Origin of the sequence: Dasania marina DSM 21967 (assembly GCF_000373485.1) — a bacterium.
GTDB classification, from domain to species: domain Bacteria; phylum Pseudomonadota; class Gammaproteobacteria; order Pseudomonadales; family Dasaniaceae; genus Dasania; species Dasania marina.
Window position 1 is genome coordinate 115344 of the sequence record NZ_KB891585.1, and the last position, 461373, is coordinate 576716.

Annotated in this window: 421 protein-coding genes, 11 tRNA genes, 1 other RNA gene and 1 pseudogene (2 of these 434 running past the window's edge); 194 read left to right on the forward strand and 240 right to left on the reverse strand. The window is 47.2% G+C overall.

Going from position 1 to position 461373, the window contains the following annotated elements:
• The 10 genes from lepB to B067_RS21265 all read left to right on the forward strand — a co-directional run.
• On the forward strand, positions 1 to 128 hold the final stretch of the coding sequence (gene lepB, locus B067_RS0110050) for a signal peptidase I (RefSeq protein ID WP_019529954.1). The gene continues 928 nt to the left of window position 1, outside the view; the window shows 128 of its 1056 coding nt (coding positions 929–1056); its start codon lies beyond the left edge, outside the window; it ends in the stop codon at positions 126 to 128.
• A gap of 67 nt (positions 129 to 195) precedes the next feature.
• The gene (locus B067_RS0110055; protein WP_035802067.1) at positions 196 to 573 is read left to right on the forward strand and encodes a DUF4845 domain-containing protein; all 378 of its coding nucleotides are present in this window, start codon (positions 196 to 198) and stop codon (positions 571 to 573) included.
• 6 nt (positions 574 to 579) lie between these two features.
• Positions 580 to 1257, forward strand: coding sequence for a ribonuclease III (gene rnc, locus B067_RS0110060; RefSeq protein ID WP_019529956.1), 678 nt, complete (start codon positions 580 to 582; stop codon positions 1255 to 1257).
• Positions 1258 to 1273: 16 nt separating this feature from the next.
• The gene (gene era / locus B067_RS0110065) at positions 1274 to 2176 is read left to right on the forward strand and encodes a GTPase Era (protein ID WP_019529957.1); all 903 of its coding nucleotides are present in this window, start codon (positions 1274 to 1276) and stop codon (positions 2174 to 2176) included.
• Positions 2177 to 2188: 12 nt separating this feature from the next.
• The gene (gene recO, locus B067_RS0110070; RefSeq protein ID WP_019529958.1) at positions 2189 to 2890 is read left to right on the forward strand and encodes a DNA repair protein RecO; all 702 of its coding nucleotides are present in this window, start codon (positions 2189 to 2191) and stop codon (positions 2888 to 2890) included.
• Positions 2891 to 2927: 37 nt separating this feature from the next.
• On the forward strand, positions 2928 to 3308 hold the full coding sequence (gene acpS / locus B067_RS0110075; protein WP_019529959.1) for a holo-ACP synthase: 381 nt from the start codon (positions 2928 to 2930) through the stop codon (positions 3306 to 3308).
• Positions 3309 to 3365: 57 nt separating this feature from the next.
• Positions 3366 to 5600 carry a GTP diphosphokinase gene (gene relA / locus B067_RS0110080; RefSeq protein ID WP_019529960.1) on the forward strand — a complete coding sequence of 745 codons (2235 nt, stop codon included), beginning with the start codon at positions 3366 to 3368 and terminating at the stop codon, positions 5598 to 5600.
• The gene (gene mazG / locus B067_RS0110085; RefSeq protein ID WP_019529961.1) at positions 5600 to 6415 is read left to right on the forward strand and encodes a nucleoside triphosphate pyrophosphohydrolase; all 816 of its coding nucleotides are present in this window, start codon (positions 5600 to 5602) and stop codon (positions 6413 to 6415) included. The genes relA and mazG overlap by 1 nt, the downstream gene beginning before the upstream one ends.
• Before the next feature lie 223 nt (positions 6416 to 6638).
• Positions 6639 to 7286, forward strand: a complete 648-nt coding sequence (gene adk / locus B067_RS0110090) for an adenylate kinase (RefSeq protein ID WP_019529962.1) — start codon at positions 6639 to 6641, stop codon at positions 7284 to 7286.
• A gap of 482 nt (positions 7287 to 7768) precedes the next feature.
• Positions 7769 to 8692: a hypothetical protein gene (locus tag B067_RS21265; RefSeq protein ID WP_019529964.1), complete on the forward strand. Its 924-nt coding sequence runs from the start codon at positions 7769 to 7771 to the stop codon at positions 8690 to 8692.
• A 73-nt stretch (positions 8693 to 8765) separates the two neighbouring features.
• On the opposite strand, the gene mobA is transcribed toward B067_RS21265, so the two are convergent.
• Positions 8766 to 9350: a molybdenum cofactor guanylyltransferase MobA gene (gene mobA, locus B067_RS0110105; RefSeq protein ID WP_019529965.1), complete on the reverse strand. Its 585-nt coding sequence runs from the start codon at positions 9348 to 9350 to the stop codon at positions 8766 to 8768.
• A 110-nt stretch (positions 9351 to 9460) separates the two neighbouring features.
• On the opposite strand from mobA, the gene B067_RS0110110 reads away from it, so the two are divergent.
• The 8 genes from B067_RS0110110 (at position 9461) to B067_RS20185 (ending at position 17996) form a co-directional block, all read left to right on the forward strand.
• On the forward strand, positions 9461 to 11422 hold the full coding sequence (locus B067_RS0110110; protein ID WP_019529966.1) for an ATP-dependent DNA helicase: 1962 nt from the start codon (positions 9461 to 9463) through the stop codon (positions 11420 to 11422).
• A 3-nt stretch (positions 11423 to 11425) separates the two neighbouring features.
• Positions 11426 to 12139: a tRNA (adenosine(37)-N6)-threonylcarbamoyltransferase complex dimerization subunit type 1 TsaB gene (gene tsaB / locus B067_RS0110115; protein ID WP_019529967.1), complete on the forward strand. Its 714-nt coding sequence runs from the start codon at positions 11426 to 11428 to the stop codon at positions 12137 to 12139.
• Between the two features lie 66 nt (positions 12140 to 12205).
• Positions 12206 to 13006 (forward strand): undecaprenyl-diphosphate phosphatase, encoded by an 801-nt coding sequence (locus B067_RS0110120; RefSeq protein ID WP_019529968.1) that lies wholly within the window; start codon positions 12206 to 12208, stop codon positions 13004 to 13006.
• A gap of 94 nt (positions 13007 to 13100) precedes the next feature.
• Positions 13101 to 13421: a hypothetical protein gene (locus B067_RS0110125; protein ID WP_019529969.1), complete on the forward strand. Its 321-nt coding sequence runs from the start codon at positions 13101 to 13103 to the stop codon at positions 13419 to 13421.
• 92 nt (positions 13422 to 13513) lie between these two features.
• Positions 13514 to 14818, forward strand: a complete 1305-nt coding sequence (locus tag B067_RS0110130; RefSeq protein ID WP_156820811.1) for a M18 family aminopeptidase — start codon at positions 13514 to 13516, stop codon at positions 14816 to 14818.
• Positions 14818 to 15915 (forward strand): tRNA-queuosine alpha-mannosyltransferase domain-containing protein, encoded by a 1098-nt coding sequence (locus tag B067_RS0110135; RefSeq protein ID WP_019529971.1) that lies wholly within the window; start codon positions 14818 to 14820, stop codon positions 15913 to 15915. The genes B067_RS0110130 and B067_RS0110135 overlap by 1 nt, the downstream gene beginning before the upstream one ends.
• A gap of 80 nt (positions 15916 to 15995) precedes the next feature.
• On the forward strand, positions 15996 to 17006 hold the full coding sequence (locus tag B067_RS0110140) for a tryptophan--tRNA ligase (RefSeq protein WP_019529972.1): 1011 nt from the start codon (positions 15996 to 15998) through the stop codon (positions 17004 to 17006).
• A gap of 90 nt (positions 17007 to 17096) precedes the next feature.
• On the forward strand, positions 17097 to 17996 hold the full coding sequence (locus tag B067_RS20185) for a GGDEF domain-containing protein (RefSeq protein ID WP_019529973.1): 900 nt from the start codon (positions 17097 to 17099) through the stop codon (positions 17994 to 17996).
• On the opposite strand, the gene B067_RS21835 is transcribed toward B067_RS20185, so the two are convergent.
• On the reverse strand, positions 17991 to 18161 hold the full coding sequence (locus tag B067_RS21835) for a hypothetical protein (protein ID WP_019529974.1): 171 nt from the start codon (positions 18159 to 18161) through the stop codon (positions 17991 to 17993). The two genes, B067_RS20185 and B067_RS21835, sit on opposite strands and share 6 nt — an antisense overlap.
• Before the next feature lie 10 nt (positions 18162 to 18171).
• Positions 18172 to 18684 carry a hypothetical protein gene (locus B067_RS0110155; protein ID WP_019529975.1) on the reverse strand — a complete coding sequence of 171 codons (513 nt, stop codon included), beginning with the start codon at positions 18682 to 18684 and terminating at the stop codon, positions 18172 to 18174.
• Between the two features lie 422 nt (positions 18685 to 19106).
• Here B067_RS0110155 and B067_RS0110165 point away from each other — a divergent pair, with 422 nt between their 5' ends.
• From B067_RS0110165 to B067_RS0110190, 6 genes are read left to right on the forward strand one after another with little or no spacing between them, the layout of a single operon-like run.
• Entirely contained in the window at positions 19107 to 20318 is a 1212-nt protein-coding gene (locus B067_RS0110165) for an acetate/propionate family kinase (protein ID WP_019529977.1), read from the forward strand.
• Positions 20308 to 22689: a phosphoketolase family protein gene (locus B067_RS0110170; protein WP_019529978.1), complete on the forward strand. Its 2382-nt coding sequence runs from the start codon at positions 20308 to 20310 to the stop codon at positions 22687 to 22689. The genes B067_RS0110165 and B067_RS0110170 overlap by 11 nt, the downstream gene beginning before the upstream one ends.
• 46 nt (positions 22690 to 22735) lie before the next feature.
• Positions 22736 to 24439 carry a Na/Pi cotransporter family protein gene (locus B067_RS0110175; RefSeq protein WP_019529979.1) on the forward strand — a complete coding sequence of 568 codons (1704 nt, stop codon included), beginning with the start codon at positions 22736 to 22738 and terminating at the stop codon, positions 24437 to 24439.
• Between the two features lie 15 nt (positions 24440 to 24454).
• A complete protein-coding gene (locus B067_RS0110180; RefSeq protein ID WP_019529980.1) occupies positions 24455 to 25513 on the forward strand; it encodes a DUF21 domain-containing protein in 1059 nt (352 codons plus the stop codon).
• A gap of 15 nt (positions 25514 to 25528) precedes the next feature.
• Positions 25529 to 26929: an MBL fold metallo-hydrolase RNA specificity domain-containing protein gene (locus B067_RS0110185; protein ID WP_019529981.1), complete on the forward strand. Its 1401-nt coding sequence runs from the start codon at positions 25529 to 25531 to the stop codon at positions 26927 to 26929.
• A gap of 24 nt (positions 26930 to 26953) precedes the next feature.
• On the forward strand, positions 26954 to 27850 hold the full coding sequence (locus B067_RS0110190) for an LOG family protein (protein ID WP_019529982.1): 897 nt from the start codon (positions 26954 to 26956) through the stop codon (positions 27848 to 27850).
• Between the two features lie 103 nt (positions 27851 to 27953).
• Here the strand turns inward: B067_RS0110190 and leuA are convergent, their stop codons facing one another.
• Complete coding sequence (leuA, locus tag B067_RS0110195) at positions 27954 to 29690, reverse strand: 2-isopropylmalate synthase (RefSeq protein WP_019529983.1); 1737 nt, start codon at positions 29688 to 29690, stop codon at positions 27954 to 27956.
• Between the two features lie 158 nt (positions 29691 to 29848).
• On the opposite strand from leuA, the gene B067_RS0110200 reads away from it, so the two are divergent.
• The 4 genes from B067_RS0110200 to B067_RS0110215 all read left to right on the forward strand — a co-directional run bounded on the left by B067_RS0110200 (position 29849) and on the right by B067_RS0110215 (position 31436).
• A complete protein-coding gene (locus B067_RS0110200) occupies positions 29849 to 30346 on the forward strand; it encodes an Lrp/AsnC family transcriptional regulator (RefSeq protein WP_019529984.1) in 498 nt (165 codons plus the stop codon).
• Between the two features lie 127 nt (positions 30347 to 30473).
• A complete protein-coding gene (locus B067_RS0110205; RefSeq protein WP_019529985.1) occupies positions 30474 to 30662 on the forward strand; it encodes a DUF6316 family protein in 189 nt (62 codons plus the stop codon).
• Positions 30663 to 30816: 154 nt separating this feature from the next.
• On the forward strand, positions 30817 to 31155 hold the full coding sequence (locus B067_RS0110210; RefSeq protein ID WP_019529986.1) for a DUF2288 domain-containing protein: 339 nt from the start codon (positions 30817 to 30819) through the stop codon (positions 31153 to 31155).
• Positions 31155 to 31436, forward strand: a complete 282-nt coding sequence (locus B067_RS0110215; protein ID WP_019529987.1) for a hypothetical protein — start codon at positions 31155 to 31157, stop codon at positions 31434 to 31436. Before B067_RS0110210 ends, B067_RS0110215 begins: the two co-directional genes overlap by 1 nt.
• Positions 31437 to 31465: 29 nt before the next feature.
• On the opposite strand, the gene B067_RS0110220 is transcribed toward B067_RS0110215, so the two are convergent.
• The 4 genes from B067_RS0110220 to B067_RS0110235 form a co-directional block, all read right to left on the reverse strand.
• Positions 31466 to 32230 carry a pyridoxine 5'-phosphate synthase gene (locus B067_RS0110220; RefSeq protein WP_019529988.1) on the reverse strand — a complete coding sequence of 255 codons (765 nt, stop codon included), beginning with the start codon at positions 32228 to 32230 and terminating at the stop codon, positions 31466 to 31468.
• A gap of 3 nt (positions 32231 to 32233) precedes the next feature.
• Positions 32234 to 32815, reverse strand: a complete 582-nt coding sequence (locus B067_RS0110225; protein ID WP_019529989.1) for a peptidylprolyl isomerase — start codon at positions 32813 to 32815, stop codon at positions 32234 to 32236.
• 27 nt (positions 32816 to 32842) lie between these two features.
• Entirely contained in the window at positions 32843 to 33547 is a 705-nt protein-coding gene (locus tag B067_RS0110230; protein WP_019529990.1) for a TIGR04211 family SH3 domain-containing protein, read from the reverse strand.
• 81 nt (positions 33548 to 33628) lie between these two features.
• Positions 33629 to 34294, reverse strand: coding sequence for a VC0807 family protein (locus B067_RS0110235; protein WP_051083850.1), 666 nt, complete (start codon positions 34292 to 34294; stop codon positions 33629 to 33631).
• Positions 34295 to 34542: 248 nt separating this feature from the next.
• On the opposite strand from B067_RS0110235, the gene B067_RS0110240 reads away from it, so the two are divergent.
• From B067_RS0110240 to rluB, 5 genes are all read left to right on the forward strand, one after another.
• Complete coding sequence (locus B067_RS0110240) at positions 34543 to 35370, forward strand: PHP domain-containing protein (RefSeq protein ID WP_019529992.1); 828 nt, start codon at positions 34543 to 34545, stop codon at positions 35368 to 35370.
• A 37-nt stretch (positions 35371 to 35407) separates the two neighbouring features.
• Positions 35408 to 36034 carry an L-threonylcarbamoyladenylate synthase gene (locus B067_RS0110245; protein WP_019529993.1) on the forward strand — a complete coding sequence of 209 codons (627 nt, stop codon included), beginning with the start codon at positions 35408 to 35410 and terminating at the stop codon, positions 36032 to 36034.
• A gap of 229 nt (positions 36035 to 36263) precedes the next feature.
• Positions 36264 to 37100 (forward strand): segregation and condensation protein A, encoded by an 837-nt coding sequence (locus B067_RS0110250; protein WP_051083851.1) that lies wholly within the window; start codon positions 36264 to 36266, stop codon positions 37098 to 37100.
• Positions 37097 to 38104, forward strand: a complete 1008-nt coding sequence (gene scpB / locus B067_RS0110255) for an SMC-Scp complex subunit ScpB (protein WP_019529995.1) — start codon at positions 37097 to 37099, stop codon at positions 38102 to 38104. The genes B067_RS0110250 and scpB overlap by 4 nt, the downstream gene beginning before the upstream one ends.
• A 120-nt stretch (positions 38105 to 38224) precedes the next feature.
• The gene (gene rluB / locus B067_RS0110260; protein ID WP_019529996.1) at positions 38225 to 39079 is read left to right on the forward strand and encodes a 23S rRNA pseudouridine(2605) synthase RluB; all 855 of its coding nucleotides are present in this window, start codon (positions 38225 to 38227) and stop codon (positions 39077 to 39079) included.
• 374 nt (positions 39080 to 39453) lie between these two features.
• Here the strand turns inward: rluB and B067_RS0110265 are convergent, their stop codons facing one another.
• The 3 genes from B067_RS0110265 to B067_RS0110275 form a co-directional block, all read right to left on the reverse strand.
• Positions 39454 to 39747, reverse strand: a complete 294-nt coding sequence (locus B067_RS0110265) for an antibiotic biosynthesis monooxygenase family protein (RefSeq protein WP_019529997.1) — start codon at positions 39745 to 39747, stop codon at positions 39454 to 39456.
• A gap of 254 nt (positions 39748 to 40001) precedes the next feature.
• Complete coding sequence (locus B067_RS0110270) at positions 40002 to 41105, reverse strand: phosphoribosylaminoimidazolesuccinocarboxamide synthase (protein WP_019529998.1); 1104 nt, start codon at positions 41103 to 41105, stop codon at positions 40002 to 40004.
• 82 nt (positions 41106 to 41187) lie between these two features.
• Complete coding sequence (locus B067_RS0110275) at positions 41188 to 42768, reverse strand: cation:proton antiporter family protein (protein ID WP_019529999.1); 1581 nt, start codon at positions 42766 to 42768, stop codon at positions 41188 to 41190.
• 128 nt (positions 42769 to 42896) lie between these two features.
• On the opposite strand from B067_RS0110275, the gene B067_RS0110280 reads away from it, so the two are divergent.
• From B067_RS0110280 to B067_RS0110305, 6 genes are all read left to right on the forward strand, one after another.
• The gene (locus tag B067_RS0110280; RefSeq protein ID WP_026244570.1) at positions 42897 to 43670 is read left to right on the forward strand and encodes an exodeoxyribonuclease III; all 774 of its coding nucleotides are present in this window, start codon (positions 42897 to 42899) and stop codon (positions 43668 to 43670) included.
• 101 nt (positions 43671 to 43771) lie between these two features.
• Positions 43772 to 44101, forward strand: a complete 330-nt coding sequence (gene yajC, locus B067_RS0110285) for a preprotein translocase subunit YajC (protein WP_019530001.1) — start codon at positions 43772 to 43774, stop codon at positions 44099 to 44101.
• Positions 44102 to 44294: 193 nt separating this feature from the next.
• Positions 44295 to 45197 carry a 5'-nucleotidase gene (locus tag B067_RS0110290; protein ID WP_019530002.1) on the forward strand — a complete coding sequence of 301 codons (903 nt, stop codon included), beginning with the start codon at positions 44295 to 44297 and terminating at the stop codon, positions 45195 to 45197.
• 231 nt (positions 45198 to 45428) lie between these two features.
• Entirely contained in the window at positions 45429 to 46403 is a 975-nt protein-coding gene (gene cysB, locus B067_RS0110295; RefSeq protein ID WP_019530003.1) for an HTH-type transcriptional regulator CysB, read from the forward strand.
• Positions 46404 to 46558: 155 nt separating this feature from the next.
• Complete coding sequence (gene thrH, locus B067_RS0110300; protein ID WP_019530004.1) at positions 46559 to 47176, forward strand: bifunctional phosphoserine phosphatase/homoserine phosphotransferase ThrH; 618 nt, start codon at positions 46559 to 46561, stop codon at positions 47174 to 47176.
• 495 nt (positions 47177 to 47671) lie between these two features.
• Entirely contained in the window at positions 47672 to 48931 is a 1260-nt protein-coding gene (locus B067_RS0110305) for an MFS transporter (protein WP_019530005.1), read from the forward strand.
• Positions 48932 to 49043: 112 nt separating this feature from the next.
• Here B067_RS0110305 and B067_RS20190 read toward each other — a convergent pair whose 3' ends face one another.
• Entirely contained in the window at positions 49044 to 49832 is a 789-nt protein-coding gene (locus B067_RS20190) for a helix-turn-helix transcriptional regulator (RefSeq protein WP_019530006.1), read from the reverse strand.
• Positions 49833 to 50000: 168 nt separating this feature from the next.
• On the opposite strand from B067_RS20190, the gene aguB reads away from it, so the two are divergent.
• Positions 50001 to 50900, forward strand: a complete 900-nt coding sequence (gene aguB / locus B067_RS0110315) for an N-carbamoylputrescine amidase (protein ID WP_026244571.1) — start codon at positions 50001 to 50003, stop codon at positions 50898 to 50900.
• A 97-nt stretch (positions 50901 to 50997) separates the two neighbouring features.
• Here the strand turns inward: aguB and B067_RS0110320 are convergent, their stop codons facing one another.
• The 3 genes from B067_RS0110320 to pabB form a co-directional block, all read right to left on the reverse strand.
• Positions 50998 to 51414 carry an acyl-CoA thioesterase gene (locus B067_RS0110320; protein ID WP_019530008.1) on the reverse strand — a complete coding sequence of 139 codons (417 nt, stop codon included), beginning with the start codon at positions 51412 to 51414 and terminating at the stop codon, positions 50998 to 51000.
• Positions 51415 to 51537: 123 nt separating this feature from the next.
• Complete coding sequence (locus B067_RS0110325) at positions 51538 to 52032, reverse strand: hypothetical protein (protein ID WP_019530009.1); 495 nt, start codon at positions 52030 to 52032, stop codon at positions 51538 to 51540.
• Between the two features lie 151 nt (positions 52033 to 52183).
• Complete coding sequence (pabB, locus tag B067_RS0110330; RefSeq protein WP_019530010.1) at positions 52184 to 53635, reverse strand: aminodeoxychorismate synthase component I; 1452 nt, start codon at positions 53633 to 53635, stop codon at positions 52184 to 52186.
• Between the two features lie 395 nt (positions 53636 to 54030).
• Here pabB and B067_RS0110335 point away from each other — a divergent pair, with 395 nt between their 5' ends.
• The 12 genes from B067_RS0110335 to B067_RS0110400 all read left to right on the forward strand — a co-directional run bounded on the left by B067_RS0110335 (position 54031) and on the right by B067_RS0110400 (position 67548).
• Entirely contained in the window at positions 54031 to 55779 is a 1749-nt protein-coding gene (locus B067_RS0110335; RefSeq protein ID WP_019530011.1) for an acyl-CoA carboxylase subunit beta, read from the forward strand.
• A gap of 84 nt (positions 55780 to 55863) precedes the next feature.
• A complete protein-coding gene (locus B067_RS0110340) occupies positions 55864 to 58704 on the forward strand; it encodes an ATP-binding protein (protein WP_019530012.1) in 2841 nt (946 codons plus the stop codon).
• 134 nt (positions 58705 to 58838) lie between these two features.
• Positions 58839 to 59249 carry a methylmalonyl-CoA epimerase gene (gene mce / locus B067_RS0110345; RefSeq protein WP_019530013.1) on the forward strand — a complete coding sequence of 137 codons (411 nt, stop codon included), beginning with the start codon at positions 58839 to 58841 and terminating at the stop codon, positions 59247 to 59249.
• Positions 59250 to 59341: 92 nt separating this feature from the next.
• Positions 59342 to 61504 carry a methylmalonyl-CoA mutase gene (gene scpA, locus B067_RS0110350; RefSeq protein ID WP_019530014.1) on the forward strand — a complete coding sequence of 721 codons (2163 nt, stop codon included), beginning with the start codon at positions 59342 to 59344 and terminating at the stop codon, positions 61502 to 61504.
• Positions 61504 to 62463 (forward strand): methylmalonyl Co-A mutase-associated GTPase MeaB, encoded by a 960-nt coding sequence (gene meaB, locus B067_RS0110355; RefSeq protein WP_019530015.1) that lies wholly within the window; start codon positions 61504 to 61506, stop codon positions 62461 to 62463. The genes scpA and meaB overlap by 1 nt, the downstream gene beginning before the upstream one ends.
• Position 62464: 1 nt before the next feature.
• The gene (locus B067_RS0110360) at positions 62465 to 62923 is read left to right on the forward strand and encodes a YiiD C-terminal domain-containing protein (RefSeq protein ID WP_019530016.1); all 459 of its coding nucleotides are present in this window, start codon (positions 62465 to 62467) and stop codon (positions 62921 to 62923) included.
• A gap of 622 nt (positions 62924 to 63545) precedes the next feature.
• Complete coding sequence (locus B067_RS0110375; protein ID WP_019530019.1) at positions 63546 to 64169, forward strand: dUTP diphosphatase; 624 nt, start codon at positions 63546 to 63548, stop codon at positions 64167 to 64169.
• A gap of 51 nt (positions 64170 to 64220) precedes the next feature.
• The gene (locus B067_RS0110380; protein WP_019530020.1) at positions 64221 to 65096 is read left to right on the forward strand and encodes a hypothetical protein; all 876 of its coding nucleotides are present in this window, start codon (positions 64221 to 64223) and stop codon (positions 65094 to 65096) included.
• Positions 65097 to 65098: 2 nt separating this feature from the next.
• The gene (locus B067_RS0110385) at positions 65099 to 65482 is read left to right on the forward strand and encodes a hypothetical protein (RefSeq protein WP_019530021.1); all 384 of its coding nucleotides are present in this window, start codon (positions 65099 to 65101) and stop codon (positions 65480 to 65482) included.
• A gap of 121 nt (positions 65483 to 65603) precedes the next feature.
• Positions 65604 to 65981 carry a hypothetical protein gene (locus B067_RS0110390; RefSeq protein WP_019530022.1) on the forward strand — a complete coding sequence of 126 codons (378 nt, stop codon included), beginning with the start codon at positions 65604 to 65606 and terminating at the stop codon, positions 65979 to 65981.
• Positions 65982 to 66090: 109 nt separating this feature from the next.
• Positions 66091 to 66465, forward strand: coding sequence for a hypothetical protein (locus tag B067_RS0110395; protein WP_019530023.1), 375 nt, complete (start codon positions 66091 to 66093; stop codon positions 66463 to 66465).
• A 96-nt stretch (positions 66466 to 66561) separates the two neighbouring features.
• Complete coding sequence (locus tag B067_RS0110400) at positions 66562 to 67548, forward strand: NAD(P)H-dependent flavin oxidoreductase (protein WP_019530024.1); 987 nt, start codon at positions 66562 to 66564, stop codon at positions 67546 to 67548.
• A 354-nt stretch (positions 67549 to 67902) separates the two neighbouring features.
• Here B067_RS0110400 and B067_RS0110405 read toward each other — a convergent pair whose 3' ends face one another.
• Positions 67903 to 68307 (reverse strand): hypothetical protein, encoded by a 405-nt coding sequence (locus B067_RS0110405; RefSeq protein WP_019530025.1) that lies wholly within the window; start codon positions 68305 to 68307, stop codon positions 67903 to 67905.
• A gap of 828 nt (positions 68308 to 69135) precedes the next feature.
• Between B067_RS0110405 and B067_RS0110410 the strand changes: the two genes are divergently transcribed.
• The 8 genes from B067_RS0110410 to iaaH all read left to right on the forward strand — a co-directional run bounded on the left by B067_RS0110410 (position 69136) and on the right by iaaH (position 82267).
• Positions 69136 to 69636: an RNA polymerase sigma factor gene (locus tag B067_RS0110410; RefSeq protein WP_019530026.1), complete on the forward strand. Its 501-nt coding sequence runs from the start codon at positions 69136 to 69138 to the stop codon at positions 69634 to 69636.
• Between the two features lie 94 nt (positions 69637 to 69730).
• Positions 69731 to 70741: a FecR family protein gene (locus B067_RS0110415; RefSeq protein WP_019530027.1), complete on the forward strand. Its 1011-nt coding sequence runs from the start codon at positions 69731 to 69733 to the stop codon at positions 70739 to 70741.
• Between the two features lie 68 nt (positions 70742 to 70809).
• A complete protein-coding gene (locus B067_RS0110420; protein ID WP_019530028.1) occupies positions 70810 to 73314 on the forward strand; it encodes a TonB-dependent receptor in 2505 nt (834 codons plus the stop codon).
• Positions 73315 to 73493: 179 nt separating this feature from the next.
• The gene (locus tag B067_RS0110425) at positions 73494 to 75779 is read left to right on the forward strand and encodes a TonB-dependent receptor (RefSeq protein ID WP_019530029.1); all 2286 of its coding nucleotides are present in this window, start codon (positions 73494 to 73496) and stop codon (positions 75777 to 75779) included.
• Between the two features lie 99 nt (positions 75780 to 75878).
• On the forward strand, positions 75879 to 78419 hold the full coding sequence (locus B067_RS20195; RefSeq protein WP_169335567.1) for a penicillin acylase family protein: 2541 nt from the start codon (positions 75879 to 75881) through the stop codon (positions 78417 to 78419).
• 122 nt (positions 78420 to 78541) lie between these two features.
• Positions 78542 to 78865: a DUF485 domain-containing protein gene (locus B067_RS21270; RefSeq protein ID WP_083921404.1), complete on the forward strand. Its 324-nt coding sequence runs from the start codon at positions 78542 to 78544 to the stop codon at positions 78863 to 78865.
• Positions 78858 to 80513 carry a cation/acetate symporter ActP gene (gene actP / locus B067_RS0110440; RefSeq protein WP_019530032.1) on the forward strand — a complete coding sequence of 552 codons (1656 nt, stop codon included), beginning with the start codon at positions 78858 to 78860 and terminating at the stop codon, positions 80511 to 80513. Before B067_RS21270 ends, actP begins: the two co-directional genes overlap by 8 nt.
• Positions 80514 to 80776: 263 nt before the next feature.
• Positions 80777 to 82267 carry an indoleacetamide hydrolase gene (iaaH, locus tag B067_RS0110445; protein WP_019530033.1) on the forward strand — a complete coding sequence of 497 codons (1491 nt, stop codon included), beginning with the start codon at positions 80777 to 80779 and terminating at the stop codon, positions 82265 to 82267.
• 525 nt (positions 82268 to 82792) lie between these two features.
• Here the strand turns inward: iaaH and B067_RS22145 are convergent.
• Together B067_RS22145 and B067_RS0110455 are read right to left on the reverse strand one after the other, a co-directional pair.
• The gene (locus B067_RS22145; protein WP_240472849.1) at positions 82793 to 83011 is read right to left on the reverse strand and encodes a hypothetical protein; all 219 of its coding nucleotides are present in this window, start codon (positions 83009 to 83011) and stop codon (positions 82793 to 82795) included.
• Between the two features lie 785 nt (positions 83012 to 83796).
• Entirely contained in the window at positions 83797 to 86058 is a 2262-nt protein-coding gene (locus B067_RS0110455) for a nitric-oxide reductase large subunit (protein ID WP_019530035.1), read from the reverse strand.
• Between the two features lie 505 nt (positions 86059 to 86563).
• On the opposite strand from B067_RS0110455, the gene B067_RS20210 reads away from it, so the two are divergent.
• The 21 genes and pseudogenes from B067_RS20210 (at position 86564) to B067_RS0110560 (ending at position 104652) form a co-directional block, all read left to right on the forward strand.
• Positions 86564 to 87499 carry an HD-GYP domain-containing protein gene (locus B067_RS20210; RefSeq protein WP_156820812.1) on the forward strand — a complete coding sequence of 312 codons (936 nt, stop codon included), beginning with the start codon at positions 86564 to 86566 and terminating at the stop codon, positions 87497 to 87499.
• Positions 87496 to 87723: a nitrate/nitrite transporter NrtS gene (gene nrtS, locus B067_RS0110465; protein ID WP_019530037.1), complete on the forward strand. Its 228-nt coding sequence runs from the start codon at positions 87496 to 87498 to the stop codon at positions 87721 to 87723. Before B067_RS20210 ends, nrtS begins: the two co-directional genes overlap by 4 nt.
• Positions 87713 to 88339, forward strand: coding sequence for an RNA polymerase factor sigma-70 (locus B067_RS0110470; RefSeq protein WP_019530038.1), 627 nt, complete (start codon positions 87713 to 87715; stop codon positions 88337 to 88339). The genes nrtS and B067_RS0110470 overlap by 11 nt, the downstream gene beginning before the upstream one ends.
• Positions 88339 to 88569 carry a zf-HC2 domain-containing protein gene (locus B067_RS20215; protein ID WP_019530039.1) on the forward strand — a complete coding sequence of 77 codons (231 nt, stop codon included), beginning with the start codon at positions 88339 to 88341 and terminating at the stop codon, positions 88567 to 88569. Before B067_RS0110470 ends, B067_RS20215 begins: the two co-directional genes overlap by 1 nt.
• A gap of 14 nt (positions 88570 to 88583) precedes the next feature.
• Entirely contained in the window at positions 88584 to 88814 is a 231-nt protein-coding gene (locus B067_RS22345; RefSeq protein WP_420806531.1) for an FAD-dependent oxidoreductase, read from the forward strand.
• 9 nt (positions 88815 to 88823) lie between these two features.
• Positions 88824 to 89414, forward strand: coding sequence for an NAD(P)/FAD-dependent oxidoreductase (locus tag B067_RS21840; RefSeq protein WP_019530040.1), 591 nt, complete (start codon positions 88824 to 88826; stop codon positions 89412 to 89414).
• Between the two features lie 34 nt (positions 89415 to 89448).
• Complete coding sequence (locus B067_RS22245; RefSeq protein ID WP_205619963.1) at positions 89449 to 89772, forward strand: glutamate synthase-related protein; 324 nt, start codon at positions 89449 to 89451, stop codon at positions 89770 to 89772.
• Positions 89773 to 89789: 17 nt separating this feature from the next.
• Positions 89790 to 90326 (forward strand): annotated as a pseudogene (locus B067_RS22250) (glutamate synthase-related protein); the annotation flags it as partial.
• Between the two features lie 535 nt (positions 90327 to 90861).
• On the forward strand, positions 90862 to 91815 hold the full coding sequence (arsS, locus tag B067_RS0110500) for an arsenosugar biosynthesis radical SAM (seleno)protein ArsS (protein WP_019530042.1): 954 nt from the start codon (positions 90862 to 90864) through the stop codon (positions 91813 to 91815).
• A 60-nt stretch (positions 91816 to 91875) separates the two neighbouring features.
• Positions 91876 to 94071 (forward strand): FAD-dependent oxidoreductase, encoded by a 2196-nt coding sequence (locus B067_RS0110505; protein WP_019530043.1) that lies wholly within the window; start codon positions 91876 to 91878, stop codon positions 94069 to 94071.
• 136 nt (positions 94072 to 94207) lie between these two features.
• Positions 94208 to 95032, forward strand: a complete 825-nt coding sequence (locus B067_RS0110510; RefSeq protein ID WP_019530044.1) for a DUF547 domain-containing protein — start codon at positions 94208 to 94210, stop codon at positions 95030 to 95032.
• Complete coding sequence (locus B067_RS0110515; protein ID WP_205619964.1) at positions 95022 to 95726, forward strand: TIGR04283 family arsenosugar biosynthesis glycosyltransferase; 705 nt, start codon at positions 95022 to 95024, stop codon at positions 95724 to 95726. The genes B067_RS0110510 and B067_RS0110515 overlap by 11 nt, the downstream gene beginning before the upstream one ends.
• Complete coding sequence (locus tag B067_RS0110520) at positions 95726 to 96367, forward strand: TIGR04282 family arsenosugar biosynthesis glycosyltransferase (RefSeq protein WP_019530046.1); 642 nt, start codon at positions 95726 to 95728, stop codon at positions 96365 to 96367. Before B067_RS0110515 ends, B067_RS0110520 begins: the two co-directional genes overlap by 1 nt.
• A 25-nt stretch (positions 96368 to 96392) precedes the next feature.
• Positions 96393 to 96827 carry a MauE/DoxX family redox-associated membrane protein gene (locus B067_RS0110525; RefSeq protein ID WP_035801970.1) on the forward strand — a complete coding sequence of 145 codons (435 nt, stop codon included), beginning with the start codon at positions 96393 to 96395 and terminating at the stop codon, positions 96825 to 96827.
• 261 nt (positions 96828 to 97088) lie between these two features.
• Positions 97089 to 98141 (forward strand): methyltransferase domain-containing protein, encoded by a 1053-nt coding sequence (locus B067_RS0110530; protein ID WP_019530048.1) that lies wholly within the window; start codon positions 97089 to 97091, stop codon positions 98139 to 98141.
• A complete protein-coding gene (locus B067_RS0110535; protein WP_019530049.1) occupies positions 98132 to 98683 on the forward strand; it encodes an arsenate reductase ArsC in 552 nt (183 codons plus the stop codon). Before B067_RS0110530 ends, B067_RS0110535 begins: the two co-directional genes overlap by 10 nt.
• A 38-nt stretch (positions 98684 to 98721) precedes the next feature.
• On the forward strand, positions 98722 to 99525 hold the full coding sequence (locus tag B067_RS20225; RefSeq protein ID WP_205619965.1) for a phosphate ABC transporter substrate-binding protein: 804 nt from the start codon (positions 98722 to 98724) through the stop codon (positions 99523 to 99525).
• Positions 99526 to 99545: 20 nt separating this feature from the next.
• Entirely contained in the window at positions 99546 to 100427 is an 882-nt protein-coding gene (pstC, locus tag B067_RS0110545) for a phosphate ABC transporter permease subunit PstC (protein WP_019530051.1), read from the forward strand.
• Entirely contained in the window at positions 100420 to 101253 is an 834-nt protein-coding gene (pstA, locus tag B067_RS0110550) for a phosphate ABC transporter permease PstA (RefSeq protein ID WP_019530052.1), read from the forward strand. The genes pstC and pstA overlap by 8 nt, the downstream gene beginning before the upstream one ends.
• A gap of 140 nt (positions 101254 to 101393) precedes the next feature.
• Positions 101394 to 102128, forward strand: a complete 735-nt coding sequence (locus tag B067_RS0110555; protein WP_205619966.1) for a phosphate ABC transporter ATP-binding protein — start codon at positions 101394 to 101396, stop codon at positions 102126 to 102128.
• Positions 102129 to 102918: 790 nt separating this feature from the next.
• Positions 102919 to 104652, forward strand: coding sequence for a potassium/proton antiporter (locus tag B067_RS0110560; RefSeq protein ID WP_019530054.1), 1734 nt, complete (start codon positions 102919 to 102921; stop codon positions 104650 to 104652).
• Between the two features lie 268 nt (positions 104653 to 104920).
• Here the strand turns inward: B067_RS0110560 and B067_RS22350 are convergent, their stop codons facing one another.
• Positions 104921 to 105058, reverse strand: a complete 138-nt coding sequence (locus tag B067_RS22350) for a MerR family DNA-binding protein (protein WP_083921406.1) — start codon at positions 105056 to 105058, stop codon at positions 104921 to 104923.
• 1313 nt (positions 105059 to 106371) lie between these two features.
• Here B067_RS22350 and B067_RS0110570 point away from each other — a divergent pair.
• The 10 genes from B067_RS0110570 (at position 106372) to B067_RS0110615 (ending at position 114989) form a co-directional block, all read left to right on the forward strand.
• The gene (locus tag B067_RS0110570; protein ID WP_019530056.1) at positions 106372 to 107220 is read left to right on the forward strand and encodes a universal stress protein; all 849 of its coding nucleotides are present in this window, start codon (positions 106372 to 106374) and stop codon (positions 107218 to 107220) included.
• A 169-nt stretch (positions 107221 to 107389) separates the two neighbouring features.
• Positions 107390 to 107938, forward strand: a complete 549-nt coding sequence (locus B067_RS0110575; protein WP_019530057.1) for a Na+/H+ antiporter subunit E — start codon at positions 107390 to 107392, stop codon at positions 107936 to 107938.
• The gene (locus tag B067_RS0110580; protein ID WP_019530058.1) at positions 107938 to 108210 is read left to right on the forward strand and encodes an MrpF/PhaF family protein; all 273 of its coding nucleotides are present in this window, start codon (positions 107938 to 107940) and stop codon (positions 108208 to 108210) included. Before B067_RS0110575 ends, B067_RS0110580 begins: the two co-directional genes overlap by 1 nt.
• Positions 108207 to 108575 carry a monovalent cation/H(+) antiporter subunit G gene (mnhG, locus tag B067_RS20230; protein WP_019530059.1) on the forward strand — a complete coding sequence of 123 codons (369 nt, stop codon included), beginning with the start codon at positions 108207 to 108209 and terminating at the stop codon, positions 108573 to 108575. Before B067_RS0110580 ends, mnhG begins: the two co-directional genes overlap by 4 nt.
• 8 nt (positions 108576 to 108583) lie before the next feature.
• The gene (locus B067_RS0110590; RefSeq protein ID WP_083921407.1) at positions 108584 to 109552 is read left to right on the forward strand and encodes a Na(+)/H(+) antiporter subunit B; all 969 of its coding nucleotides are present in this window, start codon (positions 108584 to 108586) and stop codon (positions 109550 to 109552) included.
• Positions 109549 to 109977: a cation:proton antiporter subunit C gene (locus B067_RS0110595; protein ID WP_019530061.1), complete on the forward strand. Its 429-nt coding sequence runs from the start codon at positions 109549 to 109551 to the stop codon at positions 109975 to 109977. Before B067_RS0110590 ends, B067_RS0110595 begins: the two co-directional genes overlap by 4 nt.
• A gap of 164 nt (positions 109978 to 110141) precedes the next feature.
• Entirely contained in the window at positions 110142 to 111482 is a 1341-nt protein-coding gene (locus B067_RS0110600; RefSeq protein ID WP_019530062.1) for a monovalent cation/H+ antiporter subunit D family protein, read from the forward strand.
• Between the two features lie 26 nt (positions 111483 to 111508).
• Positions 111509 to 113005, forward strand: coding sequence for a proton-conducting transporter transmembrane domain-containing protein (locus tag B067_RS0110605; RefSeq protein WP_019530063.1), 1497 nt, complete (start codon positions 111509 to 111511; stop codon positions 113003 to 113005).
• Complete coding sequence (locus tag B067_RS0110610; protein WP_019530064.1) at positions 113002 to 113259, forward strand: hypothetical protein; 258 nt, start codon at positions 113002 to 113004, stop codon at positions 113257 to 113259. The genes B067_RS0110605 and B067_RS0110610 overlap by 4 nt, the downstream gene beginning before the upstream one ends.
• Entirely contained in the window at positions 113256 to 114989 is a 1734-nt protein-coding gene (locus tag B067_RS0110615) for a Na(+)/H(+) antiporter subunit D (protein WP_019530065.1), read from the forward strand. Before B067_RS0110610 ends, B067_RS0110615 begins: the two co-directional genes overlap by 4 nt.
• Before the next feature lie 591 nt (positions 114990 to 115580).
• On the opposite strand, the gene B067_RS0110630 is transcribed toward B067_RS0110615, so the two are convergent.
• The 6 genes from B067_RS0110630 to doeB2 all read right to left on the reverse strand — a co-directional run bounded on the left by B067_RS0110630 (position 115581) and on the right by doeB2 (position 123750).
• Positions 115581 to 115868 (reverse strand): sll1863 family stress response protein, encoded by a 288-nt coding sequence (locus B067_RS0110630; protein WP_019530068.1) that lies wholly within the window; start codon positions 115866 to 115868, stop codon positions 115581 to 115583.
• 43 nt (positions 115869 to 115911) lie between these two features.
• Positions 115912 to 118068: a catalase/peroxidase HPI gene (katG, locus tag B067_RS0110635; RefSeq protein WP_019530069.1), complete on the reverse strand. Its 2157-nt coding sequence runs from the start codon at positions 118066 to 118068 to the stop codon at positions 115912 to 115914.
• 255 nt (positions 118069 to 118323) lie between these two features.
• Positions 118324 to 119694: an NAD-dependent succinate-semialdehyde dehydrogenase gene (locus tag B067_RS0110640; RefSeq protein ID WP_019530070.1), complete on the reverse strand. Its 1371-nt coding sequence runs from the start codon at positions 119692 to 119694 to the stop codon at positions 118324 to 118326.
• A gap of 6 nt (positions 119695 to 119700) precedes the next feature.
• A complete protein-coding gene (gene doeA / locus B067_RS0110645) occupies positions 119701 to 120966 on the reverse strand; it encodes an ectoine hydrolase (RefSeq protein ID WP_019530071.1) in 1266 nt (421 codons plus the stop codon).
• Positions 120967 to 120968: 2 nt separating this feature from the next.
• Positions 120969 to 122222, reverse strand: coding sequence for an aspartate aminotransferase family protein (locus tag B067_RS0110650; RefSeq protein ID WP_019530072.1), 1254 nt, complete (start codon positions 122220 to 122222; stop codon positions 120969 to 120971).
• A gap of 355 nt (positions 122223 to 122577) precedes the next feature.
• The gene (gene doeB2 / locus B067_RS0110655; RefSeq protein ID WP_019530073.1) at positions 122578 to 123750 is read right to left on the reverse strand and encodes a N(2)-acetyl-L-2,4-diaminobutanoate deacetylase DoeB2; all 1173 of its coding nucleotides are present in this window, start codon (positions 123748 to 123750) and stop codon (positions 122578 to 122580) included.
• 1075 nt (positions 123751 to 124825) lie between these two features.
• Here doeB2 and B067_RS0110660 point away from each other — a divergent pair.
• The 4 genes from B067_RS0110660 (at position 124826) to B067_RS0110675 (ending at position 130053) form a co-directional block, all read left to right on the forward strand.
• Entirely contained in the window at positions 124826 to 126313 is a 1488-nt protein-coding gene (locus B067_RS0110660; RefSeq protein WP_019530074.1) for a SulP family inorganic anion transporter, read from the forward strand.
• 16 nt (positions 126314 to 126329) lie between these two features.
• The gene (locus B067_RS0110665) at positions 126330 to 127187 is read left to right on the forward strand and encodes a universal stress protein (RefSeq protein ID WP_019530075.1); all 858 of its coding nucleotides are present in this window, start codon (positions 126330 to 126332) and stop codon (positions 127185 to 127187) included.
• Positions 127188 to 128278: 1091 nt separating this feature from the next.
• Positions 128279 to 129214, forward strand: coding sequence for a right-handed parallel beta-helix repeat-containing protein (locus tag B067_RS0110670; protein WP_019530076.1), 936 nt, complete (start codon positions 128279 to 128281; stop codon positions 129212 to 129214).
• A gap of 107 nt (positions 129215 to 129321) precedes the next feature.
• On the forward strand, positions 129322 to 130053 hold the full coding sequence (locus tag B067_RS0110675; RefSeq protein ID WP_083921408.1) for an FMN-binding negative transcriptional regulator: 732 nt from the start codon (positions 129322 to 129324) through the stop codon (positions 130051 to 130053).
• A gap of 196 nt (positions 130054 to 130249) precedes the next feature.
• On the opposite strand, the gene aptA is transcribed toward B067_RS0110675, so the two are convergent.
• The gene (gene aptA / locus B067_RS0110680) at positions 130250 to 131545 is read right to left on the reverse strand and encodes an omega-aminotransferase AptA (protein WP_019530078.1); all 1296 of its coding nucleotides are present in this window, start codon (positions 131543 to 131545) and stop codon (positions 130250 to 130252) included.
• Between the two features lie 273 nt (positions 131546 to 131818).
• Here aptA and B067_RS0110690 point away from each other — a divergent pair, with 273 nt between their 5' ends.
• The gene (locus B067_RS0110690; protein WP_019530079.1) at positions 131819 to 133018 is read left to right on the forward strand and encodes a serine hydrolase domain-containing protein; all 1200 of its coding nucleotides are present in this window, start codon (positions 131819 to 131821) and stop codon (positions 133016 to 133018) included.
• A 54-nt stretch (positions 133019 to 133072) separates the two neighbouring features.
• Positions 133073 to 134449 carry a peptide MFS transporter gene (locus tag B067_RS0110695; RefSeq protein WP_019530080.1) on the forward strand — a complete coding sequence of 459 codons (1377 nt, stop codon included), beginning with the start codon at positions 133073 to 133075 and terminating at the stop codon, positions 134447 to 134449.
• A 67-nt stretch (positions 134450 to 134516) separates the two neighbouring features.
• On the opposite strand, the gene B067_RS0110700 is transcribed toward B067_RS0110695, so the two are convergent.
• Together B067_RS0110700 and B067_RS0110705 are read right to left on the reverse strand one after the other, a co-directional pair.
• Positions 134517 to 135566, reverse strand: a complete 1050-nt coding sequence (locus tag B067_RS0110700) for a LysR substrate-binding domain-containing protein (protein WP_019530081.1) — start codon at positions 135564 to 135566, stop codon at positions 134517 to 134519.
• 130 nt (positions 135567 to 135696) lie between these two features.
• Positions 135697 to 137121 carry an aldehyde dehydrogenase family protein gene (locus tag B067_RS0110705; RefSeq protein ID WP_019530082.1) on the reverse strand — a complete coding sequence of 475 codons (1425 nt, stop codon included), beginning with the start codon at positions 137119 to 137121 and terminating at the stop codon, positions 135697 to 135699.
• A 285-nt stretch (positions 137122 to 137406) separates the two neighbouring features.
• On the opposite strand from B067_RS0110705, the gene surE reads away from it, so the two are divergent.
• Positions 137407 to 138237, forward strand: a complete 831-nt coding sequence (gene surE / locus B067_RS20235) for a 5'/3'-nucleotidase SurE (protein ID WP_019530083.1) — start codon at positions 137407 to 137409, stop codon at positions 138235 to 138237.
• 522 nt (positions 138238 to 138759) lie between these two features.
• Here surE and B067_RS0110715 read toward each other — a convergent pair.
• From B067_RS0110715 to B067_RS0110730, 4 genes are read right to left on the reverse strand one after another with little or no spacing between them, the layout of a single operon-like run.
• Positions 138760 to 139902, reverse strand: a complete 1143-nt coding sequence (locus B067_RS0110715) for a PepSY-associated TM helix domain-containing protein (protein WP_019530084.1) — start codon at positions 139900 to 139902, stop codon at positions 138760 to 138762.
• A gap of 22 nt (positions 139903 to 139924) precedes the next feature.
• Entirely contained in the window at positions 139925 to 140644 is a 720-nt protein-coding gene (locus B067_RS20240) for a hypothetical protein (RefSeq protein ID WP_019530085.1), read from the reverse strand.
• A gap of 5 nt (positions 140645 to 140649) precedes the next feature.
• Positions 140650 to 141993, reverse strand: a complete 1344-nt coding sequence (locus B067_RS0110725) for an OprO/OprP family phosphate-selective porin (RefSeq protein ID WP_169335569.1) — start codon at positions 141991 to 141993, stop codon at positions 140650 to 140652.
• Positions 141994 to 142045: 52 nt separating this feature from the next.
• The gene (locus B067_RS0110730; protein WP_019530087.1) at positions 142046 to 142480 is read right to left on the reverse strand and encodes a hypothetical protein; all 435 of its coding nucleotides are present in this window, start codon (positions 142478 to 142480) and stop codon (positions 142046 to 142048) included.
• Positions 142481 to 142867: 387 nt separating this feature from the next.
• Between B067_RS0110730 and B067_RS20245 the strand changes: the two genes are divergently transcribed.
• Positions 142868 to 143977 carry a PepSY-associated TM helix domain-containing protein gene (locus tag B067_RS20245; RefSeq protein WP_083921409.1) on the forward strand — a complete coding sequence of 370 codons (1110 nt, stop codon included), beginning with the start codon at positions 142868 to 142870 and terminating at the stop codon, positions 143975 to 143977.
• A gap of 21 nt (positions 143978 to 143998) precedes the next feature.
• Positions 143999 to 145378, forward strand: a complete 1380-nt coding sequence (locus tag B067_RS0110745) for a P1 family peptidase (RefSeq protein WP_019530090.1) — start codon at positions 143999 to 144001, stop codon at positions 145376 to 145378.
• A 465-nt stretch (positions 145379 to 145843) separates the two neighbouring features.
• Here the strand turns inward: B067_RS0110745 and B067_RS0110750 are convergent, their stop codons facing one another.
• From B067_RS0110750 to B067_RS20255, 4 genes are all read right to left on the reverse strand, one after another.
• Entirely contained in the window at positions 145844 to 148282 is a 2439-nt protein-coding gene (locus B067_RS0110750) for a TonB-dependent receptor (protein WP_019530091.1), read from the reverse strand.
• 452 nt (positions 148283 to 148734) lie between these two features.
• Positions 148735 to 150855, reverse strand: a complete 2121-nt coding sequence (locus B067_RS0110755) for a TonB-dependent receptor (protein WP_035801979.1) — start codon at positions 150853 to 150855, stop codon at positions 148735 to 148737.
• 116 nt (positions 150856 to 150971) lie between these two features.
• Complete coding sequence (locus B067_RS20250) at positions 150972 to 154238, reverse strand: amidohydrolase family protein (protein WP_019530093.1); 3267 nt, start codon at positions 154236 to 154238, stop codon at positions 150972 to 150974.
• Between the two features lie 50 nt (positions 154239 to 154288).
• Entirely contained in the window at positions 154289 to 157552 is a 3264-nt protein-coding gene (locus B067_RS20255; RefSeq protein ID WP_019530094.1) for an amidohydrolase family protein, read from the reverse strand.
• A 578-nt stretch (positions 157553 to 158130) separates the two neighbouring features.
• Between B067_RS20255 and B067_RS22355 the strand changes: the two genes are divergently transcribed.
• Positions 158131 to 158307, forward strand: a complete 177-nt coding sequence (locus B067_RS22355) for a helix-turn-helix domain-containing protein (protein ID WP_083921410.1) — start codon at positions 158131 to 158133, stop codon at positions 158305 to 158307.
• 174 nt (positions 158308 to 158481) lie between these two features.
• On the opposite strand, the gene B067_RS22255 is transcribed toward B067_RS22355, so the two are convergent.
• Positions 158482 to 158607, reverse strand: a complete 126-nt coding sequence (locus tag B067_RS22255; RefSeq protein ID WP_276201902.1) for a hypothetical protein — start codon at positions 158605 to 158607, stop codon at positions 158482 to 158484.
• Between the two features lie 119 nt (positions 158608 to 158726).
• On the opposite strand from B067_RS22255, the gene B067_RS0110775 reads away from it, so the two are divergent.
• Complete coding sequence (locus tag B067_RS0110775) at positions 158727 to 160667, forward strand: cytochrome c/FTR1 family iron permease (RefSeq protein ID WP_019530096.1); 1941 nt, start codon at positions 158727 to 158729, stop codon at positions 160665 to 160667.
• Between the two features lie 47 nt (positions 160668 to 160714).
• On the opposite strand, the gene B067_RS20260 is transcribed toward B067_RS0110775, so the two are convergent.
• Together B067_RS20260 and B067_RS20265 are read right to left on the reverse strand one after the other, a co-directional pair.
• Positions 160715 to 161506: a substrate-binding periplasmic protein gene (locus B067_RS20260; protein ID WP_019530097.1), complete on the reverse strand. Its 792-nt coding sequence runs from the start codon at positions 161504 to 161506 to the stop codon at positions 160715 to 160717.
• Between the two features lie 120 nt (positions 161507 to 161626).
• Positions 161627 to 163117 (reverse strand): methyl-accepting chemotaxis protein, encoded by a 1491-nt coding sequence (locus B067_RS20265; protein ID WP_019530098.1) that lies wholly within the window; start codon positions 163115 to 163117, stop codon positions 161627 to 161629.
• 454 nt (positions 163118 to 163571) lie between these two features.
• Between B067_RS20265 and B067_RS0110790 the strand changes: the two genes are divergently transcribed.
• Complete coding sequence (locus B067_RS0110790; protein WP_019530099.1) at positions 163572 to 165713, forward strand: carboxy terminal-processing peptidase; 2142 nt, start codon at positions 163572 to 163574, stop codon at positions 165711 to 165713.
• Positions 165714 to 165716: 3 nt separating this feature from the next.
• On the opposite strand, the gene B067_RS0110795 is transcribed toward B067_RS0110790, so the two are convergent.
• From B067_RS0110795 to B067_RS0110820, 6 genes are all read right to left on the reverse strand, one after another.
• A complete protein-coding gene (locus tag B067_RS0110795) occupies positions 165717 to 165944 on the reverse strand; it encodes a hypothetical protein (RefSeq protein ID WP_019530100.1) in 228 nt (75 codons plus the stop codon).
• Between the two features lie 131 nt (positions 165945 to 166075).
• A complete protein-coding gene (gene serS, locus B067_RS0110800; RefSeq protein WP_019530101.1) occupies positions 166076 to 167368 on the reverse strand; it encodes a serine--tRNA ligase in 1293 nt (430 codons plus the stop codon).
• A 93-nt stretch (positions 167369 to 167461) separates the two neighbouring features.
• The gene (gene crcB, locus B067_RS0110805; protein WP_019530102.1) at positions 167462 to 167839 is read right to left on the reverse strand and encodes a fluoride efflux transporter CrcB; all 378 of its coding nucleotides are present in this window, start codon (positions 167837 to 167839) and stop codon (positions 167462 to 167464) included.
• Positions 167840 to 167888: 49 nt separating this feature from the next.
• On the reverse strand, positions 167889 to 169202 hold the full coding sequence (locus tag B067_RS0110810) for a replication-associated recombination protein A (RefSeq protein ID WP_019530103.1): 1314 nt from the start codon (positions 169200 to 169202) through the stop codon (positions 167889 to 167891).
• Complete coding sequence (gene lolA / locus B067_RS0110815) at positions 169192 to 169869, reverse strand: outer membrane lipoprotein periplasmic chaperone LolA (protein ID WP_240472851.1); 678 nt, start codon at positions 169867 to 169869, stop codon at positions 169192 to 169194. Before lolA ends, B067_RS0110810 begins: the two co-directional genes overlap by 11 nt.
• 13 nt (positions 169870 to 169882) lie before the next feature.
• On the reverse strand, positions 169883 to 172186 hold the full coding sequence (locus B067_RS0110820; RefSeq protein WP_026244580.1) for a DNA translocase FtsK: 2304 nt from the start codon (positions 172184 to 172186) through the stop codon (positions 169883 to 169885).
• Between the two features lie 264 nt (positions 172187 to 172450).
• On the opposite strand from B067_RS0110820, the gene trxB reads away from it, so the two are divergent.
• From trxB to infA, 4 genes are all read left to right on the forward strand, one after another.
• Positions 172451 to 173404: a thioredoxin-disulfide reductase gene (gene trxB / locus B067_RS0110825; protein WP_019530106.1), complete on the forward strand. Its 954-nt coding sequence runs from the start codon at positions 172451 to 172453 to the stop codon at positions 173402 to 173404.
• A 6-nt stretch (positions 173405 to 173410) separates the two neighbouring features.
• The gene (aat, locus tag B067_RS0110830; protein WP_019530107.1) at positions 173411 to 174124 is read left to right on the forward strand and encodes a leucyl/phenylalanyl-tRNA--protein transferase; all 714 of its coding nucleotides are present in this window, start codon (positions 173411 to 173413) and stop codon (positions 174122 to 174124) included.
• Complete coding sequence (locus B067_RS0110835) at positions 174117 to 174839, forward strand: arginyltransferase (protein WP_019530108.1); 723 nt, start codon at positions 174117 to 174119, stop codon at positions 174837 to 174839. The genes aat and B067_RS0110835 overlap by 8 nt, the downstream gene beginning before the upstream one ends.
• A 93-nt stretch (positions 174840 to 174932) precedes the next feature.
• Positions 174933 to 175151 carry a translation initiation factor IF-1 gene (gene infA / locus B067_RS0110840; protein ID WP_019530109.1) on the forward strand — a complete coding sequence of 73 codons (219 nt, stop codon included), beginning with the start codon at positions 174933 to 174935 and terminating at the stop codon, positions 175149 to 175151.
• A 16-nt stretch (positions 175152 to 175167) separates the two neighbouring features.
• Here the strand turns inward: infA and clpA are convergent, their stop codons facing one another.
• Positions 175168 to 177444, reverse strand: coding sequence for an ATP-dependent Clp protease ATP-binding subunit ClpA (clpA, locus tag B067_RS0110845; protein ID WP_019530110.1), 2277 nt, complete (start codon positions 177442 to 177444; stop codon positions 175168 to 175170).
• A gap of 32 nt (positions 177445 to 177476) precedes the next feature.
• Positions 177477 to 177845: an ATP-dependent Clp protease adapter ClpS gene (clpS, locus tag B067_RS0110850; RefSeq protein ID WP_083921422.1), complete on the reverse strand. Its 369-nt coding sequence runs from the start codon at positions 177843 to 177845 to the stop codon at positions 177477 to 177479.
• 216 nt (positions 177846 to 178061) lie between these two features.
• Between clpS and cspD the strand changes: the two genes are divergently transcribed.
• Positions 178062 to 178325, forward strand: a complete 264-nt coding sequence (gene cspD, locus B067_RS0110855; RefSeq protein ID WP_019530112.1) for a cold shock domain-containing protein CspD — start codon at positions 178062 to 178064, stop codon at positions 178323 to 178325.
• Between the two features lie 35 nt (positions 178326 to 178360).
• Here the strand turns inward: cspD and icd are convergent, their stop codons facing one another.
• Positions 178361 to 179614, reverse strand: a complete 1254-nt coding sequence (gene icd, locus B067_RS0110860) for an NADP-dependent isocitrate dehydrogenase (RefSeq protein ID WP_019530113.1) — start codon at positions 179612 to 179614, stop codon at positions 178361 to 178363.
• Between the two features lie 59 nt (positions 179615 to 179673).
• Positions 179674 to 181905 (reverse strand): NADP-dependent isocitrate dehydrogenase, encoded by a 2232-nt coding sequence (locus tag B067_RS0110865; RefSeq protein WP_019530114.1) that lies wholly within the window; start codon positions 181903 to 181905, stop codon positions 179674 to 179676.
• A gap of 165 nt (positions 181906 to 182070) precedes the next feature.
• On the opposite strand from B067_RS0110865, the gene B067_RS0110870 reads away from it, so the two are divergent.
• The 9 genes from B067_RS0110870 (at position 182071) to B067_RS0110910 (ending at position 189306) form a co-directional block, all read left to right on the forward strand.
• Positions 182071 to 182706 (forward strand): pseudouridine synthase, encoded by a 636-nt coding sequence (locus tag B067_RS0110870; RefSeq protein ID WP_019530115.1) that lies wholly within the window; start codon positions 182071 to 182073, stop codon positions 182704 to 182706.
• Positions 182707 to 182754: 48 nt separating this feature from the next.
• Positions 182755 to 183195: an NUDIX hydrolase gene (locus B067_RS0110875; protein WP_026244582.1), complete on the forward strand. Its 441-nt coding sequence runs from the start codon at positions 182755 to 182757 to the stop codon at positions 183193 to 183195.
• Positions 183196 to 183215: 20 nt separating this feature from the next.
• On the forward strand, positions 183216 to 184319 hold the full coding sequence (gene mnmA / locus B067_RS0110880; protein ID WP_019530117.1) for a tRNA 2-thiouridine(34) synthase MnmA: 1104 nt from the start codon (positions 183216 to 183218) through the stop codon (positions 184317 to 184319).
• A gap of 29 nt (positions 184320 to 184348) precedes the next feature.
• The gene (gene hflD, locus B067_RS0110885) at positions 184349 to 184975 is read left to right on the forward strand and encodes a high frequency lysogenization protein HflD (protein ID WP_019530118.1); all 627 of its coding nucleotides are present in this window, start codon (positions 184349 to 184351) and stop codon (positions 184973 to 184975) included.
• Between the two features lie 159 nt (positions 184976 to 185134).
• Positions 185135 to 186499, forward strand: a complete 1365-nt coding sequence (purB, locus tag B067_RS0110890) for an adenylosuccinate lyase (protein ID WP_019530119.1) — start codon at positions 185135 to 185137, stop codon at positions 186497 to 186499.
• A gap of 80 nt (positions 186500 to 186579) precedes the next feature.
• Positions 186580 to 187740 (forward strand): cupin domain-containing protein, encoded by a 1161-nt coding sequence (locus B067_RS20270; protein WP_019530120.1) that lies wholly within the window; start codon positions 186580 to 186582, stop codon positions 187738 to 187740.
• Positions 187721 to 188437 (forward strand): GNAT family N-acetyltransferase, encoded by a 717-nt coding sequence (locus tag B067_RS21290; protein ID WP_051083846.1) that lies wholly within the window; start codon positions 187721 to 187723, stop codon positions 188435 to 188437. The genes B067_RS20270 and B067_RS21290 overlap by 20 nt, the downstream gene beginning before the upstream one ends.
• Positions 188415 to 188639, forward strand: a complete 225-nt coding sequence (locus tag B067_RS0110905) for a hypothetical protein (RefSeq protein WP_019530121.1) — start codon at positions 188415 to 188417, stop codon at positions 188637 to 188639. The genes B067_RS21290 and B067_RS0110905 overlap by 23 nt, the downstream gene beginning before the upstream one ends.
• Positions 188605 to 189306, forward strand: coding sequence for a hypothetical protein (locus B067_RS0110910; protein ID WP_156820816.1), 702 nt, complete (start codon positions 188605 to 188607; stop codon positions 189304 to 189306). Before B067_RS0110905 ends, B067_RS0110910 begins: the two co-directional genes overlap by 35 nt.
• Before the next feature lie 4 nt (positions 189307 to 189310).
• Here the strand turns inward: B067_RS0110910 and B067_RS0110915 are convergent, their stop codons facing one another.
• Positions 189311 to 189622, reverse strand: coding sequence for a Rieske (2Fe-2S) protein (locus B067_RS0110915; RefSeq protein ID WP_019530123.1), 312 nt, complete (start codon positions 189620 to 189622; stop codon positions 189311 to 189313).
• A gap of 82 nt (positions 189623 to 189704) precedes the next feature.
• Here B067_RS0110915 and B067_RS0110920 point away from each other — a divergent pair, with 82 nt between their 5' ends.
• A complete protein-coding gene (locus B067_RS0110920) occupies positions 189705 to 190859 on the forward strand; it encodes a patatin-like phospholipase family protein (protein WP_240472852.1) in 1155 nt (384 codons plus the stop codon).
• A 15-nt stretch (positions 190860 to 190874) separates the two neighbouring features.
• Here B067_RS0110920 and B067_RS0110925 read toward each other — a convergent pair whose 3' ends face one another.
• A complete protein-coding gene (locus tag B067_RS0110925; RefSeq protein WP_019530125.1) occupies positions 190875 to 191951 on the reverse strand; it encodes a DUF2806 domain-containing protein in 1077 nt (358 codons plus the stop codon).
• Between the two features lie 377 nt (positions 191952 to 192328).
• On the opposite strand from B067_RS0110925, the gene B067_RS0110930 reads away from it, so the two are divergent.
• The 4 genes from B067_RS0110930 to B067_RS0110945 all read left to right on the forward strand — a co-directional run bounded on the left by B067_RS0110930 (position 192329) and on the right by B067_RS0110945 (position 196787).
• Complete coding sequence (locus B067_RS0110930; protein WP_019530126.1) at positions 192329 to 194764, forward strand: EAL domain-containing protein; 2436 nt, start codon at positions 192329 to 192331, stop codon at positions 194762 to 194764.
• A gap of 27 nt (positions 194765 to 194791) precedes the next feature.
• Positions 194792 to 195718: a ribosome biogenesis GTPase YlqF gene (ylqF, locus tag B067_RS0110935; protein WP_019530127.1), complete on the forward strand. Its 927-nt coding sequence runs from the start codon at positions 194792 to 194794 to the stop codon at positions 195716 to 195718.
• Positions 195719 to 195846: 128 nt separating this feature from the next.
• Complete coding sequence (locus B067_RS20280; RefSeq protein ID WP_019530128.1) at positions 195847 to 196395, forward strand: recombinase family protein; 549 nt, start codon at positions 195847 to 195849, stop codon at positions 196393 to 196395.
• Positions 196396 to 196589: 194 nt separating this feature from the next.
• A complete protein-coding gene (locus B067_RS0110945) occupies positions 196590 to 196787 on the forward strand; it encodes a hypothetical protein (RefSeq protein WP_019530129.1) in 198 nt (65 codons plus the stop codon).
• Positions 196788 to 197164: 377 nt separating this feature from the next.
• Here B067_RS0110945 and B067_RS0110950 read toward each other — a convergent pair whose 3' ends face one another.
• On the reverse strand, positions 197165 to 198364 hold the full coding sequence (locus tag B067_RS0110950; protein ID WP_019530130.1) for a BaiN/RdsA family NAD(P)/FAD-dependent oxidoreductase: 1200 nt from the start codon (positions 198362 to 198364) through the stop codon (positions 197165 to 197167).
• Between the two features lie 12 nt (positions 198365 to 198376).
• Complete coding sequence (locus B067_RS0110955; RefSeq protein ID WP_026244584.1) at positions 198377 to 199678, reverse strand: DEAD/DEAH box helicase; 1302 nt, start codon at positions 199676 to 199678, stop codon at positions 198377 to 198379.
• A gap of 107 nt (positions 199679 to 199785) precedes the next feature.
• On the opposite strand from B067_RS0110955, the gene mtnA reads away from it, so the two are divergent.
• Both mtnA and B067_RS0110965 read left to right on the forward strand, forming a co-directional pair.
• Positions 199786 to 200877, forward strand: a complete 1092-nt coding sequence (gene mtnA / locus B067_RS0110960) for an S-methyl-5-thioribose-1-phosphate isomerase (protein WP_019530132.1) — start codon at positions 199786 to 199788, stop codon at positions 200875 to 200877.
• Entirely contained in the window at positions 200874 to 201539 is a 666-nt protein-coding gene (locus tag B067_RS0110965) for a class II aldolase/adducin family protein (RefSeq protein ID WP_019530133.1), read from the forward strand. The genes mtnA and B067_RS0110965 overlap by 4 nt, the downstream gene beginning before the upstream one ends.
• A gap of 17 nt (positions 201540 to 201556) precedes the next feature.
• On the opposite strand, the gene B067_RS20285 is transcribed toward B067_RS0110965, so the two are convergent.
• Complete coding sequence (locus tag B067_RS20285) at positions 201557 to 201904, reverse strand: hypothetical protein (RefSeq protein ID WP_019530134.1); 348 nt, start codon at positions 201902 to 201904, stop codon at positions 201557 to 201559.
• A gap of 110 nt (positions 201905 to 202014) precedes the next feature.
• Between B067_RS20285 and gspD (B067_RS0110975) the strand changes: the two genes are divergently transcribed.
• The gene (gspD, locus tag B067_RS0110975; RefSeq protein ID WP_169335570.1) at positions 202015 to 203838 is read left to right on the forward strand and encodes a type II secretion system secretin GspD; all 1824 of its coding nucleotides are present in this window, start codon (positions 202015 to 202017) and stop codon (positions 203836 to 203838) included.
• A gap of 51 nt (positions 203839 to 203889) precedes the next feature.
• On the opposite strand, the gene B067_RS0110980 is transcribed toward gspD (B067_RS0110975), so the two are convergent.
• The 13 genes from B067_RS0110980 to gspE form a co-directional block, all read right to left on the reverse strand.
• Entirely contained in the window at positions 203890 to 204708 is an 819-nt protein-coding gene (locus B067_RS0110980; RefSeq protein ID WP_019530136.1) for a universal stress protein, read from the reverse strand.
• A gap of 100 nt (positions 204709 to 204808) precedes the next feature.
• The gene (locus B067_RS0110985; protein ID WP_019530137.1) at positions 204809 to 205762 is read right to left on the reverse strand and encodes a D-2-hydroxyacid dehydrogenase; all 954 of its coding nucleotides are present in this window, start codon (positions 205760 to 205762) and stop codon (positions 204809 to 204811) included.
• A gap of 78 nt (positions 205763 to 205840) precedes the next feature.
• Positions 205841 to 206428, reverse strand: coding sequence for a general secretion pathway protein GspB (locus B067_RS0110990; RefSeq protein ID WP_019530138.1), 588 nt, complete (start codon positions 206426 to 206428; stop codon positions 205841 to 205843).
• Entirely contained in the window at positions 206428 to 207408 is a 981-nt protein-coding gene (locus B067_RS0110995; protein ID WP_019530139.1) for an ExeA family protein, read from the reverse strand. Before B067_RS0110995 ends, B067_RS0110990 begins: the two co-directional genes overlap by 1 nt.
• 2 nt (positions 207409 to 207410) lie before the next feature.
• A complete protein-coding gene (gene gspM, locus B067_RS0111000) occupies positions 207411 to 207911 on the reverse strand; it encodes a type II secretion system protein GspM (RefSeq protein WP_019530140.1) in 501 nt (166 codons plus the stop codon).
• Positions 207908 to 209182 (reverse strand): type II secretion system protein GspL, encoded by a 1275-nt coding sequence (gene gspL / locus B067_RS0111005; protein ID WP_019530141.1) that lies wholly within the window; start codon positions 209180 to 209182, stop codon positions 207908 to 207910. The genes gspM and gspL overlap by 4 nt, the downstream gene beginning before the upstream one ends.
• Positions 209175 to 210101: a type II secretion system minor pseudopilin GspK gene (gene gspK / locus B067_RS0111010; protein WP_019530142.1), complete on the reverse strand. Its 927-nt coding sequence runs from the start codon at positions 210099 to 210101 to the stop codon at positions 209175 to 209177. Before gspK ends, gspL begins: the two co-directional genes overlap by 8 nt.
• Positions 210102 to 210767, reverse strand: coding sequence for a type II secretion system minor pseudopilin GspJ (gene gspJ, locus B067_RS21295; RefSeq protein ID WP_019530143.1), 666 nt, complete (start codon positions 210765 to 210767; stop codon positions 210102 to 210104).
• Positions 210767 to 211132 carry a type II secretion system minor pseudopilin GspI gene (gene gspI, locus B067_RS20295; protein WP_019530144.1) on the reverse strand — a complete coding sequence of 122 codons (366 nt, stop codon included), beginning with the start codon at positions 211130 to 211132 and terminating at the stop codon, positions 210767 to 210769. The genes gspJ and gspI overlap by 1 nt, the downstream gene beginning before the upstream one ends.
• The gene (gspH, locus tag B067_RS0111025; RefSeq protein WP_019530145.1) at positions 211129 to 211653 is read right to left on the reverse strand and encodes a type II secretion system minor pseudopilin GspH; all 525 of its coding nucleotides are present in this window, start codon (positions 211651 to 211653) and stop codon (positions 211129 to 211131) included. The genes gspI and gspH overlap by 4 nt, the downstream gene beginning before the upstream one ends.
• The gene (gene gspG, locus B067_RS0111030; RefSeq protein ID WP_019530146.1) at positions 211650 to 212081 is read right to left on the reverse strand and encodes a type II secretion system major pseudopilin GspG; all 432 of its coding nucleotides are present in this window, start codon (positions 212079 to 212081) and stop codon (positions 211650 to 211652) included. The genes gspH and gspG overlap by 4 nt, the downstream gene beginning before the upstream one ends.
• Positions 212082 to 212126: 45 nt before the next feature.
• On the reverse strand, positions 212127 to 213341 hold the full coding sequence (gspF, locus tag B067_RS0111035; protein WP_019530147.1) for a type II secretion system inner membrane protein GspF: 1215 nt from the start codon (positions 213339 to 213341) through the stop codon (positions 212127 to 212129).
• A gap of 2 nt (positions 213342 to 213343) precedes the next feature.
• Positions 213344 to 214831 carry a type II secretion system ATPase GspE gene (gspE, locus tag B067_RS0111040; RefSeq protein WP_019530148.1) on the reverse strand — a complete coding sequence of 496 codons (1488 nt, stop codon included), beginning with the start codon at positions 214829 to 214831 and terminating at the stop codon, positions 213344 to 213346.
• Between the two features lie 276 nt (positions 214832 to 215107).
• Between gspE and B067_RS0111045 the strand changes: the two genes are divergently transcribed.
• The 3 genes from B067_RS0111045 to B067_RS0111055 all read left to right on the forward strand — a co-directional run bounded on the left by B067_RS0111045 (position 215108) and on the right by B067_RS0111055 (position 218509).
• Positions 215108 to 215710, forward strand: coding sequence for a type II secretion system protein N (locus tag B067_RS0111045; protein WP_169335571.1), 603 nt, complete (start codon positions 215108 to 215110; stop codon positions 215708 to 215710).
• Positions 215711 to 215725: 15 nt separating this feature from the next.
• Positions 215726 to 217588, forward strand: a complete 1863-nt coding sequence (gene gspD / locus B067_RS0111050; protein ID WP_240472853.1) for a type II secretion system secretin GspD — start codon at positions 215726 to 215728, stop codon at positions 217586 to 217588.
• 129 nt (positions 217589 to 217717) lie between these two features.
• Positions 217718 to 218509 (forward strand): substrate-binding periplasmic protein, encoded by a 792-nt coding sequence (locus B067_RS0111055; protein WP_019530151.1) that lies wholly within the window; start codon positions 217718 to 217720, stop codon positions 218507 to 218509.
• 3 nt (positions 218510 to 218512) lie between these two features.
• On the opposite strand, the gene sohB is transcribed toward B067_RS0111055, so the two are convergent.
• The 3 genes from sohB to B067_RS0111070 all read right to left on the reverse strand — a co-directional run bounded on the left by sohB (position 218513) and on the right by B067_RS0111070 (position 222095).
• A complete protein-coding gene (gene sohB / locus B067_RS0111060) occupies positions 218513 to 219553 on the reverse strand; it encodes a protease SohB (RefSeq protein ID WP_019530152.1) in 1041 nt (346 codons plus the stop codon).
• 113 nt (positions 219554 to 219666) lie between these two features.
• A complete protein-coding gene (locus B067_RS0111065) occupies positions 219667 to 220320 on the reverse strand; it encodes a hypothetical protein (RefSeq protein ID WP_019530153.1) in 654 nt (217 codons plus the stop codon).
• A 62-nt stretch (positions 220321 to 220382) separates the two neighbouring features.
• Positions 220383 to 222095 carry a FimL-related protein gene (locus B067_RS0111070; RefSeq protein WP_156820817.1) on the reverse strand — a complete coding sequence of 571 codons (1713 nt, stop codon included), beginning with the start codon at positions 222093 to 222095 and terminating at the stop codon, positions 220383 to 220385.
• Positions 222096 to 222484: 389 nt separating this feature from the next.
• On the opposite strand from B067_RS0111070, the gene nhaB reads away from it, so the two are divergent.
• Positions 222485 to 223987: a sodium/proton antiporter NhaB gene (gene nhaB / locus B067_RS0111075; protein WP_019530155.1), complete on the forward strand. Its 1503-nt coding sequence runs from the start codon at positions 222485 to 222487 to the stop codon at positions 223985 to 223987.
• A gap of 81 nt (positions 223988 to 224068) precedes the next feature.
• Complete coding sequence (locus B067_RS0111080) at positions 224069 to 226276, forward strand: hypothetical protein (protein ID WP_019530156.1); 2208 nt, start codon at positions 224069 to 224071, stop codon at positions 226274 to 226276.
• 29 nt (positions 226277 to 226305) lie between these two features.
• Here B067_RS0111080 and dnaQ read toward each other — a convergent pair whose 3' ends face one another.
• From dnaQ to B067_RS21300, 3 genes are read right to left on the reverse strand one after another with little or no spacing between them, the layout of a single operon-like run.
• Entirely contained in the window at positions 226306 to 227013 is a 708-nt protein-coding gene (dnaQ, locus tag B067_RS0111085; RefSeq protein WP_019530157.1) for a DNA polymerase III subunit epsilon, read from the reverse strand.
• Between the two features lie 60 nt (positions 227014 to 227073).
• Entirely contained in the window at positions 227074 to 227505 is a 432-nt protein-coding gene (gene rnhA / locus B067_RS0111090) for a ribonuclease HI (RefSeq protein WP_019530158.1), read from the reverse strand.
• 19 nt (positions 227506 to 227524) lie between these two features.
• Entirely contained in the window at positions 227525 to 228367 is an 843-nt protein-coding gene (locus B067_RS21300; protein WP_019530159.1) for a class I SAM-dependent methyltransferase, read from the reverse strand.
• Between the two features lie 161 nt (positions 228368 to 228528).
• Between B067_RS21300 and gloB the strand changes: the two genes are divergently transcribed.
• Entirely contained in the window at positions 228529 to 229353 is an 825-nt protein-coding gene (gloB, locus tag B067_RS0111100; RefSeq protein WP_019530160.1) for a hydroxyacylglutathione hydrolase, read from the forward strand.
• A gap of 119 nt (positions 229354 to 229472) precedes the next feature.
• Entirely contained in the window at positions 229473 to 231086 is a 1614-nt protein-coding gene (locus tag B067_RS0111105) for a lytic transglycosylase (RefSeq protein ID WP_240472854.1), read from the forward strand.
• Here B067_RS0111105 and B067_RS0111110 read toward each other — a convergent pair.
• Positions 231083 to 232558 (reverse strand): HDOD domain-containing protein, encoded by a 1476-nt coding sequence (locus B067_RS0111110; protein ID WP_019530162.1) that lies wholly within the window; start codon positions 232556 to 232558, stop codon positions 231083 to 231085. The genes B067_RS0111105 and B067_RS0111110 overlap by 4 nt on opposite strands.
• Positions 232559 to 232774: 216 nt before the next feature.
• Between B067_RS0111110 and B067_RS0111115 the strand changes: the two genes are divergently transcribed.
• The 7 genes from B067_RS0111115 to B067_RS0111145 all read left to right on the forward strand — a co-directional run bounded on the left by B067_RS0111115 (position 232775) and on the right by B067_RS0111145 (position 240467).
• Positions 232775 to 234661, forward strand: a complete 1887-nt coding sequence (locus tag B067_RS0111115; protein WP_019530163.1) for an extracellular solute-binding protein — start codon at positions 232775 to 232777, stop codon at positions 234659 to 234661.
• A complete protein-coding gene (locus B067_RS0111120; RefSeq protein WP_019530164.1) occupies positions 234661 to 235722 on the forward strand; it encodes a microcin C ABC transporter permease YejB in 1062 nt (353 codons plus the stop codon). The genes B067_RS0111115 and B067_RS0111120 overlap by 1 nt, the downstream gene beginning before the upstream one ends.
• A 12-nt stretch (positions 235723 to 235734) precedes the next feature.
• Positions 235735 to 236769: an ABC transporter permease gene (locus B067_RS0111125; RefSeq protein ID WP_019530165.1), complete on the forward strand. Its 1035-nt coding sequence runs from the start codon at positions 235735 to 235737 to the stop codon at positions 236767 to 236769.
• Positions 236769 to 238373, forward strand: a complete 1605-nt coding sequence (locus B067_RS0111130) for an ABC transporter ATP-binding protein (protein WP_019530166.1) — start codon at positions 236769 to 236771, stop codon at positions 238371 to 238373. Before B067_RS0111125 ends, B067_RS0111130 begins: the two co-directional genes overlap by 1 nt.
• The gene (locus B067_RS0111135; protein WP_019530167.1) at positions 238370 to 239521 is read left to right on the forward strand and encodes a methyltransferase; all 1152 of its coding nucleotides are present in this window, start codon (positions 238370 to 238372) and stop codon (positions 239519 to 239521) included. The genes B067_RS0111130 and B067_RS0111135 overlap by 4 nt, the downstream gene beginning before the upstream one ends.
• 139 nt (positions 239522 to 239660) lie before the next feature.
• Entirely contained in the window at positions 239661 to 240179 is a 519-nt protein-coding gene (locus B067_RS0111140; protein ID WP_019530168.1) for a hypothetical protein, read from the forward strand.
• A gap of 102 nt (positions 240180 to 240281) precedes the next feature.
• Entirely contained in the window at positions 240282 to 240467 is a 186-nt protein-coding gene (locus tag B067_RS0111145) for a hypothetical protein (RefSeq protein WP_019530169.1), read from the forward strand.
• Between the two features lie 67 nt (positions 240468 to 240534).
• On the opposite strand, the gene rlmD is transcribed toward B067_RS0111145, so the two are convergent.
• The 4 genes from rlmD to B067_RS0111165 are packed head-to-tail and all read right to left on the reverse strand — an operon-like array spanning position 240535 to position 248392.
• A complete protein-coding gene (rlmD, locus tag B067_RS20305) occupies positions 240535 to 241884 on the reverse strand; it encodes a 23S rRNA (uracil(1939)-C(5))-methyltransferase RlmD (protein ID WP_019530170.1) in 1350 nt (449 codons plus the stop codon).
• A 6-nt stretch (positions 241885 to 241890) separates the two neighbouring features.
• Positions 241891 to 242163 (reverse strand): hypothetical protein, encoded by a 273-nt coding sequence (locus B067_RS0111155; RefSeq protein WP_019530171.1) that lies wholly within the window; start codon positions 242161 to 242163, stop codon positions 241891 to 241893.
• Positions 242164 to 242165: 2 nt separating this feature from the next.
• Positions 242166 to 245594 carry a UvrD-helicase domain-containing protein gene (locus B067_RS0111160; protein ID WP_019530172.1) on the reverse strand — a complete coding sequence of 1143 codons (3429 nt, stop codon included), beginning with the start codon at positions 245592 to 245594 and terminating at the stop codon, positions 242166 to 242168.
• The gene (locus B067_RS0111165) at positions 245591 to 248392 is read right to left on the reverse strand and encodes a PD-(D/E)XK nuclease family protein (protein WP_019530173.1); all 2802 of its coding nucleotides are present in this window, start codon (positions 248390 to 248392) and stop codon (positions 245591 to 245593) included. The genes B067_RS0111160 and B067_RS0111165 overlap by 4 nt, the downstream gene beginning before the upstream one ends.
• A gap of 264 nt (positions 248393 to 248656) precedes the next feature.
• Between B067_RS0111165 and B067_RS0111170 the strand changes: the two genes are divergently transcribed.
• Entirely contained in the window at positions 248657 to 249730 is a 1074-nt protein-coding gene (locus B067_RS0111170) for a 3-deoxy-7-phosphoheptulonate synthase (protein WP_019530174.1), read from the forward strand.
• 96 nt (positions 249731 to 249826) lie between these two features.
• Here B067_RS0111170 and nfuA read toward each other — a convergent pair whose 3' ends face one another.
• Positions 249827 to 250441 carry a Fe-S biogenesis protein NfuA gene (gene nfuA, locus B067_RS0111175; RefSeq protein WP_019530175.1) on the reverse strand — a complete coding sequence of 205 codons (615 nt, stop codon included), beginning with the start codon at positions 250439 to 250441 and terminating at the stop codon, positions 249827 to 249829.
• 188 nt (positions 250442 to 250629) lie between these two features.
• Here nfuA and metH point away from each other — a divergent pair, with 188 nt between their 5' ends.
• From metH to B067_RS0111195, 3 genes are all read left to right on the forward strand, one after another.
• On the forward strand, positions 250630 to 254325 hold the full coding sequence (gene metH, locus B067_RS0111180; protein WP_019530176.1) for a methionine synthase: 3696 nt from the start codon (positions 250630 to 250632) through the stop codon (positions 254323 to 254325).
• Between the two features lie 18 nt (positions 254326 to 254343).
• On the forward strand, positions 254344 to 254577 hold the full coding sequence (locus B067_RS0111185) for a DUF2970 domain-containing protein (RefSeq protein ID WP_019530177.1): 234 nt from the start codon (positions 254344 to 254346) through the stop codon (positions 254575 to 254577).
• Positions 254578 to 254949: 372 nt separating this feature from the next.
• Positions 254950 to 256119: a cation:proton antiporter domain-containing protein gene (locus B067_RS0111195; RefSeq protein ID WP_019530179.1), complete on the forward strand. Its 1170-nt coding sequence runs from the start codon at positions 254950 to 254952 to the stop codon at positions 256117 to 256119.
• 837 nt (positions 256120 to 256956) lie between these two features.
• Here the strand turns inward: B067_RS0111195 and B067_RS0111205 are convergent.
• Entirely contained in the window at positions 256957 to 257886 is a 930-nt protein-coding gene (locus tag B067_RS0111205) for an electron transfer flavoprotein subunit alpha/FixB family protein (RefSeq protein ID WP_019530181.1), read from the reverse strand.
• Positions 257886 to 258635, reverse strand: coding sequence for an electron transfer flavoprotein subunit beta/FixA family protein (locus B067_RS0111210; protein WP_019530182.1), 750 nt, complete (start codon positions 258633 to 258635; stop codon positions 257886 to 257888). Before B067_RS0111210 ends, B067_RS0111205 begins: the two co-directional genes overlap by 1 nt.
• A gap of 302 nt (positions 258636 to 258937) precedes the next feature.
• Here B067_RS0111210 and B067_RS0111220 point away from each other — a divergent pair, with 302 nt between their 5' ends.
• Entirely contained in the window at positions 258938 to 260593 is a 1656-nt protein-coding gene (locus B067_RS0111220; protein ID WP_026244587.1) for an electron transfer flavoprotein-ubiquinone oxidoreductase, read from the forward strand.
• Between the two features lie 73 nt (positions 260594 to 260666).
• Here B067_RS0111220 and B067_RS0111225 read toward each other — a convergent pair whose 3' ends face one another.
• From B067_RS0111225 to B067_RS0111245, 5 genes are all read right to left on the reverse strand, one after another.
• The gene (locus B067_RS0111225) at positions 260667 to 260918 is read right to left on the reverse strand and encodes a hypothetical protein (RefSeq protein WP_019530185.1); all 252 of its coding nucleotides are present in this window, start codon (positions 260916 to 260918) and stop codon (positions 260667 to 260669) included.
• A gap of 56 nt (positions 260919 to 260974) precedes the next feature.
• On the reverse strand, positions 260975 to 261472 hold the full coding sequence (locus B067_RS0111230; protein WP_019530186.1) for a DUF6586 family protein: 498 nt from the start codon (positions 261470 to 261472) through the stop codon (positions 260975 to 260977).
• A 5-nt stretch (positions 261473 to 261477) separates the two neighbouring features.
• Entirely contained in the window at positions 261478 to 264132 is a 2655-nt protein-coding gene (topA, locus tag B067_RS20310; protein ID WP_019530187.1) for a type I DNA topoisomerase, read from the reverse strand.
• A 162-nt stretch (positions 264133 to 264294) separates the two neighbouring features.
• Positions 264295 to 264534, reverse strand: coding sequence for a DUF1653 domain-containing protein (locus tag B067_RS0111240; RefSeq protein WP_019530188.1), 240 nt, complete (start codon positions 264532 to 264534; stop codon positions 264295 to 264297).
• Positions 264531 to 265073, reverse strand: coding sequence for a hypothetical protein (locus B067_RS0111245; protein ID WP_019530189.1), 543 nt, complete (start codon positions 265071 to 265073; stop codon positions 264531 to 264533). The genes B067_RS0111240 and B067_RS0111245 overlap by 4 nt, the downstream gene beginning before the upstream one ends.
• A 108-nt stretch (positions 265074 to 265181) precedes the next feature.
• On the opposite strand from B067_RS0111245, the gene B067_RS0111250 reads away from it, so the two are divergent.
• Positions 265182 to 265622 (forward strand): universal stress protein, encoded by a 441-nt coding sequence (locus B067_RS0111250; RefSeq protein ID WP_019530190.1) that lies wholly within the window; start codon positions 265182 to 265184, stop codon positions 265620 to 265622.
• Here the strand turns inward: B067_RS0111250 and B067_RS0111255 are convergent.
• Both B067_RS0111255 and B067_RS0111260 read right to left on the reverse strand, forming a co-directional pair.
• Entirely contained in the window at positions 265619 to 267511 is a 1893-nt protein-coding gene (locus tag B067_RS0111255) for an ATP-binding cassette domain-containing protein (protein WP_019530191.1), read from the reverse strand. The two genes, B067_RS0111250 and B067_RS0111255, sit on opposite strands and share 4 nt — an antisense overlap.
• A gap of 203 nt (positions 267512 to 267714) precedes the next feature.
• Positions 267715 to 268656: a chemotaxis protein gene (locus tag B067_RS0111260; protein ID WP_019530192.1), complete on the reverse strand. Its 942-nt coding sequence runs from the start codon at positions 268654 to 268656 to the stop codon at positions 267715 to 267717.
• Positions 268657 to 268846: 190 nt separating this feature from the next.
• Here B067_RS0111260 and B067_RS0111265 point away from each other — a divergent pair, with 190 nt between their 5' ends.
• Positions 268847 to 269668, forward strand: coding sequence for a TatD family hydrolase (locus tag B067_RS0111265; RefSeq protein WP_019530193.1), 822 nt, complete (start codon positions 268847 to 268849; stop codon positions 269666 to 269668).
• Here B067_RS0111265 and B067_RS0111270 read toward each other — a convergent pair.
• Both B067_RS0111270 and B067_RS0111275 read right to left on the reverse strand, forming a co-directional pair.
• Entirely contained in the window at positions 269665 to 269916 is a 252-nt protein-coding gene (locus B067_RS0111270) for a glutaredoxin family protein (protein WP_019530194.1), read from the reverse strand. The two genes, B067_RS0111265 and B067_RS0111270, sit on opposite strands and share 4 nt — an antisense overlap.
• An 8-nt stretch (positions 269917 to 269924) precedes the next feature.
• Entirely contained in the window at positions 269925 to 270482 is a 558-nt protein-coding gene (locus B067_RS0111275; RefSeq protein WP_019530195.1) for a DUF416 family protein, read from the reverse strand.
• 138 nt (positions 270483 to 270620) lie between these two features.
• Here B067_RS0111275 and B067_RS0111280 point away from each other — a divergent pair, with 138 nt between their 5' ends.
• Genes B067_RS0111280 through B067_RS0111290 form a run of 3 tightly spaced genes read left to right on the forward strand, consistent with a single transcriptional unit; the run spans position 270621 to position 273758 of the window.
• A complete protein-coding gene (locus B067_RS0111280; RefSeq protein ID WP_035801985.1) occupies positions 270621 to 272261 on the forward strand; it encodes a tetratricopeptide repeat-containing response regulator in 1641 nt (546 codons plus the stop codon).
• Between the two features lie 15 nt (positions 272262 to 272276).
• A complete protein-coding gene (locus B067_RS0111285) occupies positions 272277 to 272954 on the forward strand; it encodes a sensor histidine kinase (RefSeq protein WP_026244588.1) in 678 nt (225 codons plus the stop codon).
• A 21-nt stretch (positions 272955 to 272975) separates the two neighbouring features.
• A complete protein-coding gene (locus tag B067_RS0111290) occupies positions 272976 to 273758 on the forward strand; it encodes a TrmH family RNA methyltransferase (protein WP_019530198.1) in 783 nt (260 codons plus the stop codon).
• Between the two features lie 2 nt (positions 273759 to 273760).
• Here the strand turns inward: B067_RS0111290 and B067_RS0111295 are convergent, their stop codons facing one another.
• From B067_RS0111295 to B067_RS0111350, 13 genes are all read right to left on the reverse strand, one after another.
• A complete protein-coding gene (locus tag B067_RS0111295) occupies positions 273761 to 274936 on the reverse strand; it encodes a vWA domain-containing protein (RefSeq protein WP_019530199.1) in 1176 nt (391 codons plus the stop codon).
• Positions 274936 to 275781, reverse strand: a complete 846-nt coding sequence (locus tag B067_RS0111300) for an AAA family ATPase (protein WP_019530200.1) — start codon at positions 275779 to 275781, stop codon at positions 274936 to 274938. Before B067_RS0111300 ends, B067_RS0111295 begins: the two co-directional genes overlap by 1 nt.
• A gap of 162 nt (positions 275782 to 275943) precedes the next feature.
• Entirely contained in the window at positions 275944 to 278067 is a 2124-nt protein-coding gene (locus B067_RS20315) for a VWA domain-containing protein (RefSeq protein ID WP_019530201.1), read from the reverse strand.
• Positions 278068 to 278218: 151 nt separating this feature from the next.
• Positions 278219 to 278563 carry a hypothetical protein gene (locus tag B067_RS21305; protein ID WP_019530202.1) on the reverse strand — a complete coding sequence of 115 codons (345 nt, stop codon included), beginning with the start codon at positions 278561 to 278563 and terminating at the stop codon, positions 278219 to 278221.
• Between the two features lie 42 nt (positions 278564 to 278605).
• Entirely contained in the window at positions 278606 to 279049 is a 444-nt protein-coding gene (locus tag B067_RS0111315; protein ID WP_026244589.1) for a YcgN family cysteine cluster protein, read from the reverse strand.
• Positions 279050 to 279065: 16 nt separating this feature from the next.
• Positions 279066 to 279359 (reverse strand): YcgL domain-containing protein, encoded by a 294-nt coding sequence (locus tag B067_RS0111320; protein ID WP_019530204.1) that lies wholly within the window; start codon positions 279357 to 279359, stop codon positions 279066 to 279068.
• Positions 279360 to 279373: 14 nt separating this feature from the next.
• A complete protein-coding gene (rnd, locus tag B067_RS0111325; protein ID WP_019530205.1) occupies positions 279374 to 280492 on the reverse strand; it encodes a ribonuclease D in 1119 nt (372 codons plus the stop codon).
• A gap of 2 nt (positions 280493 to 280494) precedes the next feature.
• On the reverse strand, positions 280495 to 281094 hold the full coding sequence (recR, locus tag B067_RS0111330) for a recombination mediator RecR (RefSeq protein ID WP_019530206.1): 600 nt from the start codon (positions 281092 to 281094) through the stop codon (positions 280495 to 280497).
• A gap of 5 nt (positions 281095 to 281099) precedes the next feature.
• Complete coding sequence (locus B067_RS0111335; protein ID WP_019530207.1) at positions 281100 to 281420, reverse strand: YbaB/EbfC family nucleoid-associated protein; 321 nt, start codon at positions 281418 to 281420, stop codon at positions 281100 to 281102.
• A gap of 93 nt (positions 281421 to 281513) precedes the next feature.
• On the reverse strand, positions 281514 to 283466 hold the full coding sequence (gene dnaX / locus B067_RS0111340; RefSeq protein WP_019530208.1) for a DNA polymerase III subunit gamma/tau: 1953 nt from the start codon (positions 283464 to 283466) through the stop codon (positions 281514 to 281516).
• Positions 283467 to 283629: 163 nt separating this feature from the next.
• Positions 283630 to 283726, reverse strand: an RNA gene (gene ffs / locus B067_RS21665) — signal recognition particle sRNA small type.
• Positions 283727 to 283800: 74 nt separating this feature from the next.
• Positions 283801 to 284355, reverse strand: coding sequence for a DUF4136 domain-containing protein (locus B067_RS0111345; protein ID WP_019530209.1), 555 nt, complete (start codon positions 284353 to 284355; stop codon positions 283801 to 283803).
• A gap of 32 nt (positions 284356 to 284387) precedes the next feature.
• Complete coding sequence (locus B067_RS0111350) at positions 284388 to 285479, reverse strand: NHL repeat-containing protein (RefSeq protein ID WP_019530210.1); 1092 nt, start codon at positions 285477 to 285479, stop codon at positions 284388 to 284390.
• A gap of 408 nt (positions 285480 to 285887) precedes the next feature.
• On the opposite strand from B067_RS0111350, the gene B067_RS0111355 reads away from it, so the two are divergent.
• Positions 285888 to 285973, forward strand: a tRNA-Ser gene (locus tag B067_RS0111355).
• Positions 285974 to 286260: 287 nt separating this feature from the next.
• On the opposite strand, the gene B067_RS0111360 is transcribed toward B067_RS0111355, so the two are convergent.
• From B067_RS0111360 to pckA, 4 genes are all read right to left on the reverse strand, one after another.
• A complete protein-coding gene (locus B067_RS0111360; RefSeq protein WP_019530211.1) occupies positions 286261 to 286695 on the reverse strand; it encodes a PACE efflux transporter in 435 nt (144 codons plus the stop codon).
• Positions 286696 to 287166: 471 nt separating this feature from the next.
• Positions 287167 to 288234, reverse strand: a complete 1068-nt coding sequence (locus B067_RS0111365) for an Lnb N-terminal periplasmic domain-containing protein (RefSeq protein WP_019530212.1) — start codon at positions 288232 to 288234, stop codon at positions 287167 to 287169.
• A 122-nt stretch (positions 288235 to 288356) separates the two neighbouring features.
• Positions 288357 to 288548, reverse strand: a complete 192-nt coding sequence (locus B067_RS0111370) for a hypothetical protein (RefSeq protein ID WP_026244591.1) — start codon at positions 288546 to 288548, stop codon at positions 288357 to 288359.
• 107 nt (positions 288549 to 288655) lie between these two features.
• Complete coding sequence (gene pckA / locus B067_RS0111375; RefSeq protein ID WP_019530214.1) at positions 288656 to 290272, reverse strand: phosphoenolpyruvate carboxykinase (ATP); 1617 nt, start codon at positions 290270 to 290272, stop codon at positions 288656 to 288658.
• Positions 290273 to 290472: 200 nt separating this feature from the next.
• On the opposite strand from pckA, the gene dauA reads away from it, so the two are divergent.
• The 4 genes from dauA (at position 290473) to B067_RS20325 (ending at position 293693) form a co-directional block, all read left to right on the forward strand.
• Positions 290473 to 292215, forward strand: coding sequence for a C4-dicarboxylic acid transporter DauA (gene dauA, locus B067_RS0111380; protein ID WP_019530215.1), 1743 nt, complete (start codon positions 290473 to 290475; stop codon positions 292213 to 292215).
• Positions 292202 to 292426: a hypothetical protein gene (locus B067_RS0111385; RefSeq protein ID WP_019530216.1), complete on the forward strand. Its 225-nt coding sequence runs from the start codon at positions 292202 to 292204 to the stop codon at positions 292424 to 292426. Before dauA ends, B067_RS0111385 begins: the two co-directional genes overlap by 14 nt.
• A 24-nt stretch (positions 292427 to 292450) precedes the next feature.
• Positions 292451 to 292795 (forward strand): zinc ribbon domain-containing protein YjdM, encoded by a 345-nt coding sequence (locus B067_RS0111390; protein ID WP_019530217.1) that lies wholly within the window; start codon positions 292451 to 292453, stop codon positions 292793 to 292795.
• 118 nt (positions 292796 to 292913) lie between these two features.
• Entirely contained in the window at positions 292914 to 293693 is a 780-nt protein-coding gene (locus B067_RS20325; protein ID WP_019530218.1) for a spermidine synthase, read from the forward strand.
• 24 nt (positions 293694 to 293717) lie between these two features.
• Here B067_RS20325 and zapE read toward each other — a convergent pair whose 3' ends face one another.
• The 3 genes from zapE to B067_RS20330 all read right to left on the reverse strand — a co-directional run bounded on the left by zapE (position 293718) and on the right by B067_RS20330 (position 296076).
• Complete coding sequence (gene zapE, locus B067_RS0111400; protein ID WP_205619968.1) at positions 293718 to 294827, reverse strand: cell division protein ZapE; 1110 nt, start codon at positions 294825 to 294827, stop codon at positions 293718 to 293720.
• 24 nt (positions 294828 to 294851) lie between these two features.
• On the reverse strand, positions 294852 to 295205 hold the full coding sequence (locus tag B067_RS0111405) for a DUF2970 domain-containing protein (RefSeq protein ID WP_019530220.1): 354 nt from the start codon (positions 295203 to 295205) through the stop codon (positions 294852 to 294854).
• 400 nt (positions 295206 to 295605) lie between these two features.
• Positions 295606 to 296076, reverse strand: coding sequence for a MarR family winged helix-turn-helix transcriptional regulator (locus B067_RS20330; protein ID WP_019530221.1), 471 nt, complete (start codon positions 296074 to 296076; stop codon positions 295606 to 295608).
• Positions 296077 to 296179: 103 nt separating this feature from the next.
• On the opposite strand from B067_RS20330, the gene B067_RS0111415 reads away from it, so the two are divergent.
• The 3 genes from B067_RS0111415 (at position 296180) to B067_RS0111425 (ending at position 300225) form a co-directional block, all read left to right on the forward strand.
• Entirely contained in the window at positions 296180 to 297631 is a 1452-nt protein-coding gene (locus tag B067_RS0111415; RefSeq protein WP_240472855.1) for an aldehyde dehydrogenase, read from the forward strand.
• A 198-nt stretch (positions 297632 to 297829) separates the two neighbouring features.
• Complete coding sequence (locus tag B067_RS0111420) at positions 297830 to 298648, forward strand: p-hydroxycinnamoyl CoA hydratase/lyase (protein ID WP_026244593.1); 819 nt, start codon at positions 297830 to 297832, stop codon at positions 298646 to 298648.
• Between the two features lie 20 nt (positions 298649 to 298668).
• Complete coding sequence (locus tag B067_RS0111425) at positions 298669 to 300225, forward strand: AMP-binding protein (protein WP_019530224.1); 1557 nt, start codon at positions 298669 to 298671, stop codon at positions 300223 to 300225.
• 200 nt (positions 300226 to 300425) lie between these two features.
• On the opposite strand, the gene B067_RS20335 is transcribed toward B067_RS0111425, so the two are convergent.
• The 11 genes from B067_RS20335 to B067_RS0111480 all read right to left on the reverse strand — a co-directional run bounded on the left by B067_RS20335 (position 300426) and on the right by B067_RS0111480 (position 311274).
• A complete protein-coding gene (locus B067_RS20335; protein WP_019530225.1) occupies positions 300426 to 301031 on the reverse strand; it encodes a DUF3237 family protein in 606 nt (201 codons plus the stop codon).
• Between the two features lie 32 nt (positions 301032 to 301063).
• Positions 301064 to 302416 carry an MFS transporter gene (locus tag B067_RS0111435; protein ID WP_019530226.1) on the reverse strand — a complete coding sequence of 451 codons (1353 nt, stop codon included), beginning with the start codon at positions 302414 to 302416 and terminating at the stop codon, positions 301064 to 301066.
• 47 nt (positions 302417 to 302463) lie between these two features.
• Positions 302464 to 303453: an aldo/keto reductase gene (locus B067_RS0111440; RefSeq protein WP_240472856.1), complete on the reverse strand. Its 990-nt coding sequence runs from the start codon at positions 303451 to 303453 to the stop codon at positions 302464 to 302466.
• Between the two features lie 76 nt (positions 303454 to 303529).
• Complete coding sequence (locus tag B067_RS0111445) at positions 303530 to 304375, reverse strand: class III extradiol dioxygenase family protein (protein WP_019530228.1); 846 nt, start codon at positions 304373 to 304375, stop codon at positions 303530 to 303532.
• Positions 304368 to 304769, reverse strand: a complete 402-nt coding sequence (locus tag B067_RS0111450) for a hypothetical protein (protein ID WP_019530229.1) — start codon at positions 304767 to 304769, stop codon at positions 304368 to 304370. Before B067_RS0111450 ends, B067_RS0111445 begins: the two co-directional genes overlap by 8 nt.
• A gap of 24 nt (positions 304770 to 304793) precedes the next feature.
• The gene (locus tag B067_RS0111455; protein ID WP_019530230.1) at positions 304794 to 305735 is read right to left on the reverse strand and encodes a Gfo/Idh/MocA family oxidoreductase; all 942 of its coding nucleotides are present in this window, start codon (positions 305733 to 305735) and stop codon (positions 304794 to 304796) included.
• Positions 305736 to 305809: 74 nt separating this feature from the next.
• Complete coding sequence (gene pobA / locus B067_RS0111460) at positions 305810 to 306991, reverse strand: 4-hydroxybenzoate 3-monooxygenase (protein ID WP_019530231.1); 1182 nt, start codon at positions 306989 to 306991, stop codon at positions 305810 to 305812.
• 161 nt (positions 306992 to 307152) lie between these two features.
• Complete coding sequence (locus B067_RS0111465) at positions 307153 to 308163, reverse strand: amidohydrolase family protein (protein WP_019530232.1); 1011 nt, start codon at positions 308161 to 308163, stop codon at positions 307153 to 307155.
• A 405-nt stretch (positions 308164 to 308568) separates the two neighbouring features.
• Complete coding sequence (locus B067_RS0111470; protein ID WP_019530233.1) at positions 308569 to 309267, reverse strand: 4-carboxy-4-hydroxy-2-oxoadipate aldolase/oxaloacetate decarboxylase; 699 nt, start codon at positions 309265 to 309267, stop codon at positions 308569 to 308571.
• A gap of 21 nt (positions 309268 to 309288) precedes the next feature.
• Entirely contained in the window at positions 309289 to 310158 is an 870-nt protein-coding gene (locus tag B067_RS0111475) for an amidohydrolase family protein (protein ID WP_035801990.1), read from the reverse strand.
• A 39-nt stretch (positions 310159 to 310197) separates the two neighbouring features.
• Positions 310198 to 311274 carry a 4-oxalomesaconate tautomerase gene (locus B067_RS0111480; protein WP_019530235.1) on the reverse strand — a complete coding sequence of 359 codons (1077 nt, stop codon included), beginning with the start codon at positions 311272 to 311274 and terminating at the stop codon, positions 310198 to 310200.
• 299 nt (positions 311275 to 311573) lie between these two features.
• On the opposite strand from B067_RS0111480, the gene B067_RS0111485 reads away from it, so the two are divergent.
• Both B067_RS0111485 and B067_RS0111490 read left to right on the forward strand, forming a co-directional pair.
• The gene (locus B067_RS0111485; protein WP_019530236.1) at positions 311574 to 312830 is read left to right on the forward strand and encodes a LysR family transcriptional regulator; all 1257 of its coding nucleotides are present in this window, start codon (positions 311574 to 311576) and stop codon (positions 312828 to 312830) included.
• 43 nt (positions 312831 to 312873) lie between these two features.
• Positions 312874 to 313767 (forward strand): helix-turn-helix domain-containing protein, encoded by an 894-nt coding sequence (locus B067_RS0111490; RefSeq protein WP_019530237.1) that lies wholly within the window; start codon positions 312874 to 312876, stop codon positions 313765 to 313767.
• 5 nt (positions 313768 to 313772) lie between these two features.
• On the opposite strand, the gene B067_RS0111495 is transcribed toward B067_RS0111490, so the two are convergent.
• The gene (locus B067_RS0111495; RefSeq protein ID WP_240472857.1) at positions 313773 to 314579 is read right to left on the reverse strand and encodes an NAD(P)-dependent oxidoreductase; all 807 of its coding nucleotides are present in this window, start codon (positions 314577 to 314579) and stop codon (positions 313773 to 313775) included.
• A gap of 432 nt (positions 314580 to 315011) precedes the next feature.
• Here B067_RS0111495 and B067_RS0111500 point away from each other — a divergent pair, with 432 nt between their 5' ends.
• A complete protein-coding gene (locus B067_RS0111500) occupies positions 315012 to 317333 on the forward strand; it encodes a TonB-dependent receptor (RefSeq protein WP_019530239.1) in 2322 nt (773 codons plus the stop codon).
• 686 nt (positions 317334 to 318019) lie between these two features.
• Here the strand turns inward: B067_RS0111500 and B067_RS0111505 are convergent.
• From B067_RS0111505 to B067_RS0111610, 21 genes are all read right to left on the reverse strand, one after another.
• Positions 318020 to 320047 carry an amidohydrolase gene (locus B067_RS0111505; RefSeq protein WP_019530240.1) on the reverse strand — a complete coding sequence of 676 codons (2028 nt, stop codon included), beginning with the start codon at positions 320045 to 320047 and terminating at the stop codon, positions 318020 to 318022.
• Positions 320048 to 320342: 295 nt separating this feature from the next.
• A complete protein-coding gene (locus tag B067_RS0111515) occupies positions 320343 to 320660 on the reverse strand; it encodes a hypothetical protein (RefSeq protein ID WP_019530242.1) in 318 nt (105 codons plus the stop codon).
• A 60-nt stretch (positions 320661 to 320720) separates the two neighbouring features.
• Positions 320721 to 321395 carry a peroxiredoxin-like family protein gene (locus B067_RS0111520; RefSeq protein WP_019530243.1) on the reverse strand — a complete coding sequence of 225 codons (675 nt, stop codon included), beginning with the start codon at positions 321393 to 321395 and terminating at the stop codon, positions 320721 to 320723.
• A 268-nt stretch (positions 321396 to 321663) separates the two neighbouring features.
• Entirely contained in the window at positions 321664 to 321879 is a 216-nt protein-coding gene (locus tag B067_RS22040; RefSeq protein WP_019530244.1) for a pirin-like C-terminal cupin domain-containing protein, read from the reverse strand.
• 30 nt (positions 321880 to 321909) lie between these two features.
• The gene (locus B067_RS22045; RefSeq protein WP_019530245.1) at positions 321910 to 322170 is read right to left on the reverse strand and encodes a pirin family protein; all 261 of its coding nucleotides are present in this window, start codon (positions 322168 to 322170) and stop codon (positions 321910 to 321912) included.
• Positions 322171 to 322786: 616 nt separating this feature from the next.
• Positions 322787 to 323062 carry a hypothetical protein gene (locus B067_RS21320; protein ID WP_019530246.1) on the reverse strand — a complete coding sequence of 92 codons (276 nt, stop codon included), beginning with the start codon at positions 323060 to 323062 and terminating at the stop codon, positions 322787 to 322789.
• Positions 323063 to 323649: 587 nt separating this feature from the next.
• The gene (locus B067_RS0111540; protein ID WP_019530247.1) at positions 323650 to 324063 is read right to left on the reverse strand and encodes a CBS domain-containing protein; all 414 of its coding nucleotides are present in this window, start codon (positions 324061 to 324063) and stop codon (positions 323650 to 323652) included.
• 417 nt (positions 324064 to 324480) lie between these two features.
• Positions 324481 to 324566 (reverse strand) — tRNA-Leu (locus B067_RS0111545).
• Between the two features lie 224 nt (positions 324567 to 324790).
• Positions 324791 to 324864 (reverse strand) — tRNA-Cys (locus B067_RS0111550).
• A 66-nt stretch (positions 324865 to 324930) separates the two neighbouring features.
• Positions 324931 to 325006 (reverse strand) — tRNA-Gly (locus tag B067_RS0111555).
• A gap of 156 nt (positions 325007 to 325162) precedes the next feature.
• On the reverse strand, positions 325163 to 325720 hold the full coding sequence (gene pgsA, locus B067_RS0111560; RefSeq protein ID WP_019530248.1) for a CDP-diacylglycerol--glycerol-3-phosphate 3-phosphatidyltransferase: 558 nt from the start codon (positions 325718 to 325720) through the stop codon (positions 325163 to 325165).
• 43 nt (positions 325721 to 325763) lie between these two features.
• On the reverse strand, positions 325764 to 327593 hold the full coding sequence (gene uvrC / locus B067_RS0111565; protein ID WP_019530249.1) for an excinuclease ABC subunit UvrC: 1830 nt from the start codon (positions 327591 to 327593) through the stop codon (positions 325764 to 325766).
• Positions 327590 to 328216 carry an alpha-ketoglutarate-dependent dioxygenase AlkB family protein gene (locus B067_RS0111570; protein WP_019530250.1) on the reverse strand — a complete coding sequence of 209 codons (627 nt, stop codon included), beginning with the start codon at positions 328214 to 328216 and terminating at the stop codon, positions 327590 to 327592. The genes uvrC and B067_RS0111570 overlap by 4 nt, the downstream gene beginning before the upstream one ends.
• Positions 328217 to 328246: 30 nt before the next feature.
• On the reverse strand, positions 328247 to 329260 hold the full coding sequence (murB, locus tag B067_RS0111575; protein WP_019530251.1) for a UDP-N-acetylmuramate dehydrogenase: 1014 nt from the start codon (positions 329258 to 329260) through the stop codon (positions 328247 to 328249).
• 18 nt (positions 329261 to 329278) lie between these two features.
• Positions 329279 to 329755, reverse strand: a complete 477-nt coding sequence (locus tag B067_RS0111580) for a low molecular weight protein-tyrosine-phosphatase (protein WP_019530252.1) — start codon at positions 329753 to 329755, stop codon at positions 329279 to 329281.
• The gene (gene kdsB / locus B067_RS0111585) at positions 329752 to 330534 is read right to left on the reverse strand and encodes a 3-deoxy-manno-octulosonate cytidylyltransferase (RefSeq protein ID WP_019530253.1); all 783 of its coding nucleotides are present in this window, start codon (positions 330532 to 330534) and stop codon (positions 329752 to 329754) included. The genes B067_RS0111580 and kdsB overlap by 4 nt, the downstream gene beginning before the upstream one ends.
• Positions 330531 to 331598 (reverse strand): tetraacyldisaccharide 4'-kinase, encoded by a 1068-nt coding sequence (lpxK, locus tag B067_RS0111590; RefSeq protein ID WP_205619969.1) that lies wholly within the window; start codon positions 331596 to 331598, stop codon positions 330531 to 330533. Before lpxK ends, kdsB begins: the two co-directional genes overlap by 4 nt.
• Positions 331561 to 333366: a lipid A export permease/ATP-binding protein MsbA gene (gene msbA, locus B067_RS0111595; protein WP_019530255.1), complete on the reverse strand. Its 1806-nt coding sequence runs from the start codon at positions 333364 to 333366 to the stop codon at positions 331561 to 331563. The genes lpxK and msbA overlap by 38 nt, the downstream gene beginning before the upstream one ends.
• Before the next feature lie 21 nt (positions 333367 to 333387).
• Positions 333388 to 333807 carry an ExbD/TolR family protein gene (locus B067_RS0111600; protein WP_019530256.1) on the reverse strand — a complete coding sequence of 140 codons (420 nt, stop codon included), beginning with the start codon at positions 333805 to 333807 and terminating at the stop codon, positions 333388 to 333390.
• A gap of 28 nt (positions 333808 to 333835) precedes the next feature.
• Positions 333836 to 334498 carry a MotA/TolQ/ExbB proton channel family protein gene (locus B067_RS0111605; protein WP_019530257.1) on the reverse strand — a complete coding sequence of 221 codons (663 nt, stop codon included), beginning with the start codon at positions 334496 to 334498 and terminating at the stop codon, positions 333836 to 333838.
• Between the two features lie 32 nt (positions 334499 to 334530).
• A complete protein-coding gene (locus B067_RS0111610; protein WP_169335572.1) occupies positions 334531 to 336870 on the reverse strand; it encodes a DNA internalization-related competence protein ComEC/Rec2 in 2340 nt (779 codons plus the stop codon).
• A gap of 92 nt (positions 336871 to 336962) precedes the next feature.
• Between B067_RS0111610 and B067_RS0111615 the strand changes: the two genes are divergently transcribed.
• Complete coding sequence (locus B067_RS0111615; RefSeq protein WP_019530259.1) at positions 336963 to 337493, forward strand: DUF2062 domain-containing protein; 531 nt, start codon at positions 336963 to 336965, stop codon at positions 337491 to 337493.
• 28 nt (positions 337494 to 337521) lie between these two features.
• Here the strand turns inward: B067_RS0111615 and B067_RS0111620 are convergent, their stop codons facing one another.
• From B067_RS0111620 to B067_RS0111630, 3 genes are read right to left on the reverse strand one after another with little or no spacing between them, the layout of a single operon-like run.
• Positions 337522 to 338760, reverse strand: coding sequence for a lipoprotein-releasing ABC transporter permease subunit (locus B067_RS0111620; RefSeq protein WP_019530260.1), 1239 nt, complete (start codon positions 338758 to 338760; stop codon positions 337522 to 337524).
• 4 nt (positions 338761 to 338764) lie between these two features.
• Positions 338765 to 339496 carry a lipoprotein-releasing ABC transporter ATP-binding protein LolD gene (lolD, locus tag B067_RS0111625; protein ID WP_051083847.1) on the reverse strand — a complete coding sequence of 244 codons (732 nt, stop codon included), beginning with the start codon at positions 339494 to 339496 and terminating at the stop codon, positions 338765 to 338767.
• A 21-nt stretch (positions 339497 to 339517) separates the two neighbouring features.
• Positions 339518 to 340759 carry a lipoprotein-releasing ABC transporter permease subunit gene (locus tag B067_RS0111630; protein ID WP_019530262.1) on the reverse strand — a complete coding sequence of 414 codons (1242 nt, stop codon included), beginning with the start codon at positions 340757 to 340759 and terminating at the stop codon, positions 339518 to 339520.
• A 130-nt stretch (positions 340760 to 340889) separates the two neighbouring features.
• Between B067_RS0111630 and B067_RS0111635 the strand changes: the two genes are divergently transcribed.
• Complete coding sequence (locus tag B067_RS0111635; protein ID WP_019530263.1) at positions 340890 to 341501, forward strand: PilZ domain-containing protein; 612 nt, start codon at positions 340890 to 340892, stop codon at positions 341499 to 341501.
• A 73-nt stretch (positions 341502 to 341574) separates the two neighbouring features.
• On the opposite strand, the gene nqrM is transcribed toward B067_RS0111635, so the two are convergent.
• The 10 genes from nqrM to B067_RS0111685 form a co-directional block, all read right to left on the reverse strand.
• Positions 341575 to 341808: a (Na+)-NQR maturation NqrM gene (nqrM, locus tag B067_RS0111640; protein WP_019530264.1), complete on the reverse strand. Its 234-nt coding sequence runs from the start codon at positions 341806 to 341808 to the stop codon at positions 341575 to 341577.
• 165 nt (positions 341809 to 341973) lie between these two features.
• Complete coding sequence (locus B067_RS0111645) at positions 341974 to 342978, reverse strand: FAD:protein FMN transferase (protein ID WP_019530265.1); 1005 nt, start codon at positions 342976 to 342978, stop codon at positions 341974 to 341976.
• Positions 342979 to 343019: 41 nt separating this feature from the next.
• Positions 343020 to 344237 carry an NADH:ubiquinone reductase (Na(+)-transporting) subunit F gene (gene nqrF, locus B067_RS0111650; protein WP_019530266.1) on the reverse strand — a complete coding sequence of 406 codons (1218 nt, stop codon included), beginning with the start codon at positions 344235 to 344237 and terminating at the stop codon, positions 343020 to 343022.
• Between the two features lie 21 nt (positions 344238 to 344258).
• Positions 344259 to 344873, reverse strand: a complete 615-nt coding sequence (gene nqrE / locus B067_RS0111655; RefSeq protein WP_019530267.1) for an NADH:ubiquinone reductase (Na(+)-transporting) subunit E — start codon at positions 344871 to 344873, stop codon at positions 344259 to 344261.
• Entirely contained in the window at positions 344873 to 345535 is a 663-nt protein-coding gene (locus B067_RS0111660) for an NADH:ubiquinone reductase (Na(+)-transporting) subunit D (protein ID WP_019530268.1), read from the reverse strand. The genes nqrE and B067_RS0111660 overlap by 1 nt, the downstream gene beginning before the upstream one ends.
• Positions 345535 to 346305 (reverse strand): Na(+)-translocating NADH-quinone reductase subunit C, encoded by a 771-nt coding sequence (locus B067_RS0111665; protein WP_019530269.1) that lies wholly within the window; start codon positions 346303 to 346305, stop codon positions 345535 to 345537. Before B067_RS0111665 ends, B067_RS0111660 begins: the two co-directional genes overlap by 1 nt.
• The gene (locus B067_RS0111670) at positions 346298 to 347500 is read right to left on the reverse strand and encodes an NADH:ubiquinone reductase (Na(+)-transporting) subunit B (RefSeq protein ID WP_019530270.1); all 1203 of its coding nucleotides are present in this window, start codon (positions 347498 to 347500) and stop codon (positions 346298 to 346300) included. The genes B067_RS0111665 and B067_RS0111670 overlap by 8 nt, the downstream gene beginning before the upstream one ends.
• Before the next feature lie 3 nt (positions 347501 to 347503).
• A complete protein-coding gene (locus B067_RS0111675; RefSeq protein ID WP_019530271.1) occupies positions 347504 to 348829 on the reverse strand; it encodes a Na(+)-translocating NADH-quinone reductase subunit A in 1326 nt (441 codons plus the stop codon).
• A 410-nt stretch (positions 348830 to 349239) separates the two neighbouring features.
• Entirely contained in the window at positions 349240 to 349989 is a 750-nt protein-coding gene (locus B067_RS0111680; protein WP_019530272.1) for a slipin family protein, read from the reverse strand.
• An 11-nt stretch (positions 349990 to 350000) separates the two neighbouring features.
• Positions 350001 to 351305, reverse strand: a complete 1305-nt coding sequence (locus B067_RS0111685; RefSeq protein ID WP_205619970.1) for an NfeD family protein — start codon at positions 351303 to 351305, stop codon at positions 350001 to 350003.
• A gap of 215 nt (positions 351306 to 351520) precedes the next feature.
• Here B067_RS0111685 and B067_RS0111690 point away from each other — a divergent pair, with 215 nt between their 5' ends.
• From B067_RS0111690 to B067_RS0111700, 3 genes are all read left to right on the forward strand, one after another.
• On the forward strand, positions 351521 to 353263 hold the full coding sequence (locus tag B067_RS0111690) for a dipeptidase (protein WP_019530274.1): 1743 nt from the start codon (positions 351521 to 351523) through the stop codon (positions 353261 to 353263).
• Positions 353264 to 353465: 202 nt separating this feature from the next.
• Complete coding sequence (locus B067_RS0111695; protein ID WP_019530275.1) at positions 353466 to 353714, forward strand: type II toxin-antitoxin system Phd/YefM family antitoxin; 249 nt, start codon at positions 353466 to 353468, stop codon at positions 353712 to 353714.
• The gene (locus B067_RS0111700; protein WP_019530276.1) at positions 353704 to 353988 is read left to right on the forward strand and encodes a type II toxin-antitoxin system RelE family toxin; all 285 of its coding nucleotides are present in this window, start codon (positions 353704 to 353706) and stop codon (positions 353986 to 353988) included. The genes B067_RS0111695 and B067_RS0111700 overlap by 11 nt, the downstream gene beginning before the upstream one ends.
• A gap of 104 nt (positions 353989 to 354092) precedes the next feature.
• On the opposite strand, the gene B067_RS0111705 is transcribed toward B067_RS0111700, so the two are convergent.
• On the reverse strand, positions 354093 to 355559 hold the full coding sequence (locus B067_RS0111705) for a glyceraldehyde-3-phosphate dehydrogenase (protein WP_019530277.1): 1467 nt from the start codon (positions 355557 to 355559) through the stop codon (positions 354093 to 354095).
• Positions 355560 to 355762: 203 nt separating this feature from the next.
• Between B067_RS0111705 and mfd the strand changes: the two genes are divergently transcribed.
• A complete protein-coding gene (gene mfd, locus B067_RS0111710) occupies positions 355763 to 359227 on the forward strand; it encodes a transcription-repair coupling factor (RefSeq protein ID WP_019530278.1) in 3465 nt (1154 codons plus the stop codon).
• Positions 359228 to 359312: 85 nt separating this feature from the next.
• A complete protein-coding gene (locus tag B067_RS0111715) occupies positions 359313 to 360245 on the forward strand; it encodes a CsiV family protein (protein ID WP_019530279.1) in 933 nt (310 codons plus the stop codon).
• Between the two features lie 7 nt (positions 360246 to 360252).
• Here the strand turns inward: B067_RS0111715 and B067_RS0111720 are convergent, their stop codons facing one another.
• The gene (locus tag B067_RS0111720; RefSeq protein ID WP_019530280.1) at positions 360253 to 361026 is read right to left on the reverse strand and encodes an S-methyl-5'-thioinosine phosphorylase; all 774 of its coding nucleotides are present in this window, start codon (positions 361024 to 361026) and stop codon (positions 360253 to 360255) included.
• Between the two features lie 8 nt (positions 361027 to 361034).
• Positions 361035 to 362156: a mechanosensitive ion channel family protein gene (locus B067_RS0111725; RefSeq protein ID WP_019530281.1), complete on the reverse strand. Its 1122-nt coding sequence runs from the start codon at positions 362154 to 362156 to the stop codon at positions 361035 to 361037.
• A gap of 290 nt (positions 362157 to 362446) precedes the next feature.
• Between B067_RS0111725 and B067_RS0111730 the strand changes: the two genes are divergently transcribed.
• Together B067_RS0111730 and lexA are read left to right on the forward strand one after the other, a co-directional pair.
• Positions 362447 to 362767, forward strand: a complete 321-nt coding sequence (locus tag B067_RS0111730) for a DUF6763 family protein (protein ID WP_019530282.1) — start codon at positions 362447 to 362449, stop codon at positions 362765 to 362767.
• Positions 362768 to 362890: 123 nt separating this feature from the next.
• Positions 362891 to 363493, forward strand: coding sequence for a transcriptional repressor LexA (gene lexA, locus B067_RS0111735; RefSeq protein WP_026244600.1), 603 nt, complete (start codon positions 362891 to 362893; stop codon positions 363491 to 363493).
• 67 nt (positions 363494 to 363560) lie between these two features.
• Here the strand turns inward: lexA and B067_RS0111740 are convergent, their stop codons facing one another.
• The 26 genes from B067_RS0111740 to B067_RS0111865 form a co-directional block, all read right to left on the reverse strand.
• Positions 363561 to 364103, reverse strand: coding sequence for a DUF1285 domain-containing protein (locus tag B067_RS0111740; RefSeq protein ID WP_035802182.1), 543 nt, complete (start codon positions 364101 to 364103; stop codon positions 363561 to 363563).
• A complete protein-coding gene (locus B067_RS0111745) occupies positions 364093 to 364659 on the reverse strand; it encodes a DUF4823 domain-containing protein (RefSeq protein WP_019530284.1) in 567 nt (188 codons plus the stop codon). The genes B067_RS0111740 and B067_RS0111745 overlap by 11 nt, the downstream gene beginning before the upstream one ends.
• Before the next feature lie 88 nt (positions 364660 to 364747).
• Positions 364748 to 365920, reverse strand: coding sequence for a phosphoglycerate dehydrogenase (locus B067_RS0111750; protein WP_019530285.1), 1173 nt, complete (start codon positions 365918 to 365920; stop codon positions 364748 to 364750).
• 33 nt (positions 365921 to 365953) lie between these two features.
• Entirely contained in the window at positions 365954 to 367840 is a 1887-nt protein-coding gene (locus B067_RS20350; RefSeq protein ID WP_019530286.1) for a SurA N-terminal domain-containing protein, read from the reverse strand.
• A gap of 128 nt (positions 367841 to 367968) precedes the next feature.
• The gene (locus tag B067_RS0111760; RefSeq protein WP_019530287.1) at positions 367969 to 368241 is read right to left on the reverse strand and encodes an HU family DNA-binding protein; all 273 of its coding nucleotides are present in this window, start codon (positions 368239 to 368241) and stop codon (positions 367969 to 367971) included.
• 126 nt (positions 368242 to 368367) lie between these two features.
• The gene (gene lon / locus B067_RS0111765; RefSeq protein WP_019530288.1) at positions 368368 to 370794 is read right to left on the reverse strand and encodes an endopeptidase La; all 2427 of its coding nucleotides are present in this window, start codon (positions 370792 to 370794) and stop codon (positions 368368 to 368370) included.
• Between the two features lie 209 nt (positions 370795 to 371003).
• The gene (gene clpX / locus B067_RS0111770; RefSeq protein ID WP_019530289.1) at positions 371004 to 372287 is read right to left on the reverse strand and encodes an ATP-dependent Clp protease ATP-binding subunit ClpX; all 1284 of its coding nucleotides are present in this window, start codon (positions 372285 to 372287) and stop codon (positions 371004 to 371006) included.
• Positions 372288 to 372436: 149 nt separating this feature from the next.
• On the reverse strand, positions 372437 to 373060 hold the full coding sequence (clpP, locus tag B067_RS0111775) for an ATP-dependent Clp endopeptidase proteolytic subunit ClpP (RefSeq protein ID WP_019530290.1): 624 nt from the start codon (positions 373058 to 373060) through the stop codon (positions 372437 to 372439).
• Positions 373061 to 373231: 171 nt separating this feature from the next.
• Positions 373232 to 374572, reverse strand: a complete 1341-nt coding sequence (gene tig / locus B067_RS0111780) for a trigger factor (protein WP_019530291.1) — start codon at positions 374570 to 374572, stop codon at positions 373232 to 373234.
• Between the two features lie 105 nt (positions 374573 to 374677).
• Positions 374678 to 374762: transfer RNA gene (locus B067_RS0111785), tRNA-Leu, on the reverse strand.
• A gap of 224 nt (positions 374763 to 374986) precedes the next feature.
• The gene (locus tag B067_RS0111790; RefSeq protein ID WP_019530292.1) at positions 374987 to 376309 is read right to left on the reverse strand and encodes a hypothetical protein; all 1323 of its coding nucleotides are present in this window, start codon (positions 376307 to 376309) and stop codon (positions 374987 to 374989) included.
• Positions 376310 to 376373: 64 nt separating this feature from the next.
• Positions 376374 to 377432 (reverse strand): beta-N-acetylglucosaminidase domain-containing protein, encoded by a 1059-nt coding sequence (locus B067_RS0111795; RefSeq protein ID WP_083921414.1) that lies wholly within the window; start codon positions 377430 to 377432, stop codon positions 376374 to 376376.
• A gap of 135 nt (positions 377433 to 377567) precedes the next feature.
• Positions 377568 to 380102: an ATP-dependent helicase HrpB gene (hrpB, locus tag B067_RS0111800; RefSeq protein ID WP_019530294.1), complete on the reverse strand. Its 2535-nt coding sequence runs from the start codon at positions 380100 to 380102 to the stop codon at positions 377568 to 377570.
• A gap of 272 nt (positions 380103 to 380374) precedes the next feature.
• The gene (locus tag B067_RS0111805; RefSeq protein WP_019530295.1) at positions 380375 to 381157 is read right to left on the reverse strand and encodes a TatD family hydrolase; all 783 of its coding nucleotides are present in this window, start codon (positions 381155 to 381157) and stop codon (positions 380375 to 380377) included.
• Between the two features lie 85 nt (positions 381158 to 381242).
• Positions 381243 to 381599, reverse strand: a complete 357-nt coding sequence (locus B067_RS0111810; protein WP_019530296.1) for a PilZ domain-containing protein — start codon at positions 381597 to 381599, stop codon at positions 381243 to 381245.
• A gap of 137 nt (positions 381600 to 381736) precedes the next feature.
• Positions 381737 to 382720 (reverse strand): DNA polymerase III subunit delta', encoded by a 984-nt coding sequence (locus B067_RS0111820; RefSeq protein WP_019530298.1) that lies wholly within the window; start codon positions 382718 to 382720, stop codon positions 381737 to 381739.
• Positions 382717 to 383349, reverse strand: coding sequence for a dTMP kinase (tmk, locus tag B067_RS0111825; protein ID WP_019530299.1), 633 nt, complete (start codon positions 383347 to 383349; stop codon positions 382717 to 382719). The genes B067_RS0111820 and tmk overlap by 4 nt, the downstream gene beginning before the upstream one ends.
• A gap of 55 nt (positions 383350 to 383404) precedes the next feature.
• The gene (gene mltG / locus B067_RS0111830) at positions 383405 to 384433 is read right to left on the reverse strand and encodes an endolytic transglycosylase MltG (RefSeq protein ID WP_240472858.1); all 1029 of its coding nucleotides are present in this window, start codon (positions 384431 to 384433) and stop codon (positions 383405 to 383407) included.
• Positions 384426 to 385256 (reverse strand): aminodeoxychorismate lyase, encoded by an 831-nt coding sequence (pabC, locus tag B067_RS0111835; RefSeq protein ID WP_019530301.1) that lies wholly within the window; start codon positions 385254 to 385256, stop codon positions 384426 to 384428. The genes mltG and pabC overlap by 8 nt, the downstream gene beginning before the upstream one ends.
• A 9-nt stretch (positions 385257 to 385265) precedes the next feature.
• Complete coding sequence (gene fabF, locus B067_RS0111840) at positions 385266 to 386507, reverse strand: beta-ketoacyl-ACP synthase II (RefSeq protein ID WP_035801998.1); 1242 nt, start codon at positions 386505 to 386507, stop codon at positions 385266 to 385268.
• A 121-nt stretch (positions 386508 to 386628) separates the two neighbouring features.
• On the reverse strand, positions 386629 to 386865 hold the full coding sequence (gene acpP, locus B067_RS0111845) for an acyl carrier protein (protein ID WP_019530303.1): 237 nt from the start codon (positions 386863 to 386865) through the stop codon (positions 386629 to 386631).
• Between the two features lie 220 nt (positions 386866 to 387085).
• Entirely contained in the window at positions 387086 to 387823 is a 738-nt protein-coding gene (gene fabG, locus B067_RS0111850; RefSeq protein WP_019530304.1) for a 3-oxoacyl-ACP reductase FabG, read from the reverse strand.
• A 22-nt stretch (positions 387824 to 387845) separates the two neighbouring features.
• Positions 387846 to 388784, reverse strand: a complete 939-nt coding sequence (gene fabD, locus B067_RS0111855) for an ACP S-malonyltransferase (RefSeq protein WP_026244606.1) — start codon at positions 388782 to 388784, stop codon at positions 387846 to 387848.
• A gap of 24 nt (positions 388785 to 388808) precedes the next feature.
• A complete protein-coding gene (gene plsX, locus B067_RS0111860; protein WP_035802000.1) occupies positions 388809 to 389816 on the reverse strand; it encodes a phosphate acyltransferase PlsX in 1008 nt (335 codons plus the stop codon).
• An 18-nt stretch (positions 389817 to 389834) separates the two neighbouring features.
• Positions 389835 to 390017, reverse strand: coding sequence for a 50S ribosomal protein L32 (gene rpmF / locus B067_RS21675; RefSeq protein WP_083921415.1), 183 nt, complete (start codon positions 390015 to 390017; stop codon positions 389835 to 389837).
• A gap of 39 nt (positions 390018 to 390056) precedes the next feature.
• The gene (locus B067_RS0111865) at positions 390057 to 390482 is read right to left on the reverse strand and encodes a YceD family protein (RefSeq protein ID WP_019530307.1); all 426 of its coding nucleotides are present in this window, start codon (positions 390480 to 390482) and stop codon (positions 390057 to 390059) included.
• A 225-nt stretch (positions 390483 to 390707) separates the two neighbouring features.
• On the opposite strand from B067_RS0111865, the gene B067_RS0111870 reads away from it, so the two are divergent.
• Positions 390708 to 391286: a Maf family protein gene (locus B067_RS0111870; RefSeq protein ID WP_026244607.1), complete on the forward strand. Its 579-nt coding sequence runs from the start codon at positions 390708 to 390710 to the stop codon at positions 391284 to 391286.
• Positions 391287 to 391304: 18 nt separating this feature from the next.
• Here B067_RS0111870 and B067_RS0111875 read toward each other — a convergent pair whose 3' ends face one another.
• Both B067_RS0111875 and rluC read right to left on the reverse strand, forming a co-directional pair.
• Positions 391305 to 391937, reverse strand: a complete 633-nt coding sequence (locus B067_RS0111875) for an HAD-IA family hydrolase (protein ID WP_019530309.1) — start codon at positions 391935 to 391937, stop codon at positions 391305 to 391307.
• The gene (rluC, locus tag B067_RS0111880) at positions 391937 to 392926 is read right to left on the reverse strand and encodes a 23S rRNA pseudouridine(955/2504/2580) synthase RluC (protein WP_051083848.1); all 990 of its coding nucleotides are present in this window, start codon (positions 392924 to 392926) and stop codon (positions 391937 to 391939) included. The genes B067_RS0111875 and rluC overlap by 1 nt, the downstream gene beginning before the upstream one ends.
• A gap of 699 nt (positions 392927 to 393625) precedes the next feature.
• Here rluC and rne point away from each other — a divergent pair.
• A complete protein-coding gene (gene rne / locus B067_RS0111885; RefSeq protein ID WP_026244608.1) occupies positions 393626 to 396454 on the forward strand; it encodes a ribonuclease E in 2829 nt (942 codons plus the stop codon).
• Between the two features lie 299 nt (positions 396455 to 396753).
• Here rne and B067_RS0111890 read toward each other — a convergent pair.
• A tRNA-Ser gene (locus B067_RS0111890) sits at positions 396754 to 396839 on the reverse strand.
• Between the two features lie 866 nt (positions 396840 to 397705).
• Here B067_RS0111890 and B067_RS0111895 point away from each other — a divergent pair.
• From B067_RS0111895 to B067_RS0111935, 9 genes are all read left to right on the forward strand, one after another.
• Positions 397706 to 398440, forward strand: coding sequence for a response regulator (locus B067_RS0111895; protein WP_019530312.1), 735 nt, complete (start codon positions 397706 to 397708; stop codon positions 398438 to 398440).
• Positions 398437 to 399255, forward strand: coding sequence for a substrate-binding periplasmic protein (locus B067_RS0111900; protein ID WP_019530313.1), 819 nt, complete (start codon positions 398437 to 398439; stop codon positions 399253 to 399255). The genes B067_RS0111895 and B067_RS0111900 overlap by 4 nt, the downstream gene beginning before the upstream one ends.
• A gap of 53 nt (positions 399256 to 399308) precedes the next feature.
• Complete coding sequence (locus tag B067_RS0111905) at positions 399309 to 401600, forward strand: hybrid sensor histidine kinase/response regulator (RefSeq protein ID WP_019530314.1); 2292 nt, start codon at positions 399309 to 399311, stop codon at positions 401598 to 401600.
• A 169-nt stretch (positions 401601 to 401769) separates the two neighbouring features.
• Entirely contained in the window at positions 401770 to 403272 is a 1503-nt protein-coding gene (nhaC, locus tag B067_RS0111910) for a Na+/H+ antiporter NhaC (protein ID WP_019530315.1), read from the forward strand.
• 316 nt (positions 403273 to 403588) lie between these two features.
• Entirely contained in the window at positions 403589 to 404263 is a 675-nt protein-coding gene (locus B067_RS0111915) for a Bax inhibitor-1/YccA family protein (RefSeq protein ID WP_019530316.1), read from the forward strand.
• A gap of 114 nt (positions 404264 to 404377) precedes the next feature.
• On the forward strand, positions 404378 to 404770 hold the full coding sequence (tusD, locus tag B067_RS0111920; protein WP_019530317.1) for a sulfurtransferase complex subunit TusD: 393 nt from the start codon (positions 404378 to 404380) through the stop codon (positions 404768 to 404770).
• Positions 404767 to 405126 carry a sulfurtransferase complex subunit TusC gene (gene tusC, locus B067_RS0111925; RefSeq protein ID WP_019530318.1) on the forward strand — a complete coding sequence of 120 codons (360 nt, stop codon included), beginning with the start codon at positions 404767 to 404769 and terminating at the stop codon, positions 405124 to 405126. The genes tusD and tusC overlap by 4 nt, the downstream gene beginning before the upstream one ends.
• Before the next feature lie 11 nt (positions 405127 to 405137).
• Positions 405138 to 405440, forward strand: a complete 303-nt coding sequence (tusB, locus tag B067_RS0111930; protein ID WP_019530319.1) for a sulfurtransferase complex subunit TusB — start codon at positions 405138 to 405140, stop codon at positions 405438 to 405440.
• On the forward strand, positions 405404 to 405748 hold the full coding sequence (locus tag B067_RS0111935; protein ID WP_240472859.1) for a TusE/DsrC/DsvC family sulfur relay protein: 345 nt from the start codon (positions 405404 to 405406) through the stop codon (positions 405746 to 405748). The genes tusB and B067_RS0111935 overlap by 37 nt, the downstream gene beginning before the upstream one ends.
• Positions 405749 to 405781: 33 nt before the next feature.
• Here B067_RS0111935 and galE read toward each other — a convergent pair whose 3' ends face one another.
• Positions 405782 to 406795, reverse strand: a complete 1014-nt coding sequence (gene galE / locus B067_RS0111940; protein WP_019530321.1) for a UDP-glucose 4-epimerase GalE — start codon at positions 406793 to 406795, stop codon at positions 405782 to 405784.
• Positions 406796 to 406957: 162 nt separating this feature from the next.
• Here galE and trmA point away from each other — a divergent pair, with 162 nt between their 5' ends.
• Together trmA and B067_RS0111950 are read left to right on the forward strand one after the other, a co-directional pair.
• Positions 406958 to 408046 (forward strand): tRNA (uridine(54)-C5)-methyltransferase TrmA, encoded by a 1089-nt coding sequence (gene trmA, locus B067_RS0111945; protein WP_019530322.1) that lies wholly within the window; start codon positions 406958 to 406960, stop codon positions 408044 to 408046.
• Between the two features lie 22 nt (positions 408047 to 408068).
• Positions 408069 to 408356: a 4a-hydroxytetrahydrobiopterin dehydratase gene (locus tag B067_RS0111950; RefSeq protein WP_019530323.1), complete on the forward strand. Its 288-nt coding sequence runs from the start codon at positions 408069 to 408071 to the stop codon at positions 408354 to 408356.
• A 236-nt stretch (positions 408357 to 408592) separates the two neighbouring features.
• Here the strand turns inward: B067_RS0111950 and B067_RS0111955 are convergent, their stop codons facing one another.
• The 4 genes from B067_RS0111955 to B067_RS0111970 all read right to left on the reverse strand — a co-directional run bounded on the left by B067_RS0111955 (position 408593) and on the right by B067_RS0111970 (position 412709).
• Positions 408593 to 409930: a hypothetical protein gene (locus tag B067_RS0111955; RefSeq protein WP_156820819.1), complete on the reverse strand. Its 1338-nt coding sequence runs from the start codon at positions 409928 to 409930 to the stop codon at positions 408593 to 408595.
• A 173-nt stretch (positions 409931 to 410103) separates the two neighbouring features.
• A complete protein-coding gene (queF, locus tag B067_RS0111960) occupies positions 410104 to 410943 on the reverse strand; it encodes an NADPH-dependent 7-cyano-7-deazaguanine reductase QueF (protein WP_019530325.1) in 840 nt (279 codons plus the stop codon).
• A gap of 27 nt (positions 410944 to 410970) precedes the next feature.
• Positions 410971 to 411744, reverse strand: coding sequence for an ABC transporter permease (locus tag B067_RS0111965; protein WP_019530326.1), 774 nt, complete (start codon positions 411742 to 411744; stop codon positions 410971 to 410973).
• A 44-nt stretch (positions 411745 to 411788) separates the two neighbouring features.
• On the reverse strand, positions 411789 to 412709 hold the full coding sequence (locus B067_RS0111970) for an ABC transporter ATP-binding protein (protein ID WP_019530327.1): 921 nt from the start codon (positions 412707 to 412709) through the stop codon (positions 411789 to 411791).
• A gap of 55 nt (positions 412710 to 412764) precedes the next feature.
• Between B067_RS0111970 and B067_RS21325 the strand changes: the two genes are divergently transcribed.
• A complete protein-coding gene (locus B067_RS21325; RefSeq protein ID WP_019530328.1) occupies positions 412765 to 413157 on the forward strand; it encodes a PA2817 family protein in 393 nt (130 codons plus the stop codon).
• Positions 413158 to 413219: 62 nt separating this feature from the next.
• On the opposite strand, the gene B067_RS0111980 is transcribed toward B067_RS21325, so the two are convergent.
• Positions 413220 to 413294, reverse strand: a tRNA-Gly gene (locus B067_RS0111980).
• Between the two features lie 168 nt (positions 413295 to 413462).
• Positions 413463 to 413538: transfer RNA gene (locus tag B067_RS0111985), tRNA-Glu, on the reverse strand.
• A 184-nt stretch (positions 413539 to 413722) separates the two neighbouring features.
• Between B067_RS0111985 and B067_RS0111990 the strand changes: the two genes are divergently transcribed.
• Positions 413723 to 414484, forward strand: coding sequence for a hypothetical protein (locus B067_RS0111990; protein ID WP_019530329.1), 762 nt, complete (start codon positions 413723 to 413725; stop codon positions 414482 to 414484).
• 116 nt (positions 414485 to 414600) lie between these two features.
• On the opposite strand, the gene B067_RS0111995 is transcribed toward B067_RS0111990, so the two are convergent.
• Both B067_RS0111995 and msrB read right to left on the reverse strand, forming a co-directional pair.
• Positions 414601 to 415272 (reverse strand): DNA-3-methyladenine glycosylase I, encoded by a 672-nt coding sequence (locus B067_RS0111995; protein ID WP_019530330.1) that lies wholly within the window; start codon positions 415270 to 415272, stop codon positions 414601 to 414603.
• Entirely contained in the window at positions 415273 to 415671 is a 399-nt protein-coding gene (gene msrB / locus B067_RS0112000; RefSeq protein ID WP_019530331.1) for a peptide-methionine (R)-S-oxide reductase MsrB, read from the reverse strand.
• 129 nt (positions 415672 to 415800) lie between these two features.
• Between msrB and B067_RS0112005 the strand changes: the two genes are divergently transcribed.
• Positions 415801 to 416238 (forward strand): hypothetical protein, encoded by a 438-nt coding sequence (locus tag B067_RS0112005; RefSeq protein ID WP_019530332.1) that lies wholly within the window; start codon positions 415801 to 415803, stop codon positions 416236 to 416238.
• Positions 416239 to 416247: 9 nt separating this feature from the next.
• Here the strand turns inward: B067_RS0112005 and B067_RS0112010 are convergent, their stop codons facing one another.
• From B067_RS0112010 to B067_RS0112020, 3 genes are read right to left on the reverse strand one after another with little or no spacing between them, the layout of a single operon-like run.
• Positions 416248 to 417165 (reverse strand): class I SAM-dependent methyltransferase, encoded by a 918-nt coding sequence (locus tag B067_RS0112010; protein ID WP_019530333.1) that lies wholly within the window; start codon positions 417163 to 417165, stop codon positions 416248 to 416250.
• 4 nt (positions 417166 to 417169) lie between these two features.
• On the reverse strand, positions 417170 to 418318 hold the full coding sequence (locus B067_RS0112015; protein ID WP_019530334.1) for a 4-phosphoerythronate dehydrogenase: 1149 nt from the start codon (positions 418316 to 418318) through the stop codon (positions 417170 to 417172).
• Between the two features lie 9 nt (positions 418319 to 418327).
• Positions 418328 to 418855, reverse strand: a complete 528-nt coding sequence (locus B067_RS0112020) for an elongation factor P hydroxylase (protein ID WP_019530335.1) — start codon at positions 418853 to 418855, stop codon at positions 418328 to 418330.
• A gap of 200 nt (positions 418856 to 419055) precedes the next feature.
• Here B067_RS0112020 and B067_RS0112025 point away from each other — a divergent pair, with 200 nt between their 5' ends.
• Positions 419056 to 419745 (forward strand): hypothetical protein, encoded by a 690-nt coding sequence (locus B067_RS0112025; RefSeq protein WP_026244612.1) that lies wholly within the window; start codon positions 419056 to 419058, stop codon positions 419743 to 419745.
• 46 nt (positions 419746 to 419791) lie between these two features.
• On the opposite strand, the gene tusA is transcribed toward B067_RS0112025, so the two are convergent.
• The 10 genes from tusA to B067_RS0112080 all read right to left on the reverse strand — a co-directional run bounded on the left by tusA (position 419792) and on the right by B067_RS0112080 (position 425959).
• The gene (gene tusA, locus B067_RS0112030; protein WP_019530337.1) at positions 419792 to 420028 is read right to left on the reverse strand and encodes a sulfurtransferase TusA; all 237 of its coding nucleotides are present in this window, start codon (positions 420026 to 420028) and stop codon (positions 419792 to 419794) included.
• Between the two features lie 78 nt (positions 420029 to 420106).
• Positions 420107 to 420325, reverse strand: a complete 219-nt coding sequence (locus tag B067_RS0112035; protein WP_019530338.1) for a YheU family protein — start codon at positions 420323 to 420325, stop codon at positions 420107 to 420109.
• A gap of 1 nt (position 420326) precedes the next feature.
• On the reverse strand, positions 420327 to 421145 hold the full coding sequence (locus B067_RS0112040; protein WP_019530339.1) for a class I SAM-dependent methyltransferase: 819 nt from the start codon (positions 421143 to 421145) through the stop codon (positions 420327 to 420329).
• A 39-nt stretch (positions 421146 to 421184) separates the two neighbouring features.
• The gene (locus B067_RS20365) at positions 421185 to 421397 is read right to left on the reverse strand and encodes a hypothetical protein (RefSeq protein WP_035802005.1); all 213 of its coding nucleotides are present in this window, start codon (positions 421395 to 421397) and stop codon (positions 421185 to 421187) included.
• A 20-nt stretch (positions 421398 to 421417) separates the two neighbouring features.
• Entirely contained in the window at positions 421418 to 421849 is a 432-nt protein-coding gene (locus B067_RS0112050; protein ID WP_026244613.1) for a hypothetical protein, read from the reverse strand.
• A 280-nt stretch (positions 421850 to 422129) separates the two neighbouring features.
• Positions 422130 to 422206: transfer RNA gene (locus B067_RS0112055), tRNA-Arg, on the reverse strand.
• 207 nt (positions 422207 to 422413) lie between these two features.
• Positions 422414 to 422489 (reverse strand) — tRNA-His (locus B067_RS0112060).
• A gap of 43 nt (positions 422490 to 422532) precedes the next feature.
• Positions 422533 to 422609: transfer RNA gene (locus B067_RS0112065), tRNA-Pro, on the reverse strand.
• Between the two features lie 177 nt (positions 422610 to 422786).
• Positions 422787 to 424199, reverse strand: a complete 1413-nt coding sequence (gene cysS, locus B067_RS0112075) for a cysteine--tRNA ligase (RefSeq protein ID WP_019530342.1) — start codon at positions 424197 to 424199, stop codon at positions 422787 to 422789.
• An 89-nt stretch (positions 424200 to 424288) separates the two neighbouring features.
• A complete protein-coding gene (locus B067_RS0112080; protein ID WP_019530343.1) occupies positions 424289 to 425959 on the reverse strand; it encodes a glutamine--tRNA ligase/YqeY domain fusion protein in 1671 nt (556 codons plus the stop codon).
• 169 nt (positions 425960 to 426128) lie between these two features.
• Here B067_RS0112080 and B067_RS0112085 point away from each other — a divergent pair, with 169 nt between their 5' ends.
• Together B067_RS0112085 and B067_RS0112090 are read left to right on the forward strand one after the other, a co-directional pair.
• Complete coding sequence (locus B067_RS0112085; RefSeq protein ID WP_019530344.1) at positions 426129 to 426626, forward strand: peptidylprolyl isomerase; 498 nt, start codon at positions 426129 to 426131, stop codon at positions 426624 to 426626.
• A gap of 7 nt (positions 426627 to 426633) precedes the next feature.
• Positions 426634 to 427356, forward strand: coding sequence for a UDP-2,3-diacylglucosamine diphosphatase (locus tag B067_RS0112090; protein WP_019530345.1), 723 nt, complete (start codon positions 426634 to 426636; stop codon positions 427354 to 427356).
• Between the two features lie 64 nt (positions 427357 to 427420).
• On the opposite strand, the gene B067_RS0112095 is transcribed toward B067_RS0112090, so the two are convergent.
• The 6 genes from B067_RS0112095 to B067_RS0112120 all read right to left on the reverse strand — a co-directional run bounded on the left by B067_RS0112095 (position 427421) and on the right by B067_RS0112120 (position 433537).
• Positions 427421 to 428692, reverse strand: a complete 1272-nt coding sequence (locus tag B067_RS0112095; RefSeq protein WP_019530346.1) for an EAL and HDOD domain-containing protein — start codon at positions 428690 to 428692, stop codon at positions 427421 to 427423.
• A gap of 87 nt (positions 428693 to 428779) precedes the next feature.
• On the reverse strand, positions 428780 to 429967 hold the full coding sequence (locus B067_RS0112100; protein ID WP_019530347.1) for a PilT/PilU family type 4a pilus ATPase: 1188 nt from the start codon (positions 429965 to 429967) through the stop codon (positions 428780 to 428782).
• 83 nt (positions 429968 to 430050) lie between these two features.
• Positions 430051 to 430728, reverse strand: coding sequence for a MiaE family protein (locus B067_RS0112105; protein WP_476695840.1), 678 nt, complete (start codon positions 430726 to 430728; stop codon positions 430051 to 430053).
• A complete protein-coding gene (locus B067_RS0112110) occupies positions 430676 to 431182 on the reverse strand; it encodes a hypothetical protein (protein WP_156820822.1) in 507 nt (168 codons plus the stop codon). Before B067_RS0112110 ends, B067_RS0112105 begins: the two co-directional genes overlap by 53 nt.
• Before the next feature lie 37 nt (positions 431183 to 431219).
• Positions 431220 to 433061 carry a hypothetical protein gene (locus tag B067_RS0112115; RefSeq protein ID WP_019530350.1) on the reverse strand — a complete coding sequence of 614 codons (1842 nt, stop codon included), beginning with the start codon at positions 433059 to 433061 and terminating at the stop codon, positions 431220 to 431222.
• Positions 433061 to 433537 carry a DUF1289 domain-containing protein gene (locus tag B067_RS0112120; RefSeq protein ID WP_035802007.1) on the reverse strand — a complete coding sequence of 159 codons (477 nt, stop codon included), beginning with the start codon at positions 433535 to 433537 and terminating at the stop codon, positions 433061 to 433063. The genes B067_RS0112115 and B067_RS0112120 overlap by 1 nt, the downstream gene beginning before the upstream one ends.
• A 331-nt stretch (positions 433538 to 433868) precedes the next feature.
• Here B067_RS0112120 and B067_RS0112125 point away from each other — a divergent pair, with 331 nt between their 5' ends.
• The gene (locus tag B067_RS0112125; RefSeq protein ID WP_019530352.1) at positions 433869 to 436667 is read left to right on the forward strand and encodes a bifunctional aconitate hydratase 2/2-methylisocitrate dehydratase; all 2799 of its coding nucleotides are present in this window, start codon (positions 433869 to 433871) and stop codon (positions 436665 to 436667) included.
• A gap of 306 nt (positions 436668 to 436973) precedes the next feature.
• Here B067_RS0112125 and B067_RS0112135 read toward each other — a convergent pair whose 3' ends face one another.
• The 13 genes from B067_RS0112135 to B067_RS0112200 form a co-directional block, all read right to left on the reverse strand.
• Positions 436974 to 437591 carry a carbonic anhydrase gene (locus B067_RS0112135; protein WP_019530354.1) on the reverse strand — a complete coding sequence of 206 codons (618 nt, stop codon included), beginning with the start codon at positions 437589 to 437591 and terminating at the stop codon, positions 436974 to 436976.
• 152 nt (positions 437592 to 437743) lie between these two features.
• Positions 437744 to 438166, reverse strand: a complete 423-nt coding sequence (locus tag B067_RS0112140; protein ID WP_026244616.1) for a potassium channel family protein — start codon at positions 438164 to 438166, stop codon at positions 437744 to 437746.
• 40 nt (positions 438167 to 438206) lie between these two features.
• Complete coding sequence (nhaA, locus tag B067_RS0112145) at positions 438207 to 439415, reverse strand: Na+/H+ antiporter NhaA (RefSeq protein WP_019530356.1); 1209 nt, start codon at positions 439413 to 439415, stop codon at positions 438207 to 438209.
• 160 nt (positions 439416 to 439575) lie between these two features.
• Complete coding sequence (locus B067_RS0112155; protein WP_019530358.1) at positions 439576 to 440622, reverse strand: DUF2235 domain-containing protein; 1047 nt, start codon at positions 440620 to 440622, stop codon at positions 439576 to 439578.
• 501 nt (positions 440623 to 441123) lie between these two features.
• Positions 441124 to 441477 carry a YkgJ family cysteine cluster protein gene (locus B067_RS0112160; RefSeq protein WP_026244618.1) on the reverse strand — a complete coding sequence of 118 codons (354 nt, stop codon included), beginning with the start codon at positions 441475 to 441477 and terminating at the stop codon, positions 441124 to 441126.
• A gap of 175 nt (positions 441478 to 441652) precedes the next feature.
• Entirely contained in the window at positions 441653 to 442177 is a 525-nt protein-coding gene (locus tag B067_RS0112165) for a hypothetical protein (protein WP_019530360.1), read from the reverse strand.
• A gap of 146 nt (positions 442178 to 442323) precedes the next feature.
• Complete coding sequence (gene ccmI, locus B067_RS0112170; protein ID WP_019530361.1) at positions 442324 to 443568, reverse strand: c-type cytochrome biogenesis protein CcmI; 1245 nt, start codon at positions 443566 to 443568, stop codon at positions 442324 to 442326.
• Complete coding sequence (locus tag B067_RS0112175; RefSeq protein ID WP_019530362.1) at positions 443561 to 444031, reverse strand: cytochrome c-type biogenesis protein; 471 nt, start codon at positions 444029 to 444031, stop codon at positions 443561 to 443563. Before B067_RS0112175 ends, ccmI begins: the two co-directional genes overlap by 8 nt.
• A complete protein-coding gene (locus tag B067_RS0112180) occupies positions 444028 to 444615 on the reverse strand; it encodes a DsbE family thiol:disulfide interchange protein (protein ID WP_019530363.1) in 588 nt (195 codons plus the stop codon). The genes B067_RS0112175 and B067_RS0112180 overlap by 4 nt, the downstream gene beginning before the upstream one ends.
• A gap of 2 nt (positions 444616 to 444617) precedes the next feature.
• Positions 444618 to 446606, reverse strand: a complete 1989-nt coding sequence (locus B067_RS0112185) for a heme lyase CcmF/NrfE family subunit (protein WP_019530364.1) — start codon at positions 446604 to 446606, stop codon at positions 444618 to 444620.
• Positions 446607 to 446617: 11 nt separating this feature from the next.
• Positions 446618 to 447178 (reverse strand): cytochrome c maturation protein CcmE, encoded by a 561-nt coding sequence (ccmE, locus tag B067_RS20370; protein WP_019530365.1) that lies wholly within the window; start codon positions 447176 to 447178, stop codon positions 446618 to 446620.
• A gap of 6 nt (positions 447179 to 447184) precedes the next feature.
• Complete coding sequence (gene ccmD / locus B067_RS0112195) at positions 447185 to 447415, reverse strand: heme exporter protein CcmD (protein WP_019530366.1); 231 nt, start codon at positions 447413 to 447415, stop codon at positions 447185 to 447187.
• Between the two features lie 56 nt (positions 447416 to 447471).
• Positions 447472 to 448206 (reverse strand): heme ABC transporter permease, encoded by a 735-nt coding sequence (locus B067_RS0112200; protein WP_019530367.1) that lies wholly within the window; start codon positions 448204 to 448206, stop codon positions 447472 to 447474.
• A gap of 424 nt (positions 448207 to 448630) precedes the next feature.
• Here B067_RS0112200 and B067_RS22260 point away from each other — a divergent pair, with 424 nt between their 5' ends.
• Positions 448631 to 448759 (forward strand): hypothetical protein, encoded by a 129-nt coding sequence (locus B067_RS22260; RefSeq protein ID WP_019530368.1) that lies wholly within the window; start codon positions 448631 to 448633, stop codon positions 448757 to 448759.
• 12 nt (positions 448760 to 448771) lie between these two features.
• Here the strand turns inward: B067_RS22260 and ccmB are convergent, their stop codons facing one another.
• Positions 448772 to 449464, reverse strand: a complete 693-nt coding sequence (gene ccmB, locus B067_RS0112210) for a heme exporter protein CcmB (protein WP_019530369.1) — start codon at positions 449462 to 449464, stop codon at positions 448772 to 448774.
• Positions 449457 to 450077: a cytochrome c biogenesis heme-transporting ATPase CcmA gene (ccmA, locus tag B067_RS0112215; protein ID WP_019530370.1), complete on the reverse strand. Its 621-nt coding sequence runs from the start codon at positions 450075 to 450077 to the stop codon at positions 449457 to 449459. The genes ccmB and ccmA overlap by 8 nt, the downstream gene beginning before the upstream one ends.
• Before the next feature lie 211 nt (positions 450078 to 450288).
• On the opposite strand from ccmA, the gene fliK reads away from it, so the two are divergent.
• The 4 genes from fliK (at position 450289) to tmpT (ending at position 453250) form a co-directional block, all read left to right on the forward strand.
• On the forward strand, positions 450289 to 451755 hold the full coding sequence (fliK, locus tag B067_RS0112220) for a flagellar hook-length control protein FliK (protein ID WP_019530371.1): 1467 nt from the start codon (positions 450289 to 450291) through the stop codon (positions 451753 to 451755).
• Positions 451752 to 452021: an EscU/YscU/HrcU family type III secretion system export apparatus switch protein gene (locus tag B067_RS0112225; RefSeq protein WP_019530372.1), complete on the forward strand. Its 270-nt coding sequence runs from the start codon at positions 451752 to 451754 to the stop codon at positions 452019 to 452021. Before fliK ends, B067_RS0112225 begins: the two co-directional genes overlap by 4 nt.
• 202 nt (positions 452022 to 452223) lie before the next feature.
• The gene (locus B067_RS0112230) at positions 452224 to 452583 is read left to right on the forward strand and encodes a thiol-disulfide oxidoreductase DCC family protein (RefSeq protein ID WP_019530373.1); all 360 of its coding nucleotides are present in this window, start codon (positions 452224 to 452226) and stop codon (positions 452581 to 452583) included.
• Positions 452584 to 452611: 28 nt separating this feature from the next.
• A complete protein-coding gene (gene tmpT, locus B067_RS0112235; protein ID WP_019530374.1) occupies positions 452612 to 453250 on the forward strand; it encodes a thiopurine S-methyltransferase in 639 nt (212 codons plus the stop codon).
• Between the two features lie 196 nt (positions 453251 to 453446).
• Here tmpT and B067_RS0112240 read toward each other — a convergent pair whose 3' ends face one another.
• The 9 genes from B067_RS0112240 to B067_RS0112280 form a co-directional block, all read right to left on the reverse strand.
• The gene (locus B067_RS0112240; RefSeq protein ID WP_019530375.1) at positions 453447 to 453833 is read right to left on the reverse strand and encodes a DUF2802 domain-containing protein; all 387 of its coding nucleotides are present in this window, start codon (positions 453831 to 453833) and stop codon (positions 453447 to 453449) included.
• A gap of 12 nt (positions 453834 to 453845) precedes the next feature.
• Complete coding sequence (locus B067_RS0112245; RefSeq protein WP_019530376.1) at positions 453846 to 454325, reverse strand: chemotaxis protein CheW; 480 nt, start codon at positions 454323 to 454325, stop codon at positions 453846 to 453848.
• Between the two features lie 106 nt (positions 454326 to 454431).
• Positions 454432 to 455403, reverse strand: coding sequence for a chemotaxis protein CheW (locus B067_RS20375; protein WP_019530377.1), 972 nt, complete (start codon positions 455401 to 455403; stop codon positions 454432 to 454434).
• 23 nt (positions 455404 to 455426) lie between these two features.
• Positions 455427 to 456209, reverse strand: coding sequence for a ParA family protein (locus B067_RS0112255; RefSeq protein WP_019530378.1), 783 nt, complete (start codon positions 456207 to 456209; stop codon positions 455427 to 455429).
• A 112-nt stretch (positions 456210 to 456321) separates the two neighbouring features.
• Complete coding sequence (gene motD, locus B067_RS20380) at positions 456322 to 457269, reverse strand: flagellar motor protein MotD (protein WP_019530379.1); 948 nt, start codon at positions 457267 to 457269, stop codon at positions 456322 to 456324.
• A gap of 9 nt (positions 457270 to 457278) precedes the next feature.
• Positions 457279 to 458025: a flagellar motor protein gene (locus B067_RS0112265; protein WP_019530380.1), complete on the reverse strand. Its 747-nt coding sequence runs from the start codon at positions 458023 to 458025 to the stop codon at positions 457279 to 457281.
• 3 nt (positions 458026 to 458028) lie between these two features.
• Positions 458029 to 459066, reverse strand: coding sequence for a protein-glutamate methylesterase/protein-glutamine glutaminase (locus B067_RS0112270; RefSeq protein ID WP_026244620.1), 1038 nt, complete (start codon positions 459064 to 459066; stop codon positions 458029 to 458031).
• An 82-nt stretch (positions 459067 to 459148) separates the two neighbouring features.
• A complete protein-coding gene (locus B067_RS0112275; protein ID WP_019530382.1) occupies positions 459149 to 461362 on the reverse strand; it encodes a chemotaxis protein CheA in 2214 nt (737 codons plus the stop codon).
• A gap of 9 nt (positions 461363 to 461371) precedes the next feature.
• Positions 461372 to 461373, reverse strand: partial view of a protein phosphatase CheZ gene (locus B067_RS0112280; protein WP_019530383.1) — a 2-nt sliver only. The gene runs 814 nt beyond the window's last position; a 2-nt sliver of its 816-nt coding sequence is all that appears in the window; the start codon falls outside the window, past its right edge; its stop codon straddles the right edge of the window (only 2 of its three bases are visible, at positions 461372 to 461373).

Sequence of the window (461373 nt, forward strand, 5' to 3'; positions counted from 1 at the left end):
GCAGCGATAGTCGTTTCTGGGGGCCAGTGCCAGAGCAAAACATCGTAGGCAAGGCATTTGCTAAATGGATGTATTGGCCGTCTATAACCCAGTTGCCCAGTTTTAGCCGCGCCGGTGTGATTGAATAAAACGCTAGCGGGTATTATGGCAAAAACACACTACAATACTGTCAAAAACAATAAGTGGAGAAACATTATGGTAAGCCCTATACGCCAGCGTGGTCTGTCAGGTTTAAGCCTATTAATGGTGTTGTTATTAATTGGTTTTTTTGCAACGGTATTCGTGAAATTATTGCCCATCTATATGAGTTCGTGGACGGTTAAAAGTGTTTTGACCTCTATAGTCGAAGAGGGTGGTACTGGAATGACGCCTGCGGAGATACGCAAGAAAATTGACCGTTCATTCAATATGAACCAAGTTACGGTTATTACCACTAAAGATATAGACATTAAACGTGAAAAAAGCGGCAAAGTTAAAATCAATGCCAACTACGAACAGCGCGTTCCTTTTATGCAAAATGTGGATGTGGTGGTGAAATTCGAGAAGCTTCAATTTGAAGTGCAAGGTAAGTAATTTATAGTGACAGTATCTACGCAACGTTTATTGGCCAAGCTGGGCTATGAGTTTAAGGATAGCCAATTACTAGAGCTGGCACTGAGTCATCGCAGCGTGGGGGCAAAAAACAATGAGCGCCTAGAGTTTTTAGGCGATTCTATTGTTAATTTTGTTATTGCAGAAAGCCTGTTCGAGCGTTTTCCCAAATTAAAAGAAGGCGAGCTTAGCCAAATGCGCGCGCAGATGGTTAAGGGTAAGACCCTGGCTGAAATAGCCCGTGAGTTTGAGTTGGGTGATTATTTAAAGCTGGGGCAGGGTGAAATGAAAAGCGGAGGCTTTCGCCGTGAATCCATTTTGGCCGATACCGTAGAAGCCTTGATAGGTGCCATCTATTTAGACTCAGATATGTTGCAGTGTCGCGAACGCGTGCTGAGCTGGTATCACTCGCGCTTAGAGGCTATAGCCTCTAAGAAAAGTCACAAAGACGCCAAAACCACTTTACAAGAAATACTACAGGCTAAAAAGAAAGCCCTGCCTGTATATACGTTGATAGAAACCAGTGGTGAGGATCATGATCAACACTTTCAGATTGCCTGTGAGATACCCGGGCTGCCCAACTGTATAGGTGAGGGCGGTAATCGGCGCAGTGCCGAACAAGCAGCCGCAGCGGCGGCGATAGAATTAATCGAAAACAGCCTCTAGGCTGGCAGGAAATATTATGAGCGAAACACGCTGTGGTTATGTAGCGATAGTAGGCCGTCCTAATGTCGGCAAGTCTACCTTGCTTAACCATATATTAGGTCAAAAAATTAGTATCACTTCGCGCAAGCCGCAAACCACGCGGCATAGAGTGCTGGGTATTAAAACTGAAAATCAGGTGCAGTCTATCTTTGTAGACACACCGGGTTTACATCAAAATGATGATTCAGAAAAAGCGATTAACCGCTATATGAACCGCGCCGCCAGCTCGGCGATTACCGACGTAGACGTGGTGGTTTTTGTGGTCGACCGAGGCAAGTGGACCACCGCCGATGATTGGGTGCTAGAGCAAGTTAAACGCGCCTCTTGCCCGGTAATTTTAGCGGTTAATAAAGTTGATCAAATAGAAGACAAGTCCAGCCTGCTACCGTTTATACAAGCCGCAGAGCAAAAAATGGATTTTGCTGAAATCGTGCCGGTGTCGGCGTTACGCGATACTAACCTAGATAGTTTAGAGGCCTGTATTAACGAGCGCCTACCCAAGGGTGATTGGTTCTTCGATGAAGATCAAATTACCGACAGAAGTTCGCGCTTTATGGCGGCAGAGTTGGTGCGTGAGAAAATCATGCGTCAGTTAGGCGCGGAAGTGCCCTATGAAATTACCGTAGAAATTGAAGAATTTAGCGATAGCGGTAAAAGTCTGCATATAGGCGCTTTGATACTGGTTGAGCGTGAAGGGCAAAAGCGTATTGTTATCGGCGACAAGGGCGCCCGTTTAAAATTAATAGGGCAGGAGGCTAGGCTGGACATGGAGAAAATGTTCGAACGCAAGGTCATGCTCAAGCTCTGGGTTAAAGTGAAGTCAGGCTGGTCAGATGATGAAAGAGCCTTGCGTAGCCTAGGCTATAACGACTTCGATTAGTGTAGCGTCATTATGCGTGTTGAACTGCAGCCAGCTTATGTTTTACACACCCGGCACTACCGTGACACCAGTATGTTGGTAGATTTTTTCACCCCGCAATATGGCCGTGTTAGTGCGGTAGCCAAAGGGGTGAGGGCAGTTAGTAAAACAGCCAAACAAAAACGCAGCCTGCTGCAGTCTTTTAAGCCTCTGTTGATTAGCTGGGGCGGTAAAAGCGATTTAAAAAGTCTGTTTCATATAGAAGCGCAAGCCGCTAGTTATGCGCTGCAGGGCGAGCGACTATTTAGCGCGATGTATGTTAATGAGCTGCTAACACGTTTATTACAGGCTGAAGAAGAAAATGACGATATCTTTTATTTGTACCAACAGGTGTTAATACAATTAAACTTGCACGAACCTGTTGATATTATTTTGCGTCGTTTTGAGCTGACACTACTCAATTATTTAGGTTATGGCTTACAGCTAGAAAATGTTGCCGATACCGGTGAGGCGATAGCGCCGGATGGGCGCTATCAATACTTTCCCGAACGGGGGTTTAGTGCCTACCATGGCGATCAACCCTTACGAAATAGTTTTAATGGCGCGGATTTATTAGCCATAGCGGCGGCAGATTTTCAGCCCACCGCACGGGCAGCGGCAAAACGGCTATGTAGGCAGGCACTGGGGTTTTATTTAGGCGCTAAACCTTTAAAAAGCCGCGAGTTGTTTTTATGAGTAAGCTTAGCTAACAGGCAAGTTGATAGGTTGCAGAATGATAGTAGGTATAGGTACCGATTTAGTAAAAATTGATCGTATAGAGGCCAGTTATCAACGTTTGGGCAATAAGTTTGCGCAGCGTATATTAACGCCACAGGAATTTGCTCAATTTGAAACAGCGACTAAACCTATAGCCCTATTAGCCAAACGTTTTGCAGTGAAAGAAGCGGCAGGTAAAGCACTAGGTACCGGCATAGGCCAAGGTGTTAGCTGGCAAGATATTTCTATAACCCATAATGAGCTTGGCGCGCCTATGCTGTGTTTTTCCGGTAAAGCGGCAGAATATGCCGCTGCTCGCCAGGTTTGCGGCCAGCACGTTAGTATTAGCGATGAAGACGATATAGCGACTGCTTTCGTGGTGTTAGAAAGCCTGTAACGTTTATATCCCTTAAGGGTATAGATCTCAGCGACTCACAAGGAATACCAGTTAATTATGGTAAAAGTACGTGAAGAATATCCAGTTAATAGCGATGGCTCTATTGATGTCAGTCAGTGGCTAGAGCGCCTGCCGGTAGACCCCGCGGTTGATAAAGTCGAGTTACTGCGGGCCTGTAACTTTAGTCAATTTATAGAGCAGCAACCCAACACCGACTCCCCCAATTCCTGGGGCAAAGAGCACAGCCGTTTCCGTATAGGCATGGAAATGGTTGAGATACTCGCCGACCTACATTTAGATACCGAAACCTTAGTCGCTGCGGTGATTTATAGATTGGTTCGTGAGCATCAACTAGAGCTGGATGTCGTTAGAGAAAATTTTGGTGAGCGTGTCGCCACGCTGATTGAAGGTGTCATACGTATGGCGGCCATGAGTAAGGTGATAGCAGGCGATACCCCGGTGTTAGGCCAAGCCAGTGCGCAAAAAGAAAATATACGCAAAATGCTGGTGGCCTTAGTCGATGATGTGCGAGTGGCATTGTTAAAATTAGCTGAACGCACCTGCGCTATCCGAGCCGTTAAAAATAATCCCACACGCCGCTATTTAGTCGCCCGCGAAGTATTTGATATTTACGCACCGCTGGCTCACCGTTTAGGCATAGGCCATATTAAATGGGAGTTGGAAGACTTATCGTTCCGCTACCTACATGCTGCCTCCTATAAAAAAATTGCCAAATTACTTGATGAAAAAAGATTGGCCAGGCAGCGCTATATAGAAGAAGTTAAGCAGTTGCTCAGCGATGTTTTGGCAAAAAATGCTATAGAGGCTGAGCTCAGTGGTCGAGTTAAACACATCTATAGTATCTGGCGTAAAATGCAGCGCAAAGGCATAGGTTTTTCACAGGTTTACGATATTCGGGCGGTGCGTATATTAGTGCCCGAACTAAAGGACTGTTATGCCGTGCTAGGTTTAGTGCACGGCCTGTGGCGTAATATCGCCAATGAGTTTGACGACTATATCGCCAACCCCAAAGATAATGGTTATCGCTCACTGCATACGGCGGTGATAGGGCCTGAGGGAAAGGTCTTAGAAATACAAATACGTACCTTTGCCATGCATGAGGAATCCGAGTACGGGGTTTGCGCCCACTGGCGTTATAAAGGTGCTGACAGGCATGGTGGCAGCAGCTACGAAGATAAAATTGCCTGGCTGCGGCAGGTGTTAGATTGGCACGAAGAGATAGATGGCGGCACTGAAGAAATTACCAAGCGCTTTGCCAATGCTCAGGATAGAGTCTATGTGTTTACCCCCGACGGCCATGTCGTCAACTTAGCACAGGGCTCTACGCCCTTGGATTTTGCCTACCACATCCATACTGAGGTGGGGCACCGCTGCCGGGGTGCGAAAGTGAATGGTCGTATAGTGTCGCTAACCTATGCGTTGGCCACCGGTGAACAAGTAGAGATATTAACTGGCAAAGAGAACAACCCCAAGCGCGACTGGCTACAACCTAGCTTGCACTACCTGCAATCATCCCGGGCGCGTAGCAAAGTGCAGGCCTGGTTTAGGTTGCAAGCGAGAGAGGATAATGTCGCTGCGGGCCGGGCGCTGGTAGAAAAAGTCTTCAAACGCATGGCCTTAACCAGCCTAGATTACAAAACGGTAGCTACCTATTTTGGCTATCAAGTGGTCGAAGATATGTATGCCGCAGTAGGCGCGGGTGATATTAATACCGCACAAATACTCGCTGTCAGTGAACGCTTTGATAAAGGTGTAGAGGCGCCTGTTACCGAGCTAGTCACTAAGCCGCCCCGCGTTGATGAAGGCAGCAACAATATTATTGTACAAGGGGTAGGTAATCTACTGACGCATTTTGCCAGGTGCTGTAAGCCGGTGCCAGGCGATATGATTATGGGCTATGTTACCCAAGGTCGTGGCGTTAGCATACACCTACAGGATTGCGCCAAACTGCTGCAGTTGCAACACAACGAGCCTGAGCGAATTATAGAAGTGAATTGGGGCGATGCTCAGAAACCACAAAGTTACCCGGTAGATTTAGAAGTCACCGCCTTTGACCGCCAGGGTTTATTACGAGATGTAACGACCTTGCTAGCCAATGCTAAAGTAGATGTTATTGCCATGCAAACCACCACCAATAAAAAAGACCACACGGCCTTAATGGCCTTAACGGTAGAAATGAGTGGCCTAGCAGAATTATCGAACCTGTTAAGCCGTATCAATAGCCTGCCCAATGTTTCTAATGCTTACCGGGTAAGAGAAGATAAAAAATAATGCCTGAGCCTATGTATAGCTTACAAGACTTGCAGTATCTGATGCAGCGCTTACGTGATCCTCAGGACGGCTGCCATTGGGATAAGGAGCAAACCTTTGCCAGCATAGTGCCTCACACCTTGGAAGAGAGCTACGAGCTAGCCGATGCGATAGCCCGTAACGATATGGCGCATATTAAAGAAGAGCTGGGCGACGTATTATTTCAGGTTATTTTTTACAGCCAGTTAGGTGCTGAGCAGCAGGCTTTTAGCTTAGAGGATGTGATCCATCAGCTCACCGCCAAGCTGATACGTAGGCATCCCCATGTTTTCCCCAGTGGTGAATTGCACAGCCGTGCCGGCCAGCAACAGCAGCAAACCGAGCAAGTCAAAGCAAGCTGGGAGGCGATTAAGCAGCAAGAACGTCAGCAAAAACAGCAGCACAGCCTGTTAGCAGATGTACCCCTAGCCTTACCCGCCTTAAATCGCGCAGCTAAACTACAAAAACGTGCCGCCAAAGTGGGCTTTGATTGGAACGATATAAGCAAAGTCATAGATAAGCTGCATGAAGAACTTGCTGAATTGGAGCAGGCCCAACAGGGAGGTGACAAAGCCGAAATAGAATCGGAGTTAGGTGACATCTTATTTTGCTGCGTTAATTTAGCTAGGCATTTACAGGTTAATCCCGAATCAGCCCTACGCTCCACCAATCGTAAGTTTGAGCGGCGTTTTGCGTATATAGAGCAGCAACTGCATAGTCGACAGCAAGCTATAGCCGATAGTAGTTTGGAGCTTTTAGAGTCGCTATGGCTAGAAGCCAAACAACAGCTAGGTTAGCCCTGATGGATTAATCGGCATAAATGGCCGCTGTTTTTACTTTAGCGATGCAATAAAAGGGGTTATTTGGCTAAAATTTGACCGCCTTTTTACTGCCTAGCCTGAATCCGCTTGAGCTTGCTTGGCTAGATGTGTAAGGTTGTGCGCCTTATTTGCCAATCAAAAGATTATTCTGGCCGTATGTAGGCTTTACAGGTTTATTTATTTTTTAGGAGCAATCCCTATGCGAGCTATTTTGTTAGGACCACCCGGTGCCGGTAAAGGTACCCAGGCGCAGTTTATTTGCGAGAAATTTGCAATACCGCAAATCTCCACTGGTGACATGCTGCGCGCAGCGGTGAAAGCAGAAACCGAAATGGGTTTGCAGGTAAAAGCTGTTATGGCCAGCGGCGGTTTAGTGTCAGACGACATTATCATCGGTATCATCAAAGAGCGTATTGCTCAGCCAGATTGTAAAAACGGCTTCTTATTTGATGGTTTCCCTAGAACCATACCGCAAGCTGAAGCACTGCAAGAGGCGGGTGTTGCGATAGATCATGTATTAGAGATATCGGTTGCTGATCAAGAAATTATTTCACGCATGAGCGGCCGTCGAGTTCACGAGGCATCAGGGCGTGTTTATCACCTGGTATTTAACCCGCCAGCACAAGAAGGTGTGGACGACGAAACCGGTGAGGTCTTAATTCAGCGTGAAGATGACCATGAAGATACTGTGCGCAAGCGTTTAGAAATCTACCATGATCAAACAGCACCTTTAGTGGCTTTTTATCAAGCTAAGTCAGATGAGATAGGCTCAAAATACCATTGCGTAGCCGGCGTGGGCAGTGTTGACGATATACGTAATAAAGTACTGGCGGCACTATCCAGCTAAACCGCGACATAAAGTGTTGTCTTTTTCGACACACACAATAAAAAAAGGCTCCTTAGGGAGCCTTTTTTTATTGTCGCTAAATCGATTATATAAGCTTGCGTATAGCTGATGTTTTTAATTTTTTGGGGTTAATTATTCGTTTTCAAAAGCTGCTTGCTTGTAATTGACGATGCTATAAAAAGGAAATGTCATAGCTATTATTTTTAAAATCAGCGCTGGTTTGTAAAATACATTTTTATAAGATGCGGGAGCAAAAATCCTTATTTCCCAACTTCAACCCTGATTTTTTAAAAAAAAGTCACTTTTCTTTAAAAAAAAGTGAAAAAAACGTTAAAAAAACAAAAAAAACTTTAGAAATATGGGTTTTTAGACTAAGTATTAAGTGGATTTTAAAAATATGTGCTTGTTTCTTATTTAATAAAATTAATCAATCCATAAGAAACTGTTGTAACGCACAAGGCCATTGTTGAGGAGAAAGCAAAATGCCCAAAGCAAAAGCAAAGAGAAAGCCTGCTGCGAAGAAACGGGTTGCAGCAAAAAAAGCACCAGCTAAGTCTGCTGTATTAGCCCCTGCGGTTGCGAAAGCGCAAGAGGCCATGGCTAAGCTGACTAAATCCATAGACGGCGAGCAGAAAAGCCAATCTTCTTTACAGAAGAAAGCGGTAGCTGCTAAGAAGAAGGCAGCAAAATCAGGCAAAGCAGCAGATAAAAATGCCGCTAAGCGTGCTAGAGCGGCTACTGCTAAGGCAGCAGCTAAAATCAAAGCATTACGGGCTAAATCTGCTGATGCAAAACTCAGGCTTACTAAAGCCAAGTCAGATGCTAAGGCTAAAGCAGCAGTAGCCGCGGTAGAGGCTACGTTAGCAAGCCGCGCAGCAGCACAAGCCGCAGCTGACAGTGCGGCACTGGCCAAAGCGGTTAAAGCCTATGAAGCCAATTGGGTGAAAAAACGCGTCGCAGCTAATAAGAAGCGATTAGCCGCATTAGCTAAGAAGTTAAAGGCCAAGGCCGCAGCAGCAGCTAAGAAGGAGGCCGCTAAAATTGCTACGGCTGAGCGCAAGGCCGCTGCTAAAGCGAAGGTACTAGCTAGGAAAGTGGCCGCTAAGGCCAAAATAGCGGAGCGTAAAGCCGCTGCCAAAGCCAAGGCTGCCGAGCGCAAGGCCGCGGCTAAAGCCAAAGCTGCCGCGAAAAAAGCTGTTGCTAAGGCGAAGAAGAAAGTCGCACCTAAGAAAAAGGCCGCTGCCAAGAAAAAAGCAGCCCCTAAGAAAAAGGCCGCGGCGAAGAAAAAAGCAGCTCCTAAGAAAAAAGTAGCCGCGAAGAAAAAAGCGGCCCCCAAGAAAAAGGCCGCAGCCAAGAAGCCAGCCAAGAAAAAGGCAGCTAAGCGCAAAGCCGCTAAGAAAAAGTAATACTTAGCCTATACAAAAACCCCAGCTAGCCTTGCTACTGGGGTTTTTTATTGCCGGTATGAAAATAATGAGTCTAGCGCAGCTGATCCAGCAGTTCAGGGCTATTAATATTGAAAAACTGCCCTTTTAAATCCGATAAGTCAGCAGCATGGGCTACATGTTGTTGCTGCCACGCTCTCACTCGCCTTTCGCCTTGCCTTAAATAAGCCTGCAAGCTAGCGGCTAGCGATGTTTTCATTAGGCAAAGCAAGTATTGGCCTTGTTCGCCGTCATCAACATAGCTAATGTCGCCATCGCTGCTAAGCAGGGTATCGGCCAGTCTAGTGACTAAATCCTTGGGCAAAATGGGGCTATCGCAGGGGCAAACCAAGCAATACTCGGTTTTAATATGAGGTAGGCAACTGGCGATGCCGGCCAGCGGCCCTTGATAATCAGCTAATTGATCGCTGATGCAGGGGTAGCCATATTGTTGATATTGCTCGATGTTGCGGTTGCAGCTAATCACAATATCGCTGACTTGTTCACGTATTTGATTAATAACATGGCTCACCAAGGGTTGTTCTTGCCACAGTATCAAGCCTTTATCTCTATGCTGAAAGCGGCTGCCTTGGCCGCCAGCCAAAATGATAGCGCTAATATTTTTGCGATCAATTTTCATCAATTTACCGTAAACTTGTGGTCATAAATATGTCGGGCCTTAGTCTACACCGAAATAGCCCCAGCTCGACAAATCATCATCAACAGTTATAACGGTAGTTCATTATCCCTGTGAAAAACGCTACAGACTATTCCTCACTGCTAGGCGAACAGGGGCTATTTGCACAGCATATTAGTGACTTCGTTGCCAGACCAGGCCAGCAGCAAATGGTTGAGCGGGTTGCGGCGGCCATTAACCAGCAGCAAAACTATGTTATTGAGGCCCCTTCCGGTTTAGGAAAAACCTGGGGCTATGTTATACCGGCCTTGCTAAGTGGCAAAAAAACGCTGATATCCACCGCCGGCCACTACCTACAACAGCAATTGTATTTGCGTGATATTCCACAAGTGCAACAGTGCTTAGGCTTAAACCGCAGCATTGCACTCTTAAAAGGGCGCAGTAATTATTTGTGTCCCTACTATATAAAAAAGCATATACAGGCTGAGACCAAAAGCGCTGCTGCGCAGCAGCGGCAAAGACAGCTTAGTCATATTTACCAACAGCTGCGGGAAAGCGGGCAGGGCGATATTAGTGTGTTAGCTATACCTGCTAACCTGCGTTCTTATGTCAGCTGTGCTGCCGAGGAGTGTTTAGCTGAGCGCTGCCCAGATTTTAAAGCCTGTCCTTTGTTTAAAGCGCGTCGCCGCGCTGAACATGCCGATGTGGTGATTGTGAATCACAGCCTATTACTCAGTGATGAAAGTGCTGCTAGCCGCACGCTTATTAAGCAAGCACAGACGGTGATAGTGGATGAGGCGCATCGTTTACTCGCATTAGCGCAACAATTTTCCGAGCATAGAGTGAGTAGCCGTCAGCTGCGGCAATTTATACGGCAACTGTTAAGTACCTGCCAGCGTTGTACTGCTGAAGATGCCAGCATACAACGCTATCTCGGCCAATTAACACAATGGCTAAGTGACTTGCCTGCGCAGTTACCAACCAGCATACCGTACCAGCGTGCCGCGCATGTTCGCGTGGTGCAGCAAGTGCTACAAATTTTTAGCCACTTATTGCCATGGTTTACCATCGCCAAAGAGCGTGATTATCAATTGAGTTTATTGGCGACCCAAGCTCAACAGCTGCATAACGCTTTACTGGCCATACTCTCTGCTGAAGGTTTATGTTGGGTACAAAAACAAGGTCGTGGCTTTGTGATACAAAATACGCCAGTGCATGTATTGGATAACTTACAAAAAACCATAGCGGCCTATCCGCAGCATAGCTGGATACTTACCTCAGCAACGCTGTCTAGCTGCGCAGCAACAGAGCAGCCACTACTGGCTGATGAAATGGTGTTACGGCGCACCGGCTTAAACTCGCAGCAGTCCTATCGCTTAGCCAGCCCTTTTGATTTTCAGCAGCAGGCGCGTTTATATTTACCAGCTATGCAGCACAGCCCTGAGCAGTGTGGTTTTTATACGGAGTTTTGCCAACGGCTAGCTGAGTTTGTCGCCCTGTGCCCAGGCCGGGTGTTAGTGTTGTTCAGCAGTTATCGCGCCTTAAACACAGTTGCTGAGCAATTAGCTTTACCGCCGCATAGGCAGCTTTTACAGCAGGCCAAAACTGAGCAGGGTGGCGCGGATAATTATGCGCTACTAAAACAATTTATTGCCTTACCCCAGGGTATCTTATTAGCTACCGGCGCTTTTTGGGAGGGGGTAGATTTATCAGGTGCGCCCCTATCAGCAGTGGTGATGGATAAACTTCCCTTTAGCTCGCCCACTGATCCTTTAACGAAATTACGCAGCCATTATTTACAACAGCATGGGGTGGATAGCTTTAACGAATTTATGTTGCCTGAGGCAATTATCAAATTCCGTCAAGGTTGTGGCAGATTATTGCGACGAGTAGGGGATAAGGGCGTTATAATGCTGGCCGATAATAGACTGCACACTAAGTCCTACGGTCAGCGTTTTATTGATAGCATACCGGGGCTGCCACAGTGTTCTAGCCTAGAACAGCTAGACGTGTTTTTTAATCATCCACTTGTTAATGACCTACATGTTAATAACGACCCAGCCAGCACGAATTAATTTATGAAAATACTTGCCGTTGATAGCAGCACAGAAGCCTGCTCGGTTGCCTTACTGGATAGCGATAAGCTCAGCGAGGGCGACCAGCCTATGCCGCCATTGGCGCTGTATGAATTGGCCCCCAGAGAGCATAGCCAGCGATTGCTACCCATGGTCGATCAACTATTAGCAGAGGCTGGCATCAGCATAAAGCAGCTAGATGCCATAGCCTTTGGCAAAGGGCCGGGTTCGTTTACTGGCCTGCGCATATGCTTAGGCCTAGTGCAGGGCTTAGCCTATGGTGCTGATGTACCGGTGATACCGGTTTCCTCATTACAGGCATTGGCGCAAACCGCCTTGGATTTGGGGGAAGTAACCGCCGCGCAGCCTGTTATTGCCAGCATCGATGCTCGAATGAGTGAGATATACTGGTGCGCCTATCGCTGTGAGCAGGGCCTCATGCAGCCTATCATCGATGAGCAATTAAACGCGCCGCAAGATTTCATCCAGCCATCAGCGCTGAATAACTTTGCTGCGGTAGGCAGTGGTTGGCAGTATAGGCAAGCGATGGACTATCAGGGTCTAGGGTACTGCAACGATCAATTACTACCCCGCGCCTCAGCCGTCGCCAGCTTAGCCCTAGCGCAGTATCAGGCTGGCCATTACTGCGCCGCCGATCAGGCCCAGCCCACCTATATACGTGACCAAGTGGCCTGGAAAAAAATCGCTGATCAATAGCACAAACCCTAAAGCTTAAATCCTAAACAAATAAGCCACAACAATAATGCAGGGAGTGACCTAGCAGTGGATGAAGTACAGATTATTTTACTGGCCATAGTGCAAGGCTTTACCGAGTTTTTACCTATATCCAGTTCTGGCCATTTGCTCTTACCGAAAGAATTATTGGGCTGGCCCGATCAGGGCCTAGCCTTTGATGTGGCGGTGCATGTGGGTTCATTAATGGCGGTGCTGCTGTATTTTCGCAAAGATGTTGTTAATTTAATGCAGGCCTGGTGTGGCAATGTAGTGGGGCGGCCCGCTACAGACGACAGTCGTTTAGCTTGGTGTGTGTTGTTGGCGACCTTACCCGCGGGGCTAATCGGATTAGCGGCCGACAGTTTTATAGAGCAACATTTGCGTGGTATGGCGGTAGTGGCCACCACCACCATCGTGTTTGGTTTGTTATTGGGTTGGGCCGACAAAATCGGCGCACAAAGCAAAACGCTACTCAGTATTAGCTGGCGCGTGGCTTTAATCATAGGTTTCGCCCAGGCGCTGGCCTTAATACCGGGTACCTCTCGCTCAGGTATTACTATTACCGCTGCTTTACTGCTGGGATTTAACCGCGAGTCATCAGCGCGATTTTCATTTTTATTATCCATACCCATAATCGTGGCAGCCGGTGGCTTAAAAACGCTACAGCTAATCAGTGCCGAAACGGCAGTGCCCTGGGGTGAGATTATCAGTGGTGCCTTGTTATCGGCGGTAACGGCCTACCTCTGCATCTATTATTTTCTCAAGTTAATCGATCGTATAGGCATGATGCCTTTTGTGATTTATCGCCTAATCTTAGGGGCAGGCCTACTACTGATGTTATGGCTATAAGTGCTGGCTAAGCCTATAATGGCGCTTTGATTATTTGTTAGATTCGTTGTTTAGACTAATTGCCCAGACCGTTTGTTAAGCGAGTGTTAACCCCGTGCAAATTGCTAACTCTACTATTAGCCCGCAAATACCCCGCGTTAGTGATAACGCCCAGCGGGTATTGCGTGATGCACCACAACGGCAGCAGCCTAATCAGGCGGACGTGCCGCCGACTATTAGTGAGTCGGATAGCGAGTTACAGTTACAGCGCCGGCAAGAGCTAGCTCGTGCCATAGCCGCCAGCCGTAGTGCTAACGATATAGACCAAAGCCTACCCCGTAGTAGTCAGCAAGCTATTAGAGCCTTTGAAAGCAATAAGCCCACCGTAGAGCAGCAACTGGGTATAGAACTCATCGGTATCGATACCTACGCCTAAGTCTGAGCCTAAATGTAAGCCACTATGCTTAGCTCTTTTATCCCTTAATCTTTTTATTTTATGAATGCCTTATCAGCTCAATGGATTTAACCATGCAAGAACTCAACACCTTTAATAAAGACTTAATGGCTTTTATCGCCGCATCGCCCACACCATTTCATGCGGTGCAGGAAATGGCCAGCCGTTTACAGGCGGCAGGTTTTGAGGCCTTAAACGAGGCTGAGGCTTGGCAGTTGCAGCCTGAGGGGCGTTACTATGTGGTACGCAATGGCTCGGCCATTATTGCCTTTAGCAATTTAGCGGGCAGCCACGTAGAAAAGGGATTTCGCATGGTGGGCGCGCATACCGATAGCCCCTGTTTGCGAGTAAAACCCAATCCTGAGTTAAACCATAATGGCTATTTTCAACTGGGGGTAGAGGTGTATGGTGGCGCTTTATTAAACCCTTGGTTTGATAGGGACTTATCCCTAGCGGGCCGGCTAAGCTATAAAACCAAAGCCGGTGATATTAAAAGCGCGCTAATTAATTACGCCAAACCGATTGCTATCATCCCCAGCCTAGCGATTCATTTGGATAGAGAAGCTAACAACATCCGCAGTGTTAATCCGCAAAAAGACATACCGCCCATAGTGATGCAGGCTGAAAAAGGCCAGCAGGATTTTCGCGCTATGTTATTAGCTAGGCTCAAAAAAGAACAGCCTAACAGCGATGCGGCAAAAGTTTTAGATTTCGAATTAAGTTTTTACGATACCCAGTTGCCAGCCATAGTCGGCTTAGAGCAGGACTTTTTAGCCAGCGCGCGCTTGGATAATTTATTGTCCTGTTATGTAGGCATGCAAGCGCTGTTAAGCAATAAAGATCAAAATGCACTGCTAGTGTGTAACGACCACGAAGAAGTGGGCAGCGCCTCTAGTTCAGGTGCCGATGGCCCTATGCTTAAATCGGTATTAGAGCGGCTAGTACCTAATACCGAGCAACTCACTCGCGCCTTAGATAGGTCGATGATGGTGTCGGCGGATAATGCCCACGGTATACACCCCAATTTTGCCGATAGGCACGATGCTAACCATGGCCCACAACTGAACCAGGGGCCGGTGATTAAAATCAATCACAACCAGCGCTACGCCACCAACTCTGAAACTGCCGCGTTAATGAGGCACTTGGCCGAACAAATTGAGGTGCCGTTGCAAAGCTTTGTGGTGCGTACCGATATGGCCTGTGGTAGTACCATAGGTCCCATCACCGCCAGCAACTTGGGGGTTAAAACCTTGGATATAGGTGTGCCCACCTTTGCCATGCACTCCATACGCGAGCTGGCAGGGGCTAAGGATGCCCATTATTTGTATCAGCTATTGGCAAAGTTTTATCAGCAAAAAAGCGTAGCTATTAGCGCTTAATGAAGCGGATTTTACTGTTATCGGCCTATCACACTACTAGCCACAAGGCTTGGTGTGACGGCCTGATGAGTCAGCTAGCGGATTTTGATTGGACCCTGTTAAGCTTACCCGATAGATATTTTCGCTGGCGTATACGGGGCAACCCTTTGTCGTGGCATGAGTCGCCGCAGCTGGCGCAAAGCTATGACTTAATCGTCGCCACCTCCATGGTGGATTTAGCGACGTTAAAAGGTCTGCACCCACACTTAGCTGTCACTCCCAGCCTGTTATATTTTCATGAAAACCAATTTGAATTTCCTACGTCAAAGGAGCAACACAATAGCGTAGACCCGCAAATGGTGAATCTCTACAGCGCCATGGCGGCCGATAAGCTGGCCTTTAATAGCCAGTGGAATCAAGATAGTTTTTTTAGCGGGGTAGAGCGGCTACTAAAAAAGCTGCCCGATCAATTGCCGCAACAACTACTGCCGACACTGCTGGCTAAAAGCACGGTGCTGCCCGTCGCTATAGCCGATGACTTACAGCCGCTGCCACATAAACAATTGCAGACTTTAACCCTGTTGTGGGCGGCTAGGTGGGAGTATGACAAAGGCCCTGAGCGCTTATTAGCCCTGTTGGAATTGCTAGAGGTTAGTGGTATAGATTACCGGCTTAATCTGATAGGGCCACAATTTAGACAGCTTCCAGCCGCGTTTGCTCAGATTCAACAGCGCTTCCAGCATCGCTTACTAGCCGTGGGTTATCAAGCCAATCGGGCTGACTATATAACGGTGTTGCAAAGCAGTGATGTTTTTATCAGCACTGCCTTGCATGAGTTTCAAGGCTTATCGGCTTTAGAGGCGGTAGCTTGCGGTTGCATCCCCTTAGTGCCTAATCGGCTTTCCTACCCCGAGTTGTTTACGGCGGATTACTGCTATGCCTCCCATCTAGGGTCACAGCTAGAATCAGTGGTACAAGAGGCGCAGGCGCTGCTGGCAAAAATTATAGCCTTTAATAAAGAGCTTCCACCTAAGCCTGCGGTGCAAGCCTGGCAATGGCAGCAGCTACAACCGCGCTATCAAACCCTGCTGGCCGAGCTTAGCCACAAAGCGCGCTAGGGTATGGCGGCTACCAGCCTGACTCTGTATCATTGCGGCCATCATTTATAGTCTTTCATTCTGTTAGGTAAGCAAGTTCTATGGCTAAGCAACGCGTATTAACGGGTATAACCACCACCGGCACTCCCCACTTGGGCAACTATGTAGGCGCAATACGGCCAGCGATAGAGTCCAGCCGCAGTGCTGATATCGATGCTTACTTTTTCTTGGCGGATTATCATGCCTTAATCAAATGTGGCGACCCCGCCAAGGTGCAGCAATCCACCAAAGAGATAGCCGCTACTTGGCTGGCCTTGGGTTTAGATACTGATAACACCACCTTTTATCGCCAGTCTGATGTGCCGGAAGTGACCGAGCTGAGTTGGATATTAACCTGCTTAACCGCCAAGGGCTTGATGAACCGCGCTCATGCCTACAAAGCGTCGGTGCAAGTGAATGAAGAAGAAGGGGTAGACCCAGACAAGGGCATTATGATGGGTTTGTTTAACTACCCCATTTTAATGGCTGCCGACATCCTGATGTTTAACGGCGAAAAAATTCCCGTGGGCAAAGATCAAGTTCAACATATAGAAATGGCCAGAGATATCGCCCAGAAATTCAATCACCACTACAAGCAAGAGGTCTTCACCTTACCCGAAGCGGTGGTGGGTGAGGACGGTGCCATACTTAGCGGCTTAGATGGCCGCAAAATGAGTAAGAGCTACAACAACACCATACCCTTGTTTTTGCCCGAGAAAAAACTGCAAAAACATATCAACAAAATCAAAACCAATTTGCTGGAGCCCGGTGAAGCTAAAGACCCTAACGATTCTGCTGTGTTTGCTATTTGGCAGGCTTTTGCCAATACTGAACAGCAGCAATATATGCGCGAGCAATTTGCCCAGGGTATAGCGTGGGGGCAGGCTAAAAAAGAATTATTTGCTTTAATCAATGAGCAGGTAAGTGCCGCTAGAGAACGTTATGAGGCGCTGATGGCCGATGGCGCTTTTATAGAGCAAGAATTGCAAAAAGGCGCGGCCAAAGCTAGAGCTAGCGCAAAACCATTAATGGAAAAAGTTCGTCGGGCTGCTGGCATAGCACCTATAAGCTAGTGTAAGCATTGCTAGTATTTTTGCTTAACTACTCTAAGCTATTGTTAATAGTGACAATGATGAAATTTCTTATCAAAGGCTAGTTGCTCCATGATAAACAGACCGCTAATAGTGATTTTAGCGCCAGCGGCTCAAGCCGAAGCGCTAATGACGGACAAGCTAGAAGACGAGTTTAATTTGCTGAATGCTGAAAACTTGGATGAGTTACAACGTTTGGCCGCTGACAGAAAGCGTATAGAGATGCTGGTGGTATATACCGACACTCTAGCCGAAGACTGTGCTCAGCTGCGCGCGATGGACGCGTTGCGTGAGCTACCCATTTTAGCTGTGGGCCGTTATGGTTCAGAGCAAATGCAAGACCAGTCCATAGCCGCAGGCGCTATCGATTACATAGACTTAGGTCATGCCACGGCAACTGTTTTCGAGGCACGGGTGCACTCTCTCTACGCGTTAAAAGCACGTACCGACCAGTTAACTGAAATAGCGCGTTTGGATGCGCTTACCGCCGTACCCAATCGTTATTATTTTGAAGAAGCTATCGATATAGAGTGGCGTCGCTGTTGCCGTGAATTTAATGCTTTAGCTTTAATCATGATAGATGTCGATGCCTTCACCGCCTTCAACCACCACTATGGTGCAGGCGTAGGTGACAATTGTTTAAAGCGTATTGCTAAGGTCATAGAAAACAACTGCCTGCGGGCCGCCGATGTGGTGGCGCGCTTTGATAGCGATGAGTTTGTGGTGCTGTTACCCGGCACAGAGTTTGAAAATGCCCTGCGAGTAGCCGAAAATATCTGTAAAGCGGTGGCGGCGCTGGATTTAATACACGAATATTCCGATTGCTCCGATATAGTGACGGTGAGTGTGGGCGTAGCCTCTATAGACCCCACCCAAGATCAAGACTATAAACTGTTGGTTACTGAAGTTGAAGAAGTGCTACATCGTGCTCAACAGCAGGGCGGTAATCAGGCTCAGGGCGTAGCCTTATAAGCAGGCCTCTAAACACAGGCGTCGCAGCGATTGCTGGGCCTGCATATCTAAACCTTTCATCTCACTGACGGTAATACTGCCCGTCGCTAAAACCTTCACTAAGCTGTCGGCATCAATCGCAATATTAATACGCTGGGGTAGTTGGTTAGCTTGCTGATTATTCACCTTTTTCTCCTCAGTGGCTGTCGGCCCAAAATAGGCTATTAGTCGGTTGCAGGGCAGTGGTTTTGTCGCTGATCTGTTGGCATTGCTGAGGGCTGGGTCGCGATTTTTCACGACTGCCAAACTGCTGTATGACATTGCAGGAAATGGTCAAATAATTATCCAATAACCAGTGTTGTTGTATCAGCCTTGCACAGCGGCCGCTGAGCTGGTTGTGTACTCGAATTAGCATATCTAACTGCAAACTATAATGCTGCAATTGCTTATAGCATTGTGCTAGCGAGTGGCCTGCAAGCATCATGCGTTCGGCATAATTGAGTAGGGTGTTTTTATGATCATTGCTATCGACTTGCTGTAGTAGCCACTCACCGATCTCAAAGCTGCAACCATAATAGCTATGCGCTTGTTGCCAGTGGCCGCGCTGGTATAAGCGTTGGCCATCGGCCATCCACGTTTCCCAGTAGCTAATGGCTTGGCGTGGGCTGTTTAAGGTTTGGGCTTGATGCTGGCGACATAAAAAGCGCATGGTGTAATTCCTTATCCTTAGTGATGGGTGCTTATGGGGTTAGATTAGCGTGCCAAACATCTTAATGCAAATGATAATCATTACTATTAAGGACTATTCCATCTCTGTTTTGCACGAGGTGCTGGGGTAGTGTCTGTAGGCATATGACGTGTTATGGCAAAGGCAACGGTCCTTGGTCTATGACTGAGCAGCGGACAATAGTTCGCGGAGGTGAGAAGTACTAGTGTGTTAGGGTCTATTTATTAGTCATCACTGATTAACACTTATTTGATGTACTTCAAGAGAGTGCTTAGCCAATAGCATTATCATGCTGTTAGTTTTTATGACTATTATTGATAAGCAGGCCCCTAGCATAGCTATTTTTGCGTATGGGCTTACAGGCGTTGCATGGTGGTAACGGTTTGAGGTAACTAAGGTGCATTATGGACAAGCATATATTGGTACTGAATGTGGGCTCATCCAGTACCAAATTTTCACTGTACCGGGTTGTCCATGCAACCTTAAGCCCTGTGTTAACAGGGCAGGTAACCCGCGTAGAGCAGCACAACCAGTTCACCGTGCACTATTCGGCTGAGAGCAGTCCACAGTTATGGCAAGAGCATGAGTCTGCTGATCATCATTCATCGGTCATAAGCCGCATTCTGCATTTTCTTGATAGCAGGGGGCTAGGTTTAGCGGTGACTACGGTAGGCCATAGAGTGGTACACGGTGGTATGGCATTTTCTGCACCGGTGCTCATCAATGATGAGGTGTTTGCCAGCTTGCAGCAGTTACAGGCTTTAGCGCCCTTACATCAAATTCATAACTTACAAGCCATAGCTACGGTTAAGCGCTATATGCCTAAGGTTAGGCAAGTGGCCTGTTTTGATACCGCTTTTCACCGCAGCATGCCCGCTGTGGCACAAACCTTTGCTATCCCTAAATCATTAACGGAGCAGGGTATTAGGCCCTATGGTTTTCACGGCCTGTCCTATCAATATATTGCCAGTGTATTACCCAGTATTGCCGCGCCACAAGATTTGGCACGGGTAGTGGTAGCGCACTTAGGCAGTGGTGCTAGTTTATGTGCTATGCGTGATTTACATAGTGTCGCGACCACCATGTCATTCACTCCCTTGGATGGTTTGGCCATGGCCACACGTAGCGGCGCTATAGACCCAGGTGCCTTATTGTATTTATTAAAAAATAAAACCATGACAGTTGAGCAATTAGAGCAGCTGCTAAATCACCAGTCGGGCTTATTGGGTTTATCGGGTATTAGCGCTGATTTGGCCGTGTTATTAGCCAGCGATCAGCCCGATGCAGTAGCGGCGGTGGCGCATTATATTTATCGCATAGTGCTAGCTTTGGCTTCGATGGTGGCAGCTATAGGCGGCATTAACACGCTGGTATTTACCGCCGGTATAGGCCAACACTCGGCACCGTTGCGCGAACGGGTGTGTCAGCAACTGGCATGGTTGGGTATTAGCTTGGATGCGCAAGCGAATCTAAACAACGCCCGCTGTATAAGCAGTAGGGATAGCAAGGTAGCGGTGTATGTTATTGCTACTGATGAAGAATTAATGATAGCCCAGCACTGTCTAGAGCTGGATGCTAACGGTGAATCTAAAAAGGATAATAAAGATGACTATTAAGACTGTCCTGCCTAAAAATGTATTAAGTGAATCCGAGTTACAAGGCATACATGCCTATTGGAGCGCCTGTAATTATTTAGCGGCGGGTATGATTTATTTGCAAGAGAACCCCTTATTGCGTGAGCCTTTAAGCACGGCGCATATTAAAAAACGCCTATTAGGGCACTGGGGTTCTAGCCCCGGTTTAGCGTTTATGTATATCCATATGAATCGCTTGATTAATAAATACGATCTCAATGCCATTTTTTTAGCGGGGCCAGGCCATGGTGCGCCGGGTGTTTTGGCGCCGGTATATCTAGAGGGTACCTACAGCGAGGTGTACCCCAGTATGTGCGAAGACGAGGCCGGCATGGGTCGATTCTTTAAACAATTTTCATTTCCCGGTGGCATAGGCAGCCATTGCACGCCAGAAACTCCCGGTTCCATACACGAAGGTGGTGAGTTGGGTTACAGCTTATCCCATGCCTTTGGTGCGGCCTTTGATAACCCCGATTTGATTGTAACTGTGGCTATAGGCGATGGTGAAGCTGAAACCGGGCCACTGGCGACAGCATGGCATTCCAATAAGTTTTTACATCCCATACGCGATGGTGCGGTGCTGCCTATATTGCATTTAAATGGTTATAAAATTAATAATCCCACGTTGTTATCGAGAATTTCGCCGCAAGAATTGCAGGATTTATTTTGTGGCTATGGTTGGCAGCCCTATTTTGTTGAAGGCGATGAGCCTATGGCCATGCACCAGCAAATGGCTGCGACTATGGAGCGTTGTATTAACGAGATTAAAGAGATACAGCAGCAAGCCAGAGTTAGTGGCAAAGCCACTAGGGCGCGTTGGCCCATGATAGTGCTGCGCTCCCCCAAAGGTTGGACCGGGCCCAAGCAAGCCAATGGCCATAAAGTAGAAGGTTATTGGCGCGCCCATCAAGTGCCCTTAGCCAACGTGCGCAGCGATGAACAACAACTACAGCAATTAGAAAGTTGGTTGAAGGGTTATAAACCCGAGCAATTATTTGATCAACAAGGTCAGCTTATTCCCGCCTTAAAAGCGTTAGCCCCTAAAGGCCAGCGACGTATGAGTGCCAACCCGCATGCCAATGGCGGCGTGTTGCGTAGGGATTTAGTCATGCCCGACTTTCGCGACTATATGATAGCGGTTACCAAGCCCGCTAAAACCAGTGCCATGAATACCAAACCTTTGGGCTGTATGCTTAGGGATATTATGGCTTTAAATAGCAATAATTTTCGCGTATTTGGCCCCGATGAAAACAGCTCTAATAAACTGGATGCAATTTATGAAGTCAGTAAAAAATTATGGCTGGCAGATTATTTGCCCGAAGATGACGAAGGCGGTGAGCTAAGCCCCGATGGCCGGGTGCTGGAAATGTTGTCTGAACACACCTTAGAAGGCTGGCTGGAAGGCTATGTGTTAACCGGTAGGCATGGTTTTTTTGCCACCTACGAGGCTTTTGTACATGTTATAGACTCTATGTATAACCAGCATGCTAAATGGTTGGCTATTTGTGAAGAACTGCCCTGGCGTGCGCCTATAGCGTCGATTAATTTATTAATTACCTCTACCGTGTGGCGACAGGATCACAATGGCTTTACCCATCAAGACCCAGGGTTTTTAGATTTAGTAGTCAATAAAAGCCCGCAAGTAACCCGTATTTATTTACCCCCGGATGTTAACTGTTTGTTATCTACCGCCGATCACTGCTTGCGCAGCCATAACGATATCAATGTGATTGTGTGTGACAAGCAAATGCATGTGCAGTATTTAGATAAAGACGCTGCCATTAAACACTGCACCAAAGGCTTAGGTATTTGGCAGTGGGCCAGTAATGACAATGGCGTGGAGCCCGATGTGGTGATAGCAGGTTGTGGTGACATACCGACCAAAGAGGCCTTGGCGGCAACAGCCTTATTGCGCGAGTATTTCCCGGATTTAAAAATTCGTTTTATCAATGTCGTCGATTTATTTCGTATGACCCCAGCAGAAGAACATCCCCATGGTTTAAGTGACAGTGACTTTGATAGTTTATTTACCATAGATAAACCGGTTATTTTTAACTTTCACGGTTACCCCTGGTTGATACATAGGTTAGCTTACCGGCGTCATAATCAAAACCTACATGTGCGAGGTTACATAGAGCGTGGCAATATCAATACACCTTTAGAATTGGCTATAGATAATCACATTGATAGATTTAGTTTAGCGATGGATGTGATTGATAGAGTGCCGCGTTTGCAAGTGATAGGTGCACACGCCAAACAAAAGCTACGCGATAAGCAAATTGACTGCTGCCACTATGCCCACGAGCATGGCGTAGATAAGCCTGAGGAAAATGATTGGGTGTGGCCTTATTAATGATTATTACTATTTTACAAAACATAGCTATTAAAGAAAGAACGACATGCAACATTATTTACTAATTATAGGGATGCTAGCAGGCGGCTTAGGTTTGTTTATGTTAGCCGTAGGGATGATGACCGATGGCTTGCAAGCAGCGGCGGGGCAATCGCTGCGAGATATTTTGGCGCGCTGGACGCGTACCCCTGTGCACGGCATTTTTACCGGCTTAGCGATTACCGCCATAGTGCAATCTTCCAGTGCGGTTACTGTGGCGACTATAGGTTTTGTTAATGCCGGTATCATTTCTATGCGCCGCGCTTTGGGCGTGGTTTACGGCTCTAACTTAGGCACCACTATGACCGGTTGGCTGGTGGCGGTAGTGGGTTTTAAACTCAATATTGACGCTTTTGCCTTGCCCATTATTGGTGTAGGCATGTTGTTGCGATTGACAGGAGGTGAAAGCAAGCGCGCCCCTTTGGGGTTGGCGCTAGTAGGCTTTGGTTTGTTTTTTCTAGGTATAGATGTATTAAAAGATGCCTTTGATGGCTTAGTGTCGACGATAGATTTTAATCAACTTACCGTGCAGGGTATTAGCGGCGTGTTGCTGTATGTGGCCATAGGTTTTTTGATTACGGTGCTCACGCAATCATCCAGTGCGGCTATAGCGATTACGCTAACGGCGGCAACTGGCGGCGTATTGGGATTATATGCGGCTGCGGCTATGGTAATAGGGGCCAATGTAGGCACTACCTCTACCGCAGCTATTGCGGTGATAGGGGCAACTGCGAACGCTAAACGGGTAGCCAGTGCACATATTATTTTTAATGTGGGTGCTGGTGTGGTGGCCTTAATGATATTGCCGCTGCTATTTTGGTTGGTGCAGTCCAGCAGTGATTTATTAGGTTTGGAGTCTATACCCGCGGTTACCCTGGCGTTGTTTCATACTGTGTTTAATATCGTGGGTGTGCTGTTAATGCTGCCTGTCAATAATCGCTTGGCAGATTTTTTAGAAAAACGCTTTGTCACTCAAGAAGAAGTGGAGTCAAGGCCGCAACACTTAGATAAAACCATATTGGTAACGCCGGTACTAGCTATCAATGCCTTAGTGCTGGAGTTAAGTAGAGTTATCACTGTGATTAAACGTATGGGCCTAAAGGTAATGGCCGAACAGCCCATTAATCTGCATACCGTTAGTCACGATGAGCGGGTGGTTAATCAATTGTCGGCGGCGGCCTCGTCATTTATAAGCCAAATAGAGCGCGCCGAGTTGAGCAAAGAAATAGCGCAGCAATTGGCAAAAATATTACGAGCCGATCAACATTTATTAGCAGCTAGTGATCAAGCCTTAGCGTTGGCGACTCATCATCAGTTGGTTACGGCTATAACCGATACTAGTGTTAAAGAAGGGCTGCGGCAGTTTAATCTGTTGGCCTATCGTTTTATAGAGTGTGCTGATTTTTCATCGCCACAATTTTCACTGTCCATATGCCAACAGCAACTACTTCACATAGAGCAAAGCTATGATGATGTAAAAGCTTTGTTGTTATTGGCGGGCGTAGAAAATAGGTTAAAAATTAATGTTGTTATTGAACTCATAGATGTTAATAGCGATAAACGTCATATGTGTATTCAATTAATTAAAGCCTTAACTTTACTAAACAATCTTTTGCTTGATGTTGATAGCATAGAAAATGGCGACGCTGTTGATGTATCGGCTGTCATAGCTTCAGAGCAAGCACAGGCAAGCAATAATGAGGCGGTATAGTTATCGCGAGAACTTATGGATATGTTTTTAACAGATAGTTTGGTGTGGCTAGGGATTGCATTTTGTATTAGTCAGTCGGCTATGTTTAGTGGCTTGAATTTGGCTTTGCTGGGTGTGAGTCGTCTACGTTTAGAGGTAGAGGCGCAATCGGGATCGCCAGCGGCGGTAACTATTTTAGCCTTACGTAAAAATGTTAATTTATTATTGGCAACTATACTATGGGGTAATGTGACTATAAATGTGCTACTAACCCTGTTATCAAATTCAGTTATGGCAGGGTTAACGGCTTTTCTATTTTCCAGTGTGCTAATTACCTTCTTAGGCGAAATTATGCCGCAGGCATATTTTTCACGTAACGCTATGCGTATGGGGGCCTTGCTGGCGCCAGTGCTAAAATTTTATCAGTACCTTTTATATCCAGTGGCTAAACCCTGTGCTTTGGTGTTGGATAAATGGTTGGGGAAAGAGGGTATAAGTTATTTCCGTGAACAAGATTTACGCGCGGTTATCGCCAAACATATAGAGTCAGGTACATCGGATGTTAGTTTGTTAGAAGGTACTGGTGCTATAAATTTTTTAAAAATTGATGATGTGGCAGTCAGTGAAATGGGGGAGTTAATCGATGCCAGCAGTATTATCTATTTACCACAACATAATGGCCTGCCGGTGTTTCCCGATTTTACGCCGCAATTAAATGATGTTTTTTTACAGGCTGTACATCGTTCAGGTAAAAAATGGATAGTCATTATTGATGAGCATAAACGCCCTTATTCTATACTCAATGCCCATGTTTTTCTTAGATGTATGCTAGCTAAGTTACCCGTATCGGCACAGGACTACTGCCATAAGCCTATAGTTGTTACCGATGCACATGCGCAATTGGGTAGTGTGTTGTCAGAGCTGAAAGTATACCCGGAGCATCAAACTGATGATGTGATAGATAACGATATTATTTTGTACTGGGGTGATGAGCGACGAATTATTAGTGGTTCAGATATTCTAGGCAGATTGTTAAAAGGCATAGTTAGGCGCGATGAGCTAGGCGCTATGCGCGTACCTCCCATTTCTGTATAAAAAGGTGAGATTAACATGGCTACAATAACATTTTATGGTGCAATTGAAGGTGTGACAGGCTCAGCGTATTTATTGGCCACGGATAAGGTCAAAATATTATTAGACTGTGGCTTGTTTCAAGGTCGGCGCGAAGAGGAGGAGGGAAATTTAGAGGCCTTTCCTTTTTCAGTGGCTGAGCTTGATGCGGTCGTGCTATCGCACGCTCACTTAGATCATTCCGGGCGTTTACCTAAATTGGTCGCGGATGGCTATAAATCATCCATCTATATGACGCGTCCAACCACAGAACTGTTAGATATTTTATTAAAGGATGCGGTGTCTTTACAGTTACGTGATGTGGAGTGGGAGAATAAGCGCCTGCGGCGGGGGGGTAAAAAACTCATCGAACCTATGTATGACTTGGAGGATGTGGAAAAGACTTTGTCTTTATGTGCAGGTATCGATTACGGGCAAAGAAAGACCATCGCAGCAGGTGTAGATATTTGTTTTCGGGACGCTGGCCACATATTAGGTTCATCAATAGTCGAAGTGTTTGTCAATGAACAAGGCGTTGAGAAAAAACTGGTTTTTTCCGGCGACTTGGGCAATAGCTGTTCGGCGCTATTGCGCGACCCTGAAGTTGTAGAGCATGCTGACGTATTACTACTAGAATCTACCTATGGCGATCGCAATCATAGGCCTATGCAAGAAACCCTAGAGGAATTTGAAGATATAGTTGAGCAGGCCTCAATCAATGGCGGTAATATTTTAATCCCTTCTTTTGCTGTTGGTCGCACCCAAGAAATTATTTTTAGATTAGGCGAATTGTATCAAAAAGGTAAGCTTAGGCAGCAGGCGGTCTATTTAGATAGCCCTATGGCTATAGCGGTCACAGAAATTTATCATCGCTATCAAGATGTATACAACCGCGAAGATAAGGCGGCGTTAAAGCAAGGTTCAGCGAATAGTCTGCATAGTTTTTTACCCGTACTGCGTTATTCTTCTTCCACGGCAGAATCCATGGCTCTTAATAATATAGAAGCAGGCGCCATTATCATTGCCGGCAGTGGCATGTGTAATGGTGGTCGTATACGCCATCATTTTAAACACAATATATGGCGTAGAAATGCCCATGTCATATTTGTTGGCTTTCAGGCTATGGGTACTCCTGGTCGAGCATTGGTTGATGGCGCTAAGTTTTTTAATCATGCGGGTGAAAAAATAGCCGTTAAAGCGGCTATGCACACCATAGGCGGTTTTTCTGCCCATGCGAGTCAATCGCAATTATTAGATTGGATTAATCATTTTTCACAACCGCGTCCCCGATTGTTTTTAGTGCATGGTGAAGAGAAAACCAAGTTAATCTTTCAAGAGTTTCTTAAGCAGCAATCTTGGGATGCTAGCATTCCCGCTAAAGGCGAAACCATTTCTTTTTAAAATGACTGACTAATAAGCATATATATGACAGACATCAAAAAGCCTTATAAACCGGCCAACATTTTCCCAACGGCGGAAGATGATGCCGGCTCGGCAAAATTAAGCCCCAGTACACCGCAAACGAGTTCGCCAGCGTATAAATTAGCTTATACCGACACCGATTTCTTGTTGCGAGATGAGCTTAGGCCTTTGCGTTTGCAGCTGGAATTATTAAAGCCAGATTTATTACTAGATGAACAAGACATACATTCTACGGTGGTAGTGTTTGGTAGCGCCCGTATCCCTGATGCCGAAACTGCTGGCCAGCGTTTAGTGGAAGCTAAGCGCAATGCTGAATTGCAGCCCAATGATATCGAGTTACGCAAAAAAGTTGCTGGCGCTGAAAAAATGCTGCGCAATAGCTTTTATTATGAGGAGGCCAGAAAGTTTGCCCGTCTTATTACCGAAGATAGCGCCAGCGATGATGATTGCGATTTGATGATTATTACCGGCGGAGGCCCCGGTATTATGGAGGCAGCCAACCGCGGGGCCATGGAGGCCGGGGGTAAAAGCATAGGCTTAAATATCGTGCTGCCCTTTGAGCAGCGCCCCAATCCCTACGTAACGCCAGAGCTATGTTTCCATTTTCATTATTTTGCGATACGGAAAATGCATTTTTTAAAACGTGCAAGAGCCTTGCTGGCTTGCCCTGGGGGGTTTGGTACTTTAGACGAATTATTTGAAACGCTTACCTTAATTCAAACCCGTAAGATTAAACCACTGCCCGTATTGCTAATGGGTAGTGATTATTGGCGGCGTATGATTAATTTTGAGATGCTGGTTGAGGAGGGCATGATAGAGGCGCAGGATTTAGCCTTGTTTCAATTCGTTGATAGCGCCGAGGAAGCTAGGGATATAGTTAGAGCCCATTGGGGCCTGTGATTAGTCTTTAGCATGGTGCGGGTTAGCCGTGCTGTGGCATATACGAAAACTTCAAATCTTAGATATTTCAGCCCTAGTGACTAGGGCTGGAATAGGGCATAGCCTATGCCGCTAAGGTTTGTTGCAAGGCGATGTAACGATTAACCGCATTAAGCATAGCCCGCATTGAGGCTTCTAATACATCCTGGCTTTTAGCGACACCGCAAACGCGCTGGCCGTCGATGTTGGCTTGTATATAACACACCGCCTCGGCACTGCTGCCGCTGTGCTGTGTACTGGCAATAGCGTGCTCGGCATAATCTACCACCACCACGCTTTTGCCTAACTCGCCAGCCAAAGCCTTGGCAAAACTTTCTATAGCGCCACTGCCTTGTTGTTGAAGATTCAGTACTTGGCCCCTATGAGTCAGAACGGCTTGTAACTGTTCTGTATCATGCTCGCGGCAGAGCTGGTAACTCTGTAACTGATAAGCAGCATCCTGTTGTAGGTAGTGCTGATCAAACAGTGCCGCTATAGTACTGGGGCTGAGTTCACGCTTTTGGCGTTCGGCTTCAGCTTGTACCAAGCTACTGAATTCTATTTGCAACCAGCGCGGCAATTGCAGGCCTTGCTGTTGCTCCATCACATAGGCGATGCCAGCCTTGCCGGATTGGCTGTTGATGCGTATTACCTCTTGATAGTTACGGCCCAAATCGGCCGGGTCTATGGGCAAGTAGGCCACCTGCCAAGGTTGGCTGCCATCGTAATGTTTTAGGCATTTATTAATCGCGTCTTGGTGGCTACCCGAAAAGGCGGTGAACACTAATTCGCCGGCATAGGGATGGCGCGGGTGTACCGGTAATTGGGTACAGGCCTTAACCGTTTGGATGATTTCATCCATATTGGCCAAATCCAGTTCGGGGTCTATGCCTTGGCTGTAAAGGTTCATTGCCATGGTGATGACATCCATATTACCGGTGCGTTCGCCGTTGCCCATTAAGGTGCCTTCTACTCGGTCGGCACCGGCCATTACGCCTAACTCGGCAGCAGCGACGGCACAGCCTCTATCGTTGTGAGTGTGTAGGCTTATGGACAAAGCTTCGCGCTGGTTTATGTGCTGGCAAAACCACTCAATTTGGTCAGCATAGATATTGGGTGTGCTCACCTCTACTGTGGCTGGCAAATTAATAATCACCTTATTTTCAGGGCTAGGCTGCCATGCGTCTATCACTGCATTACAAATCTCTACTGCAAAATCTAATTCGGTATTGGTAAAGCTTTCGGGCGAATACTCAAACTGCCAGTCGGTGGCTGGGTAGTGTTTAGCCTGCTCTTTAATTAACTGCGCGCCACTTACCGCTATAGCAATGATGCCTGGCTTATCTAGCTGAAAAACCTGCTCACGCTGCACCTTAGAGGTAGAGTTATACAAATGCACTATGGCTTTGTTACAACCTTGTAGGGCTGCAAAAGAGCGTTTAATTAAGGCCTCGCGGGCGGGTGTTAATATTTGAATGCGCACATCGTCGGGGATTTTATTTTGCTCTATTAATTCGCGCACAAAATCAAAATCGGTTTGTGAGGCGGCGGGAAAGCCTACTTCTATTTCTTTAAACCCTATGGCTACCAGCAAATCGAATAGCTGGTGTTTTTGCGCTGGGGTCATGGGGTCTATAAGAGCCTGGTTGCCATCGCGCAAATCGACACTGCACCACAGCGGCGCTTGCGTGATTTGCTTATCGGGCCACTGCCGCTGCGTCATAGCTACCGGTGCATAGGGGCGATACTTTTTATGGTTAAAGGCGGGAATAACCTGAGTGTTAGTATGGCTGTCTGGTTTAGTTGCTTGTTTAGTTGTCATGGTGCTGGCTCAACGGGTTGCTGTATTCGATGGCTGAAAGTATAGGGGGGATGGCTTAGGGAATGATTGTTATTATGTGGTTAATTTCATTAATAATTAGACATATTCACTATTAATAAGTATTTTGTAGGTTAAGTTAACTCATTGGTGGTGTTTTTATGGTTAAGTTAGATGCTGTTGATAAGCATATTCTGAGTTTGATGCAGCGCGATGGCCGCATCAGCAACTTGGAATTGGCCGATAAGGTGGGCCTTTCGCCCACGCCTTGCTCGCGACGGGTCAAGCGTTTGGAAGAGTCGGGGATTATTGATGGCCACGTCACCTTGCTTAATCAAAAGGCGCTAGGTTTAAAGCTCACCGCCATATTGAGCATCAGCATGGATAAGCATACCCCTGAGCGTTTTGAGCATTTTGAAGCCAGTATTGCCGGCTTCCCTGAGGTGGTGGAGTGCAATATTGTCACCGGCCAGTCTGCCGACTATATGCTCAAGGTGGTGGTACCCGATATGGAATATTACGAAGAATTTCTATTGGGGCGGTTAACCCGTATAGAAGGTGTAACCGGTGTGCACAGTAGTTTTGTATTGCGCTCAGTAATACGCAAAACCACATTGCCCTTAGAGCCTTACCCGCTAACATCAGCCAGCAGACGTTAATAGCAGGCCTAGCTACTCAACAAAAAATATCACTTTGTGAGTTTGTTAGATCAAACAAATATAGGCATTTATCATTAACTGTTTCTACACTTAGAATCATATGCGGTAGTCATTGGGGGATGTGTTGATGAACCAGCGTAAAGGCGAAAGTAACAACAGCAGTGAACGAGCCAAACGTTTTTACCAGATTGGTAATGAGTGGTTTTTTTCTAGTCGCGAGCAGTTGCAGGTGGGGCCGTATAGCAGCTTAGATGAGGCTGAGATGCAGCTAAATTTTTATCTGCGCCATGTGAAAGAAGATAGCATGGCCGTTTAGTGCCTTAGCGCTAAACCCTCGCCGCTAGGCTACGCTCATAGCGTGCTAAACATAAGGCTATAGCATCTGTGGCTGCGGATGCTAAAATGCGCGGCTTATTATCTACGCCTGATCTGCGCTGCAGCTAAGGTGAGCCGCAGCAAAGAGATGACTTATGACCGAGCAAAGCCCCAGCCTTGAAACCCCTGCCCCCGAAGAAAGCCTGATAATAAAACTCAATCGTGAAACCTCTAAAATTAACTGGCACGAGCTACAAAAGTTTTATGCCAGTGGTGCGGTGATTGCGGTTGCTCCAGGTATGGATCTTATTGATGTGGCGGTGCAAATCTCTGCGGATAACAAAACGGCGGTAAGCCAGTGGCTAGCCGATGCCAGTATTTCACAAGTTAGCGAAGAGCAGGCGCAAAGCTGGTATGAGCAAGAGCAAATGCACTGGGCGTTAGTGATAGCACCTTGGGTATTGGTGCAGCCCATTGTTGAGGCCAGCGAGTAGTGTCTACTGGCGCTGATTGCAAAGTATTGATAGCCGAGCAGCTCAGGGCTATTTTTACCGCCTTAAAAGCAGGGCAGGATGTCTCGCCGGCACAGCATTATAGAGCCGAGGGCTTTATGCAAGCGGCTATGCAACTGGCGGCGATTAGTGAGGTTGAGCTGCTGCAGTTGCAACAACGAGTACAGCAAGAGGTGTATGGCGACGATACGACCCATTGCGATAGCGAAAACATGCAAGCGGGGCGCTTACAGCTCAATATGGTGAAGGCGCCGGTTAAATAGCTGGACGCAAGCGCCCAGCGGTTTAAGGCTTACTTTCCTAAACAGCTTTGGTAGGCCTTAATGGCTTTTTCTAAGCCCATATCGATAGCGTCTACGGTTAAGAAGTGGCCTATAGAGACCTCCAATAAGTGCGGCACCGTGGCAAACTTTTTCAGGTTGTGCAGGTTGAGGTCGTGGCCGGCATTTAAGCCTAGGCCTAAGTCGGCTGCCAGTTCGGCGGCTTGATAAAACTGTTGAAAAACCGCCTCTACATTGTGATTGGTTTCTACCGCAGCGGCATAGGGGCCGGTATAGAGCTCTATGCGGTCGCTGCCTACTTGTTTAGCTAGTTTAATTTGCTCGGGGTCTGGGTCCATAAACAAGCTAACCCGTATACCCAAAGCTTTTAGCTCGGCAATAATGGGGGCGATTTGATCACCGCTTTGGGTTAAATCAAAACCGTGGTCAGAGGTGAGTTGCTGATCGCTGTCGGGCACCAAAGTGCACTGGGCCGGTTTAATTTCGCGCACCAGCTCCATAAAGCCGGGGTAGTCAGACACACCTTTGCGATCGCTTTTCATGGGCGGTGCTAAGGGGTTGCCTTCTATATTAAATTCCACTTGTAAGATTTTAGCCAAATCAAAACAATCATCGGCGCGTATATGACGCTGGTCAGGCCTTGGGTGTACGGTAATACCATCGGCACCATAGGCTATGCAACGCAATGCGTGTTCGCACACATTGGGGTGTTCGGTATCGCGTGAGTTACGGATGAGGGCGATTTTATTGAGATTAATACTTAGGTCGGTGCTCATGCGTTATAAAATCTCTACAGATTCGAGAATAATGGCTTTGACGGGTAAGTTGTCAAAGCCGGGGATTTTTTCGGTGGGCTGCTTGCCTATGCTTTGTGCTACATGCTGGCCGGCTATTACCTCACCAAATACCGCATAGCCCAGTTTACTGCCGCGTTTGTCCAAGCTGCTGTTCATGCGCAGGTTAATATAAAACTGCGAAGTGGCGCTGTCTGGGTCTTCAGTGCGGGCCATGGCTACGGTCCAGCGGTCATTGTATAGGCCGTTGCCCGATTCGTTGATGATAGGCTCTTTAACCGCCTTGCGCTCAAACTCTTCGGTATCAGCGTCGTAAGCAAAACCGCCACCTTGCACCACAAAGCGCTTTTTAACCCGGTGAAAAATGGTGTTGCTGTAAAAACCGGATTTAGCATAGGCCAAAAAGTTGGCCACAGAGACTGGGGCTTTTTGCGGGTAGAGCTGAATAGTGATATCGCCCATGCTGGTATGCAATATCACTTTTGGATCGGCGCTGGCAGGCGCTTGGGCCAAGCTCAGGTTACTGCACAATAAAACTGCGCAGAGTATTAGTCGTAGTTGCGTCATAGTGTTAATAATTTCTAGCGAGTGGGTTTAGGCCCACTCAGATGATTTTGAAGGCCATAGCCGCGGTACTAATAAGGTGATAAATACGCCTATTAATACGGCGAATGCGCCATTTAAAAAGGCATCGTTATCCAGTTTATCGTTGAGGTGCTGGTTGTCTGTGGTCAGCATGTCTACTTTGTTTTGCAATACTTGGTTTAGTTGCAATAAGTCTTTGTTCTCACTGTTAAGGCTAATCGCATTGGCCGATATGGATTTAATTTCTGCCAGTTCTTGTTCGCTGCTTTGCTGGCCTTTACTCAGTTGTGCCATGGTGGATTTGGCATCCTGATATTGTTTGCTGATGGTGTTGAGTTCTTTTTTGAGTGTGGCGCTTTGCGCTTTTAATTTATCATTCTCTAATTTAAAGCTCTCTAGTTGCGCGCGCGCTGAAGGCTCGTCTGATAGGTACTGAGTTTGTAGCCAGCCCTCTATACCGGAATTGGTTTTAACACGGCTATAGGCTTCGTCTTCAGATTCTTCTAATAAGATTAAGGGTGTGCCGCTTTCTAAGCCTTTATGCACAATGCGGTGCTTGTAGCTTTGGCCACTGCGCAAGGGCACGAATAAGGTGTCTCTGATATAGCGCATTTCTTGGCTGTAAACTTGGCTGCTGGCAAATAGAGCGCTAAAGGCCACTAAGCCGACTAAAGTAAAAGGCAGTAAATGAGGGGTTAACAATTTCACGATCATTTCCTAGGGTTGGTTTTTATTATTGTGGGGTTAACGTTCATTAATAGCATAAATTACAGGCTGCTTATCTTTTGTTAAAGCTTACATTTCATTAAAGATTTCATCACTTTTTAAGTGGGTCAATTTTTGTATGTGATGCAGTAGGTAAAACAGTGCTGCAACCAATACTAAGGTGCTGGGCAGTGCAATAACGGGAAAGCTAAGGGCTGTCATTTTACCCAGCTCTTCAGTGAATTCAACCGTACCTGGCTGGCTCACTAGTATCACTTTGGCCAGCACATAATTTAACACTGACGATAAGAAGAAAGAGCCCGCTACCATGTACGAGGCGTGGGCTAATTTTTGTTCAAAAATATGGTTGTTGTTATAGCTCTCTAGCGCTTGCTTTACTTTATTAATTTGTAAAATCTGGTCGTTAAACAAAAAGGTTTTCACCAGTGGGTAACGGGTGCGCATAGAGTACAGTGTGGCCAAGCCAAATAGCGCCGGTATCGCCGCCTCTTTGATGGCGATGTATTCAGGGTCTAGCTGTAGCAGGCTCATGCCGCCGGTCATAATAACGCTGAATATACCTAAAATTGAGAAAAAATTGGCCTTATGGGTGCTCATAAACTCGCGCACCCCAAAACCTATGGGAAAGGCTAGGGCAACCACGATGGAATAAGCAGGCCCCAAGTATTCTTCACTGCTGAGCTTGGTAAGTATCAATGTGGGAATAATAATATTAAAGCCTATATTGGCGAGCATATTGCCAGGCTTTTGTTGTTTGTTGGTATTGTTATTAGACACTGATTCCACCTTGTTACTTCTCCCTGTGCAAACACTGCGCTGATGCGCTAAGTGCTTAGCTATATTACAATAAAAGTTTTGCCGTACTGCTTGAATTAATCAGTTACTATACGGGCTTTATGGGTGGTGCTCCAGTGAGAATTTGCGGCCTGCCCTGCAAAAACTAGGGTTGTCATACCCAGTTTGTCGTTTTGGAGTAAGCCTTTTTGTTAGCCGACCTACATTGCCATACTACTGCATCCGATGGTGGCCTGCCCGCCAGTGAACTGGTGTTACGGGCGCTAGACCGTGGCGTAGAGCTATTGGCTATTACTGATCACGACACTTTAGATGGCTATTTAGCGGTACAAGCACAAGGCTTGCCGCCTCACATAGACCTCATCCCCGGCATAGAGTTCTCCAGTGCTTGGGGTAATACCGGCGTGCACATAGTCGGCCTCAATCTCGATGTGCAGCATCCCCAATTATTAGCGGGGGTAGCGCAACAAAAGGCCGCCCGTCTATTACGTGCAGAAATGATAGGCCAGCGCCTAGCAAAAAAAGGTTATAGCGGTTGTTTTGAAGGGGCCAGCGCCATAGCGGGCGATAGCCAGCTGGGCAGGCCGCATTTTGCCCAGTTTTTAGTGGCCCAAGGCCATGTTAATTCTGTGCAACAAGCCTTTAAACGCTATTTGGGGGCAGGCAAGATAGGCGATGTTAAAGCCACCTGGGCCGATACGGGCACGGTAGTCGAGTGGATTACTGCCAGTGGCGGGGTGGCAGTATTAGCCCACCCCTTGCACTATAAAATGACCGCCACTAAGCTGCGCGCGCTAATCGGCGATTTTCAAGAAGCGGGCGGCCAGGCCATAGAAGTTAGCAGCGGCGTGCTACCCAATGACAAGGTGCAACACATCGCGCAATTAGCACAGCAGTTTGGCCTTTACGCCTCCTGTGGCAGTGATTTTCATCACCCTGATGCACAGTGGGGCGATATAGGTAAAATGTCGCCCTTGCCCAGCCATTGCCAGCCGGTATGGCAGTTGTGGCAATAACGTTGTGGCAATAAGTAAGTACGATTAAGGATTAGGCATGAGCCAGTTTTTTCAAATACACCCCGAAAACCCCCAGAAGCGCCTTATTACTCAGGCTGCCGACATTATCCGCAGTGGCGGAGTGGTGGTGTATCCCACCGATTCTGGCTATGCCTTAGGTTGCCAGCTAGAGCAAAAAAATGCCCTAGAACGCATACGCCGTATCAGGCGTTTAGATGAAAAGCATAACTTCACCCTGATGTGCCGGGATTTATCCGAGCTCAGCCTTTATGCTCGAGTTGATAACGTGGCCTTTAGGGCGGTTAAAAATCATACCCCGGGGCCCTACACCTTTATTTTAAAGGCTACCTCCGAAGTGCCGAGGCGGCTAATGCAAAGTAAGCGTAAAACGATAGGCCTGCGGGTGCCTGCCAACCCCATAGCGCTGGCTTTGTTGAACGAGCTTAACCAGCCCATGATGAGCGTTACCATGATACTACCCGGTGAAACGCTGCCGCTTACCGACCCCTATGATATACGCCAAACCCTAGAGCACGAGCTGGATCTGGTGATAGACGGCGGTTACTGTGGCATGGCAGCGACCAGCGTGATTGATATGTCCGAGGAAGAGTGGCAAATACTCAGGCGTGGTCAGGGTGATGTTGAACAGTTCGAGGTGGAATAAGCCTACACCCCACACTAATAGGCTGAAAATTAGCACTGTGATGAGTGGCTAGATGTCGGTATAATCGCCAACTATTTAAGGGGCCAGCACAGCTCCGCCTTATCCTATTAATTAAGCCGCAGTGAGACAACAATAAACCGTGGAAGACGAGCTAGTTATAGAGCAGCAAGCGCCCGCCAGCAACGAGGCCGATACGCACAGCGACCAGCCTGCGGCAGACGCTGTAGAGTTGCCCCTAGCAGCTCCTAAGGTGACTTTGCAGGGCCTGCGTAGCATGGGCAGCCAGCAGGGCGAAATGCCCTTTGCGGTAGTGGCAGGCCAAGCGCTTACCGAAATCCCCCGTGATTTGTACATACCCCCCGATGCCTTAGAGGTGTTTTTAGAGGCCTTTGAAGGCCCATTGGATTTATTGCTATACCTGATTAAGCGCCAAAACATCGATATCCTAGAGATCAATGTCGCCAATATCACCAAGCAATATATGCGCTATGTAGAGTTAATGGACTCTATGCAGTTTGAGCTGGCGGCAGAATATCTGCTAATGGCTGCCATGCTCGCTGAAATAAAATCGCGCATGTTGTTGCCCCGTTCGGAAGAGGCACTAGACGAGGAAGACGATCCAAGAGCAGAGCTTATTCGTCGCCTGCAAGAATACGAGCGCTTTAAAAAAGCCGCTGAAGATATAGACGACATGCCGCGCATGGGTAGAGAGATACACCAAGCCTCGGCCCAGCCGCCCGATTTTAAACAAGTGCGCGCCGAGCCCGAAGTCGACATGAAAGAATTACTCTTGGCCCTGGGTGATGTGTTGCGCCGTGCTGATATGTTTGAGAGCCACCACGTGGCTAAAGAAAGGCTTTCTACCCGCGAGCGCATGGCGCAAGTTTTATCGCAGGTATCCAGCGTACAATTTATGCCGTTTTCCTCTTTATTTACCATAGAGGAAGGTCGCTTAGGGGTAGTTGTTACCTTTCTAGCGATTCTAGAATTAATAAAAGAGTCATTGCTTGAGTTAGTACAAACTGAAGACTTTGGCCCCATACATGTAAAAGCAAGAGCCTCATGAGCAAAGAAACCGAACAACTACAGCGCATCGTAGAAGGCGCATTAATGGCCGCGGGTAAACCGTTAAACGTGCAAAACCTCATCGATTTATTTGATGTGGAACTGGAAGAGCTGCCCAGCAAAGAGCAAATTAAAACGGCATTGGAAGATATACAGAATGACCACAAAGGCCGTGGCTTTGAGCTAAAAGAAATTGCCAGTGGTTATCGCTTTCAGGTTATTCAAGAGGTGGCACCTTGGGTGTCGCGCATGTGGGATGAGAAACCGCAAAAATACTCCCGCGCTTTGTTAGAAACCTTATCGCTAATCGCCTATCGTCAGCCCATTACTCGCGGCGACATAGAAGACATACGCGGCGTGGCGGTGAGCTCTCATATTATCAAAACCTTATTAGAGCGTGAATGGGTAAGAATAGTCGGCCATAAAGATGTACCTGGTCGGCCGGCACTATTTGCCACCACGCGTTCATTTTTAGATTATTTCAATTTAAAAAATCTAGATGATCTACCTTCGCTAGCTGAAATTCGCGATTTGGATGATATGAATGGCGAGCTTTCTCTGGAAGGCGTCGATACGCCGAATATGGATACGCAGCAAAGCGAAGACGATGCGGCGGCCGTAGACCCCATAGACCAACAAGCACAACAAGATGCCACTGAAGGCGATGACGGTGACAGCACAGAAATTGAAGCTGCCGAGCTTGATGCTGATACAGAGCAAGCATCACAAAGCGCAGATGTAAGCGAAGTTGAACAAAGTGACCCTGCCGATGAATCTGATATAGCCGAGGCAGAGTTACCTAGTGATGAGGTAGAGCCGCAAGAGGAAATTGCAGCGCTAGAGCAAAGTGTTGAGCCTGAAGCCGAAGTTGAACTTGAAACTCAGCAACAAACTGCAACAGCACCCCAGCCCAGCAATACCCTAAACGATGAAGACGACGAGCAAGCCGATTTAGAAGCCGCCGCCGAAGCCGCGTTATTAGCTGAAGAAGAATTCAGTCGCTAGATGATAGTCTCTAGTCGCTAGAACAAAAGTCGCTAGTTGTTAGTCAGTAGTCTCTAGATAAATACTAGCGACTACCATCTAGCGACTAGAGACTCAATCCTATTTAAATAAGTGTAAAACATGTCAACAGAACCAACAGGTGAAAAACTACAAAAACTTTTAGCCCAAGCAGGTTTGGGTTCGCGCCGTGAACTGGAAAAAGTCATAGCCGCAGGGCGCGTAAAAGTGAATGACCAAACTGCCAAACTGGGTGACCGTGCTGGTGGTAAAGATAAAATTAGCGTCGATGGCAAAGTTATTAATGCCATTCCCGCGGAAAAATATGCCGGTAGAGTGCTTATTTATAACAAGCCCGAAGGTGAGATTTGTTCACGCAGCGACCCCGAAGGCCGCCGCACCGTATTTGATCGTCTCCCTAAAATTCCTAACGGCCGTTGGATATCAGTAGGTCGTTTAGACTATAACACCAGCGGCTTATTAATATTTACCACTGACGGTGAGTTAGCTAATGCGTTAACCCACCCCTCAACCGTGATAGAGCGCGAATACATGGTGCGCGTATTGGGTGAAGTCGATGAGCCCATGCTAAAACGCTTGAGCGACGGCGTCTTGCTAGATGACGGCGTGGCCCGCTTTACCGACATCGTCGACAATGGTGGTGACGGCGCTAACCGCTGGTTTTATGTGGTCATTATGGAAGGCCGTAACCGCGAAGTGCGTCGCCTATGGGAGTCGCAAGAGGTACAGGTTAACCGCCTTAAACGCGTGCGTTATGGCGATGTGTTCTTGCCTTCCAAGCTCAAGCAGGGGCAGTGGACAGAGATGGCCGGTAAAGAAGTGGATGCGCTGTATAAAATGGCTGGCAAGGAAGTACGCAAGCCCGCGCCTATCAATCCTAAAGACGTACAAGCCTTTGAACGTCAAGAGCGCAAAAATAAACCTGTGCATAAAGGGCGCAGGACGCCTACTAAATAAGTTGTTTTAAAGCCGGCAAATGCCGGCTTTTTTGTGTTTGTAATAGTGGTGATGGTTCTACTGTAATTGGGTACTTATATATTAAAGCTTTCTAAGCTTATCGTTACCGCTATCTAGTTTTTACCTGTCATGCTGAATTCGATTTCACTATCCTCAGGTTATAATACAACCCTGGTCATGCCGGGCTACGACCCGGCATCCACGAAAACTGAAATACCCGAATAAACCACAGCACGTAATTTGACGCACTATTAAAGTAGATATTTTTTAGAAGCTAATATTTAAATGGCGTTCGTGCCAGAGTAGCAGGCAGTCGCGCAGATATCCTCTTGCTGTAACTATTACTGTAACTATTGTTGTAACTATTGCTATTACTATGGCTGTGAATGATAAGCGCGCACAATTTCGGTGATTTCTACAGAGTAAGATTTATACCACTTAGCCTTGCCTAATTGCTGGGCAGCGATATGATCAAGGTCTTGCTTCCATGCCTTAATCTGAGCCTCGCTATCCCAGTAAGAGATAGCAATTTCCATATTACCCTCGGTGCAGGCAATAAAGTCCCTACAGCCATACTGGCTTATAGCGCTGTCGCGCATTTTTGCAGCGGTGGCGAAATACTCCGCATCAAACGCGGCGACTTCAGCTTTAAAAATAACGGCATACATGGATGAAGGTCTCTTGGTTAATGTGGTAAATATAAGCTTGTGTAACTCTTGGTATCTAGCTGTTTTTCTGTGAATTATTCACATCTAAGCACGGCAGCTAATTGTTGTGGCTAAGTTGTTACAAAAAAGTGGATGCTGAATCAAGTTCAGCATGACTAGCCTAAAGAAAAATCTGCATGGGGTGCATAAACAAAAGGCCCCGCATGAGCGGGGACTAGAAGTGGTTACTGTGTATGACTAGCGTTATATAAAAGCTAGTCTACTAAACCATACTGCTCACGTAACACTGCAATGATTTCAGCCTTAGGATTAGCAGCTAACAGTAACTTCTGGCCGGTAATTTTTTCGGCTATGCCTATATAGGTTTTAGAAATAGCCATTAACGCCGCTTCCGGTAATACATTATCTCTGGCCAGCGCTGTGCGCTCATCCATACGCTCTTTGTTTAATAATATATCGGGATCGGGGAAGTGATTTAATAAAAACTGTCTAAAACCTTCTTTAGAGTTTTCTATAATTTCGCCCTTGCTGTAGGCGGCGCCATCCCAAATGCGTGACGAGTCGGGTGTGCCTACTTCATCCATGTAGATTAATTTGTCATTGCCGTTGTTATCGCGTACGTAGCCAAACTCAAATTTGGTGTCTACAAAAATCTGCTCCAGTGTGGCTAGCGCGTCGCTGATAACGTTAAAGCCTTCTTTTAATAAACGCTCGTAGTGGCTGATGTCGTCGCTGCGTTTAAAATTAAAGGCAGCGAAGTTATCTTCAATATTTTGGCGGCTGATATTAACGTCATCAGCTTCGGGCACGCCGGGTAGGCCTTTTAATATGCCCTTGGTGGATGGCGTAATTAAGATGTCATCGAGTTTTTGCTCTTTTTGCAAACCTTCGGGCAGGGTGATGCCGCAAAAGTCGCGCTCGCCTTTGCTATAGGCGCGCCACATGGAGCCGGTGATGTATTGGCGACAGATGGCCTCTATCATCACAGGCTGGGCTTTTTGTACTATCCACACAAAGGGGTGGGGGATGTCCAGTATATGGCTGTCGGCTAGGCCTTGCTCTTTAAAGAGTTTAAACCAGTGGTTTGAAATAGCGTTGAGGGCAGCGCCTTTACCGGGCACGCCGTTTAGCTCGCCTTCGCCGCGCCAAATACAATCAAAGGCTGAGATGCGGTCGCTAATCACCATGATCGCCAAGGGGGTATCGGCGGGCACCTGGTAGCCTTTTTCGGCTATCAGTCTTTTGCTGTCAGCGTCAGTTAACCAATACACAGCGCGCACTTTGCCGCTGTGTACGGGTTTATCAGTGCGTATAGGTAGGTCGTCATTAACGGCTAATACAGTATCGGCTAGGCTCATGGTACTCTCTGGTGTTACATCTTTTAATAGGGGGATTAGGGCGCAAATAATAGCAGATTACGCCCTCGGCGGCAGTGGCAATTTAGGGCATATTAGGCTTGGGGTTAATTAACTCCAAGCTCTCATCGGCAAAGCCGCTACCGGCTTCGGTGAAAAAGTTAAAGACTTTATCTATGCCCTGCGCCAATAGTTTTTTCTGTTCGTCTTCGTAGCGGGCGATAGCGGCAATTTTGCCTTGGTAATTTACAGCGTTTAATTGTTCAGTCACATTGGCGCTGTCTTCTATGGTGGGCAGCGACAGTAAAATGAGCTGTATTTTACTAATATCTAGTTTTTCCCAAAGGTCAGCATCTTCACCATCGCCAGCAAATACATGCAGGCCTTGTTTTTTAAGGCTGCGTATACGACTTTGATCCGCGTCCATGCCCCAGACTTTATTACCTAGTCGATTATGCAAAGCTTGGTATGCACCTTTACCGACACGTCCTAGACCTATAACCAGTACCTCGGCATCTTTTGGTTGTATGTGGCGGTCGCGGGGTAGTGGGGTTTTTGATTCAAAGCGTTTAATAAGGCCTTTGTGTTTGCCGTAAAAACGGTGGGCTCCACGATAGAATATGCTGGTAAGTACAAATGAGAAAGACGTGGCCAAAGCTAAAATAACTAACCACTCCTTGCTTACCCACTGGGCATTGACCCCTAGTGCCACTACGATAAGGCCAAACTCACTAAAGTTACTTAATGCCAACGCGGTGAGATAAGCGGTGCGCGCCCTAAGTTTTAGCTTAATAAATACGGCAAAAAACAGTAAAAATTTAACCACTAGCAATAGGCAAATAAAGGCGGCAATGCTAATCATTTCTAGGTTGGGTAGGGCGATAAAGCCTATGGAGAGGAAAAAACCAATTAAAAATAAATCCCTAAAGTTCATCAGCGACTTATTCAATTCAGAGGCAGCCGGGTGGTGGCTAATAATCATGCCAAATAACAGCGCGCCCAAGTCGCCTTTTAGCTGTAGGGCTTCAAATAATTCATAGCCACCTATGGCCAAACAAAAACCGGTTAACGGCAATAGCTCGCTGTGGCCTATGTTATTAAGTAAACGGTTAATTAATGGCCGCATAAAAACTAGGGCTATTAAGCCTACGGCATATTCAGAAGGAACTTTGCCTGAGCTTACCGCTAAAAAAATAACCGCGATAACGTCTTGCATAATCAACACGCCCATGGCGAGCTTGCCATGGCGGGNTTTTAATTCGCCGCTTTCCTCTAGTAATTTTATCGCGCATACAGTGCTGCTAAAGCTAAACGCAAATGCGAGCAAGGCGGCAGCGCCGTGGCTTAGTTCGCTGAAATATGGTGCTGAGAGAGCGCCAACAAATAAAATAATCGCGCTGCTTATAAGTACCCACAAGCCCATATGGCTGGTTGAGCCCATCCAAGTTTCGCGCCTAAATAAATCCTGCAGGTTAATTTTTAAGCCTATGGTAAACAGCATTAAAGTAATGCCTAAGTTGGCTAGGCTAGTTAGGCTGTCGGTGGCGACTATGCCCATGGCATTTAGGATAAAACCGGCGATTAAGTAACCGATTAACGGCGGTAAGCTAATTAATTTTGTGCTTAACCCACACACAAAGGCAATTAGTATCCAAATGAATTCCATGACAGTGGCAACCTGTAGCTAATTATTAGGGGCTAAGTTTAGCTTGTAGTAGGGTTTAGAGCTATGCCGATGTTTAACCCAGCCGCGCTTATCTGTATCATGGCCGCTCAATTATTGTGGACGTGATTATGAAAGTTATTACCGCTAACACCAATGGCATTAGGGCGGCGGCCCGCAAAGGTTTTTTTGAGTGGTTGGCCAAAGAACAGCCCGATGTGGTGTGCATACAAGAGACTAAGGCGCAGGTCGATCAACTTAGCGACCCTATCTTTCATCCCGAAGGCTATCATTGCTATTACTTCGATGCGGAAAAGAAGGGTTATAGTGGCGTAGCGCTGTATTGTAAGAAGAAGCCTAAGAAAGTGATTAAGGGCCTAGGCTGGGATCCCGCCGATTCAGAAGGCCGTTATATACAGGCCGATTTTGATGGCGTCAGCGTCATCTCTATGTATTTACCCTCTGGTTCTAGCAGCGAGGCGGTGCAAATTAAAAAAGACGGCTTCTTAGACAATATCATGGCGCACTTTAAAACCCTGCGTCGCAAGCGTCGTGAGTATATTATTTGTGCTGACTGGAATATTTGCCACAAAGAGATAGACCTTAAAAACTGGAAGCCCAATCAAAAAAATTCCGGATTTTTACCTCATGAGCGGGCGTGGCTAGATACGCTGTATAACGAAGTGGGCTATGTGGATGCTTTTAGGGAAATCAACCAAGAGGCGGAGCAATATACCTGGTGGTCTAACCGCGGTCAGGCGTGGGCTAAAAACGTGGGGTGGCGTATCGATTACCATGTCGTTACCCCGGGGCTGGTGGATAAAATACAGTCAGCATCTATCTATAAAGACGAGCGTTTTTCTGACCATGCGCCTTTTATTATGGAATACGATATTAACTACTAAGCTATTTGCCAGCAGCCTAGCAAAAGCGTTACAGTATGCGGCGATTTAGCTAGGCTACAGAGCATTTGGTTAAACATTAAACAGTTTATAAGGTTAACAGTATGAATTTTATATCTCAGGCCCACGCGCAAGCAGCAGGCGAAGCTTCAGCTGACGGCGGCATTATTCAACTCGTTATGCTAGTAGGTTTATTTGTGATGTTTTACTTCATCGCCATACGCCCCCAGCGCAAGCGCCAAAAAGAGCATGGCGAAATGGTTAAGTCTTTGGGCAAAGGCGACGAAGTGGTAACTACCAGCGGCATTTTAGGCAAAATTGTTAAAATCGATGGCGATTACCTTCTATTAAACGTGAGTGAAAATGTTGATCTTAAATTTCAACGCCACTCTATACACGCCATATTACCTAAGGGTACTTTGAAAAGTATCTAAGTTAGGTTTGATTGAGTGTATTAGCGGCGACTTTTTTAGTCGCCGTTTTTGGTTATAAATACAGTCGCTAGTAGGTAGTCGCTAGTCTCTAGATGGCGAGTTCCTAGTTAATAGCCACTAGTGTTTGTGTTTTCGCGAGTGCGGCCCAATACTCTAGAGACTAGCAACTAGAGACTGAAACATAAGGATACCCATGCCACAGGATGCTACTGATAAATTGGTTGTTTCTATCTCCTCCAGAGCTTTGTTTAATCTTGATGATAGCCATCTTGTATATGAACAGCAGGGCTTGGCGGCCTATCAGCAATACCAAATTGAGCATGAAGACGACGCCCTAGAGCCGGGTGAGGCTTTCCCGCTGGTGCGTAAGTTACTGGCTATCAATAGTAAGTTAGAGGGCGAGCCGCGGGTAGAGGTGATATTGCTGTCGCGTAACAGTGCTGATACCGGCCTGCGGGTATTTAACTCTATAGAGCATCATGGCCTAGATATTACCCGTGCTGCCTTTAGCGGTGGCCAAAGTCCTTATCGCTATATGTCAGCATTTGGCTGCCATCTGTTTTTATCCACTGATGCTCGCGATGTGCGCTCAGCCTTAGAAAACGGGGTTGCTGCGGCCACGTTAATGCCTTCGCCATTACGTGAATATGATGCCGATGCCCCGCTAAAATTTGCCTTTGATGGCGATGCGGTGCTGTTTTCCGATGAAGCTGAAAGAATCTACAAACATCAGGGTTTGGATGCTTTTGCCGCCAGCGAGCGCGCTGCTGCCAAAAGCCCTTTAACCGGTGGGCCATTCAAGGCCTTTTTAGCAGCCTTGCATGGCCTACAGTCACAGTTTCCCCCTGAACATTCCCCCATACGCACTGCCTTAGTCACCGCTAGGTCGGCCCCGGCCCACGAGCGGGTAATACGCACGCTGCGCAGCTGGAATATACGCATAGATGAGTCCCTGTTTTTGGGCGGTTTAGCCAAGGGCGACTTCTTAAAAGCCTATGGTGCCGATGTGTTTTTTGATGACCAACAGGCCCATTGCGACTCCGCTAGCCAGCATGTGGCTACTGGCCATGTGCCCCACGGGGTGGCGAATACTTAGCAGCGGCCATTTATCGGCTTATGGTGTCTGGGCAAATGTCCGGGGAATCCCCTAGAACAAATAGAAACTTTTAAGCAATTATTAGGCGAAATTGGTTATATGGGCTATGTTTTAAGAGTCGTAACCGTATCCGTTTACTAAAAAAATAAGTAATAACAAGATAAGCAATAAAACAAGGCGAGTTAGTAAAGCACTGAGTCTGTGTTTATTAGCATCTAGCCGGAGGGTAGTATGAAATTACAACAGTTACGTTACATCTGGGAAGTGGCACACCACGATTTAAACGTGTCGGCTACTGCTCAAAGTTTATATACCTCGCAGCCGGGCATTAGCAAGCAAATACGCCTGCTAGAGGACGAGCTGGGGGTAGAGGTGTTTTCCCGCAGCGGTAAACATTTAACCCGTGTCACTCCCGCTGGGGAAGCCATATTAAAAACCGCCGGTGAGATACTGCGCAAAGTAGAAAGCATTAAGCAGGTGGCGCAGGAGTTTAGCGATGAGCAAAAGGGCAGCTTATCTATTGCTACCACCCATACCCAGGCCCGCTATGCCCTACCTAAACCCATAGAGAATTTTATCAACCGCTACCCCGATGTGTCGTTGCATATGCACCAGGGTACGCCTATGCAAATATCCGAGCTGGCCGCCGATGGCACCGTCGATTTTGCCATTGCCACCGAGGCGCTGGAGCTATTTAGCGACCTAATTATGATGCCCTGTTACAAATGGAACAGAGCGATTATCGTGCCCAAGGATCATCCCTTGGCGCAAGTCAGCAATATCACCCTAGAAGATGTCGCCGCTCATCCCATAGTTACCTATGTGTTTGGTTTTTCCGGGCGCTCTAAACTCGATGAAGCGTTTATCGCTAAGGGCCTGGCCCCGAAAGTGGTGTTTACTGCGGCCGATGCCGACGTGATCAAAACCTATGTACGTCTAGGCTTGGGCATAGGCATAGTGGCTAAAATGGCCTACAACGAAGAGCTTGATAGCGACTTGGTTGCTATTGATGCTAGCCACTTGTTTGCCCCCAGTATTACGCGCATAGGCTTTAGGCGCGGTACTTTTTTGCGGGGCTTTATGTACGAGTTTATCGAACTATTTGCCCCCCATCTTACCAAATCGGTGGTGGAGGAGGCTTACCAACGCCACACCAAGCAAGAGCTGGAAGAATTGTTTGCGCATATAGAACTGCCCGAGCACTAAGCTTGGTCAGCGCAGTCATTAATCAGCTATTAAAAAGCCGCACTGAGTTGCGGCTTTTTAATAGCGCCTATTTGTAAGCTGTGGGCATAGCTGCCGAGCTGCGACGGTGGTAGAATCAGCGCCTTTTACCGCCATGCAAGCGATTAGGAGTCCACGTGGAACTAGCCTGTTTAGATTTGGAAGGGGTATTAATCCCTGAAATTTGGATTAACTTTGCCGAAAAAACCGGCATAGACGAACTCAAAGCCACCACCCGAGATGTACCCGATTACGATGTGTTAATGAAGCAACGTTTACGCATCTTAAATGAACATGGCTTCGGCTTACCTGATATACAGGCGGTGATTAGCGAGCTGTCACCGATGGAAGGTGCGCTGGAGTTTTTAAATTGGTTGCGTGAGCGTTTTCAGGTAGTGATTTTATCCGACACCTTTTATGAATTTGGCATGCCCTTTATGAAGCAGTTGGGTTATCCCACCTTGCTATGTCATAAGCTAGAAGTGGATGAAAATGGCAAGGTTACTGATTATAAACTGCGCCAAGCCAACCCTAAGCGTCAAGCCGTGATTGGTTTTCACTCTATGTACTACCGCACTATCGCCACCGGTGATTCATACAATGATACCGCCATGCTGGCCGAAGCTGATGCTGGTATTTTATTTAAATCACCCGCTAATGTGATTGCTGAATTCCCTCAATATCCCGCAGTACACACTTACGAAGATTTGAAGAAAGAATTTCTTAAAGCCAGTAATCGCGATTTAAGCCTGTAATTAACCGGCTTGAGTAAAGTCCAAAAAAACGGCGTGATCATCATAGATTGCGCCGTTTTTTTATGCGCTGCGTTCACCCACAGTAGAGCCGTGCGTGGGCGTGATAGCAGGCAGCAAGCTATGATTGGATTCCGGCTAAAAACGTACCGGAATGACGACGTTTAAATCGTCACATCGGTGCAGGTCTATGGCGTAATATCACCCGTCACTCGGATGCAGGCCGATACCAATAATAAAACCCGTCACTCCGGCGTAGGCCGGTATCCACAGTGGAGCTTAGACAATACAATAAACAAAGTACTATTGGATTCCGGCTAACAGCTTGCCGGAATGACGAAGAGTATTTACCTCCACTCGGGCATTAATAAGAAACCCCGTCACTCCGGCGTACGCCGGAGTCCAGTATCGCAGCAATAAGCTGTGATACTATTAGCCGCAGCACGGTTAACAACTTACCCTGTTTAAGCCTAGCCGCTAAACTGAGCACGAATAATAATGTATAAACTCATCAAAACTCCCGGCGCTATTTTCTATCTAGGCGCCTTATTTTTAAATGCCTTTATCGACCTAGGCCATAAAATCATTATTCAAAATACCTTGTTTAAAGCCTACGACGGCCAAGAACAGGTGATCTACACCGCCATAGTCAATGCGTTGATCTTATTGCCTTTTATACTACTGGTATCGCCGGTAGGTTTTGTTGCCGATAAATATCCCAAGCATCAAGTGATGCGGTTTTCAGCTTGGCTGGCCGTGCTGGTAACATTGTTAATTACCGCTTGTTATTACTTGGGCTGGTTTTGGCAGGCTTTTGTTTTAACGTTTGTGTTGGCGATACAATCAGCTTTTTACTCGCCAGCAAAATACGGTTATATAAAATTTTTGTTTGGCGTTGATCGCTTAGTACAGGGTAATGGTTTGGTGCAGGCTGTGACTATAGTTGCCATATTAGCTGGCACGGTGGTGTACTCCTTGTTTTTTGAGATGCTCTATCCCAACGGTGTCATCGACCCGGCAGTAATTTTGCAACACATAGTGGTAATAGGCTGGCTGTTAGTGGTTAATGCACTATTTGGATTAGCGATGATGTATAAATTACCTGCTTTAGAGCAGGGTGACCCCGAAAAAACCTTTCCTGTTAAAGCTTACCTGCAAGGCCAGATGATCAAACAGCTGGGCTGTTTAGTGTGTAAAAAGTCCGTAATTATTTGGTCCATAATAGGCTTGGCATTGTTTTGGTCGGTGGGGCAGGTGATGTTGGCAGCATTCCCCGCTTATGCCAAAGCACAATACGGCGTTAGCAATACGCTGGTGATACAGGCGGTATTGGGTTGTGCTGGTTTGGGTATAGTATTGGGCTCGTGGCTAGCAGCCAAGTTATCGGTGGATAATATACGCACCGTATTAATCCCCATAGGCGCTATGGGCGTGGCGCTTTGTGTCAGCGCATTAACCTTCGTCGGCTCTATGAGCTTATCGGCGTTGCTGTTTGTAGGGGTAGGGGCCATGGGCGGCTTAATGATTGCGCCCCTCAATGCGCTAATCCAGTTCCACAGCCAAGAGCATGAGCTGGGCCATGTGTTAGCGATGAACAACTGGCTGCAAAATATGGCCATGGCCAGCTTTTTAGGGCTTACCGTTTGGTTTGCAGTAAAGGGGTTTAGCAGTGAGTTGTTATTACAGTTAATCGCAGCAATCGCTTTGCTAGCGAGTGCTTTGTTATTGGCTTATCTATGGACCAATAAAGGAAAATAATAGCGCTAAGGCGTAAATATTGTATCTTATAATAATTTGCAGTTTCGCTAGATATTAATGGCGTGACGGATAGTGTTTTACGCACGGTTTATCTTATTGCTTTATTATTTTATTATTTTATTATTCCGTCTAAGTGTAATAAGAAAAGATTAAAAAGTTCAGCCTGGGTATTAATATTCAAACGTTCATAAATATTTTTGCGGTGTACCTTTATGGTAGAAGGGCTAATATCTAAAGCCTTGGCCAGTGATTTAGACGAATGCCCCTGTAATATCAATTGTGCAACTTGCTGTTCTCTGGCGGTAATCTTGCCATCGCCAAAGTTTTCAAAGGCACTGCTCACCGGTGAGAGTGTGTGGTTGTGCTGGTGTGGCTGTAAAGTATAAAACTGCTGCACCACCGCTTTAAGCAAAGGTAGGGTTGTCTCTAAAGTATTGAGGTCGTCACGGCTAAAAACACCATGGTGGTTGCGCCTAGCCAGTGAGATGATCACTGTGTTACAGCTATCTAACGGTATAAAGATGCCTAGTTCATCGGCTAGGTCTAAGCCGCGATAATAAGTTTGATAGTATTCTGAATCTTCAAAATTATCGGGCGCAAAGTCGTTGAGGTGATAGATGCTATCAAGTGCTTGTTTTTTTAACGCGCTATAAAAAGGATCTAATAGATAAACCCCGTGGGTGTAATCAATAACCGCCTGTTGTCGTTTGGGCCTGGGGTAGTCGTCGTAGAGTAAAACGGGTGCTTGTTGGCTGGGGTAAAGCAACACGATAGCAGTGTCGAAGTTAAGCCACAGCTTAATAGCTGCAATTAGCTTACCGGCCAGCTCGGGGGCTAGTTGGCTGGTAAGACCGTCGGCAATTAATTGGTGCCATCTTTTTAATGCGTCAATATCGGGCATGGAATAACTCTAAAGCTAGCTGCCTTAGATGTCAGCAGCAGTAAATATAGTTGGATAATGAAAACTGTGGGCTAGTAAGAATAGTATGGCTACCCCTATGGGACTATTCCCGCAGCTTAAAACACTTTGTATAGTGATTTCAAATTGGTTTGATTTAAAGGTAGTGCCATGAGAGCAGTAACAGTAGCAGCAACCCAAATGACTGTCACTTGGGATTTGGACGATAATGTGAATAAAGCCGAGGCTTTGGTGCGTGAAGCTGCCAGCCAGGGCGCCAACATTATCTTAATCCAAGAGTTGTTTGAGGCCCCCTATTTTTGTATAGAGCAAGATGCTAAACATTTTAAGCTGGCCACCACGCTTGAAGAAAACGTTAACATCAAACGCTTCCAAGCCTTGGCGAAAGAGTTAAACGTGGTGTTGCCTTTTAGCTGGTTTGAAAAAGCAGGCAAGGCCTTTTTCAACTCCATGGCGATGATAGACGCTGATGGCCGTGTGTTGGGGGTATACCGCAAGTCACACATACCCAATGGCCCCGGCTATCAAGAGAAGCAATACTTCAACCCAGGCGATACCGGCTTTAAAGTATGGGATACCCAGTTTGCCAAAATAGGAGTGGGTATATGCTGGGATCAGTGGTTCCCCGAGTCGGCTCGTTGTATGGCCTTAATGGGCGCAGAAATTCTGATGTATCCCACCGCCATAGGTTCAGAGCCACCACCAGCGCCGCCCTTAGATTCCCGCTACCACTGGCAGCGCGTGATGCAAGGCCATGCCGGTGCTAATATAATGCCGCTAATCGCCTCTAATCGCATAGGTACAGAACGTGCGACTCATGATGATAATTACGCGATTACTTTTTATGGCTCATCCTTTATTGCCGATTACACCGGTGAAAAAGTCCAAGAAGCTAATGACAGCGATGAAACGGTTTTAATACATACCTTTGATTTGGATGCCGTTGCCGATTACCGCGAAAGTTGGGGAGTATTTAGAGATAGGCGCCCAGAATTGTACCAGCCTATAGCAACTTTAGATGGCGAGTTGCCACACCACGCCAGAAAATAACTTTACAGGTAGTCTAAAAAATGGCCACATTGAGTGGCCATTTTTTTTAGTGCTTTTATTAGTAGCTGTTGTTAAAAACAGTTACTACCAGTTGTTGTTAGAGGCTGTCGGGGTTTAACGCTGCGCGCCACTCATCGGGTAGGGTGCTGACTTTTTGTTGTTGATAATCATAATACACCATGCCGGTTTTAGCATGGGCGATATCAGCACCGGTTTTTTTATTGCGCACACGGTAAAAAATATCGCAGCCGTATTTATTAAAGTCACCGGCCGCCATATCAAAACATAATATATCGCCATAAAAGCCTTCGGCCTTATAGACTATGGCCGAGTCGGTCAAAATAATATGCTCTTCGTTATAACCGTACTGCGCTAAAAAATGCAGCCTGGCTTCATGTATTAAGGCCAGTACCGCATAGTTGCTAAGGTGGCCGCCATTGGTGTCGCTAATACGTATAGGTAATTCAGTGCTATAACTGTAATGTTCAGGCATGTCTATACTGACGCGCGCCATGGTTTACTCCTCGTATATGGTTTTGCTTACTATAATTCTCTGCATAACCCTTTGTATGAAAAATCCCCGCATGGCAGGGATGTTGTGATGGAGTGTAAACAAGGGTTGCTTAAAAGACTATGCCTATGACAAACATTTACATGAGCAAGAAATAGGATGGGCTAAATCGGGGCGCACTATTTCACAGCTGTATTTTTTTCGGTTGGCACATACCGAGGCAGACACATCTCTGGCCGTACAGCTTAAATTACTAGTGCTGCTGGGGTAGCTTTGACATTTTTTGCTAGGGTCTACACAGCCGTTGGGGCATTGCGGATCGGCGCTGCCTGAGCAATTTAGGCTTACCCATTCGCTGGTGGCTTTACGTTTGGCGGCATTTTCATCGCAGTCTTCGCCGCTGCCGGTGAGTTGCGAGGTGGGTGTGTTGGGGTTGTCAGGTGAGCAAAAGCCAGCCGTTTGGGTCGGTGGATTTATTTCTTGTTGTACTGGCGGGGAGGTTTTCGGGCTTACTTCGGAAGTATTACTGAGCTTGTTACTACTGCCGGGGTCGCAGGCGCTAAGGCCTATAAGGCTTGCTGTTAGTACTAGATACTTTAGTAACTTAATTAAAAAAGTCATATCACCGCTCCTGTTATATTGTTCATATTTTTAGGGTAGGCGAGTAAAGGTAGATACTGCTGTCGTTCCTCTGAGTTTACTCTTGTCGCTAGTTTTTTTGTTCTTGGTATTACAACCACCGTCAAATACTGCGCCTAAATGGCAGCTATGGCTAGTCTATTTGCGTAGTTTGTTCTAAGCAGCTAAGCATTTTTCCCACCTTAGAAAAGCATTCTTGATATTCATCTTCGCATTGCGAGTCGGCCACTATGCCGCCACCGGCCCAGCAATAGATTTGCTGTTGTTGGCAGATAAGCGTGCGTATGGCGATATTGGTATCCATGTGACCGTCACAGCTGATATAGCCTATGCTGCCGCAATAGACGGAACGACGATAATTTTCTAACTCTTCAATAATCTCCATAGCGCGTTTTTTAGGCGCACCCGTGATAGAGCCGCCGGGGAAGGCGCCGGCTAATAAATCTAAGGCGCTGGTGTTGGCGTTAAGCGTGCCGTTGATGGTGCTAACCAAGTGATGCACAGTCTCGAAGCTTTGTAGCTCAAATAATTTTTCTACCTTGATAGAGCCGGGTCGGCAGTTTTTACCTAGGTCGTTGCGTAGCAAATCGACAATCATCAAATTTTCGGCGCGGTCTTTACCGCTGTTAATTAACTCTTGCGCTAGAGCTTGATCCTGTTCGGGATCACTGCTGCGTTTGCGGGTGCCTTTAATAGGCGCGGTGCTAACTTTATCGCCTATGCATTGTAAAAAGCGCTCCGGCGACAGGCTGAGTATGGGCTGTTCAGCTAACTCCAAATAAGCCGAAAAGGGCGCAGCAGTAATAGGACGCAATAATTGGTAAGCCTGCCAGGGATCACCTTGGTAGGGGGCGCTAAAGCGCTGGGTTAAATTAATTTGGTAGCAATCACCAGCCTGTATATAGCGCTGCACTTGGGTAAAGGCCTGTTGGTATTCGGCCTTGCTGGTGTTGGGGCTAAAAAGCTGGTTGAGGCTAAACCCTGTTTTGGTAAGGTTTGCTGTGGGTGTCTTGTTAGCACTTTTGGTGGGTGTCTTGTTAGCACTTTTGTTAGCAGCTTGTTGTGGGTGTCTTGTTAGCGGTGATGTGGGTGTCTCAATAGCGTGAGCCAGTAAACCCTGCACTTCAGCGATTAAGTCTGGGTCGGCTTGTGGGTGTGCGACTAGTAGGGTTTGTTGTAGCTGGTGATCGTTGATAATGGCCCAGCTGTAGATGCCGGCGATGGCGATAGGTAATTGGCTGTCGTTTATGGTGTGGCTGGGTAGGGCTTGTAATTGTCGGCCTAAGTCATAACTAAAATAAGCTATGGCACCGCCTATAAATGGCAGTTGTTGAGGGTTATCGACGTCACTATCCAGCTGGGCTAGGGCCTGTGCCAAGCGCTTAAAATAGTGATCGGGCGTGGGGCTGTCGCGGTGATCTGTGATTATCGTAATGGGGGCGGCGCTGATAATGTCGTATCGGCCTTGTTGGGCATAGGGCTTGCCACTATCTAAAAATACTGGCTGGGGCAATGTGCGTATAACGCTAAACAAGGGGCTGCTATCGGGATGGTAAGCTAGCGGCACGATAGTCAGGGATGTCATTAACACGGGTACTCAGGGTAAAAGCGGATTGTTGGCTATAGTCATAGCAGGGCTAGTGCTGCGAGGCGCGAAATTGTAGCCCTTTAGCCGCCGTAAAAGAAGGTGGTGGCTTATGAAAACAGTGTTTTCAGCGCTAGCGTTGCAGTGCTGGGTGTTACGACCATATTAATGTTTTAGTGAGTTTACGATAAATTATGATACCTATTTTGAGCTTTTATAACCTAGCAACTGTACATACATTCAACGATAATCGCTGCCTGTTGCGCTAAGTAACTGTTATTGCTGCAATTACTCCCTACCAAGGGGTAAGCCCTGTTAGCAATCAAAGTATGAACAATAGTACAAACAACAGTAACAAGCCGCGCCAGAGCCACTACTATAGAGACTGTTATTTCATGACTGACCACAGTAAATCACAGCAATCCTCACTGCCTCCCAGTGTCGATAACCCTTTTGAACAAACCAAAACGCAAGCCTTTGATGTACCGGGGCAAATTGCCAGCGAACCCGGCCTTTATGAGCAGTCGCTACAGGCTGGTCAGGCGTTAATCAATAAGCCTAAGCAGGCTGCCGGTGTGGTGGCTATAGAGAAGCAGCACCAAAAAAACCGTATGACGGTGTGGGAGCGCTTGCAAGTGCTGGCCGACGACGGCACCGAGCCCACCATCTTTTTTCAAAACTGGGGGCCTAATTTAGATGGCGCATCCTTAGTCACCGCCTTGGTCAAAATTAACGGCCGCGATGTGGCGGTATACGGCCATGACTTTACCGTGCGCGCAGGCTCTATGGACGCCACTAATGGTAAAAAGCTAGCGCGCTTATTTGAGCTGGCTGCCAAACGCAAAATCCCCTTGGTCGGTATGAACGATAGCGCCGGTGCCTATGTGCCTGCCGGTGTCGGCGGCCTAGATGGTTATGCCGAGGCCTTTACTGGTTTGCGCAAACTCAGCGGTGTAGTGCCTTCTATTATGTGTATGTTTGGCTTTAATGCTGGCGGCGGTTCTTACTTGCCGCGCCAAGGTAGTTTTGTTATTCAACCTAACAACACCTTTTTTGGTTTAACCGGCCCCGGTGTGGTGAAGTCGGTATTGGGTGAAGATGTAACCCCTGACGAATTGGGAGGCCCTAATGTGCATAGCTCATCGGGCGTTACTGATTTTGTAGTGCCCGATGAAGTAGCGGCGCTGCAAAAAGTGAAGCAATTATTACATTATTTACCCGCTAACAACGCTGAACTAGCACCGTATCAGCCCAGCTCTGATCCTTCGGACAGGCTAACTTGGGACATCGATATTTTATTGAAAAAGGCCTTTAACTCGCCCACCGGTTTTAATACACCTTTTGATATTAATATTTTAATTCAACAGCTATGCGACCACGGCGATTACTTTGAGATGCAGCCCGACCGTGCCCGCAACAGCATTTGTGCCTTGGGCCGCATGGGCGGTAACGTAGTCGGTTTTGTTGCCAACAACTCGGCGGTAGGCTCAGGCCAAATCGATATCGCTGCCGCTTACAAAAATGCGCGCTTTATCCGCTTTTGTAATCTCTACAATATCCCTATTATTTTTATGGAAGACACCACCGGTTTCCTACCGGGCAAAGAGCAAGAAGCTGGCGGCATAGTGCAAGCCGGTAGGGCGATGCTGGATGCGATTATTGATTTACGCACACCACGGTTTTTATTAATTGTGCGCAATGCCTTTGGCGGTGCCTACGCTTCCTACAACAACTATCCCACAGGGGCCGACTTTGTTTGTGCCTTACCCACATCGCGCTTAGCAGTGATGGGGCCAGCAGGGGTAGAATTTGTTTATAAAAATGAATTGCGCCAAATACGCGGCTCTATCGCAAAACGCATTGCCGCGGTGAGTGAGCAACTAATGAATGATGGCATGACTGAAGCCGATGCTAAAGCGGCTGCACAAGAGTCGGTAGGTAACTGGGTTAAGCAGCAAGAAGCTGAATTAACTACACGCTATGAGCGTGAGTTAATGAACCCCAATGAAGCACTCAGCCTAGGTTCCATATCACAAATTGTGATGCCTTCTGAATTGCGTAAAGTGTTAGCGGAACAATTACGCTTTCATGTAGAGCACTATACACCCGAACCTTTTAATGGCGTTCAGCGTGAATTTCATTAACACCCGTCGCGCTAACTTTATTGCACCATTTATTGCAGCAGCATTTATTGCAGAAAGACAGCAAATTATTACGAGGCCAACACCGTGCATCACAGCAATGATTATTATTTAAATAACCCACTGATTCATAGCAATCGTGAATTAAAAAACCATGCGTCTAACTGGGTGCAGAGCTTTAATTGTGAGGGTTTTAACCCCTTAATTATTTGTCGTGGCCCTATCCGTAAAGAAGTGATGGATGTGCTGGATGAAATGGGTATTCAACACTACGGTATTTTACTGTCTGAAAAAGATTCCATTACCTATACCAACGCCTTAGCGCCTGAGCTGCGTAAGTTAACCGACCCATCGCGGGTGCATCGTGTGCCCGACTACAGCGGTGCTACCAAAGAAGAGCGCGCGGCGCGTATACAGCAAATAATCGCCATCGCTAATAGCAACGGTTACAACGCTATTTTTGCCGGTTACGGCTTTATGTCGGAAGATGCCGAAATGGTAGAGGGCATGGAGCGTGCAGGGCTAACATTTATCGGCCCAGGCTCTTTTACCCAGCGCTCAGCAGGTATGAAAGACCAAGCTAAACGCACCGCCTTGGCAACCGGCGTGTCGGTAACGCCAGGTGTAAACAACGCCACATCCTTAGCATTAATTGCAAAATATGGTACCGACGGTTTAGAGGCTTGCGCCAAAGAGCATAAGTTAGCTGTAGACTTTGCCGCCTGTAATGACGAGGAAGAAAAAGCATTAGCCTTACTAGCAGCTTCATACAACGCTGGTATCGATATTATTTCTGCAGCCGATATAGGCAAGGCCTTGCAAGTTGAAGCCAAACGCATGCTTACCGAAAAACCCAATAACCGTTTTCGCTTAAAAGCGATTGCCGGTGGTGGCGGTAAAGGCCAGCGTATACTCAAGTCTGCTAACTCTTATGAAGGTGCAAGCCTAGCCGAGAAGGTAGAGAAAGCCGCAGAAAAAGTACCGGCCTTGGTATTAGAGTGTTTAATCGAATTAAAAACCAATGGCGTAGGTGATAACAAAAACGTCTTAATAGAAATGAATATAGACACCACCCGCCACCAAGAAATTCAGGTAGTGGGTAACGGCGATTGGTGCATCACCATGGGCGGCCGTGACTGTTCATTGCAAATGCACGAGCAGAAATTGCTAGAGGTTTCTGTTACCGAAGAAGAATTACAAACAGCCATAGCTGCTGCACAGGCCGCCAACAACGCAGCAGAAACCACGCAGCTGAAAAAAGATTTAGACATACTGCGCAAAATGGAACACGAAGCGGCAGTGTTTGGTAAAGCAGTTAAGCTCAACTCCGTAGGCACATTTGAGTGCATAGTGGATGGCGACGCCCATTACTTTATGGAGATGAATACCCGCATACAGGTAGAGCACCGGGTTACCGAACTGTGTTACAAATTAAAATTCGCCAATCCCGACAACCCTAATGAATTTTTTATTGCCGAATCACTGGTAGAAGTGATGGTGCTTATTGCTAAACACGGCAAGCGCTTGCCTGAACCGCAACGCTTACCCCGCGAGCCTGCATCGGTAGAGGCTAGGCTTAATGCTACCAATCAAGCCCTGCAACCTCATGCTGGCGGCATGATAGAAAAATGGTCAGACGCTATAGAAGGCGAAGTGCGCGATGACCAAGGCATAAGCATGCACAACCCCGATACCGATGTGTTTATGAAGTATCACTTGGCAGGTGCCTACGATTCAAACATCGCCTTATTGCTCACCACCGGCCAAACCCGTCTAGATAGCTACCAGCGCTTGGCAGAAGTTTTACGCCGCACCACTTTGCGCGGTAAAGACCTAGCCACCAACTTAGAGTTTCACTACGGTTTGGTGAATTGGTTTATCGGTAACAATATCAATGCCCGCCCCAGCACCGGCTTTATCGTGCCGTATTTAACCGCTGTGGGCCAGTTGAAAGCAGTGGCTAATCAGATAGACCTCAACTATGCCTATGGTCAAATTCGGGTTAACTATTTAGGCGATTGCGACGAGGCCCATAAATCCGGTTTTATCCAGTCACTGGATAGAAAGCAAAGTTTGTTACTGCGTCCCATACAGCACTTATTTGAGCAGCCGCATAATTTAGCTGGCTGGTTAAGCCTTAATCAACAGCACTTCAGTATTTCTGAACAAGGCTTACAGTGGCATAAAAACCCTATAGAGCTATTGGCTGAGGCTTATCACTACTTGCACATGGACTATGTGGAAGGAAAGCCCGCCGCCAATATGATTTGGAGCCACGACCATGAGCTGCTGCAAAAAGCCTTAAGCTTTTATAACACGCTGCAACAACGTCTAACGGTGAGCAGCTTTGCCGAATTGGAAGCAGCTTTGGCAGGGGATAGGCCAGCACTTATAGATGAGGCGCAGTGGCAGGCAGCAATAGCCGCTCATGCCGGGTTCCAAGCGGGCACCGAGATTTTGGGGCTTTTGCCTTACATCGCCCAGCAAACAGACTTTTTCCAGCTAGTGGTAAACGACGATTTGAGTATCACTATTCCCGCGGCACTCTCCGATGGCGAACTACAAGCCGCCATGGCGAAAGTCTTAGTGCCGCCGCCTGCGGCCAGCTCTGATGAGATATTGGCACTGAGTGGCGGCATGTATTACGCCTGCGAAGCGCCGGGTATGCCGCCTTTTATTGAAAAAGGCCATCATTTTAAGCAAGGCGATCCGCTCTATATTGTAGAAGTTATGAAAATGTTCAATAAGGTATATGCGCCTTTTTCTGGTACTATTGATGCGATTTTCGTCGAAACCGATGGTTCAATCATTAAAAAAGGCCAAAAGCTGTTTAAGATTACCCCTGATGAAGTCGTGGTAGTAGAAACCCCAGAGCAGGTACAACAACGCATGCGCGAACACACCAACGCGTTTTTGCACAGCCTGTAAAAGAGGGTTGCAGGGCGCTACAGGCGCTCTGCTATTAATTACCCATATACTTGCATTGCCACGTTGGTGATGTTCAGAAAATTAGATATTCAGTTAACAGCGTTGCGCAGCTGCGTGACTATAGGACGTATTTAATGATTACAGCACTGGATCACATAGCCATAGCCGTGCCCGATTTAGAAAAAAGCATTAAGCGCTTTATGGACGACTTTGGTTTACCTTTTGAAGGCCGTGAAGATATAGCCGCGGCCAAAACCTCTACGGCATTTTTCCCCTTGCCCGCCACCAGCATAGAGTTGGTACACCCCTTAAATGGCGAAGGCCCTATAGCCAGCTTTTTAGAAAAAAAGGGCGCGGGCCTACATCACCTGTGTTTTCGCTCTGATGATATAGAGGCTGACGTAGCCAGGCTAAAAGCCAAGGGCTACCAGTTTCTTGCAGAGGCACCCAGCTTGGGAGCCCACAACTGCAAAGTGATTTTTATACACCCCAAATCCTGTGATGGTGTATTGATAGAGTTGAATCAACCCGGTGATGAGCACTAGGGCTACTAATCTAGGGCTACTAAGTAGACCCTCAATATTTAGCGCTGCAATATTTGCTCATAACGACGTCAAGATTTTAAGAAGGTTTCCCCATGTCAAACGATAGCTATAAACCCCAGCCTGCCACGCTAGACGAATGGAAAGCGTTGGCCACCAAACAAATGAAAGGCCTAACCCCAGAAGAAATGACCTGGCACACGCCTGAAGGCATAGACCTAAAATGCCTGTACACCGCTGAAGACGTTAAAGACTTAGAGTACACCAACACCATGCCCGGCATGGCGCCGTATATACGTGGCCCACAAGCCACCATGTATGCTGGCCGCCCCTGGACCATACGCCAATACGCGGGCTTTTCTACTGCCGAAGAATCCAACGCCTTTTACCGCAAAGCGCTGGCCGCCGGTGGCCAAGGTGTGTCAGTGGCTTTCGATTTAGCCACCCACCGCGGGTACGACTCCGATCACCCCCGGGTAACCGGTGACGTGGGTAAGGCTGGCGTGGCGATAGATTCCGTTGAAGACATGAAAATATTATTCGACGAAATTCCGTTGGATAAAGTATCCGTTTCTATGACTATGAACGGCGCAGTGCTGCCCGTATTAGCCGGCTATATCGTCGCCGCCGAAGAGCAGGGCGTTAGCCACGCGCAATTATCGGGCACCATACAAAACGACATACTGAAAGAGTTTATGGTGCGTAATACCTATATTTACCCGCCTAAACCCTCGATGAAAATCATCGGCGATATTATTTCCTACGCCTCTGAACATATGCCGCGTTTTAACACCATTTCAATTTCCGGCTACCACATTCAAGAAGCCGGTGGCGACGCCGCTCTAGAGCTGGCCTACACCTTGGCCGATGGTAAAGAGTATGTGCGCACCGCGATTGCCGCCGGTTTAGATATAGACCAGTTTGCACCACGCCTCTCTTTTTTCTGGGGCGTGAGCATGAACTTTTATATGGAAATCGCCAAAATGCGTGCCGCTAGATTATTGTGGGCGCGCATAGTCGAAGAGTTCAAACCGAAAAACCCCAAGTCGTCTATGTTGCGTACCCACAGCCAAACCTCGGGCTGGTCGCTCACCGAGCAAGACCCTTACAACAACGTAGTGCGCACCACTATAGAAGCCATGGCCGCAGTATTTGGTGGCACCCAATCACTGCACACCAACGCACTGGATGAAGCGATAGCCTTGCCCACCGAGTTTTCATCGCGTATCGCCCGCAACACCCAGCTTATTATTCAAGAAGAAACTGGCATTACCCAAGTGGTCGATCCCTGGGGCGGCTCTTATATGATGGAAAGCCTCACCAAAGAAATTGGTGACAAAGCCTGGGAGCTAATCTTAGAAGTTGAAGCCAAAGGCGGCATGGCCAAAGCTATAGAAACCGGCATGCCTAAGTTGCGTATAGAAGAATCCGCCGCTAAAAAACAAGCGCGTATAGACCGCGGTGAAGACGTGATAGTCGGCGTCAACAAATACTTGCTAGCCGAACAAGAAGATAACGTCGAAGTATTAGACATAGACAATAACGCCGTGCGTGAATCACAAATCAAACGCCTAGCCGCCATACGCGCCAAGCGTGATGACGTGGCGGTAGAAAAAGCGCTGGAAGATATTTACCAATGCGCCAAAGGTGGTGAGGGCAACTTGCTGGATCTGGCTGTTAAAGCCACCCGTTTACGTGCTACTGTTGGCGAAATTTCTTCTGCTATGGAGCGTGAGTTTGATCGCTTCAATGCACAATCACAAACGGTGTCGGGTGTGTACGGTAGCGCTTATTCAGATGATGAAAACTGGCAGGGTATTACTGCCGACATAGACAGCTTTGTGGCGAAACACGGCCGCCGTCCACGCATGCTAGTCTGCAAAATGGGTCAAGACGGCCATGACCGTGGCGCCAAAGTTATCGCCACCGCCTTTGCCGACGTAGGCTTTGATATCGATTTATCCCCCATGTTCTCCACCCCAGAAGAAGTGGCCAAGCAGGCGATAGAAAACGACGTGCATGTAGTGGGCGTTTCTTCGCAGGCGGCAGGCCACAAAACCTTGGTGCCTGAATTAATTAACGAGCTTAAAAAGCAGGGCGCTGACGATATTATCGTGGTAGCCGGTGGCGTAATCCCCAGGCAGGATTACGAGTTTTTAGAACAGGCGGGGGTTAAAGGTATCTTCGGCCCCGGCACTAAAATTCCATTAGCAGCTCGCGGTGTGTTGGACTCTATTAACGAGGCTTACAACATCTAATGGCAGCCATAGATTTAGAGCGCTTAGTTGAGGGCAACCGACGCGCCCTCGCCAAAGCCATTACCCTAGTTGAAAGCAAGCTGGACGCCCACCGCGATCAATCGCAAGCCATGCTAGAAAAACTGTTGCCCAAAACCGGCAACAGCATACGCATAGGCATTACCGGCATACCCGGCGTGGGTAAATCCACGTTTATAGAAACCTTTGGTTTGCATTTGCTTAGCCTAGGCAAAAAAGTGGCAGTGCTCGCAGTAGACCCCAGCTCGCCGTTAGAAGGCGGCTCCATACTGGGTGATAAAACCCGCATGGAATTACTCAGCCGCGAGCACGATGCCTTTATACGGCCATCGCCTTCCGAAGGCTCGCTAGGTGGCGTGGCGCAAAAAACCCGTGAAACCATGTTGCTATGCGAAGCCGCCGGCTACGATGTGATTTTGGTAGAAACCGTAGGGGTGGGCCAAAGCGAATACGAAGTGGCAGGCATGGTCGACTTTTTTATGGTGCTAATGCTGCCTAACGCTGGCGATGAGCTGCAGGGTATTAAAAAAGGCATTATGGAATTAGCCGATGCCTTGGTAATTAATAAAGCCGATGGCGACTCGCTAAACCTCGCCCAGCAAACCCGCAGGCATTACACCTCGGCGCTAGGCTTATTGCGCCATACCTCCTTTTGGACGCCACAGGTGCTCAGTTGCTCGGCACAGTTAAAGCAGGGCATAGATGCGGTGTGGGGTATGATCTCTAACTACCATATAGAAGCGCAAAAGAACGGCAGCTTTGCCAGCAAGCGCACCCAGCAAAATAAAGAGTGGATGCACAAACTGATTATGGAAATGCTAGAGCGCAAGCTTAATCAAAACCCTGCGGTAAAAACCCTCAAGCCCGAGCTAGAGCAAAAAGTACTAAACGGTGAAACCACACCGTTTTTAGCCGCCACCCAATTAATTAGCCTACTGTAATATGGCCAATGCCAGCGCCGCCTACCTCACCGACTTTTTAGCCCAGCATATGGAAGTGGCTGAGTACTTGGGCATGCAAGTGCAGCGCTACGATGGCGATACCCTGGATCTGTCTATAGATTTACAACCCTCACTCAACGATAAGCTCACCGCCTGGGGCGGTAGCCTGTATGGCCTATGTGTAATGGCCGGTTGGGGCATGTTTTACCTCAAGTGTCGGGAGCAGGGCCTTAACCCTAATATAGTGGTTAGCCATGGTGAGATAGATTATGTCGCCCCCGTGGCCGACGAGCTCATCGTGGCCCATTGCTCATCGTTAGCGGTAGATTGGCCAGCGGTTTTTGCCCGTGTACACAGCAAAGGCAAAGCGACGGTGTCGCTCAGTGCTAACATTGCTTGCGGCGGCCAAACTGCAGTGACGTTTATCGGCCGCTATACCTTGATAGGCGTTAAAGAATAACTGCGCTATTTACTGTAAAACTCACATCAAAAATCACCGCAATAATAAAGCCAATAGCTGCGTACTGGTAAAATGCTCAAATTGAGCTAGTGGTGCTACCCAATTGCACCTTTGGTAACGCCTTGCAAATATAAGCGTGTGCTTGGGTTACGGCTAAAAATAGCAGCCCGTCAGTCGCCACTAACCCTGAGGCCACGATTTTATGCACATTGTGAGCGTTTTGTGAAATATTCACACAAGCGCCAACTGCAATCACTGTACATGCATACAAACCATCGTAACTTATTGTTTTTAAAGGGTTTAATTTACTGGTTAAAAAATAGACAATCTGTCTTGGTGTTTACGCCATGGGGCTTAGATGAATTTTTAATGACGTTATCCACCAAGTTATCCACAGATTTTGTGGATAAATACGTATAAGCCCTATATAGCGGTGTCTTATTAAAGCCGGGTCAAAAACGAGATTAAATGTATAAATAAGGTGATCATAAATTGGCGCTTTTAAGCGGCTCTCTAGCCGGTATAATGCGTAGCCATAGTTATGCTAGAGACATAGCCAGCGCTAAACTGGTTTATCATCAGGCATGCCAAAGAAAGCACAGCCCTACACAGAGGAATACACATGAAGCAAGCGTTTATCACCATGCTCAACATGCAAAATAAAATGAACCAAAAAGTGCATGCTGATTGGCCCGCGCAAAATTTTGAATGGTATAGGGCCACCTGGATAGAGTGCGGTGAGCTAGTGGACCACTACGGCTACAAATGGTGGAAAAAACAAACGCCAGAGATGGACCAGGTGAAACTAGAGGTTATCGATATTTGGCACTTTGGCATGAGTGCCTTGTTTAAGGGCCAGAGCATAGACGCCATAGCCGAAGCGATGGCTGCCGAGTTAGAAGGCTACCAATACCAACAGCAAGGCGTAATAGAGGCCACCGAGGCACTGGCGCAAAACAGCTTGGCCACTAAAAGTTTCTCCGTAGCCTTGTTTTGGGACTTGCTTAACGCCTGCGAAATGAACTTTGACGAACTCTACCGCCAGTATGTAGGTAAAAACGTACTTAACTTTTTTAGGCAAGATAACGGCTATAAAGACGGCAGCTATGTGAAACAGTGGCAAGGCCGTGAAGACAACGAGCACCTAGTAGAAATACTTAACGAGCTAGATGCCAGCGCTAGTGCTTTTGCCGAGCAGGTATACCAAGGCCTAAGCCAGCGCTACCAAAGCTTAGCGTTGGCCTAGCCTTAGCGCGCAAAACCTCAGCAAACAACTCATCCTACAGCGGCCACTTTTATGACAGATACGGATCATCCACTTTCTACCAGCGCCTTAGCCAAGGCGCTGGCCATGTCATCGCAGCAACTATTCGGCAGCTTAAATGACTACGGTTGGATAAAGCGGGTAGAAGATAGCTGGGAGCTCACCAGCAAAGGGGAGTTTGAAGGTGGCGAATATGTGCATAGCAAAAAATATGGCCGCTATATTGTTTGGCCACACAAAATTACTCAGCACCCCTTGTTGCAGGCCATGGAAGATAACCGCACCATCTCGGCCAAGGCCTTAGGCGAAAAACATCAACTCAGCGCCCGCGAAGTGAATAGGGCGCTAGCCGAGTTGGGTTGGATTAAACACAGCCCCCAAGGCTGGGAGCTAACCCGCATAGGTGAGCAAAAGGGCGGCCTGCAATTTGAAAACGAACAAAGCGGCACCTTTTATGTGCTGTGGCCCGAGGCCATACAAACCGATAAGCAACTCAGCCAGCAGCTACAGTATTTTGGTGAGGTCAACAATGATAAGGCGCAGCCCGTGGGGGAAGATTTATTTGCCGCCGCCAGCGATTACCCCGCCTTGGATGGCCACAACCACAGCAGCAAGCCGCTGCTAAAAATTTGCCATTGGCTGTACACCGCCGGTTTTGCTCACGCCTGTAATCGACGCCTGCCTTGCGAGCAAGAATTTACCGCCGACTTTTATCTGCCCAAGCATCATATTTATATAGAGTTTTGGGGCGCTGCCGACAGCGGCCACGCCTTAGCAGAAAAAATGCAACGCAAAGGCCAATATGCCGCACTAGGCTTAAGTGTGGTTGAATTAGAACCCAAAGACATCCCCCATCTCGATGCCGTGCTCACCAAAGCCCTGCGCAAATTGGGTGTAAGAGTGTATTAATAATGTTGAGCCTAAAAACCAAACTCATAGCCGCCGCTGTTTTTGTTACTGTGGTGGCCGTCGCTACTGGCTATGTACTGTGGCATATGAGCACACCGCAAAAATTCCAATTAGATATTAGTAACGAAACCGATATCCCTATTCAGCAAGTGACCGTATTTGGTATGGGTGTGTACCGCGCCCAGTCCGTTGCCGATATAGCGCCAGACCAGTTCGCGACTATCATCGTCAATTTAAAAACGGAAGGTGATTTACGCTTTTCTATAGAGCAGGGCTTTACCAGTATTGATTATTCCCTAGCGCAAGATGTAACTCGGCTAGAGCAGTTTAAACAATGGTTAACCGTAGAGCCGGGCAATCGCTTTATTGTGAAGGATGTGGAATAAAAAACATAAGGAAGCGTGGGTAGAGATAAAAATAAATGTACAGATATTGACTTTTTTGCTCTGATTTATACTTTATGGTTAGATGTGCCCGCACTCAAGAAGAAACTGTTAGGCGCACAATATGAAGCTTTGGATTGGCGGAGAGCTTGATCATTCAGTGGCAGAAGAATTTCGTATAGCTTCTATTCATACAGAAGATTATATAAATGAAAAAATATCTGGTATTGATACAGGGCAAGCGAATGAGTGGGATGTCATCGCTATCATCCGCGATGACAACAATTTTGATGAGAGGGTAAGGTTTAACAAAAAGGATGGAATGGATATTCGTCTTAATATTTCGTATAGCAAGTTTCGGAGTAGCAGCCGAGGAGAACAAATAATTTTTCTTCTTGAAATGCTGATTAGAAGTTTAGATATCATTATAAACAAATACCCGGAAATCGCCGATTTAGCCAAGGTGAGAAGTATATTGAGAGAGGCCAAGTCAAATGCCTAACAACTTAGTGGGGTCAGATAAAAATTAATTAAGGGGGGGGCGATAAAGTTTAAAAGTTTCATCTGATAATTATTAGCCAAACCCCACTTATTCATCTAAAGGAAGTTCAATGAACTGGGAAAGTGCTGGATTACTAATTTTGATTTTTGTCGGGTACTTCCACCTTCTGAGGGTGTCCCAGAAGCGGAGCATTATTGGCATAGTAAAGCTACATATCGAAGCCAGAGAACAAGATAAAAATCTTCGCTTAGCTAATAAAAACGAAATATTTACCAAAAGCTGCCCATTTATAGTCACACCAGTACCAGGCATGGAATATATGCCTGCAGATATCGAAGGTGGAGAAATAAAACGAGTTCTAATTGATGATCAAGGGCTATTAGAAGTAACCTGCCATCTAGTTATTCCATCGAAGGACAATCAATATCAACAAGCATGTGAACACCTTGTAGCGCAAGGCTGGTATAAACAAAATCATGTGTGAAAAATGGTTAACAAAGCTATCAAAAACCGTTCCGGCCAAAAAAAAGGCCTCCACTAGACATGTTAGCGTGCGGCTTTTATCGCGGCATTAAGGGATATGAACATTACTTTCGATACATGGGTAACCCGAACTCTCGGCATTCGCTATCCGATTCTAGTAGGCGGTATGATGTGGCTTGGCCGTTCGGAACTTGTCGCCGCAGCCGTACGAGCAGGGGCTACAGGCTTTATATCAGCACTCACATTTCCTGAGCCAGGCAAGTTAAGGGACGAAATCGCTCGTTGCAGAGATCTGGCTGGCAGTGATCGTTTTGGTGTCAATTTATACATCTCCAATCATAAAGAAGGTGGGGAAGAACTTTTACCTCTCATTGATGTGATACTTGAAATGGATGTACCTTTCGTAGAAACGTCCGGAGGCCCTCCCAACTTACTTGTCGAACACCTCAAGCAATCAGACATCAAAATAATCCATAAGGTGCCGACAATTCGGTACGCGCAGTCAGCCATTAAAGCTGGCGTCGACGCCATTATATTGGTTGGGGGAGAATGCGGGGGGCATCCGGGGTCAACAATGATGGGCAGTTTTGTGCAGGGCGCTTTCGGGCCTGAGTCACTAGATGTACCGGTTATTCTCGCGGGTGGCGTTGGGCGCGGCAGCCAATTAATGGCCGCCCTCGCAATGGGCTGCGAAGGTGTGCTGATGGGCACTCGTATGATGGTTGCAACGGAAGCGATTCCTCATATAGAGATCAAAAACAGGATTGTGAAAAGTGATGGTTCCGATTCAGTCATTGTCCAATCCATTTTCAACCACCACCATCGGGTAATGTCTAACGAAGCGACTAACGAAGTTCTAGAAATGGAACGGCAGGGCATAGATCAATTCGAGAGCTATCGCCCGCTTGTTGCAGGGGATGTGACATGGAATGCGCTTCAAACGGGCGACCATCGTTACGGAATGATCGATATGGGGCAAGCAGCCTGCTTCGCCAACATTGTTGAATCCGCTGAAAAAGTGATTGCCGCTATGATTGAAGAGGCTACCGCCTCGCAAAAAGCCCTACTCGAGAAATGTAAGTAACCTATGCTCAGCGTTGAGCAGGATATGCCTTTTACCACCATAACCAGCAAGTAGGTTCGATGAACAAGCAGCCCAATCGACCCTTCTTAGCAAGCTCCTCGGCGCAGCTGATTGAAGTGTTAGAGCACACAAGGGATTTACATCGTGCAAGATTTAAAATTTATACTTCAACATAACTATGAAACTAACAGAGCCTTAGTTGTTGGCGTTATTGAATATGAAATTCATCTTCTGATTTGGCCTGACAATTCGATATACGCTATGAATAAAAAAGCCTCGAGATAAATCGAGGCTTTGATAATGTTGCATGCCATTAATAAATGACAATGGCTTTTTATTCGAGCCACAATACAACTAGTCGTTGATGTTAGCAAAAGATAGGCCGGCAATGCTCTGGCTTAGTAGCTCATTTTCTACTAGCTGTGCCCGCGCTTTTTTATCAAAAATTTCAAGTACGCACGTAGTAGCTCCTTCAACTACATTTACAGAGATTGCCGTATGATTGGCATCATTAATAGCAACGATATGTTCGCCTGCGGGTAATTTTAAACCAAATGCTTTGTCGAGTTTGAGTTTGCCTACATGCTTACCGTCAACAATGACTCTGTAGTTGAGAGCAAAACCATCTGCCTGGCGATAAATGATAAGGTTGGCTTGCTGGTCACTATCTTGCGAGATAGCTTGTGGGGGAGGGGGCTCAGCGGCAAGGGTATTAATGCTAGCGAATAATAATGCTGATATAACAGCGATTTTTTTCATAATAAAATCCCTCTTATTGATAGTTAATGTTAGTTGCAATTGTTGTGCTACCCCTACAACTAAACAGGTAATCCAGCACCAAGGCTCGATACTCCTCTCTTAGAAGATGGTTTGCAAGAGGTATAATAGTTAGTCGCTGCAAATTACTAGCGGGAGCATTATTAGAGTATTAACTTCCCTAGCTGCAGCAATGTTGCTGCATGCCTCTACTATGGGTACGACTATAGATATGACTGCGGCGGGAGACGAAAAAACCATATTTGCCACACTACTGGCAGCGGACGTATTATCCTGTTGAACATTCCAGAATGTTAAAGCCAATGGGCAGTTCTCAGAACACTTCGATCTATTACCTCACTCCATATATGCCTGCCCGGACGACAACGCAGAAGGTGAATTTGGCGACCCGGTAAGCTTCACCTAATAGGGATATCGGTATCGTGTGAGTACTCCTTATATGCATACTTGTCGGCCGCTGATGCTGTGCGGTCGCGCGAGGTTGTTAGTTCGCTTGTATTCAATATCGTATTATTTTAACGGCTAATAACAGCTTTGCTCAGGAGAACTGAAAGGGCTTATTCTAGCCGTGAAGTCTACAGAGCGCCCCTCTATTCGGGGGGGGATAGTGACTTTCCAAAGAGGATGTCTCATCTGGGTAATACTCTTCGTTTAATACTGCTGCCAAATAAGTTGATATAAAACAGTTGGTTGGAGTGTTTTCTTGTGACAAGGGGAGTCGTATACTAATTGATAGGTTTAGTATATATTATGATACGGATAGTTAAGTTTTTCTGTATATGGTGTATCTTGTTGGTCAGAGGATAATAAATGAACACCAAAAAACTCTTTTTTATACAAACGCTTTTCACTGAGCAACAGTCTGGCCTGCGTCGTTTTATTGCGTCTAAAGCAGTGGTTGCTCATGAGGCCGAAGATATAGCTCAAGATGCGTTTCATAATATGCTGAAAATGGAGCGGCCGGAGCAGTTGGAAAACCCGAAGGCCTATTTATATCAAATAGCGGCGAATTTGGCGCTTAATAGAATACGCAAGCAGGGTCGACAAATGCGTTATGAGGATAGTTTAAAGGCAGATTTGGATACTATTATAACAGCCAACGACCCAGACCAAATTGTTAATGGTCATGAGCAGCTATCGCAGCTAATGATGGCGCTGCAAGTGTTACCAGATAAAGTTAAAACTGCGTTTTTATTAAGTCGAGCAGAGGATAAAAGTTACAGTGAAATTGCTGATGAAATGGGAGTGTCAGTCAGTTCGGTTGAAAAGTATTTGATGACGGCATTGAAGCACCTACGTAAGTCTGCTTGAGGAATGGTATAATTATTTGAGGGTTTTACCCTTAGCGGTGTTTAATTAATGAAACCACGAATTAAATTAGAATTATCTAGTAAAAGTAACAGCCATGACTAATAAAGACCCCAAAAATGATCACGAAGAGGCGGCTATGAAGTGGTTATTGCGTTTGCAATCACCTGAGCTTCCTGAACTTGAGGAAAAGCAGTTTTTCACATGGCTTAAAAGTTGTGCTGAGCATCAGCAAGCCTATGTTAATGCTGAAGCTTATTGGGATGGTCTAGCAGGTTTACAATCTAGTGAAGTAGCTAATGGCATTATTGCCGACGTTGCTGCAAATGATGCTGATAAACGGCAGAGCTGGGGTATGTGGGCTATTGCTGCATCCGTTGTATTGTTCGCTGGTTTATTTTTATTGCAACTTGGAATCGACTCGAGCCAGCATACGTATCGGAGTGCGGTGGGGGAACAGCGACAAATTAGCCTTGCAGATGGCTCCACTGTTATTCTCAATACGGAGTCGCAACTGCGTGTCGAAAAAATGGAATCGTCGGCTACCCGGGTAGTGCATCTTGATTTTGGTGAGGCCCTATTTGATATTAAACCAGATAGTCATCGCCCTTTCATTGTTACCACAGAGCGTGGTTCGGTACGTGTGCTTGGGACTCGGTTTACAGTTCTTTCGGAAGAAGATACTACCTTGATAACGGTGCTGGAGGGTAAGGTCGCGCTGGCAGATAGAACGGTTGATGAATTATCCCAGCAAGATTATAAGCCCCAGGCTACATTAGTTACCGATCAACAGTTATCGATAGCTCAGGCAATAAAGGGTGAGCGGCCTCGACAGGTTGACGCTAAATCTTTGGCTACCTGGGAGGGCGGGCGACAGGTTTATAATGGCGTTCCACTGGGTGTGGTCGTTAAAGATTTAAGTCGCTATTTTGATGGCGATATCAAACTTCGTGAAGAAGCTTTAAAAAGCAAGCGGGTTGTTGCCGTTATTGATCTGCAGGATAAAGCTTCAGCCATAGCCACCCTTGAGGCAGTATTTAACATAGTAGCCGTTAACCACTCAGATCAATTAACGGTATTACAGAGTAAAAATAATAATAAGTTGTAATTCGTTCTTACTGTTTGGTTTGGATACTAGATAGCAATAGCTTGGCGCTATCGAGAGATAAAAATAGGATGAGTGTTAGTAGAGCTTCCAAAACCTTCGCTGCTATTTTTCTTCTGCTAATCTTGCAGGGATTAGCACATGCGCAAGATAAAACGCCACGTCTTTACAGTATACCTGCCACAACATTAGCTGATTCTTTAATAATTTTTGCTAAACAGTCAAAACTTTTCGTGCTTGTTGATGCTGAAGTGGTGAGTGGGGTTCAAGTATCCGCGATAGAGCGAGTGATGACTGTTGATGAGGGCTTACAGCACTTGTTGCAAGGTACCGGCTTGGGGTATGCCTATATTAATGACAAGACCATTGCTATCTCCTCTGAATATAACGTGCAACAACCCGACCTTAAATCTGGCGATTCAGCTGCTGTAAAAAAAGACGATAAAAATAAATTAACGCCCATAGATAATATTATTGTGACTTCTCTGCGGCAGAGAAAAAACCTGCAAAAAACCTCTGCCGCTATATCGGTCATCGATCAACAAGCCATAGAGTACGATGCTATTGATAACCTTGAGGCGGTGGGTAGTCGTGTTCCTGGTTTGACAGTATCGTCGTTTAGCCTTGGTCAGCCCACTATTCGTATCCGAGGTAAAGGTTCAAATGATGATGGGCCTGCTATGAATAGCTCTGTAGGGGTGTTCATTGATGATGTATACATGGGGCGTATCACGGGTGTAAACCTCGATATGGTTGATGTGGCCCAGATTGAGGTATTACGTGGGCCGCAGGGCGTGCTGTACGGTAAAAATGTGATTGGCGGGGCGATTAAACTAAAAACCAATGGCCCCACTGAAGAGCCTGAAGTGTCAATGAAATTATCACTGGGCAACTTGGGTTTTAAAAAAGCTGAGGTGATCACCAATGGCCAGCTATCAGCAGCGCCGGTGTTGGCTCGGTTGGTTGTTCATAGCAGCCAACGTGATGGCTGGCAGGATAATATTGTCGGGGGGGGGGAGAAGCAGCATGGCGCTAAGCAATGGGGCGTGCGTTCACAACTGCTATATGTTCTTAGTGAGAGCTCTGAGTTACTTTGGGGGGTTGATTACACGGAAGATAATCTTAGCTCCACCGGCAGAGTCCCCGTCGGGGGCAAGGTGCCGTTAGTGATATTGGATGATGAGGGGGCTCCTATTCCTGTCGAGGGTTCTGAGGGTGAATTTGAAACTCGTCTTCCGACGGATATTTTTTCCGAGCTAGGTGGTGATCCGCAGCATGCTACGAATTCTACAAAAGGCTTTACTCGTCGCAGTATGTTTGGTTTGAGTCAACGATTAAGTTATCAATTTGATGAGGTTGATTTTGTAGCGATTAGTGCTTGGCGCGATGTGGATTTTAAGTGGTTAGAGGATTCTGTAGGGTTACCTGAATTTGCCATTAGGGATACCATATCTTTGCTTGATGATGAGGCGCATCGTCAATTTTCTCAAGAGTTTCGCTGGTCCAGTGATGCTGATCAAAAACTATCCTATGTCACAGGGTTGTATTTTTTGTATGAACATACAGAGCGTAAAGAGTCTTTTATTTTTAGGGCCGCCACGGCTAGTAGTGATCAAGAAAATCGTACGGAAAGTTACGCGGCTTTTGGTCAGTTCAATTATCGCTTGTCACCTGAGCTGGCTATTGGGCTGGGTGCGCGCTACACCTATGATAGTAAAACGCTACGACAAACATCTATTACTGGTGGTGCATCATCTATTATTTTTGAAGACTTCAACGTTTCTAGTCGTGCTAATTGGGATGATTTTTCTCCGCAGTTGACGCTCTCTTATGATGCCGATAGCAATTTGATGGTTTATTGTGGCGCCTCGAGAGGTTGGAAAAGTGGCGGCTTCCAAGGTGTGCCGGGCATAGCGGCGCTGGCTGTAAAAGAGGTGCAGCCAGAGTATTCCTGGGATTATGAATTGGGTTTAAAATCTGAGTGGTTGGATAATCGACTGCGGTTTAATGTGGCTAGCTTTTATACAGACTATCACGATTCACAGGTGGTTCAATTTCAAACCACTGATAATTTTGGTTTATTTCAGACTAGCAATGCCGCGTCAGCGACAGTAAAAGGTGTGGAGCTGGAGGTATGGGGGCAGTTATCCAATTATTTGGGTGTTTCTGGTACTTATGCCTACTTGGATGCAACTTTCGATCGCTTTATTGATTTAAATGGGCGAGATTTTTCGGGTAGCAGCCTTGAGCAATCACCTAGGCATACCATCAGTGCCGCATTGCAATATCGACGTCCGTTATTGGGCGGTGATATGCGTTTGCGAGTCGATTATCGTTATCAGTCTTTAAGTTATCGAGAACCGGATAACGGTGCTGCTCCATGGCCCCCTTTTAGTTTAGTCAACGCCAGTATCAACTATCAGCCAAATGATAAACGGTGGGAGTTGAGTTTGTGGAGCAAAAACCTGTTAGGTGAAGAGTACATATCCCATCTTTACCTGCTTGGGGGTAATAATTATGCTCTCTATGGTACCCCTCGCCAGCTGGGCATCAGCCTAAATTGGCATTTCTTGTAAGTCGAGTCCTTCAGCGTTTTTTGAGTAACAAAATTATTTTTTGAGGTAAAACTGCTTTGCGGTGTTTCATCTACAAGCCATATATTTATGGCTCAGGCGTTACGCCGATTGTGTGATGGGCAATGTCGATAATTTTGTCGTCGTGAGATTATATTAAAATGAAGCTTAGGGGAATAATAATGAAAAAAAATCAGCTTACACCGATAGCTTACGCTGTTAGGCGGTCGGTTACTTTTGGCGTGGCAGCAATGCTATCTATGGGGGCTTCTGCACAATTAGAAGAGCTTATAGTAACTGCACAACACCAATCCGAAAATATTCAAGATGTGCCCATTGCTATTACAGCGCTAAGTGCCGATGAATTAAAAAGCGCGGACATATTCGATGCCAACGGTATTGCCATGCATACACCGGGCTTAAGTTTTAGTGAGTTTGCACCTGGGCAGGCAATTCCTTCCCTGCGTGGTATTTCCTCAGCGGATGATGGTGCGGGCCTAGATAACTCTGTAGCCTTGTTTTTAGACGGTGTTTACATTGGCCGTGGCGCGAGTATTAATTTTGACATGTTTGATTTAGAGCGGGTAGAAGTGCTTCGTGGCCCTCAAGGCACTTTATTTGGTCGCAATGCTATTGGTGGTGCAATTAACGTCATCTCAAGTAACCCTACCGATAAGCTTAGTGCTCAAGTAGGGGCAACCGTTGGTAATGAAGGCATTGTCCGCTACCAGGGTTTGTTGAGTGGCCCGCTGTCAGAAAATTTGGCGGGTAAGCTGTCGGTTAGCCATCGTGAACACGATGGTTTTGTTGATAACGTCGTCTTAGGGACTGAGCTTCAAGACGAAGATCAAACCTCAATTCGTGGCCAGTTACGCTTACGGTTAGATCAATCTGCTTGGTTATTAAGCGTTGATACGATGGACGATGAGCGAGCCGATATGGGTCGCACGCCAGTCAATGATAACGCGCCTTTACAGGAAATTCTGAGGCAAAACGGTGTGACCCGTGCTCGCCAAAATGCGGGTTCTAAAGATGGTTTTTCCGAGCGGGAAGCCAGTGGTATTAGCTTGCAGGGTGATGTTGAGTTTGATACGGGCGTGTTAACCACTATTACCGCTTTTCGACACGCAGAGACTGATTGGGAAATGGCCTCGATCGGTGCGCCGATTGGAGGGTTGGGTTTGCCTTTTGATGAGGTTACCGATGATATCGTAGAAGATATTGATACCTTATCGCAGGAGATCCGTTGGACTTCAGACCTAGAAGGTGATTTTAATTATACGGTGGGCACGTTTTTCTTCACTGAAGAAACCGACCGGACTGAAATATTTAGAATTACGGCGGCGGGCAGTTACGATGACCCATTGAATCCTTTCAGAATTACTGATGTGGGTACGCAGGAGACCATTGGTAATGAATATTCCCGAACCAAAAACGAAACAACCAGTTTTGCTGTTTACGCCCAAGGCACTTGGGAGGTGACTGATAAATTACATCTAACCGCAGGGGCGCGTTATACCAAGGATGAAAAAGACTATACCGCTGAGTCGGTTAACTGTGATTTGGTCGCAGATGGCACAATGGATGGCACACCATTTGAGGATTTTGCAGCTTGTGGTGGAGTCGGTGGCAGCTTAAATATTATTAATGAGACCTTTGAGGTTAACCCCTCTGATGAGTGGGAAGATTTCTCACCCAAGCTGGTGCTGCAGTATTTTGCTACTGAAGACATGATGATGTTTGCCTCTGCCACCAAAGGTTTTAAGAGCGGTGGTTTCGCTGGCTCGCAAGGTGTTGAGTCGGCTGCTTCGAACTCAGTTGACCCCGAAACGGCGCTTAATTATGAGTTAGGTTTTAAGGGTAACCTAACCGAGACCTTCCGTTTAAACTTAACGGCCTACTATACCGATTATGAAGACCTCCAAATTGTGCGCTTTGGGCCTGTTCCAAACTCAACATTTGGTACTTTTGTTACCTCCAATTTGGGTGAGGCGGTTATTCAAGGGGCAGAGTTAGAGGTTACATGGCAGCCTAATGAATTTCTTAAAGTGTCGGGTTTTTATGCCTATTTAGATACCGAAGCGGATGATTTAGTGCTTGAGACAACAGGTGGGATAGTTGATGCTTCGGGTAAACATCTAACTCGCTCGCCCAGAGAGTCATCCAATATCAACGTCAACTACTTCGTGCCTACCGATATTGGTAATATTGATTTTCGTTTGGAATATAGTTTCTCGGCGATTCAGCAAATGGATTATGCCGATGATCGTATTACTGCTGATCAATTTGAGTTGTGGGATGGCCGTGTAGGTTGGACTTCAACAGATGAGCAATGGGAGGTGGCCTTATGGGGCAAGAACCTATTAGATGAAGAATATATTGCGCACCAATATGTAATTGGGCCGGGCGGTATTGGTACTTGGGGTGCTCCAAGAACTTACGGAGTGAGTGTTAGCTGGAGTATGTGATTTAGAAAAGATAATGGGCGTCTTCGGATGCCCTTTATCTTTTCTATACAGAAAAAATTCAGAATAATATTGGTTAGCTAGTAATAGGAAGATATGAATATGCCTAGTTTAGCAAAAATTGTAGTGCTGTTCTTTGTTGCCGGTTTATTTTCGGCTTGCAATAGTTCATCTGATCAGGGCTCTGTGCTAAGCACGGCGAGTAATAATTCGGCGACTATTTATCGTGATGACTACGGAACGCCACATGTTTTCGCGGACGATAACTACGGAGTCTATTATGGCTATGGTTATGCGGTAGCGACTGATCGTTTATTTCAAATGGAAATGCTAAGACGGACGGCCGAAGGCAAGGTATCTGAAGTTATTGGTGAAAAGTATTTGAAACTGGATACACATATCCGTACGTCCTATGATCATCGGGCGATTAACCAGCAATTAAATACCTTAGCAGAAAAAGATTTAGAGGTACTGCAAGCCTATGCTGATGGTTTTAATTATCGAGTTACCGAAGTCTTGCGTCAGACGCAAGAGTTGCTACCCGCAGAATTTGTTCATTATGATTTTAAGCCCGTGTACTGGACGGCTTACGATGTTGCTATGGTGTTTGTAGGATCAATTGCTCATCGCTATTCGGACTTTAATTCCGAATTAGACAATCTTTCTTTGTACCATAACTTGGCGAAACGACACGGTGAAAAAAAAGCGTGGCAAATATTTAATGCCAGCAAATGGTTATTGGATGGCGCTTCGCCGACTACTGTTAACAGTGATTATGAATCGGCCAAGCCAGATAAAGTCATGCCTTTTCCTACGTACCTTAATGATATAGGTGTACCACGTCCAACTCGACGAGTCGCTATTAATAATGAGGGGCAGTTTTTAGGGACTACCGATTCACTGACCGTAGCTGCGTATTTTAACCAGCGTATTAGTGAGGAGGGTCACAGCTTTAGCCCAGAATTTACCCCGGCCAGTAACTTTTGGAGTGTGGGGAAAGGGCGAGTTAGTGATGCTGCCAGTGTATTCGTTAATGGGCCACAGTTTGGATTTAGTCTGCCATCGTATGTTTATGGTATTGGCTTACATGGTGGCGATTTTAACGTAGTGGGCAATACCTTGCTGGCATTACCAACGCTATTATTTGCTCATAACGGGCACATTGGTTGGGGAAGTACGGCAGGGCTGAGCGATCAAGTTGACGTGTTTGTTGAAGTTATGCATCAAGAAAAAGATAATTTCTATTTACATAAAGGACAAATGCAAGAGTTCGAATCGTGGAATGAAATCATCAATGTTAAAAACGCTGACCCGGTTACGGTTATCGCTAGGCGCTCAGTACACGGCATGGTGCAGCAGCTTGATAAAAAACAGCGGGTTGCCTATGTTCGGGCACGAGCTTGGGAAGGGGCTGAGCTTGCATCGCTTATGGGGTGGATTAACTTATCGAAGGATAAAACACTGGATGCAGCACGAGAAAGTATTGCATCGGTAGCAACCAATATTAATTTTTATACCATGGATCTACAGGGGCAGCTTGGCTATACCCATGGCGGGCGATACCCCATCCGCAAGTCAGGCCAAGACCCGCGTTTGCCAACGTTAGGCACCGGTGAGTGGGATTGGCAGGGCTGGCGCTCTTACAGCGAAAATCCCACAGTCGAAAATGGTAGCCAAACGAGTATTGCCAACTGGAATAATCGCCCGAGTAGTGATTGGATAAGTTCGGACCTTTGGACGTATACGTGGTCGCGTGCTGATCGCTCCCATTTTATATTTGATAAAATCGCTTCAAAAGATACCTTCACCGTCAGTGAAATTTGGGATATAAATAAACATATTAGCTATATCGACGTGTCGGCACCTTTCTTGTTTCCCTATCTATTTAAAGCCTTCACCGATGAGGTAAGCATTGATCAACTGACCGCGCAGGGCTTGGCGTTGCTCAAGGTTTGGGATCAGCGTTGGGAGGTTGATAAACAGGGATACTTTCCCGCAGCGCCTGCGATTATCGATGCTTGGTTAAACGAGTTACTGGTAGCGGTTTTCAAGGATGATATCGGCGATGAGTACTTTTATTTATACGCAGCCGTTAACAACCCCAGTGGCGCTTTAGGCGCTTCAATGGGGACGGGACCTGGCGTTAAAATAATTATACGTAACCTTGATCGGCTTGCTGAAAACAAAACTATTGATTTTAATTTTTTTAATGATAGTGATCCAAGTGATGTGTTGCAAAAAAGTCTCGTTTCAGCGCTGATCAAACTACGCCTGGAGCAAGGTGATGACCTTACGACATGGCGGCTACCCGCTCAGCCAATGCAGTGGAAGCCCTATAACTTTAGAGGTGTGCCGCAGGCACTCACGGCAGAACAGTCTGGTAATAATAAGGTTAAAGTCCCTTCATATATGAACCGAGGTAGTGAAAATAACGTTTTAATTGTAAAGGAAGGCTCTTTTACTGCTTATGATGTTATTCCTCCTGGCCAAAGTGGTTTTGTCAAGCCTGGAGGCGAAAGGTCAGAAAATTATTCTAATCAGTTAGAACTATTTTCTCAATACCGATATAAAACAGTGTATTTCTCAAAAGAGGAAATAAAAAAAAGGGCCTCGTCGGTAAAATTATTAACATATAATCGATAAAATAATAAAACGCTACTGTTTTAACGTTACCTGTTAGGATTCCTTTGCAGCGATAGTGCTGCTGTTGTGTTTTGTTTAATAATTAGTGTTAATGCATATTTTTGATCAATAGAGTGCTAGTAATGACCCATATAAATAAGAATGCTCAGAGGATATTGTCTTCGCCTGATTTTAAAAAATTAGTTAAATACAGAAACGCAGTAAGGTTTGGTTTGTCATTGATGGTATTTGCCCTGCATGCTTTTTTTGTTGGTGGTATCGCTTTTTATAATCAATGGTTTGGGTCTTCTTTGAGTGATAATTCAAGTATTCCCCGCGGTATTTTTTATGCCATTATTATTATAGTGGCAATGTTGTTGCTCGAGTTTATATATATAAAAATTGGTGAAAAAGTGTTTGATCCATTGCAGAAAAAAGTGGCTTCTGAGAAATTTAACAATGAATAATGTGCGTTTTATAATTCTGTTGATATTGGTTTTTGTACCGATTATTGGTTTTTCTAGCGGCATGGATATTGATGTCGAACGTCGGCCATTAGATATTGTGGCAATTAGTATATTTATCGCTTTTGTTGCCATTACATTGGGAATTAGTTTCTGGGCGTCAAAACATACGACGTCAAGCAGCCAATTTTATACGGCGGGTGGTAATATTAGTGCAGCGCAAAATGGTACGGCTATTGCTGGTGATTTCATGTCGGCGGCTTCTTTTTTGGGTATTAGCGGTTTAATTTATACAGCCGGTTTTGATGGCCTAATTTTAGCTATAGGTGCGTTATCGGGTTGGCCAATAATGTTGTTTTTGATGTCGGAGCGGGTAAGAAACCTTGGTAAGTTTACGTTTACCGATGTGGTTTCCTATCGCTTACAAAAAAAACCTATTCGTCTCGTGGCAACACTAGGGTCTATATCCGTTATCATCTTTTATTTGATTGCTCAAATGGTGGGCGCAGGGAAGTTGATTGAATTGCTGTTTGGCTTGCCTTATGAACTGGCGGTTTCAATTGTTGGATTGTTGGTTGTTGTTTATGTCACGGTAGGAGGGATGCTGGCAACGACATGGGTTCAAATCGTGAAGGCATTATTGCTGCTGTTTGGTGTTACCGTGATGAGTGTTTTAATACTAATTAACTTGGACTTTGATATAAATGCGCTATTTTATAAAGCGGCAGCTGTTCATACTCGTGGTGATCTTATATTACAACCGGGAAGTTTATTTTCCGACCCTATCCAGGCTATTACTATTGCCGTTTCGATGATGTTTGGCGTCCTTGGGTTGCCACACATATTAATGCGATTATTTACCGTTTCTGATATGGAGGCAGCCAAAAAGTCTGTTTTTTATTCGTCAGGTTTCATGGGTTACTTTTATCTAATAACGATATTAATTGGTTTTTCATCGATTATTTTTGTATCGACTAACATGGACTACTTTGAGAATGGAAAACTGATAGGTGGAAGTAATATGGCCGCTATACATTTATCTCATGCGGTAGGCGGTAACCTACTGATGGGGTTTATGTCTGCTGTAGCCTTTGCTACTATTTTAGCCGTTGTTGCGGGCTTGACTGTTGCAGGCTCTGCGGCGGTTGCGCATGATTTATATGCAGAAATACTGTGTAAGGGTGAACCAAGCCCGCGGAATGAATTATTAATATCAAGAATTACAGCCTGTGTACTTTGTGCCATTGCTGTGCTTCTGGGTATTTTATTTCAGAATCAAAACGTAGCGTTTATTGCTGTTATGCCCATGGTGATATCAGCTAGTGTTAACTTCCCTATTTTAATATTGGCTATGTATTGGCGCCGGTTATCAACGCGAGGGGCGGTAATAGGTGGTTTAGTCGGTTTTGTAAGCTCTATAGGGTTAATTATTGCTGGGCCTAAAGTCTGGGTTGATATTATTGGTGCTGATAGGGCGCTATTCCCCTATGACTACCCCGCGTTATTTACTATGTCCGCAGCGTTTATAACTATCTGGTTGGTGTCTCTGATGGATCGAAGTGACGGTGCCAAGCTCGATAGATCGGCATTTGATAAGCAGCTAATAGCGGCAGAACTAGCTACAGACGTGTCAGCTGCGGTTAACCACTAGGTGTAGACAATTGATATAAAGCTACTTACCAGTATTTTAGCTTTGATGCGATAGCGCTATGTGAATGGAGGTATTTGGTCATAACGTTGAATGATTAGGATTTGAATCGCTCGCATGGTTTGACCTGAACAAATTCTGCTTATTCAAAAAGGCTGATCACAACAAGATCAAATATTATAGATCGGATATAAAGAATAGGATCTTTTAAAAAAAGGACAATCATAACTCCAAACAACACTATTTTTCATTACAGGAGCCTCAAAATGCCCGCCAAAACTATTTCACACCACCTACAATTGGCGCTACTTGCTATCTCATGTTCCGCAAATAGCCAAACATCAATACCAAGTACTGATGCATTGACAATTTCCCAGGCCCTAAATTTAATAAAAAGCAAAAACCTAAGTAGCCAAATCCTCGTTGAGCAAGCGCTACATGAAGCTGATAAAAATACTAACCTCAATGCCTTTATTACCCTTAACAGAGAAAATGCGATTGAGCAATCCATTTATTATGACAGTAACCCATCAGTCGGTAACAATATGACGTTAAGAGGTATGCCTATTGCTGTTAAAGACAACATTCACGTAAAGGGCATGCCAAATACCGCAGGCACTCTTGGGCTAAAAGAATTCTACCCGGAAGAGGACGCCGAGGTGATTCGCCGCCTTAAAGTAGCAGGGGCCATTATTATTGGTAAAACGAATATGCATGAATTGGCTTACGGAATTACTAGTAATAACTATGTATTTGGCGCAGTCGCAAACGCGTATAACGCTCAATATTTTGCTGGCGGTAGTAGTGGCGGTACCGCCACTGCAGTGGCGGTAGGAATGGCTATCGCAGGGCTTGGAACAGACACTGGGGGTAGCAGCCGGATACCTGCAGCCCTTAATGGAATAGTTGGCTTTAGACCTACAACCGGTCGATACCCAAGCGAAGGACTCACGAGTATTTCAAATACACGAGACACTGTTGGGCCAATGGCTCATTCAGTCTCTGATATTATATTATTAGATCGTGTTTTGAGCCAAACAACAGCCAAAGGTAAAGTTATAAATCTATCCGACGTAAAGATTGGTATTCCCAGGGAGTACTTTTATCAAGATTTAGAGCCCGATGTAGCCAAAGCGACTAACAAGCTTCTCTCAAAGCTAGCGCAGGCTGGGGTTACTCTTGTGGAAGCGAACATCGGCAATATGGCCGAGCTCAATGAAAACATAGGCTTCCCGATAGTTATTTATGAAACATATCAGTTGCTAACCGCCTACCTAAAACAGCATACACCCGATAAAACCATTCACGATCTATACAACGAAGTTGTAAGCCCTGATGTGAAATCTATCCTGTCTTTAGCTATTGATGGCGCAGTCACTAAGGAGATGTACTTAGAGGCCCTGCACACCCACAGAGAAGCATTAAGGACAAGCTATAAAAATTATTTTCAGCAACACGAAGTAGACGTCATATTATTTCCAACGACCCCCCTTTCAGCACGCCCGATCAAAGACAGCCTCGAAACGGTTAGTTTAAATGGAAAGCTTGTAAACACCTTCCAAACCTATATTCGCAACACTGAGCCATCTAGCAATGCAGACCTACCCAGCCTCAGTATCCCTTTAACACTCGCCTCAAATGGGCTACCTATTGCAATAGCTATCGATGGCCCAGAAGGCGATGATACGCATCTGTTAGATATTGGGAAAAGTATAGAGGAATTTATTTCCAAGCTTCGCCAGACAGGCGAGATTTAATCACCCTATGAACTAGTTCACGGCAATAAGCTGGCCTCACTATTTTATTTCTATTATCTGGCGTTTTGAGACTGTCAGCAGTAAATCTTGATTGGACTATCAGAGGTTTCTTAGGGTCAATTTAAATCTAAACGACAACTTTTAGTTTATGACTCTAGCCATCGATAGTAGATAATTATGCGCTAGATAGAAAAATAACTTCTTGAGGATCAATTCTTGGACAACAAGGCTCTATGATAGGTTTTAAGAGCGTCCTCCAAAGCCTCTTCAGGTGGCTCTTAATAAATTATCATTGTAGAAGGGTTAACATGACCAGCTATTTTTTGTGCTACCTTCACTGATTTATTTTGTTTATGGATTTCATTAGTTATCAATGAGCGACGACCGCTGTGGAAACTGGCTTTTTCAATACAGGCCCAATCTCTTAACATCAAAGTCATATATTCCTGATGCGTATTAGGTGAATAGGTTCCGCCTTTTTGGATTATGAAAAGAGGGGGGGAGGGCGTTAACTTCCCTCCTTTCTCAGCCCTTATCTTGAGCCAATGATTCACGCAAAGCAATTTCTACCAAAGGTAAATCACGCGACTTGCCACTATGTTTTTTAACCAGTGGATAAAAATTTTTAGGATTAACTTCAGCACTTGATTTGGCTAATAATTCGATTTGATTAACGACCTTCTTAAAACTCACAGTATCAAAACTAATGGTTTTTATCTTATAGTGGCTTTTAGAGCGTTTCATGGCATCAGCGCCTTTGGTGTAGTCTGCTGGTAGGCTCATGACTTCCAGTATTTTAAAATCATGTAGTAATGAGAACTCTTACGCGCGAAGTCCCAGCTTGAAACTGATCTGCATGATTGCCGTGTTTTTTAGGGTGACGATTCTCCTAGATAACATCAAAAAGGTGTTTTTTGCTGTGCTGTCGTAGGAACGCGTGCTTGGCCTTATTTACCCATAGATAGCTTCAAATTGCTCTATCTATTAGGATCGGTGGGGATAACTTATGTATATTTTCTCAAGGATTTAGTTCAAACTATTTTTTAGCTCACTTTTCTATTTCGGAACTCATTCTACCGGTTTCCGATGTTTTGGCTTCAGTTCAACACGCAGATCAAGTGATGGAATATCAGCCGGAAGCATCTATGGCGACGGGCTGGAACCCGCTCACCAATCGTCCTAGTAACGCGCGTGGGAATTGTCTTGGTCCCTCCAGTTATGACGTTAGCGAACCGCCAGCTGCCAGCTGAAGGGTAGTCATGTAAGAGGATTCACCCGAAGATCGTCAATCATCCTTTATTAGAAAATTGAACACTTTGTGCGTGCGTCCAGCGGCCCTACTGCTTCACCTTAAACTTCGCATAATGTATATTATGTTAAATATGGTTTTTGTACGAATACCCTGTTGCCTTTTGTCTGCGGGCTCTCCCCTAAAATTCGACAGCATGTAGTGATAATTCTAATACTAAGAGCAAGAAGCGAATATTGGCGGCAGCCATTGCCGCCATCTTCGCACTCGTAGTCAGGCTCTATTTGCGCTGTAAAAACGCCTTTAACACAAACCAGACAAAAGCAAACACGCCAACACTAAAGACTACATCACCTGGAACCCTTGCCCAAACCAAGGCCTGTACGGTTGGGCTCTGCATAAATTCTGCTGACCTAGCGAATGAATAACCATACTCAATGCTGATATATGTCTGCAAAATACCTATGGGTAGCAACGATAAGAACGTCATCATGGCAAGGCCAATATTCAGCGACCAGAAAGATATTTTGAGCAGTTTCTCATTCCAAAATTCAACGTTGGTAAGGCCGCGCATACAGTACAAGGTTAAGCCTAAGCCCAACATTCCGTACACGCCGAACAGCGCTGCATGGCCATGGCTGGCGGTGGTATTCAAGCCCTGCATATAATATAGGGCAATGGGTGGATTGATCATAAATCCGAATAGACCAGCACCCACTAAGTTCCAGAATAAGACAGCGGCAAAGAACATAAATGGCCAGTGGTAATTACGCTCCCACTCGGCTTCATGTTCGATTTTGTGCCGGGTGTAAGCTTCAAAGCCAACCACCAGTAGAGGAACCACTTCCAGCGCGGAAATCATCGCGCCCACGGCAATCACCGAGGTTGGCGTGCCACTGAAATAGAGGTGATGAAATGTTCCCAGCACGCCTCCGAACAAGAAGATGATCGTCGCAAATAACACCATCACGGTGGCGGTTGATGTTCTTAATATACCCATGCGTACAAACAGCAGAGAGATGATGGCCGTGGCGAAAACTTCGAAGATGCCCTCTACCCACAGATGCACCACCCACCAGCGCCAATATTCCATGATCGATATATGCGTGTGCTGCCCCCACATTAAGCCAGCAGCATAAAGTAGACCAATGGCAATGGCCGACACCAAGACGAGATAGATCAGCGACTTGCCGCCCTTTTGCTGCAATACCGGCCATAATCCCCGTACAACAAGTCCGACCCAGAGAAACAATCCAACCGTTAGATAAATCTGCCAGAAACGGCCCAGGTCAACATATTCATAACCCTGATGGCCAAACCAAAAGTTCATTGTCAGGTCTTCAAAGAAACGGTGAACCGCTGCCCATTGTCCGGCGAACGAACCGATAACGATAATCAGCAAGCTGATAAAGAGGAAGTTAACACCGAAGCGCTGAAATTTGGGATCTTTACCGCCAAGCATCGGTGCGACGTAAAGGCCTGTTGCCAGCCATGCTGTTGCAATCCAAAGCACTGCAAGTTGGGTATGCCAGGTTCGCGTTACCGTATAGGGAAGATATTCCGCGAACGGCAAGCCATAGAGCCCTTGGCCCTCAACCGCATAATGGGCAGTTACAATCCCGAGTAAAACCTGGCCCAGAAACATAGCGCAGACAACCCAGAAATATTTTGCCGTCGATCGCATCGATGGTGTGATAACAGCGCTGTCCAGTATGTCCGCTTTAGCAAAACCGTCTTCTGGCTCAATTTCTTTTCGCCAGACATCAAACTGTTTAGCGTAATAGGCAATCAGTGCGCCAGCCGCAGCTAGCAACAAAATAACCGATGCAATGCTCCACATTAACACTTCAGTTGTAGGTTTATTGCCAACCAGTGGCTCATGTGGCCAATTGCTAGTGTAAGTAATGTCCTGACCGGGTCGGTTGGTGGTAGCGCCCCACGCCGTCCAAAAATAAAAGGCTGCGAGTTGTTGCGCTTCGGTATGATTCAATAACCCATGTACTGGAAACGCGTAATCACGGCGCAGCGCCAGTGATTGTGGGTCACTACCTTGGTAAAGCGCAATAAAATGTGTCGCGACTTGCTTAATGGCCTGAGCGCGTAAATCACTCACGGTAATCGTACCGGTTGATGCGTCGTACTTGTTGCTACGCATCTCATCTTGCAAGGCCGATTTTTGTAGTGCTAATTCTTGCGTCGTGGACAAGCCTGCTAAGGGTTTTTCTATTAACAAGGCGAGAAGTGTTTCCGCTTCACGATGTAGCCAATCAGCAGTCCAATCAGGCGCAAGATAGCTGCCGTGCCCCCAAATTGACCCCTGCTCCATCCCGCCTATGGATTGCCAAACATTTTGTCCGGTTTCAATATCGTCACGGGTATATAGCACGTCGCCTGAGGCTGATTTTACCGATTCTGGAATTGGCGGGGCTTGCTGGTATATCTGCGCGCCCAGTAACAATAATATGCTAAACATAAACACCATACCGACTATCAAAATAATCCAAAGTCGTTTGATACTAAATGTCTGTCTGTAACTTTCCATGATGCCATTCCCGCCAAGTAAAAAAGTCCGTAGTGCCTGCCAACGACTCAGTAAATTTTCACATCACATGTATATGAGAAAAGTTAGAAAGACCTGTTACAACGATATCGGCTTTCTTTTAACGTATCTGCCGTTTAATCGAGTTGAAGTTAAAGTAGCAGATAAACGGATATATACCTACTATAAGTGTGGATATACACGCGACGCCTACTTTCTCACTTCTTTCAAAATCTAATTATCTCTATATAACACCCATATGTTGATGATCCGACATGGCAGCTCACTGCCACATACCCGAGACGCTAATGCAGTCTAATGACCATTGATCCTTTTTATTACTAACCACTGTAAGGAAAAGCAAGGTAAGTACGACTAAGGTATTAAGAACCTATTTGCCAAGCGCTGAGCATGGTGAATAATACAGTTACTGATGAGTCATGCCGGGTTTTCACTCGGCATTTTGTTAGCAGATGATAATTACAGACAATAATTGAGGATAAACGCCATGCGTTTCTGGCAGCGTTGGTTTAACAATGAGGATACGTCTTTGTATCCGCAGGGGCTTATGGAAAGCCTATTGGCGATGGCTTGGTTCGTCGAGGCAAGAGATCCCTATACCGGTGGCCATCTATGGCGCGTATCTCGCTATGCCTATCTCTTGGCTAGCGCGGTGAAATGCTCTGAAGCTGACGTTGCCAGAATAAGCCTAGGAGGCTTTTTGCATGATTTAGGAAAAATTGGTGTGCCCGATGCCATACTGCGCAAGCCTGATCGGCTGACAGATGAAGAGTATGCCATGATTAAAACTCACCCGGATATTGGATTGCGAATGTTGGCCGGGCACCCGCTGGCAACACTGGTGGCCGAGGCGGTAGGAAAACATCACGAACAGCCCGACGGCACAGGCTACCCTAATGGTTTGAAGCGGGAGCAAATACCTATAGACGCGCGCATTGTCGGCATCTGCGATGCCTTCGATGCCATGACTAGCCACCGCCCTTACCGCGCGGGTATGTCGCAACAAAAGGCCTTGTCTACCCTAGAGTCAGGGGCGGGTAGCCAATTCGACTCTGAATTGGTTGCCGCCTTTGTGCAGCTGGGGCAGCGGGGAGATTTACAAGCCATCATCGCCCACAGCGACGACGGCATTCCGTTGCGCAGCTGCCCCATGTGTGGCCCAACCCTCGCTATTCGGCGCGAACAAGTCGCTGGCGAACATATATATTGCCGCAACTGCAGTGGCGAGTTTGAATTGGCCGCCAGTGCAGAGCATCAATTACAGGCTATACCAACAGGAAAAACAGGCAGTGCTGCGGATCTGGAACCGCAAGCCGACACGGCATTGATTACCCACACGGTTCGCGAACTTGTGGCCGCCCTGCCCTTATCGGCGTTGCTTAAACAAAGTAGCCGCCATGCTGCAGATGGCGCTGTATCATGAAAGGTTTTGCCAGTACGCTGGTGCAGCGTCGTATCGTAATTAATGCTTTGCGGGTGTCGCTGGTAGTGGGCACATTATTGAACGCCATCAACCAGGGTGGTCAGTTTCTCAGCGGCCTAGAGATTGCTTGGGGGCAGGTATTATTAAATTTCATGGTGCCTTATTGTGTTGCGTCCTATAGCGCAGCAAAAAACGAAACCGAAAGGAATATTAATGAAATCTGAGCAACCCCCGGTCACCGAAACCGAGGATTCCAATAATATAAAGTTGACGGATCCCGTTTACCTCAAAGAGCTACGCGTTCTGATGCTGAAATTTGCCACCCTGCAACTAAGCGATGAGGCATTGGCCGAGGATGCTGTGCAAGAAGCGTTGATTGGTGCATTGAAAAATGCGGGTTCTTTTAACCGGCGCTCAGCAATGAAAACGTGGGTGTTCGCTATTCTCAAAAATAAAATAGCCGATGTGCTACGCAAGCGGCAACGGACCGTCGAAGCCAGTCGCTTGTTGCGCGACAATGAAGATGGGGAAAACCTTGATGAGCTATTTAATAGCAAAGGTTTTTGGCAAGTGGATGAACGCCCCGCTGCTTGGTCCCAGCCTATGGAATCGGTTAAGAGCGAACATTTTTGGCGCGTATTCGAAACCTGCCTGAGTGGCTTACCAGAAAATCAGTCACGCTTATTTATGATGCGCGAGTTTATTGAACTAGACAGCACTGAAATTTGCGAAAATCTTAGTATTACCACCAGTAATCTGCATGTCATGCTATACCGCGCGCGGTTGCGCTTGCGTGAATGTTTGGAGAACCACTGGTTTAGTGAAGGTGAAAGATCATGATGAATTGCCAACAAGTCACACGTCTCCTTTCTGATGCCCAGGAGCGTCAGTTGTCGTTAAAAGAGCGTGCCGCACTCAAGGTCCACACCATGATGTGTTATGGCTGCCGCAATTTTGGCCAACAAATGGGCTCGTTACGCGAACTTACCCGTGAATATGTTAAGGGAGCCCAAGGAACCAGCAGCAATGAGGATGTAGCTGACACGGATAAAGACGGCGAAAACAACTAAGCAAATTTATTGTTATTGGCGGAGGGTTTAGCGGCATCGAAGCCGCCGGCGAGCTTCGTGACCTACTCAATGAAGCCTGTAAGTACTATAAAAATGTAGAGCCAGAAAACTGCAGGGTTTTAATTTTGCATGGGACTGATAGGTTGCTACCAGAAATTTCTGATCAACTAGGTAAGAAGACAGAGAAGATATTCAAAAAAAGTAATATAGAAGTCCACTTTAATACTAGAGCCGAAAGAATATAGCAAGAACGAATGATATTACAAAACGGTGAGATTATAGACGGAGCCACTATTATTTGCACAATCGGTACGATCACACATCATCTTCATCAAACACAAGAGTTACCTTTAGCGCGCGGAAAAATAACCACCCAAGGTGACATGTCTATCGCTGGCCACAACAGCGCTTGGGCGCTGGGCGATTGTTCATTGATTTTAAATTACTACGACAACATACTGTGCCCTCCCACTGCCCAGTTTTCAGATCGTCAAGAAAAAATGCTAGCGAAAAATATTGTTGCAACAATATTGGGTAAAAGCCCCCAAAACTTCCAGTACCACCCGGCAGGAATGTTAGCATCTATCGGGCACAACAAAGCTGTTGCTGAAATATACGGCATTCGCTTCTCTGGTTTTATCGAATTTCTAATATGGAGAGGCATTTACCTATCAAAAATACCCACTTCATCGCGAAAAGTTCGGGTTTTTCTTGAGTGGAGATGGGCTATGGTTTTCCCACCGGACATTTCCCATCTTGGATTTAATAGGTACAGCCTATTTTTGTTGCCGCGATGCTCAGGCGAATTTGATGGTGATAAATTCAGGGCCATGGCAAATCGTTAAAAAATAAAAATGATAGAGATAAAGCTTTCTCAAGGTGCAAAGCCGGGCATGGAGGAATGCATGTATACGTGGTGTTGAGCCCTACACTACCGTCGTTTCGCCACCGTCGCATAGCACGTTTAGTACGCCGCTAGAGATGGTTGAATTTATCCAAACATTACGTGATTTGTCCGGTGGTAAACCCATAGGGTTTAAATTATGTATTGGACGTAAAAGCGAATTCATAAGTATATGTAAAGCCATGCACGCTACAAGAATTTACGCGGACTTCATTACTGTTGATGGTAGTGAAGGTGGCACAGGTGCGGCGCCATTGGAATATTCAAACTCTGTGGGTATGCCATTACGTGAAGTCTAAGCTTTGTCTGTGATGCACTTATAGGCTTTGATCTTAAAAAAGATATAAATGTTATCGCCAGTGCGAAGGTGTTTACCGGTTTTCATATCGTTAAATTATTATCGTTAGGAGCAGATCTTTGTAATAGCGCTCGCGGAATGATGATAGCGGCAGGTTGCGTACAATCCCTTACATGCAATAACAATAAATGCCCTGTCGGCATTGCCACGCAAGACCCCGAGCTAGCAAAAGGCTTGGTTGTTAGTGATAAAAGTTTACGGGTTACACGCTTTCATAATGAAACTGTTAAGGCGACGATGGAAATCGTTGCATCTGCTGGGTTAAATAACCCCTCCGAGCTTAACCGGTCGTATATATATCGCCGCATTATCGAAACCAAAATACAGCGATACGACCACATTTATGACTACCCCCAAGCGGGGAGTCTACTAACCAACAAGTATCCCGAAAACTTTATTCAATCCATGGCCGGGTCATCAAAAAATTCATTTATCCCTGTAGATCAATTTGCCGAGTTCAATACCGGCCCAGGAGAACTCCATTCAGATTTATAGATAGCGATGGGATGAATAGTAAAAAAAGTGCATCTATGGGCGCTCTGAGCTTTTAACGTAACCATTATTGGGTTAAACGATTTTTCAAGCCCGCTAACGACCTAAATCCTATATAGCCAATCGATATAACTTTGTTTGTTAACTGGGTTTTCAATTACGCTAAGGCGTGGCTTGCTCGCTTGTTTTTAGCATCTGCAAGTGAGGCTGGTCATTATTGTCGCTTCGTTAGCCATCTTAGAAAATACAGCTACCATTTCATAACCCATAGCGGTTGTTCCCACTTATTGGTGAGGGACGCTTATTTTAGCTGCTAGTGGAACTACCCGCCACGTTACAACTCTATCAACAACTAATACCAGCATGGTAGTTTGCTACTGTTTATCACCTTTTTCGCCCCGAGAGATGTATGTTTATTACACGCTTTGTGCGAAATACCAGCTAACAGAAATATATTTTTAATATAACGTAAGAAATGCTTGGTAAATTACGACCAATCTGCAAACACTGACTTTTTTCCTAAACATTGGAGTGCCCGATGCACGCAACCTTACCCCTTTTGGAAGTGACTGATTTCCCCGCTATCCAACGTCAAAGCCTAGAGACTTTACAAGTCAATTTGGGTTACAAATGCAATCAGCGCTGCCTGCACTGTCATGTCAATGCCGGGCCTCATCGCACAGAGATGATGGATAGGGAAACCATAGATTTGCTACTCCCCGTCATTAAGGCGCGCGGCATAAAAACACTGGATTTGACTGGCGGCGCACCAGAATTAAACGAGGAATTTCGCTATTTGGTAGCCGCAGCCCGTGCTGCTGGGGTGCATGTCATCGACCGTTGCAATCTCACTATTTTGTTTGAACCTGGGCAAGACGGTCTAGCTGAATTCCTAGCGGAAAACCAAGTGGAAGTTGTTGCATCACTACCCTGCTATTCACTGGCTAATGTGGACGCGCAGCGCGGCGAAGGCGTTTTTGATAAAAGCATTGCCGCACTGCAGAAGCTTAATGCCCTAGGGTATGGCGGCGCAGACAGTAAATTGCGTCTTAACCTTGTTTATAACCCTCAGGGGGCAACACTGCCCCCCAACCAACAGAATCTGGAGAGCGAGTTCAAGCGAGAGCTGCATAAGCATTTTGGTATTGAATTCAATAATCTGTATGCATTGGCCAATATGCCTATTAAACGTTTTGGATCCACTTTGATTTCTAAGGGAAAATTTCACGACTATATAAAATTATTAAAAGACAATTTTGTCGAAGAAAATCTTGATCAAGTCATGTGTCGATCGCTGTTAAGCGTAGATTGGCAAGGTTATTTATATGACTGCGATTTCAATCAACAGTTGGAACTGTCTTTGGGTGGCGGCAAGCGTCAACATTTACGTGATGTGCTTGATTATGATTTAGAAGGCGCATCTATTTGTGTGGCGGAGCATTGTTTCGGCTGTACTGCCGGCCAAGGCAGCAGCTGCGGCGGCAACCTGTAGCAAGCAAATAGAAAAGTGTGATTCCTATCCACCAACAAACTTAATGACTTGGGAACTTTAATGAAGAAGATAATATTACTAGCGGTGATAGCTGCGATGGTTGCTGCCTTTTTTTACTTTGGCCTTGACAGCTTACTCACATTAGACGGTTTAAAAAGCGGGCTAACACAATTTGAATCTTGGCGTGTTGCACGTCCCTTACTGGTCGGCGGCGCCTTTCTATTGCTATACGTTGTGGTCACTGCCCTATCGCTTCCGGGTGCCGCCATTATGACACTGGCTGCTGGCGCCTTGTTTGGCCTGATGTGGGGTACAGTTATTGTGTCCTTCGCCAGCTCAATTGGCGCCACGCTAGCCTTCTTAGTCTCGCGGTACTTATTAAGCGACACAGTGCAAAAACGTTTTGGTGATCGCCTGAAACCCATTAACGAAGGCGTTGCAAAAGACGGCGCATTCTATCTATTTACATTGCGACTGGTGCCTATATTCCCCTTTTTCTTAATCAACTTGTTGCTGGGGCTGACCCCCATCCGCGCGGCTACGTTTTATTGGGTTAGCCAGCTTGGCATGTTAGCTGGAACACTTGTTTTCGTAAACGCAGGTACACAATTAGCACAACTGGATAGTTTGTCGGGTATTTTATCGCCATCATTGCTACTGTCATTTGCCTTGTTAGGCTTGTTTCCGCTAATTGCCAAAAAAATATTAGGGGTAATTAAGGCGCGTAGGGTTTATGCGAAGTATCAAAAACCTAAACATTTTGACCGCAACTTAATTGTGATTGGTGCCGGCGCGGGTGGCTTGGTTACGGCCTATATTGCCGCTGTGGTTAAAGCAAAAGTGACGCTTATAGAAGCCCATAAAATGGGCGGAGACTGTCTTAACTATGGTTGTGTGCCCAGCAAGGCGCTAATTAAAAGCGCAAAGCTAGCGCAGCAAATGCGCAATGCAAGCCATTACGGTTTAGAGGATGCCAATCCCAAATTTACCTTTCGCAAAATAATGCAACGCGTTCACGAAGTGATCGCCAAGGTAGAGCCGCACGATAGTGTCGAGCGTTACCAAGAGCTAGGCGTGGAAGTCATTCAAGCTTATGCCAAATTAATCGATCCTTGGACCGTGGAAATCAAACATCGCGATGGCAGTGTTCAGCACCTCACCGCTCGTTCCATTGTGTTAGCTACCGGCGCACAGCCATTTGTGCCACCGCTACCCGGTATTGAAGAAGTAGGTTATGTCACCAGTGATACGCTGTGGGATGAATTTGCTAAACTGGAGCAAGCGCCAAAACGACTAGTGGTGCTGGGTGGCGGCCCTATTGGTTGCGAGCTAGCACAAAGTTTTGCCCGCTTAGGCTCCGAAGTTGTTCAGGTAGAGATGGCGCCACGCATCATGATGCGCGAAGACGAAGATGTTACCGTTCTAGCGCAAGCCTCATTGGAAGCTGATGGCGTCAGCGTGCTGACTAATCACAAGGCCTTACGTTGCGAACAGAACAACGAAGGCAAGTTTCTGGTGGTGGAACACGAAGGTGTGGAAAAAGTTATCCCATTCGATGCCCTGCTCTGCGCAGTGGGCCGGGTAGCAAGGCTAGAAGGTTACGGCCTAGAGGAGTTGGGCATAGAAACCAATCGCACCATCGTGACTAATGATTATCAAGAGACGCTGTATCCGAATATTCTAGCCGCTGGTGATGTCACTGGGCCGTATCAATTTACTCATACTGCGGCACATCAGGCTTGGTATGCCGCTGTGAATGCTCTATTCGGCCAATTCAAAAAATTCAAGGTAGATTACCGTGTTATTCCATGGACCACCTTTATCGATCCAGAAGTGGCGCGGGTGGGCATTAACGAACAGGAAGCCAAGGAAAAAGGCATTGCCGTTGAGGTAACGCGCTACGGACTAGACGACCTCGATCGCGCGATTACCGATGGTGCCGCTTACGGGTTCGTGAAAGTACTCACCGTACCGGGTAAGGATAAAATCCTCGGGGTGACTATTGTCGGTGAGCATGGTGGCGATTTGATGGCTGAATTTATCTTAGCGATGAAACACGGCTTGGGTCTCAACAAAATTCTCGGCACGATTCACGCCTACCCCACTTGGGCGGAAGCCAATAAATATGCTGCAGGGGAATGGAAGCGCGCCCATACGCCGCAAAAAGTTTTACTGTGGCTAGGCAAGTATCATGACTGGCGTAGAGGGAAACCAGCGGAAACTACCAAAGCGCCAGCAAGTTCCGGCAATAGCTAATGCTTTTTGCCACGCTTACTCGTTAGGCATCAATCCAGTGAATTAAAAACCGGTTTAGCAGATCGTGATTTTACCTATGGAGAATTTGTCGCCAGTTATAAGTTTTGAACAATTATTGAATTCATCGGAGATATAAATGAAAGTGTTAACAATACCGTGGTTGCTTTTATTTTCAACATTAATCATTAGTTTAAGCCAAACCGCTTTTGCTACCAATGATATGTCTCAAAACATCAATCATGATGTGTGGGATAGCTTACTCAAACAACATGTTCAATCCCAGGATGGCGGAAAATCAACCACTGTCGACTATCAAGCTATGATGCGGGATAGGCAAAACCTTAATGGGTATTTACAGTCGCTTGCTACTATCTCAGAGCAGCAGTTCGAGCAGTGGTCGAAACAACAGCAATTAGCGTTTTTGATCAACGCTTACAATGCAGCAACCGTTGCGTTAATTCTGACTGCGTGGCCGGATATACAATCGATCAAAGAGTTAGGCAGCTGGTTTAACTCGCCGTGGAGCAAAGAATTCGTTTCTTTGTTGGGTAAGACGCGCTCACTTGATGATATAGAGCATAACTTGATTCGTGGCGATGGCCGTTATAACGACCCTCGTATCCACTTTGCAGTGAACTGTGCCAGCATAGGATGCCCGGCTTTGCGAGCAGAAGCCTATGACGGCGATAAACTTGATCAGCAATTAGACCAGCAAACCGCGCTGTTTCTTAGTGATAGAAAGCGCAATTATGTTGACGATAAAACCATAAAGCTATCCTCTATTTTCAAATGGTATCGCGCAGATTTTGAGAAAGGCTGGCGAGGGTTTTTCCGGTTAGAAGATTTTTTACAGCTTCATGCTGATAAAATCGGTATCTCAACATCGATAGCGGAAAAACTAAAAACAGCGGATGCCAATATAGACTTTATAGATTATGACTGGCGCCTTAATGGAAAATGATAAAAAACAAGTGCAGCTGCGGTTTCAGGCGCTATCCATCATCGTGCCTATTCTCAACGAAATCGAACTGCTACCTGAGCTGATGACCCATTTACAGCATTGGCAGCGATGTGGTTGTGAAGTTTTACTGGTTGATGGTGGTAGCGATGATGGTTCTGCGGATGTGGCTGAGGCTATTGGCTTTAAGGTGATACGCTCAGCACGGGGTCGTGCATCACAAATGAATGCAGGTGCAGCACAGGCCAAAGGCGACGTTTTGTTATTTCTACACGCCGACACACGACTACCTGACAATGGCATCGAACAGATTTTTAACACCCTAAAGACTTATCGTTGGGGCCGTTTTGATGTTCGTATCAGAGGCGATGCACTGATGTTTACGGTGATTGCCTTTTTTATGAATATACGCTCACGGTTCACAGGTATTGCTACCGGAGATCAAGCTATTTTTGTGACAAGAGACCTGTTTGTAGAGGTGGGTGGCTTTAATGAACAGCCCTTAATGGAAGATATTGAATTATCCAAGCAGCTACAAAAACATAACCACCCGGCATGCTTATACACCAAGGTCACTACCTCGGGACGCCGCTGGCTAACCTATGGTGTGTGGCACACCGTGCTGTTGATGTGGCGATTACGCTGGGCATATTGGCGTGGTGTTTCGGCCGAACAGCTGGCGAAGGAATACGTGTAATGACAGTGCGTATTGTTATATTTGCCAAGGCACCTTTAGCTGGTATGGCAAAAACGCGATTAATACCAGCGCTGGGTTTAGAGGGCTCAGCACAACTAGCCAGAAAATTGCTTAGCCATACCGTTGCGCAAGCCATAGAGGCTAATATCGGGCCGACGGAACTTTGTGTCTCCCCGACGACTCTACATCCGGTCTGGAAGGAATTAGCGCTACCCGCTGCACTGGCTTGGTCCGAACAGGGCGAAGGGGATTTAGGTGAACGTTTAGCGAAAGCGTCTCAACGAGTGACCGCTAATGGCGAATCCATTTTACTAATCGGTAGCGATTGCCCCAGCCTAAGCGCTGAACAACTGTGTGCGGCGGCGACAGCACTTAATCACTACGATGCCTGCATGGTGCCGGTCAGCGATGGTGGCTATGGGTTACTAGGATTGAATCGTCACCTAGCTTCGGTATTTGCTGACATGCCTTGGAGTACCGCTACGGTAGCCCGGCTTACCCGGCAGCGAATACTGGCGGAGAACTGGACGCTCAAATCATTTACGCCTTTGCATGACATTGATGAACCCCAAGACTTACGGCACTTACCTAAAAGTTGGCTGCCCCGTTTCAGCACCATCGGTAGTGACGCTGACACATAAATTACTTTACCTAGGAGAACACCCAATGAATTCAAACACCACGACTACAGATTCCCTGAAAATACCTTTGTCCCGCTCATTACTAATGCTACGGCTAGGCGTCTTTGTGGTGATGTTAATGTGGACGCTAGACAAATTTTTTAATCCGGCCCACAGCAGTAAAGTTTTTTCTGGTTTCTATGGCATCGACTGGTTGAGTCAAAATACTTCTTATCTAATCGGCGCTATCGAACTGCTGCTGGTGCTGGCGTTTGTTGCCGGCCTTTGGCGCCGCTGGACTTACGGTGCCGTGCTGTTAATTCACGCTGTATCAACCTTTTCAGCCTACAAAATGTATCTGGTTCCCTTTGATAATCTACTGTTTTTTGCGGCCTGGCCTATGTTGGCCGCCTGCTTAACCCTGTATTGGTTAAGAGATTGGGATACCTTGTGCGTTATCCCAGCCAAGGTAAAACGTTAATACGCTGAGCTATAAAAACCTCAAACCAGTAACTTATTATCAAGATAGGCCCCTAATCGGGGCCGCACTACCCTATCCCGATTTTTAAATTATTGTTACTAAAAAATAATTTTCAATAACCCTATTAGCTGTTTTACCTAGCTCGCAATATTTATTGTAAGAAACGATGGTTACGCCGCGACTAATAGCTATACGTAATTATCATAGCGATTCAATAGGCTAGCCCTATACATAAAAGTATCTCATTTGGAGTCAGTCATCATGTACGACGTCGTTCAAGACTATTATGGTAAGCAGCTGCAAAGCTCTGCCGACCTGAAAACCACCGCCTGCTGCGACGTTAGCAATATGCCGGAGTGGCTTAAGCCCTTACTAGCACGAATTCACCCCGAGGTATTGTCGCGTTATTATGGTTGTGGTTTGGTTTGCCCGCCACTGCTATCAGGCTGTCGAGTGTTGGATTTGGGCTGCGGTTCGGGCCGCGATGTGTATGCTTTGGCGCAACTGGTAGGCCCCGAAGGTGAAGTGGTAGGCGTCGACATGACCGACGAACAACTGGCTGTGGCTTGCGCGCATCAAGATTGGCATGCCCAGTCCTTGGGTTATGACAACGTACGTTTTATCAAAGGCTATATCGAAAAACTAGACGAGCTGGATCTGCAGCCCGGTTCTTTTGATGTCATCGTGTCCAACTGTGTGGTCAACCTCTCGCCGGACAAAGCCGCCGTTCTCAAAGGTATACATCGCTTGCTGAAACCCGGTGGTGAATTTTATTTTTCCGATGTCTATTGCGATCGCCGGGTGCCGGATGCCGTACGCGAGGATTCGGTATTGTACGGAGAATGCTTAGGCGGGGCTTTGTACTGGAATGATTTTCTGCGCCTATCCGATGCTGCAGGCTTCAGCGATGCTCGCCTAGTGGAGGACCAGCCTCTGCTTGTGACCGATAGTCAATTGGCTCAGCAAACCGGTAACCTGCGTTTTTTCTCAGCCAGCTATCGCCTATTCAAAATTGATGGGCTAGAGAGCGCTTGCGAGGATTATGGCCAAGCGGTTATTTACCAAGGCACGATACCCAACAGCCCACACAGTTTCGTGTTGGATAAACACCACAACATTGCAACAGGCAAGGTATTTCCAGTTTGTGGCAATACCTGGCGTATGTTGAAGGATACACGCTTTGCCGAGCACTTCAGTTTTATCGGCGACTTCAGCCAGCATTTCGGTTTGTTCGAAGGCTGCGGTTCGACTATGCCTTTTGATGCCGCAACCACAACCACAACCACAACCACAGAGAGTAATCCATGCTGCTAGCTGAAGGCCAACGTTCGCAACCAAAAATTTCGCAACTAAAAAGCGCGGCAGAACTACCGTTGCGGATCTTGGTGCTATGCACGGGCAACTCTGCGCGCTCCATTATGGCCGAATCAATATTTAACAGTTTGGCTGCCGACTTGTTTCAGGCCTATAGCGCAGGCAGTAACCCGACCGGAAAAGTTCACCCCATGGCACTGGCACAGATAGGGCAATTAGCGCTGCCTGAAAATATGATTGTTCGCAGCAAGAGTTGGCAAGAATTTACCGACCGCAATGCGCCGGAGTTTGATCTGCTGCTAACCGTTTGCGACCACGCTGCCGCAGAACCCTGCCCCACCTTTGCTGGCCAGTATGAGTACGTGCACTGGAGTTTTCCAGACCCAGCAGGCTCATCGAATAATGTGGAAGCAGAGCGTGCAGCCTTTACGCGCTGTTTTAATAACATCAAAACACGGGTAGAAACCTTAGTCGCTAAGCTATCGACTAACATCTGTAATAACCGTGCAACCGTCGCCAACGTAATGAGAGAGTTGTCATGATAAAAACAGTGATAAGCACACTTTTGCTATTGAGCGTAATGCTAAATCTCGGTGTGGCACTAGCCGATAATAAACATCTGACACTAACCGGGTCTAGCACGGTTGCGCCACTGGCAATGGAGATCGCCAAACGCTACGAATCACAACATCCCGGTGTGCGTATCGATGTGCAAATGGGCGGATCTTCGCGAGGTATTAATGACACCCGTATGGGCTTGGCCGGCATAGGCATGGTATCGCGGGCATTAAAACCCACTGAACAAGATCTCACATCCTTTCTGATTGCCATGGATGGTATCGGTATCATCCTGCATAAGAGCAATGTCGTGAGTGCGCTCAGCGACGCGCAGATAATTGATATATACACAGGGAAAATAAATAATTGGCAGCAATTGGGTGCTGCCGACCTGGCTATCACTGTGGTCAACAAGGCGGAGGGTCGCTCAACATTGGAGCTGTTCCTGCAATATTTCACTCTGAAAAACAGCCAAATTAAGGCGCAGGTAGTGATAGGTGAAAATCAACAGGGTATTAAAACCGTCGCCGGTAACCCCGGTGCCATTGGCTATGTATCCATAGGTACAGCCGAGTATGAGCAAGCCTTAGGTACGCCTATAAAATTACTGCCTATGGCTGGTCATGCCGCCACGGTTGAGTCGGTGGCCAAGGGTGATTATCCCTTGTCGCGTCAGCTCAATCTGGTGGTCAGTACTGAACCCGTTGGATTGCTTAAGAATTTTATAACTTTTGCGCAATCAACTGCAGTGAAGGATCTTATAGCAGCACAATTTTTTGTTGCGCCTGTTAACGATGGCATTAAAAGTAATGCCATAGGTGAATAGCCAACGAGGCCGACCAATCCATGTTTAACAACAGCACCCATAACCAGATCGATAGACGACTCAATGTCTTGCTATTGATTTTGGCCAGCGCAACAGCGCTGCTGTTGGCGCTCATTATTCTGTTTTTGCTCAACGAGTCTTGGCCATTTTTTGCCAACCGCTGGCGGGATGGGTCATGGCTTCAACTGTTTTACGGCCAGAGTTGGTATCCCTTGGAAGGCCAGTTCGGCATGGCACCGATGATACTGTCGTCGCTGGCGGTAACGGTGGGGGCAGTTGTTTTAGCCTTGCCGCTGGGTTTGGGCAGCGCTATTTTTCTGCAATTTTATGCACCGCCGCGCTGGGCTCAAAGCTTTCGCCTGCTATTAAATGTGTTAGCGGGTATACCCTCAGTAGTGTTCGGTTTGTGGGGCTTGACGCGCTTGGTACCGCTAATTACCAGTTGGCAACCACCAGGGGCTTCGCTGCTGGCGGCGATACTGGTGTTGACGTTAATGATACTTCCAACCATTGCCCTCACCAGTGCGTCCGCCTTGACCAGTGTACCTAGAGAGTTGTTGGCTGGCAGTATGGCGCTGGGGCTGCGCCGCAACACCCAGATTCTGCATATTATCCTGCCCGCTGCTAGTGCCGGGATTAGCAGCGGCGTACTGCTTGCCACGGCGCGCGCACTGGGTGAAACCTTAGCGGTGCTGATGGTGGCCGGCAATGTAGTACAAAACCCGTCCGGCTTGTTTGAACCGGTGCGTGTGCTAACGGCCAATATAGCGCTGGAGATGGCCTATGCTATGGGCGATCATCGCGCTAGCCTATTTGCGTCTGGTCTGTTGCTAACGGTACTGGTTTGGCTGCTGTCTTGGTTCGCTCATCGTGTTAGCAAAGGGGCGAAACAATATGGCTGAGCGACTATTTAGCTGGCTGTTATTGGTCTGCGCCCTGCTGGTGGTGTCCGCACTGCTGTGGGTGCTGAGCGATGTGGTACTGCAAGGCGCTACCCATTTTAGTTGGCAGTTTCTGTTTGATGCGCCTACCGATGCTGGCCGTGGCGGTGGCATAGCGCCAATTTTGGTGTCTACCTTATGGCTATTATTGATTGCACTCACTGTCGCCCTACCCTTGGGTTTGGGTGTTGCCATTTGGCTATCAGAATTTGCCAGCAGTAATAGCCGCTTTGCCAACAGCACCGGTATCACCCTAGATATTTTGGCTGGCGTGCCCTCTATTGTTTACGGCTTATTTGGCAACGCTTTTTTCAGCATTTACTTAGGGTTGGGCTTTTCACTATTGTCCGGTGGCTTGACCCAAGCTTGCATGATATTGCCGGTATTTGTACGCACCTGCGAAGTTGGCTTGCGCACAGTCAGCAACGATTGGCGACGCGGTGCTTTGGCCTTGGGGATGACGCGCAGCACTGCCATTTGGCACATACTGTTGCCAGCTGCACGCCCAGCTATTGTCGCCGGCTTGATTTTGAGTATCGGCCGAGCCACAGCCGAAACGGCGGCGCTTTTATTCACCAGTGGTTATGTTGACCGCATGCCGGGATCGTTACTGGATTCGGGCCGGGCACTGGCGGTGCATATCTATGATTTGTCGATGAATGTCACCGGCGGCGACGGCGCAGCCTACGCTTCGGCGTTAGTACTAGTAACACTCATTATTGTGCTCAACACCTTGGCACAAAGTTTAGTAGACAGCTGGTTTAAGCGCAGGCTGGTAATAGCATGACGGGTATTAATATGACTGGTACTAATATGACTGGTACAAATATAAGTAGACTAAAAGAAAGCATCTATACCTTGGGCGAAATAGAACAAGGCACACCCTGTTGTGTGCCCGAGCCTCATTTGCAGATACAGGATCTTAGCGTGAGTTACGCTGCCAAAACTGTACTCTCACAAGTATCCCTAGATATTTACAAGGGCTGCATCACCGCATTAATTGGCCCCTCCGGTTGTGGCAAGACCAGCTTTCTCTCCACCCTGAACCGACTCACCGACCATCATGTGGATGCGCATGTCAGCGGCAAGATTTTGTTCGACGGCCAGGACCTGCTGCACGACCCCGTGGATACACTCAAACTCAGACGCCGCATCGGCATGATTTTTCAAAAACCCAATCCGTTTCCATTATCCATTTGGCGCAACCTAGAGATACCGCTAAAAGAGCACGGTGTGCGCGACCGTAAGCTGCGGCAACATAAGATAGAACACGCGCTGAAAGACGTGGGCCTTTGGGATGAAGTCTTCGATCGTTTGCACTCCTCCGCCATGGCTTTGTCTGGTGGCCAGCAACAGCGGTTGTGCATTGCTCGCGCATTGGTGCTGGAGCCGGAAATTCTGCTGATGGACGAGCCCTGCAGTGCACTCGACCCTATTGCTTCTGCGGTGGTGGAAGAATTAATTTTGCGCTTGCGCGGGCGTTATACCGTGGTCATCGTCACCCACAACTTGGCGCAAGCACGGCGCGTGGCTAATTATGCCGGCTTTTTTTGGATGACTGAGCGGGTCGGCCAGCTGATTGAATTTGGCCAATGCCAGCATTTGTTCGAAACGCCGATACATGCCTTGACGGCCGCTTACATCACAGGCGCGCGAGGATAACTAAAGCTAGCCACTGCTTTGCTGTGTAGCGCGCTAACTTGCTGCCGAAATAAGTAGTGATCTTGAACTTACGGCACGTCGAGTTTAACGTTTAAATGACAGAGTGCCGTTCTGTTATTTTTACTCGCTGTGATATACCAACGTGGAGTATCTATGAATATACCAATAGGGATGGGCTGCTCTAACCAAGAGCTCTGTGATCAGATTGGAGCTGTGCTAGGTTATGCTTTTCTTGGGTTATTTATTTGGTTTGTGGTTTACCTCATCGTTAAATCGACTACAAATAAAAAATAAATACCTTTTTAATCAGATCCTCTAACAGCAACAAGAATATATACAGAGTAATTACTCTGCAGTAACTTTCCCTCACTCCCTTCTTTCTTTTACCTCGTATCAACCCTCCCCCCTAGATTTTCAGACATTACCTAACATGGGTGCCTTACACGGTATTACATTAAGGGGGCTTGTTTGGCTGATGATAATGCAAGCTGATCCGTGTTCCTTACTAAGGTTACTGAGTGGATAATGCTTATATTTAACCGCATCAATTGATATTTATCTGTAAATCGGTAAATTGGCGTAGAGATATTAGTCATATTTAGGCGTTTAGATGTTATGATAAAAACCTTATTTATCAATGGCTTGAATTTAATTGCTGAGACTGCTGCTAGTTATGGTCGGTCTATCCAGTTTTATAGGCCAGAGAATAAGGTCAACAGTTAACACCATCAGCGCCTAGATCAAATCACGGTAGCCTGATCATACAGCGTGTAGCGGCTTAGGAAGAATCATGACTATAGAATTAATGTACCAATACATTTTTGGCGCAGCTAGCCTCGCGTTGCTTTGTGTCGTTGCCAGTGTGTTAACACGCCGTGTTGGTGCCCCTATTCTATTGGTGTTTTTAGTCATCGGGATGCTGGTAGGCGAAGAAGGCCCTGGGGGATTCAAGTTTGACGATTTTAGCTTGGCCTTTCTGTTGGGCAATATAGCGCTGGCTATAATCATCTTTGATGGTGGCTTGGGCACGCAAAAAGCCACTTTTCGGGTCAGCCTAAAGCCCGCCCTATCCCTCGCTACAGTTGGGGTGCTGATTACTGCAGGCATTACCGGCTACGCTGCCTATCGGGTGCTTGGGCTACCCTGGCAAGAGGCGCTTTTGATAGGCGCTATCGTCGGCTCTACGGATGCTGCTGCCGTGTTTGGGCTACTTAGGAATGCCGGTTTTGAGTTAAAAGAACGTACTGGCGCAACCCTTGAGATTGAATCGGGCTCGAATGATCCCATGGCTATCTTCCTTACCATTACGCTGGTGCAGCTCTTGCAGGTTCAGGGTGCTGGCAATGAAGGCTGGACTGTTGTTAATGAGCTTTTTCTACAGATGGGTTTGGGCTTGGCTGTTGGTTTTACCGGCGGTTATCTACTTGTTCAATTATTAAAAAAATTAGCGCTGCCTTCATCGTCGTACCCGCTGTTAGCTTTAGCCGGTGCCATTACGCTCTTTGGTGTAACAACCATGTGGGGCGGCAGTGGATTTTTGGCGATATTTATTGTCGGCGTTATGATTGGCAATACGCCCTTACCTTACAGCAATGATATTCACCGGTTTCACGATGGTGTCTCCTCGCTAAGCCAGATTGGCATGTTTTTGATGCTGGGTTTGCTAGTCACTCCCAGTAATCTTTTACCGATGGTTATCCCCGCCGTTGCTATCGCCTTTGTACTAATTTTTATAGCAAGGCCATTGGCTGTGTTGGTGTCCTTGCTACCCTTTCATTTCCCGTGGCGTGAACAAGTCTTTATTGGTTGGTGTGGGTTACGTGGAGCGGTACCGATTATTTTAGCGGTGTTCCCTTCGTTAGCCGGGCTAGAGCACAGCCGTATGTATTTTGACCTGGTGTTCTTTGTGGTGCTTATTTCACTGGTACTACAAGGCTGGACCATCGCACCTATGGCTAGATGGCTGGGTATAGATTTACCGCCAACAGCCAAGGCTGCTGAGTGTTTGCATCTCACCATCAAGCACGAACAAGACAAAGAGCTATTGGTTTATCCCGTGTTAGCAGGTAGTCGTGCGGACGGTATCAGAGTGAAGCGTTTGCCAGTAACAGAAGGCAGCCAGATGGTAGGCGTCATTCATCGGGGGGTACTACTGCACGATATAGACCAGCGCAGGCTTATGTGCGACGACCAAGTCATCATTCTGGCGACCAGTAGCGCCAGAGCCGCATTAGGTAGCGTATTCGCACCACCCGCACATGTTTCTTTTAATGAAGGCGGCCGCTTTTTTGGTGAGTTTGTGTTGCACCCAGACGCCAAGTTATCGGAAATTGCTCAGGCTTATGGTTTCGAAGTGGATGCAGCTAATGCGGAGTTAACCGTTAAAGATTATCTACTCAAAAAGTTTCATGGCAAACCTGTGCTTGGCGACAATGCCAAGCTGGGGCCGGTTAAACTTATTGTGAGGGAAATTAAAGGCAATAATATTGAGTCTGTTGGCTTGAAGTTAAGAACATCAAAATAGGACATGTATGGGCAATAGCTCAGGCTTGAACTGCCACCGCCTCATAATCGATTGCTAGCAAACATGTAATGAATAGTAGAATTTAACATCAGTATTTTTATAGGGAATTAATGCCCTCGTGGCCGCGATAACACTAGGTAAAAAACGCTGTTATAAAAGGCAAGATGGCGCTGCATTACTATCACATTGTGTAATCATGGTTTTGAGCGTTCGCTCCATTTTTTTAAATCCTGAATCTTTTCTTGCACGTCGTTTAAGTGCGTTACTGTTAGCTCTTGAATTTGCTCACAGCTCTTCCCCCTGCAGTTACTAGGCTTAATAAGCCACTAATTTCGCTTAAGGAAAAACCAAGCTCACGACAGCGACGAATAAACCTTATATTACCTACCTGATCTTCCAAATACATACCAGGCCGCCAATACTTCTTAACGGCTCTGTCAATACCCCGCTCTTTTCATAATACCTAATGGTCTCACCTTGGGGTACTAGGGATTTTCCCTCGTAAACGTCCATAAATCTCTACACCGTGGGCGTAAGTTTGATGAGCCCACCTGGAGAGCAAGCAATGAATAGACTGCGTATCCTACTAAATTCACGGTATTTCTTTTGGATGGCTCTGACTTAACCATCGATCAGTATGATTAGCGCGACTCTGTCTCGCGGCAACTTGGAGCCACATCGGAATGTTCTACATGCAGCACATCAGGCAGGAGTTACGAAGGTCGTCTATCCAAACGTGCAGGAGCAGAAAAGACGTGCGGATGGTCCCGTAGTTGTCCCATGCGCGCGGTGTTTCCCTTGAATTCATCAGTTCAAAATGGCGCCAGCCGTGTCGCACTCCCGCCTACAAAGCTTGCGAACACATTCTCTCGCCGTGGTCTGGATTCTCGAATCACTGGAACTCTGGTTGGCTAATTCTAATGCCAGATCATATAGCTCGAGTGCCTTTGCGCTAGCGAACCATTTGCCCTGTTCACCCGGTCTGGTCTAGATCATATCAGATCAGCAAGAATTTCTGCCCCTGCCCCTGCCCCTGCCATTGCGGCATAGCGCTTCGCCAAGGGCACGGTACCGCGCGAGATACATATTGCCCTGGGCCGCCCTCAGCCCATAGCGTCGAGGGGCCTCGTCAAACAGGCCGGACTAAATCTTAATTGTCACTTAATATCCGAAACCGCCATCAAAATTATTAACCATTATGTGTAAAATTAGGCGCTACAACAGGCCCTTAAAGTGATTATTGTTTAGCACGTTTATGCAAACGTCCATTCAGATAAGGCAATTGGATGTACTGCCCAACAGTTCCTTATGGCGTTACTGCCTAGTAGTCTGCCTACACAGGCAATACCAGCCCCACCAATACCTGTTTGCCATTTATTTGCCGTTAAAGGTACTTTAAAAATTTATTACGCTCTCAGCATCAATAGCCGCCCGCTTGGCCTTGGTATTGGCGAGCTCCATCAGTTTAAAACCAGCAAGGTCTATGGCGATGGTAAAAGCGTGCTCCAGCACAGGGGGAACTTGCTCTACAAGAGTAACTGAGAGGCCCTGTGTTAGTTGCTCCCTACCCTGTCCCTAATTAAGAAATCACTATTTAGAACTTTTAGATATTACACGCTCTCAATTTGGCGAGGTTCAAACTCTATGTCCATACTGTGTATAGGCAGCAGTGTATTTGTGCGCCATGTGTTTTATTGAATTAGTAGTAAGGTGGCCCGAATGAGTACAAACATGATGGTAGTGGCTGACCAGCCTCAAAATGCAACCTTCTCGCTGGAGCGGGCTAAACATATCGCAGGATTGCTTAGCGTCAATATTGAGGCAATTAAGTTCATCGAAGGACGAACCGACCACTCAACCCTACAAACAGAAACTAATAACTTTGATAATCTCCTGCGCCGCGTGTTTACGGATAAGGCACCGGTCTCCAGCCAAGTTGTGCCCACGGACAATATGGCCCAATGGATTATCCAGCATTGCAATGACGGCGAGACCGATATTGTTCTTAAAACAGGGCATCGCTCTGAAAACCTGTTTCACAGCCCTACTGATTGGGAGTTAATACGCAGCGTTCATTGCCCGGTCTTTATCGCTTCAGATAACAAATGGAAAAGCCTGCCCAATGTGCTTGTCACCATTGGTTTACCCAGCGATGACCCAGAGCAGTTAGACAGAAACCAAGCTGAATTAAAGTGGGGAAAAATTTGGGCCGATGCCAGTAACAGTCAAGTGCATGTTGTTTACTGTATTCCCATACCCGAGCCTTTACTTGAACTTGAAGTTATTGAACAGGCTAAATGGGAAAAGAAAAGAAAACCAGAGGCTGAAAAACAATTGCATGCACTGTTAGCAAAGCTTCACATGACTGACGTAATAACCCATGTTATCGCAGGCCCACCAAGAAAAACTATTCCACATTTGGCAAATGAACTGAAAGCCGACCTAGTAATTATGGGCTGTGCCGAAAGAGCTGGCCTAAGAAGTTTGTTACATGGGAATTTAGCAGAAAAAGTGCTGCATAATCTGCGCACCGATATTCTTGTCGTCAAACCCAGCGTGGAGAATTAATTAACTCTCTATATCGTTATAGAGGCAGCCTTGCGCCGGCCTCTATGGTTCCCTAGGGGATAGCAATACAGCTTTAGTAAAAGTTAGCCGCTTTAACTGAAGATGGGGTTGGATTAGCCGTGTTAATCCATAACTGTTCGTCAAGGTCTCTAGCATATAGGTTGGCGTTATGAAAAGAAAACTGCCAGATACACCTCGATTTTATCGCCTGACACTAGGCTCAGGGCTATTCATATTCTGGCTATTATTATCTGGTCAGTATAACACCCTGCACCTAACCCTTGGCCTAGCCAGCAGTCTGCTTGTTGTATGGGCTGCCATTCGGTTAAACGTTTTGGACTGGGAGGGCCACCCTGCTCATTTAGGCCTGCGCGTATTCCCATTTTGGTTTTGGTTGTTAATAAAAATTGTGCAGGCAAGCTTTCATGTTGGCTGGTTAATCCTCAGGGATCTTTTTTATCGTAACGGTGCATCAACTGATAACGATTGCAATACTGATTCAATAATTACGCCTGCCGCAGGAAAATTAAAGACCACGCAAAAAAGCCCCTTAGGGTTGGCCACCTACGCCAACTCCATCACGTTGACACCTGGCACCCTTAGCATTTCGGTAGGGAAAAATTATATCCATGTTCATACTTTAACTCGCGAAGCGCTTAATGAGCTACAGCAAGGTGAAATGGATAAACGGGTCACACGACTTGAAGGCTTAAGCTAATGCTTATCGCAGTTGTTTTAGTATTAATTTTGGCGATGCTATTGGTTCTTATTAGAGCAACACTCGGCCCTAGTCTCTATGACAGAATTTTGGCTGTTAATGTTTTTGGGAGCAACGCTGTTCTGCTAATTGCTGCCTATACTTTTATATCGGGACGGCATGAATTATTGGATATAGCCTTAATCTATGCCCTAATAAATTTTGTTGGCAATATCGCATTACTTCGTTTTTTTAGTTTTGGTTCAGGTAGCCATAAAGAGGTAGACCTATGACATCTATAGCCCTTTACCTAAGCGGTGGCTTTCTTATTCTGGGCAGTGTTTTGGTGCTGATTTCAGCCATTGGTATGCTGCGTTTCCCTGATTTATTTACTCGCATACACGCCAGCAGTGTTGCCACCACTTTCGGTGCTATTTGTATTATTGTCGGTCTTATTTTTTACAACGGTAGCGATGCTGTTTTTTTTAAACTAGCATTGATACTGCTATTTCTATTGTTCACAGGGCCTACATCGATCTATGCACTAGCCCGCGCAGCTATAGAGGCTGGTATAAAGCCAAAAATATCTACGCATAACAATACTGAGCCCCTGCATCACTCCCAAAATAATAAAACCAAAAGGGAGGACGCCCCATAGAATATTTAATAACGCTATGCATTCTCGTCTTTTTGCTATTGACAGTGATTTTTATCGCGCAGCAGAATGATCTGCTGGCGGTGTCCATGCTGTTTGGGATTTATAGTTTGTTGTTGGCAACGCTATTTGTATTGATGGACGCCGCCGATGTGGCAATGACAGAAACCGTTATCGGTGCGGGGGTTTCCTCTGTGCTGTTAATTGCTGCTGTAGCAGCAACGACACGGAAAGAGCTCTGCTCTAAAGGCCGCCCGGTGCTGGCGTTGTTAGTGGTCTTTTTTGTAGGCGCAGCTATGCTCTATGGCACTATGGAGTTACCACTCTATGGCGATGTCACAGCAATGCCCCATCAGCACGTTGCCCCCCGCTACATAGCGGACTCACCTAGCGAAATTGGTATCAGTAATATGGTGAGTTCTATTTTAGCGAGTTATCGCGGATACGACACCTTGGGAGAAATTACCGTGATATTTTGTGCGGCGGTAGGTGTACTACTGCTATTGGGCTACCATGGTGATGATGGTAAAAACTTAGAAGAACCCGGTGATGTAGCGCCGTTAAAATTTCATATGATCTTGCGTGTTATTGTTAAACTGATGACTCCCATCATTCTTATGTTTGGTTTTTATATTCAATTTCATGGCGAAATAAGCCCAGGTGGCGGGTTTCAGGCAGGCGCATTAATCGCATCGGCTTTTTTCCTTCACGCGCTGGTATTCGGCTTAAAAAAAGCACGTGCCGTTACCCCCCCCATCTTCTTACAAATAACAGCAGCCACTGGTGTATTGGTTTTTGCCGGCACAGGCATTGTCTGCCAATTAATGGGGGGCGATTATTTGGATTATAACGCCCTGCATAGCAATGCTATAACGGGGCAGCACATAGGTATATGGCTGATTGAACTTGGTGTATGCCTAACCGTTGTTTCTGTAATGCTTATACTATTTTTAAACTTTGCAAGACGGGTGGGCCCATGAGTGCACAGTTTTATTTATTTCACTATTGGGCCGTCATCCTACTGATGATGACGGGTCTCTATGTGGTAATCGCCTCGGGCAATATCATCAAGAAAGTGGCAGGGCTTTCTATTTTTCAAACCTCGGTATTTCTACTGTTTATCGCCATGGGGAAAGTAGAGGGTGGAACAATCCCTATTTTTCAAGAGGGCCTCACCCTCTATTCAAACCCGCTGCCGCAAGTTATCGTTTTAACCGCGATTGTGGTAGCCGTTGCTACAATGGCTTTAGGGCTAGCAATTGCGGTACGCATCTTCGATGCCTATGGCAGCCTCGAAGAGGATTCTATTAATAAGGCTGAGCAAAGAGAGGAGCACACGCCCCAGGGTAATGACGCTGATGTTTGTGACCTGCCCCCTACCTCAGGCGAGCGCGAACCTAAATGAGAGAGCAATTGATTCCTCTCTTGGTGATTGTTCCACTCTTCACCGCCCCGCTTTGCTTAATTGTAAGACAACCCGTTTGGGTGTGGCGAATCAGCGTCTTAGCCTGTCTCGTCACTGTAATTTGCAGCGGCTTATTATGGTCTTCATGTCAGCAGCTCGGGCCTATGTCCTACGCCTTCGGTGGATGGGAGCCACCCTGGGGCATTGAGTACCGTATTGATGCACTCAGCTCCTTACTACTAATCATTGTTTCCTTCGTCAGTTTAGCCACGGCCTGTTTTTCCCGAAACAATGTCGAAAGTGAAATTGCCCGCCATAAAATCCCCCAGTTTTATACCGCATTACTGCTGATGCTCACTGGCTTTTTGGGCATAGTTAGCACAGCTGATGTTTTCAATTTATTTGTGTTCTACGAAATTTCTGCTTTGTCATCCTATGCGCTTATAGCTAGCGGGCAACATCGTGCAGCGCTGCTAGCGGCTTTCCGATACTTTATTATGGGCTCGTTGGGTGCCACCTTTTTATTAATTGGCATAGGCTTGTTGTATCTACAAACGGGAACACTAAACATGTTGGATCTTGCCAGCCGTTTGGCAGCGCTAGAAGAGAGTGCAGCCACCCAGATGGCGTTTGCTTTTATCATAGCGGGTATAGCTTTGAAAATGGCGCTATTCCCATTGCATGTATGGCTACCCAATGCCTATCGTTTTGCGCCAACTACTATTACCGTCTTCCTCGCAGCCGTTTCCAGCAAGGTATCATTTTATGTGTTAATTCGTTTTTGCTTTGACATTTTCCCCTTCGAATTTTCATTTGAGTCAATGTCGGTTTCACATCTGCTAGTGCCACTAAGTTTGCTAGCCATACTGCTGGGCTCGATCGTGGCTATTTATCAAATCGAAGTTAAGTCGATAATGGTCTATGCCAGTGTTGCCAGTATTGGCTATATGGTTCTTGGCATATGCTTACTATCACCACTGGGGCTGCAAGCGAGCTTGATTTATGCATTTAATCATGCCCTCACCGCAGCCACGCTGTTTATGGCTATTGGCTGCCTATCTCAGCAGCTGCGCGCTATTAAAAAAACACCGCAAGCCAGCAGCGAAAACCTAAAGCTATCTGATCTTGGTGGTATTGGGCAGCGCATGCCCTATACCATGGCCGTTTTTATAATCTCTGGTTTGAGCTTAGTGGGCGCCCCTTTAACGGTTGGATTTATTTCAAAGTGGTATTTAATTTGGGCTGTTGTAGACGCGGGCTGGTGGTTTGTTTTACCGATAGTGATTATTGCCACCCTGCTGGCATTAGCCTACGTATGGAAAGTGGTAGAAGCAGTTTATTTCCATGCTGCCAATAAAAACATGGCCCAAGTGCAGGAAGTGCCTTTGCCTCAATTACTACCTCTTTGCTTTCTGGCAGCCGCATGTATTTATTTCGGTATACATAGCGCAGTTATCACTGACACCAGTGCCCAAGCTGCGAAATTATTACTTGGAGGGGGTTAATGAATTCGTACATAAGCCTCCACGCAATGCTTATCTCAATCGTAGCGCCGCAATATTTATTATTGTTACCCGTGATTGTGCCTGTGGCAGCGGCTTTGTTAATAGCAGCCAGTAATAAACAGGCCAATCTGCGAGAGGCCTGTACCGTAGTCTCTGCTATCGTATTAATATTCTGTGTCGCCTCTTTATACCCGCTGCTAGAGAACCACCGTGCCAATTCACTTAACTTGATTTTGGCAGAACCTATACCAGGCATTGCGCTGGCATTGAATGTAGAGCCATTGGGGCTGCTATTTGCAGGCTTGGCGTCTTTTTTGTGGCTGGTAACGGCTTGCTACTCTATTGGTTATATGCGTGGCCTTAATGAACAGCATCAAACCCGGTTTTATTTTTTTATCGCACTCGCTATTGCCAGCACTATGGGCATTGCCCTATCGGCAAATATGTTTTCCCTGTTTATTTTTTACGAACTACTAACCCTAAGCACCTTCCCCCTAATTACCCATAAGGGCAATGCCAAGGCAAAACGGGCGGGACGACTTTATTTAGGCTTTTTAATGGGGGGATCTATTGCCTTGTTATTGCCGGCGATAATATGGACCTGGTCACTTGCGGGGACCCTGGATTTTAAGGCGGGGGGAATACTTACCGGCAAAGCATCATCGACAAGTTTGTGTGTGCTATTTGTGCTTTATATGTTTGGCGTCACTAAGGCCGCGCTCTTACCCTTACACCAATGGTTACCTGCTGCCATGGTAGCACCTACACCCGTAAGTGCATTGTTACATGCAGTAGCGGTGGTCAAAGCCGGTGTTTTTACTATTTTGAAAATATCCGTCTATATATTTGGTCCGGATTTATTAAACCAATTAAGCATCACCCAGTGGTTAATTTATATCGCAGCAGGCACGGTCTTCTGGGGCGCGCTAATGGCCTGTCGTCAAGACAATCTTAAATTGCGCTTAGCCTATTCAACGATAAGCCAACTCAGCTACATCATAGTGGGCGCACTGCTGGCCAATGCCTGGGGGATTGTCGGGGCAGGCCTACACTTAGTAACCCACGCCTTTGGAAAAATCACCTTATTTTTTTGTGCGGGCGCAATTCTAGTAGCCAGTGGCAAACAAAAAGTTAGCGAAATGCATGGGCTAGGTCGGCAGATGCCATTCACTATGATGGCATTTTTCTTGGCCAGCCTGAGCATTATCGGCTTCCCCCCCTTTGGTGGGCTTTGGAGTAAGTGGCTATTACTGCAAGGCAGTTTAGCCTTCGAACAATGGCTTTTTGTTATTGTTTTAGCTATTGCTTCGCTACTGAGTGTCGCGTATTTATTGCCTATCTCTATTCACGCCTTCATTACGCCAGCAGCAAAAGAAATGCCTGCTCAAAAACCCGCGGTGAAAGAAGCACCTGTAAGCTGTTTAATTGCCATTGCCATAAGCGTAAGTGCGTGTTTTTATCTGTTTTTTTACCCTGACAGCATTACCAACTTACTGACAGTACTAATAGGAAAGCCCCTATGAAAAATACAGATACGCCAAGCTTAGAAAAGTGGTTAAAGTTTTTTTATATGATCTGTGCGCTGCTTATTTTGGCGGACTTTATCCCACTGCTCTTGCCATCAGAGGAAGCCGCAGACGATGGCAGTACATGGCAAAGCTCGTGGGGGTTTTATGGCATCTATGGTTTTACGGCCTGTGTGATTTTAGTAATAGCCGCCAAGGGCTTACGCAAGCTAGTGATGCGACCAGAAGATTACTACGATAAAAAGCTATGACAGACATTAACTGGCCACCTTTTATTCTATTCTATCTGGCAGCGCTGATCATCCCCTTCGCTGGAAAACACTTGCGCAGTGCGGTTTTGCTCGCCACCCCGTTATTAGGTTTGCTGTTACTTTATTTTCAATCAGGTGAATTATTGCAAGATAATGCAGGCTTACAGCTAATCCTCTTGGGTCAGCCGCTATCGCTCTATCGCGTCGATAAACTAAGCCTGCTATTTTCTTATATATTTCATATAGCCGCTTTTATTTTTGCCTTTTTCTCACTGCATCTTAATGATAAATCTCAACACTGTACGGCCATGATTTACGTAGGTAGTGCAATAGGGGCTATTTTTTCCGGTGACTTAATCAGCCTGTTTATCTTTTGGGAGATAATAGCCATTAGTTCCACCTACTTGGTAATGGCCAGCAGAACAGAAGCGGCTATAAGCTCAGGCATACGCTACCTTATTATTCAGCTATTATCCGGCGTATTGTTATTAATTGGAACGCTGCTTTTTATTAACGAAACCGGCTCTAGTGTATTCTCCGCCATGGCGCTGTTTGCCGTGGAGCATCCACATTCACCGCAAATAAGCGCTTGGTTAATTCTTGTTGCCTTCGGTATTAAATGTGGGTTCCCTCCCTTTCACAACGCCTTAACCGATGCCTACCCACAATCGACGGCTACAGGCACCGTATACATCAGTGCTTTTACCACTATCGTTGCCGTTTACACCTTGGCAAGAGCCTTTGCCGGTGCAGATCTGCTTATTTACGTAGGCGCTGCAATGGCTATATTCCCAATTTTTTATGCTGTGATTGAAAATGATTTGCGGCGCGTACTGTCCTACAGCACTATCAATCAGCTGGGGTTTATGGTGTGCGGCATAGGCATAGGCACTGAATTAGCCGTTAATGGTGCTGTGGCCCATGCCGTCAATAATGTGGTTTTTAAAAGCCTGTTAATGATGGCAATGGGCGCTGTGCTGTATCGCGTAGGTACAGTAAAAGGCTCCGAACTGGGCGGCCTTTATAAAACCATGCCTTACACCACTGTCTTTTGTATTATTGGTGCCGCCGCTATTTCTGCCTTCCCTTTGTTCAGCGGCTTTGTCAGTAAGGCGATGATATTAAGCGCGGTGCTTGCCGAGCAACAAACCATTATTTGGCTAATACTCTTGTTCGCCTCCGCCGGTGTATTCCATCATGCCGGCATAAAAATTCCGTTCTTCGCCTTTTTTGGCCACGACAGCGGCATACGCACACAGGACCCGCCAAAAAGCATGCTAGTCGCCATGGCGCTAGCCGCCGCCATGTGCATAGGCATAGGCATTTTCCCACAAACCTTTTATGAGCTATTGCCTTTCAGCATGGAGTACAAGCCTTACACCAGCCACCATGTTTTAACCCAATTACAATTATTGTTTTTCTCTGCGCTGGCTTTTGTTTGGTTAAAACGCTTAGGTATATACCCACCAGAATTAGTCTCAAGCAATATCGATGTGGAGTGGCTGTATCGGCGCTTAGCCCCTAAGCTGTGGTTACAAATACAGCAAGGTTTACACAGGGCTGAAACCTCAGTACAAAGCATGGCCATGAAAGCAAGCGCGGAACTTATTGACGCTACCCGCAGTGCCGCCACAGAAAACGGTTGGCTAACCGGAAAATGGAAAACCAGCTCCATGGTTATGTTAATGGTCGTACTATTTGGCGGCCTGCTAATTTATAACTACCTTTAAAGTGACGTCCACTTTTAGTAAAGCGCATAGACAAGCGTTAGTCATGCTGATAAGCAGGCTGTGATGAAGTTTCAAACCTTGTAAAAAGACCAATTACATTGCTATTGTACGGTTTCTAAGCGAGTTAGGTCCCGGCATGTGGCCTCTTCTACGGTTTTATCTGGCGATTTACCTTCTAGCGCAAACCTTTCTTTTAAGTAATTAATAGTAATATTAATTTCTTGGGTAGATTGCTGAGTGCGGCTAGAACTTCGTCGACTTGTCCTCTGCATAAGCAATAGCACTTTTTTTAATTGCCTATTAAGCATTGTTGGGCCCAGCTATCAGCCTGTTAAACCATTATTTAGCGAGCTCCTACGCCAAATGGGCTTGCGCTTGGCTGTTGGTTTTTCTGGTGGCTATCTGCTTGGCAGTTATTAAAAAAATTGTCGCTGCCTTGATTATCATATCCACTGCTGGTATTAGCTGGCGCTATCAGCCTCTTTGGCTTAACAACCATGTGGGATAATAGTATTAAACCAATAAGGTCATCGGGCTACCGCCTCTCGCTACTTACTGTAACAATCTTTTGGGCCGCGATGACCATGCTGTTTATTTGAATCTGGCGGTGGCCGACTTCAGCGCATTGCCTAGCGTGTTCCACGCACCATCCAAGCCTGCCTTGAGGTCCTCCCATGCGTCATCGCCGGCGTCCTTAAGTTCGGCTAATTTATTGCTGGCTGCTTCTTGCATGGATCGCAGTTCCTTGATTTCTTTGTGGTACTCAAGTTGTGCATCGGCTTCGGCGTTATCCGCTTTGGCCTTGAGCGTGTCGATCTCTGCGCTCAACTGGTCAAATTGTGCCTGTAGTTTCTGTTGGTAAATTTCTTTCTTACTCATTGTTAATTTCCTTTCTCGTTGTGGGCCTATCAGGGGCCAGAAATCAGGCCAAATCGAAGCGGTCAGCGTTCATTACCTTGGCCCATGCCGCGACGAAGTCCTGTACAAACTTTTTCTTATTGTCATCCTGAGCATAGACCTCGGCATAGGCTCGAAGAATCGAGTTAGATCCAAAAACCAGATCAACTCGTGTTGCCGTCCACTTAAGTTTATCCGTGGCGCGGTCGCGTATTTCGTATAGATTATTGCCGGCCGGCGTCCACTTGTAGTTCATGTCGGTTAGATTGACGAAAAAATCATTGGTCAATTTTCCTTCGTGTGCCGTGAATACGCCGTGCTTGCTGCCGCCGTGATTGGTGCCAAGCATACGCATGCCGCCAACCAACACCGTCATCTCAGGGGCGGTCAGCCCCATTAACTGTGTACGGTCGAGCATCAGCTCTTCCGCGCTGACGACATAGTCCTGCTTGAGCCAGTTGCGATAACCGTCGTGGATTGGCTCCAGTACGTCGAAGGCCTCTGCATCGGTTATCTCGTTAGTGGCATCGCCACGGCCAGGCGCGAAGGGAACGATAATATCAAGGCCAGCCGCCTTGGCGGCCTGCTCAATAGCGACGTTACCAGCAAGCACGATCACATCCGCGACACTAGCGCCGCTCTCGGCAGCAATCGGTTCAAGCACCCTCAGTACCTTGCTCAGACGCTCAGGCTCGTTGCCTTGCCAATCCTTCTGGGGGGCTAAACGAATACGTGCGCCGTTGGCACCGCCCCGCTTATCCGACCCACGGAAGGTTCTTGCGCTGTCCCATGCGGCAGTAACCCTCTCGCTGATACTTAAACCGCAGCTAGAAATTGTATCTTTCACGGCCTGGACATCGTAGTCGTTATTCCCGGCAGGAACTGGATCTTGCCAGATCAGATCTGCTTTCGGCACATCGGGACCGATATAACGTACCTTAGGGCCCATATCCCGATGCGTGAGTTTGAACCATGCCCTTGCGAAGGTTTCAGAGAAGTGCTGCAGATTCTGGTAGTAATGATCGGAAATTTTGCGATACGCAGGATCCATCTTCATGGCCATGTCAGCATCGGTCATGATCGGGTTGTGGCGGATTGATGGATCTTCGGCATCCATCGGCTTATCTTCTTCCTTAATGTTGATGGGTTCCCACTGCCATGCGCCAGCAGGGCTTTTTTTCAGCTCCCATTCGTAGCCGAGTAGTAAGTGGAAATAGCCGTTGTCCCATTGGGTGGGATGCGTCGTCCATGCGCCTTCGATACCACTGGACACCGTGTCGCGTCCAATACCGCGCTCAGTCTTATTGATCCAGCCAAAACCCTGATCTTCGATGTCGGCAGCTTCGGGTTTTGGGCCTAGCAAGTCGGCATCGCCGTTACCGTGGCACTTGCCCACCGTATGGCCACCGGCGGTAAGCGCAACGGTTTCCTCGTCGTTCATGGCCATACGCTCAAAGGTGACACGAATATCTTTAGCCGTTTTGAGTGGGTCGGGTTTGCCATCGACGCCTTCAGGATTAACGTAGATCAGACCCATCATCACCGCTGCCAGCGGGTTATCCAGATCCCGCTCACCGGAATAGCGGCTATTGGCGGCATCGCTGGGTGCTAGCCATTCCTTCTCCGCACCCCAGTAGGTGTCTTTTTCAGGATGCCAGATATCTTCACGTCCGAAGGCGAAGCCAAAAGTTTTTAACCCCATGGATTCATAGGCGATAGTTCCCGCGTAGGCAATCAAGTCGGCCCAACTGAGTCTATTGCCGTACTTTTTCTTAATAGGCCAAAGTAGACGTCTAGCCTTGTCCAGATTGACATTGTCCGGCCAGGAGTTAAGCGGCGCAAAGCGCTGGTTGCCGGTACCCGCACCACCCCGACCGTCAGCAATACGATAAGTGCCAGCTGCATGCCACGATAGACGGATCATGAGGCCACCATAGTGACCCCAGTCCGACGGCCACCATGCCTGGCTGTGCGTCATCAGCGCATGCAGGTCTTTCTTGAGGGCGGTTACGTCAAGTTTTCTGACCTCTTCCCGATAGTTAAAGTCCGCCCCCATCGGATTGGTCTTAGTATCATGTTGGTGCAGAATATCTAGGTTCAGGGCCTTGGGCCACCATTGCGTGTTTGACATACTGCTCTCTGTGGCACCGCCGTGCATCACCGGACATTTGTTTTCAGACATCGGTAATCTCCTGATGTTGTATGTAAAAGGACTGCTTGTCAGTACAACTTGAGATAGTAGTGTAGAGCATTGAATGTATTTGCCTTCATCCGTGTTTGTGGCCTTTTAGCACTATAGGCTTATATAGCGATAACCCGCATTACAGTGCCAGTGACAGCTACCACCTACCACCAATGGACCGCTGTTTATCTTTATTGAGACAAAACCAGACATAACTATCAGATCGAGGATGCTGATTTAGCGCTGGGGAAAATATTAAGTTTTAACCGGACCTAGCCAAACCTGTTGGGTATTAACAAATTCCATTATGCCGTGCGGCCCTAACTCTTTGCCTAGGCCTGAGCGTTTGGTTCCGCCGCTGGGCAACCGCGGGTCTGTTTTAACTATGCCATTGACTGCGACTTGCCCTGCCTCTAAACGCTTCGCAATTTGCTCGCCGCGTTCGGTTGACGTCCATACGGATGCAGCCAAGCCATATTCGCTATCATTCGCGATTGTAATTGCCTGTTCAGCATCTGTCGCTTTCAGTACTACGGCTACCGGGCCAAAAGTTTCCTCCCGGCATGCCACCATGTCGTTGGTCACATCCACCAGTAAGGTGGGTGGATAAAAATGCCCAGGTGTTGCTGGCGCTGCACCGCCTAGCAAGCATCGCGCACCGGCGGCAACGGTTTGCTCGACTTGCCTAGCTAGATTGTCGCGTAGATCAGCTCTAGCCAAGGGACCGATTTTAGTGGTTTCGTTTTTTGGATCACCCATGGTTAATGCTGCAAAGCGGGTTTTCAATAGTCCAACAAAATCATCGTGCACACTATCCTCAACAATAAACCGCTTCGCAGCAATACAGGATTGCCCTGCATTAATGGTGCGCGATAAAGTTAATACATCAGCCGCTTTCTCTAAATCGGCATCCGCTAATACAATCGCAGGATCGGAACCACCTAGTTCAAGCACTACAGGTTTAATTTCAGCGGCAGCCAACGCCGCCACTTTGGCACCGGCGGCACTGGAGCCGGTAAACGACACTGCACGGACGAAAGGATGTTGAATTGCTGCGGCAACATCGTTATTTATCAAGGGTAAATTCTGCATGACACCTGCAGCAGCACCTGCACTGGTAAATATATCGGCAATGGCCGCAGCAACCGCAGGTACATGCGGATCATGCTTCATCAGGCAGGTGTTACCCGCCATTAAGGCCGGTGCACAAAAACGAAATGCCAACCACAACGGCGCATTCCAGGGCAAAATTCCCAGCACTGGGCCTAGCGGTAGATGCTGCACATAACTACGGCTAGCATCCGATAATAGTTCGCGCTCTGCCAGATAGGCCTCTGCATGTTCAGCGTAATGCACTGCGCAGGACGCGGCTTTTTTAACTTCGCCACGGCCTTCGGTAATAGGTTTACCCATTTCGTCGCACATCATAATCGCCAGTCGCTCTTCCTCTTCATGCATGATGCGCGCAACGGCAAGCAATACTTCTGCACGCGCGGCAAAGCTACGCTGCTTCCATTGCTGAAAAGCTGATTGGGCGCTCTCTATTGTTGCACGCATTTCGCCTTCGGTTAAGGCTGGATATTCGTGCAAGAACTTACCTGATGTTGGATTAATAATGTTAAACATAGAATGCTATACCTCGTGTTTTGATTTCTTTTCGTCCTTGCCTTTACTTTTATGGACTGTGGTTGTGGCCGCGGCTGCTGATAGTTGTGTGATGCTAGAGGGTGAATCTTTTTTAATGGTGAAGTCCTGCTCGACATCGGTAAAAAATGAATCGCAGCCGGTATCAGTAATGTAAAAAGTATCGGAAATGCCGCAGGTCTTGTCGCCTTCAACACCCCAAATCCACGGAATAATATGAAAGGTCATGCCTTTTTCTAATACTCGCGAATCACCTTGTTTTAAACTGATGATATAGCCTTCATCCCAACTAGGGGGAAAGGCGATTCCTATCGAATAACCCGAGCGCGTAATCAATTTTCCATCTACGTCACTGTCCATAATGATGGTGCGCACCATATTATCTGCATCGCTGACCGTCATTCCCGGGCGCAAATTTTCGCGTACGCATTTTAATGCGTGTTTCATTACCTGCTGCGCTTTATGCATCGCGTCGTTCATTTCACCGCAGATAACCGTACGCATTAATGCGGTGTGATAGCGCCGGTAACAGCCGCCCACTTCTAAAAAGACGTGTTCGCCTGGCTGCACAACCCTGCCCTCCCACGTGGCGTGGCCTATCATGGTGCGTGGCCCAGAAGTAACATAAGGCATTACCGCAGGCGGCTCACCACCTGCCCGGAACATTGCCTGGCTAATAGCCGCGCCGATTTCATTTTCGGTGACGCCCGGTAGCGTTGCTTCTATACCTGCTAACATGCCTGCTTTAGCTGCAATAGCAGATTTACGCATAATATTTAATTCCACCTCGGACTTACACGCACGCCCCTCTTCAACTATGCCGAAACAATCCATTAACCTACCATCGGTAAAATTTGTGTGTATTTGATCTTGATGATAAGCCGGAAAAAAATAGCTATTGCGTTCATAACCCAGCACTTTTTTGGAAAAACCAAATTCGCGTAAGGATTCAATTAACATTTGCACCGCATCGCCTGTGTCGGGGTATGGCCTAGTCTCCTCCACCCACGTGCGGGCAATGACATTGGACTCCTCCAGCTTTCGGGTGATCATAAAGGGTTCATTTTCTAGCGGCACAACCAATGCCTGAAAAAATGAATAACCCGTAGTTTGGTAATCCGTTAAATACATTAGATTTTCGGGATCGGTAATAATTACCCCATCCAGTAGCCGTTGCTGCATACGTTGACGCAACTCTTCCAGCCGGCGCTGATATTCCGAAAATGGAAATGTCATGTCATCGCGCTCACGCATAATTAAGCTCCGGTTTTTTTGGCTACAGCGTGACTAAAAATATCGAAGCCTTGCGCTATATCTTCATCGGTTGAGGTGAGGGGTGGAATAAATTTAATGACTCGGCTGGTGACACCACAGGGGCCGATAAGCAGACCATCATCAAAACATTGCCTAGCAATGCCTTTTGCTAAATCATTATCAGCAACATCAAGCCCGTGAATCATACCTTTGCCACGAACAACAAATTTACCATCGCCAAATTCATCAGCAATTTTCTCTAGGCGCTGGGTGATTCCGCCACAGCGCTCCTGGGTACGCTGCATTAATTCGTCGTTTTCAAAGTAGCGCAGCGCCTCTCTACCGGCGACAAACGAAATCCCTTGGCCACGAAAAGTCCCGGTATGCTCACCAGGCTTCCAATGAGAATCGTGTTCGGGTTTTATTAAATTCATTGCCAGGGGTGTTCCTAAACCACCTATACCTTTAGCCAAGCAAATAATATCTGGATCAACGCCTAAATCTTCAAAGCTAAAATACTGCCCTGTACGACCACAACCGACTTGAATATCGTCAATGATAAATAGCGCGCCGAGATCGTGAGCTAGCGCTTGTACTCCTTGCAACCACTCTTTGCTGGCAATATTTACGCCACCTTCTGCTTGAATCGTTTCAACCAAAAATGCCGCAGGAAGATCAGTACCACTAGAGCCACTTTGATAGGCGACTCGCAAATCATGTAAGTTTTGCATACCACCACCAGGCCCAGATTCAAAGGGTATATGTGTGACATTATTTAATGGCACGCCTGCCGCGTTGCGAAAATAGGCATTGGCTGTACAGGCGAGAGCACCCAGTGTCATACCATGAAAGCCTTGGCCGCAAGCGACAACATCCGTTCGCCCCGTTACTCGCCGCGCGAGCTTTAACGCTGCCTCCACGGCATTGCTGCCTGTAGGCCCCACAAACTGAAGCTTATAATCCATCTTACGCGGTAATAGAATGATCTCGACAAAGGCTTTTATAAAATCTCGTTTTACGCTAGTGGCCATATCAAGGCTATGGGTAACGCCATTGTTTTGTAAAAAGCTAATCACAGCCTCTTTCATGTGTGGATTATTGTGGCCGAAATTTAACACCCCGGCACCAGCAAAAAAATCGATGTATTCTTTGCCCTGCTCGTCGAACTGCCGGGCATTAATTGCACGAGCAAATATCGTGGGATACGATCGGCAATATCCTCGAATTTCAGATTCCCATTGGTCAAATATTTGCATGCTATCCTCCAGCTAATTTTATATGGCCAGCAAATCATACGATTTTTGATAACGTCACAGTGTTGACGGTTTACTTTAGAACGATTTGCTATTGAACAGTTACTACTACTGTATGAGCGATTACTACGATGAAGAACGTCGATATAAACGACGAATATTGAAACGGCCCTGTCATATTGTGTTCTACGCAGCCTTTAAGGCGTTCACGTAAAGAATAACAAAACAAATAGAACCGGCATTGATGGTGACGACTTGAGTATTAACACTACGCTACATTGACCTTAATAGCCACTTAGCTAAATTTCAAGTTTAGTAGAGGGATTTATTGAAAATAATGACAGCTTTTCATCCCTGCTTAATTATCTATACACGCTGCATTTGGGGCTCCCGCGAGCGCCGCAAGCGTACGGACAACGGGTGAAATAAGTGCATCATTAAATTCATAATGCGGGCTGTGACAGGGATGACTATAAGCCTCTTGGCTAGACATGCCAATTAGCGCAAAGGCACCGGGTATGTGTTGCAAATAATAACTGAAGTCCTCTGACGCCATTATGGGTACTACAGTTGATGCACTTTGCCACTCTGGGCCATAAATATCCGCTAACACATTACGGAAACGTTGCGCGGGTTTAGAGTGATTTATGGTGGCTTGGTAGCGATCCTCTACTTGCACCTCAGCAGTAACGCCATAAGCCAAAGCTGTGGACGTTGTAATTTCTGTAATCAGCGCATTTAATTTTTCTCGTAACTCGGGCTTTGCCAAACGAATGCTTCCACCTAATCGCGCCATATTAGGGATGACGGTAGGCCCACTTGGCGCCTCAATGGAGGTAACACTGACAACGGCTGCATCTTGCGGCGCCATGCGTCGACTTATGATTTGCTGTAAATTTAAAACGACTGCCGACGCCGCCAATACCGGATCACGACACAACTCCGGCTGGCTCGCATGACCACCAGCACCGTGTAATACGATTAAAAATGTGCCATTGCCAGACATAACTGCCCCGTCCGGGCATACGGCGTGACCAAAAGGAATCGCCGGCCAATTATGCCAGCCAAATATTTCTTCGATGCCCTTTAATGCACCTGCGTTGATCATCTCTCTAGCGCCATGACCTCCCTCCTCGGCGGGCTGAAAGATAAAACTAACAGGGCCAGGAAGCTCACTTTCATGCGCTTTCAGCCAAGCAGCCGTCGCCCACAGCACCGCCGTGTGACCATCATGACCGCAAGCATGCATTATGCCGCTAACGTTTGAGCAGTAATTATTTGTGGCTTGCTCTTGGATAGGAAGCGCATCCATGTCGCCGCGTAACGCAATATGTTTACCCGAGGCATGTGCGGCAATAGTTGCAACAGTGCCGTGTTCGGCACAGGCTCGCCAAGTGATTTTTAATTGGTCTAATCGTTGACGAATATTGGCTGCAGTATTGATTTCATTCCAAGCTAACTCTGGATTACGATGCAATACGTGACGAAAGGCCACCGCTTGTTGAATGATGGAGTCCCAGCTAGACGACATACTTAACTCCTATATATTTTCTATTGAATGAAAGTGTAGCACTTCCACGAAGAATTTTAAAAACAGCGTTTTATGTTAAAGCCACATTGCTGATTTGAAATAATTTCACAGGCTAAACCATAAATAATTACCATAAAGAATTGTCTTGCCAAACATTCACCTAACGGAGAAATAGCGATGTTAGGTAGCATGAGGAACTTGCATAATGATGCCATCCACGCAACTGACGGTAATATGGGTCACGTGGTAAATTTCTACTTCGAAAGATACCTGGGCTATCCGTTACTTTGTTGTCGACACGGCCGCTTGGCTTACGACTCGCAACAGGGTGTTGTTCTCCCCGATTGCTATTGAGCGTCCGGACAGGGATGAAAAAGTATTGCCGGTTTCGATAACGAAACAGCAAGTGCAATATAGCCCTTCGGTAGACACGGAAAAACCGGCATCACGCCCGCAACAAATAATGCACCTTCGCTATTTCGCTTATCCATTGTATTGGGGTGGTTTGGGCTTGTGGGGAGAAGGCGCATCTGCGGGTTATTTGATGCCGGGGAATGGCGTCTGTTCATAATACTGTGAACGATTATGGTTTATCACTGTTAACCGCGTGCTCAACTCGAGAGTCTATATGATGATAATCAACGCTTTTTCACCGTGAGCTGTTGATGTTTGGCCTTGATGTTCTTCTTTCTAGACTACGTTACTCGGTTCTGCGATTTTTAAACGGATAGAATGAAGCGTGTATACCTTCAACGCCCTGCCCTCAGCCACAGGCACCCAATTTAGTATTGCAAGCCCGAAACAGTGTCGGTTGATAATAGTGGCGACCAGCAAAGCTAGGCAGCGGATAAAACCATTGAAAAAAAGGCCTGTCTGTGTATAATTTCGCCTCTTTTAAAATGGTTGGAAGCTATTTTACTGAGCAGTCCACCCTAGCGCAGTTTTAGCAGCCGCTGTGATTGCACCCTCAATTTGTCGTTAGTGCGCAAGTCTCTGCGCGTTAGATATAACATTTATTTTATTCGCCGCAATGTAACTGCATTGTGGGGACTCATTGTTAGTTCGTAGGTTATTAATGATTAATACTATTAAGCAGGATTGGTTTTCCAATATTCGTGGGGATTTACTGGCGGGTATCGTTGTTGCGCTGGCGTTAATTCCAGAGGCTATTGCCTTCTCCATTATTGCTGGGGTAGACCCCAAAGTGGGCTTATATGCCTCTTTCTGTATAGCGGTGGTGATTGCCTTTGTCGGTGGCCGCCCGGGTATGATTAGTGCCGCTACCGGTGCCATGGCCCTGTTGATGGTGACCTTGGTAAAAGAACACGGCTTGGAGTATTTGCTGGCCGCCACCCTGTTAACCGGTGTGTTTCAGATTGGTGCTGGGTTTCTTAAACTGGGCAGCTTGATGCGGTTTGTTTCTCGCTCGGTGGTGACTGGCTTTGTTAATGCCTTAGCGATACTTATTTTTATGGCGCAACTGCCTGAGCTTACCGGCGTGACTTGGCATGTTTATGCCATGACCGCAGCGGGCTTAGGGATTATTTATCTGTTCCCGTTACTGCCCGTGATTGGTAAAGCTATCCCTTCTCCGCTTATTTGTATTGTTGCTATGACCATAGTCGCCATGCTGTTCAATATTGATATACGCACCGTTGGTGACATGGGGCAACTCCCTGACACCCTGCCCATCTTCCTTTGGCCTGATGTACCACTTAATCTTGAAACACTGCAAATCATCTTCCCCTACGCTATTGGCTTAGCGGTTGTTGGCTTACTTGAGTCTATGATGACGGCCACTATCGTTGATGATTTAACCGATACCCAAAGTGACAAAAACCGTGAATGTAAGGGCCAAGGCATCGCTAATATTGGTGCCGGCCTTATGGGCGGCATGGCGGGATGCGCCATGATCGGTCAGTCAATTATTAATGTGAAATCTGGCGGCCGTGGCCGCTTATCCACGTTTACAGCGGGCGCTTTTTTATTGGTTATGGTTGTGTTTCTTGATGAATGGTTGAAGCAAATTCCTATGGCGGCGTTGGTTGCCGTTATGATTATGGTTTCAATTGGTACTTTTTCTTGGGACTCACTCATTAATCTCAAGAAACACCCTATCTCCACCAATGTCGTGATGATTACTACTGTTATTGTGGTTGTTGCAACACACAACCTCGCAATCGGTGTTTTTGTGGGTGTGTTGCTGGCATCGCTATTCTTTGCTAATAAAATTGGCCGCTTTATGGTGGTGAAGAATGAAAAAACCGCAGAGGACCATCGCCAATATACGGTAAAGGGTCAGATTTTCTTTGCGTCGGCCGATCACTTTATAGCGTCCTTTGACTTTAAAGAGGTTATTGATCGCGTCACCATCGATTTAAACCAGGCACACTTTTGGGATATTACCGCGGTAGGAGCATTAGACAAGGTCGTGATTAAGTTTCGTCGAGAAGGCTCTGAGGTGAATGTCATTGGCATGAATGAGGCAACCAGTACCGTGGTTGATAAATTCGGTGTTTACGATAAACCAGAAGAAGTTGAAAAACTGATGGCTGGCCATTAATCCACGGAGAATAATTATGACAAAGCAGCAAATTACTGCCTGTATAGATGGTTCTGCTATTTCAAACGCTGTTTGTGATACGGCAGCTTGGGCCAGCCGTACCCTAGACGCCCCGCTGACCTTTTTACGGGTGTTAGAAAAATCCTATTCGCCAGCGAAAGAAGATCTATCTGGTGCCATAGGCTTGGGTAGCCGCGAGCATTTGCTGGACGAATTGACCGTACTGGACGAACAGCGCAATAAACTAGCGGTAAAGCACGGTAAGCATTTGTTAGACGATGCCCAGCAAAGAGCTGAAGCCGCTGGTGCCGTTATGGTGACTGGTGAACAGCGCCATGGCGAGTTGCTGGACTCTCTATTGGCTTGGGAAGACAAAACGCGCTTGTATGTGGTTGGCCGCCTCGGTGATGACCACGAGCAGCAACAACAGACGGTAGGCTCACAGGTTGAAAATATGGTGCGGGCTATTCATACACCGATATTGATGGCAACAGGTAAGTTCTCGGCCCCCAGCAACTATATGCTGGCTTATGATGGCAGTGAAACCGCGGACAAGGCGATCGACGACATTGCCAATAGCCCCTTGCTAGCGAATTTGCCCGGGCATGTGGTGATGGTAGCTAATGATAGCAGCGAGAATCAGGGTCGTCTCGAACACGCCTGTGAACTCTTAACCAATAAAGGCCATCAGGTGCAGCCTCATTTGCTGCAAGGCGATGTTATCGACCGCCTAATGGACTTTCAAAGCAGTTTCAATATCGAGCTAAAAGTTATGGGCGCCTATGGCCACTCACGGATTAGAGAGTTCATAGTCGGCAGCCATACCACTAAAATATTAGCCACCAGTACTATTCCGGTTTTGATTTTGCGCTAGCTAAATCAAGTCGAAACGAATACGCAGGCATAAAAATGTTTGGCTCCCCTCGTGATTGCAATAATAAATTGCGATGACGGGGCTGGTCTGCGCTAAGGTATTCGGAGTTTTGTTGAGGGGCTATCGCCTCCCGCTCCACGATGAGTATCCGCGCCAGATAGCCCTAACCAGGCAGCCATCTCTCTACCATGGCGAATTTTGGCCATTGCCGACATACTCACCGGGTTCGCGGTTAAGTCACCCACACCGGGATACACTTTAATAACTCGCACCGCTCATACTGTTTCGACGATTTCGCGGTCTTGGCCGACAATCCGGTCATTTGGTATAACGTTTTCATTCGGCTATGGCCAACCCGGTAGCCACAGGCCGAACTCCAGTAAGATAGCCCTTGTACCTGGCATGCAAGCCCTACGCTCAGCCAAAACCCCTTCTCGCAATCGATGCATAACCGCTTGCACTTGTGCGCTTTCAGATTTAACCGGCACAACTCCATGTGCGGCCTGCCCGATACGCTGGCAATCGCTTCGGCATCAATAAAATCATGTTTGTTACCTTTGACATAAAGCTTTACGGACTGCGGCGGACCGTGCGGTCGGTACTACCTCGACCAATGACATGCAAATTAGACCTGCCTATATCGATATCAAAGACTTTTATTAATATGATGGCTCTCCCGTTTTTCGGGCTCTCAGCTTCCAGCATAGTCGCTGGAAGCTGAGGGGGGACCATCTCATTAAGCCGGCTGGTTACTGGCAAAAGCTTTCATGAGGATATTAAATATCACCGAGTCTCTTTAATCTAAAAATCTGAATCAGCGGGCATTGCTCCTACATGTCATGAGTTACGGGGTTTCCTATTTGTAAGAGGGATTCTAATCCTCTCGTTCGTCTTGTTAAAATGGCATTTAAAAGGTCTGGTGTTATGGGCGCACCAGAGCTGCTGCTATTAGCATCTCCCAAATATCCGGCTTATTTTCTATCATCAAACTTTAAATCTATTAAGGAGCCTCCGACTTATTGGAGGGTTCATAGTTCATTGCTCGACGTCTGTCGGCGTTCACTAACAATAAAGAAAAGTAGGTTGTAGTTATGCAGGTAGTCGTTCTCACTGTAATCACCAGTATCATGTTGGTTGGATGTGGTTTTAATCAGAAAACTGACATCCAGCCCAAGACTTCGGACGCGGAGGCTATCATTGTTTGTCCTGAAAAACGAAGCACTATAGCCTGTGATTTTTTTGGAGAAGATGCTATTCAACGTGCAGTAGATGCCGCTCAAATAGGCAGTGTCTTATTGCTTAAATCGGGTGTGTATAAACCACGTTCGTATCGAGAAACCCCTCTTCATGAGCTAATGATTCGCGGCTTTACAGTAATTGAAAACAAATCATTGACGATACTTGGTGAGAGTGATGTTGTGATCAATGGTAGTCTTGGTGCCGCAAGTGCTTTTGTGACAAAAAATAGCAAGGTTATATTTAAAAATATTCATCTTGATGATTTTCGCTGGGGTATTCAAGAGGATGATACCTACGATGGCCATGGTATCTTTATTATTGGTGGCGAGGTCACTATAGCCAATATTTCTATGGAGAAAATACAGAAAATGGCGCTGACTACATATGGCAACGCTAGAGTTGTTGCAACTGATCTTAAGGTTAGCAATAGCCACCTGGGTGTTTGGGCTAATGAAACCTCTTCTATAAAACTTGAAGCTTCGTATTTCCATGGCAGTGAGTCAGCCGGTGTTAGTGCTTATGATAAATCACGGGTAACCATTAGTAACTCCATCTTCGAGGCGAATCAGGATGATGGCATTTATGCTAGCGATGAGGCATCGATAATAATTACCGGATCGGTGATTATTGATAACAAGCCATTTGGCATTAACGCTGATAAAAATGGTCGCGTTGAAATAGACGAAAGTTATGTGTCAGATAACGAGAAAGATATCAACACTACCGCTGATGGGCTGATTGTTGGAGACAATATGTTAAGTGCCAACCCTCGGTTATCAGTGAACTAACCCTTAAGAAGTGATTCTGGCCGTCAATGTGGCAGCGCATCTATTAGCAGTAGGCTTGCCACGTCAAGTAATATTCTATAATTCACACTACAGTAAAGGATAGCTTTATGTCTGCATCAAAGATTGCTTCGGGTAAAATCCTAGCAAGATCACTCGATGACGTGGGTAAAAACATGTTTGTTCCACAACATTTCGATTTCTCTAAAGAGCATGAGTTAATTGACTACATAAAGGAAAACCCTTTCGCTCAGTTTTTCTCAAGCTTTGAAGATAAGTTACAGATAACCGCCACACCGCTTATTTGTGCAAATGTATCTAGTGCACTCCCCTCATCTAACGCTGAGCTGCAAGCTCAAGAGTTTGAGTTTTATGGCCATATTGCTAAACGTAATCCTCACTGTGCCGCCGTGCTAGCGGGAGTTCCGGCTATTGCGCTGCTGCAAGGGCCTGATGCCTATATCTCGCCTCGCTGGTATGTCGAAGAGCCTAAAATACCAACATGGAGCTATATCGCTGTGCAAATACAGGGTGAGTTTGTTCCTATAGAAAATCACGAAGAAACACTCAAGGTGTTAGCGTTAACCATTAGCCATATGGAACGTAATGAAGATAAGCCTTGGCGCATTGAAGATACTGACCCCAAACTGCTTGAGCAATTTAGCAAAGGGGTGTTGGCGTTTCGTTTTCGTGTTACAGAAATGCAGGGGATTAAACGCTTAGGGCAGAGTAGAGACCTAGAAGATATGAAAAAAGTGATGCAAGGCTTGAACAGTACAGAGAGCGCCAATGCCTTAAAAATTGCAGCAATGATGCAAGCTAATATCGATAACGTAATATAAATCAGCTTCCTAGTCTCAAATTTGCCATGGACGGCTTTTATTTTACCCCGCACCCTACCCATCTGTTTATTACTGAAAAGTAACCCACATATTTGTTAACGCGCATAAAAAAGCCCCTGCAGTATTGGCGGCAGGGGCTAAAGCTCAGGGTAACTAGTCGCTATTTACCCTTTGACCGGCTCAGTATCGCTTTATTCTAGAGCACCTCATCGGCAGCGGCACGTAATTTTTCAACAAACTCATCAATATGCAGTTCTTCAATAATCAGCGGTGGTGAAAGGATAATGCTATCCCCCGCCCCGCGAACCATTAAGCCTTTCTCCATTGCTTTTTTGAACAGTCTAGACCCTACTGGCAAGCCCTCAGATTGTGGCGCAAATTCTATAGCGCCTAGCAAGCCGTAGTTACGTATATCAACTACTTGAGGAAGGTCACTTAAGCTATGTATCGCATTCTCAAAATAAGCCCCTATGCCTGAGTTAACACGAGTAAATAGTGACTCTTCTTCGTAAATATCTAAACAGGCATTCGCTGCAGCACATGCAATGGGATGAGCCGAATAGGTATAGCCGTGCCAGAGTTCAATGCCTTCAGCAGAGCCGACAACGGCGTCATAGATAAAGTCTTTGCAGAAGGTCGCCCCCATAGGCACAGCGCCACTGGTTAAGCCTTTTGCTGATGTATACATATCAGGAATTACATCAAACTCTATAGAGGCGGTAAACGAACCCGTACGGCCAAAGCCTGTGACCACTTCATCAAAAATCAACAGAATATCGTGTTCATCACAAATTTTTCGCAACTCTTTTAAATAGCCTTTGGGGGGCGGTAACACCCCGCCTGCGCCAGCAATAGGTTCAACCAGCACGGCAGCGATATTTTCAGCGCCGTGTAACGCGACTAGGTCTTTGAGAGCGCTTGCTTTTTCCACGCCGGATTCAGGCAGTCCTCGAGAAAAAGCGTTATTGGCAAGATCGTGCGTATGCGGTAAATGGTCTATAGATCCCCAGCGATCAAAGTGGCGAGAATTATGAACGATACCACCTACCGAAGTGCCGCCCATATTAACGCCATGATAAGCCCGTTCACGAGCAATAAAAATTTTACGGCCAGACTGCCCTTTGGCGCCATGATAGGCCATGGCTATCTTTAGTGCCGTATCAATTGCCTCGGAGCCAGAGTTGGTAAAAAATACATGGTTTATATCGCCTGGGGAGTGCTCTACGAGTCGCTCAGCAAGCTCAAACGAGGCTCTATGCCCAAGGTTGAATGAGGGTACATAGCTCAGCTTTTTAGCGGATTCATACATAGCCTCGGCTACTTTATGCCGACTATGCCCCAAATTCGTACACCAAAGCCCCGCGGTCATATCGAGAAAGGATTGCCCCTGTTCGGTTTGCCAGCGCATACCACTGGACGATTCCATAAGTATAGGATTTTCTTTAAATGCTTTATTCGCCGTAAATGGCATCCAATGAGCATCGAGTTTCATAATGACGTCCTCTTGATAGTGTTTATTGAAATAACAATAGCACCACTATATTTCAGCTTATCCGCCGCAAGAAGATGCCAAACGCGATCTTGTTGGTGACTACCAAGCAACGCTGTGCCATTTACAAAAAAAACGCCCCGCAGGCTATGGTGTGATTAGTGCACCGACACTGACATTGTTAGCAACTTCCATCGCCAAGATGGAGTAAATATACTTAATTATGTCTTTTGCATCTGTTGAGTAGTTATTTTGAAAGAAGAAGAGTGTACAAATATGCCACGCCAGAATATAAAGCCATCGAGCAAGACGTCAATACTCGAATACCAGAAGCGCTATGGGCTGGATAATAACGAGCTTATTCGCCGTGCCTACGCTGGTAAGCTACCCCCAGGCGTGCAAGTCGATGCCTTTAGTCATGCTGAGCATCTATTTCCCACGCGGCGTATTAGCAAAGGTCAATATACTCGCCCCCTACCCTTTAGTGATCAGCAACTGAGTAACTTTGTTTTTCAGGCTAAAGGCAATCAATACGATTTATACGACTATATATCCCGCAACCGAGTGGCGGGTTTAATGGTATTAAAACACAACGAAATAGTCTTAGAGCACCATGAATTAGGCAACACTGAAGAAACACGCTGGATGTCTATGTCGATGGCAAAATCCATTAGCACAACAATGGTAGGTATTGCTATTAAGCAAGGTTATATAAGCAGCATAGATGACGCCCTGACTGTCTATCTTCCAGAATTAGAGCAAAGCACGTACGGCGATGTTAGCATACGGCAACTTTTGCAAATGACCTCTGGCGCACAGTGGAATGAAGACCACACCAATCCGCACTCGGAACGTCGTGATGTCCTTGAGTTGCAAATTAGCCAGCAACCTGGAGCTATTTTGCGTTATATGGCGCAATTACCAAAAGTTGCTGAACCAGGTGCACGCTGGAACTACAGCACGGGTGAAACACAGGTTGTTGGTGCATTATTGTATGCAGCAACAGGTAAATATCTGGCTGACTACCTCAGTGAAACCGTTTGGTCAAAACTCGGTATGGAGTCAGATGCCTACTGGTGGCTAGAATCCCCGGAAGGACTGGAAGTAGCAGGTAGTGGTATCAGTGCAACACTACGGGATTACGCTAGATTCGGTCTTTTTATAATGAACAATGGCATTGTCAACGGTGAGCAATTACTCCCTGATAACTGGGTTAAAGAGGCCACAACCCCTTGTAGCGTTAATGGTGACTCAATACCCTACGGCTATATGTGGTGGGCAGTTCCGGATGCAAATAATAATTATAATAGCGGTGCCTTTAGTGCTAGAGGTATTTTTGGTCAGCGAATTTATATTAATCAGGCCAAGGGTATTGTCATCGTTGTCTGGAGTGCACGCTCCAAACCCATGGGTTCAGAAATCATTATCGACAACGACTTTTTTAACGCCGTTATAGACACACTAACTAGCGGGTAATACGCCTCAAAGCATCCCCTTACAATCAATTATGGCAATACCTCTGGAGTTAGAATGAATGCTGAAAGCACTGCAACTATAACCAGCTTAGAAACGCCTACTCGAGACGACGAAGCATTTTTAGGCCACCCCAAAGGCCTAGGCTATATTATTTTCACAGAAGCCTGGGAGCGTTTTTCTTTTTACGGTATGCAAGCCTTACTGGTGCTTTACCTATCCAACTACCTACTACTTCCAGGGGCTATTGAGCAAGTCATCGGTTTTAGTGGCTTTAGATCGTTAATGGAAGCTGTCTTTGGCCCCCTTTCAATAAAGGCATTGGCAACCCAATTTTTTGGTTTGTATATCGGGCTTGTATATTTTATGCCGGTATTCGGTGGCCTTATTGGCGATCGTTATCTCGGTCGAACTCGGGCGGTCGTTATTGGCGCTATACTCATGGCCATCGGTCATTTTCTTATGGCCATAGAAGCTGCATTTTTATTTGCGATAGCTTTTCTGATATTAGGCTCAGGCTTTCTAAAAGGTAACCTAGCTGCGCAAGTAGGCGGGCTATATAAAAAAGAAGATCAGCGGCTGGATGCCGGTTATGCACTCTATACTATTGCAATAGTCGTAGGGGCCTTTGCAGCACCGTTAGTCTGTGGAACCTTAGGCGAACTCTACGGATGGCATTATGGTTTTGGCGCAGCCGGCATAGGCATGATAGTCGGTATGATAATTTACCTGTGTGGTCGGCAACATTTACCCATAGACAAACCAGCAGTAAATAACAAAGATAAGGTCAAGCTTAAAAAAGCCGACATAAACCTAGTGTTATCAATTCTTCTTTTGCTGGCCATTACTGCGCTATTCTGGACGGCACAAAGCCAAGTATGGAATGCCTATCCCCTATGGGTACAAGCTCGTGTGGATCGTGAGCTTTTTGACATGATCATACCGGTTACTTGGTTTCAGGCCATGGATACATTCGCGGTACTTTTATTTGCGCCAATTATTCTATGGCTTTGGAAGCGGCAGGCTGCTAAAAAAACAGAAACCGGAGACTTAAACAAAATTGCCATCGGTTGTGCTGCTTTTGGCATTGCTTGCCTGTGGCTGGGCAGCTCAGAATTGAACAGAGGTGATACCCAAATCAACTTAATATACCCGGTTATTTTTCACTTGATCTGTTCGGTGGGTTTTTTGTATACCGGGCCAACAACTCTAGCGCTAGTATCACGCGCGTCACCACCGTCTGTCAACGCTGCCTTGGTGGGCTGTTATTATCTTGCCATCTTTATTGGCGGTATTTTTAGCGGTTGGTTGGGGCGTTTTTTTGAAATACTATCACCAGCTAACTTTTGGTTTATGCACGGCGCTATAGTGGCCTCAGGTGCAGTACTTATATTGATGTTGAAGGGGTCGTTGCTAAAAGTTCTGGTCAAGTAATAGCTATATGCTAATGGCTATCGCCACCGGAAATGTCTTCAGTCGGTGGCGTAGCTAGTGAACGTTTTTAAGGAGCTGAGTTATATCGATTTTTATGGTGACTAGGATGAACCATGAATTCATCGTCAGAGATATTTATGGCTTCAGGAAACTCTTCTTCTATCATTTTTAATAGCCAGTTTCGGAAACGGTCTATGGGTATGGCATCCCACCGATCTACACGTGCAATAAATAAATAGGCACCTAATGCTAAATTCTTAAAGTTTTCATTGTTAGCACCTACGTCAAGCAAACGACCACTTTTCAAATCATCTGCAGCAACTAAATAATTAGTCAATGCCACGCCGCTGTGATGACGAGCGGCCTCCAGTGTCAAATGGCTTTGCCAAAGACGCGGACCAGAAAGCTCAATGTCTTCATCAATACCATTGGCGGCTAACCATGAGCGCCAGCGCTCAAATCCATCCTCATGTAATAAATGATGCTTAAGTAAATCTCGAGGGGTATTAATAGCCTCTTCTCGCTGCAGGTATTCAGGGCTAGCCACAGCAATAATCGGTGGCCTAGCAATCTCTAAGGCACGTACATAAGCGGGTAGCTCTAACGCGGGACGGTAATAGGGAGAAAAACGTATATCTACATCGGCTTCGCGCCTTTCGAAATCAGGCCCTTGGTTGGTAGGCCGTAGTTCAATATCCAGATTGGGATAAGATTTTTCAAATCTACCTAAACGAGCCATTAACCACTGCAAGGTAAAACCGGGCATGCTCCAGACTTGAACTTGATCCACATTATTGTGCTTCATTAATTCCACCGTGGCATTGGCGATCGTATCAATGGCCAATGCAATTTCCTGGTGGTAACGGACGCCGTCTTCGGTTAGCACAGCACCCGCAGGTGTACGCTCTATCAGCTTGGCGCTGGTCCAATCCTCTATGCTTTTAAGGTGGCGGCTAACAACCGCATGATCACGGCACAAATGCTGCGCAGCCTTTCTCACACCGCCTAAGCGCGCAACGGCATCAAAAGCTCTCAGCGCTTCAAAGGGAGGTAAAGACTTACGAGCAGGCAGTTTTGATATTGAAGGCGTTAGATGATTAATTTTATCGTCGGGCATTTAAATACTCCTAGCACGAAGGTAACAATAAACGCCCCCTTCACAATTGTCCACAGCTATGTTTAAGGTTTTCCTTGGTATTTCGCATGGTAACAAGTTAACCCGGCTTTCTGTCTGTTACGTCGCTTGCTTAGAAAAAAACCGCCTTTACTTCTAGATATTCCTCAATTCCCCAGGCGCCTCTTTCGCGACCGTTACCGGATTTTTTAAATCCACCAAAGGGTAAGTCTAGTGCGGCGGCAGCGCCATTTATATGTACCATACCCGCTTGTATTTTCGGGGCTACGTCACGTGCCTGCATACTGGATTTTGCAAAAATATACGCCGATAATCCAAATTCCGTATCGTTAGCCATTGTTACTGCATCGGATATATCATCGTAGCGTAAAACACACAAAACGGGGCCAAAAATTTCTTCTTTAGCAATACTCATACTACTGGTTACGTTGCCAAAAATTGTGGGCGCAACATAGTAGCCTTTAGAAAACCCCTCGACCCTGCCTGCCTGACCGCCCACGATAATGTCGGCGCCCTCCTCTTTTCCTAGGGCAATGTAATGACAGACACGTTCAAATTGCTGCTCATTCACCAAAGGCCCCAGTATGGTGCCTTCCTCAGCTGGGTCCCCTACTTTCATCTTGCCGGCAACCGATTTTGCAACGGCAATGGCTTCATCATAATCGTCGTTATGCACCAACAGGCGAGTCGGTGCATTACAGGACTGCCCACTATTATAAAAACAGCGTTCCACACAATGGCTAACCGCGGAGACAATATCTGACCCAGGTAAAATCACAAAGGGCGACTTCCCTCCCAGCTCTTGTGATACACGCTTAACCGTTGGTGCAGCGGCGGTGGCAACTTCTACACCTGCTCGGGTGGAACCTGTAATGGAAACAATATCTACATCTGGATGACGTGATAAGGCAGCGCCGACTATATAATTACCCTGAACCAAATTAAATACACCGGCAGGTACACCCGCTTCATCAAGAATTTCGGCAAATAAGGCTGCACTATATGGCGCATACTCACTTGGCTTCAGCACCATGCAGCAGCCTGCTGCCAAAGCAGCGCCCACTTTTGCAACGATTTGATTCATGGGCCAGTTCCAAGGTGTAATGAGCCCTGCAACACCGATAGGTTCTTTACGAATCTCTGCTGAATCTCGTTGTGAGGAAAACTCAAATGACTCCAGTGTCGCCCTAATACTCTTCAATAGGCCGCTACCAACCGCAACCTGGGCGTTTCTGGACATGCTGATCGGCGCCCCCATTTCACTTGAAATCGCCTGCGCCATTTCTTCATAGCGGCGCGTATATACAGCTATAATCGCATCAAGCAAGTCAAGTCGGTAGGCCTTATCTGTTTGGCTAAAAGACGGAAATGCCCTCTTGGCAGCAGCAACCGCTTGATTAACAACCTGTGCATTGCTGAGAGGTAAGCGGCCTATAGGCTGTTCATTCGCTGGCGAGACAATGGTAAACCACTGTTCGATATTATCCGCATTCCAGCTGCCATCAATATAGTTGCTTTCTGTTAGACCTATTTCCATTATTCACCACGCTATAATTACTGTCTTAAAAAGATGCTTTGCTACAAGAATCAAAGAATTCCCACAACCATATCAATAATTATAGATCATCAGGCTGTAGTTGAGCGGTGCCAATAACGACCTTGATGGTGCTAGTACTGTTCAGAATATATATCATGAGTTGCAAAGTGACTGGTGTGTAATGGACACCATCAATAAGTATTTAAGCAACTCCTTAATAAAACTATTACCTTTATAGTAATGGTGATCAAATTCGATTTTATTTCACATTAGCATGGAGTTTATATGTTTATTTTTAGACCAAAAAACTATCAAATTATGTTATCTCTTCTATTATTTATAGCCTCACCAGCTATGGCCGATAAGAAAGATTACCGCATACTGCTTACCAATGACGATGGAATTCATGCGGCTGGATTAACAGCTCTTGTCAATGCACTTAGCCAAGACTATAAGGTGATAGTTTCTGCTCCAGCAAAAAAGTGGGGAGGTAAAAGCCACGCCACCTTACTATGGGAAAAACCTATAACTGTTGAAGAAATAACGCTGTCAAATAAAGCAAAAGGCTATTCCGTTCACGCCTTACCCGCTGATGCCGCTAGATTTGGCATTATACATCAACGTGAACTTAACCAGCCTGTGGATTTATTAATATCAGGTGTAAACCATGGTGAAAACCTGGGAACTCTCTCGCATTTATCAGGTACTGTTGGTGCCGCTATGGAAGGCACCTACTATGGCATTCCAGCGATTGCTGTCTCTATAGAGAAGCGCGCGGCGACAGAAAATGATTTTGCAGCAACCACTGAAGCGATTAAAATACTGATTGAAAAGATTAGAGAAAACGGCTTGCCTGTAGGGACTATACTTAATGTTAATGTACCGGAAAATGCCAAAGGAATGCGTATAGCCCCTATGGACGGAGTAAATGTTAGTGTGGATAGATTCATTAAAACGAACAATGATTATAAACCGGTATTTTCCTATCCTAAGGCACAAATGGGCTATAGCGACATGACTGTTTATAGCAAAGGCTATATTGCTGTTACACCGATAAAAATTGACTGGACAGATCACCAATCTCTTCAAAAGATGCATGCATGGGATCTTAACTAACTATAGAATACAAAAAGGCTATTGGAAATTATTTTTAATAGCCTAATTTCTATTTAGCGGTAACCCCTATGAATTACTATATGATGGGTAATGTCTAAAAACATGCTGTTTTAAATGTTTTAAGAGCACTGAATTAGTATGCGATTTCTCACTAAAATTGATAAATAAATTCACAAAAAAGAAGATTCAGGGATGGTTGGTATTTTTATTCTGCGATAACTAAGCTTGTCATCACACTGTGGCTATTTTTCCAGATATCATTATCTGGTTAGTATATGCTCTATACCTGAACACACAGGGTGTCTGCCTACTGAAACATTAGAGATTTATACGTATTAACTCACTGGAAAAGTGCAGCAGCCAATTTTGGCTATTGCACTTTGCTAAACAGGAGTTAGATTTGAATATGCAGTCTCCCTAAGGGAGAAGTATTTAACAGATTTCTCTTAGACCTTTCGCCGCAGCGCTTAAGGTAATTATGCAGATTCTTGATAATTTATACCGTTAGAGTATCGCGTGAGACTAAGGCGTAATACGCTTTCTTACCCACATACTAACGCCGAATATTGCTAGCAGTGCTGTCATTAGCCCAATTAATGAAACAACAAATGAACCCACCGGCCCAGCTAAGTGTCCACTGTGTAGTGGTAACCTTAACGCTGATAAAAAATCACCGGCGCTACCCGCTCTAGGATTCTCTACACCTAGAACATCTCCACTAGCACCGCCAATATAGATAGTATTTGGACCCAACCCCGTATTGCAATCACAGTCAAGGCTAACACTGTAGCTATTTTTCCCCATCGAATAAGATATTTTTTTCGGTATAGTCGGCAGACTATTACTGTCAGCATAAATTATTGCGGCTGTTAGGGCCGAAGTGAAATCTATCTTTTGAGAGGCTAATGCAGACTCATCGATAACAAGCTTCTCGGTGTATGGGGAAATAGTGTCGACTATGGGGTCAAACAACTCGCTAGACAAGTTCATGGATACACCACTAATAGCGGTAGTCAGCATAAAAACCCAACACCATAAGCCAATGCTTTTATGCAGTTGCAAAAACTTTATTCGCCAGGGGTGTCGCCACTGAACAAGCCAAGACTTCTTCCACGCCTTAAAAAATGTGCCTCCACGAGGGAGGGTTAGGTAAATCCCCATCAGAGACAATACTATCCAAAAAAGCCCTACTATGCCCAGAATTCGACTTCCCCAGGGCTTTTGCAGTAATAAACGATTATGCAGCTTGTAGATGAACGGGATAATATTTTGAGACTCAAAACAACATTCGCCCCACATACGCCTACCTTTTACCTCACCACTGACTGGATTGACAAAGACCTCATCATAGTCGATCTCATAAGGCTGGCTAGTAGTAGGGTTAACTCTTGGCTCAACATAGGCTATTAGGGCGTGTTCTGCTTCCTGGCTGATGGGTAGATAATTAACGAGAATACGCGGATCACTAGCTTCTATCTTTGCTACTAATTCAGATGCTGGTAAACTTCTTTCACCAGCCTCCGCAATGGTAAACAACTGAGGATTTAGCCATATTTCTAGTTGATCCTTAAAGGCAATAACACTACCTGTTAGGCCTGAGCATATAAGAAAGGCTGCTAGCATTAACCCAATATATCTGTGAAAAGTAACAACCTTCGCACGCATAAAACCACCTTTAAAATTGAAATTATATTGCTATCGAAAAACCAAGGCTAAGCCAAAATTGATCACCTAAGCCTTCGCGCTGAACATCTTTCTGCGCCCAGCTTTGGTTAATATTGGCAAATATTGCCGTGCTACCGGAAAGTTGATAAGTGATATCAACGCCCAGCTGTAAGTTATTAGGGCCATCATGCTTTTGGGTGGCAAAACCTAAATCAAAACCTTCGGTGACATAGGGCTCTATGCTTATACCCTGCTCTTTAAATTCAAAAATTGAGCGCAAACTTAACTCTACAAAAGCACCCGAGGCTTCGGTTGCATAGACATAATCCACTGATGGCACTATAGAAAATATGTCTTCAAAAACGACTCCCACTGAAAACTCATTATCATTTTCATTACTGCCTAAAAATGTCAGCCTCGTGTAGCCCACGGTAAATTCCGTGCCCGCCCAGTCAAAGCCGTATTCAAGCCCCACTTTCAGCTCTTGGTAGGGGTCATGGCTACCCTGGCCATACCACAAGGTAGCCGTGAGCGATTGCCAATGTGCAAATGCTTCTAAGGAGTACAGATCCTTGCCATCGACATTATCGCGGCCTTCGGCGATATAACGGCTGTGCTTAGCTAAACGCCCTTCAAATGTCACTTGACTATCATCGATAGCTGAGGCTTCAGCAATGGCTGGCATGGTACATAGAAACAACAAAGCCGAACTTTTTAATACTTTAAATTGATTTTTTAACATTGCTATTACCAGCTTAACTGACTACGCAATACCAAAGAATTACCGCTATGGTCGGTAGATCCTTGGGGCTGTACCGCTATGCTTTCGCTGACATCAAAATGTATTAAATTCGCAGAAACTCGCAGCTGAGCCCGGGGGTACCAATTAAGGCCTAGTGTATAGACATGACCTTTCCCCCCATAAATATCACCGTCCACCAAATCCATATAACTACCGCGCAAGGCCATTTCTAAAGCGCCTAAGCCGCCGGCCTCTACACCGTTGGTCGGTACTATGCCACCAAACTTACCACGCCCACGTTGATAGCTGCGCTGCTCGCCGGTAATAATCCAGGCGGCCTGCAGGTAGCCGCTAACAAAACTAGCATCTGGCAAATTCATATAATCTACCGTTTGTTGACCTAACTCTGCCTGCAATAACACATTATTATACTGATAAGCCGTTTCTAGGCCGGTATAGCTGATATCATTAGCGCTGTGAGTACCGGTATCAAACAACGCGGCTAGCTGGTGATTCTCTGGCTGGCTGCTTAATCGGTAATCGCCATCATCATCCAGCTCAACATAATAAGCAGCAACCCCCATATGCAGTGTTTGTTGATCATTTTGCCAAGGAGTCACTAATAACCGTGAGGCAAAACGCCAACCTTCGTTTTGACCTGCTGTAGTATCAGATTCTGGCTTACCAAACAAACCCGTGTTCAAAGACCACCAAGTGCCCTGAGTTTCAAGCCCTATGCCTACAGAACGACCTAAACTCAAAGCATTGTGCAGCGAACGCTCAAGAAAACTATGGTTGGAATCACTGGTTTCGTCATCCAGTGACACTGAGGCTTCGTGATGACCTACCCTAATGGATGTCACTTCACTTAATTTATAGCGAATGAATATGTCTTCGAAGCCTACTTTTTTATTACTAAAATCTATTTCTGCTACGTAATCTGTAGAACCACTAATATCACCTTGCACGCCAAGGCGTACGCGCCTGATTTCAGTGCCACTACCATAATCGTCATCAGCATACATAGCATCAGCTTGCAGCTTACCCCGTGATTTAAAGGTAAAACCCTCGGGCTTTGCACTAAATTTCGGGGCTGGGTTGCCCCAACTTATCGCCGTGTTGTTTGATGGCAAGATTAGCGTTTCCTCTATACGCCCATCAGCACGGCTGTTAGCAGTTTCAAGCCGCTCTAATCTAAGTTTTAATGAATCAAGCTGACGTTCCTGTACAGTGATGGCCTCACGAATCGTTTTAAGCTCATCTGCCTGCACTGCCGCCACCGAGGTCATGGCAACAGAAAATACCAGCAAGCCACTGTTAATTGAGCTAATTTTTTTATAAATTTCCATAAGTTTTTTAGTTCTCATTGCATTAATTTAATTATCAATAAAGGCCATATTGCTAAGGCGAGTTAGCGATAGGCTTCAATAGCAACTCACCACTTATCGTTTTGTCTGCGAAGCGGGCCTGCCAATGCTCAGTAATATTGCCATCACCCAATTGCCACTGGCTGTTTAAAAGAAAGCGACGGCCCGTTTTATATTGCACGCCATGCCCTTGACATTGCGCACGGCTAGCATTTTCTGAAAGCAAACAAGTAGCGCGATAAATTGAATAGTTATCTTTTCCATCTACCTCTAAAAACTGGCCATTTTTTTGCATGACTACCACGCCACCATCACCATCAGACCAAGACCCGCCAGCAGCAAAAACACGATTGCTCTCTGCAGCATTTAGCGATAGAGGCAATAAACACAATATCCATTTTGAAAATGGGCTAAATATAATTTTTTTGAGCCTATCTATAGGCTTGTTGATCATTGCAAACTCGTTCATCAGCTCTCCCATGCCTAGTTAGCGCTACGTTTTCGAGCCAGTATAAGAAAATCAAGACTATGAGGAAGTTGCCAATTGCTGTAGCCATGGTGATAAATTGGCAACAGCCCTGTAGAAAGGCGCTACAGCTACATATCAGGGGGGAAAGCGGCATGAAAATAGAGTTATACCTAGAGTCTAGCGCCTTAATCGGGGTTGACTCTGTACGGAAAATATTCGGGTACAGCAGCACAACTACCAGCACACCGGCAGTTGCTAAATCAGAATAGCTTGGTGACAAATTGGCAACTGAAATAGCTTATAGCTAGCCGTATACTACTGGCTTAATAATGATGTATTAAGTCACTTTTATCAGTTATCCCCTATTTAAAAACTTGGAACTGAGGCATGAAAACTTTTATCCAAAGATCTTTTTTATTATGCACAGCGATAATGGCATTGTTACTGGCTATTGCAGCTTTCACCGGCGCCATCCACGCATTTTATTATGAGATTGATGAATGGCTAAACCCACAGTTTTACCAAACCAACAGTTCCGGCCCTGCACTACCTGCCTCAGAGTTAATTACTCGCCTGGAAAATAAAGTGCCTGGGGCGGAAGTGTGGTACCAACAAATACCTGCAGCCCCTGGTAGAAGCAGCATGCTAGCAGTTTCACCCAGCTGGGATGAAAGCAGCGGGCAATATGCACAACTTGAAAACAACTACTTTTATATGGATCCAGTAAACGGTGAAATTATTGGCGCTCGTATGTGGGGAAAATGTTGTTTTGAAGCTGAAAACTTACTTAATTACCTCTATGAGTTGCACCACTCATTAACTCTGCCTGGCTCTATAGGCTCTTCAATTATGGGCGTGGTGGCCTGTGTTTGGGGCTTGGCCTGCTTGTGGCTACTGTATACCGCTGTTGTTAGAAAAAAAGGCCTATCCATTCTTGGCTTATCACTACCCACTACGGTTTTACTGGCAATATTAATGCTGCCGGTTGCGCTTAGTAGTATCGCCATGAATTTTTCACAGCAACTATTTAAGCCCATTGTGTCGCTGTTTTCTCCCGTCACTGCCAGTATTTATGAACAATACGCTGAGCGTAAGCAAACTAATTTTGGGGAACGACTGCTCAGCTATCAAGACGCTTATCAACAGGCTATTAAATTGGGCAAGCAGCGAGGCTGGACACAGCCTATAGGTGAGCTTTTTTATAGCCATAGCTATAATTTTTATGGCATGGCTTTTGGCTTTCGTGACCCCGCAGGTATGGGCAACAATTGGCTATATCTTAGCGCAGAAAATGGTGAGCTAGTTGGCAAAAAAACACCACGAATTGGTTCCGCAGGTGACTTATTCTACTTTGGGCAATTGCCATTACACAGCGGTAGAAGTCATGGCTTCATCAGCCAATTATTCATTTTTATCATTGGGCTAACCACAGCTGGATTGTCGGTTTTGATAATGATAAAGACCATAAAAAAAGTAATTTGGATAAAACCCCTTTAAATCAACAAACAAGGCAAGAGCATGGATTCTAGTAAAAAAATTAACCTTCCCATCATTTTTCTTATTAGCACACTTACCGCCCCTCTATCTTGGGCAGCTGCAAATCAACAGGACAGCCTGAAGCCACGTATTAACAGCAAAAGTGAAAGAAGCCTAAATTATGACTGGCCTATAATAAAAGTCGGTACAGGCAGCTATGAAGAGGGGCCGACGGGAGTTACCGTTTTTCATTTCGATCGCAAGGTTAATGTTGCTGTTGATGTACGCGGTGGCGGTCCAGGCACTGTTAATGCGCCCTATATGGACCTAGGTTACGATATGGCAGAACTCGATACAGTCGTTTTTGCCGGCGGCTCGTGGTATGGGCTGGAAGCGACTACGGCGGTGGCCACGGCACTAAAAGATGACGGCCTTCGCGATGGCGACGCCTTTTCCCTGACGCCTAATATAGCGATGTCGGTAGGCTCGATTATATTTGATTTTGGGGCGCGTAGGCTAAATGAAATATACCCCGACAAACGTCTTGCCCAAGCAAGCTATCGTGCGGCAAAAACAGGAAGCTTTCCGCTAGGCCCCCATGGTGCAGGGCGTTCAGCTGTTTCCGGTGGCCTGTTTGGCTGCAACGCGTTTTCTGGACAAGGTGGTGCCTATAGAGAAATTGGCGACATAAAAATTGCCGCCTTTACCGTGGTCAATTCCCTAGGTGCTATTGTAGACCGCAAAGGAAAAATAGCCGCTTGCTATCAAGGTGAAGGCTGGCCAGAAAAGATAGACATCGCAGAGCTATTAGCCAAATTCCCTGATAACTTAACAGACTGGGGTGATGATCAACAACAGGCTAGCAGTAAAAACACAACCATTAGCTTAATAGTAACCAATCAGAAAATGTCGCAAGCCGAGCTAAAACGTTTGGCCACCCAAGTCCATACATCTATGGGCAGAGGCATTCAGCCTTTTACCACTATCTTCGACGGCGATGTACTCTATGCCGTTTCTACAGCTGAACTTGAGGAGAATACTATGTCCTCCGCAGTGCTAGGCACTGTCGCATCAGAAGTCATGTGGGATGCCATACTGTCCTCGGTGCCTGAGCAGCCAAAACACGCAGTAGCTAATAACCGATTAAGCTTAAATAAAAAGCACCTAAATAAGCTAACCGGTGAGTATACCTTTAGTGAGTTTGCTCAAATCACGATAAGCAGAGACAGTAGTAAATTATACGCACAGGCTACAGGGCTACGTGACGTATTTGCTATAGGGCGTACTACAGCAACCGAATTAATCCCCGTTTCTAAGAATGTATTTATGGTGCCTGGTCGCTACCCGCTTACACTTAGCTTCGAAACGACAGATGAGCTAATTATCAACCCCGGTAAATGGCAGCAAACAGCTCGTCGTTGATACAGCCTTTTATTAAAGTTATGACCATTGGCTATTACAGCCAATGGTCATATTCTATAGTCCTTTTAATGCATCCCCTCTAAACCCCCTACCATTCATGATCGCTGCTCTGGCGTCTATATTGTAATTTCCATAGCCACTCCTGTACTAATCATTTGCCAAGCTATAGTTGGCAGCACAGGATCACAGCAGTAGTTCACCACATACTATATAAGATACAAAATTATGGTTTTTCAGAACGAGGAATGATGCTTTAATAAATTTATTCTAGCTTCATCTACTTGATATATAACTGATGCAATGCTTCACAAGAACATAGATTTATGTAAGCAAAAAACCATAACATATTTACAAGGCGTTGTTTACGCAGCTAGTGCTTATATAAAGTTTCAATAAGATAATAGCATGAAGGGTTTAGTTAAACCCTTCATGCTAACAAAGCCCATAATACTACTAGTATTGTGACTAATATCGATAAGCCAAAGTAAACCCTACAGTCCTTGGACTGGCAATGCTATCGCGAGCGCCATTGCCTAACCAATTTTCAAACACCCCTGTATCTAAGCCATGATAAGCTTCAGGAAAAGACCCTGTCACAGCTTTCTCATCGCCAATATTTTTCACATACAAAGAGGCTGCCCAGTTAATAGACTCTAGCGTTATCGATGTATTCCATAATGAAAAAGACTCTAGTTTTTTAGACAATGTACTATTTTCAGTAATATAATTTTTCATATTTGACTGATAGTAACCATTCAATCTTAGTACTAGATCCCAGCTTTCATTGACAGGCATTGTATAATCTAGTGCAACGTTAAGCAGCTGATCTGGGATTCCTGGCAGCTCTTCACCGTCTTCAGCAATGATATTATTAAACTGGCGACCAATAAAATCATCTGTTAACTCAGCGTTGGTATAAGTATATCCAGCAGAGTAATGCAATCTATCAGTCAAATACCCTTCAACTTCCATTTCCAGGCCTTGAGTTCTTGCCGACTGGCCATTAGCAGCCATAAAGAAACCGAAAGCACCTGTTGTGGTATTAATTTGAGGGGTATCCCAATCCACATAAAACAAAGAGACAGTATATGAGGTGCTTTCTGTTTTCCCCTTTATGCCCACTTCGTAGTTTATTGCCGAGTCGCTTTCATAGGTCAAAATTGTTTCATGGTTAGGCTCACCAAAGGGCAATCCAAAAGGCACTATCGCATTGGATCCACCACGGCGATAACCTTCAGAAATGGTACTGTACAACATATTCTCATCATCTAAATCCCAGGATACATTCACCTTGAATAAAACATCATCATCCTCAAAACTGGGCTGAGTCACGGTTGGCACAGTTGGATCACAAACACATATAGGAAAGCCTAACTGTACAGTGTTCTCAAATGTCGTTTTAAACCAGCGCATGCCGCCTGTAATACGTAAATCATCGGTGATGTTATAAGAGGCCTCACCGTAAAGTGAAATATCGCTAATTTCTTCATCCCTTTGATAGATAGTATCAATCTCAGTTGTTTCAAAGCCCAAGGCCAAAGGTGCATATTCGGCAAGGCCTTTTTGTAGGCTAAACTGCCCCACCTCTCTTTCCTGGTCCATATAAAATAATCCAGCTACCCAGTCAATAGAGCTATAACTCTCATTGGAGACAAATCTTAGCTCTTGTGTGATAGCTGAATCAGAAAATGAACGATCTGCAACCACCGCTGGACGCGGCATTCCTGGATAGTAGTTATTAAAAAACTGCCTTCCACCGCTCACCCAGATGGCTGTATTATCGCTCTCAGCATTGCCTTCATGTGTATAATAAGAGCTATTTGATGTCATGGTGGCAAAGCCCATATCCCACTCAAGGTCAAGGCTGGTTAACTCTACATCTCGGGAAGAAGGTTCTGCGAGTGTGGAGCCATTGTCAAACTCCCCATATTTGTTGCCAACATAATCCGAGCCTGGGGTAATAGCTCTACGCCCACCCGTCTCGTCGGACTGTTTCTGATAACTGGCCTGAACGCTTAAATCATTATTAATATTCCAAAGTATAGAAGCGCGGGCATAGGATATTTCAACCCAATCCATATCGTCTTTATTTTGGTAGCACGAGCCATTATTTACTTTTTGGTCGTTTGTAGCTGTTTCAGGTGCTATGCAATCACCAGCACCAGTATCAATCAGTGGGTCACCTCCAGGGCTTAACTGATAAAGGTTTTTGTAATCAATCACGCCATCATTATCGACATTGCCGGCACCAACACGAACAGCAACATTGTCCGTAATAGGTATGTTGACCATAACATCATTGCTTAAATTACTGCCGTCAGACCCTCGGGTTTGGCTATAATCAGTTTTTATACTGGCTTCAAATTGGCTAGGATCAGGCTTATTGATAATATACCGCACCGTGCCACCGAGCGAGCCCGACCCATACAAGGTACCCTGGGGCCCGCGCAGCACCTCAACACGCTGAAGGTCCTTGAGAAGAAAATTAGAAAAAATTGGTGTGGCATCGACATAAGTGGATACCGTAGGCACAGCAGACAAAGCCACATCACCTTGACTACCCCCATCAACATTCAAACCACGCACAATAATGCTATTAACGGTACCGGCATTTCTCTGGCCGCGATCAGCTACAACGATACCTGTCATTGATCTTAATAATTCGCTTTGATCTGTGATATGTTGTGCGTTTATAAGGTCACCCTGAACTGCTGATATATTATAAGGAATGTCCTGTATTGAGCTAGCCCGTGACGTAGCAGTTACTATAACCTCTTCTAGTTTTACACTGTTTTTTTCTTGTGCACTGGATACACTGGGTGACACAGTTAAGACAACGCTTGAAGCTAACGCTTTGGCCATTAAATTTTTTCTAAAAATTGAACGATTTAGATTAATCTGCATATTTTATTATCCTAATTCCTTTTGATTTACAATTAGCTAGAATAATCTACATTCGATCTTGTTAACCATTGTCAATTCCTATTGGCCTGGTGACATACGATCACCAGCAATAAAAAGATGTGGATTAAATAGCCATAATTAGTATGTGTCAATTCTGACTGATACGACTGTGAGGTGTAGCGTATATTCGGAATGAAATTAACTTTCTCTGCAGCGCGTTAATCTTTCAGTTATTTTTTAGTGGGGTGGTAAATATTACCGTTACCTGGTCTACAGATATAATATTTATTGAGCGCTTTATAGAAGCTTTGACATTAAAAAAATATGTTACAAAACCTATTTAGCATCAATTTTCACTGGTGTTAACTGAGGGGAAAAACAGTAGAAAATCCATCGCTACAGTCTACAAAAACTCTATGCAAACTGCAGCGCTGGACATTTAAGGTAGGAGCTTAAAAGTTGTAGCCAACTTTAATACCTATGGTACGAGGGCGTGTACGATTTGCGTTATTCCATGCGCTGTAGGGATCTATGTATTTATTCTCATCAGTCAGGTTCTGACCATAGAGTTCAAAATTCATATCACCCATGGTTAGGCCTAAGCGTGCATCCAACAAACCAATCTTGTCTGAAAACTGATCGACATATTCTTCAGGAAAGCTGGTTCTATCAACATAGGGCATTTCATCTCTGTAGCTATAACCTACGCGCAAAAACCCAGGATTAGCCTCCGTCCACATAAAGTCATATGTGGCGCCTAAGGTAAAGCTGTAATCAGGAACATAATCTATAGGATCCCCAGGGATATTCGCCGTATCAGTAGCGCCTATAGCCTTAACCTCAGCATCGATAATAGCTAGCGATGCATCAAGAGTTAGTGCGTCGGTGGCTTTCCAGTTTATAGAGCCATCAAAGCCGGTGACCTCCACTTTACCGATATTACTGATTAGTGACTGGAAGCCACGGCCTTGAATAAAGATCAAACCTCGACGCAGCATATCGTCATACTTAGTGTGATAAAGCGCCATATCTACATAGAGTTTACCGTCCAGCAAGCTGGCTTTATAACCTATCTCATAACTCCAAAGCGACTCTGGGTCAAAGTCAGGTAATTCAGCACCGCCAAAATCGTAGCCATTAAAACCACCACTACGGAAACCTTTTGCCGCGCTGGCGTATATACTTTTATTGTCATCTACCGCATACGTTAAGTAGAAACGAGGATCAACCGAATCAAAAGTGCCGCTTTGCTCACCAGCAGAACCGGATACAAGATCAGTTTGCTCGTCTTCAAAATAGCGAACACCTAAGCCTACATTTAATTGCTCTGTTAATTGATATGAAACATCGGCAAATACAGAGTAAGATTCGGAGGTTTGCTCGGTGAAGTAATCCGATAGATAAACTATACCGAAATATTCTGTTGCGACTTCGGGTATGCTTAAATCCATCGTCATATCACTGTAAAAAACACCAGTCGTCCATTGCAATTGATTATCGCCAGTAGAGGCAAGTCGCAGCTCTTGTGTAAATTGATCACCCGAATTGTGTCGGTTGCTGTAACCTGAGAGATCACCTGCGTAAACAGTTTCAGGGCCACCGAAGTACGAGAATGGGTATTTAACGTCCATTTCGACATAAGAGGATGAACTCAGTAACTCAGCAAAGCCTAAATCATAAGTTACCTCAAAATTATAAACGTCGTAATCCCACTCTTTAGGCTTTAATTTAGTTGATGGATCAACTGCGACGTACACAGTACGGTCAGGCTGTTCATAGCCCTGACCCAGTTCATATTCTGCGCTATAGGTCATTACTGTAGCAAGCACTTCTAGCTTATCTGTAGCTTTCCATAACGCTTTAAGACGTGCAGTTTTTAATTCTTCGCCATTGCCATCTTTAATGCCAGCTTCAGGCTGGTCTTGCCAACCACCACCATCTTTGAAATCTGCAGCTAATCTAACAGCAAATTTATCCTCTACTACAGGCGCATTAATAATTGCGGTGGCACCAAAACCAAGCTCACCTTCAGAAACTGAAAAAGCTTCACCTTCTAAACGTCCAGAAAATCCATCCATATTCGGGCGAGCGGTAATATACCTAATAGCGCCACCCACAGCACCTTGGCCGTAAAGGGTTCCCTGCGGCCCTTTCAGAACCTCTACCCGCTCTAAATCAAGTGTCCGAACAGGCAATATTTCGGTCCCGGTTAATACCATAGGTATTTCATCTTGATATATGCTGGTTAATGCCCCGCCGCCATGAGCATTGGCAATACCCCGTAAAAATACTTGATAGCTACCAGGTCCATCCTCTCGCATAGTTAAACCGGGTACGGCAAAAGAAAGGTCCTGAATATTATCAATCCCTCTAACTTTTAATTCATCGCCTGTTAATGTCGATACCGCCATCGGCACATCAATTAGCCGTTGTTCGCGCTTTGATGCCGTTACAAGAACTTCCTCAAGGCGGGCTGTTTCATTAGCAACAGCTGTATTGGCTAAGGGCATTGCTATAGCCAGCATCATTCCACTTCCTAGAAATCTTTTTTTATTCGTATATATTTGCTTCATAAGAACCTCCACCTTTAATAATTTCTGAATTTTAACAGTACCTTGATAGCATCGACTGCGGAAGGTGCCAAAGAACACCGCAGCGGTGCATCATTGTCACCATAATGTTTATAGGCTTATTGCCCCTCTGCAGCCCTATTCCAACCGGTGTTCTTATCATCGCCAAGCTCCCAGTAAAAGCTGGTTCTAGGGCGGTTATAATTACCTATTTCATTCATGCTATAGCTATCGTAAAGCCGACCACCAATCATGGTTTTAATAACCGTTTTACTGTTAAGAATATTTTCTAAGGGATTTTTATCTAGAACGATCAAATCAGCAAGCTTACCCACTGCAAGGCTGCCTATATCCTTGTCCATTCCCAGGGTCTTTGCACCATTGAGCGTTGCCGCCCGGAGTACCCGTTCATTACTCATGCCACCTTCGGCCATTAGCTGCATTTCCCAATGCATTGCCAAGCCCTGCACCTGCGAATGTGACCCAACATTAACCAGCGCGCCGGCGTCATCTAATTTCTTTGTCGATCTCGCTACGGCTTTAAACCCGATATCCCACAACTCATCGGCAGCATGTAAGCTGGTCATTGCTCTGGCATAGAGCGGTGCCGCGTATTGAATTCCCAGTGGGCTATAACCACTGGTAACCTCGGGTACAAAACTGTCTATACGCGGGTCTTCCCAAGGACGACTGTTTTGGTAAATGAAATTTTCACCCATGATTTCACCAAAGGTAGCCACCAGTGTTGGCGTATTCGCTGTTTGACTATGGGCAAGAATCTGAATCACATCGTCGTAATAGTTCGCAACTGGCAAGTTATGCTCTATGGTGTTATGGCCATCTAACACAGCACTGATATTATTATAGAAATGGCTCTCTCCCTCTATGGATACCATGACCTCCGCTTCCCTAGCAGCTTTAACCAACTGTTGCCGTTGTTGGCGCAGGGGTTGGCGGTAACTTTTTATGGTGCCGCCACCTAGTGCTCGCTTACGCAGCATTATATTTTGCGCGTCAGATAAGTTATCAACCGGTGTATAGACGGGGTCTGATTTACCTGGGCGTCCGTACACAACACTGCCTACCGTTACCGCACGGGGGCCAACCCTGTCGCCAGAACGTTGCATTTCACTGGCCGCATAGCTGGCCAACTCTGATGAATAAGGATCGAAATTGGTGGTAATACCAAACGCAAGTGATGCGTACAGGCTGGCTTGCTTTTGAGGGGTGCCGCCGGTCGATTCATAGTAACAACTGTCAACATGACCGTGCATATTAACCAGCCCTGGCATAATAGTTTTGCCACGGCTATCGATTATTTTTGCGCCCCTAGGTACGTTTATATCTTTACGTGGCCCAACCGCCACAATACGATTGCCGTTAACAATCAAAGTGCCGTCTTCAATTACACCATTACTTATTGTGATTAGTCGCGCACCAATAAATGCTACGCTACCTTCGGGAACATCGGCTTTTACTTTAAGATCCACCGACACAGGCGAGCTGTATTTCATTCCTTGAACCGTTAGGCCGTGCAGTGTTTCGCCCAACATCCAGTATAATTTTTCTGAATCAGTTGACCATGTCAGATTGTAACCGCCGACATCTGAAAGCTGAACTACTGGAGTCACTCCATTAGCTGCAGCTATCATCATTGCTCCGCCAGCATCAGCAAGGGGCATCACATAGTAATTTTGTTTTTCTTTGAAGCCCAGCCATTTAGCGTTAGGGCTGAGGGTTAGATCTGAATGATCAGCAGACTGCATAAGCGCATGCACACGTGGCTCGTAGCCCTGCAAGTTCACACTGATAAGTTGCGTTGCGGCAGTATTGTCCACAGTTGTATTTAAGTGGTAGTAAAGCCGTTTGCTGTTCGGAGAGAACTGTGGCGTTGTACCTTCTTTTGAAAGTATAAAGGGTTGTCGTTTGCCTGTAAGTGACAGTGTGTATATGCCACTGGCATTACCAAATCCCCCCATGCATTTGCTGTCTTCTTGGATTTGATACGCCAGCATTTTCCCATTCGGCGCAAAGACGGGGCGGCGAATAACGCCGCTGTTTTTTAATAAGGTTTCTGACTTACCCCCCTTAAGGGTTAACCGCCGTAATGCACTGCCTTTTTCATCGTCCCACTCTACATACACCAGCGACTTGCCATCGGGAGAAAATGCGGGCTCAAACTCAAAGGCTAGTGTATCGGTTAGGCGTTTCGGCTCGCCATTGGATAACGATTTATACCACAGGCGACCTAGAGCATTGAAAACGATAGCTTGCTTATCTGGTGATACCACTAGGTGCCTTATAGCTTTAACCGTTAAAGTTTCTGGCGCCACTACCTGTGGAAATCGGGTTGCCTCGGTAATACGGTGCTGTGTTCTAGCACGAAAAGGAATCTCTTCAGCGGTGGCAGTTTTCGTATCAACTTTATAAAGCTTGCCCTTACCCCAAATAGCAATATGACGGCCATCAGGAAACCAATCGTATTGTGGGTAATAGCTGCCTTGGGCAATCCACTCCCCTTGCATGTCACGATCTAAGTCGTCGTAAACAGGACGTTGTTCCCCGCTATCAAGATTGTAAACAAAGAGTACGGTTTTATCTTTTACTCGGCGCACAAAGGCGATTTTCCGACTGTCAGGTGAAACTTGCGCCGTTGTTGCACCACCAAAGCCTTTAAGTAATTCCCGAGTTTCAGCGGTCTCTAGATCACGCTGCATAATGGCGTGCACGGTATGGTTAGCATCAATAAAGACGCCAGTACCCTCTGGGCCACCGACTTTTTGGGTGTAATAGAAGTAGCGGCCATCGGGCGAAAACTGTGGCTGGCTTATATTTTGAAAAGTACTAGGAGACTCTAAAAGGGGCTGACCACTCCCGCCTTGAGTATTGTACAAGCGTATTTCAGAGGTGAATAAGTCACTGTATAAGGATGACAACTTTGTGGCTGCTATATATTGACCGCTAGCGTCCCAAACTGGATTGCTTACTACATCAGTGGATTCGTGAGTTACTTGCCTGGCCTGGGAGCCATCCACATTCGACATCCAGACATTATCTCCACCGCTTTCGTCGCTAATAAAGAGTAGTTTTTTTCCATCGGGGCTAAAGCGCGGCATACGCACCATGACGGGGCCGCCGTGTATTAATGCGGCTTCCCCCCCAGAGGTAGACATACGATAAATATCACCTAATAAATCAAATACTAAAGACTGGCCATCTGGGTGTATATCAACACTCATCCAAGTACCCTCTTCTAGGGTAAAGGCAACCTCCTTATAGGGTTGGCCGGTATTACTTACATCCCAGCTATCTGCAACTACCGACTCTACAAACCCCAGCGCGGAAAATAAACACACAAAAATAATCGCACATCGATACTGCTGCATCGTACACCCCAATATTTAAAACAAGTGACTAAAACTATTAAACGAGTAGCCTATTGGCCAGACCACGCCTCGTTCCAATCGATGCCATGATAATCGGGTAACTCCCAGTAAAACTTGCTACGAGGACGATGATAATTACCCACTTCATTCATGCTAACGCTATCGTATAGACGTCCATTTATCATGGTGTAAAGGGCGCTATTGGTGTTGCGTATATCTTCTAGTGGGTTTTTATCCAAGACAATGATGTCAGCGAGTTTGCCGACTTCCAGAGAACCTATCTGCTCTTCTACGCCCAGAGTTTTGGCTCCGTTGATAGTGGCTGTACGTAGAATTCGATGATTCGCCATACCACCCTGCGCCATAGATTGCATCTCCCAATGCAAGGCAAGACCATAAACCTGACCATGAGATCCGGCATTGATAATCACACCGGCGTCATCCAGTTTTTTAACAGAACGGCTGGCCGCACGAAAACCGATATCCCATATCTCTTCAGCGGCGTGTAAGCTAGTCATACTACGCACATGTAATGGCGCAGCATACGGTGTACCTACGGGGCTATAACTTGAGGTGGTATCTTGCACATAAGCTTTAATTTTGGGGTCAGTCCAAGCGCGGGTGGTCTGATAGAAGTAATTTTCCCCCATGATTTCTCCAAAAGTAACATTGAGCGTTGGTGTGTTGGCGATATCACTATGGGCCATTAATTGCACGATATCATCGTAATAATTAGCGACAGGAATAACATGCTCCAGCGCCATGTGACCATCAATAATCATACTAATATCAAAGTAAAAATGACTCTCGCCTTCAGCATCAACCATAATACCCGCCTCGCGCCCAGCTTTAACTAATTGCTGACGGGCACGGCGTGAAGGTTGCTTGTAACTCTTGATGACTCTGCCGCCTAAAGCACGCTTTCGCACCATGACATTTTCAGCATCGGCGTAGCTGTGTAATGGTTGGTAAGTGGTATCGCCCTTACCTGGGCGACCATAAATAACTCTACCCGAAGAAATAAATCGTGGCCCAACTAAAACCCCTGCCTGTTGCATCTCTGTTGCTGCGTAAGCAGGTATTTCGGAAGTATAAGGGTCGTAGTTAGTTGTTATGCCATAGGCTGCAGCGGCATAATGGCTAGCATGTTTTTGCGGCATTAATCCGCCGTAATAACAGCAGTCTATATGGCCATGCATATCTACCAAGCCCGGCATGACTGTTTTACCTGTGGTGTCGATCACATGGGCATTTTTGGGTATCTGTACATCATCGGTATTACCTACCGCAATAATACGGTTACCCTCAACAACCACAGTCCCCTGCGCTATAACTTCATCACCTTGCATGGTAACAACTCGACCGCCAGTAAAAGCTACAACGCCTTTAGGCTTGTCACCTTCCACCGTCAAACCGATTGCGGTGAAGGGGCTAGGTATTTTGGCCAGACTTGCAAATTCATTGCTAGATACCCGGTATACATCTTTACCTAGAGTCCAATACAATGTGCTTGAATCCGCTGACCACGTGATGTTATGACCGCTGGATACTGTTAATGTCGTAACAGGCACAGCGCCGTCTAGGGCTGAGATCTCGGTTAATGCGCCTGTTTCTTTATATGGCAGCACATAGTATTGCTGATCTTCTTTGAAAGCGATCCACTTGCCATCGGGGCTACGTTGTACATCATGGCGATCAGCGCCTTTGGCTATCGCATGGTCTCGGTGATTAAAACCATCGGTAGTCACACTGGATAACAAGGTGTTTTTAATTTCTTTGCGAGTGTAATACACACGCTTGCCATCTTTAGAAAACCTAGGCGATTCGGCCACATCACCGATTAATTTTGGCTCACCCCCTTTCACTGCAATAGTGTACAAACCAGGCCTTGCCCGGTAACCGCCTAGGGTTTTACTATTTTCATCAATGCTAAACACAATGGTTTTGCCATCAGGTGAAAATGCAGGTTGACGGATAACGCCACGGCTTGTCATTAATGTTTTTTTACGTTTTCCGCTTGGCGACATCAGGGTTAACGCACTACCTTTCTCGTCATCCCATGTTACGTAAGCAAGTTGGCGATTATTTGGCGAAAAGGTGGGGTCGAATTCAAAGGCTTTTGAAGTGGTGATGCGCTCGGGAATGCCGTCGGGCAATGTTTTTTTCCATAGATAGCCCAGCGCATGAAAAACAAGCTCTGACTGCTTATTAGCAATAGCTAATTGTTGAGCGGTTTTTACCGACAGCTTATCTGGCGCTAAGTCATCCGCAAAGCGAGGGGTTTTAATAATTTTGTGCTTGCTGTGCGCAACAAATGGAATTTCCTGCGTTTCACCGCTGTCCATATTCACTTTAAAAAGTTTACCTTTTCCCCAAATCGCAACGTGTTTGTTATCTGGAAACCAATCGAACTGAGGGTAATAAACTCCTTGTAGATAAAAATCGGCCTGTTGATCACGATCTAAATCAGCATAAACAGGATGCTGCTCGCCGGTATTAAGGTCATAAACAAATAAAACCGTTTTATCTTTTACACGACGTACAAATGCAAGCCGTTGATTATTTGGCGAGACTTGGGGAGACAGCGCTCCGCCAAAGCCTTTGATCAAGGCTGTTGTTTCTCCAGTTTGCAGATCGCGCCGCATAATACCGTAGTTAACATGATTGGCATCCACATAGATATGATGATCGACTAGACGTTGGGTGTAGTAAATATACCGGCCATCACTTGATAAATTAGGCTCTTGTACATCGCGTTGATTTTCCGGTGTTTCGACTAGTGTCCGGCCACTGCCGCCATTGATATGAAACAGTTCTAAGGTAGACATCTTCTGATTTGCAAAGGTATTACCGACACGCGACGCCACTACATATTGGCCATCCGCACTCCAAGCCGGGTTAGTCAGCATATTAATTGTTTCTTGGGTTATCATACGGGCACCCGTTCCGTCCGTATTTGCCATCCAGAGATTATCCTCACCGCTGAGGTCACTTACATAGAGTATTTTAGAGCCATCGGGACTAAAGCTGGGGATACGTTCAAGGGCTGCACCACCACTAATCAGCTTAGCTTCACCACCACTTGCCGGTATCCTGTAGAGGTCACCAAGCAGGTCAAACACTATGGTTTTTCCATCGGGGCTAACATCTACGCTCATCCAGGTGCCTTCGCTAACTGAAAACTCGGCATCATCGTAAGGTTGCCCCGTGTTGGTGATATCCCAGCTCTCCGCTTGAACGCTGACAGCGGCAGCGCTTAGCAGTGTAACTCCGACACATATTGATGATTTTAGACCTCTGACAATGTGTAACATATCGACTCTCTAAGGGTTATTTTTGTTGATTATGCAGTTACCAAGTGTTGACACCTATACTAATACTACACACTGCCCCCTTCATTGAGGAGATGCTAAACACATCTAATTTGGTGCTTTACGAACACCAGAGGTAAGTGCAGTGCTAATCCACTGCCAATAGCAGTGAATTCGCCATACACCGTCCATTCCAGCAGTATAGAGTCAGGATATACGTAAGGCATATTGTTGATGAGCTGCAGCTTTGGCAGTCGCAGACGCTTGCCTAACTGAAGGCGTAGATGCAGTAAAAATCCTACGACGTTAGGCTGGGATCAAAATATTATTGATTTGCCTCAGATAAAAATTAAAATTTAGTCAGAAAGATTTATCAAAACACTAGAATCATTTATTGAGCGCCGCCCTGTATATTTATTTTTCAGCCAAAAACAGACTTTAGTACCTCCTATGATTTAAAAGACATCTTATGCGATCACCTAAAACAAGGATTTCCAAACTTAGATACAGCAGCTGAGTTATTACATATGACCAAGTGGACGATGATAAGGAAATTAAAAGAGCAAGGTAGCTACTAACCACTGAAAGATTTAGTTCGCAGAGATAGAGCCATAGCGTTATTCACAAAATACTCATTGCCACTGAGTAAAATTGCCGAGGCCGTAGGCTACTCAGCCCCTGCAGTATTCGCCAGAGCTTTTAAAGCATGGACAGAGCTTTCACCCAAAAACTATCGTGCAGAGACTGTTAAGTTATAACCCATACTATCGCCCCTCCTAATATATCCCCTCTATACGTGGTTGCGGGCTTAGCAGATCAAAGATGCGCAAACCTGCGTTCTGATGTCAGCTACTCCATTTAGCAGCCTGCGTTAGAACTCGGTATGCAGTACATTATAGGTAGAAGTGCGGGTGACATAAAAGCCGGGGAAGTTATTGCCGATGCTCGGCGTCTAGACCTAGGGCGGCTACAGCAACAAACGCACGAAGGCTTGCTTGCAGGTAAGGATCGGCTTCATGTATGGCCTGTTCAGCCAGAACCGCTGTAAACAAGTACATGGCTTGCAACCAAATAACCCCAATCTTTAGCCAGTAAGCACACAACTCGCTTGACTCACTATAGGCTACACGGACTATAATAGGAATCATTCTCACTTGTATTAAGGTTTAGCCTACACATGTCCATCTACAGCTATTCTTCCCGCCTCACTATGTCTTTTAGCGCGCTATTCCTTTTTATTGCCATTAGTGTATCGGGCTACGCAACGGCGGCACCCGCTGATCAGCTACGCCAATTGCTGCAGCTGGCCGAATATGTAGGGGTAGATTACAGCGCTGCGGTTAGTGAGGGGGAGATAGCTGACCCTGCGGAATATCAGGAGATGGTAGAGTTCTCTGCCCTTATTCTTGAAAAAAGCCAGCGCCTGCTAGAGGATAAGCCCGAGATAATAGGCCTAGCGAAATCATTACAGACGGCGGTTACTGATAAGCGGGATATTGCGGTTATTCAAAGCTTATCCAGCCAGCTGCGTAGCAAAATGCTGGCGTTATCGCCACAACTATCCCTACCCAGAGCCTTGGCAGCTAAAGCAACCACGCAACAATTTTTTGAAAACAATTGTGCCAGCTGTCACGGCTTAACAGGCAAAGGTGATGGCATACTCGCCCAGCAGCTTGAACCCACACCCACGGACTTTACCGATAAAGAACGAGCGTTAAACCGATCACTGTTAGGGCTTTACGATGCTATCTCCGAAGGTATAGAGGGCACAGCTATGCCCTCCTTTAAGCAGTTGTCAGAGCAACAACGCTGGTCGCTGGCCTTTTATGCTGGCAGCCTAGCATTTACGGCTAGTGATAACGCTGCCAACAATAAGCCTGCGTTAGCGCTACAGGATCTGGTTTTGTATAGCCCCGCTGATCTCAACCGCCAAGACGACGCTGGCCTGTGGTTAGAGCTTGAGCAGGCGCGCGGCAACCCTGCCGTACTGTTTCAGCAAAAACAATCTCCCTTAGCCATTGCCAGGCAACGCCTTAATGAAGCCGTCCTTGCCCACCACCAAGGTGAATACGATAAGGCTACCCATTTAGCAGTTAGTGCCTATTTAGATGGATTTGAGTTGTTGGAAAACAATTTGGATGCGCGCGATAAAGTTTTGCGCCGGTCTATAGAGCTGAAGCTTTTAGCTTTACGCCAACAACTCAATAGCCAGCATACTATTCAGCAAGTTGATCAGGCCATTGAGACGGTTTTGCTTGAATTGCAACAGGCCGAAGCCTTATTAACAGAACATGCTATGTCTAATAGCGCCCTATTCAGCGCCAGTTTTCTTATTTTATTACGTGAAGGCTTAGAGGCTCTGCTGGTTATTATTGCGCTATCGACCTTACTGCTACGCGCACAGAAGAAAGAAGCGCTTAGATACCTGCATATTGGCTGGGTAACTGCCTTGGTGGCCGGCGGCGTAACCTGGTGGGTAGCGCAGTATTTAATTACTATCAGTGGTGCCAGCCGTGAGATTATGGAAGGTGTTGCGGCGTTAATCGCTGCCATAGTCTTGTTTTATGTGGGCTTTTGGATGCATAGCAAAACTAATGCTGAGCAATGGCAAAGCTATATACAAAAAAATATTGATCGCAATTTAAAGGCGGGGACACTCTGGGGTATTTCGGGGCTGGCCTTTATTACTGTTTACCGTGAAGTTTTTGAAACCGTGTTATTTTACCAGTCGCTATTAACGCAAGCGGCAGCGTCACAGCAAGTGCACCTCATTAGCGGCTTTGGCTTAGCGGTTTTAGTGTTATTTGTGATTGCCTGGGCCATGGTGAAATACTCAGTCAAACTGCCTATCGCGAAGTTTTTTTCAACCACGACTTATCTGCTGCTGGCGCTGTCTTTTGTATTGGCTGGAAAAGCGATTACCGCCCTGCAAGAGGCCGCTATTATTACTATTAGCCCACTGCCCTTTACCCTACATATAGAGTGGCTAGGTATTAATTCGACCTGGCAAGGGATGCTAGTACAGCTTTCTATTTTGCTGCTATCCATTCTGCTTTTGACTAAGCGATGGCTAAAAGCAAAATGGCAGGCGTCACATATAACCGTGAGAAAGCCCTAGCTAGTAGCAGCTTATAACGAATGCATATGGTTTAGCTGTTACGGTTTTTAAGCTTGAGGGAAATATTTATCTACTATTTTTTTCAGCTGGCCTGTAGCCTGTAAACGCTCATAGCCCTGCTGTAATAACATAGCATAGTGTTGGGACTCAGGGTTGGTAGGCGAAAACGCAATATACAAATCCTCTTCGTCAGCAACCCCGGCCAACCGTAACTGCACACCCATGTTTTTGTGAAAGTGGTAATAGTCCATCACAAACTGATCTTCTACCAACACATCAATTCTACCCGAGGCGAGTTTTTTTAGGTTTCTAGCTAGGCCGTTGTAGCCGCGTATAACTTGTACCCGATCAGGCTGTTGCATATTAGGCACTATGTAGCGATAGTAAAAAGTACCGTAGGAATAGTCCTGTATAGCACCCAAGCGAACGCCGTGTAAAGACTCCTCGCCGGTATACTGCCAAGTGCTATTGGCTAAAGTGTAAAAACTATGCCTAGCATGGCCCATTGTTGAGCTTGGAAAAACAAAGCCTAGCGCTTCGGCTCGCCCCACACTCACTACGGCATCAAATTCCCCATAGCGTGCGCCATGCAAGGCTCTAGACCAAGGCATAATATTATAGCTAACGGTATACCCTGCTTGCTTAAAAATTAGTTGTGCGATTTCAATAAGATAGCCAGGTTTAGTTGAATCAGGCTGGCAATTATGCGGGCAATATTCTTCGCCAACCAAAGAGATTTCTTTGCCATGGCTTAGCACCGGGCTCAAATAAGTAACAAAGCTATACATCAAAAAACAAGCCCACGGCAGCTTAAGGCTATTTTTTATACGTTTGATCACTTTTGTCCTTGCTTATTAAAAGGCTATTAACGCCCAATTAATTCTGGCGTTGAGGGAGTGCCGGTTATTATGCTTTATAGCAAGCCCATAAAGCCACTGCTGCCCTTAATCTTTTATCAGTTACTCAACCTTAAAGCGGTGTATTAGTAAATCTAACTCTTTCGATAGAGCGGCCAACTGCGTTGCCTGGTCGGCAATGTGCTTGACGATATGGCTGCTTTCTTCACCGGTAGTCACTATGCGAGTTATATTTCTATCAATGTCATTGGAAACCAAGCTCTGCTCTTCTACCGCTGTGGCGATTTGATTGGACATATTCATGATTTGATTAGTGGATTCCACAATCGCAATAATAGATTCTCCACTCTTTTTCGCACTCTCTACGGTTTCTTCACCAATGGAGCGACTTTCTTTCAGTACTTGCACCGCCAAGGATGATCCTTCTTTCAGCCTATTGATATTGGTGTTAATTTCTGTGGTTGATTGTTGGGTGCGGCTAGCCAAGGCTCGTACTTCGTCAGCCACCACCGCAAAGCCCCTGCCTTGCTCACCTGCTCGGGCCGACTCTATTGCGGCGTTCAGCGCTAATAAATTGGTTTGTTCAGCTATGCCACTAATCACCTCAAGAATGGTAACTATACCTTGCACTTCGTTTTCGAGGTCATCTATTACTTGACTGGTTTTTTCTAACTGACCCGACAGTGACTGCACAGACTCTATAGAATGGGTAACTATGGCGTGTACATTCTCAGCGTCCGCTTTAACATGGTTAGCGGCTTCGGCGGTATTTTGAGCGTTCTCGGCCACCTCTTTAGCGCTGGCACTCATTTCGGTAATAGCTGTAGCGACTAAAGTTGTTTCATTTTGTTGTTGCGACAACAAGCCGGTAACTTGTTCAGAAGAGGATTGCACATTACCGGCAAACTGATTGAGTTTTACGATAGATTGCATCGTCGATGACACTAAGGTTTGTATTTGGGTAACAAATAAGTTGAACTGTTCTGATAGCACGGCCATTTCATCATGGCCTCGCACTGGCATGCGCTGGGTTAAATCGCCATCACCATGGGCGATATCAGTAATCCCTTCACACACTAAATTGATAGGCCTAGTGACCATGCTACGCACTAATATAATCAGTAAGGCTGACAGTACGACAACGATAATAATAATTTGGGTAATGGCATTTTGCAGTGCGCCGTTGAGCTCTTTGTCGATTTTTTTGTGATCCAGCGTCAAGATGATGTTACCCACCACGCTGACATCATCACCGTCGTTATGGCTTAGCTGTTGACTAAATTTCTTGCCGGTTTTTTCACCACCGGAAAACAGCTCGTCACCGCTATCCGATACAATAGTAATGGAATTAACAAAGTGGCTTTTAAGCTCAGAGCGGGCTACACGTTGTAGCTGTTCTTCTTCGAAGTTCCAGATTAAGGCAGGAAGGTTTAGCTGTAAGCGTTCCAATGCAAGTTGTATGCTTTCTTCAGCATCGGCAATAACGTTTTTTTCTGTCGTTTTATAGGTATAGGCCCCCGACAAAGCCATCACTATAGTAACTGTTAAAATAGTAATGCAAAGCAATCGAATTGCTAGGTGTTTTTTTAACATTGTTAAGACCTATATCCAGTTTGTTATGCGACATCTATTTATGATTTTTACAAGCTCTATGCGTAATACTTCTTAATAAGACTTCTTACCACTAAGATATCTAGCACCACGAAGATCTGCCTACACACAAATATAGTGTTTATATCGCTTAAAGCGCATAAAACTTTAATATAAAAGATCGTTAATCTTGCTTAGGCAACCATTTAACTAGCCGCTAGGCCCTTAGGCTTACGCTATAGACTATATAGCTGGGGCCTATAGATAGACTAAACCTAGTTCAAGATTTGATTTAATACCGATATATACGACTAAATAATGTTAAATCACCACTCTATCTTATTGTTTTATAAAGAGTATGGGGAAATGAATGACAGTATTAAAACATAGATGATGCACACCAGCAATGTCTATGGAATAATGCCTGTCGTCTATAAATTACTACTGGAATATTGTTTTGAGCTTAGTTAGCCGTATACATACTCGTTTTACCAGCCTGAATACATTAGCCTTTTTGCTATGCCTCAGCGGGTCCTCAGTACTGGCCGAAGAAGCCAATATTCCTACCCTAGCCCCCACTGCTGAGCAGGCTAAAACGACCAAAGAGATCACCTTGAAACTGGCCTATATGCACTATGCCAGTAAGCCCTTGGATGACCATATCTCTTCACAATTCTTTGATAACTATCTTCAGCGCTTAGATGGCGCCAAAACCTTTTTCCTAACTAGCGATATAGCCGAGTTTGAACCCAAGCGTTTACAGCTAGACGACGAGCTTAAGCGAGGTGAATTAACCACCGGTTACTCCATCTACAACCGTTTCCAACAACGGGTGCTGGAACGTATTAATACCATACAACAGCAACTCCCCTCGCTTATTGATAGCTTAGATCTCAACCGCGAAGAAACTCTACTGATAGATCGCTCAGAGCAGCCTTGGCCCGACAGCACCGCCGCCGCCGACGACCTGTGGCGCAAGCTGCTTAAAAGTCGCATTGTAAGCATGCAGCTAGACGATAAAACCAACCCCGAAATCATCAAGCTGCTCAGCAAGCGCTACCAAAACCAATACAACCGTATACAGCAGTCCAATGCCGAAGATGTATTTCAAATTTATATTAATTCGCTTACCGAACTTTACGATCCGCACACTAACTACCTGTCACCGCGCAGCTCGGAAAACTTTAATATTAATATGAGCCTGTCACTACAGGGCATAGGTGCGGTGCTACAGCAAGAAGATGAGTACACCAAAGTGATGCGCCTAGTACCTGCCGGCCCGGCATTTAAGCAAGGGGCGCTGCAGCCCTCTGACCGCATAGTCGGCGTAGCACAAGGTGATGAAGAGCTAGTAGATGTAATAGGCATGCGTTTAGATGAGGTGGTAGACCTAATTCGCGGCCCCAAAGACAGCATAGTGCATTTAGAAGTCATCCCGGTGACGGCCAAAACCGATGATGAGCGCAAGCTGATTAAGATACGTCGCGATACCGTTAAGCTTGAAGAGCAAAGCGCCCAGCGTAAAATGCTTAACCTAATGCATGAGGGCAAAATGCATAAACTGGGGGTAGTAGACTTGCCCACGTTTTACCGCAATTTTGCTGTAAGAGATGTTAACCACCCTGATTTTCGCAGCACCAGCTACGATGTAATGAAGCATGTTACCGCACTGCAAGCTGAAGGAGCCGAAGGCATCATCATAGACTTAAGAGATAATGGTGGCGGCTCTTTAGATGAGGCCAACGCGCTAACTAGCTTGTTTATAGAAGCGGGTGCCACGGTGCAAATTCGCCACTCCAATGGCAAGGTAGACCGCGCCGGTAAAAATTATCGCTCCAAGTATTTTGATATGCCCGTGGTGGTACTGATTAATCGCCTCAGCGCTTCGGCTTCAGAAATCTTTGCCGGCGCCATGCAGGACTATAAACGCGCCCTGATCATAGGCTCCCCCTCCTTTGGTAAAGGCACGGTACAGTCGATTAATGACCTCACCCAGGGCCAGCTAAAAATAACTGAGTCTAAGTTTTACCGCGTTTCTGGTGAAAGCACTCAGCACCGCGGTGTAGTCCCCGATATTTTGTTCCCGGAGCTGTACGACAGCGAAAAAGTGGGTGAAAGTTCGTTGGAGCATGCCCTGCCCTGGGACTCTATCGCCGCTATGAAGCTGCGCCACTATTATAATTTTGAGCAGGCCATGCCCGTGCTTAAAACACAGCACCAGCAGCGCATAGCCAATGACCCTGATTTTGTTTTTATGAACGATCGGCGCAAACTGGCTGAGGACGCTAAACAACTCACCCATTTGCCGCTGAACAAAGCCGCCAGAAAAGCCTTGGAAGATGATGAAAGCGACAAACTGCTAGCTATAGAAAACAAACGTAGAAAGTTTAAAGGCTTAACGCTGATAACTGATCTTGATGAATTAAAAGAAGAAGACAGTAAAGAGCAAGCTGAGAAAACAGCCGCTAATGAGCCGGCTAATGCTATCGATGAAAACGATCCGCTACTCAATGAAGCAGGCAAGATTTTACTAGATGCCATGCCCTATCAAAAAAGCCAACAAGTGGCGAAACGCCCAGGCTATGCACCCAGTATTTAATGCTTAAATCATCAGATTGACCCGGCCTTTACGCCTGTCGGAGCTCATCCGGCGGTTAACAACGCGTTGGCCGCCCACAGTATTACGGCGGTTGCGCTGGCCGCGTCGTTCATGGGTAATGGGCTTTTGCTCTTCACGCTCAGCCTCCACGGCATAGGCGCGGCGCTGGTTTTTTTTAGTCGACCCTGTGCCTTTATAAGGTTGGGTGTTGATAGGCGGGATATTGATCATTAATTAAGCTCCTAGGCTTAATATCGACCAAATTGCTTATTTCTTTAACAACTTATACGTGGCGTGGCAGGTGCTCTGAGTAGCGCCAAGGGACGCTCCCAGCCTGCGGGGCGCCCTTGGGCAAGGTAAGCTTAAGAAAGCTCGCTAATACCCCCCATATAAGGGCGCAGCACTTCTGGCACAATAACTGTGCCCTGCTCAGTTTGGTAGTTTTCTAAGATAGCCACCAAGGTACGGCCTACCGCCAAGCCGGAACCATTAAGCGTATGTAATAACTCAGGCTTATTGGTTTCGGGATTGCGCCATCTGGCCATCATGCGCCTAGCTTGGTAATCACCAAAGTTACTGCAGGATGAAATCTCGCGGTATTTTTGCTGACCCGGTAACCACACTTCCAAGTCATAGGTTTTTAGTGCTGAGAAACCTAAGTCGCCGCCACATAAAATCACTTTGCGGTAAGCCAAGCCCAGTTTTTGCAAAACAGCTTCGGCATGGCCGGTTAAGGATTCTAAAGCCTGGGTTGATTCTGAGGGCTTAACCAGCTGCACCATCTCAACTTTTTCAAACTGGTGCTGGCGTATCATGCCGCGGGTATCGCGGCCATAACTGCCCGCTTCGCTGCGAAAACAGGGAGTGTGGCAGGTGAAGCGCAGTCCATATTCCATTTGCTTGGCATCGACTATCTTATCGCGCAACATATTGGTTACGGGCACTTCCGCGGTGGGGATTAAATAATAACCCTGCTCGCCACTGACTTTAAATAAGTCTTCTTCAAACTTGGGTAGCTGGCCGGTGCCTTTTAACGATTCAGCATTCACCATATAAGGCACGTAAACCTCTTGGTAATCGTGCTCGTTAATATGAGTATCCAGCATAAATTGAATTAACGCTCGGTGCAGGCGTGCCATAGAGCCTTGCATTACTACAAAACGTGAGCCGGTGATTTTGCTGGCAGTATCAAAGTCTAAGCCACCTAGCGCCTCACCTATATCAACATGGTCTTTAGGCTCAAAATTAAATTCTGGCTTAGTACCCCAGATGCACACTTCTATATTGGCATCTTCATCGTTGCCTACCGGTACTTCGTCATCTGGGATATTGGGGATGGATAGCAGCAGCTCATCCATCGCTTCCTGCGCTAGACGCGCGCGTTCTTTTAAGGACTCTAACTGCTCACCAATTTTTGCTAGGGTTTCATTAACCGTTTGCTTTGCTTCATCAACACTGATGCCAGACTGCACCAGCTCGCCAATTTTTTTAGACGCAGATTTGCGCTCTGCCAATAAAGCCTGGCTTTCGCTGTCAGCGACTTTGCGCTCATTATCCAGCGCCTCGAAGGCAGCAATATCGAGTATGTATTTTTTCTTGCTTAACTTTTCTGCCACTGCCGTAGGGTCTTGGCGAATAATTTTAATATCTAGCATGGAGCTTAAAACCTATATAAAGCTGATGAATATGTGGGAGTGATTCAGTGTTTATCTATTTAATCGTTAGTTAATATCTGTCGCTATGCGTCATTAAAAAACGGCGCGTGTTAACAGCATGGCCAGCCAGACCATTAACAGGCAAACCAGTAAGCTACTGACTATGTATAAAGCTGCATTGGCAGCGTGGCCGTTTTCTAGCAGGGTGATAGCTTCCAGTGAGAAGGTTGAAAAAGTGGTAAATGCACCTAAAAACCCCACAATTATAATGCTACGCCAATCGGGCGATAAGCTTAAGCGCTCAGCAATCAACACATACATGACACCTATCACAAAGGAGCCAATCACGTTGACGCTGAATGTTCCCAAGGGAAACTTGCTGTGGTGCAACTGGTTGACTAGGTTCACCAAGCCGTAGCGGCATACGGCCCCTCCTGCCCCACCTAACGCGATAAATAGCAGTTGTTTCATAGTGACATCTTTAGTAACGGCTTATTCATAACAGTGTACTTATATCCGATTACAGTTCCGAATAGCGGCGTATTCTACTGGTTTTATCCAGCTCGCGCAGGTTATTTAGTTTTTCGCCTATTTTCAATTCCAGCCCTCGCGGTACTGGCTGATAATAACGCTGGTCTTTAAGTGCTTCGGGTAAATAGTTTTCACCCGCGGCATAGCCATTGGGCTCATCGTGGGCATAGCGATACTCGGCACCATAATCCATATCTTTCATCAAGCTGGTGGGGGCATTACGTAAATGTACCGGCACCTCATGGCTGGGCTGGCTTTTTATATCGGCCATTACCTGATTATAGGCGCTGTAAACGGCATTACTTTTGGCGGCGCTGGCCAAATATATTACCGCTTGAGCTATGGCCAGCTCACCTTCGGGGCTGCCTAAGCGCTGCTGCACATCCCAGGCGCTAAGAGCTATGTCTAAGGCTCTGGGGTCGGCATTACCAATATCTTCGCTGGCCATGCGCACTACTCGGCGAGCAATGTAAAAGGGGTCACAGCCACCATCTAACATGCGGCATAACCAATACAGGGCACCATCAGGCGAGCTGCCGCGCACCGATTTATGCAGCGCAGAAATTTGTTCATAAAATAAATCGCCGCCCTTATCAAAGCGGCGCACATAGCCTTCTAACACTTCATCTAAGATGGCGTCGCTAATCACGTCGTCGGCAGAGAGTTCGGTGGCCAGTTCTAATAGATTGAGCGCTCTTCTGGCATCGCCATCGGCCGCTTGCGCTAATCGGGCTAGCTGTGGCGGCGCTACGCTTATACCCGCTAGCGAGTCTATACCTCTGGTTAAAATATCACTGATGGCAAGTTCACTGAGCTCGCGTAATTTATACACTCTAGTACGAGACAGCAGCGCGTTGTTTAATTCGAAAGAGGGATTTTCTGTGGTAGCGCCAATAAACAAAAAGGTGCCGTCTTCCACATAAGGTAAAAAAGCATCTTGCTGGGATTTATTAAAACGGTGCACTTCGTCGATAAATAAAATGGTTTGCCGTTGCTGGGCTTGATATTGCTTGGCCTCATCGACGGCGGCACGAATTTCTTTAACCCCAGAAAGCACCGCAGAGATGGTAATGAAGTGTGCCTTGCACAGAGTGGCTATAAGTTTGGCCAGTGAGGTTTTACCCACACCTGGTGGCCCCCATAAAATCATGGAGTGCATTTGGCCGCTATCCAGCGCTTCGCGTAAAGGCTTACCCTTGCTGGTCAGATGCTCCTGCCCTATGTAATGGTCCAGCTGGGTAGGTCGCAGCTTAGCCGCTAAGGGTTGATACAGCGGTTGCTGGCTAAATAAATCAGCGCTCATTCTCTATCACTTCAACACCAACGGGAGGGGTAAATGCAAATTGCTGATCGGAAACCGGCTGGTTTAGTTCAACGTCACTAAAATCAATAGTAGTGGTTTGATCGAAGTTATCCTTTAACACCATGCGAGTAATTTTTTGCTGCTTAAAGCTAATAGTTAGCTGCGAAAAAGCGCTATCACCGGCATTAGGCTTTAGCGTAAAACTAATTTCATCATCGCCCTGCTCTAGCACGGCAACCTGATAATTTTGTTGTATCGCAGCGACATCACCACTCAACAACAGGGCTGGGGCTTTATCAATATTATTGTTGTAGTTTTCTTTATTGACCTGCTCCAGGTCTATGTCATACAGCCATAAACTAGTGCCATCGGTAACCACTAAGTGCTCGTAAGGTTGCTCGGTTAACCAATACAGCTGCTGTGGTTTTTTAACAATGAGCTTGCCACTAGCCTGCTGCAGTAGTTGGCCCTTGTCATTGCTAATAGTTTGCTGAAATTGCGCTTGCAGGGTTTGCACGCCCTGTAATTGTTCGGCTAATAAGGCGGTACTCTTAATATTAACTGCATTGGTATTATCAACTGCACTGACATTAGCATCAGCGTTGGTAAAACCAGCTGTGCTTAACAGCAGCGCAATGGATATTGTTTTGACGATACGTGGTATCACATAAACCTCTATTTTATTCTGCAGGAGGTGGCGCGAGAACTTCGCGGGCACCGTTGTGGCCCATTTCGCTGACCACACCGGCCGACTCCATGGTTTCTATAAGTCGCGCCGCGCGGTTATAACCTATACGTAATTTACGTTGCACCGCAGAAATTGATGCCCGTCGGCTAGAGGTCACAAAATGTAAAGCCTCATCGTATAACACGTCGGATTCATCAGCACCGCTGTCACCGCTATCATTGGCTATGCCGGGTATATTATTGCTGGCACCATCGTCGATTAAACCCTCTATATAGGCAGGCTCGCCGCGGCGCTTCCATTCAGCAACCACTCTATGGACTTCGTCATCATCGACAAAAGCACCATGCACCCGTATCGGTAAGCTGGTGCCCGGAGGTAAAAACAACATATCGCCCTTACCTAATAATTGTTCGGCGCCACCCTGATCGAGTATGGTGCGTGAGTCTACCCGTGACGAGACTTGGCAGGCCATACGTGTGGGCACGTTGGCTTTGATTAAACCGGTGATAACATCTACTGACGGACGCTGGGTGCCCAAAATTAAATGTATCCCTGCCGCCCTAGCTTTTTGGGCGATACGGGCGATAAGCTCTTCAACTTTTTTACCCACGGTCATAATCATGTCGGCGAATTCATCGATAACCACAACAATGGCCGGCAGCTTTTCTAACTCTTTCTGGCTAGGCGGCTCTACACCATCGATATGCACATAGTTTTCGGCGGGCACATAAAAAGGATCCATAATGGGCTCGCCTGCAGCCTTGGCATCTGCCACTTTACGGTTAAAGCCCGCTAAATTTCTCACTCCTAAGGCGGCGAGTAATTTATAGCGCCGCTCCATTTCTGCCACACACCAGCGCAGGCCGTTGGCGGCCTCGTTCATATCCGTTATCACGGGTGTCAATAAATGGGGAATGCCGTTGTATACGGTTAGCTCTATTACCTTTGGGTCGACTAAAATAAAACGTACATCCTCGGGGCCAGATTTATACATCATGCTTAATAACATAACGTTAATCAAAACCGACTTACCGGCACCGGTGGTACCGGCCACCAACAAATGTGGCATCTTGGCTAAGTCTGCTACTACCGGCTCACCGGCGATATCGTGGCCCAGCGCTAAGGTTAGTGGTGATTTCGACTCGTCGTATTCTTTTGATGACAACACATCATGAAAGTTAACAATGGCCCTGTCTTCATTGGGAATTTCTATGCCTACGACGGGCTTGCCCGGTATTACCTCTACTACGCGCACGCTAATTACCGCTAGTGAGCGCGCTATATCTTTGGCTATGCCGACGATTTTGCTAACTTTTACACCGGTGCCTGGCTGTATTTCGAAACGGGTAATAACCGGGCCGGGGAAAACTTCAACCACTTCTGCTATAACGCCAAAGTCTTTGAGCTTATGCTCCAATAATTTTGACATAGCCTCCAGCGCTTCCGTGGAGTAGCCTTTTTTGGAGGCATTACCGGCGGGATTTAATAAGCTCAATGAAGGTAAGCTGCCGGTCACCGGAGCATCAAATAAAGGCTGCTGGCGCTCACGCTCTTTGCGCTCACTAACTACCGGCTGCTGCTTAGGCATGGGTTTAATAACCGGTGGTTTTTTGTTTTTGGTTTCTTCCACATGTTTGGCGATAACCACTTTGCGCTCTTGCTGCACTTTTTGCTGGGTTTTCTTTTCTTGTCGCTTGCGCCAATACTTCACCGTGCGATTACGTATGGCAGAGATTAACGCCAGCGTTGCAGCACCTAGCTTGTCCATTAAACGCAACCAGGACAGGTCGGTAAAAATAGTCATGCCAAATAGCAGTAGCGCCAGTAATATTAGCCGGGCGCCAAATACGCTGAAGGCGGCAATCGCGTTACTACCTACGGCCTGGCCTAAGATACCGCCATTGCCAAAAGGTAATGCCGAATTAGTCGCGTCGGCAATAGTGGTTAAGCTGGTACTGGCTACCATTACCATTAACAGACCGGCAATGCGTATAAAAAACATCCACCAATTAAAAACCCCCTGCCTATAACGCTCCCTAAATAATATGGAAGCGCGATAACCCAGCATCAATGGGAATAAATACGCCATATAGCCAAATAGCGAGTAAAAAACATCGGCCAACCAGGCGCCGGTAGGCCCACCTCTATTGGTAATGGTTTGGCCGCTACCGGTATCGGACCAGCCGGGGTCAGCGGCGTTGTAAGTCAGCAGAGCGACCAGCAAATAGACGAACACCGCAAACACACCAATCAAGGCGCCTTCGCGCAAGCGCGGGGCAAATTTTTCGGCGGCGATATTGTGGGTAGATTTCTCAGCAGTAACTGGTTTATTCAAAGCCAATTATTCCTTTGCCTTATCAGGCTTTTATTCTTGAAAATTGGCCCAATATTATCACCTACGCCGTCAGATTGCTGCCCCTGCAGACAATTAAGCTAGGCACTCAATCACAGATAAAGGCTTTAGCCCCATCTTGATTTGAATTATGATAGTCGGCTGCATAGGCGCCCACTGTATACAATTCAACCGCCTGCCCATACTCACACAATACACAGGTTTTTTATGAGCGATATCCAGCATCACCCACTGATCATTTTAGGCTCCGGCCCTGCCGGTTATACGGCTGCCGTTTATGCTGCCCGAGCGAATTTAAAGCCAGTGCTGATTACCGGCATGCAGCAAGGCGGCCAGCTCACTACCACCACCGAGGTTGATAACTGGCCCGGTGATGTGGAAGGCTTACAAGGCCCCGACCTGATGGTGCGTATGCAGCAGCATGCCGAACGCTTTGATACCCAAATTTTATTTGACCACATAGAAGAAACCCAGCTGCAACAGCGGCCGTTTATTTTAAAAGGCAACAGCGCCACCTATAGCTGCGACGCCTTGATTATTTGCACCGGTGCATCGGCGCAGTATCTAGGCCTAGAATCAGAACAAGCCTTTATGGGTAAAGGCGTTAGCGCCTGTGCCACCTGCGACGGTTTTTTTTACCGCGATAAAAAGGTTGCTGTTATTGGTGGCGGTAACACAGCGGTAGAAGAAGCGCTGTATTTATCCAACATCGCCTCTGAGGTTACCTTAGTGCATAGGCGCGAAGGTTTACGCGCAGAGAAAATATTGCAAGACAAGCTATTTGAAAAAGCGAAAAACGGCAATGTCACCCTTATGTGGAACCACACGCTAGACGAAGTAACCGGTGATACTATGGGCGTATCCGGTTTAAACTTACGCAACACCCAAGATGACAGCGTCACCGCTATAGACGTGGAAGGCGTGTTTATTGCTATCGGCCATAAGCCCAACACCGATATATTTGCCGGCCAACTAGACATGAAAGACGGCTACATCAAAATCAAGAGTGGCCTAGAAGGCAATGCCACTGGCACCTCTATAGAGGGCGTGTTTGCGGCCGGCGATGTAGCTGACCACATTTACCGTCAAGCAGTTACCTCGGCTGGTGCGGGCTGTATGGCCGCCTTAGATGCCGAGCGCTACCTTGACGACCTAGCTTAAACCTTAATGACGACACTGCCCTGGCTGGACCCCGATGAGCTGTATTTCCCTCCTACCGATACAGCACTGCTAGAACCCAACGGCCTACTGGCCGCCGGGGCAGACTTAAGCCCACAACGATTGTTGCATGCCTACCAGCTAGGCATATTCCCTTGGTATGAGCCGGGCGAGCCTATTTTATGGTGGTCACCCAGCCCCCGAGCGGTGTTATTTCCCGAACATATCCATATCTCTAAAAGCCTGAATAAACGTCTTAAGCGCCAAGAATTTCACGTCACCTGCGACACTCATTTCATAGAGGTGATACAGGCCTGCGCCGACACGCCGCGTAAAGATCAGCCCGGCACTTGGATTAGCGATGATATTATTGCGGCCTACACGACTCTGCACCAACAAGGCCACGCCCATTCTGTGGAAGTATGGTTGGGCGAGCGCCTGGTGGGCGGGCTTTATGGCATTAATATAGGGCAGATATTCTTTGGTGAGTCTATGTTTAGCCATAGCAGTGATGCTTCAAAAGTAGCCTTTGTCGCGCTAGCGCAAAACCTAGCCCGTTGGGGCTACCCACTGATAGACTGCCAAGTAGCCAACCCACACCTAACCACTTTAGGAACCGAGGAAATAGTGCGCAGCCGCTTTACTGATTATCTACAGCAATACAGCGTGCAAGCTGGCATTGGTGACTGGCAGGCACACTGGCAAGGGCCGCATCATGTCTAACCGAGAGCTTATCAATCTCGATCAACTCAAGTTTTACCGCACCAGTGAGCACCCCTGCAGTTACTTAGATAATGAAATGGCCACTACGCTGTTTCTAGATCCCCAGCAGCCCGTGGATAAAACACTGCACAGCGCCCTGTCGGAGTATGGCTTTAGACGCAGCGGCGACAATATCTACCGGCCCCATTGTGCGGCCTGCCAACAGTGTATTTCGGCGCGTATACCCTGCCTATTGTTTAAACCCAGTCGACAACAGCGCCGTATTAGCAAGCGCAATGCGGATTTGCAGTGCCAAGAAGTGGCCTCTATAGATAACGATGAGTGTTATGCCCTGTTTGAAAAATACATTAACCTGCGCCATGCCGATGGTGATATGTACCCCACCAGCCGTCCCGACTATATAAACTTTCTCTGTAGTAAAAATAGCTATAGCCGTTATTTTAGCCTTCGCTTACAAGGTAAGTTGATCGCTGTCGCCTTGGCTGACCAGTTAGAGCAAGGTCTATCGGCTGTTTACAGCTTTTTTGACCCCGACCACGACAAGCGCAGCTTAGGAACTTATATGATTTTGTGGCAGTTACAGGAAAGCCAGCGGCTAAAACTGCATGCGTTGTATTTGGGCTATTGGATTAAAAATTGCCAAAAAATGCGTTATAAATCGTCTTTTAGGCCCTTAGAGCTATATATAAACCAGCAATGGCTGCAGCTGAAGTAATTCCCTTTTGATTCTCAGACGATTTTAGGTACAATGCGCGCAGTTTTTCGTCGGCTAGGCGATTGTATTTAAAACCATCGAGGTAAGTGCCGAATGGCAAAAGAAGATCAAATTGAAATGGAAGGTGAGGTGATAGACACCCTACCTAACACGACGTTCCGTGTAGAGTTAGAGAACGGCCACGTAGTAACAGCCCACATCTCGGGTAAAATGCGCAAGAACTACATACGCATTTTAACCGGCGATAAAGTTCGTGTTGAGCTAACGCCTTACGATTTAAGCAAAGGACGCATCACCTACCGCGCCCGCTAAAATCCTAGAGAGGCGCTTATGCCAGCGCCTCTTCTGACTCCTCCACTTCTAGCACTAAGCCATCACCGCCTGCACTAATGTGCACTATGCCACCCTTCTCTGAAAGCGCGCCAAACAAGACCATTTCAGCCAAGGGCTTTTTAATATGCTCTTGTATCACTCTGGCCATAGGTCTTGCGCCCATATCTTTGTCGTAGCCTTTAGTAACCAGCCAGCGCCTAGCACTGTCATCCACGTGCAACGTGACCAACTTGCCATCCAACTGCCCTTGCAGTTCTACCAAAAATTTATCCACTACGGTTAATATCACCTCTTCCGGTAACGATTTAAACTGCACTATGCTGTCTAAGCGATTGCGGAATTCGGGAGTAAACAAGCGGTTAATCGCCTCCATGGCGTCGGTGCTATGATCTTGCTCAGAAAAGCCCATGGAGCGGCGGCTAATATTCTCAGCACCAGCATTGGTGGTCATGATAAAGATAACGTTTCTAAAGTCAGCTTTTCTGCCGTTGTTGTCAGTCAGCGTGCCGTGATCCATGACCTGTAATAACAAGTTAAAGACTTCGGGGTGCGCTTTTTCTATTTCATCTAACAACACCACACTATGGGGATGCATAGTGACAGCTTCGGTTAATAGGCCGCCCTGATCGAAACCGACATAGCCGGGAGGTGCGCCGATTAAGCGTGACACGGTATGGCGTTCCATATACTCAGACATATCGAAGCGGATTAACTCCAGACCAAGGATTTTAGCCAGCTGTGCGGTAACTTCGGTTTTGCCCACACCGGTAGGCCCAGCCAATAAGAATGAACCTATGGGCTTTTCTACAGGCTTTAAGCCCGCCCTAGCCATCTTGATGGAAGTCGCCAAGGAGCTTATGGCCTCGTCTTGACCAAACACCACCATTTTTAAGTTGTCCTCTAACTTAAGCAACTGCTCTTTATCGTTGGACGAAACTGATTTAGGCGGTATCCGCGCAATCGTTGCCACGATGTTTTCTATCTCGGCAACATTAATAACTTTTTTGCGATTTTCAGGTTTTTGTAAGCGTTGGTAGGCACCCGCCTCGTCTATCACGTCAATGGCTTTGTCGGGCATAAAACGATCGTTGATATAGCGCCCCGATAACTCAGCAGCAGCTTGCAAGGCTTTATCGGTGTACTTAATGTCGTGATGCTCTTCAAAACGGCTTTTTAAACCCTTAAGGATTTTGAAGGTGTCTTCCACTGAAGGCTCACCCACGTCCACTTTTTGAAAGCGGCGGCTAAGCGCCCTGTCCTTTTCAAAAATACCGCGGTACTCCTGAAAGGTGGTGGAGCCTATGCAGCGTAAACGCCCCGAGCTCAACAGCGGTTTTAATAAATTGGAGGCATCCATGACCCCGCCTGAGGCAGCACCCGCTCCGATAATAGTATGAATTTCATCGATAAAAAGAATGGCATGCTCACGTTTTCTCAAGTCAGCGAGCAAACCTTTAAATCGTTTTTCAAAGTCACCGCGATATTTGGTGCCCGCCAATAAGGCCCCCATATCTAATGAATAAACGGTGCTGTCTTTTAATATGTCAGGTACTTCGCCGTCGACGATGAGTTTAGCTAAGCCTTCGGCGATAGCAGTTTTACCCACCCCGGACTCACCCACTAGCAGCGGGTTGTTTTTGCGACGGCGCGATAGTATTTGCGCTACCCGCTCTATTTCCTTATCACGACCGATCAAGGGGTCTATGCGGCCCAACTTAGCTTCTTCATTTAAATTGGTGGCGTAGTTATCCAGCGGCCGTTGCTCTTGCTCTGTGGCGATACCGTCTTCGTCCACATGGCTGCGGTCATGCTCCAGGCTGTGGTCGCTGTGACCCGCCACCTTGGATATACCGTGGGTGATGTAATTAACGATGTCCAAGCGGGCAACACTTTGCTGTTTTAGAAAATAGACCGCCTGGCTTTCTTGTTCAGAAAAAATAGCCACCAATACATTGGCACCGGTAACTTCTTTTTTGCCCGAGGATTGCACGTGAAATACCGCCCTTTGCAGGACACGTTGAAAACCCAAGGTGGGCTGTGTTTCACGCTCAAGATCCCGCTCTGGGATCAGCGGCGTGGTTGAGTCCACAAAATCGGCCAAATCGGTCCGCAAGCGGCCTAGGTCAGCGCCACAGGCCATCAATACGTCAGCGGCGATGTCATTGTCTATCAAGGCCAGTAGTAAGTGCTCTACTGTCATGAACTCATGCCGCTTGGTACGAGCCCCTTTAAATGCCTGATTTAATGTCAGTTCAAGATCTTTGCTTAGCATATACGCATACTCCGAAATATAATTACGTTTGCTTAGTCTTCTGAAGGTTCAACTTCCGACAATAGCGGATGCTGAGACTCCCTAGCATATTGATTCACTTGCTCGGCTTTAGTTTCCGCTATATCACGGGTATAAAGTCCGCAGATCCCTTTTCCTTTGGTATGCACCGTCAACATCACCTGCGTTGCTTGCTCTCTATCCATATTGAAGAAAGCTTCTAAAACCTCTACCACAAATTCCATGGGGGTATAATCATCGTTTAGTATTACCACCCTATACATCCTAGGCCGTTTTAATTCCGGCTTGGCGGACTCCAGTGCTAGATCACCATCATCGTAAGCTGGTAAATCTTCCTCATCACTCATAGATAATGTTAGTAGAAGATTTTCATGTTTACCCATAACTATGCTCATATCTTTAAATATTTCAAAAATGCGGGTTAATTTCACCCAATTTGCCTATATTTCAGCCAACCCTCTTGACTATTGATCAAAAAATGTTAAATAGGGAGGCGTTTCTTTTGCTTAGAAACAAGAGAATACCACCTCAGAATAATAAATCAGGTGGTGTTATTGAAACAAATACGCCTTTTAAGGCAATAATAAAAGGGCCTCTTCATGTATACGGGAATGGTCAAGTGGTTTAACAACGCTAAAGGGTATGGCTTTATCTTATCGGAAGAAGGTGGCGGTGATATTTTTGCCCACTACTCTGCAATCGATATGGATGGCTATAAAACACTTAAGGCGGGTCAGTCTGTTACCTTTGAAACAGAGCAAGGCCCCAAGGGTTTGCATGCCACCCAAATTCAGGCGGTTGCTAACCAAATGGAACAAGATACTAGCCCCAAAGAACAACAGCCAGAGCTAGAATCAAATTAACCCCCAGTGACGAAACGCCACCGGCGGGTTAACGGTTACATACCTTTAATTATTGCGTCACCGAACTCTGAGCAAGACAGTAGAGTTGCGTCTTCCATCAAGCGATCGAAGTCATAGGTTACGGTTTTTGCCTGTATGGCATTATTCATACCTTCAATAATCAAGTCCGCCGCTTCATTCCAACCTAAATGACGCAACATCATCTCTGCCGATAAGATCAATGAGCCAGGGTTTACCTTGTTCTGGCCTGCGTACTTAGGTGCCGTACCGTGAGTGGCTTCAAATATGGCTATGGTGTCGCTTAGGTTCGCGCCAGGCGCTATGCCTATGCCGCCCACCTGTGCCGCCAGCGCATCAGAGATATAGTCACCATTAAGATTCAAGGTAGCAAGCACACTGTACTCATCGGGGCGCAGTAAAATCTGCTGTAACATGGCATCAGCGATAACGTCTTTAACGACAATTTGCTTACCGTTATTGGGATTGGTAAACGCCATCCACGGGCCGCCATCTAACAACTCAGCACCAAACTCTGCCTGCGCCAACTCATAGCCCCAATCCTTAAAGGCACCCTCGGTAAACTTCATAATATTACCCTTATGCACTAGGGTTAATGAAGGCAGGTCTTGATCTATGGTGTATTGCAGAGCCTTGCGTACCAGGCGCTGAGTACCCTCTTTAGATACGGGCTTAATGCCTATACCACAGTCGGTATCAAAGCGAATCTTGGTAACACCCATTTCTTCTTGTAAGAATTTTATGACCTTAGTAGCCTCGTCCGTACCTGCACGCCACTCAATGCCGCAATAAATATCTTCACTGTTCTCTCTAAAAATAACCATGTTGGTTTTTTCCGGAGCCTTAACGGGAGAAGGCACGCCCTCAAACCAACGCACAGGGCGCAGGCAAGTGTAGAGGTCCAACTCCTGACGCAAAGCCACGTTCAATGAACGAAAGCCGCCGCCTACGGGTGTGGTTAAAGGGCCTTTGATGCCTACCGAATATTCTTTCAACACATCTAGAGTTTCGGCGGGAAACCAATCGCCATCATAGAGCTCCGCGGCCTTTTCGCCGGTATACACTTCCATCCAGCTGATTTTCTTGTCGCCGCTGTAGGCCTTGCTTACCGCAGCATCAACCACTTTTATCATTACCGGGCTGATATCCACACCGATGCCATCTCCTTCTATAAAGGGAATAATAGGCTGGTTGGGCACGTTCAATGAATAATCGGCATTGACGGTGATTTTCTCACCTACGCTAGGGACTTTTATGTGTTGATAAGGCATATGCTAATGCTCCTTACAAATTTTAATTATTAAATGGCTAAAGGTAATAGCCAGTTAGTTTAGGCGAAAGATGCCAATGCTGCATTAAGGGTTTTACTGGGACGCATTGCTGCCTCTGTTTTATCACTATCGGGGTGGTAATAGCCACCGATATCAATAGCTAGCCCTTGGCTGGCATTCAGCTCCTCTAGTATTACTGCTGCATTGCTGCTTAGCGCAGCCAGTAAAGGCTTGAAGCGCTGCTGTAATTCTGTGTCGTCACCTTGTTCTACCAAGGCCTGAGCCCAGTATAAGGCCAAATAAAAATGGCTGCCGCGATTATCTAGTAACCCTACACGCCGCTGTGGCGACTTATTTTCTTCTAGGAATTTTGTCGTTGCCTTATCCAGACAGGAAGCCAACACCTTGGCTTTACTGTTGTTGTTTTTGTGTGCAATATCTTCTAGCGAGACTGTTAAAGCCAAAAACTCGCCCAGTGAATCCCAGCGTAAATGCCCCTCTTCTAAAAACTGCTGTACATGCTTAGGCGCTGAACCGCCAGCCCCTGTTTCAAACATGCCACCGCCATTCATTAAAGGCACAATAGAAAGCATTTTGGCACTAGTGCCCAGCTCCATAATAGGGAACAAATCGGTTAAGTAATCTCTAAGTACGTTACCCGTTACCGATATAGTATCTTTACCCTTAATCAAGCGCTCTAGGGTAAAGCGCATGGCCATAACCGGAGCCATAACGCGTATACGCAGGCCTTCAGTATCGTGATCGTTTAAGTATTGTTTAACTTTTTTGATCATCTGCACATCGTGAGCACGGTTTTCATCTAGCCAAAAAATAGCTGGTAGGCCGGTTGCTCTGGCGCGGTTAACCGCCAATTTTACCCAATCTTGTATAGGCAAATCTTTGGCTTGGCACATACGCCAGATATCGCCTTCTTCGACACTGTGTTCAAAAATGACAGTATCGTTTTGATCAACGACTCGAATAATGCCTTCGCCTTCAGCTTCAAAGGTTTTATCGTGTGAACCATACTCTTCCGCTTTTTGCGCCATTAAGCCTACGTTGGGCACAGTGCCCATAGTGGTTGGGTCAAAAGCACCATGTGTTTTACAAAAGTTAATCATCTCCTGATAAATGGTGGCATAGGTACTTTCAGGCATAATGGCCTTGGTATCTCTTAACTTGCCATCGGGCGCCCACATCTTGCCGCCTTCGCGTATCATTGCCGGCATAGAAGCATCAACAATAACATCGCTGGGGACATGTAAGTTTGAAATGCCTTTATCGGAATTAACCATGGCTAAAGCCGGACGATTAACGTAAATGTCGCGTATATCACGCTCAATTTCTTCCTGTAAACTGCGCGGTAATTGTTTGATTTTTTCATAAACATTACCCAAGCCATTATTGGGGTTCACGCCTATTTTTTCAAAAGTCTCTGCGTATTTTTCAAAAACTTCTTTATAAAAAACTTTCACCGCATGCCCAAACACTATGGGGTGCGATACCTTCATCATTGTTGCTTTTACATGCAGCGATAATAAAACATCTGTTTCTTTAGCGTCTTGAATCTGTTCTTCAAAAAATGCGCATAAGGCTTTTTTACTCATGCGCATGGCATCGATAACTTCGCCCGCTAATAAATCGGTACTGTCTTTTAATATTTTGATGTCGCCGGCAGCATTAACATACTCTATGCGTACTGTGCAGGCTTGTTTAAGCGTAGTGGACAGCTCGCTGGAATAAAAATCACCATCACGCATATAAGAAGCATGAGTGCGTGATGCTGGGCTCCACTTGCCCATTTTATGAGGGTTGTTGCGGGCGTATTGTTTTACCGCCGGCGGTGCACGCCTATCAGAATTACCTTCGCGCAACACCGGGTTTACCGCGCTGCCAAGCACCTTGACGTAACGTGTTTGGATGTCTTGTTCTGCTTGGTTACTAGGCTCATCGGGATAATTAGGGATATCATAGCCCTGCCCCTGTAGTTCAGAAATAGCCGCTTTTAGCTGTGGAATAGACGCGCTGACATTAGGTAGCTTAATAATATTGGCTTCAGGCTTAAGAGTAAGCTCGCCCAGTTCAGAGAGAGTATCGCTGACTTTTTGTTGATCACTTAGTCGTTCTGGAAAACAGGATAAAATTCTAGCCGCAACAGAAACATCTTTGGCGACTACATTAATACTAGCTGTTTGGGTAAATTTTTGAATAATGGGTAGTAAAGAATACGTGGCTAAGGCCGGGGCTTCGTCTGTTTGGGTATAGACAATGGTTGAACATTGATCGGTCATAATGAGTCCTATGCTGTAATGGCTGTGTCGCCCGGAACCTCGTTGTGAGTAATTTTTGATTACTACGTTGCAAGGCCTACCGCTATGAAAGCGCGCGGATTATAGCAGCAAGCTATCTATTCTGATAGCTGATAACATTATTGCAAATTCACTGAATATAATTCCATGTCCAAAATTATTTTATTTAATAAGCCCTTTAACGTGCTTAGCCAATTTACCGATGAGGCGGGCCGCGACACGCTAAAGCAGTATATGCCGGGCATTGGCGACTGTTATCCCGCGGGCAGATTGGACTACGACTCGGAAGGCTTACTACTGCTGACTAACAACGGTAGCTTACAACATCGCATCAGCCACCCCGATCATAAATTAGCCAAAACCTACTGGGCGCAAGTTGAGGGTCAACCCTCTAACGAAGATCTTAAGCCCCTGCAACTAGGCATAACGCTAAGTGACGGCCCCTGCCGACCAGCAAAAGTTAACGGTATAGCGCAGCCTGATATATGGCCTCGCCAGCCGCCCGTGAGGCAGCGCCAGCATATACCCACAGCATGGTTGGAAATTACTATTAGCGAAGGGCGCAATCGCCAAGTCAGACGCATGACCGCCGCTATAGGCTTCCCCACCTTGCGGCTAATACGCGTTCGCATAGGCGACTGGAGCATAGAGGGCATAGCGCCAGGCCACTACCGCGAACTGCAGGTACACGCACCACAGGCAACCAAAAAAACCACAAAACCTAGGTCTAATCGCAAAAACTCTGCTAAACGGCATACCACTAAGCGCGATCGCCGCTTATAATCCCCAACCTATTTAGCCTTATTACCTAACTACCAGATGAGCAGTGATATGGAATGGCAGCCTCACGTTACCGTAGCAACTATTATTGAACGTGATAAACAGTTTTTATTAGTAGAGGAAATGTCTCATGGCAAGCAGGTTTATAATCAACCCGCTGGCCACTTGGACCCCAACGAAACATTGCAGCAAGCGGCGGTACGCGAAACGCTAGAGGAAACTGGCTGGGCCATAGAGCTACAAGGCTTGGTGGGCGTAGCGCTCTATGAGTCCCCTCACAATGGCGTCACCTATCACCGCACGACGTTTTACGGTAAAGCGCTTAACCACCACCCCGAATTGCCCTTGGATGACGGTATAGTGCGAGCGGTATGGATGAGTTATGAGGAAATACTGGCCAGCTCTGATAAACTGCGTTCGCGCTTGGTACTCAGCGCCATAGAGCAGTACCAAAACGGCCATTTATACCCGCTCAATTTTATCTATTCATAAACACGGTTTAATCAGCATTAATGACAAACGTCCCCAGCCCTAATCGCAAAGTTATCGTCGGCATGTCCGGCGGTGTTGACTCCTCCGTGGCCGCCCTACTGCTACAGCAGCAAGGCTATGTGGTGGAAGGCTTGTTTATGAAAAACTGGGATGAGGATGACGGCACCGAATACTGTACCGCTAAAGATGACTTAGCTGACGCCGAACAAGTCTGTAAAAAACTGGGCATACCCTTGCACACCGCCAACTTTGCCGCTGAGTATTGGGATAATGTGTTTGAGCATTTCTTAGAAGAATACAAGGCCGGCCGCACACCCAACCCCGATATACTGTGCAATCGCGAAATTAAGTTTAAGGCCTTCCTAGAATACGCCCTCACTCTAGGTGCCGACTATACCGCCACCGGCCACTATGTACGCCGCTCCGCTGACGATAGTAACGCCCAGCTACTCAAGGGCTTGGACGACAACAAAGACCAAAGCTATTTCTTACACGCAGTAGGCGGCGAAGAAATAGGCAAAACCCTATTCCCTGTAGGTGAAATGGAAAAGCCGGCAGTGCGTGCGCTGGCCGAGCAACACGACTTAGTTACCCACAACAAAAAAGACAGCACCGGTATTTGCTTTATAGGCGAACGTCGCTTTAAAGATTTTTTAGAGCAATACCTGCCCGCCCAGCCCGGCGCCATAGAAGATGTAGCTGGTAAGCCTATGGGCGAACATAGCGGGTTGATGTTTCACACCATAGGTCAGCGTCAAGGTTTAGGCATAGGTGGTGTTAGAGGTGCCGGCGATGAACCTTGGTATGTGGTGGATAAAGACTTAGCGCGCAACGTCTTGATTATCGCCCAAGGTAAGCACCACCCTAGGTTGTATAAAACCGGCCTAGTACTTAGCGAGATACATTGGATCAACCATCTGGCGCCAGAATTGCCTTTTAGCTGCATGGCCAAAACCCGCTACCGCCAGCAAGACCAGGCCTGCCAAATACGGGTTGACGGCGATGGCTACAAAGTTGTTTTTGAGCAGCCGCAGCGCGCCATTACCCCCGGACAATCCTTAGTACTTTACCAAGGCGATATTTGTTTGGGTGGCGGCATTATTGAACAAGCTATTAACACATAGCCCTAATACTTTGATATTTAAGGAAAATCTTGCAAGAGTTAAGCCCTAGTCAAACTCAGACCCTTGCCTTGGCCGCCCTACTGCAAAGCGCACAATTGGTGGACCAAATAGCCCTCACCGGTAAAGCATTACCTGAAACCTATAACCCGCTACTACAAAGCCTATTTGCCTTTGATAGCGAACACCCAGCAGCCATTTACGGCGGCATACATGGCGTAGACAGCGGCTTAAAGCTATTAATCGCTGCCTTATCCGGCGAGGCCAGCAGCACATACCGTGCGGTGATGCGCTATGCATTGGGAATGATTCACCTGCAGGGTAAGCTCAGCAAGGATACAGAGCAGCTCAATATCATTGCCAACAGGCTGCAGCACATACACTTTAACACCGAGCACTTTAACAATGATATCAATAACTTATCATCCAGTGTTGCAGCAGTTTATAAAGATACTATTAGTACTTACAAAACCCGTATACACGTTAACGGCAACGCCATACATCTGCAAAACGCTAGTAATGCCGATAAAATTCGCGCGTTACTATTAGCGGGCATTAGAGCGGCCGTATTGTGGCGCCAAATGGGCGGTAAACGCTGGCACTTTTTCACTGCCCGCAAGCGCCTACTACAGGCCGCGCAAAGCCTGATTAATCACTGATCGGCGTGGATCGGCGTTGATCGGCGTTGAATAGCCACTGAAAAAAACGTTCAGTTCGTGTATCATGCGCAGCTTTCTTAGCCACACCCTTTTCAGTCCCTACTCAGGCGTAATGCTGGGACGTTGGGCTTTTATTGACTCACCGTGAGATTTAACACCATGGATTTATCTGCGCTTTCCGCAATTTCCCCCATAGATGGCCGCTATGGCAGCAAAACCGCATCGTTACGCACCGTGTTCAGCGAATTCGGTTTAATCAAAAACCGTGTAATCGTAGAGATACGTTGGTTGCAAAAGCTCGCTCAGCATCCGCAGATTACGGAAGTACCTGCCTTTGACGCTGAAGCCAACGCCCTGCTAAACAGCATCGTCGATAACTTCTCTGAGCAAGATGCCCAGGCTGTAAAAAATATAGAAGCCACCACCAATCACGATGTGAAAGCGGTTGAGTACTTTATCAAGCAAAAGATAGACAGCAACGCCCAGCTCAAGGCCGTTACCGAGTTTGTCCATTTTGCCTGTACCTCAGAAGACATTAACAACCTCTCCCACGGCCTCATGCTTAGCGAAGGCCGTACCGTAGTACTGGCTGAGATAGACGCCATTATCGACACCCTAGCCAGCATGGCCAAGCAATTTGCTGATGTGCCACTGCTATCGCGCACCCACGGCCAAACCGCCAGCCCGTCAACGGTAGGTAAAGAGTTTGCCAACGTGGTTGCCCGCATGCGCAGGCAGCGTGAGCAAATCGCCAAGGTAGAACTGCTAGGTAAAATTAACGGCGCAGTAGGTAACTACAACGCCCACATCTCTGCCTACCCCGATATAGACTGGGAAGAAAACGCAAAAACCTTCATTGAAAGCCTAGGTTTAAGCTTTAACCCCTACACCACGCAAATAGAGCCACACGATTATATCGCCGAGCTGTTCGATGCTCAGGCCCGCTTTAACACTATTTTGATCGACTTAGATCGTGACATCTGGGGCTATGTGTCTTTAGGTTACTTCAAGCAAAAAGTCGTTGCTGGCGAAGTAGGCTCATCCACCATGCCACACAAAGTTAACCCTATAGACTTCGAAAACTCTGAAGGTAACTTAGGATTGGCCAATGCCTTGTTGTCACACATGGCCAGCAAGCTACCTATCTCACGCTGGCAGCGCGACCTTACCGACTCTACCGTATTGCGCAATATGGGCGTGGGCATGGCCTATAGCCTTATCGCCTACGCGTCGACACTAAAAGGCTTGGGTAAATTAGAGCTCAACGCAGCGCGGCTAGCAGAAGATTTAAACAATAGCTGGGAGATACTGGCTGAACCCATACAAACCGTGATGCGTCGCTACAACATAGACGAACCCTATGAAAAGCTAAAAGCGCTAACCCGCGGCAAAGTGATGAACCAGCAAACCATAGCCGCCTTTATAGAAACTCTGGATATGCCAGAGCAGGCTAAAGCAGGCTTGCGGGCATTAACCCCGGCCAACTATATAGGCAACGCTATAGCCCAAGCCAACCGCATCTAATCCTAAAGCCTCGCATTGCGGGGCTTTTTTTAACCGCTTTTTTAAAAGAAATAAAACCACTACCATACCCCTAGATAATTATGACCCTAGAAAATTTCGATAAAGACGATTTTTTAACCAACTATTGGCAAAAAAAACCACTAGTCATCCGTAACGCTATCCCCGATTTTCACAGCCCGCTCTCTCCCGATGAGTTGGCAGGGTTAGCTTGCGAGGAAGATATAGAATCGCGCCTCATTGTGGGTGCCGGCGAAAAATGGCAGCTCACCCACGGCCCCCTAGCCGATCAACATTTCGAAGCGCTGCCCGAGCGTGAGTGGACCTTGCTAGTGCAAGCCGTAGACCACTGGATGCCGGAAGTGGCCAGCCTGACCGACTATTTCAACTTCATTCCCTATTGGCGCATTGATGATGTAATGGTGAGCTATGCAGCCGATGGCGGCTCGGTAGGCCCCCATTACGACAACTATGATGTATTTTTAGTGCAGGGTTTGGGGCAAAGGCGTTGGCAAATAGGCCAGTACTGCCAGCCAGATGAGGCGCATATTGATAATCAGCAATTAAAGATACTACAAAATTTTAAACAGCAAGATGAATGGCTATTAAACCCCGGCGATATTTTATATGTGCCGCCCCGCTACGCCCACTGGGGTATCGGTGAAGGTGAAGACTGCATGACCTACTCAGTAGGATTCCGCGCGCCCAGCCACGGCGAGATTCTGTCGCACTTTTGTGACCATCAATTAGCTCAAATGGATGAACTACAGCGCTACCAAGACCCAGCTATAGACACCAACAGGCCAGCAGGTGAAATTGGTAGCGACAGCTTGCAACTGATCCAAAGCATCTTACTGCAGCAAATCAACAAGCCCGAAGCCATTGCACAATGGTTTGGCCAATACATGACTGAGCCTAAATACCCGCAGCTACACGACGATGACACGCAAAATATAAGCCTTGACGAATTATCCGCCGATTTAAGCCAGCATGAGCACGCCTACAAAAACCCCGCCTCTAGATTGGCTTACCTGCGCAATGACCATGGCCTGCAGTTTTTTGTAGACGGCAAGGCCGTCAATAGCAGCCCTGCAAGCGCAGAGTTAGTAAAGCTGCTGTGTAACCAACAACACTACCTTGGCTGTGCGTTAAAAAATAAGCTAGATATAACAGAGAACCAAACCTTATTACTGTCGCTATTTAATAGCGGTGTACTGTACTTTTATGACGACGATAACGATTAAACAAGTTAGCTGGCAGCAACATGGTGACGAGCTACAACAGCTGCGCCATGAGGTTTTTGTGCTAGAACAAAACGTTCCACCCCATTTGGAGTGGGATGACCAAGACGACGAGGCCTACCATTGGCTGGCCTATAACTCCCAGCAACAAGCCATAGGCTGCGCACGCTTACTACGCAATGGCGCCATAGGCCGCATGGCTATAGCAAAACAGGCGCGTGGCAAAAATTACGGCCTACAGTTACTACAAGCGGCGGTAGAGTTTGCTCAGCGTCAATTAAGGGTTGATGACGTGCATTTGTCAGCGCAAACCCACGCTATTCGCTTTTACCAAAAAGCCGGTTTTGTGGCCGAGGGCGATATTTACGATGATGCCGGTATCCCCCATATCACTATGCGTAAGCAGCTCAATAGCCAGCCTATCCTGGGGCAAAGCGCGGGCAAGTTTTTTGTGCAACAACATCAAGCTAGCGCGCTAACTATGGCGCAACAATGTCGGCGGCAACTGCGCATTGTAAATTACGACTTAAACCCTAAGCTATTCGATAACACCGCCTTTTGCGATGCCGTTTCGGCCCTAGCCCGCAGGCATCGTAACAACCAGGTTAAATTATTGCTGGTTGATAGTCGGCCTGTAGTAAAGCGCGGCCATAAGTTACTACAACTACTAGCGCAGATTGCCCTCTGCCATTGCTATTAAACAACTTAGTGATGACACTGGGGTAAGTGAAAATTTGATACTGGCGGATGATTGTGGCGTGATAGCACAATCTATATTAAACCCCGAAACCCTTTGGGCTGACTTTAATAATAAGCCGGTAACGAAAACTAAAATCGATCACTTTGAAATTTTATGGGGGCAGGCTAATGCCAATAGCGACTTTAGAATACTGGATATCTAAACCCCTGTGGCTGACGCTTATTATAGCGCTACTGTGTTCGGCGTTGGCTCAAGCTGATACTGATAGCAGTATTATTTATGAAGCACAGCATAGTAGTAGCCAGCAATTGCAACAGCGTATAGAAAAACTCTACCCGCAAGCGCGGGTGAGCAGCCAGCAACAACAAATCATTGTGCGCGCCCCGCAACATCAGGTTAGTGAGATAGCGGAGCTGCTGGCCATTATGGATAAACCGGTACAGCAGTTTGTAATTACCCTAAGCAGCGCCCCGCAGCACGGCAAGCATAAAACCTACTCCACCCGCAGCAATAAGCTGCAACAGCGTTACCGCCTCGCCAACAATGAAACCCTAAGCTTGGAGTATGCGCGCCAGCAGCAACAACTGTTGGCCGTGCGCCGCTACTACCACCCACTGCATAGCGATAGTGCCAGTATGAGCTTACAAGATAGCGATAATCACAGTGTCAGCCTAAAGCTACAGGCGCTGGGGCCGCAACAGGTACGTATAGATTACAGCCTTTATCAATTGCAAGGCGATAAGCGCAGCCGTATTAGCAACAGCCTTGTTGCCACGCTAGGCGAGTGGGTAGTGCTGGAGGGCGAACCCAGTCTAGCGCATAGCACCCGCAACACAAATAGCCTGCAGATACGGGTACAGCAGGAGTAAAGTGCTACAACCACACCCCTAGTTCATTGCCTTGATCGCTAAGCTCATAAATTTTTAATGCGCGGCAAGGCTCTTCACTGTAGTGCAGCAGCTTGCCGGTCGCTATGGCAAACTCATAGCCGTGCAAGGGGCAGCGTAACTTATTGCTGCTGATATCTGCGACCGATAAGGGGTGGCCGCGGTGGGGGCAGAGGCTCTCCAGCAAAGAAACTGTATCGCCGTTTTGTATTAGCAACAAATTATGATGATCAATCTTTATTTGCTTTCTATAACCATCATGCAAGTTTATGAGTTTTTCTAGTGAGTAAAATTGCATAGAGTAGAACTCAAATTCATGGCAAACTGTTTAATTATAAGTACACTATTAAGCATAACGAGAATTAAGCCGAGTATAGTCTTTGCCCAACCCAATTAACACCAAACAAACTGCACTCTTAATGCCCGGCGGCGGTGCCCGTGCCGCCTATCAGGTTGGCGTTATTAAGGCATTGGCTACTATCATACCGACCAGCCAAAGCCGTGACCCCTTTCCTATCTTATGCGGCACCAGTGCCGGTGCACTCAATGCTATAGGCCTAGCCAGTAGAACCGACGGTTTTGTCAACGCCAGTGTCTGGCTAGAAAATCTGTGGATGGAACTTAGCCATCAACATGTCTATCGCAGTGATTTTCTAGGCCTAAGCTTCAATGCTTGGCGCCTGATGTTATCCTTATTTAATGCCGGTATTGCCGTGGGCAGGCCGGTAGCCTTGCTGGATAACGCCCCCCTGCGCAAACTGTTAAAAAGGAAAATCAACTTTGCCGGCATTAGCGAAAACATACAGCAAGGTAATATTACCGCCGCCTGCGTAACCGCGATGAACTACACCGAGGGTAGCTCAGATAGTTTTTTCCAGGGCGGCCCCGCCAACAGTGAATGGCGGCGCTGGCGGCGCAAGGGTATACCCACCCCATTACAGTTACCGCATTTAATGGCTTCTTCCGCGATACCGACGATTTTTCCGCCGCAGCGCATACGCCGCAACTATTATGGAGACGGCGCCCTGCGGCAAATGAACCCTATCAGCCCGGCCCTACACCTCGGTGCTGATAAAATATTGATCATCTCCACCACTGGCCATAAAAAAATATACGATGCCCCGCCTCGCCGGGTGCAATCACCCGCCTTTGGCCAGATTTTAGGCCACCTGTTAAATAGTGCCTTTGTCGACAGCCTAGAAAATGATATAGAAAACCTAGAAACCATTAATCGTTTGGTCGACAGCTGCGCCGATGCCAGAGGTTACGATTCAGAGCAGCGCCTAAGAAGGGTGGAGCCTTTCATTATCTCGCCCTCACAAGATATAGACGCCATCGCCACAGAGCATATCAATGAGCTGCCCGCGACGGTGCGTTTCTTTCTCAAAATGACAGGCAGTGGTAGAAATGACGGCGGCGTCAATATTGCCAGTTATTTACTATTCACCGAAAGTTTTTCTCGCGAACTGATTAAAATGGGCGTTAAAGACACGTTAGATCAAGCGGATAAAATTTTAAAATTCCTCAAAGACTAACTGAGAAAATAACCATCACAGAGGCATTTTCTCCTCAAACTGACTACCTTTTTTATGGCACTGCCACTCACCTAGGGCAACACTAAAGCCCTGCTGTTTAATATAAGCGGCCACCTCAAATAAATACGCTAAATCGACAGTAGTCGTGTGTAAGGACATAAGCTGCCGGCCGGCTCGACTCACCTTGTAAATAGGGAGTAACAGTATCTTACTGGCCTGCTTGGCCTGCACCCGCATCGCCTTATTACCGCAAGGTAAAAAGGCGAGATAGCCATCGGATGTCTCTGATGATATCTGCTTGATCAGCGGCTCCATGTTATAGCCTGTGATCAAGCCTAGGTCATCCATACTCTCTAATAAATTATGGTATAGCTCGGTGTTAAAATACCCTTGCGAGGCATTAAAAAGAAACGAACCAAAACTAAACTTGCTTAGTATTGCCAGCATTTCCAAGTCATCAGCATTAAGCTGGCGCAACATATACAGGCTGCTCATGGCATAGCTATTGGTTTGAGCGACTTCCTGTATCAGCATTCTGGCAAGTAAGATTTGAATTTCAGGATTGAATACATCTTGCGCAACGTTCTTCCAGCAGATCATCCACTCGGCAGACACACTGTGCTGGCTTATCGGGCGGTCGGCGGCAGCGTAAACCTCGGCCTCGGCCAATAGAATAATTTTGCGCAGGTTCAAAGCTCGCTCTAAATCCCTAACGCCCACTTCTTTCGCGGCTGTTTCCAGCATAGAGACTGAGGACTGCTTACCTACATCGCTAAACTCATCAATACCTGAGCTTTCGATAATAGCGTGGGTTTGTACGGTATCTATGCGCGGGGTATCAACCAATTTACCGCGGCTATCAATGCATTTAAGCCCTTGGTGTATAAGATTAACATCCTGCTCGGCTTCAAATAGGGCTGCCATCTCCAGTTGCCTAACAGCCTGCCTATCTCGCCGCTGACGGCGAATTTGGCCAGGGCTTAACAGCCCTGAGGTCTCGCCATCAAACAAATGTTGCCACAGCTTATCCAGCCATTGCTGTTTGATACGGTCGCTAATAGTCTCTGTGCGCAAGCTAGTTTCAGTCAACATGTTTAGATATCAATATGGGTTGGATAAAGTGTAGCCATTATTTACCCCCACCGCCCACCAAGCTTGACTGGAGGGCATAGCCTAGAGGGCTGATTATTTTTTATTAGCCTAGTGTTCAGCAAGTCGCTAAGTTTATTCGCTGGACAAAAATCAATTGCAAAGCTTACTGGGTATTTTCACTATAAACAAATACTTAAGTGATAGTTTAAACCTGAATAATTAGCATTTTTCGTCTATACTTGCCACTAGCTTACAGGGCCGAAAGCAACACGTCAGGTGCATAACTCGCCCTTAGACCCTGTATATCCCTATTAGGCCTGATAGCAATAAGGCAGAGCGGTGCCATATTGTGCACTGCAAGCATGAACAGTATTTAAATGAAGCGTCTGAACTTTATTAATAATCAGCCCTTGGCAGTAAAGCTGACTACCGCTTGCTTGGCAACCAGTATATTCAGCCTAATTATCGCCATGGTCGCTCTCAATATTTATGATAAAAACACCTACAAATCATTAATACGCGATGAAATTAGCCTACTGGCATCGGTCATTAGTAACCGTAGCGTGGAATCCGTGTTATTTAATGATAAACAGTCGGCCCTCAATAACCTCATCCCCCTATCCTACCGCAGTAGTATTATCGGCGCCTGTATTTACCGTGTTAGCAGCGACCCCAAACACAGCACTAGCACCTTAGCGAGCTATCCCAACGATAAAATATTTTGCCCCAGTGCCCAGCCTGGTGAGATTAAAATTATTGAGCCTTCGCATGGCCGATTTATAGACTTTATCCACCCCATTAGCCATGAAGAAGAGATTATTGGTTACTTATATTTAAAAACGTCTCTGTCGGAGCTCAGCACCCGAACACAGCAAAGTTTTAATGTTTTTTTAGCCATTATCATCGTTGCCAGTATCATTGCTTTATGGCTGTCGAAAATCATTTCTTTCAAACTTATCAGCCCCTTGCGAGCCTTGGGTGAAACCGCTAGGAATGTCGCTAAAGTTGATGATTACTCGCTGCGCGCCGAAAAAATTAACCACGATGAAATAGGCAGCGTAGTAGACTCCTTTAACCATATGCTCAATGTTATAGAGCATGAACATGAGCGCCTGCGCGAAAGTGAAGAAAAGTTCCGGCTAATTAGTGCCTCGTCTAAGGTAGGTATTTTTCAACTTAATCCACAAGGTGAATGCATATTTGCCAATGATGAAATGTCCTATATCACTGGTTTGCCCATTACCCAAATTTTAAATGAATCATGGCTATCCGTAGTAGAGCCAGAAGACCGTGCATCGCTGCAAGCCCAACTAAACACCATGATGAATACGCACATCCCCATTAATATCAACTGCTCTATTAGTGACACCAATAATAAATGGATTAATGGCCACGTCGGTGTTTTGCGCGGCAACAGTGATGAGATTATTGGCTATCTAGGCTCCATCAATGACGTTACTGAAATTAGGCAAGCGCAATCGCAACTAGAGCACATGGCTTTTTACGATACCCTTACCGGCTTAGCGAATAGACGCTTATTTAGAAATCGTTTAGAGCATCTGCTCAATAACCTCTCACGCAACCAATATAGCTTGGGGCTAATCCTGCTGGACTTGGATCATTTTAAAGAGATAAATGACTCCATGGGTCATGATGCCGGTGACGGTTTGCTCACTATTATCTCGGAGCGCTTACAACAATGCGTTAGATCCAGCGACACCGTTGCGCGTTTAGGTGGCGATGAATTTGCCATAATACTACCCATAGATAATGACGGCATAGCACTACCCAATATTGCCGAAAAAATCATTACAGCCATTACTGCACCTATTATACTGCAAGAAAATGAACTCACGATTTCCGCCAGCCTAGGCATAGCGGTAGCGCCCATTGATAGTAGCCAAGCCGAGGAACTGATCAAACAGGCCGACATGGCGCTATACAAAGCTAAAGATATGGGTAGAAATAACTACCAGTTTTTTACCGATGAAATTAATCAAAAGCTAGTTAGCCACTTAGATTTAGTCAGAGACTTGCGCTTAGCCATAGAGAATCAAGAGTTTCATCTAGTATTTCAACCACAGCTTTCTCTAGAAGATTATAAAATCACCGGCTTTGAAGCCTTAATACGCTGGACCTGCCCCAACCGTGGTTTTGTGCCCCCCGATCAATTTATTAATACCGCCGAAGACACCGGGCTCATTATCCCCATAGGCCGCCTAGTGATCAGTAAAGCCTGTGAGCAACTCAAGGCGCTAATAGACAAAAACTTGGTTGACCATGAAGTGGTTATGACGGTGAATATTTCTGCCAAGCAATTTCAAGATGACAGTTTAGTTGATCACATTACCAATGAGCTTAGCCGCAATAATATATCGCCACATCAGTTTGAAATAGAGCTCACCGAATCATTATTAATGGAAAATATTGATGAAGCCTTAGTTAAGCTCAATGAGATAAAAGCGCTAGGCATACTCATTTCTATAGATGACTTTGGCACTGGCTACTCCTCACTCGGCTATCTCAAACAATTACCGGTTAACATTCTTAAAGTAGACCGCTCCTTCGTTTCTGACATACCTGAAAATAACGACGATATGGAAATCACCGCCGCAGTTATCGCCATGGCCCACAAACTAAATTACCAAGTTGTTGCCGAAGGCGTAGAAACACAAGAGCAACTGGCATTTTTACGCAACTGCAAATGTGATTTCGGGCAAGGCTATTTATTCAGCAAACCTTTAATTGCCGATGACTTGTTTGATTTCTGTAAAAACTATAAGGCCAGTGATAGCCGCCAACAATACAGCTAACTCCCCTATTAATGATTTGAGTAAACTATGTCTATACATTGGTACCCCGGCCACATGTACAAAGCCAATAAAGAAATGGTTGAAGTGCTACCGCAGGTGGATATTATTATTGAACTACTTGATGCCCGCATCCCCTATAGCAGTTCCAACCCTGCCATAGAAAGCCTGCGTCAAAACAAGCCCTCTATTAAGCTATTGAGTAAAAGTGACTTGGCCGACCCTGAGATCACCCTGTTATGGCAGCAATACTACGAGTCACAAGAACAAACCAAAACTCTGGCTATTAGCACTGACCAACAAGGTAGAGATCAACAGATCATTAACCTATGCCGCAAGCTTGCGCCCCATAAAGAGCACAAGGCTAAAGATATTTTGGTCATGATTACCGGCATACCCAATGTCGGAAAATCGACGTTAATCAACAGTCTGGCGGGTCGTGCTGTAGCTAAAACCGGCAACGAACCCGCCATCACCAAAGGCCAGCAGCGCATTAATTTACGCAACGGTATAATGTTGTTGGATACGCCCGGCATACTGTGGCCGAAAGTAGAAAATGAAAATAGCAGTTATAGACTAGCAACCACTGGCGCCATTAAAGACACGGCCATGAGCTATGACGACGTCGCATTTTTTGCCGCTGATTATATGCTAAAACACTATCCCCAGCGTTTAGTTGAGCGCTACAAGCTCAAACAAGTACCCAAATCAGAGCTGGATTTTTTAGAGCAGCTAGGGGCACAGCGCGGCTGCTTGCGCGCCGGCGGCCAAGTCGATCTGGAACGTGTCTCCACCATTTTTTTACATGAATTACGTGCAGGTATACTGGGTGGGCTTAGCCTAGAAACTCCCGAACGGGTAGAGATAGAAAAGCAGCAGGTAAAAATCATGTTAGAAGAAAAAGCTGCCAAGAAAAAATTACGCCTAGAAAACAACAAAAAGACCAGAAAGCGTTAACCTGCTCTTTTAGCATAACGGTACTTCCTATTAGGCTTTTCTTTAGCTAGCTACCAATAAACATTTACAAAATTGGGGCTAGGCCCTACCATGCGCGCCCACAGCATCGCTAAGAAAAGGCATACAGTATGGCACTTATAGGGTTCGCAAGAGTCACATCAAGGCAGCAGGACCTAGAGGCGCAGCTAGAAGCTCTCAACGGTGCAGACTGTAGCGACATCATCACCAGCCAAAAGACAGGTAAAACCGATAACAATGCCGAGCAAATTGAAGCGTTAATCACGCAAGCTCAAAAAGGCGATACCGTTATCCTCACCAAGCTATACCGCTTGGGCCACTCCGCTCACAAAGTACTGGTCACCTTAAAGGCATTACACGACAAAGGTGTGGCCGTTAAAACCCTAGATGGCCAAATAGATACCTTTTCTGACGACCCTACCCAAAAAGCCATGGCGCAATTATTAGTGATATTTGCGGATCTTGAACGCTCCAGTGCTGCCGACAAATCAGCCAGTAACCAAGAGAAAAAGCCCAAAAAAGGCCGTAAAAACAAACCCCTAGATCAAGCGCATTATGCTGCCGTTAAAAAACTTTCGGCTGAAGGCACAAGTATAAGCCAGCTATCCAAACAGTTTTATGTTTCCAGATCTGAGATTGAAAAAGTATTAGACACCTAAGGTAATTTACCAATAAAACCTCGCACTAAAGCCTAAGCAAGTGACCGTCAGTATTTGCTCTAGGCTGTTGGGCAGTCAGCGCGAGGGCCAACCATCCCTTACGCGTAGTTAGCTGATGCGTTAGGCTGTTTTTAGGGGCAATTCCTTGATATTTCAGGTACAATGGGCCATCACTTATACATGAAAGAATCGAAATGGCAGCTAAACCGTTAAAAACCACAGGCAAAAAGAAGCAACCCGCAGTTGTTGAAACGTCTCAGTCTATTGAAGATAAAACCAAAGCTTTTCTAGAAGCTGGCGGCAGCATAGAGCAAGTAAACTCCGGCGTTAGCGGCCAGCAAAGCCTGCTGGTACCAAAACCTAAACCCTCAGTACCTAATAATTCGAACTAAAACACCCCTCTCGAATTAATATAGCTAAGCGAATATTTCAAGACCTTTTGTTGGCCACACTACGCCAGCGATGGGTTGGCCCGTACCCATATTAGAGTAACGCCACTCTTAATTATTGCATACGATAGGCGGCACAATATTGCCTAAACACTCGTGTGCTGGCACAGAATCCAGATCGTCCTAGAATATCTTTTTCAGTAAATTACTCGTAATTGATGGGCGCCGTTAGCCTATATAGCCTCTAGCGCCATGTTTAACTAACAGTAATTCTCCGCATATTAAACATTATCAGTAACTTACGCCCTCTAGTCGGTGAAGAAATATGAAGGTATAAACCTCGCTATAAACTGTCATGATGACAATGAATCTAAGCCGTTTTATAAATACTGGGCGGCGGCATAGGCCGAAGCCCAGGCCCATTGAAAGTTAAACCCTCCCAAGTGCCCTGTCACATCCACCACCTCGCCGATAAAAAACAAACCTGGTTGAGTTTTACTGGCCATGGTTTTAGAAGAGAGTTCATCGGTATTAACACCACCCAGGGTAACTTCTGCGGTGCGGTAGCCCTCAGTGCCGGAAGGTTTAAGCTGCCAGCCTGACAAGTTTTCGGCCACGGTTTTTAAAATTGCATCGGGAATTTCGGCCATGGCCGTTTCTGTATACTGCGGCCAAAACAGCGCCTGTAATTCAGTTACTAAGCCTTTAGCTAAATGCTGCGCTAGTAAGTTGCGTAATAAGCTTTTCGGATGCTGCGCCTTATACTCTAACAACAATTGCTGCACATTATTGTCCGGCAATAAATTCATGCTAATGCTATTGCCGGGCTGCCAGTAGTTAGACAACTGTAAAACCACGGGGCCACTTAAGCCGCGATGAGTAAACAAAACATTTTCGCGAAAACAAGTGCCCGCTGTCGACAACTCTACATCCACCGCCAAACCCGACAGACGCTCAGAAATACTTTTAATATGGTCGCTAAAGGTAAACGGCACTAGTCCTGCCGTTCTGGACAATAGCTTGTGACCAAATTGCTGAGCCAGTTCATAACCAAAACCGCTGGCGCCCATGGTAGGTATAGATAAACCACCACTAGCCACCACCAAAGACGGTGTAGTAAAACTGCCAATATTGGTTTTTAGGCTATAACCCTGCTCGGGCTGATAATTCACTGCCGTTATTTCACAGCGGGTTTTTATAGTGACCTGCCCCAGCTCACACTCCGCCAGCAGCATATTTAAAATATCTTTGGCGCTATCATCGCAAAATAATTCGCCGTGCTTGCGTTCGTGGTAGGGGATTTGATAGCGCTCCACCAGCTCTATAAATTGCCACTGGTTATAGCTAGATAATGCCGACTTGTGAAAGTGGGGGTTTTGGCATAAATAATTATCGGATGTGACATAAAGGTTAGTGAAATTACAGCGGCCACCACCCGACATCAGAATTTTTTTGCCCACTTTATTACTGCTATCGACTACCAGCACACGCAAACCGCGCTGGCCCGCCAGCCCCGCACAAAATAAACCCGAGGCACCGCCGCCAATAATAATGGCATCGTAATGATGATGATCAGTCACTGGGGTAGGCGCTTATTTTTTCTTTTTAATAGGGGCAAAGCCGTCTAAGGCTTTTACTGGCCTAGAGGGCCTAGCGCCGGTTTTTTTCTTTTTCTTCTTGGGCTCTGCCGCTTTAACTTTGCTACGCTTGGTAGTACTGGCTGCCTTACCGGAGCTTTTTAATTTTTTCGGGCCTTTGTATTTACCCAGCAATGGCTTAATGGTGCGCTTTTCAAAGCTCACAGTTACATAACGCTCTATCGCCGCCATTAAATTCCATTCTTTGGCTGTGATAAAACTAATCGCCAAACCCTTTTGTTCAACGCGGCCGGTTCTACCTATACGGTGGATATAGTCATCACCATTGCGCGCCATATCAAAATTAATCACTAAATCGATATCATTAATATCAATGCCGCGAGAGGCGACATCGGTGGCCACTAAAATTTGGGTGGCGCCACTGCGAAAACTGGTCATAGTGGTGCTACGATCTTCTTGTGACATATCACTGTTAATCGATGCGGCGCGATATTTCTTGCCCCGTAAAAAACCTCTTACCCGGTTGGAGTCGGTTTTAGTATTGGTAAACACCAAGGCTTTACCGAAGGTTTCGTTGCTTAACAGCCAATCTAATAAATTCTTTTTGTGCTCGTAATCATCCGCCAAAATAACTTGCTGACGTATATTTTTATGCTGCTGCCTATGGGTATCTACCTGTATGGTTTCGGGTTCGTTTAAAATACCTGCGGATAGCTCAGCAATGCCGCGACGCTCTAAGGTGGCAGAGAACATTAAGGTTTGGCGCTGCGTATTGCTATGACCTGCGATAGCGGTGACGTCATCTAAAAAACCCAGCTCCAGCATTTTATCCGCCTCATCCAATACTAAAAATTCTAGCTGTGATAATAGCGCCGAGCCTTTTTGTAAGTGTTCTAATAAGCGGCCGGGAGTAGCGATAATAATTTCAGGGTCTTTGCGTAATAAAGCCTGCTGATATTTAAACTCTTCACCACCGATAATTAAGGCAGTTTTTAAATAGCTAAAACGGCACAGGCTTTTACAGGTTTTAAAAATCTGCTTAGCCAGCTCACGGGTAGGCGCTAAAATCACACAGCGGCTGCCCTCGGCTATGGTGGCCTTGCCCTCAAACATAGGCTGTAACACCGGTAACAGAAAGGCGATAGTTTTACCGGTGCCGGTTGCGGCACTCACCCGTAAATCTTTACCGGCCAAGGCTGCCGGTATGGCTTGCTGTTGCACGGCGGTAGGTGTTTTTATGTTTAGCTCGTGTAACGCTCTTAATAAACGCTCATTTAATGGCATTGCTGAGAACATAGGGATGTAAAACCTGAGATAATGAGGTGAGTTCGACCAGGCACTGGTTGCCACATTGACGAAAACGCGGATATTAACAAAAATATCGGGCTATGGCTTGCTAAGAGGTGCTTATTATCACTACCCCCACACACTCCCTCACTGACACCACCCTGGATTACGACCCCGAGACGCAATCGCTGTGGATCATAGACCAAACCTTACTGCCCCACCGTTACCAGCGTATAGCGCTGATTGAGCTAACTGATTTTTGCCATGCTATCGCTAGTATGCAAGTGCGAGGCGCACCACTAATAGGTATTACCGCCGCTTTTGGCTTGGCCTTATCATTACGACCTAACTCCCCCCACAGTGCTGAGCAAGCCTATCAAGCCCTGCTGGCTACCCGCCCCACCGCCATTAACCTGCGTTGGGCCTTGGATAAAGTAATGTCGGCCATCAAAGCACAGCCACAAGATGCCTTTATCGCCGCTATTACCATGGCACAACAGCTTAGGGCTGACGATATAGACCATTGCGCAGCTATAGGCCTGCACGGTGTAGATTTAATTAAACAGCAATATCAGCAAAAACAGCGCAGCATCAATATACTCACCCATTGCAACGCCGGCTGGTTGGCCACCATACGATGGGGCACTGCCTTAGCGCCTATTTATAAAGCGCAACAATTGGGCATACCGATACATGTTTGGGTGGATGAAACACGGCCCCGCAACCAAGGCGCCCACCTAACCGCTTGGGAGCTGCAACAGGCAGGCATCCCCCACACGCTTATTTGTGATAATACCGGCGGTCACCTCATGCAGCAGGGTATGGTGGATATGTGCATAGTGGGCAGCGACCGCACCAGCGCCAACGGCGATGTCTGCAATAAAATAGGCACTTACCTCAAGGCCCTAGCCGCCCATGATAACCAAATTCCTTTTTATGTAGCCCTACCCAGTTCCACCATAGATTGGCAGATTAGCGATGGCCTCAGCCAGATACCTATAGAGCAGCGCCACAGCGATGAGGTATTAACAATTAGCGGTGTCGATGAGCAAGGGGTTGCGCGCAGCATTTGTATTAATAGTCACTCACCCGCTGCTAACTATGGCTTTGATGTTACCCCGGCGCGCTTAGTTACTGGCTTGATAACCGAGCGCGGTATAGTGCCAGCCAACAGCATCGCGTTAGCCGCACTGCGAGAGCAATTATGAATAAAACCGTATGTGAAGAAAATGGACTAAAACAGCGCCAACAACTGCTGCACTACGCCCAGCAACTCAATAGCAGCGGCTTAAGCGTGGGGAAATCTGGCAATATCAGCCTACGTTGTGAGCAGGGTTTGCTCATCACCCCATCGGGGGTAGCCTACGATGAACTTGGTGCCGAGGACTTGGTAAAGATTGATTACCAAGGCCAACCACTAGGCCACAGCATTTACCCGCCCTCATCGGAATGGCATTTTCATGCCGCCATATACCAACAGCGCCCCGAGCAAAACGCCGTGGTACATGCCCACCCCAGCCACTGCACGGCACTGGCCTGTACCCAGCGTAATATTCCCGCGTTTCACTATATGGTGGCTATCGCAGGCGGCAGCGAAATTCCGCTGGTGCCTTACGCCTTATTTGGCTCTGAACAATTAGCCCAGCACATCATAGAAAGCATGCAGCACTACCGCGCCTGCCTATTGGCCAACCACGGCATGATAGCTTGCGGGGAGGATTTACCTTCAGCTTTTGGCTTAGCCATAGAAGTGGAAGCGCTGGCCCAGCAATATGTGCTGGCGCTGAGCATAGGCGATGTCCACTATCTCAGCGAGCAGCAAATAAACGAGGCTATAGAGCAGTTTAAGCACTACGGCAAAAGAGAATAAAAAAGAGTAAGAAGGGACTAGGCCAGTGGCTGGACAAACTCAGCTTCTATATTGTCCTGTAACTGCTTGCGGCTGGCGCCCCGCAATCGTAACGAAGCTTGCAAGCTATTGGCGCGTTTTGCCTGCTTGGCCTGACGTATGCAGTGCTGAAAAAATTTCGGCTCATGCTCGCCGCTGAGCAGCGACTGAATCAAATCCAAGGCTATACCGGTACGAAAGGCGATGCGCGCAGGATGTATGCGATAAACGTGAAACTCGGCCACCACGGCTATTTGTTCACGCACAGGCTTGTCACACTGTTTGGCTGTTAGCGGTTGGGCTGCATGTTTGGCAGCGTCGTCTTTGGCTACGGATAGTGCCGACATTAGATAAACCTTAATAAACAATGACTAATACAAAAAGCCCTGCAATAATAACAACAGCCATAAGCATAAATAAAGCAGCCTTACGCATTTATCACAAATCATCCAGCCTTATGAACCCAAGCTATTACCGTTTATTACTTTTTATTAGCTTCTTCCACCTGTGTAGTTATGGCACAGCACAAACCGCTGTTGCTGAAAATAGCGTGCAGGCAGCGCCCCCTACTGCGTTAATCACCCTCAATATGCGCGAGGCAGAAATTGTCTCGGTGATACAGTGGATAGCGGAACAAACCCAGAAAAAAATTATTATCGACCCCAGAGTCAGTGGCAAGGTTAGCATCTTGGCCAATGTACCTATGAGCGTAGAACAGGCCTACCATGTTTTTTTAGCCATGCTCAATGTCTACGGCTATGCCGCGGTTGAAAGCGGCGACATCGTTAGAATCATCCCCAGCGCCGCCGCCAAAACCACGCCAGGCAGTGTAATAAGCAATTTTGAAAAACCGCTAGGTGGCCAGCAAGCCTTATATGTCTATCAAAGCCAGGCGCTGGACAGCCAAAAGCTGCAAAACGCCCTACGCCCCCTAGTTAGCAACAGTGGTCATATCAGTGCCATACCCGGTAGCAATAAGCTGATTATTGCCGACGCCTACGACAATATACACCGCTTAGTGGCGCTGATAGAGCAAATCGATCAAGTCCAAGGCGTGACCATACAAACCTTAAAATTACAGCATGCTTCGGCCAATACCGTGGCCTCGGTAATTCAATCCTTAATAGAAAATGATAAAGGCAGCAACTTCACCATCGCCAGCGATCAACGCTCTAACAGTATTCTAATGACTGGGGACCCGGTAATAGAAAAACGGGTTAAACAACTGATCGCACAACTGGACCGGCCTATTAGTAGCACTGACAACACCAAGGTCATCCCCCTGCATTATACCGGTGCCGATGAGATGCTGCCTATTTTACAAAACATGGCCAAGGCACTGGAAACCGACAATAAAAATCACAACATCCAAGGGCAAACCATAAACGTAGCGGCAAGCCTTAGTACTAATACGTTAATCGTCACCGCGCCCCCTGACATTTTATACGCCATGGAAAAGGTTATAGCGCAAATAGACATACGCCGCGCCCAAGTATTAGTGGAGGCAATTATCGTTGAGGTTAGCGAAGATATTTCGCAAAGCTTAGGGGTAGAGTGGAACAGCAGTTTTTCTGCAGGCACCGGCACCGAGGCCGCTACCAGTTTTGGTTTAAAACAACTGAACATCGCTACCGGTGAGGTGCTGCTATCGGGTGGTTTATCGGTGGGTTACTACAGCGGCAGCAGTTTACGCGCCTTAGTTAATGCCCTAGCTACCGAAGTGGATGCCAACATCTTATCCACCCCAACTTTGCTGACCTTAGATAATCAAGAGGCCGAAGTATTGGTGGGTTCTAACGTGCCTTTTATTACCGGCCAATCACTGACCAATAAAAATAATGGTGGCGACCCTTTCAACACCATAGAAAGACAAGACATAGGCCTAAGCCTAAAAGTCACCCCGCAGATTAACGACAGCAACTCTGTCACCTTAGACATAGAGCAGGTGTTAGAAACCCTTAGCGACAGCAGCACTACTGCCACCGACCTAGTAACTAATAAGCGCAGCATCAAAACTAAAGTACAGGTGCAAAACGGCGGCATCTTAGTATTAGGCGGTTTAATTAGTGATGAGCAAACCGAAAGAGTGGATAAAGTCCCTTTGCTGGGCGATCTGCCCATTTTAGGTGCCCTATTCACCAGTACTACCACACAAACAGTGCAGCGTAATTTAATGATATTTATACACCCCAAAATTTTGGGTAATGAACTGGATAGCGAAGCTTTATCCAGCGAAAAATATCAGAAAATGCAGAACCTACGCGAGCAGTACAAACAATAAAGGGGCGAATAACATCGCCCCTTTCTCCTAGCTAACATAAAACCGATTAGCTTAGTTAACCACGATAGTGTCTACATCCAAGCTGGCAATTACCCGCTCTGCGGTATTACCTCTACGAGTTTTCACCTTACCGGTTTGGCCCAGCGTACCCATCACCACCACATCGGCATTGATTTTGTTGGCAATCTCAGCGACTACCTCATCGGTATAGCCTTTATGTACGTGTATCTTATCGCTGGCAACACCTGATTTTTTCACCAAATTACCGCGATCCGGATACTTCATAGAATCTCTATAGCCGTTAACCAAATGCAGATCGGCACCGTGTGATTCTGCTATCCACCTGCCTCTTTCTATAATACGCATATTTAAGGCCTTGTGCTCCTCATCCTCGGCTTGAAAATTAACCGCGGCTAATACGACTTTGCGCTCGGTTTTTGCGCCGGGGCGCACTAACACGATAGGACAGCTGGCCGTTTTTAATAAGTCCCATTTATTTTCACTAAAGGTAAAGCGGCTTTTGTTAGTTTTTTTCTGCACGGGTAAGTAGATGGTTTCTGCACCAAAGTGCTTGGCCTCTTGCAAAATGGATTGTTGCCATTCCAGTGACCAAGAAAAAGACACGCTGTAGTTTAAACCGGCGGCATCTAAAGGTTCTTTAATCGTTTCTAGGTACCAGGTTTGATCACGCTGCAAATTGTCATTATTGGCCCGCATATTCGTCGATTCAGAATCCACACCTATAAATACCTGAATATTAACCGCCTTTTTATCGCGATATTGCGAGGTGATAATGGCGCGTTCTAAAGCCACCTGCTTATCAACACTGGGGTCTACGACCACAAAAATTTTAGTAGTACTACTGGACATAACACACTCCTGTTAACGAACTGGAAAATAGGAACCATCAGTATATAGCAAGTGCGCTAATAAATAATGATACAAATCAACTTCTCTGTAGCCGCCGTGACTATAGAGACTGTATAGCGTGGCCTTTTTTAAAAGCGCTGATAATTGCCGCCAACTGATCCACCAAGCGCTGCCGGGAGCCCTGACTGGCCCAAGCACTGTGAGGGGTAATAATCAGATTGGGGACCTCCTTTTGCAATAAAATACTGTCTGCGGGTGGTGGCTCAGTAGCCAATACATCCATGGCAGCACCGGCAATGGTTCCCGCCTTTAGCGCTTGCGCTAAGGCCAGCTCATCCACTATGCCACCTCTGGCCGTATTAATTAATAAAGCGCTAGGCTTCATTAAGGCCAATTGCTCGGCACCAATTAAGTTGCGGGTATGCTCACTTAAGGGGCAGTGCAAGCTGACTATATCGGCCTGCGCTAATAGGCTGTTAAGCGGTAGCCTACCGGTTTGGTTCTGGCGACCCGTCAAACTCTCGGCTATCAGTATCTCCATATCAAAAGCCTGCGCCATGGCCGCCACTTTTTTAGCTAAATTACCATAACCTATTAATCCTAGGGTTTTACCAGCCAACTCTTGTATGGGGTAATCCAGCAAGCAAAAGAAATGATTTTTCGACCAATCTCCTCGCTGCACCGCAGCATGATAATCCAATAGCCTAGTGTTTAAAGCCAACATCAAGGTAAGGGTATGCTGCGCCACACTGGCGGTGGAATAAGCTCTAGCGTTACACACCACTATGCCCTGCGCCGTAGCCTCGGCTACGGCTATATGGTCAGTGCCAGTAGCCATGGCTACAATCAGTTTTAATTGCGAATTTTGTTTTATGGCTTCGGCATTAAGCTTAACTTTATTGCTCAGCACCACCTCAACATCGGCAATACGTTCCATCAGCTGCTCGGGGGTGGTGCTGGGATAGATAGCCCAATCGTCTAATTGCTGCATTAAATCACTTAACTGCAAATCATCCGCGGCTAGCGTATCAAAATCGAGTATTACGCCTTTCATAACACAACTCATCAATAGGAAAAATGTAACAAGAGCTGCCACCTACAACGGTGGCAAGGGGGAATAAACAATGGGGTGTTACCAGGACTCGACTACATCTATGCTAAAGCGCACCCGGTTTTGCCAAATCAATACCACACCCTGTGGGCTGATCTCCTCTAATAGCAAATCTTTTTCAACTAACGCGCCCTCTTTAACCCGACGATTATTAATAATAATGGTGCGCAGGCTGGGATTGTCTGAATAAACATGAAACGAAAAGGTTAACCCGGGTATAGCTGTGCGCGTATTGGCATCTAAATCATTAAAGCGTATCGCCGAGGTGTTTAATACTGGAGGCGGGTTTACTACCGCCGGCTGCGTTTGGGTTTGCGTTTGCGTTTGCGCTAAGGTTGTGCCGACCTCGGCTTCAGCAGCAGGCTTGGCCTCTGTCTGCAGAGTCACTTGCTGGCTATTGTCCGACGCCGATTTATTAGCAGAGAGAAAGTACCAGCCCGCCACGGCGGCCAATGCCAGTAATAACAGCAACAGCAAAGTCAGTATTAACTTTAACAAAGGGCTATCGGTATTGGCCAATACCGGCCGGTGTATAGTTTGCAGGTTAGGGCCTGCACCTTGCTGGCGCTGTTGATCAGATTTTTTTAGGGCATCGAGTATATAAGACATTATAACGCCTCTACCCTGTCAACTTGCTGCGATTTTTCTGTAGCCTTTGATACATCAGCATTACCTATGGTTAGCGCTAAATAGTTATTTTTAAACAGAAACGTCAGTAACAAAATAATGACCGCCAATGCTGATGCAAACAACAAGGGCTTAGGCCAGGACTTTTTAATCTTGTATTGGCTGAATATTTCCTTAGCCGCTTTATTGACTACCCTGCCATCCACTATCGCCGCATTATTGGAATACACGCCTAGCATACAGCGATCACAGAGCAAATTAATCAACCTAGGCACACCGCCACTAAATTTATAAATTTTGTTAATGGCGGCACGAGAAAAAATTTCACTGTGGCATTGAGCCACCGACAAGCGATGCTGTATATATTCAGCCACCTCCGCTTTCGATAAAGGCGACAAATGATGCCTAGCGGTAATACGCTGAGCTAATTGCCGCATATCGTCACGGGCCAATATATCGTTTAATTCGGGTTGGCCCAACAGCACTAGCTGCAATAATTTCTTTTCGTCAGTTTCTAAATTGGTTAGCAGCCGCAGTTGTTCCAGTATGTCGACAGACAGGTTTTGTGCTTCATCGATAATTAATATGGTGTTGCGGCCTTGAGCATGTGCGCCCAGCAAATAGCCATTGAGCCTGTCTATCATGGCCTTGCTAGTCATGCCTTCTCTATAGGGTATGTTCAACTCTGAAAAAATAGACTGTAATAACTGATTAATACTTTGTCGTGGATTAATAATAAACGCGATATTGGCGTTATCGGGTAATTGCTGTAACACCGAGCGACAGACGGTGGTTTTGCCCGTGCCTACCTCACCGGTTAACACGACAAAGCCGCCCTGATCGCCGACACCATAAATTAAATGCGCCAAGGCTTCCCGGTGTTTGTCGCTCATATAGAGATAACTGGGGTCAGGCGCTATAGAAAAAGGCAGCTCACTGAGGCCAAAATACGCTTTATACATGGCTAACCTTTAATCACTACGCGGGCATTGACATAGGCGGGGTTGCCCTGCCGCTCTATATTAATATTCGATAAACTAATGCCGTGTTGTTTTTCTAAAAATTCTAACCACAGTACTAAGTTTTTAAATAATACCCGTTCCATATTAATATGCAGGGTATTTTCGTCTTGCGACTCATAACGCTTAAAGTCTATATAATATTTTTTAGCACTGGAGCTGGCTATTCCCAAAATAGACTCATTAGGGTTGCGCCGCGGCGCGGTAGCCAGGTTAGCGGGGGTGTTCTCCCTCATCCATTGCAGGTCGGCTTGCGCTTGTTGGTATTGCTGTTTGGCCTCGGCGCTATAATTAACACTGGGCACTATCAAGCCATAAATAATGACTAGTATAAAAAAGAATGCCGTTAACAGTTTAACCGCCAGCTGATCGCGCTCTGACAATTGTTGATAGCGGTGTACGCAGGCCTGCACTAGCGGCAAGCTATACCAATCCAACAGACTCATGGCTGTGCCTCCACGGTCATATTACTAATCACAGTATTTTCCTGTGCCCTAGCAGAACCTATTACCGCTTTAATACCTATAGCGGAGAACTGTTGTTTTAAACTATCTAATTGCTCAATGGTTTGGCTGCTCAATTCAAAGCGTAACAAACCATTATCTTGTGAAAAGGCCAGCTGTTTAACCGCAATCTGGCCCGATTGAGTATAGGGTTTAAATTCAGCAGCAATAGCCGCCAAGGTGGCTAAAAAGGCCCCGCTTTCACCACTGCTAATTAAACGCAAATGGTTTTGCAATTGCCGCTTAGGGCTAACCACCCTGCGCTCATTAGGGAACAACTGTTTGTAATAGCGCACGCTCTCTTGCTGTATGCGCTCAGCCTGCCAACTAAAATAGCTAGCACTGGCTACATGCACCAGCACAAATAACGCTACGCTGGCTGCTGCCGCTATGGCAGCTGGCCGCCATACCAGCCAAGTATTAGTGTCGTCCTGGCCCTGCTTATAGCCCCCCTGTAACAGATTAATATTGGCTGTGCCCTGTTTGAGCATATTCACAGCCAAAATCTCACTGCTGCTCTCTTGGTAATGGCTGTCCTGCTGCGGCCCTTGGTAATCAATAGCGACGGACTGCTCTGAGTTTTGACTATGAAAGCAGTGCAACAACGGCAGCGCATTCTCGTCTAACTCCGCAGCTATAACCTGAGAATATAGCGTATTGAAAACCACACTCTCACAACACACGCCGTGGTATAGACCCAAGCGCAATAATGTTTTATCGCCCTCAAACAATACACTGTGATGTTGTGGCTCTATTGGTATACACAGCGTATCCACCACCATAGTTTGCGGGATGAGCTGGTGGTGATGCAATAAGTCCAACCAGCTAATTAACAGGCTGTGTTTAATAATGGCTACGTCTATTTTGCCATGACTGGCGTCCAAGTCTTGGGGCAGAGCCATATGGACGTTTTCTAATTCTTCGCTAATAAATTCTTCTATAGCAAAAGGCAGTGCCTGTTTAATATGTCGTGGGTTGCGGCTGGGTATATCGACTCGCGCCAACAACACCGCGTCATTGGGAATAATAATATGTATGCTAACACTGGCCTGTACTGCCTCGGGCAAAGCGTTGTTAATTGCCGACAGCGCATCGCAACCTTTGAGCAATAGCTGCTGGTGTTGATTAAATATAAACCACTGCAGCTCACTGTGCTCATCTATCTGCAAGGAACTTATGCGTATAACTAGTTTGTGCTTGTGATGATTATTCATTATGGCGCTTCATCGTCGTGATTTCGCTCTTGTTGGCATTGCGATAGAGGGTGGTACTAAGTCTAGCAACCCGCCCATCATAAAGGCTTTTTACCTGCACCTCAAAGTACTCACTGTTAACCGAAAATAATGCTGCCTGGTTTTTTAATTTGTGACCAAAAGGCTGTTGTAACCAAGTGGCTATAGCTGCTAAGCCTCCTTGGTTTTGCAGTTGCTTAATTTGATCCAGCTCAGACTCATTTAAACTGGGCAGCACCGCTTTTAATACCTTGGCGGTAGCGGTGTTGAGATTGATTTTACTGCCCCGCGGCAAGGTGCTTACTTGCTCTGCCAGCTCGGTATAGGCTTGATAGCTCAAACCCTCTAGCAAACGCAGCTCGGTGTTATCGTATAACGGCTGATTGGCAGTGACGTAGGGACGAGTTTTATTACTATAGGCTATGTCCTCGGCGCCGCCAGCACTGAGTTGCTGATTACTATCCAGCCAATCTAATAAGGCTGCGGTAATATCGGGATTAGTGTCTAGCTGGCTCTGCAATTGTTTAAAGGCCTGCACATAGCTCGGGTTTATCGTATCACTGTCGGCCAACAAATTATTAATATTAAAACGGCTTTGTAAATCGATAAGCTCTATGGTCATGGTGCCTTGGTCAATCTGATAACTCTCCAAGGGCTGCGCCCAATTATCCTTAAAACCGTCGCTGCCATCTTGCTTTTTCATATCTCTATACAATAGTTGCCGGGCCAGCTCCTCACCCGCTAGCGCATAATAATAGGCCTGCTTGCTGCTAAATTGATGTTGTGTTTTTTTGATGTCGCGGTAATTAACCGCCAGCATATCGGCAGCTAGTACCGTTATTAAGGCGAACACCAGCAGCACACTAATTAAGGCAACCCCTTGTTGCTGACGCCTATACATTTAATTCAACCTATAAACACGGGACAGTAAGCCCGTGGTTTTGAGGGTAATATTGATATTTAAGCCCTTGAGCACGGGTGCATCTTCGTCCGTATTGCTATCACTTAATGGCCATTGTTTGTGCATACCCTGATCACTGATCGCCTGCACGGTAAAGGCCTCCACATTGGCAATCAAGGCCTGGCTCATAGGCGCTTGGCTGCGCTCCACGCGGTCCATATGTGGCCAATAATGGCGTCGTAAAAAACGCACATTACTCTGGTAATAAGGACTATTAACATCATCCCTGTGCGGGTGATAACCGACATCGTAGGCAACCCGTTGTAGTTGGCTGCGCTCCAGCATTAGCGGATTGCGCCAGCCTGCACGGCTAAACTCCAAGCTATAATCTTGCGCCAGCACTAAGCTATCTAGCTGATCGGCCCCTGCCCGTATTGGCCGCTGAGCAAAAAACTGTATGTCTCTATCGATCACAGCCATGCTCCGTTGTAACGTGGCCAACTGCTGTGAATGCGCTTCATTGACCTTTTGCGAGGCGATTACCGCACTCAACAAACGACCCGAACCCAGCCCGATTAAGGCAAAGATACTTAGCGCTATTAACACCTCGATTAAAGTCAGGCCTTGCTGGCTAGACTGCGAACGATCACTTGCTGCCCAAGGCATTAGTAGCGTCCTCGATAACTTACTAGGTTCACCAAGTCGCCGGGGGTATCAAGCAAGCCTACACTCACCGTAATTTGCCGCAGCCAAGGCTCAGAGGTAGCAGTTACCTCGCGCTTTAGCTGCCAATCCAGCCCTGCCCATTGCAGCCGCTTTTCATCCCTGCCCAGTGCTGGCCACTGCTCATTGAGCATTAGCACAGCCACTTCATTTTCGGCAATCAGCATGGCGCTAGTTTTGTAGGCCAGCTGTTGTTGTTGAATGTGGCCATTGCCTATTTGGCGACTGATCGCCAGTGCAGAAATTGCGAATATGGCCAGCGCCACTAGCACTTCTAATAAGGTAAAGCCGCGTTTGTTCAACCTCATCGCAGCGTCACTCCGCTATAACCGTCACTATAGATGATACTTTCTGCATTAATTGCCGCCATGCTTAGGCGTAATTCAAACGCGCTAAGCTCACCGCTGCTCAGTAATAAAACCATCGGTGCAGGTAGACCATTGCTCTGTTGTTTTTTCAAACGGTTCAATTGCTGGCGCTCATTGTCGCTAAGGGCTTGATCCTGCAAACTCAAATCTAAACGCATACCTTCGGGTAACTCATGGACTAAAAAGGCCTTGTCAGAGAGCGCCTCCCAAGCCAGTTCTTGCGGATTAAAGCGTAATATTTGATAGCCTTGCTCGGGCAGCGCCAAGGCCAGTTCTAGGCCTTGCATTACCGCTTCGTCAGCGGCAAATTGCAGTACCGCCTGTATGCGTTTTGCTTCGCGGTTTAATTGTTGCTGTGGGCTGGGGCTTAAATTAGCGCTAAATAAACCCAACAAAATACCCAGTAAAGCCAGTACCAGTAAGATTTCTAATAAGCTAAAACCCTGCGTCCTTAGCCTCACTGAATATCCCAATTCCCTATATCCGCATCATAAGCCTCACCGCCTTCGCGGCCATCGGCACCGAGGGAGTAAAGATCATAGGCGCCACTACTGCCAGGGCTGAGGTATTGGTAGTCGCCACCCCAAGGGTCTTTCGGTAGTTGTGATTTCTTTAAATAGCCTTCTGGACGCCAGAATTTGGCCTGTGGCTCACCGGTGGGCTGGACGATTAAGGCTTGCAGCCCCTGATCAGTACTAGGGTAGTGATGATTATCTAATCTATACATATCCAGAGCTTGCTCCAACGTGCCTATATCGGCCTTGGCCGCTGTGACTCTGGCCTCGTCCACCCGCCCTAAAATATTGGGCGCTACCAAACCTATTAACACGCTGATGATAACCACCACCACCATGATTTCAATTAATGTAAAACCTTTTTGCAAACCCACAGACCACCTCCTAGGTGTTTTAAAAAGCTGCGTAAAACTACATGATTAAATTAATGTGTTGAGATCAAAAATAGGCTGCAGTATCGCTATCACTATGATTAATACCGCCCCTCCCATAAACAGCAACATAACCGGCTCAAAAAAACCTACTAAGGTGGCGATGAGATTATCTAATTCTTTTTGTTGATGATCGGCAACCCGGCCCAGCATACTATCTAACTCACCGCTAAGCTCACCGCTGGCTATCATATGCACCATCATGGGGGGAAAATAACCACATTGTTCTAAGGACCGATGCAAACTGCCCCCTTCACGCACCTGCTGAGCTGCAGCCATCACTCGCTGTTTTAAAAAGCTATTGGCCATTACCTGTGCGGCTATGTGCATAGCATCTACCAAGGGTACGCCGCTGGTAGTTAATATCGATAAGGTGCTGGCGTAGCGGGCGCAGTTACCACCACGGGTGAGGCGTTTAACTAAGGGGAAGTGCAGTAGCTGCTTATCTACCCACAACCTAAAGCCGGGTTTATTAAGGGCTAATTTAAAACAGGCTATGGCAACGATCAGCAGTAACAGCAGCAGCAAACCGTAGTCCACTATAAAGTCACTGCTGGCAATCAAACCGCGGGTGAGCGCCGGTAATTGCTGACCCTGGCCGACAAACACCTCCACCACATCGGGAACGATAAAGGCCATTAACCCTGCCACGATGGCCACGGCCATAATAAATAACAGCACCGGGTATAGCAGCGCCAGCAGTGCTTTTTGCCTAGAGGCGTAGCTGTTTTCGCAATAGTCAGCCAGCTTATTGAGTACTAAATCCAAATGTCCGGCATGCTCGCCGGCGGCCACGGTCGCGCGAAACAACGCAGGAAAGGCTTGGGGATAGTCCGCCATGCCGCTAGCTAAAGTATGCCCCTCAAGCACCTTAGCGCGCACCGATAAGATGACACCCCGCACTTTCGCCCGCTCGGTTTGTCTAGCCACGGTATTAAGCGCTTCTTCCAGCGGTAAGCTGGCTTGCACCAGCGTGGCTAGTTGGCGGGTAACCATGGCTAAATCTGCCACGCTTAGTTTAGGGCTGCGCTGGTATTGCCGCCCTGGGCTATCGCCCTTATTGTGGGCTAACGGCCGTACCTCCAACGGGGTTAATTGCTGCTCGCGCAACTGCTGGCGAATTTGACGGCTGCTATCGCCCTCTAACACGCCTTTCGATTGCTTGCCTTGTAGATTTAATGCGGTATAGGAAAAGGCAGCCATGCTTATTCCTCGTGGGTGACGCGAATCACTTCTTCAACGGTGGTAATGCCTGCCAGTACCCGCTGCCTACCGTCGCTACGTATGCTGGGGGCGTGTTGGCGCACATGCTTGATAAGTACAGATTCGTTGGCATCGGCGTGAATTAACTCCCGTAGTGGTTCATCGACTATCAGCAGTTCGTAAATACCTTGGCGGCCACTGTAGCCCAAGTGGTTGCATTCATCACAACCCACAGGCCCATAGATAACCTTGTCAGCAGTAAGCAGCTCCCCTAAAAATTCACGCTCTAATACCGAGGGCTGTTGCGGTTGCTTACAGTGCTCGCACAGCACCCGTACTAAGCGCTGGGATAACACCCCTACTAAGCTGGAGGCCAATAAAAAGGACTCTATGCCCATATCCCGCAAGCGGGTAATCGCCCCTATGGCGGTATTGGTATGCAAAGTGGATAACACTAAGTGCCCGGTAAGGCTGGCCTGCACCGCTATGCTGGCGGTTTCTATATCGCGTATTTCCCCTACCATGACCACATCGGGGTCCTGTCGCAGCATGGCGCGCAGGCCGCGAGCAAAGGTCATATCGGCTTTTACATTAACTTGGGTTTGGCCTATGCCCTCTAGGTTATATTCTATGGGGTCTTCGACCGTCAGTATGTTGCGGGAGGCATCGTTAATTTCAGCTAAGCCCGCATACAAGGTGGTGGTTTTACCCGAGCCGGTAGGCCCCGTCACCAATATAATACCGTGCGGTTTACGCAATAGATGGGCCGTGCTTTTATGTAAATGTTTGGGCATACCTAGCGATTTAAGGTTGAGCCGCCCGGCCTGCTTATCCAGTAAGCGCAACACTACCCGTTCGCCATTACTGGCGGGCATGGTGGAAACACGTATGTCGATTTCGCGGCCGCCTACCCGCAGAGAGATACGGCCATCTTGCGGGATGCGTTTTTCGGCTATATCCAGCCTCGCCATAACCTTTAAGCGCGATACCAGCAAGGGCGCCAGCTCGCGTTTGGGCTCTACCGCCTCACGCAGTACACCATCGATGCGAAAGCGTATTACCAGCCGCTTTTCAAAACTCTCTATATGTATATCGGAGGCATTTTCCTTAACCGCCTCGGCTAATACCGCGTTAATCAGCCGTATTATGGGTGCATCGCCCTCCTGCTCTAGCAAGTCTTCTGCTTCGGGCACGGCATTAGCTATGCTGGCCAGATCTATTTCATCACCGAGGTTTTCTACCATTTGCATGGCTTCAGAAGAGTCACGCTCATAAGCGGCAGCTAATTGCTGATCAAAGTCTGCGCTATTAAGTAAATGGCAATCAAAGCCACCGCTAAAATTGCGCCGCAACTCGGCATACACCATTAACGGCAAGGGGTTCTTATGGCAAACTTGTGCGCGCTGCTGCACCCCGGGCTTAACAAAGACGGCATTCTTTTTTGCATAGGCGAAGGGGATGTTTTGAAAAGCCTGGTTCTGATCTGCCATGTTTTATCCCATGGAGTCGCTATTAGCGCTCTCATGCTTGCTGAGATGGGGTTATTGTTAGATCTGCATCACACATTGTGAACGATAATAAAGCCAATGATAAAGATAGTTCAACAAGCTGTAAAATACGTTAAGAAACTTCGCTAAGTCACTGCTACAATTAATAACATTAATGCCTATACTAGCATGCCACTGGTTTACCGTTTACGGTATAGTGGCTGCAAAATAACAATAGGTTTCAGAGTATTTTCACGCCACAAGGTAGGCCTAAGCGCGGTGAACATAAACTTACAGCATTACTTGGCAACAACACAGCATAAAGCACTAGCCCGCTATAGCGCTTACCTGCTGCTATTGATCACCCTATCGGCTATCGCCATAGAAGTGTATAGCGGCCTGCAACTAAGCAGCCACAGCCAAGCCAGCGCCGCGCCAGTAAAAGCCGGCAAGCCTATTAGCATGACCAACTATAGTGCCGCCATTGTTGACGCCGCTCTATTCGGCAGCAGTAACCTCAACCAGCTCAGCGATATAGAACTACCCAAAACCAAGCTGCAACTTATTCTTAGGGGTGCGTTTACGGCCAGTGACCCCAGCAAAGCCTCCGCCATTGTTGAAGGCGGTGATCAAAAAGCCAAGCACTATAAAATAGGCAGCGTATTATTTGGCCAAACAACATTAAAAGCGGTGTACAGCGATAGAGTGATACTCTCCACTAATGACAATCTTGAGACGCTGTATTTTCCCGCCAGCACCAGTGACAGCATAGACAATAGTAACAGCCCCGCTGCCAACAGCGGCTCCCAGCTCAGCGATGAAAAAAGAAAACAGCTGATCCAACAAAGGCTGGAAGAATTACGCAAGCGCGTTAAACGATAAGGAATGCTCAACCCCATGTTTAAATACCGCACTCAGCTCTTCGCCCTGCTATGCAGTAGCCTGTTACTACTCAACGCTAGCTGGGCCGAAGACAAGCTACGCATGAATATGCGCGACGCCGATATACGCGCCCTGATTCAATGGGTGGCGGATAATACCGGCAAAAATATCGTGGTACATAAAGATGTCAAAGGTAATGTCACGGTTATTTCCCCCGAGCCGCTATCAAGCAAAGATGCCTACCAAGTTTTTTTGTCAGTGCTTGATGTACACGGCTACGCCGCAATAGATACCGAGCAAGCCTTAAAAATCATCCCTAAAAATATAGCCACCAGCGGCCTAGCCTTAGCCAAAAACAGTGGTAGCAATGCTGATATGGTGGTAAGCGTTATCAAAATCCACAATATTTCTGCAGCCAAACTACTAGGCAGCTTGCGCCCCTTAATCAGTAAGGAGGCCGTTATAAGCGCCAACCCCGACAGCAACAGCCTGATTATAGCCGACCACTACAGCACGATTACCCATATACGCAAACTCATTGCCGAATTGGACCAAGCTGGCGACAGTGAAATTGAATTGGTAAAACTCAAATTTGCCAACGCCGCTGATATTTTAAATAGCTTGCAGAGCCTAGTGCCCGCCACTAGCGGTGAGAGCCAGCAACTGAGCTTATCGATGGATGAGCGCAGCAATAGTTTATTAATTGCTGGCGAAGCCAGTAAGCGCGCGCAAATTAAAAAGCTGGTAGCGCAGCTGGATACGGAATTGATGGGCGATGGCAACACTCAGGTGATCTACCTGCACTATGTGGACGCCAAAGAGATGGTGCCTATTTTAAAAAGCCTGTCCAGCAGCATACAAAGCGATAAGAAAGAAAGTAACAGCGCCATTAGCATAGAGTCCAGCGTCACTACCAATGCGCTAATTATTAACGCCCCCCCCGCCATGCTCACCACCATGAAACGGGTGATACAGCAGGTGGATATACGCCGCGCCCAGGTGCTGGTGGAAGCGCTGGTAGTGGAAGTCAGCGGCGATGTCGGCGAGGACTTGGGCATATCTTGGGTTAGCGAAGACTTAAGCGCTGTAGGCGATGGCTTGGCCGGCGCAGTCAACACATTAGGTGACCTCTCTGCCGGTGGTGAAGTCGACGGCCAGTTTATTCCCGGTCGCGGCATGACCTTTGGTTATTTTAATAACGGTGATTTACAAGCCGCTATACGCGCGTTAGACGCCACCACCAAGGCCAATATTTTATCCACCCCTACCGTGGTCGCCATAGATAATGAAGAAGCTTCTCTATTAGTAGGCCAAAACGTGCCCTTTATTACCGGCCAATCCACCGGTAACGCCTCCTCTACTAATAATCCTTTTACTACTATAGAACGCAAAGATGTGGGCATTTCTTTGGTGGTCACGCCACGCATCAATCGCGGCGACTCCATCACTCTGGAGATTAAACAAAAAACCGAAAGCATTGCCCCTTCACTGGCCTCGGCCTCAGATTTAATTACAAACAAGCGTGAAATTATTACCAAGGCGCTGATTAAAGATGGCCAAATGCTGGTGTTAGGCGGGTTAATTAGCGATGAGCTGACAGAAAAGCAGGAGCAAGTACCGATATTGGGTAGCATTCCTATTTTAGGTGCCCTGTTTAGAAGCACCAGTACCGACCATGTTAAAAAGAACTTAATGGTATTTATCCATCCCGTTATTTTGAAAGATGATCAACACATCAACGAGATCACTCAGCGGCGCTATCAGTTTATGCAAGACCTTAGAGCGCGCTCGCAAAAACAGCAGTGGCAGCATGAGTTAAAAAGCAACACCCAAATGGACGATTTCTCTACTTTCAAGCCCTCTACACCAACTATGTAGGGGCAAATACCTATGCTAATCCCCAACCGTAGGGGCTAGCATGGTAGCATTATGTATAACGACAATAACAACGGGCAACGCGAAACGACATGGACTGCAATAGCCTTGCTTACCGAGATTAAGCTATAAATGCGCCCCACCTATCTTCAATATTTAGTCATCTTACTAAGCGCTTTCTACAGCCTGCACAGCATGGCTGATGAAGTGACTATAGTCTCTGATCGCTGGTACCCCTTTAATGGCATACCTAACGCCCCCGACCCTGGCTATATGATAGAAATGGCCCGCTACGGCCTAAGCAGAGGCGGCCATACGTTAAATTATCAAATCATGTCCTGGCAAAATTCTATGGACTTAGTACGTCAAGGCAAAAAAAATTGCATTGTAGGCGCCTATAAAAGTGACGCCCCCGACTTTATATATTCGCAGCAACACCAGGCCGTGGACAGAATGGCATTTTATATACGTGCTGATGAGGCCTGGCACTACCAAAAAAGTGACTCCCTGCATAATAAACGCCTAGGTGTCATCAACGGCTACGCCTATCAACGCGAGCTAGATGTCTATATTGCAAACAACACTAACGATAGCCAAGTTAAAAAAGCCAAAGGTAAATATGCCTTAGAAAACAATTTATTGGATTTGATTGCAGGCCGCTTAGATGTGGTGCTGGGTTCTGAGATAGTCATTGAACGAACGCTGAAAAAACAACACTGGCAACAGCAAATACAACTTGCCGATTATGCCACCCCGCCCAGCAAAATATATATCGCCTGCTCACCCAAACTCCCGTCTTCCATAGCGTACCTAGAATTGATTAATCAAGGTATTGAGGAGTTAAGAAGTACCGGCCAGCTGCAAAGCCTGCTAATGAAATATCAAATGACAGACTGGCACGGTATAGAGGCGCTGGATCAGTAAAACTTAATGCAACTGATTGCTGTTGGCCTGCCCCCACAATTTAACCAGCGTTTTATCGACTACGGCCTCTGCCGCCAGCCCTAGCTTTTCCGACAGGGATTTTTTGTGACTAAAGTTAATTTCGTATATATCACAGTCATCGCGCAGCGATAATAAGTACTCATCACTGGTTTGCAGCTCATCCACTAAATTGCGCTCTAGCGCTCGGCTGCCATACCAAATTTCACCGGTGGCAACGTCGTCTATTTTCACTTGTGGGCGGTTATCGGCTACAAAGCTTTTAAATAACGCGTGAGTATCTTCTAGCTCCTCGGTAAATTTGGCCTTGCCCTTTTCGGTATTCTCACCAAACATGGTTACCGTGCGTTTATGCTCACCGGCGGTAAATAACTCAAAGTCTATGTCATTTTTCTTTAACAAGCGATGAAAGTTAGGCAGCTGTGCCAATACCCCTATAGAGCCGATAACGGCAAAAGGTGCTGCCAGTATTTTATCGGCTACGCAGGCCATCATATAGCCGCCGCTAGCGGCTACCGCATCTACTGCGATAGTTAGCGGTATGGATTTGTTTTTAATACGTATTAGCTGTGAGGCTGCTAAACCGTAACTATGCACCATGCCACCCGGACTCTCTAAGCGCAGCACCACTTCATCCTCAGGCTTGGCCATAGTTAACAGGGCGGTAATCTCTTCGCGCAAGTTATGTACCGCCGAGGCTTTCATATCACCATCAAAATTTAGTACATAGACGCGTTTTTTTACCCCGGCTTCAGGGTTTTTCTTGCGCGCCTTGGCGAGGGCTTTGTCACTTTTCTTTTGCGCTTTATGCTCGGCCTTTAGCTGCTCTTCGCTAAGTACCGCTTCTTTAATTGCATCTTCCATGTCATCGAAGCTGTCATTTAAGGGCTCGACATCTATAAATCCCTGAGCGTCTTTTTTACTCTTGCTGCTAATGGCAATTAGGCCTGCCACGGCAATAAGTAATAACGCCACAAAGGTGACTGATTTTGCCAAAAATAGGCCGTAGCTTGTTAAAAACTCCAAAAAACACCTCTATATTCCAGATAATAAAAAGGCCCGCTATGCGGGCCTTGATATAGTGTCTGCGGTGCTGTGGCAAGTCAAGCCACTATTGGCTGTTTGCTGCTAGCCGTGGGCTATTGCCAGTTTGCTATAGCCTGCTGAGCTCGGTCATTTAATGGGCTAGCGGCTAAACCATTATGAGTGAGCTTCACCGCATATAAGGCGCCGTCTTTCATGGGTAGATAGGTTGCGCTGCCGTAGTCGCTACTGATTAGTGAGAATGTTTTGCCGTGCTTATGTAACAGCTGCCATACGTCTAAGCCAGATTCACTTTTCGCTAAGGCATGCACTGTTCTGGGGGCGTATTTTTCTTGCTCTAGCGACACGTAGCGGCCGCTTAATCTATCTAGGCGATACCCGGGCAATAAGCCCATGCGGGCGAAAAAATCAGACCAGGTTAATAAACGTACATCCAGTTGCCACAAATCACCGCGCAATTCATAGCTGTGCTCTATACCGTCATCGCCAATTAACGACACCTTGTAATGCTGCGGGGCCAGCTCGTTAAAGCTGATATTGGCGATGGACTTATTATTTTGATATTGCCTATAGCTGTAAAAATCTAATGCCGATAACACCAAGGCTGCAGCCAGCAACAATAATAATAATCCGCCCGTGCCTCTAAGCCAGCCCAGCAACCAGCTGCGCTTAAACAAGGCTTTAGCAGCGACAACGACAACAATGACTGCCACAATCACTAGGCCTGCCGTTAGTGCCATATAAACCATAGTCTTTCCTACTCGTTATTTATTGTTGTTATTGCGCCTAGTTTATTGCCTAAAGCTCGCTGCTATGAGGCATTATCCACGGCAAATCCCAAGGCGGCCAAGCTCTCTTCCGCAACGGTGAGTATTTTATCATTGACCTTATGACCGCTGGCAACTTCCCCTAGGTAATATTCCATGCTTATTAACGCATCGGCCAGTGTTTCCAATAATTGGTGGCGATGCTCGCTGGCGTTTTTATCGTGTATGTGGCTGTCTATAAACGCCCCACAGCTCTTCAATATCGCTGCCGCGCGATCGTAATTTAACACCAGTAAACCGCCGCGTACGGTATTCAGTGTCACCGCTATATTGGATATATGGCCAGCATCGAAGTTAGACTCTACATAGGAGCTGATGGCGCGCTTGGACAGAGCAATACCTGCCTCAGCCTCGACTAACACCACCCGCTGCGCTTCCGCCAAATGACTTTCGGCAATAATTTTTTTACGGGTTTGATCATCTGCACTATTAAGCTCGGCCACACTAATTTCACGCCGCTCTAAGCTGGATAAAGCACCCTCTATAAATAACAAGGTGTCGGCGGTATTGTGAAAGGCATTGCTGCCACCGTTGTCAGCCTGCTGAGTCCAGCTTTTGATATGCTCTAACTCTTGCTGTAACAGCTCTCTAGGGCCAGATAAATTTAGCATACCTAGCGTGTCGGCTATGCGAGACACTAGCTCCAATAAGTTCTGATGATCATCCTGCTGTATAGCATTATTTTGAGAGGCGATTTCCAATATATCTTTGGTATGCCTGATCTCTTCTTTAATAACCTTAACCACAGACTCCATGGTATCTATGCTAGGGCCATACATGTGCTCGCGCTGCTGCGTCAATTCACTATTGCTCATGCCTATCGCTGGCAGCGCATAAGCCTGCTTAATAGCCTGCACACAGCCATCGTCCGTATCTGTGGTGGCGATAAGATATAGTAAGTCTTTTTTTAGCTGACTGTGATCTTGGCTTAAAGCCTGCTCGCCTAAGCTGACTAACTGCCTAAACTGGCCTTCTATAGCGGCCAGTAACCGCTTTCTATTTAAAGTGACTTCTAATGGTGCTGCCGCCCAGCAGCTGGCCAAACCTTTGGCCAAATACCATAGCTCGCGGCCCTCGTGCCCCACCAACATCGCATCAACACGGGATAAGGCGCGCAGTATTAGCTGGGCAAAATACGGACTGGGGCGCTTCTCACTGATTAAGCCCAAAAAGCCCACTTGATACATATGGCGCAAACGCCCTACCGAGCTTAACAACAAACTTAGCTGAGGCTCGCCGGGCTCTAAGGTAGGGCTGACAGTTACGTCAAAACCCACAAAGTGATATTCGGGCAGCAGTGATTCTTTGCGTACCATCCGCAGTTCATTGATGTAGGGGATTAATAAGCTAGGTAAAGCCGCCTGACGTATGCCTATATATTCTATATAGCGGGGCAATACGAATAAGTTATGGGTAATAGCACCTAGCACGGCATCGCTGGCTTTAATGTCCCCGGCGATTAGTGCACGTAAGGTTTCCGCCATTTCTTGTGCTAACAAGGCCGCACCGGGAAATTCAACTAATTTAAAGGTACCCGCTAGCTGCTGCATCGCTTTAAGCGCGTGCTCGGCGTGATTAAAATCCTCATCATTAGCCAGAAAGGCTTCAAATTCTGTGCTGGCATGCGCTAGGGTGTTTTCCAGCTCCTCTTTTACCAACTTCAGGGAAGTAAGGTTTATTGCTACATCCAGAGACACGATTGCTCCTTATAAAAGAACTCTGTCGAAAAGACTGGCTTGTGGCCATGGCTTATCTTTATATGACAAAAGGTAATGATTTAGCTGACAAACTATTATTATCTGTTAGCGCCACAGTATAGCGTCATTTTCTCAGTTAACCTGTCTTTTTACTGATAATTTGTGCGCTAAGTCTTTGTTATTTTTGCAATAAGCTATTTTTAAAACAGCAATCCTAGGCTGCCAACAGCCAAGCGATCAATTAACAGCCAATTCTGATCCCTGTGGGAAGGAATTAACAATAAAGCGATAAATTACACTGCAAAAAACTAGAAAAGTATTATATTTCAATGTATTAATGGGGGCTGCTAGAATTAAGCACCCTAACCAATAAGATTAAAGGAGCCACTATGGCACACACTATGCCACAAGCATTCATGCAAAATTTTCTGGGGCAGTCACCCAGTTGGTACAAAACAACCATTATTGCATTTCTCATAGTTAACCCTTTTTTGCTGTACGCCGTAGGCCCCTTTGTGACTGGCTGGGTGTTAATACTAGAATTTATCTTCACCCTAGCCCTGGCACTGAAGTGCTACCCCTTACAGCCCGGGGGCTTATTGGCTATAGAAGCCGTTATCTTAGGCATGGCATCGCCAGCAGCTGTTTATGCAGAAGTCGCCGCCAACCTACAGGTTATTTTGCTATTGGTCTTTATGGTGGCCGGCATCTACTTTATGCAAAAGCTATTGCTGTTCATGTTCACCAAGATATTGTTGGGCGTACGTTCTAAAAAAATACTGGCTCTACTATTTTCTATTACTGCGGCGGTGTTAAGTGCGTTTTTAGATGCCCTAACGGTAACCGCGGTATTAATCACTGTCGGTGTCGGCTTTTATGCGGTCTACCACAAAGTAGCCTCAGGTAAGCCCGCCCACAGCAATCACGATCACAGCCACGATGACAGCGTTATTGAATATCACCGCAGTGATTTAGAGCAGTTTCGCTCTTTCTTACGTAGCTTGCTCATGCACGGTGCCGTAGGTACTGCACTGGGTGGCGTCTGCACCTTGGTCGGTGAGCCACAAAATCTGTTAATCGCGCAGCGCGCAGGCTGGAGCTTTGTTGAGTTCTTCTTAGTGATGGCCCCGGTAACAATGCCGGTACTGGTCGCCGGTTTACTCTGCTGCTTGCTATTAGAGATTACCGGTAAGTTTGGCTACGGCGCCGAGCTGCCCTCTTCGGTACGTTCTGTGTTAGAGGACTTCGCCAGAGAAGAGGAAAGCAAACGCACTAAGCGCGACACTGCCAGTTTAATTATACAAGCTGTAGTGGCAGTATTTTTAGTGTTGGCACTGGCTTTTCATGTTGCCGAAGTTGGCATCATAGGCTTAACCATCATCGTATTACTCACCGCCTTTAACGGCATTACTGAAGAACATCAAATCGGCCACGCCTTTGAAGAGTCACTACCCTTCACCGCCTTATTGGTGGTGTTTTTTGCTATTGTTGCGGTAATTCACACACAGCATTTATTCACCCCAATTATTAACCATGTATTGGCCATGGACGCCGCTATTAGGCCCAGCATGTTCTTCTTAGCTAACGGCGTACTCTCCATGATTAGTGACAATGTGTTTGTTGCCACGGTGTATATCAATGAAATTAAAGCGGCGCTGGATGCGGGCACTATCAATCGTGAAGAGTTCGAGCTGTTGGCAGTAGCGATTAACACCGGTACCAACTTACCCAGTGTAGCTACACCTAATGGCCAGGCTGCCTTTTTATTCCTGCTGACTTCGGCCTTAGCGCCGTTAATTCGCTTGTCTTATGGCAGGATGGTTTGGATGGCGCTACCCTACACTTTTGTACTGGGCGGCGTAGGTCTTTACGCGGTAACCTACTTACTGTAAAGCAAACTCAGGGCCTATAAGCACCGTCTTATAGGCCCTTTTTATTATCCCCTCTTTTTATACCTATACCGACTACCTGCTATGACTGAGCCCAGTAATCCCACTGACAAGCCCGCCAACAACGCCGAGCCACCCACACTAGCCGGCAACAAGCTAATTATAGAAACCGCAGAAATCACTGCCGAAAATACCACCGCGCTGACGGCCGCAACTGATAAATATTCTGATTATGAGATTTCTGTAGAAAGCCAAGAATTTTACCCAGATGCCCTATTCAGCAGCGACGATGAACTGGATCTCGCCCTTACCAAGACCAAAGCTAAATCCAGCCTAGATAAGCCAAAGCCTGAGCAAACCGCAGAGCCAGATCTAGACGCTGCCGTGCAACTCGTTAACCAACCCGAACCTATAGACTTAACAGCCTTTATTAGCAGCCACAGCCAGCAAAAAAAATTCCAGGCCGGCAAACACCTGTTCAGCAAAGAGGGCCAACAACTGCCCTGCTTACAAAACGGTGTACTCAACACCTTGGTATTATTAGAGCAACAGCTTACCCCTCACTATCACTTTGTATCTACGCTGCCCGTTGCCCAACGACCAAGTTTAGTTACAGGCAAAAAAAACGCTAAGCAACGATGGCAGAACGGTAAAATGTTGGCTCACTATCAGTGGCAAAAAATTCGTATTGCCCTTGACCAATACCTTGGCCGCAGCCTGCCGGCAAGAACACTAGATCTGGATTACAAAGCCTTAAAGCTCAAACCCAAAAGCCAGCTGGGCAATATACTCAGCCTGTATGAAATCAATAAACGTTTTAACAGCAAAGCGATAAATGTTGAGCAGCTTATTAGCCTCGCCAGTGACGAGCTTAATAACATTGCTAAATGCGCCTTATCCAAGCGTAAAAAACAGCAGCTGGTAGCGGGTTATAGTCAATTGCTACAGCCACAACTGCAAGCTTATATACACAGTAGCAACCTACAGCCGCTGGCCAATAAGCAAAAGCAACAGGAGCTACAAGTAGAAGATATTAAGTCGATTTGCAAAAGTATTATCAGCATTTACAAACAACTGTATATGCCACTATATCAAGCTAGCAATTTAATTTATGGGCCGCAAAGACGCCAAGCACAGTCTCTAGCCTACACACTTATAGACTGGCTATGTATGGAGCAATGGCTGTACAGCGCCATGCTGACCCCACTACCCAACAGCTCTATCAAAACCCTTAACAGCCTATTTTATGCGCTGGCCTGCTATGAACCGCAACAGTTAGAACAAACTCAAATCAGCCTATGCAGCGACAGCCCGGTAAGCCTAAAAGCACTTTATATACGCTACCAGTTATTACTCATCATCGATTTCAGCACCATCAATAGTCGCTTACATCAGCATGTTATTGCTCAGTTGCTGGCCGCCATACCCCTGGTGAGTTTATTTAAACTGCCTAACCAACAGCCACAAGCCTGCCACGCCATACCTTGCCACCACTCAGCAATGATGCAATTTGCCAGCGCGGCTAATCTCCCTGAGGTGGTAGGCATAGGGCTGGATTTAGCTGAACTTACTAACGCGATAAAAAGCGACTATCAACAACAATTAGCTACGTTAGGTAGCGCCAAAGCCGGTAGTAGCAAAAATATATTTGCTGCCTCAGCAGCCTTAATGACCCAGCTGGTGGCGTTTTCGCAACAACAAAGCCATCAGCATTACTCGCTGTATCAAGAGACAAAACTGGCATTGTTTAGCGGCTTTAATGATTGTTTTAACCACAGCCTGTACCGCTACGTACACAATGTAAAAAGTCAAAACAAAGCCGCCGATATTGAGCTACCGCCGCTGCCAAAATCCAGCGCTGGCCCCTGGGGTGTGGCACTGGATAATGAAACCACACTGTGCCTGCAAACACCCGAAATCAAAATCAGCACTAGGCTCAACATTGGCCAGCCACTAATTATTAGTATGCACCATGAGCAAAAGGGCGAAACGGAATTGCAGCTAGCCTTACTAAGCAGAATCACCCGCACACAGACTAAGTTGGTAGATTTAGAACTCACAAAAGTCGCCAGTGATTTTACCGGCGCAATTATTGACGAGGCGCTACCGCCCCATAACAAAGCGTTGCTGTATAGCGTACAGAATAAATACTATCTGTTGACGCAAAGCGCTGAGCCTTGCTGGAAAGGAAAAACGCTATCACTGCGCTTACACAACGAAGAAACTGTGGTTGTTTGCATTAAGGCCTTAGCACAAGATTATGGCCAGCACCGGGCCTATTTATTATTTTAATGCACTAGATTCATAACGACGCTCGCCGCTTAGCTGCGCCAGAGGCAACCACTTTCACTTTTTTTCTCTACTTCATCCAAGCGCTGCTCATGCAAGGCTAGCTCTTCGGCAGAGGCCGTAATCACTTTTAACGGTGCGCGGTCAGCCTGCACCGGGCGTAGCTCTGCCACGGCTTCGCCCTGTTGATTATTGTCGCTATCGGCCAGCAATAAATTGGTTTGGCCGCCGGTGATAAGTAAATAAACGTCGGCTAATATTTCCGAATCTAGTAGGGCGCCGTGTAAATCACGCTGGGAGTTATCGACACCATAACGCGAGCATAAGGCATCGAGGGTATTGCGCTGGCCGGGGTGTTTTTTTCTTGCTAAAGCCAGGGTATCCAAAACGCCGCAGTACTGTTCTAACCGTCCAAGCTTTTTATCGTGTAGCGCCAGCTCGTTGTTCAAAAAACCCATATCAAAGGGCGCGTTGTGTATGACTAATTCGGCCCCTTTCACAAAGGCTAAAAAATCATCAGCAATATGCGAAAATAGCGGCTTATCCACCAGAAATTCATTGGTAATACCATGAATGCCTATGGCCTCCTGCTCTATATCGCGATTGGGATTGATGTATTGATGGTAGTGCCTGCCGGTGAGTTTTCTATCCACCAGCTCTACACAGCCTATCTCAATAACCCGGTGGCCTTCGCGATGCTCTAGGCCGGTGGTTTCTGTATCTAACACAACTTGACGCATATTTACTAACCTTGTTGCTAAGCCTTTAACTAAACTTCTTGCTAAGTTTTTTACTAAGCCTTACAGCTCATCAATACCGCGGTTGGCCAATTGATCGGCAATTTCATTTTCCCTGTGGCCGCTATGGCCTTTTACCCAGTGCCACTCTATTTGATGTTGGCTGGCCTCGGCATCCAGCGCCTTCCACAAGTCGACATTTTTGACAGGCTTTTTGCTGGCGGTTTGCCAGTTTCTTTTTTTCCAATTAAGCATCCATTCGCTAATACCTTTACGCACATACTGTGAGTCGGTGGTTAGCTGTACTAGGCAGGGTTCTTTTAAGGACTTCAGGGCTTCTATCGCGGCCATTAACTCCATACGATTATTGGTGGTGTCTTTTTCGCCGCCCCACAGGGATTTTTCATTGCCTTGGTAGCGTAATAAAGCACCCCAACCGCCAGGGCCTGGGTTTCCCTTGCAGGCGCCATCGGTAAATATCTCAATCTTTTTCAAACTAAAACCTTCGCAGTTACTATTCTATTTTTTTAAAGGGGATAACCTTGCCCTGCCGTATATTGGCCTTGGGTCGCAGCGTCGTAAAGCCGCTAGCGGCTGTGCGCCAACGCGAGCTATCAGGGGTCATAGCCGCCTCTTGTTTCACCGACGTTATACAGTAAAAACTACCCAAGGGTAATTTTTTTGTCGCCGAGACTACGCAGCGATTAATAAAGCGCCAAAAGTTACTGCGAGACTTTTTACGACTGCCAGCAAACCGGTGGTAGCCAAACTGGCGCTGAGTTACCTGAAAGCCTAGCAGCGATAACCAATCTTCCATACGAGAATGGCTAAAGGTTTTATTATGCCAAATTGAGCGCGGTAAATAACGGGTAAGCACACTTTGCAAGCCCATTAATGAATAAGGGTTAAACCCCACCACGATTAAGTGGCCACCATTAACCATCACCCGCTCCACTTCGCGCAACAACTGCTGTGGGTTGGCGGCAAACTCGTGGCTGTGGTGCAGTAGTACCGCATCGACACTGCCAGTAGCCAACGGCAGCTGCTGTATATCAGCAACCACATCTACCCGCTGACCCTGCTTATTACCTGCCACCGGATACACGCAAAACTTATGTTGCACCCTGGCGGTATGACACAAAGAGCGCTGCCTAGTCACACTCATTTGCAGTATGTGGTAGCCAAAGCAGCCGTTTAATGAGCGCTTGATTAGATATTGTTCGGCACAGAGCAAGGCCTGCCCCTCCTCAGATTCAAACCAGTGCTCCACCGCGGGAAACACCAATTCTAAGGGCGGAGGATTGACTGCACTACCGACAAAAAACGATTTTATCCCCTGTAATATACCGCGTAACATGTGTACACCTAACCGCTATTAATGTGATTACTCAGAGTTTAGCAATGTTAACGAATTTGACCCAACCTACAGTTTTAACACTCTCATGTTGACCCTGTTTAGACTGCGTTGCATAGTAGCTATACTTAATAGCCCAAGCCGCACAAGAAACTCCCTATATTATGCTAACCATAGAAGCCATTCCTGCTTTTGACGACAATTATATTTGGTGCGTATACCACAGCGTATCCAAGCAAGCACTGGTAGTCGACCCCGGTGAGGCGCAGCCAGTGCTGGACTTTTTACAGCAGCGCCAACTTAACCTCAGCCACATACTGATCACCCACCACCACTACGACCACGTCAATGGCCTAGCGCTGTTAAAAAGCCATTACCACGCCCAAGTATACGGCCCCCACAATCCTTTTATTAATGGCATAGATTATTATTTAAAGGCGGGTGATCGTATAGAGCTGCTAAACAGCTCATTTGAGATTTTAGAGGTACCTGGCCACACCCTAGATCATATTGCTTATTTCAGCCCTGATCTCAACAGCTCTGACCTTAAAAGCACAGGCCTTAAGAACACAGGCCAGCCTAATCAACCGCGCGTTTTTTGTGGAGACACTCTATTCGCCGGCGGCTGCGGCCGCATCTTTGAAGGTAATCCGGCCATGTTGCAACAATCACTGGCACAATTGGCGCAACTACCCGCCGAGACACTGGTCTACTGCGCCCATGAATACACACTGGCCAATCTAGCCTTTGCACAAGCGCTAGAGCCGTCTAATAGCGCACTAGAGGTGCGTATAGTCGCCGATAGCAGCAAACGGCAAGCGGGCCAGCCCACCGTGCCCAGCAGCCTCGCCTTAGAGCTAGCCACTAATCCTTTTTTGCGCTGCCAAAGCCCTGAACTGATCCGCAGCGCAGAGCAGTATAGCGGTCGCAGCGGCTTAAACCGCGGCGACACCTTTGCGGTTATCCGCGATTGGAAAAACCATTTTTAAGCAGCGGCGTTGACCTAGGCCCAGCCGCTACTTACAATGAACCGCAATAGCGAAAACACAAAATAAGATATAAAATCAATATGTTAAAAGCATTACCTCAAATTATACTTAGCATCTGTATGCTCACTGGTTGCCAGATTAACGGTGATAAATTCACGCTAGCCAGCGAACCTGCGCTAATAGACTACCGTCAGCTGTCGCTACCGGAACAACAGCTATACACCCACTATCACGCCCCCCACAGCTGTGAGCACAGCCTCAGCCAACCCGACAACGAACAGCCCTATTGGTTAGAACCCAGCACCGTCTGGCAACGTATACCCTTGGGTTATCAACTGCAGCAAGTAGATAGACCACGCCTACAAGCCGAGTTTAACTGGTATAAACGCCACCCCAGCTATATGAGCCGAGTGAGTGAGCGCGCCGAGCGCTACGCCCACTATATTATTGAGCAAGTGGAACAGCGCAATATGCCCAGCGAAATTGCCCTATTACCCATAGTAGAAAGCGCCTTCGATCCCTTTGCCTACTCCCACGGCCGCGCCTCTGGTATGTGGCAGTTTATCCCCGGCACCGCCAAAATGTTTAATCTCAAAAGCAACTGGTGGTATGACGGCAGACGCGACACCTTAGACTCCACCCAAGCCGCGTTGGATTACTTACAATATCTAGCCGACCACTATGATGGCGATTGGCTGCTGGCCCTAGCCGCCTATAACTCTGGCCAAGGCACCGTCAACAAAGCTATTAGAAAGAACCGTAAAAAAGGTAAGGCCACCGATTTTTGGGCACTAGATTTACCACAAGAAACCCGCAGCTACGTGCCTAAACTACTGGCGCTGGCCAAGCTTATCGAGCAGCCCAAGCGCTACGGCCTCAACTTATATCCGGTAGCCAACCAGCCTTATTTTGAGGTGGTCGATATAGGCTCGCAAATCGATCTGGCACAGGCGGCAGAAATGGCCGAGGTGGACATAGAAGAGATTTATAAACTCAACCCCGCCTTTAACCGCTGGGCTACTGACCCCGAGGGGCCACATCGATTATTGGTGCCCCACAATAACGCCAGCCAGTTTAGCGAAAAAGTCAGCCTGCTCAGCAAAACCCAGCGCTTACATTGGCAGCGTTATACGGTAAAAAACGGTGACTCTCTACTACTGTTAGCCAAGCGCTTTAACACCGGCGTGGAAACCATACGCCAAACCAACAACATCAAAGGCAATATGATACGCAGCGGCCAGAAACTCATGATCCCCATGGCCTCACAGCAAAGCCAGCACTACGCCTATAGCGCCAAGCAAAGAAGTGAAAAAATCAAAAGCCGTCGTAGCGGTGGCACCGGCACGGTACAGGTATTTCATCAAGTACAAGAAGGTGAAAGCCTGTGGACCATTGCCCGTAAACACGGCGTGAGTAGTAAGCAGATTGCGCACTGGAATGGTTTTGCCCCTAAGGATTTGATACGCCCTGGGCAAAAGCTCAGCCTGTGGGTAAAAGCTAAACCCGCGGCGGAAAAAGTTGCCAGCCTAGCCTTGGCGAAAGCACAACAGCGCGATGCAGTAATGAAGAAACTAGGCTATACCGTACGCAGCGGTGACTCACTGGCTGGCATAGCCGACAAATTCAAAGTGAATCTGCAAGATATTATTAGCTGGAATAGCGTCAACCCTAAGAAATATCTACAACCTGGCCAGCGCCTCACCTTGTATATAGACGTAATGAACCGCTACTAACGCTTAGACTGTGCCGCCAACATAGCCAGGGAGCTATTTGCCTGCTGCACAAAGTGGCAATAACTATCGAATTGTTCTTGGGTAATATCGGCCCCCTTCATGCCCCGGTCAGCCACCAGTAAGCCTATGGTGCGCTTACCGGTATAGATAGCTGCAATCACGCAGTTATCTACATCAATAAGATTTTGCATACGCTTGTTAATCAAGTGCTCTAAGCCGCAACTGCTTTTACGCTTCATCCATGCTGTAACTTGTTTATGCAGGCAGTAGGCAAATAAATTATCTTGCTGCGCCTTTACTGGCATTTTTAATTCATCGCGCCACGGCTCTGTTTTTGCGCCCAGTACATACTTGGCTGTCATCACAGTAACTTGCGGATCGATTAAGCACAGTGCTACGCGCTCAAACCCCACCCCTTTCTGTATGCCTTCGGTCAGCATCTTAAATAAGGTATTTATATCAATATTATGCTCTATCATATTGCCCATTTCGCGCAATATCTCTAGCTGTAACTTGGCATCGGCATTGACTGAATCATTTGCTGCACTGATGGCCGTTGCTGCAGGGGTAGCTTCGGCTTCCTTGGCTGGCTCAGTCTCTGCGCCATCCGCTTTAGGAATGTAACGAGTAATAGACTCGGCACCAAAGGTATGCGCCACCGTGGTGGCACGCTCGGCCCCGGCCATAATATGAGCGCGCATATCCTGCAAACTAGCCCCGGTAAACATCGAGGCGTCCACCAAAACATCAGTAAACTCGGGGGAATCCCAACCTTTTTCGGCAGCAGCGCTGATCTTTTCGCCTAACAACACCGCTTGTGTGCGCAGGCTAGGTTTGTGGCCAGGGCTTAACACTTCTTTTAAGTCCTCGCCTAAATTCCACTTATCGGCCAGTGCTACACCTACTTCCTTAAGTGTGGTACCCAAGACTTTTTGCTCTAAACGTGGGCTGGAAAAATCACCGGTGCTATCCAGCGCGCTGTGCAAGAGCTTGGCGTGCTCACCTTTCATACTCCAAAAAGCCATATCGCCGACATGCAATAACAAGGCGGTGATAAACACTTCTTCATCAGCTTGGTTATCTATTTGCTTCATCAGGTTTTCGGCCTGTACTGCGGTGTGAAAACCACGGGCCATCCACTGCATCATGCGCTCTTTGTCTTTATTTTTTAACAAAGAATCTACCAACATAATTGATAGAGAGATGGCCTTAATACCCTTAAAACCCAGCTGCACCACCGCTCTGCTAATGGTATTAACTTTATTACTGCCACGGGTATTGGTCACACTATTGGCTAGGCGCAGCACTTTGGTGGTGAGCGCCGAGTCACGCATAATCAGTTCAGATAACTGCTCGGCCGAGGACTCGGTACATTGCGTAACAGCATTGATTTCCTGCATCACGCCGGATAATACTGGCAGCTGGACATCGCTTAACTGCTGAATCCAATACGCTGTATCTTTACTCTCCACACTCACCCCTAATACTAAAATTTTGGTTTATTGTTGTTATCGTTTAAATAACCCAGCATTATAGCCTGAAGTCTTCCATCGCTGGTAACTTCTTGATAACTTTGTTTTATTGTCAAAACATTAATATATAACTAGCAGGCAATCTTACGACTCACCCTAGATTGCAATGTTAAAACACCTTACATCGCCCACCTTATCAAGCAGCCAGTGCCATCCATGAGCCTATACATCCACCGATTTACCGATAAACTGGCCATTCCAGCTGTAGCTATGCCTCTTATTGTAGTACTGCTTAGCCTACTAAGTGGCCAATTTAGTCATGCTGGCCAGCATGACAGTAAAAGCGAACAAAACATCATCAAAAGCCATGCTATAGCCATGCACGGCAGCGCCAAATACCCAGCAAGCTTCAGCCACTTTGATTACACGTCACCTCATTCAGCCAAAGGCGGACAACTACGCCTAGGCCTGCAAGGCAGCTTTGACAGCCTCAATCCGTTTATTGCCAAGGGTAATAGCGCAGCGCATTTAGGTTTAATCTACGATAGCCTAACAGTAAGCAGTATGGACGAACCCTTCACCCGTTATGGATTGCTGGCTGAAAGCATGGAATACCCAGCTGACCGCTCCTGGATTATTTTCAATTTACAGCCAAAGGCAAAGTTTCACGATGGCGTCGCCATCACCGCCGATGACGTAGTGTTTACCTTTAATACCCTCATGGAAAAAGGTAACCCCTTCTACCAAAGCCTCTACGCTGATGTGGAATCGGTAGAGGCACTTAATAACAAGCGCGTGCGCTTTAGCTTTAAAAACACCGTTAACCACGAGCTAGCACTTATTGTTGGTGAGCTAGCCATACTCCCTAAACATTATTGGCAGGATAAAGATTTTGCCAGTAGTAGCTTAGAGATGCCCTTGGGCAGCGGCCCCTATAGCCTCGACAATATTAACCCCGGCAGAAGCCTCAGCTATAAGCGGGTTAAGGATTATTGGGCTAAGGATATAGCCGTTAACATAGGCCTCTACAACTTTGATCGCATAGTCATAGACTACTACAAAGATGCCAATGTTCTGCTAGAAGGCTTAAAAGCCAAACAGTATGATTTCCGTTTAGAAAACTCCTCCAAGCAATGGGCCACCGGCTATGCCAGCGATGCACTAGCCAATGGCGAGCTAATACAAGAAGAAATAGCCCACCAACTCCCTAGAGGTATGCAGGGTTTTTTAATGAACCTACGCCGGCCGCTGTTTCAAGATATGCGCGTTAGGCAGGCACTAAACCTCGCCTTTAATTTTGAGTGGAGCAATAGTAATCTGTTTTACAACGCCTACACGCGCAGCGAAAGTTATTTTGCCAATTCAGAGCTAGCAGCCACTGGCCTACCTTCGCCACAGGAACTGGCCATACTAGAACCTTATCGCTCGCAATTGCCTAACAGTGTATTTACTCATCCCTATCAAGCGCCGGTATCCAGCGGTAATAAATACAACCGCGCCAATTTAATCAAAGCAACCCAGTTACTGAAACAAGCGGGCTGGCGCATTGTTGATAATCAATTGGTGGACAGTAATAACCAACCCTTTGAATTTGAAATCACTCTAGTGCAACCCAGCTTTGAGCGCATTGTTAACCCCTATATTCAGTCTTTAAAAAAGTTGGGCATCAAAGCTCATATACAGCACAGTGAAGTGTCCCAGTACATCAACCGCTTGCGCGATGCTGATTACGATATGATAGTCAGCGGCTTTGGCCAGTCACTATCGCCGGGCAATGAACAAAAAGAATATTGGCACTCCAGCACTGCCGACACGCCTGCTAGCCGCAATTTAATGGGGGTTAAAAATCCGGTTATAGATCATCTCGTTGAGTTAGTGATTAGCGCGCCCGATAGGGAAAGCTTAGTCACCCGCACCCGCGCTTTAGACAGGGTATTGCTGCACCATCACTATCTTATTCCGCAATTTTATATTGCCAGTCACCGCATAGCTTATTGGGATAAATTCAACAAGCCCGCCACCAGCGCGAAATATGATTATGATTATCAATACAGCCTAATAACTTGGTGGCTAAAACCCGAATACCGTAAGAGTGAACGTTAATGCTTAATTATTTATTAAAACGTTTGCTGCTTATTATCCCTACCCTATTAGGCATTATGCTATTGAATTTTGTCATTATTCAATCGGCGCCCGGTGGCCCGGTAGAGCAAATGATCGCCAAGTTACAAGGTATAGGCGACTCTGCTACCGCTAGGGTTAGCGGCTCCAGCCAAGGTGAAACCTCTAACACTAGCAGCCATGGCCTATCACCAGAAACTTTGGCAAAAATTGAACAAATGTACGGCTTTGACCAACCCGCCCACCGTCGCTTTATTGATATGGTCATCGCCTATAGCCAACTTGATTTTGGCGATAGTTTCTATAGAAACAGCTCGGTTATAGACTTAATCAAAGAAAAACTGCCCGTCTCTATTTCCTTAGGGCTGTGGAGCACCTTACTAGTGTATTTAATCTCCATACCCTTGGGCATAAAAAAAGCCATAAACCACAACAGCCGTTTTGATATTATTAGCAGCGCGGTAATTACCGTTAGCTATGCCATCCCCGGTTTTTTATTGGCTATATTTTTGATTGTTATTTTTGCCGGCGGCAGCTTTTTAGATTGGTTTCCGCTGCGCGGCCTGCACTCCAATGATTATCAACAATTAAGCCTGTGGGGTCAGATCAAAGATTATTTTTGGCACTTGGCGCTGCCGCTTACTGCTTACACCATAGGCGGTTTTGCCACCCTCACCATGCTAACTAAAAACTCTTTTTTAGATGAAATTAATAAGCAATATGTTGTCACTGCCAGAGCCAAGGGTTTAACCGAACAAAAAATTTTATACGGCCACGTATTTCGCAATGGCATGCTGATTATTATTGCAGGCTTCCCCGCGGCTTTTCTCAGTATGTTTTTTACCGGCTCCATGTTGATAGAGGTTATTTTCTCTTTAGATGGCTTAGGCCTACTGGGTTATGAGTCGGTGATTAACCGCGACTATCCCGTCATATTCGCCACCCTGTTTATTTTTAGCCTGCTGGGTTTGCTATTGAAGCTGCTTAGCGATTTCACCTATATGTGGGTAGACCCACGTATCACCTTTAACGCGCAACAGTAATAGGGTTTATACGTGACTGTTCTTTCAAACTTAAGCCCTATCAACCAACGTCGCTGGGCCATTTTTCGTGCGCACCGCAGGGGCTTTTATAGCTTAATACTGTTTAGCCTATTATTTGTGCTTAGCCTGTTTGCCGAGCTTATTGCCAATGACAAACCGTTTATTATCAGCCACAAAGGCGAGCTGTATGCCCCGGCCATTTTTACCTATCCCGAAACCACTTTTGGTGGTTTTTTTGAAACAGAAGCGGATTACTCCGACCCTTATGTTATTAACTTACTAGAAAACAACGGCTGGGTGATATGGCCTTTAATCCCTTATAGCTACGACACTCACATCGATCAACTCGCCAGCCCTGCTCCCTCCGCCCCCGATGGCAATAATTGGCTAGGCACTGACGATCAAGCTAGGGATGTTTTAGCGCGGGTGATCTACGGCTTTAGAATATCGGTGATTTTCGCCCTCAGTTTAAGCATAGGTAGTTCCATCATAGGCATAACTGTAGGTGCGGTGCAGGGATATTTTGGAGGCAAGATAGATTTACTGGGGCAACGATTTATAGAAATATGGTCGGGGCTGCCGGCACTGTTTATCTTAATTATTTTGGCCAGCATGATTACCCCCAGTATTTGGTGGCTATTGGGCATTATGCTGTTATTTAGCTGGACCCAATTAGTCGACGTAGTACGGGCAGAATTTTTGCGCGGCCGCAACCTAGACTATGTTAAAGCGGCCAAGGCCATGGGCGTAAATAATAAAACCATTATGCTACGGCATATATTACCCAACGCTATGGTTGCCACCCTAACCTACATGCCGTTTATTATTACCGCTGCCATCACTACCTTAACTTCCTTAGACTTTTTAGGCTTTGGTTTACCACCAGGCTCGGCCTCTTTAGGTGAACTAGTAGCGCAGGCAAAAGCGAATTTACATGCCCCTTGGTTAGGCCTCAGTGCGTTTATCGTGTTATCCACCATGTTAAGCTTATTAGTATTTATAGGCGAAGCCGTACGTGACGCCCTAGACCCAAGGTTAATCAGCTAATGGATACTATGACTGCTACAGCGCTACTTAGCATTGATGACTTATCAATCACTTTTAACAACAATGCCAATTACACGGTTAACAATGTCAGCCTTGCTATAAACGCGGGTGAAACAGTGGCGTTAGTGGGCGAAAGTGGATCCGGTAAATCCATTACCGCACATGCCATTATGCGCTTGCTACCCTACCCCTTAGCTAGCCACCCTAGCGGTAAGATTTTTTTTGAAGGCGTTGACGTTTTAAGTTTGCCAGAAAATAAATTACGGACACTGCGCGGCAACGACGTTGCCATGATTTTTCAAGAGCCCTTAAGTGCGTTAAACCCTTTACAAACCGTAGGCAAGCAAATTGGCGAAGTCATCAGCCTGCATCAGGCGATTAGCAACGGCCAACTGCAAGAGCAAATAATTAAGCTACTTAACAGCGTTAAAATAAAAGACCCACTTAGCAAAATAAATAGCTACCCTCATGAGTTATCCGGCGGCCAGCGCCAGCGTGTGATGATAGCCATGGCTATAGCCAACAAACCCAAATTATTAATTGCCGATGAACCCACCACCGCCTTAGATGTTACCGTACAAAGTGAAATTTTAGACTTGCTGTTAGATTTACAAAAAACCATGAATATGGCTATCTTATTGATTAGCCATGATTTACGGGTGGTTAAAAAAATGGCCTCGCGTTGCTACGTTATGCAACAGGGTAAAATCGTTGAGCACCAAGCCACTGCTACATTACTCAGCCATCCCCAGCATCCACACACGCAAGAGTTATTGCAAGCACAACCCGACGCCAATCCCGTCCCCATAGCTAGCCAGCAACCGTTACCCATACTTAGCAGCAAGCAATTAGCGGTTAATTATCCACTGGCTAAGCCTTGGTTTTTTAGCAAGCAACAATATTTCACCGCATTACAGCCGTTGGATATACAGCTATACCCCGGCCAAACCTTAGGCATAGTAGGTGAAAGCGGCTCAGGTAAAAGCACCTTGGCTATGGCCTTATTAAAACTGCAAAAAGCCAGTGGTAGCATTTATTACCAAGGGCAAAATATACTGCCGCTTTCTGAATCGATCTTTAGACCGCTACGGCAAGATATCCAAGTAGTGTTTCAAGATCCGTTCAGCAGCCTTAGCCCACGCCTAGCCATTAGCGAGATTATCAGCGAAGGCTTACGCGTTTTTCATAAGCTAACGCCGCCGCAATGTGAACAGCGGGTCATAGAAGTACTAGACGAAGTTAAACTAGACCCAGAGTTACGCCACCGCTACCCGCACGAATGTTCAGGGGGGCAACGCCAGCGCATAGCCATAGCCAGAGCCATCATTCTAAAACCTAAAATCATTATTTTAGATGAGCCCACCTCGGCGCTGGACCGCTCGGTACAGGTACAAGTATTGGATTTGCTAAAAGACTTACAGCGCCGCCACCAGCTAAGCTATGTCTTTATCAGCCATGATTTGCAGGTGGTGCGTTCTATCAGCCATCAGTTAATCGTGATGAAAGAAGGCGCTGTTGTCGAAGCTGGCGACAGTGGCGAAGTCTTTACTAAACCGCAACATCCCTACACCCAACAATTATTACAGGCCGGGCTAGATCATTGAGCACAGAAACCTTTACTAGCGCAGTCGCCACCACAAGGCTGCATCGCCTACCCTTGCAAAACCAGCAAAGCCTAAGAGCCTGGGATGCTGCCGACGAGTTATTGCTTAAGCATATAGCCAGCCAACAGCTAGTACAGGCCAATAGCAAAGTACTGCTAATTAACGATCACTTTGGCACCTTAAGTGTAAACTTGGCCGCCGCTAATGTCGCCAGCATTAGTCACTGGGGCGATTCCTATATTAGCCAGCTGGCAACAAAACATAACTTACAAGCTAACCAATTAAATACGTCCTTACATTATCTCAGCTCAGTGGAAGCATTGATTGAAAGCTATGACCTAATTCTCATCAAGTTACCTAAGGTTACCGCCTTACTAGAAACTCAACTCAATGGTTTAACTCAACACTTAAACGACGGCGGGCAAATTATTGCAGCAGGTATGTGTAAACATATGCCTATGTCTACGTACAAAATTTTCGAGCGGTTTATAGGCAGCACCTGCACCTCCAACGCGCATAAAAAAGCACGGCTAATATTTCCGCAAGTTGAATCGCGTGAAATACAAAGCCTGCCCTACCCTATTCGTTTTACTGAACCCAGCTTAGAACTTAGCTTAAGCAACCACGCCAATGTATTTTCAAAAGAGAGCTTGGATATAGGCGCTAGATTTTTTATCGAGCAGTTTCAACAACTACCGGCAGCGCAAAATATTATCGATTTAGGTTGCGGCAATGGCGTACTGGGCATTATTGCCAAGCGCATCATGCAGCAAAAAAGAATAGACAGTCACATACACTTTGTTGATGAATCGTTTATGGCTATTGCCTCAGCACAACAGAATTACCAACAAGCTCACCAACAAAGTAAAGATGCTAGTTTTTATCACAGTGAATGCCTCAGCCAATTACCCGGCCTGCCAGTAGACTTAATACTGTGCAATCCACCTTTTCATCAGCAACACAGTACCGGTGACTATATCGCCAAGCGTATGTTTAGCCAGAGTTATGAGCGCCTTAAACCGCAAGGCCAATTATGGGTTGTTGCCAACCGACATCTGCCTTACGCGCCTTACTTAAAAAATCTTTTTAGCCGCTGCAACACGATAGCAAAAAACAATAAATTTATTATATATCAATTAGTTAAGTAAGAACTCTCAGATCTATACCGCCTAAATAATGCGCCCAGATAGCCGGGCGTAAGCATTATTGCGTATGGAAAATTACCGTTTTTTCGCTATCCTACTTAATACATGGAAAGCTTTCCGGAATATTCCAAGGATAGATAGTATGAAACACTCTCTCGACGATGAGCAACAGGTCCCCAAACAAACCGAATATGACCAGCACTTTGCCAGCCTCATCCAACCATTTATCAAGTCCTACCCGCATTTAAACCCTCTTTTTTTTGACGACATCTCATGCCTACATACCCGCATAGATATAGACATACCTAACGGTAAATCGCTATTACACAGCCCGGGCCTATATGCCGACGTACTGCAAACCGAACTTTTTATACCCGTATCTCTAGGTAAAGACGGATCTGGACAGCAGCCACAGTATGTTTTCAGCAACCCGCAATTACCGGGCACAGATAGAAGTTTTGAGTTAAGCGCCACCTTCGGAACCCGCTTTATTGCCTTACAGCTAAAAAGCGAGGCCGACACCAATAATATGCAACCGTTACTGCGCTATGCCCTAGAAATCATTGACAAGCTCCATGAGCGTATCAATAGAGTAACTACCAGCAGCGCTATAAAAAAACTACACAACCGTCGGCCGTGCAACCGTTATAAAACGGGATAAACTAAAGGTTTATCGATCTTGGCCGATAAGGCTAAGGTAGTCTTAAATATAGAACACCCTTAAATCGCATATTTCAATTTTTCGCAGTAATGAGGTAGCACTATGGAAATCGGGTCATCCGCTAGCAGCCAGCTAGCCAGCAACAGCCATGAATTACTAGCGGCAAATCTAGCTAAAAAACAACAAGTTGCCGATGGTGAAGCGGCGCTAAAATTACTGGCCTCAGCTAGTGTGGCAACGGCCAGCCCTGCAGCTAACCCTGGTGGCAGTATTGATATTAAGGTTTGATGACAGTTTCTAGTTTCTAGTTTCTAGAAGAGCTTAACGAAAAGCCTCTGCTGTGCAGGGGCTTTTTTTATGGCTTCTTCTCTAGTAACAACATGCATTCCATATGCTTGGTTTGGGGGAACATATCGATTAGTGCGGCTTTGCTAATCACGTAACCGCCCTGCTGTAAAATCTCAGCATCTCTGGCCAATGTGGCTGGATTACAAGAGACATAAAGCAACTGACTAGCGCTATGCTGGGCTAGCACCGTACATAACTGCTTAGCCCCGGCTCTGGGGGGATCTAACACCACTTTATTGGCACTTTGCGCTATGACTAGTTGTTCGGCAAATAAATCGGCGACGACAAAAGTAATATTAGTTAAACCATTGTCAGCGGCATTCGCCTGCGCCTTAGCTACCATGGTTTCTACCAGTTCATAGGCCAGCAACTGCTTGCTAGCAGCCGCCATAGGCAGGGTTAAATTACCTATACCGCAAAAATAATCGGCTACCACATCCTGCTCGTTTAACTGCAGCCAGGATTTTAAGCACTGTATCATTTGCTGATTAATCGCCGTATTGATCTGGGTAAAGTCACCGGCTTGGTAAGTAATGTTCATATCAGCACTTAAGCGGTAGCGCTGCGGCAGCGAGCCACTGATAAATAAAGGTGCGGCATAGGGCTGCTCTACATGCAGCACCTTAATAGTGACGGCCAAGGGCTGAGCAAACTGCTGTAGCTGCGCGTAATCTTGCTCTGGTAATTCTGCCTTAACACTGAGCAACACGGAGAGTTGCTTATCAGCATCCACGACGACGGCACATTCTAATAACAACGCACGCTTGCTCAAAGTGCTGAGTAATTGTTTAAGCGCAGGTAAGAATGTATTGATAGCCGGGTCGGCTATCGCACAACTATCTATAGCTATCAACTCATGGCTATTAGCCTGCCTATAACCCAACATAAAGTGCTTGCCCTTGGCGCTAATGGCAAAACGTACTCGGTGGCGATAATGGTAGGCATCTGCGCTAAGCGCCGGTTGCCACGCTATGGGCTGCTCCTGACTTTGCTCATGGTGTTTAAATAGCTGCTGCAAATGCTGCTGCTTGGCCTGTAACTGCCCTTGGTAATGATAATGTTGGAAACTACAGCCACCACAGCGGCCGTAATACTGGCACGGTGCTGTCACCCGCTGATCAGAAGCCTGTAGCACCTTTATCGTTTCGGCTTCATCATGACTTTTACGGTTAGTGGTAAAGCGCACCAACACTTGCTCGCCGGGCAAAGCCCCGGCTACAAAAACGGTTTTGCCTTTATGCTTGGCTATACCACGGCCGTCACTGCTGATGGCGTCGATAGTTAGCTCATGATTACCCTGCACAGCAAGCCTTTGCTTGGGCTTGAATATGCGTAAATTATTTCTAGGTTTAGCCATAGTGATTTAGCTTAAGGGTTTAGGTAAAAAGGCTTTATAGCGATTAATACATTGGGATTTTCTTTGCGCTAGTAATAGCTCTTCACTGCGCGAGTGAAAAATCTCTTTATCTATACGCTCGCAAGGTACGGATTTAAAATACTGCCAATCTCTATCGATCACGCGCATCTTGGGCTGAAATTCAGTAGCTTCATTAGGCTGTTGCGCCCATGAGGCGTTAATAACAAAGCAGAGAGCAAGGGAAACTATCTTAAACGGTTTAATTGTTAATACCTTCATGTTTATAACTCCACTTCTTGCCAATGAGGTATAGCAGGGAAATACAGCGCTGTTTTAACCGGTATATCCAGCCCCGCATCTTGATGTAGGGCTTGAATTAAATATTGGTACTGCTGTAATTGCGGCGTATAAAGACCCAACTCTTTGCTGATGAAATCGGCTAGTGCCTCACCATGCTGTGGGCTAGAGGTTTTGTAATCCACTATCCAACGCACACCCTCGTCATCAATAAACGATCTATCAATAACCCGCTTAGATACAACATCGTCGCTACAGCTAAGTAATTCATATTCCACATCGGAGCGCTTATGCTGGGGTGATAATAACCAACGCGCTTTCGGGTCATTGCTGACATTAGTCATCATATTATCAATAAACACATTAACATCACCCCAGCGCTCTTTGGTTACGCCTTGGCTGTGGCACAGGCGCCTAACCCACAACACTTTTTGCTCGTCGGATAATCTATCGACATAGCTTACCCCTGCATTAACGCAGTGCTCTAAAATGGCATGGGCAATATTGCCTAGCTGTCTGGGGAAGGTGTCTTCATAAAAATCGGGTAGATTATTTTCACTCTCGGGAGGCTGTTTGATATAGAAATCCGCCAGTGGGTTAGCAAAAGACCATTGCGGTGGTTGCCAATCATCGGCCAAACGATAATGCACAGGGCTGTCTTCCGGTGCATCAAAGGCGATAAGTAATTGTTCGTCATCGCTATGGTCGCGGCAAATAGAATAAACAATTTCGTCCTTTACGCTATCCCATATACTTTGTAGCAGTGACTGCTTAGCCGGCGCTTTCACCGCTTCAGCTTCATACACGGCCGCCTGGCTAAAGGTCAAATATAACGTACTGATGGCGCGGGTTGCTGCCACATATAACAGGCGCGTATTTTCCAAACTACGACTTTGATCTTTTTCGTAACGTAAATAGTCGTAAACCGCATCACTTTTGCCAGTAGCCGACAGCGGTGACATCAACAGGTGGTTATCGCCCTGTGCCGATAAATATTCGCGCCACATCAATAAGGCTTTATCATCCGAGCGCGGCCGCCTATCGAGGCCAGGCAGAATAACCGTATCAAACTCTAAACCTTTAGACTTGTGTATAGTCATTACCTGCAAGCAGCTATCATTAGCTTGCGGCGCAGCATATAAACGCGCCACTGCCTCCTCAAACTGAGCCATGGACGATAACAGGCCCGACTGCTCGTGCCGCTCTAGCAAATTAAGATAATCATCTACCGCTAAATATTCTGCAGAATCGGCCACACAGGCAGGGCCGCCTAAAGCCAGCCATACGCCATGCACTTGCACCCGTAAGGCTTGCCTACCGCGCTGTAGGTTAGCGGCCTGTAAAACCTGCCTGACTAGGGCGATACGTTGTTGGCCATAGCGGGATAACCCCTTACACAAAGCCTCATCGTTAATGGCCTGCTTAACCGTGACTCGTTTTTGTTGCTCGCCCAATAAAACATGTAAATCACTATTATCCAAGGCTATAAAAGGTGTACGTAACAACGCTGCCCAAGCTATACGGTCAGCGCTGCTTAACAACGCTTTGGTCAGTGACAATAAATCCATAATCGTACTGTTTTTCGATAGTGGATTAATGTCGGTAGCCTGCCACTCTATACCGGCAGCAAATAAGGCGGGTAAAATATCATTGAGATGATTACGGGTGCGCACCAAAATAGCAATACTAGCTTGAGGCTTGTTCGCTATATGTTGTTGCACTAGAGCAACCACTTTTTGCGCTTCTTGCTGCCTGGCATCGTCGCCCAGCAAACCAAACACTTGCACTGCAGAGCTATCAGTATCGGCTTGATAAGCGCTAGAGTTTTCATAACGTACCGCACCGCGGCCTAAGTTTTCATACTGGGGAAAAGCCTGCTTAAAGGTTTTATTCACCCATTCCACTATCGTAGGCGTCGATCTAAAATTAACCTGCAAAGACAAAGCTTGTAAGGGTAATTTATTAACCCCCTGCCGCCTCGCCTCTAAGAATAATCCGACATTAGCTTCGCGAAATCCATAAATCGATTGCATACCATCGCCGACAATAAACAAGGTATTGGGTGTGTCGGGATTATTTTGATTATGCTCCTGCCAACCTTCCAGCAAGCACTTGAGCAATTCAAACTGAGTAGAAGCGGTATCTTGAAATTCATCAATTAGAATATGCTTAAGTTGATAATCTAATTTTAAACGTAACTCCGTTGGGTTTAGCGCATCCCCTAACGACTGTATCGCCGCCAAAGCGATTTGTGAGTGATCCACCTCGCCCTGTTGCTGAAACTCCAACATTAACTCAGCCACCAAATGCGGTAACAAGCTGGTTAAGGCCGCTAAGAAATGCCATTGCTCATCAGGGTAATGCAAGGCAGGCATAACCCGTAGCTCATGCAATAGCGTAGCCAATTCTGCATCGTCGGCCAGCTGGGCTATTAGCTGCAACATGGCCTCTTTGCGCTGTTTGGCCACGACCTTATCACCCGTAGCTGTTTGCGCAGGGAAGCCGGTATTTTTATTAACCGTTTTACGAAACTCACCCTTAGCGGTTAATAACAACTCAGCGATGGACTGCCAGGCCGCCAACTCACAGCCATCGCCAACAGGCAAACCTGTGCAGCCGGCTAATAGTGTAATGGGGGAATCACTGTGCTCTTGTTGCAAACAATGGCCGGCATAATCCATTAAGAGCGCCAATTCTGCCGCCCATGGCGCTAAGCTTTGCTGCAATTTGGCTAAATGATCTTGTACTACCGCCTGCAAGGCCGATTCTAAAATAGCGCGGGGTTGCTCATGTTGATGGATAAAAATATGAAATAGCCACTGATCACGGCAACGCAATAAATCCATTAATAATTTTTCAGTTTTGCGCCAATCATTATCCACATGACGCAGCAAACTTTCTAAATGCTGAGCTAGCGCTGTATCAGATTCTAAATGCTTTAATAAATTAGCTACTGCCCGTTGATAGATAGGCTCGGCATTATCGGCAATCTTAGGCTGGGCACCAAAGCTGGCCAGTATAGGCATTTGCCGGGTTAAGCTAGCGCATAAGCTGTCTATGGTTTGTATTTTTAAGCGGCTACTGTTTACCAATAAATTCCAGTCGCAGGCATGGTCACGTGCCAATACCGCCCTAGCCAAACGCCAGGTAACTTGTTTGTACTCTTCTACAGGCTGATCATTATCGCGGGCAAATAACAAGGCTTGCATAATACGGTGATGCATTTCAGCCGCGGCTTTGCGGGTGAAGGTAATGGCTAAAATTTCTTCTGGCCTATCCATCCTGGCCAATAAGGTTAATACCCGCTGGCTTAATAATTCCGTTTTCCCTGAACCCGCTGGCGCGGTAACGCAGGCGGAGCATAAGGGATTTAAAGCGGCTGCGCGTTGCGCCTGATCTATAGGCGCATTCATTCGCTTAGCTCCATTGCCGCACTGCTGCCTTGATGATTAATGCGGCAGACACTGGCCAAGTCACAATATTGGCAGCTTTTTACTTTATCTTTTGGGTTCACCACCGATTTACCTGCTATAAAATCTTGCGCCAAGGCCGTTAAGGTTTTCTGCCACTGTTGTTTTAACTGCGGCCAATCGATAGCGCCAGAACTGCTTTGCATATTGCTAGTCCATTGCAAGTTAGGTTCTGGGCATTGCTCATCACCCACACCTTTTATCTCACAACCCTCTATATGCACTTGCGCAAAACACACCGCTGACACTTGCCGCTCATCCTGTTCCAATAGCGAACTATACAAGGGCAGTTGCGGCTGGTCAGGGCGATCACCCCACCAACTATTGGTTGAACTTTTACCGGTTTTATAATCTATTATCACCTGGCTGCCATCGCTTAATTGATCCACCCTATCCACTCTAGCCACTAGCTCTAGTTGCGAAAAACGAAACACTTTGCGCTCTTCTCTGGACACTACGGTGAAGTCAGCGCGCTCACGCTCTACTGCTAACCAAGCTGACAATAAAGCCGACAGCCTATCCCGCTCTATGGCTTGCTGTCTTATGCCCATTTTATTCGCCATGCGATGATTCATTTCATTGAGGGCGTACTCGGCATAATCATGGCAGAGCTTAGTTTGCGCTGGCGCATCTAAAGCCAGTAAGCCCTGTTGATTTTCTAACTGCTTCCAAATTAATTCTAAGGCTCTATGTAACAAATTACCGCGGCTGGCGTGATCTATGCCTAATACGGGTTCGGCCATAGCCACCAATCCCAAACGATGACTGGCGAAGGCTTTAAAAGGGCAAGCTGCTTGATTGGCAAATAAAGAGCTGCCACCTTTGACGGACTCCTCTGCGGATAAAGCTTTAGATTTATAAGGCTGGTAATCCTGCCATTTTTTCTGTTCAAAATAACGACGACGTATCTCACTGTGCGGCAGTAATTGTTCTATGCTTTTTTGCAATAACTGCTCAGGCGAGCACTGTGGGTAGTCGGCGAACAAGCCACTAACATTGGCAGGGTTATCGTCTATCACTTTTGCATAACTCACATACAGAGTTTTAGCGCTGTGCATAAAGCCTTGAGTTAATACCCGTGCATAGTCCAACTCGCCTTCGGCGGTGGCGTTGGGCATGTTGTAACTACGCTGTAAGGCGATAGGTAATAAAGGATTGGGGGCTGGCGCTGCTGGCCACTCTTTGCTGGACATACCACTGAGCCACAGATAATCAAAGTGCAAGCCCGCCGCTTCTAACGCCCCTAATATTTGTATAGGTGAGTCTACTGTTTGCGCCTGAAAAACGGTGCCGGCTAAGATCTGTTTAAAATGATCATAAGCTTGCTTGAACGTAACATTGCCCAGCACCGCTCCTTGGCTAACAACATCCTGTAACAACTGCTGCCATTGTTTTAAGGCTTGATACTCTATGCTGTCAATTTTACGCTGACCCGGCCAACCCAAAGAAAACAGTGATTGTTTAAAAAATACCGCCCAGTCACTGAGTGGCTGTTTTTTATTAAGGCCTACGCCGCGGGCCAAATTTGAATGCTCTAATAAAGCGGCCAATAAGGGCCAAGGTGCTTCTTCATCAAAAAATTCTGCACCCACCTTTTCAACCAGCTGACGTACTCTAGCGGTGCTAATTAGTGCAAGCTTTTGCTCGCGCAGTAAATAAATTAAACGCGCTAAGGCATTGTCATCATCATCGGTTAATAAAAAAAACGGCGACAGCAAGCCATTGATAATGTGCTCACATTCCAGTTGCGGCTGGTTCATCGCCAGCGCAAATAAACTGGCTGCAATAATAGGTTCATCACCCAGCGGGCTGCCGGCCGAAATATTAAAGGGTAAATTATTGCGTTGATAAGCAGGGGTTTGAAACTGCGGACAAAACACTTCTTGAAAAATACGCACAACCTTGTCGCGTTGCTGGCCTAAGCTGGGAATAACGATAGCAATAGTCGGCAATTTGGCGGGGTTGATGGCATTTTTTAATTGCTGCTTGGCCCACAGCGCGGCGACGACAATTTCCTGCTCGCTATTTTCACAGCCTATGGCTAATTGCGGCTGCGCCTCTGGCCTAGGGTTATCTATCTCTCGCCACTGTTTAGCCGCGCTGTTAATTAATTGTTTTTGTAAAGGAGTGGGATTATCTAAAGCAACACTGGCTATAGAGGGATGTGTTGTTAAGTGGCCAGCGGCGAAGGCCTCAATCACAATATGATGCTGCCGTATGGGCGGCAAATAACCTTTTTGCTGGCAATAGTCATCAAACTCGGCCAGCCATTGCAGTAGTATTTGGCTGTCGTCACTGCTGCCATTACCATTAAAGAATGGCTGCACTTCAGCACACTGCCTATCTAACAACCAATGCTGTAAGGTTTCGTAGGCATTAACCACATGCTGCGCTGTGGCTCTAGGCCTAAGCAGTTGCTGGCCCTGCTCCGACTCATTAATAATGCGCTCAACAATAATCAGCTGCTCTGCCGAGCTGAGCAGCTGTTGCGCTATCGCCTGAGGATAGGCCGACAGCAGCAACTGCTGCCAGCAACTCGCCAACCATTGATTGATGGATTTTATATTGGGAGCGGCCACCACGGGATGGTGATTATCGCGACAAAAAATCGCGTAGGCTATGCTCATTCTGCTAGCCAAACGCTGGTTGGGAGTCAGCAATAATTCGCCGCTGGCTACATCTGCCGCAATAGGTGCTATATCGTATAGGGAAATAAGCTGAGTCATGGGCTGCGGGATCATCCAGTATCTTTTATTGCTGGCTATTCTAACTGTTGCCCGCGCCATGACAAACGTATCTACGAATAAATCAGCAATATTTCCCCAGCTGGTCTGTTAGAGGCACATTTAACAGTGGTATTACGCTATAATCTCTGGTCAAATTGTTAGCATAGCGTGTACAAGAATGAGTACAGCGCACTTTTTAGGTGTAGCAAGAGCAGCTGTAGCACTTTAGGTGTAGCAAGAGTAGCTGTAGCACTAGGATTGAACCATTAGGATTAAATAATGAGCAGCAAGGTAGTAGACAACATCAATGTTGAATCTCAGGAGATTCTTATCACCCCTGAGCAACTAAAAGCCGACACGCCCATGTCTGACGCGGCGAGAAACACGGTCGCCGAAAGCCGTGAAGTTATCCGCAATATTTTAGACGGTAAAGATCAGCGCTTATTTGTGGTAGTAGGCCCCTGCTCCATACACGATGTTGATGCTGCCCTAGACTACGCCCAACGCTTAAAACAATTGGCCGATAAAGTCGCCGACACGCTCTATATCGTAATGCGCGTTTATTTCGAAAAGCCCCGCACCACCGTGGGCTGGAAAGGTTTAATTAACGATCCTCACCTCAATGACACCTTTAAAATTGAAGAAGGCTTGAGCATAGGTCGCAAACTATTATTACAGATTGCCGAAATAGGCCTACCTACTTCTACCGAGGCCTTAGACCCCATCTCACCACAATACATACAGGATTGTATTTCTTGGTCAGCCATAGGTGCGCGCACCACCGAATCGCAAACTCACCGCGAAATGGCTAGCGGCCTATCCTCGGCAGTAGGTTTTAAAAATGGCACCGATGGCGGCTTAGAAGTGGCCACCAACGCCATTAGATCTGCCGCCAAACCACACCGCTTTTTAGGCATAAATGGCCAGGGGCAAGTCTCTATTATTCAAACCAAGGGCAATGCTTACGCCCATATGGTCTTACGTGGCGGCTCCAACGGCCCCAACTATGACTCTGTGCATGTCGCCATCTGTGAAGCCGACTTAGAAAAAGCCGGTATAAGCAAAAACATTATGGTGGACTGCTCACATGCCAACTCCAACAAAGATCCCAACCTACAACCATTGGTGATGGATAATGTGGCCAATCAAATTCTGGAGGGCAACCGCTCTATAGTCGGCATAATGGTGGAAAGTAATATACACGAGGGCAACCAAAGCATCCCCGCCGACCTCAGCCAATTACAATACGGCGTATCGGTAACCGATGGCTGCATCAGCTGGGAAACGACCGAGGCCTCCTTGCTAGCCATGCATGAAAAGTTAAAAAACGTACTGCCCGGCAGACGTAGCTAGTCGCTTTTTAACAAACAAAAAAATACCGCAGCAATTGCGGTATTTTTTTGTTTGGCTGTTTTAGATAACAGGCTATTAGCTGGCTATGTATTTACTTTACTTAAAATAAGCCTGCGAGGTGTCGGTATGGTCGGTGGTATCACGCACTGCCGCTAGCGCTGGCACTTGCTCTAATAAGGATTTTTCTACCCCATCTTTTAAGGTCATATCCACCATGCCACAGCCCTGACAGCCGCCACCAAAACGTAGGATGGCTATCTTCTTATCCTCCTCTTCAATCACCTCCACTAAAGACACTTCGCCTCCGTGGGCCGCCAAAGAAGGATTAACCTCGTTATACAGCACATAGTTGATTTGATCTTCTACCGAGCTGTTTTCATTAACCTTGGGTAATTTGGCATTGGGCGCTTTAATCGTCAGCTGGCCACCCATACGATCTTTGGCGTAGTCGACAAAGGCATCTTCCAGAAAAGGTAGGCTACGTAAATCTATGCGGGCCAATAGATTGTCGTATTGCACGACGATATCATCATCCTGCTCATCGTCTTCGCGGCAGTAAGCAATACAAGTCTCGGCCTTAGGCGTACCAGGACTGCTAATAAATAAGCGTATACCTTTTACCTCTTCATCTTGGCCCGCCAACAGCTCGGCCAAATAGCCTTGCGCCGATTCGGTAATGGTTAACTTTAATTCAGGGTTTGCTTCCGACATGTATAACTACAACCTTAATAATGGCTCTACGCACTAAAAAATAGAGCTGAATTTACACCTTTTCGCCGCATTAGTACCGCAGTGCAGCGTCAAGTTTGTTACAATTCACTAATTTACCACAAGTCAAAGCCCAACTGCCACAGTCAAGTATTAGTTGGCTAACTTTTAGAGATAAGATCGGAACCGATATGACGGATAGAAGCACTAGAATTAACGCCCTACATACCGCTTTACAAGAGAGGATTTTGATTCTTGATGGCGCTATGGGCACCATGATTCAGTCTTACAAGCTACAAGAAGCCGATTACCGCGGCGAGCGTTTTGCCGATTACCACATGGATATTAAGGGTAATAACGACCTACTGGCCATTACCCAGCCCAAGATTATTAAAGATATACACACCGCCTACCTCAAGGCCGGTGCCGATATCTTAGAAACCAACACCTTTAATGCCACCAAGGTGTCACAAAGCGACTACGACTTACAATCCATAGCCTATGAAATTAACGTAGCCGCAGCCAAACTTGCCCGTGAAGCGGCCGACACCATGACCGCGCTCACCCCAGAGAAGCCACGCTTTGTTGCCGGAGTTATAGGGCCGACCAGCCGCACCGCCACCATTTCACCCGATGTTAATGACCCAGGCTACCGTAACGTTACCTTTGACCAGCTGGTAGAGGATTACAGCGAATCGGTAAAAGGCTTAATCGAAGGTGGCTCTGACATTATTTTGATAGAAACCAGCTTTGATACCCTCAATGCCAAAGCGGCTATTTTTGCCACCCAAGGGGTATTTGAAGAGCTGGCTATAGAACTGCCTATAATGATTTCGGGCACTATTACCGACGCCAGTGGCCGCACCCTTTCCGGCCAAACCACCGAAGCCTTTTGGTATTCAGTCGCCCACGCCAAACCTATTAGCATAGGCCTAAACTGCGCCTTAGGGGCACAAGAGCTACGCCCCTATGTGCAGGCCTTAACCAACTGCAGCAACACCTATGTCAGCGCCCACCCCAATGCCGGCCTGCCCAATGAGTTTGGTGAATACGATCAAACCGCTGAAGAAATGGCGGTCATTATTAAAGAGTTTGCCGATAGCGGCTTTTTAAATATTGTTGGCGGCTGCTGCGGCACCTCCCCCGAACATATACGCGCCATTGCCGATGCAGTAGCTGGTTGTAAGCCTAGGGTTATTCCTGAGCAAAAGCCTGCCTGTCGCCTCAGCGGCTTAGAGCCTTTTATCATCGATGATTCTTCGTTATTTGTTAACGTAGGCGAACGCTGCAACATCACCGGCTCGGCCCGATTTAAGCGTCTTATTTTAGAAGAGGACTACGACACTGCTTTAGAGGTTGCCCTACAGCAAGTGCAAAACGGCGCCCAGATTATCGATATTAATATGGATGAGGGCATGTTGGATTCCGAAGCGGCCATGGTGCGCTTCCTCAATCTTATTGCCTCCGAGCCAGAAATTTCTCGCGTGCCCATTATGGTGGACTCCTCCAAGTGGGAGGTAATGGAAGCAGGGCTGAAATGTATACAGGGCAAATCGGTGGTTAACTCCATCAGCCTAAAAGAAGGCGAGCAAGAGTTTATAGCCAAGGCCAAACTGTGCCTGCGTTATGGCGCAGCGGTAGTGGTCATGGCGTTTGACGAAGATGGCCAGGCCGATACCGTCACCCGTAAAAATACTATCTGTAAGCGTTCATACGACATACTGGTAGACGTCGTAGGTTTTCCACCGCAGGATATTATTTTCGACCCCAATATTTTTGCCATCGCTACCGGTATAGAAGAGCATAACAACTACGCGGTAGATTTTATTGAATCCTGCCATTATATACGCGAGCACCTGCCCTACGCCAAAATATCCGGCGGCGTCAGCAACGTCAGCTTCTCCTTCCGCGGTAACGATGCGGTACGTGAAGCAATACACGCCGTCTTTTTATACCACGCCATTAAAGCCGGCCTAAGCATGGGTATAGTCAATGCTGGCCAGCTGGCGATCTACGATGACATCCCCGATAAATTGCGTAAAGGCGTGGAAGACATAGTCTTAAACCGTCATGAAGATGCTACTGAGCGCATGTTGACTATCGCCACTGAATTTGCCGGCAAAGGCTCAGAAAACCAAGAGGAAGATTTAAGCTGGCGCGAACTAGACGTCAACAAGCGCTTAGAATATTCCTTAGTTAAAGGTATAAACGCCTACATACTAGAAGACGCCGAAGCAGCACGCCTGCAAGCCGATCAACCCATAGAGGTGATAGAAGGCCCGTTAATGGACGGTATGAACGTGGTGGGTGATTTGTTTGGCAGCGGTAAAATGTTTTTGCCGCAGGTGGTTAAAAGCGCCCGCGTGATGAAACAAGCCGTAGCCCACTTGACCCCTTACATAGAGGCCAGTAACTCCGGCGTTAGCAAAAGCAATGGCAAGGTTATTATGGCCACGGTGAAAGGCGACGTGCACGACATAGGCAAAAACATCGTCGGTGTAGTGCTGCAATGTAATAACTTTGAAGTCATCGACTTGGGCGTAATGGTAGCCTGCCAAGATATTTTAAACGCCGCCAAAGAACATAATGCCGACATCATAGGCTTGAGCGGATTGATTACCCCCTCGCTGGATGAAATGGTTTATGTAGGCCGTGAAATGCAGCGCCAGGGCTTTAACCTACCCTTGCTGATAGGCGGTGCCACCACCTCGAAAGCGCACACCGCGGTAAAAGTAGAGCCACAATACAAAAATGCGCCTACCGTTTATGTCGCCGATGCTTCGCGCAGCGTCTCGGTAGTGGCCGCCTTGGTACACCCCGAGAACAAACAAACATTGTGGAATGATCGCAAAGCAGAGTATGAAAAAATTCGCGTGCGCAACGCCAATCGCAAACCCAAAACCAAACCTATTACCTATAGCAACGCGATTAGCCGTGGCTTAAAGTTTGATTGGAATACTTACCAAGCACCCAAGCCCAGTTTTGTAGGGACTAAAGTATTTAAGGACTACCCTCTGCAAACCTTGGTAGACACCATAGACTGGACACCGTTTTTTATCTCATGGGATTTAGCGGGTAAGTACCCCAAAATACTCGAGGATGAAACCGTAGGTGAAGCGGCTAGAGCACTATTTGCCGACGCCAAAACAATGCTGCAAAAAATTGTCGATGAAAAACTATTAACCGCCAATGCGGTAATAGGCTTTTGGCCAGCCGCCAGAGTGGATAGTGATGACATAGAAGTCTATGATTCTGAGCAGCAACCTATTGCGCTACTGCACCATATACGCCAGCAAATTGATAAGCCCAACGGCAAAGCCAATCTGAGCCTGGCTGACTTTATCGCCCCTAAAGAAAGCCGATGTCAGGATTATATAGGCGGCTTTACGGTGACTACCGGTTTAGGTGCTGACGAACTATCCAAACAATACCAAGCAGATGGCGATGATTATAACGCCATAATGGTGAAAGCCTTGGCGGACCGCCTGGCAGAATCTTTTGCCGAGCATATGCACCTACGGGTACGCAAAGAGTTCTGGGGCTATGACAGCGCCGAGACACTGAGCAATGAAGATCTGATTAAAGAGCGCTACCGAGGTATACGGCCGGCACCAGGCTACCCCGCCTGCCCCGACCACACTGAAAAAGCCACACTGTTTAAATTGCTGAACAGCGAGCAAGACATAGGGGTAGAGCTCACCGAGCACTTTGCCATGTCACCGGCGTCATCAGTGAGTGGATTTTATTTCTCCCACCCCGAGTCCGATTATTTTGCCACCGGTAAAATCAGTAAAGACCAAGTCGAGTCTTTGGCCGAGCGCAAGTCTATGACCTTAACGGAATTAGAGCGCTGGTTAATGCCGGTACTGGATTACGACCCCGTATAACAACACTGAGTAATAAGCATGTCTGAACAAAGTGATAATAACGATGACGAAAAAAAGCCCAGTATTACCCAGGTAATGGCCAGTGTGATGTCTGCTTTTTTTGGTGTGCAAAGCAGTAAAAATAAAGAGCGGGATTTTAAACACGGCAATCACAGGGTGTTTATTATCATGGGGCTGGTGACTACTGCCCTATTTATCGGCGGCATAGCACTGTTAGTGCAGTTTGTTCTACATATAACAAAGGCGGGTTAACCCGCCTTTTGTCGCTTGCAATTTTAGTCAATTAAGACAATGAGTAAATAGCTATTGGCCGCTCAACCAAAACACAACGGTAAATACGACTAGCGCCACCACGGCTGTTGCTGCAATAGCATCGGCTAGGCTGTCATTGTACTGTGTTTTAGGCTGGGTATTATCTGACATGGGTATTCCTCTTTTACATTATTATTAACGGTTATATTTATACTGCTTTCTACGACTACAGTTGTTCTGGAAACGATTTGTTCTCATACTATCCATAAAACTAGCTAATATCTATACACCTATAACAAAAAAATGGCCTATTTCAGCCATATTGACCTGAAATATTCCCCTCCCTCAGCCTTGAGCAGGACCCGCTATATAATGGATGCCAGCAGTATCACCTTCTCGTTCTTTTTGATCTTCACTGGCGCCGCTGTTTTAGCCACTATAGCCCTTTACACCCGGCAACCCCTACTTATCGCCTATATCGCCCTAGGGGCTCTGATAGGCCCCTACGGGCTGAATTTTGTTAACGACCTCAGCCTGCTGTCAGACATTTCCCAGGTGGGCATCATCTTCCTATTATTTTTGCTGGGCTTGGATATGCAGCCACAAGCGCTGCTAAGCACCATGAAAAAAGCCACACCTATAGCTATTATTAGCTCGCTGACCTTTTTGCTAGTCGGTTTCGGGGTTAGCCTGGCCTTTGGCTTTAGCCAGAGCGAGTCCATTATTATTGGTGCCGCGATGATGTTTTCCAGCACCATCATAGGCATTAAGCTGTTACCCACCACTATTTTGCATCACCGCCACATGGGCGAAATGATGATCAGCCTACTGCTGCTGCAAGATGTTATCGCCATCTTTGTCTTGCTAGTGCTATTAAGTGGCGACGTAGGTCAGTTTGACATCACCATGATGTTAAAAACTATCGCCACTTTGCCCCTATTTATAGCGCTTTCCATGCTGTTTGTTAAATACGTGCTATTAAAACTGATACAAACTTTTGACCGCTTCCATGAATATATTTTCTTACTAGCGCTGGGCTGGTGCCTAGGCTTGGCTGAAGCCGCTCACCAAGTGGGTTTATCCGCTGAGATAGGTGCCTTTATTGCGGGCATTTCTTTAGCCACCAGCCCCATCTCGCAATATATCGCGGTTAACTTAAAACCGCTGCGAGACTTTTTCTTAATCTTGTTTTTCTTTTCACTGGGCGCACGCTTTGATTTGGCGGTACTGTCCGACATTATTATTCCCGCGGCAGTATTAGCGCTGTTAATGCTGAGTTTAAAGCCGGTGGTTTTTCAGTTTTTGTTGCGCAATGCCAGCGAGAAAAAAGTTCTAGCTTGGGATATAGGTTTTCGCCTGGGCTCTATCAGTGAGTTTTCGCTGCTCATCGCCTTTGTCGCTTTTGATGCCGCACTACTGGGCAAAAACGCTTCGCACTTGATACAGGCCACCGCGATTATCACTTTCTTGATTTCTTCCTATATAGTGATATTTAACTACCCTACCCCTATCGCCTTAAACGACAAACTGCGGCGCGATTAAACGACCTCCATAATAAAGCTCTTGCTTAGATGAGGGCTTTATTATTTTTGGGTGATCTCTGGCTACATGTGAAGTTTGTTAGCGCCGATGACTGAGCCGAATGCCGCCGCTACATGGTATGGCCCCTACTGGGTACCCGCGTCCGCTACTGAGCCTTAAAGCGCTGCGCTGTCTCATCCGCTACCCCGGCCAGCCCTTTTATATTTCGCGACAGCATCCGGCTCAGCCCTCTTGTATCGTGCCAATGCCGATTTTGCAGTTAANAAAACTGTACTCTAATACCACGCGATAGACAGGTAATGGCACAAGGTTATTGCGGAATATAAAAGATGAGCGCTGAGTGAGCGACTGAGACCGGCTGCCTTCCCCGCAGGGGGAGACGGGCTCAGGCGGGAGTGAAGGCAGCCCGGAGGGCCGCCATCATGGAGCAATGACCTTGTGCCATTCCGGGTTAAAAACTTCTCACTATGCCAACAGGCAAGCTTTTTTTTGCTGAGAGTGGCTTAAGCCAACACCGTGATTCACTAAACCCGATGGCTAAGCCGGATGCCGCCGCTACATGGTCTGGCCCCTCCCCCCTTTATCTAAAAAGACGCCCGCGTCCGCTACGAGCCTTAAGGCGCTGCGCTGTCTCATCCGCAACCACGGCCAGCCCTTTTATATTTCGCGACAGCACCCGGCTCAACCCTCTGACATCGCATTAAATTTAAGATTGTTAAAATAAATATGTACTACGGTACAGGTAATCACAGAGGCTTATCAGATTTAAAACCCACCAACAAAAAACGCCCAGCTTTTATTAAAAGCTGGGCGTTTTTTTAAACAGTAAAACAAAACTTATAAAGCGTTGTTTAACTCAGGTACGGCTTCAAATAAATCCGCCACCAAGCCATAGTCCGCCACCTGAAATATAGGCGCGTCTTCATCTTTGTTGATAGCAACTATTACCTTGCTGTCCTTCATACCCGCTAAATGCTGTATCGCACCGGAGATGCCAACAGCTATATACAAGTCTGGCGCTACGATTTTACCGGTTTGCCCCACTTGCATATCGTTAGGGACAAAGCCTGCATCTACCGCTGCGCGAGAAGCACCTACCGCAGCACCTAACTTATCAGCTACCGATTCCAACAAGGCAAAGTTCTCGCCATTTTGCATACCACGGCCACCAGAGATAACAATAGAAGCTGCTGTTAATTCTGGCCTGTCGCTAACGGCTAACTCTTCACCCACAAAACTAGAAAGCCCGGCATCGTGTACCGCCGCTACACTTTCTACGCTGGCAGAGCCACCTTCAGCAGCAACACCATCAAAGGCGGTACCGCGCACGGTTAACACTTTGATAGCATCGGCAGATTGCACAGTCTCTATCATATTACCGGCATAAATCGGGTGCTTAAAGGTATCAGTACTAACCACAGCGGTCACATCAGATATTTGCGCCACGTCTAATAGCGCAGCAACCCGTGGCAAAATATTTTTACCGTTGGTAGTCGCCGCAGCCAATACATGGCTGTAATCTTTTGCCAGCTCTGCCATTAGCAGGCTTACATTCTCGGCCAGCTGATGGCCGTAAGCGGCGTTGTCGGCCACTAGCACTTTTGCCACACCGTTGACTTTTGCCGCTTGCTCACCGGCAGCCGCACAATCGGCGCCCGCAACTAATAAGGTGATATCACCACCAATTTGTTGGGCACAGGCTACTGTGTTTAACGTAGCCGCGTTGAGGGTAGCGTTATCGTGTTCAGCTAAAATTAAAATGCTCATTAGATCACCTTCGCCTCATTACGTAATTTATCGACTAACTCAGCGACTGACGCCACTTTAATACCCGCAGCGCGTTCAGCAGGCGGCTCAACTTTAACCGTGGTCAAACGCGGAGCGACATCAACGGCCAATTCTTCGGGCGTTAACACATCTAAAGGCTTTTTCTTGGCCTTCATAATATTCGGCAGCTTAGCGTAACGAGGTTCGTTTAAGCGCAGATCGGTGGTGACTATAGCGGGCAAAGTTAAACTTATCGTTTGTAAACCACCATCCACTTCACGGGTCACCGCAACTTTGCCATCGGCAATAATTACTTCCGAAGCAAAAGTGCCCTGTGGCATATTGGCTAAAGCACCTAACATTTGACCGGTTTGGTTATTGTCGCCGTCTATCGCCTGCTTGCCCATAAGCACTAAATCGGGCTGTTCTTTATCGACCACGGCTTTTAATAGCTTGGCGATGGCTAAGGGCTGTAAATTACCCACGCTTTCAACGTGTATGCCTCTATCGGCACCTAGCGCCAGAGCGGTACGAATTTGCTCTTGGCAGGCTTTGTCGCCTACCGACACCGCTATCACTTCGCTAGCAATACCTTTTTCCTTTAAGCGCACAGCTTCTTCAACTGCGATTTCACAAAAAGGGTTAATTGCCATTTTCACATTGTTAAGGTCTGCACCGGTGCCGTCGGCTTTTGGCCTAACCTTAACGTTGTAGTCTGCTACTCGCTTTACAGCAACAAGAACCTTCATAGACTCACCGTTTTATTCATTATGGATTTTTTGACTATAGCAAGCATAGATCACATGCTGCCATACCTCTAACAAGGGGGCCGCCATAGTGACTATTATTGAATAATCGGTCAATAGGCTAATCTGCCCACCCCTATTAACATTTATACCCATTCTGCTGTTCACAGTAAAACATAGGCAAATCAAAGGGTTTAAACATTGCGGTTTCATTTTCACCCACTATATAATCGAGCGCTATTAACTCGCTGGTAGCACTTTAGCGACCCCCCATGTACAAGATGTGCAAGCAAGAGGACTATTTCGTGGAAAGAGAATCAATGGAGTTCGACGTTGTTATCGTCGGTGCAGGCCCTGCAGGCTTATCGGCCGCTTGCCGTATCAGGCAGCTCAGCCTAGAGAGCGGCAACGACGTTAGCGTCTGCGTAGTCGAAAAAGGCTCTGAGGTGGGCGCCCATATACTCTCTGGTGCAGTGTTTGAACCCACGGCCCTCAATGAGTTGTTTCCAGACTGGAGCGACAAAGGCGCACCGTTACACACCAAAGTCAGCCACGACGACATCTGCTATATGACCAGTGCCGACAAAGGCATAAACGTGCCGGGCTGGGCTGTACCCAAAACCATGCACAATGAAGGCAATTATATTATCAGCCTAGGCAACCTATGCCGCTGGCTGGCTGAACAGGCTGAAGAACTAGGGGCCGAAATCTACCCCGGTTTTGCCGCCGCCGAAATTCTCTACCATGAAGATGGTCGCGTCAAAGGCATAGCCACTGGCGATATGGGTGTCGCCGAAGATGGCAGCCACAAAGACAGCTATGCCGAAGGCATGGAGCTACACGCCAAGTACACCCTATTCTCTGAAGGTTGCCGCGGTCATTTAGGCAAGCAGTTGATAGAGCAATTCCAACTTGATGCCGGTAAAGACCCTCAACACTACGGCCTGGGCATTAAGGAAATCTGGAAGATTGCTGACGACAAACACCAGCAAGGCAAAGTGTTTCACTCTACTGGCTGGCCTTTAAGTGAAAGCGGCAGCTTTGGTGGCGGCTTCCTCTATCACGTAGAAGACAACCAAGTCTCGCTGGGCCTTATCACCGATCTAGGTTATAGCAACCCACACCTCAGCCCCTATGAAGAGTTTCAGCGCTTTAAGCAGCACCCTGCGGTTAAGAGCGTATTGGAAGGCGGTGAGCGCCTATCCTACGGTGCCAGAGCGATAGCCAAGGGCGGCCTGCAATCGCTACCCAAAATGACCTTCCCCGGCGGCTTACTCATAGGCTGTGATGCGGGCACCTTAAACTTTGCCAAAATTAAAGGCAGCCACACCGCCATGAAATCGGGCATGATCGCCGCCGAAACGGTACATGCGGCTATCAGCCAAGAGCAAAAAGAGGGGCAGGAACTAACTGAGTACACCACCGCCTTTGAAAGCTCATGGCTGTATAAAGAGCTCAAAGCACAGCGTAACTTTGGCCCAGCGCAACACAAATGGGGCAATCTATTCGGCTCGGCCTATGCCTTTATCGATATCAATATCTTTAACGGTAACCTACCCTGGACCTTGCAAGACAGCAAACCTGATCACGCGCAAATGCTACCTGCAGCCGAGTGCAAAAAAATACCTTACACCAAGCCCGACGGCGTGATTAGTTTTGACCGCCCAAGTTCGGTATTTTTATCCAACACCAACCACGAAGAAGATCAACCCTGCCACCTCACCCTAAAAGATGCCAGCATCCCTATTAGCCACAATTTACCGCTATACGATGAACCGGCGCAGCGCTACTGCCCAGCGGGTGTGTATGAAGTGGTGACTACAGATAATGGCGAACCGCGTTTTCAGATTAACGGCCAAAACTGCGTGCACTGTAAAACCTGTGATATTAAAGACCCAACGCAAAATATCGTATGGGTAACCCCCGAAGGACTAGGCGGCCCCAATTACCCTAACATGTAGCCTCAGGCTATAACGCAAACAAAAAACCCCAGCTAGGCTGGGGTTTTTTATGCTCGCAAATTACATATTACACTTAGTGCAGCGTGTGCTCGGCACTATCAATAATTTCGGCCTTGGCCACACCGCGATCGTCAGCGATGGCTGACGCTACTTCTATGCCGGCCTGTATCATGGCCTTGGCGACATCGATAGTACCATCGTCTATAAACGCTTTGGCTTCATCGGAAAAACGGATAGTCACTAAAGCATCATCATCATGATCTGGATGCTTTAATACAATGTCGCCATTGGCTAATTCAATAATTTCTAATACGGATGAGGGCACGATAATAAACCTAACACTGTGAATCTGCCGACTATGGTAACAGCCAGCACTACAGACTACCACTCCTGCGTAAAACTGCGCTGGCTTTCTATTAACTGACTTAAAGCCTCATGGCTCGCCTGCAAGGCCTCTAAATCCAGCATGCTGGGCATCAAGGCGGTTAGCCTTATCTGGTCAGGGGATGAGGCTTGCGGTGTTGTAGCTGCGGTTATAGCGCCTGTAGGCGCTAACAGCCGTGACAGCCAACTGGCTTCATTCGCCTCTAATTCACAGAGCTGGGTCATTTCAGCCGCAATGATATTTTGCGCGGCCATAAGCGGCGCTAACTGCCGAGCACTAGTAACGCCCGCAGCTACAACATTATAAGCCTGAGCCAGTTCTAATAAATACGCTTGATAAGCGCGCTGTAAGTGCGCCAGCCCCGCCTCCCCCGCCCAGCACCGTATGACATTTACAGGCAACTCGGCGGCGGCAAGCCTTTGTTGATAGAACTCTAACTGCAGGCGACAACAATACAGGCGTAAATTAACCTCATCGCGCAGTGTGTTAGCCATAACGCTTACTTCTTTTTAGCCGCAGCTTTGCGTTTGACCGGTGGCTCTTCTACCTGCCACTTGCCTTTGCTGTAAAAGGCTTTCCAACCGGTGGCCTTACCCTCTACCTCAGACTGTACATATTGCTCTTTAGTTTTACGGCTAAAGCGCACCACCGTTTTGATACCGTTATTGTCTTCGGTAGGCGCTTTCATGATATGCGCATACTTAATATCGATCTCGTCTTTGTGGGGTACTAACTCCTCCACTAAAGGCGCGCGGGTTTCACGGTTTTTAGGGAAGTTGCTGGCCGCCAAAAACAAGCCTGAGGCACCATCGCGTAAAATATAGTGATCATCTACTTTTACGCACTGTAATTCGGGCATGGGCACAGGGTCCATTTTCGGTGGCGCGGCCTCACCACTGCGCAATAATTTACGGGTATTTTTGCAGTCTTCACTGGTGCAGCCAAAGTATTTACCAAAGCGGCCGGTTTTTAATTGCATCTCTGCAGAACATTTATCGCATTCAAGAACCGGGCCTTCGTAGCCTTTAATTTTGAAAGCGCCTGTTTCTATTTCATAACCTACGCAATCTGGGTTATTACCACAAACATGTAGCTTGCGACCTTCATCTATAAGGTAACTGTCCATAGCGGTATTACAAATAGAGCAACGACGCTTGTTAATTAATAACCGTGATTCCGCTTCGTCATCAGTATCGTCGGCGCTAACCACTTCATCGCCAGACACTAAATTAATGGTGCTTTTACAGCGCTCTTTCGGTGGCAAACCATAGCCCGAGCAACCTAAAAACACACCGGTACTAGCCGTGCGTATCTGCATATGGCGGCCACATTTGGGGCACTCTATATTGGTTTCGGTAGGCGCGTTTTCACGCATGCCACCTTCGGGGCTGCTGGCCAGCTCTAACTTGGCTTTAAAGCCGGTATAGAAATTGTTTAACAGGGCTATCCAATCACTTTCACCGGCAGCCACTTTATCTAAGGAGGCTTCCATAGTAGCGGTGAAGTTGTAATCTAATAGGTCATCAAAACTTTCGACTAAGCGCTCGGTAACCACATCGCCCATTTTCTCAGCATAAAAGCGCCTATTTTCTACCCGCACATAACCGCGATCTTGTATGGTTGAAATGATCGCGGCATAGGTAGACGGTCGGCCTATGCCACGCTTTTCTAACTCTTTCACTAAGCTGGCTTCGCCGTACCTAGCGGTGGGCTTGGTGAAGTGCTGACTGGGGTCTATTTTTTTAACATCGAGTACATCATCAACCTTAACGTCAGGAATGATAACGTCTTCATCTTTTTTAGACGATGATGGCTGCGCTAATAAGAAACCGTCAAAGCGCAAAATTCTACCACGTGTACGCAGCTCAAACTCACCGGCTTTAACGGTAATACTAGTGCTAGTAAATTCAGCAACTGTCATTTGACAGGCCACGAACTGGCGCCAAATTAATTCATATAAACGCTCGGCATCGCGCTCCATATTTTTGAGATTTTTAGTTTCCACACTAACATCTGAGGGGCGTATAGCCTCATGCGCCTCTTGTGCGCCCTCTTTGCTGCTGTAGGAAATAGCTGCTTCAGGCAGATAGCGCTTGCCATAACGCTCATCGATATAGTCTCTACAATTGGCCACCGCATCAGCACTTAAGTTGGTAGAGTCGGTACGCATATAAGTGATGTAACCCGCCTCGTATAAACGCTGCGCCATCATCATGGTTTTTTTAACGCCAAAACCTAAGCGCGTGCTAGCCGCCTGTTGCAAGGTAGAGGTAATGTACGGCGCACCTGGTTTGGACGTGGTGGGCTTATCATTGCGTTGGGCAACCACAAATTCCTGTTGTTTAAGTGTCGTTAAGGCGGCATCGGTTTGCTGCTCACTATTGGGGCGAAAATTAGTGTCACCCTGCTTCTTAAGCTCTAAGCGTAACTCGCCGGCCTTGGCCTCGGCATCGACAAATACCTGCCAATATTCTTCCGGTACAAAAGCGCGTATTTCTTGCTCGCGCTCTACCACTAAACGGGTGGCGACTGATTGCACACGACCTGCCGATAACCCCCTGGCCACTTTTGACCATAACAGCGGCGACACCATATAACCCACCACGCGATCTAAAAAGCGCCTAGCTTGCTGGGCATTAACCCGGCTGATATCTAAAGTGCCCGGTTTTTTAAAGGCTTCCTGTATCGCTTTTTTGGTAATTTCGTTAAACACTACGCGGCTATAACGGCTGTCATCGCCACCTATCGCTTCGCGTAAATGCCAAGCTATGGCTTCTCCCTCGCGATCCAAATCCGTTGCCAGATAGATGTGGTCGGCATCTTTAGCCAATTGTTTTAATTCGTTAACTACCTTTTCTTTACCCGGCAAAATTTCGTAATGGGCTTCCCAGTTTTTATCGGGGTTAATACCCATACGTTTAATTAGCTGTTCGGTGGTTTTCTTCTTTTTATAGGTTTCTTTCGCCTTGGGCGTCATTTTGCGGGTTTTAGCCGCTTGCTTGGCGCGCTCTTTAGGGTCAGATTTACTGCTGCCCGCAGTCGGTAAATCCCGTATATGGCCGACACTGGACTTAACGATAAAGTCTGTACCTAGGTACTTATTAATCGTTTTTGCTTTCGCCGGCGACTCAACTATTACTAATGACTTTGCCATACTGTCCTTCTGTAGGGGGGATTACGGGAATGTTTAATTGCGACATATATAAGTGCTGGAAGCACGAGGGTCAAGAAGAAGATTTTATTTTTTAGATAATCCTTGGTCGTTTTTAGCGATTAACGACCTACAGCCGCGCAAAAAACAAACAATTTTTTACGGTTATAAATCAGCCTCTGCTGTGGTACTAGCAGCTAGCCAAGCAAAGCGCGGCAGGCTCTTACCCGCTATGGTTACGGTTTCCGTAAACATCGTTAAAGGCCTTACCCATAAAGCTTTTTCACCGTATAGCGGCCTGTACACCACTAGGCTTTCCCCAGTTTCGGAATGGGTGGCCACTTCATACACTTGATAGTATTTGCCCTTGTAATGTCTATAGATACCGGCCTGTAGTGTACTCACGAGATTAGCTCTCCTTGTTTTAGCTGCTCACGCAGCGCTGCTAATGCCGATTTAATTTGATCAACAGCAGCGTTACCGCCGCGCTCCTGCCAATAGCAAGCTACACCCGCGGCGCTATATTCTATGGCTACCGCACTAGCCGGGCAATGCTGTAATGCCGCAGTAAACTCAGCCTCCACCGCCGCTAGACTATCACCTTGCCACTCATAGACATCAGCCTGCGGCGAGGTTACCGCCGGCTCAGGCTGCGGACTAAATTGATCACTCACGAACTCTGCTCTACTTAGGCAATAGACTTGCGTCATCGTAATCGGACGCTTGTTAGCCAGCGGCAAACGATAAATTACACCTTGCTTAGCGGGCGCTTTACGTACACGCTGGCGGTGACTTTGCGGTAGATCACAAACCTTAATTTGCAGCCCCTGCGCCAAGGCATACTGCCTAAGCGCTACTTGTTGCCGCTGCCTAGTGCTGGGCATCATCCACATAATCGGACCCAACACTATCGCAACTATGATGGCTATAATGAAATAATTCATAAGCTAAACGCCATGAGTGCAACCTTTTTATTGATCTGTATCACTAGACTTAGCTCCAATTTTATACCTTAATTACTAACATCAATGCTTACATAAGAAGGATCCGCAATGAGTGATTATAAAAATATACTGTTAGCCCTCGATCTCACCGAAGACGCCGAGCAAGTAATAACCAGAGCCCTCAGTATTAGTCAGGGCGAGGGTAGCACGCTGCATATGATACATGTGGTTGAGCCTATTAGCTTTGCTTACGGAGGGGATATCCCCATGGACTTTTCCACTATACAAGACGACATACAACAACAGGCCAAGCAACAGCTAAGTGCACTGGGCCTGCGTCACAACATACCCGCTGAACAGCAACACATCGTACTAGGTAGGCCCGAAACCGAAATTCACAATGTTGCCGAAGAGCTTAATGCCGATGTTATTGTCATAGGCAGCCACGGCCGCCACGGCTTGGCCCTGCTGCTGGGCTCTACCGCCAATAGCGTATTGCACGGGGCAAAATGCGATGTCTTGGCGGTGCGCGTAGGCACTACCAATTAATCGGCTAACGCCTCCCAACGCTCATAGGCCTGCTGCAAACGCTGGTCTATGGCCGCAAGCTGCTGCAACTTAGTATTGACCACCGCCTGCTCCTGCTGATAAAAATCAGGCGCTACGGTTACCACTTGCAAGGCTTGCTGCTGCGCTTCCAAGTCTTCTATCAAGCTAGGTAATTCATCTAATTCGCGCTGCAACTTATAGCTTAGCTTTGTTGGCTTACTCGTTACTGCTGCTTTTTGTGTAACGGACTGCTTTTCTTGTTGCTTTTGCAGCTGCGCCCGTTTTTCACGTATAGCCGCAAAACCGCCCGTTTGGCGTATCCAGTCTTCATAGCCGCCCACGTAATCATTGACCACACCGTCGCCTTCAAATACTAAGGTGCTGCTGACTACGTTATCCATAAACTCTCTGTCGTGGCTAACTAATAAGATAGTGCCGCCAAAGTCTATAAAGATGGACTCCAGTAGCTCTAAGGTTTCCACATCCAGGTCATTGGTAGGCTCATCCAACACTAAGATATTGGCAGGTTGGCTAAACAAACAGGCTAGTTGCACCCGGTTGCGCTCACCACCTGACAGTGCTTTTAACGGCGTACGAGCACGCTCTGGCGAAAACAGAAAGTCGCTGAGGTAGCTCATAATATGGCGGTCCTTGCCATTAATAGTAATGCTGTCCCGGCCCTGCCCCACGGTATCGACAATGGTTTTATTGTCGTCTAAGCGGTCGCGCATTTGGTCGAAATACACCACATCCTGTTTGGTACCCAGCTGCACCTTACCGCTAGTGGCTTGTAATTCACCTAGGATAATTCTTAATAAGGTGGTTTTACCTACGCCATTAGGGCCGATTAAGCCTATCTTGTCACCGCGCATAACGCGGGTAGTCACGTGCTGAAACAGAGGTTTATCGCCATAACCAAAGCTAATATCGGTTAGCTCCGCTACCAGCTTGCCCGACAGGCTGGATTGCTCTACCTGAATATTGGCTGAGCCTACTTGCTCGCGGCGCTCGGAACGCTCGTTACGCAATTTTTTAAGCGCTCGCACGCGGCCTTCGTTACGGGTACGGCGAGCTTTAATGCCCTGTCGAATCCACACTTCTTCTTGTGCTAGGCGTTTATCAAACAGGGCGTTTTGTTGATCTTCCACCTCTAGCTGATGCTCTTTTTCAACCAAATAATTATCATAATCGGAGGGGAATAATTGCAAGTTGCCCCTATCCAGCTCTACCACCTTGGTGGCTAGGCGTCTAACTAGAGATCTATCATGGGTGATAAACAGTATGGCGCCATTAAACTCTAATAAATGTCTCTCCAGCCACTCTATGGTTTCTATATCCAAGTGGTTGGTGGGCTCATCCAGCAGTAGTATATCCGGGCTGGTAACCAGCGCCTGAGCCAGCGCCACGCGGCGGCGCCAACCGCCCGACAAAGCATCCATACGCTGCTCACGGGGCAGCCCTAAACGGGTAATCACCTCGTCTACTTTTTGCTGTAGTGACCAACCATCCACCGCTTCCAGCTTGTGCTGTAGCCGTGATAGCTGCTCTAACGCTTTTTCATCCATAGCGGCACTGGCCAGTGCGTCATATTGCTCCAGCAGCGCTGCGGTCTCAGCTAAGCCTTCGCTGACAAACTCCAGCACGGTACGATGATCTGCCGGCGGCAACTCTTGCTCCAACCTGGCCACCTTAATGCCGGGGCGAAACCAAATAGAACCAGCATCGGGCTGTATCTGCTGGGCCACCAACTTCATTAGGCTGGATTTACCGGCACCATTGCGGCCTATTAAACAAATCCTGTCGCCTTTGTATAACTGTAAACTAGCGTCTTCGAGTATGACATGGGGGCCAAAGGACAGGCCCAAGTTATCTATCCGTATTAACGGCATATACCACCTTAAAACGTGCGACCTAACGCACAACAACTGATCGTAAAACAAGATCTTGCTTGTATAACAATAAAAACGAGTCTTGAACGGGGGCGGGATTATACTACAGAGCAGAGCTGAAAATAGCAGCATATCTAGCTATCGCAGCTATTTTTCATTCGCAACAGCCATTAGGCCGTCGTAACAGGGCTGAGCGGCTCGCGTTATCGCAGCATGATAGTTTTTACCCGGGCCTGTACTTCTTCGGCCATTTTGTCGGGCTGGAATTTGGATAAGAAGCCATCACAGCCCACTTTCTTCACCATCGCATGGTTAAAACTACCACTCAAAGACGTGTGCAATACCACGAACAAATCCTTCAGCGCTGGATCTTTCCTGATCTCAGTGGTTAAGCTATAGCCATCCATCTCCGGCATCTCTGCATCGGTGATGACCATCAGTAATTTTTTACCCACATCTATGCCTTCATCACGCCATTGCTGCAAACGCCGTAAGGCTTTTAAACCATCCATCTCTACGATCACTTTCAGGCCCAGCTCGCGCAGTGTCGCCGAGGCCTGCTCTATAGCCATACGGGAGTCATCTACCAGCAATACCTCCATACCCTGAGAATATTCTAAGATATCCTGCTCTAATAACTCTTTAGAGACACGGGTATCAAAATGCACCACGGTGGCCAACACCTTCTCAACATCAATAATTTCAACGATTTTGCCATCGACGCGGGTAATAGCGGTTAAAAAGTTATCCCTACCTGAGGCAGCTGGCGGCGGCATAACCTCATCCCAGTTGAGGTTAACAATCCCATCCACCGAGCCCACCACAAAGGCCTGTAGTGAGCGATTATATTCAGTCACTATAATAACGGCGTCACCATCCAAAGGGATGGCACTGCGGCCCACCGCCAAACTTAGATCTATCACGGCTATGGTTTCACCCCTAACCGTCGTCACGCCTACTACTACGGGGTTGCTTTTCGGCAAGCAGGCGAAACGAGGGACTTTCTGTACTTCCTGTACTTCCTGCACTTTAAAAACATTAATGGCAAATAACTGCGAGCCTTTAAGCCTAAAGGTCAACAACTCCAACCGGTTTTTACCTACTAAGTTGGTACGAGAATCAACGTTTTTTAAAAGATCAGACATAAGGCTTACTGCTTTGAAAGAGGGGATGAATAAAGACCATACATAAGCGTTACTCGCAGTGTAATAGAATATCCCACTGATAGGAAAGTGATTCTCCCGCTACCCTCGTCGCACAAACAGCAAAATAGGATTACTTACAAAGAGTTACGACGATATACTAAGCCGCTTGCCGCAACCATGACACCATTCTATGAATACGCCCGCACCACACAGCGCCCACGCCAGCATCGATATAGGCGCCAACCTCAGCCACCCACGGTTTAGCAAGGATGTGGACCAGGTAATTTATCGGGCCCAGCAGGCCAATATCAGCCATATTATCGTCACCGGCACTTGCCTAGAGAGCTCCACCGCCGCCATAGCGCTGTGCCAACAATATCCAGATTACCTCTATTGCACCACCGGACTACATCCACACGATGCCAGCCAGTTTAATCACCAGAGCTATCAACAGCTTATACAACTGGCCAGCCACCCCAGCGTAGTGGCCATAGGCGAAACCGGGCTGGATTTTAATCGCAATTTTTCCAGCCCCGAACAGCAAATTCACGCCTTTGAGCAGCAAATAGCGCTGGCCATAGAACTGCAACTGCCGCTGTTTCTACACGAGCGCGATGCTCACCAAACACAATTAGATATGCTTAAGCACTATCGCCCGCAACTGGTTAACGCGGTAATACATTGTTTTACCGGTGACCAACAGCAGTGCTTTAATTACTTGGACTTGGATTTACATATAGGCATTACTGGCTGGATTTGTGATGACCAGCGCGGGCTTAGCCTGCGTGAGTGCGTTAAGGAGATACCTAAGCACAGGTTGATGTTAGAAACCGATGCGCCCTACCTGACCCCTAAAACCCAACCCAAGCCTAAGCTGGCCAGCAAGGGCCGCAACGAACCCTGTACACTGAGTTATGTGGCCGAGGCCGTAGCCCTTTACAGCCAGCGGCCACTGGCAGCGGTAGTCGAAGATTGCGCTCACACCAGCCGTTTATTTTTTGGCTTGAGCTAAGCGTCTGCGGCCATAAAAGCCTGCAGTATATCGGCATCAAAAGGCCAGTCTAATTCCAGCTGTAAATCGTCCCGGTACAACACCGGTATGCGCAGGACGTAAAGCGACATCAGTTCGGCTGATTCACTAATATCCGGCTCTTCAAGCGTGTAGCTACTAGCCGGCAAGCTATCGATCAGTAAGGCTTTGGCCTGCTCACATAAGTGACAACCTAATGTGCCGTAGAGCTGTAATACTATCTGCTGCATAAGCCGCCCTAAGTGGTCTCTATACCTATATTGCTAGTCGCGATACTGCCAGCAAACGCTTTTAATGCTTTGACGCCATCTTTTTGGCTAGCCGTAGTATCAGCCAAACGCTGTTGCAGCTCAGTAAAATACGCCTGAGCATCGGCCATTAAGGCGTGCTGTTCAGCATCGGCGTCGGGCTCAGCAAATTCCAGATAGGCCATAATCGTAGAGCAATACAGCGTTTCAAAAGCCTCGGTTTCTAAAGGCTGATTACCGGCACAGCCATCAAACAACATCGTTAACGCTACGCAGGCATCAGCCGCTGGCCTTACTCCAAAAAAGTCACAACTCTCGGTATCAGGCATGGCGGGCTCTAGCTTTTCTAGCAGCTTATTAAAGTCCACGGTTTGCTCATGGCCGGCACAACTGGCCCACAAGGTATCCAAACCATTTCTTAACAGCTTCGCGTCACCCTGCTCGGTAAGCTCAGAAAACAAACAATAATTAGGGTACATGCGCTCAATCAACGCTGTGCAATAGGCAATATCGCGCCAGTTACTGGCTAGTAAAGTCTCAAATTTCATCAAAGTTCACACTCTTAGCCACAGGCTAATAATAAATTACAGTAAAATGCTCAAACTAAACTATACTATCAGCTTAATTAAGTAACACATTGATCAATAACGATATTATTCATCTCAAAGTGAGACATATACAACAGCATGGTTTCCCCTCATCTCGCCCTAATAAGACTTTTTAAACAAAAGACCGCACTCATTATTGATGACTACCCGGATATGCGGGGGTCTATACGACGTATGCTGGTTAATTTTGGTGTCGAGAGTATAGACACCGCGTCCAATGGTGACGAAGCCATACTAAAATGTGAAGACAACCAGTACGACATTATACTTGCCGATTACAACTTAGGCGATGGCAAATCAGGCCAACAAATTTTGGAAGAGATGCGTTACAAAGGCACGCTTAAACAAACCAGCCTGTACATGATGATTACCGCAGAAACCACCAAGAGCATGGTATTTGGTGCCCTAGAATACCAACCCGACGATTACCTCACCAAGCCCTTTACCCAAAGTGTGTTGCAAAAACGGTTAGGCCGTATGGTGCTAGAAAAAGAAGCGCTGTACGAAATCAATAAAGCCATGGACATGCTGGATTTTGACCTAGCTATAGAATTATGCAAAACCCGTATCGCCCAGCACGATAAATATGAGAGCCGCTGCCACCGAATTATGGGCAGCTGCTTTTATAAAAAACACAAATATGGCCAAGCCAAAGAGCTGTATAAAAAAGTATTATCCGAACGCGATGTAGAATGGGCCAGTATAGGCTTAGGCAAAAGTTTAATGGCGCTAAATGAACTAGATGAAGCCGAAGAAATATTTAGCAAGCTCATCAACAGCGGCTGCCAATGCTTGGAAATTTATGACTGCATGGCCGACATCTATGTACGCAAAGGCGATGCCGAAGAAGCACAGAGACTGTTAGAAAAAGCCGCCGAAATATCCCCTAACGCCATACTCAGGCAGGAAAAAATTGCCGAGCTAGCTGAAACCAACCACGACTGGGCTCGCGCTGAAGCGGCTCATAAAAAAGTTATACGCCTAGGCAATAACTCTGTTTACGAAACACCAGAGCATCACTTTAAACTAGCTCGCTGCATCTCGGCCGAATTAAAACACAGCAACGACAAGCCCAAGCAACGCATTAAAGACGCGGAAGAAATACTACGCCGCGCCCGGCGCAAATACAAAAACCACGAGGACATAAATTTACAGTCCGACATTATTGAAGCGGGTATATACGCCGACGCAGGAGAAACCGAAAAAGCTAAAGAAAAGGTTAGCGCCAACCAGTCACGTATAGAAAAAATTGAGAGCCGCTCCGTACAGCTCAGCCTAGATATGGCCAAAACCTACAAAGCTATAGGTGATGACAAAAAGTCCATGGAACTATTAGTTGATCTTGCTAAAAAGCACGCTAATGATCCTGACATCTGTATGAAAATTGACGCCATGTCCGACGAACCCATTACCGAACACGGTAAACGTAAAGCGATAGAGCTCAACCAAACCGGTAAAAAACTATTTGCCGACAAAGAATTTAATAAAGCCATTCAGTTATTTAGCCAGGCACTGATGCACTACCCCAACAATGCTGGCCTAAACCTCAATCTTATGCTGGCCTTAGTTAAGAAAATGACCGTAGATGGCTGCAGCACTAGAGGTATAGCGCGGGGTCGAGAGGCGGCAGAAAAACTAGCGCATTTAGAAAGCGGCCATATGCTCTATGATCGTTTTCAAGCGGTAAATGCCCACTTAGAAAAAATGGCTCAAAAATAAACTAAGGACAGCGCATTGCCTAATAATAAAATCAACTTCCCCATGCTATTAGCATCCTCAGTGCACGATATCAAAAATTCATTGAGCATGTTACTCAACTCACTAGAAAGCATGATAGAAGTCAAAGATGCCGATGCTAAGTTACGCCATGAATTTAGCGTGCTACACGGCGAGGCCTCGCGTATTAACCACTCCTTAATCCATTTATTAGGCTTATACCGACTAGACAATAATCAGTTATCTATCAATAGTGAAGAAATCTACATGGAGGACTATTTAGAAGAGCAAATAGCCAGCCAGCAGCTATTACTAGACGTTAACAACATAGCTATAGAGCTGCATTGTGACAGTAATCTTAGCGCCTATTTTGATGAAAATTTAATCAGCGGGGTGATAGGAAATATACTGGTCAATTGCGCCAAATACACTAAAGATCACATCGCTATATATTGTGAAAAGGCTGATACAGGCATTATCATACACATCAAAGATAATGGCTCAGGATACCCGCAAAGCATTATTGAAAACCTGGCCAACCATGAGCGCAGCCTGGATTTCAATACCGGTAGCACCAACCTAGGCTTATTTTTTGCCGCTGAAATAGCCCAGCTACACCACTGCAAAGAAAAAACAGGTTATATCAGCCTATCAAACCACGACAACGGTGGCTGCTTTACTTTATCATTGCCCTAATCATGTAATAGGCAGGCGTTAATGACACAAGCAAGCGATCAACCTCAAGACTCAGAGCAATATAAAAAAAAGCAGCAGTTTTTTAAAAGCCTGCTCACCATCTATGGCCGCAAGCCTATTTTAGAAGCCCTGCAAAACCCGCAACTAGAATTCTTTAAATTACACCTAGCCGACTCCAATAAACCGCAAGGGATCATTGCCGAGATATTACAGCTGGCAGAGCAACGAGAAATTGAGGTGCAGTACCACGATAAAAAAGCCTTATCGCGCATCTCAAAAAACGCCAAACAAGATCAAGGCATAGCCGCTGATATCAAGCTTAAACAATACTTATCAGTAGAGCAGTTTTTAGCCAGTAACAACAAAGATGCCACCCTGATTGCACTGGATAGAATTACCAACCCACAGAACCTAGGCATGATCATACGCTCAGTCTGTGCTGGTTACGTGGATGGGCTGATACTGCCGCAGAAAGGCTGCGCCGCCCTCTCTCCCTTAGTGATCAAGGCTAGTACCGGCACCGTTTTTAAAACGCCGCTACTGTATAGCGAGAGCATAGAGCAGGCTTTGCAATTATTAAGTGATAATGGCGCTACCATCTGCACCCTTTCCTCCCACGCCAAAACCTCATTGTTTGACTACCAAGCAAAGGGCGTCACGGTGTATGTCTTAGGCAATGAAACAGATGGGGTAAGTCAGCAGGTAGCCCAGCTGTCTGATCATCAACTCACCATACCGATGAGTAACGATGTGGAGTCTTTGAATGTAGCCATTACAGCGGCATTAATTGCATTTAAAAAATAAGATTACGCTGACAAATAACGCATGGCGCGCTCTAAGCCATTAACCGTAAGTGGGTACATCTGGCCTTCTAGCAATTGCTGGCAATAGCCTATGGTTTGGGTATAGCGCCAGGATTTTTCCGCCACGGGATTGAGCCAAACCACCTTGCTATAGGCAGCGGTTAAGCGTTTAAAATAGGCTTCGCCGGCCTCCTCATTCCAGTGCTCTATGCTGCCGCCTGGGTAGCTAATTTCGTAGGGTGACATAGAGGCATCCCCCACCACTATCACTTTATAATCAGCGCCGTATTTATGCAGAATCTCATCCAACGTCGTGCGCTCATCGCGGCGGCGCTGGTTATCATCCCACAGGGATTCATAAATAAAATTATGGAAATAAAAATATTCCATGTGTTTAAATTCTGAGCGCGCTGCCGAAAACAGCTCTTCACAGTTTTTGATATAGGAATCCATAGAGCCGCCGACATCAAAAAACAACAACACCTTTACTGCATTATGCCGCTCCGGCACCATTTTAATATCCAATAAACCAGCATTGTTGGCGGTGCTGCGTATAGTGTCGTTTAAATCCAATTCCTCAGATGCGCCGGTGCGGGCAAACTGGCGTAAGCGTCGCAGGGCCACTTTTATATTTCTAGTACCCAGCTCTACATCATCATCTAAGTTTTTAAATTCGCGTTTTTCCCATACCTTAGCTGCACGCTTATTACGGCTTTCGCCGCCTATTCTGACCCCTTCGGGATTGTAGCCGCTGTGACCAAAGGGCGAGGTGCCGCCGGTGCCTATCCATTTACTGCCGCCTTGGTGGCGTTTTTTTTGCTCTTCCATGCGTTCTTTAAAGGTTTTTATCAGTTCCTCTAAGCCACCCAAAGATTGAATTTTCTCTTTATCTTCTTCACTCAGTGTTTTTTCAAACTCCTTGCGTAGCCATTCTTCGGGTATTAAGGCATCGATGATATTGTCTATATTTTCCAGCTGCTGAAAATACAGCGCAAAAGACCTATCAAAACGGTCGTAGTACTTCTCATCTTTTACCATTACCGCGCGGCTTAAATAATAAAACTCATCCATGTCAGCAAAAGCCAGATGGTTTTTTAACGCCAAGATAAGATCCAGCAACTCTTTAGTGCTAACCGGTACGCCTTGCGATTTTAATAGCTGGAAAAAATTAATCAGCATTAACGCTGTTCCCGGCGCTGCAAAAAGGCCAAGCGTTCTAGCATATGCACATCTTGCTCATTTTTTAATAACGCGCCATATAAAGGCGGGATGGCTTTGCTGCTATCGTGATTTTTTAAGATCTCGTCAGGCATATCGTCGGCCATGAGCAACTTCAACCAATCAATTAACTCAGAGGTGGAGGGCTTTTTTCGTAAGCCCGGTATATCTCTAACGTCAAAAAACATATCCATGGCTTCATTGACCAGCTCTAGCTGTATATTGGGAAAATGCACATCAACGATGCGCTTCATGGTTTCCCTATCGGGGAAACTGATAAAGTGGAAAAAGCAACGCCGTAAAAACGCATCGGGCAGCTCTTTTTCATTATTGCTGGTAATAATGATAATAGGCCGATGCTTGGCCTTAATCGTTTGGCCAGTTTCGTAAACAAAAAACTCCATTTTATCCAGCTCTACCAATAAATCATTGGGGAACTCTATGTCGGCCTTATCCACTTCATCGATTAGCAACACCACCTGCTGCTCGGATTCAAAGGCCTGCCACAGTTTGCCCTTGCGTATGTAGTTAGCGATATCATGTACACGCTCGTCACCCAATTGTGAGTCGCGCAAGCGCGATACCGCATCGTAGTCATACAAGCCCTGCTGGGCTTTGGTGGTGGATTTAATATGCCACTGGATTAACTCTAAGCCCAACGAGTTTGCCACTTGTTCGGCCAGTAAGGTTTTGCCCGTGCCCGGCTCACCTTTGATTAGCAGCGGGCGCTGTAAGATCACCGCGGCATTAACCGCTGTTTGCAAATCATCGGTAGCAATATAGGTGTTTGTGCCTTGAAATTTCATACAACGTTCCAACAGTTTATTAACGCCACCAGCCTAACCATTCTGCTTCGCACTGGCAACAATGTAGCCTACCAATATTGCTGTATACAACATATAAGCTATACAACAACGAAAAACGCCCCGCTTATATAGCTATAAGCGGGGCGTAATTAAGATAAGACATTATTTTTTATCGGGGTCTATATCTATGGCCTCATCGGGCAGATCCAAGATGTCATCGACATCGGCTAAATCATCTATATCACCGTCATCTATTTCGCTATCTAAATCCACCTCTATACTCGCCTCTTCATCGGCTGGCTCTGTAGCGATAGGTTCGTCGCCTATGTCTGCCGGCTCACCTAAATCTAATTCTAGGTCAGCCTCTGCTGCGTCAGGCTCAGATTCTGGTTCTGGTTCTGGTTCTGGTTCTGGCGTAGTGTCGCCATCAGTAAGATCTTGCTCTAGCTCATCAGACTGGCCTAGCACATCAGACTTATCCGCCCCCATCACCATTTTGTAAGCAAAATAGCCCAAGCCTATAGTTAATATATTCCCTAACACCACCCCGGCATAAAGCAATATGTCGGATAGGGTAATGCCCTCGTCAGCTTCAGGCTGCGCCGCTACCGGCTCGGCTTTGGGCGGCGCTGGCTTTTCTTCGGCGATAGGTGCGGGTTCAAGTGCGGGCTCTGGTTCTGGTTCTGGCTCCAGCAAAGGCGCCGACCCTAGCACAGCATGAATAATCTCTACCGCCTCAGAGCTATAATCAAAACGGCCGCCAGTTTGGTACTGACCGGTAGCCTCAAAATTAACCCAGTAGCTACCCGTCTGTTCTACACCGCTAAGCTCTAGCTGCCAGGTCCTTTCTTTTAACACCTGCACCGCTTTTAAGGCGGTGCTGCCATCAGGGCTTTTAACTCTAGCTAATACCGTAGAGCCCTCAGTATCAATAGCCGGATTTTGCGCAAACAAAGTAACACTGTGGTTAGGTGGCATATCATCACTAGTGCTTTGCTTGATATCGAAGGTTTCTCTTACCGCTATGGTTTGTTTTTGCTCGCGCTGAAAGCTTTTACCATCAGCCCGCACACTAATATCATATATACCGGCCTCCGCCAGCATCGCCAACGGACTGCTAAACAAGCCATTACTAGGCGCACCTTGATCACTTAACGACAACTGCCACTGCTGCTCATCATCACGGCGTTTAATGGTCAACTGTATATCCACTAAAGAGAGCAGCTTGGCATCCATAATGGTTTTGCCCTGCTCTTGTAAAAGCGCTGACAGTTCACTATCCGCCCCCACAAACATACTGGCGGGTAAGCGTGACGCCACTAAACTGAGATTACTGATTATGGTAACGCGGCTGCCAGGCTCTAAGTCAGCGACTAACTGCCACTCCCCTTCGTAGGGTGACTTAACCGTAATCAACTCGTAGTTGTTATCGCTAAACCAACGGCTATCACTATCGTGCTTAGCTTCTGTGCTGCGTTTATTATCCGGCGAGACTAATGTGGCTGCCTTGCTACCCGGTTTTTTAAAAATCAGCGCAGTAAATTCTTCTATGCTGGAATCGACAATAAAAGTATTGCCATCTAGGGGCAGCTGTTCTGCGGGGGCGGCAGCATCAAAGGCCTGTAAAAAAACCGCCATTAATTCTTCCGCGGTTTCGGCTACGGCAGTCAGGCCATTAGTTTCTACCGCCAAGCGCTCCATCAGATCGCTATCGGCATTTTTAGATAAGGCCACGGTATGTATGGTGATACCAGCATCGCGCAGCTTAGGTAAAATCTCGTTAATGATTCTATCTCTGGCGGCTGTGTTTTCTTGTTTAGATTTGGAAATATCCACCATGCCGTCGGTTAGCAGTATCATGTGGGTGGCGTAGTTGGGGTCTAGCTTACTGAGATCCATGGCTGCCTTTTCTAGCGCCAGTGGAATATTGGTGTGCAGGGCAACCGAGTTAATTTTTTGCGCCGCCAACAGCGCACTATCGCGCCATTTATCGTCGACTTGACCGTGCTTAACCAGCATATTAACCCACTGACCAAAAGTCCAAACCCCGGCCTTAGCATCTTTGGGGAACAGTTTCACCAGTAGCTCTAATGCTGGCCTACGTAGATTTTCGGGGTCATTACTTTTCATGCTGCCCGATATATCAATCACCACACGTACATCTGGCGCTTTGCTAGTGCTGGCCAGCGCGGCATCTATGGTTTGGGTTTGGGTTTGGGCTTGCGCTAGCCAGTTAACGCTCAATAAAATCAGTAAAGTGATTAAACTGCGTGCAATCGCCATCATGTTATAAACTCTAAAATAGATTTAATGCTTGAGCAGCGCTGCACAAGCAATGAGAAAATTGTTTATTAACAACTATTTATAGCAGGTTTCTGATAATTAACAACAGACTTTTATTATTATAATCAAGGCCTTAAGCTCATATATTAAGGCCTTACTTTTGTGCAGAAGCTCGCTTGAGCTTAGTCCGCAGCAGTCGCCATAGCAACGACAGCGATACCAGCAGCAGCATCACAACTAATATAGGCCATAAGCGCTTAACACCACCATCTATACCCATGGTGACAGTATCAATTAACGCGGCCATAAACGCAGGCGCCCAATAGTTTGATCCTGCCGCTATAGGCACAGGAGTGAATAACAACGCCGCAGCCAATATCAGTAGAATAAACCGTAAATCTAGCAACTTAATACCCGCCGTTACTCGCCATAGCATTAACAGCAGCAACAAGGTCGCAGCCACATAGCAGCCCCAGGCCAGTAAATAATCAGCAGCCATGCTGCCTCCCAGTAATTGTTATTAAGATTACGTACACAGGGGTTACTCCACCCAGTGAACAATATGCTCTTCGTAGCCATCGGGGTGCACAAAGTTCTCGCTAAGCGCCCTACCCTTAATCGATATCCCGGCTTCGTGTACCGAGTCGGCACGGCCGCTTAGCAAGGGATGCCAGTTAGCTAGCGGCTTACCCTCATGCACTAGCCTATAGGCGCAGGTAGACGGCAGCCAGTGAAAACTCTCTATATCCTCTGGCCTCAACCACACACAGTTAGGCACCAGTTCGTTGCGACGCTGATATTCAGTGCAACGGCAGTCATCATCCATATAACGGCACACCACCTTGGTGTAATAAACTTGGCCGTCATCTTCATCTTCTAATTTATGCAGGCAGCATTTAGCACAGCCGTCGCACAGCGACTCCCACTGTTCACGATTCATATCTGCTAACGCGACTGTCTCCCAAAAGGGCTTTTTTTCCGTCATATCAGCTACTGTCACCTTAGCCACCCATTTTGCTGTTTTTTTGGTGTAATTCTTTCATATATTCATCACCGGATGCCGAGGGTGGCATTTGCAGGAAAAAACCTTGTTCACCGATAGCATTCAGCACCTGAGTAACATTTACTCGCGCCAACTTACGTTCTGGGTGTAATAGCAACACCATAGCGTGTTCGGGCTTACCAAATTTTTTCAGCAAGGCCTCAGGCACCCGCGCCAAATCCTCAGCCTTATCTACATATAAATACATACCCTCTTTTTTAGGGCTGCGATAGATGGTGCAAATTTTCTTCATGCTTAACTCGTCACCTAGCCTTTAAGCTGGCGTAATAATACATCGCCAATAACGGCTTTGCGCCAGCCCGATAAAGAAGCTGGTAATTGATAGGGCTTGCCCGACATACCTGAACGCAGCAAGCTTTCGTAGTCGCGTTTTTTAACTAGAATTTCGCTGGCCATATTTAATTCTTCGGCCACTTGTTTTACCTGCGCCTTCAATTGTTTTAAAACACCACCGGTTTGCACCGGCAAGGGCTTAGGCAAGGCCTTGGGTAAATCATCGGCGGCTTTAGCCTCTGCCACTAGGGCAATAATTTTGTCGCCATCTACCCGCAGGGTTTTTGGGCCCAGCTCACTAATTTTAGCCAACTGATTGATTTGGCTAGGCATGATGCTAGCTATTTCAAAGCAGCTTTTATCTTTAATCACTCGGCCTCTAGGCACGTCGCGCTGGCGGGCCTGCTGCTCACGCCAATGGGTTAGGCTAGCTAACACTTGCAATTGTTTAGGGGTCAACTTCCACGCTGACTTTACTTTTTTGTAATAGGGCTCGTTACTATAAAAGCTCGCCACCTGCTCGGCACAATCGTGCTGCAGCCAAGCTAAGCGATCTTTGGCGACTAAGCTATCATGCATTTGTTGATAAATTTCCGGCAAATACTCTACATCTAAGGCGGCATAGTGACACTGCGATGGGCTTAAAGGCCGCTGCAACCAGTTGGAGCGTGTCTCACCCTTTTCTACATGCACATCCAAAATAGCCGCCACCAAGTTTTGATAACTCAAACTAAAACCAAAGCCCAACATGGCTGCAGCTAACTGAGTATCAAACAAAGGCGTAGGTAATACCCCAAATAGTCGCTCAAACACTTCCAGGTCTTCGCTGCAGGAATGTAGCACTTTAACGATGCTGGGTTGCTGCAGCAAAACCACTAAAGGCTGCCATTCATTAATACTTAAAGGGTCTATTAAATAATTGTCCGCTCCGGCAGAAAGCTGCAATAACCCCGCTATAGGGTAAAAGGTATCGGTGCGTATAAATTCAGTATCCAGCGCTAAAAAAGTGGCATCTTGCCATTGCACACAGCATTGCGCTAACTGCTCATTATTGGTGATAAAGATATAATTTTCACTAGGGTTACTACTCATAATCAGCTTATTACCTGACGGCCTTCTAGGGCGTGAGCAAGCGTGCCCACATCAACAAACTCCAGCTCGCCCCCTAAGGGCACGCCGTGAGCAATACGTGAAACCGTCACACCCAGAGCTTTAAGCTGCGCGGTAATATAATAGGCGGTGGCCTCACCCTCTACGGTGGGATTGGTGGCCAGTATGACCTCTTTAACCTGCTGCGCTGTAACGCGACTAAGTAAATGACTCAAACCTATTTCTTCGGGGCCAATGCCATCGATGGGCGATAATCGGCCCATTAATACAAAATACATGCCGCGATATTGCCCGGACTGCTCTAAGGCCAGCACATCACTAGGGGCCTCGACTACGCACAAGGTTTGATGGTCGCGTTTAGCGTCAGCGCAAATCGCGCATTTAGGCTGCTCGGTGAGCGTGCGGCACTGCTCACAGCGCTTAACACCCGCCATAGCCAGCTCCAAATGTTGGGCAAGTTTGACCCCACCTTCGCGGTCGCGCTCTAATAAATGAAACGCCATACGCTGCGCCGACTTAGGGCCTACCCCTGGTAAACAGCGCAGGGAATTAACTAATTGATCGATTAAGGGACTGTAAGCCATGATAATTAAAACGGCATTTTAAAACCGGGGATATCTAACCCGCCGGTCATATTTTTCATGGCTTGCTGATTACTCGCTTCCACTTTGCGTACCGCATCGTTGACTGCGGCGGCGAGTAAATCTTCTACAATTTCTTTGCTCTCTGACATTAAGCTGTCGTCTATGCTCACGCGGCGTACGTCGTGGCGACCATTCATCAGTACTTTAACCAAGCCAGCACCCGACTCACCCTCAACTTCTGCCTTGGCTAAATCGTCTTGCGCCTGCTTCATCTTTTCCTGCATTTGCTGCGCTTGCTTCATGAGGTCATTTAAATCGGGAGTCATAATTTTTCTCTATCATTAGCTACTGTATCTATAATGCTATTTTTTTGCGCCAAGCATTACACCATATATTACAACATGTGTTACCCGAGCGATTTAATGCACCGAGCTAACCGATTCTAAATCTAAGCTGGCGCCAAACTCCTCAACCAACAAACGTATATTGGGGTCGTTTTGTAAGGCTCTAGTGGCCTGCTGCTTTTGTTCGGTTTTGCATTTGTGGTTATAGCTGGCCGGTGTTTCACCCGCCACCTGGGTCACCATCACCGATACCTTTACCGGGCAATTTAGCGTTACCGTTAGATGCTGCTGCATTCTGTCGGCATAGCCTTCATTGTAAAGGCTGGCATTGTTTTCATCTAAGACAAAGGACAATTCCTCACCCTTGCGCTCTACCAAGGCACAGTGAGCAGCGATATTGCCCACTACCCCACCAAAACCCAAGCGCGAGTACAACGCTGGCCAATTATCCACACTGATATCGTCTATACGTAGCGGCTGCTCGCTGTCATGTGCTGCAGCTACAGGCTGGATATCAGCCCCTGCAGCACTTAACCCTGACGGTATATCCACCGAACCCGCCGGGCCGGTAACCGGAATCTCCGCTGGCTTAGGGCTAGGGTTGAGAAATTCTGCCTTAACAGCAGCCAAGGCCTTATTGATAGGCCGCTCTGCAGGTGCTGGTACCGATGGCACGGGCTGCTGCAGTGGCTCGGTTGCGAGCTCAACGGCCGCTGCGGCCGGTGTTAGGGTTGCTGTCTCCGCCGCAACCTCAGCGGTTTCAGACTTTTTTACCGGTACAGCTGCCTCTGGTGCAGCCTGCATGGGCTGTGTAGGCTCTGCTTGCGGTTGCACTTGCGACGGTACCGCCTGAGCTGGAGGCTGTAGTTGCGGCTCAGGTTGGTTGCCGACAGGTGTAACTATCGGGCTATTTTGTAGCGTAACCTCGGAAGCTTGTGGCACACCGGCAGGTTTAAAAGCTAGCATGCGCAACATCAGCATTTCAAAACCGCTGCGAGGGTCGGGGCTAAGTGATAAATCGCGACGACCTACCAAGGCCATTTGATAAAACAGCTGTATGTCTTCCGCGGTAATCGAACGCGCCAATTCGCCAATAAGCTCGGCATCACCGTGGCTATTGTCTATAGCGCCAGGCACCACTTGGGCTATGGCTATGCGGTGCAACAGGGTAAGCATTTCTTCTAACGCGCCGCTATAATCGGGAGCAAATTGCGACAACTTATCTACCGAGGCCAACACTTGGGCGCCATCGTGCGCCATCAGGCCACGCAGCACATCCACCACAAAATGCTGATCGATAGTGCCCAGCATTTGCCTAACATCAGTTTCGCTAAGGCTGCCGGAGCCAAAAGCGATAGCTTGATCGGTTAAGCTCAGTGCATCACGCATGCTACCATCGGCGGCACGGCCCAGCTGCCACAATGCGGGCTCTTCAAAGGGCACCACTTCTTGCTGTAGCACATGTTGTAAATGCCCTACTATGCGCTCGGGTGTCATGTTTTTTAAATTAAACTGTAAGCAGCGCGACAGCACCGTGGCCGGTAGCTTCTGTGGATCGGTGGTAGCTAATAAGAATTTTACGTGCGGCGGCGGCTCTTCCAAGGTTTTTAACAAGGCATTAAACGAGCTATTAGACAGCATGTGCACCTCATCGATGAGGTACACCTTGTAGCGGCCAGCTGTGGGCGCGTACTGTACGTTTTCCAGCAACTCGCGGGTGTCTTCCACCTTGGTGCGCGAGGCAGCATCCACCTCTATCAGGTCAATAAAGCGGCCATCGTTAATTTCATTACAGGCCGAACATTGACCGCAGGGCACCGAGCTAACCCCTACTTCACAATTAAGGCACTTGGCCAAAATACGCGCAATAGTCGTTTTACCCACTCCACGGGTGCCGGTAAATAAATAGGCATGATGTAGCCGGTTGTGATCTAAGGCATTGATTAAAGCCTTGAGTACATGCTCTTGGCCTACCATTTCCCTAAAGGTTTTGGGGCGCCATTTACGGGCCAACACCTGGTAACTCATTCACTAAGCCTGTTATTAAGTTAAGTGGCAATAAGGCAGCAATACGCTGAATCTAAATGCAGAGATCATACACTAGCCGCCGCCCTACATAAACTGCTGTAAAGGCCGCAAAGGGTTTGTGTTTAGCAATAGAGATGTAACAAGGGGGATATTAAGGTGGCAGTCCAACCAGCCACATCCCGGCACACGATTTGGTAACTACCGTTGCTCCCTTCCAGGCCTGGCGGAGTTTGCTACCTATCGTTGCGAGAGGACCAGAAGGACCACCATAACGTCTTTGACGGGCTTGCTCAAAGGCCGCGTATTGTGCTGAAAAATAGCAGCACTTGCAAGCCTATTTAGGCGGAAAACGATTAATAATAGCGGTAACCGTTTCATTCACAAATTGATCGCGCTGCGCCGGCGTAACCGAACCAGGCAAACGACGCTCACTGACGCCACGCCACAATAACTCGCGTTTTTCAGGCTCAATAATATCGATCATAAAAGAACCCGCGCGATATTGTTTAATCTCTATATCACTGTCGTGATGAAAGCCGGCGCGAAAACAATGAAAGCAAGGGTAGTAACCAAAGTGGTTGCGATAACTTTTCACCGACAATTTTTCGTTGGAACTCAATTGATAAGTAATCAATACATCAGCACTTTCAAGGGCAACTTTTTCATAACCCTGCGCAGCCATTTGCTGCTCCATCGCCCGGTATAAACGCTGATGCATTAGGCTGTTATCCATATGCGGATCGGGCGCCTTCTTATCTTTAGCGGGCAACCATGCATAGGTTTTAATGGCGGCAAAGTTATAAGCCACATCATAATCAGTGGCTACCCGCAGCTGGCTGCTACAAGCTACTAAGCCCATAAGTAACACCAACAAGAATACTTTTTTCATTGCTAACTCCCTCTATTGTTATACACCCACTCTTATAGATAGGGGCATAACTGTATGTTTCTGGCGGTAATACTACCGACTAGCACTTGCCCGCCCAGCTTAACGGCCGAGCTCATGGCGGATTGTTCAAAACCCAAGCTGGTCATTTTGACCACGGGTTCAGCCAAAAGGTCATTGTCGGCAGCGATATAGTAAAGCTCACTGGCCGAGGATTTGAGCCCTTTGCTCATAATATGACGCAGGTAATCCAGCGGCCTTAGCGCGCCCACCACCCATAAGTCACCGTTACCATCTATTTGTATCTGCTCCGGCGCAGCCGCTAGCACCACCTCTGCACTATAGCTTAGCTCACCACTTAATAAATCGCGCTTATAATTAATAACCCTGCGCCCCTTAGCATCAGCCACATAAACTCGGTGACCATCGGCAGTAGCCGCCACCGAACTTAAAAAATGATGCTGATCGAGCACAGTTTTAATAACGCCGCGATCATAGTACAGCAACGTAGACTTAGGCCCCACACCCATCATGGCCTTATAGCGGCCCAATAGCGATGCCGGCGGCGGCCCGGTGAGGACATAAAACTGATCGTAGCCCACCACCGCCACATCAATAGCGCGTTGAAACAAGTCATTTTTTAGGGTTTTAGCAAACACCGGCTGGTTACCCGCAGCGAGGGTAAGTACTTCTATAGTATCTTGGCCGGTGGCGCGGTTATTCACCACATATAAGCGCCCTTGGCTCTCGCTGCTGTCGCCATTAGCACTATAAAGGCTGATACCAGCCGGTTTAAAATCGATTAAACCGGGTAGGTTTTTGATACTGTAACTACTCGGCAGTTGCTGACTATTGAGCACCACAATATCACCATTGGCTTGGCCTCCCTGTGAACTAAGTCCCTGCGAGCTATCAGCCTGCAATACACCCAAGCGATCGTATACCGCCATAAAGCCCACACCACTGCGGTAATTAAAGGCCATATCCGCTGCTGCACCCACACCATTAATCATCTGGCAGGAGCCCGCCGATTTCGGGGTAACCGAACGAAAGCCATCCAGCTGCCAATAACTCCACCCCGCCACCACACCAGCCAGCAACACCGTAAGCAGTAATAATTTTTTCATCCTTTATCCTTTGTTTTTATTATTAATCCCAAGCACTACTTTATCTGTAGTCAGCTATTAGTAATAGCTGACTCGTAGCGAGCATCCACCACAAAAGGGTTGCTGCGCCGCTCCTCACCAAAGCTAGAGCTGGGGCCGCCCTCTATCGCCGACCATCACTGCCGCCCTGCCATTGCGCCGACATATAAGCGCCAAGCAATTTAGTTGCTAATGAGTAACAGAGACAGCTACGCACTTGGGCGCTGATGATTTTTTATTCAATTACAGCCTCTACTGATAAAGACAAAACGCTATCATAGCAAGGCAACAATAAATTTCAGTAAAAAAGCCTAAAGCCGCCCAAACCATGCACCCAGAGTTGCCAAGCGACTGATTCTCCTATACATTAGCGCCCCTCAAACAGTCATAGGTGAGGTGTCCGAGTGGCCGAAGGAGCACGCCTGGAAAGTGTGTATACGCAAGTATCGTGGGTTCGACTCCCACTCTCACCGCCATAAATAAAAGAACCGGCCCTGTGCCGGTTTTTTTATTTATGGCGGTTACGGGACGGACGAGAATCCGAGCAGGGTTCGAAAAATTACGCCCACGGCGGAATTTTAACGCCTGCCTTCAAAAGGCGCCCGCAGAGTCAGAATAGCCTCAAGCTATTCTGATTAATCCCTCCCTCTTTTCTTTTTTACCACAGCCCTCACTTTTTTCTTGCCCCTGCCCATAGCAACAGCCTCTCAATCAAAACGTCCACAACAAATCTGGGCTTTATGCTTAAGCTAAAGCTAAAAGCTTAGTCGTCATCAAGCTTCGCCGAGGACGCAGGCAGGCCGAAGGCGCAATCGAAGGCCCAGGTAAAAGTAATCGCATAGACAAAGAAAAACACCAATAAGCCAAGGTTCGCCAGTAACGCACTGAGCAGTGAGATGTTCAACCAAAGAGCCATCACAGGAACCAGTATGATCACGAGGCTGCCCTCAAAACCACTGCCATGCAACAACCGCCTAGCAAATGACCGGCCTCGTACGGGCTGGCGCGCCTCCCAGCTTTCAAATATTGAATTGAATACGTAGTTCCATCCTAGCGCGACGCTAGATAATACAATCGCGAGGCCTATGGTTGAGGTAGGCGGCTTATCAAAAATAATACTCAAAACAGGGGCAACAAAGGCAATGGCAAAAACTTCATATAGCAATGCTTGCAGTATCCGTCGTTTTTTGGGGCTCATAGCAAATCTCTAGAGTGGTGCCTGGTTTAATTGAGGCCTAACGAGCCGGTAGCAAAACGTTGTGACACCATCGCCCGTCCATCGCTCACTTCGTATTGGTTTTTTTAAAATGATTCTACTCTGGGTAGCAACCACCCAAATCAATTTAATATGATGCCATCTTAGGCGCAGCAATGTGAATAGATAGAGACTTATCTCGTTTATCGTCCGCTCCATAAACGTCTACGCTAAGCACTTAAGTACGCACCCAATAAGATAAATTATTGATAAAGATTGCAGGCTAGGTTCACGGTAGCCTTAGCGGTATACGTGGCCGGAATAAATGCCTAGCCTTTTGGCAGTATCAGGAGCCATGGTATTGAATCATCCGCCTATTTGACAGCTGCACAGCGAAATTTTTCAGCGTAGTGCTTGTACTTATTTTCATTAGCCACCTCATATCACCTCGTTAACGGGCAAGTAAAAAGGCAGCTACTTTTGTGGGTAATTTAACACCTTAACCCCAGGTACCGTTTGCCGAATCGAGATTGAAAAATCTAACCCTGAGATATTAGACTCAAGCGCGCGCTGGTTAATGTAACCTAGCGATTGCAGCTCGAGGAAGCTATAGCCTGGCGTTAGCACACCCAAATCATGAGCGTATTCGGCGAAATGTCCGGACAGCAGCAACCGGTAGTCCAGTGGCAGATCCGGCGCAATGACCCGGCCGAGTTCAAATACAACAGTCGTACAGTTGCCGGTTAGGCTATTGTAAAAACGTGGTGTGTTGCGCAGCTCCTTAGCCGCCTGCAAGTACGCCACAAACAAGTCTCGAACTTGCGCGGGCTTCATTTTTAATCGATAAAGGTAGACATTCTCACCCCGGGTATTGCTGCGGGTTTTTAGAATATCGCGCTCATCTGCCGCCACCAAAACTTGTTCGTACTGGCGGAAAAAGCCAGCGATCGCAGAAAAGTTTTCCTGGCGCTCTTTGCGAATTTCCAATGAAAAAACTAACTGTTCGCCGTCGTCAAAACCGAATGACACCAACGTGTGGGCTATATGCGGCCCCATCCAGTAGGAAAGCACGAGGTCAGCCGTGCGTAGGCTTTCGAGGTTGTAACTGCGTTTCTCCCACCGAGGGTCGTAGTCAGTTTCGCTGCGCCACTCGAAATTACGCACGTTTTTCAGGTGAACCCAGCTGCCGTCAACATTGGATTCGAGCAGTTGTGCCACATCATCAGCCCACAGGCGCTGATGTGATGGCTGCACCCCACTCCACCAGCTGGCCATAATCACAATGGCACTGGCAAACAGAATAGTCGCTAAGCTACGCGCACGTCGCTTGCCTTTAAACAGACCCGTGAGCGCCGCAAGCATGGCCAGCCCGGCAGCTATCCACAGCGCCATGGCTATCCATCGCACTAGCCACAATGCTACTGGCTGTTGCGGTAACTGCAGCCACAACGCCATGGCTCCCCAAACCATTAACAGCAGCACCGCAAGGCAAAATATTAAGCGTGCCAGCCACTGCCACGTGCCATGTTTTGTCTTATTCATGGGTTTGTATTAGCTCAAGGCGTAATCGCCCATAGAATTTTTAGTTTCGCCAACGGGAAGCTATGCTCAATCAAATCACTTTCACGCGATGCACCTTTAGGCGCAATTAGGTAGCCACGACGTTACTCTTTTTTACCCTCATTATTAAAGACCTGCTCTTTCCAATCAGACCCCAATGCTTGCTCTATATAGTCGCGCATAAATTGGCGAATTTTTTGCGAAGGAGTGACATCCTCCTGATCACACAGTTTTTCAAAGGCTGCTTTCTTATCAGGGTCGACTAAAACCGTTAATCGTGCAGTGCGTTTTTCCATGGTGAAACTCATTAATTTATTAGGCTAAATATGCAGATTTAATAACTACATTTGTGTGCTTGAGCAGCGTTACTAGATAGAGACCCTGCTCAAGCATAGGTTTAGGCTTAGTCCGTAATAGCAGGACCTGCGCTTCTTAAATCCGCACCCTTTGAAGTATCGGTAAACTGTTCGAAATTGGCGATAAATTTTCCAGCTAAAGATAAAGCCTTTTCCGTCCACTGCTCGGGCTGGCTGTACGTCTGGCGCGGGTCTAGCAGCTTGGCGTCAACGCCAGTAAGGGCGACAGGGGTTTCCAAGTTGAATATCGGTAAGGTGTTAAAATCGGCCTGCTCTATCGAGCCATCCAAAATGGCATCAATAATCTGGCGAGTCGCTTTAATAGAAATCCGTTTACCGCTGCCGTTCCAGCCAGTGTTAACGAGGTAGGCTTGGGCACCCGACTGGGTCATACGGTTCTTAAGGGTGGCGGCGTACTGGGTGGGATGCAAGCTTAAAAAAGCCGCTCCGAAGCACGATGAAAAGGTTGGCGTGGGTTCAGTAATACCGCGTTCAGTACCCGCCAGTTTTGAGGTATAGCCCGAAAGAAAATAATACTCAGCTTGCGCTTTAGTTAAGCGCGCTACAGGCGGCAGCACACCAAAGGCATCGGCAGTAAGAAAAATAACTTTGCTAGCATGGCCTCCCACCGATACAGGCTTAACAATATTCTCTATGTGATAGAGAGGATAAGACACGCGGGTGTTTTCCGTTTTGGAACTATCGGCATAATCAATAGTGCCCTCTGCATCAACCGCTACATTTTCTAATAGCGCATCGCGTTTGATGGCGGCGTAAATTTCTGGCTCTTGCTCTTGGCTTAAGTTAATTGTTTTGGCATAACAGCCGCCCTCAAAATTGAAAACGCCATTGTCGTCCCAGCCATGCTCGTCGTCACCAATTAAAGCCCGCTTAGGGTCGGTGGACAAGGTAGTTTTACCCGTGCCCGACAGGCCGAAAAAGATGGCAGTATCACCGTCTTCACCGACATTGGCGGAACAGTGCATGGAGGCAATGCCCTGTTGCGGCAATAGGTAGTTCATGACCGAGAAAATGCCTTTTTTCATTTCACCGCCGTACCAAGTACCGCCGATCAACTGTATGCGCTCGGTCATATTAAAGGCGACAAAGTTTTCCGAATGCAAGCCCTGCTCTTGCCAATTGGGGTTGCTGGTTTTGGCGCCGTTTAGCACCACAAAATTAGGCTCAAAATTTTCTAGCTCTGCCGCACTGGGGCGAATAAACATATTGCTGACAAAATGAGCTTGCCAAGCTACCTCGGTAACAAAGCGCACCTGTAAACGGGTAGCGGGATTAGCACCACAAAACAGGTCATTTACAAAAAGACGTTTACCGCTAAGCTGCTCACCTACCACGTCCTTGAGCGACGACCAGACTTCCGGGGTGATGGGCTTGTTATCGTTGTTGCCTTGGTCCGACCACCACAAGGTATCGCGGGTGGTATCGTCTTTAACAAAATACTTATCCTTGGGTGAGCGTCCGGTAAAAATACCGGTATCAACGGCAACCGCCCCGCTCTTGGTTACATGGCCGGCTTCATAGCCACTGAGCTCGGGACGTGTTTCTTCACGAAACAGCGTGTCGTAATCGGCGTTGTAGAGAATTTCCTGTGGCTTATGTATGCCGTAGCTAGCGAGTGCTTGTTGCAGTCGAGACTGAGTCATAGAGGTATCCTTTGGTTTGCAGAAGATTCTTAATGGGAAGTTTATTACTCATTTAATGATAATTATATTATCATACAACACTCATCACGCTAACCTTTTCTTACCCATAAACTAGGTTTTAGCGTCCAAGCTTGCTAGAACCAGCTTGGATAACAACCTATAGCAGATAGTTGCTAAAAAACCGAGCCAGGAGTACAGCTATGTCTCACCGCAAACACCTCTTTTCTTTACGGGTGGGCTATGCATTGCGTGAAGCGCTGGCCGAGGGCTATGGCCGCAACAGCTTATTGAAAGACCTTATCGCCGGCATGACTGTTGGCGTAATCGCGATTCCACTAGCCATGGCGCTAGCCATAGCCAGTGGCGTGCCACCGCAATACGGTTTGTATACGGCGATTATTGCCGGCGCCATCATTGCTTTCACCGGTGGCAGCCGCTACAGCATTTCTGGGCCAACCGCCGCGTTTGTGGTTATCCTACACCCATTAACAAGCCAATACGGCCTAGCTGGCCTGTTGTTGGCCTCGGTAATGGCCGGCCTCATTCTTATTGCCATGGCTTACGCCCGCCTCGGCCGTTTTATTGAATACATTCCTGAATCGGTAACGCTGGGCTTTACCGGCGGCATCGCTATTGTCATTGCCGTTTTGCAGATTCCCGATTTTCTCGGCCTAAGCATAGTCAATTTACCGGAGCACTTTGTAGGTAAAATAACGACCATAGGCGCCCATCTGCAGCAGTTGGATATAGGTAGCACCCTAACTGCTGGTTTTACCTTGGCGGTAATGCTGCTCTGGCCGCGACTGCGTACGCCCATCCCACCCCACCTACCCGCACTGGTATTGGCCTGCCTACTGGCAGTGGTGCTGGCGACCTTTGGTATTGAGGTGGACACCATAGGTTCTCGCTTTCACTACCTGTTACCCGACGGCACTGAAATGGCTGGCATCCCCCCTTACCTACCGACACTGGAGTGGCCGTGGGACCGGGCTGGCGCCTCCGGGCAGCCGCTGGGCATATCCCTAGAGCTGATCTCGAATTTACTGCCCGCCGCATTTGCTATCGCCATGCTGGGGGCGATTGAATCGTTGTTATGCGCCGTGGTATTGGATGGTATGTCGGGCAAGCGCCACAGCGCTAACAGTGAACTCTTGGCGCAGGGAATGGCCAATGTCATTGCTCCTTTCTTCGGCGGCATTACGGCAACAGCCGCCATCGCCCGCTCTGCCACAAACTTTAAAGCCGGCGCCGTTTCGCCCCTGGCCGCCTTCATCCACGCTATTGTTGTTTTGTTAGGCCTGCTACTGTTGGCAGGGGCGCTAGCCTATGTACCCATGCCAGCAATGGCGGCACTGTTAATGGTAGTTGCCTGGAATATGAGCGAGGCGCACAAGTCGGTAAAATTGGTGAAAAAATCACCCAGAAGCGATGTATTAGTGTGGCTAACCTGCCTGTCACTCACCGTCTTTTTTGATATGGTGATCGCCATTACCGCCGGTATTCTGCTAGCATCCATTCTTTTTATGAAAGAAATCGCTACGCTCACCCAGGTGGTCGATATAACTGACAATAACGACTTTGTACGCAAGCCCTTGCCCGCTAACTGGAAAGTATTCAAAATTAACGGTCCGTTATTTTTCGCAGCGGCGGATCGTATCTTTGGTGAATTATCCCAGCACATCGACGGCTACGATGGTTTGATTTTAGATATGCGTTATAGCGCCTATCTCGATGCAGGCGGCCTTGCTGCCATCGAAAAATTACTGGCCCACTGTGAAAAAAATGCCATACAGCTGCATTTTTCCGCTTGGCAGTTTCAGCCTTTGAAAACGCTATCCAGGGCACGCGGCGAGCTAAAAAGCCCTCTGGATATCTCGTTCTCGACGCTGGACGATGCAGCTAAGCATGTTTTAAAAAGAGAGGTAGGCCATGAAACTGAATGAAGCCATAGAGCGAAAAGGCAGTTGGCAAGAAGCACAGATAAGAATAAGCCCGGGCAGTAGAACGCAATGGTTCGTCATGCTGCACGACTGTAACTACAAGTCTTTTATTCTCGCAGATAATAATGATCAATCCATTGCCACTGAAGATATCAATGCGCTGGCTGAACTGATTAGATCTATAGGCTTGAAAGAATTTACCGTTTTTTTATAACCACCCTATTGTAAGGATTTTACTATGAGCAGTTATCCCCCGTGCCCCAAATGCCAGTCACAGTACGCCTATGAAGATCGTGACACACTGGTATGCCCTGAATGTGCACACGAGTGGAACCCCGCCGCTGGCGAACAGAATGAAGATGTTGCGGTGGTAAAAGACGCCAATGGCAATGATATTTTTGAAGGCGATAACGCCACCCTAATCAAAGATTTAAAAGTGAAAGGCAGCTCAAGCGTGTTAAAAGTTGGCACCAAAGTAAAAATTAATCGTATCGTTGATGGCGATCACAATATCGATTGCCGAGTCGACAAAGTGGGTGTAATGATGCTGAAGTCGGAGTTTGTTAAAAAAGCGACTGCCTGATATATACGCTGAACGACTATAGGAAGCCAGTGATTATTGATCTGGCTTCCACAGCCAATTATCGCCATTTACAAGCGAGTTTTACCTTTTATTTTAACCTTTAGAAGTGATCTAACTATTGAACAATTTCAGCGACATTCGCGCCTTACCTTATCAGGATGGTGGCAAAGTTATTCATTTGGGCAAGGATGATCACGGGCGTATTTTAGTGATCGACTATGGTAATCAGCGGGTATTAAATTTTGATTCGCTGTTTGAGCAAAGCTGTATGCAGCTGTCGCAACCTTTTCAGCTAGTGCATAAATACACCCAGTTTATGGCGCTAGTGCTTGCCTATATAGATCCCGACCACATCACATTTCTCGGCCTAGGCGGCGGCAGCTTGTTACGTACTTTCCATCACATATTACCCACATGTTATTTCACGGCGGTAGAGCTGCGGCAGGATGTAGTGACTGCGGCTAAAGAATATTTTTTATTACCTGACGATCATCGCGTTAGCATTACGATTAACGATGCCTTTGTTGAGGTGACGCAGCTTGCGGATAATAGCAGCGATATTATTGTGGCCGATATATACGACGCCTACCGTATGGAGCCTGCACAAATACAGCAAGAATTTTTAGAGGAGTGCGCTAGGGTATTAACTGATAGCGGCTGGCTGGTGATTAATATGCACAGCGTGCCTAGTGACCGAGCAGAGTTTTCTGACATGTTGGCTGCTATTTTTCCAACCGTGCTGTTGATGAGCTCAGTTACTGACAATTCTATTTTGTATGCCTCTAATGCTCTGCCTGCAGATGCCAAACCTATCCCCCAGCGTGTTGAGGCTATGGAAGAAAAATTAAAGCAACGGCTGACACCGCTGATGACTAGAATTAAACTCTTCGACGATTAAATTTCATGATAATGGTTTTGAATGCTATACAAAACGCTGATATTGCATAGCTTGCAAACGGCTAAGGGTACGACGGAACGGTGCCGTTAAATGCCCTTCGATATACAGCTCGGTTAATGGTACTGCCGCGTCTATATACAGCGGTATACGTCGGTCATAACACTCATCAACCAACATAATAAATCGCCGCACGCTGTCGTCGGTGGCGGACAAGGCGGGTAACTCGCGGTCCCCTGCCACGACACGTTCTACACCATCCTCGGTACCGCGCGCAATTTTGGCGGCTTGTGTTTTACCACTCAAGTTAGGTACCTCGCTCAGTAAAATAGCTGGGAAGCGATCACACAGCGCAATAAAATCTGTTGCCGCAATGGGCTGGCCACACAGGTCCACAAACCGCAAGAAAATGGCAGACTTACTATACTTTAGCGCTTGCAACGGGCGCTTATTGAATTGCAGTGGCTTATCCGAAACCGGTAGCGGACCACTCAAGCGCGCAAACACAGCCGTTAAGGCAGCGGGATTATTTACCCAATAGCGCTGATGCCCCGCGCCCGGATGCAGGCGATGATCCACCCCTCCGTCCAGCGCTACCACCTGCATATGCTGTTGTATTGCCGCAATGGCGGGCAGCAATCGCTCACGGTTAAAGCCGCCCTCATACAATTGCTCGGGAGCTTGGTTGGAGGTGGCGACTATGGCTATGCCGGCATCAAATATGGCTTGAAACAGTTTACCCAGCAACATGGCATCGCCTATGTCAGTGATGAATAATTCATCGAAACACAGCACCTGTATATCTTGAGCGAGTTCAGTGGCTAAGGTGTTGAGTGGCTCGGCGGTTCCCGTTAAGGCAAACAGCCGGCGATGTACCCACTGCATAAAATGGTGAAAATGCTGACGCCGGGCAGGCACTTGCAAACTGCAATGAAACATATCCATCAGCCAGGTTTTGCCACGGCCCACTGGCCCCCACAAATAAACGCCCTGTAGCCTTGCGCGACCGGGCTTGTGCAGCATGCGATAACATTGTTCGAGTAATTCTATCGCGAGAGTCTGTGACGCGTCGTCGACAAATTCTGTCTGTTGCTTAGCGTGTAGGTACGCTTGTTTAGGCGAGGTCTGGGTCATCATATTGCGTTAATAACGGACGCCTCCTCAGCTGACTATCACATTGACCAACATAATCAATGCCCCGACGACCAACAGGAAGTAAACAATGGCGGCGATAAACACGTGTAAGCCATTGGCGCGGCGAAAATCCTCCTCGCGATGGCTACGCGAACGCACCCCGATATGGCTAGAAAACAAGATCACCATTAGGCGCAGTAGCCCTATGGGTTTTTCACCGGGGTCTGGTCGCTCAAAATAGCGTTTGGAATGGGCGGTAGTGGAGGTATTGTCTGCTGTCTCTGTAGGCGCATCAGCTGTTGCTTTACAGCTGTCGCTATCGACGCTGTGGTTATCGGCATTACTGGTTGGTGTTGGCTTATCGGTGGGCGATGCGGGCATAGCAGATATCCTTCAAAGCAGCAGGAGGTGGCGGATGATAAGGCACTATCACCGCCCTACTCCTAGTTCTAGTTCTAGTTCTAGTTCTAGTTCTATTAATAGCTCTATTAATAGCTAGGCTGCCTGTGTCGCACTAACCCAGTCCAACACTACAACCTGATAAGCATTGTATGTTAATCAAAAGCACATTGATACAGCCACTCAGAGTATCGGCCGCGCTTTCAACTTTCCCTATATTAGCCGCACTCAGGGCCTGTGTATGTCATGGGATCACTAGCAAAATGCCTATCAACGCTGCGCGACCTTAGGTTAAATTGAGTTGAAAAAACATTCTAATCACGCTAATTAGCAGCTACCTTTGCCCCTTCTGACTACGAAACCAAGAGTAAGATTCGTCGCCTTAATCCCTCAGCGTATGCAGTATCTCCTGCATCTGCTTTTGGGTGGCCTTATCCAAGTGCCCCAGGCAGCGTTGTTCATGTTGTGCTATCACTGTTTCAACCTGCAAGGCCAGCTTGTCACCTTGAGGGGTTAGCACCAAAGCATGGGCGCGGCCATCAACGGTACGCTCCACCAAACCGCGCTGTTCCAGCTGAGCGACTATAGGCGTCATATTGGCCCGTTTAATCGCCAAGCAACGCCCTACCTCAATTAGCTTTACCTTAGGATTTGCCTTAATCACCAGTAATACCGAGGCCTCCGCCGGGCTGAGTTCAACGCTGGATAAGGCTTCGTGTAAATCTTTCATGATAAGAATAGATGCACGACGCAGCTGGTAACCCAGCAGATTTTCCAGCGGATCGACTAACTCCACACTTTTAGCACGTGAAGCCGCCTGTAATGTCGCCTGAGATATAGCCTCTGATGCCATGTCAAAACCTCAATAAATGTTATTGCAGATAACAATATAGAATGTTATAAAGTATAACAATCGCAGTGTTATGAATAATAACAGTAACCCCAAGGAGATCCCAGTGACTACACAGACTATTTCCCTATCCATAGGCGGCGCTGAGCACGGCACTGCTAACAGTTTTGAACGTCTAAACCCGATCTCCGGAGCAGTGGCAACCCGCGCAGCAGCCGCTACGGTAGACGATGCCAAGGCCGCTGCCGATGCTGCCAGTCGTGCACTACCCGCTTGGTCTGCCTTGGGCCCTAACGCCCGCCGCGCCGCACTCAACAAAGCCGCCGACGCCTTAGAAGCCAAGGCCGAAGACTTTGTTGCCGCCATGATGGCCGAGATAGGCGCCACTGAAGGCTGGGCTAGGTTTAACCTCATGCTGGCCGTTTCCATGGTGCGTGAAGCCGCTGCCTTAACCACCCAAATAGGCGGCGAAGTTATCCCTTCCGATAAGCCGGGCTGCATAGCCATGGCCAGCCGTGAAGCCGCCGGTGTGGTGTTGGGTATCGCCCCTTGGAACGCACCTATAATCTTGGGCGTACGCGCCATTGCGGTACCTTTAGCCTGTGGCAACACCGTCATACTGAAAGCCTCAGAGCTATGCCCACGCACCCATGCATTAATTATTGAAGCCTTTATAGAGGCCGGTTTGGGTGATGGCATTGTTAATATGATTAGCAATGCCCCGAAAGATGCAGGCGACGTAGTCGGCGCGATGATAGATCACCCCGCCGTGCGCCGTATTAACTTTACCGGCTCAACCAACGTAGGCCGCATTATTGCCAAGCGCGCCGCTGAAAACTTAAAACCGGTGTTATTAGAATTGGGTGGCAAAGCCCCCATGCTAGTCCTGGATGATGCCGACCTAGACGAAGCAGTAAAAGCTGCCGCCTTTGGTGCCTTTATGAATCAGGGCCAAATTTGTATGTCCACCGAGCGCTTAATCGTTGTTGATAGCATTGCCGATGCCTTCGCCGAAAAATTCAAAGCCAAAGTCAACACCCTAGCCGTAGGTGACCCACGTGAGGGCAATACGCCACTGGGCGCGGTAGCCGATCAAAAAACCGTCAGCCATGTACAAGCCTTAATCGCTGATGCTATAGCACAGGGTGCCACGCAACTGAATGGCGGTGATGCCAAAGGCGTGCTAATGCCTGCAACGGTTATCGACCATGTTACCCCCAGCATGAAGCTGTTTCGCGATGAGAGCTTCGGCCCAGTCGTTGCGATTATTCGCGCCAATGATGAAGCCCATGCCATAGAGCTGGCTAACGATACCGAGTACGGTTTATCGGCAGCGGTATTCACCCGCGATACAGCCAGAGGCTTGCGCGTAGCTAAACAAATTAAGTCTGGCATGTGCCACATTAACGGCCCCACAGTACACGACGAAGCACAAATGCCTTTTGGTGGTGTGAAGTCATCAGGCTACGGCCGCTTCGGTGGCAAAGCCGGCATAGAAGCCTTTACTGAACTACGCTGGATTACTATGGAAACTGAGCCTGGGCATTACCCTATTTAAGGAGCCCGATATAGAGAAGCCTACATAAAGAGTCCAATCTAGAGAGGCCCATTTAAGGAGTCCAATCTTAAGAAGACTATATAGAAAGGCCAATCTATAAAAGCCTATTTAAAGAGCCTTATTTAATCTTGTCGCGGTTGCAATTATTCAACCGCGTAACTTTTTTATTTTTTGAATGTAAGCATGAGAGGTAACACCATGACTGACACAGTCACCTATAAAATTGAAAACCGTATCGCCTGGGTATCGTTCAACCGCCCAGAAAAACGCAACTGCATGAACCCAGCACTAAACCGCCGCATGACAGAAGTGTTAGACGAATTAGAGTTTAACGACGACGTAGGCGTTTTAGTGTTAACAGGCGAAGGCACAGCCTGGACTGCTGGCATGGATTTAAAAGAATATTTTCGTGAAACTCAAGCCAAAGGCCTGGGCGCCATACGCCAAGCACAACGTGAATCTTACGGCTGGTGGCGCAAGCTGCGCTGGTTCCAAAAGCCTACTATCGCCATGGTTAATGGTTGGTGCTTTGGCGGCGGTTACGGCCCACTTTATTCTTGCGACTTGGCTATTGCTTCTGAAGATGCAAAATTTGGTTTAAGCGAAATCAATTGGGGTATTTTACCTGGCGGTGGCGCTACTAAAGTCGTTACCGATCTTATGCCTATGCGCGACGCGATGTACCACGCCCTTACCGGTGAATCTATAGACGCGCGTAAAGCGGCCGACTGGAGCTTAATTAACGAAGCGGTACCTGCAGATCAACTAAAAACACGCGTCACAGAAATAGCAAACGTGTTATTAGAAAAAAATCCGGTTGCCTTAAAAGCAACCAAAGATGCCGTGCGCAGAGTCAATGAAATGACCTACGACAATGCCGAAGATTACCTAGTGCGCGCCCAAGAAGCTGCCCACTACTATGATGCTGAAGGCAGCAAAGAAGGCATCAAGCAATTTATCGATGATAAAACCTACAAGCCAGGCCTAGGTGCCTACGCCTTAAAGCCGCAAAAGTAACTAATGGCAAGAAGCAGTAAATGATTAATAACAAGACAACTACCCCAGCTGGGAATAAAGGCGCTGTTACCCACAGCGCCATAGACATGTTAGCGCTGCAAGCCCGAACGCAACCCGATCGGTTGGCGGCCATAGATTTAAGCTATGGCCAGCAATGGAGCTACAGCGCCTTTGATAAAGCCGTTGCACAATGCGCCAGCGTATTGCTGCAACGTGGCATCAATGTGGGGGACAGAGTCGCGAGCCTGGCCAAAAACCGGGTGGAGTTAATCATGCTGCATCTGGCCTGCAGTAGAACGGGGAGCATTTATGTTCCCCTAAACTGGCGTCTGTCGCCTACCGAAATCGCAGGTTTAATTGAAGACGCTGAACCCAAACTATTATTTGGTGATGACTATTTAAAAACGATAGATTTAAACAGAATCAATCAACAACAAACCGTTATTGAAAGCATCACTTTAGATCAGCTTGCGGAAGAAATATCGGCGGCGATACCTCTCCCCCCTGCCCCTATTAATGCAGAATTACCTTCGTTAATTTTATATACCTCTGGTACCTCAGGTAAGCCCAAAGGGGTTTTACTGTCAGAAAATAATATTACTGAAACTGCTATTAATTTTTCCTTGTTGGGCAAGGTTAACCACCACAGCGTGGTGTTATGTGATACACCCATGTTTCATGTTATAGGCCTAGTCACCAACATACGCCCATTTTTGATGCACGGCGGAAGCTTAATCGTGTCCGATGGTTTTGTGCCAGCAACCACGCTAGCACGCTTAGCTGATCCGCAACTGGCTATTAGCCATTATTTTTGCGTGCCGCAAATGGCTGAAGCACTGAGAGCAGAGCCTAGTTTTAACCCCGCACAATTGCGTGGTTTAACCGCCCTCTTCACCGGTGGCGCACCACACCCAGCCGCAAGCATCAATGCCTGGCTGAACGATGGTATTGCTATAGTCGACGGCTATGGCATGAGTGAAGTGGGTACCGTGTTTGGCATGCCCCTGGACCGTAAGCTTATCGCCGAACGAGCGGGTTCAGTGGGCATCGCCACAACTAGAGTGCAAACACGCATAGTTGATGTCAACGGTAACGATTGCGCCATAGGCACAGCCGGCGAATTGTTACTTAAAGGCACCAATGTCACCAAAGGCTATTGGCGTCGTGAACAAGAAACACAGGCTGCGTTTACCGCCGACGGCTGGTTACGCACCGGCGATATAGCCCGCTGTGATGAGCAAGGCTATCACTGGTTAGTCGATAGACGTAAAGATATGTTTATCTCCGGTGGCGAAAATGTTTACCCGGCAGAAATTGAAGCTGTATTAGCGGGCCACCCTCAGATTAAAGAGAGCGCCGTTGTTGCCAGAGCTGACCAGCGCTGGGGTGAAGTTGGCCATCTCTATTTAGTTGCCAAGCCAGGCAGCGAATTAGCAACCGACAGCATTATTGCTTACTTAGAACAAAAAATTGCCCGCTACAAAGTGCCGAAATATGTCAGCTTAATTGACGCCCTGCCCCGTAATGGTGCTGGCAAAGTATTAAAAAACACACTGCGTGATTTAATTGATAATTAAGAGCAAAAACATAGGATCAATAATTAAACGTTACTTATTTTGTTAACGTTAATTAATTCTCGTCTTATCAGGCTTCGATCCAGTATCCATAGACTTTAAAATAACAAACAAAAGACAATAAAAAACGGGGACCATCACTGATGCTCTCCGTTTTTTATTACTAATTCAGTGAGCGCTAAGCCCACCTTATAAATATCTAATTAGTCGCCTTTAAGCAAATAACTACTCACCAGCACCGATAAACCATCGTCGGCCATATCTACAGTACCAACAAAAACATAATCCTCTAACCAGTCATGCTTGCCCGGCTGGGTTTTAAAATCAGGCACGGTTCGGTAATACACATCTTCCGGTTTTAGCGACAATCCCTTTGCCATTTTCTCCACCGCGAGTTTAGTTGGGTTCCAGATACCTTTGTTGTGGATAATAATGATTTGGCCATCATCGGTTTTTAACCTGTACAGCGCATCAATAATGGTCACGCCATCGCGACGCTCTAAAGCAAAGTCGGCACCGCCTGGCACCACCGTACCGCGCATTCCTTTACCTACAAAGGTACCGCCTATAATCGGGTAGTTATAGCGATGGCCATCGGCACTTAGGCCCATGTCTTCTTCTTCGCCTAGCTTAACGTCTATTTGTAACACTAGCTCGCTAGTCATTCTTTTTTCATATTTAGCTGCATCGCTAAATAGTTTTGCAGGCTCTGCCCAGCTTTGGCTGCTTAACGTTGCCAGGCTAATAGCGACTAAACAGCTAACGCTAAATATTGTAGAGCGATAAATAAGCTTACACATAGTACTCATAGGTGTTCTCCATCATTAAACAATAGCAAGTCTTAAGACTTAGCAGCACTTACCGCATCGCTTTGATAATCCGTTGTTTTATCGACTGCGGCATCTTTACTCACAAAATAAACGGCGACCATGGCGCACAATAAAGGCATGGAAAACAGCATAAACAATGAACCGCTCTGCCACTGCTGCTCGAGCAAAAAACCCGCAATAATGGGTGAGAAAATTGCGCCCAAACGTCCTATACCTATGGCCCAGCCCATGCCTGTGGTGCGTATAGAAGTGGCGTACTTAGCTGGGGTAAGTATATATAAACCTATCATAGAGCCAAATAAGAAGAAGCCCATAATCACACCTAGGCCCAGCGCTAAAGTAAGCTGCGACCAAAATAAACCAAAAGCCAGCATTAACACCGTGGTTGCGAACATATAAATCATGAGAATTTTGCGCAGGGCAAAACGCGAAGAGATATAGCCCAGTAGCAAACCACCGGTAATACCGCCTAAGTTAATTAACACACCGCCAGAAATTCCTTCTGCGGTAGACAGCCCTGCCGCCACCAGCAACTTAGGCGTCCAGCTTAAAACAAAATAAAAGCTGAACATCACCATAAAAAAGGCCAGCCAAATTAGTAGTGTTGAACGCCTTACCTCAGGGGCAAACAAGCTGCGGAGCTTTGTTTGTGGCAGTTCGCCGCTATCCGATAATGGCGGCAGGCTTGCCAAAGTCTGATGGCCCATACGGGTCATTAGGCGATTAATTTTTTGCAGAGCATTGGCTGGTCGCTTACTCAGTAAAAAATCTAAAGATTCCGGCAAACACAACAAGGCCAAAGGGATCAGCAAAAAAGACACCAGCGAGCCAAATAAAAACACTGAACGCCAGTCATAGTGCAACATTAAAACTGCGGCTATAGAGCCACCCACTACCGCACCGATGGGATAACCCACACCCAATAAACTGAGAATAAAATTATTCCATTTTGCCGATGAATACTCAGAGGCAACCACGGTGAGAGTGGCCAACATACCGCCTATACCCAAGCCGGTTACTAAGCGCAACATACCCAGTTCTATCATACTGTTGGCAAAGGCCGACAAACCCATACCTACGCTGATAATCACTAAGCAGCTTAACACCAGCGCGCGGCGGCCAAACTTATCGGCCAGTGGCGCAATAAATAAAGAGCCTCCGGTCATGCCAAATAAGCCGGCACTGAGTAGCAAGCCGACCTGCGAGGCTTGCAAGCCCCATTCTTTAGCAACGGGGGCGGCGGTAAAGGCCATAACCAATACATCAAAACCATCAAGCATATAGAGTATGACGCACAGTGACACCGCCACGATCTGGTAGCGTGACATAGAGTTGTTTTTAATGATGTTATTAATATTATTCATTGCATTACGCCGTGTTGTTGTTAGAGGGCCACGGAGGCTTTTAAAAATCAGGTTTCCATAGTCGCCAGCATGCTGGCGTTGTAACGTTCGCCTTGCACGCTGTCGACATTTATCAATTGTTCTAGGCTTACCATGGTGGCATCGCTTAACTGTATATGACTAGCGCCGGCATTCTCTACCGCATAGTCGTCATGCTGCGTGCCGGGTATGGGGATAATGATTTCGTCTTTATTCAGCAACCAGGCCAAGGCCAGTTGCCCCGGGCTGCAGTGGTTAGCTCTAGCGATAGCACTATAGCTTTCCAACAGCTGGAGGTTGGCGCTAAAATTGTCGCCCAAAAAACGTGGCATGCTGTGCCGTAAATCACTGGTTTGTAATAAAGTCATATCGCGTACATGACCAGTCAAAAATCCGCGTGCCAATGGGCTAAAGGCAACAAAGGCCACACCCAATTGTTTGCAAGTTTCCAGCACTGCCCCTTCGGGGTTTCTGGTCCATAGCGAATACTCAGATTGCAATGCGGTGATAGGATGCACTGCATGGGCGCGTTTTAAAGTCTGCGCCGAGACTTCAGACAGACCTATGGTTTTTATTTTACCTTCAGCTACTAGCTCCGATAAAGCGCCTATTGAGTCTTCCACCGGCACATTGGGGTCAACCCGGTGTAGGTAATACAAATCGATTACATCGGTTTTTAAACGTTTGAGGCTGTCTTCACAGGTTTGCTTAATTACTTCAGGTCTACCGTTTATCGCTCGCTTGCCTTCACTGTTTTTAAACAGGCCACACTTACTGGCTAACACAAACTCGTCGCGACGTTCATGTAACACTTCGCCTAATAAGCTTTCGTTTGCACCAAAACCGTATAGGGCGGCGGTATCTAAAAAGTTGTAACCTATATCCAGCGCGCGATGTAAGGTAGCTATGGCAGACGCCTTATCGGGCTTGCCATAGGCGTGAGACATGCTCATGCAGCCCAAGCCTATGTTAGCCACAGTAAAGGGGCCTAGCTTACGACTTTTCATCGCTGTATTCATAGACGACTGCATTGTTACGGGCATAGGCTGTTCCGAATGTTTACGACTAGACAGGAGTTGATAGCATTCACCGCCATTACTCTTCCGTATTTTCCAACACCAACACACCTGCGCCGGTATTAGAAATAGGTGCGTGATAGTGCTTGTGAACCACCTTAACTTTTTCAGTCAGTGCGCCACGCATTACCATCCACATTATAGTTTCTATACCTTCGGTGCCGGCCCGCTCCATAATTTCTGTATTACTTAACTGCGTAAATTTTTCAGGATTGTGGATAATATTTTCTATACACTCAATATCGAAATCGGTATCGATAATACCAGCACGCTCACCCTGTAATTGGTGTGACATGCCGCCGGTACCCACGATAACCACTTTTATGTCTTCACCGTAAGATTCAATCGCAGTACGCAAAGCCTTGCCTAACTCAAAACAACGCTCCGCGGTTGGTAATGGATGCTGCACAGTGTTAACCGCTAGTGGCACTAGCTTTACCGGCCACTTGTCATGTTCGCCCCACAATACCGTCATAGGCACAACAAAGCCGTGATCGACGCGCATTTCCTGGCAGATGGTCATATCAAACTTATCTGCCACCAGCGACTCAATCATATGCCATGAAAAGGGTGCGTCACCGTCAAAGCCTGTTAGGGTTTTTAAGCCCCAGCCTTCATCGGCGTTTTCATAACGTTGCGCGGTACCCATGGCAAAGGTAGGCATGGTATCGAGAAAAAAGTTAAGGCCATGATCATTGGCTACCACGATGGCGACATCGGGTTTGACTTTAGCCAACCATTCTTTAACTGGCGTGTAGCCATCAAAAAAACGTTCCCAGTAGGTGTCGTGTCGCAGGCCCTGGCTAATAGCATTACCTATTGCGGGTATGTGAGAGGTGGTAATACCACCTACGATTTTAGCCATGGAAATAACCTCCAATAGTATGCAATTGTTGTTCAAAACCTTCGCTATTGTTTAATAATTTGGCTTTGAATTGGTCGGTGCTAATACCACCCATTTGGGCACCGGCATCCTGCACGGTGAGGCCATGAAAGATAGCGATTTTTGCTAAATAATAAATATTGCCACCTAGACGCATCAAGCTTAGAAAGTCACCGGCCACCACTGCAGCCCTGGCTTCATCACTCAACTGAAACTTACGGCAGTAGGCATCCATATCACCGGCAAACTCTTCACGATTGCTGGCATCATTAAAACTAAAGGCCATTTTATTAATGCCATAGCCTTGTGCCGAACGCTCGCCGTTAAACACGTAGGTGCCCGGTATATGATCGTAGTCGTGTTTGTCCCAACTCATTTTTAAAAAACCTTTTGTTATGGTTTAAACCAACTGCTGTTCTAATTTATCTAACGTGGCCATAGCCGTTAAACATTGGGCGACACTGGCATTAGGCTCGCGCCCTTCTTTTATAGCGCTGATAAATTCGCGGTCGCACAGCTCTATGCCGTCCATAGAAACGTCAACTTTAGAGACATCGATGGGGGTTTCTTTGCCGTCGTATAACTCGTCGTAGCGAGCAAGAAATGTTCCCTGATCACAGATATAACGGAAGAACGTACCGAAGGGGCCGTCGTTATTAAACGACAAGGACAAGGTACAGATAGCACCGGAAGGCACTTTCATACCTATGCTCATATCCATAGCTATGCCTAAGTCAGGGTGTATAGGCCCCTGTAAGGCGAAGGATTCGGAAGCCACTTGCCCGGTTTGATACTGAAACAAATCAACGGTGTGGCAGGCGTGATGCCATAACAAATGATCGGTCCAGCTGCGTGCTTGCCCCAAGGCATTAGCGTTAGTACGGCGGAAGAAATAGGTTTGCACGTCCATTTGCTGCACGGTTAATTCACCTGCCTGTATCTTATTGTGTATCCACTGGTGGCTGGGGTTAAAGCGGCGGGTATGCCCTACCATGGCCACTAAGCCGGTCTCTTTTTGCACATCCACAACCGCTTGCGAATCGGCCAAGCTATCGGCCATGGGGATTTCTACCAACACATGCTTGCCTGCGCGCATTGCTGCTATTGCTTGCTCGGCGTGCATTTGGGTAGGGGTGGTTAAAATTACCGCTTCAACCTCGGGGTTATCTAATGCTTCTTGATAATTAATCGTCCAGTGAGGGATGCCCCGCTCTTCGGCTAAGGCCGCAGTAGATTCTGGACGCCTGCCCACTAATGACACGACGTTAACACCGTCTATGCGTGCAAGGGCGTCTAAGTGTTTTTTGGCAAAAGCGCCAACACCGGCTAGACAAATTTTCATGATAAAAATCCTGTGTTTATAAATGTTGTGCTAAATACTATTTCAAAAATTATTAATACCGCCCAACTAAAGTTTTATTCAAGCCTGTCAAAAGGAAGACCAACGTAATTTTCGGCTATAGTTTTTTGCCCGGCTAAACTATTTAATGTGTAGTCCAGCTCGGCATCGATTAGCTTACGCTCTATGGCATCGTTATCTAAGCTGTGCAACATGCTGGTCATCCACCAAGAAAAACGTTCTGCCTTCCAAATTCTGCGCAAGCAAGTGGCAGAATATTTTTCTATCAAGTCCGTACGACCCTCTTTATACACTTTCACTAACAAGGTGTATAAAGTGCTAATATCACTGGCGGCCAAGTTCAAACCTTTGGCGCCTGTAGGCGGCACTATATGCGCAGCATCACCCGCTAAAAATAATCTGCCATGCTGCATAGGCTCGGCAACAAAACTGCGTAGTGGCGCTATGCTTTTTTCTATGGATGGGCCAGTTACTAATTTGGCTGCCACATCTTCAGGTAAACGCGATTTTAATTCCTGCCAAAAACGTTCATCCGACCAATCTTCAACTTTTTCTGTTAACGGCACTTGTATGTAGTAACGGCTGCGCGTGGATGAGCGCATGCTACACAGCGCAAAGCCACGTTCGTGCTTGGCGTAAATAAGTTCGTGCGACACCGGTGGCGTATCCGACAACACACCCAACCAACCAAAGGGGTATACGCGTTCATATTCTTTTAAAATATCCGCGGGGATATTTTTGCGAGAAACTCCATGAAAACCATCACAACCGGCAATATAATCACACTGTAACGTGACCCGCTCGCCCTGTTGATCAAAGCTAATACTGGGCTGCTCGCTTGCCAAGTCGTGTATCTGCACATCGTCGGATTGATAGTAAATAGGCGTGCCAGACGCTTGTCGTGCCGCCATTAAATCACGGGTCACTTCAGTTTGGCCGTAAACCATTACTGTGTCACCGCCGGTAAGCGTTTTCATATCGATGCGCTTACGCTGGCCGTTTACCACTAACTCAAAACCGTCGTGCACTTCGCCTTCGCTATCCATACGATCGGATACACCGGCTTCACGCATTAAATCTACAAAACCTTGCTCTAGTACCCCGGCTCGTATACGACCTAATACATAGTCTGGGGATTGGCGCTCGACTATAACGTTGTCTATACCGTGTACATTTAACAGCTGACCCAGCAATAATCCTGAAGGGCCCGCACCTATAATGGCTACTTGTGTTTTCATAGTTATTGTTTCTCAGTGCTGCACCACACTAGCGATAAGCTCAGCATGTTTATCCGTTGAAAGTACTTGTATTTTTATACGTATGCGGCGCAACTTGAAGGCACCTTTCAGTAATAAAATTGGACTTTCCGTGGATATTTACGCTTTAGCTCAAACGCCAGCTAACACTGTAAACGACTAAACACTTTGCGGGCATTGCCCTCAAATATCTTGACTCTATCCTCGTCACTCAAGCGAGTATTACCATCGATATAACGTTTGGTGTCGTCAAAATAATGGCCGGTTTCTGGGTCTATGCCGCGCACGGCACCTATCATCTCTGAGGCAAATAAAATATTGTCTACGGGGATAATATCTAGCAATAAATCGATGCCTCGTTGGTGATAAACACAGGTATCGAAAAACACATTATTAAGCATGCGCTCCTTCAAATCCCCCAGGCCTTTATCTTGTGCAATACCACGGAAGCGACCCCAGTGATAAGGCACTGCCCCGCCACCGTGAGGAATAATAAGCTTCAAGGTGGGGAAGTCTTTGAATACATCAGAAAACATCAGTTGATCAAAGGCGGTAGTATCCGCGCCTAGGTAGTGCGAGCCAGTGGTAGTAAAACAATCATTACAGGCGGCGCTAACATGAATCATGGCGGGCACATCTAGCTCTACCATTTTTTCATAGAACGGATACCAGGATTTATCCGCCAATGAAGCATCTTGCCAATAACCGCCAGTGGTATCGGGGTTTAAGTTGCAGCCGATAAAGCCCATTTCCAACACGCAACGTTCTAACTCGGCAATAGATTTAGAGGGATCAACCCCCGGTGATTGCGGCAACTGCGCTACCGGCGCAAAGTTTTGTGGAAATAATTCGCACACACGTTTAATTAAATCATTTTGTTGCTCAGTCCAAAAACGGCTGGTGTGCTCATTGCCCACATGGTGTCCCATCCAGCTGGCCCGTGGCGAAAAAATAGTTAAGTCGGTACCGCGCTCTTGCTGTAGGCGCAGCTGATTACTTTCTATACTCTCGCGAATTTGGTCATCACTAATGCTGATAATGCCTTTTTCACCGACAAATAAAGGATCTTTAGCCAGAGCCGCTTTTTGTTGGTCTCTATACTCGCCTACAGCGGGTGGTGTGGTGGTGTAATGGCCGTGGCAATCTATGATCATTGATACTACCTTTTAAGCTTCTGATAATTCAGATGTTTTTTTTGTGTCTTTTAAGCCAGCTAACTTTATTGGCTTTTAATTTAATCTTTGCATTTGTTTCGCCCTGCTGGGCTAGTTACTTCTTTTGCGTGCACAAAAGAAGTAACCAAGAAAAGTGCACCCTAGTCCATCGTCGGCTACGCCGATGCCCTCCGCTACTCAGCCAATTTCGGCCGCTGCGGAACTCACGATAAAACGATAATCAATCGTTTTATCGCTCAAACAGTCCTCGCTGCTTCGCTCCGCAATTGGCCTCCGTTTCTCGGCGACTCCCAAGGGACTATGGGCGCTCCGTAGCTTATCTCTGTCATGCCGGACTTGATCCGGCATCCATTACTAACCATTGAAAGTAACAATACTTAACGCTTAGGCTTCTAACTCAGCCAAAGTCTCTACATACTCAAAACCACACTCAGCTAAACGCGGGCGCATATTGTATAAATCTATACCCAGCACACCCGAAGCTAGCTTTAGGCGCTTTTCTTCTTCTAAATTTTCTCTGGCGACACCAGCATCTAATACTTGCTTAGCCTGTTTACGTGGCACCACCACTACGCCGTCATCATCTGCAACTACCACATCACCGGGGTTAATTAATTGGCCAGCACACACAACCGGCACATTAACGGCACCCAAGGTATTTTTTACTGTGCCTTTGGATGAAATGGCACGCGACCAAACGGGAAAATCCATCTCTTCTAAATCGCGTACATCGCGACAACCGGCATCGATAATTAAACCCCTAACACCGCGCGCTTTGGCAGAGGTTGCCAGCAAATCGCCAAACATGCCGTCTGTGTTATCGGTGGTACAAGCCACCACTAAGATATCACCGGGCTGGCATAATTCTATCGCCACATGAATCATCCAGTTATCGCCGGGCTGCGCCATCACGGTGACCGCGTTGCCGCCTATGCGCGCACCTTTATAAATAGGGCGTATATACGGCTTTAGTAATCCTGTACGGCCCAGTGCTTCGTGCACTGTGGCCACGCCCAACTCACCCATGGCCGATACGACTTCGATATCGGCGCGTTCAATATTGCGTACGGCAACAGTTTTCATAGCTGGATTCCTGAAATATTGTTAATCGTTAAATTCATAAAGTCGCGCAGGGTTATCTACCAGCAGCTTTTGTTGCAGTTCTGCGGTAGGCGCAATTAGGGGGATGGTATCAACCAAGGCACCATCATCCGGCATATGCGATTTCATATTAGGGTGCGGCCAATCGGTGCCCCATAAAACTTGATCGGGAAATTGCTCTACCAAATGGCGGGCATAGGGAATCGCATCGTGATAAGGAGGAGCTTGCTGGCTTAGCCTTTCTAGGCAGCCTACTTTTATCCACGTATTGGGACGGTTACGCACCATCTCACAAATACGCATAAAGTCGGGGTGATCCAGGCCTTTACTAACATCGGGCCTACCCATGTGGTCTATAGCGATGGGCGTAGGCAGCTGCATTAATAACGACTCTATATCGGCAAATTCCTGTGACTCAAAATAGACGATAATATGCCAGCCAAAAGGCGCAATTAGCTCAGCGAGTTTGCGGTAATAAGCCTCAGGCTTAATATCCACTAAGCGTTTTACAAAATTAAAACGTATGCCGCGCACACCCACGTCATGTAAACGCTGCACCTCAGCTACGGTTAAATCATCACCCACCACCGCCACACCGCGGTAACGCCCCTCGCCAGCTTCTAACATGTCAACCATGGCACTGTTGTCGGTGCCGTGGCAGCTGGCTTGCACTAATACACTGCGCTCAAAACCTAAGTGCTTATGTAAGGAAAATAATTGCTCTTTAGGGGCATCTACAGGGGTGTACTTACGCTCCGCTGCATAAGGGAACTGCGCCGCCGGGCCAAATACATGGCAGTGAGCATCACAGGCCTTGGCCGGCAATATAAAATTCGGCTTTTTCGGCTTGGGACATACAGGTAAAAAAGACATAGTAATTATTACTCTCTTGCCATCAATTCAATTAATAACTTAACAAGCTTCGTCTATATATAATTCGCCGCGGCTGAGCAAGCGCGCGGTGCGCAACAAGCCAGCCTGTTTTACGCGGGGCAGCTCAGCACTGTAATCAATCGCCAAACTCACCGAAAATTCGCCGCTGGGGTGCTCTACCGATAACTTCAACGGATTACCCTCCCCTAACTGCGCGACATTTTGCGCCACTGAGCCGGGTAAGATACAGGCCGTGGCTACCGACACCGCACCTAACACACCCACTGCATCGTGACACTGATAAGGAATAAACGTACGGGTGTTAATGGCCCCGCCATGGCTGGGTGCAGAGATCATGCACATCTTGGGTACTGCCGCGCCATCCACATCCCCTAAATTCATCTTGGGGCCTATCTGTAAGCGTATCTTTTGCAGACGCGCTTTTAACGCCTCATTGCCATTAAGCTGCTCTGGCGTTTCGTAGCCACTGATACCTAAATCTGCCGCTCGCATCACCACCACTGGCATGCCATTATCGACGCAGGTCATTTCTATACCATCCACCACGTCTACCACATTGCCAGTGGGTAATAAGCTACCGCAGGCTGAGCCCGCCACATCGTCATAATTGCATATAACTGGCGCTGACGTTCCCGGCACGCCATCGATGTGGGCATCACCGCAATAGGTCATTGCGCCCTGCGGGGTTTGCAAGACTAGTTCGCAAACCTTGCCGCTATTAACCATGTGCACACGCACGCGGGTTTCCGCGCTGGATACAGGCACTAAGCCAGCCTCTATCGCAAATGGCCCTACCCCCGCTAAAATATTGCCGCAATTGGGTGTGGTATCGACGCGATTTTCACCCACCACCACTTGCACAAACAAGTAATCAATATCGGCATCATCACGGGTAGACAAGCTCACTATCGCCGCCTTGCTAGTCAGCGGGTTGCCGCCACCCAAGCCGTCGATTTGACGCCCATCACGGCCCAGTGCCGACAACAATAGTTGATTGCGGGTCGCCTCATCGGCCGGCAAATCGCCGGCTAGAAAATACAGGCCTTTAGAGCTGCCGCCACGAAATTGCATATAGGGTATCGCGCGCTGCGACATAAGCTGCTTACTCCGGCTATAGGTCTATTGTTTTTAACGTAGTTCCGATTATGGTTTATCGCCTCACTAAATAGCTAATGCCTTTTAATTGCTAAGCCATGCAAAAAAGTATTTAGCACCATGAAAAAAGTTTGCCAATTGAATAAAGCTAACGTTTTCTCATCGCATGAAATATAAAATAACCCTTTATTACAATAGCTTACAAAATAATGACTAGCATAAAATTATTGAGTGGTACAACTTTTTTATACTATATATACTGAATTACATTTATTTTTCATGTAGTGGGTAGCAGCGCCATGAGCAAAAAACCGATGGGTAACAGCCAAAGCCTGGGCATACCAAACCTTAGCTTACGCCACTTAAAAGCGGTAATGTATGTTGCCCAGTATAAGAACCTCACTCGTGCAGCGAATAAACTTAACCGCTCACAAACCGCAATCACCAAAGCTATTAGCGATCTTGAGTCCAACCTAGGGGTGCAATTATTTGATCGCTCTTCTACCGGCATGTTACCTACCGTTTACGGCGACGCCCTAGCAAAACGCGTGATACAGGCCAACGCCGAATTTGAAGCCGCCGGTGCACAGTATGTAGAATACAATAAGACCCGTAGCAGCTATCAAAATATTCCTATATTCACTATGGATGTTAGCTATAAACGCCTAGCCGCTTTTATTGCCTTACACGATTGCAAAGAAGTGTCTGCCGCAGCCCAGCAGCTGGGTGTCACCCGCGCCGCTATTTATAACTCGGTACGGCAATTAGAAGAACTGTTAGACCTATGTCTATTTGAGCGCGAACCCAATGGCGTCACCAATACCGCCTTTTGTACCGTGCTGGCGCGCCACGTTAAGCTCGCCTTCGCGCAAATTCGCCACGCCATAGATGACATCGCCAATGTTAATGGCGTCACTAGAGGGAAAGTGGTGGTTGGCACCCTACCCTATACCCGAACCATCTTAACGCCGCGCGCTATAAACCACTTACTGGCAGAGCAACCGCAGTTAGACATAGCCACCGCAGAAGGCCCCTACTCCACGCTGGAGGCGGCACTACGCTGCGGAGACTTGGATTTTATTGTCGGCGCGATACGCCCCACGCAAAGTGATAGCAGCTTAAAAACAGAGCAACTATTAGAAGATAGACTGGCCTTAATCGTACGCAAGGGCCACCCTTTAGAAAGCAAACAAAACCTCAGCCTAAGCGACCTACAACACTATGGCTGGGTGTTACCGGCTAACAACACCCCGGCACGCAACTTGTTTGACGATGTATTAAGTCGCCATCAATTAGCACTGCCAGAGCATGCGGTGGAAACCAGCTCGCTCTCAACCGTGCGCGGCTTACTCTTGGAAAGCGATCGCATCGCCTTATTATCAGAGCATCAAATTTATTACGATAAGCAATACGGCGCACTAATCCCACTAGCGATAGAATTAACCGACACCTATAGGCCCATAGGCGTCACCATGCGCGCGCACACCGCCCCCTCGCCTGCGGCGCAGCTGTTTTTAAATAGCTTGCGTATAGTCGCCAAAGAACTAATTCAATGATGTTATGTTAGTCATTTACAGTAAGCGGTGAGAGTATATAAATATGAAAAAAACGCCCACCAACGACAGCATACCGGTATTTAAACTCTATGGCGGTGATCATGAATGGCTTACCCCCGACCTATTACATTGCGAGCGCATAGCCGACCGCAGCAAATTACACGCTTGGGAAATCAAACCTCATAGGCATAGCGATTTACTACAAATTTTCTATATTCAAACCGGTGAAGCTTGCATACAACTAGATGACAGCCAGCACACGCTGACCCCGCCAGTGCTTTTGTTAGTGGCAGAAATGTGCGTACACGGCTTTAACTTTTCCAGCGACACTGAAGGCTATGTACTGACGCTAGCCTCGCCTTTAGTCAATCAATTACATACACGCTTAGGCGCACAGCAAAGCCTATTAAAAGAAAGTGCCTATTATGCAGTGGCGCATGAACAAGGCTATTTTGATCACTTATTTGAACAAATAAACCAAGAGTACCGTGCTCATCTACCCGGCAGAGAATTACTACTGGACGCGCTGGTAGGCAATATTATTGTTTCCACCAGCCGCATAGCGATTAAAACCTCCGCCCCTGCCAAAACACAACAAGATAAAGGCTTGGAGCACTACAGCCAGTTTTCTCAATTGCTAGAGCAGCAGTATAAAAGCCATTTATCGATAGAAGCCTACGCCGAACAACTCAACATCACCGGCGCACACTTAAATGCCCTATGCCGGCGCATAGCCAAGCAATCGGCCTTACAAATTATTCACGAGCGCTTATTGTTAGAAGCCAAGCGCAATTTAATTTATACCGCCATGACCATTAGTGAAATTTCCAACGAGCTCGGTTTTTCAGAACCGGCCTATTTTACCCGATTCTTTAAGCGCCACTGCGATATTTCGCCGAAAAATTTTAGGCAAAAAAGCGGTACTACCACGGTTTAAAAAACTTAATTAATTACGCTGTTGGGTATAGCAGGAATGCCCTGCGCCAAGACTTGCTGCAAACTCTCTACGGTGGCATGCGTCATTACTGGGTCTAGCGCCAGTGTTTGTAATAAAGCTTCGGTGCACTGCATTTCATGCAGGCGTCTTTTGGCATGGGTATTTGTGCCCGCCACCAAACGGGTAATTAAGGCCGCATCTGCCGTTGCTAATTCAGTGGTAATATTACCCCACAACCATTCACTACAGCCCGCAGCTTCAGCAGCACGCATGGCCTCTATAATGACCGCGGCCAAACCTTTCATCATCACACTGCGCAAAAGTTTGCGCTGGGCTGCGGCTCCCGCTTCGCCTGCCACCACCTCTACCGGCATGGCAAATTCAGCAAATATTGACGCAAAGGATCGCGCCCCTGTGCCGGCAACCATCACCGGCGTGCGTATACCCTTGCCTGGCACTATAGACATTAACGCCACATCAACAAAATGTAATTGTCGACTAGCAGCACGCGCTGCCAGCTGTTGTTTTATGGCAACGGAGTTAGTCGAAAAGTCGGCATAAATAGCCCCCGTAGGTATGGCCTCCAAAGCTTGCTCCATAGCTGTTAGCGCATCATCGCCTGCGGTAAGAGCAATGACCAAATCGCTAGTAGCTACCGCCTCATGAGGGGTATTAGCGCGAATAACCCCAGCCGGCGTTGCGACGTTGGCGGGATCAAATGCCGTCACCTGTACCTTTGCGTCCACTAAGTCCTTAGCCATTAATGCCCCAGCCTCGCCCAAACCGAACATTGCTACATTGAGTGCGCTCACCTATTACCCGCCTTTACATATAAATAATTGAAACAAGATAACAATGAGTTTAGCAAAACTGCAAGCCTTAAGGTCATGGCAATTGCTTGACGGATAATGAAAAAAGCTTGCAGCGCTGTTATGTGGCGATACTTTTTTGCATGGCTTAGCAATCAAAAGGCATTGGCGGTTTGGACGGAAAGCAAACAATATCACCACAAGGTGACATTTATCGTTAAAAAATATTCTTACTCTCTGCGCTAAGCATGGGGCAATGGTTAGGAGAATAAACGTTTTTTAGCTGCTTTAAATGTTACTTGATTGAGCGAACGGCTGATCGGTTGCTCTAGTTAAGCGGTAAATCTCAAAAGGATATACGGCTACTAGAGCTAGCCGATTCTAGCTGTTGGTTAAAAAACAATAACGATAAATAAAGACCCAGAGGACACTCACATGAAACATAACAAGCTTTCTAAAACCGCCTTGTGCCTATCGGTAGCGTCCGTGTTATCGGCCGGTTCAACCGCGGGGCAAGCAGCCAGTAGCATAGAAGAACTGATAGTAACCGCACAAAGACGTGCTGAAACTGCACAGGAAATTCCTATTGCGATAGCTGCGTTTTCCAGTGAACAATTAAGCTCTTTAAGCACTTCTAACCTTCAAGAGTTAACCGGACATATTTCCAGTGCCGAGTTATTTGATGACCGTGGCGCGGGCCAGCCGACCTGGGTTATTCGCGGCGTAGGCTTGGCAGACTTTAATGCCAACAACACCCCTACCGCTGCCATTTATTACGACGATCACTACCTGTCATCCAATATCTTGGGCGGCATAGGCATGTTTGATATAGATCGTGTTGAAGTATTAAAGGGCCCACAAGGCGGCCTCTATGGACGTAACACCAGTGGTGGTGCTGTGCGTATTAATTCAGTAGCCCCCGTTCCCGGTGCCGACATTAACGGCCATGTTTCTGCGTCCTATGGCAGCTGGGATAAATCCCGAGTGGAAGCCGCTGTAGGTAGCGCCATTAATGATAAAAGCGCCTTTCGCATAGCCGCTATGACTGAGCAAGGCGGTGGCTGGCAGGACAGTTTAGCCACCCCGCAAGATGATAATTATGGCGATAGGGATTTTTCTGCAGCCAAAGCACAGTTATTCCTACTGCCTAGTGATGATCTTGAAGTCATCATCAAAGTAGAAGGCGGTGAAGATAAATCAGAAACATTACTAGCTTTAGCTAAAGCTATTTACAACCCTTCAGGCCCTGGCTATTGCGCCAGCGCTGTGGCCGGCAAGGCCGATTCAAATAGCTGCGCTCTGCTGTCGAATGCCACTAACGCCTTAGTCATCTCACCTGATGGAGACCCCGGTTTATTACCGTCCTTACAAAAGCAAGACGGCACTAAAGTACTAACCAACCCTATTAACGCACTGGATAACTCCTGGGGCGGCGCCAATGTTAAAGTCAATTGGGATTTTGGTGTTGCGACTTTATCGTCTATTAGCGCCTACGTAGATTACACCAACAAACAAATTTACGATTATGATGCTGAGCCACTAGCGCTGCTACATGAAGATAGCAAAACCGAATTAAAATCCTGGTCGCAGGAATTTCGTTTAGTCTCCAATGATGATGAAGATATTTATTGGTTGGCAGGTATCTCTTATTCCAAAGATGAAATGGATGATGAAAGAACGGGCAGCCTGGATCAGAACTTTTTGGTTTTCGCCACCAACTCTACCCGTGGCTATGAACAAGTAGCTGAATCCTGGGCAGCCTACGGCCAAGTCGATAAAGATATAACTGACAGCATCACCATCAATGGCTCGTTGCGTTACACCGCGGAAGATAAAGAGTTTAATAATGCCTATCATTTTGATAATTATGGCCAGTTTTATTATCTCGAAGATCTCGATTATGACTATAGGCTGGATGCCAACTGGTCTGGCCATGTAGGCATAGACTGGGCCCCTACTAGTGACGCTATGATTTACGGTAAAATTACCCGCGGCTTTAAGTCCGGTGGCTTTTACGGCGGCTTTGCCTTTGAACCTGAAGAGCTAGATGCCTATAAAGAAGAAACCGTTATCTCTTATGAAGTAGGCTTTAAAAGTGATTGGCTAGACAGCACGCTACGAGTCAATGGTGCTGCGTTTTATTACGACTACCAAGATGTGCAAGGTTTTCTCGAGGAGTATAACGCTCAGACCAATACCGCTCTTACCAAGCTAGGCAATTTAGGTGTAGCTACACATAAAGGCTTAGAACTAGACGTCACTTGGCTACCCTTTGATATTGAAGGGCTGACCTTACAACTAGGCTTAACCTGGTTGAATGCTGAATTTACTGACTCTGATGTGGTGCTCACTGACCTATCCGATCCAGAGACTCCGGTTGGTACATTGGAAGGTTTAGATCGTACCTTCTCACCGAAATTTAGCTCTACGGTTGTTATTAACTATGAACGTAATGTGTCCGAGGATTTAGTCGGCGGCATACAGCTTAACTACAGCTATCGCGACGATATTGCCTCTAGAGACAGCTATTTAACGGATCTCAATTATGCTGCCTATGGCCAAAAAGGTTATGAGTTACTGAATGGTCGCATCACACTTAATCCTGCAAACAACCAATGGCAGTTAGCATTGGTAGGTAAAAACTTGCTGGATGAAGTCTACGTTGCCCGCGCAACAGGTAGTGATTTGGGTAGTTTTAGTGACCTACCTGGCCAGCCTCGTAGCTTTGCCATAGAAATGACCTATAACTGGGAGTAAAAACACAGCGCTAATAACGCAGCGTAACCGCTACCTTTGTAGCTAAATGCAAAGGCAGCTGTTTTTCCCATAGAGTTTATAACTCACTATTTTTTACCGATTTTAGCCATTAGCTATTGGCAGCTTGCCAATAATTCATGCTGGAGATGCTTCACCTCACTGGGGAAATTTGTGCTTCCCTTTTGCTCCCCCGCTTATCCGGGGGAGCTTTTTTATTCCTTTCTCTTTAACGCCTCCTTATTATTTAGCCACACCCTTTTTTGTATTTCACATCACTGCTGCCCCGTTAACTTAATCTCGTCATGCCGGGCTTGACCCCACAACTGTCTGGAATCATCTCCTAATCGTCATACTCCCGAAAGCGGGTATCCAGTTGCGACAAACGACCTATTCACATCAACATTCAAATTTACCATTAACTACTGTAAATACAGGTTTTTATCAAACTCAAAGTAATTTTCTGGATTGACGTACTCCGTTGCTCTGGCTCCCCGCTTTCGCGAGGAGGGCATACCCCGAGAGTTTAGCGAGTGCTGGGCATGACGACTGGGGAGTCACCCCGCACACTAGTGGACGACTTTCGTCATAACAAAGAGATAAATTATGGGGAGTATTTTTAGGAAGGATGAAGCTTTCTGCTCAATTCAGAAAGCTTCATGTTGTAATTTAAAATAATAATTTACTAACTACTTTTCCGCTTGATAAACCACACGGCCATCGAAGATGGTTAATAACACCTGCGTTTCACCAATTTTCTCTGCCTTATCTTGCTCAGCCAATTGCACCAAGTTTCTATCCAGCACAATCAGGTCAGCGAGCTTGCCCTGCTCTATGCTGCCTACGTCTTTATCTTGGCTGAGCATTTTTGCCCCGTTAAGGGTAAAAGCTTGCAGCGCCTCGTGTATATTTAAACGCTGGCTGGCATTAAGGACCTTGCCTTCAGCTGCACGGGTTAATGCTAATTGCATATTTATAAAAGGCCTAGGGTCACGGCTTTCTACTGGCGCATCACTACCAAAGGTTAGTATGCCGCCGGCATCTTTAATCGCCTTAGCGGGATAGACATTGCGCATATAATAGGTATCGGGGTTAAACAAATCATCGCGGCCGTTAACTTTTTCAATAAAGGGTATCACCATAAGATTGTAATCGGTAAAAGGCCCCGCCCATATATAGGTAAAGACATTAAACAAACCCAGCTCGCCTATGCGACGCTGATCATCGGGGTGCACTAGCTGTAAATGCGCCAAGCTTTGGGTTAAGCCTTGTTTATCCGCGTCGGTTTTAACCGCCGCTAAAGCATCCACCGCCACTCTTACACCTTTGTCTGACAAGGCGTGTATATGCACGTGAAAGCCGGCTGCGGTAGCCTGTTTAACATACTCAAGAATAAACGCTTCCGAGTGCTCTAATATGCCACTGCTAGGAAAACATTGCGCAGGCGGATGGCCGTTGGCTAGGTTAAAGGCTTTTATGGCAGCCGGTTTTTTAAAACGCTCAGGCGTTGCTCGCACTTGCTGGCAAACCGTACCGTTAAGGTCGGCATAACCTACTACGTCCACGGCACCGGTTTCTTTATTCATCTCAAAGATGGGTTGTTTGAAACCATTGAGTACCGCCGCACCCGGTAAAGTTGGCGGATGGGTTAAGGGGTTACCTTCCAATACCGAATCGGCAAATAACTTAATGCCGTTAACCTGAATATAGCGTGAGCCTTGGTATTGTTTTCGCAAGTCCTTAAAGCCCGCCATGATGGCTGGAATTTGTTTAAGTGCCTCAGGCTGGTGTGAATTTTCGGCATGGGCAAATAAACCAGCGCGTAGGCGAAAACTCATTTGGCCGCTGTCTTCCAGCCATTGATATTTGCTTAATGTTTCTGCCGAGGTTAACGGATCATGAATAGACGTAATGCCTCGGCTAGCCATGCCTGCGGCTATGCGCGGCATCAGTGCTTCAGGGTCGCTGCTAGAACCCAACATATCCTCTGTGAATTGTGGCCGTATTAATAAGCGTGCGCCCTCATTAACACCACCACTGGGTTCACCATGTTGATCTACCGCGATATTTTCACGCCATTGCGCAAAGTGCGTCGCTAAGGTTTCGCGACTAATGCCTAGCTGCTTGCCTTCTATACTCGCCAAGGCTAGCGCGGCACTGTTAGCTGCTCCGTGATGGCCATCATCGCCCCATAAAATAATCGGGTTGTCTTTAGACACCGCATCTAAGGCTGAGCGCAAGGTGGGGTAACGTTCACTGGGTTGATTACCGCCAGCGAAAGACCATTGCACCACGGGCAGCCATTGGCCTTTTTCTGGCGCATAGTGCTGTAAACAGGCTTTTAAAAACGGCACCATGTCGTCCAAGGTGTAAGCCTCACTACCCAGGTCACACATATCGGGGTCAACGGTACCAAAGGCATGGACATGGGTATCGTGTATGCCAGGCATAACCATTTTGCCTGCCAAGTCACGCACGTCGGTGTTATCACCGATAAAGGCGCGCATCTCTTCATTGCTGCCCACCCCGACGATGCGATTGCCCTGTATGGCTACCGCCTGGGCAACACTGTGCTGCCCGTCCACGGTATAGATATAGCCATCGGTTAATACTAAATCGGCTACGTTGCTCTGCGCTGATTCCGGTTCTGATTCTTGGCTACAAGCTTGTAATAAAGCGGTAATACATACCGCAGCCCATGTTATTTTTTTATTCACAATATTCTCCAATTTGCACTATAGCCGTCGCTTAGATGCGGCTTAGGCACGGTATTAGGCTGTATTTTTTGCCAACCCAGAGTAATACTTGCCTGGCTATAGCGTCTAATGCGATATGGTTGTTCGGATATGAGAAAAGATTACAGGCCATGACTTTTGTTTACATTACGGCCAACAAAGCCATGGTGTCAGGAACTACTACCTAGCCTTGTCACATTGAACGCTAGCAAACAGCGCGCCTATGCTGCGCAAAAAAGTCTGTCATTGCGCGACGCGTCCACTCTTGTAGCTTTTCTTACTTAGAGGCCTTGCTGTCATAATACTGCCAGCGCTCAGTCGCCATGCAAAATTCACGCGGGGTCTGATGCCCTTGTTTTATCCCTAGGTGATACTCTTCCAATACAAATAACATAAAGCGTTGCTGGTCATTGTCATCGGGCTTTTGACTGATTTCTATTTGCAAGGCTTGCTTCATCTCACCATAACTGGGTAGCTCGGGATCGTTAAGTTGCGCATAGACATATTCATAACGAGCGCAAAAGTGTTCGTTATCGGGGCTACAGCCCGCGATGATTAATAGGCTGGCTATTACCAGTGTTTTTTTAAACCGCATAAGGGCCTCATTATTATAGTTTTAACGGCATGCTGTTAATTCGCACTATATAGCTGTGGGCTACCGTAGTTTAAGCTGATCTATAACACCTAACAGTTGTTCGACACTGGGCCGCATTTTATAGTCATTCGACGAATGGCCCCACTTCACCACACCTTTTTTATTGACGATAAACACCGAGGCTACCGCAAATTTATGGTGCTTTTTACCTGACCAGTCCCGCAGCACGATACCGTAATCTTTATAGGTGCTGACTAGCTCATCGGGTAATGTGAATACCACATTAAACGCTTTGTGGGCGGTTAACTTGGGATCGGATAGTACCGGGAAAGGAATCTCATAGGTCTTTTGCACCAGCATACCGGCATCGGGCTTATCGGCGCTGATTAATACTGGGGTAATACCGCGCTGTTGGAATTCTGGCCAGGCTTCGGTTAGCTGACGGATTTGCACATTACAGTAAGGGCACCAGCCGCCTCTATAAAACACCACCATTAGGTCGCCCTGCTGCAGCAGATCATTAAATGAAGCTAACTTTCCCTGATGTGACTTAATCGTAAAATTTTTAATTTTGCTGCCATTGGCGACGCCTACTCCCGGCTCGTGGCTACCTAACGTTTTACTGTTAGTTGCCGACAGTTCGGGTAGCTTGGTGGGCAAACTAATTTCCGAGACGGCCATGGCATTAACACTAATCAATAACAGCGCGGCACAGAGAGATTTGATGCTAATCATGAAGGCTTCCTTTTTGATAAGTCCATGGTGCAGGCGTGAGTATGGCAACAACCCACTGCTTTAAGCAATAGCCAACTTTTCAGTGTAGAGAGTATGGTAATTAGCCCGCTAAGGCTGGTTATTTACTTCTATAGCTAAGGCTTGTGCAGTTAATTATGTCATAGAATCTACATCACAAAATGTCAACAAGCTACTGATATGTAATGAGTTAACTAATCTAGAATTATTCTAGATTAGTTAACTGCCCACACGCCAACACGCCAACACCTTACTCCTGTAGCGGGATAAACTCCTCCTCATCCCCCGGCACCACTGCAAACTCTCGGCGACGCCACTGCTGTTTAGCCTGCTCTATGCATTCCCTGCGGCTAGCAACAAAATTCCAATCTATATAGCACTTGCCCAAACTGTCACCACCTATAAGCGCTATGCGGGCATCCTCTAGCGCCTCAACTTCGGCGCCAGCAACAGCCATTACCGCCATGTTATGTGCGGGTACCACCGTGCCTTTAATTTACAACTTGCCACTCACCACATACACACCCAACTCCTGCGCTAGGGGCAAGCTCAGCTTTTGCCCCTGCTGTAACTGGGCCTCTACGTATAGGGTTTCCGAGTAGCTGACTATCGGTGACTGCAAGCCGTAAGCACGACCTATCATCACCCTAATATTCACCCCAGCAACTGTGGTAGCTGGCACACTGGCCGCAGGGTAGTGATAAAAAGCGGGGGCAATCTTTTCCTGCTCGGCAGGCAGGGCCAGCCATAACTGCAAGCCATGCAAGCTATGCGCGGCGGAAAGCGAGCAGGCCCCATATGATCAAAGAAGATCCACAGCCCTACCATTTTGCGATGGACCTTAGGCAGGCAGCGCCTAACCGAGCAACCGCCCAAATCTTTATCACGGGTTTGAATGAGTAAGGCTACGGCATCGTAGCACTGAGCTAGGCCACAGCCCTGCCCTACCTCGGTGGTAATATTGCTTATAACACATTCCTGCTAAGTGTTTATGGCTAGTATAAGATAAGAAATAGATCAAGCCGCTTAGCAAGCTAATCTCACACAAGACACGTTAGCGCAGGTAGAGCTAGACCAAATAGCCCCTAGGAATAGAGCCTAGTTAGACGAATCTGAAAGAGAACGTTAGAGCGTGCGGTGAAGAGCACATAAGCAGAAAACGAGATGATCACTATGCTGGAATAATAGTGTTAGCGCCGAAAATATCGACTGAGAAAACTAGGGACTACTCAGGGGCCACACGGTAACGAAGGCTCTCGCAGCAGTCGAACTTGATTGTACTTGCGAGCGACTAGGCCTAACAGCTACCCGCCTTAACATGGCAGCTGTCAACCTAGAGCCTAGCCATTACAGCTACAGGGTCGACGCTACAACTAGCAATCAGTGTCTGCTGCATCCATGCCTTCTTTGGCATCTTCACAGGCATCTTCAATCTTATTACCTATATCTTGGCCTTTTTCTTGTATGGTCTCAGCAGCGTCATCCATCGCTTCACCAGCCTGCTTAGCCTTATCTTCAACTACCTGTCCAGCCTGTTTAGTTTTATCAGCAATTGTTTCACCTGCCTGTTCAACCGACCCTTCTTTTTCGCACCCGCTGATAGCGGCAACTGTCAACAATACAGCTACTAACATGCTTTTATTCAACATAATTCATTCCTCTGATTTATAAATAACAAATATGATCACGACCGTGATCCGACATTTCGACTAGGTAGCTTAGCAATACTAAAGTCGAGAAGTTACCGGTATCCCCCTAGACGGCGCAATTCAAACGCCAAAGACGTAAAAAACAACTCAATAAAAAATCTGCGCCCTTTCTACTATCGTAGCGGCGACATCACTAAAGGCAAAAATCCAGCGAATATAACCCCACGAAAAACATTAATATCCAATAAGGTACAGCGATACTTTTAAGTTGATCTATTAGCCTATACTTATATGCCCTACCCCGTCAAACATAGCACTACCAAGAATACGATTGCCGCCGGTTCCAAGTTTGAACCAAACAACGCTGCGCGCCTACATGTAAACCAGCGCGCCTGTAACAATGGTGCTAACAACAAGCGGGGATCGACAACAAGTGAACCGCCATCTAGTTCATTTGCCATAACTTAAACACCCTTTACCGGCAGCTACCCCGTTATTTGCAAACAGTGTCTTTTTTATTATGGCTGAGATTAAATCACTGGCTGGACGCAGTTGCTAATCATGCCCTAAAGCGAAACGAGAGCAGCTTAAGCTGCCGGCTTTAGCCTAATCGCTTTTATTATGTCTCTCCAGCTAATGATTCCTACCGGTTTACCTTCTTTATTCACGACAGGGATACACGATATTTTATGCTGTTTAAATATCTCTACCGCCTCATAAAAGCCCGATGTCGGCAGCAAGGTAATCGGTTTTCTCGTTAATATTTGGTGTGCTTTTTTGTTAAGCGTGGCCGCATCCCTAGCTGTTTCAGCAGGCGTCCCAACATTAGGGCTCATGACTTTTAAGAGGTCTCTATCCGATATAACCCCAAATAACTTCATGGAATCCACTACCAACAGGTGATGGAAATTATTGCTGTCAAACAGCTCTTTGATCTGGGCCAATGAGTCATCCATGCCGACAGTGACAATAGATTTACTCATGATTTTGTCTACGTTCATCTTTAAACCTTGTTCATCTTTTTTGTGGTAGCGGACTCGGCTATCGATAAAGCTACCATTCAGGCTGCAGAGCAGAGAGCAATGAACTGTTATAACAATCTCTTAGCGTGCTATAAACCTAAGGCTAACAGTCAGGCTAGGCGTCCTCATCCCCTCTACGCTGCCAGCATTTGTGTTTAGCCAATATAAGTACCAACGCTATGGCCTCCCTTTCACTAACAGCTTGAAGTGTATTCGATATCCCGTCGCAAGGAGGGAAACTGCCTATATTTCTCGGAAAAACTCTTTAGGATGCCACTATGGGCTAGCACTGCAGACACCCAATAATGGCCATATACGCGCTTTTAAGAAGGGGGATTCAATACTGGAATGCCAGATACTAAAAAGGCCCCGTTAGGAGCCTTTAAAGTGTATATATGGTGCGAAGAGGGGGACTTGAACCCCCACACCCAGAAGGCGTCAGATTTTAAGTCTGATGTGTCTACCGATTCCACCATCCTCGCAAACTACATACAGTTACACACTATCGGTGTAACTGAACTTTATAAGTTATTAAATAAAATCTTATTATTCAATAACTTAATAAATCTTTCTCAATAAAAATAAAGAGACTCTTGGAATTTAAAGCCTGCCGGGCTACCTAGTCACTACTCAAAACTATTGAGAGCTTATTTACCCACGGCGGTCACCGTGCTGCCTTGGCCAAGGGCTTTCATCAAAGATGAAATGGAGGCGCGAGCCGGAATCGAACCGGCATAAACGGATTTGCAATCCGCGGCATAACCATTTTGCTATCGCGCCGTATCTAGCAGCTCTTATACGCTCTAAGTGCTAAGCACACCATCGAGTACGATAGCTGGCTAAAACTGGAGCGGGAAACCGGGTTCGAACCGGCGACCTCGACCTTGGCAAGGTCGCGCTCTACCAACTGAGCTATTCCCGCAAACTGTTTCGACGTGACTAATTGCTCATCCCCGAAAAGTGCGCCTATTCTAATGTTTCAAGCGTCACTGTCAACTACACAATGACTATCTTATTGAAAAATAATGAATAAAAACCCTATTCTGGATAGTTATTAGGCAAAGCCCCTCGCGGTCGTTTACTTACTATCCAACTTAAACTCGGGTGAAGCTGCCCGCAGGTAAACAATCATAGACCACAGCGTTAATGCTGCTGCTATATACATCACCACCACCCCAGAGATTACCCAGACACCGCTGCGCTCAGGCGCCGCCAGCAACAAGATAAAAATCGATAGCATTTGCAGTGCGGTTTTAAACTTACCTACTTTCGACACCGCAACGCTAGTGCGCTTACCTAATTCTGCCATCCACTCTCGCAGTGCCGAGATCAGCACTTCACGACCGATGATAATCATAGCCGGCACGGTAAACCACCAGTGCCCCATGCGCTCTACCAGCAAGGTTAGCACTATCACCACCATCAGCTTATCCGCTACCGGATCTAAGAAGGCGCCAAAGGGTGTACTTTGGTCCAGCCTGCGAGCCAAGTAGCCATCCAGCCAATCAGTTAGCCCTGCCAAAGCAAATATCAGCGCCGAGGCGGTATAACTCCACGCATAGGGTAAGTAAAAAACAAGTACGCAGAAAGGAATTAATAGGATTCTAAACAGTGTTAATAGATTGGGTAAATTCATGCAATTGGGGCTTAGCGTTGGGATGTTAGTATAAAGCGCCAGTTTAACTGTTATGCAGCGCAGTATATATATCTACCGCCAATTTCTGGCTAATTCCCGGTACTTTAGCCAAGTCGTCGGCGCTGGCGGCGCCCACCTCTTGCCAGCCACCAAAATGGCGCAATAGCTCCCGACGCCGTTTCGGCCCTACCCCGGCGATACCTTCCAGTGGCGATTCACGGCGTGCTTTATCGCGCCGCTGCTTGTGGCCGGTAATGGCAAAACGGTGCGACTCATCCCGTATATGCTGAATTAAATGCAGCGCCGATGAATCTGAGGGCAGCACAAACTCATCGCCAGTATCGGGCCGGTACAGGTATTCAAAACCGGCCTTACGGGTAGTGCCTTTGGCTATACCTACCACCATTAAATCCTTAATAGCCAGCTCCTCTAGCACTTGCGTGGCTTGGCTCACCTGCCCTTTGCCACCGTCTATAAAAAGGATGTCGGGCATTTTCTCGTCGCCGGCTTTAATACGGGCATAGCGGCGCTTTAGGGCCTGCTGCATAGCGGCATAATCATCGCCGGCGGTAACGCCCTCTATATTAAAGCGACGGTAGTCGGATTTCAGTGGCCCGTTCTGGTCAAACACCACGCAGGAGGCCACCGTGGCCTCGCCAGAGCTGTGGCTAATATCAAAGCACTCCATGCGCTTAGGCGGCTGATCCAAAGACAACACCTCTTGCAGCGCAGCAAAACGGCTGCGTATGTTTTGTTTATTGGCCAAATGGCTGTTGAGGTTTTGCTGCGCGCTTTGCTGCGCCAATTTCAGCCACTGGGCTCTGGCACTGCGCACGTTTTGGCTAATGCTGATTTGTTTTTGGCTGACGCTGTTTAAGGCTTCGTTAATAACTTGCTGATCTTCCGGCTCGTGGCTAGTGACTATTTGCCCTGGCACTTCTCTGGCCGACCCCGGCGACAAATAAAACTGTGCTAAAAACGCCGACAGCACCTGCCCCGGCTGCTCATCTAAATGCGCCTTAGGGAAATAGCTTTTACTGCCCAGCACCCTACCACCGCGTACAAATAACACCTGCATACAAATAGCACCGGCCGATAGCTCGCAGGCAAATATATCCACCTCACCGCCAGCGCCATCAATGGTTTGGGTGGCCTGCACCTGCTGTAAGTGCTGAATTTTATCCCGCAACAAAGCCGCTTGTTCAAATTCTAAATCTGCAGCTGCGGCTTCCATTTCATCAGCCAGTTCTTTAATCAAGGTTTTGTTATGGCCTTCTAAAAACATGACCGTGTGCTTAACCGACTCGGCATAGTCCTGTTCGGAAATTTTCTCGACACAAGGTGCCGTACAACGATTAATTTGATGCTGCAAACAAGGCCGCGAGCGGTTGCTAAAATAACTGTTATCGCACTGCCTAACCTTAAACACTTTTTGCAATAAGTTGAGGCTTTCTTTAACCGCGCCTGCGCTGGGGTAAGGGCCAAAGTACCGCCCGCCGCCACGTTTAACGCCGCGGTGATAAGACAACTGCGGATACTTATCATTAGACAAATATACATAGGGATAAGACTTATCATCGCGCATTAAAATATTGTAAGGCGGGCGATGTTTTTTGATTAAGTTCTGTTCAAGTATTAACGCTTCCGCTTCTGTATGGGTAACGGTGACTTGTATGGAGGCAATTTTAGCCACCAAGGCCTGGGTTTTAATCGCCAAGCCCTTGCTGCGAAAATAGGAGGACACGCGATTTTTTAACTGCTTAGCCTTACCCACATATAAAATTTTCTGCTGGGCATCATACATCTGGTAGATGCCAGGCTTGGCGCTTAAGGTTTTTAAAAAATTCTCCGAATCAAATAGCTGTTCAGTCATTTGGCACTAGCCACTATACGTCTAAAGGTTAAATTGATACGACCCTGCACACTGGCCTGCTGGGTTTTAGCCAGTTGATGCTGCCAGTAGTGCTGGGTACTGCCCTGCATTAATAGTAGTGAGCCCGACTCTAAATCTATATGTCGTATCGTGCGCGGCTGGGCAATAGTTCTAAAACTAAAGCGGCGGGTATCGCCAAAGCTAAGTGAGGCGATAACGGGATTAGAGCCCAACTCTTTTTCATTATCGCTATGCCAACCTACACTGTCTTGGCCGTTGCGATAAAAATTTGCCAGCACGCTATTAAAATTCAAACCTAGTTTACTCTCCAGCTGTCGTTTTAAAGTGAGCAGCTCCGGGCACCAACTATTGTGCTGTAACTGTATGCCGGAATAGGCGTAATCCGTATTTTCATCGCCATACCAAGCATTTAAGCGCGGTATGGCTTGCTGTTTGCCATAGAGCAGCATGCTGTCTTGTCGCCATTTAATGGCGCCTAATAGCGGCTGCACCCAGGCTTGGTCATCACCAATAAAATGCGGGTAGTAGCAAACCTCAGCATGCTCCATCACCAAGGGATAGGCGGCGTCTTGCGCAAACAAAAAATCTTGTTGACTGGCCATGGCTATAACCCTCGCTTACTAAATCCGGCGCTACCCATAAACACGGGGTTCAATTTCTAACATGACTTGAAAACGTTGGTAGACGCTGTCTTTCACTTGTTGGGCGTAGGCCATAATATCCTTACTGCTGCCACTGTGATTAATCAGCACCAAGGCCTGCTGCTGATGCATGGCTACGCCATTGTGGATTTTACCCTTCCAGCCTAACTGCTCTATTAACCAACCTGCTGCCAATTTTACTCGCTGCTCGTCCACCGGGTAATACACCAACTCTGGATATTGCTTAAGTAACTGCTGGCACTGATCTAGGCTGATGAGTGGGTTTTTAAAAAAACTACCGGCATTAGGTAATTCATCGGGCGAGGGTAATTTCGCAGAGCGTATCGCTATTACGGCATCCGCCACCTGCTGCGCATTGGGTTGAGTAATACTGTGTTGCTGAAAAAAGTGCTTCAGGGACTGGTAGGCTATATTGGCGTGGAAGTTGTTGCTGAGTTTGAAACACAACTCACTAATAATAAAACAGTCTTTTAATTCATGCTTAAAAATACTATCGCGGTAGCCTAGCAGGCACTGGCCTTTACTCAACTCGCGCCAAGTACCACTAATTAAATCCAAACCTTTAAGGCTGACCAACACATCGCTTAACTCAACACCGTAAGCGCCTATATTTTGTATGGCCGCCGCACCCACTCTGCCGGGTATTAACGCTAGATTTTCTAAGCCGTGATAACCCTGCTGCACGCAGTGCATCACAAACTCATGCCAATTTTCCCCCGCCTGCACGGTGACAAACACCTCATCACCCTGCTCGCTAACAGCTAGTCCTTTACTATTAAGCTGTATCACCAAGCCCGCCAGTGATTCAGCCAATACCATATTAGAGCCGCCGCCCAGCACGGTTATGGCCAGGCCTTTTTTCTTGCCCTCGCTCACCGCAGCCAGCAAGTCGTTATGATCATCAACGCTCACAAAATATTCCGCCGTAGCACTTACCGCTAAGCTATTGAATTTTTTTAAATCGACATTGCGTTGTAATTTCACGTCATTAACTAATCGCGGTTATAGAGTGTGTTGTTTGAGCACGTGTTTGATAAAGGCCTCACTGGCATCCGTTACTAAATCCAATACCAAGTTAAAACCTTGCTCACCGCCGTAATAGGGGTCAGGCACTTCGCTGTGGCTGGACTGTGCATCAAACGCTAAAAATAACGATAGTTCAGCGCGACACTCAGCAGGGGCCATGGTTTTTAAGTTGGATAGATTTTCCAAGTCCATGGCCAGTATATAATCGTAGTCATTAAAGTCGGTGGGGCTTACTGCTCTGGCTCGCAAATCACTAATGTCTATGCCCCGCTGTTGGGCGGCAGCTATAGAACGCTGATCCGGCGACTTGCCAATATGCCAAGCGGCGGTGCCTGCGGAATCTACGCTAATACGCTGCTCTAAACCCCGCTCTTTAATTTGTTGCCGCAACACACCCTCGGCGCTGGGCGAGCGGCAGATATTACCTAGGCAAACTAGCAACACTTTAATCATAATTGTTTTGCCGCAATAATGGCCCGAACTTTTTCTAAATCAGCAACGGTATCAACACCGCCAGGTATTAACTCTATCGCTTCTTGCGCATGAATTTTTACGCCGTTTTCCATAGCGCGTAATTGCTCTAGTTTTTCGGTTTGCTCCAACATGCTCATAGGCCATTGCACAAAGTCATGTAAAAAACTGACCCGATAAGCGTAGATACCAATATGCCTATAGTAATGGCTGTTAGCGGGTAGGCTTAGATCAGTATTACCGCTGGCCAAGCCTGCCCATAAATCTCTGCACCAAGGCATAGGTGCACGCGAGAAATATAACACCTCACCGTGTTTGTTTAAGGTGACCTTAACAGCATTGGGGTCGAAGACAGTTTCTACATCGCTTATAGCTTCGATTAAGGTCGCTATGCTGGCAAAGCTGTTGCTGGCTAAATTATTGGCGACTTGATTGATAACGGCGGCGGGAATTAACGGTTCATCACCCTGCACATTCACCAACACATGATCGTCAGCTAATTGTAATTGCGCGGCCACTTCCTGTAAGCGATCGGTGCCCGATTCATGGCTGGCTTTAGTCATGGCCACTTCGGCACCAAAGGCTGTTGCGGCATCGGCTATGCGCTGATCGTCGGTGGCTATAATCACCCGCTCAGCCTGTGATTGCAGCGCTCGTTCATAAACATGCTGAATCATAGGTTTGCCCGCTATATCTAATAACGGCTTGCCTGGTAAACGGCTAGAGGCGTAACGGGCCGGGATAATAATACTAAAACTCATGAGCTAAACTCTTCTACCTGTGAGGTTAGGGTTGCCAGTTGTGCGCTAAGGCCGCTGTAAAAAGCTGGCGCTATCTGGCAACTTACTGGCAAGTACCACATATTTGCCGCGGCAAAATCAGTTACTTTTACCGCATCTTTTTCTGTCATGATTATCGCCATGTCATCACTAAACTGTAAGTCTGCGGCGCAGTAATGGTGATGGTCGGCAAAGCTGTGTGGCGTAGTCTCGAAACCCAAGGTGCTCAGGGTATCAAAAAAACGCTGGGGATTACCTATGCCAGCAACAGCATGCACCGTCTTGGCCGCTCGCCACTGTGCTATCTCGCAGCGCTCACCGCTAGCGATATTGATTAGGGCCTGAGGCTTTAATTGCATGGCAAAGCTACTGGCATCTAGATCTTGCTCCGGCGCAGCGCCGTTATACAATTTATAATCTACCCGCTTAAGGCGGCTAATCGGTTCGCGCAAAGGGCCTGCAGGTAACAGCCAGCGATTACCAAATTGACGGGCAGCATCGACTACCACAATTTCTATGTCACGTTGTAGCGCATAGTGCTGCAGACCATCGTCGGCGATAATAATATTGCAATCATGATTAGCCAACAAATAGCGGGCAGCCTCTGCTCGGTCTGGCGCAATCACTAGCGGGCACTGGCTAGCGCGGGCAATGAGTAGCGGCTCATCACCCGCCTCTACGGCGTTGGAGCTTTCAGTTACTGCATAAGGATAATGAGGTGCTAGGCTGCCGTAACCACGGCTGATAATACCAGGGCGGTAGCCTTGCTCTTTTAGATATGCCGCTAGAGCTACGACTACCGGGGTTTTGCCCGTACCACCCACTGCAATATTACCGACAACAATCACCGGCACCGGCGCGCGATAGGATGTAAATAAAGCTACGCGGTAACAACAGCCCCGCAAGGCCATTAATAACCAGTAGATAAAAGACAGCGGCAGTAAGGCATAAGGCCATAGCGCCTTGCTATACCAAGCGCTAGCGAGAGCGTGTAAGCGGGGCTGCTGCTTAGCTGTCATTAAACTGATTTTTATGTAGCGCGGCATAGCGGCCATCTAAGGCGATTAAGCTTGGGTGATCGCCCTGCTCGACAATTCGACCCTGTTCCATCACCACGATAACATCGGCATTTTCTATGGTGGATAAACGGTGGGCAATCACCAGGGTAGTACGCGATTCCATCACGGCTTCCAAGGCATCTTGTATATGGCGCTCAGATTGATTATCCAAGGCCGAGGTAGCTTCATCCAATATCAGTATGGGGGCGTCTTTCAATAAGGCTCTGGCGATCGCTAAGCGCTGCCTTTGACCGCCCGATAACATCACCCCGTCTTCACCGGTAATGGTATCTAAGCCCTGCGGCAGATTGGCGATAAAATCTTGCGCATGGGCGGCGGCAACGGCGGCGTGTATATCATCGTCACTGGCATCCGCCATGGCACCGTAGGCAATATTATTGCGTATGCTGTCATTAAATAAGGTAACCGACTGTGTCACCACCGCAATATGGCTGCGTAGATTTTCTAAGCTGTATTCGGTAATCGGTTTACCATCTATGCAGATGCAGCCTTCGGAGTAATCATAAAAACGGGTAATTAAACTGGCCAGCGAGGATTTACCGCTGCCGGAAGAACCTACCAAGGCTACGGTCTGGCCGGGTTTAATGGTTAAATTAATATCGTGTAACACATGGCCATTTTCTTCGTTATAGCCAAAGTTTATGTGCTTAAACTCTATGGCACCGCTAACGGTATCGGCTTGGAATGTGCCTTCATCTTTTTCTACTTGGCTATCTAAAAAGCCAAATACATCGGTGGCAGCCGCTAAACCTTTTTGTACATCCGAGAATACTTCACTGAGCTGGCGTATAGGTTTGGGTAATAACATGGCGGCGGTTAAGTAGGCGACAAAAGTCCCCGCTGACATTTCACCTGATAGGCCCAAGCCCACCCACACCAAAAAGGCCAACACTAAGGTGACGGGCTGCTGTATTACCGGCGGGCTAATAGCATTATAAAAGCCCATCTTTACTGACTGATCTAGGTTTTTATTACTGGCCTTTTGAAACTTTTTACGCTCTGTTTCGGTACCGCCAAATATGCGTACTTCTTTATAGGCTGAGATACTCTCGCTAGTGACTTGGGTAACCTCCCCCATAGAAACTTGGATTTTTTCGCTAATTTTTCGAAAGCGCTTACCCACCCACGTCACAAGCAAAGCAACCAATGGCAGCGCTAAAAACAAAAACAACGACAGCTGCCAGTTCACGTAAAATAAATAAGCAACCAATCCCGCCGAAAACAGACCTTCGCGGATAATCACTTTTAGCGATGAGGTCACCGCCTTGGTCACCTGCTCGACATTAAAAATAATTTTAGAGATTAAAAAACCACTGGACTGGCCATCATATTCTTTACTGGGCACCAACAACATATGGTCAAAAATATTGCAGCGCATTTTATGAATAAGGTGACGAGAAATATAGGTAATATAATAATTACCAAAAAAGAAGCCCACGCCTCTCAACATGCCCAATAGGATAATACTGCCTACTATCCAGTTTCGGGCCTGGTTGGGCAGTATGTCGGCGCCCGCCATATCCAATACCAATGAAGCAACTATGCCGCCGCTATTTTTAGCTAGGCTACCGTTGAGGCTATCGACAATAAAGCCCATTAAATCGGCCATGGCTATTTGCGATGCCGAGAAAATCATAAAACCTATAATGGATAAGCTAAAGACAAACCAGTATTCCGTCACATAGCGCAATAAACGTAAATAGGCTGTTAAATCGCCGTCGTTGTTTTTAGACATAATGGTTTCGTTTTAAAGAGTTTATTCAGTAGCCGGTTGCTGCGTGGTTAAGCTTAGCTTAGCAAAGCCCTGCTTGCCTGCGGCGTCCATGGCGGTAATCACGGCTTGGTGTGGTGTTTTAGCGTCGGCGGTAATCACCAAGGGTAAATCGATGTTGCCGCCGCTCACTTCAGTGAGGGCTTTTTGTAAATTAGCTAGATTAGAGCTGACTAAAGTGCGGCCATTGACTGCGTAATTACCGCTGCTGGAAATGGTCACCTCTATAGCGTCTACCGCCACCACGCTTTCATCGCCGCTGGCTTCAGGTAGGTTTAAGCTTAGGTGGGTTTCTTTGGTAAAACTGGTAGACACCATAAAAAAAATCAACAGCAGAAACACCACATCAATTAAGGGCGTTAGATTAACGGTGACTTCTTGATTGGTTTGTCGACGAAATTGCACTGGTTATTCCCTCAATTAAGCCGTGTTATTACGCTTCTGTAAAATCGACTTTGCGCTCACCGTGTAAGGCGTCGACTAACTTAATGGTTTCTTGCTCTAAGGTAATCACAATAGTATCTATACGGCGCAAAAAATAGCGGTGCATGACTAGCGCCGGTATCGCCACAGTCAAACCTGCGGCGGTGGTAATTAAGGCTTCCGAAATACCGCCAGCGAGCACGCCAGCATTACCTGTGCCCTGCAACATAATAGCGGTAAATACTTTAATCATACCGATAACAGTACCCAGCAAACCCAGCAAAGGGGCTATGGCGCTAATGGTGCCCAAGGTATCAAGAAAATGCTCTAAATCATGAATCACATGGGCGGCAGCTTCTTGTATGCTTTCTTTCATTACGTCACGGCCATGCATGGAATTGCTCAAGCCCGCCGCTAAAATGCGACCCAGTGGCGAACTGGCTTTTAACTCGCGTAATTTCTTGGCGTCCAGCTGATTATTTTTCAGCCAACCCCAGACCTGCCCTAACAAATTACGTGGGGCAATTTTTTGTGGGTTTAAAGCGATTATACGCTCTACACAGATGGCTACCGCTAAGATAGAACAAAGAATAATGGGCAGCATTAACCAACCACCTGATGTTACTAATTCCAGCACATAAACCCCCGGGTTCTTATGATTATTAGCATGCATTATATGCGACCTGCCTGCATTGGGCTACGTCGTTATTGCCAATAATAAGCTTTATTGGCTCGCTGGTAGTTTATGTGGAGTGCTGTCGCGCTAGCATCAACGCTTAGTGCACCTTGCGCGGCCGTGCTGAAAGCTACCGCACCTAACTGCTGATAACGCTGCACCACTTGCGCGCTAGGGTGCATAAAACGATTATGGTAACCGCTAGAATAAATCACCACTTTGGGCTGCACCCGCTTAATAAAAGGCCAGGATGAAGAACTTAGGCTGCCGTGATGAGGCGCCAATAATAGCTCGGCGTTAAGCTGCTCACCGTAGCGGGCGACTAACTGCTGCTCTCTGGCCCGCTCTATATCACCGGTTAATAATAGACTGTGATAGCGGTTGCTGATTTTTAACACGCAAGACGCATTATTACTGCCGGTAGCCGGGCCACTGTCACCGGACATAAACTCAAACGCCACCCCATACCACTGCCACCGTTGCTGCTGGCAGCGCTGGCCCAGCTGGCTATAGTCGGTATTGTAGCTTGGTAAAGCTTCGCCCTTATAAAACTGTTTAACGGTGAGTTGTTGCAGCACCTCAGGCAACCCTCCGGCGTGATCATTATCGCCGTGGCTAATCACCAACGCATCGATGGCTTTTATACCCTGCGCTCTAAAATAAGGCAGCAATACACTATTGGCCATGCTGCCCTCCGGCCAAGCCGCACCGACATCAAACAGTAGATATTTATCGCGGCTATTCACTAATACCGACAAGCCCTGGCCCACATCAAACACTAGCACCGTGAAATGGCTGTCAGGCTTGCTAATAGTAGGGCTATACCACAGCGGTAGGCATAACAAACAGGCCAGCCAGCGGCCCGGCAGCGCCTTGGGTAACAGCAGTAGTAAACTAGCCGCCAATAATAATACATAGCCTAAGCCATTATCATCAGCCGGGGTTAATACCGCCGCATGTGCTTGTAACCACTGCAAGCCGGCCATAAATTGCGCCAGCATGGCATTCAGCCCCTGCCATAACAGGCCCGATAGCAGCCCCTGATCAAATAAGCTAAGCAAGGCTGCCAGCAACAAACCGGGGATGAGTAACAGACTAAATAAGGGGATGGCGATAAGATTTACCAGCACCGCCAACAAGGGCGCCTGCTTAAACAGCAGTAATAATATCGGCGTTAGCGCAATAAATACCGCCCACTGCGCCCTCAGCCAGGGTTTTCGTAGCACACTCTTTAAACCTAAGCCGCTGGCTTGAGCATGGTAGCGATTACCGCAGCACAACAAAATAGCAGCCACCGCAACAAAGGAGAGGTAAAACGAAGGGCTGATTACCGCCAGCGGGTCCAGCAATAAACACAGCAGTAAAGCCAGGTTAAAACGGTAAAACAGCGTTAAATGCCTAGCGCACAACATGGCCAGCATAAACACCCATACCATCACCGCCGCACGCTGGGTAGGTAGCGAGAAACCTGCAGCAGCGGCATAAACACCGGCAAACAGGCTGGCACTGAGGCAGCTATACCTCACCACATGATACGGCTGTAATAGCAACGCCAGCAGACGCCCGCCATAAAACCCTATCACCGCCAATATGCCTATATGCAGGCCCGAAATTACCCACAGGTGCAAAGTGCCGGTATCACTTAATAGCTGCCACTGGCTGCTGCTTACCCCACGTTTATCGGCAACCAGTAAGGCTTTAATCAGACCGCTGTGGTCTAGACCCTGCAAACGCTTATCTAAAAACTGCACTATGCGCCAGCGCCAGTAATCTAGGCTATAGCGGTTATGACCTAGCAACTGGTTGTCGTCGTTATTAAGCACCTTCCCTTGCGCATCTATGCCTTGCTGTAGCAACCAAGATTGATAATCAAAGCCGGCAGGATTACTTAAACCACGTGGCTGCCGCAGCTCGGCACTGAGCCGCCAGCGCTGGCCCGGAATAATGGCAGGGCCGCCGTACCAGTGCAGCTGTACTTTTTTTAACGCTAAGGCTTGTTTCGCAAAAGGCTGCCCCTGCTGATCGTGGCTGTGCAGTATCTGCAGTTCAAAACGCTGTACCGATTGGCCATAGCGCAGGGTTTGTTTAGGCAGTCCGACCACTTGCCCCTCTATGCTGATACTCTGGTTTTCGTGGCTAAGCGGCAAGCGCTGCGCTAATAGCTGCTGGCCATGGTAGTGGCCATAGCCCAGCCCCATAATTAACAGTAAGAGCAAGCTTGCGTAGCGGCGATATCTTGTGCGCTGCAATAGCAAACACAACACTAGCCCTAGCAAGCCCAGCGCTAACAGAGTGGGTCGCGTTAATAATTGCGGTAAGCCCGCCGTAGCAGCTATGCCTAGGCTGAGCGCAACCATCCATGATTGCATGATACTGTTTCCGTTATTGCGAACTTGAGTGCATAATATGCGCCGTTTAGTCATCACTAAGTGTTAACGTTCAGGGATAACACCGTTTTATTATGACCAAAAAGTTTATTCAGCGATTCTTACCTGACCCTACTTGGATTAAAAATCATCAATCACTACGGTTTTTAGGTGACTGGTTACACGATCCCAACATTTGGCACCTCAACAGACGCAGCGCTTCGATGGCGGTGTTTATAGGCTTATTTATAGCCTTTGTACCCCTACCCTCGCAAATGTTAATGGCCGCGGTATTGGCCGTATTATTAAGAGTTAATCTGCCGCTGTCGGTATTATTAGTTTGGGTTAGCAACCCCATAACCATGCCGCCGCTGTTTTATATGGCCTATAAAGTAGGCTTTGCCTTGATAGGCGACAGCCACGCCCCAGCCTTTCACTTTCAATTATCGTGGCAGTGGTTAAGCACAGGGCTGGCCACTGTCTGGCAGCCGTTTTTGCTGGGCTGCTTTGTGTGCGGTTTATTTCTTGGCTTGCTAGGCAGCGCCCTAACCCGCGTTGCTTGGCGCTGGCATGTAGTACACCTCTGGAATAAGCGCCGCCTGCGCCGCAGCATTGCAAAAAAATAGCACTGAAAATAACGCTTACTCGTAACGCCTACTCGTAACGTAAAGCTTCCGCTGGTCGAACTTTTGCCGCTCGCCACGCAGGATATATTGTTGCCAACACACTCATGATAAACGCCGTAGCTGCCACCAACAGCACATCAGACTGGCGTATATCCACCGGCAAATAATCTACCGGGTACACATCAGAATTTAAAAAATGGTAATTTAGTAGCTGCTCTAAGCCGGCCACGATATCAGTTACCGACACGCTTAAACCCAAGCCTAACAACACCCCAAAGCCAGTGCCTACCAAACCAATTAGGCTACCCTGCACAATAAAAATCATCATTACTTGCCTGGGGCTAGCACCCAGCGTGCGCAATATAGCAATATCGGCCTGCTTATCGGTAACCACCATCACCAATGCCGACACCACATTAAATGCGGCTACCGCAATAATAATAAACAGCATTAAACCCACCAGCTGTTTAGAGAGCTGTATGGCAGAATATAAATTACCGTGGCTGCGGGTCCAATCGCGGCTGCTATAGCCGTAAGGTAGGCTTTGTTCTAGCTCCCAAGCTACCCGCGGTGCGGCAAAGGTATTGTTGAGTAATAGACGCAAGCCCTGCGCGCTAGGGTTACCTGCCACCAAAGGCTGGGCGGTAGCCAGTGACAGCAATATCACCGACTGATCCAACTCGGTGCCGGTATTAAAGTCAGCAAGCAATCGCAGGCGCTTAAATATAGGTTGAGTTTTACCACTGGCCGATTGCTGGGGAATCATAATATTAACGTTATCGCCGGGCTGCAAAGCTAAACGCTGCGCTAAAGCATGACCTATCACCACGGTATCAGGCTGCTGCGCTAACTGTGCCAAAGCCTCGGGTTTGATGAACTGATCAATAATAGACACCTGCGCCTCGCGCTCTACATCTATGCCATAAATCATCACCGATTCGACATCGGTGCCGTGTAATAACATACCGCCTAATTGTATAAAGGGCGCAACGGCTTTCACCTCGCTGTGCTGCGTAATGATTTTTTCTACCGCGGGCCAATCACCGTTATCGCCATGGTGGTTAATAATAATATGCGGCACTAAACCTAAAATACGCTCGCGCATTTCCTTATCAAAACCATTCATCACCGATAGCACAACAATCAACAAGGCCACGCCCACGGTCATACCCAACATAGAAACCAGCGAGATAAATGACACCAATTGGCTGCGCCGCTTAGCGCCGGCATAACGCAGGCCTATAAATAAAGAGCAGGGTTTAAACATGGGTTTAGCTGGCCCCGATGGCTGAGTGTGTGGGCTGTAAGTGTAACTGCCCTTCCGACAAGCTATACACCTTGCTCATGCGCCTAGCCAAGGTCATATCGTGGGTTACCACGATAAAGCTGGTAGCTAAGCTGCTGTTTAATTCTGCCATTAGCTGATGGATATCATCGGCGGTATGTTGATCTAAGTTACCGGTAGGCTCATCCATTAACACACATTGTGGCGCTGCCACTAAAGCTCTAGCGATGGCGACACGCTGGCGCTCGCCACCGGATAACTCACTGGGTTTATGTTGCAAGCGCTGGCCTAAACCCACCCGATTTAAAAAATCAGCAGCCTGCTGCTTGGCCTGTTTGGCCGAACAAGTGCCTAACAATAAAGGCATAGCGACATTTTCCAGCGCAGTAAACTCGCCTAGTAAATGGTGAAACTGATAGACAAAACCCAAGTGCTGCTGGCGCAAAAAACCGCGCTGGGTTTCCGATAAAGTATTGAAACTTTTACCGGCAATGGACACCGATCCTTCACAGGGTAAATCCAAGCCGCCTAGCATATTAAGCAAAGTGGATTTGCCCGATCCGGAAGCGCCCACTATGGCCAGCATGTCACCGGCCTGCACTTGTAGATTAACCCCTTGCAGCACCGCTAATTGCTGCGGCCCTTGCTGGTAACTTTTATACACATTGTCACAGGCTAAAACGGTAGGCTGAGATTGAGGTTGAGTTTGAAAGTTCAAGCGACACCTTCTTTAATAGTATTATTCATAACGCAGAGCTTCTGCGGGGTGTATGTTGGCGGCGCGCATAGCCGGATATATGGTGGCTAAAGCGCTGAGTAAAAAACCAGCGCCGGCAATTATCGCAATATCTTGCCACTGCACCACCGAGGGAATTTTACTAATAAAATACACATTGGGATTAAATACGGTTAGGCCTAACCAAGACTCCAGCGTAGCCACTACCTCGCCCACATAAAAGGCCAAGGGCAAGCCCAGCACTATGCCTAGCAAAATGCCGCCACTGCCTACCGCCATACCCTGTATCATAAAAATATTACGTATGGCCTTGGGCGACATACCCATGGTGCGCAACACGGCAATATCGGAACGTTTATCGGCCACCATCATGGTTAAGATAGAAATAATATTAAACGCGGCTATGGTCACTATCACCAGCAACAGTAAGGTGATCATAGTTTTTTCCATTTTCATGGCCTGAAACAAACTACCCTGGGATTGCTGCCAGCTGCTGGCTTTAGCACCGGGGAATAGTTGCTGCGCCAATTGCGGTAGCAATATGGGCGCGGCAAAAATATCCTGTAACTCTACCCGCAAACCGGTCACGTCCTCGCCTAGCTGAAATAACTTTTGGCCATCCGCTAAATGGATAAAGGCGGTATCACTATCTAATTGTGCACCCACGCTAAAAATAGCCACTACCGTAAAGCGCTTCACTCGGGGGTAAACCCCAACCGGAGTAATGGTAACCTTGGGCAACATCACCGTGACTTCATCGCCAGGTCTAACCCCCATATAGCGGGCCAGAATATCACCCAGCACTATGCCGTAGCGCCCTTGCTGTAACTGCGCCATATCACCGGCAATAATATGCTCGGCCATAGTCGACACCCCTTGCTCTAAGGTGGGGTCTATGGCATTTAAACGCGCATTTCGCAAAACACCATAGCGGCTGAGCATCACATTACCCGCCACATAGGGCGCTGCGGCTTTTACCTCAGGATGTTGGCTTAGCTTTTGCTGCCATTGCGGCCAATTGTGTAAAGCTGGCTCGGCGGTAATATGGCCGTGGGGTAATACCGACAAAATACGGCCGCGCAGTTCGGACTCAAAGCCGTTCATTACCGACAGCACCACAATTAATGCCAGCACCCCTAACACCATACCCAATAAGGAGATCAGTGAAACAAAGGAGATAAATTGGTTGCGGCGCTTGGCCTGTGTGTAGCGCAGCCCTATAAACAGGGCCAAGGGTTTATACATTGTTTTTATTTATACCGTTACAGATTAAAAACTTAGCGCTACACTTATCGCTATCACAAGTCAGCATTGAGCCCGTGTGCGCCTATACCCTTGAGTTAACAAGCCGGGCAAAACAGAGTGTAACCTATCTATGGATAAATCGTCTCCCTCTTCTAAGACCAACCCCTTTGACATGGGGGATATGCGCAATTATTTTAGGGTCAGCTCTGAGGTTAAAATTCGCACTGTGCCCTGCAGCCAGCAGCAAGTAGAAAAGGAGCTGTGGCCGAAAGCGCTAAGTAAAAGCCCCTCCCTACTGTTATTAGAAGCCTTAAAAATTACTGAGCATGAAGCGGCCCCCTTATTGCGCAGCATAGGCGAGCAAAATCGAGCGGTGGAACAGTATTTACGTAATATTAATAAACGCCTAGAGTTGATAGGCAGTTATTTAAATGAAAGTAGCGAACAACAGAATGATAGCAGTGAGCAGCACGTTCTGATTAGCGAAGGCGGTATAGAGTATAAAGTTGACAGTTTAAGTCATAGTAAACTGGGGGATTATCTAGCCTTAGAAGTGATACTCAGCCTGTCGCAATCCGCCCTATCACTGTTTGGCAAAGTGATTAATGTACGCGAGAAAAATAAGCAATACCTAATAGGCGTAGAATTTTTACAGCTGAAAGAGCTAGACAGGCAGCAGCTGGCTAAGCATGTCATACAACAGCAACTGGCTGACAAGCGTGATGCTAAAGCCAAAGGCTAATACACACCTTAAAAAAAAGGGGCGCCGCTAATTGCTGCACCCCTTTTTTATTTATAGCTTAAGGCTATTGCGCTTATTTTTTAGTAGCGTCATAGGCTAGCTCGGTTTTTGCTAAGCTAGCTATGCGCTCATTCTCGTCATCACAAATCTCCTGGTCGCCACCGCAAATATCGCAAGCAGTCTCCATACCCAAAGCACTCATACCGCCACAGGAGCCTGTAATAGGCTTTTTACCCATAATCACACCTATGGCCATAGCGGCGATAACAAAGGCGATAAAACAAAAGGTAATAATAAATGTGGCCATGATAGTGTCTCTTTTAGTGACGTTTCGGTACCGGGGTCAGACCCCATATTCGATATTGGCGCTCTGACCCCTTATTCCCTGGTTGGGCTGCGGGGGACAGAGCACTGCGCGGCCCGTCTTTGTAAATAGGCCCCGTAAAATACAGGGGTGTTGAACCCCTGTATTTTACTGTAAATAAGGCCTAAAAGCATCGCTGTATTTAGCGGCAAAACCTTGCTCGGTTTTAACCAAAAGATATATCGCCAAGCCCTGCTGCTGGGCCAGTTTAAGCCCTGCCTCTGGCCCCATCACATTAATGGCGGTCGCTAAACCGTCGGCCTGCGCTGCCTCATCGGCAATCACGGTCACTGAAGCGAGGTTATGGGTAATAGGCTTGCCCGTAATCGGTGACAGGGTATGCGAGTAACGCTGCCCCTCTTTCTCGAAATAGTTACGGTAATCACCCGAGGTGGCAATAGCCTTATCGGTAAGGGCAACGGCCTTATACACCTCACCGAAGCTGCCGTCGGGCTGCTCTATCGCTATCAGCCACGGCTGGCGTTTAGGGCTGTGGCCGCTGAGACGCAGCTCACCGCCTACTTCCGCCATAAAATGCTGATAGCCCTGTTCCCTGAGTAAATCAGCAACTTGATCCACCCCGTAGCCTTTGGCTATAGCCGACAAATCAATTTGCAAAGGCGTTTTTTTGCTAATTGCTATGCTGCCTATATTCAACTCTATATTCTGAAAGCCAGCATCGGCCAACAAACTATCGATTAGCGTTTGGCTGGGTATTCTATCTTCGTGACCGGTATTGCCAAAACCCCAAGCATTCACCAACGGCCCTACCGTAATGTCAAAGGCGCCACCGGTCAGCCAGGAAATTTCCATGCTTTGCAATAACACATGAAATAGCTCAGGGCTAACCTGCTGCCACTGGCCTACCGGTAAGCGGTTGAATTGCATTAATTCAGAGTCGCTTATGTAAGTAGACATTTGCTGATTGATTTGCTGTAAGCGTTGATCAACCAGTGCCTGTATCGCGGCAGCATCGATAGCCTGCTCGCCGTGCACCACAGTGATGTGGTACGTGGTACCCATGGTCTTGCCGCTGAGCTTAAGCGCCGCTAGGGGCTGCTCGCTGCAAGCAGAGAGTAAAGTGGTGAGGGCTAAAACAAAAACGGAGAGCATTGCTGCTCTCCGTTTTATCAATATCATCGTGGCTAGCAAGATTAAAACTCGTCCAACATGATGTTTTCTTTCTCTACGCCTAAATTAGTCAGCATACCGATAACCGCTGAGTTCATCATTGGTGGCCCACACATGTAGTACTCACAATCCTCTGGCGCTGGGTGGTCGTTAAGGTATTCATTTTGTAAAACATTATGAATAAACCCTGTTAAACCAGTCCAGTTATCTTCCGGCTGTGGATCACTTAAGGCTAAATGCCAAGTGAAGTTAGGGAAGTCTTTTGCCAGTTGATCGTACTCATCCGCGTAAAACACTTCGCGTACTGAACGAGCACCGTACCAGAAAGTAATTTTGCGATCGGTTTTCAAACGCTTAAGCTGGTCGAAGATATGTGAACGCATAGGTGCCATACCCGCGCCACCACCAACAAACACCATTTCGTTATCTGTTTCTTTCGCGAAGAACTCACCGAAGGGGCCCATTACCTTAACTTTATCGCCAGGCTTCAAGTTAAAGACCCAAGAAGACATTTGCCCTGGTGTTAGTGCCAAGTTATTCGGCGGCGGCGTAGCACAACGAATATTAAACTTAACAATACCTTTTTCGCCGGGGTAGTTAGCCATAGAGTAAGCGCGGATAATGGGCTCTTTAACGTTAGAAACAACATCCAAGAAGCCAAAGCGCTCCCAATCACCTTTGTACTCATCACCTAAATCAAAATCAGAGTACTTGACGGTGTGCGCGGGTGCTTCTAGCTGCACATAACCACCGGCACGGAAATCTACGTCTTCACCTTCAGGTAGTGTTAACACTAACTCTTTGATGAAAGTTGCTACGTTATCATTACTGGCAACGGTAGTTTCCCACTGTTTGATACCAAACACTTCTTCAGGTACTACTATCTTCATATCCTGCTTAACAGGGGTTTGACAGGATAGACGCAAACCTTCTTTAACTTCACGCTTAGTAAAGTGCGGCTCTTCCGTTGGCAGCAAAGAACCACCGCCTTCTGAAACGATACACTTGCACTGGGCACAGCTACCGCCACCGCCACAGGCCGATGCTAAAAACACACCGTTGTTCGCAAGCGTTTGCAGTAACTTATCACCGGCGGGAACCGACAAGGTTTTTTCGCCATTAATTTCGATATTGACGTTGCCTGAGCTCACCATGCGAGAGCGAGCAAACAGGATGACCACTACCAACGATAAAACGATGGTAGTAAACATCGCAACACCGAGAACGATTTCTGTATTCATAATATTCCTCTATCTTCTCGGTTAAAGGTCTATACCACCAAATGACATGAAGCCTAAAGACATCAAGCCAACGGTAATAAAGGTTATGCCTAAGCCTTGCAATCCAGCAGGTACATCACTGTATTTCATTTTTTCACGTATACCGGCTAACAACACTATCGCTAGCGCCCAACCGATACCTGAACCTAAACCAAATACCACTGATTCACCAAAGTCGTAATCACGCTCAACCATAAACAATGAGGCACCCATAATGGCGCAGTTCACTGTAATCAAGGGCAAGAACACACCCAAGGCGTTATACAAAGCAGGTACGAATTTATCTAAGAACATTTCTAACATTTGAACTAAAGCAGCGATAACACCGATATAGCTCAACAAGCCTAAAAAGCTTAAATCTACTGTCGCAAAGTCAGGGCTTAACCAAACTAAAGCACCTTCTTTAAGAAGATAGGCATAGATTAAATAGTTAACCGGTACGGTAATCGCCAACACCACGATTACCGCAATGCCCAAGCCTATAGCGGCTTGCATTTTTTTAGACAGTGCCAACAAAGTACACATACCCAAGAAAAAGCTAAGCGCCATGTTGTCGATAAAAATCGACCTAACTAACAAACTTAAATAATGTTCCATTACACACTCTCCTGGGCGCTAGTATTTTTCGCCATTTTGAATTCAGGAGTTTCAACTTGATCGACTTTAGCTGTGCGTAATGCCCAGATAAACAAGCCAATTAAGAAGAACGCACTCGGTGGCAATAGTAGTAAACCGTTAGGCACATACCAGCCGCCATCGTTAACCAAGGGCAGGATCTCGTAGCCCATTAATTTACCCGAGCCTAATAGCTCACGGAAAACCGCAACAAAAACCAATACCGCGCTGTAGCCTAAACCGTTACCTATGCCGTCAAAGAAGCTGGGTATAGGTGGGTTTTTCATCGCGTAGGCTTCAGCCCTACCCATAACAATACAGTTGGTAATAATCAAACCAACAAATACCGATAGCTGCTTACTAATTTCATAAGCGTAGGCTTTAAGCAATTGGTCAACCACGATTACCAGCGAGGCAATAATAACCATCTGTACGATGATACGTATGCTGTTAGGAATCTGATTGCGAATTAACGATATGCAAAAGTTAGAGCAACCGGTAACAACCGTTACCGACAAACACATAACTAAAGTAACTTTTAAGCTAGAAGTAACCGCCAAAGCAGAACAAACACCCAACACCTGTAAGGCGATAGGGTTGTTCTTAAAAATGGGGTCTATTAATGTATCTTTAATTGTAGACATTATCCGGCCTCCCCTGCACGTAAGTTAGTGAGGAATTTTTGGAAACCTAAATCGCCCAGCCAAAACTGAACAAGATTGGTTACACCGCGGCTAGTCAGGGTTGCACCTGCCAGGCCATCAACTTGGTAATCAGCGTTTTTAGAAGAAGGATCAACCGAACCTTTAATCAAATGTAACGCTACGTCATCATCCGCATAAACTTTTTTACCTGGCCAAATGGCTTTCCACTTAGGGTTGTCAACTTCGCCACCTAGCCCGGGTGTTTCACCGTGCTCGGAAAAGCCTAAACCAACGACAGTGTTACCATCATTTTCAAGCGCGATAAAGCCATACAAAGTAGACCACAAACCATAACCGCGTATAGGCAGTATGATGGTGTCTAGCTGACCCTCTTTCTCTATCAAGTAAACTAAGCTGTAGTTTTCCCTACGTGAGATTTTGGCTTGGTCTTGCTCGCCGGTTAAGTTCATAGACAAGCTGCGATCTTTAGCCGCGGCTTTCGGTTTAAAAGTTGCTGCGTCTATTTCGTCAGTAAACACCCCTTTGTTTAAATCAACAACACGGGTGGTGACCTGCTCAAACTGCTCAATAACCGGCGTGCCAGCTTCTAATAAGCCCGCTGCAGCCAGTATATTGCTTTGTTTATCAACCAGTTTATTGGCTTGCTGCCTGCTTTTTAATAAAACAGCAGAGCCGGCAACCACTAGTGAACAAACTAAGCACAGCACTAAGGCAACTGTAATGGTTTTTGATGTTGTTTCTTTAGACACGTGCAAGCCTCCGTTTGATATTCGCCTGAACCACAAAGTGGTCAATGAACGGCGCGAATAAGTTAGCAAATAATACCGCTAGCATCATGCCCTCTGGGAATGCGGGGTTAACCACACGAATGATCACCACCATAAAGCCTATTAGCAAACCAAAGAACCATTTACCGGTATCGGTCATAGCCGCAGATACGGGGTCGGTTGCCATAAAGAACATGGCAAAGGCAAAGCCACCTAATACTAGGTGCCACTCCCAAGGCATAGCAAACATGGGGTTGGAATCCGAACCTAACAGGTTAAAGACCGTAGAGGTAGCCACCATGCCCAACATCACGCCTACGACGATGCGCCATGACGCTATGCGCGTCCATAACAGAATCAAACCGCCGATAAGAATCGCCAAGGTTGAGGTTTCACCAATAGAGCCTTGGATGTTACCAATAAAGGCTTGGTTCCAAGTCATCGCCTGCTGTAAAGCAGCCATGCCATCACTGGCAGCGATTGATAACGCGGTTGCACCCGTGAACCCGTCGATTGCTGTCCAAACTGCATCACCTGACATTTGCGCAGGGTAAGCGAAGAACAAGAAGGCACGGCCCGCTAACGCAGGGTTTAAGAAGTTTTTGCCAGTACCGCCAAATACTTCCTTACCTATAACAACACCAAAGGTAATACCTAAGGCCACTTGCCATAAAGGAATAGACGGTGGGCAAATTAACGCGAATAAAATAGAGGTTACGAAGAAACCTTCGTTAACTTCATGGCCGCGCTTCATCGCAAACAACACTTCCCAGAAGCCACCTACAATAAAGGTAACCGCATAAACAGGTAGGAAGTACATGGCACCTAGCCACATATTATCCCAAATGCTGCTGGGGTCGTTGCCAGCAAACATGCCTAGCAAGGCATAACGCCAATCACCACTCACGGCGATAGAAGGGTCTACGGCTAAAATGTTGTTAGCTTGAAAACCAATATTCCACATACCAAAAAACATGGCGGGGAATACACATAACCAAACGGTAATCATCATACGCTTAAGGTCTATGCCGTCGCGCACGTGTGCCGTGGTTTTGGTGGTTGAGCTAGGGGTGTAAAAAATGGTGTCAGCTGCTTCGTAAAGCGCGTACCACTTTTCCCATTTACCGCCTTTAACAAAATGCGGCTCGATATCATGTAAGAATTTTTTCAGCGCCATGGGTTAACCCTCCTTCTCTATGCGAGTCAGGTTATCGCGAAGAATCGGACCATACTCATATTTGCCAGCACATACATAGCTGCATAAGGCTAGATCTTCTTCGTCAAGCTCTAAACAACCTAAAGCTTGTGCCATTTCTGTATCACCCACAATTAATGAACGTAGTAATTGGGTAGGTAAAACATCCAAAGGCATAACCTTTTCGTAGTTACCTACCGGTACCATGGCACGCTCGCTGCCATTGGTGGTGGTGGTAAAGTTGAAAAGCTTACCCTTCATAAACTGAGAGATATAAATACCTAGCGCCGAATGCTTATTAGCACCCGGAGACATCCAGCCCATAAACTCACGCTTATCACCTTCAAGCAGCACGCTGACTTGATTGTGGTAGCGGCCTAAGTAAGACACGGAAGCCTGCGCATTGCGGCCACCTAAAATAGAGCCACTGATAATGCGATTTTCACCCGCTTTACACTGGCCAGCGGTCAATTGCTGTAAGTCAGCGCCTAGGCGCGTGCGCACTAAACGTGGCTGCTCAAGCTGTGGGCCGGCTAAGGCGATAACGCGATCGGTGTATAGCTTGCCGTCAATGAAGGTTTTGCCTATAGCAATCACATCTTGGTAACCGATAGTCCAAGCAAACTTATTGGCGTTTACTGGGTCTAGGTGATGAATGTGAGTACCGGCCAAACCGGCGGGGTGTGGGCCTGCAAATTCTTCAGTGCTGACACCGGCAACGCTAGGCACATCAGTACCCGGGGCTTTACAAACAAAAACCTTGCTAGCAAGTTTGGCGATAACATTAAGGCCATCGGCAAAAGCTTGCTTTTGCTCAGCAATCACTACCGCTGGGTCAGCTGCCAACGGGTTAGTGTCTATAGCCGTAACAAAGATAGAGCTAGGCTGGCTGGCAGGTGCAGGTACACGGCTGTAGGGGCGCGTTCTAAACGCAGTCCACAGGCCAGTGTTAACCAAGTTTGCAACAGCGTCTTCACGGCTAACAGTCGCTGGGTCTAGCTGTGGGAAAGATTCAAACTCATCTTCTTCCACATCAATCACCAGTGATTGAAACACACGCCTGTCACCGCGGTTAATAGCCGAAACTATACCGGTGGCTGGCGCGGTAAATTGAACACCGTCAGTTTTCTTGTCAGTGAAGATTAGCTGGCCTGTTTTGACCCTATCCCCTGCCTGCACCGCCATGGTGGGTTTCATCCCAACATAGTCATAGCCGATTATCGCAACGGCCCTAGTTTTAGGGCCCTCTTGAATAACCTGCTCAGGTGCACCAGTAATAGGCAAGTCCAAACCCCGATTGATTTTAATCATAGGATGCCGATTCTCGTTTTAGTGAGCGTTAAGTGTAAATATTAAGGGAAACACGCTTAATAGTTTGAAATAGATGATAAATCACCCGAAAACCCCAGCGTAAGCATAGACTAAAATAAGTCACACATTCGCCAGAACCACAAACCGCAGGCGTACCTCTCCAAAAATGGGCGCAATTATAAAGATCTAGGCAAGGAATAGCTATACGTAAACCCCCTATTTAATTGATAACGCAGGGGTTTTAAGGGAAATTTACCAAGAAATTAGGGCAAATAGCGACTCTATGGCCGATGGTTATGGTGTTTCGTACAGTAAACAATAGTTTGAAAACAAGCTAGCTTAGGGGCTAGGTTTTGTAGGCCAACAGTATGCTCATAGTGAGAGCCAACAACAAGCCCACAGCTACCGGCTTATTCAGACTTATTTAGCAGCTGCAAAATATCCATAGGCAAAGGAAACACAATAGTTGAACTCTTGTCGCCGGCGATATCGGTCAAGGTTTGCATATAGCGCAACTGTATCGCCTGTGGTTGTTTCGCCAAGGTTTGGGCGGCGCTCAATAGCTTGGCAGCCGCTTGATCCTCACCCTCGGCATGTATCACCTTGGCGCGCCGCTCCCGCTCGGCCTCGGCCTGCTTGGCAATAGCCCGGATCATGCTCTCATCCAAGTCTATATGCTTAATCTCTACATTGGAGACCTTAATCCCCCAGGCATCGGTCTGTTTATCAAGGCTTTCTTGTATATCGGCATTGAGAGTTTCACGCTCGGCCAACATTTCATCTAGCTCATGCTTGCCCAACACAGAGCGCAAGGTGGTTTGGGAGAGCTGGCTGGTGGCGTTAAGAAAATCTTCTACCTGAATAATGGCCTTTTCCGGATCTATAACCCGTAAATAAACCACCGCATTGACCTTCACCGAGACATTGTCCCGTGAAATCACATCCTGAGTGGGCACATCCATCACCACGGTGCGTAAATCCACTCGCACCATTTGCTGCAATATAGGCACAACAATGATTAAGCCCGGCCCCTTTACGCGATAAAAGCGCCCCAGCATAAAAATTACGCCGCGCTCGTACTCCCGCAACACCCGAAACAGCGACAGTAATAAAATAGCGGCCAGCGCCAGTAAAGGGCCGTAATAATAAAGTGTGTCCATGTTATGCACTCCTATAGTTTTTCCACCTGCAGAATAACGCCGCCAGCGGCGATAACACGCACGCTATCATCTAGCTGCAACGCTGACTCACAACTTACCTGCCATAATTCACCCTGCAACTGCACCATCGCCCTACCCTTGTGCATGGCGCTCACTGTTGCAACTTGACCCTCTAATATCGACACACCAGAAACAAGCTTTTGCTTTCTCGCACGCATAATCATCGCCAAACCAAACACCAGCACCGCAGCACTAGCGGTGGCAACACTGAGTATTAATGGCAGTGCGATTTGGTAAGCCGGAATAGGGGTATCCATAAGAATAATAGAGCCTATAACAAACGCCGTGAGGCCACCCAAACCCAACACACCAAAACTGGGCACAAAGGCCTCTGCCACCATTAACATGACACCCAAGGCAATTAAGGCCAAACCCGCATAACTCACCGGCAACACCTGAAAGGCATACAGGGCCAGCAACAAGCTCACCCCGCCGACTATGCCGGGCAGCAGCGTGCCGGGGTTATAAGCCTCTAAAATTAAACCGTAGATGCCCAGCATCATCAAAATATAGGCAATATTAGGGTCGGTGATCACCATCAAAAACTTATTGCGCCAATCGGGCTGATAGCGGTGAATTTCAATGTCACTCAAGTTCAAGGTTAGCGGCTTACCTGCCACCGTTAACTGTCGCCCCTGTAGCTGCTGCAGCAACTCATCTACATCATGGGCGATAAGATCTATTACCCGCAGCTTAAGCGCATCCTCAGCGGCTAGGCTAGCCCCTTCCCGCACCGCCTTTACCGCCCAGGCCTTATTGCGCCCATAAAGATCCGCCAAACCCTCTATATAAGCCACCGCATCATTGATTAGCTTTTGCTCCATGGCATTACTGGGCTTGGCAGGGTTACGCTCCTCTTTGGAGTTATTGTTATTATCGTCTTCAGGTTTAGGCGCAGTAGGCAAACTAGGGCTGGCAATTTGTACCGGCGTGGCCGCCCCCAAGTTAGTAGCCGGAGCCATAGCCGCGATATGACTGGCATACATAATATAAGTACCGGCACTTGCCGCCCGCGAGCCGCTAGGGGCAACGTAACTGGCCACAGGTACCGTGGAGGCAATCAGCGTTTTAATAATGTCACGCATGGCGGTATCCAAACCGCCGGGGGTATCTATACGTATAACCACCAAATCCGCATGGGCCTGTTCCGCCTCGTTAATACCGCGTATTAAATAATCCGCCGAGGCCGGCCCCACCGCACCGCGCAAATCCAGCAGCCAGACAGAGCTGGCTGTGGCGCTGGTATTGAAAACCATTAACAGCAACCCTAGATAAAAAGCTAGCCCTACCCTTAAACCATGCATAGCCAGATACGCCTGTATCAATACGGTATGAAAAGTATAGACCCTTTAAAACCAACGGTTAAACACAAGCCCAAGCAAGCGAACCTGCGCCACTTTCTTATTGAGGTTATTTGCCTTACGCTCGTCTATAGTCCCTGCATCCATTTCAACAGCCACAGAGTACAAATATGCTTAAAAAAACCCTGATTTCGCTTATTTGCAGTTGCTTGCTAAGCGCTACAGTCACTGCAGACTCCACCAACATCTCTAGCAGTGTAGCCAGCAGCATTGTGAAAAGCTTCACTGTAAACAATATGCAGCCACCGCAAAGCTTTGGGCATTTTTTACAAGCATTAACAGCCGACGAGAAATCCCCGCAATTAGCAGAGAGCATCAAAGCCTATAAGGCAGGCGACTTAACAGACTCGCAACAGCAACAGCTATTTCGCCTACTCGGTATCTACAGCCAAACAAAATACGGCCAGCAAGCTATAGAGACTTTACGCCAGTTAGTCGCCATACCCACCTTTAAAACCGAAGGGATACCCTCACACCAAAGCCCCGCCATGAAGCAGATAGGTGCCGAATTAGAAGCTATTGCCGGCGACTTTGGTTTGCCGTTTAATAATATAGACGACCGCGTTTTTGAAATTACCCTACCGCAACAAACCGGCGGTAAAAATATTGCCTTACACGCTCACGCCGACGTAGTGCCGGTAAACCCTAGCTCCTGGGTATTAGATGACGGCACCCAACTAGATCCTTTTAAGCTTACCGAGATTAATGGCCGCTTATATGGCCGCGGCGCTGAGGATGATAAAAACGGTATCGTCGCCGTGTTATACGCTATGCGGGTTATTAAGGAGGAAGGCATTCCGTTGTTTAATACCCTGCGCTTACTAGTTGATACCACGGAGGAGTCTGACGGCACAGCTATCCCCTACTATCTAGAGCGTCACCCTACCCCCGATTACAACCTAGCCTTAGACGGTGGCTACCCGGTGGTGATCGCTGAAAAAGGTTATGGCACCCTAATGGCCAGCTTTACTGTGCGCGCTGTTAATCCTCAGCAAACAGCAGTGATTAGCGTGACTGGCGGCTTGGCCACTAACCAAATTCCCGCTAAGTCTATAGCGCAGTTTAAGCCTGCTACAAACATCGAAGCAGCCGCTTTAAAACAGCAGATAGACCGCTTAGCCAAAAGTTTTATCGCTGAGCATGGGGCTGACTTTAGTATTGATACCCGAATCAATAACAAGCTAATAGAAGTGATAGTCAACGGCGTGTCAGCACACTCATCCAAACCTAGTAGCGGCGTTAACCCAGTGTCACGCATGCTGCTGTTTATCGCGCACAACAAAGCGGCGTTAGCGCTGGGGGACAACCATATTAGCGATGCCGCCCAGTATGCCGCTGATAACTTTGCCCTGGATTATCACGGCAAGTTATTAGGGGTAGATTTTGCCGATGATTTTATGGGCCCGCTAACCATGGCGCTGACTTTTATCAGCCTGGACGATAAGCAATTACAGCTAGCGGTAAATCTGCGCGCGCCCAAAGGCAAAAGCCCTGAGCAGCTCAAAAGCGAAGTGAAAGCCAAGTTGGACCACTGGTTAGCGAAAACAACTATTGCGATGCGTTACAGCCATAGCCAACGCAAACCTATGTACCGCAACCCCGAAGGTAAATGGGTAAACGCCCTCCTGGATATCGCCACCGAAAACCTGAATATGCCACGCCGGTTTGGAAGCTCGGGTGGCGCCACCTCCATACACGACTTACCCAATGGCGTGCAGTTTGGCCTAGCGATGCCCGATCAAAAATACACCGGCCACAACGCCAATGAGTTTAAACGGGTAGAACAGTTTATGCTGGATTTACGCATAGTGACTGAGATGATGGTGAGGCTGGGAAGCATGCAAGAGCTGTAAGCCTGCATGCTTCTGGGGTCAGACCTGCGCAGCAGCTCTGACCCTCCCGATTAGATGGATCCCGGATCAAGTCCGGGATGACTAATCCTTAGGTCACCCCAACCCAAGCCCATGTTGACGTACACCTCACCTAGCTATTGATACATGCCACTAACAGGTCTATTATTAGCCCCATTAATAGGTCTTTTTGAGGTATACAACAATGGTACACACCATTCTTGCCGATGTAACAACCAGCGTATCAGAGCTTAAAAAAAACCCCATGGCGGTAGTCAGTCTAGGTGAAGGGTTTCCTGTGGCTGTGCTCAATAGAAACCAGCCGGCTTTTTACTGCGTACCCGCCGAAGCCTATGAAGCCTTAATGGATAAACTCGAAGATTTAGAGCTAGCCGCACTGGTATTGGAACGCAAAAGCCAGGAGGAGTTAGAGGTTAATTTGGATGAGCTATAAGCTGCTATTTAAACAACAAGCATTCAAGGAATGGCAAGCTTTAGATGGCACCATTAAAACGCAGTTCAAAAAAAAGCTGACCGATAGATTACAAAAACCGCGCGTAGAACCATCACGCTTAAGCGGCCTAAAAGACTGCTATAAAATTAAACTTCGCAGCGCAGGCTATCGCCTGGTCTATGAAGTAAGAGATAGCGAGATTGTGGTGATCGTTATTGCCGTGGGCAAGCGCGAACGAAATGCCGTTTATAAAAGCGCTGCCAAGCGGATATAACAACAAATAAAAATCATAAAAAAAGCCGCAACAAGTGCGGCTTTTTTTATGAAGAGTTTGCAAAGGGGTCAGACCTGCGTAGCAGCTCTGACCCCTAAGAAAGATTAATCTTCCTTAGGAAACACCCGATAATCAACACCAGCCAATTGCTCTAGTACACGGTGTACCTGACAGCTGTAACCAAATTCATTATCGTACCAGCAGTACATAATCACTTGATTGCCATTCACAATAGTAGCTTCGCTATCGAAGATGCAGGCGTGGCGTGAGCCCACTAAATCACTAGACACTACTTCCGGTGAGTTAGAGTAATCGACTTGCTTACGCAGTGGCGAATGCAAGGATATGTAACGCATATAATCATTCACTTCATCGACGGTAGTCTCGCTAGCTAGGGTTAGCTTTAAGATAGCCATAGAAACGTTAGGGGTAGGTACCCGTATCGCATTACCGGTTAGTTTGCCTTCCATTATCGGCAATACTTTCGCTACCGCTTTGGCAGCACCAGTAGAGGTAATAACCATGTTTAACGGTGCACTGCGGCCACGTCTGTCGGCGGTGTGATAATTATCAATTAAGTTTTGGTCGTTAGTGTAGGCGTGTATGGTTTCTACGTGGCCAGACACGATGCCAAACTTATCGTTCATCGCTTTTAATGGCGGTGAAATAGCGTTGGTAGTACAGCTAGCGGCACAGATAATGTCATCGGTTTCTTCGATGATGTCATTGTTAATGCCGTAAACAATATTTTTAATATCATCTGCCGGTGCGGTTAACAGTACTTTGCTCGCGCCGGGGCGCAAGTGACGCGATAGCGATTCTTTATTTTTAAACATGCCGGTGTTATCAATAATAATCGCATTATTAATACCGTAGGCAGTGTAATCAATTTCTTCAGGGCTGCCCGCGTAAATCACCTTCACTTCATTACCGTTGGCAATAAATGAGCTGCGCTCTTCATCGACACGTATAGTGCCTTTGAAGGGGCCGTGTACTGAGTCGCGACGCAATAAGCTTACGCGCTTAACCAAGTCGTTTTTGGCGCCACCTTGGCGTACCACAATGGCACGCAAACGCAGGTTTTCACCACCACCGGCTTTTTCAATTAATAAACGTGCCATCAAGCGGCCTATACGGCCAAAGCCGTATAAAACCACATCGCGTGGCTCAGCATCGGGGACGGGGGTATCGAGTATTTCTTGTACTTGCGAGCGTACAAAATCGTCTACGCTCACGCCTTGCGCTTTAGGACCCTCTTCATACATGACGGCAATACGGCCAGCATCGATATGGGCAATACTCAAATCTAGCTTTGCTAGCGCCTCAATAACCGGGAAGGTTTCAAACTCAGACAGTTCGTTTTCTTCAATTTGGCGAACAAAACGATGTGCTTGCATAATTTCAAGCACTGATTGGTTAACCAGGTTATGGCCGTAGATGTAGGTTTTAACACTGTTCTTGCGATAGAGTTTACCTACCAATGGGATCATGGCTTCGGCTAGGGCTTCACGCTCTTTCCAATCGGCAAAATAGTCATCGGGTCTTTCACGGTTGGCATCGTTAGCTGTCACTGCTGGTTACCTTTAATGAGGGCTATGAAATAAGCGCGTATTATCTGTATTCATCCCGCCAAGTTCAACCGCTTAGCGCGCTTTTGCAGGCATATTCGCCATTTCTTTTGTGAATAGATTATGAATAGCACAATTACGCAATGAAAATTGGCAGCTGTCTCGCTACAATAGCCGCCCCTTAGCCCTGTACCAGACCATCATTTATGAGCCAGCACACGATTTTTGCCCCCATTACCCACTCTAAGCACGGCGATAGGCTGCGTTGGGGCAATTTATCCGGCAGTGCCAGCAGCCTGGCAGTGGTTAACGCCGCGCAACAGGGCGACAGCTTAACGGTACTGATTACCAACGACACCGCCAGCGCCTTTCAGCTGGAGCAAGAGCTGCGCTTTTATCGTGATGGCCTAGAGGTATTACACCTACCCGACTGGGAAACTCTGCCCTACGACAGCTTTTCCCCCCACGAAGACATTATCTCCGAGCGGCTCACCACGCTGCATAAGCTCAAAAATATGCACAAGGGCCTGTTAATCGTGCCTATTAGCACGCTGATGCACCGGTTACTGCCACAAAGCTATTTGGATGCCCACACCCTACAAATACAGCTGGGCGAAACCTTCGATATTGCCACCATGCGTATTAAATTTGAGGCCAGTGGCTACCGCTGCGTCGATACCGTGTACGAGCACGGTGAGTTTGCCCTGCGCGGCGCGATTATGGATATCTACCCCATGGGCAGCAAACTGCCCTACCGCATCGACTTGCTAGGGGATGAGATAGACACCCTGCGCACCTTCGACCCCGAAACCCAGCGCACGGTTAAACAAGTACAAGAGATAAACCTGCTGCCGGGTAAAGAGTTCCCCCTAGATAAAGACGGCATAGCCAATTTTAGAAACCATTGGCATCAAGCGTTTGATGTAGATCACAGCCGCTGCCCCATTTACCAAGACGTCAGCCAGGGCATAGCCCCCGCCGGTATAGAGTACTACCTACCGCTGTTTTTTGACCACTGCAGCACCCTGTTTGACTACCTACCTAACGACAGCCTGTTTTTTAGTTTCGATGGCCTAGATCGCGCTGCCGAGCATTTTTGGCGCGACCTACACACACGCTACGAAGACATGAATATAGATCCGCAGCGGCCGTTACTCGCTCCCAATAAAGTCTTTATCCCCACCGAAGAATTATTCTCAGCCTTAAAAGGCCAGCAGCGCATCGTGCTATTTCGCGACGCCATAGAGGAGCAAGTGGGCAGCGTGAATTTTGCTATCGCGCCGCCACCGTTTTTAGCCATAGACAACAAAGCCACTCGCCCCATGGCGGCCGTGCAAGACTTAGTAGCTGACAGCGGTAACCGCATTTTATTTTGCGCCGAAAGCGCCGGCCGCCGCGAAACCTTATTAGAGCTGTTAGGCAAGCATAAAATACGCCCCGACAGCTGTAAAAATTGGGCGGCGTTTATGGCTGGCGATCAGAACCTAGCCATTACCGTAGGCAATATCGAAGCCGGCCTGCGGCTTAGCGATGGGCAGGGTAAGCAAGTCATTGTTATTGCCGAAGCGCAGTTATTCGGCCAGCAGGTGATGCAAAAACGCCGCCGCCGTAAGAGCACCGGCAGCAGCGAAAATATCGTCAAGGATTTAACCGAGCTGACTATCGGTGCCCCGGTAGTACATTTGGATCACGGCGTAGGCCGCTACCACGGCCTGCAAACCATCGCCGCCGGTGGCGTTAATGAAGAATTTATCACTTTGGAATATGCCGACGGCGCCAAGCTCTATGTGCCGGTATCGTCTTTAGATTTAATCAGCCGCTACACCGGTGCCGATCAAGACATGGCTCCCCTGCACCGCTTAGGTAGCGATCAATGGTCAAAAGCCAAACGCAAAGCCGCCGAAAAAATTCGCGATGTTGCCGCCGAACTCTTAGATATTTATGCGCGCCGTGCCGCTAGACCTGGGCAATCCTTTAATCACCCCGAAGAAGATTACCAACAGTTTGCTGCTGCCTTCCCCTTTGAGGAAACCCCCGATCAGCAAAGCGCTATAGAAGCGGTTATTGCCGATATGCAGGCCAAAACCGCTACCGATAGATTGGTGTGCGGCGATGTCGGCTTTGGCAAAACCGAGGTAGCCATGCGCGCCGCCTTTGTTGCCGCCCACAACAATAAACAAGTGGCGGTATTAGTACCCACCACCTTGTTAGCACAGCAGCATCATCAATCCTTTAAAGATAGGTTTGCCGATTGGCCAGTTAACATAGAAGTCATCTCACGCTTTAAAACCGCCAAAGAACAAAGCCAAATTATTGCCGACACCGCGGCGGGCAAAGTCGATATTTTAATAGGCACCCATAAGCTGCTCAACGATGATGTGAAATACCATGATTTAGGCCTGGTGATTATTGATGAAGAACATCGCTTTGGGGTGCGTCAAAAAGAAAAATTAAAATCGCTGCGTTCAGAAGTAGATATTTTAACCCTAACGGCAACGCCTATACCGCGCACCTTAAATATGGCCATGTCGGGCATGCGCGACCTATCCATTATCGCCACGCCACCGGCGCGCCGCTTGTCGGTAAAAACCTTTGTGCGTGAACGCGACAAGGGCATGATTAAAGAAGCACTACTGCGGGAAATTTTACGGGGCGGACAAGTCTATTACTTACACAACGAAGTTAAAGATATAGACCGCGTCGCCCGCGAACTGCAAGAGCTAGCACCCGAGCTGCGCATAGGTATAGGCCACGGCCAAATGCACGAGCGCCAGTTAGAGCAAGTGATGTCTGACTTTTATCACAAGCGCTATAACGTATTGCTGTGCACCACCATTATAGAAACTGGTATAGACATACCCTCGGCCAATACTATTATTATCGACCGCGCCGACAAATTTGGCTTGGCGCAATTGCATCAGCTGCGTGGCCGCGTTGGCCGCTCGCATCACCAAGCCTATGCCTACTTGCTAACACCCGGCAGCAAAAACATGACCAACGATGCCAAAAAGCGTCTAGAGGCCATAAGTCTGGCGGAAGATTTAGGTGCTGGTTTTATGCTGGCCACCCACGATTTAGAAATACGCGGTGCGGGCGAGTTGTTGGGCGATGACCAAAGCGGGCAAATACACAGCATAGGTTTTACCCTATACATGGAGATGCTGGAACGCGCCGTGAAAGCCTTAAAAGCCGGTAAGCAAATCGATTTGGAAAACCCCATAGAGCACGGTGCCGAAATTAACCTGCGCTTGCCTGCTTTAATCCCGGATGATTATCTACCCGATGTACACACCCGCCTAACGCTGTACAAACGCATAGCTAGCGCCGAAACTGATGACGCCCTGCGTGAATTACAGGTAGAAATGATTGATAGATTTGGCCTATTGCCCGATCCCGCTAAAAGCCTATTTAGAGCCAGTAGTTTAAAACTGCGCGCCCATCATTTAGGCATAGCCAAAGTTGAGGCTCATAGCAGCGGCGGCAAAATTGAGTTTTGTGAACACACTCAGGTAGACCCCATCAAGCTAGTGCAGTTGGTACAAAGCCAGCCCACCACCTTCAAACTGGCCGGTGCCACCACCCTGCGTTTTGACGATGACTTAGCCGATCGCGAATTGCGCTTTCAATTTGTTGAAGACTTGCTCACATTACTCAGCCCGAAAGCAGCTTAAACGCCGCTTACCACGTCAAGCCGCTTGATTAATTGCTTGATGGCGGTAGAGTGATAAACCTCAAAAATAAGTGTAACCAGACTTTATGATCTACCGCCGTATCGCCCCATTGTTTGCTGCCTTCAGCTTATATGCCCACGTAGCTGTTGCCGAAGGCGACAGCCCGCAGCCCCAACCCCAACAATGGTACCAAGTGGAAATGCTGGTATTTGCCAATAACAACCCTGATGCCGCCTTAGGTGAGCAGTGGCCAGAGGAGTTGGGATTAAAATACCCCGCCGCTATTATTAACCTACAACCGCCGATTAGCGCTATAACAACCGAATCGCCGCTACCGTCATTAACCGGCCTACAAACTGCAGCATCGGCTGATCAAGCCCAGCCATCTATCACACCGTTAAAAGCCTTTGTCACGCTGCCAACAGAGCAACACCAACTCACCGAAGTCGCCCGCAATGTTAACGGCGAATATGCGTTTAGGCCGCTGTTTCATCAAGCCTGGCGCCAAACCATTGATGAACGCGACGAATCCCTGAGCATAGTCATTACCGGTGGCGCAGCCTTTGATAATCATTTTGAATTAGAAGGCAGTATTAAGATTAGCGTGGAGCGCTACCTGCACATACACACCGATTTATGGCTAAACCGGTTTATTAGTAACGTGGGTGACGAACAACCTAATTGGCCGCTACTACCGCCCATACCCCAAAGCCTAGATGAGCGTGACGCCTCGCAGCTACCTATCGCCCCACCCTCATTGATGACGGAAGACAATGGCTTGCCTGCAGCAATAGAACAAGCCCCAGCCACCGACCCCTTACAAGGTGCTAATCAGTTTTTGGCGCAGCAGCTAGCTTATTTGCAAGACAACCACTATCGGGTAGAAAAAACCATTGTGATGCGCCAGCATAGACGCATGCGCAGCGACGAGCTGCACTATATAGATCACCCCTTAATGGGTGTGTTGATACGTATAACGCCCTACCAAGCCAACGTCGAGGGCGCTGACACTAACTAGGTTGATGCTAATTCAGTGGATCGCTAATAATAACAGGCAGTGCTTGGCTCAATAGCCCTCTAACCTGCCCCATACCCTGCGCTATCACCTTGTGGATATCGTCCATGGTAATCAGCTGCTCGCTACAGCCCGCCGCCGGGTTAACCACCAAACACAGGCTGGCATAATTTATCGCGAACTCTCTAGCCAGTGCCGCTTCAGGCATCGCCGTCATACCCACTACATCGCAACCATCCTGCGCCATACGCTTGATTTCAGCGGCGGTTTCTAAACGCGGACCCTGTGTTACGCCGTAGACTCCGGCATCGTGTACGGGGAGGTTTACGGCCTTAGCGGCAGCTAGCAACTGGCTGCGCAAGCTTGCACTAAAAGGGTGAGTAAAATCTATATGCTGCAGAGGATTACTCTCGCCATCAAAAAAACTCTGCTCGCGGCTATGGCTGTAATCAATCAGTTGATCGGGTAGCACCAAACTGGCCGCAGGCATAGCCGGGTTAATCCCGCCCACCGCATTAACGGCAATAATGTCGCTAACCCCTAGTTGCTTAAGCGCCCAGATATTGGCCCGGTAATTCACTTTATGGGGGGCGATGGTGTGCGGATTGCCGTGGCGCGCCAAAAACACGCAGCTTAGATCTGATAACTGGCTGCGCACTATCTCGCTAGAAGTTTCGCCATAAGGCGTCACCCTGCCCCCCACAGTGCCGCTCGCTACACCATCACCGGTAAACTCTTGTAAGCCGGTGCCACCGATAATGGCAACTATGCGCTGCTTAGTCATGGGCCGCCTTATTCGGATTGGCTTGCCGTTAAAGCAGCTTGCTGCTCTAACTGCAGAGGGCCAACTTTAAGGGTAGTGGTTGGGTAGGCAATATCAGCATCGTGCTTAGCGATAATCGCTAACACCTCCAATAACACCTGCTGTTTGATTTTGTGGTACTCAACCCAGTTGGTGGTTTTGGTGAACGTGTAAATAAAGAATTCCAAAGACGATGCCGCAAAAGCATTGAAGTTAACCATCAGGGTTTTATCAGTGTCGATATCCTCATTGGCCAACAAATAGGCTTTGACCTCCTCAACGATGGTGCCGACCTTATCAGCATCATCATAGCGTAAACCTATGGTTTCATAGATACGCCGATTTAGCATGCGCGAAGGGTTTTCTACCGTGATTTGAGCAAAGGTGCTATTGGGCACATACAGTGGCCGCGAATCAAAGGTGCGTATACGGGTTTGCCGCCAACCTATGTCCTCCACCGTACCTTCTATAGATCTATCGGGTGAACGTATCCAGTCGCCAATAATAAAAGGCCGGTCTAAATACACCATTAAGCCGCCGAAAAAGTTAGCTAATAAATCCTTGGCCGCAAAGCCTATGGCTATGCCGCCGACACCGCCAAAGGCCAGCACCCCGGAAATACTAAAACCCAAAGTTTGCAGCATCATTAAACTAGCGGTAATAATCACCGCCGTACGCAATAGTTTACCTAAAGCAAAAACAGTGGCCTCATCAACCGAGGATTCAGCGCTGTCGCCAGCAATTAATTGCTGCTCTATACGCTTAACCAAGCGTACTAAAAACCACGTTAATATGGCAATGAACAGCACTTCTCTAGTGGGCGCTATCAACGTAAAAATATAGGCCTCAGACTTTGCTCGTATAATATCCAGTACCAAGCTAGCGCCCATTAACCACACCATAATAAAAGCGGGCCTACGACCGGCGGCAAAAATAGCATCATCCCACTTATTAGCCGTTTTTTTAAACTGCCGCTCTAAGCGCGAAAATAAAAAGCGAACAAAATAGCTGACGATTAAGGTTAGCAGTACCACCGCAAAGACTTCCCACAGCCAGGGGTAATCTTCTAACTGAAAAACATCAAGTAAATCTTGTAAGAAATTGATAGCCATTGCCCTCTCTTTTTCATTTTTCTGTGCCTATAAACAAACGGCAGCCTAAGTAATTTATACAATTTTATCCAGTAATTATGCATTTATATACCATAAGCATATTAAAACTAGCTGGCATTTACCGCATTTACCTACACCAAAAGCTAAGCCATTGAATCATCACTGTTTTTTTATTGATTGCAATTGATTACCGGCTGTGTTGATGCATTTTTGCTCTTTTTATAACACTGGACAGTAAAAATTTAGCTGTTATTACTTGTGTGTAGCCATAAGAAATGAGGATAAAAGCAATGAGAAATATTATGCCTAGTGTTGGCAATTGGTATAAAGAATTACAGGGTGGCGGTATTTTTGAGGTCGTTGCCGTAGACGATATAAGTCAAACCATAGAAACACAGCATATCGATGGCGAGATTAACGAATTTGATCTTGAAAACTGGCATGAATTACAACTATTGGAAGTAGAGGAACCTGAGGATTGGCGCAATGCTTATGAGCTAAGTCATGAAGACTCGCTAGATCCCGATGCCGCCATACGCCCCGAAGAATGGTCCAGCCCTGTTAGTTACATAGAAACCGATATTATGAATGGTGTGCTGGACGACATGTAAAGCCTTCTACTGCAGTCGTTCAATTTAACTAATCAGCAGCCCAGGGAATAATAAAAAGGCTTGCAGTGCCGACAATGCTGTATATAATCACAGCCACTGTACATAAAAACAGACGGATTGGACATGAGTAAATTAACCGCACGCCAGGCCGAAGTATTAGCCCTAATAAAAACCCATATAGAAGAAACCGGCTACCCACCTACCCGCGCCGAAATTGCCAAGGATCTGGGCTTTAAATCCGCCAACGCCGCCGAAGAACATTTAAAAGCGCTGGCCCGCAAAGGTGCCATAGAAGTTATCCCCGGTGCCTCTAGAGGCATACGCTTACCCGAAAACAAGGGTATACCCATCGTGGGACAAGTTGCCGCTGGCAGCCCTATACTGGCTACTGAGCACATAGAAGATTATTGCGAAATGCCCAGCTCGTTCTTTAGCCCCCATGCCGATTATTTTTTAAGAGTACGCGGCGACAGCATGATAGATGTGGGCATATATGAAGGGGATTTACTGGCCGTACACCGCACAGCGCAGGCCAATAATGGCGAGATTGTGATTGCCCGCATCGATGATGAAGTCACCGTTAAACGCTACAAAACCACACGCAGTAAATATCAAATACAACTACTACCCGAAAACCCCGACTACCAACCTATAGAGGTAGATTTGAGGCAGCAAGACTTTGCTATAGAGGGTTTAAGTGTAGGCGTGGTTAGGCGCAGCTCTTAAGCCTTGTGCTGTTGTGCTAAACAGCGTTTGTTTTATTCAACAGCAGCAGTAATAACGGACCACCAAACTATTGGCCGCTTAAGCTAAAACGTTCTCCACAACTTTCTATATAAGCGTCCTCACTTTGCAACTGCGCATCATCGATAAGATGGTAGTAGCAGTTGCGCGATATTCTGGCACTCAACCCCCGGTCTACCAGCAATATAGGTATAGGTTCACCCTGCGGGTTGCTACTGACTTGCAACGGGTATTGTTTTGATAAGACGTATTTGGCGCCGGTATTGAGGGTAAAAATAAACGCTGGCTGGCCCTGCTCCTGCAGTATTTGATAGTCTATAGCCTGAAAAACCTCAGCCTCAACCCGAATACGCCATTTTTCTACGGGGGTAAGCAGATAGTACTCGCCATCGTCTTCGCGCCTTAAGATAGAGGCAAACAAACGCAGCAAGGGTTGCCGCTTAATCTCGCCGCCTTCATGCCACCATGATCCATCCTCTTTAATAACGATATCAATATCGCCACTCAAAGTAGGCTGCCACTGTTCAACAGGAGGGCGCTGAGGCTGGTCTTTTAGGTAAGCCTCTATACTGGCTAATGATTTACTGGCCACCACTAAGCTCCGCAGCTACGGCCAACATAGGTTTATGCAGCAGTGTTGTGATATTTTCACCGGCAAATGACAACAACGATTTACTGGCCTTTAGGCTCACCTTATCCACCACTTTTGCCGAGTTGACATCATAAAGGGTAATTAATACATCGGCCTGTTGATAGCCGGCTTCGTAACTGCCATCCAGATTTTGAAATTGCTGTAACGAACTTAGCGTAAACACTGCCAAAAAACTGGCCCGCTGCGATTTGGCCTGCTGTAACGCTGCCGCAAATGTGTTGGTATTCACCGACACTGCTCGGGCAAAATACACCGCAAAGGCCTGCTCTGACACCTGCAATAAAGGTTGCTGTATGTTTTTATCAGCCACTAGCCCAGCAATGACGAAACTGCTTTCGCGGGCATAAACATAGCTGTGCCAGCGGCTAATATTATAGTCATTAACTATGCCCAATTGGCGAGAGTAATGCTGAGCCCCATCAATAATATAGGCGGGCTCGCAAGCTGTGAGTAGTAATGCCAACACGGCAGCCCCAGCCACTTTACAGCTATTCATAGGTTTATCCTTCACTCTATTTTTATGGCTACGGTTTTACAGCAATTTTAGGCTAAAAAAAAGCCTTCACAAGGAAGGCTGTTTTAACTTACTTTAAAACGCGGACGGTGATGACGCCTTCGACGTCTAAGATTTTTTTCAGCACCTCGTCGCTAGGCACCTGCGCCACATCAATTAAGTTGTAGGCTATATCGTCTCGACTCTTATTAATCATATCCACCACGTTAATATCCTCATCCGCCAATAGGCTGAGGATAGTACCTAGCATCTTGGGAACGTTGCGGTTGGCAATAGCCAAACGCGGGGAGTCCGCTCTTTCCATAGCAATGCTGGGAAAGTTAACGGAATTTTTAATATTACCGTTTTCGATAAAGTCTTTAATTTGATCTGCTGCCATTACCGCACAGTTATCTTCTGCTTCATCAGTCGATGCGCCTATGTGTGGCGTTAAGATCGTATTGGGCACACCAATCAAGCCGGGCTCGGGGAAGTCGGCAATATACTGGCCTAAATCACCATCGTTTAATGCACTGATAACCGCGGCTGTATCAACAATCTCAGCACGAGCAAAGTTTAATAAACGCAGGTCTTTTTTACAGCTGGCCAATAGCTCACGGTTAATTAAACCGCGAGTAGCGTCTAATACCGGTAAATGCAGGGTAATATAGTCACACTTTGAAAACAGGCTGTTGAGGTTTTCTATACGCTCAACACTGCTAGGTAAGCGCCAAGCTGACGCTACCGACAATGCAGGGTCATAACCTTTAACCCTCATGCCCAGCTCTAAAGCTGCATCAGCAACCATCGAACCTATCGCGCCTAGACCCACAACACCCAGGGTTTTACCGGCTAATTCGTTACCTTTATAATTCTTTTTCTCTTTTTCCAACAAGGCGTTCATTTCAGCCTTATCCGTCATATCCTTTAGCGTGTCTACGTACTGCACACCCTGTAAAATTCCACGAGAACCCAAGCAGAGAGCAGCAATAATTAATTCTTTAACCGCGTTAGCGTTGGCACCAGGGGTGTTGAATACAGGAATACCACGTTCAGTACAGGCGTCAACGGGAATGTTGTTAACACCGGCACCAGCTCTGGCAATGCCCAATACTGATTCAGCAATGTCTTGGGACTGAAGTTTGTGGCTGCGTAATAAAATCGCTTCAGGATGAGTGAACTCACTGGCAATTTCATAGTGCTCGCGGGGTAGTCTTTCCAAACCTACTACTGAAATTTGGTTTAGGGTTAATATTTTATGCACGATGTACTCCTAGATTACAAAAAAACGGTGCCATTACAGTATCGTAATGTCGGCGCTAGCTTTGATAGCCTGCTGGTAAGCTTCTAGGCTTTGGGTACTACTAGCGCTGTATAACTGGGCTTCAATAGCCTGCTGTTCGCCTACACTTAAATCGCTGATGTTGCCTTCAACAACTTTCGTTAAACCAGCAATCACCACATCGCCATTACGTAAACTATGAATGGCATGGGTGACCGTGGTGGCAGGTTTGGGCTTGACCATGGCAAATATTGCAGTGCTCAGCTCACGGCTGGCCTTGCTAGTAATACGGCTCACGTCCTGCTCAGCATTAACGGTATATTTATTACCAGCCTGTAAATCGGCAAAACTGCTTTCGCCGCTACGTAGCGCAACCAATAATTGTTCGGCCTCCACTTTGAGGCGTTCGGCGGCCTTGGCTTTTTTAAGATTGAGGGCAATTTGCTCGCTAACCTCGGCAAACGGCTTGGCCTCTGCGGGCTTGTGCTCCAATACCCGCACCACGATATAGTGGTCGGCGGCTAACTCAAGCACCGCACTGTTATTGCCTTCTTTTAACACTTCATCGCTAAAGGCGGCTTTAATGACGCGTGGCTTACTGAGTACACCAGCCTTATCGCTGCGCCCCAGCCAATCAGACTGCTGCACCGTAAGATCAAGATCTTTGGCCGGGCCTTTCAGATCAGCGGAGTTAAAGACTAAATCACGTAACTGCTCCACCCGGTTAACGAACTCGGATTCAGATTGTTCTAATGCTAAGCGCTGTTTAATCGCAAGCTTGCGATCATCGTAGCTGGGTTGCTCAACGGTTTTAATATCGGTAACCAGTATTAAGTGTACACCCGCCTCTGTTACCACAGGCTCAGATACTACCCCCTGCTCGGCGCTAAACAGCACCTGTTCAAAGGCTGCGGGGAATGCGCCACCACTGCTATAACCGAGGTCGCCGCCGACAAAGGCTGAACCGGTATCTTCAGAGTGTTGCTCGGCAATGCTAGCAAAGTCTTCGCCGGCTGCAATTTTAGCTTTTAGCTCAACTGCTAGAGCTTTAGTATCAGCTTCATTACGCTGCTCGTTAATCTCTAATAAGATATGCGACGCTTTGCGCTCTTCAGAACCATTAAAGTCGGCCATTTCCAACTCGTAGGCGGTTTTGATCTGCGCTTCCTCTACCGGCTGCACAAAGTCGCTTTGTTTCACTTCTACATAAGCCAACTTAAGCTTGGGTTCGCGCTGGTAACGTTGGATATTGTCTTGGTAATAGCTGTTTAATTCTTCGTCGCTAAGCTCAACGGCAGAAAGCTGCTCGCTGATAGCGAGGGTTATATAGTCAAAGCTACGCTTTTGGCCCACGATGCTAGCGGTGTAATTTAACGCTTGCTGAGTCACAAAGTCTGAGCCGGCTATGCCGCTGGACAGTTGGCGAATAATGACATCATTACGCAATAGCTGTTTAAAATAACTCATGCTATAGCCATTGCTGCGTAACACATTTTCATAGAGTTGCGGAGAGAATTTACCGTCTTGCTGAAACTGCGGCATATTGACGATTAGTTGATCTATTGCGGCAGGTGCTGCCGTGATACCCAGTTCAGCGGCTTTTTGTAGCAACAGTTTTTGTTGAATTAACTGCTCCATCGCCGACTGCTTAATAAGTTCATCGTTAAGCATGCTAGGGTCGGCATTTTCACCCATAGACTCCAATAGGCGTCTTTGTTGCACACGTACGGCCTGCTCCAGCTCTATTACGGATAGCTCTTCACCGTTGATCTCTGCTGCAGCATTACTGCCGCTATTACCCAGCAAGCTCTCTACGCCTGCCGCTGCAAAAATGACCACGATCAGGCTCACTATTATTTTGGCAACAATGCCCTGTGAGTTATCACGAATATTCTGAAGCATGTAACACTATTCCATATTAATCTGCGTTAAATAAAAAAAGCGCACCATGGTGATGCGCTTTCCATATTGTTTAACCAACAATTACTGCCATTGCTATAGCACGCATGCTTTAACGACAGGGCTGTTAATTAATTGACGGCGTCCTTAAGAGCTTTACCCGCTTTAAAGCCTGGTATTTTAGCCGCTTTAATTTGGATAGGCTCACCTGTTTGTGGATTGCGGCCCGTACGTGCAGCACGATCTTTAACAGAGAAAGTACCAAAACCTACCAGTACTACTTGGTCTTCTTCTTTCAAAGCATTAGTAATAGCTTCTACTGTTGCATCTAAGGCGCGACCTGCAGCAGCTTTAGGAAGATCAGCTGACGCTGCGATGGCTTCTATTAATTCTGATTTATTCACACTTATACCCCTTCTTAGTATTCTTTGTCTATTCCGATTATTATGTCTGAAATATCGTTGATTGCCTTAGCAAGGGGGCAATTTATACCAATTGCCTGATACCCACGTCAAGGCTACATCTCAGGTTTAATGCGCCTTTGGGCGATTTTTTTCTTTATTGCCGTTTTTTTCATCACTAGATGCATCCGCAGCAAATTTTTTGCTCATATATTGATCATCTGTTAAGGCCACCGGCGCGCGCTCTAAAGCGATATCCAAGACCTCATCTATCCATTTTACCGGCTTAATATCGAGATCCGCTTTGATATTATCAGGTATTTCCTTTAAATCACGGCTATTTTCATCGGGAATAATAACCGTTTTAATGCCGCCACGGTGAGCCGCTAACAGCTTTTCTTTTAAGCCACCGATGGGTAAAACTTGCCCGCGCAAGGTGATCTCGCCAGTCATCGCTACGGAAGACTTAACCGCTATACCGGTTATCACCGATACCAACGCCGTACACATACCTACACCTGCGCTGGGACCATCTTTAGGCGTAGCACCTTCAGGTACATGAATATGTATATCGTGGGTGTCGTGATACTCGGCGGTAATACCTAGCGATTGCGAGCGACTGCGCACTACTGTCATAGCTGCCTGTATAGACTCCTGCATCACATCACCCAGCGAGCCCGTTTTAACCTGACGGCCCTTACCTAGCACTGAAGCCGCTTCTATAGTGAGCAATTCACCGCCCACAGAAGTCCATGCCAAACCGGTAACCTGGCCTACTTGATTGGCCTCTTCGGCCTTGCCGTAGCTGAATTTGCGCACACCGCTGTATTGCTCTAGCTCGTCTGGCCCTATGGTTAATGGCGGTTTTTGCTCATTAAGTGCGTAGGCCTTAACCACCTTACGACAGAGCTTAGCGATTTCGCGCTCCAGCCCCCGCACCCCTGCTTCACGAGTGTAATAGCGCACTAAATCTCTTAATGCTGGCATGGTTATATCCAGCTCAGTATCTTTCAAACCATTATTTTTCATTTGTTTGGGCTTGAGGTAGCGCTCGGCTATATTGACCTTTTCGTCTTCGGTGTAGCCCGGTATACGTATCACTTCCATACGGTCTAACAGCGGGCCAGGGATATTCATGGAGTTAGCGGTACAGATAAACATCACATCGGAGAGATCGTAATCTACCTCTAAATAGTGATCATTAAAGCTATAATTTTGCTCGGGATCTAACACTTCGAGTAAGGCCGAGGCCGGATCGCCGCGGTTATCCATACCCATTTTGTCAATTTCATCCAATAAAAATAAAGGATTTTTAACGCCGACTTTCGCCAGCTTTTGCACGATTTTTCCCGGCAGTGAGCCTATATAGGTACGACGATGGCCGCGTATCTCAGACTCATCGCGCACGCCACCTAGGGCCATGCGCACAAACTTACGATTGGTGGACCTGGCGATAGACTCACCCAATGAGGTTTTACCCACACCTGGAGGACCCACTAAACACAGCACCGGGCCTTTAAGTTTTTTGACGCGTTTTTGCACCGCCAAATGCTCAAGTATGCGTTCTTTTACCTCTTCTAGACCGTAGTGATCCTTAGCCAATATTTTTTCAGCACGTTTTAAATCGTGCTTAACCACGGTGCGTTTCTTCCAAGGTACGCTAATCATCCAATCCAAATAACTGCGCACTACCGAGGCTTCCGCCGACATCGGCGACATCATTTTGAGTTTATTGAGCTCAGAATAGGCCTTTTCTTCGGCCTCTTTGCTCATGCCGCACTCTTTAATTTTAAGCTCTAAGTCTTCCATTTCGTTGGGGGCGTCATCCATATCCCCCAACTCTTTTTGAATGGCTTTCATTTGCTCATTCAAATAATATTCGCGCTGACTTTTTTCCATTTGTTTTTTAACGCGACCACGTATGCGTTTTTCAACCTGGAATAAATCAACTTCGGCCTCCATCAACCCCATAAGGTGATCTAAGCGCTCGCGCACATCGACAATTTCTAATATGGCTTGCTTTTGTTCGACTTCCAGTGACATATGCGCCGCCATGGTATCGGCTAAGCGACCAGGGTCATCTATGCCCGCCAAGGAGGTCAGCACTTCGGAAGGCACTTTTTTACTGAGGTTAACGTACTTATCAAACTGATCCATGGTGGTTTTAACCAACGCATTAGCTTCAGTTTCTTTGATTTTTTCCGGCAACTGCGGCTGCATACTGGCGGTAAAAAAGCCCTGCTCAGCACTGACTGTCTCGATTAGCGTGCGCTGGCCGNCCTCGACTAATACCTTGACGGTGCCATCAGGTAATTTCAGTAGCTGTAAGATAGTTGAAAGTGTACCTATGCTGTAAATATCTTCTGCTTCAGGCTCGTCTACAGAGGCGTTTTTTTGAGCGACAAGTATGATTTGTTTATCATTAGCCATTGCCTCCTCTAGCGCTTGAATAGACTTTTCGCGACCTACAAACAGCGGCACGACCATGTGTGGGTAAACAACAACGTCACGAAGGGGTAACAGGGGATAGACAGTTGCCGGCTTATCTTCACTCATTTAAATACCTTTTCGGTGCTGGCACCGCTAATTGAGGCCATTAATATAAAACATAGGGTAGCAGCTACAGAGCAACTCCCCCATGTCCTATACATATGGGGGCTATAACAATAGATTACAAGTCATAGTAAAAGAAATCAGCTTTGGGCATAAGCCCATACATAAAAAAAGGGCCTATACGGCCCTTTTAATCAACGATTAGCTGTAGATTAGTCTTCAGGCGCCGCTTTTAAGGCCTCGGTTTTGTAAACCAGCAAGGGCTTAGAGTCGCCTCTAATCACTGACTCATCAATGACCACTTTCGACACTGTATCGGCTGAAGGAATATCGTACATGCTATCTAGCAGTACCGACTCCAGAATAGAGCGTAAGCCCCTAGCACCTGTTTTACGCTCCATGCCTCTTTCGGCAACAGCGCGCAAAGCGTCGGCTCTAAAATCTATCTCTACACCTTCCATCTCAAACAAGCGGCTATATTGTTTGGTTAAGGCGTTTTTAGGCTCGGTGAGTATAGAAATCAACGCTTCTACATCCAGCTCTTCTAAGGTAGCGATAACCGGTAAACGACCGACAAACTCAGGGATTAAGCCATAGCGCACCAGATCTTCAGGCTCTAAATCGCTAAGCACCTCACCAAAGTTCTTGTTATCGTCTTTGCTCTTCACCTCAGCAGAGAAGCCTATACCGCCTTTTTCGGAGCGGTTACGTATCACTTTATCCAAGCCGGAAAAAGCGCCGCCACAGATAAATAAGATATTAGAGGTATCAACCTGCAAAAACTCTTGCTGCGGATGCTTGCGGCCACCCTGAGGGGGTACCGAGGCAACCGTGCCCTCTATCAACTTGAGCAGGGCTTGCTGCACACCTTCACCGGACACGTCGCGGGTAATGGAGGGGTTATCAGACTTGCGAGAAACCTTGTCGATTTCATCGATGTAGACTATGCCCATTTGTGCTTTATCGACGTCGTAATCACATTTCTGTAATAGCTTTTGGATGATATTTTCTACATCCTCACCCACATAACCCGCTTCGGTTAAGGTGGTGGCATCAGCAATAGTAAACGGCACATCGAGTAAACGCGCTAAGGTTTCGGCCAATAGCGTCTTACCACTACCGGTAGGACCGACTAAAAGAATATTACTCTTACCTAGCTCTACCGCTTCTTTTTTACCATCGGCATAGCGCAGGCGTTTATAGTGGTTATATACCGCTACCGACAGCACCTTTTTAGCCTGGTTTTGGCCTATTACATATTCGTCGAGTATGGCTTTAATTTCGTGGGGCGTAGGCAGCTTCTCTTGTGGCGTATCAGAGCCTGCATCCTGTACCTCCTCGCGAATAATATCGTTACAGAGGTCTACACATTCATCACATATAAATACAGAAGGACCTGCAATGAGCTTGCGAACCTCGTGCTGGCTTTTGCCACAAAAAGAGCAATAAAGCAGCTTACCGCCGTCTTCGCCGTTGTCTTTTGTATCATCACTCATTATCAAAAATACCTCTTGAGCCCCGTTGCTACCCTAAACCTAGGGTTTTAAGCATTATTTTAGCCGGTCTTGGCGACTAAGATGCGTTTTTTTAGCTCTTTTTGCAAGCGCTAAGGGCAAATCCACCTATTAGCGCTTAGCATGTAACCTTATTTGTCGGCAGGCATCTGGCGACCGCTCAATACTTCATCAACCAAGCCATAATCCCTAGATGCCTCAGCATTCATAAAGTTATCGCGCTCGGTGTCACGGGCAATTTTTTCAAACTCCTGACCGGTATGCTCCGCCATCAGGTGATTCAAGCGCTCGCGTATGATTAAAATCTCTTTAGCCTGTATATCAATATCGGTGGCTTGACCTTGCGCGCCGCCGCTGGGCTGATGAATCATAGTACGCGCATTCGGTAAGATATAGCGCTTACCCTTAGCGCCGCCGCTGAGCAGGAAAGCGCCCATACTGGCCGCTTGGCCTATGCACATGGTGCTAACGTCGGGCTTAATAAACTTCATGGTGTCGTAGATAGACAAGCCAGCAGTTACCGAACCACCTGGAGAGTTAATATAGACATGTATATCTTTATCGGGGTTTTCTGACTCTAAGAATAACAACTGAGCCACCACCAAATTAGCCATATGGTCTTCAATAGGGCCAACAATAAAAATAACGCGCTCCTTAAGCAGACGCGAATAGATATCGTAAGAGCGCTCGCCTCTGGCCGTTTGCTCAACAACCATGGGCACTAAACCCAAGTTAGTGATCTGCTGTTCATTCATCGCGTTGTGACCGTATGTGGACATAGTGTTCTCTTGTTATCGTTAAAGTTTGTTATTACTTTAAGTGGGTTTTATAAAGCCGTGCCCTAAGGTTATGGGAAAGCCTATAAAAATCAAGCGACTAACTTAAAAAGTGTAGTCGCTTGAACGATAGAGCATGATGAGGTGGACTTACTCGGCCTCGCCTTCCTCAGGCTCCGGCGGCGCTGCTGGCGCCAGCACCTCGTCATAAGTGCTTTCTTTCTCAGTCACTTTCGACTCTGACAATATGTGCTCTACCACCATATCTTCCACTACCATGGACTCTACCTGCTGCAGCTGCTGCGGATTGCCATAGTAATAATTGATAACTTCTTGTGGATCTTCGTAAGTCGATGCAAAGCCTTCAATGGTCTCTTTAACCTTGGCAGCATCGGCTTTAATTTCTTTCGATGAGATAAGCTCGTTAAGAATCAAACCTAACTTCACTCTACGCTCGGCTTGCTCTTGGAACATATCATCAGGCAGTAACGAATCTAAATCTAGATTTTCCGCACCACCGCCAAACTGTTGCACCATTTGCTTGCGCAACACTTTAATTTCTTCTTTAGCCAAAGCTTTAGGTACTTGCAACTCAGCGTGCAAGTCTAGCAAAGCATCCATTACCTGATTTTTGGTTTTAGACTTGGCCGCGTTTTCTAGCTCGCGCTCCATGTTTTCGCGTACATCGGTTAAAAACTTCTCTTCACCGCCTTCGCTTACACCAAACTTAGCAAAAAACTCGTCATTAAGCTCTGCAGGAGCTTTCTCGCTAACGCTGTTTAGCGTTACTTTAAATTCTACCGCAGCACCTTTAAGCTCCTCTGAGTGGTACTCATCAGGAAAAGCCAACGCTAATACTTTTTCTTCACCGGCTTTCATGCCAACTATGCCCGCTTCAAAACCGGGGATCATTTGGTTAGAACCCAACGTTAGATCAGCAGCTTCTGCACTACCACCCTCGAAGGCTACACCCTCTTTGGTGCCAGCATAATCAATATTCACTTTGTCGCCATCAACGGCGGCACGCTCAACAACAGCAAATTCGCCCTGCTGCTCGCGTAAAGTACTAACCATTTTTGCTACGTCAGCGTCTTCAACTTTAGCACTCAGCTTTTCAACTTCTATGCTGGCAAAGGATTTAAGCTCTATCTCAGGAAACACTTCAAAAGTAGCAACGTACTCTAAATCTTTGCCTTCTTCGGCCGTCTTGGTTTCAATCTCAGGCATGCCGGCGGGCTTTAGTTTTTCTTGCACTACCGCTTCGCTGAAGGTTTGATTCATGACTTCGCCTAGGACTTCCTGGCGTACGCCTGCACCAAAGCGCTGTTTCAATACGCGCATAGGCACTTTGCCCTTGCGAAAACCGTCGATACGCACAGTACCAGCCGCTTTTTGTAGACGGGTGTTTACTTCGCTATCTATGCGATCTGCGGGCACACCAATAGTTAAACGACGTTCTAAGCCTGAAGTCGTTTGAATCGAAACTTGCATGGGAATTCCTCTGCCGATTGAGCTGCTGCTCAGATGTGTGTCGACTGATGCTAGTGTAGCACTGACAACACATCGATAAATTTGCACATCTATATCTATGAATAATGGTGCGGACGGAGAGACTCGAACTCTCACACCTTGCGGCACTGGAACCTAAATCCAGCGTGTCTACCAATTCCACCACGTCCGCTCTAGTTGGCCTCAATAATACCAACTCGCTGCTAAACAGCTAAACCTTTAATCGACTTTAAAAAAAGTTGATAAGCGATTGAATACACTACTAAATCAACTTTTTATCGAAGTGTGCTCGATCACAGGGGCTGCGATTATGACAAAAGCCATGGCCGTGTTCAACCATAGTTATGAAGATTTTATATATTAATTGCATTACTGGCTGCTTTTTAGCCCAAACGGCTAAAAAAGCGCCTTAGGGTGGGCAATTAAAAAACACATTTCAGCCGCACTAGCATTTTCAATCAACGCCCCAGCCCAAGCCTTGGGTAAAAAGACCGCCTGCTCGGCATTCAAAATCTGTTCGTTAACCCGCACCTCGCCTTTAATCGCCATTAATAAGGCGTAATCATCAGCCGCTTGCAGTTGGATTTGCTGACCTGCCGGCAGGCTATAACGCCTCACCTCAAAATCGGCAAAGTCTACTATGCGCTCTATTTTCACCCCTACAGCCGATTCATCACTAGCCGCCAGCTGCTCAAAATCATTATTGAGATCAGCCTGCAATGACATCAACTCTATTGCCTTATCGGTATCCCAGTGATCTTGTGTCAGTACTTTTTGTGCAAAAGAGACTATTAGGCGCTCGTAGACTGGCGTTTGAAACTCCACCGTGCGCACACCGTGCTGCAAGGCGTGTGGTGTTAAACAGGGCACCTTTACCACATCACCCACCTGCAGCGGCAGAAACTCGGTAAAGTTCTCCATGGCGGCACGCAGTTCTTTTTCTTGGGTATAAAGTCCATCTGCCGTATTCAACTTTGGCTGCGCATCCAGCTGCCTACGCACCTGCTCGTAAGCTTTTACCGCCTGTGAAAACGCCTGCTTAAAACTGCTCTCATTTTTATATTCGGCCAGTTTGTCAGCGTTAAAGCCAAAACGTATGGTACCAACACCATCGGGCCAGGCCGTTTTTTCTACGGCGGTTACCACATAAACTTCGCGCTTTTCTTCATGCAACTCAAAATACAAATCACCGGTAACCGGCTGCGGTGCAGGATCTAGAATTTTCAATAAGATTAGCGGCCTAGCCTGATCACCATTAGGCTCACCACACAAATACTGTGGCAAAGCGGCCATCACCCACGGCAAAGGCGCAGCTAGTTGATTGCTCCCCTCCACGCTGGCAACCCCGCGCTGCTCTACACCGGTATACCAAATCTCCTGCCCCCAAGGCTTGGCTATGGCCACCGTTTGTAAGCACAAAGGCTGATTAGCGCTATATAACGCTAAGCCTTGCACATCGCAAAAAGTGGTAAACCCCTGCATAGCAGCTAATAACTCACCCCAAGGCTTTTCTTTATCGGTAACGGTAAAGCTAATATCGACGCCTGCAGGCTCTGCCACCAATTGATATATTGCCCACAGCGGCTTAAGCGGTTTGGCGGGCAGCCAATACTGCTCTAACTCAAAGGCCACTGCAAAACGCGTTACTGAGTTAGCACTAGAAGCAAAGGCAGCTAATTGCGCATCGACAATTTTTGTAGGATCACCAGAAAACAACATAATCGATAATAAGCTCTGTAATAAAATAGCGGACTGTTAATAACAGGTAATTTATCTCGGGCCATTAGCCTGTTAAGCATGCCGGATCGAAACGGTATGCGCCCGACAACCAAGCGCTAATATCTTGCGCAATAGGATGCGGGATTCTCTCATAATCTGCCAGCAGATGACGACTCTGTATTGGCGATATAGCCACCAAGCCCTGCTGGGAAAATAAAAGCTGATCGCGCTGCAACAACCATCGCAAATCGGCATGATCACAATGCTTGAGTAAGTCGCCGTCGTTGTCACGCAACACCGCGTCATAAGCCCGCAACGCTAGTTTGGCAATATGCGGCTGATTCATGGGGTTAACCGCCACTCCGGCACTGCTTCTTTGCAAGCTGCTATCACGTCCCTGCAAACGCATTAAGGGTAAAAAATCAGCGGTTTTTTTGCCGTCATTGGCAAACACATTATCCCAAAGCAAGGGTTTTCTATTAAGCAGCTGCTGTACCTTTGATAATGAAGCGGAGGTAATAGAGGAGCTGATTACCTTATCCCCCGTCCAAAACACATCCACTGCTGGTGGCAGACCCCGCCCTAACTGCTGCAAGTATTGACTAGGCATGGCGCCGAAAATGTCCTCCAACACCGGGTCAAAAGAATAATAACTGGGGCACACAATATAATGGGAGGCATGGCTGTAGGACATGATATCCGCAACGATAGCGAGCTGCTGCTGCGCCAAAGCGGGAAAGTCACCAGGCATATCGTCAAACAAGATGCATAAAATATCCGGCTGCAATTCATTAATGGCTGCCAGCTTAGTTTTAAGCAAAGCCTGATCAGCAGCATTGTAGTCGCGAAACAAGCCGGTAGGCGATAAACCCAAACCCCATTTAACCCCTGCCCGCTGATAACAGGCCGACAATTTTTGTAACTGCTTAAAATGCTCCAAGGGGAAAGGCTGACGCCACTGCCCACGCAAATAGGTATCCGATTTAGGCGCATAAATATACGCCGAGAAATCATTAGCCGCTAAAAATCTGGCGTAATCACAGCGCGCCTGCCAAGACCAAGACTGCCCATAAAACCCTTCTATTACCGCCTGAAAAAATCCTGCCACTGTCTTTGTCCGCATTTGTTTTATTGATTGCTTATTGACTGCTTATATATCAATGATGCCTGCATGTTACACACTAAGCGTTTTTTAATGAACTACCCAACCCGTACACGCAAGCCGTGCCGTGGCCACAAAAAACAAACCACGAGCCCATCACTTATCCATCTTTTTTTTAGTACGAGTAGTCGCCCTCGCATTGGCCGGGTCATCGGGCCAAAAATGCCGGGGGTAACGGCCGCGCATCTCTTTGGCTATTTCATGGTAGCTGCCCGCCCAAAAGCCGGCTAAATCATCGGTGAGCTGTAAGGGCCGCCGTGCTGGTGATAGCAGCTCCATCAGCACAGGCACGCCCGCCCCCAGAGTTGGCGTTTGTTGCCAGCCATAGCACTCTTGCATACGCACCGACAACAGCGGCTTAGCACCGCGCAGATAATCGATAGCATGGCGGTTACCCGTAGGCAATTGCAGGGATTCGGGGGCAAATTGCGCCAGCAATTGCTGCTGCGGCCAAGTCCAGCTGGATTGCACAATCGTCGCCAGTTTAATCTTTTTTAAATTGGCCTTGGTTTTAACACCGGCCACATAGGGCAATAACCAATCATCTATTCGCTTAAGCAGCTCCGGCTCATCAATATTGGGCAGCTGCTCAGTGCTGTGCTGATTAAGCCAGCGTACCCTAGCAGCCAAGGGCCGGTATGCCGCATCGCCCAGTACCGCTAGGCCCTCGCTGCGCACATAAGCCACTACCGCTGCGGCCAACTGCTGCGGGTCGGGGCGAATCACCCGTTCCGACAAACATATCGCACCCAAGCTATAGCGCTCTCTGGCCACAAAGGCCTGTACAGTCTCATCCCAATTGAGGCTGAGGCTTTTCTGCCCCTGCTGCTGGCTTAGCGCCTGTATATGGCTATTGGCTACCGCTATGGCGGTATGTATATAGGGCAGCTGCCCTGCCCTAGCGGCAGAGCCGTAATCTAACACTAGCAACCAAGGGCTGCCTGCCAAATGATCTTCGGCATGTAACTTCAGTTCGTGACCATTGGCCAATAAGTAGCGATCCGAGCCTTGCGCTCTTTGCTTGGCCACCCTATCGGGGTAGGCCAGCAACAATAAGCTCGCAGCACAAGCTTCAACATTGAGCGTAGCAATATTTAGCTGCGCGGATGGCTTAACCCGCTTCAACAAACGCTTGGCCTGGTGTAGCACTCGCTGGGCTGCCGGCTGCTTATGCTTACCGCCACTGACGGCGAGCACAAAGCGCTTGGCTGCGGCGACAAAATCCGCCTGCCTAAGCTGTTTGTCCAGCGGTGGCTCGGTAAGCAAGGTGGCCAGTAGCACAGCTACACCTAGGTATTCATCGGCCCGTAAACACATAGCCGCCAAGCGCGGATGCAGGCCGGTAGCGGCCATGGCCTCGCCCTGACGCGTCACTTGCCCCGCCGCATCCAGCGCCGACAATTGCTGCAGCAGCTGCCTAGCAGACTGCAAGGCAGCCTCACTGGGTTTATCCAATAGCAGCAGCTCATCTAGACTGTTTTCTCCCCAGCAGGCCAGCTCTAAGATAAAAGGCGCCAAATCTTCCCGCAATATGGCCGGACTGTCGTAATCATAAAGACTGTGATGGCTATCCTTAGACCACATACGGTAGCAAGTACCCGGGGCGGTACGCCCCGCCCGCCCCAAGCGCTGCTCGGCCGAGGCCTTGGATATACGTTGGGTTAACAAGCGCGACATACCCTTGTGATTATCGAAGCTGGCCACCTTGGCGTAGCCCGAATCTATCACCACGGTTATGCCCTCTATGGTGATACTGGTTTCCGCAACATTGGTAGCCAATACCAGTTTGCACTCGCCGACCTTAGGTGGCGCAATAGCCGCGCGCTGCTGGCTTTCGGGCAAAGCGCTATGCAAGGCATAAACCCGCAAAGCGTCGGGTAAAGCGCTGGCCAGCAACTGTGACTCCAGCGCGCGTATTTCTTGCATACCCGGCAAAAAAATCAGCATATTGGCCTGCTCGGTTTGCAGCAGCCGCAGCACCAACGCCTTGATAGATACGATAAGATCATCTCTTTGCTGCAAGGGCTGATAATGGGTGGCAACCGGATAACAGCGTCCCTCAGAGCTAAGCAGCACCGCATCAGGTAAAGCGGCACAGAGCTGATCAGCGGCCAGTGTCGCTGACATCACGATAATAGTTAGATCATCTCTATAAACTTGCTGGCTTTGTAGGCTTAGCGCCAAACCTAAATCTAGCGCTAAACTGCGCTCGTGAAACTCATCAAAAATCACGCACTTGATGCCAACCAGCTCCGGGTCGGCTTGTAACAGCCGCACAAACACCCCTTCGGTCATCACCTCTATGCGCACTTTCGGCCCAGTAACGGTTTGATAACGGGTACGCAGCCCTATGCTTTGCCCTAGGGGATCATTAAGTTGCCGCGCTAAGAAGCCTGCCACATTGGCCGCCGCTAGGCGCCGCGGCTGGATTAAATAAATCTTCGCTGCAGGCAATTCACCGCCAGACAACTCACTACCTGAGAGTAATGGCCTATCAAGCAACCACAATGGCAGCCGCGTGCTTTTGCCCGCACCTGGCGGCGCATGGACAATAATTTGTTGATGGGTAGCTATGGCCTCGCTAAAAGCGGGAAATATGGCATCTATAGGTAATTCGGGGCTGTTACGCATGACAAGGATTTTTTACCGCTAAAAGTTGCGAAAGCTTATCGCCAATTCGTTTAAGACTACGCCATATCGCACTGGCAAAATAAGAGATATTAACAATACTTAATAGGCAGCTGTTTTCTCTCCCCTATGTTTGGCAGCTGCTAGAGTGCAGAGGCTATCCTGTAAGCCCTCACTGATACACTCTCTTCAAATGGTACTTCCGGCGCTTTATTAAGCGCCGGCTTTTTTATTAAAAACAATTACTTACAGCCAAAACCCAAAACTCATATCAACTATTTCACTTTAAATAATTGCTGGAAATTGGCACTGGTGATTTCGCATAACTGCTCAAAACTCACACCCTTTAACTCCGCCACACACTGCGCCACCTCTACTACATACTGGGGCACGTTCTTCTTGCCTCGGTAGGGTATGGGCGCTAAATAAGGGGAGTCAGTCTCTACCAAAATACGCTCAAGCGGTACCCGCTTTACCACTTCTCTCAGCTCGGCGGCGTTGTTAAAGGTGACTATGCCAGAAAAGGAAATATAGTAATTGAGATCCAGCGCCTGCTCGGCCATTTCCCAGCTTTCGGTAAAGCAATGTAAAACACCGCCTACGGTACTATCGCCGTGCTCACGAATAATCTCTAGGGTATCGGCACGGGCATCGCGGGTATGGACGATAACCGGCTTTTGCACCGCCTTGGATAAGGCCAAATGCGTCTTGAAGCTCTGCTGCTGAGATTCGGCACTGTCGCTGCTGTAGTAATAATCCAACCCTGTCTCGCCCACCGCGATTACGCAGTCCTCAGCGGCCCACTGGGCCAGCTGCGCCTGATCGGCAGCACTGAGTTGCTCACCCTTCACATCCATCGGATGCACCCCTACCGCGGCATAGACACCGGGATACTGCTTAGCAATACGCATCACCTCGGCTGCATTAGCCATATCTATACCCACGCACAGCATACGCTCAACACCGCGGGCATTGGCCTCGGCTATCACTTTCGCCAAATCACCACCATAGGGTGACAGATCTAAGCGATCCAAGTGACAGTGGGAATCAACCAGCATAACAACCTCATCAATAATAAAAACACGCTCTGGAATTGAAAACGGCCCATTAATGGGCCGCTAACGTAATGCTTCATACTTATCACTACATAGTATGGGTGGGCCGATCTGACTCTAAGGAACCAGCCAAATAGGTTTCTATCTTCTTATTGGCGGTGTCGTCCTGGCCGTTAAAATGCACGCCTATACCTGCGGCCCGGTTACCCTGCGCACCGCGCGGCGTTACCCACACCACTTTGCCCGCTACAGGAATTTTTTCAGGCTCATCCATAAGGTTAAGCAACATAAACACTTCATCGCCTATGCGATAAGGTTTGTTGGTGGGAATAAATAAACCGCCGTGCAACAAAAACGGCATATAGGCCGCATAGAGCACCGCCTTGTCTTTGATGGTTAGGGAAAGGATTCCGTTTCTAGCCCCTGGGGCCGGTGCAGTACTCATCACCAATTCTCTCTATTGGGTTATTGTTATCAATGAGTGCCGTAAATCAGCCTATACCCATAAGCGCGGCACTAGGTTTGAATTTTGCAGGCCATCACCGGTAGGGTCAAGGCTTATTAAGGCTACAGGCAAAATACTCAGGCGCATTTAAGGGTGGCGCAACAGCTTAATAGCAGATCCTCTACTACCAACTGGCGATTGGGGTTAGCGCCGCGCTGCACCTTAGCCGCCAAGAGCTGTACTTCGTCCAATAGCGCAAACAGACTTACTGCCGGCGTAGCCAACCAAGGTTGCCAGGATTCAGCCAGTGCCGCCTGAGCCTGCTCGGCACGGATTAATTGCGCCAGCTTTTGCTGCAACCAGTGCAAAATATCCATCAATTCGTGGTCTTTCCACTTGTCCGCCAAGGTTAAAGGCTGCATACGCTGATTCAAGGTCTCTAGGAATTGTCGCTCCATCTCTTGAAACTTTTGCAGAGCCCCAGAATTTAAATACTCTAGAGCCATAATAGGTTTGCCGCCCGCCTCGGCTAGCAACTGCTGGGCTAGCTCTTGATTCGCCGTTGCCGACGTTAGCCAAGGCAACACCTGCTCTGGTTGCGGCACCGGGAAATACACCTGTTGGCAACGTGAGCGTATGGTTGGCATTAAAGTGCCTGGCGCATCGCTGACTAAAATCAGCAAGCTATTGTCGGTAGGTTCTTCTAAGTTTTTTAAAATAGCGTTGGCGGCATTAATATTCATCGCTTCGGCGGGGGCAATAATCGTGATTTTGTAGCCGCCGGCATGAGAGGTGTGGCTAATAAAGTCTACAACTCCGCGCACCTGATCCACTTTTATTTGGCGGGCACCGTCTTCGGGTACTATCAACTTTAAATCAGGGTGCGAGCTTTCGTTAAGATGGCAGGACTTGCAAGCACCACAGGCCGTGCCAAAGGTCGCTTGCTGACACAATAAACTATAGGCCAGCGCCTTCGCAAAGCGCAGCTTGCCTACCCCTTCGGGTCCGGCAAATAATACTGCATGGGGCAGACGCCGCTTTTGATGCAAGTCAGCAAGATGCTGCCATTGCGTGTCATGCCAGTTAAAATGCGGCTGCAGTAATTGCGGATCGTCACTCATGGTTTAGCCTGTGCCAGTAACTCTTCGATACCACTAGCAATATCTGCTTGCACCAAGTCTAAAGACTGCGCCGCATTAATCACCCGAAAGCGCTGGGGTTGCTGCTGGGCCAACTGTAAATAGGCTTGCCTTACTCGCTCAAAAAAATCCATTTGCTCTTGCTCGAACCTATCTAAAGCGCCACGCTTTTTGGCCCGCGCCATGCCTATTGCTATAGGCGCATCCAGCAACACCGTGCAATGCGGGCGCAACTCGCCCTGCACTAAGTTTTCTAAAACGGCGATAGTGTCAAAACCCATCTCCCTGCCACCACCTTGATAGGCATAAGTGGCATCGGTAAAACGATCACACAATACCCAATCACCGCGCTGCAAGGCAGGCCTGATAACTTCATTAATATGTTGCGCTCTGGCGGCAAACATCAACAGTAATTCAGCGGTTTCACTCACTGCCTCGTCACGGGGAGTCAGTAATAATTGCCGTATATCTTCAGCCAAGGGTGTGCCGCCTGGCTCGCGGGTTAATACCACATTAATATCGGCGGCACGCAGGCGCTGAGCAATAAACTCAATATTGGTGGACTTACCTACACCCTCTACACCTTCTACCGTGATTAATTTACCCTGCACTACCTACCCCAACTGTTTTAATGTTTATTCGCTGCGACTTTACATGTCCGCGCCATTATTGCACAGGCGGCGCCGAACGATAGTTTTTACTGCGCTTATGCCGCTGATATTTTTTTACCGCTTTATTATGCTGATCCAATGTGGCTGAAAAATAATGACTGCCATCGCCTTTGGCGACAAAATACAAACTATCGCCCTCAGCGGGATGCAAGGCCGCATAGATAGCCTCGCGCCCCACCATAGCAATAGGCGTAGGCGGCAAGCCGTGATGACGGTAAGTATTGTAGGGGTTGGCACTGTCTTTTAAATGCTTACTGGTGAGGTTGCCGTCAAAGCTCTCACCCAAACCGTAAATAACGCTGGGGTCGGTTTGTAGCCGCATATTCTTTTGTAGGCGACGCACAAACACGCCTGCTATCTGCTCACGCTCACTAACCACACCGGTTTCTTTTTCTATGACTGAAGCCATAATCAAGGCTTGATAAGGGCTCTCATAAGGCAAATTATCTTGCCGCTGCTGCCACTCTGCCGCCAGCACCTGCTGCATGCGTTGATAGGCGATTTTATACAGCTGGCTATCACTCATACCCATGACGTAATGATAAGTGTCAGGAAATAACAAGCCTTCTATAGAGCTATAGCCCTGCACCTGCTGCCACCAAGCATTAGTAGCTAAGTCAAAGTTGCGAGTAATTTTAGGCTGCTCAGCTAAGGCTGTTTGCAGCTCACTAAACCGCCAACCCTCAACAAAAGTGACGGCATAACTCAACACCTCACCGCGGCGCAACTGCTGACATAACTGCCACGCCGATGAGCCGGAGCTAATGAAATACTCCCCGGCTTGGACTTGCTGCGCCAACCCCGTTAACCGCGCATAAATAATTAACAATTTAGGTAAGGTTAAAACGTTCTGACGCTGTAAATCGTAAGCGAGGGTAGCAAAAGAACTACCGGGCTTTAGGTGATAGGTGTAGCCCTGAGCCTCTATATTAAGAGGCTGGCGTAGATAATGATAAAAGCCCACCGAGGCCAACACAGAAAATAATAGGCACAGCAATAAGCTGCGTTTTATCAACTTAAACATAGAGCGCATCGTGCATAGCCTGTTGCAACAAACGCGTAGTCTCGCCTATGTTTTTATTAAACGCCGCCACCGCAGTGACCGGCACTATGCCTATCACGCTATTACAAATAAATAATTCATCGGCGTTATGTATATGCTCGGGCAGCAGCCTATCAACACTGACCACCAACTGCAGCTTAGGCGCTAACTGGCTGAGTATACATTCGCGCATCACCCCAGCCACACCACAGCGATCCAAATGCGGCGTGCTGAGCATGCCGTCTTTAACTAGGAAAATATTAGACATCACTCCTTCGGTGACGAAACCTTGCGTGTCTAACATTAAGCCCTCGTAAATACACTCATCGTGCCACTCAGCTCTAGCTAACACATTTTCTAGGCGACAAAGATGCTTCATGCCCGCCAATTGCGGATTAACCGCCAAGGGCGTGGTACAAAAACGCAAACGCACACCCTGCTCTTGTAACGCGGCATAATTAGTCGTATTAGGTTTGAGTTGTAATAGGCGATTGCTAGTCCCGTCAGCATACGCATAACCACGCTGGCCAGACTGCCTAGTAATAATAATTTTTAATACATCGCAGCCTTGCGGCTGAGCAGATTTGAGTATGTCGATGATCTCTAGGTTTAAGGCCGCCCTATCGATATGGATAGCCAGCCGCAAACAGGATTGCTGTAAACGCTGCAGGTGTAAATCCAATAATTGCGCACGGCCGTTATGCACTGCAATGGTTTCAAATAAACCATCGCCATAGGCCAAGCCGCGATCCTCTATAGATAGAAGATTGCCAGCAACACCATTGATTAAGCTAGCCCCAGGCATCGCCATAACCTATTGAATTTTTGAAAATAATAAGCTGCCGTTGGTGCCGCCAAAACCAAAAGAGTTGGACAGCGCGTGCTCAATTTTCATAGCCTGCGCAGTATGAGGTACGTAGTTTAAGTTGCAACCCTCATCGGGATTATCCAAGTTAATGGTGGGTGGTGCCACTTGGTCGCGTATGGCCAGCACACTAAAGATGGCCTCTACCGCGCCCGCTGCACCCAGTAGGTGCCCTATCATGGATTTGGTAGAACTTACCGCCACGTGCTTAGCTGCAGCGCCCATCACCGCCGTTACCGCATTGCTTTCGGCGATATCGCCAGCGGAAGTTGAGGTGCCATGGGCGTTAATATAATGCAAATCCTCTACGTTAATACCGGCATCGTTAATGGCATTGCGCATAGAGGCGGCGGCACCTGCGCCATCGGGTGGCGGTGAGGTCATATGGTGAGCATCGCCGCTCATACCAAAGCCGGTTAATTCGGCATATATAGTCGCGCCGCGTTTTTTGGCGTGCTCATACTCTTCTAGCACCATGACCCCGGCACCATCGCTGAGTACAAAGCCGTCTCTATCCTTATCCCAAGGGCGGCTTGCCGCCTGCGGGTCATCATTGCGGGTAGACAGCGCGCGTGCCGCCGAAAAACCACCCAAGCCCAATGGCGTGGATGACATTTCGGCACCGCCGGCCACCATGGCATCAGCATCGCCGTAGGCTATCATTCTGGCGGCAGAGCCTATGGAATGGGTGCCTGTGGTGCAGGCAGTGGTAATGGCGATATTGGGGCCTTTAAGCCCGTATTTAATGGATAAATTGCCGGCTATCATATTAATAATGCAGCCAGGCACAAAGAAAGGGGAGATTTTACGCGGGCCACTGGCCAGCAAAGCATTGTGATTTTTCTCTATAAAGCCCACGCCACCTATGCCCGAACCTATGGCGCAGCCTATACGCCCGGCGTTTTGCTCAGTGACCTCTAAACCGGAGTCGGCCATGGCCTGTATCGCCGCAACCATACCGTATTGGATAAAGGTATCCATTTTGCGGGCATCTTTAGCCGGCATATAGGTGGTGATATCCAAGCCTTTAATCGAGCCGCCAAAGCGTGTGTTATAGGCCGAAGCATCAAAATGCGCTATCGCGGCAATACCGCTTTTACCATTAACGATATTGTCCCAGCTGCTTTTAACATCATTACCTACGGGCGTTACCATCCCTAATCCCGTTACAACCACTCTACGTTTTGGCACGTAATAACTCCTTATTTTATAGGTATTAACCGACAGGCTTGGTCATTAAGCATTAAAAATAGCGCATAAAAAAAGCCGCTCTAAACCAATAGAAACGGCTTTGTCTTGGCTTAGCAAAAGCTTAGTCCAAGTTTTTGTTTATGTAATCTATAGCTAATTGAACAGTAGTGATTTGCTCAGCTTCTTCATCAGGAATTTCAGTTTCGAACTCTTCCTCTAAAGCCATGACTAGTTCAACTGTATCCAGAGAATCAGCGCCCAAGTCCTCAACGAAAGAAGCAGATGTTTGCACTTCGTCCTCTTTAACACCTAGTTGTTCTGCGACAATTTTTTTGACTCGCTCTTCAATGCTGCTCATGGTCTGTATAGACTCCTAATTTAATGTAATTATCACTATAGGCAATTTAATCTAGAGTGCCTATAGCTATTTAATCCGTCTGTGTAATTTGGCCTGAGCCTTACTACAAGACCACTGGATAGAATTGGCGGGCATTTTACCCTGATTTTTTACCACTTGTAACCTAAGATTGGCAAAATTAACCGTTATTCGACCGAAAACGGTTAATAAACGATCAATCCTAGGCCATATACATGCCACCGTTCACGTGTATGGTTTCACCGGTAATATAAGCGGCGCCATCACCCACTAAAAAAGCCACTACCGCGGCAATCTCATCAGGGTTGCCTAAACGCCCCAAAGACACCTGAGTTAATAGGCTAGCTTTGTGATCATCACCTAAGTCTTTAGTCATATCAGTATCGATAAAACCAGGGGCCACCGCATTAACAGTAATATTGCGTGAACCTAACTCTCGGGCCAATGCGCGCGAAAAACCTTCAACACCGGCTTTAGTTGCTGCGTAGTTAGACTGACCCGCATTACCCATAGAGCCTACTACCGAACTGATATTGATGATACGGCCCCAGCGTGCCTTGCTCATACCACGTACACAAGCTTTAGAAAGGCGGAAAATTGAATTGAGGTTGGTATCTATAACATCCGACCACTCATCATCCTTCATGCGCATTAAGAGATTATCTTTGGTAATGCCCGCATTATTAACTAGCACGGCAGGCGCGCCAAACTGTTCATTGATGGCCGCGAGCACCGCACTTACTGAATCGGCATCGGTCACGTTTAAGCACATGCCTACCCCTTCTATACCGGCCTCTTTTAAATAAGCCGTGATCTTCTCGGCACCGCTATCGGTAGTGGCTGTACCCACTACAACATAGCCCAAAGCACCCACTTGCTTGGCAATCGCTTGACCTATACCACGGCTAGCACCTGTGACTAAAGCTACTTTAGCTGACATATTTATATACTCCGTTTATTAATTACAGTTCTGCCAATGCTTTATCAAAACCGGCGGTATCTTCTAAAGCGAATACCGACAGTGATTTTTGAATACGGCGATTTAAACCACCTAATACTTTACCGGGGCCACATTCTACAGTTTGCTCTATACCGGCTGCCACCATGGTCTCTACACAGCTTACCCATTTAACCGGGCTGTAAATCTGCTGCACTAATAATTCTTTGATTTTTGCGGGGTCGGATTCGGTTTGCGCATGCACATTGTGCACTACCGGAATTTGTGGGCTTAGCAACTCTAAACCGGCAATCTTTTCGGCTAGCTTAACACCGGCAGGCTGCATCAAAGAAGTATGGAAAGGTGCGCTTACCGGTAGCGGCATGGCACGCTTAGCGCCAGCCTCTTTACAGGCAACTATGGCAGCATCTACTGCTGCAACCGTACCCGCAATCACCACCTGCCCTGGGGAATTAAAATTAACCGCCTCAACTACGCCACCGGCTGATACATTTTGACATATATCCAGTATCACTTGATCATCCAAGCCCAGCACCGCGGCCATAGCGCCCTCACCCACGGGCACAGCCGTTTGCATAAACTGGCCGCGATCGCGCACCAAGGTCACGGCATCGGCAAACTGCAAGCTGCCCGCACAAACCAAGGCAGAAAACTCACCCAAGCTATGGCCGGCCATTAACGCAGGTTTAAGCGCACTTTTTTGCTGCCAGCAACGCCACAACGCCACACTAGCGGTAAGTAAGATAGGCTGGGTGCGCTCGGTAAGATTGAGCTGCCCCTGCTCGCCATTTTGCACCATATCCCAAATATCGTAACCCAAGGCTTCAGAGGCCTCGGCAAATGTTTCTTGGATCACTGGATAGACTGCCGCCATACCCGCTAACATCCCTATTTTTTGCGAACCCTGGCCGGGGAAAACAAAAGCGACTGATGAGTTAGACATATTCCAAACCTTTAACCATTGTTGTTAACTTAATGAGAGTGATAACTGCTGCTCTATGGCGGCCAGCATATTACGCTCAACCTCAAACAAGGCCTGCTCTATGGCACAGGCAAAACTTTCAACACTACTATTGCCGTGGCCTTTTACCACCACGCCTTTTAACCCTAAAAAGCTAGCGCCATTATATTGATTGGGATCCAGCTGCTTAAAAACACCCTTTAATAGTGGCTGGGCAAACATCGCCCGCAACTTACTACGCCAATTACGATTAAGCTCCGCTTTGATTAAAGCGGCGATATGTTTAGCCGTGCCTTCACAGGCTTTAAGGGCAACATTACCGACAAAACCATCGCACACCAATACATCAAAGCCACCCTCAAAAAGTGCATTAGCTTCGATAAAGCCTATGTAGTTTAAGCTCTTATCATTACCGATTAACTCGGCGGCTAATTTTACTTGCTCATTACCCTTAATGGCTTCGGCACCGATATTCAACAACGCTACCCGCGGCCGCTCAACCTGATGAACCACTCGACAGCGGGCCGTAGCCATGAGTGCAAAGCGGTGCAACTGGCTGGCACTACTATCAACATTAGCGCCCAAGTCCAACACATAGCCACAACCTTCTTTGACTGGCATGGCTTTGCAAATAGCTGGTCGCTCTATACCTGGCAAGGTGTTTAACACAAAGCAGCCCGCCGTCATTAAAGCGCCGGTATTACCCGCACTCACTACTGCATCTACAGTGTGCGCCGCTAATAAATCTATGGCTACACGCATAGAACAATCGGCTTTTTGCCTGAGTATGGCGCTGGGCTTATCGCCCATGGTTAATACTTGGCTGCTGTGTTTGATAGATAATCTGTCGTGATCACGGCCAGCTAAACTTTCACGGATGCGAGCTTCATCGCCAACGAGAACAAGTTCTAACTGCGGGTATAGGGCTAGGGTTTGGAGTGCTGCAGGGAGGGTTGTGCGGAGACCGAAGTCTCCGCCCATAGAATCAATTGCTATGCGTACTGATGACGCCATGCTGATTCTTTAAATTTATTAATCGTCGCTTTCAACATTGATGACTTTTTTACCGCGGTAAAAGCCATCAGCTGTAACGTGGTGACGACGGTGCGTTTCACCTGAAGTAGGATCTACAGATAATGTAGGACCGGTTAATGCATCGTGTGAACGACGCTGACCGCGACGTGAACGGGTTACTTTACTCTTCTGAACAGCCATGGCTATTAACTCCTGAAAACTACTTTCTGAAAATCGTCGTTACTTATCAGAGCGTAATTGCTCTAACACTTTAAACGGGTTGTCTTTAGGCTCTTCCTTTATAGGGGCTGCATCAGCCTCTCCAAAAGAGCGTGTCACTTGCTTACAACTATCTTTTTCATGATAGCTGACTATGGGCAGGCTGAGTATTAACTCCTCCTCCACGATCTCAGCAAGATCAGTTAACTCTTCACCAACTATTAACGGGTCCAGATTTTTAGGCAACTGCTTAGCCTGATCATCCGTCCAAACTATTGCTAAAGTAAACTCTGCCGCCACATCTATAGCTACAGGCTCTAAGCAACGCTGGCAAACCACATTAACATGAGCAGCTACTTTTCCATCTATGCGGCGTTTACGGCCCTCATCGATAAAAAACTGCAGCTCTGCAGTGATACTCCCCTCATCATTTGCTAATAACGACATTAATCGTGGCATGGCCGCTGGACTAAAATTACTGCTAATTTCAGCGCCTTTGACGGTCAATTTCCGGACATCAATCTGACTTGGCAAGGGGGCGTTTGACATAAGCGCGCAATCATAGGGATGTAGCGGCTAGCTGTCAAAGAAAATACACAAATAATGGGTAATTACGTAGGGAAATCAGTTACTTCTCACTATAATCATGGCCAAACCACCGGATTGAGCGCTATGAACCCACTAATACTCGCCTCCAGCTCCCCTTATCGCAAGCAATTACTGCAGCGGCTGGGACTCACTTTTAGCTGCATCAGCCCCGATATAGACGAAACGCCACTACCACAGGAAAGCGCTGCAGAATTGGTGGCTAGACTAGCTAAGCGCAAAGCCTTAGCTATTAGCGCCAGTCACCACGAGCACCTGATTATCGCCTCTGACCAAGTCGCCGCGCTTAATGGGCACATACTAGGCAAGCCAGGCAATCACGCTAACGCAGTGCAGCAGCTACAACAGTGCAGCGGCCAAGCTGTGACCTTTTATACCGCGCTGCATGTTTTGAATAGCCAAACCGGACATTCACAACACTGCGTAGAAACCTTTACCGTGTATTTCAGGCTGCTCAGCCAACAGCAAATCCAACGCTACCTCCATAAAGAACAACCCTACCACTGCGCTGGCAGCTTTAAAATGGAAGGCTTGGGCATCTGCCTCTTTGAAAAAATGCAGGGCGACGACCCCAATAGCCTGATAGGCCTACCTTTAATACAACTCATCAACATGCTGACCAAGGAAGACATACCCATTCCCTAGCACCCTAACGAAAGCCTGCTAAACCCACGCTAACAACTCAGCAAAACTATCTATGCACGCCAAGGGCTGATGCTGTAACAAAGAGCGCCTACCGTGCGCGCCATAGCTAACCGCAACACTGGCAACAGACGCATTGGCCGCCATCTTTAAATCATACTCAGTATCGCCCACCATTAATGCCTGCTGTGGCGGCACTGAAAACTCAGCCAACAATTGATTAAGCATTAAGGGGTCAGGTTTAGAACGCGCCTCGTCGGCGCAACGGCTGGCATCGAAGTAGTCCTGCCAACCCAGATTAGACAACACCTGGGTTAAGCCTTTACGACTCTTACTAGTCGCCACCGCTAAGCTATGTCCGCACTCGCGCAACTGAGCCAACACTCGCTCAACATCTGGATACAGCGCACAGGGTTGCTGATCAGCCTCTTTAAAATGGGCAACATAAGCTTGACTCAAGCGCTGCCCATCCGCCAGCGACAGCTTGGGATATAACTGCTGTATTGCTACCGGCAACGACAACCCAATAATAGCCTTAATAGTGGCATCATCCGATGCTGGCAACTGCATGTCCTTTATAGCCAATTGCATACAGCCAACAATCTTGGCCATAGAATCCATTAGCGTGCCATCCCAATCAAACACCAGTAGCATTAAGGCTGTACCTTCAAGCTCTGCAACAGGCGATCAAGGCTAGGTTCCAGCGGCGCCTCCACAGTAATACTATCCTCTGTATCAGGCAGGCAAAAAGTCAGACTGGCTGCATGCAAAAACAATCGCTTTAAGCCTTTATGCTTAAACTGGCGATTATCCTCGGGGCGACCGTATTTTTCATCACCCAATAACGGGCAGCCAGCGTGCAGCGCATGCACGCGTATTTGATGGGTTCTACCAGTAATAGGTCTAGCCTCTAGCAAGGTGGCGTCGCTATAGCGTGCCAGCACCTCAAACTGAGTGCTCGATTTTTTACCCTCAGGGGAAACATTGACCATGCGCTCACCGGACTGCAAGCTCACCTTTAATAAAGGCGCAGACACCATATTGCACCTTTTCGGCCACTGCCCCGACACCAATGCCTTATAGCGCTTAACAATCCCCTGGCGTTCACGCAGGCAGTTTTGCAAATACTTCAACATGCTGCGTTTCTTGGCCACCATGATGCAGCCCGAGGTATCCCTATCCAGCCTGTGCACCAACTCCAAGAACTTCGCCTGCGGCCTGATTACCCGCAAAGCCTCTATCAGCCCTAAGCTAATACCACTACCGCCATGCACAGCCAAGCCCGAGGGTTTGTTCACCACCAGCAGCGCCCCATCTTCATAGAGCACGGCATTTTCCAGTAAATCAGTCAGGCTGTCAGACACTGAGGTAGGCGCGGTGCGCTCAGCCACCACCACCGGTGGCACCCTCACCAGGTCATCAATGGCTAATTTATACTCAGGTTTCACCCTACCCTTGTTAACCCGCACCTCGCCCTTGCGCAAAATTCGGTAAATCCTTGATTTTGGGACGCCTTTTAACTCACGCAATAAAAAATTGTCTATGCGCTGCCCCTCATGGGCATCAGTAATTGTCACAAAACGGACTTTTGGCCTGTTCTCTGTCTGCTTCTCTGGCTTGCTCTCAACGGGACGCTCATTCATTAAACATAGAACCTAAGTGTTTGATGTAGCTAATATTTACTGCTATAGTCAGCCGGCGTTAGTTTAGAGTAGGTTTCAGACTCAGCCTCGGCAACACAAAACGGCCCTGTGTTGAGTAAGCAAGAAATACCCCTAACTAATACTTTGTTCCTGCAAATATGAAAACAGTTGATCGAATTGATCCTGATAATGCAGCGGCAAATAAAGAAAACTATTTTACGCAGTTGTCATAAAAAGGTCGCGACATATTTTATCGCAATTCACGACAGACAACTGCTTTTATTAACAACGTGGGCAAATTTGCTGCATTGTTGTAAGAGATTTGAAAACAAAAGCGCAGATAAACGCACAAGGCGAAAGCAAACGGTGGTCAAATACCTCCACCTAGCCAGCCTAATTTTTATCAGTAAGATTGCATTTTAAAAAGTGGTAAAACCGTTAACCAATAAGTTAACCGGCCACAGAAGCGGCACACAATAAACAACAATTGCATGAGGCTATTTATCCAAGCAGCCCTGCTACAGTAAAGTCCGTGAACGAGCGTTAATACACTATATAGATCAGTAACTAGATCGATAGCGCCCGAAAAATGCGATGCAAGTACCTTGCATCAGCTATAAAAAGCAATCCTGCGACGCTTTCTATCAAATTTATTCCAACCTTGTTTTGCAAATCCCGCTTTATGGATTTGTATTAATTATGAAAAGAATGTTAATCAACGCAACTCAACCCGAAGAGTTGCGCGTAGGTCTAGTTGATGGCCAACGCCTGTACGACTTAGACATAGAAAACCGCACCCGCATTCAAAAGAAAGCCAATATCTACAAGGGCACAATCACCCGCGTAGAACCCAGCTTAGAAGCCGCTTTTGTCGACTTCGGTGCTGACCGCCACGGCTTCCTACCTTTAAAAGAAATTGCCCGCGAATATTTTTACCGCTCCCCCAACGATGTTGACGGCCGCTTTAAAATTAAAGATGTGGTAAAAGAAGGCACCGAAGTTATCGTGCAAGTTGATAAAGAAGAGCGCGGCAACAAAGGCGCAGCACTCACTACCTTAATCAGCTTGGCAGGTCGATATTTAGTATTAATGCCTAACAACCCTAGGGCTGGTGGTATCTCTCGTCGCATAGAAGGTGACGATCGCAACCAATTACGCGACTCTATGGGCGAAATGGAAATGCCCAACGGCATGGGTGTTATCATTCGCACTGCCGGTGTAGGCCGCAGCAGCCAAGAGCTACAGTGGGATTTAGACTATCTAGTCAAACTATGGGCCGCGATAAAAGACGCCACCGTAGACCGCTCTGCTCCGTTTTTGGTATTGCAAGAAAGTAACGTGATTATTCGCGCCATACGCGATTATTTACGTGACGATATAGACCAAGTGCTAATAGACAGCCCTGACGCCCACAAAGAAGCCTATGACTTTGTCAGCCAGGTCATGCCGCACTACCAGCACAAGATACGTTTATACAACGATCCCGTGCCACTATTTAACCGCTACCAAATTGAAAGCCAAATCGAAACCGCCTTCCAGCGCGATGTGCAGCTACCTTCTGGCGGCTCTATAGTCATAGACCCCACCGAAGCCTTGGTATCTATAGACATCAACTCTGCTAGAGCCACCAAAGGCGGCGATATAGAAGAGACCGCACTGCAAACCAACTTAGAAGCAGCCGATGAAATCGCGCGCCAATTGCGCTTGCGTGACATGGGCGGTCTGATTGTTATCGACTTTATAGACATGAACCCGGCCCGCAATCAACGTGCGGTAGAAAATCGCATGCGCGATGCCCTAGCCATAGACAGAGCCCGCGTCCAAGTAGGCCGTATCTCTCGCTTTGGTCTATTAGAAATGTCACGCCAACGCCTGCGCCCGTCACTGGGTGAAACCAGCGCCACGGTATGCCCACGCTGTACTGGCCAAGGTACTATACGCGACACCAACTCACTGGCCCTATCGATACTGCGCTTAGTGGAAGAAGAGGCTAACAAAGAACGCAGTGCCGAAATTCGCGCACTAGTACCGGTAGAAGTCGCCTCATATCTGCTTAATGAAAAACGCGAACCTATACACGCTATAGAGCAACGCACCAACGTGCGCGTTGTCATTGTACCCATCGTGCAACTTGATACCCCACACTTTGAAGTACAGCGCTTACGTGACGACGAAGTGGGTAAAAAAGTTGAACTCAGCTATGAAATGCAAACTGAACAAAACATAGATGCCGGCCCACCGGTTAATGACGTCGCCATAGAACAGCCAGAGGCTGCCATCAAAGCCGTGTCACAACAACAGCCTGCTCCAATTGCTGCAACCGCAGCTCCTGCTAGCAAGGCGCCAGCCACGGCCAGCGCCTCAAAACCTAGCTTACTGGGCAAATTGGTCAACATCTTTTTAGGCAAAGCCAGCGAAGAAGCCAGCGTTAAACCTGCCGTAGAAAGAAAACGCCCTAGCAGCAGCGATAGCAACAATAGAAATCGCAATAACCGCAATCGCAACCGCAGCAGCAATAGCAATAGCAATAGCAACCGTAACCGCGATAACGACAGTTACAGTAGCAATACTGATGCGGCCGACAATGCCGAGCAAGATAGCAGCAAAAACGAATCTGATCGCAACAAAAACCGCGGCAGAAATCGCAACCGCAACAAAAACCGCGACAGAAACGAGCAAAGCTCAAGCAATACGGTAGACAAAGCGGTAGAAAGTGTAGAAAACGAAATCAACGTCGAAGAAAACACAGCATCAGAAAATAGTAGCAGCGATAAACCCCAGCGCCGTCCGTCTAACCGTCGCGGCAGAACCGGTCGCCGTCATCGCGGTGAACGCGTAGAAAACACCAATGCCGAAGCAACAAGCACCGAAGCAGCCGTTAGCGAAACACGCACTGCCCCCGTGACTGAACCCGAAGCAAAGGTAACAGAGGCAGCAAGCCCAGAGGCTGAACAAGCACCTACCGCAAACAAACAACAAGACGAAAAAGCTGCAACTATTGAGCAAACAGCTGCCGCAACAGTCGCCAAGCAACCCGTTAGTGTTACTGACGATAGCGCAAGCGTAGTCGAAACCGCGGTCGCTGAAGCTCCCACTAAGCAAGCAGATAAACCCACAGCAAGCACTACTGAAGCCACCGCTAAGGTAACGGCTGAAGTCGTAGCAAAGCCTGAAGCCAAAGCGAAAGAGCAAGCTGAAGTTGCTGTTGACGCTGAAGCCGCAACGGAACAAAAAGCTGAACCCGCCAAAACCGAAGTTGCCGCAGCAATCGCGCCCGTCGTAACAGCTAGCAAAGCAGCGCCTGCAGCAAACACGGTAAGCAGCAGCGCAGCCAACGCCAGCAAGGTGAATGTAGCTAGCTTGGGACGCACGTCTAATGACCCTAGAGAGGCGCCCAAGCCTGTGCTAGAAGTCAGCATAGACAGCAAAGTTATTAACATCACCACCAGTAACGCCCCTGCAGCCGCACCATCTGCAGACAAGCCGAAAGTGGAACGTAGCATCAACGACCCACGCCTTAGTCGCTAAACGTTAAAGCACTGATAAAAAACCCGGCCACCGTGCCGGGTTTTTTATTGCCGCAAACTATGGCGAATGCCCAAGCTTACTAAACATTTAGTTAATAAAAAAGCCCGTACTGCTAGCAGTTACGGGCTTCAAATAACGGCACTGCGTGGTAATGGGCTATAGGGATAACATCACCCTGCAGGCTACAAGCCCCTCTTGGCTGCGCAGCCCTACACCCTCGCCCGCCACCAACGCCCATCACCACTAAGCTTGCGGCAATAAAAAAGCCCGTACTGTTACCAGTACGGGCTTTAAAATAATGGCGGTGGGGCAGGGAGTCGAACCCTGGGAACTTGCGTTCGCCGGTTTTCAAGACCGGTACTTTAGACCACTCAGTCACCCCACCGCATGTCACTGATGGGAATGATTTTGCACCCCTAGACAGCAGGCAGAATTATACATAGGTTTTACTAGCAGACAAGCCTAAAGCTGATATTTAAGGATAAAAACACTGAACCGGCGTTGATTTGCTTATGTTTTGAGCACTGTTATTTTTTTAGTCGCGATATAAGCGAACTAGCCCGTAAAACAGCTCTTACAACACCGCTAGGTCCCAAGTTAAGATCTGAGCACGAAGCAGCTTAGCCAGCCACTGAACAAATAGCTGGCGCTTTTGCCCACAACTAGCCGGCTATTAAAATCTGCAGCAACAATAACAGATCAATACGTAATAGCGCTGAGGCGTTAAATAAACGCAAGGCTTACCAATAGAGCAGCATTAAAAATACAACAACGCATAATCAACAGGCAAAAAAAGGCCGCAAAAGCGCAAGCACTTTTGCGGCAACCCTACATTCATAAGCCCTCGCAGGCTGACAAACTACAACTAAAAAGATAACTGTATTTAGCTGATTTAAAGACTCTAACAAACTGCTGTAAACATCACATAGCGATGATGTGAAAAGTTGTAAAATTTTGCAGCTATACTCTCTCTGTTACATCCTCTCGCCAGAGTAAAACGCGCCTCCCTTAAGATAGCGGTTATAGACATTTTTTTTGTCCACAACTCAATTCATTGCTATTAATAATGATATTTTTCACACACGCCAATATCTGGCATTGAAAAAGTAAATGGAATGTAACGGCAGAGTAAACTATGCTTACAAACTAGATACCTGGAACCGCAAGATTATGCATACCCTACTGTTAAATCTTGATATATTTGGCCTATAGAATCTTAAAAAATCCATTCCTTAATAATAATGACCCTTTATGAATGATGCCGCCGCTGTACTAATCGTCGATGACGACCCCATCACCCTAGAGAGCTTAGCAAGCTATTTTGAAAAAGAAGGTTTTTCTGTATACCCCGTTAGCACGGCAGAAGAAGGCGAAGAAATACTCGCTAAAACCCCCATAGACTTGGTATTACTAGATATACGGCTACCGGGTAAAGACGGCCTCACCCTCACCCGCGAGCTAAGAGTGCGCTCCGAGGTAGGCATTATACTAGTCACCGGCCGCCAAGATGAGATAGACCGCATCGTCGGCCTAGAATGCGGCGCCGATGATTACATCACCAAGCCCTTTAATATGCGCGAAACCTTGGCACGGGCAAAAAACCTGATTCGACGGGTGCAGCACAGCAAAATCGCCACCCAAACCAGTAATGAAGAAAGCGCCATTAAACATTTTCACAACTGGACTCTAGACCTAAACCGCCGCGTACTCATCGATAGCGAGCAGGAAGAAACCTCCCTCACCCATGGTGAGTTTCAATTGCTCATCGTTTTTATCAACAACGCTGGTCGCACCCTCAGCCGCGATCAGTTGATGGATCAAATCCGTAACCGAGAATGGGTGCCCAGCGATAGAACCATCGACGTTCTAGTCGGCCGGCTACGGCGCAAAATTAAAGATGACCCCGCCAAACCCAGCATGATTACCACCATACACGGCACCGGTTATTTATTTACCCAAACCAGCGCCCCTATCCGCAAACCATGAAATTGAACACGCTTATTGGTAGCTTGCTGCTGGTTTGGTTTAGCAATCTCGGCCACGCTGAGCCAAAAAAAAGTATTAGCTACTGCGATCATGCCTCCTATCCACCACTGTCGTGGCTGAACGGTAATCAACTAGCTGGTGTCACCAAAGATATTATTCAACATGTTTTTAAAGAGCAAAACTACCAAGTCACCCTGTATGTATTAGAAAGTTGGAAACGCTGCATGCTGGAAGTGGAAAAAGGTACTATCGATGTTGCTGTGGCTTTTAAAACCCTAAAGCGTTCAAAAACATTTGCCTTTAGTCAAGAATATTTAATCGAAGAAAATATTGCTATTTTTGTTAACAAAAATAGCAGCTTTAACTTTGATAGCTGGCAAGATTTGCAAGGCAAACGCGGCGGCATGGTATTAGGCTACAGCTATGGCGATGAGCTTGATCATTTTTTGGCAAGCAACACGGTTATAGAACGCGTTTCCAGTAATTTTCAAAACATCACCAAGCTGGCGCTTAACCGCATAGATTTTATGCCCTTTGAACGCGAGAGTGGTCTATTACAAGTACAAACTCACGGCTATGAATCGGTGATAGTACCGCTGGAAAAATATGCCACCACCGACCACCTATACCTAACAACCGCCATTAATAATCAAAAAATTCTTCAACTGATGCCACAGCTAGATAAAAGTATTAAAGCCTTAAAAGACAGCAATGCCATTGCTCGTTTTACCCAGAAAAGCCGACAGCAATATTTGCTAGCCTACCCGAAAGGCACTAGCCTCAGGCCGCAAGCGCCTGCCGACTTACAACTGTAGCAACACGACTGATGATACCTGCCAGCAAAAAACATACGCTCATTAGGCGACTAATGGTTTATATTTTATTTTGTAGCCTATCATTTTCATTACTCTCCACCAGCTTACAAATATGGCTAGATTACAACCGTGCCTTGAGCGACATTGAATCACGCTTTGAATTAGTGCGCACCGGCTATTTAGCCAGCTTAGCAAAAAGCGTCTGGGATTTAGACACCAACGACTTGCAACTGCAACTGCGTAGCATCAAAGACTTCCCCGACGTCGCCTACATCAAACTCAGCAACGCGCCTCACATAGACGAAATAAGCTTAGGCCAACCGTTAATCGCAGACAGTTCACTGGCCCTCACCGAAACCTTTGATCTTATATATGACAGTGTTTTGCAGCAGCGCTTAAATCTAGGCACCTTGTCAATCACCATGGATTTAAAAGGTCCCTATCAACAGCTTTGGTATAGCGGTTTAAGAACCTTAATCATGCAAACCGGTTTGATTCTTTTAATCGCGGTAACACTGGTTGTTATCTTTCACCGCTTAGTCACTCGCCACCTGCAAAGCATGGCGGACTACACCCGTTTAATAGGTCAAGGCCATTTATCACAACCCTTAAAACTAGAGAAAAAAGAACAGACCCACGCTGATGAAATCGACCAAGTCGCCCATGCCTTAAATGATATGCGCTTGTCTATTATTTCAGACCTACGCCGCCGTGAAGAAATAAAAAACCAACTCAAATACAATCGTGACCAATTACAACTACGGGTAGAAAAGCGTACTGCCAGCCTGCAAAAAGCCAAAGAGGCTGCCGAAGCAGCCAACTTAGCTAAGTCCCGTTTTTTAGCCACCATGAGCCATGAAATAAGAACGCCACTCAATGGCATTATGGGCATGGCACAATTGCTTAACCGCTCCCACTTAGATGCTCAGGATAAGAAATACCTAAAAGCCATACACGATTCCAGCGAAGGTTTATTAAGCATACTTAACGAAGTGCTGGATTTTGCCAAACTAGAAGAAGGTGCACACACGCCAGAGCAAACACTGTTTTCCTTAGAGGATATGTTGAGCTCTATTATCCTCGCCTCTACCCCCAGCGCCCACGATAAAAATATTCACCTCTCTTATCACATAGACAATAAAGTCCACGACACGTGTTTTGGCTGCGCCCAATATATACGCCAAGCACTAATCAATTTAGTGGCCAACGCCATTAAATTTACCGATAACGGCGAAGTCACCGTGGCCATTAAAGCCCTCTCCCAAGACGATGGTCTGCAGCAGCTGTATTTTTCTGTGGACGACACCGGTATAGGTATAAACGAAGAACAGCAGCAACGTATATTCGACCGTTTTATCCAAGCCGATGACACCGTTTCGCGCCGCTACGGCGGCACCGGCCTGGGCTTGGCGGTAAGTAAAAAGATGCTGGAATCCATCAACGGCAAAATTGGTGTTATTAGCCACACTGATGAAGGCAGCCACTTTTGGTTTGAGCTGCCCTTAACCATAGCCAGCAGCCCATTAGCACTCAGCCATAGCGCAAGTACTAGCACCAAGCTTCAGCCTTTAGCGATTTTGTTAGTGGAAGATATGCAAATAAACCAAGATGTAGCACAGGGTTTGCTAGCCCGTGAAGGTCATCGCGTTACTATCGCCAGTACCGGCGCTCGCGCCATCGCCCTGTGCCAACAACAGCGCTACGATGTTATTTTAATGGATGTACACCTAGGCGGGGTTAGCGGCGTCGATGTCTGCAACCAAATACAACAAGACCCACTGTCACTGAATCAAACCAGCCCTATTATCGCCCTCACCGCTAGTGTCCACCCCGATGAGATACGCAAGTATTTAGACGCAGGCATGCACAATGTTATCGCCAAACCTATAGCCGCCAACAAGCTCATGGCGGCATTAGCAGGCCTGGCACAAAAAGACTGCAGCTTAGCCAACAATGAAGACACAACCGTTAGCGATACTAGCGCTATAGACTCACAATTATTGCGCTCACACATTAATGCCCTAGGCTTAAACAAAGTCAGCAAGCTGCTTAACGACTACCAGCAACTTAGCCGTGAGCTATGCCAGCAATTGCAAGAGGCCTTGCAACAGGGGGATTTATTCGAATCTGCAGCACTGGCCCATAAACTGGCCAGTGGCGCCGACACCCTAGGCCTGTGTTCGGTGGCGTTACAGGCCAGAACTATAGAAAAACAAGCTGAAAGCCCGCAGGGCAACAGACAATCCAACATACGGCCCCAAATAGACCCGCAGCAATACTCAAGCCTAGTCAGCGCATTGCAGCAAAGTTATGAGGCTATCAACAAGCTCTTAGCTCGTTATTAAATAAGCAATTTGCAGCATCTTATTCACATCTGCATTACATCTTTATGCAGTATTTTAAAGAGCAGCTTACATATCAAGGTGATAATCACTAACCATAGAAAGGTTAAACTGAGTTAGCTAAGTGCTAACCTAGGTTGCTTTAACCTAATAAACAGATTGGGCGTAGTAGATGAACAATAAACCCCTGAGCTTAACTGATACATTGATTATCACCTTTGCCCTGCTGATCTTATTAGGCGGTGCTATTTCGCTATTTGGCGGCGACTCGCTATCGGGCCCCACTCAAGTGGCCATGCTGCTCATAGGTTTTACCGCCGCCCTCGTCGGCCTCAAAAATGGTCTGGAATGGGAGGGTATAGAAAAGCGCATAGTCGAGTGCACCTCGCGCACCGTAGGTCCCAACCTCATCTTTTTATCCATAGGCTCATTAATAGGCGCGCTAATGCTCTCGGGGGCGGTGCCCACCCTACTCTATGCTGGTCTAAGTATCTTATCGCCCACGTTTTTCTATCCCTTAAGCTGTTTGATCTGCGCCCTTGTGGCGTTGAGCATAGGCAGCTCATGGACCACTGCCGCCACCATAGGCGTGGGGTTAATCGGCGTGTCATATGGCTTTGCACTGTCACCAGAGATTACCGCCGGGGCCATCATTTCCGGGGCTTACTTTGGTGATAAAATGTCACCACTGTCTGAAACCACCAACCTCGCCCCGGCCGTGGCCGGTAGCAGTCTATTCCCCCATATACGGCATATGATGTGGGTCTCTGTGCCCAGCTTTGTGCTATGCCTGATCATTTTTACCGGGCTGGGCCTTACCAGCACTCTGGAATCGGGTAGCCAAGAGCAAATCGCCGCCTTTCTAGCCACCTTGGATTACCATTTTTCCATAGCCTGGTACAACCTATTACCCATCATCTTATTACTGGCCATGGCGATACTAAAAGTGCCTGCCTTTTTAGCCATAGTGGGCGGCACCATCATCGCCATCGTCTTTGCCATACTGTTTCAAAGCGAGGCCATTGTTAGCTTTGCCAACATACTGCAACCCGGTGCGGCTCTAGACACCTTACACTTTTTCAAGACCCTGCTGGCAGCGCTAGTCGATGGCTTTGTGATACACACCGATAACCCGGCGGTTAACGACCTGTTATCCCGTGGCGGTATGGTCTCCATGATTAATATGGTCTGGCTGGTACTGTGCTCTATGATGATGACGGGAGTGCTGGAAAAAGTCGGCTATATACAAAAAATCATGAATCTGCTGATTGTTTTTATTAGTTCTACCGGCTCTCTAATTGCTACCACTATGGCCACCTGTATGAGCGTCAACCTACTGACTGGCGATCAATACCTGTCTTTGGTATTACCGGGTCAAATGTGGAAAGAGGAATATAAGAAGCGCAAACTGGCCGCCATTAACCTATCCCGCACCTTAGAAGACTCTGGCACCATTACTTCGCCATTAATTCCCTGGAATGCCTGTGGCGTGTTTATGGCCAGTACTTTGGGGGTAGCCACCTTTGCCTACCTACCCTTTTGCTTCTTTAACTTGATCAACCCATTGATCGCACTAAGCTACGGTTTCTTGAACATTAAAATTGCCCCCTTGGAGGAACCCAGCACTAGCAAGAGCCTAGGCGATAGTAACGAAGGATTGCCCAGCCACGCCTAATAGGCCTCCTATTACGCTGCAAAATATAAAGCTAAGCTGCTGTTATCTAAGAGTTAATACTATTTCCCCTAGCATTAACCCTTAGGCTCTTAGCTATACAATTTCACTATTCACACAGAACTCCCAGTGACTTTTATAGTCATAGTCAACACGCGCCAACAGACCCGACAGCCTAAGCACCACCAAACTGTAAAGGCCTTTAAAAATCAATGGCTTGGCGCTTATTTGTACAGCATGGCTAAGGCTTGCTTTTAACGCCTAAGGCGTTATGATGAGGGCTGTCCATGCAACTGACTTTTGATCGGAGATCGAATACATGCAAAACCAACCCATTTTTGGCTCACAAACTCAGAGCACAGAATCGGTATTAGCTACCAATAAAGTATTGCGCAATACCTATCTACTGCTTTCAGCGACGTTACTTTTCAGCGCGATGACCGCCAGTGTGGCCATGGCTATGGAAATCAGCCGCGGTACTTCCCTGATGCTTTCATTGATAGGCTTAGGGTTAATTTTTGCCGTACACAAAACCGCAGATTCTAGCAAAGGTTTGGTTATGGTCTTCGCCTTTACTGGCGTACTAGGCGCAGCTTTAGGCCCCATGCTTAACTATTACCTATCCTTGGCCAACGGCCCTAGCTTGGTGATGCAAGCGCTAGGAGGCACCGCGTTGGTGTTCTTTACCCTTTCAGGCTATGCCCTAACCACCAGAAAAGACTTTTCCTTTATGGGCGGTTTCTTAATGGTAGGTTTGGTCGTTGTGGTTATCGCTGGCTTGGCTAACTTGTTCTTTCAAGTACCGGCTCTCTCTTTAGCGATATCATCAGCCGTAGTGCTTATCATGTCAGGCTTAATCTTGTTTGATACCAGCCGCATCGTAAACGGTGGTGAAACCAACTATATACGCGCAACGGTTGCGCTATACCTTAACATCTACAACCTTTTCACCAGCCTGCTACACCTTTTAGGCATTTTCGGTGGCGATGACTAAGCGAACGCTTATAGAATACAGCCCTGCTCTTTAGCAGGGCTTTTTTTTAGCTGGTACTTTTAGCCAGTAGTTTTAGATCGTGCTTTTAAGTAGTGATAATGAATAGGCAGGGTAATGAAATTTTCTTTAGTGATATTAGCCGCACCCTACTCCGACCAATCGGTGAGCACAGCGCTGCGTTTTGCAACAGCATTGCTAGAACAAGGCCATGAGATTTTTCGAGTGTTCTTTTATCACAATGGCGTGTACGCCAGTAACGCCCTAATCACCCCACCACAGGATGAACCCAACATCCCCCAGCAGTGGCAACAGCTAGCCCAGCAACACAGTATTGATATGGTCAGCTGCATAGCCAGCGCCTTAAAGCGCGGCGTGCTGGACGAAACCGAAGCCCAACGCTATGAGCAGCCCAGCCATAATCTGCAGGCTGGCTTTGAGCTTTCTGGACTAGGGCAGTTAATCGAAGCCAGCGCGCTATCAGATCGCGTTGTGAGTTTTGGTGCATGAGCAAGAATCTCTTAATCATCTGCCGCCGGCCACCCTACGGTAACAGTCTAGCTCGCGAAGCCATCGATATCGCCCTAGCCGCTGGTGCCTTCGAACAAGATATCAGCCTATTGTTTATAGGCGACGGCCTGTGGCAATTAAACAGCCAACAGGATAGCGCAGCGCTGGCTCTTAAAAACCACGGCAAGGCCTTAACCGCCCTGCCGCTGTATGGCATAGAGAACATCTATGTGCAGGCCGAGGCCTTAGCCCCACGGCAATTGAGCGCAGAGGCGCTGCTGTTACCGGTAACAGTCCTTAGCCAAACACAGATCGCGGCATTGATAGACGCCGCCGATACCGTATTGAATTTTTAGGCCTGTCTGCCATGTCCAGCTTACACATCATCAATAAATCCCCGCTTAGCCACAGCTGCCTAGACGAATGCCTAAGCTGCTGCCAGCAGGGCGACGACATACTTTTTATAGAGGATGGCGTGGTAGCGCTGTGCAGCCTCAAGCCACAGCAGCAACAGCAGCTCGCCGCCCTGGCGATACAGCCCCATGTGCTGGCAGCCGATGTGGCCGCCCGTGGCTTAGTTGATAAATTGAGCGCAGCCTTTCAAAGCAGTGATGATACGGGCTTTGTTGCGCTATGCGTCAAACACCCCAAAAGCATCAGTTGGTTTTAATGGCAGCGGTCGACAAAGAAGGGTTTTTGCTCAATCTTAACGATTGGGATGAGAGCGTGGCCAGCGAGTTAGCCGCAGCGGAAGGCATAGTGCTTAGTGAGCAGCACTGGCAAGTGATCAAACTACTTAGACAGTTTTACCAAGAGTTTCAACTCTCACCGGCCATGCGCCCTTTGGTTAAATATGTAGGCCTGCACTTAGGGGCAGACAAGGGCAAAAGCCTGTATTTATTACAACTGTTCCCCGGCAGCCCCGCCAAGTTGGCCAGCAAAATCGCTGGCCTACCCAAGCCTGATAACTGCCTCTAATCAATATTAGCTACAAATCGCCACTACTTATTGCTACAGGTCATAGCCGTTGGGGTTTTGGCTCTGCCAGTGCCAGGTATCCCTAGTCATGGCCTCTATGCCCAACTCTGCCTGCCAGCCTAACGCTCGCAAAGCAATAGCGGGGTTGGCGTAGCAACTGGCGACATCGCCGGGGCGCCTAGCCACAACTTTATAACTAACGGTTTTACCCGAGGTTTGCTCAAAGGCGGCAATCATTTGTAGCACTGAGTAGCCCTGACCGGTACCCAAGTTATAAGCCACCGCTCCGGGTTGCTGCTTGAGTTTATCTAGCGCTTTAATATGGCCCTTAGCCAAATCTACTACATGGATATAATCACGCACACCAGTGCCATCCACCGTATTGTAATCATCACCAAACACCGACAGGCAATCCAACTTGCCTACTGCCACTTGCGAGATAAAAGGCATAAGGTTATTGGGGATACCGTTGGGGTCTTCGCCGATTAAGCCGCTTTCGTGAGCGCCTACCGGATTAAAATAGCGCAGCATAATTAGATTCCAGCGCTGGTCGGCCACATAGAGGTCGCCCAGTATCTCTTCTATCATCAGCTTAGAGCGGCCGTAGGGGTTGGTGGCAGATAAAGGGAAGCTCTCGTCTATAGGCACACTAGCAGGGTCGCCATATACGGTGGCTGAGGAGCTAAACACCAAGTTGAACACCTGATGCTCTTGCATTACCTCTAGCAGGCACAGCGTGCCGTGTACGTTATTGTGGTAATACCACAATGGCTTGGCTACCGACTCACCTACGGCCTTTAAACCGGCAAAATGGATAACGGCTGTGATCTGGTGAGCAGCAAATACCTGATTAAGTGCTTTAACATCACAGATATCCAATTGATAAAAGGTAATGCTCTTACCGGTAATTTGCTCAACTCTGCGTATAGACTCCATTTGGCTATTGCTAAAATTATCAACCACTACCACCTCGTGGCCTTCGTTTAGCAACTCTATGCAGGTGTGGCTGCCTATATAACCCGCACCACCCGTCACCAAAACACGCATACACCCTCTCTTATTATTCAAAAATCAATCTGGCTAAAAAAATAATAGCTCACTATAACGTAATCACCCGCTAGCGGTAACACTGGCCGCACAATTTCACTATAATGGCTGCTGATTTTATTACCCTGCTTTCTTACCTTGCTCTCTTACCGTGATCTGCCCATGCCTCTTAGCAATATAAATCCCGACCACTATCAACAGCAGCTGGACGCCAAAGCCCAGCGCGTCAGCCAATTATTCAGCGAATTTACTCCGCCAGCCTTAGAGGTTTACCCCTCGCCACCGCTGCACTTTAGAATGCGCGCCGAATTTAAAATTTGGCATAAAGGCGAGCATAGCCACTATGCGATGTTTAAAAAAGAAACACCCAAACAGCCGCAGTTTATTAGTGACTTCCCCATAGGCTCTAAAACCATTAACCAGCTGATGCCAGAGCTAATGGCTGCCATCAAAGCGGAGCCGCTGCTACGCAAGCGCCTATTTCAAGTTGAATTTTTAACCACCCTCAGCGGCCAATCCTTAATCACTCTGATTTACCATAAAAAGCTAGATGAAGCCTGGCAAAGCGCCGCCGAGCTTTTACAGCAGCAATTGGGCGCCGGCATTATAGGCCGCAGCAAAAAACAAAAGCTGGTATTAAAAGATGACTACGTCACTGAAACCTTAGACGTGAGCGGCCAACGCTTTCACTTTCAACAGGTGGAAAGCGGCTTTACCCAGCCCAACGCGAAAGTGAATGAAAAAATGTTGGGCTGGGCGCTGCAGCACAGCCAAAACAGCCCTGGAGACTTACTGGAGCTATACTGCGGCAACGGTAATTTTACCGCCGTGCTGGCACAAAACTTTGACAAGGTGCTGGCCACAGAAATCGCCAAAACCTCAGTGCGCTCAGCGGAGTATAATTTTAAACTCAACAACATCAGCAATATAAAAATTGCCCGCATGTCCAGCGAGGAATTTTCCAGCGCCTTAATGGGAGAGCGTGAATACCGTCGCTTAGCGGATATAGACCTGACCAGTTACAATATCAGCACCGTGTTAGTCGATCCACCTAGGGCGGGCCTGGATGACAACACCATTAAACTGATTAGCCAGTACTCGCGCATTATTTATATTTCCTGCAACCCCAACACTCTGCACGACAATATAAAACAGCTTAGCCTCACTCACGATATAGCGCAGTTCGCCATTTTTGATCAGTTCCCTTATACCGATCACATAGAAAGTGGCCTAGTCTTAGTCAAACGCTAAATAAAAACACAGGATAAAAGCCATGACCATTAGTAAACTGAGCGACGAGCAAATCTTAGAACAATTAAACGCCTATCCCAATTGGCAACTACAGGACGGCAAACTCTACCGACGTTTAACGTTTGAAGACTTCGTACACGCCATGGGATTTATCACCCAAATTGCCATACTGGCCGAAAAAGCCAATCACCACCCTGAGTGGGCCAATGTCTATCGCACCGTAGATATATTTTTAACCACCCATGAAGTGGATGGTGTGAGTGAGCGCGACTTTGCACTGCTGAAACATATAGAAAGGCTAATTGGATGACAGTCGCTAGTCGCTAGTCGCTAGTCGCTAGTCGCTAGTCGCTAGTCGCTAGTCGCTAGTCGCTAGTCGCTAGTCGCTAGTCGCTAGTCGCTAGTCGCTAGTCGCTAGTAAAAATTTTGACGCCGCATGTTTTTCTGTCAACCGTAAGCAATAAACTTTTCACAAATAAAAAAGCCAGCCCAAACCGGACTGGCTTTTTCTAGCGACTCTTCACTAGCGACTAGCGACTGCCCCCCCTACATACTTTCCATTTTCAATTCTAAATAACGCTCTTCTAATTCTATATGCTGGGTCTGTAGGTTAAGTAATTCCTGCTGAGTTTCTTGCAGCTTTATATTTAAGGATTCGACTTCAGCACCACCAGCGGAGGCAGCAGCGCCTGCGGCAACATCGACAATTTTCTGTTGCAACAAGTTGTTTTCATCTTCCAGCGCAGCGATGGTTTTTAGCATATCGCGACTGCTGTCGGTGAGCTCGGCCACTAAACTTTCCAGCTGCTGAAGATCCTCACTAGAGCCACCTTTCTCCGCAGCCGCACGTAGGCCCTGATTCTCATCCATCATACGATTGAGCTCATCTTCTAATACCTGAGCACAAGTTTCCGCCTCTTTCATAAAGCGATCTTGACGTTCTAGCTGCTCACACAAGCCATCCATAACCGCCTGCTGCTCTTCTGGGGATGAGGCACCAGCCAGCTGGCTTTGCAAGCCGGTAATAACTTTATGCTGATCAACCGCCATATTACGTAGCCGTATCATCTCCTCTTGATTGGCGATAATGGTACGATTATCACCGGTGGTGCGGGCATCAACGTCAGCAGTAGTTCTTCCGCCACCGCCCTGCTCTATCATGCTATCGATTTGGCCATAGCTGTTGGCATATTTGTTGAGCAGGCCTTCAAACTCCCCACCTGCTCCCAACTCTGTACCCATGGCCAGTAATTGCTCTTGATAGCTTTGCGCCTCTTTCTTCGCCGAGCTCCACTTAGACTCCATATCAAAAAATAATTTTTTGAAGCGCTCTAAGTTCTCTATACGTTTTTTAAGGTTGAGGACTTCTTCTTCATTGCCAGCACTAGTGTCTGCTTGCGGCGGCTGCTCAGGTTCAGCTGCCTGTTCGTAAAACTGTATAATTTGCTGGAACTTGCTTTGCAGCACCTGCCAGTCAGAGCTATCCCCCTCGCCCGAATAATCAGCCTCTTTCTCGGCGATAAGAAACGCATGACGCAAAGCTGCTGCCTGACGGTCCAGTGGCGAATCAGCACTAATATCTAGCACTATATCGCGGTCGGGGTTAAGGCTACTGTGGTGTTCGCGGGTATCTTCTATCTGCGCATCCAGATAATCCATATACGCTTTGGGTTTTATTTTTTGCGCTTCAATGAGTTTTGCGGCCAATTCGGCAGCACCTTTCTTAGCGCTAGCTACCGATTGGCGTAGGTCTTGGACCTTCTCTTCAAATTTACCTATCAGCTTTTTTAACTTGCCTACATGCACCAACAAAAAAATGGTCACTACCAGCAACAGCGCGGCTAGCTCACTGGCCATATATAAGGCTACATTCGATTCTGGCATCTAAATATCCGACTATGTTCGGGGGGGATTAAATTATTATTGATAAGAATCACGCTAACTCTATGATTGTTACCGATTTATTCTTTGCAAGAGTATGGTATAGATAGGCTTTTTTGGCTATAGCCAAACTGCCACCCTGGCCCAAGAGGGCTAAAATAATCCAATTATTAGCGTTACTGCCTAAAAAGCCGGGTATTTGCTATGGGTTTATCGGCAGTACTGCGATAAGGGTTAATATCCAAGCCGCCTCGACGTACATAGCGGGCATACACACTCAGCTCGTCCAATAGGTAGCTGGCCATCAAATCGGTAAATATACGCTCCACACACTGTTCGTGAAACTCCTGATGCTCGCGGAAGCTGACGATATAGCGCAGCAAGCCTTGGTGATTGATTTGCTGACCACGGTAGCTGATTTGCAGACTACCCCAGTCGGGCTGGCCGGTTACTGGGCACAACGAGCGCAATAAGTGGCTTTGTAGATGCTCCTCTACCTGCTCACCAGTACCCGCAATCAACAAGGATTTATCGGTATGGTAAGCACTGGTGCTAATATCCTGCTGATCGATAGTGACCCACGCAAGCGCAGGGTCAGGATAAGGGTCAGCTTGACTGAAATGCCATTGCTGGGGTGACAACAACTCCACCCTCACCTCGCCACCACAAGCTTTAGACAGGTCCTCAGCCATACAGGCTTGCACCTGCTGCAGGCTGGTAAACGTGGATTGATTAAAAGAGTTGAGGTACAGCTTAAAAGATTTTGACTCTATGATGGCAACAGAATCACAGGGAAAGTAACAAGCGGCTACCCCCACCTGTGGTAAACCTTTAGGGTTTAGCCACGAAAGCTCATAGGCATTCCATATATCTTCGCCCTTAAACGGCAGCCGATTATTATCTATACCCAAATTCTCACGGGTCTGCTGCCGTGATATGGGGAACAATAACTGGGGCGAATAGTCGCTAACATACTCAACCTCAGCACCCAGGGATAGTCCTTCTTCAAACTTCATCTTTCATCTCTAGCTATTAATTAACCACTACTGGCGCAAACGTTTACCACTATTCAGTAAATGCATGGCATAAGCATAAGCCAACACGGTAAAACCGGCGACTATCATTAAGGCCACGCTAATATTAATATCTGACGCACCTAAAACACCATGTCTAAAGGCGTTCACGATGTATAACATAGGGTTGAGCTGACTCACCCCAGCCCAAAACTCGGGCAATAATTCGGTAGAGTAAAATACCCCGCCCAAATAGATTAAAGGCGTCAATATAAACGTAGGCACTATTGAAATATCATCAAAGCTATTAGCAAAAATTGCATTGATAAATCCTGCCAATGAAAACAGTATAGCGGTCATTAACACGATAATAATCGTCAACAGCGGGCTATCCACACGTAAGTCGGTAAAAAAGGTGGCCACTAGCGTCACCACCAGCCCGACCAGCAGGCCTCGGCATACCCCGCCCATCACTACCCCCCATAGCACAATATAATTAGGCGTGGGTGATACCAACAGTTCTTCCACAAAACGTTGAAATTTAGCACCGTAAAATGACGACACCACATTAGAATAAGAGTTGGTAATCACCGCCATCATAATCAAGCCGGGCACGACAAACTCCATATAGCTATAGCCGCCCATCTCGCCTATACGGCCGCCAATTAAATTGCCGAAAATAATAAAATACAGCGTAATGGTAATCACCGGCGGCAATAAAGTTTGTAGCCAGATACGCATAAAGCGCTTAATTTCACGGCCTAATATGGTGCTAAACGCTATCCACTGCTCGGTAAAATTCATACTCTCTCTTTCTCTAATTTCGGTATTCGTCAATATTTGCGCCGCTAGGCTGCAGGTTTATTAACCAAATCAACAAACAACTCTTCTAAGCGATTGGTTTTATTACGCAAGCTCGATACTTCTATCTGCTGTTCGTTTAACTGGGCAAACAAGGCGTTCAAGGACTGTGACTGCTGTACTTCCACCTCTATACACTGGCTATCAACCAATACACAGTCAAACCCGACCAGCTTAGGCGCGTGCTGCAGCGGCGCTTTAACATCTATAACAAACACCATTTTATGTAGTGTCTGTAACAGGGTGCGCATACTGGTGTTTTCCGCAATTACCCCGTGATTGATAATAGCAATATTTTTACAGAGGCTTTCGGCCTCTTCCAAATAATGGGTGGTCAAAATAATAGTGGTGCCCTGAGCGTTAAGCTCTTGCAAAAAGGTCCACATAGAGCGGCGCATTTCTATATCAACCCCAGCGGTGGGTTCATCTAAAATAAGCAGTTTAGGCTCATGAATTAAGGCTCTGGCTATCATTAACCGACGCTTCATGCCGCCAGAAAGGGTGCGGGAAGGGGTATCACGCTTATCCCAAAGCCCTAACTTCTTAAGATAAAACTCACTGCGCTCTAGCGCCTTTTTTCGGGGAATACCGTAATAACCGGCCTGATGAATTAATATATCCAAAGGTTTATCAAAGTTATTAAAATTAAACTCCTGCGGCACTACCCCTAGTTGCTTTTTGGCCATGGGGAAATCATGATCAATGTCGTGCCCAAACACCTCAACCTGCCCTGCAGTTTTATTAACCAGTGAACAAATAATGCCTATGGTAGTCGATTTACCTGCACCATTGGGACCTAGCAATGCAAAGAAATCGCCCTGCTTTACCTCGAAATCAATTCCCTTTAAGGCCTGAAAGCCATTATTATAGGTCTTGCTTAATTGCTTGATGCTTAGCGCCAAAGTCATATCAATTTATTCACTCTTTAAAATACCAGCGCCCTGCTAAACGTGGACACTCTTTATGCCAGAAAATAGCTTAATTATAAAAAATTTATTTAGCACACTCTATAAATACTGTGCCGTACTACCGCCCTTTTGTAATGATGAGCTCAGTGAGAGCGAGCAAAACTTCATTAACAACTTAGAACAACTGGCTAACAATAGCTTAAACGACGAAGCTCTCTATGAAAAAGGCCAACGACTAATAGAGAATATTATCGCCAATTACCCCATGCTGACACCCGCACTAAACCGCGATATTTTGTGGCTATTAGGCGGCAACTGCATGCACTATCTGGGTGATGACGAGCTTAGCGACTATCAGCGTATAGATGAACTACTACATGAAGCTCACGACAATGATACACCACTGAGCTTCCAAGAAGCTAAAGCACAGGTATTAAAGCTGCACTAATGCTGTAGCTAAGAGCGCAACTAAGTAGCGCTAAAGGGATATCTGACATAGAGAAGTAAAAATGGAGCGGATGATCGGGGTCGAACCGACGACATTCTCGTTGGCAACGAGATGCTCTACCACTGAGCTACATCCGCAAAAGGTCTAGGGGTACGCAGGACTCCCCTAGGTCTGTACTTACAGCAACAGCTCTTAAAGAGGTGTTGCATGTTGTCCTGACTTCTTTGACCTGCATAATAACGCTATGCAAGATTGCCTGCAAAATCTAAAAACGCTGGTAAGCAACTAATTTTACAAGCTTAAAATGGCGTCCCCAAGGGGGTTCGAACCCCTGTTACCGCCGTGAAAGGGCGGTGTCCTAGGCCTCTAGACGATGGGGACTAAGTAAGCAATCCCAGCATTGCTGCTGAAGAGGCGCGCATATTATGGATGTTGGGGCTAAAGGTCAAGAGCAGATGAAAAAAAACCTCACATTTTGAAATTAGAGGCTTAAATAGTAAGCAAAAGGCGCTAAACTAACAATGAAGAACCAGAAGCAACATTAGTTCACCCTTGTGAGAACCTTATGTCCACCACGATTATCATTGGTCTTGTAGCGATACTGTTGGCCGTACTGGTCGCCGTCGCTATTATGATGCAGACCATAGAAAAAAATAATAAAGAAAAACGCCGCCTAGAAGCGGCGCTAAAAAGCCGGGCTCGTAACTTCCAACATATGCTAGAGGGCTTCCCCGAAGGCTTTTTAAACAAAGACCTGCGCCTACTCGTTTGCCAGTGCCTGCTAGAGGTTTATAAACAGCTCAAATCAGTGGCCCCTAAAAACACCACCTACAGCAAAAATTTGAATACGGTGGACCAGCAAGTACAGACCATTAAAAATCAGCCTGATAACAACACGGCGGTGCAATTAACTGACCCTGCACAAATCAAAGAAATACAAAAATTGCTAAAAAGCCTGCACGGCTTTATAGGTAAGCTCAACAAAAGCAAACAATTATCCAACGAACAAGCCAAGGCCTATGCCCAACAAGTACGTAACCTCATTATCCGCACCAGCTTAGATGTATTAATTAGCGGTGTGAACGATGCGGTAAGCAGGAAAAAACCCCGCTTAGCCATACATTACATACACATGATTATCGACAAGCTCACTAAAGAAAATGGCAGCGGCCAATATGTAGAACAAATAGCCGCCTACAAACAACAAATCACTGAGCTAGAGCAACAAGCCTTAACTCAAGACGAGCATATGCAAGAAGTGGCAGAAGAATGGGACAACGCCACCGAAGATGACGCCACCTGGAAGAAAAATGCGATTTATGACTGAGTCAGTCTACAGTCTACAGTCTACAGTCTACAGTCTACAAAATCGTCACACCGGTGCAGGCCCGGTGTCCAGCGCTTTTTTACTAGCGACTAGCGACTACACCCTAGCGACTCCCCCTAATAATTCACCGTCATAGCTAACAAACGACTTAGCTTACACAGCGGCCAGCCACTCTGCTGCCGCCAACTATTAAAAGCCTGCTGCACACTGCGTAAGTCTTTTTGACTAGTAGGCGTTTTATCGACTATATCTTGCGAAATCAACGCTGCAATCACATCGGCTGATAGCACAAAGGTATCTTTGCCCACCATACGTAAAAATGAAGGGGATGAATTACCGCCCAGCTGTGCACCCTGTTTTTTTAACAACAGCCACAAGCCTACAATATCGTCTACTGGCCACTGCGCCAACCAGCGGCCGAAGCCTTGGTGCTGCTCGGAAAGCTCATAAACCAGCCCGGCATTAACCCGCACCGCTTTAATTTTACCCCAGTGCCGAATAATGGCCTTATTCCCCATCAGTACATCCAGCTCTTCGTCGCTCATCATAGCGACGCGCAGGGGTGAGAAATTAAAAAAGGCCTGCTCAAACGCTGGCCATTTGGCATCCACTAGGCTGTGCTTTAAGCCCGCTCTAAAAATTCGCCTGCTCATAGTCGACAAATAAAACTTATCATCGGCAGCGATTAATTCTTGTTCGGATAAAGGCTCGATTAAAAAAGCCTGTAGCGCCTTGTCACTGCCAAAACGTTTAAGCACCTGTTGATAAATATCGTCAAAATCGCGCATTTATTCGTCCTGCGGCTCAAAACGTAAAGAAGCAGAATTAACACAATAACGCAGGCCAGTAGGTTCGGGGCCATCAGTAAAGACATGGCCTAAATGCGCCTCACAAGCTTTGCACATCACCTCTACCCGCAACATGCCATGGCTGGTATCGCGATCTTCCAAAACCTGCTCGCTAGCTACTGGCTGGTAAAAGCTGGGCCAGCCTGAACCTGAGTCATACTTGCTGGATGAGATAAACAAAGGCTCACCACAGCACTTGCAGCGGTAGATACCTTGCGCCTTGTTATCGTTATATTCGCCAGTAAAGGCACGCTCCGTGCCTTTCAGGCGGCATATTGCAAAGTCTTGCTCGCTCAACTGCTCGCGCCACTGCTGCTCACTCTTAGTTATCTTGGTCATGACCTAACCCTCCTTTTATGCTCTTTAATCAAAGCAGCCCTATTAAGACGCTATTGTATTTAGGGTAAACTATTGCCACCGCAACCAACAGCTTAGCCGCACCTCGACTAAGCACTAACGATAATTGCTATGACTGACTTACATATTGATGATTTTTACAAAGATGTCGCTAAAATTTTTATCCATCTTTATAACAGTTTCCCCAATAAAACGGTGTTGTATGTCGACGAAATTAGCGGCTCAGTAGAGCAAGATGAATTTGGCCTCTACAGCGAGCGCTATTTATCGGCCTTAAGCGCCATGCTGTGGCTGGCTGACAGCGGCTATATACTCTACAGCAGCTGTATTAAGCAAGAGGCCTTAGACCAAGCCGTGCTCAGCGAAAAAGGCTTTCTTCTATTATCCACTCGCACTAGTAGCTCAGCAATGACCATAACAGAGCAGGACGATGAACTACCCGCCTCTGTTATGAGGGAATCCCATCGCAATATTAATTTGCTACGCAAAGCCTTGGCCAGCGGCTCCTCTATTTTAATAGAGCAGCAAGTCTCCGCCCTGCTTGCCTAAGATTATTAGTTAAGGCTGGCGCTGATAACTAAAGAGCATCACTTTTAATGAGCAATTCGGGTCAGCCTCAGGGAAATCTTCCGAGGCCGCAAAGCGCTGTAGCAACGTGCAACCGGGGCACTCCTGCGCCATTAACTCCAGCAAAAAGTCAGTAGCCAAATGCGGTGCATTTAAACAAGCCAACACCTGCCCCTGCTCGCCCAATAACTGTGGAATACGCCGCAACACCTTGCCATAATCCTGTTCGGCCACAAAACTGCCACGTTGATTACTGGGCGGATCGATGACCACTAAGTCATAGGGTGCGGGCTTTTTAATACGGCCCCAAGATTTAAGTATATCCAATTTCATAAAACGACTGGCACGGCTGTCTAAGTTATTGAGCTGATGATTTTTTTGGCCGGTTTTTAGCACACCGCTACTCATATCCACATTCACCACGGCACGGGCACCACCTTTTAACGCCGCCACCGAAAAAGCGCAGGTATACGAAAATAAGTTCAGCACCGATACTCCCTGCGCATGATCACGCAACCATTGATGAATGGTTTGCATATCCAAAAAATAACCAATATTTTGATTGCCCGCGATATTCAGCGCAAAGCGCATATCATCGGTAGCCGCATAGCAATCCTCAGGCAACACGCCTTTTATTATTTCAGAGGGCGACTGGGCCAGATAGCGGCGCTGTACCACCACACACAAATCATTAGGCTCACCGACAAGATAATCCACCAGCTGCTGGTAACCCTGCTCTGCCGGCGCTTGATACAAGGTAATCAGTAGTATGCCCGGATGAAAATCGACATTAATGGCTTCCAAGCCTGGATAGCAATGGCCGCGGCCATGAAACAAACGCCGCGACTGCGGCGCTTGTTTATTAGTCTCGCTTAAACCTTGCGCGATAGCCGCTATAACTCTTTCCATTTTATTAACTTACCGCCAAAGTAAAACCGCTGGCTAATAAGCAGCGCTGTAATTGTGGGTTTAATTGCTCGCTATTGGCAATGTGATAACAGGAAAACTCTCGACGCTCGGGATAATACTTACGCAACTCATCAAAACGTTTTGCCGCTAATGACACATCGCCTGCAGCGCTACTCATAGCCTCGCGAAAGCGACCATCATCGCCGCGGACATCGTAAACCTGTTTAATAGCATGGCTCAGCCCTGCTACCGCCGATAACCGTGCAGGTATAGTAATAGGCATTAAAGCCTGACTCTGGCTTAGCGATTGCTGGGGCACGCCTAAAGCTTGGCAGCAAGCCTGATACACCATGGCCGTGCCTAAACGTTTTCCGTCTAGACTATAGCCGGCTATGTGCGGGGTTGCGATGTTAATAAAGGGCAGCAAATCCAAGTCTATCTGCGGTTCGTTTTCCCACACATCTAACACGACACGCTGCTCAGGCCGCTGCTGTAAAAAAGCGAATAACTGCTGATTGTCTATTACCGCGCCTCTGCCAGCGTTAATTAATAGCGCATCGGGCCTGAGTTGCTGTAACTCGGCCAGCCCTATCATGTGACGGCTGGGGTAAGGCCCGCTGGTGGTCAGTGGTGCATGCATGCAAATAACATCGCAGGCCAACACTTCGGCTAGTGGGTATAAGGCATCACCTGATGGATCAGATAAAAGAGGATCATAAGCTTTAGTGCTAACACCTAAGGCCGTAAGCCGCTGCTGTAAACGGCTACCGACATTGCCCAGGCCTATAATACCCACGCAACTATCAGCCAATAACTTTTGCCACAGGCCGTCAAACTGACTAAAGCAGGAAAACACATAATCAACCACGGAATGAGCATTGCACGCTGGCGCATTAGCCCAAGCTATATGCTGACTCTCTAAATACGCAGTATCTAAATGATCCAGACCTATGGTGGCGGTGCCAACAAACTTCACCGTCGAATTTTTTAGCAGCGCCTCATCAACTTGGCTTACCGAACGCACCAAGACTATATCGGCATTGGCGACCTGCTCAGCACACAGGCTGCGGCCATTCACTTTTTGGATAGTACCCAAATGAGAAAAATATTCATCCGCATAAGGGATGTTTTCATCTGCAACAATAGTTAGCACGATAGCTTTTTATAACCTATCCAAAGAAAAGTGATCAGCCGAGAGTTGATAGGCTGGATTAAAGTGCACGATTAACTGCTGTTGAAATAGCGCTGCACGTTGCGGTAGACCCTGTTCGCAATATTTTTTCACCTGGGCTAACACTGCTTGTTTAAACGGTAACGGGTCTGTGTACTCGCCATTTAAATTATCCACGCTTAGTGAAAATTTTTGCGCGCTAGCTACACTAAACATCCATTCTATAGCCTGCGGTTTAACCTCCACAGCCTCAAAGATTGTTTGCTGCTGGGCACTGCGACCATCTTCGGCATACCAGTAGCCGTAGTCTATTTGCTTGCGTCGCTGCTCACCAGCCAAACACCAGTGTGCTATTTCATGTAAGGCACTACTAAAAAAACCGTGCGCAAATATAATGCGGTGATAATCGCAACACTTATCGGCAGGGCTATACAAAGGCTCTACCCCGCCCTTCACTAAGCGCGTGTTACAGCTTTGAAAAAAGCAACGATCAAATAATTCTATTAACTCCGCTAACACCGCGCCACGCCTACCGCCACAAAAAAAGCTTATTCTATCATGTTATTAGCCATTTATTAGACATGGTCAGCCTCAGCCTAAAGGTAAATATTAGTGCTTCCGTACTGGCTAGCCGCTATGAACTAACTATACTGGGTTTAGTCTTAAGCATTAATAGCGAAAGCATCGCCTATAGTGCTGGCAACAAACGGGGGTCGCTTATGAAACCGTCTGCGCCAAGAGTCGGTAATGTGATACAGCTTTCCGATTTTCAACAGCAAGCTCAAAAGTCAGATAGCTGGGTACGTCTCGCTGCCGAAACGGACAAGCTCTCTATACTCTACTCCAACAAACACAGCCATCAACACAAGTACTACAGCATGAGAATCTTATGCTGGGCGCTGCAAGCCAATGGCGATGTCACCGCCATTATCCCTTGGATGGATAAGGTAACCTCCTGTACGGCGCTTAATGATGAGTACTACGGCCAATGGCAAGGCTATTACAACCCCTCCACGGAAGATATGTTTGATGAGCCACCCCAACACAAGGTTTTAGAACTAACTAGCGCAGCCGAGTATTTTGGCGGCCTAGACGGCAACCCCAACAGTGTTATTCAGGAAATACCCGACAATATAGGCACCCACGCCATGCTTAATAGCCACAGTGCCAATCACTTAGTCCTCACCGATGTGCTGAGCTGGCGGCTGTATGGCGACGGCCATTTAGAGGCTATGATTATTAATGAAGACTTAATTGAGGAAACACCTATATTAACCGGCGCACGCTGCCTTTACCCGGCCTCTAACAACCCCGATTTTCGCTATTTTTTTCAGCACCATATTGCCAATCAAATTAAAGCAGAAGACCCAGATGCTTTGGCTGCCATAGCGTTACTGCTAGACCCCTGACCCTATGGCATCATCGCCAATAGACCCATGGACTCATAGAGCAACGCTAAGTCGCTTGCTTGCGTATCCAGTAGATATAGCACTTATCCGACTGCTGCTGTTCCAGCAGCTCGTGGCCTAAAAAACTACAAAATTTGGGGATATCACGCTGGGTAGAGGGGTCGGTGGCTATCACCTTGATGACGCCACCCACAGCACAATCGCGCACTGCACCGTGCAACATCATTACCGGCTCTGGGCACATTAGGCCGCTGGTATCCAGCAGCTCAGCCTCATCGTACATACACTATGTCCTATTTCTCGCAACGACCCATGTTATAACTGGCAATAACAACCGCCAATCATGAATTAGCCCGAGTCATTAAGTTTTAGACAACAACGTGCAGCTCTCCAGCACAGGATCAAACACGATCACTGCCCTGCCGACCTGCAGGGCCTGATGCACTTGGGCAACCTTGCCTTCTAGGCTGTATTCCTGCGCACCGTAATCAGTGCCTTCGCGATTGATAAACTCTTCTATCAAGCCCTGTAAGGCATGCTCAGAGAGCTGCTGATAGGGAACCTCTACAACGTCAGACATACTATTGCGGCTTAATGAATTTTAAGGTCATACGATCACTCTCGCCTATAGCTAGGTAATGCGCTTGCCGCTCATCACCTAAGCGCAGCGAAGGCGGCAAGGTCCACACTCCCGCGGGGTGGCTGGTACTGTCTTTAGAGTTGGCATTAAGCTCGCTGCTAGCCACAAACACGAAGCCCGCTTGCTGCGCTAACGCCTTAACTCTGGCCTCAGTCACATAGCCTGAAGCCGCCATGTTGGCCTCGCTAGTACCCGGCTTAGCCCTGTGCTCAACCACACCTAATACGCCTCCGGGCTTTAGCGCTTGATACATAGCGACAAACACCGCCTCGGCACTGCCAGACTTCACCCAGTTATGGACATTGCGAAAAGTTAATACCGCATCGGCACTAGCCGCTGGCGCAATACTTAGCTGTTCCGGCGGCATCAAACTAGTCGTCACCACCTTGTCATAGATAGCGGGCTTGGCGCTAAGCTTGGCCTCAAAATCACGACGGCTATTGCGAAAGAAAGTAACCTCTGAATCGGCAGTAAAATGTGCGGCATACAACATACCTTGGTCGCGCAGCAACGGCGCTAAAATCTCGGTATACCAACCGCCACCGGGCCAAATTTCCACCACGGTAGAGCTAGGGCTAACACCAAAAAAGGTCAGCGTAGCCTTGGGGTGGCGATACTGATCGCGCTGCATATACGCTGGTGTGCGATGCTCGCCGGTGAGAGCCTGCTGCCACAGGACGGTATTCTCACTAGGCTGGCTATTAGCCAAGGCACTGGCCAGCAAACAACTTAACAATCCAACAACCTGAAATTTTTTCATCGTCAGCACCTTGCTTATCCTGGTTGAAAAATGAGGCATTTAAAAAAATCGGCGAATTAATATCCTAATGGCCGTCAAACCTAGGGCCGCCAAAATAACAATACCTAAGCCAAATACAGAGATCACAAAAAACTCTAGCAGTTCTTTTTTGTCTACATCAAACATAAAAATAGCAGCCCCCACAAAGGTGAGTGTTGCCAGTATGGCCAAGAACATGGTGCGCTTGTGGCCGGATTTAAAAATAGAAATCATAACAACTCATTAAATAATGATTAAAAAATCAGAGACTCTCGGCTCCACTCGCAGCGCACCGACAAGTCATCGCTATTAGGCAGATGATATTCGTCTTCTGACTCCCAAATAAAGGTATGGCGGCCATTAAGCTCAGTATCTAAGTGCACAGTGGCACTCACCCAATACATTTGTTTTAACATGGCCTCAAATTTACCTATCCACTGCTCCCACTCATGCTCTACCGCTTTATAAGAGGTGCCAAAATGCACCACATTGGTGTTACTACCCTCTAGGTCGGCTGCCAATTCAGGCATAGAAAACATTTCGCGACTCAGCAAGGGCCAGTCTTCTATACTGGGTAGCTGCTGCATTACCTGCTGGTTAGTGGTTCTGTGTAAGTGAAACTGGCCGGACTCATCCGAATAAACGGTATCTTTAATACAACCGTAAACGACTGACTCTTCCTGCATAACGCTAGACTCTACTGGCTGATAGGTATGGCTATCATAGTCAATTTTGCAGATACGTGATAGCTGTAGCGCCGACGGAGCTTGCATTTATAGGACTAGCTACAACTTAAGCCGGTTGCAGCACTACCTGCGAGAGGATATCAATATTGTTTGGGATGACAGGGGCTGGATATACCGCCTAGGGCGAGATTTCTACAAACTCACGTTACTAAGCAAAAAACCAAGAAGAAATACTGATTAAAAAGACATTAAACCTAAAGCATAAGGTTTAAATAAAAAATGGTACCCCGTGCAGGACTCGAACCTGCAACCCTCGCCTTAGAAGGGCGATGCTCTATCCAGTTGAGCTAACGAGGCATAAGCTTTTGAACGATAAGTAGAGCCTGTTATTAAGGCCTCTACCTATCGCCACAACAACTTATCCAGCTGGGCCATGATATCTAACTCGGACACCTAACTCGATAAGTCTTTAAGCAGCAGACACTGCCAGAAACGCTTTATGTATCACTGAAAAAGCGATACATAATAAAAAGGCCTGCAGTTATCTACAGGCCTTTTTAAAAATGGGGTGAGCGACGGGGATCGAACCCGCGACCACAGGAATCACAATCCTGCGCTCTACCTACTGAGCTACGCCCACCATAAACACCTACGGCCGCATGCAATAACATAAGGCAAAAAAATGGTCGGGGTAGAGAGATTCGAACTCCCGACATCCTGCTCCCAAAGCAGGCGCGCTACCAGACTGCGCTATACCCCGACATATCACCGGCAAGCTCTCTGCCAGATGAGGTGCGCATGATACTGATCAAGCCTAGCTGCGTCAATGTTAAAAACCAATTTTTATAGGCCTTTTTAACGACTGTATAAAACCCGACCAACTCCATGACGCACATACAAAAGCTTATAAATTCAGAGACTTAAGCTAGGCCTATTATTAGGCTCTGCGCCAACCGGTAACACCGCCGGTATCCTCTAAAATAACGCCCTGCTCTTTTAGCTCGTCGCGGATTTTATCTGACAGCGCATAGTCTTTACTGGCCTTAGCCTCTACCCGCTGTTGAATTTTAGCCTCTATAGCCTCTATAGCCTCGGCCGATAATTCGTCGGCACCGCCCGCTTGCAAAAATTCGTCAGGTTTGGATTGCAACAAGCCTAACAAGGCACCTAAGCTTTTGAGCTCGGTAGCAAGCTTTTGCTGTGCAAGCTCATCACCCTCTTTCACCGCAGTATTAAGCTCGCGCACCAAGTCAAACATCACCGCTAGCGCCACCGGCGTATTGAAGTCGTCCTGCATAGCCTCGTGGAAGCGCTGTATATAAGATGACGGCTCAGGTAAGGCTGCCAAATTCATAGGCTCTACGTTTTCAAAACCTTTAAGCCCTTTATAAAAACGATCCAATGCGGTTTTAGCGGTTTGTAAACTCTCTTCCGAGTAGTTAATGGCGCTGCGGTAATGGCTGGCTATCAATAAATAACGCACCACTTCGGGGTGATACTTAGCCAGTATGTCGCGTATGGTAAAAAAGTTGCCCAGTGATTTAGACATCTTCTCGCCGTTCACTCTTACCGCACCGGCATGCATCCAGTAGCGTGCATATTTTTCACCGGTCGCCGCTTCCGATTGGGCAATTTCATTTTCGTGATGAGGGAACGGTAAGTCCGGGCCACCACCGTGTATATCGAAGGTATTACCCAAGCAGCAGGTCGACATAGCAGAGCACTCTATATGCCAGCCGGGGCGACCTTTACCCCAAGGCGAATCCCAATGCACTTCATCAGCTTGCGCCGATTTCCACAAAGCAAAATCTCTGGGGTCTTGCTTGGCCTGCTCTATATCGATGCGCGCACCGGCTAATAACTCATCGGGATTTTTATTGCTGAGTTGCCCGTAAGGCCCAAACTTTGCCACTGAATAATAGACATCGCCATTATCCGCAGCATAGGCATAACCTTTTTCAATCAGGCTGCTAACCATAGTAATAATTTCAGCGATGTACGCCGTTGCTCGCGGCTCTTGATCGGGTGACTGCACACCCAATCTCGCTTCGTCCTCGTGCATTAACCTTATAAAACGCTCTGTTAAGTCGGTATAGAGCTCACCGTTTTCATTGGCGCGATTTAAAATTTTATCATCTATGTCGGTAATATTGCGGACATAGTTTACCTCGTAACCGGCATTGCGCAGGTAACGGCTAATGACATCAAAAGCCACTAACACACGGGCGTGGCCTAAGTGGCAATAGTCATAAACCGTCATGCCACAGACGTACATATTAATTTTACCGGAGTGTAAGGGGGTGAAAACCTCTTTGCTGCGAGTAAAGGTATTGTAAATTTTTAAACTCATAACGTTATCTTCAGTTTTTTCTTCAAGTCTTATTTTCAAACATTGCTTTCAAACATTATTTTCAAACACTGATTTCAAGTATTGCCAACTTAATCGTTAGACCAAGTATCACGCAAACCTATAGTCATATTAAATATCGGCTTAGCTGCGGTATGCTCGTAGCGATCGGCCACAAAATAGCCTTCACGCTCAAACTGAAAACATTGCTCATTAGCGGCATTCGCCAAGTCCGGCTCTATCCAGCAACCTTCAATAACCGTTAAAGAATTAGCGTTTACGTGTGCGAGAAAATCTTCTTCGCCTTTATCGGGTGACGCTACGGTGAAAAGCCTATCATATAAACGTATAGTCGCTTGCTTGCCGTGGCTGGCCGACACCCAATGCACTACGCCTTTAGGGTTAATTTCGTCGGCAGGGTTTTTACCCAGTGTATCGGCAATTAAGCTAGCGTTAATTTGTATCACTTCACCGGCTTCGTTTTTATCGTAGCTATCGGCTTCTATGACGTAGGCATTACGTAAACGTATACGCTTGCCTGGCGTTAATTTTTTCTTAAACTTTTTACTGTACTCTTCTTTAAAGTCATCTTGGTCTATATAAATTTCTCGGGTAAACGGCAGCGTTCTCTCGCCCATATCCAATTCGGGATGCATAGCCGTGGTTAATAATTCGACCTTCTCTTCGGGGTAATTTGTTATCACCACCTTTAAAGGTTTTAACACTGCCATAGATCTAGGTGCTGTTTTATTTAAGTCGTCGCGAATAAAAAACTCTAGCTGCGCCATATCTACCACGCCATCCGTTTTCGCCACAGCTAAACTGTCACAAAAATTACGTATCGCCGTAGCACTGTAGCCGCGCCTACGCATACCCGAAATAGTCGGCATGCGCGGGTCGTTCCAGCCGTTAACAACGCCCTCGTCTACCAACTGTTTTAATTTACGCTTACTGGTAACCGTGTAATTAATATTTAAACGACCAAACTCATATTGGCGCGGTTTACTAGGTACTGGCAAGCTGTCAATTAGCCACTCATATAAAGGGCGGTGATCGGCAAACTCCAGCGTACAGATAGAATGGGTAACCCCCTCTATGGCATCTTCTTGGCCGTGGGCAAAGTCATAGCTGGGGTAAATGCACCACTTGTCACCGGTTTGGTGATGGGTCTGCTTACGTATGCGATACAAAATGGGGTCGCGCAGATTCATATTGGGTGAGGCCATATCGATATTGGCACGCAATACACACTCGCCCTCGTCACAGTCACCGCTGCGCATTTTTTCAAACAGCGCTAAGTTCTCTTCTACGCTGCGCTCACGGTAAGGGCTAGGCTTACCCGGTTCGGTAGCCCAACCGCGATATTCTTTGGCCTGCTCTGGGCTTAGGTGGCACACATAGGCCTTGCCCGCTTTAATCAGGTGCAGCGCCCACTGGTAGAAGGTATCAAAATAGTTAGAAGCGTAGCGCACCTCACCGGCCCACTCAAAACCCAACCACTGCACGTCCTCCTTAATGGCGTCTATATACTCCTGCTCTTCCTTAGTCGGGTTAGTGTCATCAAAACGCAGGTTGCACTCACCACCCATCTCTTCTGCTATACCAAAGTTCACACAAATAGACTTGGCGTGACCTATGTGCAAGTAGCCATTGGGCTCAGGAGGAAAGCGGGTAACGATTTTGGCAACGCGACCTTCGGCTAAATCTTGTTCAGCAATGGCACGGATAAAATTGACGGGCTTGGCTTTTTCGGTGTCGCTCATTAAGGGCTTGCTCAGTTAAAGGTCTAGGGTGGTCAAAATACCAGCTCGCCGGCAAACTATAAAAGATGACCGTTTACGATGTTTCCAGCGTTTAGGCGGTTCCGCAGGCGAGGCAAAAGACGTATTATACCGGCTTTCTTCTGACGTTTTAACAATATAGGCACATCAAATGGTTATTCTTAAAACTAATTACGGTGACATCACTCTGACACTGGACTTTGACAAGGCCCCTAAAACCGCCGAAAACTTTGCCCAGTACGTTAAAGATGGCTTTTATAACGGCACTATTTTCCACCGCGTGATTAATAACTTCATGATACAAGGCGGCGGTTTTGAGCCTGACATGAGCCAAAAAGAAACCCGCGACTGCATAGAAAACGAAGCCGACAACGGCCTGAGCAATGATAACGGCACCATCGCCATGGCCCGCACCAATGAGCCTCACTCAGCCAGCTCGCAGTTTTTTATCAATATAAAAGATAACGACTTCCTCAACCACAGCGGCAAAAACGCTCAGGGCTGGGGTTACTGCGTCTTTGGTAAGGTCACTGACGGCTTAGATGTGGTTGAAAAAATCAAAGCGGTAGCCACTGGCAGCAAAGGCGGCCACCAAGACGTACCGGCTGAAGACGTCATCATCGAATCAGCTGAGTGGACTGGCGAATAAATAGGCTATGCGCAGCTATTTTATTTCCGATCTGCATTTAGATGAAACGCGCCCGGCGGTTACCCGGGCGTTTTTACACTACCTAGAGCAATGGGCAGGCCACTGCGATGCCCTGTATATCTTGGGTGACTTCTTTGAAGTGTGGGTGGGGGATGACGACGACGCCTCTCTAGCACAGACAATTATCAGCGCCCTTAAGCGCTTTAGCACTAGCGGCTCGGCCCTGTATATCATGCATGGCAACCGCGACTTTTTACTGGGCGACAGCTTTTGCCAGCAAACCGGCGCCACCCTACTGCCCGACCCCATATTAATAGACCTCTACGGCCAGCCCACCCTACTGATGCATGGCGACAGCCTTTGTACTAGGGATACAGAGTACATGACCTTTAGGCAGCAAGCCCGCTCTGCCGACTGGCAACAACAGCTACTCAGCCAACCCTTGGCCGCACGCCGCGCATTAGCCGCCCAGCTGCGCGAACAAAGCCAATCCATGAACGCCCTCAAGGCCGACGACATTATGGATGTGACCCCTGCCGAGGTGGAGCAGATCATGCGCCAGCATCAAAGCCTCAGGCTAATCCACGGCCACACTCACAGGCCGGAGCGCCACCCTATGGACATTGACGGCCAAACCGCCGAACGTATTGTACTAGGGGATTGGTGCAATAAGGCCTGGATACTAGAAGCTCAGCCACAAGGTTTAAGCCTGCAATCGTTCGCACTATAAAATGTGACCGCTAAGACTTAGTTGAAATGCAGTGATGGCGGGTAATGATTGCGCAATAAGCCAACTATAATTGGCTAAGCGTCTCTAGGGTTTGTTCTGACCAATATTCCGCCTCTAACTTTATATGCATCAATTGATCTAAGCTTATATCCTGCGCCTTTAAATACGCTTCATTGATGTCATCCCAACGCCCTTCGCCCAAGGCCTCAGCGATAGCCAACAAAATACCGTACTCGCCCTGCCTACCCATTAAAGCTTGGGTCAAACTGTGGGACAGCGATAAATTAGGCACTATTTTTTCCATGGATACATCTAAAAAAGCATCTAACAATGCAAACAAACCCAAACAAAAACCGTTTCTAGCATGTTCTTCGCCGTGAATTTTTTCCACCAAGCGCTCACACATTTTGGCATATTCTAAGGCCTTTAAAGAAAGTGCCTCAGGCTTATCGGACAAGCTAGCCAGTGCCACTAGCATCAACCAAGAACGCAAGCGCTCTAAGCCGATAATGGTAATGGCATGCCTAATGGATTCAACCCTATTACTTAAGCCCATGCTGGCCGAGTTAACCAAGCGCAGCATTTTAAAGCTCAGCACTGGGTCCAAGGTCAACGTTTGCTCAACTTCATCAACCTTAACATCGGGATTATTAAGCATACCCATTAAACGCAATAACACCTGCTTATTTTCTTTAATGCGTTTACCGTTAATCAGGTCAGGTTTGGCGAAAAAGTAACCTTGGAAATAATCAAAACCCAAATCCAGGCAGTAATTATAGGTGTCGTGATCCTCAACCTTTTCGGCCAATAGCTTCAAGTCTTTTATGTCTTTAAGCTTTTCGAAGTACTCAATCGTGACTTTTTGCCCCAAAGCCAAAACATCTAGTTTCACAATATCGGCATAGGGCAGTAACTTGATAGATTCACTATCTATCTGGAAGTCATCCAGCGCGATTTGATAACCCTTTTCCTTTAACAACTTAACGGTAGCAATTAAATCATCATTAACTTGAGTAAACTCCAATATCTCAATAACCACTCGCTTTGAAGGCAACGGTAACAACACATGCAACAGATCTGAGGAAAAGTTAATAAAGCAGAGCTTTTCGCCAACCACGTCCTGTATCTGCATTTCCGAAAAAGCATTAACAATCACATCGGCAGTAGCCTGCGCATTACTCAGAGTTTTATCGGCGGAACGGCATAACAGCTCATAGCCCAACAGCGCTTGCTTGTTGTTGAATATAGGCTGTCTAGCTAACAGCGCGCCGCCATGCTCGCGACTATGGCCACTGACATCACTGTTTGGCTGCTTGATAGACTTATCATCTTTCATATATTAATCGGCGTTAAGGTGTCTGTTGTAATGGAAATTAAAGCATATAAACCCAAATACTTAATATAGGTAATTTTACATAGCCCTTTAAGACTTGGGCTTAAAATCGGCGAAAGGGTCATCATCCTGCTCTGGCTCGGCAAGCGCCTCTAGGCTAAGCCCTCCTCCTGTAGGCGTAGTCGCCGCAGCAGCCGAATCAGCGGCGGGGTCCTCCCCTTTATCCGCCAATTTAATACGCAGCCGCAGATTGTTTTCGGAATCAGCATTTTTAAGCGCATCTTCTAGAGATACCCGACCCTCGCGATAGAGTTTAAATAAAGCCGCATCAAAGGTTTGCATGCCTAAGTTTTCAGACTTAGCCATAATCGCTTTAATACTTTCGAATTCATTACGCAAAATAAGTTCTTGTATCGTGTTAGTGCCTAATAAAATCTCTACCGCGGCGCAGCGCTTGCCCTCAATCGTGGGCACCAAACGCTGCGACACAAAAGCCCGTAAATTCATCGCCAAATCATTGAGTAATTGCGGCTTACGCTCTTCTGGGAAAAAATTAATTATACGATCCAAGGCCTGATTTGCATTATTGGCATGCAGCGTCGATATAGCTAAGTGACCTGTTTCGGCAAAGGCTAGAGCATGTTCCATAGTTTCTCTATCGCGTATCTCGCCTATTAAGATCACATCAGGCGCTTGCCTTAGGGTATTTTTTAAGGCGTTGTGCCAGTTGCGGGTATCCACCCCGACTTCGCGTTGATTGACTATGCACTTTTTATGCTTGTGCACATATTCAACGGGATCCTCAATGGTAATAATATGGCCGCCGCTGCTGCTATTGCGATGGTCTATCAACGCCGCCAGAGAGGTAGATTTACCCGAGCCAGTACCACCTACAAAAAGAATCAGACCACGCTTGGTATTAATAACGTCTTTCAGTATAGGCGGTAGCTTAAGGTCATCGAAGCTGGGGATGTCTATTTGAATGTTTCTGGCAACGATAGAGACTTCATTGCGCTGCTTGAAAATATTAATACGAAAGCGGCCCACTGCGGGTATAGATATAGCCAAGTTCATTTCTAGCTCATGTTCAAACTCTTGACGCTGTTCCTCATCCATAATCTCAGCAGCAATAGCCGCTATATCGCCGGGTTTCATCGCTACTTTATCGATAGGCTTTAACACCCCTTGAAACTTGGCACAGGGTGGCGCCCCGGTACTCAAATATAAATCCGACCCATCTTGGCTGGCCAGTATGCGCAAGTAATCATCAAAGCTCATCCATCAATTCCTAGTTAACATTCGTGAAATAGGTAAAATTAGCGACGCCTTAAGAATAGACGCCTATGCCGAAGCGACAAGTATTAAACGGGTACGCCGCTGTGAAAGCGTAATAAAGGATCGGGACCTAGTATTGCGGCCTGCTCCAGCTGTAAAAACACATCCACTCTGGCAGCAATAGGTTCGCTGCTGTATTGCTCTGCTAGGGCAAGATAATCTTGGTAATGTCTAGCCTCTGACTTTAACAACGACAAATAAAACTTGCTTAGCTCTTCATCTAAATGGGGCGCTAACTTATGAAAACGCTCACAAGAACGGGCCTCTATAATCGCGCCTATAATCAAGGTATCAACCAGCGATTCTTGTTGCCCCTTACGCGCATGCCTTACCATAGTAAGCGCATAGGGGCTGGCCTTGATGGACTGATAAGCAATTTTACGATTTTTGAGTATTTTTAACACTTGCTCAAAATGCAGCAACTCCTCCCTAGCTAGGCGTGACATCTTGTTAAGTATGTCTAGTTTATGAGGGTTTTTACTAATCAAGGTCATGGCCGATTGCGCGGCCTTCATTTCATTGGTGGCGTGATCGATTAAGATGATACGTAAATCTTTTACTGCCGCCTGCACCCAGGCATCAGGTGTTTCACAGAGTAAAAACGCCTGTATATGAGAAATATCTGTCATGGTTAAATCAAAACTATAGCGATTAAATACGGTTGGCAGGCATAAAAATGGGCTGCGACTCTGATGAAGATTCATGGGGCACCAGCCCTTCCTCGTCACCCACATACACGGGAATGCTAAACACTTGCGGCACTACTTGGCCGCCACGCTGGCTATGGGAAAAAAACTTAATATACATTTTCCCCGCCTGCAGAGGCACAAAAACTAATTCTAGGTTTAACGCACCATTATGGTCTGTGCGTAACTGCTGTTGTTTTTCTATCAACAGGTGAAACGCCGAGTTATCGGCAAACTGCAAGTCTATAAGCTGACTGGGCAGTGCCGTAAAGCGTAATGCCACACGTACTTCATTACCCACCAGCACCTCGCCCTCGGCACTATAACTCAGTTTAATACCCGCGCCTTTGTTAATTACACTTTTTTCGGCAAGCACTATACGGCCCTGCTGCTGATTTATCTGTGTATTACTGCTAGCGTTATCGCGCCTATCGGTGCTACAGCCAGTAACGGCCACTGACACTAACAGCACGCTAAGTATTGTTCTCAATCTAGTAATTAAACACATATTAATTGACTCGCAAGGTGAAACATTTGCGCACATTGGATTGCGCGTCATCCAAAATATTATCACCATCATAAATGGCAAAAACATGTTCGCCAGATGACATAGTAAGAGTAAAACTCAAAACACTGGGCGTGCTACGTTCACCGCCGCCGATATAACTGCCAGATTTATAAACCTCTATCACTGGCTTGCCATTATTTGTAGGCGATAAGCTTAAGGTGTAGCTACGCGATGAAGGCGCGTTAAATTTAACGTAGCGCGCTACCGATAATTTGTTAAACGCACCAAACTGGGTATTGGAACAAACCGACGTATTAGCCCCTACAGTCGCCGTTTTATAAACAGGCGTAACGTCGTCGTTGTTATTGGCAACCAAGCCCGTAGGTAAAGGCTGGCTAGTGCCATACTTATCATTAACAACTAGGCTTTCATTGGCAATCAGCGTATCTATAGCTGCAGCATCGCCAGCATTATCCGTTTTTAATCTGTCTATATAACTATAAATAGACACCATAGCCTTGGTGTTTTTTATGGCCACCAAACTGCTATAGAGCTGGCTAAAATTAAAATTTAGGCGATCGAAGCCAGAGCCTTCGTCGGGGTCGAACAAATCATAAATAATTTTAAAAACCGATGATTCATCAAACCAGCCATCGACATCAGTGGAGCTACTATCACTATAATTTTCGAGACTAAACTTAAAAGCCCCCTGCTGAGCAAAACCGTAGGTATCTTGATACACCTCCGTGCTAAGTAGCTGTGAAGAATCCACTCCTTTCAATACTATACCTGAAAAAGCATCCCCCCAACCCTCATCGAAAGCTACCGTCATATCCAGCTTATCTTCCAAAGAATGGCTGCCGCCAAAGGAGTCTGAACGTGATTCGGCAAAGCTTAAGTAATGGCCAAACTCATGGGTAATCACATGTTGGTCGTATTCGTCGGTATCAAAGCCATCATCACCCAGCAAAAATATTTCTATAGCCTGGTCGATAACCGTGGAGCCGCTAAGCTTATTAGTCACACTAAAATAAGCACCACCAACATCGCCATCAGAGGCATCACCATCGGCCTCGTTGTTATTTTTACTCCAGCGATAATTAAGCGTGGGCAGGCTAACACCACTATCCGCGGTCAACACATTCGCTAAGGCATGGCAGTTTGAATCTAAAATAGCAAAGGGCGCGGCGCTTCGGGTGCCGGTATAACGATTATTAGCTACGCTCCAGCCTGACCCTGCATCAAAATCACGAATAGGCGCATCAGCTACAGTTGCAGGGTTATTATCCAGCAAATAATACGGCGAATTACTCCGGCTATTATCACTAACCTGAAAGTCCCAAGAGCCACCACCCGTCAAACCCGAGCGATACATCTGCGCCCGCGCACGCACACAAACCGCTTGCGTTAGCGGCAGCAAAAAACCGTAATCACCATCACCATCACTTAAAGTAGTGGCTACAACAGTATTACTGCAACTGCCTGCAGCCACCGACACGGCCTCAACCACTACCCCCCTAGCTGGCGCACTTGTAGCCGCACCATAGCTTAAACCCACACCTAACAGAGGAACGCGCTGAAACGTCACCTTGCCTGTGAGCGTACTACCCGCAGGAGGGCCCACTAGGCTATCGCAGGAGGTAACAGAGGATTCATTATTGATGGTGGTTTGGATAGACGTAAAGCCACCACTAAAAGGATCGTGTTTATCGGTGCTGGCACTGTTGCCTACCGATGGCACAATGGGGGCGGAGCCGCCACCACCACCACCGCCACCACAGGCCTGTAATAACAACAGTGCGAACAACAGTATGGGGGCTAGGTAGCGTTTCAATATAATCATTACACCGTCACTTGTTGTGTGCTTGCCACATCAAAATAGCGCTCATAATGCGCCTGCGACAAAATGAAAAATTCGTTATCTATAGCCAGCCTTAACGCCACTAGGCTTTGCCCGCGGTATTGGGCATCTAGTTGTAAACCATAGTCGTCTACGCAGTCTATTTGGCTGGCGCCAGCTCTAAGTAACTCATAGGCCCAGGTATAAGAACCCTTATGCGCGACGTAGGGGATATTCTGGGTATCCAAGTGCCAGCGCAGCTTCTCGGCATCGACCACGGTTAGCTTACTCGCCACTATTTGCGACAAGAAATCGGTCAAGCGGCCATCAATCAACTGTTTTTGCTGCTGGTTATAACTATTCCAGTTTATCACCTCGTGGGCATAGCGCTTGCAGCCACGGCAAACCGCATCACCTATACCTGTGGAGCACACCCCTATACAGGGGGTTTTAACAGTTTTTAAAAGATTTGTAGGCACAGCGAGATCTTTAATGTTATGGGTTTAAATGGGCTTGGAACGATATGTAAAAATACTAAAGCCTTATCTTAACCTGCTACTATCCTGAACGGAATAAACTTGCTGAATTATCTCGGTGAATAGCGATCATTCCCATTGATGATAGCGGCCACCTTAACTTGGTAGCGCTTTTTAAGTATAATCGGTGCGACAATTGGGGTGCTTTTTTGAGTAAAAACACACAAAACCACCCTTAGAATCGATCGGTGGTGTGCCACCGATAGCCTTATCCGCCAGCGACCCTGGCCAGAGATGAGTAAACCATAACAATTGCCTGCTGTGAGAGTTTAGAATGAGTTTATATTCAGAATACTTGGAAGAAATCGCAATCCGTAACAAGGACCTGGGGTTAAACCCAAAGCCGATTGACAGCGCCGAGCTGTTGTCAGAGATTATCAAGCAAATCAAAGACACCGCACATGAACACCGTGAAGACTCCCTAAAGTTCTTTATCTACAACACTCTCCCAGGCACCACCCCTGCCGCAGGCGTTAAAGCACAGTACTTGAAAGACATCGTACTGGGTAACGAAACGATTGCTGAGATCAATGCTGAATTCGCTCTGGAGCAACTGTCTCACATGAAAGGCGGCCCGTCTGTTAAAGCGCTGCTGGACATCGCTCTGTCTGAAGATGCCAATGCTCAAGCAGCTGGCGAAGTGCTGAAAACACAGGTATTTCTGTACGAAGCTGATACGACTCGCCTTGAAGAAGCCCTCAAAGCAGGCAACGCCATCGCCAAAGATATCCTAGAAAGCTACGCGCAAGCCGAATTCTTCACCAAACTGGCCGACATCCCAGAGAAAATCGACGTTGTTACTTACATCGCCGGCGAAGGTGATATCTCTACTGACCTATTATCGCCAGGCAACCAAGCGCACTCTCGTTCAGACCGTGAGCTGCACGGCCAGTGCATGATCACCCCTAAAGCTCAGCAAGAAATCGTTGCTCTGGGCAAGAAGCACCCCAATGCTAAAGTGATGCTGATCGCTGAGAAAGGTACCATGGGGGTTGGTTCTTCGCGCATGTCCGGTGTCAACAACGTGGCACTGTGGGCGGGTGAAAAAGCCTCACCTTACATCCCCTTCGTCAACAAAGCGCCTGTTGTTGCCGGCACTAACGGTATTGCGCCCATCTTCCTAACCACGGTTGATGTAACCGGCGGTATTGGCCTGGACCTGAAAAACTGGGTTAAGAAAACCGACGCCAGCGGCAATGTTGTCACTGACGGCAACGGCGATGCAGTACTGGAAGAAGCCTACTCAGTAGCGACTGGCACGGTGCTGACCATCGATACCAAAGCCATGAAGCTGTACAACGGTGACAAAGAGCTGGTTGACGTATCTGCAGCCTTCACACCTCAGAAAGTTGAATTCATGAAAGCTGGCGGCTCATACGCGCTGACTTTCGGCAAGAAGCTGCAAACCTTCGCTGCTGAAGCACTGGGTATTGAAGCGCCAACCGTATTCGCACCGTCTAAAGAAATTTCTCACTCAGGCCAGGGCCTCACCGCGGTTGAAAAAATATTCAACCGCAATGCCGTAGGCGTAGCCTCTAAGACGCCACTGCACACGGGCTCTGACGTTCGCGTTAAAGTGAACATCGTAGGCTCTCAGGACACCACTGGCCTGATGACGTCGCAAGAGCTGGAGTCTATGGCGGCTACCGTTATTTCGCCTAGCGTTGACGGTGCTTACCAGTCTGGCTGTCACACGGCCTCGGTATGGGACAAGAAAGCGCAGGTAAACATTCCTCGCCTGATGAAGTTTATGAGCGATTTCGGTGTAATCACTGCCCGTGATCCTAAAGGCGCTTACCACGCGATGACTGACGTCATTCACAAGGTACTCAACGACATCACTGTCGACGACCGCGCCATCATCATCGGTGGTGACTCTCACACCCGTATGTCTAAGGGCGTCGCCTTCGGTGCTGACTCCGGTACTGTTGCTGTTGCATTGGCGACTGGCGAATGCGCTATGCCCATTCCTGAGTCTGTGAAGGTTACCTTCAAGGGCCACATGCACTCACACATGGACTTCCGTGACATCGTACACGCCACTCAGTCGCAGATGCTGAAGCAGTTCAAGGGCGAAAACGTATTCCAAGGTCGTATCATTGAAGTGCAAATCGGCACCCTGCTGGCCGATCAGGCCTTCACCTTCACTGACTGGACTGCAGAAATGAAAGCGAAAGCTTCTATCTGTATTTCTACCGACGACACCCTGATCCAATCTCTGGAGCTGGCTAAATCCCGCATCCAGATCATGATCGACAAAGGCATGGAAAACCGCGACAACATGTTGCAAGGCCTTATCGATCTAGCTGACAAGCGTATCGCTGGGATCAAATCTGGTGAAGAGCCTGCTCTAGCGCCAGATAACAACGCCAAGTACTACGCCGAAGTGGTTATTGATCTGGACGCTATCGACGAGCCCATGATCGCTGACCCAGATGTTAACAACGAAGATATCTCCAAGCGTTACACCCACGATGTGATTCGTAGCACTTCTTACTACAACGGCCGTAAGGTAGATCTGGGCTTTGTAGGTTCTTGTATGATTCACAAAGGCGATATGCAAATCATCGCTCAGATGCTGCGTAACCTAGAGAAGAAAGGCCCCATCGTCTTCAAAGCACCTCTAGTCGTTGCTCCACCCACTTACAACATCGTTGACGAGCTAAAAGCTGAAGGCGACTGGGAGCTGCTGGAGAAGTACGCGGGTTTTGTATTCGACGACAGCAATCCTAAGCAGGAAGCCCGCACCAAGTACGAAAACAAAATGTACTTGGAGCGCCCTGGCTGTAACCTGTGTATGGGTAACCAAGAAAAAGCAGAACCTGGTGACACCGTTCTAGCTACTTCTACTCGCCTGTTCCAAGGCCGTGTCGTAGAAGACAGCACCGAGAAGAAAGGTGAATCCCTGCTGGGCTCCACCCCAATGGTTGTACTGGCTACCATTCTGGGTCGCTTCCCAAGCTTGGAAGAGTACAAAGAAGCCGTTGCCGGAATTAACCTGACTTCTTTCGTGCCACCTTCACAAGATCTGAGCATTGAGCCTGAGCCTGAGCCTGTGAGAATTGTAGGCTAACTACAGATTTTTAATTAGCACATAAAAAGCCCCGCAGGCCACCGATGATAAGGTAACAGGCTGCGGGGCTTTTTTATGCACAGAATGTGCAGGCTCTATCTCGCAGGGCCAGCTTTGCGCAGGAGCGACGATGCAAAATAAACAGTCAATTTTACAAATCAGCAACTAGGAACTAGGAACTAGGAACTAAAATAATCCCCTCCCAACCACCAAACACAAGGCATAAAAAAAGCTGCAACTGCAGCCTTATTAACTCCCTCTTGAAGCTTACAACTTAAAGCTTACCGCTCATCGCCTGCGATGTTTTTATTCCGGCACCTCAAAAAAATCTACTACGCCGGTTTCTAAAGAATACTCCGCACCCACGATCATCAAATCGTCGTTGCGTATTAAATCCTCTAATATTTCAGAGCCATGGCGCAACTGCTGCACCGAAGCTTCTATATTGGCCCTTACCGCAAAATCTAAAAACTCGCGCTCATCACAGCCCTGCCTTTTGTTGAGTAGAGGCTCTACCACCGGCTTGATACGATTAACAATAGAGCGCAGGTTTTTTGAGCGTATATCTACCGGCAAATCTAATTGATCAATAGTCGCTTTCACGGCGCCACAATCAGAATGGCCTAACACTATCACTAAACGCGTACCAAACTGCTCGGCGGCAAACTCCACGCTACCGATACCAGAAGGCGCAACGATATTGCCCGCAACTCTAATCACAAATAAGTCACCCAAGCCATGATCAAAAATAATTTCGGCGGGCGCGCGCGAGTCGGAACAGCCCAATACTATCGCGAAGGGTGCCTGCCCACCCACTAACTCATTGCGACGATTAATGGTGGACATTTTGGCTCTATCATCATCACTGGTAAAACGTTGATTACCCTCTTTTAAGCGAGTTAGTGCCTCTAGTGCTGTAATCATATAAGCCTCTTAGTCATCAACATTACTACTTATCGGGATTACCCCTACATTATTGTTTGGAGCTATGCCAACAATATTGCTGGGCAGTATAAACAAAGTTAAAAAACTGCACCACTCACTAATCCGCTAAAAAAACGGCACACGTACAGCTATTACTTACCCCACTCCTTTTCCATCGCTAAGTATAAAAAGGAAGCCGTCCAAGTAATTAACACCAGGCCAGTTAAAGACTCTACCCCCGTTAAAAATCGCAGCTCAGCAGTTGGGTAAATATCACCAAAGCCCAATGTTGTATAGCTGGTAAAAGAAAAGTAAACACAATCTAAGAAACTGCCATCAACATGGCCCTGCAGGCTGCCCCACCACCCTGTTTGTATCATGGCGTAATAGGTGAAAGCAAAAAGCCATATCTCTATAGCATGAGCAACCAAGGCAACTAACACACCAGTAACAATGCGGTAGCGCGGGTTAAAAGACCACGTCAATAAATACGAGGACATGCGCGCCAAAAACTCATAATGTATTAACACCGATGTAGCTACCACAACAGTGATAATGATAGAGACTATAAACACCGTTAGCACCCCATGTTTTTTAACGCTGAAAGATCAAAGCCTAAGCGTTTTCTTTTTTATCGGGCAAGCTCATTTTTAACAAAATATATCCGACGATACCGGATAGTAAAGAACCGATTATGATACCCAAACGCTCATTAAATAATAAATTCACACCGGTCTCCTCAAAGGCCAGAGAGCTGATAAACAAACTCATAGTAAAACCTATGCCACAAATCGCCGACGTGGCATATAAACTCAACCAGTTCATTTTGTTAGGCATACGGGTAATACCCAGCTTAATCACTAATGCACACAGTAAAAATACACCTACCTGCTTACCCACAAACAAGCCCAGGGCTATACCCAAAGGTACATCATGTAACAGCTGCTCCATCCCAACTTTAGATAAGTTAATACCGGCATTGGCAAAAGCAAAAACGGGTAATACAAAAAAAGCTACTGCGCTATGCAAATCATGCTCTAGGCTTTTTAAGGGGGAATACTTCGGATCCCTCTTGGATCGTATCGGTATAAAAACAGCCAGAATGACACCTGCCAAGGTGGCATGCACGCCCGATTTAAGCATAGCTACCCACATAATAGCGCCTACTATTATATAGCTACTACGCGACTCTACGTGCTTACGGTTCATAATAAACAATACCGGCAAACAGCAAGCCACTACCACTAACGCCAAAGTAGAAATTTTTGAGGTGTAAAATATAGCGATAATAATGATGGCGCCGATATCATCAAAAATTGCCAGCGAGGTTAAAAATATTTTGACGCTCACCGGCACACGCGAACCTAATAGCGACAATACCCCTAGCGCGAAAGCAATATCTGTTGCGGCTGGTATGGCCCAACCTTGGGCGGCTATAGGATCATCGGCATTAAAGTAAAGGTAAATTAACGCTGGCACTACCATACCGCCTACAGCACCTACTGCCGGCAAAATAATATTGCGCTTATCGCTAAGCTCACCCTCTAATAATTCACGCTTAAGCTCTAAACCCACCAAAAAGAAAAATACCGCCATCAAGCCGTCATTTATCCACAGCAGTAATGGCTTAGCTATATGTAAGGCTCCTACTCGAATCTCTACCGGTGTGCCTAGTAGTAAGTTGTAATACTGGCGCAACTCTGTGTTGGCGCAAATTAGCGCCGCCACTGCTGCCAGCATTAAAATAATGCCGCCTGCAGCTTCAAATTGGAAAAAACGTTGCACAAAAGACTTGGGGTCTAACGGTTGCGGGTCTGAGCTCATATAATCGCTTTCAACTTACTTGGGGGTTTACTTAGGGCTAAGCTAAGTTGTGAGTTAACTTGAAGTCTAAACAGTAAGGTCAATAGCCACTGTTGCCAGCTGAGCTGGGCCGATAAGCTTACAAGTTTTTTGCACTGTTGAAAACAAAAGCTCAAACCGATCAAGTTACAAGCAATTCTGGCCAGCCGTGCTCATCCAGGTAGGCTTGCAAATTTTTAGGGCGATACTTGTCGTTTTTTAACCAACGCTGCTTAACCGAGTCATGAATTAATACAGCATCTTGGCCATGATCAATCTCACGCCAATAAGGCTTTTTAACCCTATAAAAACTACGCCGTGAATTATATAAGGTGGCCGAGGGGCTGGGCTTGGCATTTTGAATGATATGGGGCTCTATGGCTAAGCCCGCCTTATTAGCCTCTTGCAGCATCCACAGCAAGGGGGTGTCCGAAAGTAGGCTGCCATCTTTATCGGGCTTATAACTACCCCCTATGTTGCTGTGGGCACCGGCAAACCAAACTTGTTGTATATCCATATTAGGCTGGGGCTGCCAAATGGTCGGTTCAAAGTCGCTGCGGTTTTCGTCTATAGCCATGGCGTGTCTGGCGATGCGTATATTGCTACCTATTTTGGTATCGTAAAATTCATCCTTATCTTCAAACAAGCCTAAAAACGACACCGGTATGCCCATAGCGCCTACTGTATCCCACACCCCAACAAAGGTTATTTCCCTAGAAGGCTGAGAGTATTGCTGGCGAAACAAGATAGACTTGTCCCCTCTAGGGGCATAGGCCGCACCGCTTTTTTTATAATGGTTAAAGGCCTGCTGTATTAACGCGGCATCCGGGCGCTTAATAATGCCGCAATTGTTAATTAAGCCACAGAGCGAACGTATGGTGTAGGCACCGCGGCTAAAGCCAAATAAAAAAATCTCATCCCCCGGCGAGTAGTTTTGGACGATATAACGATAATCGTCCATGATATTTTTATGCAGGCCGCGGCCAGTAGCGCCGCCCACAAACGCATCGTGGTAAGAGCCTACCCCCCAATCGTAAAAGACCTGCTGCGGGATAAGCTGCTGCGCTTCTTTAGCCAAGGGCTGAATGGCTCTAGCGAGCTTTAACACATTGGTGGGGAAGTCCTCACTGAGGTCTTCTTCGGGTTTATTCCACGTGCCATCGGCACAGATCACAATTCTTTTTTTCATGATTGCTCTCAATATCCGTATTGCTTGTTAACACTAACGCCAGCAGCCATTGCCACACTTGGCCTAGCTGTGTCGCTTATTGCCTACGTTATAGTTATTAACACCCTCAATTTCAAGGGTAAAAATACCCCTTACTTCAGAATATAGCACGGCCAGATCTAGCGGATTCAAAGACTACGAATAGCTAGTTAGCAAACATAATCCGGCACCATTTTTATCAGAGCTATAGCCGTAACTATCTAGGGCATGGTCTAGGGCATTGTACTAGGGCGTTATTCTAGGACATTGTTCTAGAACGCTGTATTTATAGGGAACTAGCGGAGGCTTGAGAAAACAGGACAACAAACCTGAACCAACCCTGGTACAGCTTGCAATATTGACTATAGCAGCGCCTAGGCGACACCGCTGAAATTTATAACGCTTTAACCGTAAAAAGCTAGGCGATTTTTGTTAAGACAGCCGTGCTATCACGGTGCGAATATAGTGGCATTCATTAATACCCTACACCAAAACTTGCCGCGTACTAGCGATGAATTGATGCACTTGATGCTCAACCTCAGGCTCAACCATCTGTTCGGGGCGACAGCCGTTTGGGCAGGCCATTTTGGGGGTTGTACCAAACAATCGGCAAATCAGTGGCCGTTCACCGTATACCTCACAACCCTTTGGGCCTAAGTGCACACAGTTAAACTCATTTAATGCCGCCTCATGCTCCGCATCAGACTTCACCGGCAGGCGTGACATTTCTTCTGAAGAAGTCGTTACCGGCCCACAACAATCGTGACAGCCGGGAATGCATTCAAAGGTCGGGATTTCTTCGCGTAGTCGCGCGATGATGTAGCGGTCGTCGGTCACTTATGCCCACCTGTTATGCAGATTGCTGTCATTGTTGTTCCGTGTTTTAAGTATTCAAGGCTGATGATTTTTTGGGGGGGAGTATTATTTGGATAGTTTGTGATACGTGAAACCTGACACTGACACTGACACTGACACTGACACTGACACTGACATTATTTTTAGGCATTGTCTGTTAAGTGTAAAGTTTCTCAAATGCATAAACCAACACTATATTTTCTAGCAAGTATGGATTACATGTATGCTCAAATTCTTGCATTTGCTTGGCACTGTGCTTATTTGGCTCCGACAAGATGGCAGCGGTTGGGGCAAAGGCTTTTAGTAATACGCCACCGGACTCAATCGCATTTAAACCGCTAGCAAACATGGATGCGACCTCGAAATCTGAGGTCCAGCAAAAGCCAATTTTATTTTGTTCGTAAAGAAACCTACATTCGCCTCTGTATAGAATCATGCCTTCTCCCTCGTATCCCGGAAGAACTAGCGTTAAAACACTTGCTATAAGCTCATCGTTTTCAACCTTACGACGGAGATGGCCACCGTTTACTGTCCATAGAGTATGCACTCTATCTCGGTTAAAGCTTAGTGATTCGTAATTCTCTAATATGTACTTAAAAACTTTATTCCATTCAGAACCGCTCACATCTGAATCGTATACTCCCTTACAAAAACCTTCGACAATTAAATTCAAATTCTCCATGCTCGATCTCGCTTGAGAATACTAAACATCCGATTAAACAGAACAGATCCATTTATAACCATTCCTTTGTTTAAACAACTAACCACCCTCCAAGATCAACAAAGCAGAAGTTGTAATACTTACATTTCTGAAAACACCACAACCGCCTACTCCAAAACCTCATCAATCACCAACTCAACCACAGCTTCCCCAGCACTATCCACAGGCCCAACCAGCCCCTGTAAATCGCCCGCCGCAGCATTAGCTATACCCTGCGACGATATACGCGCCACAACTTCAACTTGGGCAAATTTTGACAAGCTCATGCCCGGTGCCATGGCCATGCTTTCATCCAAGCGTACGGTGGTGGGTAAATCGGCTACGGTAAGCCGGGCCACCGCTAAAGGCATTTTTGGGCCGTTGATGGCTCTGGCATAAATAAACACCGGCGCATCACTGGCTGCATGTAACGTCGCCGCTATGCTGACCTTCACCATAATGACAGGGCCACTGCTAACCGCTTGCTCAACTTGCTGCCTCTCTTGCTGCCCATCCTGCTCAGGTATCATGGCATTAGCCTGCTCTACCCCTTGCTGTATCATTTTTGCGGTTGGCGATTGCGGATCTAATAAGGTCAATAAACGCCGCCAATAATGTACGGCTTGCGGAAAATTTTGCTGCTCAAAGCTGGCCATGCCCATCATGCCTAACACGGTACCATTATTAGGCTGTAGTTCTAACGCACGCTCGGCAATACGCTGGCTCACGGCATCCAGCTGGCGACCTTGCGCCATGTATCGGGCTTGAGCATACAAGCCCATCACCACCGGCGCTTCGCCAGCAACATCTAATACAGATTTAAAACTTTGCTCAGCAGCGGCGTATTGCTGCAAACGCATTTGGGTACGCGCTAATAACATCCAGTGATGCGGCTGATCAGGATTATCAGCCAGCTGTTGCTGCAACTGACTCACCAACTGGCTGGCTTGCTGTTGTAGCTGCGCCTCGTCACTCGCCTGCTCTACCCTTTGCATCTGTTCTATTATTGCGATTTCTGCTTGGGCGCCGGTGTGCTGGTATAAAGACCAGGCCGCCAATGGTAGGGCTAATAACAAACCCAACACCCAAGGCCATAGTGGCATAGACGAGGTGTTAGCTTTGATTTGCTCAGGGACATCATCTAATAAACGATGCTGTAAATCGGCTTTTAAAGCCTCGAACTCTTCAGCACTGTAAGCCCCCTGCTCGCACTCTTGGGTGAGCTCGGCCAAGCGTTGCTCAAAGGCTAAAACATTGGCCTCGCTACGTTGTTGCTGTTGTTGCCGGGTGCGCCGGTGTACCACTAAGGGCATTAACGCAAAGGCCAGCGCCAAGGCGCACAACAAGGTTGCCACCACTACAAATTCACTCATGGTCGCGCCTCTTTAGTAACTGCTTTAATTTTTCTTGTTCTTGCGTGTTTAGCTGCTCGCTGGCTTCCGTGTTTCTCGCGGCCACTTGTTTGCGTATCACCAATACTACGACGACTACCGCCAATAATAAAAACAGTGCCGGCGCTAACCACAGCACCAAGGTCTGTTTGTTTAACGGCGGCCGGTATAACACAAATTCGCCGTAGCGCTGCACCATAAACTGGGTGATTTCTTGATCGCTATAGCCCTCGTGTAACAGGCGATGTAACTCGTTACGCAAATCTTGTGCGATAGGTGAGTTAGAGCCCGACAGGTTTTGGTTTTGACACTTGGGGCAACGCAACTCTTGGGTAAAATGCTGGTAGCGCTTACGCAGTACCTCGTTATCAAACTGGTAAGTTTCTATTACCGCAGTCGCTGTTAGCGACAACAGCAATAAACTTAATGCCAATAATAATCTCATCCGTCGCTAGGCTCCTGCTGGCTATAGTCTGCACGCTCTTGCTGTAATTGTTCGATTAAGGGTAAAAACTTTTGTGACCACACTTGGCCTGTCATAGGCCCTTGATGGCGCATGCGCACAAAACCGCGGTGATCTATCACATAGGTTTCAGGCGCACCGGTTACGCCTAAATCTAAACCCAGCTTGCCCTGGGCATCAACAATATTAAAACGGTAGGGGTTGCCCTTGTTTTTTAACCAGCGCAACGCCTCTTTATTTTCGTCTTTGTAATTAATGCCATAAATCACCACATCTAACTTGCTTGCCAGGTAATTTAAGTAGGGGTGCTCTATATGGCAGGAAGGACACCACGTAGCCCACACATTGATTAGGGCAATATCACCCAACAAATCTTCAGCTTGCACTACCTGCTGATCATTCTCTAACTTGGGCAAGGTAAATTTGGGCAGCGGTTTATTTAATAATGCCGAAGGCAACGCTTGCGGGTCGTAATCACCCTCACTAATACGGCCCATGGTGCTATAAAAAAAAGAGCCCACTAACATAAAAATAATGAGTGGGATAAATAATTTAAACCTAGTCATAGTTAACCTATAGAAAGAGTTGCAGCCGCGCTGGCCGCCGAGGTATTTTTTGCCGTAGCTTTTACACGATAGCGCTTATCTAAAACCGCCAGCACACCACCGAATGCCATAATTAAAGCGCCCAGCCACATCCAACGCACAAAGGGTTTGTAGTGCAGGCGTACCGCCCAAGCTCCACCGCCCAAGGGTTCACCCATGGCAACATAGAGGTCGCGCATAAAACCTGGGTCTATATCGGCTTCGGTCATTACCTGGCCTTGCTGGGCAAAATACCGGCGTTTTTCAGGATTAAGTGTGGCGACTAGCTCACCGTTTTGCAGCACATTAATAATGCCCTGCTCACCGTCGTAGTTAGGACCTTGAATTTTTTTCGAGCCTTTAAACTCAAACTGATAGCCTGCCATGTCGGCGATATCGCCAGGCAACATGCGCAGGTCGCGCTCAACACTGTATTGGCTGGTTAAGCATACGCCTAAGGCACACACCGCCATACCTACATGGCCTAACACCATGCCGTAGTAGGCACGGCTTAAACGCCGTAAGCCTTTACCTAGAGAGCCCGCATTGCGGGTTTTTTCGCGTATATCCACCACCATGCTCAACACCAACCACAGTGAAAAACACACCGCCAACGCGGCCGCAATGTTATAACTTTCAGCCATCAAGAAAGGGAACAACAAACCACAAACAATACTAGCCAAGGCGGCTATTAATAATTGGCCACGCAAATACAATGCGTTGGTTTTTTTCCAGCGCGCGCTGGGGCCTATACCCATAAACACAAACAGTAAAGCCATAATAGGCACAAACACCGCATTAAAATACGGCGGCCCCACTGAATATTTACCAAGGCCCATGGCATCCACAATTAAGGGGAACAAGGTGCCAAACAATACTGTTAGCATGGCTGCTAACAACAGCACATTGTTAATCAATAAAAATAATTCGCGGGATAGCCAACCAAAATGGCTGCGGCTGGCCACGGTAGGCGCGCGCAAAGCGTAGAGCGTTAAGGAGCCACCCACCACTAAAAACAAGAACATTAAAATAAACATGCCGCGCTCGGGATCTGCAGCAAAAGAATGCACCGAGGTTAATATGCCCGAGCGTACCAAGAAAGTACCCAGTAAGCTTAATGAGAAAGCGATAATGGCCAGTAACACCGTCCAACTTTTAAACACACCACGCTTTTCGGTGGCCGCTAAAGAATGAATTAACGCTGTGCCGACTATCCAAGGCATAAACGAAGCGTTTTCTACCGGGTCCCAAAACCACCAGCCGCCCCAACCTAATTCGTAATAGGCCCACCAGCTGCCCAAGGCTATGCCTACGGTTAAAAAGGCCCAAGCGATATTAGTCCACGGCCGCGACCAACGCGCCCATGCTGCATCTAAACGGCCACTGCTTAGCGCAGCAATAGCAAAGGCGAAAGCCACCGAAAATCCCACATAACCCACATACAACATAGGCGGGTGTATCACCAACCCAAAGTCTTGTAACAAAGGGTTGAGGTCGGCGCCTTCGCTGGGCACGTTAAATAATTGCCGTGTAAAAGGGTTGGAGGTAAACAACGAGAAGGATAAAAAACCTACCGAGATCATGCCCATAACCGACAACACTCTCGCCACCATATCCAGCGGCAATTGCCGGCTAAACAGCGCTACCGCCATACTCCACAGCGATAATATCCACACCCACAATAATAATGAGCCTTCGTGGTTACCCCATACCGCGCTGAATTTAAAAATATCAGGCAATAAGGTATTAGAATGGCTAGCCACCAACACCACCGAGAAATCACTTTGTAAAAATAAAACGCAGAGCACGATAAATGACAAAGTGATAAAAACAAACTGCCCCGCCGCTAATGATCTGGCAGTGGCCATTAAGGCGCGATTGCCCGTAATGGCCCCCAGTAAAGGTAAGGCCGACTGCAACAGTGCTAAAGCCAAGGCTAATATTAAGGCGAAGTGTCCGTATTCTGGCAGCATAGTAAGCTCTATTAGTAAGAAGAAGCGGCGGGGGTGTCGGCGGAGTTGTCGCCTGGCTTTTGTTTAGACGTTGATTGCTCAGAGTTTAATTGTTCAGAGTTTGATTGCTCAGAGCTTGATTGTTCAATAGTTGATTGCTTAGAAGCTAACTGCGCATCATCTAACGCCGATTGTACTTCCGGCGGCATATAATTTTCATCATGCTTGGCCAACACTTCGGTGGCAATAAATACGCCCTGCGCATTCAGCTGGCCAGAGGCAACCACGCCCTGCCCCTCACCAAATAAGTCAGGCAGTATGCCCACATAGGTCACCGGCACATTGGCGCTATAATCGGTAACAACAAAATCTACCCGTAAGCTATTGGGGTCACGTTTAACACTGCCCTCTAGCACCATGCCGCCGGCACGTATGTTTTTGCCTATAGGCACATTACCCGCCGCTATTTCGGCGGGAGGATAAAACAAATTGATATTGGCGCGCAAAGCATAAGCGGCCAAAGCCACCGCCAAAGCACTACCGGTAATAATTAACAATACAACGATTAAACGCTGCTTACGCACTGGATGCATAGTGACTTAACCCTGGTTAGATAAATCGAGTGTGCTGGGCTCAGCAGAGGCTTGAGAGCCTAGCGGCAACTGTTCGCGGCGCAATTGCATGCGCTGCTGTAATAACAAACGACGTTTACGCATTAGCGGGCTGATGATCACTAACAGCAAAACCACAGCGGTAATGCCATAGGCTGCCCACACATAGGGGCCATGGCCATCCATTGCCAGCAGTGCTGCTACATTTTCGAAATACATGTGCGTCCTGTTTATTGCTGCTATTGCCGTTGTTATAAGTGATGCTACTGTCGCGGCTAGGCCGCGGCTAAAGCTTTAACCCATTTGGTTTTGCGCTCTCTATACAAAATTTCGCTGCGGCTAAACAATAATAAAGCCACCACAAAAAAGGCATAGAAACCGCTAATCATTAATAATAAGGGGTAAAGCATTTCGGGGTGTATGGTGGACTCTTCGGTTAGTTTAATGGTGGCGGGCTGGTGCAAGCTATACCACCACTCTACAGACCAATAAATAATGGGAACGTTCACGCAACCCACCAAACTTAATACCGCACTGGCCTTAGAGGCCGACTCGCTATTTTCAAAAGCCTCGTATAAGGCCAGCACACCTAAGTATAAAAAGAACAAAATCAACACCGAGGTAATGCGTGCATCCCATACCCACCACGTACCCCAAGTAGGCTTGCCCCAGATCGAGCCGGTTAACAAAGCAATAAAGGTTAAAGCGGCGCCTATGGGCGCGCAGCTGCGCATTACCACATCGGCTAGCTTCATTTTCCAAATTAAGTGTATGGCGGCGGCAAAGGCCATCACCATATAACAGGCCATAGAGACGGCCGCAGCAGGCACATGAATAAAGATAATCCGGTAGCTATTACCCTGCCTAAAATCCGGCGGCGCAAAGGCCAAACCCCACACGGTGCCTATCAACAAACAGGCCACAGCCAATACGGATAACCACGGCAGCCACTTACCACTGATATCATAAAACCAGCGCGGCGAACCCAGCTTGTGAAAAAATGCCCACATCAGTAGAAAATCTCATTATCGTTTGGGCTGCGATTATACAAGAAACCCAGCACACAAGTAATTAACCTAACCCAGCCTTTGGCTTAAAAGTCTTTTTATATCAATTATTAACCACCGAGTGGGTGCTAGCCCGCTATATTAAGACGCTATCGCACGCTATCAAGACACCCACAACGCACGCTATCAAGACACCCACAATAACAACGTAGCCTTAACCGCTATCAAGACACCAGCATCTTAACAAGACACCCACGGCAACATGTTATTAAGACACCCACCGCAAGCACGTCTGCTAAGCCCTAGTTGAAACTCAATGTCTGCCATAAGACTGATCTATATCAAAACCCAAGGCGAACAAAAAACATACACTACGGGCAATTATTCATCAGCTTTAGCCATAAACCCACTCGCGAGGTGACAACCCATGAACGCCAACAACCTAACACCGCGGCAGCAAGATCAAGCCACCATGAACAATATCAAGCGCCTAGTGGCTGCACTTATCGCCCTATCCGCCCTGCTGATAGTCACTGTTAGCATTGTTGGCAGCTAAACCTTCAGCCTATTAATTATCCACACTAATTTTGACTCCAGCCGCTATAGCCAAAGGCGACAGGCTCAACGCCAGAGCCAACATGGCCCCCAGCACCGCCAGCAAACCGCCATAGGCAAAGCCATCTATCGCCGCCTCTACCACCGCCACACCAAAAATCAGCACTGGTACGTATAAGGGCAAGATAATCAGCGAGAGTAGCACCCCACCCTTGCGTAAACTTACGGTCAAAGCGGCACCTATGGCGCCAATTAGACTAAGCACGGCCGAGCCTATCAGCAAACTCAACATCAAGGCCGGCACCCCGGCGCTGGGTAGCTGTAATAATAAGGCTAATAACGGCGACATCAGTGCCAAAGGCAGGCCGGTGAGCATCCAGTGCGCCATACTTTTGGCCAACACCTGCAAATACAGCGATACCGGGCTGAGTATCATTTGCTCTAGGCTGCCATCATCAAAATCACCCCGAAACAGGGTGTCGCTGGATAATAAGCAGGCTAATAAGGCCACTACCCACATAATGCCCGGCGCCATTTCGGCTAGCTTCTGCGGGCTGGGGCCTATACCTAAGGGAAATAGCGAGCACACAATTAAAAAGAATATCAGCGGATTGGCGAAATCACTGCGGCGGCGATAGGCCAACAGCAAGTCACGTTGCAGGGTGGCGCGAAAGCCCGCCCAGATGGAAAGCTGCGCATTATCCACCTAGCACCACCTTATTTAAGGTCATCGGTAAATTGAGGTCATGGTGGGTGGTTAACAGCACACTCCCGCCCTGCTGGGCATGCTGCACTATCCAGCCCTCTAACTCGGCCACCCCTTTTTTGTCGATGGCAGTAAAGGGCTCATCCAATATCCACAGCGGTGTATGGCTAATAAACAAACGGGCCAGAGCGACTCTGCGCTGCTGACCTGCCGATAGCGAGTAACAAGGGGCATCCTCATAACCGTACAGGCCTACCTTAGCCAGCGCGGCATCTATGGCATCATGAGCCTGCACGCCCTTAACGGCGGCGTGCCATTGTAAATTTTCCCTGGGGCTTAATACCGATTTAATGCCCGACTGATGCCCTAAATACAGCAACTCACTCAAGTATTGATGACGCACCGCTTTAATCGCTTGGCCGCGCCAAAAAATCTCACCGCTATAACGTGAGGATAAACCACACAGCACTCGCAGCAAGGTGGTTTTGCCGCTGCCGTTGGGGCCTTCCACCTGATAGATTTCACCCTCTGCCACCGACAGATTCAGCTGCTGCACCAGCAGCCTTTCGTCGCGCTCGCAGTTTAGCGCCTGTGTTGCAATTAATACCGACAAAAAACGGCCACCTTCTAGCTTGCTAATAGGGTTACAAAAAAACAGCCAGCCAACGCTAAAGCAAAGTTACTGCTCCAGCAGCCGATATACTGGCTGTACGGAAAAATTGTCAATGATTGTGAGGCAGGCTTGGTTTAAGCTGTGGCCTACGGCCATTATTATCATTGGCGGATATTATATACATTTTCAACCAGTTAGCACCGGGTAAGGTATGTCACTGCTTAGCAATCATCTACTCAATAGCACCGTTACCCTTAAATCGGCCGCCGTTAGCAATAGCAGCCTATTTAAACCCGGCGTGATTGAGGCCATCGTCTTAAGCAATAGCCCGCTACTCAATAACGGCAAGGCACAGGTTGAACAATTTCAAGCGCGCCTGCAACCGCAAGCCAACAATAACAACGGCGAAGCCGCCAGCAAGCCCCTAGACATTATCAGCAAACTGCCGTTAACGGTGGGCAGCAAAATACAACTGCAAATCAATGCCGATAACAGCGCCACCATTATCGCAGCTAGCTCAGCCAAAAACAGTGTAATCTCGGCCAAGCCACCCGCCGCCAACACGCCAAACCATAACAGCACCGCACCGCAAACTACTGCAACAACGAGTAAAAGCGCGCAGCCCGTACAGCAGCTTATTGACACCGCGCTGCGCTTAGCCCTGCCACAGCAGCTTGCGTTAAAAAGCCTACTGCCCTTGCTACAGCATCTTAGCCTAGCACCTGAAAGCCCCCTGCCCGCAGCTATCAGCAAAAACATTAAAAGCCTGCTGGCCAACATACCCAGCCCCAGCCAAGCCCAAGACCCCAAACAATTAAAACGCGCCCTGCTTAATAGCGGCACTTTTTTTGAAAGCAAATTAAAGCGCCTAGTGATAGATAGCAGCAACCGCAGCCAACAACACAGCAAACTCAACCCCGAACAACTGGCCAAGCTACCCAGCGAGCAACACTACCAAAATCGCGATGGCGCCATTATTAATGCCGACAGCAAAGCCAAAACCCAACAACTGATACGCCAAATAGAACAACTCATCGGTAAGCCCATAAACCCCGCTAACGCAAAAAACAGCCACACTGGCACACAAGATGACAGTGCCAGCAAACTCTTATTAGAACTCAGCCAGCTAAAAAGCCCAGAGCTAAACGCCAGCAATACAGCCAAATCCAGCAACGTTAGCAGCAAAGATAATGTCGACATCATGCTGCAGCAATTAGGGCGGCAGTTGCTCGCTACCTTAGCGAAAACCCAACTCCACCAACTCGACAGCCTAAACCCGCGCAGCCAAAGCAGTAACGAAGCCAGCCCAAACAGCAGTTGGAGTTTAGAGCTGCCCATTATGCAAGGCAAACAAGTAGACAATGTCGAAATAAAAATAAATCAACAAGACAGCGACAAGGAAAAAAATAAAGGTAAGAAACAATGGCAGGTGATGTTAGATTTTGATTTGCACAAACTCGGAAAAATGAGCGTAGAGCTCATTGTTATCGACAAAAGTGTTTCGGCCACGGTATGGTCTGAATTAGAAGCCGCCCACCGCGTGGTTAAAAAAGAAATAGACCACTTAAGAACAGGGCTGGAAAAAATTGGCGTCAATGTTAAAAAAGTCGATTGTAAAATAGGCCTACCTAAAAAACAGCCGCAACATTTACAGCCCTTAGTGGATGTACGCACATGAGTGACTACCCGCAAGAAAAAAAAGCCGTCGCCCTATTTTACGATGGCAGCAACGCCCCCAACGTCACCGCCTCGGGAGCCGGCGATATCGCCGAACAAATTATTGCCTTGGCCCGCGAACACAAAGTACCCCTATTTGAAAACGCACCGCTGTTAAACCTATTAGCCGAAATAGGCGTAGGCGAAGAAATACCCGAAACACTATATTTATGCATCGCACAGGTCATTGCTTTTGCTTATAAAATACAGGGTAAAACGCCGGATTAATCCGGTCGCTAGTGAATAGTCTCTAGTTCCTAGCGGAAAGTCACTAGAGGGTAGGCACTAGTAAAAAGTCATACCGGCCTTGCGCCGGTATCCATAGATGCCGGGTCGAGGCCCGGCATGACAGAAAAAACATTATCGCTAGCGTCTTTCATCTAGCGACTAGAGACTATCAACTAGCGACTCCAAACAAGAGACTGATGCCATGCCCAAAATAACCGTCTATTACGATGGCGCCTGCCCTAGTTGTGTTAGAGATAGAACCCAGTATGAAAAAATTGCCGGTGATGGCAATAAGGATATCTGCTGGTTTGACATCACTAATAAAGACGATGAATTATTGGCGCTAGGCATTAATCCTAAAAAAGCGCTCACCGAGTTACATATACAGCACGAGCAAAAAGGTATTTTATCTGAGATGGATGCCTATATAGAACTCATGGCTAGAACCACCCTACTCAAACCCTTGGCATGGCTGCTAGCATTGCCTATTATTAAACCACTAGTTAGTCGTATTTATCATTGGCAAGTTACCCGGCGTTTACAAAAACAAGGGCGTTTATAACGACCAAACAATTATTTAAGGACGTATTATGGATGCAAACTTTTGGCATCAAAAATGGCAGAACAATGAAATAGGCTTTCACCTAGCCGAAGCCAACCCTTTACTGGTCAAACATATAGAACAATTACAGCTGGCAACGGGCAGCCGTGTTTTTTTACCCCTATGCGGAAAAACACGTGATATCGCTTGGCTGTTGGCTAACGGCCTGCACGTGGTCGGTGCCGAGTTAAGCGAGCTGGCGGTACAACAGTTGTTTGAGGATTTGGCGATTACCGCTGAGGTTACTGACCACGGCAATTTAAAACACTACCAAGGAAAAAACATCGAGCTATGGGTAGGTGATATTTTTACCTTAACAAAACAGCAGCTGGGGCCGGTAGATGCTATTTACGATAGAGCGGCACTAGTTGCCCTGCCGTTAGAAGTACGCAAACGCTATAGCGCACACTTAACAACAATCACCAATACAGCAGCGCAACTGTTAATTTGTTTTCAGTACGACCAGCAACTGGTAGCTGGCCCACCTTTTTCCATTAGCGATGAGGAGGTACAGCAACATTATGAGGAAAAATATAACGTAGCATTGCTAGAAAAGGTGGCAGTAGAAGGTGGATTAAAAGGCCTATGCCCTGCGACCGAAAGCGTTTTCTTGCTAAGCCGCAGCTAAGCGATTGGGCAAGATAATAGCGGGTGATTTATTTATCCCGCCAAACACTCTCGTTTTTACATATGAGTGACGTACACATTTTTACTGCTTGCTAAGCGCTAGCGTAAACTCCCACCATAATAAAAAACCCAGTCATTGCTGACTGGGTTTTTTATAGAGTAGCTATTATTACAGCACTTATATAACGGCGCCTTTATTACCGCGCTTGCGCCGCTGAACGCTGCTGTATCATGCTCATGAGCTGCGCCTCTGATTCAGATAAACCAAAACGCTCAGAGAGTTGCTCGGCATCCACTCCCTGCTCGGCCATGGCTTCGGCTTGGCCATAGGGTTGAAACTCAGCGCTAATTTGCAATTTTTCTTGTTCACTAACCACAGTGCTGAGCTTTTTTTCTACCTGTATCAGGTGCTGGCCTACGCCTATAGCGCCGTTATTAACCGCCTCTAACTCACGGTTAAATTGTGCCATTTTTTCACTCAAACTAGTCTCTAGTTGCTCCAACTTATTGCGGCTTTTAATCGCATAGCTAGAAACACCTACAGAGTAAGCGGCGAGTACCAATAAGGCGCCCCACATTAGCATGCTATTTTCTCGCTATATTTCTTCTACTTCTGTCCATTGCTGGTCAGTCAGTAGTTTATCCAGCTCTACTAATATGAGTAGCTGGTCATTTTTATTACACACGCCCTGGATAAATTTGGCACTTTCTTCGTTGCCGACATTGGGTGCGGTTTCTATTTCTGATTCACGCAGGTAAACCACTTCGGCAACGGCGTCTACCAATATGCCTACGACATGGCTTTCGGATTCGATAATCACGATACGGGTCTGTTCACTAACCTCGCTGGACGTTAAACCAAAACGATGACGGGTATCGATAACGGTTACTACGTTACCCCGTAAATTAATAATACCCAGCACATAGGCTGGTGCACCGGGCACGGGAGCAATTTCGGTGTAGCGTAAAACCTCTTGCACCTGCATTACGTTAATGCCGTAGGTCTCACCATCTAAACGAAAAGTGACCCACTGTAGAATGGGATCATCTGCATTTTTTGCTGTATTACTCGCCATGAATCTAAGCCCTTGCTAAACCGAACAAGCCGGTGTCAAAAAATTATCAGTTAACTGCCTAATACTATAGTGCATAGCACTAACTGTGCCAGCCCGAAGTGAAGACCTATCTCGCTTTGTTAGTGCTGCGGTTGCGATCACGCTCTATAAACATAGCAGCCAGTTGGCTGACATCTAACAAGGCACACATGTGGTCGACTACCGTGCCAGCCAGCCAAGGCCTTTTGCTGCGTTCACTGCGCCAACGCACATCCTCTGGGCTTAGGGTAATAGCGCTGGCAACGTCGTCTACCGCCAGGCCCCAATCTACACCATTTATAGAAATAACATAATTAAAATTATCCGCCATACCGTCTTGGTAACGCTCGGGCATCACCACTTTAGCAGTGTTGACGGTGCGTATATTACCCTGCTTAACCGTGAGCAAACCCATAAACCAATCGATTTGGCCGAATAAGGGCGTTAGCTCATCAGTGATGGGGATTATACTGCCCAGCTCTGCCAGCGGCACCGCCAAGGTTAAGCCCCCTACCGAAAACAATAGACATTCAAAACGCTGCTGCGCCCAGCTGGGGCGGCCATTGTCCAGCCACACGGAGCTTGGATGTGCTTGTTGCTGAGGTTCAGGCTCAACCACCACTTCGGCAATGGGCTCTGGGGCTACCACTGCGGGTGCAGGAACTACTGGCGCTGTTGTTTTAAGTATTGGTGCTGATTTAAGCTCAGCAGGTTTGGTGTCAACAACAGGGGGTGGTGCCACCTTGGGCAAAGGCAACTGTAACGCCAAGGGTTTGACGGGTTCGGCATAGGGCTTGCTGTGGCTGTCTTGGTCTATGCGGGCAGCGGCCTGTGATAAGCGTGAACGCCCTACCGGCGCTGGCGATGGCTGATAACTGGCTGGCGGCGGTTGGCTGGGAGCCACTGCGGGTGCCGGGGTACTTTCGCTACTGGGCGCTGCGCCCAGCTCGGTCGGTACCGCATTGCTAGGGTCGGCCGTAGGCGCTAACAGTAAATCCAGATAATCCTGAATTTCATTATTAGGCGGGCTAGGCGGGCTACTCTGCTCAAACTTGCTCATTAACACTACCGGTACCCCCGCAGCTATGCGGGGGTACGCCTATCCTGTTGTGACAATAGACTCTTTAACAGCGAACGGTACGCGGCCGAGCCTCTGGAATCTGGGGAGTATTGTGATAAAGGCATGCCCTCGCGACTGGCATCTCGTATACGGGTATCGACCGGAATCATAGCAGCCCAAATGGTGTGCGGGTAGGTATTGCGCAGCTCTCTTAACGCCCCCACGGAAGCTTGGGTACGGCGATCAAACATGGTGGGGATAATCGTATAGTCCATCTCTTTACGTAGTGACTGCGTCACCATGGAGATAGTACGTATCATCCGTTCCAAGCCTTTTAAGGCTAAAAACTCGGTTTGCACCGGCACCAATAAACGCTCGGAAGCCGCTAAGGCATTAATCATTAAAGCCCCTAACACCGGTGGGCTATCAATAAGCACGTAATCGAATTGATCCCACACTTTAGCCAAAGCGCGCGACACTTTTAAGCCCATGCCTTCAGCAGCGGCTCGGCGCTCTACCGTGGCCAGGGCCATGCTGCTAGGTAATAAGGTAAGCCCTTCGCAGGGGGTAGTTAATAGCAGTGATTTAATCACCTCGGCACTGGGTTCTTGCTCGGCAAAGAGATTGAAACTGCTGCTGGCCAAGGTGTCGGGGTCGTAGCCAAAATAACTGGTCATAGAGCCGTGGGGGTCTAAATCCAAGAGTAATACCCGCTGCTTACGCTCGGCCAATAAACCGCCCAACGTCACAGCCGTTGTGGTTTTACCCACCCCACCTTTTTGGTTTGCTACCGCCCAAACTCGCATTACCCAACCTCAAACCTGTGCTTGGCCCGTCAAATATTTGTTGAAATAAACTGATTATTTACCGTAATAGAGCCACTGCAATAATCTTGCCAGCTGCTTTAGCGACAGCCGATCAGGGATTTTCCGCCGGCGGATTGTCGCGGGTAAAAAGCAAGCCGCCGCCTTCCAGCTTAATAGTTTTCACCCCCTTGAGGGCGCCCTCAGGTACTGCCGCGGGTTCTGGCTCCTGCTCTGGCTGAGGCGCTTTAAAATCACGGTCACCCGCCAGCTCTGGCAACACCGGCCTAAGCTGCGCAGTTTTGGAAATCATTAGCACCACCCGGCGATTTTTGTCACGGCCTGCGGGGCTGTCATTATCGGCTATGGGCTGATACTCACCATAACCCACCGCCGCCATACGTACAGGGTCTACACCCTCTTCCGCAAACAATCTCACTACAGCGGCAGCTCTAGCAGCGGATAGCTCCCAGTTGGATTCAAAAAACTCATTGCTAATAGGCACGTTGTCGGTAAAGCCTTCCACCCGCATGGGATTGCTAGAATCTTTAAATAAACCAGCTAACTGTGCCAATAATTCCATAGAGGGCACTGTCAAACGAGCATCGCCGACTTCAAATAATAACGAAGACTTCATTTCTACCGACAACCACTCTTCATTGCCCTGCAGGTGTATCATTTTGGTATCGACTAAATCACCAAACACTTCTGCTATGTTGTCAGTGATTTTATGAAACTGCTCCGGTAGCTCGCCTTCATCATCACCGCCGCCCTCGCCTTCGGCCTCACCCTCACTGTTCTTTAAGGCCATGGCCTCTAGGTCGATTAAACTGACGTTGTTTTTTAGCGCCGGCTCGCCCATCTGTATAGGGTCTAGGCTGAGCTGAGTTTCTTTGTTGAAGGTTTTATTTAAGGTATTGGACAGCACCCTGTATTTGGTTTCATTAACTTGCGAGATGGAATACATCACCACAAAAAAGGCAAACAGTAGGGTAATAAAATCGGCATAAGAAACCAGCCAACGCTCGTGGTGAACATTATCGTCAACGACTTGTCGCCGCATAAGCGTTACCTAGTTACCGTGTAAAAAACCATCGAGTTTTAATTCTATGGCTCTGGGGTTTTCACCCTCGGCGATAGCAATAATGCCCTCAATGATTAATTCACGGTATTGCGCTTGGCTGCGGGCCAAGCCACGCAGCTTGCTGGCTATAGGCAGTAACAACAAGTTGGCAAACGCCACCCCGTAGATAGTGGCCACAAAGGCCACGGCTATGCCTGCCCCCAGCTTACTAGGGTCGGCTAAGTTACCCATCACATGTATCAAGCCCATCACTGCACCAATAATACCTATGGTGGGTGAATAGCCGCCCATGCTTTCATAAAATTTGGCGGCATCAACATCGCGCTGCTCTAGCACTAGGGTTTCTACTTCTAGGATGTTGCGTATATTTTCGGGCTCACCGCCATCTACTAATAATTGCAGACCTTTACGGGCGAACAAATCCGGTTCAGTTTCAGCAATATCTTCCAAACCTAATAAGCCGTCTTTGCGCGCCCGCGCCGACCACTTCACCACTTTTTTTACGCCCTGCTTAAAGCCAACGTTGGGGGGCGCAAACACATGTTTTAATCGTGACACGGCGAACTTTAAACCCAGCCACGGCGTTTGCAGCATGGCAGCCGCAAAGGTGCCGCCCACAACAATAAAAGCTGCCGGAAAGTTAGCCAGTGCCGACATGCTGCCACCCTCTAGGTAGTTGCCGCCGAGAATGGCAACAAAACCGAGAATAACGCCAAATATGCTGAGTAAATCCATCTGTTAGGTCGCTTGTATTAAACGTGGGCCGATTTGTTCCAGCGCTAAAACCTCATCGGTAAGCCCGGCCTTTGCTATCGCCATAGGCATACCGTATATCACCGAGGTTTTCTCGTCCTGGCCCCATACCGTGGCCCCTTTTTGTTTTAGCAATCTTGCCCCTTCACAGCCGTCGGCTCCCATACCGGTTAAGACCACTGCTAATACCTTATCGGCAAAAACATTGGCAGCTGAAGCAAAACTAATATCAACACAAGGTTTATAGTGTAAGCGCTCGTCCCCAGGTAGCACTTTTATCCTGCCACTAGCCGAAATAATCAACTGTTTACCGCCGGGCGCCAGCAAGGCAACCCCTGGCATTAAACGGTCGCCATCTACCGCCTCTTTGACGGTTATTTGGCAAAATGAATTGAGGCGCTCGGCGAAAGCGGTGGTAAAAGCGGCCGGCATATGCTGTATGAGTATTAGAGGTTTGGGGAAACTGGCTGGCAGCGACGACAGTACGCTCTGCAACGCTATAGGCCCGCCGGTGGACGTGCCTATTATAACCACGTCACAATCAACTTTATGCTTTTTGCGACTGGGCAGAATCGGATCTGGCGCTTTTACCGGCTCAAGCTCAACCGCGACTGTTGTTTTTTTACCCGATGATGCGACATCAAAAATAGCATCCGCTAAGCGTTTTTTTAATTGCACAGAACTGCTAGCGATTTCAGAAAAATTTTTCGGTAGGTAATCGATAGCACCCGCAGCTAATGAATCTAGAGTGATGCGCGCGCCTTCATAGGTCATGGATGAAAACATCAATATAGGCGTAGGGCACTCTTTCATAATGTACTGAACAGCGGTAATGCCATCCATAACCGGCATTTCATAATCCATAGTTATAACATCGGGCTTAAGCTTTTTGGTAAGCGCTATCGCCTCGACACCGTTCTCGGCACAGCCGATGACGCTTAAGCCATCGATTGTTGCAATCATGTCGCTTAAGCGCCGCCTGAAAAAGCTGGAGTCGTCAACTATTAAGACGGAAACCGTCATTTACAACCTCTGAAATATGAATGACGGGTGAGTAATATCGTTATTATCCGTCAGCAACTGTGCACTACGCAGTTTGATACCATCAACCTGCGTAGTGCTTTAGCATACTAGGCACATCGAGTATTAGCGCAATCCTGCCATCACCGGTAATGGTGGCACCGGCCATGCCGGGCGTGCCATGCAACATTTTTCCTAAGGGTTTAATGACCACCTCTTCCTGACCTATCAGTTGATCGACCACAAAACCAACCCGTAAGGTACCCACAGAGACAATGACCACATGAGCGCTATCAAGTTTTTCAATCTTTTTAGAGCCACCAATCAACCAACGCTTTAAATAGAACAAGGGTACCGCTCTATCGCGCACGATGACCACTTCATGGCCATCAACCACATTGGTTCGGGTTAAATCCATATGGAAAATTTCGTTGACACTGACCAGCGGGAAGGCAAAGGTTTGATCGCCTAACATCACCATTAAAGTAGGCATAATGGCTAAGGTTAGCGGCACTTTAATTTCTAAACGGGTGCCCTCACCGACTTTTGATTTTATAACAATGGAACCGTTAAGCTGCGTGATTTTAGTTTTCACTACGTCCATGCCCACACCGCGGCCAGAGACGTCGGAAATTTCTACTTTAGTAGAAAAGCCCGGCATAAAAATAATATCGAAACACTCTGAGTCCGATAAACGGGCAGCACTATCTTCGTCAAACAAGCCCTTTTCTACCGCTTTTTGACGCAACATATTGGGATCCATGCCCGCGCCATCATCGGTAATCGATAACAGGATTTGATCGCCTTCTTGCTCAGCGGCCAATATCACTTTGCCCATACGCGGCTTGCCTTTAGCCTCTCTATCGTCTGGCATTTCTATGCCGTGATCCACTGAGTTTCTTACCAAGTGAACCAAGGGATCGGCCAAGGCCTCCACTAAGTTTTTATCTAAGTCGGTCTCTTCACCTTGTAGCTCTAAAGTAATTTCTTTCTTCAGGTTGCGCGCCAAATCCCTAACCACACGAGGGAAACGGCCAAACACCTTTTTAATAGGCTGCATGCGGGTTTTCATTACCGCAGATTGTAAATCGGCCGTTACCACATCCAGATTGGAGACGGCCTTGGCCATGACTTCATCGCCGCTACTGGCACCCAAGCGCACTAAGCGGTTGCGCACCAACACCAGCTCGCCCACCATATTCATGATGTCATCTAAGCGCTGGGTATCAACCCGCACGGTGGTTTCAGCTTGCGAAGCCTCTTTATTGCCTGCCGCGCGTTTCGGCGCAGCTGGCACCTTGGCTTGACTATCATCGGCAGCTTTGGCGGTCGGCGTCGCTGTAGCGGATTGGGGTTTAGTGGCCGGTGTAGGTGTAGGTGCTGCTGGCGCTTTAGTTTCAGCTGCTGCTACGCCGGTAGGCCCCTGACCTTGGCCGTGCAGTTGATCTAGCAGGGCTTCAAATTCGTTATCATTAATTTCTTCACTGCTAGCTGCTGGCGCAGAGGCCGCTTTTGCTTCAGAAAAAGCCTGCGCTTTTTCGCTGCCCGGAGCACCGCCGCCATGCAGCTGGTTTAGCAGAGCTTCGAATTCATCGTCAGATATTTCATCGCTACTTGTTGATGACGCCGCAGGCTCTGGGGCCGCGCTGGGCTCAAGGGCTCCACCGTGCTGCCCTTTGCCATGTATCTGATCCAGTAAGGATTCAAATTCATCGTCGGTAATTTCATCGCTACCGCTACTGGCGGGAACTGCTGGTTCGGCTTGAGCGGGCGCTGACTCAGCAGCCGGCTCGGCGATAGCATCTAGAAACTGCTCAAACTCGGCATCGGTAATATCACCTTCGGCAGCCGCTGGCTCCAAACTAGGAGCTGATGCAGCTTCCGGGGCATCGGCTGCAGCCTCAGACACATCACGTCCTTCGACTAATGCGGTTAGGTTGGCCAATAATTGTGGGTCGGCGGGTGTCAACTCGGCGCCATTTTGCACTTCGTCAAACATGACCGTAACCACGTCTAAGACCTGTAACACTACGTCCATTAATTCGGGCGTGACCGAGCGCTGACCCGTGCGCAAGATATCAAATAAATTCTCGGTAATATGACAGCAATCAACCAATGCGTTGAGCTGTAAAAATCCTGCGCCGCCTTTTACCGTGTGAAAGCCACGAAAAATAGCATTCAGCAAGTCACGATCATCAGGGCTTTGCTCTAGGTCAACCAGCTGCTCAGATAATAATTCAATTATCTCGCCGGCTTCGACCAAAAAGTCCTGCAATATTTCGTCGTCTTCACCGAACATCCAATACTCCT

Excerpts from the sequence above, each read along its gene's own strand:
- B067_RS0110190 (WP_019529982.1), top strand. The coding sequence starts at position 26,954 with ATGACAGACATCAAAAAGCCTTATAAACCGGCCAACATTTTCCCAACG.
- surE (WP_019530083.1), top strand. The coding sequence starts at position 137,407 with ATGTTTATTTTTAGACCAAAAAACTATCAAATTATGTTATCTCTTCTA.
- ccmE (WP_019530365.1), bottom strand. The coding sequence starts at position 447,178 with ATGCATCCAGTGCGTAAGCAGCGTTTAATCGTTGTATTGTTAATTATT.
- B067_RS0111935 (WP_240472859.1), top strand. The coding sequence starts at position 405,404 with ATGCGTCAAACACCCCAAAAGCATCAGTTGGTTTTAATGGCAGCGGTC.
- B067_RS0110210 (WP_019529986.1), top strand. The coding sequence starts at position 30,817 with ATGACCGAGCAAAGCCCCAGCCTTGAAACCCCTGCCCCCGAAGAAAGC.
- B067_RS20330 (WP_019530221.1), bottom strand. The coding sequence starts at position 296,076 with ATGGCATCAGAGGCTATATCTCAGGCGACATTACAGGCGGCTTCACGT.
- B067_RS0111140 (WP_019530168.1), top strand. The coding sequence starts at position 239,661 with ATGAAACACTCTCTCGACGATGAGCAACAGGTCCCCAAACAAACCGAA.
- B067_RS0110400 (WP_019530024.1), top strand. The coding sequence starts at position 66,562 with ATGAACATTACTTTCGATACATGGGTAACCCGAACTCTCGGCATTCGC.
- zapE (WP_205619968.1), bottom strand. The coding sequence starts at position 294,827 with ATGATGACCCAGACCTCGCCTAAACAAGCGTACCTACACGCTAAGCAA.
- B067_RS0110525 (WP_035801970.1), top strand. The coding sequence starts at position 96,393 with ATGAATTCAAACACCACGACTACAGATTCCCTGAAAATACCTTTGTCC.
- B067_RS0111360 (WP_019530211.1), bottom strand. The coding sequence starts at position 286,695 with ATGAGCCCCAAAAAACGACGGATACTGCAAGCATTGCTATATGAAGTT.
- B067_RS0110925 (WP_019530125.1), bottom strand. The coding sequence starts at position 191,951 with ATGTTGACTGAAACTAGCTTGCGCACAGAGACTATTAGCGACCGTATC.
- pstC (WP_019530051.1), top strand. The coding sequence starts at position 99,546 with ATGTTTAACAACAGCACCCATAACCAGATCGATAGACGACTCAATGTC.
- gspK (WP_019530142.1), bottom strand. The coding sequence starts at position 210,101 with ATGTATAGGCGTCAGCAACAAGGGGTTGCCTTAATTAGTGTGCTGCTG.
- B067_RS0111195 (WP_019530179.1), top strand. The coding sequence starts at position 254,950 with ATGGATGCCAGCAGTATCACCTTCTCGTTCTTTTTGATCTTCACTGGC.
- tsaB (WP_019529967.1), top strand. The coding sequence starts at position 11,426 with ATGAAAATACTTGCCGTTGATAGCAGCACAGAAGCCTGCTCGGTTGCC.
- nqrE (WP_019530267.1), bottom strand. The coding sequence starts at position 344,873 with ATGGAACATTATTTAAGTTTGTTAGTTAGGTCGATTTTTATCGACAAC.
- B067_RS0112175 (WP_019530362.1), bottom strand. The coding sequence starts at position 444,031 with ATGAGATTATTATTGGCATTAAGTTTATTGCTGTTGTCGCTAACAGCG.
- B067_RS0110995 (WP_019530139.1), bottom strand. The coding sequence starts at position 207,408 with ATGTATAAAGCGTATTTTGGCCTCAGTGAGCTGCCTTTTTCTATAGCG.
- B067_RS20270 (WP_019530120.1), top strand. The coding sequence starts at position 186,580 with ATGACCCTAGAAAATTTCGATAAAGACGATTTTTTAACCAACTATTGG.
- B067_RS0111455 (WP_019530230.1), bottom strand. The coding sequence starts at position 305,735 with ATGAAAATTTGTCTAGCCGGTGTTGGCGCTTTTGCCAAAAAACACTTA.
- mltG (WP_240472858.1), bottom strand. The coding sequence starts at position 384,433 with ATGTTTAAGTTGATAAAACGCAGCTTATTGCTGTGCCTATTATTTTCT.
- rluB (WP_019529996.1), top strand. The coding sequence starts at position 38,225 with ATGTCAACAGAACCAACAGGTGAAAAACTACAAAAACTTTTAGCCCAA.
- B067_RS0111605 (WP_019530257.1), bottom strand. The coding sequence starts at position 334,498 with ATGCATGCTAATAATCATAAGAACCCGGGGGTTTATGTGCTGGAATTA.
- B067_RS0110280 (WP_026244570.1), top strand. The coding sequence starts at position 42,897 with ATGAAAGTTATTACCGCTAACACCAATGGCATTAGGGCGGCGGCCCGC.
- B067_RS0112265 (WP_019530380.1), bottom strand. The coding sequence starts at position 458,025 with ATGGATTTACTCAGCATATTTGGCGTTATTCTCGGTTTTGTTGCCATT.
- B067_RS21265 (WP_019529964.1), top strand. The coding sequence starts at position 7,769 with ATGCCCAAAGCAAAAGCAAAGAGAAAGCCTGCTGCGAAGAAACGGGTT.
- B067_RS0110055 (WP_035802067.1), top strand. The coding sequence starts at position 196 with ATGGTAAGCCCTATACGCCAGCGTGGTCTGTCAGGTTTAAGCCTATTA.
- B067_RS0110245 (WP_019529993.1), top strand. The coding sequence starts at position 35,408 with ATGAGCCAGTTTTTTCAAATACACCCCGAAAACCCCCAGAAGCGCCTT.
- B067_RS0110270 (WP_019529998.1), bottom strand. The coding sequence starts at position 41,105 with ATGAGCCTAGCCGATACTGTATTAGCCGTTAATGACGACCTACCTATA.
- B067_RS0111435 (WP_019530226.1), bottom strand. The coding sequence starts at position 302,416 with ATGAATAATATTAATAACATCATTAAAAACAACTCTATGTCACGCTAC.
- B067_RS0111955 (WP_156820819.1), bottom strand. The coding sequence starts at position 409,930 with ATGCCAGAATCGAATGTAGCCTTATATATGGCCAGTGAGCTAGCCGCG.
- B067_RS0111610 (WP_169335572.1), bottom strand. The coding sequence starts at position 336,870 with ATGCAATCATGGATGGTTGCGCTCAGCCTAGGCATAGCTGCTACGGCG.
- B067_RS0111300 (WP_019530200.1), bottom strand. The coding sequence starts at position 275,781 with ATGAAATTTCAAGGCACAAACACCTATATTGCTACCGATGATTTGCAA.
- B067_RS0110595 (WP_019530061.1), top strand. The coding sequence starts at position 109,549 with ATGAGTGCACAGTTTTATTTATTTCACTATTGGGCCGTCATCCTACTG.
- B067_RS0110755 (WP_035801979.1), bottom strand. The coding sequence starts at position 150,855 with ATGAAGCAAATATATACGAATAAAAAAAGATTTCTAGGAAGTGGAATG.
- trxB (WP_019530106.1), top strand. The coding sequence starts at position 172,451 with ATGAGCGATATCCAGCATCACCCACTGATCATTTTAGGCTCCGGCCCT.
- cysS (WP_019530342.1), bottom strand. The coding sequence starts at position 424,199 with ATGAGTTTAAAAATTTACAATACCTTTACTCGCAGCAAAGAGGTTTTC.
- B067_RS0111725 (WP_019530281.1), bottom strand. The coding sequence starts at position 362,156 with ATGGCTATCAATTTCTTACAAGATTTACTTGATGTTTTTCAGTTAGAA.
- B067_RS0110725 (WP_169335569.1), bottom strand. The coding sequence starts at position 141,993 with ATGGAAATTTATAAAAAAATTAGCTCAATTAACAGTGGCTTGCTGGTA.
- B067_RS0110155 (WP_019529975.1), bottom strand. The coding sequence starts at position 18,684 with ATGCGCTTTTTATGTCGCCAGCATCAAGCCCAAACCTTAAACAGCCCA.
- B067_RS0110795 (WP_019530100.1), bottom strand. The coding sequence starts at position 165,944 with ATGATCAATATCCCGCCTATCAACACCCAACCTTATAAAGGCACAGGG.
- clpS (WP_083921422.1), bottom strand. The coding sequence starts at position 177,845 with ATGGGTAAACATGAAAATCTTCTACTAACATTATCTATGAGTGATGAG.
- B067_RS0110670 (WP_019530076.1), top strand. The coding sequence starts at position 128,279 with ATGCAGGTAGTCGTTCTCACTGTAATCACCAGTATCATGTTGGTTGGA.
- B067_RS20375 (WP_019530377.1), bottom strand. The coding sequence starts at position 455,403 with ATGAGCAAGTTTGAGCAGAGTAGCCCGCCTAGCCCGCCTAATAATGAA.
- B067_RS20350 (WP_019530286.1), bottom strand. The coding sequence starts at position 367,840 with ATGCTTCAGAATATTCGTGATAACTCACAGGGCATTGTTGCCAAAATA.
- B067_RS0110220 (WP_019529988.1), bottom strand. The coding sequence starts at position 32,230 with ATGAGCACCGACCTAAGTATTAATCTCAATAAAATCGCCCTCATCCGT.
- B067_RS0112200 (WP_019530367.1), bottom strand. The coding sequence starts at position 448,206 with ATGTGGGCATTTTTTCACAAGCTGGGTTCGCCGCGCTGGTTTTATGAT.
- B067_RS0112225 (WP_019530372.1), top strand. The coding sequence starts at position 451,752 with ATGAGTGACTACCCGCAAGAAAAAAAAGCCGTCGCCCTATTTTACGAT.
- aat (WP_019530107.1), top strand. The coding sequence starts at position 173,411 with ATGACGACACTGCCCTGGCTGGACCCCGATGAGCTGTATTTCCCTCCT.
- B067_RS0110985 (WP_019530137.1), bottom strand. The coding sequence starts at position 205,762 with ATGAAAGGCGTAATACTCGATTTTGATACGCTAGCCGCGGATGATTTG.
- B067_RS0110135 (WP_019529971.1), top strand. The coding sequence starts at position 14,818 with ATGAAGCGGATTTTACTGTTATCGGCCTATCACACTACTAGCCACAAG.
- adk (WP_019529962.1), top strand. The coding sequence starts at position 6,639 with ATGCGAGCTATTTTGTTAGGACCACCCGGTGCCGGTAAAGGTACCCAG.
- B067_RS0112185 (WP_019530364.1), bottom strand. The coding sequence starts at position 446,606 with ATGCTGCCAGAATACGGACACTTCGCCTTAATATTAGCCTTGGCTTTA.
- gspD (WP_169335570.1), top strand. The coding sequence starts at position 202,015 with ATGAACCCAAGCTATTACCGTTTATTACTTTTTATTAGCTTCTTCCAC.
- B067_RS0112155 (WP_019530358.1), bottom strand. The coding sequence starts at position 440,622 with ATGAAAAAAAGAATTGTGATCTGTGCCGATGGCACGTGGAATAAACCC.
- kdsB (WP_019530253.1), bottom strand. The coding sequence starts at position 330,534 with ATGAGTTTTAGTATTATTATCCCGGCCCGTTACGCCTCTAGCCGTTTA.
- B067_RS0110165 (WP_019529977.1), top strand. The coding sequence starts at position 19,107 with ATGGACAAGCATATATTGGTACTGAATGTGGGCTCATCCAGTACCAAA.
- B067_RS0112010 (WP_019530333.1), bottom strand. The coding sequence starts at position 417,165 with ATGGAAAGAGTTATAGCGGCTATCGCGCAAGGTTTAAGCGAGACTAAT.
- hrpB (WP_019530294.1), bottom strand. The coding sequence starts at position 380,102 with ATGCGTAACAGCCCCGAATTACCTATAGATGCCATATTTCCCGCTTTT.
- B067_RS22350 (WP_083921406.1), bottom strand. The coding sequence starts at position 105,058 with ATGTATTTGGAAGATCAGGTAGGTAATATAAGGTTTATTCGTCGCTGT.
- B067_RS0110650 (WP_019530072.1), bottom strand. The coding sequence starts at position 122,222 with ATGCAAATATTTGACCAATGGGAATCTGAAATTCGAGGATATTGCCGA.
- recO (WP_019529958.1), top strand. The coding sequence starts at position 2,189 with ATGCGTGTTGAACTGCAGCCAGCTTATGTTTTACACACCCGGCACTAC.
- B067_RS0111440 (WP_240472856.1), bottom strand. The coding sequence starts at position 303,453 with ATGAATACAGCGATGAAAAGTCGTAAGCTAGGCCCCTTTACTGTGGCT.
- tusD (WP_019530317.1), top strand. The coding sequence starts at position 404,378 with ATGAAATTTTCTTTAGTGATATTAGCCGCACCCTACTCCGACCAATCG.
- fliK (WP_019530371.1), top strand. The coding sequence starts at position 450,289 with ATGTCACTGCTTAGCAATCATCTACTCAATAGCACCGTTACCCTTAAA.
- B067_RS0110945 (WP_019530129.1), top strand. The coding sequence starts at position 196,590 with ATGGCAGCTAAACCGTTAAAAACCACAGGCAAAAAGAAGCAACCCGCA.
- B067_RS0111260 (WP_019530192.1), bottom strand. The coding sequence starts at position 268,656 with ATGTCTGATCTTTTAAAAAACGTTGATTCTCGTACCAACTTAGTAGGT.
- mfd (WP_019530278.1), top strand. The coding sequence starts at position 355,763 with ATGAGCCAGCACACGATTTTTGCCCCCATTACCCACTCTAAGCACGGC.
- relA (WP_019529960.1), top strand. The coding sequence starts at position 3,366 with ATGGTAAAAGTACGTGAAGAATATCCAGTTAATAGCGATGGCTCTATT.
- nrtS (WP_019530037.1), top strand. The coding sequence starts at position 87,496 with ATGAAAGGTTTTGCCAGTACGCTGGTGCAGCGTCGTATCGTAATTAAT.
- rpmF (WP_083921415.1), bottom strand. The coding sequence starts at position 390,017 with ATGGCTGTTCAGAAGAGTAAAGTAACCCGTTCACGTCGCGGTCAGCGT.
- B067_RS0112050 (WP_026244613.1), bottom strand. The coding sequence starts at position 421,849 with ATGCAGGAAGAGTCAGTCGTTTACGGTTGTATTAAAGATACCGTTTAT.
- B067_RS0110320 (WP_019530008.1), bottom strand. The coding sequence starts at position 51,414 with ATGGCGCGCGTCAGTATAGACATGCCTGAACATTACAGTTATAGCACT.
- B067_RS0110380 (WP_019530020.1), top strand. The coding sequence starts at position 64,221 with ATGACAGATACGGATCATCCACTTTCTACCAGCGCCTTAGCCAAGGCG.
- B067_RS0111280 (WP_035801985.1), top strand. The coding sequence starts at position 270,621 with ATGGTTTCCCCTCATCTCGCCCTAATAAGACTTTTTAAACAAAAGACC.
- B067_RS0111055 (WP_019530151.1), top strand. The coding sequence starts at position 217,718 with ATGCGCCCCACCTATCTTCAATATTTAGTCATCTTACTAAGCGCTTTC.
- B067_RS0111680 (WP_019530272.1), bottom strand. The coding sequence starts at position 349,989 with ATGGACACACTTTATTATTACGGCCCTTTACTGGCGCTGGCCGCTATT.
- B067_RS0110705 (WP_019530082.1), bottom strand. The coding sequence starts at position 137,121 with ATGGAAATAGGTCTAACAGAAAGCAACTATATTGATGGCAGCTGGAAT.
- B067_RS0111635 (WP_019530263.1), top strand. The coding sequence starts at position 340,890 with ATGGATAAATCGTCTCCCTCTTCTAAGACCAACCCCTTTGACATGGGG.
- B067_RS0110810 (WP_019530103.1), bottom strand. The coding sequence starts at position 169,202 with ATGAGCGCTGATTTATTTAGCCAGCAACCGCTGTATCAACCCTTAGCG.
- gspI (WP_019530144.1), bottom strand. The coding sequence starts at position 211,132 with ATGAGGTTGAACAAACGCGGCTTTACCTTATTAGAAGTGCTAGTGGCG.
- B067_RS21300 (WP_019530159.1), bottom strand. The coding sequence starts at position 228,367 with ATGTTACGCGGTATATTACAGGGGATAAAATCGTTTTTTGTCGGTAGT.
- B067_RS0110695 (WP_019530080.1), top strand. The coding sequence starts at position 133,073 with ATGAATGCTGAAAGCACTGCAACTATAACCAGCTTAGAAACGCCTACT.
- B067_RS0111405 (WP_019530220.1), bottom strand. The coding sequence starts at position 295,205 with ATGCCCGCATCGCCCACCGATAAGCCAACACCAACCAGTAATGCCGAT.
- infA (WP_019530109.1), top strand. The coding sequence starts at position 174,933 with ATGGCAAAAGAAGATCAAATTGAAATGGAAGGTGAGGTGATAGACACC.
- B067_RS0110390 (WP_019530022.1), top strand. The coding sequence starts at position 65,604 with ATGAAGCTTTGGATTGGCGGAGAGCTTGATCATTCAGTGGCAGAAGAA.
- B067_RS0112090 (WP_019530345.1), top strand. The coding sequence starts at position 426,634 with ATGCGCAGCTATTTTATTTCCGATCTGCATTTAGATGAAACGCGCCCG.
- B067_RS20335 (WP_019530225.1), bottom strand. The coding sequence starts at position 301,031 with ATGAGTACTATGTGTAAGCTTATTTATCGCTCTACAATATTTAGCGTT.
- B067_RS0110335 (WP_019530011.1), top strand. The coding sequence starts at position 54,031 with ATGACTGACCACAGTAAATCACAGCAATCCTCACTGCCTCCCAGTGTC.
- B067_RS0111185 (WP_019530177.1), top strand. The coding sequence starts at position 254,344 with ATGTCTGAACAAAGTGATAATAACGATGACGAAAAAAAGCCCAGTATT.
- B067_RS0111420 (WP_026244593.1), top strand. The coding sequence starts at position 297,830 with ATGACTGACACAGTCACCTATAAAATTGAAAACCGTATCGCCTGGGTA.
- B067_RS0112040 (WP_019530339.1), bottom strand. The coding sequence starts at position 421,145 with ATGAAAAAATTTCAGGTTGTTGGATTGTTAAGTTGTTTGCTGGCCAGT.
- B067_RS21325 (WP_019530328.1), top strand. The coding sequence starts at position 412,765 with ATGCCAGAAAATAGCTTAATTATAAAAAATTTATTTAGCACACTCTAT.
- B067_RS0112135 (WP_019530354.1), bottom strand. The coding sequence starts at position 437,591 with ATGATTACAGCACTAGAGGCACTAACTCGCTTAAAAGAGGGTAATCAA.
- rnd (WP_019530205.1), bottom strand. The coding sequence starts at position 280,492 with ATGAGTAGTAACCCTAGTGAAAATTATATCTTTATCACCAATAATGAG.
- cysB (WP_019530003.1), top strand. The coding sequence starts at position 45,429 with ATGAAATTACAACAGTTACGTTACATCTGGGAAGTGGCACACCACGAT.
- B067_RS0110180 (WP_019529980.1), top strand. The coding sequence starts at position 24,455 with ATGGATATGTTTTTAACAGATAGTTTGGTGTGGCTAGGGATTGCATTT.
- dauA (WP_019530215.1), top strand. The coding sequence starts at position 290,473 with ATGTCTCACCGCAAACACCTCTTTTCTTTACGGGTGGGCTATGCATTG.
- B067_RS0111515 (WP_019530242.1), bottom strand. The coding sequence starts at position 320,660 with ATGCGGTTTAAAAAAACACTGGTAATAGCCAGCCTATTAATCATCGCG.
- B067_RS0111365 (WP_019530212.1), bottom strand. The coding sequence starts at position 288,234 with ATGAATAAGACAAAACATGGCACGTGGCAGTGGCTGGCACGCTTAATA.
- B067_RS0110870 (WP_019530115.1), top strand. The coding sequence starts at position 182,071 with ATGTCCAAAATTATTTTATTTAATAAGCCCTTTAACGTGCTTAGCCAA.
- gspJ (WP_019530143.1), bottom strand. The coding sequence starts at position 210,767 with ATGCCTTGGGCAGCAAGTGATCGTTCGCAGTCTAGCCAGCAAGGCCTG.
- leuA (WP_019529983.1), bottom strand. The coding sequence starts at position 29,690 with ATGACAACTAAACAAGCAACTAAACCAGACAGCCATACTAACACTCAG.
- B067_RS0110560 (WP_019530054.1), top strand. The coding sequence starts at position 102,919 with ATGACTATAGAATTAATGTACCAATACATTTTTGGCGCAGCTAGCCTC.
- B067_RS0110175 (WP_019529979.1), top strand. The coding sequence starts at position 22,736 with ATGCAACATTATTTACTAATTATAGGGATGCTAGCAGGCGGCTTAGGT.
- actP (WP_019530032.1), top strand. The coding sequence starts at position 78,858 with ATGAATAATGTGCGTTTTATAATTCTGTTGATATTGGTTTTTGTACCG.
- B067_RS22260 (WP_019530368.1), top strand. The coding sequence starts at position 448,631 with ATGAACGCCAACAACCTAACACCGCGGCAGCAAGATCAAGCCACCATG.
- B067_RS0111160 (WP_019530172.1), bottom strand. The coding sequence starts at position 245,594 with ATGAATGCGCCTATAGATCAGGCGCAACGCGCAGCCGCTTTAAATCCC.
- B067_RS0111390 (WP_019530217.1), top strand. The coding sequence starts at position 292,451 with ATGAGCAGTTATCCCCCGTGCCCCAAATGCCAGTCACAGTACGCCTAT.
- iaaH (WP_019530033.1), top strand. The coding sequence starts at position 80,777 with ATGCCCGCCAAAACTATTTCACACCACCTACAATTGGCGCTACTTGCT.
- B067_RS0110420 (WP_019530028.1), top strand. The coding sequence starts at position 70,810 with ATGAGTGTTAGTAGAGCTTCCAAAACCTTCGCTGCTATTTTTCTTCTG.
- B067_RS0111970 (WP_019530327.1), bottom strand. The coding sequence starts at position 412,709 with ATGACTTTGGCGCTAAGCATCAAGCAATTAAGCAAGACCTATAATAAT.
- B067_RS22145 (WP_240472849.1), bottom strand. The coding sequence starts at position 83,011 with ATGAAACGCTCTAAAAGCCACTATAAGATAAAAACCATTAGTTTTGAT.
- galE (WP_019530321.1), bottom strand. The coding sequence starts at position 406,795 with ATGCGTGTTTTGGTGACGGGTGGTGCGGGTTATATAGGCAGCCACACC.
- B067_RS0111745 (WP_019530284.1), bottom strand. The coding sequence starts at position 364,659 with ATGAATAGCTGTAAAGTGGCTGGGGCTGCCGTGTTGGCATTACTACTC.
- B067_RS0111915 (WP_019530316.1), top strand. The coding sequence starts at position 403,589 with ATGCAAAACCAACCCATTTTTGGCTCACAAACTCAGAGCACAGAATCG.
- mobA (WP_019529965.1), bottom strand. The coding sequence starts at position 9,350 with ATGAAAATTGATCGCAAAAATATTAGCGCTATCATTTTGGCTGGCGGC.
- msbA (WP_019530255.1), bottom strand. The coding sequence starts at position 333,366 with ATGTCTAAAAACAACGACGGCGATTTAACAGCCTATTTACGTTTATTG.
- plsX (WP_035802000.1), bottom strand. The coding sequence starts at position 389,816 with ATGGCGTCATCAGTACGCATAGCAATTGATTCTATGGGCGGAGACTTC.
- B067_RS21320 (WP_019530246.1), bottom strand. The coding sequence starts at position 323,062 with ATGTTGAATAAAAGCATGTTAGTAGCTGTATTGTTGACAGTTGCCGCT.
- B067_RS0111700 (WP_019530276.1), top strand. The coding sequence starts at position 353,704 with ATGAGCTATAAGCTGCTATTTAAACAACAAGCATTCAAGGAATGGCAA.
- B067_RS0111485 (WP_019530236.1), top strand. The coding sequence starts at position 311,574 with ATGAGCAAAAAACCGATGGGTAACAGCCAAAGCCTGGGCATACCAAAC.
- B067_RS0111805 (WP_019530295.1), bottom strand. The coding sequence starts at position 381,157 with ATGCTGGTTGATTCCCACTGTCACTTGGATCGCTTAGATCTGTCACCC.
- B067_RS0111900 (WP_019530313.1), top strand. The coding sequence starts at position 398,437 with ATGAAATTGAACACGCTTATTGGTAGCTTGCTGCTGGTTTGGTTTAGC.
- gspM (WP_019530140.1), bottom strand. The coding sequence starts at position 207,911 with ATGAGTCTGTTGGATTGGTATAGCTTGCCGCTAGTGCAGGCCTGCGTA.
- B067_RS0111540 (WP_019530247.1), bottom strand. The coding sequence starts at position 324,063 with ATGAACGTAGACAAAATCATGAGTAAATCTATTGTCACTGTCGGCATG.
- B067_RS0110980 (WP_019530136.1), bottom strand. The coding sequence starts at position 204,708 with ATGTCCAGTAGTACTACTAAAATTTTTGTGGTCGTAGACCCCAGTGTT.
- B067_RS0110455 (WP_019530035.1), bottom strand. The coding sequence starts at position 86,058 with ATGGAAAGTTACAGACAGACATTTAGTATCAAACGACTTTGGATTATT.
- B067_RS0111320 (WP_019530204.1), bottom strand. The coding sequence starts at position 279,359 with ATGAAGAAAATTTGCACCATCTATCGCAGCCCTAAAAAAGAGGGTATG.
- B067_RS0112035 (WP_019530338.1), bottom strand. The coding sequence starts at position 420,325 with ATGTCTGACGTTGTAGAGGTTCCCTATCAGCAGCTCTCTGAGCATGCC.
- serS (WP_019530101.1), bottom strand. The coding sequence starts at position 167,368 with ATGCTAGATATTAAAATTATTCGCCAAGACCCTACGGCAGTGGCAGAA.
- B067_RS0111715 (WP_019530279.1), top strand. The coding sequence starts at position 359,313 with ATGATCTACCGCCGTATCGCCCCATTGTTTGCTGCCTTCAGCTTATAT.
- B067_RS0110675 (WP_083921408.1), top strand. The coding sequence starts at position 129,322 with ATGTCTGCATCAAAGATTGCTTCGGGTAAAATCCTAGCAAGATCACTC.
- B067_RS20245 (WP_083921409.1), top strand. The coding sequence starts at position 142,868 with ATGAAAACTTTTATCCAAAGATCTTTTTTATTATGCACAGCGATAATG.
- rlmD (WP_019530170.1), bottom strand. The coding sequence starts at position 241,884 with ATGGCTAAACCTAGAAATAATTTACGCATATTCAAGCCCAAGCAAAGG.
- recR (WP_019530206.1), bottom strand. The coding sequence starts at position 281,094 with ATGGCTTACAGTCCCTTAATCGATCAATTAGTTAATTCCCTGCGCTGT.
- nhaA (WP_019530356.1), bottom strand. The coding sequence starts at position 439,415 with ATGAGCTCAGACCCGCAACCGTTAGACCCCAAGTCTTTTGTGCAACGT.
- B067_RS20280 (WP_019530128.1), top strand. The coding sequence starts at position 195,847 with ATGGCACTTATAGGGTTCGCAAGAGTCACATCAAGGCAGCAGGACCTA.
- metH (WP_019530176.1), top strand. The coding sequence starts at position 250,630 with ATGACGGATAGAAGCACTAGAATTAACGCCCTACATACCGCTTTACAA.
- B067_RS0110530 (WP_019530048.1), top strand. The coding sequence starts at position 97,089 with ATGTACGACGTCGTTCAAGACTATTATGGTAAGCAGCTGCAAAGCTCT.
- B067_RS0111450 (WP_019530229.1), bottom strand. The coding sequence starts at position 304,769 with ATGAGTTGGGACAAACACGACTACGATCATATACCGGGCACCTACGTG.
- B067_RS0111645 (WP_019530265.1), bottom strand. The coding sequence starts at position 342,978 with ATGCTCTCCGTTTTTGTTTTAGCCCTCACCACTTTACTCTCTGCTTGC.
- nfuA (WP_019530175.1), bottom strand. The coding sequence starts at position 250,441 with ATGTCGGAAGCAAACCCTGAATTAAAGTTAACCATTACCGAATCGGCG.
- B067_RS0110405 (WP_019530025.1), bottom strand. The coding sequence starts at position 68,307 with ATGAAAAAAATCGCTGTTATATCAGCATTATTATTCGCTAGCATTAAT.
- B067_RS0112080 (WP_019530343.1), bottom strand. The coding sequence starts at position 425,959 with ATGAGCGACACCGAAAAAGCCAAGCCCGTCAATTTTATCCGTGCCATT.
- B067_RS0111115 (WP_019530163.1), top strand. The coding sequence starts at position 232,775 with ATGAGCCTATACATCCACCGATTTACCGATAAACTGGCCATTCCAGCT.
- B067_RS21290 (WP_051083846.1), top strand. The coding sequence starts at position 187,721 with ATGACGACGATAACGATTAAACAAGTTAGCTGGCAGCAACATGGTGAC.
- B067_RS0110510 (WP_019530044.1), top strand. The coding sequence starts at position 94,208 with ATGAAAGTGTTAACAATACCGTGGTTGCTTTTATTTTCAACATTAATC.
- B067_RS0110915 (WP_019530123.1), bottom strand. The coding sequence starts at position 189,622 with ATGCAATTTTACTCACTAGAAAAACTCATAAACTTGCATGATGGTTAT.
- ccmI (WP_019530361.1), bottom strand. The coding sequence starts at position 443,568 with ATGAGTGAATTTGTAGTGGTGGCAACCTTGTTGTGCGCCTTGGCGCTG.
- B067_RS0110955 (WP_026244584.1), bottom strand. The coding sequence starts at position 199,678 with ATGTTCTCAGCAATGCCATTAAATGAGCGTTTATTAAGAGCGTTACAC.
- B067_RS0111630 (WP_019530262.1), bottom strand. The coding sequence starts at position 340,759 with ATGTATAAACCCTTGGCCCTGTTTATAGGGCTGCGCTACACACAGGCC.
- B067_RS20190 (WP_019530006.1), bottom strand. The coding sequence starts at position 49,832 with ATGCCCGATATTGACGCATTAAAAAGATGGCACCAATTAATTGCCGAC.
- B067_RS21840 (WP_019530040.1), top strand. The coding sequence starts at position 88,824 with ATGATATTACAAAACGGTGAGATTATAGACGGAGCCACTATTATTTGC.
- B067_RS0111790 (WP_019530292.1), bottom strand. The coding sequence starts at position 376,309 with ATGTTGTTTTCTGGTGATCCTACAAAAATTGTCGATGCGCAATTAGCT.
- B067_RS0111105 (WP_240472854.1), top strand. The coding sequence starts at position 229,473 with ATGCTCACTGGTTGCCAGATTAACGGTGATAAATTCACGCTAGCCAGC.
- B067_RS0110630 (WP_019530068.1), bottom strand. The coding sequence starts at position 115,868 with ATGAGTAAGAAAGAAATTTACCAACAGAAACTACAGGCACAATTTGAC.
- pckA (WP_019530214.1), bottom strand. The coding sequence starts at position 290,272 with ATGACTCAGTCTCGACTGCAACAAGCACTCGCTAGCTACGGCATACAT.
- B067_RS0110535 (WP_019530049.1), top strand. The coding sequence starts at position 98,132 with ATGCTGCTAGCTGAAGGCCAACGTTCGCAACCAAAAATTTCGCAACTA.
- B067_RS0111120 (WP_019530164.1), top strand. The coding sequence starts at position 234,661 with ATGCTTAATTATTTATTAAAACGTTTGCTGCTTATTATCCCTACCCTA.
- nhaB (WP_019530155.1), top strand. The coding sequence starts at position 222,485 with ATGGCACACACTATGCCACAAGCATTCATGCAAAATTTTCTGGGGCAG.
- B067_RS0111130 (WP_019530166.1), top strand. The coding sequence starts at position 236,769 with ATGGATACTATGACTGCTACAGCGCTACTTAGCATTGATGACTTATCA.
- B067_RS0111350 (WP_019530210.1), bottom strand. The coding sequence starts at position 285,479 with ATGAAAAAATTATTACTGCTTACGGTGTTGCTGGCTGGTGTGGTGGCG.
- B067_RS0110425 (WP_019530029.1), top strand. The coding sequence starts at position 73,494 with ATGAAAAAAAATCAGCTTACACCGATAGCTTACGCTGTTAGGCGGTCG.
- B067_RS0111865 (WP_019530307.1), bottom strand. The coding sequence starts at position 390,482 with ATGTCGTTATTAGCAAATGATGAGGGGAGTATCACTGCAGAGCTGCAG.
- cspD (WP_019530112.1), top strand. The coding sequence starts at position 178,062 with ATGTATACGGGAATGGTCAAGTGGTTTAACAACGCTAAAGGGTATGGC.
- B067_RS0110385 (WP_019530021.1), top strand. The coding sequence starts at position 65,099 with ATGTTGAGCCTAAAAACCAAACTCATAGCCGCCGCTGTTTTTGTTACT.
- B067_RS0110600 (WP_019530062.1), top strand. The coding sequence starts at position 110,142 with ATGTCCTACGCCTTCGGTGGATGGGAGCCACCCTGGGGCATTGAGTAC.
- mnhG (WP_019530059.1), top strand. The coding sequence starts at position 108,207 with ATGACATCTATAGCCCTTTACCTAAGCGGTGGCTTTCTTATTCTGGGC.
- B067_RS0110965 (WP_019530133.1), top strand. The coding sequence starts at position 200,874 with ATGAATAAAACCGTATGTGAAGAAAATGGACTAAAACAGCGCCAACAA.
- icd (WP_019530113.1), bottom strand. The coding sequence starts at position 179,614 with ATGCCTTATCAACACATAAAAGTCCCTAGCGTAGGTGAGAAAATCACC.
- mazG (WP_019529961.1), top strand. The coding sequence starts at position 5,600 with ATGCCTGAGCCTATGTATAGCTTACAAGACTTGCAGTATCTGATGCAG.
- B067_RS0111445 (WP_019530228.1), bottom strand. The coding sequence starts at position 304,375 with ATGGCTAAAATCGTAGGTGGTATTACCACCTCTCACATACCCGCAATA.
- gspE (WP_019530148.1), bottom strand. The coding sequence starts at position 214,831 with ATGGCAGATCAGAACCAGGCTTTTCAAAACATCCCCTTCGCCTATGCA.
- B067_RS0110265 (WP_019529997.1), bottom strand. The coding sequence starts at position 39,747 with ATGTATGCCGTTATTTTTAAAGCTGAAGTCGCCGCGTTTGATGCGGAG.
- B067_RS0111870 (WP_026244607.1), top strand. The coding sequence starts at position 390,708 with ATGAACCCACTAATACTCGCCTCCAGCTCCCCTTATCGCAAGCAATTA.
- B067_RS20210 (WP_156820812.1), top strand. The coding sequence starts at position 86,564 with ATGCGTTTCTGGCAGCGTTGGTTTAACAATGAGGATACGTCTTTGTAT.
- B067_RS0111080 (WP_019530156.1), top strand. The coding sequence starts at position 224,069 with ATGACTGAGCCCAGTAATCCCACTGACAAGCCCGCCAACAACGCCGAG.
- B067_RS0111370 (WP_026244591.1), bottom strand. The coding sequence starts at position 288,548 with ATGGAAAAACGCACTGCACGATTAACGGTTTTAGTCGACCCTGATAAG.
- B067_RS0111500 (WP_019530239.1), top strand. The coding sequence starts at position 315,012 with ATGAAACATAACAAGCTTTCTAAAACCGCCTTGTGCCTATCGGTAGCG.
- B067_RS0111210 (WP_019530182.1), bottom strand. The coding sequence starts at position 258,635 with ATGAAGGTTCTTGTTGCTGTAAAGCGAGTAGCAGACTACAACGTTAAG.
- B067_RS0112115 (WP_019530350.1), bottom strand. The coding sequence starts at position 433,061 with ATGATTATATTGAAACGCTACCTAGCCCCCATACTGTTGTTCGCACTG.
- aguB (WP_026244571.1), top strand. The coding sequence starts at position 50,001 with ATGAGAGCAGTAACAGTAGCAGCAACCCAAATGACTGTCACTTGGGAT.
- B067_RS0110930 (WP_019530126.1), top strand. The coding sequence starts at position 192,329 with ATGAAGCGTCTGAACTTTATTAATAATCAGCCCTTGGCAGTAAAGCTG.
- B067_RS0111520 (WP_019530243.1), bottom strand. The coding sequence starts at position 321,395 with ATGATTAGCATCAAATCTCTCTGTGCCGCGCTGTTATTGATTAGTGTT.
- B067_RS22040 (WP_019530244.1), bottom strand. The coding sequence starts at position 321,879 with ATGGCGGTAATGGCTGTTGCTGGCGCCGAAGTTGAGGCGCTAGAGGAT.
- B067_RS0111255 (WP_019530191.1), bottom strand. The coding sequence starts at position 267,511 with ATGCCGTTAATACGGATAGATAACTTGGGCCTGTCCTTTGGCCCCCAT.
- pstA (WP_019530052.1), top strand. The coding sequence starts at position 100,420 with ATGGCTGAGCGACTATTTAGCTGGCTGTTATTGGTCTGCGCCCTGCTG.
- clpX (WP_019530289.1), bottom strand. The coding sequence starts at position 372,287 with ATGAGTGATGATACAAAAGACAACGGCGAAGACGGCGGTAAGCTGCTT.
- B067_RS0111205 (WP_019530181.1), bottom strand. The coding sequence starts at position 257,886 with ATGAGCATTTTAATTTTAGCTGAACACGATAACGCTACCCTCAACGCG.
- acpS (WP_019529959.1), top strand. The coding sequence starts at position 2,928 with ATGATAGTAGGTATAGGTACCGATTTAGTAAAAATTGATCGTATAGAG.
- B067_RS20215 (WP_019530039.1), top strand. The coding sequence starts at position 88,339 with ATGAATTGCCAACAAGTCACACGTCTCCTTTCTGATGCCCAGGAGCGT.
- pgsA (WP_019530248.1), bottom strand. The coding sequence starts at position 325,720 with ATGAATTTACCCAATCTATTAACACTGTTTAGAATCCTATTAATTCCT.
- B067_RS0110610 (WP_019530064.1), top strand. The coding sequence starts at position 113,002 with ATGAAAAATACAGATACGCCAAGCTTAGAAAAGTGGTTAAAGTTTTTT.
- B067_RS0110875 (WP_026244582.1), top strand. The coding sequence starts at position 182,755 with ATGGAATGGCAGCCTCACGTTACCGTAGCAACTATTATTGAACGTGAT.
- B067_RS0111475 (WP_035801990.1), bottom strand. The coding sequence starts at position 310,158 with ATGTCTTTTTTACCTGTATGTCCCAAGCCGAAAAAGCCGAATTTTATA.
- B067_RS0111315 (WP_026244589.1), bottom strand. The coding sequence starts at position 279,049 with ATGACGGAAAAAAAGCCCTTTTGGGAGACAGTCGCGTTAGCAGATATG.
- meaB (WP_019530015.1), top strand. The coding sequence starts at position 61,504 with ATGGCAGCCATAGATTTAGAGCGCTTAGTTGAGGGCAACCGACGCGCC.
- B067_RS0111265 (WP_019530193.1), top strand. The coding sequence starts at position 268,847 with ATGAATACGCCCGCACCACACAGCGCCCACGCCAGCATCGATATAGGC.
- B067_RS22255 (WP_276201902.1), bottom strand. The coding sequence starts at position 158,607 with ATGTACTTGTTTACAGCGGTTCTGGCTGAACAGGCCATACATGAAGCC.
- B067_RS0111290 (WP_019530198.1), top strand. The coding sequence starts at position 272,976 with ATGACACAAGCAAGCGATCAACCTCAAGACTCAGAGCAATATAAAAAA.
- B067_RS0110305 (WP_019530005.1), top strand. The coding sequence starts at position 47,672 with ATGTATAAACTCATCAAAACTCCCGGCGCTATTTTCTATCTAGGCGCC.
- B067_RS20365 (WP_035802005.1), bottom strand. The coding sequence starts at position 421,397 with ATGATTTCTATTTTTAAATCCGGCCACAAGCGCACCATGTTCTTGGCC.
- B067_RS0111795 (WP_083921414.1), bottom strand. The coding sequence starts at position 377,432 with ATGCGGACAAAGACAGTGGCAGGATTTTTTCAGGCGGTAATAGAAGGG.
- B067_RS0111250 (WP_019530190.1), top strand. The coding sequence starts at position 265,182 with ATGAGTGATTATAAAAATATACTGTTAGCCCTCGATCTCACCGAAGAC.
- B067_RS0110410 (WP_019530026.1), top strand. The coding sequence starts at position 69,136 with ATGAACACCAAAAAACTCTTTTTTATACAAACGCTTTTCACTGAGCAA.
- B067_RS0110570 (WP_019530056.1), top strand. The coding sequence starts at position 106,372 with ATGAGTACAAACATGATGGTAGTGGCTGACCAGCCTCAAAATGCAACC.
- B067_RS0112125 (WP_019530352.1), top strand. The coding sequence starts at position 433,869 with ATGAGTTTATATTCAGAATACTTGGAAGAAATCGCAATCCGTAACAAG.
- B067_RS0110640 (WP_019530070.1), bottom strand. The coding sequence starts at position 119,694 with ATGTTTAACATTATTAATCCAACATCAGGTAAGTTCTTGCACGAATAT.
- B067_RS0110745 (WP_019530090.1), top strand. The coding sequence starts at position 143,999 with ATGGATTCTAGTAAAAAAATTAACCTTCCCATCATTTTTCTTATTAGC.
- B067_RS0112100 (WP_019530347.1), bottom strand. The coding sequence starts at position 429,967 with ATGAGCTTTGATGATTACTTGCGCATACTGGCCAGCCAAGATGGGTCG.
- B067_RS0111675 (WP_019530271.1), bottom strand. The coding sequence starts at position 348,829 with ATGATTAAAATCAATCGGGGTTTGGACTTGCCTATTACTGGTGCACCT.
- B067_RS0110375 (WP_019530019.1), top strand. The coding sequence starts at position 63,546 with ATGAAGCAAGCGTTTATCACCATGCTCAACATGCAAAATAAAATGAAC.
- purB (WP_019530119.1), top strand. The coding sequence starts at position 185,135 with ATGGATTTATCTGCGCTTTCCGCAATTTCCCCCATAGATGGCCGCTAT.
- queF (WP_019530325.1), bottom strand. The coding sequence starts at position 410,943 with ATGAAGTTTGAAGAAGGACTATCCCTGGGTGCTGAGGTTGAGTATGTT.
- rne (WP_026244608.1), top strand. The coding sequence starts at position 393,626 with ATGAAAAGAATGTTAATCAACGCAACTCAACCCGAAGAGTTGCGCGTA.
- fabD (WP_026244606.1), bottom strand. The coding sequence starts at position 388,784 with ATGTCTAACTCATCAGTCGCTTTTGTTTTCCCCGGCCAGGGTTCGCAA.
- B067_RS0111270 (WP_019530194.1), bottom strand. The coding sequence starts at position 269,916 with ATGCAGCAGATAGTATTACAGCTCTACGGCACATTAGGTTGTCACTTA.
- B067_RS0112245 (WP_019530376.1), bottom strand. The coding sequence starts at position 454,325 with ATGGCGAGTAATACAGCAAAAAATGCAGATGATCCCATTCTACAGTGG.
- B067_RS0110580 (WP_019530058.1), top strand. The coding sequence starts at position 107,938 with ATGCTTATCGCAGTTGTTTTAGTATTAATTTTGGCGATGCTATTGGTT.
- B067_RS0110325 (WP_019530009.1), bottom strand. The coding sequence starts at position 52,032 with ATGACTTTTTTAATTAAGTTACTAAAGTATCTAGTACTAACAGCAAGC.
- mnmA (WP_019530117.1), top strand. The coding sequence starts at position 183,216 with ATGACAAACGTCCCCAGCCCTAATCGCAAAGTTATCGTCGGCATGTCC.
- nqrF (WP_019530266.1), bottom strand. The coding sequence starts at position 344,237 with ATGAATACAGAAATCGTTCTCGGTGTTGCGATGTTTACTACCATCGTT.
- scpB (WP_019529995.1), top strand. The coding sequence starts at position 37,097 with ATGAGCAAAGAAACCGAACAACTACAGCGCATCGTAGAAGGCGCATTA.
- B067_RS0110225 (WP_019529989.1), bottom strand. The coding sequence starts at position 32,815 with ATGACGCAACTACGACTAATACTCTGCGCAGTTTTATTGTGCAGTAAC.
- aptA (WP_019530078.1), bottom strand. The coding sequence starts at position 131,545 with ATGAAACTCGATGCTCATTGGATGCCATTTACGGCGAATAAAGCATTT.
- B067_RS0110290 (WP_019530002.1), top strand. The coding sequence starts at position 44,295 with ATGCCACAGGATGCTACTGATAAATTGGTTGTTTCTATCTCCTCCAGA.
- yajC (WP_019530001.1), top strand. The coding sequence starts at position 43,772 with ATGAATTTTATATCTCAGGCCCACGCGCAAGCAGCAGGCGAAGCTTCA.
- clpA (WP_019530110.1), bottom strand. The coding sequence starts at position 177,444 with ATGCTAAGCAAAGATCTTGAACTGACATTAAATCAGGCATTTAAAGGG.
- B067_RS0110660 (WP_019530074.1), top strand. The coding sequence starts at position 124,826 with ATGATTAATACTATTAAGCAGGATTGGTTTTCCAATATTCGTGGGGAT.
- mce (WP_019530013.1), top strand. The coding sequence starts at position 58,839 with ATGATTACAGCACTGGATCACATAGCCATAGCCGTGCCCGATTTAGAA.
- B067_RS0111145 (WP_019530169.1), top strand. The coding sequence starts at position 240,282 with ATGGAAATCGGGTCATCCGCTAGCAGCCAGCTAGCCAGCAACAGCCAT.
- B067_RS0110835 (WP_019530108.1), top strand. The coding sequence starts at position 174,117 with ATGTCTAACCGAGAGCTTATCAATCTCGATCAACTCAAGTTTTACCGC.
- B067_RS20255 (WP_019530094.1), bottom strand. The coding sequence starts at position 157,552 with ATGTTACACATTGTCAGAGGTCTAAAATCATCAATATGTGTCGGAGTT.
- B067_RS0112255 (WP_019530378.1), bottom strand. The coding sequence starts at position 456,209 with ATGCGAGTTTGGGCGGTAGCAAACCAAAAAGGTGGGGTGGGTAAAACC.
- tusC (WP_019530318.1), top strand. The coding sequence starts at position 404,767 with ATGAGCAAGAATCTCTTAATCATCTGCCGCCGGCCACCCTACGGTAAC.
- B067_RS0111820 (WP_019530298.1), bottom strand. The coding sequence starts at position 382,720 with ATGAGTGACGATCCGCAATTACTGCAGCCGCATTTTAACTGGCATGAC.
- B067_RS0112270 (WP_026244620.1), bottom strand. The coding sequence starts at position 459,066 with ATGACGGTTTCCGTCTTAATAGTTGACGACTCCAGCTTTTTCAGGCGG.
- B067_RS0110520 (WP_019530046.1), top strand. The coding sequence starts at position 95,726 with ATGACAGTGCGTATTGTTATATTTGCCAAGGCACCTTTAGCTGGTATG.
- B067_RS0111295 (WP_019530199.1), bottom strand. The coding sequence starts at position 274,936 with ATGCTGATTAATTTTTTCCAGCTATTAAAATCGCAAGGCGTACCGGTT.
- B067_RS20265 (WP_019530098.1), bottom strand. The coding sequence starts at position 163,117 with ATGTTAAAAAAACACCTAGCAATTCGATTGCTTTGCATTACTATTTTA.
- lexA (WP_026244600.1), top strand. The coding sequence starts at position 362,891 with ATGAGTAAATTAACCGCACGCCAGGCCGAAGTATTAGCCCTAATAAAA.
- pobA (WP_019530231.1), bottom strand. The coding sequence starts at position 306,991 with ATGAAAACACAAGTAGCCATTATAGGTGCGGGCCCTTCAGGATTATTG.
- B067_RS0111065 (WP_019530153.1), bottom strand. The coding sequence starts at position 220,320 with ATGGTTTATATGGCACTAACGGCAGGCCTAGTGATTGTGGCAGTCATT.
- B067_RS0112105 (WP_476695840.1), bottom strand. The coding sequence starts at position 430,728 with ATGAATCTTCATCAGAGTCGCAGCCCATTTTTATGCCTGCCAACCGTA.
- arsS (WP_019530042.1), top strand. The coding sequence starts at position 90,862 with ATGCACGCAACCTTACCCCTTTTGGAAGTGACTGATTTCCCCGCTATC.
- ccmD (WP_019530366.1), bottom strand. The coding sequence starts at position 447,415 with ATGTATTTCGAAAATGTAGCAGCACTGCTGGCAATGGATGGCCATGGC.
- B067_RS0111425 (WP_019530224.1), top strand. The coding sequence starts at position 298,669 with ATGATTAATAACAAGACAACTACCCCAGCTGGGAATAAAGGCGCTGTT.
- B067_RS0111990 (WP_019530329.1), top strand. The coding sequence starts at position 413,723 with ATGTCCACCACGATTATCATTGGTCTTGTAGCGATACTGTTGGCCGTA.
- ylqF (WP_019530127.1), top strand. The coding sequence starts at position 194,792 with ATGTCTATACATTGGTACCCCGGCCACATGTACAAAGCCAATAAAGAA.
- gspD (WP_240472853.1), top strand. The coding sequence starts at position 215,726 with ATGTTTAAATACCGCACTCAGCTCTTCGCCCTGCTATGCAGTAGCCTG.
- B067_RS20225 (WP_205619965.1), top strand. The coding sequence starts at position 98,722 with ATGCTAAATCTCGGTGTGGCACTAGCCGATAATAAACATCTGACACTA.
- B067_RS0110200 (WP_019529984.1), top strand. The coding sequence starts at position 29,849 with ATGGTTAAGTTAGATGCTGTTGATAAGCATATTCTGAGTTTGATGCAG.
- B067_RS0112230 (WP_019530373.1), top strand. The coding sequence starts at position 452,224 with ATGCCCAAAATAACCGTCTATTACGATGGCGCCTGCCCTAGTTGTGTT.
- B067_RS0111660 (WP_019530268.1), bottom strand. The coding sequence starts at position 345,535 with ATGTCTACAATTAAAGATACATTAATAGACCCCATTTTTAAGAACAAC.
- B067_RS0110990 (WP_019530138.1), bottom strand. The coding sequence starts at position 206,428 with ATGTCTTATATACTCGATGCCCTAAAAAAATCTGATCAACAGCGCCAG.
- B067_RS0111720 (WP_019530280.1), bottom strand. The coding sequence starts at position 361,026 with ATGACTAAGCAGCGCATAGTTGCCATTATCGGTGGCACCGGCTTACAA.
- gloB (WP_019530160.1), top strand. The coding sequence starts at position 228,529 with ATGCTAACCATAGAAGCCATTCCTGCTTTTGACGACAATTATATTTGG.
- B067_RS0112095 (WP_019530346.1), bottom strand. The coding sequence starts at position 428,692 with ATGAAAGATGATAAGTCTATCAAGCAGCCAAACAGTGATGTCAGTGGC.
- B067_RS0110515 (WP_205619964.1), top strand. The coding sequence starts at position 95,022 with ATGGAAAATGATAAAAAACAAGTGCAGCTGCGGTTTCAGGCGCTATCC.
- tusA (WP_019530337.1), bottom strand. The coding sequence starts at position 420,028 with ATGTACGATGAGGCTGAGCTGCTGGATACCAGCGGCCTAATGTGCCCA.
- B067_RS0111685 (WP_205619970.1), bottom strand. The coding sequence starts at position 351,305 with ATGGTTTTCAATACCAGCGCCACAGCCAGCTCTGTCTGGCTGCTGGAT.
- B067_RS21305 (WP_019530202.1), bottom strand. The coding sequence starts at position 278,563 with ATGGCTGCTGATTATTTACTGGCCTGGGGCTGCTATGTGGCTGCGACC.
- B067_RS0110505 (WP_019530043.1), top strand. The coding sequence starts at position 91,876 with ATGAAGAAGATAATATTACTAGCGGTGATAGCTGCGATGGTTGCTGCC.
- fabG (WP_019530304.1), bottom strand. The coding sequence starts at position 387,823 with ATGTCAGCTAAAGTAGCTTTAGTCACAGGTGCTAGCCGTGGTATAGGT.
- B067_RS0110665 (WP_019530075.1), top strand. The coding sequence starts at position 126,330 with ATGACAAAGCAGCAAATTACTGCCTGTATAGATGGTTCTGCTATTTCA.
- motD (WP_019530379.1), bottom strand. The coding sequence starts at position 457,269 with ATGCGGCGACAAGTCGTTGACGATAATGTTCACCACGAGCGTTGGCTG.
- B067_RS0111580 (WP_019530252.1), bottom strand. The coding sequence starts at position 329,755 with ATGATTAAAGTGTTGCTAGTTTGCCTAGGTAATATCTGCCGCTCGCCC.
- tmpT (WP_019530374.1), top strand. The coding sequence starts at position 452,612 with ATGGATGCAAACTTTTGGCATCAAAAATGGCAGAACAATGAAATAGGC.
- B067_RS0111335 (WP_019530207.1), bottom strand. The coding sequence starts at position 281,420 with ATGACTCCCGATTTAAATGACCTCATGAAGCAAGCGCAGCAAATGCAG.
- B067_RS0111465 (WP_019530232.1), bottom strand. The coding sequence starts at position 308,163 with ATGATCATAGATTGCCACGGCCATTACACCACCACACCACCCGCTGTA.
- B067_RS0110690 (WP_019530079.1), top strand. The coding sequence starts at position 131,819 with ATGCCACGCCAGAATATAAAGCCATCGAGCAAGACGTCAATACTCGAA.
- B067_RS0112165 (WP_019530360.1), bottom strand. The coding sequence starts at position 442,177 with ATGGAGAATTTGAATTTAATTGTCGAAGGTTTTTGTAAGGGAGTATAC.
- doeB2 (WP_019530073.1), bottom strand. The coding sequence starts at position 123,750 with ATGTCGTCTAGCTGGGACTCCATCATTCAACAAGCGGTGGCCTTTCGT.
- B067_RS0110775 (WP_019530096.1), top strand. The coding sequence starts at position 158,727 with ATGTCCATCTACAGCTATTCTTCCCGCCTCACTATGTCTTTTAGCGCG.
- B067_RS0111690 (WP_019530274.1), top strand. The coding sequence starts at position 351,521 with ATGCTTAAAAAAACCCTGATTTCGCTTATTTGCAGTTGCTTGCTAAGC.
- B067_RS20285 (WP_019530134.1), bottom strand. The coding sequence starts at position 201,904 with ATGTCGGCACTATCCGTAGCCAAAGACGACGCTGCCAAACATGCAGCC.
- uvrC (WP_019530249.1), bottom strand. The coding sequence starts at position 327,593 with ATGACTGAACAGCTATTTGATTCGGAGAATTTTTTAAAAACCTTAAGC.
- B067_RS0110910 (WP_156820816.1), top strand. The coding sequence starts at position 188,605 with ATGCCAATAGCGACTTTAGAATACTGGATATCTAAACCCCTGTGGCTG.
- B067_RS0110865 (WP_019530114.1), bottom strand. The coding sequence starts at position 181,905 with ATGACCGATCAATGTTCAACCATTGTCTATACCCAAACAGACGAAGCC.
- B067_RS0110715 (WP_019530084.1), bottom strand. The coding sequence starts at position 139,902 with ATGCGTGCGAAGGTTGTTACTTTTCACAGATATATTGGGTTAATGCTA.
- clpP (WP_019530290.1), bottom strand. The coding sequence starts at position 373,060 with ATGAATGAACAGCAGATCACTAACTTGGGTTTAGTGCCCATGGTTGTT.
- B067_RS0111695 (WP_019530275.1), top strand. The coding sequence starts at position 353,466 with ATGGTACACACCATTCTTGCCGATGTAACAACCAGCGTATCAGAGCTT.
- B067_RS0111670 (WP_019530270.1), bottom strand. The coding sequence starts at position 347,500 with ATGGCGCTGAAAAAATTCTTACATGATATCGAGCCGCATTTTGTTAAA.
- B067_RS20195 (WP_169335567.1), top strand. The coding sequence starts at position 75,879 with ATGCCTAGTTTAGCAAAAATTGTAGTGCTGTTCTTTGTTGCCGGTTTA.
- B067_RS0110185 (WP_019529981.1), top strand. The coding sequence starts at position 25,529 with ATGGCTACAATAACATTTTATGGTGCAATTGAAGGTGTGACAGGCTCA.
- B067_RS0111490 (WP_019530237.1), top strand. The coding sequence starts at position 312,874 with ATGAAAAAAACGCCCACCAACGACAGCATACCGGTATTTAAACTCTAT.
- dnaQ (WP_019530157.1), bottom strand. The coding sequence starts at position 227,013 with ATGCGTCAAGTTGTGTTAGATACAGAAACCACCGGCCTAGAGCATCGC.
- B067_RS20250 (WP_019530093.1), bottom strand. The coding sequence starts at position 154,238 with ATGCAGCAGTATCGATGTGCGATTATTTTTGTGTGTTTATTTTCCGCG.
- B067_RS0112240 (WP_019530375.1), bottom strand. The coding sequence starts at position 453,833 with ATGCTAATGTGGGGCGCCTTATTGGTACTCGCCGCTTACTCTGTAGGT.
- B067_RS0110615 (WP_019530065.1), top strand. The coding sequence starts at position 113,256 with ATGACAGACATTAACTGGCCACCTTTTATTCTATTCTATCTGGCAGCG.
- B067_RS0111480 (WP_019530235.1), bottom strand. The coding sequence starts at position 311,274 with ATGTCGCAGCGCGCGATACCCTATATGCAATTTCGTGGCGGCAGCTCT.
- B067_RS0111345 (WP_019530209.1), bottom strand. The coding sequence starts at position 284,355 with ATGAAAAAAGTATTCTTGTTGGTGTTACTTATGGGCTTAGTAGCTTGT.
- dnaX (WP_019530208.1), bottom strand. The coding sequence starts at position 283,466 with ATGAGTTACCAGGTGTTGGCCCGTAAATGGCGCCCCAAAACCTTTAGG.
- B067_RS0111170 (WP_019530174.1), top strand. The coding sequence starts at position 248,657 with ATGAGCAGCAAGGTAGTAGACAACATCAATGTTGAATCTCAGGAGATT.
- B067_RS0110140 (WP_019529972.1), top strand. The coding sequence starts at position 15,996 with ATGGCTAAGCAACGCGTATTAACGGGTATAACCACCACCGGCACTCCC.
- gspL (WP_019530141.1), bottom strand. The coding sequence starts at position 209,182 with ATGAATAATCATCACAAGCACAAACTAGTTATACGCATAAGTTCCTTG.
- acpP (WP_019530303.1), bottom strand. The coding sequence starts at position 386,865 with ATGAGCAGCATTGAAGAGCGAGTCAAAAAAATTGTCGCAGAACAACTA.
- B067_RS0110205 (WP_019529985.1), top strand. The coding sequence starts at position 30,474 with ATGAACCAGCGTAAAGGCGAAAGTAACAACAGCAGTGAACGAGCCAAA.
- B067_RS21270 (WP_083921404.1), top strand. The coding sequence starts at position 78,542 with ATGACCCATATAAATAAGAATGCTCAGAGGATATTGTCTTCGCCTGAT.
- B067_RS0111385 (WP_019530216.1), top strand. The coding sequence starts at position 292,202 with ATGAAACTGAATGAAGCCATAGAGCGAAAAGGCAGTTGGCAAGAAGCA.
- rluC (WP_051083848.1), bottom strand. The coding sequence starts at position 392,926 with ATGAATGAGCGTCCCGTTGAGAGCAAGCCAGAGAAGCAGACAGAGAAC.
- B067_RS0110750 (WP_019530091.1), bottom strand. The coding sequence starts at position 148,282 with ATGCAGATTAATCTAAATCGTTCAATTTTTAGAAAAAATTTAATGGCC.
- B067_RS0110575 (WP_019530057.1), top strand. The coding sequence starts at position 107,390 with ATGAAAAGAAAACTGCCAGATACACCTCGATTTTATCGCCTGACACTA.
- tig (WP_019530291.1), bottom strand. The coding sequence starts at position 374,572 with ATGCAAGTTTCGATTCAAACGACTTCAGGCTTAGAACGTCGTTTAACT.
- B067_RS0111155 (WP_019530171.1), bottom strand. The coding sequence starts at position 242,163 with ATGAAGGTATTAACAATTAAACCGTTTAAGATAGTTTCCCTTGCTCTC.
- nhaC (WP_019530315.1), top strand. The coding sequence starts at position 401,770 with ATGAACAATAAACCCCTGAGCTTAACTGATACATTGATTATCACCTTT.
- tusB (WP_019530319.1), top strand. The coding sequence starts at position 405,138 with ATGTCCAGCTTACACATCATCAATAAATCCCCGCTTAGCCACAGCTGC.
- B067_RS0111810 (WP_019530296.1), bottom strand. The coding sequence starts at position 381,599 with ATGAGTACTGCACCGGCCCCAGGGGCTAGAAACGGAATCCTTTCCCTA.
- B067_RS0110230 (WP_019529990.1), bottom strand. The coding sequence starts at position 33,547 with ATGATCGTGAAATTGTTAACCCCTCATTTACTGCCTTTTACTTTAGTC.
- trmA (WP_019530322.1), top strand. The coding sequence starts at position 406,958 with ATGCCTCTTAGCAATATAAATCCCGACCACTATCAACAGCAGCTGGAC.
- B067_RS0112085 (WP_019530344.1), top strand. The coding sequence starts at position 426,129 with ATGGTTATTCTTAAAACTAATTACGGTGACATCACTCTGACACTGGAC.
- doeA (WP_019530071.1), bottom strand. The coding sequence starts at position 120,966 with ATGCGTGAGCGCGATGACATGACATTTCCATTTTCGGAATATCAGCGC.
- B067_RS0111570 (WP_019530250.1), bottom strand. The coding sequence starts at position 328,216 with ATGGCCAGTCAACAAGATTTTTTGTTTGCGCAAGACGCCGCCTATCCC.
- B067_RS0110360 (WP_019530016.1), top strand. The coding sequence starts at position 62,465 with ATGGCCAATGCCAGCGCCGCCTACCTCACCGACTTTTTAGCCCAGCAT.
- B067_RS0111275 (WP_019530195.1), bottom strand. The coding sequence starts at position 270,482 with ATGAAATTTGAGACTTTACTAGCCAGTAACTGGCGCGATATTGCCTAT.
- B067_RS0111995 (WP_019530330.1), bottom strand. The coding sequence starts at position 415,272 with ATGCGCGATTTTGACGATATTTATCAACAGGTGCTTAAACGTTTTGGC.
- B067_RS20240 (WP_019530085.1), bottom strand. The coding sequence starts at position 140,644 with ATGTTAAAAAATCAATTTAAAGTATTAAAAAGTTCGGCTTTGTTGTTT.
- msrB (WP_019530331.1), bottom strand. The coding sequence starts at position 415,671 with ATGACCAAGATAACTAAGAGTGAGCAGCAGTGGCGCGAGCAGTTGAGC.
- B067_RS0112005 (WP_019530332.1), top strand. The coding sequence starts at position 415,801 with ATGACTGACTTACATATTGATGATTTTTACAAAGATGTCGCTAAAATT.
- B067_RS0110700 (WP_019530081.1), bottom strand. The coding sequence starts at position 135,566 with ATGCCCGACGATAAAATTAATCATCTAACGCCTTCAATATCAAAACTG.
- B067_RS0110415 (WP_019530027.1), top strand. The coding sequence starts at position 69,731 with ATGACTAATAAAGACCCCAAAAATGATCACGAAGAGGCGGCTATGAAG.
- B067_RS0111965 (WP_019530326.1), bottom strand. The coding sequence starts at position 411,744 with ATGAATTTTACCGAGCAGTGGATAGCGTTTAGCACCATATTAGGCCGT.
- nqrM (WP_019530264.1), bottom strand. The coding sequence starts at position 341,808 with ATGGCCACATTTATTATTACCTTTTGTTTTATCGCCTTTGTTATCGCC.
- B067_RS0110130 (WP_156820811.1), top strand. The coding sequence starts at position 13,514 with ATGCAAGAACTCAACACCTTTAATAAAGACTTAATGGCTTTTATCGCC.
- B067_RS20185 (WP_019529973.1), top strand. The coding sequence starts at position 17,097 with ATGATAAACAGACCGCTAATAGTGATTTTAGCGCCAGCGGCTCAAGCC.
- B067_RS0112275 (WP_019530382.1), bottom strand. The coding sequence starts at position 461,362 with ATGTTCGGTGAAGACGACGAAATATTGCAGGACTTTTTGGTCGAAGCC.
- B067_RS0111730 (WP_019530282.1), top strand. The coding sequence starts at position 362,447 with ATGAGAAATATTATGCCTAGTGTTGGCAATTGGTATAAAGAATTACAG.
- B067_RS0111615 (WP_019530259.1), top strand. The coding sequence starts at position 336,963 with ATGACCAAAAAGTTTATTCAGCGATTCTTACCTGACCCTACTTGGATT.
- B067_RS0110730 (WP_019530087.1), bottom strand. The coding sequence starts at position 142,480 with ATGAACGAGTTTGCAATGATCAACAAGCCTATAGATAGGCTCAAAAAA.
- B067_RS0111950 (WP_019530323.1), top strand. The coding sequence starts at position 408,069 with ATGACCATTAGTAAACTGAGCGACGAGCAAATCTTAGAACAATTAAAC.
- pabC (WP_019530301.1), bottom strand. The coding sequence starts at position 385,256 with ATGCCTGGGGCTAGCTTAATCAATGGTGTTGCTGGCAATCTTCTATCT.
- B067_RS0112025 (WP_026244612.1), top strand. The coding sequence starts at position 419,056 with ATGAAACCGTCTGCGCCAAGAGTCGGTAATGTGATACAGCTTTCCGAT.
- B067_RS0112180 (WP_019530363.1), bottom strand. The coding sequence starts at position 444,615 with ATGACTAGGTTTAAATTATTTATCCCACTCATTATTTTTATGTTAGTG.
- B067_RS0110395 (WP_019530023.1), top strand. The coding sequence starts at position 66,091 with ATGAACTGGGAAAGTGCTGGATTACTAATTTTGATTTTTGTCGGGTAC.
- scpA (WP_019530014.1), top strand. The coding sequence starts at position 59,342 with ATGTCAAACGATAGCTATAAACCCCAGCCTGCCACGCTAGACGAATGG.
- lpxK (WP_205619969.1), bottom strand. The coding sequence starts at position 331,598 with ATGCCGCGCTACATAAAAATCAGTTTAATGACAGCTAAGCAGCAGCCC.
- B067_RS0111875 (WP_019530309.1), bottom strand. The coding sequence starts at position 391,937 with ATGCTACTGGTGTTTGATTGGGATGGCACGCTAATGGATTCTATGGCC.
- B067_RS0111245 (WP_019530189.1), bottom strand. The coding sequence starts at position 265,073 with ATGAATTATTTCATTATAGCCATCATAGTTGCGATAGTGTTGGGTCCG.
- topA (WP_019530187.1), bottom strand. The coding sequence starts at position 264,132 with ATGGCAAAGTCATTAGTAATAGTTGAGTCGCCGGCGAAAGCAAAAACG.
- B067_RS0111230 (WP_019530186.1), bottom strand. The coding sequence starts at position 261,472 with ATGGCTAACACACTGCGCGATGAGGTTAATTTACGCCTGTATTGTTGT.
- B067_RS0110470 (WP_019530038.1), top strand. The coding sequence starts at position 87,713 with ATGAAATCTGAGCAACCCCCGGTCACCGAAACCGAGGATTCCAATAAT.
- B067_RS0110235 (WP_051083850.1), bottom strand. The coding sequence starts at position 34,294 with ATGCTCGCCAATATAGGCTTTAATATTATTATTCCCACATTGATACTT.
- B067_RS0111905 (WP_019530314.1), top strand. The coding sequence starts at position 399,309 with ATGGTTTATATTTTATTTTGTAGCCTATCATTTTCATTACTCTCCACC.
- crcB (WP_019530102.1), bottom strand. The coding sequence starts at position 167,839 with ATGAAACAACTGCTATTTATCGCGTTAGGTGGGGCAGGAGGGGCCGTA.
- gspF (WP_019530147.1), bottom strand. The coding sequence starts at position 213,341 with ATGGCTGCCTTTTCCTATACCGCATTAAATCTACAAGGCAAGCAATCG.
- B067_RS0111470 (WP_019530233.1), bottom strand. The coding sequence starts at position 309,267 with ATGAAAACTGTTGCCGTACGCAATATTGAACGCGCCGATATCGAAGTC.
- katG (WP_019530069.1), bottom strand. The coding sequence starts at position 118,068 with ATGTCTGAAAACAAATGTCCGGTGATGCACGGCGGTGCCACAGAGAGC.
- B067_RS0110170 (WP_019529978.1), top strand. The coding sequence starts at position 20,308 with ATGACTATTAAGACTGTCCTGCCTAAAAATGTATTAAGTGAATCCGAG.
- B067_RS0111165 (WP_019530173.1), bottom strand. The coding sequence starts at position 248,392 with ATGATCCCGCAGCCCATGACTCAGCTTATTTCCCTATACGATATAGCA.
- B067_RS0111620 (WP_019530260.1), bottom strand. The coding sequence starts at position 338,760 with ATGTTTAAACCCTGCTCTTTATTTATAGGCCTGCGTTATGCCGGCGCT.
- pabB (WP_019530010.1), bottom strand. The coding sequence starts at position 53,635 with ATGACATCCCTGACTATCGTGCCGCTAGCTTACCATCCCGATAGCAGC.
- B067_RS0111895 (WP_019530312.1), top strand. The coding sequence starts at position 397,706 with ATGAATGATGCCGCCGCTGTACTAATCGTCGATGACGACCCCATCACC.
- era (WP_019529957.1), top strand. The coding sequence starts at position 1,274 with ATGAGCGAAACACGCTGTGGTTATGTAGCGATAGTAGGCCGTCCTAAT.
- B067_RS20315 (WP_019530201.1), bottom strand. The coding sequence starts at position 278,067 with ATGATGGCGATTGCACGCAGTTTAATCACTTTACTGATTTTATTGAGC.
- B067_RS0110605 (WP_019530063.1), top strand. The coding sequence starts at position 111,509 with ATGCTTATCTCAATCGTAGCGCCGCAATATTTATTATTGTTACCCGTG.